390 protein-coding genes, 3 tRNA genes, 3 rRNA genes and 13 pseudogenes (2 of these 409 cut by a window edge) are annotated in these 459,737 nt (G+C 64.7%); 182 read left to right on the top strand and 227 right to left on the bottom strand.

The window, feature by feature from the left end:
- Positions 1–846: the beginning of a type I secretion system permease/ATPase gene (locus tag ACCQ03_RS17480; RefSeq protein WP_057680119.1), read on the bottom strand. Its footprint begins 1,320 nt before the window's first position; the window shows 846 of its 2,166 coding nt (coding positions 1–846); its start codon is at positions 844–846; its stop codon lies off the left edge, out of view.
- Between the two features lie 287 nt (positions 847–1,133).
- On the opposite strand from ACCQ03_RS17480, the gene ACCQ03_RS17485 reads away from it, so the two are divergent.
- From ACCQ03_RS17485 to ACCQ03_RS17495, 3 genes are all read left to right on the top strand, one after another.
- Positions 1,134–2,405: a pyridoxal phosphate-dependent aminotransferase gene (locus ACCQ03_RS17485; RefSeq protein WP_209226772.1), complete on the top strand. Its 1,272-nt coding sequence runs from the start codon at positions 1,134–1,136 to the stop codon at positions 2,403–2,405.
- Entirely contained in the window at positions 2,405–3,055 is a 651-nt protein-coding gene (locus ACCQ03_RS17490; protein WP_057680117.1) for an SGNH/GDSL hydrolase family protein, read from the top strand. The genes ACCQ03_RS17485 and ACCQ03_RS17490 overlap by 1 nt, the downstream gene beginning before the upstream one ends.
- Before the next feature lie 452 nt (positions 3,056–3,507).
- Positions 3,508–4,179 (top strand): methyltransferase, encoded by a 672-nt coding sequence (locus ACCQ03_RS17495; protein ID WP_057680116.1) that lies wholly within the window; start codon positions 3,508–3,510, stop codon positions 4,177–4,179.
- 138 nt (positions 4,180–4,317) lie between these two features.
- Here ACCQ03_RS17495 and ACCQ03_RS17500 read toward each other — a convergent pair whose 3' ends face one another.
- Positions 4,318–5,109, bottom strand: coding sequence for a polysaccharide deacetylase family protein (locus tag ACCQ03_RS17500; protein ID WP_170922342.1), 792 nt, complete (start codon positions 5,107–5,109; stop codon positions 4,318–4,320).
- Positions 5,110–5,154: 45 nt separating this feature from the next.
- On the opposite strand from ACCQ03_RS17500, the gene grxD reads away from it, so the two are divergent.
- Positions 5,155–6,081 (top strand): Grx4 family monothiol glutaredoxin, encoded by a 927-nt coding sequence (grxD, locus tag ACCQ03_RS17505; protein WP_005913558.1) that lies wholly within the window; start codon positions 5,155–5,157, stop codon positions 6,079–6,081.
- 198 nt (positions 6,082–6,279) lie between these two features.
- Positions 6,280–7,149 carry a hypothetical protein gene (locus ACCQ03_RS17510; RefSeq protein WP_057680114.1) on the top strand — a complete coding sequence of 290 codons (870 nt, stop codon included), beginning with the start codon at positions 6,280–6,282 and terminating at the stop codon, positions 7,147–7,149.
- A gap of 154 nt (positions 7,150–7,303) precedes the next feature.
- Here ACCQ03_RS17510 and ACCQ03_RS17515 read toward each other — a convergent pair whose 3' ends face one another.
- The gene (locus tag ACCQ03_RS17515; RefSeq protein WP_170922343.1) at positions 7,304–7,870 is read right to left on the bottom strand and encodes a DUF924 family protein; all 567 of its coding nucleotides are present in this window, start codon (positions 7,868–7,870) and stop codon (positions 7,304–7,306) included.
- A gap of 133 nt (positions 7,871–8,003) precedes the next feature.
- Between ACCQ03_RS17515 and ACCQ03_RS17520 the strand changes: the two genes are divergently transcribed.
- The 4 genes from ACCQ03_RS17520 to ACCQ03_RS17535 all read left to right on the top strand — a co-directional run bounded on the left by ACCQ03_RS17520 (position 8,004) and on the right by ACCQ03_RS17535 (position 13,285).
- Positions 8,004–9,413: an amidohydrolase gene (locus ACCQ03_RS17520; RefSeq protein WP_209226773.1), complete on the top strand. Its 1,410-nt coding sequence runs from the start codon at positions 8,004–8,006 to the stop codon at positions 9,411–9,413.
- The gene (locus ACCQ03_RS17525) at positions 9,410–10,690 is read left to right on the top strand and encodes an amidohydrolase family protein (RefSeq protein WP_057680040.1); all 1,281 of its coding nucleotides are present in this window, start codon (positions 9,410–9,412) and stop codon (positions 10,688–10,690) included. Before ACCQ03_RS17520 ends, ACCQ03_RS17525 begins: the two co-directional genes overlap by 4 nt.
- 300 nt (positions 10,691–10,990) lie before the next feature.
- Positions 10,991–11,317 carry a hypothetical protein gene (locus ACCQ03_RS17530; RefSeq protein ID WP_057680044.1) on the top strand — a complete coding sequence of 109 codons (327 nt, stop codon included), beginning with the start codon at positions 10,991–10,993 and terminating at the stop codon, positions 11,315–11,317.
- A gap of 354 nt (positions 11,318–11,671) precedes the next feature.
- On the top strand, positions 11,672–13,285 hold the full coding sequence (locus tag ACCQ03_RS17535) for a rhamnogalacturonan lyase B N-terminal domain-containing protein (protein ID WP_150147730.1): 1,614 nt from the start codon (positions 11,672–11,674) through the stop codon (positions 13,283–13,285).
- 394 nt (positions 13,286–13,679) lie between these two features.
- On the opposite strand, the pseudogene ACCQ03_RS17540 reads toward ACCQ03_RS17535, so the two are convergent.
- A pseudogene (locus ACCQ03_RS17540) lies at positions 13,680–14,494 on the bottom strand (GH12 family glycosyl hydrolase domain-containing protein).
- 482 nt (positions 14,495–14,976) lie between these two features.
- Here ACCQ03_RS17540 and ACCQ03_RS17545 point away from each other — a divergent pair.
- Entirely contained in the window at positions 14,977–15,921 is a 945-nt protein-coding gene (locus tag ACCQ03_RS17545) for a DegV family protein (RefSeq protein ID WP_017157525.1), read from the top strand.
- 219 nt (positions 15,922–16,140) lie between these two features.
- Here ACCQ03_RS17545 and def (ACCQ03_RS17550) read toward each other — a convergent pair whose 3' ends face one another.
- Complete coding sequence (def, locus tag ACCQ03_RS17550) at positions 16,141–16,656, bottom strand: peptide deformylase (RefSeq protein ID WP_057679842.1); 516 nt, start codon at positions 16,654–16,656, stop codon at positions 16,141–16,143.
- A 335-nt stretch (positions 16,657–16,991) separates the two neighbouring features.
- Positions 16,992–17,414, bottom strand: coding sequence for an arsenate reductase (glutaredoxin) (arsC, locus tag ACCQ03_RS17555; RefSeq protein ID WP_017158542.1), 423 nt, complete (start codon positions 17,412–17,414; stop codon positions 16,992–16,994).
- A 376-nt stretch (positions 17,415–17,790) separates the two neighbouring features.
- Here arsC and ACCQ03_RS17560 point away from each other — a divergent pair, with 376 nt between their 5' ends.
- Positions 17,791–18,216 carry a post-PEP-CTERM-1 domain-containing protein gene (locus ACCQ03_RS17560; RefSeq protein ID WP_209226776.1) on the top strand — a complete coding sequence of 142 codons (426 nt, stop codon included), beginning with the start codon at positions 17,791–17,793 and terminating at the stop codon, positions 18,214–18,216.
- A complete protein-coding gene (locus tag ACCQ03_RS17565; RefSeq protein ID WP_209226779.1) occupies positions 18,209–19,867 on the top strand; it encodes a PA domain-containing protein in 1,659 nt (552 codons plus the stop codon). Before ACCQ03_RS17560 ends, ACCQ03_RS17565 begins: the two co-directional genes overlap by 8 nt.
- A 271-nt stretch (positions 19,868–20,138) precedes the next feature.
- Here ACCQ03_RS17565 and ACCQ03_RS17570 read toward each other — a convergent pair whose 3' ends face one another.
- The 12 genes from ACCQ03_RS17570 to ACCQ03_RS17625 form a co-directional block, all read right to left on the bottom strand.
- Positions 20,139–24,665 (bottom strand): cellulose biosynthesis protein BcsC, encoded by a 4,527-nt coding sequence (locus ACCQ03_RS17570; protein ID WP_209226782.1) that lies wholly within the window; start codon positions 24,663–24,665, stop codon positions 20,139–20,141.
- A complete protein-coding gene (gene bcsZ, locus ACCQ03_RS17575) occupies positions 24,647–25,828 on the bottom strand; it encodes a cellulose synthase complex periplasmic endoglucanase BcsZ (RefSeq protein ID WP_057679847.1) in 1,182 nt (393 codons plus the stop codon). The genes ACCQ03_RS17570 and bcsZ overlap by 19 nt, the downstream gene beginning before the upstream one ends.
- Positions 25,825–28,152, bottom strand: coding sequence for a cellulose biosynthesis cyclic di-GMP-binding regulatory protein BcsB (bcsB, locus tag ACCQ03_RS17580; protein ID WP_057679848.1), 2,328 nt, complete (start codon positions 28,150–28,152; stop codon positions 25,825–25,827). The genes bcsZ and bcsB overlap by 4 nt, the downstream gene beginning before the upstream one ends.
- A gap of 44 nt (positions 28,153–28,196) precedes the next feature.
- Positions 28,197–30,341 (bottom strand): UDP-forming cellulose synthase catalytic subunit, encoded by a 2,145-nt coding sequence (bcsA, locus tag ACCQ03_RS17585; RefSeq protein ID WP_057679849.1) that lies wholly within the window; start codon positions 30,339–30,341, stop codon positions 28,197–28,199.
- 84 nt (positions 30,342–30,425) lie between these two features.
- Positions 30,426–30,902 (bottom strand): hypothetical protein, encoded by a 477-nt coding sequence (locus tag ACCQ03_RS17590; protein WP_209226784.1) that lies wholly within the window; start codon positions 30,900–30,902, stop codon positions 30,426–30,428.
- A gap of 28 nt (positions 30,903–30,930) precedes the next feature.
- Positions 30,931–31,386 carry a cellulose biosynthesis protein BcsD gene (gene bcsD, locus ACCQ03_RS17595; protein WP_057679851.1) on the bottom strand — a complete coding sequence of 152 codons (456 nt, stop codon included), beginning with the start codon at positions 31,384–31,386 and terminating at the stop codon, positions 30,931–30,933.
- A 205-nt stretch (positions 31,387–31,591) separates the two neighbouring features.
- Entirely contained in the window at positions 31,592–32,770 is a 1,179-nt protein-coding gene (gene pncB, locus ACCQ03_RS17600; protein ID WP_057679852.1) for a nicotinate phosphoribosyltransferase, read from the bottom strand.
- 392 nt (positions 32,771–33,162) lie between these two features.
- Positions 33,163–34,131, bottom strand: a complete 969-nt coding sequence (locus ACCQ03_RS17605; protein ID WP_057679853.1) for a glycoside hydrolase family 113 — start codon at positions 34,129–34,131, stop codon at positions 33,163–33,165.
- The gene (locus ACCQ03_RS17610; RefSeq protein WP_057679854.1) at positions 34,113–35,408 is read right to left on the bottom strand and encodes a hypothetical protein; all 1,296 of its coding nucleotides are present in this window, start codon (positions 35,406–35,408) and stop codon (positions 34,113–34,115) included. Before ACCQ03_RS17610 ends, ACCQ03_RS17605 begins: the two co-directional genes overlap by 19 nt.
- A 49-nt stretch (positions 35,409–35,457) precedes the next feature.
- Positions 35,458–37,365, bottom strand: a complete 1,908-nt coding sequence (locus tag ACCQ03_RS17615; RefSeq protein WP_150146893.1) for a glycosyltransferase family 2 protein — start codon at positions 37,363–37,365, stop codon at positions 35,458–35,460.
- Between the two features lie 10 nt (positions 37,366–37,375).
- Positions 37,376–38,410, bottom strand: coding sequence for a hypothetical protein (locus tag ACCQ03_RS17620; RefSeq protein ID WP_057679856.1), 1,035 nt, complete (start codon positions 38,408–38,410; stop codon positions 37,376–37,378).
- 128 nt (positions 38,411–38,538) lie between these two features.
- Entirely contained in the window at positions 38,539–39,378 is an 840-nt protein-coding gene (locus ACCQ03_RS17625; RefSeq protein ID WP_057679857.1) for a glycosyltransferase family 2 protein, read from the bottom strand.
- A 601-nt stretch (positions 39,379–39,979) separates the two neighbouring features.
- Between ACCQ03_RS17625 and ACCQ03_RS17630 the strand changes: the two genes are divergently transcribed.
- The 4 genes from ACCQ03_RS17630 (at position 39,980) to ACCQ03_RS17645 (ending at position 44,994) form a co-directional block, all read left to right on the top strand.
- On the top strand, positions 39,980–41,137 hold the full coding sequence (locus tag ACCQ03_RS17630) for a phosphotransferase enzyme family protein (protein ID WP_057679858.1): 1,158 nt from the start codon (positions 39,980–39,982) through the stop codon (positions 41,135–41,137).
- A gap of 31 nt (positions 41,138–41,168) precedes the next feature.
- A complete protein-coding gene (locus ACCQ03_RS17635) occupies positions 41,169–43,331 on the top strand; it encodes a TonB-dependent receptor (protein ID WP_209226788.1) in 2,163 nt (720 codons plus the stop codon).
- Positions 43,332–43,584: 253 nt separating this feature from the next.
- Positions 43,585–44,160, top strand: a complete 576-nt coding sequence (gene pnuC / locus ACCQ03_RS17640; RefSeq protein WP_057679365.1) for a nicotinamide riboside transporter PnuC — start codon at positions 43,585–43,587, stop codon at positions 44,158–44,160.
- Positions 44,161–44,265: 105 nt separating this feature from the next.
- Positions 44,266–44,994 (top strand): UTRA domain-containing protein, encoded by a 729-nt coding sequence (locus ACCQ03_RS17645; protein WP_057679366.1) that lies wholly within the window; start codon positions 44,266–44,268, stop codon positions 44,992–44,994.
- Positions 44,995–45,405: 411 nt separating this feature from the next.
- Here ACCQ03_RS17645 and ACCQ03_RS17650 read toward each other — a convergent pair whose 3' ends face one another.
- The 21 genes and pseudogenes from ACCQ03_RS17650 to xerD all read right to left on the bottom strand — a co-directional run bounded on the left by ACCQ03_RS17650 (position 45,406) and on the right by xerD (position 80,256).
- Positions 45,406–46,236, bottom strand: a complete 831-nt coding sequence (locus ACCQ03_RS17650) for a glycosyltransferase family 2 protein (RefSeq protein WP_057679367.1) — start codon at positions 46,234–46,236, stop codon at positions 45,406–45,408.
- A 107-nt stretch (positions 46,237–46,343) separates the two neighbouring features.
- Positions 46,344–46,652, bottom strand: coding sequence for a hypothetical protein (locus tag ACCQ03_RS17655; protein ID WP_139790958.1), 309 nt, complete (start codon positions 46,650–46,652; stop codon positions 46,344–46,346).
- 36 nt (positions 46,653–46,688) lie between these two features.
- On the bottom strand, positions 46,689–48,974 hold the full coding sequence (gspD, locus tag ACCQ03_RS17660; RefSeq protein ID WP_057687040.1) for a type II secretion system secretin GspD: 2,286 nt from the start codon (positions 48,972–48,974) through the stop codon (positions 46,689–46,691).
- Entirely contained in the window at positions 48,971–49,768 is a 798-nt protein-coding gene (xpsN, locus tag ACCQ03_RS17665) for a type II secretion system protein XpsN (RefSeq protein ID WP_209226791.1), read from the bottom strand. The genes gspD and xpsN overlap by 4 nt, the downstream gene beginning before the upstream one ends.
- Positions 49,758–50,411: a type II secretion system protein GspM gene (gene gspM, locus ACCQ03_RS17670; protein WP_017158142.1), complete on the bottom strand. Its 654-nt coding sequence runs from the start codon at positions 50,409–50,411 to the stop codon at positions 49,758–49,760. Before gspM ends, xpsN begins: the two co-directional genes overlap by 11 nt.
- On the bottom strand, positions 50,395–51,516 hold the full coding sequence (locus ACCQ03_RS17675; protein WP_057679016.1) for a PilN domain-containing protein: 1,122 nt from the start codon (positions 51,514–51,516) through the stop codon (positions 50,395–50,397). Before ACCQ03_RS17675 ends, gspM begins: the two co-directional genes overlap by 17 nt.
- Positions 51,513–52,364 (bottom strand): type II secretion system minor pseudopilin, encoded by an 852-nt coding sequence (locus tag ACCQ03_RS17680; RefSeq protein WP_057679017.1) that lies wholly within the window; start codon positions 52,362–52,364, stop codon positions 51,513–51,515. The genes ACCQ03_RS17675 and ACCQ03_RS17680 overlap by 4 nt, the downstream gene beginning before the upstream one ends.
- A complete protein-coding gene (locus tag ACCQ03_RS17685) occupies positions 52,361–52,996 on the bottom strand; it encodes a type II secretion system protein J (protein WP_057679018.1) in 636 nt (211 codons plus the stop codon). The genes ACCQ03_RS17680 and ACCQ03_RS17685 overlap by 4 nt, the downstream gene beginning before the upstream one ends.
- On the bottom strand, positions 52,993–53,409 hold the full coding sequence (gene xpsI / locus ACCQ03_RS17690; protein ID WP_039572946.1) for a type II secretion system protein XpsI: 417 nt from the start codon (positions 53,407–53,409) through the stop codon (positions 52,993–52,995). Before xpsI ends, ACCQ03_RS17685 begins: the two co-directional genes overlap by 4 nt.
- Positions 53,406–53,915: a type II secretion system protein XpsH gene (xpsH, locus tag ACCQ03_RS17695; protein WP_057679019.1), complete on the bottom strand. Its 510-nt coding sequence runs from the start codon at positions 53,913–53,915 to the stop codon at positions 53,406–53,408. Before xpsH ends, xpsI begins: the two co-directional genes overlap by 4 nt.
- 9 nt (positions 53,916–53,924) lie before the next feature.
- Positions 53,925–54,356, bottom strand: coding sequence for a type II secretion system major pseudopilin GspG (gspG, locus tag ACCQ03_RS17700; RefSeq protein ID WP_003490502.1), 432 nt, complete (start codon positions 54,354–54,356; stop codon positions 53,925–53,927).
- 269 nt (positions 54,357–54,625) lie between these two features.
- Positions 54,626–55,843: a type II secretion system protein XpsF gene (xpsF, locus tag ACCQ03_RS17705; protein WP_057679020.1), complete on the bottom strand. Its 1,218-nt coding sequence runs from the start codon at positions 55,841–55,843 to the stop codon at positions 54,626–54,628.
- A gap of 175 nt (positions 55,844–56,018) precedes the next feature.
- Positions 56,019–57,746 carry a type II secretion system ATPase GspE gene (gene gspE, locus ACCQ03_RS17710; protein WP_057679021.1) on the bottom strand — a complete coding sequence of 576 codons (1,728 nt, stop codon included), beginning with the start codon at positions 57,744–57,746 and terminating at the stop codon, positions 56,019–56,021.
- A 129-nt stretch (positions 57,747–57,875) separates the two neighbouring features.
- Complete coding sequence (locus ACCQ03_RS17715; protein WP_057679022.1) at positions 57,876–59,759, bottom strand: diffusible signal factor-regulated S8 family serine peptidase; 1,884 nt, start codon at positions 59,757–59,759, stop codon at positions 57,876–57,878.
- 223 nt (positions 59,760–59,982) lie between these two features.
- Positions 59,983–67,053 carry an ESPR-type extended signal peptide-containing protein gene (locus ACCQ03_RS17720; RefSeq protein WP_150146907.1) on the bottom strand — a complete coding sequence of 2,357 codons (7,071 nt, stop codon included), beginning with the start codon at positions 67,051–67,053 and terminating at the stop codon, positions 59,983–59,985.
- A 538-nt stretch (positions 67,054–67,591) separates the two neighbouring features.
- Positions 67,592–69,475, bottom strand: a complete 1,884-nt coding sequence (locus ACCQ03_RS17725; protein WP_209226795.1) for a S8 family peptidase — start codon at positions 69,473–69,475, stop codon at positions 67,592–67,594.
- 102 nt (positions 69,476–69,577) lie between these two features.
- Complete coding sequence (locus ACCQ03_RS17730; RefSeq protein ID WP_209226797.1) at positions 69,578–72,772, bottom strand: YadA-like family protein; 3,195 nt, start codon at positions 72,770–72,772, stop codon at positions 69,578–69,580.
- Between the two features lie 674 nt (positions 72,773–73,446).
- The gene (purL, locus tag ACCQ03_RS17735) at positions 73,447–77,493 is read right to left on the bottom strand and encodes a phosphoribosylformylglycinamidine synthase (protein ID WP_209226800.1); all 4,047 of its coding nucleotides are present in this window, start codon (positions 77,491–77,493) and stop codon (positions 73,447–73,449) included.
- Between the two features lie 518 nt (positions 77,494–78,011).
- Positions 78,012–78,809, bottom strand: a complete 798-nt coding sequence (locus tag ACCQ03_RS17740) for a DsbC family protein (RefSeq protein ID WP_008571787.1) — start codon at positions 78,807–78,809, stop codon at positions 78,012–78,014.
- Between the two features lie 227 nt (positions 78,810–79,036).
- Positions 79,037–79,261 (bottom strand): annotated as a pseudogene (locus tag ACCQ03_RS17745) (hypothetical protein); the annotation flags it as partial.
- A 23-nt stretch (positions 79,262–79,284) separates the two neighbouring features.
- Positions 79,285–80,256 (bottom strand): site-specific tyrosine recombinase XerD, encoded by a 972-nt coding sequence (xerD, locus tag ACCQ03_RS17750; RefSeq protein WP_209226805.1) that lies wholly within the window; start codon positions 80,254–80,256, stop codon positions 79,285–79,287.
- Between the two features lie 387 nt (positions 80,257–80,643).
- Here xerD and ACCQ03_RS17755 point away from each other — a divergent pair, with 387 nt between their 5' ends.
- Positions 80,644–81,111: an RDD family protein gene (locus ACCQ03_RS17755; protein ID WP_057678019.1), complete on the top strand. Its 468-nt coding sequence runs from the start codon at positions 80,644–80,646 to the stop codon at positions 81,109–81,111.
- Between the two features lie 110 nt (positions 81,112–81,221).
- On the opposite strand, the gene ACCQ03_RS17760 is transcribed toward ACCQ03_RS17755, so the two are convergent.
- The 3 genes from ACCQ03_RS17760 to lptF are packed head-to-tail and all read right to left on the bottom strand — an operon-like array spanning position 81,222 to position 83,711.
- Entirely contained in the window at positions 81,222–81,521 is a 300-nt protein-coding gene (locus tag ACCQ03_RS17760; protein WP_057678020.1) for a hypothetical protein, read from the bottom strand.
- A 4-nt stretch (positions 81,522–81,525) separates the two neighbouring features.
- Positions 81,526–82,632, bottom strand: coding sequence for an LPS export ABC transporter permease LptG (gene lptG / locus ACCQ03_RS17765; protein ID WP_033473963.1), 1,107 nt, complete (start codon positions 82,630–82,632; stop codon positions 81,526–81,528).
- A complete protein-coding gene (gene lptF, locus ACCQ03_RS17770) occupies positions 82,629–83,711 on the bottom strand; it encodes an LPS export ABC transporter permease LptF (protein WP_007970560.1) in 1,083 nt (360 codons plus the stop codon). The genes lptG and lptF overlap by 4 nt, the downstream gene beginning before the upstream one ends.
- 107 nt (positions 83,712–83,818) lie before the next feature.
- Here lptF and ACCQ03_RS17775 point away from each other — a divergent pair, with 107 nt between their 5' ends.
- The 4 genes from ACCQ03_RS17775 (at position 83,819) to ACCQ03_RS17790 (ending at position 89,040) form a co-directional block, all read left to right on the top strand.
- Complete coding sequence (locus ACCQ03_RS17775) at positions 83,819–85,291, top strand: leucyl aminopeptidase (protein ID WP_057678021.1); 1,473 nt, start codon at positions 83,819–83,821, stop codon at positions 85,289–85,291.
- On the top strand, positions 85,291–85,662 hold the full coding sequence (locus ACCQ03_RS17780) for a hypothetical protein (protein ID WP_057678022.1): 372 nt from the start codon (positions 85,291–85,293) through the stop codon (positions 85,660–85,662). The genes ACCQ03_RS17775 and ACCQ03_RS17780 overlap by 1 nt, the downstream gene beginning before the upstream one ends.
- Complete coding sequence (locus ACCQ03_RS17785) at positions 85,662–86,087, top strand: DNA polymerase III subunit chi (protein ID WP_057678023.1); 426 nt, start codon at positions 85,662–85,664, stop codon at positions 86,085–86,087. The genes ACCQ03_RS17780 and ACCQ03_RS17785 overlap by 1 nt, the downstream gene beginning before the upstream one ends.
- A gap of 118 nt (positions 86,088–86,205) precedes the next feature.
- Positions 86,206–89,040: a valine--tRNA ligase gene (locus ACCQ03_RS17790; protein WP_057678024.1), complete on the top strand. Its 2,835-nt coding sequence runs from the start codon at positions 86,206–86,208 to the stop codon at positions 89,038–89,040.
- Positions 89,041–89,585: 545 nt separating this feature from the next.
- Here the strand turns inward: ACCQ03_RS17790 and ACCQ03_RS17795 are convergent.
- Complete coding sequence (locus ACCQ03_RS17795) at positions 89,586–92,465, bottom strand: TonB-dependent receptor (RefSeq protein WP_209226808.1); 2,880 nt, start codon at positions 92,463–92,465, stop codon at positions 89,586–89,588.
- Positions 92,466–92,724: 259 nt separating this feature from the next.
- On the opposite strand from ACCQ03_RS17795, the gene ACCQ03_RS17800 reads away from it, so the two are divergent.
- Positions 92,725–94,698, top strand: a complete 1,974-nt coding sequence (locus ACCQ03_RS17800; RefSeq protein WP_057678026.1) for a lytic murein transglycosylase — start codon at positions 92,725–92,727, stop codon at positions 94,696–94,698.
- Between the two features lie 304 nt (positions 94,699–95,002).
- On the opposite strand, the gene ACCQ03_RS17805 is transcribed toward ACCQ03_RS17800, so the two are convergent.
- The 4 genes from ACCQ03_RS17805 to pssA form a co-directional block, all read right to left on the bottom strand.
- The gene (locus ACCQ03_RS17805) at positions 95,003–96,136 is read right to left on the bottom strand and encodes a pectate lyase family protein (RefSeq protein ID WP_017157652.1); all 1,134 of its coding nucleotides are present in this window, start codon (positions 96,134–96,136) and stop codon (positions 95,003–95,005) included.
- A gap of 825 nt (positions 96,137–96,961) precedes the next feature.
- On the bottom strand, positions 96,962–97,444 hold the full coding sequence (gene rimI, locus ACCQ03_RS17810; RefSeq protein ID WP_057678034.1) for a ribosomal protein S18-alanine N-acetyltransferase: 483 nt from the start codon (positions 97,442–97,444) through the stop codon (positions 96,962–96,964).
- Entirely contained in the window at positions 97,441–97,896 is a 456-nt protein-coding gene (locus tag ACCQ03_RS17815; RefSeq protein WP_057678028.1) for a hypothetical protein, read from the bottom strand. Before ACCQ03_RS17815 ends, rimI begins: the two co-directional genes overlap by 4 nt.
- A 22-nt stretch (positions 97,897–97,918) precedes the next feature.
- Positions 97,919–98,692 (bottom strand): CDP-diacylglycerol--serine O-phosphatidyltransferase, encoded by a 774-nt coding sequence (gene pssA / locus ACCQ03_RS17820; protein WP_005913472.1) that lies wholly within the window; start codon positions 98,690–98,692, stop codon positions 97,919–97,921.
- A gap of 131 nt (positions 98,693–98,823) precedes the next feature.
- On the opposite strand from pssA, the gene ACCQ03_RS17825 reads away from it, so the two are divergent.
- The 3 genes from ACCQ03_RS17825 to ACCQ03_RS17835 all read left to right on the top strand — a co-directional run bounded on the left by ACCQ03_RS17825 (position 98,824) and on the right by ACCQ03_RS17835 (position 101,938).
- Positions 98,824–99,225, top strand: a complete 402-nt coding sequence (locus ACCQ03_RS17825) for a DUF4124 domain-containing protein (protein ID WP_008576986.1) — start codon at positions 98,824–98,826, stop codon at positions 99,223–99,225.
- Between the two features lie 413 nt (positions 99,226–99,638).
- On the top strand, positions 99,639–101,333 hold the full coding sequence (locus tag ACCQ03_RS17830) for a proline--tRNA ligase (RefSeq protein ID WP_150146916.1): 1,695 nt from the start codon (positions 99,639–99,641) through the stop codon (positions 101,331–101,333).
- Positions 101,334–101,476: 143 nt separating this feature from the next.
- On the top strand, positions 101,477–101,938 hold the full coding sequence (locus tag ACCQ03_RS17835) for an H-NS histone family protein (RefSeq protein WP_209226811.1): 462 nt from the start codon (positions 101,477–101,479) through the stop codon (positions 101,936–101,938).
- A gap of 56 nt (positions 101,939–101,994) precedes the next feature.
- Here ACCQ03_RS17835 and ACCQ03_RS17840 read toward each other — a convergent pair whose 3' ends face one another.
- Positions 101,995–103,254, bottom strand: a complete 1,260-nt coding sequence (locus ACCQ03_RS17840; RefSeq protein ID WP_017157645.1) for a threonine/serine exporter family protein — start codon at positions 103,252–103,254, stop codon at positions 101,995–101,997.
- 51 nt (positions 103,255–103,305) lie between these two features.
- Between ACCQ03_RS17840 and ACCQ03_RS17845 the strand changes: the two genes are divergently transcribed.
- The 4 genes from ACCQ03_RS17845 (at position 103,306) to ACCQ03_RS17860 (ending at position 107,027) form a co-directional block, all read left to right on the top strand.
- On the top strand, positions 103,306–104,535 hold the full coding sequence (locus ACCQ03_RS17845; protein WP_170922359.1) for an MlaE family ABC transporter permease: 1,230 nt from the start codon (positions 103,306–103,308) through the stop codon (positions 104,533–104,535).
- A gap of 85 nt (positions 104,536–104,620) precedes the next feature.
- Positions 104,621–105,457, top strand: coding sequence for an ABC transporter ATP-binding protein (locus tag ACCQ03_RS17850; RefSeq protein ID WP_057678031.1), 837 nt, complete (start codon positions 104,621–104,623; stop codon positions 105,455–105,457).
- A 2-nt stretch (positions 105,458–105,459) separates the two neighbouring features.
- Positions 105,460–106,386, top strand: a complete 927-nt coding sequence (locus ACCQ03_RS17855; RefSeq protein ID WP_003484185.1) for an MlaD family protein — start codon at positions 105,460–105,462, stop codon at positions 106,384–106,386.
- Positions 106,383–107,027 (top strand): ABC-type transport auxiliary lipoprotein family protein, encoded by a 645-nt coding sequence (locus tag ACCQ03_RS17860; RefSeq protein ID WP_057678033.1) that lies wholly within the window; start codon positions 106,383–106,385, stop codon positions 107,025–107,027. The genes ACCQ03_RS17855 and ACCQ03_RS17860 overlap by 4 nt, the downstream gene beginning before the upstream one ends.
- Positions 107,028–107,503: 476 nt before the next feature.
- Here ACCQ03_RS17860 and ACCQ03_RS17865 read toward each other — a convergent pair whose 3' ends face one another.
- The gene (locus tag ACCQ03_RS17865) at positions 107,504–108,100 is read right to left on the bottom strand and encodes an alpha-ketoglutarate-dependent dioxygenase AlkB family protein (protein WP_057679581.1); all 597 of its coding nucleotides are present in this window, start codon (positions 108,098–108,100) and stop codon (positions 107,504–107,506) included.
- A gap of 125 nt (positions 108,101–108,225) precedes the next feature.
- Here ACCQ03_RS17865 and ACCQ03_RS17870 point away from each other — a divergent pair, with 125 nt between their 5' ends.
- A complete protein-coding gene (locus ACCQ03_RS17870) occupies positions 108,226–109,875 on the top strand; it encodes an electron transfer flavoprotein-ubiquinone oxidoreductase (RefSeq protein WP_209226813.1) in 1,650 nt (549 codons plus the stop codon).
- A complete protein-coding gene (locus ACCQ03_RS17875) occupies positions 109,872–111,959 on the top strand; it encodes a glycoside hydrolase family 99-like domain-containing protein (protein WP_209226815.1) in 2,088 nt (695 codons plus the stop codon). Before ACCQ03_RS17870 ends, ACCQ03_RS17875 begins: the two co-directional genes overlap by 4 nt.
- A gap of 56 nt (positions 111,960–112,015) precedes the next feature.
- On the opposite strand, the gene ACCQ03_RS17880 is transcribed toward ACCQ03_RS17875, so the two are convergent.
- The gene (locus tag ACCQ03_RS17880) at positions 112,016–112,645 is read right to left on the bottom strand and encodes a CoA transferase subunit B (protein WP_057679578.1); all 630 of its coding nucleotides are present in this window, start codon (positions 112,643–112,645) and stop codon (positions 112,016–112,018) included.
- Positions 112,645–113,376: a CoA transferase subunit A gene (locus ACCQ03_RS17885; protein ID WP_017158865.1), complete on the bottom strand. Its 732-nt coding sequence runs from the start codon at positions 113,374–113,376 to the stop codon at positions 112,645–112,647. The genes ACCQ03_RS17880 and ACCQ03_RS17885 overlap by 1 nt, the downstream gene beginning before the upstream one ends.
- A 134-nt stretch (positions 113,377–113,510) precedes the next feature.
- Between ACCQ03_RS17885 and ACCQ03_RS17890 the strand changes: the two genes are divergently transcribed.
- Positions 113,511–114,857, top strand: coding sequence for a phosphohexomutase domain-containing protein (locus ACCQ03_RS17890; RefSeq protein ID WP_057679577.1), 1,347 nt, complete (start codon positions 113,511–113,513; stop codon positions 114,855–114,857).
- 47 nt (positions 114,858–114,904) lie between these two features.
- On the top strand, positions 114,905–116,308 hold the full coding sequence (locus tag ACCQ03_RS17895) for a mannose-1-phosphate guanylyltransferase/mannose-6-phosphate isomerase (RefSeq protein WP_057679576.1): 1,404 nt from the start codon (positions 114,905–114,907) through the stop codon (positions 116,306–116,308).
- A gap of 302 nt (positions 116,309–116,610) precedes the next feature.
- On the opposite strand, the gene ACCQ03_RS17900 is transcribed toward ACCQ03_RS17895, so the two are convergent.
- The 5 genes from ACCQ03_RS17900 to rfbB form a co-directional block, all read right to left on the bottom strand.
- Positions 116,611–117,777 carry a nucleotide sugar dehydrogenase gene (locus ACCQ03_RS17900; protein WP_057679575.1) on the bottom strand — a complete coding sequence of 389 codons (1,167 nt, stop codon included), beginning with the start codon at positions 117,775–117,777 and terminating at the stop codon, positions 116,611–116,613.
- Positions 117,778–118,117: 340 nt separating this feature from the next.
- Complete coding sequence (gene rfbD, locus ACCQ03_RS17905) at positions 118,118–119,017, bottom strand: dTDP-4-dehydrorhamnose reductase (protein WP_209226819.1); 900 nt, start codon at positions 119,015–119,017, stop codon at positions 118,118–118,120.
- Complete coding sequence (gene rfbC, locus ACCQ03_RS17910; protein ID WP_057679573.1) at positions 119,014–119,571, bottom strand: dTDP-4-dehydrorhamnose 3,5-epimerase; 558 nt, start codon at positions 119,569–119,571, stop codon at positions 119,014–119,016. Before rfbC ends, rfbD begins: the two co-directional genes overlap by 4 nt.
- Positions 119,568–120,455, bottom strand: coding sequence for a glucose-1-phosphate thymidylyltransferase RfbA (rfbA, locus tag ACCQ03_RS17915; RefSeq protein ID WP_057679572.1), 888 nt, complete (start codon positions 120,453–120,455; stop codon positions 119,568–119,570). Before rfbA ends, rfbC begins: the two co-directional genes overlap by 4 nt.
- Positions 120,456–120,500: 45 nt before the next feature.
- Positions 120,501–121,556 (bottom strand): dTDP-glucose 4,6-dehydratase, encoded by a 1,056-nt coding sequence (rfbB, locus tag ACCQ03_RS17920; protein WP_057679571.1) that lies wholly within the window; start codon positions 121,554–121,556, stop codon positions 120,501–120,503.
- 223 nt (positions 121,557–121,779) lie between these two features.
- On the opposite strand from rfbB, the gene ACCQ03_RS17925 reads away from it, so the two are divergent.
- From ACCQ03_RS17925 to ACCQ03_RS17975, 11 genes are all read left to right on the top strand, one after another.
- Positions 121,780–122,526, top strand: coding sequence for an electron transfer flavoprotein subunit beta/FixA family protein (locus ACCQ03_RS17925; RefSeq protein ID WP_003484150.1), 747 nt, complete (start codon positions 121,780–121,782; stop codon positions 122,524–122,526).
- The gene (locus ACCQ03_RS17930; protein ID WP_150146934.1) at positions 122,526–123,470 is read left to right on the top strand and encodes an electron transfer flavoprotein subunit alpha/FixB family protein; all 945 of its coding nucleotides are present in this window, start codon (positions 122,526–122,528) and stop codon (positions 123,468–123,470) included. The genes ACCQ03_RS17925 and ACCQ03_RS17930 overlap by 1 nt, the downstream gene beginning before the upstream one ends.
- A 15-nt stretch (positions 123,471–123,485) precedes the next feature.
- Positions 123,486–124,472 (top strand): lysylphosphatidylglycerol synthase transmembrane domain-containing protein, encoded by a 987-nt coding sequence (locus ACCQ03_RS17935; protein ID WP_057679568.1) that lies wholly within the window; start codon positions 123,486–123,488, stop codon positions 124,470–124,472.
- 102 nt (positions 124,473–124,574) lie between these two features.
- A complete protein-coding gene (locus ACCQ03_RS17940) occupies positions 124,575–125,963 on the top strand; it encodes a UbiA family prenyltransferase (protein ID WP_039573106.1) in 1,389 nt (462 codons plus the stop codon).
- Complete coding sequence (locus tag ACCQ03_RS17945; protein WP_057679567.1) at positions 125,963–127,264, top strand: FAD-binding oxidoreductase; 1,302 nt, start codon at positions 125,963–125,965, stop codon at positions 127,262–127,264. The genes ACCQ03_RS17940 and ACCQ03_RS17945 overlap by 1 nt, the downstream gene beginning before the upstream one ends.
- 2 nt (positions 127,265–127,266) lie before the next feature.
- Positions 127,267–127,995, top strand: a complete 729-nt coding sequence (locus ACCQ03_RS17950) for an SDR family oxidoreductase (protein WP_057679566.1) — start codon at positions 127,267–127,269, stop codon at positions 127,993–127,995.
- Positions 127,996–128,024: 29 nt separating this feature from the next.
- Positions 128,025–128,696 carry a class I SAM-dependent methyltransferase gene (locus ACCQ03_RS17955; protein WP_057679565.1) on the top strand — a complete coding sequence of 224 codons (672 nt, stop codon included), beginning with the start codon at positions 128,025–128,027 and terminating at the stop codon, positions 128,694–128,696.
- 31 nt (positions 128,697–128,727) lie between these two features.
- Positions 128,728–129,672, top strand: coding sequence for an NAD-dependent epimerase/dehydratase family protein (locus tag ACCQ03_RS17960; protein WP_057679564.1), 945 nt, complete (start codon positions 128,728–128,730; stop codon positions 129,670–129,672).
- 40 nt (positions 129,673–129,712) lie between these two features.
- Positions 129,713–131,011 carry an NAD(P)/FAD-dependent oxidoreductase gene (locus ACCQ03_RS17965; protein WP_057679563.1) on the top strand — a complete coding sequence of 433 codons (1,299 nt, stop codon included), beginning with the start codon at positions 129,713–129,715 and terminating at the stop codon, positions 131,009–131,011.
- On the top strand, positions 131,008–131,400 hold the full coding sequence (locus ACCQ03_RS17970; RefSeq protein WP_057679562.1) for a GtrA family protein: 393 nt from the start codon (positions 131,008–131,010) through the stop codon (positions 131,398–131,400). Before ACCQ03_RS17965 ends, ACCQ03_RS17970 begins: the two co-directional genes overlap by 4 nt.
- A gap of 69 nt (positions 131,401–131,469) precedes the next feature.
- Positions 131,470–132,954 carry a hypothetical protein gene (locus tag ACCQ03_RS17975; RefSeq protein WP_209226824.1) on the top strand — a complete coding sequence of 495 codons (1,485 nt, stop codon included), beginning with the start codon at positions 131,470–131,472 and terminating at the stop codon, positions 132,952–132,954.
- 40 nt (positions 132,955–132,994) lie between these two features.
- On the opposite strand, the gene ACCQ03_RS17980 is transcribed toward ACCQ03_RS17975, so the two are convergent.
- Complete coding sequence (locus ACCQ03_RS17980; RefSeq protein WP_150146937.1) at positions 132,995–133,516, bottom strand: hypothetical protein; 522 nt, start codon at positions 133,514–133,516, stop codon at positions 132,995–132,997.
- A 20-nt stretch (positions 133,517–133,536) separates the two neighbouring features.
- Entirely contained in the window at positions 133,537–135,141 is a 1,605-nt protein-coding gene (locus ACCQ03_RS17985) for a glycosyltransferase family protein (RefSeq protein ID WP_209226826.1), read from the bottom strand.
- A gap of 206 nt (positions 135,142–135,347) precedes the next feature.
- On the opposite strand from ACCQ03_RS17985, the gene ACCQ03_RS17990 reads away from it, so the two are divergent.
- A complete protein-coding gene (locus ACCQ03_RS17990; protein WP_209226828.1) occupies positions 135,348–137,063 on the top strand; it encodes a hypothetical protein in 1,716 nt (571 codons plus the stop codon).
- 92 nt (positions 137,064–137,155) lie between these two features.
- The gene (locus tag ACCQ03_RS17995) at positions 137,156–138,127 is read left to right on the top strand and encodes an IS5 family transposase (RefSeq protein WP_150147813.1); all 972 of its coding nucleotides are present in this window, start codon (positions 137,156–137,158) and stop codon (positions 138,125–138,127) included.
- Positions 138,128–138,632: 505 nt separating this feature from the next.
- Here the strand turns inward: ACCQ03_RS17995 and ACCQ03_RS18000 are convergent.
- A pseudogene (locus tag ACCQ03_RS18000) lies at positions 138,633–139,508 on the bottom strand (IS5 family transposase); the annotation flags it as partial.
- Between the two features lie 70 nt (positions 139,509–139,578).
- Here ACCQ03_RS18000 and ACCQ03_RS18005 point away from each other — a divergent pair.
- A protein-coding gene (locus ACCQ03_RS18005; RefSeq protein ID WP_223842567.1) for an IS3-like element ISXcd1 family transposase occupies positions 139,579–140,666 on the top strand; the annotation gives its coding sequence in 2 pieces (ribosomal slippage) (positions 139,579–139,831 and positions 139,831–140,666; 1,089 coding nt in all).
- A 35-nt stretch (positions 140,667–140,701) separates the two neighbouring features.
- Here the strand turns inward: ACCQ03_RS18005 and ACCQ03_RS18010 are convergent.
- Positions 140,702–140,803, bottom strand: a pseudogene (locus ACCQ03_RS18010) (IS5/IS1182 family transposase); the annotation flags it as partial.
- 81 nt (positions 140,804–140,884) lie between these two features.
- Between ACCQ03_RS18010 and ACCQ03_RS18015 the strand changes: the two are divergent.
- Positions 140,885–141,202 (top strand): hypothetical protein, encoded by a 318-nt coding sequence (locus tag ACCQ03_RS18015; RefSeq protein WP_209228022.1) that lies wholly within the window; start codon positions 140,885–140,887, stop codon positions 141,200–141,202.
- A gap of 46 nt (positions 141,203–141,248) precedes the next feature.
- Here ACCQ03_RS18015 and ACCQ03_RS18020 read toward each other — a convergent pair whose 3' ends face one another.
- The 11 genes from ACCQ03_RS18020 to ACCQ03_RS18070 form a co-directional block, all read right to left on the bottom strand.
- Positions 141,249–142,226, bottom strand: coding sequence for a CgeB family protein (locus ACCQ03_RS18020; protein WP_209227666.1), 978 nt, complete (start codon positions 142,224–142,226; stop codon positions 141,249–141,251).
- Positions 142,223–144,775, bottom strand: a complete 2,553-nt coding sequence (locus ACCQ03_RS18025) for a glycosyltransferase family protein (RefSeq protein ID WP_209227664.1) — start codon at positions 144,773–144,775, stop codon at positions 142,223–142,225. The genes ACCQ03_RS18020 and ACCQ03_RS18025 overlap by 4 nt, the downstream gene beginning before the upstream one ends.
- Position 144,776: 1 nt before the next feature.
- Positions 144,777–145,793: a class I SAM-dependent methyltransferase gene (locus tag ACCQ03_RS18030; protein ID WP_209227662.1), complete on the bottom strand. Its 1,017-nt coding sequence runs from the start codon at positions 145,791–145,793 to the stop codon at positions 144,777–144,779.
- A gap of 57 nt (positions 145,794–145,850) precedes the next feature.
- Positions 145,851–146,408: a CatB-related O-acetyltransferase gene (locus ACCQ03_RS18035; RefSeq protein WP_209227660.1), complete on the bottom strand. Its 558-nt coding sequence runs from the start codon at positions 146,406–146,408 to the stop codon at positions 145,851–145,853.
- Positions 146,405–147,751: an ABC transporter ATP-binding protein gene (locus ACCQ03_RS18040; protein ID WP_057679553.1), complete on the bottom strand. Its 1,347-nt coding sequence runs from the start codon at positions 147,749–147,751 to the stop codon at positions 146,405–146,407. Before ACCQ03_RS18040 ends, ACCQ03_RS18035 begins: the two co-directional genes overlap by 4 nt.
- A 41-nt stretch (positions 147,752–147,792) precedes the next feature.
- Complete coding sequence (locus ACCQ03_RS18045) at positions 147,793–148,611, bottom strand: ABC transporter permease (protein WP_057679552.1); 819 nt, start codon at positions 148,609–148,611, stop codon at positions 147,793–147,795.
- On the bottom strand, positions 148,604–149,818 hold the full coding sequence (locus tag ACCQ03_RS18050; RefSeq protein WP_209227659.1) for a cystathionine gamma-synthase: 1,215 nt from the start codon (positions 149,816–149,818) through the stop codon (positions 148,604–148,606). The genes ACCQ03_RS18045 and ACCQ03_RS18050 overlap by 8 nt, the downstream gene beginning before the upstream one ends.
- Before the next feature lie 99 nt (positions 149,819–149,917).
- On the bottom strand, positions 149,918–151,288 hold the full coding sequence (locus tag ACCQ03_RS18055) for a pyridoxal-phosphate dependent enzyme (RefSeq protein WP_017157251.1): 1,371 nt from the start codon (positions 151,286–151,288) through the stop codon (positions 149,918–149,920).
- 236 nt (positions 151,289–151,524) lie between these two features.
- Positions 151,525–151,743 carry an HP1242/YdcH family protein gene (locus ACCQ03_RS18060; protein WP_003484103.1) on the bottom strand — a complete coding sequence of 73 codons (219 nt, stop codon included), beginning with the start codon at positions 151,741–151,743 and terminating at the stop codon, positions 151,525–151,527.
- 351 nt (positions 151,744–152,094) lie between these two features.
- A complete protein-coding gene (locus ACCQ03_RS18065; RefSeq protein WP_057679550.1) occupies positions 152,095–152,985 on the bottom strand; it encodes an OmpA family protein in 891 nt (296 codons plus the stop codon).
- A complete protein-coding gene (locus ACCQ03_RS18070; RefSeq protein ID WP_057679549.1) occupies positions 152,982–153,365 on the bottom strand; it encodes a DUF4398 domain-containing protein in 384 nt (127 codons plus the stop codon). The genes ACCQ03_RS18065 and ACCQ03_RS18070 overlap by 4 nt, the downstream gene beginning before the upstream one ends.
- Positions 153,366–153,463: 98 nt before the next feature.
- On the opposite strand from ACCQ03_RS18070, the gene ACCQ03_RS18075 reads away from it, so the two are divergent.
- Positions 153,464–154,597, top strand: a complete 1,134-nt coding sequence (locus ACCQ03_RS18075) for a PilT/PilU family type 4a pilus ATPase (RefSeq protein WP_017157249.1) — start codon at positions 153,464–153,466, stop codon at positions 154,595–154,597.
- Positions 154,598–155,071: 474 nt separating this feature from the next.
- Here ACCQ03_RS18075 and maiA read toward each other — a convergent pair whose 3' ends face one another.
- Both maiA and ACCQ03_RS18085 read right to left on the bottom strand, forming a co-directional pair.
- Positions 155,072–155,734 carry a maleylacetoacetate isomerase gene (gene maiA / locus ACCQ03_RS18080; RefSeq protein WP_057680005.1) on the bottom strand — a complete coding sequence of 221 codons (663 nt, stop codon included), beginning with the start codon at positions 155,732–155,734 and terminating at the stop codon, positions 155,072–155,074.
- Positions 155,735–155,765: 31 nt separating this feature from the next.
- Entirely contained in the window at positions 155,766–156,824 is a 1,059-nt protein-coding gene (locus ACCQ03_RS18085; RefSeq protein WP_170922358.1) for a fumarylacetoacetate hydrolase family protein, read from the bottom strand.
- Between the two features lie 307 nt (positions 156,825–157,131).
- Between ACCQ03_RS18085 and ACCQ03_RS18090 the strand changes: the two genes are divergently transcribed.
- From ACCQ03_RS18090 to ACCQ03_RS18100, 3 genes are all read left to right on the top strand, one after another.
- Positions 157,132–158,520, top strand: coding sequence for a DEAD/DEAH box helicase (locus ACCQ03_RS18090; RefSeq protein ID WP_008576904.1), 1,389 nt, complete (start codon positions 157,132–157,134; stop codon positions 158,518–158,520).
- A gap of 135 nt (positions 158,521–158,655) precedes the next feature.
- Positions 158,656–159,009: a 6-carboxytetrahydropterin synthase QueD gene (gene queD / locus ACCQ03_RS18095; protein WP_057680003.1), complete on the top strand. Its 354-nt coding sequence runs from the start codon at positions 158,656–158,658 to the stop codon at positions 159,007–159,009.
- 192 nt (positions 159,010–159,201) lie between these two features.
- Complete coding sequence (locus tag ACCQ03_RS18100) at positions 159,202–159,537, top strand: phasin family protein (RefSeq protein ID WP_209227658.1); 336 nt, start codon at positions 159,202–159,204, stop codon at positions 159,535–159,537.
- A 115-nt stretch (positions 159,538–159,652) separates the two neighbouring features.
- On the opposite strand, the gene bioD is transcribed toward ACCQ03_RS18100, so the two are convergent.
- Entirely contained in the window at positions 159,653–160,327 is a 675-nt protein-coding gene (bioD, locus tag ACCQ03_RS18105; protein ID WP_057687048.1) for a dethiobiotin synthase, read from the bottom strand.
- Between the two features lie 119 nt (positions 160,328–160,446).
- On the opposite strand from bioD, the pseudogene ACCQ03_RS18110 reads away from it, so the two are divergent.
- The 3 genes and pseudogenes from ACCQ03_RS18110 to ACCQ03_RS18120 all read left to right on the top strand — a co-directional run bounded on the left by ACCQ03_RS18110 (position 160,447) and on the right by ACCQ03_RS18120 (position 161,568).
- Positions 160,447–160,681: pseudogene (locus tag ACCQ03_RS18110) on the top strand (hypothetical protein).
- Between the two features lie 9 nt (positions 160,682–160,690).
- Entirely contained in the window at positions 160,691–161,173 is a 483-nt protein-coding gene (gene msrC, locus ACCQ03_RS18115) for a free L-methionine (R)-S-oxide reductase MsrC (protein WP_005920832.1), read from the top strand.
- Complete coding sequence (locus ACCQ03_RS18120) at positions 161,170–161,568, top strand: TfoX/Sxy family protein (protein WP_104620101.1); 399 nt, start codon at positions 161,170–161,172, stop codon at positions 161,566–161,568. Before msrC ends, ACCQ03_RS18120 begins: the two co-directional genes overlap by 4 nt.
- Positions 161,569–161,859: 291 nt before the next feature.
- Here ACCQ03_RS18120 and gph read toward each other — a convergent pair whose 3' ends face one another.
- Positions 161,860–162,510 carry a phosphoglycolate phosphatase gene (gene gph, locus ACCQ03_RS18125; RefSeq protein ID WP_017157241.1) on the bottom strand — a complete coding sequence of 217 codons (651 nt, stop codon included), beginning with the start codon at positions 162,508–162,510 and terminating at the stop codon, positions 161,860–161,862.
- Between the two features lie 143 nt (positions 162,511–162,653).
- The gene (gene dinB, locus ACCQ03_RS18130; protein ID WP_209227657.1) at positions 162,654–163,733 is read right to left on the bottom strand and encodes a DNA polymerase IV; all 1,080 of its coding nucleotides are present in this window, start codon (positions 163,731–163,733) and stop codon (positions 162,654–162,656) included.
- 346 nt (positions 163,734–164,079) lie between these two features.
- On the opposite strand from dinB, the gene fabA reads away from it, so the two are divergent.
- Both fabA and fabB read left to right on the top strand, forming a co-directional pair.
- The gene (fabA, locus tag ACCQ03_RS18135) at positions 164,080–164,595 is read left to right on the top strand and encodes a 3-hydroxyacyl-[acyl-carrier-protein] dehydratase FabA (RefSeq protein ID WP_017174020.1); all 516 of its coding nucleotides are present in this window, start codon (positions 164,080–164,082) and stop codon (positions 164,593–164,595) included.
- Positions 164,595–165,803 (top strand): beta-ketoacyl-ACP synthase I, encoded by a 1,209-nt coding sequence (gene fabB / locus ACCQ03_RS18140; protein ID WP_209227656.1) that lies wholly within the window; start codon positions 164,595–164,597, stop codon positions 165,801–165,803. The genes fabA and fabB overlap by 1 nt, the downstream gene beginning before the upstream one ends.
- Positions 165,804–166,018: 215 nt before the next feature.
- Here fabB and ACCQ03_RS18145 read toward each other — a convergent pair whose 3' ends face one another.
- The 4 genes from ACCQ03_RS18145 to ACCQ03_RS18160 all read right to left on the bottom strand — a co-directional run bounded on the left by ACCQ03_RS18145 (position 166,019) and on the right by ACCQ03_RS18160 (position 171,087).
- A complete protein-coding gene (locus tag ACCQ03_RS18145; protein WP_057679251.1) occupies positions 166,019–166,675 on the bottom strand; it encodes an SH3 domain-containing protein in 657 nt (218 codons plus the stop codon).
- 165 nt (positions 166,676–166,840) lie between these two features.
- Positions 166,841–167,587: an SH3 domain-containing protein gene (locus tag ACCQ03_RS18150; RefSeq protein WP_209227672.1), complete on the bottom strand. Its 747-nt coding sequence runs from the start codon at positions 167,585–167,587 to the stop codon at positions 166,841–166,843.
- A gap of 167 nt (positions 167,588–167,754) precedes the next feature.
- Entirely contained in the window at positions 167,755–169,785 is a 2,031-nt protein-coding gene (locus ACCQ03_RS18155) for a M3 family metallopeptidase (RefSeq protein WP_209227655.1), read from the bottom strand.
- 198 nt (positions 169,786–169,983) lie between these two features.
- The gene (locus ACCQ03_RS18160) at positions 169,984–171,087 is read right to left on the bottom strand and encodes a PLP-dependent cysteine synthase family protein (protein WP_057679254.1); all 1,104 of its coding nucleotides are present in this window, start codon (positions 171,085–171,087) and stop codon (positions 169,984–169,986) included.
- Between the two features lie 91 nt (positions 171,088–171,178).
- Here ACCQ03_RS18160 and ACCQ03_RS18165 point away from each other — a divergent pair, with 91 nt between their 5' ends.
- The 6 genes from ACCQ03_RS18165 (at position 171,179) to ACCQ03_RS18190 (ending at position 178,401) form a co-directional block, all read left to right on the top strand.
- Positions 171,179–171,637 (top strand): CopL family metal-binding regulatory protein, encoded by a 459-nt coding sequence (locus ACCQ03_RS18165; protein ID WP_057679255.1) that lies wholly within the window; start codon positions 171,179–171,181, stop codon positions 171,635–171,637.
- Positions 171,638–171,725: 88 nt separating this feature from the next.
- Positions 171,726–173,531 (top strand): copper resistance system multicopper oxidase, encoded by a 1,806-nt coding sequence (locus tag ACCQ03_RS18170; RefSeq protein ID WP_209227654.1) that lies wholly within the window; start codon positions 171,726–171,728, stop codon positions 173,529–173,531.
- Positions 173,528–174,637, top strand: a complete 1,110-nt coding sequence (locus tag ACCQ03_RS18175) for a copper resistance protein B (RefSeq protein ID WP_057679257.1) — start codon at positions 173,528–173,530, stop codon at positions 174,635–174,637. Before ACCQ03_RS18170 ends, ACCQ03_RS18175 begins: the two co-directional genes overlap by 4 nt.
- A gap of 163 nt (positions 174,638–174,800) precedes the next feature.
- A complete protein-coding gene (gene gloA, locus ACCQ03_RS18180) occupies positions 174,801–175,325 on the top strand; it encodes a lactoylglutathione lyase (protein ID WP_057679258.1) in 525 nt (174 codons plus the stop codon).
- Between the two features lie 345 nt (positions 175,326–175,670).
- Entirely contained in the window at positions 175,671–176,429 is a 759-nt protein-coding gene (locus ACCQ03_RS18185; RefSeq protein ID WP_057679259.1) for a hypothetical protein, read from the top strand.
- A gap of 106 nt (positions 176,430–176,535) precedes the next feature.
- Positions 176,536–178,401: an XVIPCD domain-containing protein gene (locus tag ACCQ03_RS18190; RefSeq protein ID WP_150147736.1), complete on the top strand. Its 1,866-nt coding sequence runs from the start codon at positions 176,536–176,538 to the stop codon at positions 178,399–178,401.
- Positions 178,402–178,532: 131 nt separating this feature from the next.
- Here the strand turns inward: ACCQ03_RS18190 and ACCQ03_RS18195 are convergent, their stop codons facing one another.
- The 3 genes from ACCQ03_RS18195 to glmS all read right to left on the bottom strand — a co-directional run bounded on the left by ACCQ03_RS18195 (position 178,533) and on the right by glmS (position 182,559).
- Positions 178,533–179,672 carry a hypothetical protein gene (locus ACCQ03_RS18195; RefSeq protein WP_057679261.1) on the bottom strand — a complete coding sequence of 380 codons (1,140 nt, stop codon included), beginning with the start codon at positions 179,670–179,672 and terminating at the stop codon, positions 178,533–178,535.
- A gap of 233 nt (positions 179,673–179,905) precedes the next feature.
- The gene (locus ACCQ03_RS18200; RefSeq protein WP_005914723.1) at positions 179,906–180,379 is read right to left on the bottom strand and encodes a hypothetical protein; all 474 of its coding nucleotides are present in this window, start codon (positions 180,377–180,379) and stop codon (positions 179,906–179,908) included.
- Between the two features lie 350 nt (positions 180,380–180,729).
- Positions 180,730–182,559, bottom strand: coding sequence for a glutamine--fructose-6-phosphate transaminase (isomerizing) (gene glmS / locus ACCQ03_RS18205; protein ID WP_057679262.1), 1,830 nt, complete (start codon positions 182,557–182,559; stop codon positions 180,730–180,732).
- A 205-nt stretch (positions 182,560–182,764) separates the two neighbouring features.
- Between glmS and ACCQ03_RS18210 the strand changes: the two genes are divergently transcribed.
- From ACCQ03_RS18210 to ACCQ03_RS18240, 7 genes are all read left to right on the top strand, one after another.
- On the top strand, positions 182,765–184,036 hold the full coding sequence (locus ACCQ03_RS18210) for an efflux RND transporter periplasmic adaptor subunit (RefSeq protein WP_057679263.1): 1,272 nt from the start codon (positions 182,765–182,767) through the stop codon (positions 184,034–184,036).
- 48 nt (positions 184,037–184,084) lie between these two features.
- Positions 184,085–184,804, top strand: a complete 720-nt coding sequence (locus ACCQ03_RS18215; protein WP_209227653.1) for an ABC transporter ATP-binding protein — start codon at positions 184,085–184,087, stop codon at positions 184,802–184,804.
- An 11-nt stretch (positions 184,805–184,815) separates the two neighbouring features.
- Positions 184,816–186,117: an ABC transporter permease gene (locus ACCQ03_RS18220; protein ID WP_057679265.1), complete on the top strand. Its 1,302-nt coding sequence runs from the start codon at positions 184,816–184,818 to the stop codon at positions 186,115–186,117.
- A 55-nt stretch (positions 186,118–186,172) separates the two neighbouring features.
- A complete protein-coding gene (locus ACCQ03_RS18225; protein ID WP_017155229.1) occupies positions 186,173–187,399 on the top strand; it encodes an ABC transporter permease in 1,227 nt (408 codons plus the stop codon).
- 210 nt (positions 187,400–187,609) lie between these two features.
- Positions 187,610–187,924: a hypothetical protein gene (locus tag ACCQ03_RS18230; protein ID WP_057679266.1), complete on the top strand. Its 315-nt coding sequence runs from the start codon at positions 187,610–187,612 to the stop codon at positions 187,922–187,924.
- A 164-nt stretch (positions 187,925–188,088) separates the two neighbouring features.
- Complete coding sequence (locus tag ACCQ03_RS18235; RefSeq protein ID WP_033478207.1) at positions 188,089–189,432, top strand: sigma-54-dependent transcriptional regulator; 1,344 nt, start codon at positions 188,089–188,091, stop codon at positions 189,430–189,432.
- An 8-nt stretch (positions 189,433–189,440) separates the two neighbouring features.
- The gene (locus ACCQ03_RS18240) at positions 189,441–190,787 is read left to right on the top strand and encodes a sensor histidine kinase (RefSeq protein ID WP_057679267.1); all 1,347 of its coding nucleotides are present in this window, start codon (positions 189,441–189,443) and stop codon (positions 190,785–190,787) included.
- A 104-nt stretch (positions 190,788–190,891) separates the two neighbouring features.
- Here ACCQ03_RS18240 and glmU read toward each other — a convergent pair whose 3' ends face one another.
- Entirely contained in the window at positions 190,892–192,262 is a 1,371-nt protein-coding gene (glmU, locus tag ACCQ03_RS18245; protein ID WP_150146952.1) for a bifunctional UDP-N-acetylglucosamine diphosphorylase/glucosamine-1-phosphate N-acetyltransferase GlmU, read from the bottom strand.
- Positions 192,263–192,407: 145 nt separating this feature from the next.
- Between glmU and ACCQ03_RS18250 the strand changes: the two genes are divergently transcribed.
- On the top strand, positions 192,408–192,791 hold the full coding sequence (locus ACCQ03_RS18250; RefSeq protein ID WP_017155234.1) for a GtrA family protein: 384 nt from the start codon (positions 192,408–192,410) through the stop codon (positions 192,789–192,791).
- A gap of 514 nt (positions 192,792–193,305) precedes the next feature.
- On the opposite strand, the gene ACCQ03_RS18255 is transcribed toward ACCQ03_RS18250, so the two are convergent.
- From ACCQ03_RS18255 to ACCQ03_RS18300, 10 genes are all read right to left on the bottom strand, one after another.
- Positions 193,306–193,875, bottom strand: a complete 570-nt coding sequence (locus ACCQ03_RS18255; protein WP_057679269.1) for a chorismate mutase — start codon at positions 193,873–193,875, stop codon at positions 193,306–193,308.
- Between the two features lie 231 nt (positions 193,876–194,106).
- Positions 194,107–194,529: a F0F1 ATP synthase subunit epsilon gene (locus ACCQ03_RS18260; RefSeq protein ID WP_003484011.1), complete on the bottom strand. Its 423-nt coding sequence runs from the start codon at positions 194,527–194,529 to the stop codon at positions 194,107–194,109.
- A gap of 169 nt (positions 194,530–194,698) precedes the next feature.
- The gene (gene atpD / locus ACCQ03_RS18265) at positions 194,699–196,105 is read right to left on the bottom strand and encodes a F0F1 ATP synthase subunit beta (protein ID WP_017155237.1); all 1,407 of its coding nucleotides are present in this window, start codon (positions 196,103–196,105) and stop codon (positions 194,699–194,701) included.
- 144 nt (positions 196,106–196,249) lie between these two features.
- Positions 196,250–197,113 (bottom strand): F0F1 ATP synthase subunit gamma, encoded by an 864-nt coding sequence (gene atpG / locus ACCQ03_RS18270; protein ID WP_057679270.1) that lies wholly within the window; start codon positions 197,111–197,113, stop codon positions 196,250–196,252.
- Positions 197,114–197,296: 183 nt separating this feature from the next.
- Positions 197,297–198,844, bottom strand: a complete 1,548-nt coding sequence (atpA, locus tag ACCQ03_RS18275; RefSeq protein WP_057679271.1) for a F0F1 ATP synthase subunit alpha — start codon at positions 198,842–198,844, stop codon at positions 197,297–197,299.
- A 47-nt stretch (positions 198,845–198,891) separates the two neighbouring features.
- On the bottom strand, positions 198,892–199,419 hold the full coding sequence (locus ACCQ03_RS18280) for a F0F1 ATP synthase subunit delta (protein WP_057679272.1): 528 nt from the start codon (positions 199,417–199,419) through the stop codon (positions 198,892–198,894).
- A 3-nt stretch (positions 199,420–199,422) separates the two neighbouring features.
- On the bottom strand, positions 199,423–199,893 hold the full coding sequence (locus tag ACCQ03_RS18285) for a F0F1 ATP synthase subunit B (RefSeq protein ID WP_003483999.1): 471 nt from the start codon (positions 199,891–199,893) through the stop codon (positions 199,423–199,425).
- A gap of 113 nt (positions 199,894–200,006) precedes the next feature.
- Positions 200,007–200,309, bottom strand: coding sequence for a F0F1 ATP synthase subunit C (gene atpE / locus ACCQ03_RS18290; protein ID WP_002814105.1), 303 nt, complete (start codon positions 200,307–200,309; stop codon positions 200,007–200,009).
- A 72-nt stretch (positions 200,310–200,381) separates the two neighbouring features.
- Entirely contained in the window at positions 200,382–201,182 is an 801-nt protein-coding gene (gene atpB / locus ACCQ03_RS18295) for a F0F1 ATP synthase subunit A (RefSeq protein WP_005914709.1), read from the bottom strand.
- A gap of 26 nt (positions 201,183–201,208) precedes the next feature.
- Positions 201,209–201,574, bottom strand: coding sequence for a hypothetical protein (locus ACCQ03_RS18300; protein ID WP_209227651.1), 366 nt, complete (start codon positions 201,572–201,574; stop codon positions 201,209–201,211).
- A gap of 522 nt (positions 201,575–202,096) precedes the next feature.
- On the opposite strand from ACCQ03_RS18300, the gene ACCQ03_RS18305 reads away from it, so the two are divergent.
- Positions 202,097–202,909, top strand: coding sequence for a hypothetical protein (locus ACCQ03_RS18305; protein WP_057679273.1), 813 nt, complete (start codon positions 202,097–202,099; stop codon positions 202,907–202,909).
- A gap of 138 nt (positions 202,910–203,047) precedes the next feature.
- Here the strand turns inward: ACCQ03_RS18305 and ACCQ03_RS18310 are convergent, their stop codons facing one another.
- The 6 genes from ACCQ03_RS18310 to ACCQ03_RS18335 form a co-directional block, all read right to left on the bottom strand.
- Entirely contained in the window at positions 203,048–203,335 is a 288-nt protein-coding gene (locus tag ACCQ03_RS18310; RefSeq protein WP_017155243.1) for a hypothetical protein, read from the bottom strand.
- Between the two features lie 58 nt (positions 203,336–203,393).
- On the bottom strand, positions 203,394–205,217 hold the full coding sequence (gene lpdA / locus ACCQ03_RS18315; RefSeq protein WP_209227648.1) for a dihydrolipoyl dehydrogenase: 1,824 nt from the start codon (positions 205,215–205,217) through the stop codon (positions 203,394–203,396).
- Between the two features lie 16 nt (positions 205,218–205,233).
- Positions 205,234–205,881, bottom strand: a complete 648-nt coding sequence (locus ACCQ03_RS18320; RefSeq protein WP_017155245.1) for a hypothetical protein — start codon at positions 205,879–205,881, stop codon at positions 205,234–205,236.
- Positions 205,878–207,656: a dihydrolipoyllysine-residue acetyltransferase gene (locus ACCQ03_RS18325; RefSeq protein WP_209227646.1), complete on the bottom strand. Its 1,779-nt coding sequence runs from the start codon at positions 207,654–207,656 to the stop codon at positions 205,878–205,880. Before ACCQ03_RS18325 ends, ACCQ03_RS18320 begins: the two co-directional genes overlap by 4 nt.
- A gap of 129 nt (positions 207,657–207,785) precedes the next feature.
- Entirely contained in the window at positions 207,786–208,550 is a 765-nt protein-coding gene (locus ACCQ03_RS18330; RefSeq protein ID WP_209227644.1) for a DUF2884 family protein, read from the bottom strand.
- 224 nt (positions 208,551–208,774) lie between these two features.
- Complete coding sequence (locus ACCQ03_RS18335; protein WP_209227642.1) at positions 208,775–209,335, bottom strand: DNA-deoxyinosine glycosylase; 561 nt, start codon at positions 209,333–209,335, stop codon at positions 208,775–208,777.
- 140 nt (positions 209,336–209,475) lie between these two features.
- Between ACCQ03_RS18335 and ACCQ03_RS18340 the strand changes: the two genes are divergently transcribed.
- The 3 genes from ACCQ03_RS18340 to ACCQ03_RS18350 all read left to right on the top strand — a co-directional run bounded on the left by ACCQ03_RS18340 (position 209,476) and on the right by ACCQ03_RS18350 (position 211,492).
- Entirely contained in the window at positions 209,476–210,162 is a 687-nt protein-coding gene (locus ACCQ03_RS18340; RefSeq protein ID WP_209227640.1) for an OmpW/AlkL family protein, read from the top strand.
- Positions 210,163–210,324: 162 nt separating this feature from the next.
- Entirely contained in the window at positions 210,325–210,933 is a 609-nt protein-coding gene (locus tag ACCQ03_RS18345; protein WP_209227638.1) for a hypothetical protein, read from the top strand.
- Positions 210,917–211,492 (top strand): hypothetical protein, encoded by a 576-nt coding sequence (locus ACCQ03_RS18350; protein WP_104620133.1) that lies wholly within the window; start codon positions 210,917–210,919, stop codon positions 211,490–211,492. Before ACCQ03_RS18345 ends, ACCQ03_RS18350 begins: the two co-directional genes overlap by 17 nt.
- A 55-nt stretch (positions 211,493–211,547) precedes the next feature.
- On the opposite strand, the gene ACCQ03_RS18355 is transcribed toward ACCQ03_RS18350, so the two are convergent.
- A complete protein-coding gene (locus tag ACCQ03_RS18355; RefSeq protein ID WP_017157469.1) occupies positions 211,548–212,105 on the bottom strand; it encodes a CcdC protein domain-containing protein in 558 nt (185 codons plus the stop codon).
- Between the two features lie 216 nt (positions 212,106–212,321).
- Entirely contained in the window at positions 212,322–212,576 is a 255-nt protein-coding gene (locus ACCQ03_RS18360) for a hypothetical protein (protein ID WP_139790976.1), read from the bottom strand.
- A gap of 78 nt (positions 212,577–212,654) precedes the next feature.
- Here ACCQ03_RS18360 and xopAK point away from each other — a divergent pair, with 78 nt between their 5' ends.
- Positions 212,655–213,338, top strand: a complete 684-nt coding sequence (xopAK, locus tag ACCQ03_RS18365; RefSeq protein ID WP_280514373.1) for a XopAK family type III secretion system effector — start codon at positions 212,655–212,657, stop codon at positions 213,336–213,338.
- A 32-nt stretch (positions 213,339–213,370) separates the two neighbouring features.
- Here xopAK and ACCQ03_RS18370 read toward each other — a convergent pair whose 3' ends face one another.
- The 4 genes from ACCQ03_RS18370 to ACCQ03_RS18385 form a co-directional block, all read right to left on the bottom strand.
- Positions 213,371–214,174 (bottom strand): MetQ/NlpA family ABC transporter substrate-binding protein, encoded by an 804-nt coding sequence (locus tag ACCQ03_RS18370; RefSeq protein WP_041019651.1) that lies wholly within the window; start codon positions 214,172–214,174, stop codon positions 213,371–213,373.
- Between the two features lie 144 nt (positions 214,175–214,318).
- A complete protein-coding gene (locus ACCQ03_RS18375; protein WP_209227636.1) occupies positions 214,319–215,014 on the bottom strand; it encodes a methionine ABC transporter permease in 696 nt (231 codons plus the stop codon).
- On the bottom strand, positions 215,011–216,018 hold the full coding sequence (locus ACCQ03_RS18380; protein WP_057687050.1) for a methionine ABC transporter ATP-binding protein: 1,008 nt from the start codon (positions 216,016–216,018) through the stop codon (positions 215,011–215,013). The genes ACCQ03_RS18375 and ACCQ03_RS18380 overlap by 4 nt, the downstream gene beginning before the upstream one ends.
- A gap of 132 nt (positions 216,019–216,150) precedes the next feature.
- The gene (locus ACCQ03_RS18385; RefSeq protein WP_057658974.1) at positions 216,151–217,047 is read right to left on the bottom strand and encodes a DMT family transporter; all 897 of its coding nucleotides are present in this window, start codon (positions 217,045–217,047) and stop codon (positions 216,151–216,153) included.
- 106 nt (positions 217,048–217,153) lie between these two features.
- Here ACCQ03_RS18385 and ACCQ03_RS18390 point away from each other — a divergent pair, with 106 nt between their 5' ends.
- The 6 genes from ACCQ03_RS18390 to ACCQ03_RS18415 all read left to right on the top strand — a co-directional run bounded on the left by ACCQ03_RS18390 (position 217,154) and on the right by ACCQ03_RS18415 (position 222,725).
- The gene (locus ACCQ03_RS18390) at positions 217,154–217,639 is read left to right on the top strand and encodes a YajQ family cyclic di-GMP-binding protein (protein WP_209227634.1); all 486 of its coding nucleotides are present in this window, start codon (positions 217,154–217,156) and stop codon (positions 217,637–217,639) included.
- A 145-nt stretch (positions 217,640–217,784) separates the two neighbouring features.
- A complete protein-coding gene (locus ACCQ03_RS18395) occupies positions 217,785–218,246 on the top strand; it encodes a hypothetical protein (RefSeq protein WP_209227632.1) in 462 nt (153 codons plus the stop codon).
- Positions 218,239–219,975 (top strand): ATP-binding response regulator, encoded by a 1,737-nt coding sequence (locus ACCQ03_RS18400; protein ID WP_209227630.1) that lies wholly within the window; start codon positions 218,239–218,241, stop codon positions 219,973–219,975. Before ACCQ03_RS18395 ends, ACCQ03_RS18400 begins: the two co-directional genes overlap by 8 nt.
- Positions 219,962–220,789, top strand: a complete 828-nt coding sequence (locus ACCQ03_RS18405; RefSeq protein ID WP_057679535.1) for an alpha/beta hydrolase — start codon at positions 219,962–219,964, stop codon at positions 220,787–220,789. The genes ACCQ03_RS18400 and ACCQ03_RS18405 overlap by 14 nt, the downstream gene beginning before the upstream one ends.
- A gap of 155 nt (positions 220,790–220,944) precedes the next feature.
- A complete protein-coding gene (locus ACCQ03_RS18410; RefSeq protein ID WP_150146967.1) occupies positions 220,945–221,505 on the top strand; it encodes a DUF1415 domain-containing protein in 561 nt (186 codons plus the stop codon).
- Positions 221,506–221,918: 413 nt separating this feature from the next.
- Complete coding sequence (locus tag ACCQ03_RS18415; RefSeq protein ID WP_057679537.1) at positions 221,919–222,725, top strand: SDR family oxidoreductase; 807 nt, start codon at positions 221,919–221,921, stop codon at positions 222,723–222,725.
- A 27-nt stretch (positions 222,726–222,752) separates the two neighbouring features.
- Here ACCQ03_RS18415 and ACCQ03_RS18420 read toward each other — a convergent pair whose 3' ends face one another.
- The 6 genes from ACCQ03_RS18420 to ACCQ03_RS18445 form a co-directional block, all read right to left on the bottom strand.
- The gene (locus tag ACCQ03_RS18420) at positions 222,753–222,962 is read right to left on the bottom strand and encodes a hypothetical protein (RefSeq protein ID WP_057664334.1); all 210 of its coding nucleotides are present in this window, start codon (positions 222,960–222,962) and stop codon (positions 222,753–222,755) included.
- 84 nt (positions 222,963–223,046) lie between these two features.
- Positions 223,047–223,670 (bottom strand): hypothetical protein, encoded by a 624-nt coding sequence (locus ACCQ03_RS18425; protein ID WP_057679546.1) that lies wholly within the window; start codon positions 223,668–223,670, stop codon positions 223,047–223,049.
- Between the two features lie 20 nt (positions 223,671–223,690).
- Positions 223,691–226,825, bottom strand: a complete 3,135-nt coding sequence (locus ACCQ03_RS18430) for an RHS repeat-associated core domain-containing protein (protein ID WP_209227628.1) — start codon at positions 226,823–226,825, stop codon at positions 223,691–223,693.
- A complete protein-coding gene (locus tag ACCQ03_RS18435; RefSeq protein ID WP_237377054.1) occupies positions 226,822–229,620 on the bottom strand; it encodes an RHS repeat protein in 2,799 nt (932 codons plus the stop codon). Before ACCQ03_RS18435 ends, ACCQ03_RS18430 begins: the two co-directional genes overlap by 4 nt.
- 232 nt (positions 229,621–229,852) lie before the next feature.
- Positions 229,853–230,569, bottom strand: coding sequence for a pseudouridine synthase (locus tag ACCQ03_RS18440; protein ID WP_057663019.1), 717 nt, complete (start codon positions 230,567–230,569; stop codon positions 229,853–229,855).
- The gene (locus ACCQ03_RS18445) at positions 230,566–231,633 is read right to left on the bottom strand and encodes a class I SAM-dependent methyltransferase (RefSeq protein ID WP_057679538.1); all 1,068 of its coding nucleotides are present in this window, start codon (positions 231,631–231,633) and stop codon (positions 230,566–230,568) included. The genes ACCQ03_RS18440 and ACCQ03_RS18445 overlap by 4 nt, the downstream gene beginning before the upstream one ends.
- A gap of 364 nt (positions 231,634–231,997) precedes the next feature.
- Here ACCQ03_RS18445 and ACCQ03_RS18450 point away from each other — a divergent pair, with 364 nt between their 5' ends.
- Both ACCQ03_RS18450 and ACCQ03_RS18455 read left to right on the top strand, forming a co-directional pair.
- A complete protein-coding gene (locus ACCQ03_RS18450; RefSeq protein WP_237377055.1) occupies positions 231,998–232,438 on the top strand; it encodes a hypothetical protein in 441 nt (146 codons plus the stop codon).
- Between the two features lie 280 nt (positions 232,439–232,718).
- On the top strand, positions 232,719–232,979 hold the full coding sequence (locus tag ACCQ03_RS18455; RefSeq protein WP_074053337.1) for a hypothetical protein: 261 nt from the start codon (positions 232,719–232,721) through the stop codon (positions 232,977–232,979).
- Between the two features lie 437 nt (positions 232,980–233,416).
- Here ACCQ03_RS18455 and ACCQ03_RS18460 read toward each other — a convergent pair whose 3' ends face one another.
- From ACCQ03_RS18460 to ACCQ03_RS18480, 5 genes are all read right to left on the bottom strand, one after another.
- On the bottom strand, positions 233,417–234,754 hold the full coding sequence (locus tag ACCQ03_RS18460) for a PQQ-dependent sugar dehydrogenase (RefSeq protein ID WP_150146973.1): 1,338 nt from the start codon (positions 234,752–234,754) through the stop codon (positions 233,417–233,419).
- Between the two features lie 88 nt (positions 234,755–234,842).
- A complete protein-coding gene (locus ACCQ03_RS18465; RefSeq protein ID WP_057679540.1) occupies positions 234,843–235,151 on the bottom strand; it encodes a DUF3247 family protein in 309 nt (102 codons plus the stop codon).
- A gap of 331 nt (positions 235,152–235,482) precedes the next feature.
- Positions 235,483–237,516 carry a PAS domain-containing hybrid sensor histidine kinase/response regulator gene (locus tag ACCQ03_RS18470; protein WP_057679541.1) on the bottom strand — a complete coding sequence of 678 codons (2,034 nt, stop codon included), beginning with the start codon at positions 237,514–237,516 and terminating at the stop codon, positions 235,483–235,485.
- A gap of 105 nt (positions 237,517–237,621) precedes the next feature.
- Positions 237,622–237,912, bottom strand: a complete 291-nt coding sequence (locus ACCQ03_RS18475; RefSeq protein ID WP_057679542.1) for a hypothetical protein — start codon at positions 237,910–237,912, stop codon at positions 237,622–237,624.
- Entirely contained in the window at positions 237,899–238,345 is a 447-nt protein-coding gene (locus ACCQ03_RS18480; RefSeq protein ID WP_017157450.1) for a hypothetical protein, read from the bottom strand. The genes ACCQ03_RS18475 and ACCQ03_RS18480 overlap by 14 nt, the downstream gene beginning before the upstream one ends.
- A gap of 249 nt (positions 238,346–238,594) precedes the next feature.
- On the opposite strand from ACCQ03_RS18480, the gene ACCQ03_RS18485 reads away from it, so the two are divergent.
- Positions 238,595–239,170 (top strand): DUF3016 domain-containing protein, encoded by a 576-nt coding sequence (locus tag ACCQ03_RS18485; RefSeq protein ID WP_057679543.1) that lies wholly within the window; start codon positions 238,595–238,597, stop codon positions 239,168–239,170.
- A 220-nt stretch (positions 239,171–239,390) separates the two neighbouring features.
- Here ACCQ03_RS18485 and alr read toward each other — a convergent pair whose 3' ends face one another.
- Positions 239,391–240,488, bottom strand: a complete 1,098-nt coding sequence (gene alr, locus ACCQ03_RS18490) for an alanine racemase (RefSeq protein ID WP_150146976.1) — start codon at positions 240,486–240,488, stop codon at positions 239,391–239,393.
- Positions 240,488–241,777, bottom strand: coding sequence for a D-amino acid dehydrogenase (locus ACCQ03_RS18495; protein ID WP_209227626.1), 1,290 nt, complete (start codon positions 241,775–241,777; stop codon positions 240,488–240,490). The genes alr and ACCQ03_RS18495 overlap by 1 nt, the downstream gene beginning before the upstream one ends.
- 148 nt (positions 241,778–241,925) lie before the next feature.
- On the opposite strand from ACCQ03_RS18495, the gene ACCQ03_RS18500 reads away from it, so the two are divergent.
- Positions 241,926–242,405 (top strand): Lrp/AsnC ligand binding domain-containing protein, encoded by a 480-nt coding sequence (locus tag ACCQ03_RS18500; protein WP_007963043.1) that lies wholly within the window; start codon positions 241,926–241,928, stop codon positions 242,403–242,405.
- Between the two features lie 336 nt (positions 242,406–242,741).
- Here the strand turns inward: ACCQ03_RS18500 and ACCQ03_RS18505 are convergent, their stop codons facing one another.
- A complete protein-coding gene (locus tag ACCQ03_RS18505; protein WP_017157446.1) occupies positions 242,742–243,170 on the bottom strand; it encodes a hypothetical protein in 429 nt (142 codons plus the stop codon).
- A gap of 240 nt (positions 243,171–243,410) precedes the next feature.
- Here ACCQ03_RS18505 and msrB point away from each other — a divergent pair, with 240 nt between their 5' ends.
- The 6 genes from msrB to ACCQ03_RS18535 all read left to right on the top strand — a co-directional run bounded on the left by msrB (position 243,411) and on the right by ACCQ03_RS18535 (position 247,982).
- Complete coding sequence (msrB, locus tag ACCQ03_RS18510; RefSeq protein ID WP_057686955.1) at positions 243,411–243,875, top strand: peptide-methionine (R)-S-oxide reductase MsrB; 465 nt, start codon at positions 243,411–243,413, stop codon at positions 243,873–243,875.
- Positions 243,876–244,221: 346 nt separating this feature from the next.
- Positions 244,222–244,725, top strand: coding sequence for an MliC family protein (locus ACCQ03_RS18515; protein ID WP_209227119.1), 504 nt, complete (start codon positions 244,222–244,224; stop codon positions 244,723–244,725).
- Between the two features lie 97 nt (positions 244,726–244,822).
- The gene (motA, locus tag ACCQ03_RS18520) at positions 244,823–245,677 is read left to right on the top strand and encodes a flagellar motor stator protein MotA (RefSeq protein WP_003489127.1); all 855 of its coding nucleotides are present in this window, start codon (positions 244,823–244,825) and stop codon (positions 245,675–245,677) included.
- A gap of 10 nt (positions 245,678–245,687) precedes the next feature.
- Positions 245,688–246,845, top strand: coding sequence for a flagellar motor protein MotB (gene motB, locus ACCQ03_RS18525; protein WP_057679305.1), 1,158 nt, complete (start codon positions 245,688–245,690; stop codon positions 246,843–246,845).
- A gap of 241 nt (positions 246,846–247,086) precedes the next feature.
- The gene (locus tag ACCQ03_RS18530; RefSeq protein ID WP_150146984.1) at positions 247,087–247,689 is read left to right on the top strand and encodes a hypothetical protein; all 603 of its coding nucleotides are present in this window, start codon (positions 247,087–247,089) and stop codon (positions 247,687–247,689) included.
- Between the two features lie 8 nt (positions 247,690–247,697).
- A complete protein-coding gene (locus tag ACCQ03_RS18535) occupies positions 247,698–247,982 on the top strand; it encodes a DUF4031 domain-containing protein (protein WP_057679307.1) in 285 nt (94 codons plus the stop codon).
- 313 nt (positions 247,983–248,295) lie between these two features.
- Here ACCQ03_RS18535 and ACCQ03_RS18540 read toward each other — a convergent pair whose 3' ends face one another.
- Positions 248,296–248,847 carry a DUF6630 family protein gene (locus tag ACCQ03_RS18540; protein WP_057679308.1) on the bottom strand — a complete coding sequence of 184 codons (552 nt, stop codon included), beginning with the start codon at positions 248,845–248,847 and terminating at the stop codon, positions 248,296–248,298.
- A 165-nt stretch (positions 248,848–249,012) separates the two neighbouring features.
- On the opposite strand from ACCQ03_RS18540, the gene ACCQ03_RS18545 reads away from it, so the two are divergent.
- A complete protein-coding gene (locus tag ACCQ03_RS18545) occupies positions 249,013–249,279 on the top strand; it encodes a DUF3297 family protein (protein ID WP_057679309.1) in 267 nt (88 codons plus the stop codon).
- Positions 249,280–249,807: 528 nt separating this feature from the next.
- On the opposite strand, the gene ACCQ03_RS18550 is transcribed toward ACCQ03_RS18545, so the two are convergent.
- The 3 genes from ACCQ03_RS18550 to ACCQ03_RS18560 form a co-directional block, all read right to left on the bottom strand.
- Positions 249,808–250,569 (bottom strand): ABC transporter permease, encoded by a 762-nt coding sequence (locus ACCQ03_RS18550; protein ID WP_011348694.1) that lies wholly within the window; start codon positions 250,567–250,569, stop codon positions 249,808–249,810.
- Positions 250,566–251,510, bottom strand: coding sequence for an ABC transporter ATP-binding protein (locus ACCQ03_RS18555; protein ID WP_150146987.1), 945 nt, complete (start codon positions 251,508–251,510; stop codon positions 250,566–250,568). Before ACCQ03_RS18555 ends, ACCQ03_RS18550 begins: the two co-directional genes overlap by 4 nt.
- A gap of 439 nt (positions 251,511–251,949) precedes the next feature.
- On the bottom strand, positions 251,950–253,626 hold the full coding sequence (locus ACCQ03_RS18560; protein ID WP_017157436.1) for a Na+/H+ antiporter: 1,677 nt from the start codon (positions 253,624–253,626) through the stop codon (positions 251,950–251,952).
- A gap of 648 nt (positions 253,627–254,274) precedes the next feature.
- On the opposite strand from ACCQ03_RS18560, the gene ACCQ03_RS18565 reads away from it, so the two are divergent.
- Entirely contained in the window at positions 254,275–254,832 is a 558-nt protein-coding gene (locus ACCQ03_RS18565; protein WP_017157435.1) for a fasciclin domain-containing protein, read from the top strand.
- 516 nt (positions 254,833–255,348) lie between these two features.
- On the opposite strand, the gene ACCQ03_RS18570 is transcribed toward ACCQ03_RS18565, so the two are convergent.
- From ACCQ03_RS18570 to ACCQ03_RS18585, 4 genes are all read right to left on the bottom strand, one after another.
- Complete coding sequence (locus ACCQ03_RS18570) at positions 255,349–256,785, bottom strand: UdgX family uracil-DNA binding protein (protein ID WP_209227114.1); 1,437 nt, start codon at positions 256,783–256,785, stop codon at positions 255,349–255,351.
- A gap of 491 nt (positions 256,786–257,276) precedes the next feature.
- Entirely contained in the window at positions 257,277–258,521 is a 1,245-nt protein-coding gene (locus tag ACCQ03_RS18575; protein ID WP_209227110.1) for a putative DNA modification/repair radical SAM protein, read from the bottom strand.
- 206 nt (positions 258,522–258,727) lie between these two features.
- Positions 258,728–259,546: a dioxygenase family protein gene (locus ACCQ03_RS18580; RefSeq protein ID WP_057679982.1), complete on the bottom strand. Its 819-nt coding sequence runs from the start codon at positions 259,544–259,546 to the stop codon at positions 258,728–258,730.
- A gap of 29 nt (positions 259,547–259,575) precedes the next feature.
- Positions 259,576–259,986 carry a DoxX family protein gene (locus ACCQ03_RS18585; RefSeq protein ID WP_057679977.1) on the bottom strand — a complete coding sequence of 137 codons (411 nt, stop codon included), beginning with the start codon at positions 259,984–259,986 and terminating at the stop codon, positions 259,576–259,578.
- Positions 259,987–260,092: 106 nt separating this feature from the next.
- Between ACCQ03_RS18585 and ACCQ03_RS18590 the strand changes: the two genes are divergently transcribed.
- The 7 genes and pseudogenes from ACCQ03_RS18590 to ACCQ03_RS18620 all read left to right on the top strand — a co-directional run bounded on the left by ACCQ03_RS18590 (position 260,093) and on the right by ACCQ03_RS18620 (position 266,826).
- Complete coding sequence (locus tag ACCQ03_RS18590) at positions 260,093–260,989, top strand: LysR family transcriptional regulator (protein ID WP_209227108.1); 897 nt, start codon at positions 260,093–260,095, stop codon at positions 260,987–260,989.
- Between the two features lie 230 nt (positions 260,990–261,219).
- The gene (locus tag ACCQ03_RS18595) at positions 261,220–261,789 is read left to right on the top strand and encodes a flavodoxin family protein (protein ID WP_057679979.1); all 570 of its coding nucleotides are present in this window, start codon (positions 261,220–261,222) and stop codon (positions 261,787–261,789) included.
- 138 nt (positions 261,790–261,927) lie between these two features.
- On the top strand, positions 261,928–262,923 hold the full coding sequence (locus ACCQ03_RS18600) for an aldo/keto reductase (RefSeq protein ID WP_005926742.1): 996 nt from the start codon (positions 261,928–261,930) through the stop codon (positions 262,921–262,923).
- 6 nt (positions 262,924–262,929) lie between these two features.
- A pseudogene (locus tag ACCQ03_RS18605) lies at positions 262,930–263,168 on the top strand (hypothetical protein); the annotation flags it as partial.
- 126 nt (positions 263,169–263,294) lie between these two features.
- A complete protein-coding gene (locus ACCQ03_RS18610) occupies positions 263,295–263,990 on the top strand; it encodes a glycosyltransferase (protein WP_057679980.1) in 696 nt (231 codons plus the stop codon).
- A gap of 149 nt (positions 263,991–264,139) precedes the next feature.
- A pseudogene (locus tag ACCQ03_RS18615) lies at positions 264,140–266,209 on the top strand (M13 family metallopeptidase).
- A 194-nt stretch (positions 266,210–266,403) separates the two neighbouring features.
- A complete protein-coding gene (locus tag ACCQ03_RS18620) occupies positions 266,404–266,826 on the top strand; it encodes a hypothetical protein (protein WP_209227983.1) in 423 nt (140 codons plus the stop codon).
- A gap of 230 nt (positions 266,827–267,056) precedes the next feature.
- Here the strand turns inward: ACCQ03_RS18620 and ACCQ03_RS18625 are convergent, their stop codons facing one another.
- Positions 267,057–268,040, bottom strand: coding sequence for an oxygenase MpaB family protein (locus ACCQ03_RS18625; RefSeq protein WP_209227105.1), 984 nt, complete (start codon positions 268,038–268,040; stop codon positions 267,057–267,059).
- A gap of 412 nt (positions 268,041–268,452) precedes the next feature.
- Here ACCQ03_RS18625 and ACCQ03_RS18630 point away from each other — a divergent pair, with 412 nt between their 5' ends.
- Entirely contained in the window at positions 268,453–269,127 is a 675-nt protein-coding gene (locus ACCQ03_RS18630) for a hypothetical protein (RefSeq protein WP_081022732.1), read from the top strand.
- Positions 269,128–269,310: 183 nt separating this feature from the next.
- On the opposite strand, the gene ACCQ03_RS18635 is transcribed toward ACCQ03_RS18630, so the two are convergent.
- The 4 genes from ACCQ03_RS18635 to ACCQ03_RS18650 form a co-directional block, all read right to left on the bottom strand.
- Positions 269,311–270,906 (bottom strand): APC family permease, encoded by a 1,596-nt coding sequence (locus ACCQ03_RS18635; RefSeq protein WP_209227104.1) that lies wholly within the window; start codon positions 270,904–270,906, stop codon positions 269,311–269,313.
- A gap of 331 nt (positions 270,907–271,237) precedes the next feature.
- Positions 271,238–271,609, bottom strand: a complete 372-nt coding sequence (locus ACCQ03_RS18640) for a hypothetical protein (protein WP_017157422.1) — start codon at positions 271,607–271,609, stop codon at positions 271,238–271,240.
- A gap of 163 nt (positions 271,610–271,772) precedes the next feature.
- Positions 271,773–272,549, bottom strand: coding sequence for a LytR/AlgR family response regulator transcription factor (locus ACCQ03_RS18645; RefSeq protein WP_209227103.1), 777 nt, complete (start codon positions 272,547–272,549; stop codon positions 271,773–271,775).
- Positions 272,546–273,844, bottom strand: coding sequence for a sensor histidine kinase (locus ACCQ03_RS18650; protein WP_209227102.1), 1,299 nt, complete (start codon positions 273,842–273,844; stop codon positions 272,546–272,548). The genes ACCQ03_RS18645 and ACCQ03_RS18650 overlap by 4 nt, the downstream gene beginning before the upstream one ends.
- 309 nt (positions 273,845–274,153) lie before the next feature.
- On the opposite strand from ACCQ03_RS18650, the gene ACCQ03_RS18655 reads away from it, so the two are divergent.
- A complete protein-coding gene (locus ACCQ03_RS18655; RefSeq protein ID WP_150147007.1) occupies positions 274,154–275,368 on the top strand; it encodes an FAD-dependent oxidoreductase in 1,215 nt (404 codons plus the stop codon).
- A gap of 311 nt (positions 275,369–275,679) precedes the next feature.
- Here the strand turns inward: ACCQ03_RS18655 and ACCQ03_RS18660 are convergent, their stop codons facing one another.
- Positions 275,680–275,874 (bottom strand): hypothetical protein, encoded by a 195-nt coding sequence (locus ACCQ03_RS18660; protein ID WP_057677569.1) that lies wholly within the window; start codon positions 275,872–275,874, stop codon positions 275,680–275,682.
- A gap of 478 nt (positions 275,875–276,352) precedes the next feature.
- Here ACCQ03_RS18660 and ACCQ03_RS18665 point away from each other — a divergent pair, with 478 nt between their 5' ends.
- The 3 genes from ACCQ03_RS18665 to ACCQ03_RS18675 all read left to right on the top strand — a co-directional run bounded on the left by ACCQ03_RS18665 (position 276,353) and on the right by ACCQ03_RS18675 (position 278,316).
- Complete coding sequence (locus tag ACCQ03_RS18665; protein WP_008577724.1) at positions 276,353–276,859, top strand: YciE/YciF ferroxidase family protein; 507 nt, start codon at positions 276,353–276,355, stop codon at positions 276,857–276,859.
- A 138-nt stretch (positions 276,860–276,997) separates the two neighbouring features.
- On the top strand, positions 276,998–277,897 hold the full coding sequence (locus ACCQ03_RS18670) for a manganese catalase family protein (protein WP_008577723.1): 900 nt from the start codon (positions 276,998–277,000) through the stop codon (positions 277,895–277,897).
- 80 nt (positions 277,898–277,977) lie between these two features.
- On the top strand, positions 277,978–278,316 hold the full coding sequence (locus ACCQ03_RS18675) for a hypothetical protein (RefSeq protein ID WP_057677572.1): 339 nt from the start codon (positions 277,978–277,980) through the stop codon (positions 278,314–278,316).
- A 138-nt stretch (positions 278,317–278,454) separates the two neighbouring features.
- On the opposite strand, the gene ACCQ03_RS18680 is transcribed toward ACCQ03_RS18675, so the two are convergent.
- The 3 genes and pseudogenes from ACCQ03_RS18680 to ACCQ03_RS18690 form a co-directional block, all read right to left on the bottom strand.
- Positions 278,455–279,027: a hypothetical protein gene (locus ACCQ03_RS18680; protein WP_209227100.1), complete on the bottom strand. Its 573-nt coding sequence runs from the start codon at positions 279,025–279,027 to the stop codon at positions 278,455–278,457.
- 30 nt (positions 279,028–279,057) lie between these two features.
- Positions 279,058–279,256 (bottom strand): annotated as a pseudogene (locus ACCQ03_RS18685) (hypothetical protein).
- Between the two features lie 220 nt (positions 279,257–279,476).
- A pseudogene (locus tag ACCQ03_RS18690) lies at positions 279,477–283,018 on the bottom strand (CheR family methyltransferase).
- Between the two features lie 209 nt (positions 283,019–283,227).
- Here ACCQ03_RS18690 and ACCQ03_RS18695 point away from each other — a divergent pair.
- A complete protein-coding gene (locus ACCQ03_RS18695; RefSeq protein WP_209227098.1) occupies positions 283,228–283,608 on the top strand; it encodes a response regulator in 381 nt (126 codons plus the stop codon).
- On the opposite strand, the gene ACCQ03_RS18700 is transcribed toward ACCQ03_RS18695, so the two are convergent.
- From ACCQ03_RS18700 to ACCQ03_RS18710, 3 genes are read right to left on the bottom strand one after another with little or no spacing between them, the layout of a single operon-like run.
- Entirely contained in the window at positions 283,602–283,844 is a 243-nt protein-coding gene (locus ACCQ03_RS18700) for a hypothetical protein (RefSeq protein ID WP_209227097.1), read from the bottom strand. The two genes, ACCQ03_RS18695 and ACCQ03_RS18700, sit on opposite strands and share 7 nt — an antisense overlap.
- Positions 283,841–285,124: a sigma-54-dependent transcriptional regulator gene (locus ACCQ03_RS18705; protein ID WP_017157411.1), complete on the bottom strand. Its 1,284-nt coding sequence runs from the start codon at positions 285,122–285,124 to the stop codon at positions 283,841–283,843. The genes ACCQ03_RS18700 and ACCQ03_RS18705 overlap by 4 nt, the downstream gene beginning before the upstream one ends.
- Before the next feature lie 32 nt (positions 285,125–285,156).
- A complete protein-coding gene (locus tag ACCQ03_RS18710) occupies positions 285,157–285,462 on the bottom strand; it encodes a hypothetical protein (RefSeq protein WP_081022726.1) in 306 nt (101 codons plus the stop codon).
- Between the two features lie 196 nt (positions 285,463–285,658).
- Between ACCQ03_RS18710 and ACCQ03_RS18715 the strand changes: the two genes are divergently transcribed.
- From ACCQ03_RS18715 to cydB, 3 genes are all read left to right on the top strand, one after another.
- On the top strand, positions 285,659–285,940 hold the full coding sequence (locus tag ACCQ03_RS18715; protein WP_017157410.1) for a hypothetical protein: 282 nt from the start codon (positions 285,659–285,661) through the stop codon (positions 285,938–285,940).
- Positions 285,941–286,252: 312 nt separating this feature from the next.
- The gene (locus ACCQ03_RS18720; protein ID WP_057677577.1) at positions 286,253–287,662 is read left to right on the top strand and encodes a cytochrome ubiquinol oxidase subunit I; all 1,410 of its coding nucleotides are present in this window, start codon (positions 286,253–286,255) and stop codon (positions 287,660–287,662) included.
- On the top strand, positions 287,653–288,675 hold the full coding sequence (gene cydB, locus ACCQ03_RS18725; RefSeq protein WP_057677578.1) for a cytochrome d ubiquinol oxidase subunit II: 1,023 nt from the start codon (positions 287,653–287,655) through the stop codon (positions 288,673–288,675). Before ACCQ03_RS18720 ends, cydB begins: the two co-directional genes overlap by 10 nt.
- Positions 288,676–288,787: 112 nt before the next feature.
- Here the strand turns inward: cydB and ACCQ03_RS18730 are convergent, their stop codons facing one another.
- Together ACCQ03_RS18730 and ACCQ03_RS18735 are read right to left on the bottom strand one after the other, a co-directional pair.
- Complete coding sequence (locus ACCQ03_RS18730; protein WP_170922355.1) at positions 288,788–288,997, bottom strand: hypothetical protein; 210 nt, start codon at positions 288,995–288,997, stop codon at positions 288,788–288,790.
- A 147-nt stretch (positions 288,998–289,144) separates the two neighbouring features.
- Positions 289,145–289,786: a DUF6766 family protein gene (locus ACCQ03_RS18735; RefSeq protein WP_057677580.1), complete on the bottom strand. Its 642-nt coding sequence runs from the start codon at positions 289,784–289,786 to the stop codon at positions 289,145–289,147.
- A gap of 218 nt (positions 289,787–290,004) precedes the next feature.
- Between ACCQ03_RS18735 and ACCQ03_RS18740 the strand changes: the two genes are divergently transcribed.
- From ACCQ03_RS18740 to ACCQ03_RS18765, 6 genes are all read left to right on the top strand, one after another.
- Complete coding sequence (locus ACCQ03_RS18740) at positions 290,005–290,871, top strand: SDR family oxidoreductase (protein WP_008577702.1); 867 nt, start codon at positions 290,005–290,007, stop codon at positions 290,869–290,871.
- A 433-nt stretch (positions 290,872–291,304) separates the two neighbouring features.
- The gene (gene galE / locus ACCQ03_RS18745; RefSeq protein ID WP_081022724.1) at positions 291,305–292,474 is read left to right on the top strand and encodes a UDP-glucose 4-epimerase GalE; all 1,170 of its coding nucleotides are present in this window, start codon (positions 291,305–291,307) and stop codon (positions 292,472–292,474) included.
- Between the two features lie 36 nt (positions 292,475–292,510).
- Positions 292,511–293,695, top strand: a complete 1,185-nt coding sequence (locus ACCQ03_RS18750; protein WP_209227095.1) for a glycosyltransferase family 1 protein — start codon at positions 292,511–292,513, stop codon at positions 293,693–293,695.
- Positions 293,692–294,876, top strand: a complete 1,185-nt coding sequence (glf, locus tag ACCQ03_RS18755) for a UDP-galactopyranose mutase (protein WP_209227121.1) — start codon at positions 293,692–293,694, stop codon at positions 294,874–294,876. The genes ACCQ03_RS18750 and glf overlap by 4 nt, the downstream gene beginning before the upstream one ends.
- 89 nt (positions 294,877–294,965) lie before the next feature.
- Positions 294,966–296,117 (top strand): glycoside hydrolase family 1 protein, encoded by a 1,152-nt coding sequence (locus ACCQ03_RS18760; RefSeq protein ID WP_209227091.1) that lies wholly within the window; start codon positions 294,966–294,968, stop codon positions 296,115–296,117.
- Positions 296,114–297,889: an ABC transporter ATP-binding protein gene (locus ACCQ03_RS18765; RefSeq protein ID WP_209227088.1), complete on the top strand. Its 1,776-nt coding sequence runs from the start codon at positions 296,114–296,116 to the stop codon at positions 297,887–297,889. The genes ACCQ03_RS18760 and ACCQ03_RS18765 overlap by 4 nt, the downstream gene beginning before the upstream one ends.
- A 195-nt stretch (positions 297,890–298,084) precedes the next feature.
- Here ACCQ03_RS18765 and ACCQ03_RS18770 read toward each other — a convergent pair whose 3' ends face one another.
- Complete coding sequence (locus ACCQ03_RS18770; protein WP_057678041.1) at positions 298,085–298,267, bottom strand: DUF3606 domain-containing protein; 183 nt, start codon at positions 298,265–298,267, stop codon at positions 298,085–298,087.
- Positions 298,268–298,367: 100 nt separating this feature from the next.
- Positions 298,368–298,982, bottom strand: coding sequence for a DUF4142 domain-containing protein (locus tag ACCQ03_RS18775; protein WP_057678042.1), 615 nt, complete (start codon positions 298,980–298,982; stop codon positions 298,368–298,370).
- A gap of 268 nt (positions 298,983–299,250) precedes the next feature.
- Here ACCQ03_RS18775 and ACCQ03_RS18780 point away from each other — a divergent pair, with 268 nt between their 5' ends.
- Positions 299,251–300,414 (top strand): zinc-dependent alcohol dehydrogenase, encoded by a 1,164-nt coding sequence (locus tag ACCQ03_RS18780; RefSeq protein ID WP_209227082.1) that lies wholly within the window; start codon positions 299,251–299,253, stop codon positions 300,412–300,414.
- 85 nt (positions 300,415–300,499) lie between these two features.
- Here ACCQ03_RS18780 and ACCQ03_RS18785 read toward each other — a convergent pair whose 3' ends face one another.
- On the bottom strand, positions 300,500–300,682 hold the full coding sequence (locus ACCQ03_RS18785; protein ID WP_057678044.1) for a hypothetical protein: 183 nt from the start codon (positions 300,680–300,682) through the stop codon (positions 300,500–300,502).
- A 292-nt stretch (positions 300,683–300,974) separates the two neighbouring features.
- Here ACCQ03_RS18785 and ACCQ03_RS18790 point away from each other — a divergent pair, with 292 nt between their 5' ends.
- Positions 300,975–301,397, top strand: coding sequence for a YkgJ family cysteine cluster protein (locus ACCQ03_RS18790; RefSeq protein WP_139790968.1), 423 nt, complete (start codon positions 300,975–300,977; stop codon positions 301,395–301,397).
- A 9-nt stretch (positions 301,398–301,406) separates the two neighbouring features.
- Positions 301,407–301,628 (top strand): hypothetical protein, encoded by a 222-nt coding sequence (locus ACCQ03_RS18795; RefSeq protein WP_057678045.1) that lies wholly within the window; start codon positions 301,407–301,409, stop codon positions 301,626–301,628.
- A 441-nt stretch (positions 301,629–302,069) separates the two neighbouring features.
- Here the strand turns inward: ACCQ03_RS18795 and ACCQ03_RS18800 are convergent, their stop codons facing one another.
- Positions 302,070–302,282 carry a hypothetical protein gene (locus tag ACCQ03_RS18800; protein ID WP_057678046.1) on the bottom strand — a complete coding sequence of 71 codons (213 nt, stop codon included), beginning with the start codon at positions 302,280–302,282 and terminating at the stop codon, positions 302,070–302,072.
- 327 nt (positions 302,283–302,609) lie between these two features.
- Between ACCQ03_RS18800 and ACCQ03_RS18805 the strand changes: the two genes are divergently transcribed.
- Genes ACCQ03_RS18805 through ACCQ03_RS18820 form a run of 4 tightly spaced genes read left to right on the top strand, consistent with a single transcriptional unit; the run spans position 302,610 to position 307,354 of the window.
- On the top strand, positions 302,610–303,359 hold the full coding sequence (locus ACCQ03_RS18805) for a DUF3348 domain-containing protein (protein ID WP_170922353.1): 750 nt from the start codon (positions 302,610–302,612) through the stop codon (positions 303,357–303,359).
- 10 nt (positions 303,360–303,369) lie between these two features.
- Positions 303,370–306,027: a DUF802 domain-containing protein gene (locus ACCQ03_RS18810; protein WP_209227077.1), complete on the top strand. Its 2,658-nt coding sequence runs from the start codon at positions 303,370–303,372 to the stop codon at positions 306,025–306,027.
- Complete coding sequence (locus ACCQ03_RS18815; protein ID WP_057678049.1) at positions 306,024–306,695, top strand: OmpA family protein; 672 nt, start codon at positions 306,024–306,026, stop codon at positions 306,693–306,695. Before ACCQ03_RS18810 ends, ACCQ03_RS18815 begins: the two co-directional genes overlap by 4 nt.
- A complete protein-coding gene (locus tag ACCQ03_RS18820) occupies positions 306,692–307,354 on the top strand; it encodes a DUF2894 domain-containing protein (protein ID WP_209227072.1) in 663 nt (220 codons plus the stop codon). Before ACCQ03_RS18815 ends, ACCQ03_RS18820 begins: the two co-directional genes overlap by 4 nt.
- 24 nt (positions 307,355–307,378) lie before the next feature.
- Here the strand turns inward: ACCQ03_RS18820 and ACCQ03_RS18825 are convergent.
- The 4 genes and pseudogenes from ACCQ03_RS18825 to ACCQ03_RS18840 form a co-directional block, all read right to left on the bottom strand.
- A pseudogene (locus tag ACCQ03_RS18825) lies at positions 307,379–307,636 on the bottom strand (TonB-dependent siderophore receptor); the annotation flags it as partial.
- 84 nt (positions 307,637–307,720) lie between these two features.
- Positions 307,721–308,989 (bottom strand): DUF3526 domain-containing protein, encoded by a 1,269-nt coding sequence (locus ACCQ03_RS18830; protein ID WP_209227067.1) that lies wholly within the window; start codon positions 308,987–308,989, stop codon positions 307,721–307,723.
- Positions 308,989–310,425 (bottom strand): ABC transporter permease, encoded by a 1,437-nt coding sequence (locus ACCQ03_RS18835; protein ID WP_057678051.1) that lies wholly within the window; start codon positions 310,423–310,425, stop codon positions 308,989–308,991. The genes ACCQ03_RS18830 and ACCQ03_RS18835 overlap by 1 nt, the downstream gene beginning before the upstream one ends.
- Before the next feature lie 10 nt (positions 310,426–310,435).
- Positions 310,436–311,158, bottom strand: a complete 723-nt coding sequence (locus tag ACCQ03_RS18840; protein ID WP_150147036.1) for an ABC transporter ATP-binding protein — start codon at positions 311,156–311,158, stop codon at positions 310,436–310,438.
- A 245-nt stretch (positions 311,159–311,403) separates the two neighbouring features.
- Between ACCQ03_RS18840 and ACCQ03_RS18845 the strand changes: the two genes are divergently transcribed.
- Positions 311,404–313,257 (top strand): M14 family metallopeptidase, encoded by a 1,854-nt coding sequence (locus ACCQ03_RS18845; protein WP_209227063.1) that lies wholly within the window; start codon positions 311,404–311,406, stop codon positions 313,255–313,257.
- Positions 313,258–313,278: 21 nt separating this feature from the next.
- Here ACCQ03_RS18845 and ACCQ03_RS18850 read toward each other — a convergent pair whose 3' ends face one another.
- Positions 313,279–314,223 carry a LysR family transcriptional regulator gene (locus ACCQ03_RS18850; RefSeq protein ID WP_042674847.1) on the bottom strand — a complete coding sequence of 315 codons (945 nt, stop codon included), beginning with the start codon at positions 314,221–314,223 and terminating at the stop codon, positions 313,279–313,281.
- Between the two features lie 105 nt (positions 314,224–314,328).
- Between ACCQ03_RS18850 and ACCQ03_RS18855 the strand changes: the two genes are divergently transcribed.
- Both ACCQ03_RS18855 and ACCQ03_RS18860 read left to right on the top strand, forming a co-directional pair.
- Positions 314,329–314,730 (top strand): Rid family hydrolase, encoded by a 402-nt coding sequence (locus ACCQ03_RS18855; RefSeq protein WP_209227061.1) that lies wholly within the window; start codon positions 314,329–314,331, stop codon positions 314,728–314,730.
- A 464-nt stretch (positions 314,731–315,194) separates the two neighbouring features.
- Positions 315,195–315,932, top strand: a pseudogene (locus tag ACCQ03_RS18860) (DNA/RNA non-specific endonuclease).
- Positions 315,933–315,988: 56 nt separating this feature from the next.
- Here ACCQ03_RS18860 and ACCQ03_RS18865 read toward each other — a convergent pair.
- From ACCQ03_RS18865 to ACCQ03_RS18875, 3 genes are all read right to left on the bottom strand, one after another.
- Positions 315,989–316,342 (bottom strand): hypothetical protein, encoded by a 354-nt coding sequence (locus ACCQ03_RS18865; RefSeq protein ID WP_209227059.1) that lies wholly within the window; start codon positions 316,340–316,342, stop codon positions 315,989–315,991.
- A gap of 54 nt (positions 316,343–316,396) precedes the next feature.
- Positions 316,397–316,627, bottom strand: coding sequence for a DUF1653 domain-containing protein (locus tag ACCQ03_RS18870; protein ID WP_057678058.1), 231 nt, complete (start codon positions 316,625–316,627; stop codon positions 316,397–316,399).
- Positions 316,628–316,907: 280 nt separating this feature from the next.
- Complete coding sequence (locus ACCQ03_RS18875) at positions 316,908–317,072, bottom strand: hypothetical protein (RefSeq protein ID WP_181124306.1); 165 nt, start codon at positions 317,070–317,072, stop codon at positions 316,908–316,910.
- Positions 317,073–317,269: 197 nt separating this feature from the next.
- On the opposite strand from ACCQ03_RS18875, the gene ACCQ03_RS18880 reads away from it, so the two are divergent.
- Positions 317,270–317,515 carry a hypothetical protein gene (locus ACCQ03_RS18880; RefSeq protein WP_057678059.1) on the top strand — a complete coding sequence of 82 codons (246 nt, stop codon included), beginning with the start codon at positions 317,270–317,272 and terminating at the stop codon, positions 317,513–317,515.
- 126 nt (positions 317,516–317,641) lie between these two features.
- Here the strand turns inward: ACCQ03_RS18880 and ACCQ03_RS18885 are convergent, their stop codons facing one another.
- From ACCQ03_RS18885 to ACCQ03_RS18895, 3 genes are all read right to left on the bottom strand, one after another.
- The gene (locus ACCQ03_RS18885; protein WP_150147813.1) at positions 317,642–318,613 is read right to left on the bottom strand and encodes an IS5 family transposase; all 972 of its coding nucleotides are present in this window, start codon (positions 318,611–318,613) and stop codon (positions 317,642–317,644) included.
- A gap of 53 nt (positions 318,614–318,666) precedes the next feature.
- Complete coding sequence (locus ACCQ03_RS18890; RefSeq protein WP_209227314.1) at positions 318,667–320,112, bottom strand: SulP family inorganic anion transporter; 1,446 nt, start codon at positions 320,110–320,112, stop codon at positions 318,667–318,669.
- A 262-nt stretch (positions 320,113–320,374) separates the two neighbouring features.
- A complete protein-coding gene (locus ACCQ03_RS18895; RefSeq protein ID WP_209227316.1) occupies positions 320,375–322,129 on the bottom strand; it encodes a chloride channel protein in 1,755 nt (584 codons plus the stop codon).
- 270 nt (positions 322,130–322,399) lie between these two features.
- On the opposite strand from ACCQ03_RS18895, the gene ACCQ03_RS18900 reads away from it, so the two are divergent.
- Positions 322,400–322,945: a hypothetical protein gene (locus ACCQ03_RS18900; protein WP_057678062.1), complete on the top strand. Its 546-nt coding sequence runs from the start codon at positions 322,400–322,402 to the stop codon at positions 322,943–322,945.
- Between the two features lie 30 nt (positions 322,946–322,975).
- On the opposite strand, the gene map is transcribed toward ACCQ03_RS18900, so the two are convergent.
- From map to ACCQ03_RS18915, 3 genes are all read right to left on the bottom strand, one after another.
- Entirely contained in the window at positions 322,976–323,752 is a 777-nt protein-coding gene (map, locus tag ACCQ03_RS18905) for a type I methionyl aminopeptidase (protein ID WP_057678063.1), read from the bottom strand.
- Entirely contained in the window at positions 323,749–323,961 is a 213-nt protein-coding gene (locus tag ACCQ03_RS18910) for a ParD-like family protein (protein ID WP_014091192.1), read from the bottom strand. The genes map and ACCQ03_RS18910 overlap by 4 nt, the downstream gene beginning before the upstream one ends.
- 250 nt (positions 323,962–324,211) lie before the next feature.
- Positions 324,212–325,135, bottom strand: a complete 924-nt coding sequence (locus ACCQ03_RS18915; protein WP_057678064.1) for a LysR family transcriptional regulator — start codon at positions 325,133–325,135, stop codon at positions 324,212–324,214.
- Positions 325,136–325,266: 131 nt separating this feature from the next.
- Here ACCQ03_RS18915 and ACCQ03_RS18920 point away from each other — a divergent pair, with 131 nt between their 5' ends.
- Both ACCQ03_RS18920 and ACCQ03_RS18925 read left to right on the top strand, forming a co-directional pair.
- The gene (locus ACCQ03_RS18920; protein WP_057678065.1) at positions 325,267–326,049 is read left to right on the top strand and encodes an SDR family oxidoreductase; all 783 of its coding nucleotides are present in this window, start codon (positions 325,267–325,269) and stop codon (positions 326,047–326,049) included.
- A 57-nt stretch (positions 326,050–326,106) separates the two neighbouring features.
- Entirely contained in the window at positions 326,107–326,523 is a 417-nt protein-coding gene (locus ACCQ03_RS18925) for a nuclear transport factor 2 family protein (RefSeq protein WP_057678066.1), read from the top strand.
- 121 nt (positions 326,524–326,644) lie between these two features.
- Here the strand turns inward: ACCQ03_RS18925 and ACCQ03_RS18930 are convergent.
- From ACCQ03_RS18930 to dtd, 4 genes are all read right to left on the bottom strand, one after another.
- A tRNA-Ile gene (locus ACCQ03_RS18930) sits at positions 326,645–326,720 on the bottom strand.
- 267 nt (positions 326,721–326,987) lie between these two features.
- Complete coding sequence (locus tag ACCQ03_RS18935) at positions 326,988–327,308, bottom strand: hypothetical protein (RefSeq protein WP_017157070.1); 321 nt, start codon at positions 327,306–327,308, stop codon at positions 326,988–326,990.
- A 194-nt stretch (positions 327,309–327,502) separates the two neighbouring features.
- Positions 327,503–329,380, bottom strand: coding sequence for an RNA polymerase sigma factor RpoD (rpoD, locus tag ACCQ03_RS18940; RefSeq protein ID WP_008572798.1), 1,878 nt, complete (start codon positions 329,378–329,380; stop codon positions 327,503–327,505).
- A gap of 108 nt (positions 329,381–329,488) precedes the next feature.
- Positions 329,489–329,929: a D-aminoacyl-tRNA deacylase gene (dtd, locus tag ACCQ03_RS18945; RefSeq protein WP_057678068.1), complete on the bottom strand. Its 441-nt coding sequence runs from the start codon at positions 329,927–329,929 to the stop codon at positions 329,489–329,491.
- Here dtd and ACCQ03_RS18950 point away from each other — a divergent pair.
- On the top strand, positions 329,928–330,944 hold the full coding sequence (locus ACCQ03_RS18950) for a lauroyl acyltransferase (RefSeq protein ID WP_209227312.1): 1,017 nt from the start codon (positions 329,928–329,930) through the stop codon (positions 330,942–330,944). The genes dtd and ACCQ03_RS18950 overlap by 2 nt on opposite strands.
- 9 nt (positions 330,945–330,953) lie before the next feature.
- Here the strand turns inward: ACCQ03_RS18950 and ACCQ03_RS18955 are convergent, their stop codons facing one another.
- On the bottom strand, positions 330,954–331,475 hold the full coding sequence (locus tag ACCQ03_RS18955) for a GNAT family N-acetyltransferase (protein ID WP_039568638.1): 522 nt from the start codon (positions 331,473–331,475) through the stop codon (positions 330,954–330,956).
- A gap of 245 nt (positions 331,476–331,720) precedes the next feature.
- On the opposite strand from ACCQ03_RS18955, the gene ribA reads away from it, so the two are divergent.
- The 3 genes from ribA (at position 331,721) to ACCQ03_RS18970 (ending at position 334,971) form a co-directional block, all read left to right on the top strand.
- On the top strand, positions 331,721–332,854 hold the full coding sequence (gene ribA, locus ACCQ03_RS18960; protein ID WP_209227310.1) for a GTP cyclohydrolase II RibA: 1,134 nt from the start codon (positions 331,721–331,723) through the stop codon (positions 332,852–332,854).
- A gap of 138 nt (positions 332,855–332,992) precedes the next feature.
- Entirely contained in the window at positions 332,993–333,469 is a 477-nt protein-coding gene (locus tag ACCQ03_RS18965; RefSeq protein ID WP_017157063.1) for a PH domain-containing protein, read from the top strand.
- Positions 333,466–334,971 carry a PH domain-containing protein gene (locus ACCQ03_RS18970; RefSeq protein ID WP_209227308.1) on the top strand — a complete coding sequence of 502 codons (1,506 nt, stop codon included), beginning with the start codon at positions 333,466–333,468 and terminating at the stop codon, positions 334,969–334,971. Before ACCQ03_RS18965 ends, ACCQ03_RS18970 begins: the two co-directional genes overlap by 4 nt.
- A gap of 79 nt (positions 334,972–335,050) precedes the next feature.
- On the opposite strand, the gene ACCQ03_RS18975 is transcribed toward ACCQ03_RS18970, so the two are convergent.
- The gene (locus ACCQ03_RS18975; RefSeq protein WP_081022721.1) at positions 335,051–336,109 is read right to left on the bottom strand and encodes a CDP-glycerol glycerophosphotransferase family protein; all 1,059 of its coding nucleotides are present in this window, start codon (positions 336,107–336,109) and stop codon (positions 335,051–335,053) included.
- Between ACCQ03_RS18975 and ACCQ03_RS18980 the strand changes: the two genes are divergently transcribed.
- Positions 336,110–336,976: a glycosyltransferase family 2 protein gene (locus ACCQ03_RS18980; protein ID WP_057678073.1), complete on the top strand. Its 867-nt coding sequence runs from the start codon at positions 336,110–336,112 to the stop codon at positions 336,974–336,976.
- Between the two features lie 152 nt (positions 336,977–337,128).
- Here ACCQ03_RS18980 and ACCQ03_RS18985 read toward each other — a convergent pair whose 3' ends face one another.
- The 5 genes from ACCQ03_RS18985 to def (ACCQ03_RS19005) form a co-directional block, all read right to left on the bottom strand.
- Complete coding sequence (locus ACCQ03_RS18985; RefSeq protein WP_209227306.1) at positions 337,129–338,406, bottom strand: O-antigen ligase family protein; 1,278 nt, start codon at positions 338,404–338,406, stop codon at positions 337,129–337,131.
- Positions 338,407–338,572: 166 nt separating this feature from the next.
- Positions 338,573–340,294, bottom strand: a complete 1,722-nt coding sequence (locus tag ACCQ03_RS18990) for an ArnT family glycosyltransferase (protein WP_209227304.1) — start codon at positions 340,292–340,294, stop codon at positions 338,573–338,575.
- Between the two features lie 50 nt (positions 340,295–340,344).
- On the bottom strand, positions 340,345–341,655 hold the full coding sequence (rsmB, locus tag ACCQ03_RS18995; RefSeq protein ID WP_057686953.1) for a 16S rRNA (cytosine(967)-C(5))-methyltransferase RsmB: 1,311 nt from the start codon (positions 341,653–341,655) through the stop codon (positions 340,345–340,347).
- Complete coding sequence (gene fmt, locus ACCQ03_RS19000) at positions 341,655–342,578, bottom strand: methionyl-tRNA formyltransferase (RefSeq protein ID WP_039568660.1); 924 nt, start codon at positions 342,576–342,578, stop codon at positions 341,655–341,657. The genes rsmB and fmt overlap by 1 nt, the downstream gene beginning before the upstream one ends.
- Before the next feature lie 394 nt (positions 342,579–342,972).
- Positions 342,973–343,485 (bottom strand): peptide deformylase, encoded by a 513-nt coding sequence (def, locus tag ACCQ03_RS19005; protein ID WP_039568662.1) that lies wholly within the window; start codon positions 343,483–343,485, stop codon positions 342,973–342,975.
- Between the two features lie 131 nt (positions 343,486–343,616).
- On the opposite strand from def (ACCQ03_RS19005), the gene ACCQ03_RS19010 reads away from it, so the two are divergent.
- The 9 genes from ACCQ03_RS19010 (at position 343,617) to ACCQ03_RS19050 (ending at position 353,494) form a co-directional block, all read left to right on the top strand.
- Positions 343,617–344,753 (top strand): LysM peptidoglycan-binding domain-containing protein, encoded by a 1,137-nt coding sequence (locus tag ACCQ03_RS19010; RefSeq protein ID WP_209227302.1) that lies wholly within the window; start codon positions 343,617–343,619, stop codon positions 344,751–344,753.
- A 71-nt stretch (positions 344,754–344,824) separates the two neighbouring features.
- Entirely contained in the window at positions 344,825–345,970 is a 1,146-nt protein-coding gene (gene dprA / locus ACCQ03_RS19015) for a DNA-processing protein DprA (protein WP_209227300.1), read from the top strand.
- Positions 345,971–346,012: 42 nt separating this feature from the next.
- Positions 346,013–346,486: a DUF494 family protein gene (locus ACCQ03_RS19020; RefSeq protein WP_003484452.1), complete on the top strand. Its 474-nt coding sequence runs from the start codon at positions 346,013–346,015 to the stop codon at positions 346,484–346,486.
- A gap of 40 nt (positions 346,487–346,526) precedes the next feature.
- Complete coding sequence (locus ACCQ03_RS19025; RefSeq protein WP_209227298.1) at positions 346,527–347,252, top strand: pilin; 726 nt, start codon at positions 346,527–346,529, stop codon at positions 347,250–347,252.
- A gap of 41 nt (positions 347,253–347,293) precedes the next feature.
- Positions 347,294–348,568: an RDD family protein gene (locus ACCQ03_RS19030; RefSeq protein WP_057677451.1), complete on the top strand. Its 1,275-nt coding sequence runs from the start codon at positions 347,294–347,296 to the stop codon at positions 348,566–348,568.
- 182 nt (positions 348,569–348,750) lie between these two features.
- Positions 348,751–351,243 (top strand): DNA topoisomerase I, encoded by a 2,493-nt coding sequence (locus ACCQ03_RS19035; protein WP_057677452.1) that lies wholly within the window; start codon positions 348,751–348,753, stop codon positions 351,241–351,243.
- Positions 351,244–351,253: 10 nt separating this feature from the next.
- Positions 351,254–351,817 carry an L-threonylcarbamoyladenylate synthase type 1 TsaC gene (tsaC, locus tag ACCQ03_RS19040; RefSeq protein ID WP_209227296.1) on the top strand — a complete coding sequence of 188 codons (564 nt, stop codon included), beginning with the start codon at positions 351,254–351,256 and terminating at the stop codon, positions 351,815–351,817.
- A 226-nt stretch (positions 351,818–352,043) separates the two neighbouring features.
- Entirely contained in the window at positions 352,044–352,820 is a 777-nt protein-coding gene (locus tag ACCQ03_RS19045) for a DUF4124 domain-containing protein (RefSeq protein WP_209227294.1), read from the top strand.
- Between the two features lie 23 nt (positions 352,821–352,843).
- On the top strand, positions 352,844–353,494 hold the full coding sequence (locus ACCQ03_RS19050; protein WP_061112136.1) for a DUF4124 domain-containing protein: 651 nt from the start codon (positions 352,844–352,846) through the stop codon (positions 353,492–353,494).
- Between the two features lie 157 nt (positions 353,495–353,651).
- Here the strand turns inward: ACCQ03_RS19050 and ACCQ03_RS19055 are convergent, their stop codons facing one another.
- Positions 353,652–354,428, bottom strand: coding sequence for an SDR family oxidoreductase (locus ACCQ03_RS19055; RefSeq protein WP_057677456.1), 777 nt, complete (start codon positions 354,426–354,428; stop codon positions 353,652–353,654).
- 105 nt (positions 354,429–354,533) lie between these two features.
- Between ACCQ03_RS19055 and ACCQ03_RS19060 the strand changes: the two genes are divergently transcribed.
- On the top strand, positions 354,534–354,749 hold the full coding sequence (locus ACCQ03_RS19060) for a hypothetical protein (protein ID WP_039568690.1): 216 nt from the start codon (positions 354,534–354,536) through the stop codon (positions 354,747–354,749).
- A 305-nt stretch (positions 354,750–355,054) separates the two neighbouring features.
- Here ACCQ03_RS19060 and sppA read toward each other — a convergent pair whose 3' ends face one another.
- Positions 355,055–356,956 (bottom strand): signal peptide peptidase SppA, encoded by a 1,902-nt coding sequence (sppA, locus tag ACCQ03_RS19065; protein WP_057677457.1) that lies wholly within the window; start codon positions 356,954–356,956, stop codon positions 355,055–355,057.
- An 84-nt stretch (positions 356,957–357,040) separates the two neighbouring features.
- Positions 357,041–358,417 carry an MATE family efflux transporter gene (locus ACCQ03_RS19070; protein ID WP_057677458.1) on the bottom strand — a complete coding sequence of 459 codons (1,377 nt, stop codon included), beginning with the start codon at positions 358,415–358,417 and terminating at the stop codon, positions 357,041–357,043.
- 185 nt (positions 358,418–358,602) lie between these two features.
- On the opposite strand from ACCQ03_RS19070, the gene ACCQ03_RS19075 reads away from it, so the two are divergent.
- Positions 358,603–359,853, top strand: a complete 1,251-nt coding sequence (locus ACCQ03_RS19075; protein ID WP_209227292.1) for a DUF3667 domain-containing protein — start codon at positions 358,603–358,605, stop codon at positions 359,851–359,853.
- Between the two features lie 185 nt (positions 359,854–360,038).
- Here ACCQ03_RS19075 and ACCQ03_RS19080 read toward each other — a convergent pair whose 3' ends face one another.
- Together ACCQ03_RS19080 and ACCQ03_RS19085 are read right to left on the bottom strand one after the other, a co-directional pair.
- Positions 360,039–360,641 (bottom strand): DUF3106 domain-containing protein, encoded by a 603-nt coding sequence (locus ACCQ03_RS19080; RefSeq protein WP_057677460.1) that lies wholly within the window; start codon positions 360,639–360,641, stop codon positions 360,039–360,041.
- A complete protein-coding gene (locus ACCQ03_RS19085; RefSeq protein WP_150147051.1) occupies positions 360,625–361,653 on the bottom strand; it encodes a hypothetical protein in 1,029 nt (342 codons plus the stop codon). The genes ACCQ03_RS19080 and ACCQ03_RS19085 overlap by 17 nt, the downstream gene beginning before the upstream one ends.
- A 469-nt stretch (positions 361,654–362,122) precedes the next feature.
- Between ACCQ03_RS19085 and ACCQ03_RS19090 the strand changes: the two genes are divergently transcribed.
- Positions 362,123–364,345: a primosomal protein N' gene (locus ACCQ03_RS19090; protein WP_209227290.1), complete on the top strand. Its 2,223-nt coding sequence runs from the start codon at positions 362,123–362,125 to the stop codon at positions 364,343–364,345.
- A gap of 271 nt (positions 364,346–364,616) precedes the next feature.
- Here the strand turns inward: ACCQ03_RS19090 and ACCQ03_RS19095 are convergent, their stop codons facing one another.
- From ACCQ03_RS19095 to ACCQ03_RS19105, 3 genes are read right to left on the bottom strand one after another with little or no spacing between them, the layout of a single operon-like run.
- Positions 364,617–365,273: a glutathione S-transferase family protein gene (locus tag ACCQ03_RS19095; RefSeq protein ID WP_057677463.1), complete on the bottom strand. Its 657-nt coding sequence runs from the start codon at positions 365,271–365,273 to the stop codon at positions 364,617–364,619.
- A 2-nt stretch (positions 365,274–365,275) separates the two neighbouring features.
- Positions 365,276–366,082, bottom strand: a complete 807-nt coding sequence (locus ACCQ03_RS19100) for an NYN domain-containing protein (RefSeq protein WP_017157037.1) — start codon at positions 366,080–366,082, stop codon at positions 365,276–365,278.
- Complete coding sequence (locus tag ACCQ03_RS19105) at positions 366,079–366,621, bottom strand: hypothetical protein (protein ID WP_209227288.1); 543 nt, start codon at positions 366,619–366,621, stop codon at positions 366,079–366,081. The genes ACCQ03_RS19100 and ACCQ03_RS19105 overlap by 4 nt, the downstream gene beginning before the upstream one ends.
- A gap of 118 nt (positions 366,622–366,739) precedes the next feature.
- Between ACCQ03_RS19105 and ACCQ03_RS19110 the strand changes: the two genes are divergently transcribed.
- Together ACCQ03_RS19110 and ACCQ03_RS19115 are read left to right on the top strand one after the other, a co-directional pair.
- Entirely contained in the window at positions 366,740–368,029 is a 1,290-nt protein-coding gene (locus ACCQ03_RS19110) for an NAD(P)/FAD-dependent oxidoreductase (protein WP_209227287.1), read from the top strand.
- A 50-nt stretch (positions 368,030–368,079) separates the two neighbouring features.
- Positions 368,080–368,694 (top strand): trimeric intracellular cation channel family protein, encoded by a 615-nt coding sequence (locus ACCQ03_RS19115; RefSeq protein WP_104621226.1) that lies wholly within the window; start codon positions 368,080–368,082, stop codon positions 368,692–368,694.
- Positions 368,695–369,094: 400 nt separating this feature from the next.
- Here ACCQ03_RS19115 and rpoH read toward each other — a convergent pair whose 3' ends face one another.
- The 6 genes from rpoH to rhlB all read right to left on the bottom strand — a co-directional run bounded on the left by rpoH (position 369,095) and on the right by rhlB (position 375,169).
- A complete protein-coding gene (gene rpoH, locus ACCQ03_RS19120) occupies positions 369,095–369,970 on the bottom strand; it encodes an RNA polymerase sigma factor RpoH (RefSeq protein WP_005911428.1) in 876 nt (291 codons plus the stop codon).
- 198 nt (positions 369,971–370,168) lie between these two features.
- Positions 370,169–370,894 carry a uracil-DNA glycosylase gene (gene ung / locus ACCQ03_RS19125; RefSeq protein WP_057678763.1) on the bottom strand — a complete coding sequence of 242 codons (726 nt, stop codon included), beginning with the start codon at positions 370,892–370,894 and terminating at the stop codon, positions 370,169–370,171.
- Positions 370,891–371,733: a response regulator gene (locus ACCQ03_RS19130; protein ID WP_005927293.1), complete on the bottom strand. Its 843-nt coding sequence runs from the start codon at positions 371,731–371,733 to the stop codon at positions 370,891–370,893. Before ACCQ03_RS19130 ends, ung begins: the two co-directional genes overlap by 4 nt.
- An 8-nt stretch (positions 371,734–371,741) precedes the next feature.
- Positions 371,742–372,692, bottom strand: coding sequence for a permease-like cell division protein FtsX (gene ftsX, locus ACCQ03_RS19135; protein ID WP_057678765.1), 951 nt, complete (start codon positions 372,690–372,692; stop codon positions 371,742–371,744).
- Positions 372,689–373,375: a cell division ATP-binding protein FtsE gene (gene ftsE, locus ACCQ03_RS19140; RefSeq protein WP_003484499.1), complete on the bottom strand. Its 687-nt coding sequence runs from the start codon at positions 373,373–373,375 to the stop codon at positions 372,689–372,691. Before ftsE ends, ftsX begins: the two co-directional genes overlap by 4 nt.
- 75 nt (positions 373,376–373,450) lie before the next feature.
- Complete coding sequence (rhlB, locus tag ACCQ03_RS19145) at positions 373,451–375,169, bottom strand: ATP-dependent RNA helicase RhlB (protein ID WP_057678766.1); 1,719 nt, start codon at positions 375,167–375,169, stop codon at positions 373,451–373,453.
- A gap of 198 nt (positions 375,170–375,367) precedes the next feature.
- On the opposite strand from rhlB, the gene trxA reads away from it, so the two are divergent.
- Both trxA and rho read left to right on the top strand, forming a co-directional pair.
- Complete coding sequence (gene trxA / locus ACCQ03_RS19150) at positions 375,368–375,709, top strand: thioredoxin TrxA (protein WP_005923050.1); 342 nt, start codon at positions 375,368–375,370, stop codon at positions 375,707–375,709.
- 215 nt (positions 375,710–375,924) lie between these two features.
- Positions 375,925–377,799 carry a transcription termination factor Rho gene (gene rho / locus ACCQ03_RS19155; protein ID WP_057678767.1) on the top strand — a complete coding sequence of 625 codons (1,875 nt, stop codon included), beginning with the start codon at positions 375,925–375,927 and terminating at the stop codon, positions 377,797–377,799.
- Between the two features lie 97 nt (positions 377,800–377,896).
- Here rho and ACCQ03_RS19160 read toward each other — a convergent pair whose 3' ends face one another.
- Genes ACCQ03_RS19160 through ACCQ03_RS19170 form a run of 3 tightly spaced genes read right to left on the bottom strand, consistent with a single transcriptional unit; the run spans position 377,897 to position 381,525 of the window.
- Positions 377,897–378,781 (bottom strand): energy transducer TonB, encoded by an 885-nt coding sequence (locus ACCQ03_RS19160; protein WP_209227286.1) that lies wholly within the window; start codon positions 378,779–378,781, stop codon positions 377,897–377,899.
- 60 nt (positions 378,782–378,841) lie between these two features.
- Complete coding sequence (aceK, locus tag ACCQ03_RS19165) at positions 378,842–380,581, bottom strand: bifunctional isocitrate dehydrogenase kinase/phosphatase (protein WP_057678769.1); 1,740 nt, start codon at positions 380,579–380,581, stop codon at positions 378,842–378,844.
- Positions 380,578–381,525: a LysR substrate-binding domain-containing protein gene (locus ACCQ03_RS19170; protein ID WP_057678770.1), complete on the bottom strand. Its 948-nt coding sequence runs from the start codon at positions 381,523–381,525 to the stop codon at positions 380,578–380,580. The genes aceK and ACCQ03_RS19170 overlap by 4 nt, the downstream gene beginning before the upstream one ends.
- A 101-nt stretch (positions 381,526–381,626) precedes the next feature.
- On the opposite strand from ACCQ03_RS19170, the gene ACCQ03_RS19175 reads away from it, so the two are divergent.
- Entirely contained in the window at positions 381,627–381,887 is a 261-nt protein-coding gene (locus ACCQ03_RS19175; protein WP_057678771.1) for a hypothetical protein, read from the top strand.
- 71 nt (positions 381,888–381,958) lie between these two features.
- On the opposite strand, the gene ACCQ03_RS19180 is transcribed toward ACCQ03_RS19175, so the two are convergent.
- The 5 genes from ACCQ03_RS19180 to ACCQ03_RS19200 all read right to left on the bottom strand — a co-directional run bounded on the left by ACCQ03_RS19180 (position 381,959) and on the right by ACCQ03_RS19200 (position 387,897).
- Positions 381,959–384,190: an NADP-dependent isocitrate dehydrogenase gene (locus tag ACCQ03_RS19180; protein ID WP_209227285.1), complete on the bottom strand. Its 2,232-nt coding sequence runs from the start codon at positions 384,188–384,190 to the stop codon at positions 381,959–381,961.
- A 360-nt stretch (positions 384,191–384,550) separates the two neighbouring features.
- Positions 384,551–385,108, bottom strand: a complete 558-nt coding sequence (locus ACCQ03_RS19185; protein WP_209227284.1) for a RodZ family helix-turn-helix domain-containing protein — start codon at positions 385,106–385,108, stop codon at positions 384,551–384,553.
- Between the two features lie 104 nt (positions 385,109–385,212).
- Positions 385,213–385,506, bottom strand: a complete 294-nt coding sequence (locus ACCQ03_RS19190) for a LysM peptidoglycan-binding domain-containing protein (RefSeq protein ID WP_057678774.1) — start codon at positions 385,504–385,506, stop codon at positions 385,213–385,215.
- 102 nt (positions 385,507–385,608) lie between these two features.
- On the bottom strand, positions 385,609–386,424 hold the full coding sequence (gene queF / locus ACCQ03_RS19195; RefSeq protein ID WP_057678775.1) for an NADPH-dependent 7-cyano-7-deazaguanine reductase QueF: 816 nt from the start codon (positions 386,422–386,424) through the stop codon (positions 385,609–385,611).
- Positions 386,425–386,589: 165 nt separating this feature from the next.
- Positions 386,590–387,897 (bottom strand): M20 family metallopeptidase, encoded by a 1,308-nt coding sequence (locus tag ACCQ03_RS19200; protein ID WP_209227283.1) that lies wholly within the window; start codon positions 387,895–387,897, stop codon positions 386,590–386,592.
- Positions 387,898–388,155: 258 nt separating this feature from the next.
- Here ACCQ03_RS19200 and ACCQ03_RS19205 point away from each other — a divergent pair, with 258 nt between their 5' ends.
- From ACCQ03_RS19205 to ACCQ03_RS19215, 3 genes are all read left to right on the top strand, one after another.
- Positions 388,156–389,403 carry an efflux RND transporter periplasmic adaptor subunit gene (locus ACCQ03_RS19205; protein WP_209227282.1) on the top strand — a complete coding sequence of 416 codons (1,248 nt, stop codon included), beginning with the start codon at positions 388,156–388,158 and terminating at the stop codon, positions 389,401–389,403.
- A gap of 93 nt (positions 389,404–389,496) precedes the next feature.
- Complete coding sequence (locus ACCQ03_RS19210; RefSeq protein WP_057678777.1) at positions 389,497–392,745, top strand: efflux RND transporter permease subunit; 3,249 nt, start codon at positions 389,497–389,499, stop codon at positions 392,743–392,745.
- Between the two features lie 145 nt (positions 392,746–392,890).
- On the top strand, positions 392,891–396,031 hold the full coding sequence (locus tag ACCQ03_RS19215; RefSeq protein ID WP_209227280.1) for an efflux RND transporter permease subunit: 3,141 nt from the start codon (positions 392,891–392,893) through the stop codon (positions 396,029–396,031).
- 178 nt (positions 396,032–396,209) lie between these two features.
- Here the strand turns inward: ACCQ03_RS19215 and hglS are convergent, their stop codons facing one another.
- The 10 genes from hglS to ACCQ03_RS19265 all read right to left on the bottom strand — a co-directional run bounded on the left by hglS (position 396,210) and on the right by ACCQ03_RS19265 (position 404,314).
- On the bottom strand, positions 396,210–397,577 hold the full coding sequence (gene hglS, locus ACCQ03_RS19220; protein ID WP_209227278.1) for a 2-oxoadipate dioxygenase/decarboxylase HglS: 1,368 nt from the start codon (positions 397,575–397,577) through the stop codon (positions 396,210–396,212).
- A gap of 163 nt (positions 397,578–397,740) precedes the next feature.
- Positions 397,741–398,358, bottom strand: coding sequence for a hypothetical protein (locus ACCQ03_RS19225; RefSeq protein ID WP_057677445.1), 618 nt, complete (start codon positions 398,356–398,358; stop codon positions 397,741–397,743).
- Positions 398,359–398,646: 288 nt separating this feature from the next.
- Positions 398,647–399,219, bottom strand: a complete 573-nt coding sequence (locus ACCQ03_RS19230; protein WP_057677443.1) for a hypothetical protein — start codon at positions 399,217–399,219, stop codon at positions 398,647–398,649.
- Positions 399,220–399,552: 333 nt separating this feature from the next.
- Complete coding sequence (locus tag ACCQ03_RS19235; protein WP_057677442.1) at positions 399,553–400,305, bottom strand: HAD family hydrolase; 753 nt, start codon at positions 400,303–400,305, stop codon at positions 399,553–399,555.
- 37 nt (positions 400,306–400,342) lie between these two features.
- Complete coding sequence (locus ACCQ03_RS19240) at positions 400,343–400,744, bottom strand: EF-hand domain-containing protein (protein ID WP_081023172.1); 402 nt, start codon at positions 400,742–400,744, stop codon at positions 400,343–400,345.
- Between the two features lie 234 nt (positions 400,745–400,978).
- The gene (locus ACCQ03_RS19245) at positions 400,979–401,332 is read right to left on the bottom strand and encodes an EF-hand domain-containing protein (protein WP_005911460.1); all 354 of its coding nucleotides are present in this window, start codon (positions 401,330–401,332) and stop codon (positions 400,979–400,981) included.
- A gap of 226 nt (positions 401,333–401,558) precedes the next feature.
- Positions 401,559–401,936, bottom strand: coding sequence for a hypothetical protein (locus tag ACCQ03_RS19250; protein ID WP_057677440.1), 378 nt, complete (start codon positions 401,934–401,936; stop codon positions 401,559–401,561).
- Positions 401,937–402,159: 223 nt separating this feature from the next.
- A complete protein-coding gene (locus ACCQ03_RS19255) occupies positions 402,160–402,357 on the bottom strand; it encodes a CPXCG motif-containing cysteine-rich protein (protein WP_057677439.1) in 198 nt (65 codons plus the stop codon).
- A 313-nt stretch (positions 402,358–402,670) separates the two neighbouring features.
- Positions 402,671–403,417: a M15 family metallopeptidase gene (locus tag ACCQ03_RS19260; RefSeq protein ID WP_209227276.1), complete on the bottom strand. Its 747-nt coding sequence runs from the start codon at positions 403,415–403,417 to the stop codon at positions 402,671–402,673.
- A gap of 90 nt (positions 403,418–403,507) precedes the next feature.
- Entirely contained in the window at positions 403,508–404,314 is an 807-nt protein-coding gene (locus ACCQ03_RS19265) for an N-acetylmuramoyl-L-alanine amidase (RefSeq protein ID WP_057677437.1), read from the bottom strand.
- A gap of 368 nt (positions 404,315–404,682) precedes the next feature.
- On the opposite strand from ACCQ03_RS19265, the gene ACCQ03_RS19270 reads away from it, so the two are divergent.
- The 6 genes and pseudogenes from ACCQ03_RS19270 to ACCQ03_RS19295 all read left to right on the top strand — a co-directional run bounded on the left by ACCQ03_RS19270 (position 404,683) and on the right by ACCQ03_RS19295 (position 410,731).
- Positions 404,683–406,086, top strand: a complete 1,404-nt coding sequence (locus tag ACCQ03_RS19270; RefSeq protein WP_057677436.1) for a C40 family peptidase — start codon at positions 404,683–404,685, stop codon at positions 406,084–406,086.
- Positions 406,086–407,183 carry a dipeptide epimerase gene (locus ACCQ03_RS19275; protein WP_209227275.1) on the top strand — a complete coding sequence of 366 codons (1,098 nt, stop codon included), beginning with the start codon at positions 406,086–406,088 and terminating at the stop codon, positions 407,181–407,183. The genes ACCQ03_RS19270 and ACCQ03_RS19275 overlap by 1 nt, the downstream gene beginning before the upstream one ends.
- A 258-nt stretch (positions 407,184–407,441) precedes the next feature.
- The gene (locus tag ACCQ03_RS19280) at positions 407,442–408,218 is read left to right on the top strand and encodes a L,D-transpeptidase family protein (RefSeq protein WP_209227274.1); all 777 of its coding nucleotides are present in this window, start codon (positions 407,442–407,444) and stop codon (positions 408,216–408,218) included.
- Complete coding sequence (locus tag ACCQ03_RS19285; RefSeq protein WP_057677433.1) at positions 408,215–409,531, top strand: APC family permease; 1,317 nt, start codon at positions 408,215–408,217, stop codon at positions 409,529–409,531. The genes ACCQ03_RS19280 and ACCQ03_RS19285 overlap by 4 nt, the downstream gene beginning before the upstream one ends.
- 198 nt (positions 409,532–409,729) lie before the next feature.
- Positions 409,730–410,203: pseudogene (locus ACCQ03_RS19290) on the top strand (hypothetical protein); the annotation flags it as partial.
- A gap of 195 nt (positions 410,204–410,398) precedes the next feature.
- The gene (locus tag ACCQ03_RS19295; protein ID WP_057677444.1) at positions 410,399–410,731 is read left to right on the top strand and encodes a hypothetical protein; all 333 of its coding nucleotides are present in this window, start codon (positions 410,399–410,401) and stop codon (positions 410,729–410,731) included.
- A gap of 54 nt (positions 410,732–410,785) precedes the next feature.
- On the opposite strand, the pseudogene yiaA reads toward ACCQ03_RS19295, so the two are convergent.
- Positions 410,786–411,216 (bottom strand): annotated as a pseudogene (gene yiaA / locus ACCQ03_RS19300) (inner membrane protein YiaA).
- 180 nt (positions 411,217–411,396) lie between these two features.
- Here yiaA and ACCQ03_RS19305 point away from each other — a divergent pair.
- Positions 411,397–412,575, top strand: a complete 1,179-nt coding sequence (locus ACCQ03_RS19305) for a PQQ-dependent sugar dehydrogenase (RefSeq protein WP_150147069.1) — start codon at positions 411,397–411,399, stop codon at positions 412,573–412,575.
- Between the two features lie 166 nt (positions 412,576–412,741).
- On the opposite strand, the gene ACCQ03_RS19310 is transcribed toward ACCQ03_RS19305, so the two are convergent.
- The 3 genes from ACCQ03_RS19310 to tsaD all read right to left on the bottom strand — a co-directional run bounded on the left by ACCQ03_RS19310 (position 412,742) and on the right by tsaD (position 416,647).
- A complete protein-coding gene (locus ACCQ03_RS19310) occupies positions 412,742–414,916 on the bottom strand; it encodes a glycoside hydrolase family 3 N-terminal domain-containing protein (RefSeq protein ID WP_150147071.1) in 2,175 nt (724 codons plus the stop codon).
- 228 nt (positions 414,917–415,144) lie between these two features.
- Positions 415,145–415,501 carry a dihydroneopterin aldolase gene (folB, locus tag ACCQ03_RS19315; protein WP_017157731.1) on the bottom strand — a complete coding sequence of 119 codons (357 nt, stop codon included), beginning with the start codon at positions 415,499–415,501 and terminating at the stop codon, positions 415,145–415,147.
- 57 nt (positions 415,502–415,558) lie between these two features.
- The gene (gene tsaD, locus ACCQ03_RS19320; protein ID WP_209227273.1) at positions 415,559–416,647 is read right to left on the bottom strand and encodes a tRNA (adenosine(37)-N6)-threonylcarbamoyltransferase complex transferase subunit TsaD; all 1,089 of its coding nucleotides are present in this window, start codon (positions 416,645–416,647) and stop codon (positions 415,559–415,561) included.
- Between tsaD and ACCQ03_RS19325 the strand changes: the two genes are divergently transcribed.
- The 7 genes from ACCQ03_RS19325 (at position 416,623) to ACCQ03_RS19355 (ending at position 424,117) form a co-directional block, all read left to right on the top strand.
- Positions 416,623–416,829: a hypothetical protein gene (locus tag ACCQ03_RS19325; protein WP_139790970.1), complete on the top strand. Its 207-nt coding sequence runs from the start codon at positions 416,623–416,625 to the stop codon at positions 416,827–416,829. The genes tsaD and ACCQ03_RS19325 overlap by 25 nt on opposite strands.
- 96 nt (positions 416,830–416,925) lie before the next feature.
- Positions 416,926–417,141: a 30S ribosomal protein S21 gene (rpsU, locus tag ACCQ03_RS19330; RefSeq protein ID WP_002808376.1), complete on the top strand. Its 216-nt coding sequence runs from the start codon at positions 416,926–416,928 to the stop codon at positions 417,139–417,141.
- A 255-nt stretch (positions 417,142–417,396) separates the two neighbouring features.
- The gene (locus ACCQ03_RS19335) at positions 417,397–417,843 is read left to right on the top strand and encodes a GatB/YqeY domain-containing protein (RefSeq protein ID WP_039573394.1); all 447 of its coding nucleotides are present in this window, start codon (positions 417,397–417,399) and stop codon (positions 417,841–417,843) included.
- A gap of 564 nt (positions 417,844–418,407) precedes the next feature.
- A complete protein-coding gene (locus tag ACCQ03_RS19340; protein WP_033473887.1) occupies positions 418,408–419,370 on the top strand; it encodes a YihY/virulence factor BrkB family protein in 963 nt (320 codons plus the stop codon).
- An 81-nt stretch (positions 419,371–419,451) separates the two neighbouring features.
- A complete protein-coding gene (dnaG, locus tag ACCQ03_RS19345; RefSeq protein ID WP_057677429.1) occupies positions 419,452–421,200 on the top strand; it encodes a DNA primase in 1,749 nt (582 codons plus the stop codon).
- A gap of 109 nt (positions 421,201–421,309) precedes the next feature.
- Positions 421,310–422,356, top strand: coding sequence for a bile acid:sodium symporter family protein (locus tag ACCQ03_RS19350; protein ID WP_057677428.1), 1,047 nt, complete (start codon positions 421,310–421,312; stop codon positions 422,354–422,356).
- Between the two features lie 171 nt (positions 422,357–422,527).
- Positions 422,528–424,117, top strand: a complete 1,590-nt coding sequence (locus tag ACCQ03_RS19355) for a thioredoxin family protein (protein WP_057677427.1) — start codon at positions 422,528–422,530, stop codon at positions 424,115–424,117.
- A gap of 250 nt (positions 424,118–424,367) precedes the next feature.
- Here the strand turns inward: ACCQ03_RS19355 and cyoE are convergent, their stop codons facing one another.
- The 4 genes from cyoE to ACCQ03_RS19375 are packed head-to-tail and all read right to left on the bottom strand — an operon-like array spanning position 424,368 to position 427,766.
- Positions 424,368–425,264, bottom strand: coding sequence for a heme o synthase (gene cyoE, locus ACCQ03_RS19360; protein ID WP_039573380.1), 897 nt, complete (start codon positions 425,262–425,264; stop codon positions 424,368–424,370).
- Positions 425,265–425,266: 2 nt separating this feature from the next.
- Entirely contained in the window at positions 425,267–426,430 is a 1,164-nt protein-coding gene (locus ACCQ03_RS19365) for a COX15/CtaA family protein (RefSeq protein WP_150147074.1), read from the bottom strand.
- A 10-nt stretch (positions 426,431–426,440) separates the two neighbouring features.
- Positions 426,441–427,016: a redox-active disulfide-containing membrane protein gene (locus ACCQ03_RS19370; protein ID WP_057687135.1), complete on the bottom strand. Its 576-nt coding sequence runs from the start codon at positions 427,014–427,016 to the stop codon at positions 426,441–426,443.
- Between the two features lie 27 nt (positions 427,017–427,043).
- Positions 427,044–427,766, bottom strand: a complete 723-nt coding sequence (locus ACCQ03_RS19375; protein ID WP_057679191.1) for an SURF1 family protein — start codon at positions 427,764–427,766, stop codon at positions 427,044–427,046.
- A gap of 60 nt (positions 427,767–427,826) precedes the next feature.
- Between ACCQ03_RS19375 and ACCQ03_RS19380 the strand changes: the two genes are divergently transcribed.
- The gene (locus tag ACCQ03_RS19380) at positions 427,827–428,045 is read left to right on the top strand and encodes a twin transmembrane helix small protein (RefSeq protein ID WP_017157720.1); all 219 of its coding nucleotides are present in this window, start codon (positions 427,827–427,829) and stop codon (positions 428,043–428,045) included.
- 136 nt (positions 428,046–428,181) lie between these two features.
- On the opposite strand, the gene ACCQ03_RS19385 is transcribed toward ACCQ03_RS19380, so the two are convergent.
- From ACCQ03_RS19385 to ACCQ03_RS19410, 6 genes are read right to left on the bottom strand one after another with little or no spacing between them, the layout of a single operon-like run.
- Positions 428,182–429,057 (bottom strand): cytochrome c oxidase subunit 3, encoded by an 876-nt coding sequence (locus ACCQ03_RS19385; protein ID WP_005911522.1) that lies wholly within the window; start codon positions 429,055–429,057, stop codon positions 428,182–428,184.
- A 38-nt stretch (positions 429,058–429,095) separates the two neighbouring features.
- Positions 429,096–429,692, bottom strand: a complete 597-nt coding sequence (locus tag ACCQ03_RS19390) for a cytochrome c oxidase assembly protein (RefSeq protein ID WP_057679190.1) — start codon at positions 429,690–429,692, stop codon at positions 429,096–429,098.
- Positions 429,689–429,862: a hypothetical protein gene (locus ACCQ03_RS19395; RefSeq protein WP_003484652.1), complete on the bottom strand. Its 174-nt coding sequence runs from the start codon at positions 429,860–429,862 to the stop codon at positions 429,689–429,691. Before ACCQ03_RS19395 ends, ACCQ03_RS19390 begins: the two co-directional genes overlap by 4 nt.
- Positions 429,843–431,447: a cytochrome c oxidase subunit I gene (gene ctaD / locus ACCQ03_RS19400; RefSeq protein ID WP_005911527.1), complete on the bottom strand. Its 1,605-nt coding sequence runs from the start codon at positions 431,445–431,447 to the stop codon at positions 429,843–429,845. The genes ACCQ03_RS19395 and ctaD overlap by 20 nt, the downstream gene beginning before the upstream one ends.
- Positions 431,448–431,485: 38 nt before the next feature.
- Positions 431,486–432,445 (bottom strand): cytochrome c oxidase subunit II, encoded by a 960-nt coding sequence (gene coxB, locus ACCQ03_RS19405; RefSeq protein WP_209227272.1) that lies wholly within the window; start codon positions 432,443–432,445, stop codon positions 431,486–431,488.
- 16 nt (positions 432,446–432,461) lie between these two features.
- Complete coding sequence (locus ACCQ03_RS19410; protein ID WP_017157717.1) at positions 432,462–432,938, bottom strand: DUF2244 domain-containing protein; 477 nt, start codon at positions 432,936–432,938, stop codon at positions 432,462–432,464.
- Positions 432,939–433,214: 276 nt separating this feature from the next.
- On the opposite strand from ACCQ03_RS19410, the gene putA reads away from it, so the two are divergent.
- Positions 433,215–436,415, top strand: a complete 3,201-nt coding sequence (gene putA, locus ACCQ03_RS19415; protein ID WP_209227271.1) for a bifunctional proline dehydrogenase/L-glutamate gamma-semialdehyde dehydrogenase PutA — start codon at positions 433,215–433,217, stop codon at positions 436,413–436,415.
- A gap of 1,485 nt (positions 436,416–437,900) precedes the next feature.
- Here putA and rrf read toward each other — a convergent pair.
- The 6 genes from rrf to tyrS form a co-directional block, all read right to left on the bottom strand.
- A 5S ribosomal RNA gene (gene rrf, locus ACCQ03_RS19420) occupies positions 437,901–438,015 on the bottom strand.
- Positions 438,016–438,185: 170 nt separating this feature from the next.
- Positions 438,186–441,066 (bottom strand): 23S ribosomal RNA (locus ACCQ03_RS19425).
- Positions 441,067–441,293: 227 nt separating this feature from the next.
- Positions 441,294–441,370: transfer RNA gene (locus ACCQ03_RS19430), tRNA-Ile, on the bottom strand.
- A gap of 18 nt (positions 441,371–441,388) precedes the next feature.
- Positions 441,389–441,464, bottom strand: a tRNA-Ala gene (locus tag ACCQ03_RS19435).
- Between the two features lie 95 nt (positions 441,465–441,559).
- Positions 441,560–443,106: ribosomal RNA gene (locus tag ACCQ03_RS19440) — 16S ribosomal RNA — on the bottom strand.
- Together the 16S, 23S and 5S rRNA genes with 2 tRNA genes alongside form the textbook arrangement of a ribosomal RNA operon.
- A 720-nt stretch (positions 443,107–443,826) precedes the next feature.
- Positions 443,827–445,038, bottom strand: a complete 1,212-nt coding sequence (tyrS, locus tag ACCQ03_RS19445; RefSeq protein WP_057677601.1) for a tyrosine--tRNA ligase — start codon at positions 445,036–445,038, stop codon at positions 443,827–443,829.
- A 170-nt stretch (positions 445,039–445,208) separates the two neighbouring features.
- Between tyrS and ACCQ03_RS19450 the strand changes: the two genes are divergently transcribed.
- Both ACCQ03_RS19450 and ACCQ03_RS19455 read left to right on the top strand, forming a co-directional pair.
- A complete protein-coding gene (locus tag ACCQ03_RS19450) occupies positions 445,209–446,627 on the top strand; it encodes a M23 family metallopeptidase (protein ID WP_209226153.1) in 1,419 nt (472 codons plus the stop codon).
- Positions 446,628–447,012: 385 nt separating this feature from the next.
- Positions 447,013–448,146, top strand: coding sequence for an anhydro-N-acetylmuramic acid kinase (locus ACCQ03_RS19455; RefSeq protein ID WP_057677600.1), 1,134 nt, complete (start codon positions 447,013–447,015; stop codon positions 448,144–448,146).
- Between the two features lie 41 nt (positions 448,147–448,187).
- On the opposite strand, the gene ACCQ03_RS19460 is transcribed toward ACCQ03_RS19455, so the two are convergent.
- The 3 genes from ACCQ03_RS19460 to ACCQ03_RS19470 all read right to left on the bottom strand — a co-directional run bounded on the left by ACCQ03_RS19460 (position 448,188) and on the right by ACCQ03_RS19470 (position 450,892).
- Entirely contained in the window at positions 448,188–448,415 is a 228-nt protein-coding gene (locus ACCQ03_RS19460; RefSeq protein WP_209226150.1) for a hypothetical protein, read from the bottom strand.
- 58 nt (positions 448,416–448,473) lie between these two features.
- Complete coding sequence (locus ACCQ03_RS19465) at positions 448,474–449,769, bottom strand: AmpG family muropeptide MFS transporter (protein ID WP_057677599.1); 1,296 nt, start codon at positions 449,767–449,769, stop codon at positions 448,474–448,476.
- A 322-nt stretch (positions 449,770–450,091) separates the two neighbouring features.
- Positions 450,092–450,892 carry an exodeoxyribonuclease III gene (locus ACCQ03_RS19470; RefSeq protein ID WP_057677598.1) on the bottom strand — a complete coding sequence of 267 codons (801 nt, stop codon included), beginning with the start codon at positions 450,890–450,892 and terminating at the stop codon, positions 450,092–450,094.
- Positions 450,893–451,019: 127 nt separating this feature from the next.
- Here ACCQ03_RS19470 and pyrE point away from each other — a divergent pair, with 127 nt between their 5' ends.
- From pyrE to ACCQ03_RS19515, 9 genes are all read left to right on the top strand, one after another.
- A complete protein-coding gene (gene pyrE, locus ACCQ03_RS19475; protein WP_057677597.1) occupies positions 451,020–451,679 on the top strand; it encodes an orotate phosphoribosyltransferase in 660 nt (219 codons plus the stop codon).
- Between the two features lie 49 nt (positions 451,680–451,728).
- On the top strand, positions 451,729–452,379 hold the full coding sequence (locus ACCQ03_RS19480; RefSeq protein WP_017158746.1) for a hypothetical protein: 651 nt from the start codon (positions 451,729–451,731) through the stop codon (positions 452,377–452,379).
- A 114-nt stretch (positions 452,380–452,493) separates the two neighbouring features.
- Complete coding sequence (locus ACCQ03_RS19485; RefSeq protein ID WP_005914407.1) at positions 452,494–453,291, top strand: ParA family protein; 798 nt, start codon at positions 452,494–452,496, stop codon at positions 453,289–453,291.
- On the top strand, positions 453,291–454,220 hold the full coding sequence (locus tag ACCQ03_RS19490; RefSeq protein WP_017156762.1) for a ParB/RepB/Spo0J family partition protein: 930 nt from the start codon (positions 453,291–453,293) through the stop codon (positions 454,218–454,220). Before ACCQ03_RS19485 ends, ACCQ03_RS19490 begins: the two co-directional genes overlap by 1 nt.
- Positions 454,221–454,253: 33 nt before the next feature.
- Positions 454,254–454,562 (top strand): helix-hairpin-helix domain-containing protein, encoded by a 309-nt coding sequence (locus ACCQ03_RS19495; RefSeq protein ID WP_008571192.1) that lies wholly within the window; start codon positions 454,254–454,256, stop codon positions 454,560–454,562.
- 204 nt (positions 454,563–454,766) lie between these two features.
- On the top strand, positions 454,767–455,732 hold the full coding sequence (locus ACCQ03_RS19500) for an SDR family NAD(P)-dependent oxidoreductase (protein ID WP_057678697.1): 966 nt from the start codon (positions 454,767–454,769) through the stop codon (positions 455,730–455,732).
- Positions 455,733–456,097: 365 nt separating this feature from the next.
- Complete coding sequence (locus ACCQ03_RS19505; RefSeq protein ID WP_057678696.1) at positions 456,098–456,820, top strand: glycosyltransferase family 2 protein; 723 nt, start codon at positions 456,098–456,100, stop codon at positions 456,818–456,820.
- On the top strand, positions 456,820–457,161 hold the full coding sequence (locus tag ACCQ03_RS19510; RefSeq protein ID WP_017156759.1) for a lipid-A-disaccharide synthase N-terminal domain-containing protein: 342 nt from the start codon (positions 456,820–456,822) through the stop codon (positions 457,159–457,161). Before ACCQ03_RS19505 ends, ACCQ03_RS19510 begins: the two co-directional genes overlap by 1 nt.
- 425 nt (positions 457,162–457,586) lie before the next feature.
- Positions 457,587–458,186 carry a hypothetical protein gene (locus tag ACCQ03_RS19515; RefSeq protein WP_057678695.1) on the top strand — a complete coding sequence of 200 codons (600 nt, stop codon included), beginning with the start codon at positions 457,587–457,589 and terminating at the stop codon, positions 458,184–458,186.
- 79 nt (positions 458,187–458,265) lie between these two features.
- On the opposite strand, the gene ACCQ03_RS19520 is transcribed toward ACCQ03_RS19515, so the two are convergent.
- On the bottom strand, positions 458,266–459,737 hold the 3' portion of the coding sequence (locus ACCQ03_RS19520) for a phosphomannomutase/phosphoglucomutase (RefSeq protein WP_209226146.1). The gene runs 874 nt beyond the window's last position; only the last 1,472 of its 2,346 coding nucleotides appear in the window; its start codon lies off the right edge, out of view; it ends in the stop codon at positions 458,266–458,268.

The following is a 459,737-nucleotide window of genomic DNA, read 5'->3' on the forward strand; positions in this document are numbered from 1 at the left end:
CAGCGCCTGCCCGGTGAGAAAGTTGCGGATGTTCTCCAGCTCGCGGACACGCGCGATGGTGTCCCCGACCCGCCGCGACTCGAAGTACGCCAACGGCAGCGACAGCACATGCCGGAACAGCCGAGCGCCAAGCTCCACGTCGATCTTGCTGGTGGTGTGGGCGAAGACATAGGTGCGCAGGCCGGACAGCAACACATCGAACACCGCCATCGAGACCAGCCCGATTGCGATCACGTCCAACGTGGTCAGGCCGTTATGCACCAGCACCTTGTCCATCACCACCTGATAAAACAGCGGCGTGATCAACGCGAATAGCTGGATGAAGAACGAGACGACGAAGACCTCGATCATCAGCTTGCGGTACTTGACCACCGCCGGAATGAACCAGCTGAAATCGAACTTGGCCAGATCGCCCAGCACCGAGGCCCGCGAGGCAACCTGCAACAACCGCCTCTGGTACCGCGCCTCGAACTCGGCGGGCGAGATGGAACGCGGCCGCTTTTCGACCAGATCGTGGATCAGGATCTGATCCGTACCGACCTTGGCCACGATGAACGCGTCACCGCCCGGCACCAGTGCCAGAGCAGGCAGTGCAGCCATGCCAATACGCGCCGCCGGTTGAGCAACAACCTTGGCTTTCAAGCCCAGTTGCTTGGCCGCCAGCAGCAGCGTGGTCTCGTCGAATGGCTCACCCGCGCGCCCAAAACCATGCGCCAGCTGCACGGCATCCGCTGCGACTCCATGAAATTGCGCAAGTAGCACCAGTCCCTGCAACCCCAAATCCGGTCGGCCTTGCACCGACGAGCCGCCCTCGACTAACGAGAGCGACGCACTTCCCCCTGACATAACGCGATCCTTGCTGAGAGCCGGCGGGCTCAAGTGATGGAATAGAATCTTGGGGTGTTAAGAACCTGTCAATCAGTCAACCCCTTGCTGATGATCTATTTTCTCAATTAGCCGTCTCTTGGGCTGAGACGCAGCCACTGACGCCACCCCAGTCATTACCTATAAGTCATACCTACTCATATCGAGCAGCAGTGAGCGCGCGCTTGACATCGTTGCCGATGCAAGCATGTCCGCTTGTCATATTTCCGATACCATGCCAAGCCTCACGCCTACAACCGGCCCATCGCATGTCCACTGCCCCGCAAAAGCCGCTCGCGATTCGTGAGCGTCTGTCCGAAGTCCGCTACGAAATCCGGGGCGAACTGGCGCGGCGAGCGCGGGAATTGGAGGCGCAGGGCCGCAAGCTGATCAAGCTCAATATCGGCAACCCGGGTGCATTCGGGTTCCGTGCGCCGGAGCATCTGCAGCGTGCCATCGCCGACGACATGGGCCGCACCGATCCGTACACCCATCAGCAAGGCCTGCCGGAGGCGCGCGAAGCGGTCGCCAAGGCGTACTCGCGGCGCCAGCATCCGGACGCGCATCCGGACCGGATCTTCATCGGCAACGGCGTCAGCGAACTGATCGATCTGTCGCTGCGTGCGCTGCTCAATCCCGGCGACGAAGTGCTGGTGCCCTCGCCCGATTACCCGCTGTGGTCGGCGGCGACCATCCTCAACGACGGACGCCCGGTGTATTACTGCTGCGCACCGGAAAACGGCTTCCAGCCGGACCCGGTGGAGATCGAGACGCTGGTGTCCTCGCGCACCCGCGCCATCGTGCTGATCAATCCGAACAACCCCAGCGGCGCCAGTTATTCGCGCGAGCTGCTGGAGCGCATCGTGGCGATCGCCACCAAGCACAACCTGCTGTTGATGGTCGATGAGATCTACGACCAGGTGCTGTACGACGACACAGCCTTCGTGCCGGTCGCGCCGCTGGCCGGCACGCACCCGTGCATCACCTTCAGCGGGCTAAGCAAGGTGCATCGCGCGTGCGGCTGGCGCGTGGGCTGGGCGCTGCTCTCTGGCGAGCAGGCGCGCATCAACGACTTGCGCAACGCGATGGACCTGCTCGGCGCCTTGCGCCTGTGCGCCAACGTGCCAGGCCAGTACGCCATCGATGCGGCGGTGAACGGGCCGGACACCATCTCGGCATTGTGTGCACCCGGCGGACGTCTGTATGAAACCCGCCGCGCGGTGATCGAGGCCTGTGCGGCCAGCGAGCATCTGCAGCTGGTGGCACCGGCCGGGGCGCTGTATGCGTTCCCCGCAGTAGTGGGCGCGGCGGCGCGCAACTTCGACGATCACGAATTCGCACTCGATCTGATGAACGAGAAAGGCGTGCTGGTGGTTCCCGGCTCCAGCTTCAACGTGCCGTATCGCCATCATTTCCGCGTGACCTTGATGCCGGAAGCCGGCGTGATGCGCGATGTGTTTGCCCGCATCGACCGTGCGTTGGCACGCCGCGCCGAAGCGGTCACCAAGGTGGTTCCACTCAAGCCACGCAGCGTGGCCTGATGGCCGCGCTTGGCGCGCCGCTGCGCTATCTGGCGCTCGGCGATTCGTACACGATCGGCGAAGGCGTTGCGCCTGCGCAGCGCTGGCCGCTGCAACTGGTCGACGGCTTACGTGCATACGGCTGGAACGTGGCGCCGCCGCAGATCATCGCCACCACCGGCTGGACCACCGACGAATTGCAGGCCGGGATCGACGCGGCTGCACCGGAGGGGCCATTCGCGCTGGTGAGCTTGTTGATCGGCGTCAACAATCAGTACCGCGGGCGTCCGTTAGACGAGTACCGCCAACAGTTCGACGCCCTGCTGCTGCGTGCAATTGCATTCGCGGATGGGCACCCGGCACGTGTATTCGTGCTGTCGATTCCCGATTGGGGCCTGACCCCGTTTGCGCGCGCTCAAAGTGGTGATGCCGCATTGATCGGTGCGCAGATCGATGCGTTCAATGCAATCGCTGTCGACCGCTGCAGTGCGCATGGCGTGCGCTTTGTCGACATCACGGCCACCAGCCGCGATGGCGGCGATGCGGTGGACATGCTGGTGGACGACGGTTTGCATCCTTCCGGTGCGATGTATGCGCGCTGGACAGCATTGGCGCTACCGGCAGCGCGCGATGCGCTGGGGGCAACTGGCTCGGTGGACACCATCGTCTAAAACGAAGCTGGGCGACACAGACTGCGACGCCGCCAGGGGGCTGCGGCCGGCGCCGTAAAACAGCATCTAGCAACCGTACGCTGCAGTTCCTGCATGCAGCCAAGGCCCATCGAATGACTGCGCGCCAGGTCTTGGCAAGACACCACGCCAACGTGGCGTTCTGGGCTTATCGGCGCGATGGCTTTGCGCGCGTCGGTTCGCACTTGCTTGGGTAGCGCGAAATGTTGCATCCGGTCTCTGCCACTCATCCTTCAAGGCCATGCGGTAGCAACGGGCGACGCGGCCAGGCCTTTCGATACGCGCACGTCAGATACCAGGCACCGATGCATCCGTGGGCACGCATCGCAAACTGCCAACCCGCCCTACCCCAACCAGCCCGGCAGGCCCTAAGCTAGCGGCGCAGCACGCCTGATTGCCAAGGAACGACATTGCACACCACTGCCACCCAACCGATGAGCCGCGCGCAGGCGTTGACGATTGCACGCGCTTTCTTGCCGGCGCATCCGCTGGGCAACCGCTACGACTACTACTACACGCAAGCCAAGCTGCGCACCGACCCGCTGTATCCGGGCGTGCTGGCCGAGCTGCGCAATACCGCTGCGCCGGTGCTGGACCTGGGCTGCGGGCTCGGCCTGCTGGCCCATGCACTGCGCGCCGATGGTCAGGCATTGGCGTATCACGGTGTGGACGTGGATGCGTCCAAGATTCGCCGCGCACAGCACATCGCGCAGCGCGCCAACCTGGACACTACCAAGTTCGAGGTGGTCGATCTGAGCGTGGCGTGGCCGCAGCATCGGGGCAGCGTCACCATCCTGGATGTGCTGCAGTATCTGCAAGCGGACATGCAGGCCAGTCTGCTGCGCAGCGTGGCGCAGATGCTCACGCCTGGCGCGAAGCTGGTGATTCGCAGCGCACTGGGCGATGCCAGCAGCCGTGGCCGCACCAGCCGTGTCACCGATGTCCTGGCGCACCTGAGCGGCTGGATGCAGCGGATGCCGCGCAGCTATCCCACCCGCGACAGCCTGCAGGCGCATCTGGATGCGGCCGGCCTGCGCGCCACGTTTGCGCCGCTGTATGGCAACACGCCATTCAACAACTGGTTAATCGTGGCCGAGCCACGCTGAGCGCGACAGGCGACGCGCTACACGTGGCGAGCAATCGTGGGGTGGATGTCGAAGGGGCGAAGAACCTAGCATGCATGGACGTGACATGCCGCGCCGCGCCCGCCAGGCGGTGAGCGCAGTCGTTTTTGTTCGTCGCGCTTAATCCGGCCGCCGCCCCACCAACCCACGCGCCCGCATCGTCTCCAGCACGCCGCGCAGGATGGTGAGGTTGTGGCCGTGCGCGGCGCCTTCATGCAGCAGCACGATGGCGCCGGGTTGCAGGTCGCGCACGATGCGGGCGATGGTGATGTCCGGCTCGCAGCGCACGCCGTCGAAGCCACGCGCGCTCCAGGCCACCCGGGTCAGCCCGTGCGCGCGCAGCGGCGAGGCGACGAAGGGGTTGGTCATGCCCACCACCGAGCGGTACAGCCGTGGCGCCTGGCCGGTGATGCAGGCCAGCACGCGCTGCGCCTGGCCGATTTCCTGCGCCATGCGGCGCGGCCCCAGCGCCCAGAACCAGGCCTGCGGATGGGTGTGGCTGTGGTTGCCGATGCCATGCCCCCGCCGCACCATCTCGCGCACCAGCTCGGGCCGCTGCTCGGCACGTGTCCCGACCACGAAGAACGTTGCCTTGGCGTCGTACGCATCCAGCAGGTCGAGGATGGCCGGGGTATCGTCGGACGGGCCATCGTCGATGGTCAGCCACACCTGCGGCGCCCGACCGGGCAGCCGCGCCAGTACCGGCGCATACAGCCGCGCGCGTGGCAGGAACACCGGCACCACGAACAGCGCGTGCGACAGCAGCAGCGCAGGCAGCCCCCAGGCCCAGCCCAGATGCCACCACAGCAGGGCCACCGCTACCTGCGAGAGGGCAAACAGGCCCACCCAGCGGTACGGGCGCGAAGGGGTGCGATACAGCGTTTCCGGCGTGGTCATGCCCAATGATGCCATGCGGCGTAGAATGCCCGGTCTCCACGCTGCCACCGAAGTGCTGCCATGTCTCTCGATCCCGCCCTGCGTTCCCGTATCGATACGCTGCTGCAATCCAGCCGCGTGGTGCTCTTCATGAAAGGCCAGCCCGGCATGCCGCAGTGCGGTTTTTCGGCCAAGGCGGTCGGCGTGCTGGACGGCCTGGGCATCGACTATGCCCACGTCAACGTGCTGGCCGACCAGGAAATCCGCGAGGGCATCAAGGCCTATGGCGACTGGCCGACCATTCCGCAGCTGTACGTGGACGGCGAGCTGATCGGCGGCAGCGACATCATCGTGCAGATGGCCGACAGCGGCGAGCTGAGCAGCATGCTCGGCCTGCAGGCGCCCGACCGCAGCCCGCCCAAGATCACCATTACTCCCGCCGCGGTCGAGATGCTCAAGGGTGCGCTGGCCGATGCGCCGGATGCCTCGCTGACGCTGGCCATCGATGCCAATTTCCAGCCGAACTTCCAGCTGGCGCCGACCAACCCGAACGCGATTGCGGCTGAATCCAACGGGCTGCGCGTGCAGTTCGACCTGGCCAGCGCGCGTCGTGCCGATGGCATCACCATCGATTGGGTCGACGACATCCGCGGCCGTGGCCTGGCCATCGATAACCCCAATGCGCCCAAGCCGGTGCAGGAGTTGTCGGTGCGCGACGCCGACGACCGGCTCAAGGCCGGCAGCCTGACCCTGGTGGACGTGCGCCCGGCCGACGAGCGCGCGCTGGCCACGGTGGCCGCACCGTTCCGCACGCTGGATGCGCACGAGCGTGCCGCCATCGAACAGTTGCCCAAGGACACCCCGCTGGCGTTCCTGTGCCACCGCGGCGGCCGCAGCCTGCAGGCCGCCGAACATTTCCGTGGCCTGGGCTTCACCAACGTCTACAACGTCACCGGCGGCATCGATGCCTGGTCGGACGAGGTGGACAACGGCGTGGCGAAATACTGAGCAACACATCAGCGGTCGTCGCACGGTCGCGGCTGCCGCTCACCGATCATGCTGCCTGTGTGGACTGCCGCGCCTGCGACAACCGCGTGCCTGCAGCTTGCCCGCAGGCAGCTTAGGCCGGCACACCGCATACCGAAACGGGCGCTCCCTGGAGCGTCCGTTTTTTCATGGATCAACCTGCATAAGGACATCGCTGCAATGCATACCCGCCTGCTTTCTGTCGCCCTGGCTGCGCTGCTGCCGTTGACTACCCACGCTGCCCAGCCGTCGCGCGCGGTGCTGTTGGTTCAGACCTACGACAACCAGCCGAGCGACGATCCGCTGGAATACATCCCGGTCTGGCTCGGCAAGGACGTCGCCAGGGAATCGACCCTACCCAAGACGCTGCTGGGCCAGCCGTTACAGGTCTTCAACGCCGGCGCTTCCGCCGGCAACGTGCGGCTTGCGGCACTGATGGTGGACGACAACAGCATGTGCGGCGGCACCGCGAAGCTGCGCCTTAAGGGCAACCCCACGCTGTCCGACTCGCCGCTGCTGGCGAACGTGGATGTGAATCCCGGCAAGCGCTTTGCCGGCCGCGCAGCCACTGCCAGCGAACAGGCCGAGCTGTTTGCCCAGGTGAACAGCACCGCGCAGCTGCGCAAGCGCGTCAAGCCGGCAGCCCTGGCGCAGGCGCTGGCCGCGTTCAAGGCCGATCGCGCGCAGGATCTGGCGGCGCTGCAGATCGTCACCGATACGCAGCAACCGCAGCGACGCGTGGCGATCCTGACATCCAACCATCCCATCGAGACCGGTAACCCGGACAACCCCACCGGCGTGCTCGTCGTCCTTGCGATCTTCGAGCATGACGGCAGCCGTTGGCAGTTCCGCAAGGGTCACGCTGCCAGCGGCTGCGACGATTGCGAAGACCTGCCGCTGCGCACGCATCTGCTGCAGTTCGGCGATGTCGACGGCAACGGCACGCTCGATTTCGTGCTGGCCGAAAGCGGCTACGAAAGTTACGGGTTCTATCTGCTGCTCGGCGAAGGCGCCAGCTGGCGTTCGCAAGCATTGCCGGGCGGCTGCTGATCGGTTTTGACGGCTTGCACGCTGCCTGGTGCGCATGCGCATGGCGGCATCTTCTGCGGTGTTATGCCCACGTCTGCCCGGCGATCGCACGGTCGCTATCCGCGCCGCGCGGCAGACCTCGATCTTCGGGCATGCAGATGGCCAATGCCGGTCTTCAACCGGCAAATCCGCCGTCATCCAGAAACTGCTGCTCTTCTGCCGTGGTTTCACGTCCCCGCACCGCATTGCGGTGCGGGAACCGGCCAAAGCGCTCAATGATGCGCTGGTGCTCCAGCGCCCAACGGGTGGTCTCCGCATCGCCCAGTGCAGTGATCAGCTGCACCGCGCGCGCCTGCTCCTCGGCGTCTTCGGCATGCTCGAAGGGCAGGTAGAAAAACAGCCGCAGTTGTGCCGACACCTGCTGATCGAAGCCGCTGGCGAGCGCCTGCTTGGCGTACCGCAGTGCCAGGCCATCGGTGGCATAGGCATGCGCACTGCCGCGAAATGCATTGCGTGGAAATTGATCCAGCAGGATCAGCAAGGCCAGTGCGTCTTCGGCGCGCGCCATCCACTGCGCGTACTCGCCGCGCGCGGCAGCAAAATGCTGCTCGCTGAAATGCTGGCGAAAGTTGGCGTCGAAGGCGTCGTTGTGCGTGAACCAGCGCGCCGCGCCGGCCAGCTCCCAGAAAGCCAACACCACATCGGCCTGCTTGTTGCGCTCTGTTTTGGCAATCATCGACATATCCCCTGACGAATTCGGCATAGCATGCACGGGTGCATGTGATGAGCCCGCCGCTCTCGACCTCCAGCACTTGGCAAGCACGCCGCCGACGACTAGGTTGGCGGCTGACGTTTTCGTGTTACCGGGGAAATCCATGCGTTCCATCCTGTTCGCCGCGCTGGGCGCGGCGGTGCTGTGCGGGCCTGCGTCTGCGGCAGCAGCGGCATCGCGCTTCGTGCAAGACCCGTATCCCAGCACCTATCGCGCGCTCGCGTCCGCTCCGGTGCTGATCCAGCACGCCACCGTGCTCACCGGTACCGGCGAGCGGCTGGACGATGCCGACGTGTTGCTGCGCGACGGCAAGGTGGCTGCAGTGGGCAAGGCGCTCGAGGCGCCCGCTGACGTGCGCCGTATCGACGGCACCGGCAAGTGGGTGACGCCCGGCATCATCGATGTGCACTCGCATCTGGGCGTGTATCCCAGCCCGGGCGTCAGCGCGCATAGCGACGGCAACGAGATGACCGCACCGGTGACGCCCAACGTGTGGGCCGAGCATTCGATCTGGCCGCAGGACCCCGGCTTCGGCACTGCGCTGGCCGGCGGCATCACCTCGCTGCAGGTGCTGCCGGGCTCGGCCAATCTGATCGGCGGTCGCGGCGTCACGCTCAAGAACGTCGCCTCCACCACCTACCAGGGCATGAAATTCCCCGGTGCACCATGGGGCCTGAAGATGGCCTGCGGCGAAAACCCCAAACGCGTGTACGGCCAGAAAGGTGGCCCGGGCACGCGCATGGGCAACGTGGCCGGTTACCGCGCCGCGCTCATCGATGCGGCCGAGTATCTGCAGAAGAACGCACCGAAAAAGAAAACCGCCAACAAGCGCCATTGGTGGAGCCGCGGCGGCGACAACGACAGCAGCGGCGATGCCGGCGGCAAGCGCGATCTCAAGCTCGACACGCTGGCCGGTGCCATCAACGGCGATATCCGCGTGCACATCCACTGCTACCGCGCCGATGAAATGGCGACCATGCTGGATCTGTCCAAGGAGTTCGGCTTCCACATCGCCGCCTTCCACCACGGCGTAGAGGCGTACAAGCTGGCCGACCGCCTGGCGCAGGACAATGTCTGCGGCGCGCTGTGGGCCGACTGGTGGGGCTTCAAGATGGAAGCCTTCGACGGCATCCAGGAAAACATCGCACTGGTCGATCGCCCGGCCAACAGCTGCGCCATCGTGCATTCGGATTCGGAAGAAGGCATCCAGCGGCTCAACCAGGAGGCCGCCAAGGTGATCGCCAACGCGCGCCGCAGTGGCATGGAGATTCCGCCGGAGCGCGCCATCCGCTGGCTCACCAGCAATGCTGCCAAGGCACTCGGCATCGAGCAGCAGACCGGCGCACTGGAGCCGGGCAAGATGGGCGATGTGGTGGTCTGGAACGGCAACCCTTTCAGTTCGTATGCGTTGGCCGAACAGGTGTATATCGACGGCGCGCAGGTCTACGACCGGCATAACCGCGCACTGCAGCCGGTGTCGGACTTCATGCTCGGCCAGGAGGTGGCACGATGAGCCGCGCCACCGTTGTGCACCCGCGGTTGCGCGCGATCGCGGCACTGGTGATGGCCGCGCTGGCATTGCCAACCTTCGGCCAGCAGGTGCTGATTCGCGGCGCCACCGTGCACACTGCCACCGCGCAAGGCACCCTGCAGAACACCGACGTGCTGGTGCAGGGCGGCGTGATTCGCGCCATCGGCCGCAACCTGGCAGCGCCTGCCGATGGCCGCGTGGTCGAAGCGAACGGCCGGCCACTGACGCCGGCCTTGTTCGGCGGCATTACCGAGATCGGCATCGAAGAGGTTTCTGGCGAAGAGAGCACGGTGGACAGCGGCGTCAAACTGGCCGATCAACCGATGCGCCCGGAATTCGACGTCACCCTGGCCTACAACCCCGACTCGGTGCTGGTGCCGGTGGCGCGCGTGGAGGGCATCGGCTTCACCGCGCTGGGGGCGACCACCAGTGGCGCCTTCATCGCCGGCCAGGGCGGCATCGTGCGGCTGGATGGCAGTCCGGATCCGGTCGGTCCGCATGCCTTGTTTCTTCGCATCGGTGCAGCGGCGTCCGATCTCACCGGCAGCTCGCGCGCGGCGCAGTGGATGTTGCTGGATCAACTGGTCGCCGAGGCACGCGGGCGTATCCCGGCCGATTCTCCGCATGCATTGCTGACCCCGGTTGGACGCGGCGTCCTCGCGCACTATTTGGCCGGCCAGGGTCGCATCGTGGTGCAGGTGGAACGGGCAGCCGACATCCGCCAGCTGTTGCGCTGGGCGCAGCGCGAAAAGGTGCGCATTGCCATTGCCGGCGGCGCCGAAGCCTGGAAGCTCGCGCCGCAACTGGCGCAGGCCAAGGTGCCGGTGTTGGTCGACGCGCTGGCGGATCTGCCATCGACCTTCGACCAGATTGGCGCGACGCTGGAAAATGCTGCACGTCTGCGCGCTGCCGGTGTGGAGGTCAGCTTTACCCAGAACGGCGATGCCTCGCATAACGCGCGCAAGCTGCGCCAGCTGGCCGGCAATGCAGTTGCCAATGGCTTGCCCTGGGAAGCCGGCCTGGCCGGTCTGACCCGCGTGCCGGCAGACATCTTCGGCGTGGGCGATCGCATCGGCAGCATTGCGGTCGGCAAGCAGGCCGACCTGGTGCTGTGGGAAGGCGACCCGCTGGATGTGGCGCATTATGCCGAGCAGGTCTGGCTGGGCGGCCGCGACATGCCGATGCGATCGCGCCAGAGCGAGCTGCGCGACCGCTACCTGCAGCAGGCCGGCCCGCTGCCGCGCGCCTACCTGAAGTAGGCGTGCGCTGGGTTGCTCAAACGCCACCTGAGCATGTCTTTCATCGTTGGCGTGCCGGCACAGCGGATACCGGCGCACCGCTTCACCGCCTCGTTGCTGTGCACAGGCGATGTGCTGTCAGGGTGTCCTGCCGCATCTTGCCGGCCGCCTTCGCTGTCGTGATGTTTCCCACTAGGCCTATCGCATGTTTTCGGTTTCGCTCCTGAGAGCGCTTGGCCGCCTTGGCGTCTTGCCACGGCACACGCCGCGTACCCACCTCGCCATTGCCCAACCGTGAGCTCGCTCTTCCACGGCAGCGGCTTGCGTTCGATCGATCGTGCGGTATTGCGCCAGGCACCTGCCAATCTGCAGCGCGGAATGGAAGCAGTGGGCGGGCGCCTGATTCTCACCGCCGATGCGCTGCTGTTTCAGCCGCATGCGTTCAATGTGCAGCGCCAGTCGCTGAGCGTGCCCTTGCGGCAGATCGTGGCGGTGCAGCCCTGCTGGACGCGCCTGCTCGGCCTGCTGCCGATCGCGCCGACGTCGCTGGCGGTGCGGCTGGATGACCAAACGCAATACCGCTTCGTGATCGGCAAGCGCACGCAATGGATGGCGGACATCGTCTCGGCACAGGATGCCTTGCGCTGAGCCGCGCAACGATGCAGGTGCGTCGCAGAGGCAGCTGGCAAGGCGACTGCGTCACCGCCAGGCCGAAAGCGGCCGCTGATCCGTGCCGCATGTCCCGCTCGTGCAGCGCGGTTGCCGGATGCCGTCCACGCCAACCGACAACCGGCAACGGCTCTCGAGGTTTTTGGTAGCCTCTTCGACTGCGGACGCCAGGCCGGCGCTTTGCGGTTGCCCACTGTGCCGACGCTCGGCGATGCCGCGGTTGGCCAACGACTCCCCACTCGATCGCTGGAATTTCGAACAGTGCGCACAATCTTTGTCTTCAGCACTCGCCTAGCATCGCGCGCACGCATCGCGACCATGCCTTGCTTCCGAATGCTCGCCAGCCTGCTTCGCCATCGTCGGCCTCACTTCGTCTGCGTACTGCTGCTGTATGCCGGCGTCAGCGCACCTGCGCTGGCCGACTTCGGGATCAGCCGCAGCGGCGACCGCGTGATCGTCGACACCGGCGCCGAGCTGGTGTTTGCCATCGATGCCCGAAATGGCGACATCGTCTCGATGCGTTATCGCGGCAACGAACTGCAGACCACCGAATCGAAGGGCTCGCACCTCGCGTCGGGGCTAGGCAGTGCCAGCGTGGATGCACGCATCGTTGGCGGGACGATCGTGGTGTCGGCCAAGGCCGGCGACCTGGTCCAGCACTACATCGCACGCAAGGGCCGCAACGCGATCTACATGGCCACCGCTGCGCCAACCTTGCTGCCGGTGGGCGAATTGCGCTTCGTCGCCCGCTTGAACGTGTCCAAGTTGCCGAATGCGCAGCAGGAACCCGATTCCAATGTCGGCACAGCGATCGAAGGCAACGATGTCTTCGTGTTGCCGGATGGGCGCACCAGTTCCAAATTCTATTCCGCACGTCGCATGATGGACGACCAGGTGCATGGCGTCAGCGGACCTGGCGTCGCGGTATTCATGCTGATGGGCAACCGCGAGCACAGCGCGGGCGGCCCGTTCTTCAAGGACATCGCCACCCAGAAAACCAGCGTGACGCATGAGCTCTATAACTACATGTATTCCGATCACACCCAGACCGAGGCCTTTCGCGGCGGCCTGCACGGCGTGTACGGGCTGCTGTTCACCGATGGGAGCTTGCCGTCGAGTGCGCAGCTGGATACTGCGTTCGTCGATGCCACGCTGGGCTTGAGCGGTGATGTGCCGGCAAGCGGGCGCGGCACCGTGAGCGGGCAGGTCGGCGGCGTGCTGCCGGGCCAGCCGGCCGTCATCGGTCTGCGCAACACGCAGGCGCAGTACTGGGCCACCGCCGACGGCAATGGGGACTACCAGGTGACGGGGGTTCGCCCGGGCAGCTATCGCATGACGCTCTACCAAAACGAACTGGAGGTCGCACAACGCGACATCGAGGTTTCCGCCGGCGCCACTGCGCACGCCGCACTGCAGGCAGTTGCCTTGCCGGGCACGGTGAAGTGGCAGATCGGCATTCCCGATGGCACGCTGGCGGGGTTCAGATATGCGGACCTGTTGCCGCGGGCACACCCTTCCGATGCGCGCATGCACTGGTCGGCGGCGACCTACACCGTGGGATCGAGCAGCCTGAGCAGCTTTCCGGCAGTGCAGTGGCGCGGCATCAACACTCCGAGCCGGATCGACTTCACCCTGCCCGCCAACGAGGTGCGCGGCTATCGCCTGCGTGTCTTCGTGCCGTTGGCACAGGGCGGCGCACGCCCTCAGATCAGCGTGAATGCACGCTGGAACGGCCCGCTGCCTGCTGCGCCCACGCAACCAAAGACACGCGGCATCACGCGCGGCACTGCGCGCGGCAACAATACCCTTTACGAAGTGGACATCCCCGCCTCTGCCTTGCAGGCCGGCGACAACCGCATCGAGATCGGCATTGCCTCCGGCTCCCCCGACAACGGCTACCTCGGCCCGGCAATCGTGTTCGACAGCATTCAGCTGGTGGCGTTATAGCAGCGTCCGAACACATGATCCGCGCAGCGGCCAGGCACGCGCGGCTGGTGCGTGGCGTCGGCATGCAGCGCTCAGCCGTTCCGATGTTCTTCGCACCGGCACCGGCCGTGTAGCGGCACGTCGTTCGCTGCTCCACATCATTGCGCGCCAGCACGTTCGCGCCCACATGCCACGCGGGCGCAGTCATCCATGCACATCGCTCAGCGTGAGCTCATCCGATAGGCGATGTCGAAACAACAGGTGCCACACACGGCATGTCGTTGTCATGTGCACAGCGCGCTGCGCAGGCATTGACTAGCGAACGACGCGCAGGCGGCGACTTGTCCAACGTCGACACACACCGTGTGCGTGCCGACGGGTACCGCCGACACGCACAACACAGCGGGGACTGCGCTTACTTCGCATCCAAGGTCGCGCTGACCTTGGCCCATCCATTGCCGCGTACCACTTCAAACCCCGCTTCGGCCGCGTGCAGATACATGCTGTTGCTGTAGCGGCCATCCTTGGAGCGATTGTTCTGCAGCCAGGTCAGAAACGGCTTGGCATCCACGTTGAGGCTGCCGCTGGTCTTCAGCGTCGGCTGGCCGGCGGTCCCGGTCGGAATGAAGGTGTAGACGTAATAGCCGGCGCCGGAATTGAAGCCTTCCCACAGGTCGAAGGTGCGCCCGCCCGCGGTGATGACCTTGGTCGCAGTCACGGTGCCGATCGGCCAGGAATTGTGGTCGCCCAGATCATCACTTCCAGCTGCGGATTGCCCTTGGCGGTGTCCCAGCGAAAGAAGATGTCGTAGGCGAAATCACCGGCCAGATTGGTGCCGCCTGCGCTGTAGTTGAATTTGAACGGCAGCGAGCTGATCGAGGAGATCTGCTTGGGGAACAGCGTGTCGGTGGTCGGATTCCAGTTGTAATGCCAGCCGCGCACGATCGCCGGATAGCCATACAAGTTGTAGTCGGCGAAATTGAAGGTGACCGTCAATTCGGGCGTAGTGCCGGTGCCGAATGTGCCCTGGATGATGTTGTTGGGATCGTTGAAATTGTTCACCCATGCATAGTGGTTGCCAAAGATCTTGTACGGGCCGGCGAGCGCCGCCGGGGCGAGTGCGGCCAGACCGAAAGCGAGCGCTGCGGTCCACCAGCGCGCAGCGCGCCGCCGCGTGGTTGGCGCCTGGGCGCACGTCTGGACAAGGGAGCTGGATGGGCAGTTGTGCATAGTGACTCTCCGTATGATTCGGCGCGGCGGCGCTGGTGCAGCGCCGTCGGGACGTGCCGTTTGGCAGTCGTTGTTGGACCGTAGCAGCGGCGCCGCGCGGGGAGCTATCACGATTCCGGCGGCGCCACCCGGCCAAGTGCGATAGCGGGCGCCACCTTGCACTTGCAGCGTGCGCTGGCTGGCACTTAGGCCACACGAGGAGAGCGCAGCGGCAGGTTTCGTGCGAAGACGTCCAAGTGCGGGAGCGCTAAATGCTGCACAGCCACATACGCATCGCCCGGCGGCGTACGTGCCGGCGGCGTCGCCTGCGCATGCAATGTCTTTCGACGCAGTGCGGCGTCGCTGCCACGGGTCTGCATCAGTCCGGCTGCCATCCGCGCGATCGGTACCCGGAACAAGCTCCACCTCAGGCCTACGCGGCCGGGCCGTTTTGCGATAGCGTTCGCACTACAGACAAACGCAACAGCCGAAAGGGGGCGACGATGCGTATCGGAATCGTGGTGGACAGCGCGTGCGACCTGCCGCAGGACTTCATCCAACATCACAACATCATCGTACTGCCGATCAGCGTGCGTATCGGCGAGGCCGTGCTGGCCGATCATCGCGACGAGGAAGCCACGCTGAGCTTCTTGCAGGCGCATGTGGCCGAGCGAGGGCACGAAGCGGAAACCACGCCGTTTTCGGTCAACCAGATCCGCGATCTGTTCCTGCAACAACTGGTCATCGACTACGACCATGTGTTCTGCCTGACCATCTCCAAACTGCGCAGCCAGATCTTCGACAATGCGATGCAGGCCAGCTTCGCGATCCTCAACGACTACAAGCCGATCCGGCAGGCCGCAGGCCATACCTCGCCGTTCGCGCTACGGGTGATCGACACGCTCAACCTGTTCGCCGGCCAGGGCATCACCGCTGTGGAAGCGGTCCGCCTGCGCGACCAGGGCCAGAGCGTGGCGGCCATCCGTACCCGCCTGGAACAGCTGGCCGAGCACACCTATGGCTACATGATTCCACGCGATCTGTATTACCTGCGCGCCCGCGCACGCAGCAAGGGCGATCGTAGCGTCGGCCTGATCGGCGCCGCGCTCGGCAGCGCGCTGGACATCAAACCGGTGCTGCGCGCCTACCGCGGCGTCACCGAGCCGGTGGCCAAGCTCAAGGGTTTCGAACCTTCGGCCGAAAAGCTGTTCGGCTTCACCGTGCGCAAGATTCGCGACGGCCTGATGACGCCAACGGTGTGCGTGGGCTACGGCGGCGAGCTGGCCGAGCTGCATGCCCTGCCCGGCTACGCCGCACTGCAGGGCGCCTGCCAGAGCCACGGCGTGGAGCTCCTGGAAAGCGTGATGAGCCTGACCGGCATGGTCAACGTCGGCAAGGGCGCCTTGGCGGTCGGATTTGCTGCCGAGCCACACACGTTTTCGGCCTGAGGCATGGGCGAGGGTGCGATGCGCTCGCCGCTCGCCAGACACGCCGTCGATCCACCACGCAAGTCGATTGCTGCGTTCATGCCGCAAGCGGCGCCGCACACACCGAGGACACCGCACCAGGCAACTTGCTGATGATTGCCCTGAATGCGGCGGAATCCAGCATAGATGGCTGCCGTGTATGGCGGCAGCCAGGCCGCAATGGACACAGCGAACGGCCTGCTACAGGTCGTAGGACAGCACGTCTTCGAAGCCGAATGTGTCGAAATTTTCGATGCGCGAGGGATACAGGCGACCGATCAGATGATCGTATTCGTGTTGCACCACGCGTGCGTGGAAGCCTTCGGCATCGCGCTCGATCGGAGTGCCGTCGGGTGCGAATCCGCGGTAGCGAATGAAGCGATAGCGCGGAATGACTGCGCGCAGGCCGGGAATCGACAGGCAGCCTTCCCAGCCGTTCTCCAGTTCTTCCGACAGCGGTTCGATCTGCGCGTTGGCCAGGGCCGTGCGCGGCACTGCGGGCGCTTCGGGATAGCGCTCGCTGGCGTCGAAACCGAACACCATCACTTGCAGATCCACCGCGATCTGCGGTGCTGCCAGACCGACGCCACGCGCAGCGTCCATGGTTTCGAACATATCGGCCACCAGCGTGTGCAACTCGGCGCTGCCCAGGTTGGTGACCGGTGGCGCCACGCGTAGCAGGCGCTTGTCGCCCATGCGGATAATTTCGCGAATCATGCGAGTGCTCCTGACGATCGTGGCGTGGATTCTAGAGCGGCTGACAACCGGTAGCGAGCAGGTGCAAGTAGTGCAAAAGGCACGCAGCCGCTGCCGTGTACGTGCGGTCGCTGCCGCGGGTTTGCATGCCGACGCCGGGCAGCGACCGCGCCAGCGCGCGGTGCGTGCCGTGGCGTGTTTTGCCGCGCTCAGTAGGCCGGATGCATGCACACGTGGGCGTGCGGCTGCCTTGGTCATCGGCGTGCCGTGGATACGCCCACTGCGTCTAACGTCAGCGCTGCGGCCAGCGAGACAGCGCAACGCCAGCGTCGCCCGGTTGGACCGGCTCGAACATGTCAGCGGCCGATGCGTCGACCGGCCTCGTCCAGCACGTGTTCGCCGTCTTCCTTGACGAAGCCGCGCGTGGCTGGCGGCAACAGGTCCAGCACCAACTCCGAGGGGCGGCACAGGCGGGTGCCGCGCGTGGTCTGGACGAATGGGCGGTTGATCAGGATCGGATGGGCGAGCATTGCGCTCAACAACGCCGCATCGTCCAGCGCGGGATCGTCCAGGCCCAGTTCCAGATAGGGCGTGCCTTTCTGGCGGATGGCCTCGCGGACCGTAATGCCGGCAGCGGCGATGAGCGACTGCAGCGTCTGGCGGCTTGGCGGATGCTGCAGGTAGTCGACGATCTGCGGTTCGACGCCGGTGTGGCGGATCAGGGCAAGGGTGTTGCGGGAGGTTCCGCAACCGGGATTGTGGTAGATGACGGCGTGCATGGTGGCCTGGCGCTGGGTTGGCTGATGGAGGGCGGCGCCGGCAACGGATGTCCGAACGATGCCCAGGCCGGCCAGTGTACGAGTGGCGTCCGGGGATGCCGAGCGCTGCCATGGCATGCGCTGGCGCCTTGATGCCGATGCCGATGCCGATGCCGGTGCCGGTGCCGGTGCCGAAGGCAGCGAACTCCCAGGGCTGCGACCCTGCCGATGAAGTTTTCAGGTCGCCGCTTCGCGTTCGACGCCGAATGTGTCAAAAGATTGACACGAATCACGGATTCATGAGTCAGTCATGAACAGACTGAAATGGAAGGATTCTCCCGAGCGCCGGTGTCAGCACGGCGTTTTTTCCCCTGTTGGACCCAAGGAAACCCCAACGATGATGAGCTTTCGCAAGCCCGGATGGATGCTGTCCGGTGTGTTGTGTCTCGCATGCCTGCCGGCAATCGCTGCAGCGCAGGAAGCAGCTACCAGCAGTTCCAAGGTCGGCATCGACCCCACCACCGGCAAATTGCGCCCGCTGACCGACGCCGAGAGCGCGGCGCTGGATCAACAGGCGGCCGCTGCCGCCTCCGCAGCACGCAGTAGCGCGGCACGCAGCTCGGTTCCGCAAACCGAAGCGGCCGCACGCGCGACCGAGCGGCGCCTGCCCAATGGCACCGTGGCGCGCAAGTTGCCGGCCACCCAAATGAGTGCGTTGACGGCAACCCGCCAGGCCGATGGACGTATTGTCATCGAACACAGCCAAGACGCCGACGCCACCCAACCCACCCACGCCGAGCACGGAGCGCTGCCGCATGAATAAGCCCTTGTTGCTGTTGTCCCTGGCCGTGGCGGCCGCGCTGGCACCGCTGCATGCGCGGGCAGCCAATGTCACGCTGATCAATGGCGATGCCGGCACCGTGGTCGGTTTGAACGACCCGACCGCTGCCGCACCACTGGGTGGCAACCCGGGCCGCACCGTCGGCGAGCAACGCCGCATCGCCTACCAGTACGCCATGGACCTGTGGGGCGCGGTGCTGCAGAGCAACGTCGAGATCAAGGTGTATGCCTCGTTCGCACGGCTGACCTGTACCGCCACCGGCGGCACGCTGGGCCAGGCCGGTCCGAACTGGATCGTCAACAACTTCCCCGGCGCCAAGGCCAATACGCTGTATCCGTCCGCGCTGGGCGATGCGATCGCCGGGCAGGACCTGGTGCCGGACCCGGCCGATCCGGCCGACGTGTTTTCGCAGTTCAACGGCGACCTGGGCAAGGACGATTGCCTGGCTGGTTCCGGCTGGTATCTGGGTCTGGACGGCAAGACGCCCGAAGGCCAGATCAACTTCCTCAACGTGGTGATGCATGAGATCGGCCACGGCCTGGGCGCGGCAGGCTTTCTCAACAAGACCACCGGCGTGCTGGGTTCGGGCAGCGGCCTGACCGACGTCTACACCTCGCAGGCCTACGACAACGTCCAGAACAAGCGCTTCGACGACCCGACCATGACCGACGCCCTGCGCGCCGAAGCGATGCGCACGCCCGGCCGTACGGTATGGGCCGGCACGCGCGTGAATCGCGAGGCGGCGTTGATCCTGGATCCGCGCACGTTGCTGCGCGTCACCGCACCGGCCAGCGCGGCGGGCAAGTTCGAAGTGGGCTTTGCCAGCTTCGGTCCGCTGGCCACGGCGGCCAATTTCCCGGCGCGTTCGGTGGTGACGGTCAACGATGGCGTGGCGGCCGCATCGGCCAGCGATGGCTGCGAAACCCCGTTCGTCAATGCAGCCGACGTGGCCGGCAAGGTGGCGCTGATCGACCGCGGCACCTGCGCGTTCGCGGTCAAGGTGAAGAATGCGCAGCTCAATGGCGCAGTGGGCGTGATCGTCGCCAACAACGCGGCCGGTGTGCAGACGATGGGCAACGCAGCACCGCCGATCACCGACATCACCATCCCCGCCATCATGGTCTCGCAGGCCGATGGCGCGCGTATGAAGGGCAGCACCGCGGTGGTCGCGGCGCTGTACGAAGACCCGCAGCTGCTGCAGGGCACCGGCAGCGCAGGTCGCACGCGGCTGTACTCGCCCAGCGTGGTGGCCGGTGGTTCGACGTTCTCGCACTTCGATACCGATCTGCAGCCCAATGCCTTGATGGAACCGTTCGACACACCGGAAGTGCAGGCGCACGTGAACATCGACCTGACCCCGGCGCTGTTTGCCGACATCGGCTGGACCTTGAACACCGGGCTGGCCAAGTTGGGCACCTGCAACACCTTGGTCCCGACGGTGGAAACCGGCGGCCTGATTCCGGGCGCGAACGTGTCCGCCGAAAGCAGCCTGTGCAAGACGCAGAATGCAGGCAACCGCCTGGGTTACCTGACCTGCATGGACGAACACGCGCGTGAGCTGCAGAGCCAGGGCGTGATCAGCCGCGTGCAACAGGCAGCGGTCTTTGTCTGCGCCACCAAGGTGCGTCCGTAAGCGCCGCACGCGGTGCGTAAAACGCGGTAATGCGAACGGCGCCGGGAGGCGCCGTTCGTTTGTCCGCAATCGTGGCGTTCAGTGCCGGCCAAGCGTTCTACGCACCGCTGCGGCCACTCAATACAACAGCTGGAAGCACGTCAGGGCGCAAACGCGATGCACGCGGCAGCCAGCTGTCGCATCATGCTCCGCTGCGTGCATTCGCTGCACACACCCTGCTGCGCGCACTTGCTGCATACCCGATCAGCGCCGCATCAGGCTTGCCAGGCCATCAGCGATCCGCCGCATAGGGCGAGGTCAGCACCTGCGGCGCACGCCCCAGCGCAGCGCCCAGGCGATCCATCACGAAACGCAAGTAGAGGTTGCTGCTGAACTGGTTGTAGTCGCGTGCATTGTTGAAGGTCAGCCGCCCGCCCAGAAACAGCTGCGGCGCCACCTGCCATTCGGCAGCGCCACTGAGGTTGTAGGACACCCCGGTGCGGCTTTCGCCCGCATACACCGGGTCGGTGTAGCGATTGACCAGACCGAGCAGCGCGGCCAGCGACGCGGCGTCGTAGGCTGCCTGTTGCAGGGTCGGGTCGGTGGGGAAATACGGCGAGGCGTCGGTGCTGAAATGCTGCACACCGACGCTGGCGTCCACCTTCCAGTTCACCGTCTGCCCGGCCGTGCGCCCGCTCCAATGCACCGGGAATCCCAGGTCCACATACTCCTGCGGGCTGAAGTAGCCACCGTGCCCGTAGGTGAAGCCGCTGAGATTCTTGTCGTACTGCATGGTGGTCAGATTGACGCCGGCGGTGAGTGATTGATGCTCGGTTTCCAGCGCATGCACGTAAAAGCCCAGGTCGACCTGGCGATGGTCGTTGTCGGCCACGTTGTTGCCCTGAAGCCGGTGCGCGGCAAGGTTGGCGTAGCCGCCGAGCAGGCCGTTGTCGGCAGTGGCCGACAACGAAAGACCGGTGCTGGTCACACCGCCCCATTCGCGACCGCTGCGGCCGTCCTGCGCACCGGCAAACGACAGCACGCTATCGGTGACTGCACGCCGCGAGGCCTCGGCCGACCAACTGACGGTGTCGCCAAGCTCGCCGCGATAGCCCACGCCACCGACCAGGTTCTGTTCCTGGAACCCGATCGGCGTGCTGCCCACATCGGCGCTGAAACCACCATTGCGATACCGCACGCCGACGCCCACGCCGGTGTCGTCCTGGCTGAGCCGGCGGCTGCCATTGCCGCTGGCGGCCATGGCATCGAGCGTGTCGGCCAGGCCGGCCGGCGTCTGCTGCGCGGCAGCCGTGCTGCCGGCCAGTGCGCGCAATGCGGCCGCATCGCCGGCACCCAGCTGTTCGCTGAGCGCGGCATTGCCCAGGATGTCGCGTGCCAGTTGCGCAATCGGCGTGGTGGAAGCGTTGATGCTGAGCAGGTAGGCCGGCAGCGGCTCGTTGGCCAACGCAGCCAGCGCAGCGGCATTGCTGTTGTTGTTCTCCACCAACAGCGCATTGAACAGGCCGGTATCCAAGGTGTAGCGGCGCAGGCGTTCGCGCGTGGCGGCGGTATCGCCTTCGGTGGCGAGCAGCTGATACATCGGCGAATCGATCAGCGTGTCGATCGGGCCACGGTTGGCGGCCAGCGCATCGCCGATGGCGCTTTGCGGGCCGGTGCCGAAGCGGCTGGCGGTAGCGTAGTCGGTGCAGAGCGTGCCGGCATCCACCACGGTCGGTGTCAGCGTGACGCCGAGCTTGCCCTCGCCGACGGCGAATTCGGCCTGCACCGGCATTTCGATATCGTCCAGACGGCCCAGGCCGTCTTCGCCGTCGCGTGCGCGATACAGCGCGCCGCCGGCAAGTCCGCCGCTGTTTTCCGCCTGCACGGCGCGCAATTCGTCGAGCACGCTGTTGCCGCCGCTGCGTGCAGGCAGTGCGTGCGCGGCGTTGCTGCGCGGTTGCAGATCGCTGCCCGACACAGGCGGCAGCGCGCCATGCGTGGAAGCGCGCAAGCGGCTGCCTGGGGCAGGCAACGTGGAAGACGCGCTGCTGGCGCGCACCGGTTGCGGCAACGCGTCGCGACCGATATCGGCGGCATCGACGGGTGCGGCAGTCGCGCCACGTGCGGCGCTGGGCTGCATGGCAAGCGCCGCGCCGTACGCGACCGGTGCGATTGCGACGTCGTTGTAGCCGCTGCCAGCGTCCAAGCGTTCGGACAGCCCCGCCGGCGAACGCGGCATGGCGCCGGTCATGCCGGAGAACGGGTTGAGCTGGCGACCGGACGCGGCGACGGCAGCAGGGCCTCGTGCAGACGCCAGGCCATTGTCGAGCTGCCCGGCCTGCCGTTGCTGCGCCGCCAGCGCTGCACGGAAATACTGCTCGGCCTTGCGGTTCTTGCCGGCACTGCGATACACGCGGCCGGCGGCCGCAAGCACCTCCGGCGACTCCGGCGCCTGCGCCAGTGCGCGTTGCAGATAGCTCTCTGCATTGCGCAGGTCCGATTGCGCGGCGGCGCTGTTGGCCGCTGCGGTGAGCGCGTCCAGATCGCTGGGCTGACGCTGCAGGATCTGCTGGTAGATCGCCAGCGCCTGGCGGTGCTCGCTGGCGGCCGCGTACAACCGCGCGAGCGCGGCCTGCGCATCGCGGTTGTCCGGCTGCTGCGCCAGTATTGGCGACAACGCGTCGTAGGCGCCTTCCAGATTGCCGAGCTCACGCAATGCATCCACCTGCCGCAGCGTGTAGGCGCTGCGCAGGCCCTGGTAGCGGCGCAGCTGCTCCGGGCTCATGGTGGTGGCCTGCAGCTGTCGCAACACCGCCGAGAGTTCGGCGTCCTGATGCGCGCGCAGCAGCACGCTGGCGTATTGCAGGCGGTCTTCGGTGCGCGGGTTGGCGCTGGTGACCAGCCGCTGGGCCAGCACCAGCGCGCGCTGGGTGTTGCCGGCGTCGGCATGTGCGCCGGCCAGGGCGGCCAGCAGTTGCGGATCGTCGAGCTGATTGCCCAGCGCCGTCTCGGTACGCGCCAGCAACTGCTGCGCCTCGCCCACCCTGCCTTGCGCGACCAACTGCCGCGCCTGACGCGCCTGCAATTCGATCCAGGCGGTGGCGCGCAGCTGGGTGATCGCCGGCGTGCGTGCCGCGGCTGGAATGCGGTCCAGACTGTCGTAGGCGCCCTGCCAGTCGCCGCTTTCCTGCGCCAGCAGCGCATTGGCGTGCAGCGCCTCGGGTTGGTCGCCATGGACCGCGAGCAGGCCGTCCATCACGCTGCGCGCCTGATCCGGGCGGCCAGCCTGCTGGTACAGCCGCGCCAGGTCCAGACGGATCCAGGCATCGCCGGGGCGTTCGACCATGGCCGCTTCCAGCTCGGTCTGCGCACTGACCGCATCGCCGCCATCCAGAAACTGCCGCGCACGGGCGCGCTGCACGTTGGAGCGCAGCAAGGCTTGGCCACCGGATTTGGCGCGCTCGGCCGCGGGCAGCCGGTCGAACAACGCGCTGGCTTCCTGCAGGCGACCCTGGCGGCTGTACAGCCCGACCAGGCCCTGCAACGCGCCGGCATTGTCGGCCTCGCGCGACAAGGCTTTGCGATAGCTGGCTTCGGCAGCAACCGGGTCGCCGGCGGCCTGCACGTCACCCAGCGCCACGTGTCCGGCCGGCTCGTTGGGCAGCAGTTGCACCGCCTGCTCCAGCAACTGGCGCGCCTGCGCCAGATCGCCGCGCGCGCGCGCCGCGTCGGCCTGCTGCAGCTGCTGCCAGTAGCGGGCGCTCTCCAGTGCGCTGTTCCATTTGCCGTTGCTGGCCGCGGCCGGGCGCAGCAGTTCCTGCGCCTCGGCAAAGCGCTGCTGACGCAGACGTACCGAGCCCAGGCCGCCGAGCGCTTCGGGGTCGCGCGCACGTGCACGCAAGACCTGGGTGAAGCGTTGTTCGGCTGCGCTCAAATTGTTCGCGCTGAGCGCACGGAAGCCTTCGCCCAGCAGCACGCCATTGGGATCGGCCGGCGTGGCGGCCACCGTGCGTTGCGCGCGCAGCTGGCCAAGTTTGGCGGTCACTTCGGCATCGTTCGGGGTACCGGCGAGAAATGCCTGGTACAGCGGCGCATCGGCCATGCCGGCATTGAGCCACAGCAGCGCCTGTCGCCAGCTGCTGCGTGCCGGCCCACCCACGTCCGCGCGCTGGGCCAGCGTGCGCAATTGCGCGATGCCGTCGCGGCGGGTGGGTTCGCGGTAACTGAGCACCTGCGCCAGCGCCAGCTGCACGGACGGATTGCCCGGGTCGCTGGATTGCAGGCGTCGCAGGCCGTCGCGGGCACGCTCCCAACCGGTGGGAGTGCCCGCCAGCGACTGGTAGTACTCCAGCGCCAGGTTCGGCGGCGGCGACTTGCCGGCGAAGGCGGCCTCGTAGCTGCGCGCGGCTTCCACATAGCGCCCGGCGGCAGACGCGCGGCGTGCATTGCGCAGATTGGAATCTTCGCCCGCGCCGCTGCTGCCGCGCGCGCCGATCGCCACGCGCAGGCGCTGCGCCTGCGGCGATTGCGGATGCGCACCTTCGAGTTGCTGCAGGCGCTTGCGCGCTTCGGACTGGCGCCCCTGCGCCAGATCGATCTGGGCCAGGCCGAGCACTGCGTCGGGTTGGTCCGGGTCGATGCCGAGCAGCTTCTTCCAGGTGTCGGCGGCCAGATCGTCGCGGCCCTGGTCGTGCCAGTAGTTGCCCTGCTCCACCAGGTGCTGGGTGGCGCTGGTCTGCGCCTGCGCTGCCGGTGCAGCGAGCAGGCACAGCGCGAGCATGCCGGCGAGGTAGAACGGCTTCAGGTCGTGGCGGCGCATGCAGGGGTTCTCCAGGCGGGCAACAGGCGCCCGTCTGCGGCGAAGCGGTAGCGGTTCTCAAGCCATCCCTGTCCGAACAGGGCCAGCGTGCGTTCGAAATACGGCAATGCAGCGGCAGCCGGTTGCGTGGCGGCGGGCACCCGCTGCGCCTGCGCCTTGAGCAGCGCGGGCTTGCCCAGTGCGCTCAGGTACGGCAGCAGCGCCGCAGAAAATCCCACCGGCAGCGCGCCGGTGCCCGCACCGCGTGCGGTGTCGATCTTTTCGGCGGGCGTCTGCTGCGCGGCGAGCAGGTCGGCCGGTCCGGACAGGTCCTTCAGCAGGCGCGCGCGCAGCGGCTCGCCGGCGTCCAGCATGCCAGCCCACAGGTACACGCGGATGGCGTCGTAGCTGCCGACATTGCCGCGCTTGGGATCGGCATTGAAGGTCTTGCCGTCCCACACCGTCCAATCCGGGGCAAACCCCACCGGCGCGCTGTCATGCAGCACGCGCGCGCTGTTGGCGGCGATGGCAGCCCATGGGCCCTTGGGGTCGGCGTTGGCGCAACGACGCAGCACCTGGATCGGCAGATAGCTGGGATTGAGCGTCCAGCGCCCGTTGTCGACGAAGCCGGTGCGGCCCGGCAGCAGCATCGGGCCCAACCCGGGCAGCGCGGCCACTTCCTGCGTGCGAATCAGCTGCAGCATCTGCTGGCCGGCCTTGAGGTAGCCCGGGCGGCCCCACAACCGGCCGGCTTCCAGCAGCGCATAGGCAATCCACAACTCGCCATCGCTGGCCGTGTTGGCGTCCAGCACGCGCCAGGCGCCGCTGCCATCGCGGCCCCACAGCCATGCGGGCAGGTTGAGATCCGGGCGGCCGCCGCACAGGTTGTGGCGGGTCCAGCTCAACACCTTGTCGAACAGCACCTGATCGTTGTTGACCAGTGCGAAGAACAGCGCATACGACTGCCCTTCGGAGGTGGAGCGTTGATCGGGATTGAGAAAATCCACCACCCGCCCATCGGGCTGGATGTGCTTGTCGACGAAGGCGCTCCACAGCGGCCACGGCCCGCACTGGCTGGGCGCCGCCATCGCGGCTGCCGGCAGCAGCGCAGCCACGCCAGCCAATGCGCCTGCATGCAGCAGGCGACGGCGCGTCATGCCACCGCCAGGCGCGTGCGCGCTCATGCGCCGCCACCGTCGTTGAGCCGCTCGGCCGTGTGCCTGCGCAGCAGCACGCGTGCGGCCAAGGCCAGCAACAGCGCCAGCAGCACCACGGTGAAGGCCAGCCACACCGGGTGGTGCGAGAAATACCAGCGCAGCCAGGTCGGCAGCGGCAGATGCCCCACGTAATAGCTCTGGTTGCCGACCAGGCTGGTGACCTTCTTCTGCTGCAGCAACACCACGCTGCCCTGGAAATCCTTGAGCAGGGTCGGGTCAAACCAGGCCTCGAACAGGCGGCTCATGTTGGCCGGGTCTTCGGTCTGGAAGGCGACCACGCTGCGGCCAGCTGCCAGTGGCGATTGGAAGCCCATCAGCAGTACGTCGTCCGGCTGCGGCTGCAGGGCGATCTCGGCGGTCGTGGGCAGGTCGGTGCGGCGCGCATCGAAGGAGAGAAAGCGCGGCAGTCGTTCGAACAGCCAGTCGGTCAGCGCAAAGCGGGTCGCCCGCCCGTCCTGGCCGATCGGCAGATACGCGCGCCATTGCTTGAACAACGGTTGCGATTCGGCACTACCGAGCAACAACAGATCGCGGCCGGCATGCTGCTGCACCGCGCCGGCGCCAGTGATCTGCGCATGCAGCGCCGGGTAACCGGTGGACGCGCCGAAATGCCCGAGCAGGGTCAGCACGTTGCTCAGGTCCTGATCGCCGGGATTGTCGGGCAGCACGATGGTGGATTCGGACAAGTCCGCCAGACGCGTGAACGGGTAGCCGGCATTGGCGAACGCCGCCAGGTTCGGCATCGCCATGTAGTGGTGGAAGCCGCTCAGGTCGATGGTGGAATCGGCATCGATGGCGCCGGACACATCCGGGAAGGTGTTCTTGCACGCTTCGCCCTGCGGGCGATCGAAGAAGAAATGAAAGCGCAGCTGGCTGTTGGCCGAAAACGCGCCCACCGGCAGCGTCAGCTCCTGATGCACCGGCATGCTGCCGCGCGTGCCCAGGCTGTTCCACCAGCGCATCGGCGTGGATTGAGCGAACGGGCGACCGGTCAGCGGCAGCGTGGTCACGAACGATTCGTTGATGCTGACATTGAGCGCGGATTTGTTGTCCTGCTCCGGCAGCGTGTAGCGGTAGTTCAACGCAACCGGGATCCCGTCGCGTTCCCACACGAACAGGTCCGGCGGCAGTTGCAGGCCGACCCGGATCAGGTCGGGGTGATAGCCGGTGACGTTGAGCTGGCTGGGCTGGGTGACCAGATCGCCGAAGCGTACCGGGCGCTCGCTCGACACCCAGTTGGGTGCGTCGTAGGGCCGCCGCGGCGCAGGCGCGCTGATGTCGCCGATGCGGGCCACCGCACCGGTCAACGGTGCGTGCAAGGCCAACGCGGTGGCGGCACGCTGCAGGTCTTCGCTGTTGCGGCCGAGCACCAGCAGCAGCTTGCCGTTGCGATCGTTCGGGTTGGCCAGCACGGCCACGGTGGGCCCGCGGATGTCGGCCACGCCGCTGTCGGCGGTCGCAAATTGCGCGGGCAAGGTGCTGGGCGTGGCGAAGACGACCGCGTTCCCGGACGCCGGCAAGGCCTCGGTGGACGCCGGGAACACCGCGCCGCGGTAGCCGGCCAGGCTACCGAACCACGAGGCCACCGTGCCGGCCGCCTGCAACGTGGCGGTGTCCGGGCGCTGCGGAAAATAAAACGGCAATTCCAGCCGGCGCGTGTCGCGCACATCGAAGAACGGCACCGGCAGCAACGCCAGGTTGTTGGCCAAGGCCAGCGGCGTGGTGGTCAGCGACAGGCTGGTGGCCGCATCCACATTCGCCCACAGACTGCTGTGGTCGGGGTCTTCGCAATCGCGCGTGTAGTGGCCGATCAACTGCAGGTTGAGCTGGTTGTAATCGGTGACCAGGCGCGGGTCGACCGGCAGATCGGCCGAGAGCAACTTGCCGGCGTTGGCCTTGTCGGTGGGCAGCGTGGCCACGGTGACGCCGTTGATGGTGACCTTGAGGTGCGACAGGTCGGGCAACAGCGAGGGCGAGTAGCTGTATTTGAGATTCAACGTGGCCGCGGTGACGATCTCGTCGCTGCGCACGCTGAAGGGCACGCCGGCGCTGCCCTGCACCCCGCGCAAGGTGATTTCGTAATCGATGCCCAGCTCGCGCAGCGTTGCCGCACGCGTGCTGCCGCCTGGCAACGGCGCCGCTGCGAAGGCCACGGGCACCTGCGCAGGCGTGGCTGCCTGCATCTGGCCACCCGCCTGCGCAGATGGCGTTGCAGGCAGGGACTGTTGCGCCTGCGCCAGGCCTGCCAGCAAGGTCAACGCACAGCTCAACACAGCCGGGAACATCCGCATCAGCGGCGTCCTGGTAGAGCACAGGGAAACATCACGCATCACACTCACGACTCCAGATCCACCGGGCGCCTGGGACGAAAGCCCTGCCGCGCGCTGTCCACGATATGCCCGCCCAGTCGGCCGAATCCGCGGGCACTGGCTTCCAGCACCTGGCCCATCGAGCGCCAGAACGAATCGCGGTCGTGCTGGCCCCACTGCGACAGCCAGATGTCGGCGCGCGCGAAGGTCGACGCCACCAGCCAGCGCTCCTGTTCCATCGACATCTGCGTGAACTGGATGCTGACCTGTCCATCGCGATCCTGGCGCACCACCGCCGGCAAGGTCTGCTCCACGCCGCGATGGCTCAGGCCGATTTGCACCGGCAAGCCCGGCTCGATCGGCTGCGGCTGCGCGAGCGTGATCGCCATGCCGCCCGTGGAAAAATTCACCGAGCGACTTGGCAGCACACCGCCATCGGGCAGATACAGATTCACCGGCACATCCAGCGGCACACGGTGGGCGCTGCGCACCTGGCGCGTTTCGCTGGCGGTGGCAATCGTGGCGCCCAGCAGCACCATGTTGTAGAGCGTCCAGGCCAGGTTGAACCAGATGGTCTGCTGCTCGCCGCTGCCGCCGACATAGATCAGCCGCAGCACGCCGGCCACCACGCCCACCACGTTGAGCAACAGCAGGAACAGATACGGCTTGGCGATCTGCGCATCGAAATAGCTGCGCGCCACCAGCCCGCCCTTGGGCGTGACGTTGAACTTGCCGAGCTTGGGATTGAGCAAGGCCACCAGCGTGGGACGGAAGATGTACCAGGCCAGCGTGGTTTCGTAGACCTCGTTCCACAGCAGATGTCGGAAGCGGCTCTGCACGCGCAGGTTGGTCAGGTTGGCCTGCAAGATATGCGGCAGGGCGTAGGCCAGGATCATCAACGCCGAGGCCTGGATCACGTGCGCGCCGAAGAACAGATAGGCCAGCGGCGCAGTGAGATAGATGATGCGCGGCAAGCCGTAGAAGAAGTGCAGCATCGCGTTGAGGTAGCACAGCCGCTGCGACAGTTTGAGCCCACGCCCCAGCAAGGGGTTGTCGATGCGTGCGATCTGCGCCATGCCGCGCGCCCAGCGGATGCGCTGCGCCACGTGGCCGGACAGGCTTTCGGTGGCCAGGCCCGCAGCCTGCGGCACGGCCAGGTAGGCGGTGCGGTAACCGCGGCGCTGCAGCTTGAGCGCGGTATGCGCATCTTCGGTGACCGTTTCCACCGCCACGCCGCCCACTTCTTCCAGCGCGGTGCGCTTGATTACCGCACACGAGCCACAGAAGAAGGTGGCATTCCACTGGTCGTTGCCATCCTGCAGCAGGCCGTAGAACAACTCGCCCTCGTTGGGCACCTTGCCATGCGTGTCCAGGTTGCGCTCGAACGGGTCCGGCGAAAAGAAATAATGCGGCATCTGCACCAGTGCCAGCTTGGTGTCGTGCAGGAACCAGCCCATCGCCACCTGCAAAAACGAGCGGGTCGGAATGTGGTCGCAGTCGAAGATCGCCACGTACTCGCCGCTGCACTTCTTCAACGCCGCATTGATGTTGCCGGCCTTGGCGTGCGCGTTGTTGGTGCGGGTGACGTAGTTGATGCCGACCTCGGCGCAGAACGCGCGGAACTCGTCGCGACGGCCGTCGTCCAGCAAATGGATGGTGATCTTGCCGGCCGGCCAATCGATCACGCTGGCCGCCAGCACGGTGGTGCGCACCACCGACAGCGGCTCGTTGTAGGTCGGGATGAACACGTCCACGCTGGGCCACAGGCGCTGGTCGGCCGGCAGCGGCACCGGCTTGCGGTTGAGCGGCCACAGCACCTGGAAGTAGCCCAGCACCAGGATCACGAAGGCATACAGCTCGGCGCCAAGCAGGCCCAGGCCGAGGATGAAATCCACCGCGCTGCCCACGCCCATGGTCTGGGTCATGCGCCACCAGATGTAGCGGCACGACACCGCCAGCGACATCCCCATCATCATCAGGATGACCACGCGCCCGCCGCGGTTGCGCACCGCCAGCGCCACCGCGAACAGCACGCCGGAAAACACCAGCTGCTGGCTCACATCCATCGGCACGGCCACCACGAACACCAGCAGCAACGCACCCAGCAACCACAGCGCCCAGGTCGCCAGCGTGGGCAGCGGTGATGCGGAATGGCGGCTGGCAGCGGTCATCAATCGTCCTTCAGGCATGGCGGCGTGCGGCACAACAAGCGACAAGCGCACCGGCGCCTGCAGCGGGGAACAATGGGCAACAGGTCAACGCGAACGCAGGCGCTTGAGCGGGCTTTGCGCGCAGCTGCGCGCGTCGGCCTGCAACAGGCGCTGGAACAAGCGCTCCAACGGCGTCTGCGCCGGCCGATCGGCCGGCTGCACGCCGCGCGGCGCAGGTTCGTCGAGCTGCCGCAACTTGCGCAGCGGGGCGAGCGCGTCCGGCACCTGGTCTGCTGCCGTCACGACCGGTTGCAGCGCACGCTCCGGTACCGGCACGGCAGCCGGCATGCTCAAGCTCGGCGTCGGCGCTGCAACTCCCACCGGCGGCTGCACGGGATCGGGCGCAACGGCGAACGGTTCGACCGCTGCCGGCGCATCGGCCTGCGGCAGGCTGGAGGTGCGCGGCGGCAGCTGGGTGTAGGCGAAATCGTGGTACCCCTGGCCCGCCGGCGTCCCCAAACGCGCGAACAGGCCCGACACATCGTCATGTTGGGTTGCGTCCTTGCCCTTATTTGCTGTCATCACACTCTCCTTGCCCGATCAGACATGCTCATGCCGTGCGCGCCAGCACCAGGCAGCGCACATCGACGGTGTCGCTCGGCACGCTCTGTACCGCCAGACCTGCCAGCATCCCCAGTTGCCAAAACCACCCCTCGTACACGCCCTGCAAGAACCCATCGCTCCACGCGGCGCCATGCAGCGCCACGCTCAACGGCGCCCCCGCGTGCCGGATCTGCACATGGTCGGTGTACTCCTCCAACACGCACTGGCCCCAATCGCAGCGGTCCCACACCGCATTGGCCGCGCGTTGCGCGTCATCCAGCGTGGCGCACGGCGCAAGCCGCTGTTCGCGTGCGAAGCGGCGGCCGATTCGCGCCATCAACAGGGCCAGATCGTCTTCGGACAACTCGGCACCGAACTCCTCGGCCATCGCGCGCACAAACCCCAGCCATTGCCGGGAGCAACTGCGCGTGCGGTATAGCGGCAGCGGGTCGAGTGCACTCATTCAACAGACTTCGCAAGGAAAAGGGCCGTCACATGCGACACATGCACCCGATGTGATGCATGTGTGATGACATGTTAGCGGCCGCCACCTTCGAATCGAGAGCTGCGTCTCACTTTTTTCGGGCATTCCCCGACAGCGTGTAAGGAATTTCTGTAGCGGGCGGGCACACCCGCCAGTCAGTCCCCTGCGGGATTGCCCTGATCGATCAACCTTCTGCCATCGGCGGCAGTCCGAACACGTCGCGCAGATAGCGCAGATACCCCGTGTCCTCGCACATGCTCTTGCCGGGCGAATCGCTGAGCTTGGCCACCGGCTGGCCATTGCAGCGGACCATCTTGATCACGATCTGCAGCGGCGTCGGCCCCAGATCGTTGGTCAGGCTGGTACCCACCCCGAAGGCCAACCGGCAGCGCGTATGGAAGTGCTGATACAGCCGCATCACCTTGTCGATATTGAGCCCGTCGCTGAACACCAGCACCTTGGTCCGGGGATCGACGCGATGCGCTTGCAGATGCGCGATGACGCGCTCGCCCCATTCGAACGGGTCGCCCGAATCGTGGCGCATGCCATCGAACAGCTTGCAGAAATACAGATCGAAATCGCGCAGGAACGCATCCAGCCCGACCACGTCCGACAACGCGATGCCCAGATCGCCACGGTATTCGCGCGCCCACGATTCCAGCGCCGCCACCTGCGAATCGCGCAGCCGCGGCCCCAGCGCCTGGAACGCCTGCAGATACTCGTGCGCCATCGTGCCCAGCGGGGTCAGACCGTACTGCTTGGCGAAATACACGTTGCTGGTGCCGACGAACTGCTCGCCCAGGCCATCGCGCAGCAGCGGCAGCAACTCGCCATGCCATTGCCGCGAGTAGCGCCGCCGGGTGCCGTAGTCGGCGATCTTGCAGCCGGCCGGCATGCTGCGCAGGCTCGCCACCTTCTCGCGCAGGCGGCTGCGGCCCTCTTCGAAATCCGGCTCGGAGGTATTGCGAAACCATACCTCGTTGATGATCGCCAGCAGCGGCACCTCGAACAGGATGGTGTGCAGCCACGGCCCGCGGATGGTCAGCTCGATCTCGCCCGGATGGGTGGCCGATGCGGTCAGGCTCAGGTACTTGCGATCCAGATGGAACAGCGCCAGGAAGTCGGCGAAGTCCGGCTTGATGAAGCGCAGGCTGCGCAGGTAATCCACTTCATCCTCGCGCAGCCGCAACCGGCACAGCGCATCGATCTCGCGCGAGATCTCATCGATGAACTGCGCCAGGTCCACGCCGGGAGTGCGGCATTTGAAGCGGTAATCCACCTGCGCTGCCGGGTGCTGGTGCAGCACTGCCTGCATCATGGTGAATTTGTACAGGTCGGTGTCGAGCAGCGAATGGATGATCATGCCGCCGGATTATGCCCTTGGCGGCGATGGCAGCGCGTGCAGTGCGCAAGCCGCGTGACCGCGCACCGCACCTGTGTCCTCGGGCAGACAGCCGCGATCGCCAAGTAGGGCCAGCGCGTTTCAACCCGTCCTGCGCAACGCAGCCGCTGACGGAAGATGAAGTCGGAAGGCATGCAACGTGACGCCAGCACGCGCGTCTGCGCCCGCCTGACGCGCGCATCGCCGGTGCCCCCATACCCGTGCAGCGCGATGTAACGCGACCAGACCACCGACGCGGGCCCGCATCACGTGCAAGGCCGGCGCCAGAAGCCCGCGCGTGCGAGCGGTATCTGGCGATCCGGGGCACTGGCCGCGCCCCGCCAGTGCAGCGAAGCAGCTGTTCGCAGTCGCCCTCAGCGTGCCAGCACCTGCTGCGCCGGCTTGCCCTGCACGGTGAAGTCGCTGTCGCCCGGGCCGCCGGCCTTGGGGTCGGTATACCAGCACCACAGCGCAATGCCTTCCACGCCATGCGCCTGCAGTACCTTGCGCCACTGCTGCAGCACCTGCAGCTGCAGGCGCGTATCGACGGCGGCCGTGCGCTGCTCCGGGCTTTCCCACGGCGCGGCCAGACTGCCGCGCGCCGAACGCAACCCCAGCTCGGCCACCCACACCGGCTTGCCCACGCGCTGACCCAATTGCTGCAGGCGTTGTGCCGCGGCGGTCATTTCAGCGCTGCGTGCATCGGCGGCTTCGGACAGGCGCGGATACAGGCTGGTGCCCACCGCATCGAACAAAGACCAGTAACCGAAGCGCTCGGCGTGCTCCATGCCGTCGGCCACATACAGCAGTTTTCCGTGATAGACCTTGCGCACCGCCGCGACCAACGCCGGCCATTGCGGCGCGTCCTGCAACTTGCGCAACTCGGTGCCGATCACCAGCGCTTCGGCGTGTTCGTCCTGGGCCAGCTTGGCCAACGGCAGCAGTGCCTGCTGGTAGGCCGCAAACCAGGCCGCCGGGTCGGTGGGCGCGGCATCGCCGGCCCAGTGCCCCGGAATCCAGACATGCACCTTGAGCGTCGGCTGCAATCCAGCCTGCAGGCTTTGCCGCAACGCCGCGCGCATGGCCTCCACACTGCTGTCGTTGCCCAGCACCGGGTCGTTGGACTGCGGACTGGCCTGCCACACGAACGCCACCAGCAACGCCTTGCTGGCACCGGTCTTGGCCAATGCGTCCAGCGACCGCGCTGCAGCCTGGCTTTCCCACGGGGCGTTGGCGGAGACCTTGACGTTGGCGCCCATCCAGGTCGGCGCGGCGGCATTGCACCCGTTTGCGAGCAGACACACGCCGATCAACGTTGCGACGCTTAGAACGCGCTTGAACATGCAGCAGACACCTCGGCATTCGGCGGCGCCGCGTGGCGGGAGCACGCCGTCGCACGCAAGGATGCATTGTTGCTGTCCGGCGGCACCACCGTGACCGCTGCCGGGTCGGCCGGCTGGGCAGTGTCGGCAGATGCCGTTGCCGCCGGGGCCACCGCAGCGCCCTCGGCCATCGCCGGCTGCATCACACCGGCATCGTACGTGGCGGGAGCGGCCGCCGCACGCACCGGCAACGCGACCGGCGTCGTCATGACAACGGCCTCGCCCTGCATCAGGGCCTGTTCGTCGGGCGCTGCGCCACGCGTCCAGCTGCCCCACCCCTGCGGTTGTGCCCAGACCGCACCGACCAGGCCCAGCACCAGCAATCCGGCCGCCTGGCCGCGTTGGTCGGCGTGCAGCGCACGCAGCAACAACGCCGCCGGCACCCACAACAGCAGCAGGGCATCGAAGCCAGCCCAGCCGAAGACGAACGACAACGCAGCCGCACAGATCACGGTGCCGGCACTAGCCACCACGCCTCGCGCCAACGCACCGCTGCGCGCCCGCGCCACCAGCGCAAGCACCGGGAAGCACACCACCGCCGCCACACCCCAGCGCACCACCGGCAACCAGCCGTCGGCATGGCCGGCCAGGGGCAGCGGCAACGGATGCGAGGCCTGGGCGATGCTGGATAGCGTCGGCCATGGCGCATTGAACACGACCAGGTTCACGTAGGCCCACATGCCGACCAGGAATGCGAACGGCAGATAGCACACCAGGTAGAACGAGCCCGGCGCCTTGCGCAGCATCTGCGGTGGCATGACCAGCAGCAGCCATGGCGCGACCATGGTCGACAGCGCCAGCGTCTGCAGATCCAGGCACAGCAAAATGCACAACCAGCCCGCAATGCGCAGATAGGTGAAGGCTTCCACCGGCGCCTGCAAGCGGCGCAAGGTGCGGCACAGACCGTAGAAGGCCAGCAACCCCACTGCCTGGCTGCCGCCGGCAGCGATCGGCAGCAGGAACAGCGGGTTGCAGCCCACCAGCAGCGTCAGCGCGCTGGCCCAGCCGCGCCCGAACACGCCAGCCAGATCGCGCCACAGCAGCGACAGGAACAGCGCGTTCGCAGCCACCGCGACACAAGGCCACACCTGGAACGGCAGATTCCAGCGATGCAAGGTGAGATCGACCGCCCACGCCAACAGCCCGGTCGCCGGCACGCCGATGTCCGGCGCAAGCGCGGGCGCCGTGGCCACCGACTGCACCAGCAGCGGCTGGCTCAGCAGCGACAGCGCCACCAAGGCGATGAGGAACGCCGGCAGCCCGCTCTCGCAACGCTGCGCAACCGGCTCACTCTTCGAGTGCGGCGCGGCGTTCGTTTTCCGAATGCTTGCTGATGCCATGCGTGGTCTTCTCCCAATAGAACGGATTGTGGATCAGCTGCCAGAGACCCTTGTAGGCGGCAATCGATTGCAACGCCCAGTAGAACGGCACCGTCAGTGCGTACGGCGCCAGCTTGAAGTAGTCGCGCTTGAATGCCGCAACCAGCGTGATGTAGATGAAGAACGCATTGGCCAGCAGCAGATTGACCAGCGAGACCGCCGCCAGCCACGGTGGGAAGAATCGCTCGAACATCGTGGTGCCGGTCAGTGCCCACGCCGCGTACAACGCCCAGAGCACCGGCACACCCAATGCGGTGAAAAAGCCGCCGCCGATGAAGAACTGAAACCCCCAAAATCCCTTGAAGCCGGTACTGCGATACAGATGCACCGGGTCGCGCATATGCACCAGCCAGGTCTGCATGTAGCCCTTGAGCCAGCGCGAACGCTGCCGGATCCAGTTGGGGATGCTGACGTTGGCTTCTTCGAAGGTGGTGGAATTGACGACGTTGACGCGATACCCGTTCTGGATCAGCCGCACGCCCAGATCGGCGTCTTCGGTGACGTTGTACGGGTCCCAGGCGCGCACCTTGCGCAGCACGTCCAGACGGAAGTGATTGGAGGTGCCACCCAACGGAATCGGAATACGCAGGTATTCCAGCGCCGGCAGGTAGAAGTCGAACCAGAGCGTGTACTCCAGCGTGAACATCCGCGTCAGCCAGTTCTCGTCGGCGTTGTAGTAGTTCAGCCGCGCCTGGATGCACACCACATCCTTCTCGGCCTTGCGGAATGCCGCCACCACGCGCTTGAGCTGGTCCGGCTCGGGCTTGTCTTCGGCGTCGTAGATGGTGAGCAGCTGTCCACGCGCAAAGTGCAGCGCGTAGTTGCAGGCCTTGGGCTTGGTCTTGGGCTGGGACGGCGGCACCCGGATGATTTCGAAGAACGCTTCCAGGCCGAGTTTCTTGGCCGCTTCGATGGTGTCCAGGTCGTCCGCTTCCAGCACCAGCTTGACGTCCAGCTTGCTGATCGGGTAATCCAGCTTGCGCAGCGCGTTGGCCAGGATCGGCAGGACTTCCGGCTCCTTGTACATCGGCACCAGCACGGTATAGACCGGCAGGTCGTCGTCGCGCAGCGCGGCCACTTCGTCTTCGGTGACCTTGATGTCGATGCGATGGCGCGAGCCGAACCACACCAGCAGCAACTTCAGCCCGAAGGTGGCCAGAAAGCCCAGCGCCACCAGCACGTTGACGGCAATCAAGGCCGGCACCGGGAACACCACCAAGGTCACCAGCATCACCGCCGCCAGCGCCCACAATGCGAACTTCTGCCCGCGCGTGATGACCTGGCGTGCCGAATACGTCGGCGCATGCGCCGCCAGCAGGTTCAACGCGTTGTCGGTGAGCTGCTCGTCGGCGTAGCGCTGCAGGCTCCAGATGATGTCGAACTTGGCGGTCCCGACAAAGCGCACGTCGTCGCCGTAATGGGCACGTGCCCAGGCGAACAAGGCCGGATCCGGATCGGCCACCGCCAGCACCAGCACGCCGCCCTCGCGCCGCCACGGCAACACCAGCCGTTGCGCATAGCTATCCAGATCGCCGGGGGTGAGCAGCGCAGGATCCGGCGGCTGCTGCACCAGATCGATGAATTGCAGCCCGAAGTGCGCGGCAACGATGGCGTAGAACCGCTGCGCCGGCACGCCACGCTGGGCCAGGATCACATCGCCAAGGCGCGAATTCCAGCGTTGCTGCAACGCCAGCGCCGAGCGCAGCTGTTCATCGGTGATGACGCCTGCCGACACCAGCGCACGACCCAGCAGACCGCGTTCGCGGCCGATGTCCGGTGCTCGTCCCAGCGCGTCCGTTTCGCAGGTGACCGTCATGTGCAGCCCCTTAGAAACGCCACCAGGCGGCCACGAATGGCCCGCCTGCGGCACCGGTATTGCGGCCCATCACCGGCTGCTGATACCCCAGCTGCCATTGGCTGCCACCTGGCGCGGTGTACAGCGTGGACAACTGCACCTTGGTGAGGTCGTAGTTGGTGCCGGTGGCGACGAAGCCAACCCCGCCACCGCTACCGACAACATCGAAGTTGCCACGCCCGTTGCCCAACCCCTGGATGACGTTGAGTTCGCCCAACAGCAACCAACTCGGGGTCAGACTCAAACCTGTGGACGCGTCCACCCGCAGTTCGTCGGACGCCGCGCTTCCGCGCAGGCGGACCGCGCCACCCAGATCGACGTAGCCGTTGCGGCCGCCCAACGTGTAACCGCGGCCACGGCTGTAGCGCAGCTCAAGGCCATAGTCGCCCAGGCCAAGCGCAGGGTCGGAATTGGCGGAAGGATTGTTCGGGTGGTAGGTCTTGCTGCGCCCATACGCGGGGATGCTCACCAAGGCTTGCACGGCACTGCGCCAGACATCGTTCTGCGCGCTCGGCAACGCATAGCGCACGCCGATTTCCTGATCGGCAAAACCGGTCGTCGTGGTTTGCTGACGGCCGTTGACAGCATCGTGGTTGCTGAAACCCACGTCGTTGAAATAGAAGTTGCCGATGAAGCTGAGCTTGTCGGTCAGACCATGCTCGACATAGACATTGAGTTGGTCCTGACGGCTGCGGCCGTTGCCGTCGAACTGCTGGCCGTCGCCGAAGGTCGTGCGATGGTGGCCGTCGTCGAACCAGCCACGGCCATCGCTATGCAGCGCCTTGACGATCACCAGGGTGTCGCCCTGCGGCTGGGTCCACGCACCGGCCAATGCGGTGCCCGGCAACGCGGCAAGCACACCACTCAGGGCAAGCGCCGATGCCAGGACCGACAGCGCACGCGGATGGGTTGGACTGGGATGACACAACGAGGCAACCGAACTGGACTGCAGCGGGGTAGCGCACGACCGACGCACCCGCCTTTGCGGGTCGTTCTGAAAAGACATTGCACGATTCCTGATGGGGGACCCGGGAGGGACAGGAAGCTGGGGTTGATCACACTTCGGGGCGAAACGTACCACAGTTGCGGCCGGCGACCCATCACCGATTTATCACAAATTTAACGCGATCCAGATCATTTGCTCTGCAACAAACGCGGCACCTGGGCAACTGCGTGGATCCAGATCGCAAGCCATACGCCAAGCCGCGTCGGCAGCCCGCGTCGATCAGCCTCGAATTTACGAAAATAGCGCCACAACCCGCGATGTTTGTGCCACTCCACGAAGAACGGCCGCGCGCGGCTGGAGACCCCGCGCACGTGCAACACCTGCAGATCATTGGCCACCGCCACCAGGGCACCGGCCTGGCGGGCGCGCCGGCACAGGTCCAGGTCTTCAGCATGCAGCCGGTAACTGCCGTCCCAGCCATCCAGCCGGTCGAACAGGCTGCGCTGCATCAGCATCAACGCCCCGGAAATGGCATCCACCGGCTGCAAGGCCTGTGACGGATCGGCCGGCATCGCCAGATTGGCGGCGACACGCGGCGCGCGCAGCATCGCGGCGAAGTCCGGGTCGCGGCGGCGCACGGCCGCATCCGGGCGCCCCTGCTCATCCACCTGCTCCACCCCCAGCAGCACCGCCGGATGCCCCGCTGCCCGGTCGTGCAGCTTCAGCAAGGTATCGCGCGCGACCATCAGGTCCGGGTTGATGAAGACCAGCCAGGGGGCCTGCGAATCGCGCGCGCCCTGGTTGCAGGCAGTCGCAAAACCGGGGTTGTCGGGATTGGCGATGAAATGCAGCCGCGCATCAGCCAGGGCATGACGCTGCACCACTTCCAGGGTGTCGTCGCTGGAAGCGTTGTCGACCACCCGGATCTCGCTGATGCCCTCGGCCGCGCGCAATCGCGACAGGCACGCATCGATGGTGCTGCTGCTTTCATAGGTGACGACGACGGCGGCGATCTGGACGGGAGTCATCCGGCCATTATCCGGTGCCGGAGCAGCGCAGCGCCATCTTGGGTTGGCCGATGCGCGCGGCGCGACAGCCGCTGCCGCGGCCGCATTGCCTCGCGTCCGGACCCGGTTGGCACTGCGCCACGCTACCGCTTGCACGCAGTGCCCGGCGCGAGCGCGCCTTGCAGCATGGCGCCCCATCGCCGCAAGGCGCATACTGCGCGCCCGGAGCCGCACGCGGTCTCCGTTGCCACACTTTGTTCGACCGGTAAACTGACTGCGCAGCCAGGCAAGCGCGGGCAGCACTCGATGCATGTACCAGGTGTACATCCACATCGCAGCGCGTCGCCCGCATGCACCTGATCGCCAGCCGGGTTGCAGGTTGCTTTTGGTGCACTCCCACACCTGATTGTTGAGATGACGGTTAGCGACCTTGCGGTTTCGCGCTGCCTTTTCATTGCCTGCATCGCCGCGACCTGATGGCCGATGCGATGCGACAACGGCCCGGCAGCGCCGTTCTTGTTCTTGACGGCGCGCGCGCCGCGTCCGCAGCTTTACTCCTGATCACTTGGTCTATACCACTCTCCGACGTCGCAAGGCTGCCGCGTCTGTCGGCAGGCGGGCCATGAACGTGCCGCATCAGGTGCATGGCATGAGCCTGGAACTGGCATTGCCCGACTGGCCAGTCCTGACCAACGATGAAATCCATCGCGTGCTGCAGCGGTTTGCGGCGGTGGGCCACCTCCGCGAGGTGCGCTGGCATAGCGCGCGACCGTTCTCGGCAGCGGCCTGCGTGGAGACTGCAAGTGGCCCAGTCATCGTCAAACGCCACCACTGCAGTGTGCGCAGCGTGGCCGCACTGCGCGAGGAACACAGCTTCATGGCCCATCTGCGCTGGGCAGGTGTGCCGGTGGTGGAGGTGCTGCACGACGCCCAGGGCCGCACTGCGCTGGCGCACGCGGATTGGGTGTACGAAGTGCAGCGGGTCGGTGCGGGCCACGACCTCTACCGCGATGCATTGTCGTGGACACCGTTCAACGACGTTGCGCATGCGCGGGCGGCCGGCGCTGCGTTGGCGCAACTGCATCGCGCGGCCCAGGGCTTCGATGCGCCGGCACGCTCCACCAGCGTCCTGGTCGCCAATCTGCGATTGTTTGCGCAGGCAGACCCGCTACAGGCATTGCACGATGCCTTGCCAACGCGGCCGCACCTGGCAGCAGCCCTGCAGGACCGCCCGTGGCCAGACGACCTGGCCACCCACCTGCTGCCCTGGCATGCGCAGGCGTGGCCGCTGCTGTCGGCGCCCGGCGCGCTGCCGCCGCTGTGGACGCACGGCGACTGGCATGCGTCCAACCTGCTGTGGGACACCAACGACGGAGCGACCCGCGTCAGCGCCATCTTCGATTTCGGATTGAGCGATTGCAGCAGCGCGCTATTCGATCTGGCCACCGCGATCGAACGCAACCTCATTCCCTGGTTGCGGCTGGACACCGGCGCACGCGCGCAGGCCGAGCTCGACCAGCTCGACGCGCTGCTGGAAGGCTACGCGCAGCATCGGCCACTGGACGCAAACCAGGTGCGCCGCCTGGCCGCACTGCTGCCGATCGTGCATGCCGACTTCGCCTTGAGCGAAATGGAATATTTCGCCGGCATCACCCGTTCGCCCGCCAATGCCGACATCGCCTATCACCGCTATCTGCTCGGCCACGCGGACTGGTTCGCCAGCGCCGATGGTCAGCAGCTGCTCGCACATCTGCACGCACGTGCGCGCCGGCTGCCGTGAGCACCTTCCCTTCCCTGTCGAGTCTTGCCCAATGTCCGTTGCCCTCCCCCTGTTCTCCCGCTGCCCGCTCGCGCTTGCACTGGCATTGTGCTGCGCTCCTGCACTGGCGCAGCAACAAGCCGGCACCGATGCGGTCGAACTGGACGCGGTCAACGTGCGTGGCGAGCGCGTGGAAACCGGCACGGCATTGAGCGGATTTGGCGCCACCCGGCTGCTGGACGCCCCCGCCTCGATCGCGGTCATCGATCGTGCGCAATTGCTCGATCGTCAGGCGCGCGTCCTCAGTGAGGTATTGCGCGCCGATGCCTCTGCCGGCGATGCGTATGCGCCGATCGGCTATTACGAAAACTTCGTGGTGCGCGGCTATTCGCTCAATGCCGCCAACAGCTACCGCATCAACGGCATGAGCGCGGTGGGCGAACAATCGATCGCCCTGGAAAACAAACAGCAGGTGCAACTGCTCAAGGGCCTGGCCGGGCTGCAATCGGGCGTCAACGAACCGGCCGGGCTGATCGACTACCGCACCAAGCGGCCCGAGCACGTGCGCAGCGTGACCCTGGGCACCGACGAACAAGGCTCGCGCTATGTCGCCGCCGACCTGGGCGACTGGTTCGGTGCCAAACGCACGCTGGGGTTACGCGTCAACGCCGCACGCGAAGATATCGACAGCTATGTCGATCACGCCGACGGCTACCGCAATTTCCTGTCGTTGGCCGGCGACTGGAAGATCACCCCGCAGGCGCTGCTGCAGCTGGACGTGGAGTATCAGCACCGGCAACAGCGCTCGGTGCCGGGCTATCAACTGCTGGGCGGCACGCAGGTACCGCGCGATATCGATGTGCACCGCCTGCTCGGCTACCAGCCCTGGGCACGGCCGGTGGAAATGGATTCGCTCAACGCGCAGCTGCGGTACGCCTACCAGTTCAACGACGACTGGCGCACCACCGCCGAAGCATCGCGCAGCCGCTCGAAGATCAACGATTTCTCTGCATTCGCCTGGGGCTGTTATGGCGCGGCAAGTTGCGCCGACATCGCCACGCCGAACGTCTTCAGCGCGCAGGGCGAGTACGACATCTACGATTACCGCAGCCCCGACGACACCCGCGTGCACGATCAGCTGCGTGCCACGCTCGAAGGCCATGTCGCCACCGGCGCACTGGAGCATCGCCTGAGCATCGGCGGCGAATGGCTGCGCCGCACCGTCGATCGTTTTGGTTCGGTCAACGAATTCGTCGGCAGTGGCAGTATCGATCGCGACCCGGAGGTCTTTGCGCAGACCGATGTTGCGCTGGATCCCAAGCAGCGCCGTCTGGACAGCCGTCAGCGTGCGCTGGTCATGGCCGACCGGATCGGCCTGGGTGCGCAGTGGGAACTGTCGCTTGGTGCGCGCTACGTGCAACTGGACGAACGCAGCTTCGATCGCGACGGCCTGCTGGAACGCCGCACGCGCAAAGACACGGTGGTGCCGCAGGCGGCGCTGTTGTTCAAGCCACAGCAGAACATGTCGCTGTATGCCAGCTACGCCAAGAGCCTGGCGGCCGGTGGCACGGCGCCGTGGTTTGCCGATAACGCCGACGCGATCCTGCCGCCCACCAATGCCTACCAGCTGGAAACCGGCGCAAAGATCGACCTGCAGGGCCTGCGCCTGGGCGCGGCCCTGTTCGACATCCGCCAGGCTTATCAGTTCACCCAACCGCAGGCCGATGGCGGTCTGCTCTATGTGCAGCAGGGCCGCCTGCACAACCGCGGCCTGGAGCTGTCTGCCGACGGCGCAGCGACCCGGCAGCTGCGCCTGTTCGCCAGCGTCGCGGCCATCCGCGCGCGCGCAGAGGACACCGACATTGCCGAGTACGAAGGCCATCAGGCGATCAACGTGCCCAAGCTGCGCGCCAGCGTGCAGGCCGACTACAGCGTGCCCGGTATCGATGGTCTGGCACTGCTGGCCGGCGTGCAATACAGCGGGCGCAAGTTTGCCGACCGTCTCGGCAACGCCAGCGTGCCGGCCTACAGGGTGGCCAACCTGGGTGCCCGCTACGCCACGGCGTTGGGCGGGCTGGCGACCACCTGGCGCTTGAACGTGGACAACGTGTTCGACAAGCGCTATTGGCGCGATTCCGGCGAATATCAGGGCGATGCGTATCTGTTCCCCGGCGCACCGCGTACCGCACGGCTGACGGTGCAGGTGGACTTCTAGGGTCTGCGGCCCCATGAGTCCTTCGGGCATCTTCCCCCGCAAGCGGGGGAAGGACATCGAAGCGACATCACCGGCAGCTGCGCGCTTTTCAGGCACCGGCTGAAGGCGGCAGCAGCGTCGTCAGCGGTGCGGGCGCTGTCGCGTTTCCATCGCACGCAGACTGGGGGGCATCGCGCAGCATCCCCTAACGGCTGCCACACGATTTCGCACAAGCCGCACGTCTGCCCGCTTTCCACTTTCCATTAGGCAATCCATGTCGTTGCTCGAATCCATCGCCGTCGTGATCAACCTGCTTGGGGTGTGGCTCACCGCGCGGCGCACTCGCTGGTGCTGGCCGGTGGGCATCGTGGCGGTGGCGTTGTATGCGTGGCTGTTCTACCAGTGGAAGCTGTACTCGGACATGCTGCTGCAAGGGGTCTACGTGCTGACCCAGCTCTACGGATGGTGGCATTGGCAACCCGGGACCGTTGCCGACACGCGGATACGGCCACTGCCGATGCCGTCCGCCGAATGCTGGCTTTCGCTGGGCATCGGCACGGCGTTCGCTGCGGCGCTCGGCGCCTATATGCATCACCGCACCGATGCGGTGCTGCCATGGCTGGACGCGGCGCTGGCCAGTTTCAGCCTGGTGGCCAGCGTGTGGGCAGCACGCAAGCGCATCGCCAACTGGGTGTTGTGGATCGTGCTCGACTGCGCCTATGTCGGCGTCTTCATCAGCAAAGGGCTGTACCCCACTGCCGTGCTCTACGCAGGCTTTGTGGCGCTTGCGGTGTACGGCTGGCGCAGCTGGAAAACCCAACAGAACCAGAACCCGGCTGTCGCCCGCTAAGCCGGTCGCGGTTTGCGCGCGCGTTCTTCTTTACCATCGCAACATGCACGCCTCCCACCCCATCACCTCGATCACGCCCTGCGTCTTCCGTCTGCGGTTCGCCGCATGAGCGTGTCGCGCCAACACGCCATCACCGAAGCGATCTCCGCACAAATTGCAGCCGGCGAATGGGGACCGGACCAACGCCTGCCGGTGGAACGCGCATTGGCCGAGCGATTCGCCTGCACCCGCATCACGCTGCGCGAAGCGCTGCAGCAACTGGAAGCCGAAGGCCGCATCTACCGCGAAAACCGCCGCGGCTGGTTCGTCAGCGCGCCGCGCGTGCGCTACGACCCCACCAGCATCGCCGGCTTCATGCAGTACGTGGCGGCGCAAGGACGCAAGCCGCGCACCGAATTATTGAGCGCCACCCGGCAGGTCGCGGGTGCGGCTTACGCCGCGGCATTGCGACTGGACAGCCCATACGACGAGGTGTTCGTCCTGCAACGTCGGCGCTGGATCGACCGCCGCGCCGTGCTGCTGGAAACCAATGTGGTGCTCGCGGCCTGGGCGCCGGGCCTGCTCGAACACGATCTGGCCGGGTCGCTGTCGAGCGTGTTCAACCAGCGGCTGGGACTGTTCCTGAGCCGCGCGCAGCTGTCGATGCATCCGGCCGGGTTGGACGCGACACAGGCGATGTTGCTGCAGTCCACCCCCGGCACGCCGTGTTTCCGGCTGCAGCGGGTCAGCTTTGCCGAAGACGGCCGCGCGGTGGAGCTGGATATCGAATCCTGGCGCCATGACGCCTTGGATGTGGTGGTGCGGACCGAGGCGCCGACGCGGCCTGCTTTTTAGGGCTGGGAATCGGGAATCGGGAATCGGGAATCGGGAATCGTTGAAGAGCGTGCCGCATTGCTGCGTTCGTGATGTGTGCGGCGTTGCTGCCGCCTCGGTGTTATCGACAGCAGAACCGATACGGGGGATGGGTCGTATGGCGTTGTTCGGGATAGAACGCGCAGGTGACGTGCTGCGGCGTGGCACGACTGTCCGCGCGGCGGTTCCGCCCTTCCCTTGATGGCAGGCATCACGGCGTCGATCCGGTAACGCGACACCTGCGATCGCCAGAGGAGCGGGTGCGGCAGCGGAGGAACCTGCGATCGCCAGGTGGGCATGATCGGACGACGAACGCCGTGGCGCATGCGTGATCCATGCGGATTCCGGACGATCACCGCGCCTGTCGGTGGGCAGATCATTTCGGCGGGGCCGTTAGGCCTCGAACAAGGCGCGTTGCAGGTCCGGTGGCGGCAGGTGCGCCAGGAGTCGAGTCAGCTGATCGCGCTGCGCGCGCAACGGGTCGTGCATGAGGAAGTTGGCCAGGCGCGCATGCCAGGCCGGCCAGCGGGTGGCCAGCGCGTCCATATCGCCTTCGGCCGGGCGGCCCTCGTGCGGGGAGGCAACGAAGGCGGTGTCGCACAACACGTTACGCCAGCCCAGCCCGCCCATGCGCAGGCTCAAGTCCACCAGTGCCGCGTACCACGAGCCGTAACTGTTGGCGTCCAGGCCACCGGCCTTGCGCCGCGCCGTTCCGCGCAATAGCACCGCGTGCCCGATCGCCGACGGCAGTTCCGGGTGCAGCGGGGGCATCGCGGCGCAGGCAGCCGCAAGCCGCTCGGGTGCGTCCGGCATGGGGTTGAGTTCGCCCAGCCGCGGCCAGCTGCAGGCTTCGCCCACATTGCTCCATGGCGTGGCAGTGGCGATCGCCGCATCGCGTGCAAAACACGCGGTCAGTTGCCGCAACCATCCGGGCAGCGGGCAGGCATCCAGCCCCAGCACCACCACGTCGGCATCGCCGCAGGCGCCGAGCATTTCGTCCAGATGCGCCACCTCTCCCAGCATGCGCTGGCGGCGGGTGTAGTGCGCCTGCAATTGCGTGCGTGCCAGCCAATGGTCGATCACTGCGCGCCCACGCGGGCCGGCCTGCGCATCATCGGCCAGCCAGACGCGTGTTCCCGCGGGCGTGGCCGCATCCAGTGCGCCCAGACACGCATCCAGCGCCTCGTCGTCGGTGCCCACCGGTATTAAAACAATAGGCTCCATCTACCCTGAGATCGCCCGCATGCTTCTGACTAAATAAAAACCACATTTCAAGAAAGCCTCGGCAATACGCACCGAGACCCTCTCTTCGCAAATAATCACTTTATAGCCTAAATTTCCCGAGTGCAGGTCACTGTCGCGATAACAGTCAAACCCAATGCGGGGTCTTGCCACCACGTATAAGACGTCATAGGACATGTTTTCGACGACAGAGCCGACTGCCCCCAACCGTCTCCATTGTGATAAGCCTTTACCCTTGCCTGGCCTGCGGCAATGTTAATTGCATTAGAAAGTGGTATGCCACTATATTGTTCACTGAAGAACTGACTAAATGGAATTGCACCAGCCCCCGCCACTATGAAAACGTTAGCAGCCACTAAACTTGCGCGAATAAAACGGGAACACTTTTTATTAATCATCTTTTACTCTCCATGTTGATTGACCCCCCCTGCAATTTATTTGTGACCACTCAAAGGCTTCATTGCGTTAAATTTAGCACCATACTCGTCAGTTAAATCACGCGCCTCCTGAGGATTGCGAACTATTGACGGAGTGATAAGCACGATAACTTCTCTACGACTGCTATTTTGTGTCTTGCGTCCGAAAAGAGCGCCTACGACTGGCAATTTACTAAGAAAAGGTATGCCATTACTTCCATCAGAAGTATTGTCGTCTATCAGGCCAGCAAGCATGATGGTATCACCATTCTGAACAGCCGCCTCAGTTTTAACTCTGCGAGTATTGATATCAACATTGCAAGCTGCACTGTTGATCGTTGTGGCTGTTGCAGCTGTGCAAGCAGCTGGTCGCGCCCCAGGCGTACTAACTTCCTGGACAATATCGAGAAATACCATGCCATCCTTGGTTACCCGCGGACGCACCTTCAAAATAACACCGGTATCGATGTATTGCACCGACGAATAGCTGGCATCTGTGCCAAGCCCGGTGTTGATGGATGTGGAATTTATAGGAATTCGCGATCCAACGTTAAGTGTTGCCTCTGCATTATTTCGAACAAAAACAGATGGCGTCTGCAAAAGGCGTAGATTGGTCACCTGATCTAGCGCGCTAATAATCGCAGCAGCATTCTTTCCGAGGAATGTCCAAGCTACTCCATTGTTCGTAATACTTCCCGAAATGTCACCCCATATGCGTCTACCTGCAGCCGAGGGGAGGGCAGGGCCGCCGCTTCCATCTGAATTAAATGGGTTAGTAACCGCATTCTCAAAGTACCAATTGACGCCATACTGTAAGTCACCAGTCAACGTCACCTCAGCGATCTGAGCTTCAATATGGACCTGCATCGGCATTACATCAAGCTTTTCAATTACGTCGCGAATAGAGCTCCATGCCTGAGCAGTCGCACGCACTATCAGCGTATTCGTCTCAGCCACGGCCGAGACGCCAACTTTGCCGCCCTCAACATCCAGAGTAACGCTACCGTTTTGATTAGTACTGGGCTGCAGCTGAAGCATGCCACTCCCATTGCTTCCGCCGAAACTTCCTGACGTGCCGGATTGACTGGAACCATCACTCGCGCCACCGATACTTCCGCCAGTGGCTCCGCTACTGCTTCCAAGACTCTCATCTCTATCTGCACTGCCACTGTTATTACCGAGCATATTTACGACACCTCCAGGCACCAGCGAAGGAGAGCCACCACTATTACCACGCCCGCCACCGAACACTTCCGAAAGACGATCGGCCAGATCCTTGGCCTTGATGTACTTCAGCTCGTAGGAGAACAGCCGCACGCCGCCACCGGCACTGTCGATCCGGTCCAGCCACTGCTGGATCTGATCCAGATAACGCGGCTGCGGGGTGATCACCAGCACCGCGTTGGCGTTTTCCAGCGGCATGAAACGGAACATGCCGGCGCTGGGCGTCTTGCTCTGCTCGCCGAAGACCTTTTCCAGATCCGCGCTGACTTTTTCGGCCTTGCCGGACTGGATCGGGAACACGCCCACCGACATGCCCGACAGCCAGTCCACGTCGAAGATCTGCACGGTGCGCAGATAGTTTTCCAGCTCGGCGCGGGTACCGCCCAGGGTGATGACATTGCGCGCCGGGTCGGTGCCGACGATGGCGTTCGGGCGTGCGTAGGGCTCGAGCACCTTCTTCATTTCGCTGGCGGAAATGAACTTCAACGGCACCACGCGCACTTCGAACCCACGTGCGGCCGAGGGCGATGCGGTGCTGGGCGCCACGGTGCCGGCCAGCGCCTGGTCGGCCGGCACGATGTTGTAGCGGCCACCGCTGAACACCATGCGGGCGTTGTTCCAGCCCAGCACCATCTCCAGCAGGTTCAAGGCCTGCGCCGGCGAGACCGGGTTGGGCGTGGCAAGGGTCACGGTGCCCTGTACGCCGGGCGCGATGACGTAGTTCTGTCCCAGCATGTCGCCCAGGATCGCCTTGACCACCGCCTGCACCGACTCGCCTTCGAAGTTGAAGGTGGCGCTGCCGCTGCTGGCCATGCCCAGCGTGGGCGCCGGCGCGGACGCGGCGCCCTGGTTGATCATGGTGCCGCTGCCGCGCCGGATCACCGGACTGGGCTTGGCACTGGCGTTGGCGTTGCCATCGGCAGCCTGCTCGGCGGCAGTCTGGGTGGCGCCGGCAGCCCCGACTTGCGGATCCAGGCGCGCGTTGCGGCGCACGTCCGGCGGCGGAGTGGTGGCGCAACCGGCCAGCAGGCCAATCAGCAGGGACACGGGAAACAGGCGCGGCGTCATGCGTTCACTCATTGGGTCTGACCGGGGGTAGAGCCGCTCTGGCGCTGCTGTTGCAGCTGGCGGCGTCGGGCTTCGATGCGTTCGCGGATGGCACGCATCTGATCGTCGGAGGGGCGTGGGGCTTCCTGTGCGCCATCGCTGCGCTGCGGCGGCACGGTTGGCGGTGCCTGCCCGCCTGGCTGTTGTTGCTGGCCCGGCGCGACAGGTTGCGGTTGCGGCGGCTGCGGCGGGACAAGTGCGGCAGCGTCGAGGGGCGGGACCGGCTGGGCGCCAGTGGCGGCACCCCGTGCGGCGGCATTGGCGGTCGGCGGCTGCCCGCCCTGGCCGTTGAACACGTGCAATTCCAGGGTTTGCGTGCCGCTGGGGCCTTCGACGGTTGCGCTCCGCGGCTGCAGGGCGAGCAGGCGCCAGCCCTTCACCGCTTCGCCGCCCAACTGCACGCGCACCGAATCCTGCGGGTCCAGGGTCAACGTCGCCATCTTGAAGTTGTCGGTCAGCAGCACACCGGTCAGGCGCACTGTCGAGGCAGCGCTGCTGCCGTCGTTGCCGGACAGGAAGAACGGATGCGGCAGGCGGTCTTCGGCAAACGCCGGATGCGCGGCGATTTCCGAATATTTCTCGAATGCGCCCAGGCGCTCCGGCGCCGGTGCCGGCAACGTGGGCAGCCGCTGCACCAGCGCCGGGTCGTCGGGCAGCAGCTCCACGCGCTTGCCCAGGCCGGCGACGGCCAGCACGCACACCAACAGTGCCCAACCGACCACGGTGACCAGCAGCCAGGTGCGCAGGCCGATCATGTCAAGGCGCATTGCTGGCCTCCGCGGCGTTGGGGGCAGCAGGTGCCGCGGCGGCGTTCAGCGGTTCGGCGCTGGCACCGGGGCGCAGATAGCCGGCCAGTTCGAAGGCGATATCCAGGCCATTGCCGCTTTCGTTGGGCGAGAGCTGGTAGCGCTGCGCCATCACGTTGAGGTTGTCCACGAACAGGCGCGGCGTGCCGTTTTCCAGGCTGTACAGCACCGAGGCCAGTTCCGGGGTGCCGCAGCGCAAACGCACCTGCACCGCCACGCGGGTGAAGCGGTTCTTGCTCTCCGGCTGCAACGGCGAGCGATTGCTGATGGCGCAGCTGCGGTTGCCGGGGCTGGCCTCCACCACCGCGCGTTCCAGCCGCTGCACCAGCCCGGCGGAGGCGAGTTCGGCCGAGGTTTCCGGCAGGAAGCCCGGGCGGCTTTCCAGCGTCTGGCGCGCCTGCCGCAGCCGCTTGCTGACTTCCGGCGCCTGCTGCAGTTGCACGCGCACGCGCAGTTCGCGTTCGCGCAGCGCTTGCAGGTCGTCCTGCACCGCGATCATCGGTTGGGTGAACCACGGGTGCACCAGCACCAGGTAGGCCACGCCGATCACCAGCAACAGCAGGCCCAAAGCGATCCAGCGATCGCGCTTAACGCTGCGTGGCATCGGCCGCCTCCTTCGCGTCGGGGCCGGCCAGCTCGGCGGTGATGGTAAAGCGGTCGACATTGCGCCCCGCATCGCTCTGCAGCACCCCGGTCAGCGACGGCGTACGCCACAACGGCGAGCCTTCCAGACGACGCACCAGCGAAGAGGCCTCGTTGCTCAATCCGATCAACTGCAGTTGCCCGCCTTCGACCGAAAATTTTTCCAGATACGTGCCACCAGGCAGGCGCCGGCTCAGTTCGTCCCAGATTTCGACCGAGGTCGGGCGGGTGGCGCGTTGCTGCTGGAAGAACCGCGCGCCTTCGACCAGATCCATCAATTGCTGCCGTTCGGCAGCGACCTTGCGCGCGCGCGCGGCGTTGGCCTGCACCTTGGCGCGCAGATCGTCGGCGGCCTGGCGGCGGTTGTCGAGCAGCAGCCAGCCGGCAACGGCCAGCAGCACCAGCGCAGAGGCGGCCAGCAACAGGTTCCAGCGCTGCATCGGGTCGCTGCGGCGCAGGCGTCGCGCCGGCGGCAGCAGGTTCACCCCCGACGGCAGGCCATTGGCGTCGGTCACGTCGATGCCCGACAGCGCACTGTTCCATGCGTCCGGCACGCCGGCCGGGCCATCGATCATGCGTCGCGGCACCACCACCAGTTCGGCATCGAGCTGGCCGTCTTCGCGCACATCGAGCACGCGTGCATCGAAATACACCTGGTCGGCGGTGAACGGGGTTTGTCGGTCGATCTCGAAACGCGCCACGTCCTGCAGGCGCGCCGCTGCCGCTGCGGGCAGGCGCAATGTCCGGCGCAAGGCGTGCGCGGCCGGCAACAGCCAATGCCGCGGCAGGCCTTCAAGCGCTGTCGGCAGCAAGCCGTTGACTTCCTGCGGATGCACCGGCCACGGCAGGCTGGCGACGGTATCGCAGCTGTGATCGCGCTGGCGCAGCAACTGCAGCGTGTCGCCCTCCTGTTGCAACAACAGGCGTGCCTGCGACAGACCCAACTGCCATTGCCAGCGCTGCGGCAGCCAGGCCAGCAGCGAGTGTTGCCACCAACGCCAGAAGCCTCCGGCTCCCGGCACGGCGCGTACGCCGATACGACCCAAGGTATCCCGCCATGCGGTCATTGCACTGCTGCTCCCTCTTCCCAACGCAACACGGTATAGGCCGACCCTGGTAATGCGGACGCGCTGGTCGACACCACCGCCCGCAACACGGCCTCGCGTCCCTGACTCAGTCGCGCCCGGCTCTCGATACTATAAGTGCCCGAGCCACCGACCGTCGCCTCGCTGCCCGGCAAACCCAGCGGCGCGTCACGCTGGGCCAGCAGTTGCTGCGCGTCCAGCCCCATCGCGGTGAGCACCGGGGCGGGCGCAAACCGCGCTTCAGGCCGCGAACGACCGCTGTACAGCGTGACGTTGGGCAACAGCTTGCGATACAGCTCGCCATCGATGCCCAGCAACAGGCGCAGTTCGCCCAGGGTTTCGAATGGGCTGTCCTTCGCGCCATACGGCAGCCCGGCATCGGCGTAATCGCGATCTTCGGCGCCACCGCCGGGCTGGCTCAATGAATCGCCATCGCGCCAATCGACGATGGCACCGGCGATGCGCCCGGCACTGGCCTGATCGCCGCCCACCGCGCGCACCAGACCGGCGAGCAAGGTGGGCTCGGCCATGTTCAGATCCACCTTGCCGCTTTCATCGGTGATACGAATCTCCACGCTGGCATCGTCCATCTGCCAGCGATAGCGCCGGCCGTCCGGGCGCCAGCGTGCCTGGGTGTCGGCGTCTTGCAAGCGAAACAATGCGTATTCCAGGCCAGAACGCGCGTATTCCTGCGCCTGTGCACCGTTGCGCAGCATGCTGCCCTGCAGCGCTTCCACACGTGCGGTGAGCGCGAACGCACCGATCATCGCGGTGAGCAACGCAATCAACCACAGCACCAGCACCAGCGCGGCACCGCGCGCGCGCGTCATTGCCCTGCCCCCGGGTTGCTGGATTGCGGCAACGCCACCACCATCGGCGGCCATGCGGCATCGTCACTGCGGATGTCGATGCGCACCATGAGCGGCAGGCGGTCGTGCCACTCCCACTGCGGCAGCCACGCGCTCAGGCGTCCGTTTTGCGGATCCATGCCGCGATACCGGAAACTCACCTGCTGCACGCCTTGGGCAAGCAGTTCCGGCGGCAGCGGGCTGCTTTCTTCGATCGGCTTGCCGGACTGCAGCATGGTCAGCGCAATCAGCAGGTTGCGCCGATCGCCATCGCCGGCCACCGACAGGTCGTGCAGATATGGCCCGCCGCGGCCCAGGTAATCGGGCACGTCTGCGGCAAAGCGCAGGCGTTGCGGCTCGCCGATGAACAGGATCGGCTGCTGACTTTGGGTATCGATGCCCATGGCGATCGGCAATGCGGCGGACAGGCGCCGCCGCAGGAATTCTTCCACCGCTCGCACGCGCTCGCTGCGCTGTGCGATCGCTTCGCCGCGCTGACTCACCGCACTGGCCGAGCGCAAGGTGGCAAACGCCAACGCCAACCCACCGACCAGCAACATCGTGGCCAGCAGCACTTCGATCAAGGTGAAGCCGGCGCTGCGCGAACGACTCATGGCGGGCTGCCCTGCGTGTTGGCCGCCACCAGCCGCAACGTGCGCCATTGCAGCATCTGGTTGGGCTGCTCCCCCCAGCGCACCACCAAGGTCACTTGCAGCAGCCGGTGCGCGCCGGGCGACATCGGCGCCTGCGGGTTGCGCCGTGGCTCGTCGTAGGGGCGTACGTCCATCGACCAGCGAAAGTGGCCGTTTTCGAACGTGCCCTGTTGCTGCTCGGGCTCCAGCGGCTTGTCGATGCCCTGCACGGCCAGCAGCGATTGCGCGTGCAAGGTGGCGCGGGTGCTTTCATCGGCCGCGCGCACCTGGCGTGCAGCACCGGACAACGAACCGAGCAACAGGCTCAACGCCAACGCCAGCAACGCGAAGGCGACGATCACTTCGATCAGGGTGTAACCGCGCTGATGCCTCATGGCGCCGGCGTCCGCAATGGGCCCGAACGCACCTCGCCGGTGATCCAGCCCACATCCACGCGCCACCTGGCGTCCTTGACCTGCAGGTCGATGCGCCCGCCGCTGGAAGCGCCATCCGGAAAGAACTGGATCGCGCCCTGGTCCTGCCGCGATTGCACCTGGCGCGCGCCGGTGAAGCGCACTTCCAGCGACGGCGGCAGATCGCCGTGATGGCCGCCGGGTGCGTCCCAGCGCCGCTGCTGCGGGTCGATCAGGAACCGCTGCGGCGTGCCGGTGGCGATCGCCTGCGTACGCGTGTAGCGCAGCTGCGCGGCGATCGCCTTGCCGGCGGTGCGCAGGCGCATGCCGTCGATGCCGCCGTTCAATGCCGCGGCGGCAAGCACGCCGGCAATTGCGATCAACGCGATCACCAGCAGCATCTCCAGCAACGAGGTGCCACGCGCGCGCACCCGACCTGGGCCGACCACTCCATGCCGATGACGCAACGGCTGACACGCAACGCGCATGGCGAGCGCTTATTGGTACTTGATGTCCGCGTCGTAACTACTGCCACCGGGCTTGCCGTCCTTGCCCAGGCTGATCAGATCGAACGGCTGACCGTCGCCGGGGGCGCGGTATTCGATGGCGTGGCCCCACGGGTCGTTGAGTTCGGCCGGCTTGGCGTACGGGCCCAGCCAACCGCTGCTGTCGCCGGGCTGGGTGACCAGGTCATCGAGTTTGCTCGGCAACTTGCCGGTGTCGAGCTGGAAATTCTCGATCTTGCCGGCCAGCGTCTGGATCTGCGACTTGGCCAGATTGGCCTTGCCGCGATCGGCACCGCCAAGCACGCGGCTGCCGACCAGCGTGAGCACCGCACCGATCAGCACGATGACGATGATGATTTCCAGCAAGCTCATACCGGCCTGGCCTGCGCGCGACGGACTGCGGGTGATGGAACGCTTGATCATGAACGATTTCCTTGCACGTCGATGAGGGATGCTGCCGCCAACAGATGACACGGCGGGCATTGCAATGGTTCCCGCATGGGTGTCGTGCGGTCACCGAAACGTTGTGATGAATACGCTGCCCGGTAAGCGCGTAGCTGACAAGGCGTTGCGCGCGGTTGGCCATTGGACGCGGCACACGCGCAGGATATGCAGTGTACGAGCGCTCCATGTCGATTCCGGGCACCGGCTGTGTGCGCGCGACGACTGCACCGTTGCACCGAGCTCCGCTCTCAGCCGATTGCATTGGTAAGGTCATACAGCGGGACCAGGACCGAAATGATGACAAGCCCCACCACCGAGGCCAGCACCAGCGTGATGAACGGCACCAGCGCGGCCAATGCGCGGTCGATGGCCTGCGCGGTTTCCAGTTCGAAGGTGTCGGCGGTCTTGAGCAGCATGGTGTCCAGTGCGCCGGACTCTTCGCCCACCTGGATCATCTGCAGCGCCAGCCGCGGAAAGCGCTTGCCGCGTGCCAGCGACATCGACAGGCCATGGCCGTTCTTGACGTCGTCGGCCGCATTGGCGACATCCTCCACCAAGGCCAGATTGGACATCACGTTGCGCGCGATGCCGATCGCCGCCAGCAACGGCACGCCATTGCGCAGCAAGGTGCCCAGGGTGCGCGTCAGGCGCGCGGTTTCCAACCGGGCAATCAAGCTGCCGACCACCTTCTGGCGCAGCAGCCATTGATCCAGCGATGCACGGAATGCGGCATTGCGACGCTTGCGATCCAGCCACAGCCCCAGCACGCCCGGTACCACGACCAGCACGATCCACCAGTCGCGCACCAGCAGGCCCACGCTCAACACCGCCTGGGTGAACCATGGCAGCGCCACATCCAGGCTTTCGTACATCTGCGCAAATTGCGGCACCACATAACCGAGCAGGAACAGTAACGCACAGCCCACCACCGCCAGCAGGATCGCCGGGTAGATCAGCGCGTTGATCACCTTGCCCCTGAGCGCGCGGCTGCGCTCCAGGTAATCGGCCAGCCGCTGCAGCGTGTCCTGCATGCTGCCGCCGGCTTCGCCCGCACGCACCATGTTGATGTACAGCTTGGAAAACAGCCCGTGCTGGCGCTCGAGTGCGGACGACAACGGCGCACCGCCGCGCACGGTATCGCGCACATCGCCGATCACCCGCCGGCTCTTTTCGTCTTCGGGCAGATCCATCAGGATCGACAGTGCGCGGTCCAGCGGCTGCCCAGCACCGATCAGCGTGGCCAATTGCTGGGTGAATTGCACCAGCGCCGCATTGTCGAACGGCTTCTCGCGCAACAGCATGCGCAGCGACGGCGAATCGTTTTCGCCGGTGGCCAGGCGCGTTTCCACCGGCAGATGGCCCTGTTCCTGCAGACGCAACGCCACCTCGGCATCGCTGGCCGCTTCCATCTGGCCGTCGAGCATTTCGCCGTGAGCGTCGAGGGCTTTGTAGCGGTAGAGAGGCATCAGGCTGGGGGGCCGGGATTGGGGAATCGGGATTCGGGATTCGGCAAAAGCAAAATGCCGCGCTGCGTTAGCGTGGCCGGGCGCACAAATGCGCGCGCGCAACGTCGTGCGATGCCGTTGCTGCGGCTAACTTTCGCTTCTGAGCATCCCATGCCCATTGCCGCCCCATTGATGCTCACGCATCCTCCGTGACGCGCAGGACTTCTTCGATGGTGGTTTCGCCGCGCAGGGCCTTGGACAGCCCATCCTCGTACATGGTGCGCATGCCGGCCTGGCGTGCGAGTTGTTCGATTTCGCCCATGCCGGCGCGCCGCATCACCGCGCGGCGCAGTTCGTCGTTCATCACCAGGAATTCGACGATGGTGGTGCGGCCCAGGTAGCCGGTAGGTGCGGTGGCCGAGGGGCGCGGGCGATACAGGAAGATCTCGCCCTCCGGTTGCAGGCGGCGCAGGTCGAACCTGGCGATTTCTTCCGGCGAGGCGGCGTAGCGCTCGGCGTTGGCCAGGTCGAGTTTGCGTACCAGGCGCTGCGCCAGGATGCCGTTGATGGTGGAGGTGAGCAGATAATCCTCCACGCCCATGTCCAGCAGACGGGTGATGCCGCCGGCCGCGTTGTTGGTATGCAGCGTGGACAGCACTAGGTGGCCGGTGAGCGCTGACTGGATCGCGATGCGTGCGGTTTCCAGGTCGCGCATTTCGCCGATCATGATGATGTCCGGATCCTGACGCACGATGCTGCGCAACGCGTTGGCGAAATCCAGCCCGATCTGCGGCTTGGCCTGGATCTGGTTGATGCCTTCGATCTGGTATTCCACCGGGTCTTCGACGGTGATGATTTTCACATCGGAGGTGTTGAGCTGGCTCAACGCGGTGTACAGCGTGGTGGTCTTGCCCGAGCCGGTGGGGCCGGTCACCAGCATGATGCCGTGCGGTTGCTCCAGCACCTTGCGGAATTGCGGCAAGAAGTCTTCGGTAAAGCCCAGCTTGTAGAAGTCGAACACCACCGTTTCGCGATCGAGCAGGCGCATCACCACGCTTTCGCCATGCGCGGTGGGCACGGTGCTGACGCGCAGATCCAGCTCCTTGCCCTGCACGCGCAGCATGATGCGGCCATCCTGCGGCAGCCGGCGCTCGGCGATGTTGAGCTTGGCCATGATCTTGATGCGGCTGATCACCGCGGCGGTGAGCTTGGCCGGCGGGCTTTCGCCTTCCACCAGCACGCCGTCCACGCGGTACCGCACCTTGAGCCGGCTTTCGAACGGTTCGATATGGATGTCGGAGGCGCGCAGCTCCACCGCGTGCTGGATCACCAGGTTCACCAGCCGGATCACCGGTGCTTCGGAGGCCAGATCGCGCAGCGCTTCGATGTCGTCGCTGCTGTTGGCATCGCCATCGGCGGTTTCCACGATGGTGCCCATCGCACTGCGGCCCTGGCCGTACCAGCGCTCGATCAGGTCATCGATTTCCGAACGCAGGCCCACCTGCAACAGCAACGTGCAGCCGGTAGCAAGACGCACCGCATCGATGGCGTAATCGTCGTAAGGATCGGCGATCCACAGCTCCAGCCGGCCATCGCGTTCGCCGACCGGGCACAGGTGAAATTGTTTGAGAAAGCGCAGCGACAGCCCCTGCACTTCCGGCAGCATTTCCGGCGGCGTGTCGCCAAGCTGGCGTGCGTCCACCAACGACAAGCCAAGGACGTCGGCGCAGGTTTCTGCATGATCGCGTTCGGACACCAGACCCAAACGGCCGAGCAAGGCGAGCAAGCCCATGCCGGATTCGGCCTGCAACTGGCGCGCGCGCAGCAGATCGGTATCTTTCAGACGACGGCGTTCAAGCAGCGCATCGACGATGCGCGCCTCCGCACTTCGATGCTCGATTGGATCGACGGCAACCGCGTTCACACTCGTCTCCACTGGTCCGGCGCCGACTGTAGCAGTTTGCCGCGACGATCAACCGCGCGCATCTGAATCGCCCTGGAAAACAATGCCCCCGGCGATTGGCCGGGGGCATCGGTCACACTATTTCGCTACTTACTGTCGTGCAACGAGCGTCAGCTTCGCGTAGCTCGCCGCACCGACCAACTTGATGTAGTAAGTGCCGGCCTTGGGGGCAGTGAAACGCACGGTTTCGCTGTTGCCAGGACGGGTGGACTTGGCATCGTAGCTGGTCGCGCTGGGCTCGGCCTCGAAGCTGACGTACATCGACACATCGCCGGTGCCGCCGTAGGTCATGAAGCTGAGCACGGCGCCGGCCTTGGCGTCGAAGCTGTACAGCGTGGAGCTGCCGGCGGCACCGCTCAAACCAGCAACAGGCGCCTTGTTGGTGAGCGCGATGGCGCTCGGCGCGCAGCTCTCGGTGGCCGGGTCGCAAGGCTCCTCCAGCACCGCTTCCAGCGCGGCCTTGGCGTCGACGATGCCGCTGCCGATCGGGGTGCTGGCCGGCGGGGTCACCGGGAAGGGGCGGCTGGTCTGCTTGAGCAGCGCTTCGACCGCAGCCGGGGTCAGCGGGCCCTCGCCCAGACCGATGGCCGCGCTCTGCACCAGCGCCACGACGCCGGCGACGTGCGGCGAGGCCATGGAGGTGCCGCCTAGACCCATATAGGTATAGCTACCCGAGGTCGGCGTGGTCGCACCGGTGTATCCGGCCTGCCAGACGTAACCGCCCGGATTGCCGTCCACGCTACCGCCGCCGCCCGGGCCAGAGAGGTCGACCTTGCTGCCGTAGTTGGAGTAGTAGGCGATGCCGCCGGTGATGCGCGTGGCGCCAACGGTGATGGTGTTGTTGCAGCTGGCCGGCGAATGGTTGGACGCATCTTCGCTGCTGTTGCCGGCGGCAACCACCACGGTGGTGCCGCGCGACACCGCGCCGTTGATCGCCAGCTGGGTGGCAGAATCGCAGGGTTCGCCGCCACCGAGGCTCATGTTGATCACTTCGGCCGGATTGGTGTTGGTCGGCACGCCGTCAACGCTGCCGCCGGAGGCCCACACGATCGCATCGGCGATGTCGGAGGTGTAACCGCCGCAACGGCCGAGCACGCGCACCGGCAGGATGGTCGCCTTCGGTGCGACGCCCGCCATGCCCACGCCGTTATTGGTCGCCTCGGCCACGGTGCCCGAAACATGGGTGCCGTGCCAGGAACTTTCCTGCGCCTGCGAACCTGCATAGCAGACGTTGTCGGCCTCTTCCCAGTCGCCGTAATCCAGTGCGCCCGGCACGCGCGCATCGGTGGGACGACGCGAGACTTCGGCGTCGGTGATGAAGTCGTAGCCCTGCAGGAGATTGCCGGCAAAATCGGGGTGATCCGGCAGGATGCCGGTATCCAGCACCGCCACCACCACGCCTGCGCCCTGCGACAGATCCCAGGCGCCCGGCGCGTTGATGCCGCCGTTGGGGTTGCTCAGGTGCCACTGGTACTGGGCGTAGAACGGGTCGTTGGGAACCAGCTGCGGGCTCACGTCGGTGGCAGGAACGCTTTTGCTGATGTCGATCGGGCGCAGCATGCGGTCGATCTGCACGTCGGCCACGGAGGGGTCGTTCTTGAGCTCGACCACCACCTTGTCCACCTGCGCGGCGGTCAGCGTGCTGGACAGCTTGATCAGGTCCGAACCGATGCCCAGCTTGCGCACATACGTCGCCTTGGCGGCGGCAGCGCTGCTGCGCGCGCCGGTACTGGCGCCAACGCGGCCCACCGCGGCCTGCACGGCGCTCAGCTTGCTGCTGCGATCGGTTGCAGCGGCGGTGTTGTCCTTGTAGCGCACGATCAACCGGCTACCGAACGCTGCGCCGGCCGGGGCTGCCTGGGTCGGTTCCTTGACCAGCAGTTTGGGGGCGGCAGCGAGCGTGCCAGAGGCACCAAGGGCCATCATCAGGATGGCGCCGGTCAGCGGGTTGAGACGGAAATTCTTGTCGATCACGGTGAAGTCCTCTTCGTATTTTTCGTGAATCAGGCTTGGCGCAGCCGGCGCAATCGCTGCGTCACCGCGGTGCGGTGCGCTGCGTCCTTGTCGGCCACCCCTGGTACGGCCATCATTCCATGCGAATCCGTTGGCCGGCCCAGCCACGGTCCTTGCCCGCCCCCTCAGGCCTTGCAGATCGCGGCGGCGCACCTGGCGCCGCCGCGTTTGATGCGATAACGCCTTACCAGCCGAAACCGGCGCCCACGCCGATCGAGCTGTCATCGCCGCTGAGTGCGCCGCCCACGGTGACCGTGGCGCGCGGGCTGATCGCACGCTGGTAGCCCACCGACAACGCCGACTCCCCGTTCTGGAAACCGACACCGGCACCGATGCGGTTCTGCGAGGCGATACCGGCCACGCTGGCGGACATGTTCAACATCGCCGAGCTCATCGCGCCCTGACGGTCCAGGCGACGGTTCTGCCGGCGCAGGCGGTCTTCGATATCGCCCTGGTAGCTTTCGAAGCTGTCGGCCATCGCGTTGTAGCGGCTGTCGGTGTAGCTGTTGGCGGCGGCAACGCCGCTGTCCAGCTGGCCCTTGTTGACCGCATCGGTGGCACGCGTACCGGCCGCCACATTGGCCACCTGACGCTCACCGCCCACGCTGCCCACCGACACCGTGTCGGCACGATCGGCAACCGAGCCCTGGCCCAGTGCCACGGCGCCTTGTGCCGTGGCACGGGCGCCCTGGCCGATCGCCGTGCCGGACGCGGCGGTCACTTGCGCACCTTCGCCCATCGCCACGGCATTGGTGGCCACCGCCGCGATCTGCGTGTTGGCACCCACCGCCGTGCTGCCATCGGCATTGACGCGTGCATTGCTGCCGATGGCGGTGTCGTTGGGGCCATGCGCATACGCGCTGCCGCCGATTGCCGTGCCGGTGACGTGGTTGGCCACTGCTGCCGTACCGACTGCCGTGGACGTGGCCGCCGGCGTGATGCTGCCGACGGCGGCGGCAGTGGGTGTGCCCTGCACAGCGGCCGTTGCATCGCTCGCGGTGCTTGCGACATTGCTGGACACATCGCCAACTGCAGTCGTCGCCACGGCCGGCACCGTTGCGGTACGCAGCGACGCAGTGCGTGCGACGGTGCCGGAGGCAGTGCCGCCACTGCGTGCATCCAGTTCGCTGACCTTGCTGTCCAAGGCCGTCAGTGCCGCACCGACGTTGTTGTAGCTGGCGCCCTGGATCACATAGGTCGGCGCCACGAACACGCCTTGCGCACCGATCGCCGCACCGCCGCCGAGGAAGCTGGCCGCATTGCTCAGCGACTGGAACAGCTGGCCGCCATTGATCGCATCGGTGCTGGCGCTGGCGATCGTGCCGGCACCCACATTGACGATGCGGCGCGTGGCCGGACCACCGCGGCCATTGCCGCTACCCACCGACACCGTATTGGCCTCATAGGTGCGCGAGCCCGAGCCCAACGCCACCGAATCGGCACCGCTGGCGCCCGCATTGGCACCCAACGCCACGGCATTGCTGCCGCTTTCGCGCACGAAGGAGTTGTAGCCCAACGCGACGCCGTTTTCGCCGATGGAATTGGTCTGCCGGCCCATCGCGGTGCTGTTCACGCCGCTGGCGCTGCTGTCCACACCCATGGCGCTGGCACCGGTGGCCGAGGCACGGCTGCCGGAGGCGACCGCCACGCTGCGTGCGCCGCTGGCGGTGGCGCCAGCACCTGCCGCCGTGGCGCGATCGCCAGTGGCCGAGGCCACGCCGTCGCCGGTGGTCTTGAGCATGCCGCTGGTGGTCTGCACATCGGCCGCCAGTGCATCCAGTTGCCCCTTGTTGACCGCGTCGGTGGCGGCCTGGCCGGCGCTGACATTGACGATGCGGCGCGTGGCCGGACCACCGCGGCCATTGCCGCTACCGATCGACACCGTGTCGGCTTCGTAGGTGCGCGAGCCCGAGCCCAATGCCACCGAATCGGCACCGGTCGCACCCGCATTGGCACCCAGTGCCACGCCGTTGACCGCGCTCTGGCGCACGAAGGAGTTGTAGCCCACCGACACCGCATTTTCGCCGATGGCATTCACCTGACGACCGACGCCGGTGCTGTTGATGCCGGTCGCCGACGCATCCACGCCAACCGCACTGGCACCGACCGCATCGGCGCGGCTGCCGCCGCCCAGTGCCAGGGTGTTGTCGGCAAGCGCCGCCGCGCTCTGGCCCAAGGCGCTGGCATTGACGCCGTCGGCATAGGAATTCCAGCCGATGGCGGTGGTGTAGTCCGCGGTGGCCCAGGCACCGGCACCGAATGCCGCCGCACCCGTGCCGGAGGCACGTGCCGGGATGAACCCGAAGAACGTGCTGCCGCCCACGGCCACGCTCTCGTCGCCGATGGCTTCGCTGAATTCGCCAACGGCGACGGCGCTGGCACCGGAGGCCAACGCAACGGCGCCGACGGCGGTGCTGTAATCGCTCGACGCGACCGCGCCATAGCCCAGTGCCGACGACAGGCGGCCGGTCGATTCGCTGTAGCCACCGAAGGCGGCGCTACCAACACTGGATGCGGTACTGCGGAAACCCGCAGCGATGGCCTGATTGTCGGACGCCACCGCTTCGCTGCCCAGTGCAGTGGTGTAGGTCGAAATCGCCTGCGCGCCCGCACCGTTGGCGGTGGCGCCGATATCGCTGGCCAACGCGTTGCTGCCGACCGCGCTGCTGTTTTCGCCCACCGCCTGGGCATTGCTGCCTAATGCGGCCGCGCCAGTGCCGCCAGCCAGTGCGCCCACGCCCACGGCAGTGGCGTTGTCCACCACTGCCTGCGCGCCCGCGCCCAATGCGGTGGTGCCGGTACCGGTGGCATTGGCACCCTCGCCTGCCGCCAGCGCGTTATCGCCATCGACGTAGGCACCTGCATCGCTATCGGCGCTGCCGCTGGCCTGGAAGTATTTGCTCGTGGCTGCACCGGCTTCGGCAACGGCGTTGAGCTGGTCCAGATTCACCGCATCGGTGCCCTGCGTACCGGCCGCCACGTTGGTGATCTGACGCTCGTTGCCGGCACTGCCCACCGACACCGCGAAGTCGCGATCGGCAACCGAACCGGCGCCAAGCGCCACGCTGCCTTCGCCGGTGGACCCAGCGAAATTGCCCAGCGCCGTGCTGTTGAGGCCCGGTGCCCACGCCGCGCCACCGACTGCAGTGGAGTAATCGCCGGAGGCTTCGGTCGGCAACAGGCCGAGCAAGGCGCCGCCGACCGACACGCTGTTGTAGCCGCTGGCCACACTGCCCTGGCCGGCGGCGATGCTGTAGGCGCCCGTGGCGGTGGCATCACCACCCACGGCCACCGTGTTCGAACCGCTGGCAGTGCTGAAATTACCCAGCGCGGTGCTGTTGAAACCGCTGGCGCTGGAATATCCACCCAACGCAGTCGAGTAGTTGGACGTCGCCTCGGCACCGAAGCCGAACGCCGCCGCGCTGGTGCCGTCGGCAACGCTCTCCGCACCGACGGCGGTGGCCGATTCGCCACTGGCGCTGGCGAAATAGCCCATGGCCGTGGATTCGCTGCCCTGCGCTTCGCTCAGCGCACCGACCGCCAGCGAGCCATCACCATACGCACCGGCGGCGGCACCAAGTGCGGTGCTCTGCGCACCGGCCGCTTCGCTCTCGCCACCTACCGCCACGGCGTAGTCGCCGCTGGCCTGGCTGAAGGCGCCATTGGACACGCTGCCGAAGCCGCTGGCCGCTGCGTTGTAGCCGGCCGCATTGGCGTATTGCGCGGTGGCGCTGGCGCCGCTGCCGATGGCCACCGCACCAATCGCGGTGGCCTGGCTGCTGGACCCGAACGCACTGCTGTAATCGCCGTCGGCCGTGGCATTGGAACCGGCGGCGGTCGCGTCTTCGCCCTGCGCATCGGCGGTGCCGGTGCCGGTGCCCGCGAACAGGCGCGCGGTATTTTCGGCGGCGCCAGCCACGGCGTTGAGCTGGTCGAGATTTACCGCATCGGTGCCCTCGGTGCCGGCCGCAACATTGGCAATCTGCCGCTCGGTTCCGGCTGCACCCACCGACACCGTGTTGGCGCGATCGGCGAGCGAACCTGCACCCAGCGCAACGCTGTTGTCGGCAGGTGTATACGCACCGCTGCCGAGACTAATGCTCTGCTCGCCCGAAGCATTGGATTGCCAGCCCAGCGCGACGCTCTCGGTACCAGGCGCATAGGACTGGCCGCCAATCGACGTGGCGCTTGTACCCGTCGCAAGCGCGTAAGTGCCCAGCGCGACCGAATAGTAGTTGTCTGCCCGCGCATTTGCGCCCAGTGCCACCGATGAATCGTAGAGTGCCCGCGCATTTGCGCCCAACGCCGTGCTGTCGCCACCATCGGCCACACTTTCGGTACCGACGGCGGTGTCGCGATCACTGCGCGCCGCACTGTCAACGCCCATCGCCGTTGCTCCGCGCCCACTGGCGACGCTGCTGCCGCCGACGGCCGTGCTGAAATATCCCGATGCCATGCTGTCGCCACCCAGCGCGGTGGCGTAGTAATCAACGGCACGGCTGTTGTTCCCCACGGCTGTGGCAAAGAAACCACTGGCGCTGGCGTAGCCGCCGATGGCCGTGGAGTACGCATCGGCTTGACCGCCCGCGCCGAGCGCAATGCCCTGCTCGCCTTCAGCCTGCGCTCCCCAGCCCAGTGCAATGCTGTCATCGCCGGTCGCCCTGGATTGGCCGCCGAGCGAAATGGCACGCGGACCGTATGCATTTGCGTAAGTGCCGACCGCAATCGAGTCGGTATCAGCCGCAGCCGCATTCGCGCCCACTGCCGTGCTGTTGTCACCGTAGGCAAGACTTTCGGTACCGATGGCGGTGCCACCGTCACCCCACGCCACGCTGGCAAACCCCAGCGCGGTCGATGCAGTTCCATTGCCGATGGTTTCGTAGCCGATGGCCGTTGCACCACGCCCATTGGCGATGCTGGTGCCGCCCACGGCGGTGCTGAAATAGCCCGATGCGTTGCTGTCGCCGCCGAGTGCGGTGGCGTAGTCGTCGCCGGCACTGCTGTTGAAACCGACCGCAGTGGCATTGGCAATGCTGGCGTTGGCATTGCTGCCGACGGCCGTGGTGCCCAGCGCAGAGGCCTGACTGCTGGCGCCGAGCGCAATGCTGTCGTCGCCCGACGCGTTGCTGGCGCCGCCCAGCGCAACGGTGCGCTCGCCGAAGGCACTGCTGTTTGCGCCGATCGCCGTGGATGCAGTGCCGCCGGCCGCAGCATTGGCGCCGAACGCGGCGCTGTCGGTCCCGAAGGCCACGCTTGCACCACCCACGGCGGTGCTGGTGTCGCCGAATGCCACGCTACCCACACCCAGTGCCGTGGAGTCCGCGCCATTGGCGATGCTTTCGTAACCCAGCGCCGTCGCGCCGTTGGCAGTGGCCTGGCTTGCGCTGCCCACTGCGGTGCTGGCATCGCCAGAGGCGCTGCTGTTGCCGCCAAGCGCCGTGGTGTTCTGCGCCACCGCAGTGCTGTTGAAGCCGACTGCCGTGGCGTTGTCGGTGGTGGCATTGGCGCCACTGCCGACTGCAGTTGCACCCTGCGCAGATGCCGCGCTGCTGGAACCCAGCGCGGTGCTGTAGTCGCTGTCGGCCAATGCGTTGGAACCGGCAGCGACGCTGTCGACGCCTTGTGCAATCGCAGTGCCATCGCCGGTCGCGACGAACGAGCGCGCAGTGGCGGATGCAACATCGGACACCGCAGTGAGCTGGTCGAGATTGACCGCATCGGTGCCTTCGGTGCCTGCCGCCACATTGGTGATCTGGCGCTCTGCGCCGTCCGCACCCACCGACACGGTATTGGCGCGCGTGGCAACCGAATTGGCGCCCAACGCAACCGAATTGGCGCCGCGGGCAGTGCTGTAATAGCCCAGCGCCGTGCTCAGTTCGCCGCTGGCCCACGATTCCGGACCCACGGCAGTTGCGCCTTCGCCCGGTGCATACGCGAAGTAGCCCACGGCGGTGGCTTCGGTGCCGGAGGCTTCGCTGAGCGTGCCCACTGCCGTGGTGTAGGTGCCCGATGCGGTCGCACCGGCGCCCAGCGCAGTGGAGGCTTCGCCGCTGGCCTGGGTCTGCACGAAGAAGCCCAGACCCGGGATGTAATCGACCGGACCACCGACCGCGGTGCTGCTGGTGCCGCTGGCGCTGGTCTGCGTGCCAATCGCAGTGGCGTAATCGCCTGCCGCATTGGCGACCGCACCGAACGCGGAAGACTGCGTACCGGCCGCATAGGCACCAACGCCGAACGACGATGCCGCAAAGCCATCGGCGTTGGCGCTGGCGCCGACTGCGGTGCCGCCGACGCCGGCACTGGTGGCGCCGGTGGTGACCGGCACGCCGCCGTTGGTGACCAACGGCTCGCCGTCTTCGTCCACTGCCGCGCCGCCCACGGCCACGCTCGCCGGACCGTTGGCCTGTGCGTTGTGGCCAAATGCTGCGCTGTTCTGCCCGGACGCGAGCGCGTTTGCGCCCACCGCGGTGGCGTTGTTGGCCACCGCATTGGCGCCGGTTCCCAGTGCCGTGGTCGCCGTGCCGGTGGCATTGGCGCCGTCGCCGGCCGCCAGGGCGCTGTCGCCTTCGACATACGCGCCCACGCTGTCTTCGCCCGGAGAGGCCTTGAAGAACAACGCGGTGTCTTCGGCCACATCGGCCACGTCGCGCAACTGCGCCACGTTGACTGCATCGGTGGCATTGACGCCGGCAGTGACGTTGGTGATGCGGCGCGTGGCCGGGCCACCGCGGCCATTGCCGCTGCCCACCGACACCACGTCGTCTTCGTGGGTGCGCGAGCCTGCGCCCAGCGCCACCGAATTTGCGCCGGTCACGCCGGCATTGGCGCCAAGCGCCACGCCGTTTTCGCCGCTCTGGCGCACGAAACTGTTGTAGCCGATGGCCACGGCGTTTTCGCCGATCGCATTGGTCTGGCGCCCGATCGCGCTGCTGTTGACGCCACTGGCGCTGCTGTTGGCGCCGGTGGCCACGGCACCGGTGGCGCTGGCATGGCTATTGGCACCGATGGCGGTGGCCTTGCTGGCCGGCGCCGCGGCGCCGCGGCCCACTTCCACCGATTGCGCATTGGCAGGAAGCGGCGTGGCCAACCCGGTGCCCAGCGCCAGGGCGATGGCGGCGGCCAGTGCCAGGCTCTGGCGGCGATCGATGAATGCGGCTGAGGCAACCGCTCCGGGACTGTCGCCGCTGGCCAATTCCGAGGCTACGGCCCACACGCCAAGCGATTTGTTCCAGACCTTGCGATAAATCCGATTCATCGACGCACGACTCCTGAGTTGTTGGACTGGTTTTTTGGCGAACACCCGGCGGCAGAAGGCGTTCCAGCCTGCAATTGACCGCAGTTGTTCGCGCTATGGGCCTTGCGGCGGAGCGGTTTGCGCCGGCTTCCTGGATAGTCAAAAAGTGAACGCTACCCAACCATAGAACTGAGCGGAGTGTTAACAGCCGTCATTTCAGGCGTCAAGTTTTTGACAGAAAGCGAAGAGAAGTGCGCGTTTAGTCACACTTCTGCTTGCTTTTTTAGATTTTTAATAAATCTTTGGAAAACAGCGACCTAGATCATGTCCTTCGAGACATTTCAGGGCTGAATAGGCGCAACGGGAAAAGACAAAAAAGCCCGCTGGCAGGGCGCCAGCGGGCTTGGTTGCGCAAAATGCAGGGTGTGGCAGGTCAGGCCTGCGGCCAACAGGCCCCGCACCCTGCATGCGCCGTCCATCGGCGCGCGGAGCGGCCGTGGTTCAGGCATTCACCGCCAAGGAAATGGCGATCTCGCCGCACCGACGGCTGGGCGTCGGATCATTGACGCGCCAGCAGGTTCACCGCGTCGAAACCGCTGCCTTCCAGCTTGAGGATGTAGGTGCCGGCACGCGGGGCAGTGAAGCGCACCGTCTGGCTGGTGCCGCGCCGCGTGGACGCGCCGTCGTTGTCGGTGGCGGTGGGTTCGCGTCCGAATGCCACGTACAACTGCGCCTGGCCGCTGCCGCCGAAGCTGATGAAACTCAGCACCGCACCCGCCTGCGCTTGGAACGTGAACACGCCCGCATCGCCCGACAGATTGGAGATGCCGCTCTGGACCACGCCATTACGCAGTGGCTGTGCATCCACCTGACATCCCACATCGCCCCTCTCGCAGCGACGCAATGCGCGGGCAACCGCGGCTCCGGCATCCACGATGCCGGCCCCGGCCGGCGTTGCCACCGGAATCGACACCGGGAATGGACGCGCCGTGCGCTTGAGCAGGCTCTCCATTGCGGCTGGCGACAGCGGCGGTTTGCCGTCGGCGATCAATGCGCTCTGCACCAATGCGGCGGTACCGGCCACATGCGGCGACGCCATCGAGGTGCCGGCGTAATGCGTGCCGCCATAGGTGAACTGCCCGGAGGTTGGTGTGGTTTTGCCGGTATAGAGGGTTTGCCAGACAAAGCTGCGGATCGGACCATCGTTGGTCACGAAGGACATCGAGCTGCCACCCGGACCGGCCAGGTCGATCTGCCGGCCGAAATTGCTGTAATCGGCAAGGCCGCCGGTGGCGCGCGTGGCGGCAACGGCAATCACATTGGCGCAGTTGGCGGGAGCCATCGTCGAGACATCGGCAGTTGAATTGCCCGCCGCCACCACCACGGCGGTGCCGCGCGCCACTGCGCCATCGATTGCAGCCTGCATCGTCGAACCGCATGCGCCGCCACCGCCCAGGCTCAGGTTGATCACTTCGGCAGGATCGCGGTTGTCCGGCACGCCATCGACGTGACCGCCGGAGGCCCAGACGATGGCATCGGAGATGTCGGAGAGTCGCCCGCCGCAGTGCCCGAGCACGCGCACCGGCAATACCTTCGCCCTGTAGGCGACGCCGGCTCCGCCAATGCCGTTGTTGGTGGCTTCGGCAACCGTTCCGGCCACGTGCGTGCCGTGCCAGCTGCTGTCGCTGGCCACCGAAAACAACCCGCAGTCGCCGTCTTCGGCGATCCAATCGCCCAGGTCCAGTGCGCCGGGCACACGCTCGGCCGTGGCACGACGCGAGAAGAACGGGTCGGTGATGAAGTCGTAGCCGGCAAGCAGATTGCCGGCCAGGTCCGGGTGATCGGGCAGGATGCCGGTATCCAGTACCGCCACGACGACGCCTTCGCCTTGTGTTGTTTTCCAGGCTTGCGCGACGTTGATGCCACCCACCGGATCGATGAGATGCCATTGATTGGTTTGCAGCAGCGGATCGTTCGGCAATGCGCCGCTGGCTTGCAGCGGATACATGCGCAAATCCACCTGCGCCGATTCGACGTCCGGGTCTGCGCTCAATTCCTGCACAAGACGGTCGGCATCGGCACGACTGAGCTGGGCAGGCAGCTTGATCAGTTCGCCGCCGGCGGCAAGCGTGCGCAGGTAGGTTGGCGCTGCGGTGGCAGTGGTGCGTGCAGCAGGCGCAAGACGGATGGAGGCGCGCGAAGCGGCCGCACCGACTGCCGTCGAGGCACTGCGGCCGATGTCGTGCGCGGTGCCGACCTGCCCGCTGCGGTAGCGGACGATGATTCTGTCAACCGGCGCATTGGCCATGGCCTGTTGACGTTGGGCACTGGCCGCTGCCGCATCGGCGGTGGCGGTGGCGGTGGCGGCCAACGCTGTACTGCACGACGCAGCCAGGACACAGCAGGCAAGCACAAGGACCTGCGTAGAAGAGCTCTGGATCACGATGGAATTCCTTCGAGGTGAGTGCGAAAGGGCATGACGAAGAAAGTGCGCCGCCCGACGACGGGCGGCGGGAATGCATGCAACCGCGTGGTCCTCCTGCGGCTACCAGCCGAAACCGGCGCCCACGCCGATCGAGCTGTCATCGCCGCTGAGTGCGCCGCCCACGGTGACCGTGGCGCGCGGGCTGATCGCACGCTGGTAGCCCACCGACAGCGCCGACTCCCCGTTCTGGAAACCGACACCGGCGCCGATACGGTTCTGCGAGGCGATACCGGCCACGCTGGCGGACATGTTCAACATCGCCGAGCTCATTGCACCCTGACGGTCCAAGCGACGGTTCTGCCGGCGTAGGCGGTCTTCGATATCGCCCTGGTAGCTTTCGAAGCTGTCGGCCATCGCGTTGTAGCGGCTGTCGGTGTAGCTGTTGGCGGCGGCAACGCCGCTGTCCAACTGGCCCTTGTTGACCGCATCGGTGGCACGCGTACCGGCCGCCACGTTGGCCACCTGACGCTCGCCGCCCACGCTGCCCACCGACACCGTGTTGGCACGATCGGCAACCGAGCCCTGGCCCAGTGCCACGGCGCCTTGTGCCGTGGCACGGGCGCCCTGGCCGATGGCGGTGCCCGAGGCCGCGGTGACCTGCGCACCTTCGCCCATCGCCACGGCATTGGTGGCCACCGCCGCGATCTGCGTGTTGGCACCCACCGCCGTGCTGCCATCGGCATTGACGCGTGCATTGCTGCCGATGGCGGTGTCGTTGGGGCCATGCGCATATGCGCTGCCGCCAATTGCCGTGCCGGTGACGTGGTTGGCCACTGCTGCCGTACCGACTGCCGTGGACGTGGCTGCCGGCGTGATGCTGCCGACGGCGGCGGCAGTGGGTGTGCCCTGGACCGCAGTGCTTGCGGAAAGCCCAGTTGCAGCGCCCGTCGCTGCAGACGAGAGGGCACTGTCGGCTGTTGCGTCGGTCGCCAGCGCTGCCGACTGCAAGCCATCGGCCGTTGCGTCGACCGCTGCAGTGCGCGCCGTTGCCAGGCGTGCGACAGATACACGTGACGCAGCTGTTGCCGCGCCGCCTCGCGCATCCAGCTCGCTGACCTTGCTGTCCAACGCCGTCAGTGCCGCACCGACATTGTTGTAGCTGGCCCCCTGGATCACATAGGTCGGCGCCACGAACACGCCTTGCGCACCGATCGCCGCACCGCCGCCGAGGAAGCTGGCCGCATTGCTCAGCGACTGGAACAGCTGGCCGCCATTAATCGCATCGGTGCTGGCGCTGGCAATCGTGCCCGCCCCCACATTGACGATGCGGCGCGTGGCCGGGCCACCGCGACCGTTGCCGCTACCCACCGACACCGTGTCGGCTTCATAGGCGCGCGAGCCCGAGCCCAATGCCACCGAATCGGCACCGCTGGCGCCCGCGTTGGCACCCAACGCCACGGCATTGCTGCCGCTTTCGCGCACGAAGGAGTTGTAGCCCAACGCAACGCCGTTTTCGCCGATGGAACTGGTCTGCCGGCCCATCGCGGTGCTGTTCACGCCGCTGGCGCTGCTGTCCACACCCATGGCGCTGGCACCGGTGGCCGAGGCACGGCTGCCGGAGGCGACCGCCACGCTGCGCTCGCCGGCAGCAACCGCCAGGCTGCCCAACGCAGAACTGCCCTGGCCAACGCTGGAGGCATTGAAGCCCACCGCGGTGGCAGATGCGCCAAGCGCGCTGCTTGCGCCACCCAGCGCCATGGCGCCCTGCCCCTGCGCAGATGCCGTCGTTGCGCCCGTGGCCGGCGTTACCGCCAGATAGCCATCGATGCGTGAGGTGGCGGCGCGCACTGTATCGAGCTGGGCCACATTCACCGCATCGGTGGCTTCGGTACCGGCCGCAACGCTGGTGATCTGGCGCGTCAAGCCGGCTTGCACATCGCCAACCGACACCGTGTTGCTGCGAAACGCATAGGAGTGCGCCCCCAGCGCAACCGCGCTGGATGCCGAACGATTCCAGGCATCGTCGAGCCAGGATCCCACCTTCGCGCCGTAGCCGATCGCCACGGCATCCACGCCGTTGGCCTGCGCGTCCGCGCCAATGACGGTGCTGTCACCATTGAACTGCGAGGTCGCGGCACGCGCGCCTAGCGCCACGCTGTTTTCGTTGTAAGCGGTGCTGCCGTGGCCGATCGAGATGCCGCCATCGCCCGACGCCAAGGCAAAGCCGCCCAATGACACGGTGCGTGGTGCGAACGAACCGGCGCTGTGCCCGATCGCCACCGCATCGGTATTGCCGGGCGCATTCGGAAATACGTTGGAATCGTAGCCAATGGCAATCGCATAATCGGATTGGCTTTGCGCACCCGAGCCCAGCGCAATGCCGCCAAGACCGGTCGCTGCGGTAATCGAGCCGAAGTTGCTGACGCCGCCCACGACAACGCTCTGTGCTCCGCTGGCTAAAGAGGTGTCGCCAACGGCGACGCTACTGGCACCGTCGCTTCGCGCCCTGTAACCGAACGCCGTCGAGGTGTCTGCGCTGGCACGCGAGGAATAACCGCCGGCAGTGGAAAGAAAGCCGCCAGCGCTGGAAAGCCCGCCCACGGCAGTGGCGCCGTCGCTGGAAGTCTGTGCGCGATACCCCAGCGCCGTGCTCTGCACGCCACTGGCGCTGGCGCCGCTGCCGATGGCGCTGGCATACGGCGTTCCCGCTACCGCACCACCGCCCACTGCCGTGGCGCCCACACCTGACGCCTGCGTAGCCTGTTCGCGTTGGCCGATGACGAAGCCGTCGGCATCGTAATCAAACACGGTCGCAACGCCGCCGAGGGCGATTGCCGATTCTCCCGCCGCCGCAGCGTTATGACCGATCGCGGTCGCGTCGCGGTCCAACGCCAGGCTTCCACCGCCCAGCGCCATGGTTGCATCGCCCAGCGCATTGCTCGCATTGCCCAACGCCAGCGCATCCTCACCGTCCGCGTACGCCGGGATCTGCGCATCGGCGGCGGATGGTGCAGCCGCTTGCGTGGCGCTGTCGTTGGCTACTGCGGGTGCGGCCTGAGCCCCCGTGCCCGCCTCGCCCGGGCAACGTAGCGTGCCCTCGATCATCTGGCACTGCATGATCGCTGCAGCCGGTGTCGTCGCGGCACCGGCCGCCCCGGCAATGCCGAACAACACGATCGCCACTGCCGTGGCCAGCACTCCGCTGGTATGGTCGCGCGGCAGGCTGCCCTGCGCATTTTCCACCGTGCGAACACGCGGCACCATTTGGTCGTGAGTACAAGACTCGCGACCAGCCTCCAAATAAATTCGCTTCATTAACGCCTATCTCCCCATTTTTGGTCTGGTGTGTGTAAAAACCGACCACCGCACGAACAGATCGCACGGTCCCCCTGAGGTTTTATATTCGCGCGCACTCGCCTCAGCTTTGGAGTATTCCAAAACTGAAAATTCAAAGCATTAAATACACAGAAGCGTAGATCGAAAGATCGATAACGCTAAATTAATTTAATTGAAAAGTAGAGCCATCAATGCGATTGCCGTCACACACCGCAAAATCAGCGATGCGGAATACATAATCAAGGGATTTGAAAGTTACTAAAAAATGGCCAGGTATCGTTTTATTATTTAGTCGCGAATTCGCTACCGCTAACGCAAAGATTAGGTTTCAACAGTTTCGATTGCAGCGCATGGCGCATTCCGCTCATCGAGCGACTATCGCCATTTGAGCCGCTCCATCGCGTGGTTCGCGCGCGCCACAAGCGCCACCGGCAGATTGCAGTCGAGGCGGGCGAGCCCAGCGAACACGCTTGGCTTCCGCGCAAGGCTGTTGATCGCATCGCGCGCATGTGGTGGTAGCGGCAGCACGCGCTGAATCTGCAACTGATTTCAATTGCAGATTCAACGCACCTGCCTAAACGACAACGGCCGTGCGCATCGCTGCACACGGCCGTCGGATCATGCGTCAGCGGCTGCCGATCAGCCGCACGGCATCAACCGCACCACACCCGCGCGTTGCGGAACATCCGCAACCATGGTGAGTCGTCGCCCCAGTCGGCCGGGTACCAGCTCAGGTTTGCGCTGCGTGGCGTGCGCTCCGGGTGCGGCATCAGGATGGTGACGCGGCCGTCGCTGCTGGTCAGCCCGGTGATGCCGTCAGGGGAACCGTTCGGATTGAGCGGGTACTGCGATGCCACCGCGCCATCGCCATCGATGTAACGCAATGCCACCCGTGCGGCGGCCTGGTCCACGGCGCTATCGAACTCTGCGCGCCCTTCACCGTGCGCCACCGCCACCGGGATCCGCGAGCCGGCCATGCCGCGCAGGAAGATCGACGGCGACTCCACCACTTCCAGTAGCGCGGTGCGCGCTTCGAACTGCTCGCTGCGATTGCGCAAGAAGCGCGGCCAATGCTCGGCACCGGGAATGATGTCCTTGAGCTGGCTGAGCATCTGGCACCCGTTGCACACGCCTAGCGCGAACGTATCGCTGCGCGCGAAGAACGCGGCGAAGGCCTCGCGCAACGCCGAGCGCTCCAGGATGGATGTCGCCCAGCCGCGGCCGGCACCCAGCACGTCGCCGTAGCTGAAACCGCCGCACGCCGCAAAGCCCACGAACTCGCGCAGGTCCACGCGGCCCTCGATCAGGTCGCTCATGTGCACGTCATAGGGACGGAAACCGGCGCGCTCGAAGTTGTAGGCCATTTCGATCTGCCCGTTGACGCCCTGCTCGCGCAGGATCGCCACCTTGGGCCGCGTACCGGTGGCCACGAACGGCGCCGCCACATCGTCGGCAGGGTCGAACACCAGCTTCGGGCGCAGGCCTGGCGCCTTGAAATCGCGTGCCAGCGCGCGCTCTTCATCGGCGCTGTCCGGGTTGTCGCGCAGCTTCTGCATGGCATGGGTCACCGACCACCACGCATCGAACAGCTCTTCCCAACGCCATTCGGCCAGCACGCGGCCCTGCCCGCTCACGCGGATGCGCGGCGTGCCGGTGGGGCGTGCAATGCGCTGCGCGCATTCGGTCAATGCGTGGCGCTCGACCAGGTCGGCGAACGCGGCGCGGTCTTCGCTGGCAATCTGCACCACCGCGCCCAATTCTTCGTTGAACAGGCTGCGGAACGCATCGTCGCCCCACGCATCCAGCGTGATATCCAGGCCCTGCCGCGACGCGAAGGCCATCTCGCACAACGCAGCAAACGCACCGCCATCGCTGCGATCGTGATACGCCAGCAACAGCCCGCTGTCGCGCGCGTCGCGGATCAATTCGAAGAAACTGCGCAGACGCTGCGGATCGTCCAGGTCCGGCACCTCGCCGCCGAACGCCGGCAGCGCGCTGTCGTCGGCATACACCTGCGCCAGCACCGAGCCGCCCAGCCGCTGCTTGCCGCCTCCCAGCCCGATCAACCACAACTCGCTCTCTTCACCGCTGCGCAGCAACGGCGTCAGCTGCGTGCGCACATCGCCCACGGGCGCGAATGCACTGATGATCAACGATACGGGTGAAACGCTTTTCAGCGTTTCACCGGAAATAGGGAATGGAGAATCGAGAATGGTGGAAGCGGAGGACTCTGGCGTTTCACCATTCCCGATTCCCGATTCCCCATTCCCAACCTGCCACTGCGCCTGCATCGACAGCGAATCCTTACCGACCGGCACGCTCAGTTCGAGTGCGGGGCACAGCTCCATGCCGATCGCGCGCACGGCGTCGTACAGCAACGCGTCTTCGCCGCTATGGCCGGCGGCGGCCATCCAGTTGGCCGAGAGCTTGATGCTGTCCAGCCGCTGCACCGGTGCGGCGCACAGGTTGGTGATCGCTTCGCCCACTGCCATGCGCGCGGATGCGGCCGCGTTCAACAGCGCCAGCGGCGTGCGTTCGCCGATCGACATCGCCTCGCCTTCGAAGGTGTCGAAACCGGCCAGGGTGATCGCGCAATCGGCCAGCGGCAGCTGCCATGGCCCGATCATCTGTTCGCGTGCGGTCAACCCGCCCACGCTGCGATCGCCAATGGTGACCAGAAAGCTCTTGGACGCCACGGTGGGATGCGCCAACACGCGCAAACCGGCCTGCTGCAGGTCCAGCGACGCGGTCTGCAGCACCGGCCACTGCGGCGCGGCCGGATGCGCCGCATCGCGATGCATCTTCGGCGCCTTGCCGAACAGGACATCCATCGGCAGGTTGATCGGGAGCTGGGAATCGGGAGTCGGGAATGGGGAATGGGGAGAAGCGGCTTCGGCAACCGGCAGCACGCCGTTACCATTCCCGATTCCCGATTCCCCATTCCCGGCGTCCAGGACGCCGTATCCGACCACCAGCCGCTCCTCGGCCGTGGCCACGCCGACCGCGGCGAACGGGCAGCGTTCGCGGGCGCAGATGGCGGCGAATTCTTCCAGGCGCGCCTGCGGCACGCCAAGTACATAGCGTTCCTGCGATTCGTTGCACCACAGTTCCAGCGGCGACAGCGACGGGTCGTCGCTGAGCACGCGACCCAGGTCGATGATGCCGCCCACGCCCGAATCGTGCAGCAGCTCGGGAATGGCGTTGGACAGCCCACCCGCGCCCACGTCGTGGAACCAGCGGATCGGGTTGTCCACGCCCAGCGCCACGCAGCGGTCGATGACCTCCTGGCAGCGGCGTTCCATCTCCGGGTTTTCGCGCTGCACGCTGGCAAAATCCAGCGCCTCGGCGCTGTCGCCGGCCGCCACCGAACTGGCCGCACCGCCGCCCAGGCCGATCAGCATCGCCGGGCCGCCGAGCACGATCACCGCATCGCCCGGCTGCAGGCGCAGCTTTTCCACCTGGTTGCGATCGATCGCGCCCAGGCCACCGGCCAGCATGATCGGCTTGTCGTAGGCGCGGGTCAGGCCCGGGCCTTCGGCCAGCTCGAAACTGCGGAAATAGCCGAGCAGGTTCGGGCGACCGAATTCGTTGTTGAACGCCGCGCCGCCCAGCGGGCCGTCGAGCATGATGTCCAGCGCCGGCGCCATGCGCGGGTTCAGCGCGCGCAGCGTTTCCCACGGCTGCGGCAGGGTCGGAATGCGCAGGTGCGAGACCGAGAACCCGGTCAGGCCGGCCTTGGGCTTGCCGCCGCGGCCGGTGGCGCCTTCGTCGCGGATCTCGCCGCCCGCACCGGTGGCCGCGCCGGGGAACGGGGCGATCGCGGTCGGGTGGTTATGCGTTTCCACCTTGATCGCAAAGGCCGACGGCAGCACCGCCTCGCTGCGATAGTGACCGGTGGCCGGATCCGGGCGATAGCGCGCAGCCGGCACGCCTTCCACCACCGCCGCGTTGTCGCTGTAGGCCGACAAGGTGTGCTGCGGGGTCTGCTGGTGGGTGTGCTTGATCATGCGGAACAGCGAGCGCTCCTGCGGCTTGCCGTCGATGGTCCAGCTGGCATTGAAGATCTTGTGCCGGCAATGTTCGGAGTTGGCCTGGGCGAACATCATCAGCTCGACGTCGGCCGGGTCGCGGCCCAGCGCGCCGAAACGTTCGCGCAGGTAGTCGATCTCGTCCTGCGCCAGGGCCAGGCCCAGGTCGCGGTTGGCCTGCTCCAGCCCATCCAGCGGCACGCGCTGCAGCTGGCCCGGGTCGGGCACGTTGAACAGTGCCTCGGCGGCAGCGGCCGAGCCGAGCAGCGATTGCGTCATCGGGTCGTGCAGCAACTTGGCCACGGCAGCCTGGGCGGCCGCGTCGTCCGGCCAGCCGGCCAGGTCGATGCGGGTGCCGCGCTCCACGCGCTGGATCGGCTGCCCGGCCCCGCGTACCAGCTCGGTGGCCTTGCTCGACCACGGCGACAAGGTGCCCAGGCGCGGCACCACGTAACGCGAGGAGGCATCGGCATCGCGCGCGGCGGGCGCGGCGTTGGCCTGCAGGATCCGCTGCAAGGTGGCCTGGTCGGGCGATTGCCCGGCCTCGGCGCGGATGAAGTACACGTGCCAGGCGCCAGTGATACGCAGCGCGGGAACGAGGGTTTGCAGGCGGGTTTCGAGCCGAGCGCGGCGGAACGGCGAAAGGGCGGAAGCGCCCTCGAGGACCATCATGTCCGGGGAACCGTGTCAGAAACGGGGCTGCAGATTGTAACGGAGCCGGTGGGTCGGCGTCGGTCAAGCGTGCGGCGGAAGGCAATCGGCCAGCGAATCAGGCCGAAGACCACCAGCCCACGTTTCGTTCGGCGCGGCCATCGTGACGGGCGGAATAGCGCAGCGACCTGGCGACTAGCTGTCTGGCTAACGCGTTGGCGTCTGGCCATCTGGCTAACGCGCCGGTTGGCAGCGCCCTGCCCTGCTCCTACTGTCTTCATCCGCACCGTCATCGTGGCCCTGCGACTGGCGCAGGCGCGACAGTTGGCAGTGGCGACATCTGCGCGCCGTACGCAGCCGATCGGCACTACCGCCTGGACGAATCGGCGGCCGGACGCCGCACGGCCGCTCGATCCAGCCAGCCACGCCACCCCCGAAACGCAAAAGGCCGGAATGCAGACGCATCCCGGCCCCCTGACAAGCGTCCAGCCAGCGAGGGCCAGCGCCGACGCGGCGTCACACGGCCGCGTCGATGTGGATCAGCGGCTGCCGCCCGCCGTGCTCACGGCGCGCTTTTCCAGCGCCTCGCGCAACTGCGCCGGTGGCAGGTAGCCACCGAGCTGGGTGCCGTCGGGGGCGAAGATCGCCGGCGTTCCGTTGACGCCCAGGCGCTGGCCCAGGTTGTATTCCATCGACACCGGGTTCTTGCAGTCCTTGGAGGCGACCGGCTGACCCGACTTGGCGGCCGTGAGCGCCTGCTTGCGATCGGCAGCGCACCACACCGCAATCATTTCCTTGTGGTCCTGGCTACCCAGGCCCATGCGCGGAAACGCGAGGTATTCCACCGCGATGCCCTGCTTGTTGAGCTCGCCGATCTCGCTATGCAATTTGCGGCAGTAACCGCATTCCACATCGGTGAAGACGGTGACGGTGTACTTCGGGTTGGCCGGCGCGAACACGATGCGGTCGGCCTTGGGCACGGTGTCCAGCTGCTTGCGGCGGTAGGCCAGCAAGCCCGGGCTTGCTGCGAACTGCTTGTTCTGGATGTCGAACGGCTGCGCCTGGATCAGGTAGCGGCCGTCGTCGCTGACGTACAGCACCTGCCCGCCGACGACCACTTCGCGGAAGCCGGGGAACGGCGCAGCACCGATGTAATCGGGCTTGAAGTCCGGGTCCAGCGCCTTGAGCGCCGTGCTCACGCGTTGGTCCACCGTGCCGGTGGCGGCAGGCGCGGCGGCGGGCTTGGCGCCGGCAGTGCTTGCCGCAGGCTGCGAGGATTGTGCGCAGGCGGTAAGGCTGATCGCGCCCAGCAGCGCGGCGATGGCAAGACGATACATTCACGCATCCAGATGGAATGAGGTGCCCGGATTCTCGCACAGCGCAGATGAAGCCTGGCCCCGGCCGCCACAGTTCGTGAACGCGATAGGCAAGTTGCTGCATCTGTTGGACAGACGCAATGCAGCGCGCGGCTTGCCGGGTCTGGCAGTGGGCTCGGCACAGTCGCCGTCGCAGGCGCCTTGAAGATGCCTGCAAGCGCCGCCTCACTCTCTGTTGTTTTCAGGGGTGCACGGCTGCGTGGCGTCCGGCGCTGACCGGCAGCGCGAGGTATGACCATGAGGATATCAGGCCGGCCGGCGCCAGCCTGACCGGCAAGGCCGCCGCGGCAGCCGAAGGTGTCTGGCGAGGCACCACCAACGTCCGCGGGCGGTGTCGATGCGGCCGCCAGCGCGGCGTTGACCTGTTGGCAGTTCTCTGCCGCAACCGCGACAAGCGCGTGGCCTGCGCGCATCCCAGGGCGAGACGCTGCGCCGACTAACCGCGCGGATGATGGCTGGCGTGCAGTTTCTGCAGATGCTGGCGCGCCACCAGCGTATAGATCTGCGTGGTCGACAACGAGCTGTGGCCCAGCAGCATCTGCAACGCGCGCAGATCGGCGCCGTGGTTGAGCAGATGGGTGGCAAAGCTATGCCGCAGCCCATGCGGGCTGACCGTGTCCGGGTCGATACCGGCGACCGCTGCGTAACGTTTCACCAACACCCAGAACTGCTGTCGGCTGAACGGCTGACGCGCGGCGTCGATGAACAACGGCACCTGCCCGTCAACCGCCGCCACCGGCTTGTTGGCGGCCAGCAGCGGGCGCGCCTCGCGCAGGTAACGCTCCAGCCAATGCTGGGATTCCTCGCCCAGCGGCACCAGCCGGTCCTTGCTGCCCTTGCCGGTCACCCGCAGCACGCCCTGGCGCAGGTTCACCCCCACTGCCGGCAGGTTGACCAGCTCGCTCACACGCAGGCCCGCGGCGTACATCAGTTCCAGCATCGCGCGATCGCGCAGGCCTGCCGGGGTGTCCGCGTCCGGCGCGGCCAGCAGGGCCTCGATCTGACTTTCGGTCAAGGCCTTGGGCAGCGAGCGTGGCAGTTGCGGTGGGTCGATCAGGGTAGTGGGATCGTCGCTGCGCACGCCATCGCGCAGGCATAGCCCGTAGAACGCACGCAAGGTCGACAACAGCCGCGCCGTGCTGCGCGGAGAGTAGTTGGCCTGGGCACGCCAGCGCAGATAGTCGAACAGGGCGGCACGGTCGATGCCGAGCAAGCCGCCACCCGCGCCGTCGCGCCAACGCGCCAGCCCTTCCAGGTCGCGCCGATAACTTTCCAGGGTCTGTCGCGCTACCCCTTGCTCGGCCCAGAACCGGTCGAGAAAGCGTTCGATCACGCTGGCATCAGCCGCCTGCACCGGTGGCAGTTGGCGGGCAAGTTGGCGGCGTTCGGCGGGGCTGCTGGCAGACATCGCCACAGCATAAAACGCGGCGTGCGTTTTGAGAGCCGATGGGCGGCGTTGCCGGGAGGTGTATTGCCTGCGCTCGAGAGGCGCACATGTGGCGCTGCGCGTCATTGTCGCGCGTGATCAGCACGCCTCGGCCGCAGGCGCGAAGGTCATCCGGATCGCGACGCCAGCAAGGCAGCGGCGATGCCGTCGTCAGTTGATCCCATGGCCGGCAGGTCCCGGGCATGGGCATGCGCTCGACTGGACACGCCGAGTCTAGGTACCAGCCCTCGTGCCAGGATGCAGTTGATCGTGCTTGGATTGTCGCCTTGCGTCAGCGCGCGCAAGTACCGGGGCGCGGCTACTGCAGCGCGGCGTTGCGCCGTGCTTGGCGACCGTTATGCTCGCGCCATGACCTCGATCCCTTCGCCTCGCGTTGCGCGCACCCCTGCACTGGTGGGCTGGCGGCTGCTGGCGCTGTGCTACGACGCCTGGCCGGTGCTGGCGCTGTCGATGCTGATCTCCACCGTGTTCACGCTGGGCTTTACGCTTGCCGGGCACCCCGCGCGCGAAAACATCGCGCCTTTCAGCGGCTGGCAGTGGCTGTTGTGGCTGTGCTGCTGGATCGCCGCAGGCCTCTACGCCACCGTGAGCTGGCGACGCGGCGGACAGACGCTGGGCATGCGCCCCTGGCGGCTGCGCTTGATCGACCCACAGGCGTCATGGCATGCGCTGTGGATCCGCTATGCCGTCGGCACCTTGTCGCTGGCGCTGGGCGGGCTGGGATTCTGGTGGGCGTGGCTGGACCGCGACCGGCTGACCTGGCACGACCGTGCGAGCGGGACCCGGCTGCAGCGTATTGCCAAGACATTGAAGTGATCAGGTCGGCAGTCCACGACCTGCATCTCGCCGATCCCGCTTGTTCGATGCATGCGGACTGCACCTGGAGTGCGACGGGGCTGGCGGCGGCAACCCAGCCAAGCTGCGGCTTATTGAGCGCCCAACAAAAGGCGCGCAATCAACCACTGAACTGCATGCCCAAACGCATACAGCACCGCTAAAAATGGCGGAACCAACAAAACATAACTTGTCGCCCAAGGCATGTTGGTTAACCAGGCATCCGCGTGGAGAGCATCCAGCGCGATCAGCTGAGGCGTCAGCGGCAGTTGCAGAAGAACGAAGTAGCCCTTGGGATCGCCTTGTGCACTAAGCGCTCCCCACACGCACAACGCAGTCGCCGCCAGATACAGCAGGCAGAGCGCCACTCCCACCACGCTCACCCGCCGCATGCGCTCAGCTGCTACGCCTGCGGAACAACCACGCCGACACGCCCAGCATCACCATGGGCGGCAGCGCATAGGCAATGCGGTAATCGAGCTTGAGGGCGCCGGCCATGCGGCCGAAGAACAGCTGCAGCAGCCAGAAACCCAGCGCAAACAGAATGCCAAGGAACAGGCGCTTGCCCAGGCCGCCGCTGCGCAGCGAGCCGAACGAGAACGGGATTGCCGCCATGCACAGCGCCAGCACATTGAGCGGATAGAACCACCGGCTCCAGTACTGATCTTCGTAATCGCGCGCGTCCAATCCATTGCGGCGACGGTATTCGATGCTCTGCTCCAGCTCGTGCGCGGAAAGATTGCGCGGCTTGGCCAGGCCAGCGGCCAGCGCGGCAGGGTTCAGTTGCGTTTGCCACGGCAATTCGGGGAAGGTCTCGCGCTGCACCGAGCGTTCCTGGAAGGTGTCGCGACGGACCTGACGCAGGGTCCAACGGCCGTCGCGGTGTTCGGCCACCGAGGCGTAGGTCAATTGCTGCATCCTGCCGCTGGGATCGAGGTGGTAGAGCCGCACATCGTGCAGATCCAGCGCGGTGCCACCGCCATCGAGCAGCTTCTCTTCGCCACTCAAGGCATTGAGGAAGGTGTCGCCCTCGCGTGCCCACAGCCCGGCGTAGCGCGAAGACGCCATATCGCTGTTGAAGCGGGCACTGGCCTTGAGCGTGTCGGCCTGGTTCTGTGCCCACGGCCCGATGGTTTCGCCACTGATCACCATGCTGGCGGTCAGCAGCGCCATCGCTGCGACCACCGAGGCAGACATGCGTTTGCGCGACACGCCCAGCGCACGCAGCGCCGTCAGCTCGGAGGTGGCGGCCAACTGGCCCAGCCCCATCAGCGCGCCAATCACCGCGGCCGTCGGGAACAAGGTATAGGCCCGGCGCGGCACGGTGTAGGCCACGTACGCCACCGCGTGCCCGAAGGTGTAGCTGCCCTGCCCGATGTTCTTGGCTTCGCTGGCGAAGGCGTTGACCAGATCCAGCCCCAGCAGCACCGCCCAGGTCAGCAGCACGGTAAACAACACCACGCGACCGACGTACCAATCGTGGACCCGCGGCGTCAGCTTCATGCGCGCGCCCTCGGCCGACGCACGCGGCCATCGCGCGCATACGCCCACACCGCCACTGCCAGCAGCGGCAGCGTCAACCACCACAGGCCCAGCGCCGCCGGAGTCTTGCCGTTGGCGATCCACTGGGTGCCGACGATCATCAGATTGGTGCCCACCATGTAGGCCAGAAACGCCAGCATGATTCGGCCATAACGCTGTTGCCGCGGTGCGCTGCGCGACAGCGGCAAGGTCAGCAAGGCAAACGCCAGGGCCAACAACGGCGGCGCCAGGCGCTCATGCAGCTGCGCGCGCGCGGCAGGACGCTCGTCGGACAGCAACTGGGTGGTCCACATCACTTCCGGATCGTTGGCATCGTGCACGCGGGTGCGGTCGGGCAAGGCGATATCGCTGCTGGCGAACTTCATCAAGCGATAGTCCAGGGTCGCGCCGCTTGCCGGGCCTTCCGTGCGGTAGCCATCGTCCAGGCGCAGGTAACGGTCGGTCTTGCCCTCGAAGAACATCGCGCCGCGGTCGGCAGTGACCACATCAATGCGGTCATTCTGCTGGCGCTGCATGAAGACCTTGCCCAGGCCCTTGCCGTCGGCAGAGATCGTCTGCAGGTAGACCACCCCACCGCCGGACAACGGCGTGAACTGGCCCGACTCCAGGCCGGCCATCAGCACGCTGCGGTTGGCATCTTCCAGCATCGCCTCGGCAGTGCGGCTCGCCCAGGGGCCCAGCCACAGCGAGCACAACCCGATGACCACCACCACCGGCACCACCAGCATCAGCATCGGCCGCAGCATGCGCCGGGGGCCGACGCCAATGGCGGTAATGACGGCCATTTCTGAATCGCGGTACAGCCTGGCCAGTGCCAGCAACAGGCCAAGCATCAACGCCAGCGGCAGGATAATGGGCAGATACGCCACGAATTGCAGCCCCACCTGCGACAGCAGCAAGCGCGCCGGGATGCGGCCGTCGGCGATATTGCCGAGGATATCCACCAGCACACCGCCAACGCTGACGACCAGCAGCACGATCAAGGTGGCCAGGAAGCTCTGGGTGAAATCGCTAAGCAGGTATCGATCGAGCTTCGGCATGGGGTGGGCTTGTTTTAAACTCTCGGATTCGTTCGCGGCGCCGCCAGCCTAGTCCGGTTGGCGTAAACAGCCCGCGATTGTACGGATTTGCCTACGGAATCTGATCAATGGCCCTGCAATTCACCCTGAACCAAGACGCGCCGGCAAGCGCTGCCGTCGACTGCATCGTGGTTGGCGTGTTCGCCGACAAGACCCTTTCGCCCGCTGCCCAGGCGCTGGACAGCGCCAGTCAGGGCCGCTTGACGGCCTTGGTCGCGCGCGGCGATGTGGCCAGCAAGACCGGCAGCACCACGCTGCTGCACGACCTGCCCGGCGTCACCGCGCCGCGCGTGCTGGTGGTCGGCCTGGGCGAAGCCGGCAAGTTCGGCGTGGCGCCCTATCTCAAGGCCGTCGGCGATGCGACCCGCGCGCTGAAGACCGGCGCGGTCGGCACCGCCCTGCTCACCCTGACCGAACTCACCGTCAAGGCCCGCGATGCCGCCTGGAACATCCGCCAGGCGGTGACCGTCAGCGACCACGCCGCCTACCGCTACACCGCCACGCTGGGCAAGAAGAAGGTGGACGAGACCGGCTTGACCACCCTGGCCATCGCCGGCGACGACACCCGCGCGCTCGCCGTGGGCGTGGCCACTGCCGAAGGCGTGGAGTTCGCCCGCGAGCTGGGCAACCTGCCGCCGAACTACTGCACCCCGGCCTACCTGGCCGAGACCGCCGCGGCCTTCGCCGGCAAGTTCCCGGGTGCCGAGGCCGAGACCCTGGACGAGGCGCAGATGGACGCGCTGGGCATGGGCTCGCTGCTGTCGGTGGCACGCGGCTCGGCCAACCGCCCGCGCCTGATCGTGCTGAAGTGGAACGGCGGCGGCGACGCGCGCCCGTATGTGCTGGTCGGCAAGGGCATCACCTTCGATACCGGCGGCGTCAACCTCAAGACGCAGGGCGGCATCGAGGAAATGAAGTACGACATGTGCGGTGGCGCCAACGTCATCGGCACCTTCGTGGCCACGGTCAAGGCCGAGCTGCCGATCAACCTGGTGGTGGTGGTGCCGGCGGTCGAGAACGCCATCGACGGCAACGCCTATCGCCCCTCCGACGTGATCACCAGCATGTCCGGCAAGACCATCGAAGTCGGCAATACCGACGCCGAAGGCCGCCTGATCCTGTGCGATGCACTGACCTACGCCGAGCGCTTCAATCCCGAAGCGCTGGTGGACGTGGCCACGCTGACCGGCGCCTGCATGGTGGCGCTGGGTCACCAGACCGCCGGGCTGATGAGCAAGCACGACGACCTGGCCAACGAGCTGCTGGCCGCCGGCGAGCACGTGTTCGACCGCGCCTGGCGCCTGCCGCTGTGGGACGAATACCAGGGCCTGCTGGATTCCACCTTCGCCGACGTCTACAACATCGGCGGCCGCTGGGGCGGCGCGATCACCGCCGGCTGCTTCCTGTCGCGCTTCACCGAAAACCAGCGTTGGGCGCACCTGGACATCGCCGGCGTGGCCAGCGACGAGGGCAAGCGCGGCATGGCCACCGGCCGCCCGGTCGGCCTGCTGACCCAGTGGTTGCTGGATCGCGCGGCCTGATGTCGCCGCGCGCTGCACTGGCGCTCATCGCTGGCTTCTCCGTCGTGAACGGAGCCGCCAGCGCAGTGCCGGGCTGGACCAGCCCCGGCATCGATCTGCTCTGGATCGTCGTGCAGCTTTTGCTGTTGTTTGTGTGGCTGGCGGCCGACAGCCGCCAGCTCGGCTACCGCCGACCGGCCTGGATGAATATCGGCATCGTGGCCTTGGCCGTGCTGTTCCTGCCGGTGTACCTGTACCGTTCGCGCCCACCCGGGCGCCGCTTGCGCGCATTCGGCGGCCTGCTGTTGGCCGTGTTCGGCTGCGCGGCCCTGTTCGCGGCCGCCGGCATGACCACCGAAGTGTTGCTCTCCTCCCGCCTTGTGACTGCCTGATGCCCCGTGCCGACTTCTACCTGATCGCCAAGCCGCGCTTCCTCAACGAACCGCTGCGGCTGGTCTGCGAGCTGGCGCGCAAGGCCAACGACGCCAACCTGCCCACCTTGATCCTGGCCCGCGATGCGGAGCAGGCCGAGGCGCTGGACGACCTGCTGTGGGCGTTCGACGACGAGGCCTATATCCCGCACCAGATCGCCGGCACCGATGAGGAAGACGAACTGGCACCGGTGCTGATCGCCTCGCCGGAGTTCGATGCCCCCTCGCGCCCGCTGGTGATCAACCTGCGCGACGACCCCTACCTGGGCGCCTGCGACCGCGTACTGGAAGTGGTGCCGGCCGACCCCGCTGCCCGCGAACCGCTGCGCGAACGCTGGAAGCAGTACAAGGCCCTGGGCCTGGAACTGACCAAGTACGACATGTGAATCGGGAATCGAGAATGGGGAATGGGGAGTCGAAACTTGGCTCCCTCCCACCAGACCGTCACCGATCAGCACTCCCGCTCTACCCATTCCCTATTCCCGACTCCCCATTCCCTGCCTTATGACCACCCTCGCCTCCAGCTACGACCCCTCTTCCTTCGAATCGCGCCTGTACGCGCAGTGGGAGGCGGCCGGTTATTTCGCACCGTCCGGCAAGGGTGAGCCGTACACCGTGTTGCTGCCGCCGCCGAACGTGACCGGCACGCTGCACATGGGCCATGCGTTCCAACAGACGCTGATGGATGCGCTGGTGCGCTATCACCGCATGCGCGGCTTCGACACGCTGTGGCAGGTGGGCACCGACCACGCCGGCATCGCCACCGAGATGGTGGTGTCGCGCAACCTGGCGCTGGAAGGCAAGTGCGAAACGCGCGACTCGCTGGGGCGCGAGGGCTTCATCGCCAAGGTGTGGGAGTGGAAGGCCGAATCCGGCGACACTATCGAGCGCCAGATGCGCCGGCTGGGCACGTCCAGCGACTGGTCGCGCAGCACCTTCACCATGGACCCGCAGCCGTCGGCCGCGGTCAACGAGGCGTTCGTGCGCTGGTACGAGCAGGGCCTGATCTACCGTGGCCAGCGCCTGGTCAACTGGGACCCGGTGCTGAAGACCGCGATCTCCGATCTGGAAGTGGAAAACGTCGAAGAAGACGGCTTCCTGTGGTCGATCCGCTACCCGCTGGCCGATGGCGTGACCTACGAACACGTCGAGCACGATGCCGACGGCAACGAGACCCTGCGCGAAACCCGCGATTACCTGGTGGTGGCCACCACGCGCCCGGAAACCATGCTGGGCGACACCGCGGTGATGGTGCACCCGGACGATGCGCGCTACGCCACGCTGCACAGCGCCCGCATCGTGCTGCCGCTGACCGGCCGGCAAGTGCCGGTGATCACCGACGATTATGTGGACCGCGCGTTCGGCACCGGCGTGGTTAAGGTCACGCCGGCGCACGATTTCAACGATTACCAGGTGGGTGTGCGGCACTCGCTGCCGATGATCAACCTGTTCACCGTCACCGCAACCCTCAACGACGAAGCACCGGAGCGCTATCGCGGCCTGGATCGCTACGACGCACGCAAGCTGGTGCTGTCCGAACTGGAAGACCTCGGCCTATTGGTGGAAACCAAGCCGCACAAGCTGCAGGTGCCGCGCGGCGATCGCACCGGCCAGGTGATCGAGCCCTACCTCACCGACCAGTGGTTCGTGAAGATGGATGCGCTGGCAAAGCGCGGGCTTGAGCTGGTCGAAAGCGGCCAGATCAAGTTCGTGCCGCCGAACTGGATCAACACCTATCGCCACTGGATGGAAAACATCCAGGATTGGTGCATCAGCCGGCAGCTGTGGTGGGGCCATCGCATTCCGGCGTGGTTCGACGAGGCCGGCAAGTGCTACGTCGGCCACGACGAAGCCGAGGTGCGCGCCAAGCACGGTTTAGGCGCGGGCGTCGCCCTGCATCAGGACAGCGACGTGCTGGAAACCTGGTTCTCCTCGCAGCTGTGGCCGTTTTCCACGCTGGGCTGGCCGGATGCGCAGGCGATGGCTGAGCGCGGTTTCGCGCGTTATCTGCCGTCGTCGGTCTTGGTGACGGGCTTCGACATCATCTTCTTCTGGGTGGCGCGCATGATCATGGCCACCGACAGCTTCACCGGCCAGGTGCCGTTCCGCGATGTCTACATCACCGGCCTGATTCGCGATGCGCAAGGCCAGAAGATGTCCAAGTCCAAGGGCAACGTGCTCGATCCGCTGGACATCATCGACGGCATCAGCATCGAGGACCTGGTAGCCAAGCGCACCCATGGCTTGATGCAGCCGCGCATGGCAGAAAAGATCGAAAAAGCCACGCGCCGTGAATTCCCGGACGGCATCATCGCCCACGGTGCAGACGCGCTGCGCTTCACCATCGCCGCGCTCGCCACGCATGGCCGCGACATCAAGTTCGATCTGGGCCGCGCCGAGGGCTACAAGAACTTCTGCAACAAGCTGTGGAACGCCACGCGCTTTGCGCTGATGAACACCGAAGGCGCGCGCTTTAGCGGCGTGCCGCAGCCGCGTACCGAAGCGGAGAAGTGGATCCTGGCGCGCCTGGACAAGGCCACCGCAGAAACCCACGTGCATTACGCCAACTATCGCTTCGACCTGCTCGCGCAGTCGCTATACGAATTCGCCTGGAACGCGTTCTGCGACTGGTTCGTGGAGCTGGCCAAGCCGGCGCTCAACGGTCAGGACACCGACGCGGCCGCCAGCACGCGCCACACGCTGCTGTATGTGCTGGAGTCGTTGCTGCGCCTGTTGCACCCGCTCACCCCGTTCGTCACCGAGGAATTGTGGCAGCAGGTCGCGCCGCGCCTGGGCATCACCACCGCCACGATTTCGTTGCAGAGCTTCCCGCAGGTTGGTGATGTCGATACCAGCGGCTATGCAACCGCCGAAGCCGATGTCGAATGGCTCAAGTCGATGGTGTCGGCACTGCGCCGCGTGCGCAGCGAATTGAACGTGCCGCCGTCCAAGCAGGTGCGCCTGCTGCTGCAAGCCGGCACTGCCGAGGACCGCCCGCGCGTTGCCCGTTTCGCCTCGCAGCTATCGTTCCTGCTCAAGCTGGAAACCATCGACTGGCTGGACGCCGGCCAGGACACACCGCCGTCGGCCGCGGCCATCGTTGGCGAACTCACGTTGCTGGTGCCACTGGAAGGCCTGGTCGACATGGATGCCGAACGCAACCGCCTGGACAAGGAAATCAAGCGCGTGGAAGGCGAGATCGCCAAGTGCAACGGCAAACTCGGCAGCGCCACCTTCGTGCAGAACGCACCGGCCGCGGTGGTCGAACAGGAACGTGCGCGCTTGAACGACTGGACCACGCAACTGACCGGCTTGCGCGAGCAGCGCGCGAAGATCTGAGCCAGGCGGTCAGTCGAGCGCGCTGCAGTCATGCGGGCGCCCTCAGTGCCTGGCATCTCATCCGACTTGCCTGCCGTCGCGCGTTGCGAGGGCTTGGCGATCTTCAAGCCTGGTGTGTCGATTGCGCGGTGCCCTCACCGCTCGCCGGACACCCCGTGACCCCATCCCTGGGGGGCTCGTTGGCGGCATCCATGCCGCCAACGGGTCCGCAATCGGTGACGACACCGCACTAGAAAGTCAGTCGGTGGCTTTCCAAAAGGCTCTACCGGGGCTCGCCCTGATTGGGAAGCTGACACGCCGCGCAGCCATTCCAACAATACCCGTCGTGCCCCGTTTGCAAACTTGCAAACCGACCATCTCGACTGGTCCTTGCCCTCCCCCCATCGAGGGACCCTTGGCGGCATGGATGCCGCCAAGGAGCTTACAAGGACGTACTTGCAGCGTGTCCCGCGATGGTGGGCTGGCAAGGGCCCTGCAGTGAGGCAAGAGCCCCAACGCCTTGCAACCGACTCACGCGCCCACCAACCAGATCAAGTGCGGTTGAACTAGAACTTCAAATCCACACGCGCATACCAGAAGCGTCCGCCAGGGATGTCGTAGGTGGATGCGTCGTAGCCATTGAGGGAGCACGACAAGCAGATCGGCGGATCCTTGTCGAACACGTTGTTCACGCCGGCCGTGAGTTGCAGGCCCTTGAGCCAATCGATGCGATAGCCCACCTGCGCATCGTGATAGGTGATTGCATCCAGGCGGTTGGTTCCCGCCGACGGATCCGAACACACCGCAAACTCCACCGCATCACCGCACTGCTCGGTCAGTTTGGAAATGTGCCGCGCAGTCCACGAAGCCGTCCAGTTGCCCAGCGACCAATCCAGTACCGCGTTGCTGGTCCACTCCGGAATTGCGCTGTCCACCACCTCGATGCCCGGCCCTTGCGGCTGTCGCTGCCCCGCCGCACCCAGCGCCTCGTAGCGGCCCACCAAGGTGTTCTGCCACGAAAGTTTGAAGCGCCCGAATGCGGTTTGCGGCAAGGTCCAGAACAGATCCACGTCCCAACCGTCGGTCTTGATCGAGCCCAGGTTGGTCAAGCGGTTGTTGAAGGCGTTGATGCCGCCGGTGGACGCCCGCCCGATGCCATTGCAGTACAACGCATCCAGCGTATCCACGCACAGATCCAGCTGCGTTTGCGCATTGATCGCCTGGATCGCACCATCCACATGATGGCGATAGAAGGTCACCTCCAGATCGAGGCGGTCGGACCAGCTGGCATCGCTCGCAAATCCCGGGCTGAAGACGAAACCCGCACTGAAACTGCGCGAACGCTCCGGATCCAGCTGCTCGTTGCCGCCGGTGGTGACCGAGATCTGCTGGTTGGCCTGCTGGTAGCCGGCAGGCACGCCGAGCGCGGCGCAATTGGCCGCACTGCCGCGCGGCGCAGTGCCGCCCAGACCGATCGAGCACGGGTCCGACAACTGCAGGTCCGCACGCGCCGCCGAACCGAACAACTCGCCGATGGTGGGCGCGCGGAAGCCTTCCGCATAGCTGGTGCGCAACACGAACTCATCGGTGACCTGCCAGCGCAGACCGTATTTCGGCGTGAACTCGCCACCGAATGTCGAATAGTCCGAATAACGCCCGGCGATATTCAGATCGAGTTTGTCGCCCAATGCCGAGTTGGCGAAGATCGGAATATTGAGTTCGAGATAAGCCTCGTTGACGTCGTAGCTGCCCGAGGTCGGCAACGAGGGCACGCCGTTGTAACGCCCGGCTACCGTGAGCGGATCGGGCTGATAGGCGCCTTCGTACTTGCGGTATTCGTAACCGCCGGCGAACGACACCGCACCGCCGGGCAACTGGAACAACTCGCTGCTGAGGTTGGCGGTGAACAGGCTCAATTCGTTCTGGCTGCGGTCGCGCACCACCGGCTGGATCCAGCGCAACATCTCCGGCGTGATGCTGCCGGCACCGCTGAAGATATCCAGCGGCACGCAGCCCGCCACGGCCGCGCAGGCAGCCGGGTCGCCCAACGCCAGGTTGATGTTGTAGAGGTTGTAGCTGCCGTAGTTGGTCTGCTCGGCCTTGTTCTTGCTGTACATGCCGTTGACGTCCCAGAACCAGGTCCGCCCTGCGCCTTCGAACGTGCCGACCAGCCCGGTGCCGAAATATTGGGTATCGACCTGTTGCTCGTAGCGCCGCGGCCCGCCTTCCACCGGCCTGCGACCGATCTGGATCAGATTGGTGGCCGAATCCAGATCGAATCCGAACGGGTTGAACGGATTGAGCGCGGAGATCACGATGTTGTCGGCCAGCGGGTTGCCGGTACCGGCATCGGGCCCGAGGAAGATGGGCTCCGGTGCGGCCTGGTTGGTCGATTCGCGCCGGTTGCCCAACGCCTTGACGTACCACTGCACGTCGTCGTTGAAGTAATAGCGGAACTGCGCAAACACGCCCTTGCGCTCGGACGGCGTCAGCAACAGGTTCTGCTCGGCAAAGTTGTAGCGGTCTGCGGTGCCGAAGCAGTGATAGTCGTCGCTGCGCGTGCAACCGCCGCTGCCATCGTATTGCGGTGTACCGACGCCGGCATTGGGCGTGAGGTTCTGGCGTACGCCGGTGTTGGGATCGACGAACTGGAAGCGGCCATCCGGCGTAGCCGAGCTGGCGAAGGTCAGCCCGGTGCCAGGAATCGGGAAGCGTGCCTGCGCACGATCACGCGCATAGATCGGATCCTGCTTGACATAGCTGGCGCCCAAGAACAGGCTGAAATTCTCTCCGCTGGTGCCCCAGGCCAGGTCCATGCCCTGGTTGGCGCCATCGCCCTTGCCGTACTGCCCGTAGTTGAGCGTGACCTGCGCACCGTCGAACGTGCGACGGGTGATGATGTTGACCACACCGGCAATGGCATCCGAGCCATACAGCGACGAGGCGCCGTCTTCGAGCACTTCGATGCGCTCGACGATCGCCAGCGGAATGGTGTTGAGATCGGTCGACGAGCCCACGCCGGACGCAGAGGATTCGTTGACCCAGCGAATGCCATCCACCAGCACCAGCACACGCTTGGAACCGAGATGGCGCAGATCCACCTGCGCCGAGCCGGCGCCCACGCCGCTGCCATCGGGCGGAAAACCGAAGTTGCCGGAGGAATTGAACTTGGCATTGAGCGCCGAACCGGACGCGGTGAGTTCCTGCAGGACCTCGCCGATGGAGGTCAGGCCGGTGCGTTCGATATCGGCGCGATTGAGCGTCTGGATCGGTACCTGGCCCTGCAATTCGGCGGTTTTGATACGTGTGCCGGTGACCTGCACGCTGTCGAGCGTACGCGTGCTCGACGCGGCTTCGGGCTGTTGCGCCCAGGCGAGTGTGGGAATCAGACACAACGACAACTGCACGGCCAGGCATGACCGACGGGGGCCAATCAGACGCTTCATCCTTTCTCTCTCCAGAAGGATTCTTGAGTGTCCGCACGCCCCCGTGCCCTGCGGTCCTCCCCAATTCTTAAACGAAACATTAACGCGCCGCAACTGGCGGTGCAGCAGCCAACGGCGCAGCAGCGGTGGTGACGCGGTGTTGTCTGCACATACCTGCGTGCTCGGCCCATCACGCGTGCTACCGAAAGTGGCCTTCCCATCACGCGCGAGCGACGCGCATTCACTCAGGTGCTCAGGCGTGCTTGGGTATCATCGCGCCATGACTTATGCCCCCCGACTTGCCACTATTTTCATCGGCCTGCTGTGCCTTGGCAGCACCGCATTGCACGCGCAAACCCTCGACCCACAACTGACTGCCATGCGCGATGCCATCGCGGCCGCAGAGCGCGGCCAGACCGATGCCGGCCAGCTCGCTGCGTTGAGCCGCCATCCGCTGTATGGATGGCTGGAATTTGCCACGCTCAAGCGCACGATCGACACCGTCTCCAATGCCCAGGCGCAAGCATTCTTGCAGCGTTACGCCGGCCAGCCCGTGGCTGAAAGCTTCCGCAGCACCTGGTTGCCGGCGTTGGCACGTCGGCAAGACTGGAACGCGCTGCTGGCCAACTGGAAGCCCACCGACAACGTCGGCCTGCGCTGCGCACAACTGACTGCGCGCCAGGCCACCGGCAAGGCCGATGCACAGTGGAGCCGCGATGCGCTGACGCTGTGGCGCAACGGTAAGGCGCTGCCCGACGCCTGCGATGCAGTGGTTGCCGGGCTGGAATCGCGCGGCGAACTCACGCCGGCGCTGCGCTGGGAACGCGTGGAAGCCGCTGCCGATGCACAACTGCCTGCGGTGATGCGCACCGCCGCGCGTGGGCTGCCGGCGGCCGATCTGACGCTGGCCATCGATTACGCTGCCTTTCTCGACAAGGTCCACCCGCGCGCACTAGGTTGGCCCAAGACCGAGCGCAGCCGCCGCATCGCCGTTGACGGACTGGCCAAGCTGGCCAAGAGCGATCCCGACGCCGCCGAACAGCAGCTACCGCAACTTGCCAGTGCGCTCGGCTTCAGCGAAGCGCAGCGTGGGCAGGTGCTGTACCAGATCGCGTTGTGGACCGTCGCCTCTTATCTGCCGGATTCGGCGCGGCGACTCAATGCCGTACCGGAAGCGTCCTACGACGAGCGCCTGCACGAATGGCGTGCACGCGAGGCGATGTCGCGCGGCGACTGGCCGGCGGCGTTGGCCGCAATTCGCAGGATGCCGGCGAGCCAACGCAGCGACTCGCGGTGGCAGTACTTCGAAGCCCGCCTGGCCGAAAAGACCGGCGCCGCTGCAGCCGCCCAGCCGCTGTATCGCGCCGCCGCGCAATCGCCGACCTTCCACGGATTCCTGGCCGCCGACCGCCTGCAGCAGCCTTACCGGCTGTGCCCCTGGGAGCCCAACGACAGCGCGCAGGCGAAGGCTGCTGTTGCGCGCGACCCGGCCTTGGTCCGCGCAATCGCCCTATTTCAGATCGACCGCCCCGGTTGGGCCGTGGCCGAATGGAACGATGCCGCCACCCGCTTCGACGACACCCAGCGCCGTCTGGCAGTGGAAGTTGCCAGCGACAACGGCTGGTTCGACCGTGCGGTATTCGCGCTCGGCAAGCAGCCGGACGAACAACGCCTCTACTCGTTGCGTTTCCCGCTGCACCACGACGACAGCATTCGCCGCGAGGCCGCCAAGAATGCAATCGACCCCGCCTGGGTGGCTGCGGAAATTCGTGCCGAAAGCATCTTCAATCCGCGCGCGCGCTCGCCGGCCAACGCAATGGGCCTGATGCAGGTGTTGCCTGGCACTGGCGCGGCCGTCGCCAAGGGGATCGCTCTGCCCGGCTATGCAGGCGCCAGCAGCCTCTATGAGCCGGCCACCAACATCGCCATCGGCACGGCGTACCTGCGCCAGCTGCTCAACACCTACGGGCTGCCCTATCTCACCATTGCCGCCTATAACGCAGGTCCCGGCCCCACCGGACGCTGGCAGTCGCAGCGGCCGAATTTCGAGCCGGATTTCTGGATCGAAACCATCAGCTACAAGGAAACCCGCGACTATGTCGCGCGCGTGTTGGCCTTCAGCGTGATCTACGACTGGCGCCTCAACGGCGACATGCTGCCGCTGAGCGACCGGCTCATGGGCAAGCTGGTGGACAAGCGTTTGAAGCCGGTCTGTACCCCGGGCCAGGCAGCCAATAACGCCGCGCAGGATTGAGCGATGCCAGAAGACCTGCACGGTTGCAGGGCCTTGGCGAGTGCGCGGCGCCGTCATTGCGTACAGAACCTGACGCAGCACGGATGCCGCGCGGGTACCGGCAGGGATGTACCTGCAGCACGTCCAGCAGCCATGGATAGGCATGGATAGGTAAGGGTGCTGCAAGCAGCTCCCATCCGCGCGTTGCAACGCCGCATCTCCGCCAGGCGACATCCACCTCCACCTGAAACGCACAACGCCCGCATCACTGCGGGCGTTGTGCAACTGCGTGCAGCGCTGCATGAGAGCCTGCAACCGGTGGCGGTTAGAGCTTGCCGGCGCCTGCCTTGGCCTTGACGTCTGCAGCGACCTTGTCGGCCGAGAGCAGGTTGTAGGTATACGGCGGTGTCCAGCCGATGTTGGTGTTCCACGAGCACGACAGCGCCTTGCCATTGAGCAGCGAACCCTGATCGCGATACACGCTGCCACCGTAGTCGGCAGCGATCTTGTCGCAGCTACTCACGCCGCTGATCTCGAACACGTTGCGCTCGGAGAAGATCTTCGACTCCTTGCCCACGCCATGCGCGTAGGAGAACGGGTAGACCGTATTGCTGGTGCTGCCGACGTGGTAGTTGTTGTACAGATGCACCTGACCGAAGCGCACGCGCGGAGCGCGCGCAGAAATGTTTTCGAACAGGGTGTTGTGAATGGTGACCTTGAGCTTGCCGCTGTCGGTGCTGGAGGCGCTGTCGCTGGAGCCAATCAGGTTGTTCTTCTCGTGCGACTTGAAGGCCGAATACGAGACGGTAACGAAATTGGCGCCTTTCTTGATGTCCATTGCGCCGTCGTGATGCTGTTTGGGACGGCCATTTGCGGTGCCGTTCTGATCGTCGGTACGACGGCCATCGGTGAAGGTGACATGGTCCACCCACACGTTGCTGGCGCCTTCCACGGTCAGGCCGTCGTACTCCGCATTCCAGTTGCCGGCACTGCCATCATCCGGATCCCAGACCGGCTCCGGGTCCCAGGGATTTTCGATCGTGATATTGCGGATGATGACGTCGTTGGCCTTGACGTACAGATAGCCCTCGCGAATTTCCGCGTTGCTGGTGATGCCGATCAGCGTGGTCTTGGTGGGCACGTCCAGACGCGCGCGCGTCTTCATGTCCGAGGTCTTGGTGTACGGCTTGCCTTCGCTGATATCGATGATGCCGCTGACCTTGATGATGCGTCCATTGCTACCGACGCTTGCGCTCAATGCAGCTTTCAACTCGGCAGCATTCTTGACGGTGTAGATATTGGCGGCAGCTGCCTTGGAGCCGCCCTTGGTGCCGCCGTTCTGGGTTGCCCAACCCGTGGTTGCAACCTCCAACGCCGCATCGGCATAGGCAACGCCGGTGAGCAGCAACGACCCAACGAACAGCGACGCGGCGGCCGCCGTCGAAAATTTCGGCTTCATCTTGATCTCTCCCTCAGATGGGTTCGATGCGCCGCGCCGCGGCGCACCCCTGGTCCAGCAGACTCGGAACGTATTATTCAGCTGTGGAATATTCCATTCCGCGGATCCGATACTAGGAGCATTGCAACCGCTTGTATCTAGACGTTTTTCGGATATGCATGCGTAATCACGCAAACGCTTGCGAGACAAAAAATAAGAGACAAAACGCTTCGATCAGGACACGCAGAGACAACGCAAGGACACTGCAACGCAGCAAGATTGCGTGTCACGCCATGCGGGATGCCACGCGAGAATGCGGGCCACCATTCAAATACCGGTATTTCTTGGCGCGCTAGTCGTTGCAATCCATTGCCGCGCTGCGGCATTCGACATAAATCGCCGCCCACATCCGACCGGAGCAACGCATAAGCGCCTATCGGTCCGTGGCGAAACATTCGCCACCTCGCAGGCGGACGTATCTGCCCGCATCCTGTGCGAAGCGCAAATTTATCGCTGCGCTGCTACCGGCGTTTCGCGTGACCGCGATGGAATCGATTGCACAGGCGCAGCATCGTGTTGACGCCACGCGTCTTGATGCGCCTGGGTCAGCGTTGCCATCGATCGATCCCGACTGCCGCTTCGCTGGAGACCTCATCAAGCCGCTCGGCAGTGCGCAAGACACGCCCGTTGGGCAAGCGTGATACCGCACGGCCCATGCGCAGATGCGCCATGCAGTCGCTCAGCGCAAGCATCGAATCGAAAAACTATCAGCGCCGGCATCCAGCGCAACGACCGCGCAGCGCAGCGATACCAACCAGCCGCATCCTCAACGACGAGTGCGTGCGCTTACGAAAATCCTTCGAAGAACAACTCGATCGCCATCACCAACGCGTCTTCGCGCCCGGTGTGGGATGGGTAGTAGCGCGGACGCCGGCCGATTTCGTTGAAACCTTCGGAGTGGTACAGCGCAATCGCCGACGGATTGGACGGGCGCACCTCCAGAAACGCCCGCCGCGCACCGCGATCGCAGGCGCCCTTGATCAGCGCGCGCAGCAACACGCGACCGTAGCCTTGCGATTGCGCCTCCGGTGCGATGCAGACGTTGAGCACGTGCGCCTCGTCGGCGGCGATGCTGATCACGCCATAGCCAATGACCCGGCCGCCCTGCTCCATCACCCAGCCCGGATACCCCGCCTGCAGGCAGTCGCGGAAGATGTTGCGCGTCCACGGAAACGGATAGGCGCGCAGCTCGATCTCCATCACCGCATCCAGGTCGCTCTCGCGCATGGCGCGCAGCGAGGTGGGTTGCGGCACGTTCAATGCGCTCACGCCGGGTCCCGGCGCCGACGCAGCGCGCGCAGCTGCGGCCACAGCGCACGCTTGGCGGCCGGATTGCCGCGCAGTTCCGCCAGCGGCCAGGAGGCCATCAAGGCCTGGGTCGCAGGATCGCCCGGATTGCAGCCGGACGCGCGCAGCAAGGCCATCTGCAGGCGATCCGGCATGCCGACACGGCTGCGCCGTTGCGGCGCCGACACTGGCGCAGCGCTGGGCGCGCGGGGCGCTTCGGCCGGTGCCGCCGGTGCAGTGCGCCGCGCAACGGGCGCATTGGCCGTCGCAGCTTGCGGCGCACGCTCCACACGTGCCGGTGCAGCCATGGGCGCGCGCTCGGCAACCTCGACAGGCGCGGGCAACGCGTCGACCGCATCGCGGTCCAGATACACGGTGTGCCCCAGCGCCTGCAGATACGACACCTGCAGATCGGACCACATCGGCTCGCTCATCGAGTCGCTCACGAAAACCGGCTCATGGCAGCTCGGGCACGCGCCGCCAGCGTCGCCACAGCCACATCAACGGGCCAGACAAGGCGTACAGAACCCCGATCACCAGCAGCGAGCGCGCCAGATCGATCACCAGCAGCGCAATCACCACCGTGGCGATCGCAAGTGCCAGGAACGGCACGCGGTCGGCACGCGGACCACGCGCGCCGCCCTTGAAGCTCCAGAAGCGGATCCGGCTGACCATCAGCAACGCCGACACCACCGTGACGGCCAGCGCCACATAGCGCAGCTGCTCGCCATCGAAGCCCAGGCTGTCGTCGGCAAAGGCCCAAACGAAGGACATCATCAGGCCAGCCGCCGCCGGGCTGGCCAGACCGATGAACCAGCGTTTGTCGACCACGCCGACCTGGGTGTTGAAACGCGCCAGCCGCAGCGCCGCGCAGGCCGCATACAGAAAGGCAGCCGACCAACCGACCCGGCCCATCACGCTACTATCGTACTTCAACGCCGACAGCGACCAGTGGTACATCACCAGCGCGGGCGCCATGCCGAAGCTGACCAGGTCGGCCAGCGAGTCGTACTGCACACCGAATTCGCTGCTGGTATTGGTCAGACGCGCCACCCTGCCATCCAGCCCGTCCATCACCGCAGCCACGAACACCGCCATGGCGGCCTGGACGAACTGCCCATTGGCCGCGGCGATGATGGCGTAGAAACCGGAAAACAGCCCGGCGGTGGTGAACAGGTTCGGCAGCAGGTAAATCGTGCGCGAGCGCGGGGGCGGTCTCATCTCATCCATCCGCCAAGTGTAGGGCCTGAGGTCTGTCCGGCGGTAGCGCGCTTGCTGGTTCAGCACCCTGCGCGCCCATCACTTGCCAGGGCCCGCTGCGGATGCTGCAATCGCGACGGGAATCATCCAGGGGAAGCCACATGCAGCTGTCGTCCGGGCTTTGCGCCCTATTGATGCTGGTCAGCGCCGCCGCCGGCGCGACCGATCTTTATAAGTGGAAGGACGCCAAGGGCGTGACCCACTACACCGAAACCCCGCCACCCACCGGCCAGCGCTATGAAGCGCGCCGCATCGACGCGCGCAGCGGCACCGCGGCCATTGCTGCAGCAGAGACAGCCGCGCCCGAATCGGCCGACTGCCTCACCGCGCGTCGCAATCTGGAACTGCTCAGCGGCAAGGGAGAGGTTTCCATGGCGGCCGGCGCCGATGGCAAGCCTGGCGCCGTGTTGGACCAGGAAGCCCGTGCGACCCAGAGGAACCTGGCCGACGCTGCCGTCAAGGCCTATTGCAAGCCGGCCGCCCCGGGCGGCCCGGCCACCTGAGCGGGATCGGGGCACGGCACAGCGGCAAGCGCCTGCCGGCCTGCGGGATGACGTGCACGAAGCGTGTCATGCCGCCGGCCTCTGTCGCGCTCACCCGCTGATATGCCGGCGGTAGGCGCCTCGAACCGCTTGGAGTCGCGCCGGCTAGAAACGAGAGCCGACGACTCGCACGGCTGTCAGGCACGCCGGGGTTGCTGCCCTCCAGCTGCCCAGGTTGGCATCGGCCACTCGTCCAGCCCAAATTTCAGCGCATTCCCCTTCCCCTGGCAACGCATTCGCGACCGCGGGCCAGCCACCTGAGAGCCGCTGCCCAGCGGCCTACCTGGCCGGCGACACCCGGCAACGCGCGCCTGGCGATGACCGGCAGGGCGCGAGACTGGCAAACTAGCGGCTTTCCGCCCAAGCGAAGCCCGATGCGTCTTTCCCAGTTCCACCTGCACACCACCAAGGAAACCCCGGCCGACGCCGAGCTGGTCAGCCACCGTCTGATGCTGCGCGCGGGCATGATCCGCAAGCTGGCCTCCGGGCTGTATACCTGGTCGCCGCTGGGCCTGCGCGTGTTGCGCAAGGTCGAAGCCATCGTGCGCGAAGAGATGAACCGCGCCGGCGCAGTGGAAGTGCTGTTTCCCACCATCCAGCCGCGCGAGCTGTGGGACGCCACCGGGCGTTGGGAAAAGTTCGGCGGGCAGCTGCTCAAGATCAAGGACCGCAAGGAACAGGAGTTCTGCTACAGCCCCACCGCCGAAGAGGCCGCGGCCGAATTCGCGCGCCAGGAAATCAACAGCTACAAGCAGCTGCCGCTGAATTTCTATCAGATCCAGACCAAATTCCGCGATGAGATCCGCCCGCGCTTCGGGGTGATGCGTGCGCGCGAGTTCCTGATGAAGGACGCGTACTCGTTCCATCTCACCGACGAGGACATGGCACGCGAATACGACAACATGCGTGCCGCCTACACACGCATCTTCACCCGCCTGGGACTGGATTTCCGCGCCGTGCAGGCCGATTCGGGCGCCATCGGCGGCGACGCATCGCAGGAATTCCACGTCATCGCCGACTCCGGCGAAGACTCGCTGGCGTTCTCCACTGGCTCCGATTACGCAGCCAACGTGGAAACCGCCAGTGCGGCACCGCCGGCCCCACGCGCCGCGGCCAGCGAGCCGATGCAGCAGGTGGCAACGCCCACCCAGAAGACCTGCGAAGACGTGGCCCAGTTGCTCGGCATCGCGCTGCAGCGCACCGTCAAGTCGGTGGCGGTGATGACCCAGGCCGGCTTCGTGCTGGTACTGGTGCGTGGCGATCACGCGGTCAACGAGATCAAGCTGGCCAAGGTGCCCGGGCTGGCCGATTACCGCCTGGCCAACGAAAGCGAGATCCGCGACCACCTCGGCTGCGAGCCGGGCTTCCTGGGCCCGGTCAATACCGCGCGCCCGGTACGCGTGGTGGCCGACCGCGATGTCGCCGCCCTGGCCGATTTCGTGGTCGGCGCGAATGTGTCCGGCGCGCACCTGGTCGGCGTCAACTGGGGCCGCGATCTGCCCGAACCGCAGACCGTGGCCGATGTGCGCAACGTGGTCGAAGGCGAACGCGCGGCCGATGGCGGCGAACTGCGCCTGGCTCGCGGCATCGAGGTGGGCCATGTGTTCCAGCTCGGCAGCCAGTATGCGCAGGCGCTGCAAGCCACGGTCATCGACGAAGGCGGCAAGGCGACGGTGATGAAGATGGGCTGCTACGGCATCGGCATTTCGCGCATCGTGGCCGCGGCGATCGAACAGAACCATGACGATGCCGGCATCATCTGGCCCGCGCCGATGGCGCCGTGGCAGGTGGTGGTCTGCGTGATCAATCCCAAGCAGGACCCGCAGGTGCTCGTTGCCGCCCAGGCCTTGCTGGACGAATTGCTTGCCGCCGGCCTGGATGCCGCCCTGGACGACCGCGGACTGCGCCCGGGCGCGATGTTCGCCGATATGGAACTGCTGGGCATTCCGCATCGGGTGGTGGTCTCGGAGCGTGGATTGGCGGCTGGCACATTTGAATATCGCGCCCGTACCGCCGATGCAGCGGAAAACCTGGATAAAGCCGGGTTATTCTCCCGCCTGGCGCCTTGATCAAACCCCGGGTATCGGCTTCCAATGGATGAACACAAAGCGCCGAATTATTTCGGCGCATTTGTCACACCGGTTTTCTCACTTTATGATGGCCACCGCTGCCATGGACCGGCATTCTTTTTCTCTCATCTTCCGGAGCAGTGATGTCGATCGATCTCAGTGGCCTGTCGGCCAAGCAGTTGAGCGCCCTGATCAAAAATGCAAAGAAGCAGCAGACCGTGGTTGCCAAGCGCGCGCCGATCGCCAAGGTCCGCACGCAGCTGACCCGCGCTGCAAAAGCCCAGGGTTATTCCATCGAAGAATTGTTTGGCGCTTCTGCCAGTGCCGGTCCGGGCCGTCCGGCCGGTGCCGGCAAGCCGGGTCCGCGTGCCGGCCGCAAGCTGGGCAAGGTGCCGCCGAAGTATCGCAACCCCGCCAACGCCCAGGAAACCTGGACCGGCCGTGGCAAGCAGCCGCGCTGGCTGGCCGAGTTGACTGCCGCCGGCAAGAAGGTGGAAGACTTCCTGATCAGCAAGGTCGGCGGTGCGAAAAAGGCGACCGCAAAGAATGCTTCGCCACGCAAGGCCGTCACCAAGCGCGCCACCAAGAAGTCCAAGGCTGCCTGATTCAAACCAATAAAAACGCCGGCCATGCCGGCGTTTTTATTGCGCGGTGTTTCCCCTTATAAATTCTTGCGGGCAGGAATGAGCAGATTGCCAAACAGCAATCCGGCCATCAATGCCATGACAATATTTGTCACTGCCAAGAGTGCGGCTTGTCCGACGCTGACATCCTGTTGCTGCACCAAGGTCAGAAAGCCACGCAAACTGACGCTCCCGGGAACCAGCATGATGATGCCGGGCAACCGGATCAGCGCGCCGGGCTTGTGCACCACGCGCCCGAATAAATTTCCCGCAGCGGTCAATGCCATCGCCGAGGCGAATACCCCGGCCGGGCCGCCCCAGGCATGTCCTGCATAACGCGCGATGACATAACCTGACATGGCCGCCGCCATGATCCATAAATAATCACGTCGATTGGCCTTGAACAACACCGCGAACGCATAAGCGGCCACTACCAGCGAGGCCCATTCCACCCAGCCGGCCTGCGGCCGCAGCGCGGCCACCTGGGGATGCAGGCCAACCAGCTGGGTCAGGGTCACCGCAATGACCGCACCCACGGTCAGCTTGAGCACCGTGGTCACCGCACCGGCCAGACGCGCGGTGCCGGAGACCCAATGCTGGCTGGCCAGCTCGTTGAACGCATTGGTCAATGACATGCCCGGCAGCAGCACCACCAGCGAGGCGATGATCACCGTATTGAGGTTCAACGGCCCCAGCAGCGAGGCCACCAGCGCCGCCACCACCCCGGCCAGCAGGCCGGCCAACGCCTCGCCGGCTTCCTTGGTGGCAGCGCGCTTGTCGGTGTACTGGGTGAGCAGGCCGATTGACATGCCGATCGCCCCGGCCGTGGCGATATCCAGCCACGGCAGCTTCCACAGCCCGGCCACGCCGGCAGCGGCCAGCCCGAACGCCAGCACCTGCAGGGTCTTGCCGCGCCGGTCCACCTCGCGGTCCAGCCGGCGCAATGCGGTGTGTCCTTGCGCGATGCTCATGCGCCCGTTGGCCACGCTGTCGGCCACATAATCGGCCACGCTGAGCTTGTAGAGATCGTTTTCGCCCGGCGCCAGGCGAATCACCCGCGTGATATCGCTGGAGCCAATCGCCTTGGTGGGGTCGCTGAAGCTCAGGATGATGCCGGTGGGGTTGGACCAGGGCTCGCAGTCCAGGCCCAGCTTCTGCGACAACCCCACCACGGCTGCTTCCAGCCGCTGCGCGGTGGTGCCATAGGAATGCAGGCGCCCGGCGATTTCGGACACGAAGGCGACGCGTTGGGCGTAGGTAGCGCTGGCGGACGGGAGGACAACGGTGGCAGCGGACATGCGTGGCGGGTCGGATCGGAGAAACGCCGTGTCCGGCGAGGCAGCCAGTGTATGCCGCAGCACGCGTGGCCGGCGTCCTCATTGACGGCCATCGGCACACCGCTGCGGTTGCGTCCCCATCCGTCGCTCACATTGGCCCTGTATGCTGGCGCCACGGACAGGCCACCCATGATCAAACCGCAACCTCCACGCATCGAACAAGACTCGCAGGATCAGGCACAGGTCCGCCTCGCTGGCAGTTGGGTCCTGGCGACCGCCCTGCCCCAGGCAGAACTGCTGCAGGCCGTACCCGACGGGGTGCGCCGCATCGACGCGCGCGGCATCCAGCAGCTGGATTCGGCCGGCGTCCTGCAGCTGCTGCGCTTTGCCGGCCGCATGGGACTGAAGGAAGACGCGATCGATTTCCGCGATGAACACCAGGCACTGGTGTGCACCATCGAGGAACTCAACGACGAGCGCCCCAAGCCCAAACGCGATTACGGCTTCGTCGCCGCGCTCGACCGCCTGGGCCGGGCCACGCATCGCGTCGGCCAGGACATCCTGGAGCTGAACAGTTTTCTGGGCGAAAACCTGGTCAAGATCATGCGGCTGATCCACGAGCCGCGGCGCTTCCGGCTGACCTCCACCGTGCACCACATGGAACAGGTGGGCCTGGACGCGGTGCCGCTGGTGGTGCTGCTGTCGTATCTGGTGGGTGCGGTGATCGCCTTCCTGGGCTCGACCATCCTGCGCGACTTCGGTGCGGAAATTTACGTGGTGGAGCTGGTGTCCATCGCCTTCCTGCGCGAATTCGCGGTGCTGCTGACGGCAATTGTGTTGGCAGGCCGCACCGCCAGCGCCTTCACCGCGCAGATCGGGGCGATGAAATCGCGCGAGGAAGTGGACGCGATCCGCACCCTGGGCCTGGACCCGATCGACCTGCTGGTGATCCCGCGCTTGCTCGCACTGATCTTCACCCTGCCGCTGCTGACCTTCATCGCGATGATCGCCGGCCTGGCCGGCGGCGTCACCGTGGGTGCGTTCGACCTGGATATTCCGCCGCAGATGTATCTGGCGCGCATGCACGAAACCATCCAGTTGCGGCATTTCCTGGTCGGGCTCTCGAAGGCACCGTTGTTTGCGCTGGTGATCGGCCTGATCGGCTGCCTGGAAGGGCTGAAAGTCAACGGCACCGCGCAATCGGTGGGCGAACGCACCACGTCCTCGGTGGTGCAGACGATTTCTCTGGTCATCATCCTCGACGCGATCGCGGCGTTGTGGTTCATGAAGATGGGGTGGTGATGGGGCGGGGATTCGACATTCGGGATTCGGGATTGGTGCAAAGCAGAAGCGTGGCTGGCGCACTGAGCTTCGGGAGAGTTGTGCTGTGACCAATCCCGAATCCCAAATCCCCAAGCCCGCCCCAGAGGCCGACGACGACCAGCTGGCGATCTCCGTGCGCGGGCTCACCAACCGTTTCGGTAGCCAGACCGTGCACGAAGACCTGGATCTGGACGTGCGGCGCGGCGAAATTCTTGGTGTGGTCGGCGGTTCGGGCACTGGCAAGTCGGTGCTCATGCGCAGCATCCTGGGCCTGCGCGAGCCTGATGCCGGCAGCATCCAGGTGCTGGGCGCGGACGCGCGCTCGGGCCGGTTCGCCGACCGCCAGCACATCACCCGCAATACCGGCGTGCTGTTCCAGGACGGGGCGCTGTTTTCGTCGATGACCGTGGGCGAAAACGTGCAGGTGCCACTGAAGGAACACCATGGCGAGTTTCCCGAGCGCTGGTATTTCGAACTGGCGCTGCTGAAGATCAAGCTGGCCGGCCTGCCTGCCGATGCGCTGGACAAGCTGCCCTCGCAATTGTCCGGCGGTATGCGCAAGCGTGCCGGCCTGGCACGTGCGCTGGCGCTGGATCCACCGTTGCTGTTCCTGGACGAACCCACCGCCGGGCTGGACCCGATCGGCGCGGCCGCCTTCGACCGCCTGATCCGCACCCTGCAGCAGGCGTTGGGCTTGACCGTGTTCCTGATCACCCACGACCTGGATACGCTGTACGCCATCTGCGACCGCATCGCGGTGCTGGCCGATCGCAAGGTGATCGCCAACGCGCCGCTGGCCGAGGTTGAGCAGATCGATCACCCCTGGATCCAGGACTATTTCCACGGTCCGCGCGCCCGCGCCGCGCGCGCGGCCAAGACCGACTCCACCGAGACCGCCTGAGCATGGAAACCAAAGCCAATTACGTCCTGATCGGCGCCTTCACCATCGTGGCCGGCCTGGCCCTGCTGCTGTTCGGGCTGTGGGCCGCCAAGTACTCCTCCGACCGCACCTGGCAGCAGTACCGGGTGGTGTTCCGCGAGGCGGTGACCGGCCTGTCGGTCGGCAGCCCGGTGCAATACAACGGCATCGCAGTCGGCTCGATCACCGAGCTGACCCTGGCGCCGAACGACCCGCGCCAGGTCGTCGCACACGTGCGGGTCAATTCGACCACGCCGATCAAGAGCGACACCCGCGCCAAGCTGGCGATCACCAGCCTCACCGGCCCGTCGATCATCCAGCTCTCCGGCGGCACGCCCGAAGCGCCGGCGCTGACCACCATCGACAAGAGCGATGCGCCGATCATCCAGACCACCCCGTCGGCGCTGCAGAACATCACCGACACCGCCAATCGCATCGTCGAGCGCATGGACCAGATGCTCTCGGACAAGAACGTGGCCAGCATTTCGGCCACGCTGCAGAACCTGGAAAAGATCAGCGGCGGCATTGCCGATCGCGATGAGGGCATGCAGGCGCTGATCGTCAGCGCGCGCGATGCCGCACGCAATCTGGACACCACCCTGACCACCACCAACGGCACCATCAAGCGGCTGGACCAGAACCTGGTGCAGCAGCTGCCCGGCATCCTGGAAAAGCTCGATGCCACCCTGGTCAAGCTGGATTCGGCGGCCGGCAATGCCGACAACATCCTTGGCGAGAACCGCGCGGCCATCAATAGTTTTGCCAACGATGGGCTGGGCCAGCTCGGCCCCACCCTGACCGAATTGCGTGGCCTGATCCGCGACCTGCGCCGGGTCAGCGACAAGCTGGACAACAACCCTGCGCGCTACCTGCTTGGCCGCGACGCACCCAAGGAGTTCGAACCGAAATGACTGCCATGCGCCTGTTGCGTCCCCTGTTGTGCGTGTCGTTGCTGGCGCTGGGCGGCTGCTCGGTCCTGGCCGGCGGCGACAAGAAACCGGCCACCATCTACGCCCCCACCGTACGCGTGACGCCCAATCCCACCTGGCCGCAGGTGACCTGGCAGCTGGTGGTGGCCAAGCCCAGCGCCGCACGCGTCATCGACAGCCCGCGCATCAATGTGCGCCCGACCCCTGGCGAACTGCGGGTCTACCACGGCGCGGGTTGGGCACAGCCGGCCACCGACATGCTGGAAGACAGCGTGGTGCGCGCGTTCGAGGACTCCGGCAAGATCGCCGCGGTGGCCCATATCGGTACCGGCATCCGCTCCGATTACAAACTGGCGATCGACCTGCGCCGCTTCGAATCCGATTACGCCGGCCAGTCGCTGCCCTCGGCCACGATCGAACTCAACGCCAAGCTGCTGCACTCGGCCGACCAACGCGTGGTCGCCTCGCGCACCTTCCTGGTCGCACGCCCGTCCAGCGGCACCGATGTGGCAGCGGTTGCCGCGGCGTTCGAGCAGGCGCTGACCCAGGTCACCACCGAGCTGGTCGGCTGGACGCTGACCACCGGGCAGCAGGACAGCGCGGCGCTGCCGCGTACACCTTAAGCCGACGCGTCTCCCTGTAGCCGGAACGTATCTCACCCGGCATCAGATCCAGCACCCTGCAATCGACGGGATCCGCCGGCCTCCCTTCTCCCGCACGCGGGAGAAGGTGGCGCGCAGCGCCGGATGAGGGCACACACCGTCTGCCGAGTATGCCGTAACCCCGTACGTCTCCCTGCAGCCGGAACGTATCTCACCGGCATCAGATCCAGCACCCCGCAATCGACGGGATCCGCCGACCTCCCTTCTCCCGCAAGCGGGAGAAGGTGGCGCGCAGCGCCGGATGAGGGCAAACACCGTCTGCCGAGCATGCCGTAATCCCATCCGTCTCCCTGCAGCCAGAACGTATCTCACCGGCATCAGACCCAGCACTCTGCAATCGACGGGATCCGCCGACCTTCCTTCTCCCGCACACGGGAGAAGGTGGCGCGTAGCGCCGGATGAGGGCAAACACCGTCCCTCGGCAAGCTTGCCCCGCCTCAACCTACCCCAGCCGACGCAATCTGCCGAAAGGTCAGATTGATCCGTTCCCCCACCGGCCGCGCCGTGCGTGGCAGGGCATGCTTGTAGTAGCGTTGGGTATCGCTGCTCATTACGAGCAAATCGCCGTGCCCCAATTCCAGCGTCTGCTTCAGCGCCGCATCGTCGCGATGCTTGAACGCAAAGCGCCGCGTGGCACCCAGGCTCACCGAGGCAATCAACGGCTGCGCGCCCAGCTCAGGCTCGTCGTCGCTGTGCCAGCCCATCGCATCGCTGCCACTTCGGTACCGATTGACCAGCACGCTGTTGAATGGGTGCCCGGTCTCGGCCTGCAGGCGCGCACGCACCGGCTGCAATGCATCCAGCCACGGCTGTGGCGCGAACCGCGTGCCGGAATAGCGGTAGCTGGCATCCGCATCGCCGATCCAGCTGCTCAGGCGTGGCGAATCCACCACCCGCCCGAACATGCGGATGCGGTGCACTTCCCACCGCACCTGCGCCAGCAAGGTCTGCAGCAGTGCATCGGCCTGCGCCGCGTCCAGCCATCCTCGCTGCCAACGGATCTGCGCCCCCGGCAATGCCACCTCGATCTTCATCGGCCAGACGCTAGCACGCGTGCCCACACCGCGCCGTCGGCAGCGGATGAATCGCGCCGATTTGCCGCCGTCACATGCAATCCCGGAAAATGCGCAACAGCCATCGAGCCAACGGGAGCGGAGCAATGTCGGAAGCGGGAGTGGGCGCACACGCGTCAGAGGCGGTCGAGCGTGACGTCATGGAATACGACGTCGTCACCGTCGGTGCCGGTCCGGCCGGCCTGTCGTTTGCGATCCGGCTCAAGCAGCTCGATCCGAACATCAGCGTCTGCGTGATCGAAAAATCGAGCACCATCGGCGCGCATATCCTGTCCGGCGCGGTGATCGAACCCGGCCCGCTGGATGCCTTGCTGCCTGGCTGGCGCGACAATCCGCCGCCGATCTGCGTGGCGGCCACCGACGACGAATTCTGGTTCCTCGGCAAGGACCGCGCACGCAAGTTCCCGGTGGTTCCGCCCGGCATGCGTAACCATGGCAATTTCATCGTCAGCCTGGGCGCGATGTGCGCCTGGCTGGCGCCGCAGGCCGAAGCGCTGGGCGTGGAAATCTACCCCGGCTTCGCCGCAGCCGAAACGCTGCACGACGACAGCGGCCAGGTGGTGGGCGTGCGCATTGGCGACATGGGCATTGCAAAAGACGGCACGCACAAGCCCGGCTACACCGCCGGCATCGACATCCGCGCCAAGGTCACCGTGCTTGCCGAAGGCGCGCGTGGTCACCTGACCAAGCGATTGTTGAAGCGCTTCGACCTCACCGCCGACAGCGACCCGCAAGGCTATTCGATCGGCATCAAGGAGCTGTGGCAGGTCCCGGAAGGCCGCGTCACGCCCGGCAAGATCGTGCACACCATCGGCTGGCCAGCCGACAACCGCACCTACGGCGGCAGCTTCGTGTATCACCTGGACAACAATCAGATTGCGCTCGGTTATGTGAGCGGGCTGGACTACAGCGACCCGACCTACCAGCCGTGGGAAGCCTTCCAGCAATGGAAGAACCATCCCATGATCAAGCCGCTGCTGGAAGGTGGCAGCATTTTGTCCGCCGGTGCCCGCGCACTGGTCAGTGGCGGTTGGCAATCGCTGCCGAAGGTGGACATGCCCGGCGCCTTGCTCATCGGCGACACCGCCGGCCTGCTCAACGTGCCCAAGATCAAGGGCACCCACCAGGCGATTCGCAGCGGCATGTTGGCCGCCGAACACCTGGTGCAATCGCAGCTGGCGCCGCAGGGCTTCGATGCCAAATTGCGCGCCTCCGAGGTCATGGCCGAGCTGAAGCAAGTCCGCAACATCAAACCCGGCTTCAAGAAGGGCCTGTGGTTCGGCCTGCTCAACGCGGCTTGGGAAACCGCGCTCAAGGGCGCCTCGCCGTGGACGCTGAAGAACAAGCCCGACTGGTCGGCGCTGCACAAGCTCGGCGAGTACGAACAACCCAAGCGCGACTACGTCACCCGCGACCTGGCCCCGCGCGATCGCCTGCAAGCTGTCTATTTCGCCGCCACCGAGCATAATGAAGACCAGCCGGTGCATCTGAAGGTGCTGGACACCGATGTGTGCGCCACCCGCTGTGTCACCGAATACGACAACCCTTGCACGCGCTTCTGCCCGGCCAACGTCTACGAAATGGTCGCAGACACCGCCAGCCCCTCCGGCAAGCGCCTGCAGATCAACGCGGCCAACTGCGTGCACTGCAAGACCTGCGACATCAAGGATCCGTACGAAATCATCACCTGGGTCACGCCGGAGGGTGGTTCGGGTCCGAACTACCAGAATCTGTGAGTGCGCCCGGTCGCTCGTTGCAGTCGCGCCTGCGCACATCGGTATTCGGCCTGTTGCGCGCAGGATTTCGTGCGATACCGCTGAGTGACGCGACGCGCGACCGCTGGCGCGGCTGGTTTCTGGATCGCCATGCGGACTGGGTCCCGGAACCGGCACGCGGCCGGGTGCGCCATGGCAGCTCGCGACGCCCGGCAGTCCGCAGCGACGAAGCAGCGATTGGGTATGTCCCATACGGCGCGGCCACGCTGCCTGCAACGCTTCCTGCAAAGCTGATCGCGTTTTATCTGCCGCAATTTCACCCGATCCCTGAAAACGATGCATGGTGGGGCAAGGGATTCACCGAATGGCGCAATGTCAGCCGTGCACTTCCCCAGTTTGAAGGCCACCAACAACCCAGACTCCCGGCGGATCTGGGCTTCTACGACCTTCGCAATCCCCATGTCATGCGCGAGCAAGCGCGCCTGGCCCAAGAGTATGGCCTTGGCGCCTTCTGTTTTTATTTCTATTGGTTTGCCGGCAAGACCTTGCTGGAAATGCCGATTACCCAATGGCATCAGGATGACACGATCACCCTGCCGTTCTGTCTTTGCTGGGCCAACGAAAAATGGGCACGCCGCTGGGATGGCCGCGGCGACGATATCCTGATCGATCAGGCGCATGATGCGGATGACGACCTGGCCTTTATCGCGCATGTCGCGACGTACATGCAAAATCCCAAGTACCTGCGCGTCGAAGGGCGGCCAGTACTGTTGGTGTATCGACCACACTTGCTGCCTGAGCCCGCACAGACGGCCGATCGCTGGCGGGGCTGGTGCCGCGACCACGGAATCGGCGAGATTCACCTTGCGTATGTGCAGGGTTTCGAACGACCCGACCCGCGCGATATCGGATTCGATGCTGCCGTCGAATTCCCGCCGAACATGAGCACGCCGCCTTCGGTGGCTTCCAGACAGCGCTTGATCAATCCAGACTTCAATGGCGAAGTACTCGACTGGCGAGAACTTGCCCGCGACATGGAGCAGCGACCGCTGCGCGAGTACACCTTGTACCCGGGTGTAAACCCTGGCTGGGACAACGAGCCGCGGCGCTCGGGAAAGGGCCGCATTTATCTGCATGCATCACCTCGTCGCTATCGCGATTGGCTGATCTGCACCATGCAGCAGCGCCTGGCCAATACTCTGCCAAGCCAGCGTCTGGTGTTCATCAACGCCTGGAACGAGTGGGCCGAGGGCGCCGTGCTCGAACCCGATACCCGCCTTGGATACGCATGGCTGCAGGCGACACGGCAAGCGCTGTTGCACACGGCAGGAGCCGCCACCGGCGCTGATCAGCGCGATGCCTGCGTGGTGTTGCACGCCTGGTACCTCGACGTACTGGACGAAGCGCTAGACGCAATCGCTCACTGCGGACTGCCGCTGCGGCTTGTCATCACTACCGATATCACGATGGTCGAGCAGGTTCGCCAGCGCCTGCAGCAGCGCCGCGTCCAGGCGCAGGTGGAAGGCTTCGAAAATCGCGGCCGCGATATTCTTCCTTTCCTGCGGGTTGCCAATCGATTGCTCGACGAAGGTGAGCAGGTGGTTTTGAAGCTGCACACGAAAAAATCGACCCACCGCGAGGATGGAGACATGTGGCGGCGCGAAATGTTCGCCGCATTGCTCGCGCCACAGCACGTCGACGCAATCGTGCGCGGATTCGCCGAGGACCCGCTGCTCGGCCTGGCGGCGCCCGCGCAGCATCTATTGCCCGTCACCGAATTTATCGGCGGCAATGCCGATGCACTCGACTACCTCGCTGTCCGCACAGGCACGCACGCAATAAACGAACACAGCGTGTTCGCGTCCGGCAGTATGTTCTGGGTCAAGCTGGAAGCGCTGCGTCCGTTATTGGATGCGCACCTGCATCCCAGCGAATTTGAAAACGAGCAAGGTCAGATCGATGGAACATTGGCCCATGCGATCGAGCGCTTCCTGGCTGTTGCGGTGAGCCATTGCGGACACCACGTCGCAACCATCGAACAGCTGTCGGGAATCCCTCAACCTACCGCAACCGGACCTTACCGCTACGCACGCAAGGCGCCTTGAGGCGCCTTGCGTGTCGCTAGTTGCTCATGCGCTCGCCGTTGCGTAGATCGCCTCGGTCAGGCAGCGAATTCAACACCCGTCTTGGCACGCAGCTCGTCCAGCGCCACACCTTCTGCCGCCTCCACCAGCACCAATCCATCTGCAGTGACATCGAACACCGCCAGATCGGTAATGATGCGGTCCACCACGCCGACGCCGGTCAGTGGCAGGTCGCATTCGCGCAAGATCTTGTGGCTTCCGTCCTTGGCGACGTGCTCCATCAACACCACTACGCGCTTGACGCCGGCCACCAGATCCATTGCACCGCCCATGCCCTTGACCATCTTGCCTGGAACCATCCAGTTGGCCAGATCGCCACGGTCGGTGACCTGCATCGCGCCGAGAATCGCCAGGTCGATGTGGCCGCCACGGATCATCGCGAACGAATCGTGGCTCCCGAAATAGCTGGCACCGGCGCGGGCGGTCACGGTCTGCTTGCCTGCATTGATCAGGTCTGCATCCACTTCGTCTTCGGTCGGAAACGGGCCGATGCCAAGCAGGCCATTTTCCGACTGCAGCCACACATCCACACCGTCGGGGATGTGGTTGGCGACGAGCGTCGGCAAGCCGATGCCCAGGTTGACGTAGGCGCCATCGGTCAGTTCGCGTGCCGCGCGTGCGGCCATCTGGTCTCTGGTCCAGGCCATCACTGCTGTCCTTCGCGCACGGTGCGCTGTTCGATGCGTTTTTCCGGCGTGGCGTTGAGCACCAGGCGGTCCACGTAAATACCGGGCAGATGCACCTGATCCGGATCGATAACGCCAAGCGCCACGATCTCCTCGACCTCGGCGATGCACACGCGTCCGGCCATGGCGCAGGCAGGATTGAAATTGCGCGCGGTCTTGCGAAATACCAGGTTGCCGGCGGTATCGGCGCGCCATGCCTTGACCAGCGCCACGTCGGCCTGCAACGCGGTTTCCAGCACGTAATGCTTGCCGTCGAATTCGCGCGTTTCCTTGCCCTCGGCCACGATCGTGCCGTAACCGGTGGCGGTGTAAAACGCTGGAATGCCGGCGCCACCGGCACGCAAACGCTCGGCCAGGGTGCCTTGGGGATTGAACTCCAGCTCGAGTTCGCCAGCCAGGTATTGGCGTTCGAATTCCTTGTTTTCGCCCACATAGGACGAAATCATCTTGCGGATCTGCCGGGTGGCCAATAATTGACCAAGCCCGAATCCGTCGACGCCGGCGTTGTTCGAGATCACGGTCAACCCTCCGATCCCACTGTCGCGCACGGCTGCAATCAATGCCTCCGGGATCCCACACAACCCAAAGCCGCCCACCGCCAGGGTCTGGCCATTGGCCAGTACCCCGTCCAGTGCTGCCTTGGCATCGGCATAGCGTTTGCCGCTTGCCGCACCGCGTCCGTCACTGCGCATCACCGCCCTCACCTCGCCGATGTGAAGCGCCCATTCTATCCGCTGACTGTTCCCTGTCCCCGGTCGCAATTCCGCCACACCCAAGACACGGCGCAGCCGCTAAACTCGGGCGTCCCCCACTTCAGGATTTGCCCATGACGCTACCCGCCTTCAAGGCCTACGACATTCGCGGCCGTGTGCCGGATGAACTCAACGAGGACTTGGCCCGCCGCATCGGCGTGGCGCTGGCGGCGCAACTGGATCAAGGGCCGGTGGTCCTGGGCCACGACGTGCGCCTGGCCAGCCCGGCGCTGCAGGAAGCGCTTTCGGCCGGCCTGCGCGCCAGCGGCCGTGAAGTGATCGACATCGGCCTGTGCGGCACCGAGGAAGTCTATTTCCAGACCGATTACCTCAAGGCCGCTGGCGGCGTGATGGTGACCGCCAGTCACAACCCCATGGACTACAACGGGATGAAGCTGGTCCGCGAGCAAGCGCGACCGATCAGCTCGGATACCGGCCTGTTCGCTATCCGCGACACGGTCGCGGCCGATACCGCCGCGCCCGGCGAGCCCACCGCAAATGAGCAGAGCCGCGCCGACAAGACCGCGTACCTGGAGCACCTGCTCAGCTACGTGGACCGCAGCACGCTCAAGCCGCTCAAGCTGGTGGTCAACGCAGGCAACGGCGGCGCCGGTCTGATCGTCGATCTGCTTGCGCCGCACCTGCCGTTCGAGTTCGTGCGCGTATTCCATGAGCCCGATGGCAATTTCCCCAACGGCATCCCCAACCCGCTGCTGCCGGAAAACCGCGACGCCACCGCCAAGGCAGTCAAGGACAGCGGCGCCGATTTCGGCATCGCGTGGGACGGCGACTTCGATCGGTGTTTCTTCTTCGATCACACCGGACGCTTCATCGAAGGCTATTACCTGGTCGGACTGCTCGCGCAAGCCATCCTTGCCAAGCAGCCGGGCGGCAAGGTCGTGCACGACCCGCGCCTGACCTGGAACACGGTCGAGCAGGTCGAAGAAGCCGGTGGCATTCCGGTGCTGTGCAAGAGCGGCCACGCCTTCATCAAGGAAAAGATGCGCAGCGAAAATGCCGTCTACGGCGGAGAGATGAGCGCACACCACTATTTCCGCGAGTTCGCCTACGCAGACTCCGGCATGATTCCGTGGCTGCTGATCGCCGAGTTGGTGTCGCAGTCGGGCCGTTCGCTGGCCGATCTGGTCGAAGCGCGCATGCAGAAATTCCCCTGCAGCGGCGAGATCAACTTCAAGGTGGCCGATGCCAAGGCCTCGGTTGCCCGCGTGATGGAGCACTACGCCGCGTTGTCGCCGAAGCTGGATTACACCGACGGCATCAGCGCCGATTTTGGCCAATGGCGTTTCAACCTGCGGAGCTCCAACACCGAGCCGCTGCTGCGCTTGAACGTGGAAACGCGCGGCGATGCCGCACTGCTGGAAACGCGTACGCAGGAAATTTCCAACCTGTTGCGCGGCTGATTGACCCCTCTCCCACCCATAGACGCACTTTGGAGTTTCCCCCGCCCATGAGCGACGTCCTACCCATTATCTTGTCCGGCGGCTCCGGCACGCGCCTGTGGCCGCTGTCGCGCGAGTCCTATCCCAAGCAATTCCTGCCGCTGGTCGGCGACAAGAGCATGCTGCAGTCCACCTGGCTGCGCGCAGCTCCCGTCGCAGGCCACGCCCCCATCGTGGTCGCCAATGAAGAACACCGCTTCATGGCTGCCGAGCAGCTGCAGCAGTTGGGCGTGAAGCCTTCGGCCATCCTGCTCGAGCCCAAGGCACGCAACACAGCGCCGGCAATTGCCGTTGCAGCGCTTGAAGCAACCCGCGATGGCGCCGACCCGCTATTGCTGGTGTTGCCTTCCGATCACGTCATTCAGAACGAGGCTGCATTCCAGGCGGCAGTGACCTTGGCAGCGGCTGCTGCCGAGCAAGGCAAGCTGGTGACCTTCGGCATCAAGCCGACTGCGCCCGAAACCGGCTATGGCTATATCAAGGCCAGCGCCGGTACCGGTGCCAGCGCAGTCGAGCGCTTCGTCGAAAAGCCCGACCTCGCCACCGCACAAAGCTACCTGGCAAGCGGCGAGTACTACTGGAACAGCGGCATGTTCCTGTTCAGTGCGTCGCGTTATCTGGAAGAACTGCGCAAGTTCCATCCGGCAATCGCCGATGCGTGCCAGAAGGCGTGGGAAAACGGCAAGCGCGACGCTGATTTCACCCGTCTGGACAAGGACGCCTTCGCTGCCAGCCCGTCGGATTCGATCGACTATGCAGTGATGGAAAAGACCGCCGATGCGGTCGTGGTGCCGTTGGATGCGGGTTGGAACGACGTCGGTTCGTGGTCCTCGCTGCTGGATGTTTCCAACCAGGATGCGCAAGGCAACGCGCACCATGGCGACGTGATCCAGCTCGATTGCCAGAACACCTACGCGTACGGCTCGCGCCTGATCGCCATGGTGGGGCTTGAGGATGTGGTGGTCGTCGAAACGCCGGACGCCGTGCTGGTCGGTCACCGCGACCGCATTCAGGAGGTCAAGGACGTCGTCAGCCAGATCAAGACCGCTGGCCGTTCCGAGGCCACCTGGCATCGCAAGGTCTACCGTCCATGGGGCGCTTACGACTCCATCGACATGGGCCAGCGCCATCAGGTCAAGCGCATCACCGTCAAACCGGGTGCGGTGCTGAGCCTGCAGATGCATCACCACCGCGCCGAACACTGGATCGTGGTCAGCGGCACGGCCGAAGTGACGCGTGGCGAAGAAGTGCTGCTGCTGACCGAAAACCAGAGCACCTACATCCCGCTTGGCGTGACCCATCGCCTGCGCAATCCGGGCAAGCTGCCGCTGGAGCTGATCGAGGTGCAGTCCGGCAGCTATCTGGGCGAAGACGATATCGTGCGCTTCGAAGACACCTACGGGCGCGCTTAATCGCGCGTCTCAACGTAGAAGGCAAGATCGACGGCGGCCTATGGCCGCCGTCTTGCGTTATGCACCACTCACTTTCGATTGCGACACGCTACGCGTTGGCAGATCAAAGGTCGCATGCTTGCGCGAACGGCATTGCACTCCCATGCATGCGGGCGACGCAGTTGCATCGCCCGCACTCGGATACCGTTTTGGAAAGCCAAGCGGGGCCGCCTGCGAGGCGACGACAGCGCCGCATCGCGTGAACCTCATGGACGCCTAGACGAGTAGCATTGCCACCGGCTAGAACCCGGCGCCGGCCGGGCTCAGTTATCGCCAAACAGGTCGCGCGTATACACCTTGTCCTGCACGTCCTGCAGCGCGTCGGCCATACGGTTGCTGATGATGACATCGGCCTCGCGCTTGAAGGCCTCCAGGTCGTTGACCACGCGCGAGCGGAAGAACTCCGGATCGCTCAGCGTCGGCTCGTACACGATGACGTCCACGCCCTTGGCCTTGAGGCGCTTCATCACTCCTTGGATGCTGGACGAACGGAAATTGTCCGACCCGGCCTTCATGATCAGCCGATAGATGCCAACCACCTTGGGGTTGCGCCGCAGCACGTCGGCGGCAATGAAGTCCTTGCGGGTGGTGTTGGAATCGACGATCGCCCGGATGATGGTCTGCGGCACGCTTTGGTAATTGGCCAGCAACTGCTTGGTGTCCTTGGGCAGGCAGTAACCGCCGTAGCCGAAGGAAGGGTTGTTGTAATGACTGCCGATACGCGGATCCAGGCAGATGCCCTCGATGATCTGGCGGCTATCCAGCCCATGGGTGAGCGCGTAGGTGTCCAGTTCGTTGAAGTAGGACACCCGCATCGCCAGGTAGGTGTTGGCGAACAGCTTGATCGCCTCGGCCTCGGTCGGCTCGGTGAACAGCACCGGCACGTCGGGCTTGAGCGCGCCTTCCTGCAACAGCCGTGCGAAGGTCTCCGCACGCGCTGAGCGCTCGCCGACAATGATCCGGGACGGGTACAGGTTGTCGTACAACGCGCGGCCTTCGCGCAGGAATTCGGGCGAGAAGATGATGTTGTCGGTACCGAACTGTGCACGCAGCTTGGCGACGTAGCCGACCGGAATGGTCGACTTGATCACCATCGTCGCCTGCGGGTTGATCTCCAGCACCTTGGCGATCACGACCTCGATCGACTTGGTGTTGAAATAGTTGGTGTCCGGATCGTAGTCGGTGGGCGTGGCGATGATCACGAATTCGGCGCCGGCAAACGCCTCGTTGGCATCGAGGGTGGCCTTGAAGTTCAAACCACCCTCGGCCAGCGCGGCCTCCAGTTCCTTGTCGACGATCGGCGAGCGGCCTTCGTTGAGCAGCTTGACCTTGGACTCGACGATGTCCAGCGCCACCACTTCATGGTGCTTGGCGAGCAACACGCCATTGGACAGACCGACATAGCCGGTACCCGCGACAGCGATCTTCATTGGAATTCCTTGCGACTTTGGATGGGGGAGGATGTAGCGCGCTGCATGCAGGTCATGGCGTAATGACGGTGCGGCCGAGCCCGCAATGGGACCGGCGCGCCCGCTGGGGGATACGCAAGAACCTGCACGGTGCCGACTGATGCGATGCAGCGCACACCTGCATACGTCCAACGTATGCATCGTGAGTGGCATCGCTTCAGCGGCACATCCGCGTCGACGGCGACCTGCGCGGAGCAGCTCGCCGGTACGGCGCGGATCAGCCTCCGATGGTAGCCGAAGCGAAGTGCAAGCTATGAGTCGGTGCTGAAGCTGCACCAATCAATGGCACCACTGACGAGGTTCACTGTTGGGCGAGCGTGTCCAGCACCTGGCTCAGTCCATCCTGCCAGTCCGGCAGGCGGACGCCGAAGGTGTCCTGCAGGCTGTGGGTATCCAGTCGCGAATAGGCCGGGCGCGTGGCCGGCGTCGGATAGTCGGCGGTGGTGATCGCCTCCACACGCGGCGTGCGGGCGAGCAGGCCGCGCGCGCGCGCCTGGGCGAAGATGGCTTCGGCGAAACCGTGCCAGGTGGTCTGCCCGGCGGTGGTCAGATGCCACAAGCCGGAGGGTTCGCCTGGCTGGCGTAGCGCATGCGCCGTGATGTCGGCAATCAATGCCGCTGGCGTGGGCGTGCCGATCTGGTCGGCGACCACGCGCAGCACGTCGCGCTCGGCGCCCACGCGCAGCATCGTGCGCAGGAAATTGTGCCCGTGCGCCGCGTAGACCCACGCTGTGCGGAAGATCAGGTGACGGCCGCCAGCCGCCTGCACTGCCTGCTCGCCAGCCAGCTTGCTCTGCCCGTACACGCCGAGCGGCGCGGTGGCATCGTCCGGCCGATAGGGGCGCGTGCCCTGCCCATCGAAGACATAGTCGGTCGAATAATGGACCAAGGGCACATCGGCGCGCGCACACCATTGGGCCATGACCGCCGGCGCCTCCGCATTGGCGCGGAAAGCCGCATCACGCTCCTGCTCGGCACGATCGACGGCGGTGTAGGCGGCTGCGTTGATAACGCAACTTGGCTGCAAGCGGTCCAGCAATTCGCTCAGGCGATGCGGTGCGTCGAAGTCAGCTACTTCACACGCGGTACCATCCGCCAATCGACCGCTGCGTGTCGTGGCCAGAATCGGGCCATCGCCTGCCAATGCCCGCAGCAATTCCGTGCCGACCTGTCCATTGGCTCCCAGTACCAACGTGGTCACGGCGTATACACCGGCAAGCGTTCGGCCGGCACATCGCCCAGGAACGGCGCGGCGGAGTCTTTTGCAGACAACAACGGGTTGCTGATCGGCCAATCGATGCCAATGGCCGCATCATCCCAGCGCACGCCGGCGTCGGCCTCCTTCACGTAGACGTCGGTACATAGGTAACTGAACACCGCTCGCTCCGACAGCACTGCAAAGCCGTGCGCAAACCCTTCTGGAATCCAGAATTGTTTTTTATTTTCCGCGCTCAACACCACTGCTACCCACTGCCCGAAGTTGGGCGAACCATGGCGGACATCGACAGCCACGTCGTAGACCTCACCCTCAAGCACGCTGACCAGCTTGCCCTGGGGACGCGGCCACTGGTAATGCAGCCCGCGCAGCACGCCCTTGGCCGATGTGGACACATTGCTTTGCACGAATTTGGTCGGCAGACCATGCTGGCCGAAGCGCTCCGCATTCCACGTTTCAAAAAAATATCCGCGTTCATCGCCGAACACGGCCGGCTCGATGACCACACAACCTGGTAAACGGGTTTCGACGATTTTCACGGCACTACTCCTCGCACAGCCAATTCCTGCAGATACTTGCCATAGTCGTTCTTCAGCAACGGGGCGGCCAACCGCTCCAGCTGTTCCGCATCGATCCAGCCCTGACCGAATGCAATTTCCTCGGGGCAGCACACCTGCAGGCCCTGACGCATCTGGATGGTCTCGATGAAATTGGCCGCTTCGTGCAGCGACTGGTGCGTTCCGGTATCCAGCCATGCATACCCGCGTCCCAGCGGCTCAAGATGCAGCTCACCAGCATCGAGATAGCAGCGATTGAGATCGGTAATCTCCAGCTCGCCACGCGGGGAGGGTTTCAGGGCAGCCGCATAATCGCTGGCTTTTCCATCGTAGAAGTACAGGCCGGTGACCGCATAGTTGGAGCGAGGCCTTTCAGGCTTTTCGGCAATATCGATAACCTTGCCCTGCTGATCGAATTCAGCCACGCCATAGCGCTCAGGATCGTTGACCCAATAACCGAACACTGTCGCGCCCTGCGCGCGCGCGTCTGCGCGGCGTAGCGTTTCGGTCAGACCGTGACCATGAAAGATATTGTCGCCCAGCACCAGGCAACTCGGCTTGCCGTCGACGAAGTCGCGGCCGATCAGATAGGCCTGCGCCAGCCCGTCCGGGCTGGGCTGCACGGCGTACTGGATATTGATTCCCCATTGCGCGCCGTCGCCGAGCAAAGACTGAAACAGCGCCTGCTCATGCGGCGTGTTGATGATCAAAATATCGCGAATACCTGCCAGCATCAGGACGCTCAGCGGGTAGTAAATCATCGGCTTGTCATACACCGGCAGCAGCTGCTTGCTGACGCCCTTGGTGATCGGATACAGGCGCGTGCCCGACCCACCCGCCAAAATGATGCCTTTACGTTGTGTCATGAGATAGTTCCTTGTGAGGCCCGCGCACGACCGCGCGGACTCGCGTTACGCCGATGCGCCGATCCGTTCCAAGCGGTAACTGCCATCCAGCACGCCCTGCACCCACGCCTGGTTGGTCAAATACCAATGCACCGTCTGTGCGATGCCTTGCTCGAAGGTGTAGGCGGGCTCCCAGCCCAGTTCGTTCTTCAGCTTGGAGGCGTCGATCGCGTAGCGGCGATCGTGGCCCGGGCGATCCGTCACATAGGTGATCTGGCTCGCACGCGGCTTGCCATCGTCGCGCGGACGGTGCTGATCCAACAGCGCGCAGATCGCCTGGACGACCTCGATGTTTTGCCGCTCGGAATTGCCGCCCACGTTATACGTCTCGCCGACCTTGCCCTTCGCCAGCACGGTACGAATCGCTTCGCAGTGATCGCTGACGAACAGCCAGTCGCGCACCTGCTTGCCATCGCCGTAGACCGGCAGTGGCTCGCCAGCCAGCGCTTTGGCGATTACCAGCGGAATGAGCTTTTCTGGGAAGTGGTACGGACCATAATTGTTCGAACAATTGGTGGTCAGCACCGGCAGACCGTAGGTGTGGCGGAATGCGCGTACCAGGTGATCGGAAGCAGCTTTCGACGCGGAGTACGGCGAGTTGGGCGCATACGGCGTGGTTTCGGTGAACTTGCCGGTCTCGCCCAACGTGCCGTAGACCTCATCGGTGGACACGTGAAGAAACCGGAACGCATCCTGGCGCTCCTTCGGAAGCGCCTTCCAGTGGTCACGGACCGCCTCAAGCAGGGCCAGGGTGCCGACCACGTTGGTCTGGATGAATGCACCCGGGCCTTCGATCGAGCGATCCACATGGCTCTCGGCCGCGAAATTCAGCACCGCATCGGGCTGGTGTTCGTGCAGCAGACTGGCGACCAACGGGCCGTCGCCAATGTCGCCCTTGACAAAGACATGGTCCGGATTGCCGTCCAGGGAAGCCAATGTGTTCAGATTCCCCGCATAGGTCAGCGCGTCGAGATTGACCACGCGCACCCCGCGCGCCACCGCTTCAAGAACAAAGTTGCCACCGATGAAGCCGGCTCCGCCGGTTACTAGCCAAGTTGCCACTGCCTGTCTCCTGGTCGCGCGCGAACCGCGCGGCGTAAACGGCACAGGATATACGGTTGGAGCAATACCGGGCCTAAGTATGGCCTTACAAACGTCATGAGGTGCTGCACCGCAACATCCATACGCCATCGCATGGTGCGCTTCACCCGGTTAGAATGCCCTCACTCCCGTGCCTGCCGCCGCGGCCGGGCCTTCCCGCAATCGCTGAAGGATCTCGTACACGATGAAAATCCTCGTCGCCTACAAGCGCGTGGTGGACTACAACGTCCGCATTCAGGTCAAGCCGGATGGCTCCGGCGTGGTGACCGAGGGCGTCAAGCTCTCGCCCAACCCGTTCGACGAAATCGCCCTGGAAGAAGCCTTGCGCCTGCGCGATGCCGGCATCGCCACGGAAGTCGTGGTCGCCACCCTGGCGCCGGCCGATGCGGCTGCGCACCTGCGCAACGGCCTGGCCATGGGTGCCAATCGCGCAATCCATGTGGTGACCGACGCGGCTGTTCAGCCGCTAACCGCCGCGCGTGCGCTGCTCAAATTGGTCGAGAAGGAACAGCCGGATCTGGTCATCCTCGGCAAGCAGGCCATCGACGACGACGCCAACCAGACCGGCCAGATGCTGGCCACATTGTGGGGCCGGCCGCAGGCGACCTTTGCCGGCAAGCTCGTTGTTGCCGACGGCAAGGCCACGGTCACGCGCGAGGTCGATGCCGGCCTGGAGACGCTGGAAGTGGACCTGCCAGCAGTGATCACCACCGACCTGCGCCTGAACGAGCCGCGTTTCATCAAGCTGCCCGACATCATGAAGGCCAAGAGCAAGCCATTGGAAACGCTGGCGTTTGCCGATCTGGGTGTCGACGCGCATGACAGCCTGACCACCACCCATTACGCCGCGCCGTCCAAGCGCAGCCGTGGCGTGATGGTCAAGGACGCCGCCGAGCTGGTGGCCGCACTCAAGCAGAAGGGGTTGCTGTAATGGCCAAGGTTCTCGTTGTTGCCGAACATCTCAACGGTCAGCTCAATGCGGCCACCGCCAAGACGTTGAGCGCTGCGTTTGCGCTCTCGGCCGAATCCATTGACGTGGTGGTGCTGGCAGCTGATCCGGCAGCGGTCGCAGCGCAGGCTGCGCAGCTCGCCGGCGTTGCCCGCGTGCTGACGGTGGCGAACGCCGCCAACGAACATGCCATCGCGCAGGTGCTGGGCCCGCAGATCGCCCAGCTTGCCGGCCAGGGCTATACGCATGTCTTCGGCCCCTCCACCACCTTCGGCAAGGATCTGATGCCAGTGGTGGCTGCGCTGCTGGGCGTCAACCAGATCTCCGATCTGATGTCGGTCGAAGACGCTTACACCTTCAAGCGCCCGATCTACGCAGGCAACGCCATCATCACCGTCAAGGCCCCGGCCGAGCAGACCGTGGTCGCGACGGTGCGCAGCGCCTCCTGGCCGGAAGCTGCCGGCGGTGGAAGCGCGACGGTTGAGTCGGTCACGCTGGAAGCCGCGCTGCCGACCCATACCCGTTTTGTCGGCCTGGCCGCAGGCAGCTCCGACCGCCCCGACCTGCAAAGCGCAAAGCGCGTGGTCTCTGGTGGCCGCGGCGTCGGCTCGGCCGAGAACTTCAAGCACATCTACAGCCTGGCCGACAAACTCGGCGCCGCCGTGGGTGCCTCCCGCGCGGCAGTGGACGCCGGCTACGTGCCCAACGAGCTGCAGGTGGGCCAGACCGGCAAGATCATCGCTCCGGAGCTGTACGTGGCCATCGGCATCAGCGGCGCGATCCAGCATCTGACCGGCATCAAGGATGCGGGGACCATCGTGGCAATCAACAAGGACCCGGAGTCGCCGATCTTCGAGATTGCCGATATTGGGCTGGTGGGTGATCTGTTTGCGCTGCTGCCGGAGTTGGAGGCTGCGTTGGGCTGAGGCCCGTCTGCTGCAATGGATTCGCCTTCGCCTTCTGGCATCAACGGTGCCGCAACATCGCGGCACCGTCTGGATTATCTGGTCGGCTTCGTCGTGCTGTTATGCGGCGGCTATATCGCCGCATTGGTCTGGGTAGACCACGGGAACGGCACATTTTCGCGGCTTAGTGATGTCTGGCACCTGATGTTGCTCGCAATCGTGCCCGTGTCGCTGACGTACCTGTTTCGGTACTGGCGCTGGCAATGGCTGCTCCGTCGCAAAGGACATCGCGTGCCAATGGGGCGTGGCCTGGCTGGCTATTTGGCGGGCTTCGCACTGACCGCTACGCCAGGCAAGGCAGGCGAACTGATGCGGATTCGCTACTTCGCGCGCATGGGCATTCCGGCCGAGCGCACATTGGGCGTCTTCGTCTTCGAGCGCGCATCCGACCTGCTGGTCATCCTGTCGCTGTCCTTGCTGGCCGCGTCGATATTCCCCACCTTGGGCGCGCTAGCTGCAATCGTGCTGGGTTTTGTCTGTGCGCTGTTCGGCGCAGCCGCCTGGCCCGCGTTGTTGGACAACCTGAAAAGCGTGGCCGCGCGCCTTCCCGGCCGCTGGCTGCGGCGACTGGCGCATTTTTTCCTAGCGGCAGCGCTGGAATTGCGTAGTTGCCTGGATCTGCCTGCGTTCGCGCAAAGCATGCTTGCCGGGTTCATCGCCTGGGGACTGACATCAGCAGTATTCGTGAGCCTTTGCGTCGGCATGGGCCTGCAACTGGATCCCATGGTCGCGCTCGGTATTTACCCGCTTGCGATGCTGATCGGCGCACTGTCGTTTGTGCCCGGTGGCGTCGGCTCGACCGAACTGGCCATCGTCCTGATGCTCAATCGGCTTGGAATTTCTACTGCGGACGCCATTGCGGTTGCTGTCGCCGCGCGGCTGGTGACGCTTTGGTACGCCATCCTCGTCGGGGCAGTGTCCATGCTCGCCGCAGAATTCGCCATCCGCAAGAGCACGCGGTGAACGACAGGTATAATCGGCGCCCCGCAATGGATCGCCAGGCAGTCGATGTCCGCCCCTATCAATAGCACCACCGGTCCGGTTGTTTCGGGACGCGCCTTGTGCGTGGATCTGGATGGCACGCTTTTGAATTCGGACATTCTCTATGAGTCGGTGCTGGCGTTGCTGGCGCGAAACCCGCTGTACGTGTTCTTGCTGCCACTGTGGCTGTTGCGTGGGAAGGCCGCACTGAAGCGCGAACTTGCCTCCCGCGTCGTCCTGCCTGCAGAGACCCTGCCCTACAACCACCAGGTGCTCGAGCTGTTGCGCACCACAACGCAACGCCCGCGCGTGTTGTGCACCGCCTCCGATGCACTGCTGGTGCAGCCTATTGCAGAGCATCTAGGCCTCTTCGAGCAGGTCATTGCCAGCGATGGCAAGCGCAATCTGTCTGGTCGCAACAAGGCAGACGTACTGGTCGACGCGTTTGGTCAGGGCAACTTCGATTACGCCGGCAACGGCAGCGTGGATTTGCACGTCTGGGACAAGGCCGGTGGCGCCTGGGTCGTCAACAACGGCACCGCACTGGCAAAGGCAGCGGCGCAACGCACGACCGTGCATGCGCATTGGCCTGCCCCGTCGCGCGCCCGTGCATGGCTGAAGGCGTTGCGCCTGCACCAGTGGCTGAAAAATCTGCTCGTGTTCGTTCCGCTGCTGACCGCGCACCGATTCCTGGATCTGGAATCGGTGCTGCAATCCACGATTGCGCTGGTCGCGTTCGGGTTATGCGCTTCCGGCGTCTATGTGCTCAATGATCTGCTGGATTTGACGCCTGACCGTCAGCATCCACGCAAACGCAAGCGCCCGTTCGCGGCAGGTCGGCTCCCGCTTTTGCATGGGCTGCTGGTCGCCCCCGCGCTGACCATTGCCGGGCTCCTGCTGTCGCTGGCATGCAACATTGAATTCACCCTGGTCTTGCTTGCCTACTACATCATGACCTTGGCGTATTCGCTGCGCTTGAAGCGCATTGTGATGATCGACGTGGTGCTGCTCGCAGCGCTCTACACCGTACGCATCATCGGCGGCGCGGTGGCGATCGGCATCGAGTTGTCGTTCTGGTTGTTGGCATTTTCAATGTTCATGTTCCTGTCGCTCGCGCTGCTCAAGCGCTACACGGAACTGCATGCCATGTTGAGCAGCGGCAAGACCAGGGCCAGTGGCCGGGCCTATTCGGTGGAGGATCTCTCGCTGCTGCAATCCATGGGCGCGGCCGCCGGCTACATCGCGGTCATGGTGATGGCGCTGTACATCAACAGCCCCGAGAGCGTGGAGCTGTACCGCAATCCCAAGCTGCTCTGGCTGGTGTGCCCGGTGCTGCTGTATTGGGTGAGCAGGGTCTGGATCATTGCGCATCGCGGAGAGATGCATGACGACCCGATCGTGTTCGCTGCCACCGACCGTGTCAGCCAGATTGTTGTGGTGCTGTGCGGGTTATTCGCACTGAGCGCCATCTGATGGCCGCAGGGCAATCCTGGGGGCGGTATCCCAGCGCGCAGCAGACGCTGCTACCGATCAACGATCGTGCAGCGACTCTGCCCGCATTCGACGGCCTTGCGCTGCCGCGTGGTAACGGGCGCAGTTATGGCGATAGTTGCCTGAATCCGGATGGTGTATTGCTGCGCGCGCGCGGGCTTGATCGATTCATCGCTTTTGATCCCGCCAGTGGCGTGCTGCGCTGCGAGGCTGGCGTCACTCTCAACGAGATCATCGAGCTGGTATTGCCGCAAGGCTGGTTTCTGCCGGTGACTCCCGGCACCCGCTACGTCACTGTTGCCGGCGCGATTGCCAACGACGTGCATGGCAAGAACCACCATCGGACCGGCAATTTTGGTCACCATGTGCGCGCATTCGAGCTGTTGCGTAGCGACGGCGAGCGGCGGGTGTGCACTCCGGATCACGCCGATCGCTGGTTCGCAGCGACAGTGGGAGGACTCGGGCTGACCGGCCTGATCACCTGGGCGGAAATTCAGCTGCGCCGCGTCGCAAGCTCCGCGCTGGAAGCGGAAAACATTCGCTTCGGCTCGCTTGAAGAGTTCTTTGCGTTATCGGCAGCCGCGGCCGAAAGCCACGAGTACAGTGTGGCGTGGATCGACTGCCTGGCAAGTGGCAAGGCGCGCGGGCGCGGGCACTTTACCCGCGCAGATCACTGCACCGGGCTTGCGCACGAGCGACCGAAACCGCCAGGCGCAGGTTTTTCCATGCCTGTCACTCCACCGATTTCGTTGGTGAACACGTTTTCCCTGCGGCCTTTCAACGCGCTCTACTATTGGCGCCAGCCGGCTCCGCACAAACGCTTCGTCAGCCATCTTTTGCCGTTCTTTTACCCGCTTGACGGCATCCGTGACTGGAACCGCATGTACGGCCCCTCCGGCTTTCTGCAGTACCAGTGTGTCTTGCCGCCCGCAACCGCGCGGGACGCAGTGGACGCGCTGCTTGCAGAGATCGCGCGCAGCGGCAGCGGCTCGTTCCTGGCTGTGTTGAAGGAATTCGGCAACACACCTTCCATCGGCATGCTGTCTTTCCCAAGGCCAGGCACGACCTTGGCATTGGACTTTCCCAATACCGGTCCTGATGTCTTCCGCCTGCTTGAGCGACTGGACCGCATCGTCGACGAAGCAGGCGGTGCTCTGTACCCTGCCAAGGACGCACGTATGACAGCACAGTCGTTTCAGCGTGCCTATGGCCGCTGGCGCGAGTTCGGCAGCTATCTCGATCCACGTTTTTCTTCCGGCTTCTGGCGCCGGGTCACGGAGTAGACATGCAACGCGTCCTTATTATCGGAGCCACCTCGGCCATTGCCGAAGCAACCGCCCGACGCTACGCCGCACGCGGTGCGGCCGTCCACCTGCTCGGCCGCCAGGCCCCACGCCTGGAAACAATTGCGGCCGACCTCACCACCCGCGGCGCGCGAACCAGCATCGGCGTGCTGGATGTCAACGACAATGCGCGTCATGGCGAGGTTCTGGATGCAGCGTGGGCTGCATTGGGCGGTGTCGATGTCGTGTTGATCGCGCATGGCACGCTCCCGGATCAAGCTGCATGTAACGCATCGGTCGAACTGTCGCTGCGCGAATTCGCCACCAACGGCACCTCCACGATCGCGCTGTGCGCAGCGCTTGTGCCGCGACTGACGTCGGGCGCCACACTGGCAGTCATTTCTTCGGTGGCTGGAGATCGCGGCCGAGCCAGTAATTACCTCTATGGAAGCGCCAAGGCAGCCGTGACCGCCTACTTGAGCGGCCTCGGACAGCGCCTGCGCCCGCAAGGCATCAACGTGCTCACGATCAAGCCGGGCTTCGTCGACACCCCCATGACTGCAGCCTTCAAGAAGGGCGCACTGTGGGCAAAGCCGGACCAGATTGCCAAGGGGATCCTCAGTGCAGTGGACAAGCGTCGCGCTGTGGCCTACCTGCCCAGTTTCTGGTGGGCAATCATGCTGGTGATCAAGAACATCCCGGAATTCATCTTTCGTCGCATCTCGCTATAAACCACCCCATCCACAGAGGAAGTGCTGAGATGCCAGATATCGATCACGATCTCGACGTGCTCTATCAACACCGTTTCCCGAAGGAAGAACTCGCCAACAAGAACCGGATCTGGCAAGTCTTGTGCACGCAGTACTTCAGTCGGTTCGTCAAACCCAATGAGACCGTGGTCGACATCGGAGCAGGATATTGCGAGTTCATCAACAATATTCCGGCCGCGCACAAGATCGCCGTTGACCTCAATCCTGACGTACGCAAGTTCGCCGCTGATGGTATCCGCGTGATCAATGAGTCATGCATTGCGGTCAGCTCGATCCCTAGCGCCAGCGTGGATGCGGTGTTCATGAGCAACTTTCTCGAGCACCTGCCAACCAAAGATCTCGTATTGCAAACGCTGCGGGAAAGCGCGCGCATGCTCAAGCCGGGCGGAAGGGTCATTATCTTGCAACCCAACATTCGCTTCCTGTATGACGAGTATTGGGATTACTTCGACCACCACACGGCACTAAGCGACCGTAGCCTCGTCGAGGGAGTACTGATGGCGGGATTGGAGCCGCAGGTAGTGATCCCCAAATTCCTGCCCTATACCACCAAGAGCCGGCTACCGCAGGCGCCGTGGCTGGTATCGCTTTACCTGCGCATCCCGCTCGCCTGGCACTTCTTGGGCAAGCAAGCGCTGGTCGTTGCCTACAAGCGCGGCTGATCCATTCCTCCATTCGTTTCAGAGTCCATCCATGGCACAGAAAAGTGACAAGATCGTGTTGACCGGTGCCGCAGGCCTGGTGGGACAGAACCTCATCGTCGAAATGAAACAGCAGGGCTACACCCAGCTGGTCGCTATCGACAAGCACGAGCACAACCTTGAGATCTTGCGCAAGCTGCATCCGGACGTAAAGACGATACTGGCCGATCTCGCCGAACCCGGTGTCTGGAGCGAAGCGTTCGCAGGCGCTCGCCTGATAGTGCAGTTGCATGCACAGATCACCGGCAAGTTCCGCACGTTATTCGACCGCAACAACCTACAGGCGACCGAAAACGTGCTGAAGGCTTGCGTGGATCATCAGATTCCCTACATGGTGCACATCAGTTCTTCGGTCGTGAATTCAGTTGCAACTGATGACTACACCGAGACCAAGAAGCTACAGGAGGCGCTAGTCCGCAACAGCGGGATCCCTCACTGCGTTTTGCGCCCGACGTTGATGTTCGGCTGGTTCGACCCCAAGCACCTGGGATGGCTGTCGCGCTTCATGGCCCGCACTCCGGTATTCCCGATCCCCGGCGACGGCAAGTTCATGCGCCAGCCGTTGTACGAGCGCGATTTCTGTCGCTGCATCGTGCAGTGCATAGAGCGCGAACCTGCGGGCGACATCTACGATATCGTTGGCGCTACGCGCGTGGATTACGTTGATATCATTCGCACCATCAAGCGCGCGAAACAACTGCGCACTGTGATCGTGCATATCCCGATTGGCTTTTTTGCCTTTTTACTCCGGGTGTACAGCCTTTTCAGCAGCAAGCCGCCCTTCACCGCCGATCAACTCAAGGCACTCTCGGCAGGCGATGACTTCAAAGGCGTAGATACACAGGCGATTTTCGGCGTGACCCAGACCCCGTTCGAAGAGGCCATCCGCGAAAGCTACTGCGACCCGCGCTACAGTCATATCGTCCTCAAGCGTTGACGCCCTGCCCTGGCTGTCATCCATCATCTCCAAGGTAAACATGAGCACGTACTCAATCATCGGTAGTGGCCCCATGGGCCTGATGGCCGCACTCGAACTTCTGGACCGTGGTCACAGGGTCGATCTCTATGAGCGCGACGACCGCATCGGCGGCATGTCGGCGGCTTTCGACTTCGACGGCCTTTCTATCGAGCGCTATTACCATTTCATCTGCAAAACCGACTACCCGCTGTTCAAGTTGCTCGACCGCCTTGGCATGGCCGATAAACTGAAGTGGACCGACACCAAGATGGGCTATTTCTACGATGGCCGGCTCTATAAATGGGGATCACCTTTCGCCTTGCTCAGCTTCCCTCATTTGGGCCCGATCAGTAAGCTGCGTTATGCGTTACACGTGATGCACACCAAAGGCATCTCCGACTGGTCGGCGCTCGACAAGGAGAACGCACGCGACTGGATCACAGGCTGGATCGGCAAGAAAGCCTATAAGGTCATGTGGGAGAAAGCGTTTGGACTGAAGTTCTTCGAGTACGCCAACGATCTGTCGGCGTCGTGGATCGGCACACGCATCAAACGCATTGCACTCTCCCGGCGCAATCTGTTCAACGAGAGCCTGGGTTATTTGGAGGGGGGCTCGGCCATCCTGCTGGATGCAATGGTGGCCGAGATTAAGCGTCGTGGCGGCCGTATTTTGCTCAGCCAGCCGATCGATGAAGTAGTTTCCGAAGCCGGCCGGGTCACCGGCATCCGCGTGGGCAACCAATTCCACGCATACGATGCGGTGATCTCAACCGCACCGATTCAGTATGTGCCGGCGATGGTACCGGGACTGCCTGCAGCATTCGCTGATTCCATACGTCGAATCGAAAATATTCCAGTCGCATGCGTCATTCTCAAGCTTAGCCAACCGATCAGCGAAAACTTCTGGATGAATATCAGCGATGACAGCATCGCTATTCCTGGCGTCATTGAATATAGCAATCTCAACCCAGGCACGGACCCCGCGCAGAAGATCCTGTATGCGCCCTATTACATGCCCAAGACCCACCCGAAGTGGCAATGGAGCAATCAGCAGCTGATCGATGAAGTGATCAGCTATCTGCCTAGAATCAACCCTGCATTCAAGCCGGAATGGGTCCTCGCCACGCACTGCCATCGTTACGAATTTGCGCAGACTATCTGCCCCCCGGGGTTCCAGGACATGCTGCCGGCGATGAAGACGCCATTGACCGGCTTCTACATGGCCGACACAGCATATTACTATCCTGAAGACCGCTCAATTTCCGAAAGTCTGGCGGTTGGTACTACCCTGGCTGAGACTGCAGCAGGCGAGCCGTGATCAGCAAGCGCTTTTTCATGTTTGTCTTATCTGGCGGCATCGCTGCTGCTGCCAATTTCTGTTCGCGCATCCTCTTCAGCCAGTGGGTGCCATATTCACTTGCGATCGTTCTGGGGTTCATGGTCGGCCTTGTCGTGGCATTCGTGCTGATGCGCAAGCTTGCTTTTAATGACACGAACAATGCAGCGCACTCGCAAGTAATGTGGTTTCTGGTTGTGAATGCTATTGCGCTCTTGCAGACGTTCTGCGTCAGCCTGCTACTGGCGCGCTGGCTCCTGCCCTTGCTGGGCGTGACCCGTGGCGCCGAGACTATTGCGCATGCCATCGGTGTCGCCACCCCTGTACTCACGAGTTACATCGGTCATAAACGTTTATCTTTCCGCAGCTGAAAACCCTGCACGCTTCTCGCCAGCGCCACGACCTCGCTGCTCTACATAATGACAAGTACTCCATACGACATGATTCCCAGCGAGCCCTTCGACGGCACAAGCAAAGTGGTAGAGACCTGGCACGTTGTCATCGCCTTCGTCGTTTTCTCCTTGCTCTTTGCGGCATACAGCCATCTGATCGGACTCAACATGACGCCGTTTCGGGCAGAGTCTGGCTTATTCATTGCGCAAGCCTGGAGCCATGGCGACCATTTCGATTTCATCAAGCCGCTGTTGACGCACGCTCGCAACGGCCATTACACCCCTGTGTTCTTCATCTTGGAGTTCGTACAGGCCGGCTGGTTTGGCGCTGATGAGCAGTACTGGTTCATTCGTCAGATGCTTGTACTTGGACTTCTGTCGACATCGCTCTATCTACTCAGCCACTCCGCGCTTGCACTGACATCTCTGCACCCGCGAGCCTGCGCGGTCATCGCAGGGCTGGTGGCAATGGCATTCGTGGTCCAACCCACCGTTTTGGAACTGACTACGTGGCCGTTTATGGCCGCCCAATTGCTTTGCCTTGCTTGCGGCGCAATGGCAACGTCGAACCTGCTGAATGCAATACGCACAAATCACATCAAGCCCCTTTACTGGGCTCTCGCATGGGGCTACGCCTCGATGCATTTGTTCGGCGTGGGCTTTACGATCAGTGTTACCGTTATCGTGGCTACGATTGTATGCACATGGGCGCTCAGATTGCCTGCCAAGGCATATGCCGCCGCCGCCGTTTCCACGATCGTGACCTTGATGCAAGCTGCGATCATGGCGCAGAGCACAGAGCAAGCGACTGGCGAGCGAACGATTAACCTAGGCGATCACGTGATCAGAATGGGCGCGCTGTACATGGGATCTTTGCAGGGCGGCGCCCGCTCGCTATGGGCCAACGGCCGCTTCCCTTGGCCGAATCCCGATACATACGCCACCGATGCAGCGTATGGTTATGCGCTGCTTCTCGCCATCGTCGCGACATCAATCGCACTGCTGTGGAAGGGCCGACAGGAGCAAAAACCGCTACTAGTCGCTTACGGGCTGCTTTCTGGAACTTTTGCGTTTTCACTGGGGCTGTATTGCACACTGATCGTGGTCCGCCTCCAGTATTCGCCTGGAAACACAGCAATAAATCCTTTCCTGTTTGGTACGCGCTACCTGATCTTTCCTGCATTCTTCATTTTTATGCTCAGCCCCCTACTTCTGATTCCGTTGGCAAAAAGCCTGGGAAATTGGGCCATCCTTCCGGTCAGCGCAATCGGGGGTGGAGCCGCTGTAGCGACTTACGTGTTTTTCACGACTGTGACGACGCTTTGGCCAATTTTTGCAACGCCGTTCTCGGAAAAATGGTCCAAAGTCGTGGAAGACGCCCGTGTACAACTGAAGACAAGTGGCTTCATTCAAGACCGGCCACTTTTAGAATTGGATCCCGAGTTCCACGCTGAACTGCATCAGTTCAGCGGATTGCTGGAAAACGAACTTGGCTGCCGCGACTGCGTGAAATTCCAAGATCAAGATAAGTGAAATGATGAAGGGCAGGTCCACATGCCTGCCCCGCTGAAGGCTAGTGCTGCCGAAGCATTAGGTTCAATGTTTCATCCGTGCTGCCTGCAGCCAACGTTAATCCAGTCTGCCGACCAATACCGGGATAGATCCAAGCGACCATTTCCTTGGTGCCGGACAGTCGTTTGAACTCGTAGCTGATCATGCCTCCCTCGAACGTCACTCCAAGATTAGAACGTAATCCAACCTCCAGGTAATCATTGTCCTTAGAACCCTGTAGCGGAGCTTTGCCCTCGACACAACGGCCATCCTGGCAAAGCCGGAACTCCACCTCGCCATCTGCAGCGCCCCCGCCGTTTCCAATTTGCACCGCAACTGCATCCACACGCAATGCCCCGGCAGGAGAAAATGTTCCACGAATCGTCTCGCCCGCAGAGAGGCGAATGGATCGATTTGAAGAATCGTCGAGTGGGGACCGCACTTGCACCTGCACATTGCCGCTGAGCTGGCAGTCGCGCGGAGGATATTGATGACAAGCCGCCAACGATAACGGCAACAAGCTGACAAGAAGATGTTTGAGCATGATTCCTCCGAAAAAACCGCTCAGCCGGACAGCAACGCGTGTCCGCGGTGTAGTAATAAGACGATATTAATTGCAATCTGCCCGGAGGCGCAGGCCAGCATCAATGAATAAAAGTTTCTCTGCTGCATCCAACGCAAAGAGAGCATCAACAGCGCTACAGACACCGCCTGGAGGCCGTGAACTGCCGGGATGCTCAGTACGCTAAACACGCCAATCAACAGTGCCGAGGGCAGCGCCAGCAACAATACGAACTCTTTCGAATGCTGGCGAATGCATTGCACGGACGCAAATGCGGCTGGAGGCAGTAGCAAAATCCCCACCGCGCCGACAATACCGTGCAGCGACGCCTGCACCAGATCGCCAACTGTTGGCAGGACGCGGAAGCTGATGGGCGCGATCGCATTGAGTAAGTTGACGAAACGCGCTTCCGCATGTGAAGCCAGGCTGGCGCCTACGCTAAGATTTTGCTCGACCAAATCCGATGACAATTGCAAGTACCAGTTCGCCCATAACCACCATATCGCGAGGCCTCCGAAAGCAACTACTGCAAACGGCAACAGTCCGCGGCTAGGGTTCATGTCGTTGCGTTCCCGAATCAGGAGGTACAACCCGAATGCACCTAGGAACACGACGGCATATGGATGCGACCAGTAAGCCAAGGCCCCCAATAGACCTGCAATCCACGTGGGTTTGCGTGCCAGCAGTGTGAACGCGCTCAGTACCAAGAAGAACGCAGCGAGCGATTTTGGCCAAGCGAATAGTGTCTGTGCCACAAAATAAGGACTACTGCCGAACACTAGCAAACCCGCAACCCAGTAACCCCGACTCAGCCCGAAATACTGGAAGAGCAATGCAGCGCCGATAAAAAGCGATGCATTCAAGACCAGGGACACCGCCAGAAACCGGCGGTAGCTACGGTCGTCACCAAAACGGCCAACGTCAGGCCATTGTCTGCCGACATAACGAAACGTCGGCAGAGGCCCATTTAATTTTTGCGGCGCATCCAGTGCTGCTCGCAGCGGTACGGCCGCTAGCGACATCAAGATTGGTCGGTTGGCAAGCTCCTGGCCTGGCATCAACGGTCGCTCCTCCGCAAAGGGAATATCGCGTAGTAGATACTCGGTCGCGGCGAAGGGAATGAAATTATCGGCTGGGAATGCCCCAAGCATCACCTGCACTTTGACGTGCAGGTGGTCATTCTTGATTACGTAGGCACCATCAGGTAGCTCTGAAGGCATCTTGATGGGCACGAATGTCATCAGCATCGGGATGGCTGCCATTAGCAGCCATCCAAGCGCAGCAAGCCGAGATTGAAGCACCGCCTCACCAGCACCGGAGCCGAACAGACGCGAGAAGACATCCGACCGGCTCCACTGCACAACAGAGGCCACTAAAGTGACGGAGAGCAGTAACCACGCATTGCGCTCGTAGTCCCAAGATATGGACACTGTGCCAATGCCAAGGATCGCTAGTCCCAAAATGCCAAACCCAATGGAGTAGGCAAGAAGCTCCAGCCCCTTAAGCGAGCGCCCGCCTGCAGTGCACGAGAGAAGCGCGCCGCCAATCAAGACCACTAACAAGGCAGTCAATACGATTAGCCCCAATGCAACCAGCACTGCCATCATCCTCTGTGCTCCATTCTCACAAATCCCACAGCGCCGGCGGCTGCTCCTAAGGTTAATGATAAAACAAAACCGGCGAATTCTTCACACAGCTCATTGGCCGACAGCTGATGAAGCAAATTCCACGCACTTGACTCACTGTCCACTCTATAATTTAGGATCGACCTGCTACATAGACGGCTACTGCCGCGGATCCTTGGAATCACACGATGACTCAGCTGCAGATTGTTGTCCTGACGGCTATGGTTGGGCCTGCCTATCTAATTTTTCTGTGCCTCATTGGTGACATGATCGGACGTGCTTGGCTAAGCACTATCGAGTCCAGCTGGGAACGTGGAGCCAGTACCATGCTCGCTGGACTGTTGGCGCATGCCGCATTGACCAGCGTTGCTCTGGTAGTTGCCCCAGGGTGGAGCGGCATGGCTCTTTGGATATTGCTTGCTGGCGCTGTGATCAGCTGGCGTTGGCGGCGTCCGATGGCGGTCACCTTAGCAAAGCCTCTCTTGCTGGTTATAGCCTATAGCGTTGCCTGCTACCTGGTCCTTCTAAGCTTCCACTACGGTCCGGCTCGCGGCAGCACGATCTTCTGGAGCATCTTTTCGCTCACCAACGTTACTCCGGGCGATTCGCCACAATCGGCGTTCCAGGCACAGTATCTGCTGTTTGGTCATCAACTCATAGGTGCTCAGCAGTTTGCTCTTTTTGACAGGCCATTCTTGGGCGGCATCATTACTGCTGGAACGCTGCCTGCCTTTGGCATCCATCTGCAGCCCAAGTTTTATGACTATGACGAATTGACGGCGTTCGCATACACAAACCTGTGGATATCGATTAACTCGATCGCGGCGCTGAGCCTCTTGAACGTGGTGGAGCGCTTTAGCAATGGACGCAGCACGTTGATCATCAGCATGCTGCTTCTGGCATCCCCCTTTCTGGTTTTTAACACTATCGGGTTGTGGCCGAAATTATTGGCACTCTCGCTTATATGCCTCGCCTGCACCCAGGCATTACGGAAAAACTGGATCATTGCGATATTACTCAGCGGGGCATCCTTCGTTGCGCACGGATCATTCCTCTGGGCGCACCTTTCATTTGGCGGTGCGCTCATCCTCATCCTCTTGGCCCAAAGACAGAAATATGGGATTACTTGGCCACGCCTAGCGGCGGTCCCATTCGCGTGCGCGGCCGTACCGATCGCCTGGTTCGTGGCAGAGCACCTCGTCGGAGGAGCTACGCCCCTGCGCACTTACTATTTATACAACGTACAAGTCGCCTATGGATTGGACCACACCGCTGAGCAGATCGCGAAAGAGTTCTACTCTTCGACAAATCCTGCAAACCTTGCAGTCCTGCCATGGATGAACATGATCAAGGGCATTCTGCCGATCGAGACGCTCGACGCGATCCTCAACTATCGCCTGTCTAACGAAGCGATCAGTTGGCGCACCCTTGGTGAGACACTTTTCTATACACAGCACATGCGCACATGGTTTGCTTTAGGACTGATCGGAGGCATCGTCACGCTGCGCGGCCTGCTCCACAGCCACTCGGAGCGCTGGCTCCCACGATTGGCGTTGATCGTCTTTTTTGTACTACCATTAATTCCAGGACTTGGCCTTTACAGGCGCGATGATCTTTTCCTCCTTATCATCATGATGTTTTCAGCCATTCCCGTACTCATCTCATTCAGTATAGGATTCAGCTCCCTGAGGGAGCCAACGATGACGGCGATTGCACTGGCGATGATTGCCGAGTACCTGATGATTTATTTCTGGCGATATCCTCCCGGAAGCTACGCCGGAGAATTTCACGCTTATTACCTTGCCGTGATAGTGCCAAGCTTGTTAATCGTCGCGGCCAGTATTGTGTGGCCCCGGAAATGGCAGCCATCCAAACTGAAAATATTTTCGAGCGCCACTCGATGAGCAAGCAGTCGTGGGGGATAACACCTAAGGAAACTCTGAACAATCCATCGTGATCTGCCACAATCGATCAACGACCCGAGTAGACGATTTCGATGCAGCTGACCTTCGGCGACGCGGAGTACAACGGCAAGCGCAAGCGGACGCGGCGTGAGGTGTTCTTGGCCGAGATGGACCAGGTCGTGCCGTGGAAGGACCTGCTGGCGCTGATCGAGCCGCACTACCCGAAGTCGGGGCAGCCGGGGCGACAGCCGTATCGGCTGGAGACCATGCTGCGCATCCACTTTTTGCAGCAGTGGTATGCACTGAGCGATCCATCGGCGGAAGAAGCGCTGTACGACACGGTGTCGATGCGCCGTTTCGCCAAGATCGGCGGGCTGGATGAGGTGCCGGACGAGACGACGATTCTCAACTTCCGCCATCTGTTGGAGCAGCACGATTTGGCGCGCAAGCTGTTCAATCGGGTCAACGCGCACCTGTCGCGCAAGGGGCAGAGCTTGCGCGGCGGGACGATCGTGGACGCCACGATCATCGCTGCGCCCAGCTCGACCAAGAACAAGGATGGCGAGCGCGATCCGGAGATGCACCAAACCAAGAAGGGCAACCAGTACTACTTCGGGATGAAGGCGCACATCGGGGTGGACGATGACTCCGGGCTGGTGCACCACGTGGAGTGCACGGCGGCCAACGTGGCCGATATCACACAAGCGCACAAGCTGCTGCACGGCAAGGAGGACACGCTGTGCGCGGACAGCGGCTACACCGGGCTTGAGAAACGCGAGGAGATGAAGCGCAAGCGCAAACTGCGCTACCTGATCGCGGAGAAGCCCTCGAAGCTGAAGCAGATTAAGAACAAGCGCGAACTGAAGTTGGCCAAGCGCTGGGAGCACACAAAAGCCAGCCTGCGTGCAAAGGTGGAACACCCGTTTCGGGTGATCAAGCGCCAGTTTGGCTACGTCAAGGTGCGCTATCGCGGTTTGGCGAAGAACACCGCACAGATGCTGATGCTGTTTGCGCTGTCGAATCTGTGGCTGAAGCGCAAAGAGTTCATTACCGCCGCGGGGTAGGTGCGCCCGTAATCGGGACGATACCCCGAAAAAGCGCCAAAAACGGCGAAAAACCGAGGATCTGAGCGCGGTCACCGCGACCGATATGGCTTACCACATCCTCCGATCGCGTTGTTCAGACCTTCCCTAACTCCTGCGCAGCTGCGGCACTGGGCCTCCTTGCAGCGTGCGCATTAATAGCGCCAAAATTTGTCTATCACTTTAGTCATGACGGCGGCTTCGTTGAAAATGGCGAGAAAATAAATCTAAGCCGCTGGACTCAAATTTCTGCTTATCGAAATGGGGGCGCCATCCTTGGAATAAATCGGCCAGACAAAGAGATAATTGGCATCAATCGACCGGACAGAGAGCCACCATCTCACTACGAATCATGGATTAAGGAAGGTCTGAACAACGCGATCGGAGGATGTGGTAAGCCATATCGGTCGCGGTGACCGCGCTCAGATCCTCGGTTTTTCGCCGTTTTTGGCGCTTTTTCGGGGTATCGTCCCGATTACGGGCGCACCTACCCCGCGGCGGTAATGAACTCTTTGCGCTTCAGCCACAGATTCGACAGCGCAAACAGCATCAGCATCTGTGCGGTGTTCTTCGCCAAACCGCGATAGCGCACCTTGACGTAGCCAAACTGGCGCTTGATCACCCGAAACGGGTGTTCCACCTTTGCACGCAGGCTGGCTTTTGTGTGCTCCCAGCGCTTGGCCAACTTCAGTTCGCGCTTGTTCTTAATCTGCTTCAGCTTCGAGGGCTTCTCCGCGATCAGGTAGCGCAGTTTGCGCTTGCGCTTCATCTCCTCGCGTTTCTCAAGCCCGGTGTAGCCGCTGTCCGCGCACAGCGTGTCCTCCTTGCCGTGCAGCAGCTTGTGCGCTTGTGTGATATCGGCCACGTTGGCCGCCGTGCACTCCACGTGGTGCACCAGCCCGGAGTCATCGTCCACCCCGATGTGCGCCTTCATCCCGAAGTAGTACTGGTTGCCCTTCTTGGTTTGGTGCATCTCCGGATCGCGCTCGCCATCCTTGTTCTTGGTCGAGCTGGGCGCAGCGATGATCGTGGCGTCCACGATCGTCCCGCCGCGCAAGCTCTGCCCCTTGCGCGACAGGTGCGCGTTGACCCGATTGAACAGCTTGCGCGCCAAATCGTGCTGCTCCAACAGATGGCGGAAGTTGAGAATCGTCGTCTCGTCCGGCACCTCATCCAGCCCGCCGATCTTGGCGAAACGGCGCATCGACACCGTGTCGTACAGCGCTTCTTCCGCCGATGGATCGCTCAGTGCATACCACTGCTGCAAAAAGTGGATGCGCAGCATGGTCTCCAGCCGATACGGCTGTCGCCCCGGCTGCCCCGACTTCGGGTAGTGCGGCTCGATCAGCGCCAGCAGGTCCTTCGGTAATCCCCCCACAGGTTAGCTGACGCCAGAAGTGGAATTTTCTCGTACCCTTTTCCGAGGAGGTTCCATGAAGACATCCCGCTTCACCGACAGCCAGATCATTGCCGTCCTCAAGCAGGCCGAGGCCGGCACGCCCGTGCCGGAGTTGTGCCGGGAACACGGCATCAGCTCGGCGACGTTCTACAAGTGGCGCAGCAAGTTCGGCGGCATGGACGCATCGCTGATGTCCCAGCTCAGGGAGCTGCAGGACGAGAACCGGCGCCTGAAGAAGATGTACGCCGATGCCCAGCTCAGCGCCGACCTGCTGAAGGAGGCGATGGCAAAAAAATGGTGAGGCCATCTCAACGCCGGGAGATGGCCCGATGGGCCGTAGATGGTGGCCACACGAACATCCGGCATGCCTGCCGGACCTTTGCGGTGAGCGAGACCTGCTTTCGCTATCAAGCCAAGGCCAGCGAGGAGAACGCCCGGATTGCCGATTGGCTGGTGCGGTTGACCACAACCTATCGTGATTGGGGGTTCGGCCTGTGCTTTCTGCACCTGCGCAACGTGAAGGGCTTTGGCTGGAATCACAAGCGGGTGTACCGCATCTATCGGGAGCTGGAGTTGAACCTGCGGATCAAGCCGAAGAAGCGGCTGGTGCGCGAGCGGCCAGAGCCGTTGGCGGTGCCGGAGACGATCAACCAGGTCTGGTCGATGGATTTCATGCACGACCAGCTGGCCGACGGCCGCAGCTTCCGGTTGTTCAATGTGCTCGATGACTTCAACCGTGAGGGTCTGGGCATCGAGGTCGACTTATCGCTGCCATCGGCCCGGGTGATCCGCTCGTTGGAACAGATCATTGACTGGCGCGGCAAGCCAAACGCCATTCGCTGCGACAACGGCCCGGAGTACATCAGCGGCGCGCTGCTAGCTTGGGCACAGCAGCGCGGGATTCGGATCGAGCACATCCAGCCAGGCAAGCCGCAGCAGAATGCCTATGTCGAACGTTACAACCGCACCGTCCGCTACGCCTGGCTGGCCACAACGTTGTTCGACACCATCGAGCAGGTTCAGGACAAGGCCACGCGCTGGCTATGGACGTACAACCATGAGCGCCCCAACATGGCGCTCGGCGGTATCACGCCAGCAATGAAATTGGCGATGGCCGCCTAGCTCCACTTTTGGCGAACGCTCAAAGCGGGGGGATTACCCTTCCACGGCACGACCTGGTCCATCTCGGCCAAGAACACCTCACGCCGCGTCCGCTTGCGCTTGCCGTTGTACTCCGCGTCGCCGAAGGTCAGCTGCATCGAAATCGTCTACTCGGGTCGTTGATCGATTGTGGCAGATCACGATGGATTGTTCAGAGTTTCCTTAACGCGGGACAGTGGTTGCGTTTTGATCATGTGCCAATCACGCGACGTAGCCGTTTTATCGCCGAGGTACGTGTCCACCCGGAATGGCCGCGCGATCGAGCAACCGAGGTGGAGTTTCGCATATTCGCCAGCGCAGAGGGGCGTCCGCCTCTTCAGGCTGTATTTGTTCCCAGGTTGGACAAGCAGACAGAATGGACACGCATCGAACTGGATCTTGCGCCGCTGGCCGGACATGATGCTGGCATCCAGCTCAAGCCGAGCGCCAACCAAGAGGTCTGGACACTGATGCGCGACCCGAAGATCGTAATCGTCGAAGATCGCGCACCGCACTAGCTAAAACGCATTGAGAGCCATATCTCTCGCCATTCAATTCTTCGAATTAATGGCCAGACACTCGCCACTCGTCGACAGTGTCCAGAATTCCCTGTGCTCGGGACTTGTACGTGTGCTCAGCGATCGTGCGCTGTTGTGCAGCCTCGGCGATGCGCATACACCTGGGCTGATCGTTCAGCACCTGCTCCATTAAATGTGCAAACTCAACAGCCGAGTTGTAGAGCAAGATTTCGCTGTTCGGTTGATAATAATCGGTGATCTCCAGACTCTCGACGAAGAATGCCTGGGTGGTTCCGGCCATGGCAGCCTCGAAGGTCCGCGGCCCGGGCGTGGAAGGCTCGAGCTTGAAGCGATCATTGGCGTAATTGAAATCACGGCCCATGTTGAGCGTCACCCAAGAACGTGCATAGTGGTCGGATAGCTGATCATTGGGCAGTCGACGATTGCTGCAGAACGCGAGCTCGCTCGGCCAGCCATCACCAAGAATCATCGCATCGTACGATTGCAGAGTCTTGCGCAGGTCACCCAGGAGGCGCTTGCGGTTAGCGAAAGCGACGCCGCAGAAAAAAATGCTGATGCCCTTAACAGTGCTAACCGGCCGCCAATGTGCTTGCTGGCTTGCGGCCAGCGGCAGGTGCCTTGCAAACGGGTGTGCGTAGTGCTCTGCGCACCAGCGATCGTTGCTGAAGACGATGTCTGCAACGTCACGGATCTTGTAGTTGTAATCGAATTCATAGGGATCGTCGTGCAGCCAGAACACCATAGGCACGCCGGCCTGCGTGCAGTAGCGTCGAAGACGGGCATACTCGGCATCGTCAGGCATGCACGAGCCAAAACAGACAACCACGTCCGGCTGTAACTCGCTCGCGCGTTTGGCGGCAAACTCAAGCGGGGTGGCTAACGCTTGCGCCACCTGCGGCAACTGCGCGAACCCTTCAGTCACGTAGTCGCGCAGAACGACATTGCGATTCTGGTTATCAGGAGATGCCCCGCTGACCAAGATCTTTTGGGCAAAAACGCTCATGTCCGCACTCCTCCGAGGCGCCGCGCAATTCCCTGCAGAACTCTCGCGATCGTATTTCTGAGTCCATTTTTCTTATAGAAGCGGCACCCCCTGCCGACGATTCCCAGAGGAAGAACCGGGACTGGGCCACTGCCTCCATCGGCCACGCTTGCTGCACGCGGTGGGATTACCCAGTTCGGCTCGACTAGCAAAATACCCAGATCTCGAATGGTATTGCCGCGCGGATAATTCTGCGTACGCTGCACGAACGGCTGTAGCGGCAGCAGTTTGGTATACAGATCCCGCAGCCACCGCATATGGTCGTCGTGATGTTGCGTGGTTGTTGCCAACACGCGCACACGGATGGCTTCCAAACCGGAACGGTCGGCAATCAGCTGCCGGATTAGACGCACCATACTGCCGGCTTCGCTGACCGGAACGACGTAGCCATTTTCTCCATCGATCACCCGTTCTCCCAGCGCGCCAATATCAGAAACAATCGGCACCACTCCAGCCGACCATGCTTCGGACAGGCTGATGCAGTAGGTTTCGGGCCAAATCGAGAAGTGGATCGAGAGGTCATGACCTGCCAGGATCTGCTTTAACGTTCCCGGTTTGTAGGCACCATGCAGCGTCAAATTAGGAATCTTAAGAATATCCAGAATTGTCTGATATTCGGCAGGAACCGGCCCCACGATGCTAATTTCCACCTCGTCGTAACGCAGTTGATTGATCACATGGATCAGTTCGTTACCGCCTTTATTGCGAGTGAAGTTGCCGGGTATAGCGATTCGAAGCCTGCCCTGGCGCAACTGTGGCAATGGCACAGCGGAGATTTCGTCGTTCTTTGGCATGGGCACCGCATTGACGAGAAGACGCCCGGAATCCGATAGCCCCGGATACATGCGCTGGTAGAGCGCAGCAACTCCAGGCGTATTCACGTGCAGCACGTCCATGTGGTCCAACACGCGGCTGAAAAAAGCGCGACGGCGCGCTTGACTGCCGATATCGGCACCTCGCGAAGCATTTAGGCAGACATCGCAGGTTTCGATCGGCAGCGAGGGAATATTGCAGTACACCTCACGATAATCAAGCAGATTAAAGCGAGAACACACGGCATGGTAATCGTGGAGACTGAAGACACATCGCAACCCGAGGGCAGCTGGCAACAGACCGATAGAAGGCGGATGCCCGATCAAGTGTTGGAAATGCACCAATTCAATGCCGTACTTGTACAGCAGTCCGGAGAAAGCTTCCTCTCGTTGCGGGCAGGTCAATGCGGCCTCGTCCAGCCCCCCATCAAAGTCGAACGTTTCGACGACGTCCAGTGCCTCGTTGCGCAATGTATAGCGGCGGCCGCTAGGCTGAACAGTACGGTCGGGCGTATAGAACAGGAACTCGATATCATCGGCCAACGCCTGGCGTACCGACTCTTGATAGACCTCCACACCGCCGTAAGGCGCTACACCAATGATGTTGTGCGACACTACCAGCACTTTGCGGCGAGTCAGCGGAGAATCTTTTTCATTCTTCACGATCGGCTTGGGCTCACGCTGCAAAGCGTCTACGCAAGACAGGAGATACTCTACCCGGTTCAGGTATAAGTGTTTCTTCAACGTCACTGCCTGTGCCGATCTGGCAACCGCCATGCGCTGCTCAGGATGAGCGAGGTAGTGCCTGAGTTTTTCAATACAATCTGCAGGACCGTCGAAGCCAACGTAGTCGCGGCCTTCTTGATAGTAGTCCTGGACCCGAATCTCGGGAATAGAAATATCGACCAGCTGGAAACCACCCGCCAGCGCGACCTCAAAGAAGCGCGGACCAGGCGTATGCGCAACCGGATCGTTGCCAGAAGACGAAAAGGAGCGATGTAACGTCAAGACAGAACGGCTACGGTTTGCGAACCGGGCGAACTCGGTATTTGGCGTGCGCCAGTCGTATGCGCTGGGATCCATACCGAGTTTAGGCGCCGGAATGTATGGATTTGCGGGCAGCGCTAACTTCAGATTGATCTCTGGAATCGCTGACTGCAGCCGCGCCAGGAATTCGGAGCGATTAGGCCATGCCGTACCCGCGAAAAACAAATCGTATAGATAATGGGTATCGTCATGATCATCGGGAATGGAATGAAAATGGAAGCGTGGATCAGCTGCCAACGGCAGCGACACACCCTTGCTGCCATATCCAGATACACTTCCCGAGTCATTGGTAAATATCAGATCGAAAAGATCCGCATTAGCGATGTTGATACTGCGTTCGTACGGATCCTCAGTCACCCAAAGTACGCTGCGTCCGCATATCTGGGCGATGCGTTCGACGATTGGACGGTCCAGCTCTTCGCCGTCGAAGGCGATGAAGAGGTTGCAGGCGCTATGCTGTGCCGCCAGGACGGCATCGGCGTAGTCTGCACGCACCACACACTCAACTGCGCCCGCTTCGGACAAGGCTCTAGCCATCGCCAAGCAGATGTAGTGATTTGGATTGCTCCTCTTGGTATCAAGGATCAGAACGCGCCATTGCTTCATCGGGACATACCAATTCGCCGTGTGGTGGTGGGTAATCAGATTCAAATCAACCGAATAATCTACATACCCGCCGGAATGGCCCCATCAACCGCCAACTCAATGATCCCCGCATCCGCTCCAGCTCTCTTGTCATAGACAGCAACGATGCATTCAACTCTTGATTATCCTTTTCACGTAAGGCAAGGATTTCCTGAGTTTGACTTAGCTGCTCGCCAAGCAAGTTTGCTCTGTGCAAGGCATCTATCCGCTGTTCAAGATTCGCCTTTAGATCGACGACCTCTTGATTAATTATCTGACGTGCGGCTTGATGCTCATTAACCAATCCGATGAGACGCCCCTGCTCTTGAGCCAGAGTTCCTATATCGATATTGGCCCCGATCAGCTTCCCGAGTTGATCGAATAGCCTATTACCAAGCACTGCATCTCCGTTAGCAACATCCAGACGACAGAGATCCAACAACGGCTGGGGCTGTTCGGGACCAACAAGCAAAACTCCCAATCCATGTGTGTGGGTGAAAGCGAATGATGGATACTGGGTTCGCATCTCGTCCCAATACTTCCAGACGCCAAAGCCACGTTCCCGCACATTGATGTCATGAAACAGCACGACTGCGCGCTTGGAAAGTTTGGCCTGCCATGTCTCGAAATCGTTCTTGACGGCTTCGTACGTGTGCAGGCCATCGATATGCAATATATCGACAGTACGGTCGTCGAAATATTCGACAGCTTCCTCGAAGCGCATGCGCATGAGACGGGAGAAATCTGCATAGTTGCGTTGGTGGTAATCCAACAATGGCAGGAAGACTTCATCACCGTATTCGCCAGCGTGCTCATCACCTTGCCACGTGTCGACTGCGTAGCATCGTGTCGGAGCAGCGCAAGCCTGGACAGCCTGACAGAACGCCAGGTACGAGGCGCCACGGTGCGTTCCCAACTCCACAAGAATATCTGGGCGTACGAGTTCAACCAGCCAGGCTGCAAACGGAATATGCCCCAACCACGCACTTTCAGGCGTGTTGCGCGGCTGCATGAACATCGAGTTGTTGATGGTAACGCTAATCATCATGGCCTCATAAATCTTGTCTGGAGCAACGAGGCCGTGGCCCAGGTGCCGTCTGGTTCAACGAAATTGCTGGACGAACGCTTCCACGCTACCGCCACAAAGATCGGACTGCCGCGCATGGATCTCCTCGATCGGCCAGTCCCACCAGCGGATACGCATCAACGCCTCGACCTGTGCGGGGGTAAAACGCATTTTCACTTGGCGTGCAGGATTGCCGGTCACGACCGAATACGGCGCCACGTCGCGCGTCACCACAGCGCGCGCACCAACGATGGCGCCGTCCCCTACCGTCACGCCGGAAAGAATGGTCGCGCCGTAGCCGATCCATACATCGTTGCCGATCCGCGTCGGTCCCTTGGTCGCCGGATGGCCGTCGCGCCCAGCGAGAGGATCACCGAACGCAATGCGCAGGGGAAATGTCGTCACCCATTCGCTAAGGTGCTCGCCACCACCGAAGATGACAACTTCTTCTGCGATCGAGCAAAACGACCCAATACCCACCGACTCGTTATCGCTCCACACCTTGAACTGCGGGTTCCCGTAGGTGAAGCGGCCGACCTGGACGCGCGGATCCTGACTGAGCAAAGGAGCTATCTGGCTTGCGTATTCACTCACGGATTGTCCACCACCTGCATCTGCACACGGTCAAACGGAATGCCGACCAATCCATAACGCAAGGTCGGCGAGGACACCTTCAAGATCACCGCATCGTGCAGCCAATGATGCTGGGTGTTTGTCACTGGGTCGCCCTCTGCGATGGAAACCGTCATGGAGTAGTCGCCATTCGGCAGCAATGGCAAATAGAACTCGAATTCGGCCTCCACTGCTTGCCCAGCTTTTAACTCCATCGGCGGCTGCACATGGGTATAGGTATGCTCACCAAACAACGACTGCCCGAGACTGTCTTTGACGAAAAATCCGACAATCGGGCTATTCATGTCACGGTGGACCTGCGCGGAAATCCTCAGCAGAACATGTTCACCACCATAGAAGAAAGGCCGGGAAGGATCGTCGATGTTGGTCAACGAGACACTTTCGATACTGGCCTCGCCTGACTTCCATCCGTCCGAATGGGCGATGTTATCGAACATCTCCAGGGTGACTTCTTCCACGGTTTTGATCGGAGCTCGTCCGCTGGGAGATATACTGCCTTTGATCTCCCGACGGTCCAGTGCCTGCAGCTTTACCTCATCGCCATAACTTTCCTGGGCACAATACTCGATGTAAGCCTGGGTGGTTTCTTGAGCACTGGAGTGCATGCGCATCACCCCTTTGTCCAGCCAAATCGCAGACTGGCAAAAACTCAGCACCGAGTTGGTGTCATGACTGACGAACAACAATGTACCGCGCTCGCGGAAAGAACGCAGAAAACGCATGCATTTCTGCACGAACACCGCATCGCCGACGGCGAGCGCCTCATCGACCACCAGGATGTCGGCATCGACGTGCGCGATCACCGCAAACGCTAGACGCACGTACATACCACTGGAATACACCTTGACAGGTTGATCGACGAAGTCGCCGATGTCGGCGAAGGCCACGATCCGATCAAAACGCTCGACGACCTGCTCGTGACTCAGCCCAAGGATGGCGGCGCTCATGAACACGTTTTCGCGCCCAGTGAACTCAGGATTGAAACCCGCGCCGAGTTCCAGCAGCGCAGCTACGCGGCCCTTTACCTTGATGTCGCCAGTCGTGGGCGTGAGTGTGCCGCAGATCATCTGCAGCAGCGTCGACTTGCCCGAGCCATTCCGCCCGATGATACCGACCGTGTCGCCTTTGCGGACCTCGAAAGAAAGGTCGTGCAGCGCCCAGAACTCCTTGAAATATCGATTGGAGTCTAGGCCAATCGCGCGACGCATGCGCGGTACGACAGCCTGCTTGATCCGGTCGTGCGGTTTATCGTAGACCTGGTAGCACTTGGAAACGCCAGAAACCTGGATCGCCAATTCCGGCATGGGGAGCCCTTCGTTCGATGTCAAAATACGGATACGACTGTTCAAACAACGTCCGCGAATCCGCGACGGACCAGCTGGAACCAGTAGTAACCAAGGTAGGCGAGTACCACGCTTCCGATGAAGTACTTCAACAGCCCGGACCAATCAGGCGGCAAGCCCCACATCAGCACGTTTCGCGATTGTTCGATAATGAAAGTGAGCGGATTGAGGTAAATCAGCTTCTGCATGCTAGGCGGCAACGAAGAGACCGGATACAACGCTGGGCTCATGAACAACAACACGGTAGCCAATAGCCCAGTGATCTGCCCGATATCGCGGTAATACACGCCTAGTGCCGCAAAGAACCAAGTGACACCAGCCGAGACCAGCACCAGTGGGAAAATAACCAATGGGAAATACAGCACGGTCAGCGGCAGTCGCCCAAGCAGAAAATATTGCGCGATAAGCAAGACTGCCAAGGTAATCAGCATATGGAAGAACGCCGATGCCACTGCAGACCAAGTCAGAATTTCAAGTGGAAACACCACCTTCTTTACGTAACTCGCGTTACCCAGCACCAAATTGGGCGCCTTACTGATGCACTCGGTAAGAAAAGCATGAACCATGATGCCGGCAAACAAGACTATCGCGAACTCGGCGCGACTACCCTGCGCCGCCCCTGCCCAGCGTGCATTGAACACGTAGGAAAAGACGAAGGTGTACACGGCGAGCATCAGCAACGGATTAAAAAATGACCAAGCGAGGCCAACGATGGACCCACGGTAACGCCCAAGCACCTCACGCTTGGCCAATTGGTAGATAAGCTTTCGGTGCTGTCGCAGACTGTGAACAGCCGACAGCACGGACAAGGGATTACGCATTTTGATCCGTTCCCTCTACAGCTGCACCCAGCGCCCGCTCCAAATCCGCCCGCAAATCCCCTAAATCCTCAATTCCCACGCTCAACCGCACCAGCGCATCGCTGATGCCGAGCTGCTCGCGGCGGGGCACGGGAATGGAGGCGTGGGTCATGACGGCGGGATGGTTGACCAGGCTTTCCACGCCGCCGAGCGATTCGGCCAGGGTGAACAATTCGGTCTTTTCGCAGAAGCGCTTGGCTGCGTCGAAGCCGCCCTTGAGGACGATGGAGACGATGCCGCCGAAGCCGGACATCTGGCTCTGCGCGAGCGCATGCTGCGGGTGCGAGGCAAGGCCGGGGTAAATGACCTTTTCGATCGCAGGGTGGGTTTCCAGCCATTGCGCAAGCGCCAATGCGTTTTCGCAGTGGGCGCGCATGCGCAGCGGCAAGGTTTTCAATCCGCGTAGCGCGAGGAAACTACCGAACGGGCCTTGCACGCCCCCGATGGAGTTCTGCAGGAACGCCATCTGCTCGGCGAGCTCGGCGTTGTCACCGACCACGGCGATGCCACCGACCATGTCCGAGTGGCCATTGAGATACTTGGTAGCCGAATGCACGACGATATCGGCACCCAGGCTGAGCGGGCGCTGCAGCATCGGGGAAGCAAAGGTGTTGTCGACCACGATCAGCAGGCCGTGCTTGCGCGCGATCGCGGCAATGGCCGCGATATCGACCAGCTTGAGCATCGGGTTGGTCGGGGTTTCGATCCACACCATCTTGGTGTCGGGGCGGATCGCCGCCTCGAACGCGGCCGGGTCGGTCAGGTCCACGAAGCTGAAATCCAGGCCGGCGGTGCGACGACGCACGCGCTCGAACAGGCGGAAGGTGCCGCCGTACAGGTCGTCCATCGCCACCACGTGGCTGCCGGCATCCAGCAACTCCATCACCGTCGAGGTGGCAGCCATGCCGGAAGCGAATGCAAAGGCGCGCGTCCCGCCTTCCAGCGCGGCAACGCAACGCTCGTGGGCAAAGCGCGTGGGGTTGTGGGTGCGCGAATACTCGAAACCCTGGTGCTCGCCGGGGCTGGACTGCGCATAGGTGGACGTCGCATAGATCGGCGGCATCACCGCGCCGGTGCTTGGATCTGGCGACTGCCCTCCATGGATCGCCAGCGTTGCGAGCGACAGCGCGCGCTCGCCGTCATGGCCATGAGTGGTGCGATTGGACATGGAGGTTCCCGAAAAAGTGGGCGATTGTAACAAGCAGGTCTGAATGGCCCGTGCCGCGCGTCTCATCCGAGCGCGCGGCGGTGCCGGATGACTGCACGATCACTGCACGCGACGGCGCAGGTAGTTGAGCAGGTCGATGCGGGTGATCAAACCAAGGAATTGCGTGCCGTCCATGACGATGGCGACCTGGCCACGGTCGAACACCGGCAGCAGCGCTTCGATCGGCGACGCGACGTCCAGACGATCCAGCTTGCTGACCATGGCAGTGGAAATCGGGTCGCGGAAACGGGCTTCGTCGCCATAGACATGCAGCAGCACGTCGCTTTCGTCCACGATGCCCACCAGCTCGCCGTCGTCGATCACCGGCAACTGCGACACGTCGTACAGTTTCATGCGCTGGTAGGCGGTGGTCAGCAGATCCTTCGGGCCCACCACCACGGTGTCGCGCTTGTTGTACGGGCGCAGGATCAGGTCGCGCAGGTCGCCGTGTTGCGGACGCTCCAAAAAGCCGTTGTCGAGCATCCAGTAGTCGTTGTACATCTTCGACAAATACTTGTTGCCGGTATCGCAGACGAACACCAGCACGCGCTTGGGCGTGGTCTGCTCGCGGCAGTACTTCAGCGCCGCCGCCAGCAGGGTGCCGGTGGACGAGCCGCCGAGAATGCCTTCTTTGGCCAGCAGCTCGCGCGCGGTATGGAAGCTTTCCGCGTCGCTGATGGAATAGGCCTTCTTGACCCGCGAAAAGTCGGAGATATCCGGCAGGAAATCCTCGCCGATGCCTTCGACCAACCAACTGCCGGACTTTTCGCTGACCGTGCCCTCTTCGATGTACTGGGTCAGGATCGAGCCGACCGGGTCGGCCAGCACCAATTCGGTGTGCGGCGAGGCGCTGGCGAAAGCGCGCGACAGGCCGGTCATGGTGCCGGAGCTGCCGCAGCCGAACACGATGGCGTCCAGTTGGCCATCCATCTGCGCCAGGATTTCCGGGCCGGTACCGAATTCGTGCGCGGCCGGATTGTCCGGGTTGCCGAACTGGTTGATGAAGTAGGCGCCGGGGGTCTCGGCTGCGATCCTGGCGGCCAGGTCCTGGTAGTACTCGGGGTGGCCCTTGGCCACGTCCGAGCGGGTCAGCACCACATTGGCACCCATGGCCTTGAGATTGAAGATCTTCTCGCGACTCATCTTGTCCGGAACCACCAGGATCAGCTGGTAGCCCTTCTGCTGCGCCACCAGGGCCAGACCCAGGCCGGTATTGCCGGCGGTGCCTTCCACCAGGGTGGCGCCGGGCTTCAGGTCGCCGCGCTGCTCGGCCGCTTCGATCATCGACAGGCCGATGCGGTCCTTGATCGATCCGCCAGGATTATTCGCCTCCAGCTTGAGGAACAGCTCGCAGACGCCGGTGTCCAGGCGCTGGGCCTTGACGATCGGCGTGTTGCCAATCAGTTCGAGTACGGAGGAATGAATCGCCATCGGGATATCGTCGCTGCGCCACGCGGGCTAGACCGGTCATTATCCGACGAACCGCCGGGGAATGCTCATTCAGCATTGAACCGATTGCACAGGCCGGTGAACAAACAGGCTCAACCGGCAGCCGATCTGCCCTCCGCCAGGAACCGTGGCGCCAAATAAAGACGCGGACGGTGGCAAGCCGACGAGGAGGCCGCCACCGCCCGCGACGGTGAACTTGTTCTAGCAGTGGGGAAGGATCAGTGGGTGAGCTGGTCGTACATGCGGGTGAGCTTTTCTTTTGCCTGCAACTTCTCGCGCTTCATCTGGCCCAAGGTCACGTCGTCGATCGGGAGCACCCCGAGTTCGGCATCCATGCATTTCTTGTTCAATAGCTTGTGGCGTTGGTAGAGCTGCTTGAACTGGGGATCGGACTTCATCAATGCGTCGATTTCGGTCTGCGGTTGCCCTTCAAACATGGCGTTACCTCCTTCACTTAAAACAAGAACGCCCCGGCCAGCGAAGGCACGGGGCGCAGCTTGGGGATGGAAGACCAACGCGTTGCAAAGGCCGACACACCGGCGGAACCACCAACAACCACTCCACCAATGTGTCTCGTTGCGTGCCTCTGCATCACTGGCCCGGCCCTCCGTACTTCCCGGGCCGCGGAGTTGCTGCCCGGAGGTACGACCCTACGCCGGTCGCGAAGGGGGTTCAAGACCGAAACGGCCGCATTTGCCGTTCCCTGCCTCAATCAGTGACCGCGGTTCAACCGGGCGTCATGCACGGGTTAAAAGACCTTAACTTCCAACCACTTGCAACAATTGCAATCAGGGGGCGACAACGACCTCGGCCGCGCGGGTCTTGCTGACCGCGCCCTTGGTGCCGGTGACCTGCAGCCGCGAGGCAGACACCCCACCGGCCACCAAGGCATCGCGCAGCGCTTCGGCACGCTTCTTGGCAATGGCGGCATCGGTATCGAAGCCGACGATGCTGACCCGGCCCTTCTTGCCGATGTTCAGGTACTCGGCCAATGCCTTGGCCTGCCCGGCGGCATCCCCGGACAACGCCGCCTTGCCACCGAAGGCGCCACTGCCGAGGGAAAACACTTCGCCCCGGCTGTCGAACTTGGCGGGCGGCAGCTTGGCCCCGGCCACCAGCTCGGCCTCTTCATGCGCCAGCTGCACGGCCTTCTGCTGGGCCGCGTTGAGCTTGGCGGTCTGCTTGCCGGCCACGCTGGTCAACGCCAGCTCGGCGTCCTGGCGGGCGAGTGCTTCCTGTTCGGCAGCCTGGCGTGCCTGCTCGGCAGCCTCGGCCTGGATCTGCGCCTGTACGCGCAGGCGCTCGGCCTCCTGGCGCGCCCGCGCCGCGTCGCGGCGGCTGGCTTCGATCAGCAAGTCGTTGCGCGTGCCTTCCAGGCGGTCCAATTCGCGCCGCGCCAGCGCGGTACGGGCGGTGAGTTCGGCGATTTCGACCCGGCGGTCGGCCAGGAACACCAGCTCGTCGCGGTCGCGGCGCTTGGCCTCGGCCAGCGCAGCCACGCTTTGCTGCGCCTGCAACCGCTCAAAGCGCGCCAGATCGTTGGTCTGCGGGTCGTTCTGTAGCGCGGCCAGGCGCCGGTTGAGCGCGTCGGCCTGCGGGTCGTCCTTGGCCGCCATCGCCAGCGGCGGCAACGTCGCCAGGCTCAAGGCACCGAGATACAGCAAGGGGCGCAGGTTCATCGGCCGCCCTCCCCGGTATTGAGGGTGTTCTGCAACTGCGCCACTTCCTTCCTGCGCTGTTCCAACTGAGCAGTGATTACCGCTTCTTCGCTGCGGGCCTTGGCCAGGTCGGCGTCGGCGGCTGCACGCAAGGCGATCTGGGGCACCTGCTTGCGCTGGCGCTTGTCCAGTTGCGCCTGTTGGGCCTGCATCAATTCCTGGCGGGCCAGGTTGACCAAATCCGGTGCGTATTGGTCGGCATCGGCCTGGGTAGCGCGTTGCACGGCCTGTTCGGCGGCGGTGAGCTCCGGTGCCACCTGGGCGGCGGCCGGAGAGGAAAGAACCATGAAACAGGCGATGCCATACAGGGATCGCCGCAAGTATGCGAAGCTAGCCGTCATTAGGGGAGCCGTAGCGAGAAGTCTCGAGCACGGCCATTGTCGGAAGCCTGCGGCGGACTTGCAACGAGACGCTGCTGTTTGTTGGGGAACCATTGCGCATGGATATCGGCTACTTCCTGAAGCTGATGACCGAAAAGAATGCCTCGGACATGTTCTTGACCACCGGCGCGCCGGTGTACATCAAGATCGAGGGCAAGCTTTACCCGCTCGGCAATACGGGGTTGCCGCCGGGGATGGTCAAGAAAATCGCCTACTCATTGATGGACGAAGGCCAGGTGCCGCAGTTCGAGCGCGAGCTCGAGCTCAACATGGCCATCGCCCTGCCAGACGCCGGCCGCTTCCGCGTGAACGTGTTCAAGCAGCGCGGCGAAGTGGGCATGGTGATCCGCGCCATTCGCAGCCGGATTCCCAGCATTGAAGAGCTGAACCTGCCGCAGGTGCTCAAGGACGTCATCATGACCCCGCGCGGGCTGGTGTTGGTGGTGGGTTCGACCGGTTCGGGCAAGTCGACCTCGCTGGCCTCGATGATCGACCACCGCAACAGCACCACCACCGGGCACATCCTCACCATCGAGGACCCGATCGAATACCTGCACAAGCACAAGATGTCGATCGTGAACCAGCGCGAGGTCGGCCTGGACACCCACGCCTTCCAAAGCGCGCTGAAGAACGCCATGCGCGAGGCGCCGGACGTGATCCTGATCGGCGAAATCCTGGATGCCGAAACCATGGAGGCGGCCATTGCGTTCGCCGAAACCGGCCACCTGTGCCTGGCGACGCTGCACTCCAACAATGCCGACCAGACCATCGAGCGCATCCTCAACTTCTTCCCGGAAAGCGCGCACAAGAACGTGCTGATGAACCTGGCGCTGAACCTGCGCGCGGTCATTTCCCAACGTCTGGTCAAGGGCGTGGACGGCCGTCGCCGACCGGCCACCGAAGTGCTGCTCAACACGCCGATGATCCGCGACCTGCTGCGCCGCGGCCAGGTACACGAGGTGAAGGCAGCGATGGAAGAGTCGCTGGAAGAAGGCATGCAGACCTTCGACCAATGCCTGTTCCGGATGGTCAAGACCGGCGAGATCGAGCAGGAAGAAGCGTTGCGCGCGGCCGATTCGCGCGACGGCCTGGCGCTGAAGTTCCGCCTGTCCGAAGGCGGTTCCGGCGAACACGACCCATACGCGGACTACGAAGCGGCCGCGGCACCGAAGATCAGTCACGGGTTCATCTGATCGGTTGGGCGGCGACGACCGGCGACCTTGCGGCGCCGGGGGCTGCTGGATCCTGGTCATTCAGGGCGGGCTCTGCGGCGCGCTCCTCGATGCGACCCGCGCCCTCATCCGGCGCTGCGCGCCACCTTCTCCCGCTTGCGGGAGAAGGAAGATCGGCGGCTCCGCTTGCGGGAGAAGGAAGATCGGCGGCCTCCCGCTTGCGGGAGAAGGGAGAGATCAGCGGCCTCCCGCTTGCTGAGAAGGGAGCGATCGGCGCTCGCACGGTGCTTTTAGGCCCCGGTGCCGACGCTCTCAAACTTACGTTCCGATGTCGCCTTGCGTGGCGCCATCTGCCGGATCAGGTAACTGCCTGCCTGCCCTTCTCTCGCGCCGCCGGAGAAGATGCCCAAGTGCCGCCGAGCGGTTGATTGACCTTCTCCCGTGCCTACGGGAGAAGGTGCCCGAAGGGCGGATGAGGGCCGCAACCTTTTGCCCTCACGCCACCGCATCCACCTGCATTTCCGGCCGTGCCGCATCGAAGGCCGGCAACTGCAGGCAGGCCTGCTCGATGCGCCGCAGGGTCGGATACGGCGCCAGATCCACCTCGAACCGGTGCGCGTTGTAGAGCTGGGGGATCAGCACGCAATCGGCCAGGCCCGGCGCATCGCCGTGGCAGAAGCGCCCGGTCTGCGCATCGCGCGCCAGCTGTGTTTCCAGTGCCGCAAAGCCGCGTTCCATCCAGAGCCGTGTCCACTGCTGGCGTTGCGGAGCCTCCAGTGCGAACTCGCGCTCCAGCACCTGCATGACGCGCAGATTGTTGAGCGGGTGCACATCGCAGGCGATGAGCTGCGCCAGTGCGCGCACCCGGGCGCGTTCGGCAGGCGCGCGCGGCAGCAACGCCGTGCTATCGGCGAATGCCTCTTCCAGGTACTCCAGAATCGCCAGCGACTGCGCGATCACCACATCGCCATGCCGCAACGTCGGCACCAGTTCCTGCGGATTGAGTTGCGCGTAGGCCGGCGCGTGCTGCTCGCCGCCATCACGCACCAGATGCACCGGGTGGGCGATGTAATCCAGCGCCTTCAACCCAAGACCGATGCGCACGCGATAGGCCGCGCTGGAGCGCCAGTACGAAAACAGCTCCAGGGCCGCGTTCATACGCAACCGCCCGCCGTCGCTGCGCCGCACGTCATGGCAGCGGCTGCCGCTCGACGCGCTGCTCGATCGCACCGAAGATGCTGGCGCCACTGGCATCGAACATCTCGATCCGCACCACGTCGCCGAAGGCCATGAACGGCGAGCTCGGCTTGCCGTCGCGCAGGGTCTCGACCACGCGTTGCTCGGCAAAACACGAGGCACCCAAGCTGGTGTCCTGATTGGCGATGGTGCCCGAGCCGACGATGGTGCCGGCCGACAGCGGACGGGTCTTGGCGGCGTGGGCGATCAGTTGGGCGAAGTCGAACTGCATGTCGTTGCCGGCTTCGGGAGCACCGAACCAGGCGCCGTTGACGTGCGTGACCAGCGGCAGATGCAGCTTGTTGTCGCGCCAGGCATCGTCCAGCTCGTCGAGGGTGACGAACACCGGCGACAGCGCCGAACGCGGCTTGGATTGCACGAAGCCAAAGCCCTTGGCGAGCTCGGCCGGGATCAGGTTGCGCAGCGAGACATCGTTGACCAGCCCCACCAACTGGATGTGCGCAGCTGCCTGCTCGGGCGAGGCGCCCATCGGCACATCGTCGGTGATGACCACGATCTCCGCTTCCAGGTCGATGCCGTAGTCCTCGCTGATCACCTTGATGGCATCGCGCGGGCCATAGAAGCCGGCGCTGGTGGCCTGGTACATCAGCGGGTCGGTGTAGAAGCTTTCCGGCACGTCGGCATTGCGGGCGCGGCGCACCCGTTCTACGTGCGGCAGGTAAGCGCTGCCGTCGACGAACTCATAGGCGCGTGGCAACGGCGCGGCCAAGGCGTGCATATCCAGATCGAACACGCCATCGGCACTGCCATCGTTGAGCGAGGCCGACAAGGCATTCAGGCGCGGCGCCACATTGCTCCAGTCCTCCAGCGCGCGCTGCAGCGTCGGCGCAATGCCGGTGGCGCGCACGGCGGTGCGCAGGTCGCGCGAGACCACGACCAGGCTGCCGTCGCGGCCGCCTTCCTTCAGGGAACCTAGCTTCATGACCATCCTGTGCTGTGGCTGATCGGGCGATTGTACGGCCTGCCGCAACAGTGGTTGCACCTGAAACAACTGACCGTCACCACAACCGCGAAACCGCGATTTTGTGCAGCGCGCCAAACGCGAGTACACTTGACCGGTCTGCATGCGCCGTCCGTTTCCCTTAGGGACAGCCGGCGAGGCCAGGATCGATCGATCCGCTCGCCCGCCCCACCCGACGCCTTTCGTGGTGCCGACAAACCCATCGCTTCTTGATCGGGTTGATCCACCATCTCGCAGCGCGGTTCACGGGAACGCTCCGAGCCTCACCTTCTTGCATCTGCAATGCGTTTGCGCTCCGGGCTTGGCTTGGCGGCGACGCTTTACTTGGAGCTTCCTGATGTCGTTTGAATCCCTGGGCCTTGCGCCCTTCCTGCTGCGCGCGTTGGCCGAGCAGGGCTACGAAACCCCCACCCCGATCCAGCAGCAGGCGATCCCGTTGGTGCTGGCCGGTCACGACCTGCTGGCCGGCGCGCAGACCGGCACCGGCAAGACCGCTGCCTTCGGCCTGCCGCTGCTGCAGCACCTGGGCACCGCGCCGCAGACCGTCAACGGCCCGCGCAAGCCGCGCGCGCTGATCCTGACCCCCACCCGCGAACTGGCCACCCAGGTACACGACAGCCTGCGCGGCTACAGCAAGTACTTGCGCATCCCCAGCGCGGTGATCTATGGCGGCGTGGGCATGGGCAACCAGCTCGATGCGCTGCGTCGTGGCGTGGACCTGCTGATCGCCTGCCCGGGCCGCCTGATCGACCATATCGAGCGTCGCAGCGTGGACCTGTCCGGCATCGAAGTGCTGATCCTGGACGAAGCCGATCGCATGCTCGACATGGGCTTCTTGCCGTCGATCAAGCGCATCCTGACCAAGCTGCCGCGCCAGGACCGCCAGACGCTGCTGTTCTCGGCAACCTTCGAAGAGAACATCAAGCAGTTGGCGCTGGAGTTCATGCGCAACCCGATGCAGATCCAGGTCACCCCGAGCAACACCGTGGCCGAGAGCATCACCCACCGCGTGCACCCGGTCGACGGCGCGCGCAAGCGCGATCTGCTGCTGCACCTGCTGGCGCAGGACAGCCGCGAGCAGACCCTGGTGTTTGCGCGTACCAAGCACGGCAGCGACAAGCTGGCGCTGTTTTTGGAGAAGTCCGGCATCAAGACTGCGGCGATCCATGGCAACAAGAGCCAGGGCCAGCGCATGCGCGCGCTGAGCGACTTCAAGGCCGGCCGCGTGACCGTGCTAGTGGCCACCGATATCGCCGCGCGCGGGATCGATATCGATCAGCTGCCGAAGGTCATCAACTACGACCTGCCGATGGTGGCCGAAGACTACGTGCACCGCATCGGCCGCACCGGCCGCAATGGCTCCACCGGCGAGGCGATTTCGCTGGTGGCGCAGGACGAAGCCAAGCTGCTGCGCCAGATCGTGCGCATGCTGGGCCGCGATGTGGAAATCCGCGACGTGCCGGGCTACGAGCCGCAGACCCCGATCCGTTGGGGCAACAGCGCGCCGGGCCGTGCCGAGCAGCCGGGTGGCGAGCGCGCCCCGCGCAAGAGCCACGCCCGTCGTCCGCACGGCGATGCACCGCGTCAGGCGCATGCGCATGCCGGCCCCAAGAAGCCGGGCGGCCAGCGCAGTGGCGGGCCGCGTCAGGCCAACGCTGGCGCGGGTGCAGGCCGCCGCGATGGTGGACGTGGCGGCAATGGCCGTCCGGCCAACCGCGGCGCCTGAGCGCTGGGTTTGCGCTGAGAACAAGGGCCGCGATGCGGCCCTTGTTCTGTCCGTCCCGGCCTGCCCGGGCTCTTGCGGGATCCTGCACTGCGCAGTCCCGCATCCTTCCCTCTTCCTGCTTGCCGAATCACCATCATGGACATCTTCAAGGTCTTCACCCTGGAAGCCGCGCACCGGCTTCCCAACGTGCCGCCTGGGCATAAATGCGCACGCCTGCACGGCCATTCGTTTCGCGTCGAGCTGCATGTCAGCGGCGAACCCGGCGCCGAGACCGGCTGGATCATGGATTTCGGCGACATCAAGGCCGCCTTCCAGCCGATCTACGACCGCCTGGACCACCATTACCTCAACGACATCGAAGGGTTGGAAAACCCCACCAGCGAACGCCTGGCGATCTGGATCTGGCAGCAGCTCAAGCCGGTGCTGCCGCAGCTGAGCGAGATCGTGGTGCATGAGACCTGCACTTCCGGCTGCCGCTATCGCGGCTGAGCGGTGGCGCAGTGGTGTGACCTGAAGCCGCCAGTTGGCGGTTTCTGTCGTTTGGGGGGGCTGGCTAATCTATTGATAAAAAAGCGCTTTTTCAGCCATTTGGAAAATCTTCAGGAAACGTGTTGCATCGCAGCAGCATCGGCGTATGTTGCAACGCAACAAACGGTCACGGCTTTCCCCGAGGGGTTCGCAATGTCGGCGCAGTTCGAAAACAGCTTCACCAGTCAGTTCGCGTCTGCTGCAGCACGTGCCAACCAGCTGGCGTTGGAGACGCTGAAACGCAACGTCAACGCGACCAGCAGCTTCTTCGGCGAGTTTGCGCAGGCGCGCGACCTGGGCGCCTACCAGACGCTCTGGCCGAAAGGCCTGCAGGTAGCGCGCGACAACCTGGAACGTCTGGCCTCGGTCAACCAGGAAGTAGTCGGGTTGGGACTGAAGATGTCCAGCGAGCTTGGGCAGTTTGCCAAGCAGCAGTTCGAAAACGGCAGCGATCAGGCCGGCGCATCAGGCAAGCCCCGGCGCAAGTAAGACCGCCAATCAAATTCAGCGTCTTTGCATGGGTCCCTCCCCCCGTGCAATCCGGCCCGACAGATCCCTCCCTCTGTCGGGCTTTTTTATTGCCTGCGCAGGCGCGCCGTGCGAGCTAGCGCGGCACCTGCAGCCCGTGTGCCTGGGCGGCAGCGTCGGCGCCCGGTCGCCACGGGATCCGGCCCCAGCACGGCATGGCCAGACGCTGGCGCAGCATGCCGATGTTTTCTTCGATGCGCTCCATCTGCGGATCGATTTCATTGGCGATCCACCCGATGCATTGCAGCCCATCGGCAGCGATGGCCGCTGCAGTGAGCCGCGCGTGGTTGATGCAGCCCAGCCGCACGCCCACCACCAGCACCACCGGCAGCTGCAACGCGCGCACCAGATCGGCTTGATCCAGGGTCGCGCTCAGCGGCGCGGCCCACCCGCCCACGCCCTCCACCACCACCATCTCGGCCTGCGCGCGCAATTGCGCGAATGCGTGCGCGATGGGCTCCAGCGCCAGCGTCACGCCAACATCGGCTGCCGCCAGCTCCGGTGCCAGCGGCGCCGGCAAGGCGTAGGGATTGAGCGTGGCGTAATCGGGCCGAGGGTCGCTGGCCGCCTGCAGCGCCAGCGCGTCTTCGTTACGCCAGCCCTGCGGTGTGTGCTCGCAGCCGCTGGCCACCGGCTTCATGCCGACGGCGCGATGGCCGCGTGCGCGCAAGGCGTGCAACAGCGCGGTGCTGCCCATGGTCTTGCCGATGCCGGTATCGGTGCCGGTGACATAAAAAGCTGGATGCTGCATACGCCTGATCCTGCGGCCGCGCCGCCATTGCCGTGAGGGCGCGCAGCATAACGTGCGCGCTGCGCGTGCGGCTGAGGCCGGTTGATTGGTTGTCGTTTGTCGGCCAGGCCACGCTGCCGATGTGCTCGGTCCTGGTTGCCTGGGCCGATGATGGCGATTCAACGGTGGAGTCGGTGAGAGCAGGTGCCGATGTGCGCGGTCGGGCGCGCGCGATTCGCGCGGTGTCGGACATGCCGTACCGCTTACGGCGAATTCTGCAGGTGTGTGGTGCCGGCGGCTCGGCGGCCCTGCGGATGGCAGCGCTTGCGCATTCCCTTCCCGATCGCAACCACGCTGCAAGACGGCCACTGCTAAACTTTGCCGATGTTCGCCACCTCTTCGCTGACCGGCAGCAAGCCGGAACAATATGCCCAGCTCACCGCCCAGGCCCAGGCACTGGTGCACGGCGAGCCGGACCGGATCGCCAATGCCGCCAACCTGGCCGCACTGATCTTCCATTCGTTGCCATCGCTCAACTGGGCCGGCTTCTACTTCTACGACGGCCGCGAGCTGGTGGTGGGGCCGTTCCAGGGCCTGCCGGCGTGCGTGCGCATTCCGCTGGACAAGGGCGTGTGCGGTGCGGCTGCCAGTACCCGGCAGAGCCAACGCATTGCCGATGTGGACGCGTTCCCTGGGCATATTGCCTGCGATTCGGCATCGCGCTCGGAGCTGGTGATTCCACTGGTCAAAGGCGATGCGCTGATCGGCGTGCTGGACCTGGACAGCCCGGAGCTGGACCGCTTCGATGCCGACGACCAACGTGGCCTGGAAGCCATTGCGCAACTGTTCGTAGACGCGCTGGCGTGACCACCGAGCGGATGCGCAACATCGGGCCCAAAAGCGCGGCGTGGCTGCGTCAGGTCGGGCTGCGCACGCAGCAGGACCTGCAAGCGGTGGGTGCAGTAGGCGCGTTCGTCAAGGTGCGCCGCGCCGGCTTCAAGCCCAGCCTCAATCTGCTGTATTCATTGGAAGGCGCGTTGGCCGATTGCCATTGGCAGGACGTGCCGGAAGCGCGTCGGCATGCCTTGCTCGCCGAATACGAGGCGGCCAGCGCGCTGCTGCCGGTGCGCGGCCGCGCCGTCGGCGGGCCGGTGGAAACCGTGCATTATGCGCGCGCCGACAATGACGACACGCATGGCGATTCGGATACGGCGGCCGACCTCTACGACGCTGCGGATGCAGAGCGAGTACGCGACGAGTGAGTCGGCCGGCAGCGCTCGGCAATCGGCGGATCGATGCAGCTGGCGCATGCGCGCACTCATGCATGCAACTTTACGTCGCAAAATGCGTGGCCCGTTTTAGAGCCTGAAGCGCAAGGTCCTGCGACGAGACACGCACCGGTCGGCAGACGCGCCTCACCACGGTGTCACCGGTGCTGGCTGCCCAGCGGAACAGGTAGCGGTGAATAGCTATCGGCTTCAGCGCCGACGCCTGAGCATGCGGCCGTCACGCACGCTGCCGTCGCATCGGTTGAGCCATCGTGCGCTCGCAAGTCACCGCAACGCGAGCAGTTCACGCATGTCGTCGACGATGGCCACGGCACCGGCGCGTTGCACATCGAAACCGCGCAGGTAGCCGTAACGCACCATCGCCAGCGGCATGTTCGCGGCGTTTGCGGCGGCGGCATCGGTGGCCGAATCGCCGACCATCAAACACTGTTGCGGGCTGCGCTGGAAGTGACTGGCAAGCTGCAGCAGCGGTGCCGGGTCTGGCTTGCGCTGCGGCAACGAATCGCCGCCGAGCACACGGCTGAAATGCGCGGCGATACCCAGATGCTCCAGCAACGGCGCGATAAAACGCGCAGGTTTGTTGGTGCACAAGGCCAGCGTGGCGCCCGCATCGCGCAAGCCGACCAGCGCCTCGGCAACACCTGGGTACAACTGCGGGTCGTGCAGCAGGCTCGCCTGGTAATGGCGCATCATCACCGGCATTTCCGCATCGGCATCGCGCGTGCTGCCGGCTTCGCGCAATGCGGTGGCAAGCAACACCTTGACGCCTTCGCCGATCCAGCTGCGGATCGTGGCTTCGCTGAACTGCTGTAGTCCCAGCTCCTGCAAGGTACCGTTGAGCGCTTCGGCAATATTGGGTGCGCTGTCCACCAGCGTGCCATCCAGGTCGAAGATCACCAGCGGATACGGAAACATTCGGACGGCCTCGTGGGTGGGAGAGCCGCAGTGTACGCAGTGCAAGATTCAGCGCATGTCACTGCCGAACGCCGTGGATTGCTCGCCGCCTGCGCTAGATGCAGTCATCGCCGCATGCCCACACGCGGTGCAGCATGGAACGCTTACTCCAACGGCGGCATCTGACCGAACAACTGCCCCTGCACCGCGCCCTCCTCGATAGCGCTGAAACCGCTCAAACCCACACCGACCAGGCGATAGCGCGTCTGCGCGGGCAGCTCCACGCGGCGGGTCAATGCCAGGGCGATCTGCGCCAGCGCCTCCTGCGAGGTAGGCGGCTGCTCGGGCGTGTAGGACCGCGTCAGGATGCGAAAATTCGAGGTCTTCAATTTCAGCACCACCGTGCGCCCGATGCGTTCGGTGCGGCGCGTGGCGAGCCAGGTTTTTTCGGCCAGCCGCAGGATGTGCGGATCCAGTGCATCAAGCGCCAGATCTTCGCTGAAGGTGTCTTCCGAGGACACCGATTGCACTTCCTGATCCGGCTCGACCGGGCGCTCGTCGATACCGCGCGCGCGGCGATACAGGCTCTGACCGAAACTGCCGAAATGCGCCTGCAATTCTTCCAAAGGCCGCTGGCGCAGATCGGCCACGGTGACGATGCCCAGTGCCGCCAACTTGCCATCCATCACCTTGCCTACGCCGGGAATGCGATTGACCTTGAGCGGCAGCAGAAAAGCGTCCACGCGACTGGGCGCAATCACGAACTGGCCATCGGGTTTGCGCCAATCCGACGCGATCTTGGCAAGGAACTTGTTCGGCGCGATGCCGGCCGATGCGGTGAGCTGGGTTTCTTCGCGGATCTGCGTACGAATCAACTGCGCGACCTCGGTCGCCAGCTGCATGCCGGTTTTGGCGTGCGTGACGTCCAGATATGCCTCGTCCAGCGACAACGGCTCCACCAAGTCGGTGTGACGATGGAAAATCTCGCGCACTTGCCGCGACACCGCCTTGTAGCGTGCAAAATCCGGCGGCACGAAGATCGCGTCTGGGCACAGGCGCTCGGCACGCACGGCCGGCATCGCCGAGCGAATACCGAAGGTCCGCGCTTCGTAGGAGGCCGCGCACACCACCGAGCGCGCGCCGCGCCAGGCCACCACCACCGGCTTGCCGCGCAGGCCAGGGTCGTCACGCTGTTCCACGGACGCGTAGAACGCGTCCATGTCCACGTGCACGATCTTGCGCATCAAGCGGGGTTCTCTGTCGCAGGCTGATGCTCATGATAAGCCAGCGCCGTCTCACACTTTGCGTCCAGAGACATCACCGCGCATTGGCGAAGCGAGCACGAGCGCACACTGAAGGCCGAGGTTAAGCAGCCGACGACAGCGCCTGCACGGCCGACCATGCAGGCCTGCCACGCAGGTGCCGACGGCAGGCCTGAGCGGCGTGATTTCACATGCAGCAGTGCATCTGCGCACTGCGCAATCAGCGAAAAACAGCACGCATGCGTACGGATAAAACGTTTGATTGAACCGCGCGACCTCATGCACCCTTGCCCGCCTCGCCTCTCGCTCCTTGCAGGAAACGTTCGTCATGATTCGTCAAAGTACGTACTCGCGCGACCAATTGCTGGCCAGCGCGCGTGGGGAATTGTTTGCGCCCGACAGCGGCCGTCTGCCCAACGATCCGATGCTGATGTTCGACCGCATCACCGAGATCAGCGACGCCGGCGGTGCACATGGCAAGGGGCTGATTCGTGCCGAACTGGATATTCGCCCGGACTTGTGGTTTTTCGGCTGCCACTTCATCGGCGACCCGGTGATGCCAGGCTGCCTGGGCCTGGATGCGATGTGGCAGCTGACCGGCTTTTTCCTGACCTGGATCGGCGCGCCGGGCCGTGGTCGCGCGTTGGGCTGCGGCGAGGTCAAGTTCACCGGCCAGGTGCTGCCCAGCGCCACGCTGGTGCGCTACGAGATCGATGTCAGCCGCGTCATCAACCGCAAGCTGGTGATGGCGCAGACCGATGCACGCATGCTGGTGGATGGGCGCGAGATCTACACCGCCAAGGATCTGCGTGTGGGCATGTTCACTTCAACGGAGAATTTCTGATGCGTCGCGTCGTCATTACCGGCATGGGCATCACCTCATGCCTGGGCAACGATCTGGACACCGTCTCCAGCGCACTGCGCGAGAGCCGCTCCGGTATCACCGCGCTACCCGATCACGCCGAAGCAGGCCTGCGTAGCCAGGTCGGCGGCGCGGTAGCGCTGGATCTGGACAGCCTGATCGACCGCAAGCTCAAGCGCTTCATGGGCGATGCCTCGGCCTATGCATACCTGGCAATGCGCGAGGCGATCGTCGATGCGGGCCTGGATGCCGAGCAGGTCAGCGGCCTGCGTACCGGCGTGATTGCCGGCTCCGGTGGCGGCTCCAGCCAATGGCAGGTGGAAACCGCCGATCTGCTGCGCAACCGTGGCGTGCGCAAGGTGGGCCCGTACATGGTGCCGCGCACGATGTGTTCGTCGGTGTCCGCATCGCTGGCCACCGCGTTCAAGATGCGCGGGCTGAGCTACTCGCTGTCGGCCGCGTGCGCGACTTCTGCGCACTGCATCGGTGCGGCGGCAGATCTGATCCGGCATGGCGCGCAGGACGTGATGTTCGCCGGTGGCGGCGAAGAACTGCACTGGACCATGAGCGTGATGTTCGATGCGATGGGTGCGCTGTCCACCGGTTTCAATGATCGCCCCGCCGTGGCCTCGCGCCCGTACGATGCGCAGCGCGATGGCTTCGTCACCGGCAGCGGCGGCGGCATGCTGGTGCTGGAGGACTACGACCACGCCATCGCACGCGGTGCGCGCATCCATGCCGAACTGCTCGGCTATGGCGTGACCTCCGACGGTGCCGACATGGTCGCGCCCAGCGGCGAAGGCGCCGTGCGCTGCATGCACATGGCCATGCAGGGGCTGGATCGCCCGATCGATTACCTCAACACGCATGGCACTTCCACGCCGTTGGGCGATGTCACCGAACTGGGCGCGGTGCGCGAGGTCTTCGGCGACAACGTGCCGCCGCTGTCGTCGACCAAGGGGCTCTCCGGGCACTCGCTGGGTGCGGCCAGCGTGCACGAGGCGATCTACAGCCTGCTGATGCTGCGCGATGGCTTCATGGCCGGCTCGGCGCATATCGAAGAACTCGACCCGCGTGCCGAAGGCTTTCCCATCCTGCGGCAGACACAGGACGCGACCTTGAACACGGTGATGTCCAACAGCTTCGGCTTTGGTGGCACCAACGCGGCACTGGTGTTCGGCCGGGTGTGACGGCAGCCCGTCATCGCCACCGCACGGCGGCCGTCGTGTGGCGGCGATGACGACAACGCAGTACCAACTAGCGCAACGACAGCCATGGCCTGGTGTTCAGGCTGCTCGGACGGTATGCCACTGCGGCACGCACATGGTGTGCGATGGACGCCCGGCACATGCCGTGTTCCAGGCGTATGTGTTCCGGCAGCCTAGCGGTCGTCCCGGGCACGAGACTATCGGCCGCGCATCCTGTGTTCGTATTCGGCACGAGACTCTCGCTCCCGAATTGCTGCGTCGTAATCTCTCTGTGCGCCGGAGATACAACTCTGCACATCACTGGACTGACGTCCAGAACGTTCGCATCTTTTTATCTTATCGTCCCGCCTGTCGCGGTCTAGCCGATTGAACGCGGCGCGATCAATCTCGGCCGTTTCACGTTTGATGCGCTCGTTCTCTGCACGTATGTGCTCATTGCGACGGGGCTCCATCATCTCCCTGCTCAGGGAATCGCCGGGCGAATGCTGGCGCCACAGCACACGTTCGCTTTCGACCGTCCATTCCCGGCCCCGATAATGCGCGTCCCAATACGCATCCAGCGCGAACGTGACCTTCGGGACCAACCTTGTCACTGCACCACGACCGGACACGATTGCCTGCGCCGGTATCCAGCCGCGCGCATCGGGCCCGCGCACATCGCACCACCTGCCGCCCTCCACGCAGCCATAGACGGTGACCGGATTGCCGGCCTTGGCCTCGCCCACCAGCCGGTATTCATCGCCCGGGCCGGCGCGCAGACGGGCCAGGCTGTCGACGTGCCCGGTTTGCTGCGCCGCGACCGGCGTGGCCATTGCGATCAACACCATCAAGCTCAGTGACTGAATTGCCGGCATTGCACTCTCCTTGACGTGCCGACTCCCTGCGCAGCCGGCCGCTGCAGTGATCGCACTGCTGCGCTTGGAACTTGAGTCGGCCTGCCTCACTGCGCGGCGAACGCGGCGCCGCTATGCCACCGCAATCCGTCGATGCTGGCTGCACTACCACCGGGGAGCGGCCGGCTAGCGATCGTCACGGGCACGAGACTCTCGCTCCCGAATCGCGGCGTCGTACTCTCGCTGCGCGCCGGAGAGACAACTCGTAGCGCTACTGTCCTGGCTTTGTGCGCTATTGCACCTGCTCCGAACCGAGTCGTAGTAATCCCGTTTTGCACTGAGGACGCAATCCTGTACGGCATCGCCTTCGCCTCCTGCGCGTTTGCACCCGTTTATCCTATCGTCCCGCGTGTTGCGGTCCAGCCGACTCAGCTCGAAACTTGTTTTTTCGCGCCATTGCCGTTCGGTGCGTTCGTTCTCTGAACGTGTGTCGTCCTTCAGACGCTTAGCGATGGTGGGCTCGCCCACCGACGGACCATTACCAGGTGCCATCAGGTCCAGGCTCAGGGATTCGCCGGGCACATGCGCGCGCCAGAGCGCACGTTCGCTTTCGGCAGTCCATTCGCGGCCACGATAATGGGCGTCCCAGTACGCATCCAGGGCAAACGTGACCTTCGGGACCAGTGTCGTCACGCCGCCACGACCGGACGCGATTGCCTGTGCACGCATCCAGCCGCGTCCATCGGACCCGCGCACATCGCACCAACTGCCGTTCTCCAGGCAGCCATATACGGTGACCGGATTGCCGGCATGGGCTTCGCCCACCAGCCGGTATTCATCACCCGGCCCGGCACGCAGACGGGCAAGGCTGTTGACGTGACCGGCTTGCTGCGCCGCAAGCGGCGCGGCCACCACCATCAGCAACCACGCCACCTTCCATGCGAGAACTCGCCGCATTGCCTGCTCCTTCCGAGTGACGATCCAGTCGCGCGATCGCCTTCCTGCAACGCGCGCGCCGGATTCCTTGCTAAGGCAGCCCGGCTGAATGCATGCAAAAGCAGCGCGCGTTTCCATGCGGCTGCTGGCAGACAGACTGCGCCTTATCCGGCCATGCCGTTATGTCGCAGCAGCGCATCGATGGTCGGGGCGCGACCGCGAAAAGCGCGGAAGTTCTCCGCCGCCGGACGACTGCCGCCACGCGCAAGCACCTCGGCGCGGAAGCGTGCGCCGGTCTGCTCCAGTTGGTCGGGCGCTTCTTCGAATGCGGCGTAAGCATCGGCGCTGAGCACTTCGGCCCACTTGTAGCTGTAATAGCCGGCCGCATAGCCGCCGGCAAAAATATGGCTGAATTGATGCGGGAAGCGATTCCATGCCGGCGGCCGATTGACCGCCACTTCGTCGCGCACGCGCTCGATCAAGTGCAGCACGCTGTCCTGTGCCGGGTCGTAGGTGCTGTGCAGTTGCATGTCGAACAAGGCAAATTCCAGCTGACGCACGGTGAACATGCCGCTCTGGAAATTGCGCGCCGCCAGCAGGCGGTCGAACAGGTTACGCGGCAACGGTTCGCCGGTCTGCACGTGCGCGGTCATCGCCTGCACCCGCTCCCATTCCCATTCCCAGCAGAAGTTTTCCATGAACTGGCTGGGCAGCTCCACCGCGTCCCATTCCACGCCATTGATGCCGGCCACGCCCAGCTCGCCAATGCGCGTGAGCAACTGATGCAGGCCGTGGCCCATTTCATGGAACAGCGTGGTGACTTCGCCGTGGCGGAAGGTGGCCGGTGCATCGCCGCTGCCGCGGCCGAAGTTGCACACCAGATACACCAGCGGCGTCTGCACGCCGTTGGCGGTGTTGCGGCGATTGCGGCAATCGTCCATCCACGCGCCCCCGCGTTTGCCTTCGCGCGCGTACAAGTCCAGATAGAACTGGCCAACCAGGGCGCCTTGCGCATCTTCCAACCGGTAAAACCGCACATCCGGGTGCCACACCGGCGCGCTGTCGGGTTTGACGGTGAGCCCGTACAAGCGATGGATCACATCGAACAGGCCGGCCAGCACCTTCGGCTCGGTAAAATACTGCTTCACCTCCTGCTCGGAAAAGCTGTAACGCGCCTGCTTGAGTTTTTCCGAGGCATAGGCCAGATCCCAGGCCTGCAGTTCATACAGGCCCAACTCGTCGCGCGCAAAGGCTTCCAGTTCGGCGCGGTCGCGCTGTGCATGCGGCCTGGCACGCGCGGCCAGGTCGCGCAGGAAGCCCATCACCTCGTCGGGGCTCTGCGCCATCTTGGTGGCAACCGAATAGTCGGCGTAACTGGCAAAGCCGAGCAGCTGTGCCAACTCGGCGCGCAGGGCCAGGATGCGATCGATGTTGGCACTGTTGTCCAGCGCGGCATCGCCGAATTCGGACGCGCGCTCGGCATTGGCGCGATACAGCCGCGCGCGCAGGTCGCGGCTGTCGGCATCGCTCTGCACCGGCAGATAGCACGGCATCTGCAAGGTGAATTTCCAGCCCGATACGCCGTCCTTTTCGGCAGCCGCGCGCGCGGCGGCAATCACTTCGGCCGGCAGCCCCGACAGCTGGGTTTGGTCTTCGGTCACGTACGACCATGCATCGGTGGCGTCGAGCACGTTCTGCGAGAACTTGGCTGCCAACGCCGAGAGTTCTTCCTGGATCTGCGCGAACCGCGCCTTGGCGGCATCATCGAGTTCGGCGCCGCCCAAGCGGAAATCGCGTAGCGCATTTTCCAGCACCTTGCGACGCGCCTCATCGAAGTGTGCGGCTTCCGGCGATTGCGCCAGCGCCTTGTATTGCGCATACAGCGCCAGATTCTGCGCCAGCGCGCTGCCGAAGCGGCTCACCTTGGGCAGGTTGCTGTTGTAGGCCTCGCGCAGTTCGGGCGTGTTGACCACCGCCTGCAGATGCCCCACCTGCCCCCACGCACGCCATAGCCGCTCGGTGGCATCGTCCAGCGGGGTGACGAAGCTGTCCCAACGCACCGGGCTGACCTGCTCGGCTGCCTTCACCGCCGCCTCGGCCTCGGCGAGCAATTGGTCGATCGCCGGGCCCACGTGTTCGGGGCGGATCGCATCGAAGGACGGCAGTCCGGACAGATCGAGCAGCGGGTTGGTCATGGAGCGCTCCGGCAATGGACTGGATGAGTGGATTCAAAGATCGGCAAACGTGGCAGGCACACCGTGGCGCGCAACCGTCAGCAGGGTGAGCCCGCAACCGAGGCACGGTGCCCACCTGTACCTGCCGACTGCGGACACCGAACGCACCGGCGTGGCGGTGGGCGCAGCGCCTTGATGCCTACGTCGTGGATATGGCGATCATTCCAGCGCCGCACAAGGCAGGGCAGGCAGATCGCCGCCGTTCACGGCCAGCGCAATGGCGGCATCGCTGTCGCTGACATCGATCGCGCGCGCCTCGTACCAGGCCGGGTCGTAATAACTGTGCGCGTAGCGTTCGCCGGCATCGCACAGGATGGTGACGATGGAGCCCTGCCGGCCTTTGTCGCGCATGCGCCGGGCAGCCTGCAGCACGCCGACGAAGTTGGTGCCGGTGGAGCCGCCGACGCGGCGGCCCAGCGTGGCGCTGACGTGGCGCATCGCCGCCAGGCTCAGCGCATCGGGCACCTTGATCATCACATCCACGCAGCTGGCGATGAAGCTCGATTCCACCCGCGGGCGGCCGATGCCTTCGATGCGCGAGCCGCCGGTGATGGCCAGCTCCTTGGGGCATTGGCCGTCCACCGCGCGGCAATAGCCGTCGAAGAACACCGACACTTCCGGATCGGCGCACAGGATGCGGGTGGCATGGCGCCGATAGCGCACATAGCGGCCCAAGGTGGCGCTGGTACCGCCGGTGCCGGGGCTGCACACGATCCAGTCCGGGATCGGGTGCGGCTCCTCGGCCAGTTGCTTGAAGATCGATTCGGCGATGTTGTTGTTGGCGCGCCAGTCGGTGGCACGCTCGGCGTAGGTGAACTGGTCCATGAAGTGCCCGCCGGTCTCGCGTGCGAGCTGGTGCGAGGCGCTGTCCAGATCGCAGGCGCGCTCGACCAGGTGGCAGCGGCCGCCCTGGAATTCGATCGCGGCGATCTTCTCCGGCGAGGTCGAGGCCGGCATCACCGCGATGAAGGGCACGCCGAGCAAACGCGCGAAATACGCTTCGGAGATGGCCGTGGAGCCACTGGACGCCTCGATCACCGGGCGCCCGGCGCGCAGCCAGCCATTGGTCAGCGCGTACAGAAACAGCGAGCGCGCCAAGCGGTGCTTGAGGCTACCGGTCGGGTGGCTGGACTCGTCCTTGAAGTACAGGTCGATACCCGGATAGCCCGGCAGTTCCATCGGAATCAGGTGGGTGTCGGCCGAACGATTGAAATCGGCCTCGATCTTCTGGATGGCGGCGGCCACCCACTGGCGCTGCGACATGGCAGGACTTGGCTGCAAAAGTAGCCTTGATTCTACCGCCCTCGCCTGCCCGCCTACGCAGCCCGTGCATCCGGCGGACAGCCGGGGGCCGATGCTATGCTCGCTGCACCTGTCACTGCCTCGACTGTCCGTGCTGCATCGCCTGCTCCGCCTGCTGCTATGCCTGTGCCTGGTTGCCAATACGGCCACCGGCGCGTGGGCGTCGGTGGGCATGGCCATGCCGGCAATGACGACGGGCGCGATGCCTGCCGCGGCCATGGCAGCAGGCACCGCCGCAACCACGCACAGCGAGTCACCGGCAGCGCTGCCGTGCCATCAGGCCATGCATCCGCCCACTGCCATGCAGTTGCACGACAAGGCCACGCATGCGCACGCGCCCGACTGCTGCAAGCTGGGCAGCTGCGATTGCCTGCAGCACGCCAGCCTCGCCTTGTTGACCTTGCCTGGCGTCGCCGCGGGCCTGCCCGGCCACCCGGCGTTGCCGGACACCTTGACCGAGGGGCGCGGCAGCCCGCTGCCCGACCAACCGGTACGACCTCCCATCGCCTGAGCGCCGACGGCCCTGCCTTGGCTGTCCTCGGCCCTGCGCGTGCTTGCGCGGGATCTCTTACGTTGTGCGCTGCGCCCATCTCTTGCCGATGGAGCGCGCAGGAGATGTCATGTCTTTCGATTCCTCGTTTTCCGACGGCTCGACCGCCAGCGGCCTGAGCCGGCGCCGTTTCGTTCAGGGCCTGGCCCTGGGCGGCGTCGCTGCCGCCAGCGGCCTGTGGCGCAACGATGCGTGCGCCGCCGCCCAGGCCAACCCGCCTGTGCTGCGCGGAAGCAGCCAGTCGCTGCAGATCGGCCGCCTGCCGGTGAACTTCACCGGCCGCCCCCGCTCCGCAATCACGGTCAACCAGAGCCTGCCGGCGCCCACCCTGCGCTGGCGCGAGGGCGACACGGTAAGCGTGCGCGTGCGCAACGCGCTGACCGACCAACCCACGTCGGTGCATTGGCATGGCCTGTTGCTGCCGGCCAATATGGACGGTGTGCCGGGCATGAGTTTCGACGGAATCGCGCCGGGCCAGGAGTATCACTACCGCTTTGCGCTGCGCCAGTCCGGCACCTACTGGTACCACAGCCATTCGATGTTTCAGGAGCAGTCCGGGCTGTATGGCGCCATCGTCATCGACCCGCTGACGCCGCCGCCGTACCGGCACGATCGCGAACATGTGGTGCTGCTCTCGGACTGGACCGATCTGGACCCGGCCGCCCTGTTCCGCCGGCTCAAGCAGATGCCCAGCCACGACAACTACGCACAGCGCACCGTCGGCGATTTTCTACGCGATGCGCGAGAAGACGGCCTGCGTGCCACCCTGGCCGACCGCGGCATGTGGGGGCGCATGCGCATGACCCCGACCGATCTGTCCGACGTCAACGCCAACACCTATACCTACCTGCTCAACGGCGTCGCCCCGGCCGGCAACTGGACCGGGTTGTTCAAGCCAGGCGAAAAGGTGTTGCTGCGCTTCATCAACGGCGCGTCGATGACCTATTTCGACATCCGTATTCCTGGCCTGCGCATGACGGTGGTGGCCGCCGACGGGCAGTACGTGCATCCGGTCAGCGTGGACGAACTGCGCATCGCCGCGGCCGAGACCTTCGACGTGATTGTCGAACCGCTCGGCCAGGATGCGTTTACGTTGTTCGCGCAGGACATGGGCCGCACCGGCTTTGCCTGCGGTACGCTGGCAGTGCAACCCGGCTTGCAGGCGCCGATTCCCGCACTGGATCGGCGCGCCATCCTGACCATGCAGGACATGGGGCATGGCGAGGGGATGCACCACGCGCTGCCCGCAATGCACGGCGTGCCCGGGATGCTGGCGGCGCATGGGATGCACACCATGCACTCGCACGACGATGCCCAGGCGCCCGACAAGGCGCCGCATCATCCGGCCAGCGAAACCGGCAACCCGCTGATCGACATGCGCAGCAATGCCACTGCACCGCGCCTGGACGACCCCGGCGTGGGCCTGCGCGACAACGGCCGCCGCGTGCTGTGCTACGCCGATCTGCATAGCCTGTTCGAGGATCCGGATGGACGCGAACCCGGGCGCGACATCGAGTTGCATCTGACCGGGCACATGGAAAAATTCGCCTGGTCCTTCGATGGCATCGCGTTCGCTTCCGCGCAGCCCTTGCGGCTGCAATACGGCGAGCGGCTGCGCATCGTGCTGGTCAACGACACCATGATGCAGCACCCCATCCATTTGCATGGCATGTGGAGCGACCTGGAGGATGCGCGCGGCAACTTCCAGGTACGCAAGCACACCATCGACATGCCGCCGGGCACCCGCCGCACCTACCGCGTGCGTGCCGATGCGCTCGGCCGCTGGGCGTATCACTGCCATCTGCTGTACCACATGGAAGCGGGGATGATGCGCGAAGTGCGGGTGGAGGCATGAGCCGCTTTCGCACAACGGCCTGGTTGGCTGCTGCGTTCCTGGCGAGCGCATCTGCGGTTGCACAGGAGCATCAGCACGATGCGATGGAGGACGCATCGCGGGACATGCAGGACCAGGCGATGCAAATGACCGATGGCGCGCATACGAGCCCTGCGTCATCTCAGGCCGCCCACATGGACCACGCTCACATGTCGCACGCTGACATGGGCACTGGCGCCATGGACGATGAATCGATGAAGCATGGGTCCATGGGCGATGGATCGATGGGCGCTGCGGCCACGCACCACCAAGCGATGGATCACGCTTCGATGGATCACTCGAAGATGCACCACACGCAGTCCACACACCCTGCACAACCTCCTGCATCACCCACCGGGATACCCAATCACCCACTTCCACGCGACCCCATTCCCCCACCCACGGCGGACGACATCGCCGCTGCATTCGCACCATTGCACACGCATGCGATGCACTCGGCAGGGATCAACCACTATGTCCTGCTCGATCGGCTGGAGGCTTCCAACACCGATCGCGGTAGCGGCCAGGCCTGGGAGTCACGTGCATGGATCGGCGGCGACATCGACCGGCTCTGGCTGCACAGCGAGGGCGAACGACACGACGGACGCACCGAATCCGGCTCGCTGGAAGCGTTCTATGGCCATGCCATGTCACCATGGTGGGATCTGCTTGTGGGCGCGCGCCAGGACATCGGCGCAGGCGCACATCGCAGCTGGGCGGCTTTCGGCGTGCAAGGCCTGGCGCCCTACAAGTTCGAAACCGAAGCAACGCTGTATGTAGGCACTGGCAGCCGCGCGGCGTTGCGGCTGGAAGGCGAATACGAGGTCCTGCTGACCAACCGCCTGATCCTGCAGCCGCGTGCGGAAGCCGACATCGCGCTCACCGACGACAACCGCCGCGGCATTGGCAGCGGCCTGGAAGAGGTGGAACTTGGCTTGCGCCTGCGCTACGAGATCACCCGCCGCTTCGCGCCGTACATCGGCTGGGTGCACAGCCGCAGCTTTGGCGATAGCGCACAGCGCGCCGCGATGGACGCTGCCCCCGCACGCGACAGCCGCTTCGTTGCCGGTGTGCGCGTGTGGTTTTGAGACAGTGGCATCGTGCACGGGCAGCTGCAGGTGGCGCCCTCCTTCAACGCCGGCGCATTCAAACCGCTGCCATTGGCCCATGACACGCCGACAACCCTGCCCTGGCTAACATCGCCCATTCGCGCAACACGCCGCATCCGCAATTCACACTCAGGAGACCGCCATGCCTTTGAACGATCTGCAACACGTACCAGGCGCCAATGCCGCGCCCGCCGACACGCACGGCTTCGTGTTCAACCACACCATGTTGCGCGTCAAGGACGCAGCACGGTCGCTGGATTTCTATACGCGCGTCCTGGGCTTCCGCCTGCTCGACGCACGCGATTTTGCCGACGCAAAATTCAGCCTGTATTTTCTCGCGCTGCTGCCCGAAGGCACGGCCATTCCCGATGACGACGCACAGCGTCGCCTGTGGATGGCCGGCATCCCCGGCGTGCTCGAACTCACCCACAACCACGGCACCGAAACCCAGGACGGCCCGGTCTACCACGACGGCAACAGCGACCCGCGCGGCTTCGGCCATATCTGTATTTCGGTGCCGGATATCCATGCTGCCTGTGCACGCTTCGACAGCCTCGACGTGCCATACCAAAAACGCCTGGAAGACGGCCGCATGAAGCACCTGGCCTTCATCAAGGACCCGGACGGTTACTGGGTGGAGATCATTTCCAACACGCCGTTGGCGTAAGTCCGCCGCCCAGCGGCAAGCTGGGCGTCGACGGGCACGGCAATGGCAACCGGCGGATGCGCAGGCCGAACGCAACGCATCCGCGACGTCAAAGCCCCGCGCCACGACGGCGTACGGGGAACCGCCGGTCCCGGTGCGACGACTGGACACAACGGCGGGCTGGAGTAGACTTTCGCCGCCCTCCGCAATGGATGCACCCCAATGCTCGTCAGGAAGATTTCACTGGTCCTTGCGCTAGCAACGATCGCCGCCTGCACGCAGGCGCCACCGGACGCCACCGCTCCGAAGACCGCCGCGGCCGCGGCCGGCACTCCCCAAAAACCGTCACAAAAGGATGCATCTCCCATGCAGGACGCAACCCAGGGATCGACCCAGCAATTGCAACCGCCGCGGACCGACAGCGTGTTGTATTTCATCAGCAACGTGGACGGCGATGGCGCAACCTCCTACGAGGTCGCCAACGGCAGCTGGATCCATTATTGGTACGGCTTTCAGTTCGAACTCGGCGGTACGCGGTATTACACCGGCTTCGCCTGGGAAACGCCCGAGCGCTTCGGCACAGAAAGCGAGGACCACTCTCCCGCGCCCGGCACCAAGGTGACGTTGGCCCATGCCACTTTCGTGACCAGCGAACCGGGGAGCAAGACGCCATGGAAGCTGCTCGGCGCAGAGCCCTACATCGGCGAATTCGGTGGCATGGAACAGGGCAACACGGTCGACACGACGCGTCAACCGCAGACCTTTGTCACCGACGACAGCAGGCTGGTGCTGGCCGTGCCGACCTGGAGCCTGCAGTCGGGCGTACGCATCCTTTCCTACGACGCACTCGTGTTCAACCCCAAGGAAACCGAGAACGTCAACGACAAGCATTGGACCTATATCGGCAACATTCCCGCGGGTGAGGACAACAGCGCCAACTGTGGCGAAGATGCACCCGGGAAGATTGCCTGCGTCAAGAACAGCAGCACGCTTGCGTTCGTCAAGCAGCCGGGCCTGCCCGCGCTGCGGGTCACCGTCTCTGCCAATCCGCCGACCAGCGGGGGTGACGCGACGGTCGAATATCGCTACGATGCGGCCAGCAAATCGTATTTGCCGACCCCTTAATACAGGACCAAAGGAATTGGTTCGGGCGGCGTACCGCTGCAGCCGCGTGGCTGCAGCACTCAATCAAGGACCTTGAGCGATGCCGACGAACTACTCACGAGCCCAAGTGCTCGACATCATCGAACGCGAAGCGGCCGAGCGGAATATTCCGCGTGACGACTTCCTGCGTTTTGCCCACGTAGAGACTGGCGGCGCCTTCGACGAGTTGGCCAACCGCGGCCCCGGTGGTGCGAAAGGACTGTTCCAGTTCACGCCGCCAACCGCCCAGCAGTACGGTATTGCCGGACGCGAGCTGGACGCAGTGGTCAACACCGATGCAGCAGCGCGGCTGTATCTGGATAACCGGACGAGCCTGGTCAATCGACACGAACGCGATGGGCGGCCGTATCTTTCGGGCAAGCCGGAACCCGATGGCCTGGATATGTACCTGGCCCATCAGCAGGGCGCCGGTGGCTACCGCTCTCTGCAGACCGCGATCGCCACGGGATCTTTTGGCCTGGACAGCACGCGCGCCAACATTCTCAACAATGTCGGCGAGAAAGAGCTGAAGTCCTTGACCGGCGTCGATGCGGCGACGTTCCGGCGCATGTCCGACAAGGACATGGCACAGACCTTCGTGCAGTACTGGGATACGAAGATGGACCGTATCCGTATTCCTGAAAAAGGCATCGAGCCGATTTCGGCCGCGCAGCAGGCCCCCTCGCACGCTGCTCCGGCGCATTCCGCACCTGCCCAGCCGGAAAAACCTGCGGCGCAAGGCATCGCGCTCCACGCGGCGTATGACCTCACCAATAAATACGACCACGTCAAATACGGCCTGGGCGCGAAAGATCCGGATAAAGGCAGGGTCGATTGTTCTGGTTGGGTGGTCGAGATGCAGAACGCGACCATGGACGAGATCAACAAGGGCGCCGGCAAGGCCATCTTCACCAAGGACGAAAAGTTCAGCCCCGGTTTCGACAGTGCATCCGAACTGCTGCGCAAGGCGGAGCTGCGCTCCGGCGTGCTGATCCAGGGCAAGGACGTCACTGCCCAGAGCCTCAAAGAAGGCATGATCATCGGCGAGGACAATGGCCCGCAGAGTTGGGACAAGGGGCGCTACAAGGGCATCGACCACATCACGATGGTGGTGCGCGACCCCAAGGATGGTCAGCTCAAAATCAGCCAATCTCGTGGCGGCGAGGGTGTTGAGCTCAGTTCGCTGGATTCCTACCTCGAGCGCAAGCACGCCAAGGGCGTCAAGCTGTATGCGAGCGACCCGCTGTCCGAGGCGCGCGACCTGCTGCAGGAGCGCAGCCAGGACAAGCAGCAATCTCATGCAGCGACCGAGCACAAACCCAGCCAGGCACACGCCGCCGCGGAAGCGCCAGGTGTCCTGCGCGAAAATGCGCGTGGCGCAGAAGTGCGCACGTTGCAGCAGACGCTGCAGCAGCTGGGGTACAAGGACGCAGGCGGTCACGAACTCAAGGCTGACGGTGCCTATGGCCAACGGACCAGCGACGCGGTCAAGGCATTCCAACGAGCGCATGGCTTGCAGGACGATGGCGTGGTGGGCCGCGATACGCAGGCTGCGTTGAAGCAGGCGGAAAAGACGCCACTGCTGTCGGAGAAAACCAACCCCGACCACCCGCTGTTCAATCAGACCGTCAACAAGCTGGAACAGCTCGGTCCGAATGCCTTCGCCAATCGGCAGCAGTTGGTAAATGCGGCCGGCCACATGACCTTCGAAGCCAAGGTCAGCGGCATGCAACGCATCGACATGGTGGCGCAGAGCAAGGATGGCAACGGATTGTTCGCCGTGCAGGGTCAGCCAACCGACCCGGCGCATCAGCGGATCTATACCGAAAAGGCAACCGCTGCGGAACGGCCGCTGGAGCAGAGCAGCAATGCGGTGCGCCAGGAAGCGCAAACGCAAACCCAGGTTCAAGATCAGCACGAGCAGCAACGCAGCCAGGCACGCAGCGTCGGTTGATCTTGGTGCAATAGAAACCCAGAAGGGGCACCGATCGATGGATCGGTGCCCCTTCTGGTTTACGCCTGCATGACTGGATTTTCTCGGATCACCTCAGGCGACGGATATCCGGCACTTACAGGGCTGATCCGTCAGTTGGACGTCGCAACAGCTTCTCTGTCAGGGAACCACTGCGGCAATTGCTCGGCGAATTTCGCTGCGCATTCGTCGCTGTAGGCTTGCGCGGCTTGCTTGACCAGTGCGTAGTCGTTGGCCTCCCATTCTTCCAGCGAGGCGGTGCGCGGTGTCGGCGCACAGTCCATGCTGACCGGGCTCGCCTTGCGCTTCAAAAAGCCGCTGCGCTCCCCACCGATGGTCACCGCGTAGCGCAGTTCGTAAGGCGACTTGGTATCGGCCAGGCTCTGATATACCAGCAGCCAGTCCGACATCAGCACCTGCAAGGGGAACGGTTCTGCCGGTACGGCCCGCGGATGCCCGGTGAAGTAGGTCTTCAAATGCGCGTTGACCGCATCGCGCTGCAATTGATAGCCAGGATTTCCCAAGGCCTGCATTTTTTCGCCTTTTAGCTGATCTTTTCCGAAGGCAGAGACCGCAACACCGCGCGCGAACAGGCTGGTGGCGATCTGCAAGCCGACGACCATCCCGGTATGTCCGCGGCGCACCACACGCAGCATCTCATCACCGTTGGGCAGGCCGTTCGAGCCCACGCGCATGCTGGAATGCAATGGGAGCTGCAGGGCCCAATCTGCCGAGGGCGCCACGACAACGCCTGCATCGGACTGCGTGCTCGGTTGCGCATCTGTTGCGGCGACCGCCACAGTACCTGCAACTGCAGCAGCCGCATACGCAGTTGCAGTGGAGAAATCCCCGCCTGCAAACGCAGGCACCACCGCAGTGGCTTCGCTCACGCGCGCAGCGGTACAGAACGTACCAGCAGCCCGCATCTGCGCTTCATGGAAGCCAATGCCGTTGATCTGGTGCACTACGGCATCCTTGCCGTACTGCTCGACCAGCTTGCCGATCAATGCATCGGACGGCGATTGCTGTGCGCAGACCTTGGCGGCGGCGATGCGCGACCAGGCGAATTGCAGCGCAGGATCCCAGCCCAGCGCATCTTCGCCCACGAATCCGTGGTCGTAGTGATACGCATAAATGGCAGGGTCGATCTCCTGCAGCGTCATTCCGCCCTGGCCGGCATAGCCCAGCGGCACGTCTTGCGCAACAGCAAGCCCCGGCAGTGCCAATAGCACCGCCGCGATACACGTCTTCATGAATCCCTGTCCCTATGGATAAGTACGACGCGCTGCATGTCCCCCATGCAGCGCGACCGATGCGCCACCGCTCGCACACGACGGCTTCCAACATGCAGGGCGCTGATCGACGGGTAATGGCACAACACACCCGGCCGATCGTCCTGCAGGGATAGTGTGCCCGCACACGGCAGCCATCGCAGTCGGGGCGGTCCCCACGCATGTGTGGGGACCGCCCCTCAGATGCTCACTGCTTAGGCATGCAGGATTCCGCCTGGGCCTGGTTGCCAGTCGCGTGGCGTGCGCAAAGCGGCCAATATCCGCACCAGCTCGCGATAGCTCTGGGCCAGTTGCGCGAACAGGCCTGCATCGCTGCAGCGGGTGTCGGCCACTTCGGAATACGCGCCCCTGCCCAGGTCGATGAAGTAATCCACACTCAGGCGCCGGCGTTGCGCCACGCCGGGAAACAGGCCTGCAATCAGCAGGCAGCCGTCGCCCACGTCACGCAATGCGTCGGCCCGCACGCTACCGATCTGGTCCTGCGCATGCAGCCATGCCAGCGCCTGCGTGCGCGAAAGCAGATGCGCATCGCGCTGGAAGCGCAGCAACACGAACACCAGATAGTGCTCGCGCGATTCGTCCAGCGGACGCGCGATCCGCTGCCCCGCCTCGCGCACCAACGCCTGCCACAACTCGGCCGGCGCCCCCTGTTTGAAAGACTCGTGCATACGTCCTCCTGCGTGGTGTGGACCCTCACCAGGAGCTTATGCATAACTTGGGCCACTGCGGCGGCAGAGGCTGTGGTGGAGCGCCAAGGAGCGGCCGCTGGCAGTGCTGTTAACCTTTGCCGGAGGGATACGGCCATTTCGTGGAAGCGGCATCGCTACGTGCAAAGGCACGATGCCGGCAACCGCTTGGCGAGGGACTGAACCTCGCGCATTGCGCACCAGCGCGGCCAGCACGAGGGTGCCAGCAATCGCCATCCTGGAACATGACAGCGACAGAGTGGAATTTGCACTGCGTGCGTGCACCGACTGCACGTAGCTGGCGATGCGTGCAGCTGGCAGTGCGGCTGCGCTTATTCCACCGTCACCGACTTGGCCAGATTGCGCGGCTTGTCCACATCGGTGCCCCGGGCCAGGGCGGTGTGGTAGGCCAGCAACTGCACCGGGATGGTGTGGATCACCGGCGACAGCACGCCGGCATGGCGTGGGGTGCGAATGACATGCACGCCTTCGGAGTCGCTGAAGTGGCTGTCCTGGTCGGCGAACACGAACAACTCCCCGCCACGTGCGCGCACTTCCTGCATGTTGGATTTGACCTTCTCCAGCAGGCGGTCATTCGGTGCGATCACCACCACTGGCATCGCCGCGTCCACCAATGCCAACGGCCCATGCTTCAACTCGCCGGCCGGATACGCTTCGGCGTGGATATAGGAGATTTCCTTGAGCTTGAGCGCGCCTTCCAATGCAATCGGATAATGCAGGCCGCGACCGAGGAACAGCGCATTCTGCTTGGGCGAGAATCGTTCGGCCCAGGCCATGATCTGCGGTTCAAGATTCAACGCATGCTGCACGCTGCCGGGCAAGAAGCGCAGCTGCTCCAGGTACTGCGCTTCTTCGGCGTCACTGATGCGGCCCTGCAATCTGCCCAGCACCATGGTGAGCTGGAACAACACCGCCAGCTGGGTGGTGAAGGCCTTGGTCGAGGCCACGCCGATCTCGGCACCGGCACGTGTGTAGCAGACCAGCTCGCTGGCGCGCGGGATCGCACTTTCCGGCACATTGCAGATCGACAGCGTGTGCAAATGCCCCAGCGATTTGGCGTATTTCAGCGCTTCCATCGTGTCCAGCGTTTCGCCCGACTGAGAGATGGTCACGATCAGATGCTTCGGGTTGGCATACGCGGCGCGGTAGCGGTATTCGCTGGCGATCTCCACGCTGCACGGCAGCCCGGCAATGGCTTCGATCCAGTAACGTGCGGTCATGCCGGCGTAGTAGCTGGTACCGCAGGCCAGGATCTGCACGCCTTCGATGTCGCGCAGCACCGCTTCTGCGTTGTCGCCGAACAGCGATGCCGGGAACCCCTTGGCATCGATCGCCGCCTCGATGGTGTCGGCCAAGGCGCGCGGCTGCTCGTGGATTTCCTTCTGCATGAAATGCCGGAACGGGCCCAGTTCCAGCGAGGCCAGCGACACGTCCGACAGGTGCAACGGGCGCTCCACCGGCGCATCGTTGCCATCGAAGATGCGCACGCCATCGCGGTGCAATTCGGCGGTGTCGCCTTCTTCGAGAAAGATCACCTGGCGCGTGGCCTGCACGATCGCCGACACGTCGGAGGCGACGAAGTTCTCGCCCTCGCCTACCCCGATCAGCAACGGGCAGCCCATCCGCGCGCAAACGAAGCGTTGCGGCTCGGCCTGGCTCATCACCGCCAGCGCGTAGGCACCGGTGAGTTCCTTGACGGTGCGCTGCAACGCGGTGAGCAGGTCGCCGGCGCTGCCCAGATGATGATGGATCAGATGCGCGATGACTTCGGTGTCGGTCTGCGACTCGAAGGTGTAGCCCAGCGCGCGCAATTTTTCGCGCTGCTCCTCGTGGTTTTCGATGATGCCGTTATGCACCAGCGCCACGCCGGCGCTGATGTGCGGGTGCGCGTTGGCTTCGGTGACGCCGCCATGGGTGGCCCAGCGGGTGTGGCCGATGCCCAGCGTGGCGCCCAGCTGTTCGGCCTGCGCGGCCTGTTCCATCTCGGCCACCCGCCCGGTGCGACGCACCCGGCGCACCTGCGCGCCGTCGAGCACTGCAATGCCGGAAGAGTCATAGCCGCGATATTCCAGCCGCTTGAGTCCTTCGATCAGGACCGGGACCACGTCGCGCCCGGCGATCGCTCCGACAATGCCGCACATAAGACAGCTCTCGCAAAAGAAGTCGGACATTTTAGCGTGTCCGCTCTTGTCCGCTGCATGACCATGCCCGGACAGCGTGTCCGCCCGCAGTGTCCGCGGACACTGCGGACACTGGCGATCACGCCGTAAAAACCATATCCATCAATGACTTGAACGTTGGCACGGGTCCTGCTTTATCGCAGTGACGCCACCGAGCCAGCCGACCATGATTCGCGATACCTCTGCCCAGGACCAGGTTCTCCGTACACCCGCCCAGCGCGCGCCGTGGCGCCGCTGGCTGTGGCCTGGCACCGCTGCGGTGGCGGTACTGGCCGGCATCGGCTGGGCCGTGACTGCATGGAGCGCCGGCAGCCGCTCGTTCGACGCCGGCCGCGTGCGCATTGCCACGGTCACCCAGGGCGACCTGGTCCGCGACATCGCCGCCGACGGCCGCGTGATCGCCGCCAACAGCCCGGTGCTGTACGCCATCTCGGCCGGCACGGTGACGCTGAGCGTGGTGGCCGGCGACGTGGTCAAGCAGGGCCAGGAGCTGGCGCGCATCGACAGCCCCGAGCTGCGCAGCAAGCTGGCGCAGGAGCAGGCCACCCTGGCCGGCCTGGAGGCCGAATCCAGCCGCGCCGCCCTGGATGCCACCCTGGCGCGTGCCAACGCCAGCAAACTCACCGACCAGGCCCGGATCGACAAGCAGGCCGCCGCGCGCGACCTGGAGCGCTACCAGCGCGGCTTCGATGGTGGCGCGGTGCCGCAGGTGGAGCTGGCCAAGGCGCAGGACACCTTGAAGAAGACCGACATCGACCTGCAGCACGCCCAGCGCGATGCCGCGTTGAAGAGCCAGGGCGCGGACCTGGATTCGCGCAACAAGCGCCTGCTGGCAGACCGCCAACGCGCCGTGGTGGCCGAGGTGCAGCGCCAGGTGGACGCGCTCACGCTGCGCTCGCCCTTCGATGGCCAGGTTGGCCAGGTGCAGGCGGTGCAGCACACCCAGGTGGCTGCGAACGCGCCGATTCTGGGCGTGGTGGATCTGTCCAAGTTCGAAGTGGAGATCAAGGTGCCGGAAAGTTTCGCCCGCGATCTGGCGATCGGCATGCCGGCCCAGCTCACCAGCGGCAGCGGCGAGCCGTTCGCCGGCGCCATCTCGGCGGTGTCGCCGGAAGTGGTCAACGGCGAAGTCACCGCGCGCATCCGCTTTACCGACAAGCAGCCGCCGGGCCTGCGCCAGAGCCAGCGCATGAGCGCACGCGTGCTGATGGACACGCGCCGCAACGTGCTCAAGGTCGAACGCGGCCCCTTCGTCGAACAATCCGGCGGCAGCTATGCCTACGTAATGGATGGCAACACCGCCGCGCGGCGCCCGGTCACGCTCGGTGTCAGCAGCCTGGGCGAAGTGCAGGTGCTGTCCGGGCTGCAGGTCGGCGACCGCGTGGTGGTCTCCGGCGCAGACAACTTTGGCGACGCGCCGCGCGTCACCGTGCACTGATTCACTCATTCCCACCCGTCGCACACTCTCTTCGCAAAGGAATCGGCAATGCTCAAGATGCAAGCGGTCTCCAAGGTCTTCCGCACCGAACAGGTGGAAACGCATGCGCTGCGGTCGCTGGACCTGCATGTGCGCGAAGGCGAGTTCGTCGCGGTCACCGGCCCCTCCGGTTCGGGCAAGACCACCTTCCTCAACCTGGCCGGGCTACTGGAAACCTTCACCAGCGGGCAGTATTTGCTCGATGGCGAAGACGTCAGCCATCTCTCCGACGACGCGCGTTCGCGTCTGCGCAACCGGAAGATCGGCTTCATCTTCCAGGGCTTCAATCTGATTCCCGACCTCAACCTGTTCGACAACGTCGATGTTCCGCTGCGTTATCGCGGCATGGCGGCAGCCGAGCGCACGCAGCGTATCGAAGAGGCACTGACCAAGGTCGACCTGGGCTCGCGCCTGCGTCACTACCCCACCGAACTCTCCGGTGGGCAACAGCAGCGTGCTGCGATTGCGCGCGCGCTGGCAGGCAGTCCACGCCTGCTGCTGGCCGACGAACCCACCGGCAACCTCGATTCGCAAATGGCGCGCGGGGTGATGGAACTGCTGGAAGAGATCAACAGCCAGGGCACCACCATCGTCATGGTCACCCACGACCCGGAACTGGCCGCACGCGCGCAGCGCAACGTGCATATCGTCGACGGCCAAGCCACCGACCTGGAACGCAATCCCAGCCTGCTGCGCGCTCCTGCCGCCATTGCAACCCTGGCCGACTGAGGAGCTCACCCATGTTCGGCTACTACTTCAATCTTGCGGTGCGCAGCTTCCGTCGCAACAAGGTCCTCACCGCATTGATGGTGCTGGCCATTGCGCTGGGCATCGGCGCCAGCATGACCACGTTGACAGTGTTCCATGTCTTGTCGGGCGACCCGATTCCGCAGAAGAGCGATCGGTTGTTCTATGTGCAGGTCGATGCGCAACCGAAGTCCGGCTATCAACCGGGAGACGAGCCCGATTACCAGTCCACCCGCTTCGACGCCGAGGCGCTGCTGCGTGGGAAGCGCGCCATGCGTCAGGCGATGATGTCAGGCGGCAGTGTCGCGATCGAGCCACAGCGCAGCGGATTGAGTCCTTTCAAGCTGAACGCTCGTTTCACTTCGGCCGATTTCCTTACGATGTTCGATGTGCCCTTGCTCTACGGCCAAGCGTGGTCCAGCACCAGCGACGAGCGGCACGAACGTGTTGCGGTGATCAGCAAGTCGCTGAACGAAAAGCTGTTCGACGGTGGCAACAGCGTCGGGCGCGACGTGCGCGTGGACAAGAACACCTTCCGTATCGTCGGCGTCCTGGATACCTGGAAGATCAACCCACGCTTCTACGACATCACAGACACCTACGGCTCGAACGAACAGCTGTATGTGCCGTTCAGTACGGCGATGGATCTGAAATTGAGCCACTACGGCGGAACCAACTGTTCCGGCAAGGTCGAAGCAGGCGACACCACCGCGCTGAATGCACCCTGCAACTGGGTGCAGTACTGGGTGGAGCTGGAGAGCGCCAAGCAGGCAAGCGATTACAAGGCCTACCTCGAAAATTATTCCGATCAACAACGTGCCGCCGGGCGCTTTACCCGGCCCAACAATGTGCGCCTGCGCAACGTGATGCAGTGGCTGGACTACAACAAGGTGGTTCCCAGCGACGTCCGCCTGCAGCTGTGGCTGGCCATGGGCTTTCTGCTGGTGTGCCTGCTCAACACGGTCGGCCTGTTGCTGGCGAAATTCCTGCGCCGCAGCGGAGAAATTGGTGTGCGGCGCGCGCTTGGAGCCTCGCGCGGCGCAATCTTTGCGCAGTGCCTGGTGGAGGCAGGGACCATCGGCCTGGCCGGCGGCATCGGCGGACTTGTGCTGGCATGGCTGGGGCTGTGGGCCGTGCGTCAGCAACCGGTGGATTACGCCGCGCTGGCGCACCTGGATCTCACGATGCTGCTGCTGACGTTCGCCATTGCGATCGCGGCGAGCCTGCTCGCCGGCATCCTGCCTTCCTGGCGCGCCATCCAGGTCGCACCGGCGCTGCAGTTGAAGTCGTCCTGAACCTCCTGCCCGCCGCACCGCGGTGAGCCACGCTTCCTATCTTCAAGGTCAGCCCATGGACATCCGACCCATCATCTCCACCTTGCGCCGCCACAAGACGGCCGCCGCACTGATCGTGCTCGAGATCGCACTGGCTTGCGCCATCATCTGCAATTCGCTGTTCCTGATCGGCAATCGCCTGGACACGCTCCAGACTCCCAGCGGCATCGCCGAACAGGAGCTGCTCAGCATCCAGCTGGACGGCATCGGCCCGCAGGCCAATGCCGACGCACGTACTCGGGAGGATCTGGCAGCGCTACGCGCGGTACCCGGCGTACGCAATGCGGTCATCACCAATCAGATCCCCTTCGTCGATTACTCGTCCAACACCGGGCTGACCCTGACCCCGGAGCAGGAACGCCCCACGCTCAATGCCGCGCAGTATCTGGTCAGCGAAGGCAGCCTGGACGCACTTGGCCTGCAATTAAATGCCGGTCGCGACTTCAGCCCCGACGAATACATCAGCCAGGAAAAAGCAGATAACGACGATGAGGTCCGCAAGAAGGGTGCGGCGGTCATTCTGACGCAGGCCGCTGCCGACAAGCTGTTCCCCGACCACGGTGCGCTCGGCAAGACCATCTACTCCGGCGATGTCCCGTTGCGTATCGTCGGAATCGTGCGCACCCTGGCGCGGCCGAACAATGTCAATGGACTGTCGGCAAAGGAATATTCGATGCTGCTGCCTATCCGTCCACCGTATACCGATGGGCAATACGTCGTACGTGTCACCGATCCGTTGCGTCGGGCGGAAGTGCTGAAGGCGGCAGTGGCGGCCTTGATGAAAGTGGACAACAGCCGGCTGGTGCTGAAACAACAGACCTACACCGAAATCCGCGAAAAGTATTTCCGTAATGACCGCGCCATGATTTGGCTGCTTGGAGCGGTGTGCATCGCCCTGTTGATCGTCACTGCGCTAGGCATCGTTGGTCTCGCCAGCTTCTGGGTGCAGCAACGCACCAAGCAGATCGGTATCCGCCGTGCGCTGGGTGCAACGCGCAGCCAGATCCTGCGCTACTTCCAGATCGAGAATTTCCTGCTCGCCTCGATCGGCATCGTGCTCGGCATGCTGATGGCCTACTCGATCAACGTCTGGCTGATGGCACGCTATGAATTGCCGCGACTGCCGGCAATCTACCTGCCGATCGGCGCGCTGCTGCTGTGGATGCTCGGCCAGCTGGCGGTGTTCTGGCCGGCCCGGCGCGCAGCCGCAGTGCCACCGGCTGTTGCCACCCGCAGTGCATGATGGCCGCTTCCCTGTCACTCGGCGGCGGGGAAGCAGCCACGCTCGCCATCCACCGTGCGTTTCCACCATCGTTACGAACCGGATTCCCTCATGCCTTGCTCTCTTGCGACATCCGCACTGATCGCCCTGACGGCCTGCTGTCTCTTTCACCCCGGCCAGGCCCATGCGACAACGCAGGCGCACGCGGCGTCGGCCTCGTCCAGCGCTTCGGTGCAAGAGGCGCTCGCCATCGACGACACCCGGCTGAACTGGCGCCATAACGACCAGATCCTGGAGCTCGTCGCCAGCAGCGACGGATTGCTGGTGACCCAGGCCAGCGCTTCGCTACGCCTGCAGTTGCAACGCGGCGACCGCGTGCGCACGGTGGGCCGGACCCCGATCACCGCAGTCGCAACACTGCTGGCGGCGCTGCACGCCGCGGCAGGCAACCCCATCGCCGTGGATGTCATGCGCGATGGTGTGCAGGTGCATCTGATCTGGACCGCGGCCATGTACACACCACTGTTGCCGCCCACGGCTCCATAACCAAGCGCCCTGCCGGCACACAGCCGGCTCACCCTGCATCGGGCGCTTGAGTCCGCCGCCGTTGCCGCCCGACGATCTGGCCGCGCCCCTGCCTAGCGGCGCGTTGTCGCTGCGTGTTGCCAGTATTCTGTGCCGATCCCTCCCGCGCCCTCTTGAGCAATGCGATGCCGCACATCCTGATCATCGACGACAACACGGCCGTTGCCACTGCGTTGGAGGTGCTGTTTTCGCTGCACGACATCGAGGCGCGGCACGCCCATTCGCCGCAGGCCGGGCTGGCGCTGCTGGACGAGCAGGCGTTCGATCTGGTGATCCAGGACATGAACTTCACCGCCGACACCACCTCCGGCGAAGAAGGCGAGGCGCTGTTTACCCAACTGCGTCAGCGTCACCCGGACCTGCCGGTGATCCTGCTCACCGCCTGGACGCATCTGGGCAGCGCGGTGGGCCTGGTCAAGGCCGGTGCGGCCGATTACATCGCCAAGCCCTGGGACGACACCAAGCTGCTGACCACGGTCAACAACCTGCTGGAATTGTCCGAGGCGCGGCGCGAGCTGGAACGTCGTCGCGAACGCGAATGGCGTGGCCGCGAGCAGCTGACCCAGCGCTACGACCTGCGCGGCGCGGTGTTCGCCGATCCGGCCAGCGAGCGCGCGATCGCCCTCGCCTGTCAGGTCGCACGCTCGGACTTGCCGGTACTGATCACCGGCCCCAATGGCAGCGGCAAGGAAAAGATTGCCGAGATCATCCAGGCCAATTCGACCACCAAACATGGCCCGTTCATTGCACTCAACTGCGGCGCCTTGCCAGGCGAATTGATCGAAGCCGAATTATTCGGTGCCGAAGCCGGCGCCTACACCGGCGCCAACAAGGCGCGCGAAGGCAAGTTCGAAGCGGCCGATGGCGGCACCCTGTTTCTCGACGAGATCGGCAACCTGCCCCTGGCAGGGCAAATGAAGTTGCTGCGCGTGCTGGAAACCGGCCGTTACGAGCGGCTGGGTTCCAACCGCGAACGCCATGCCAAGGTGCGCGTGATCAGCGCCACCAATGCCGATCTGCCGGCGATGATCCGCGACGGCAGTTTTCGCGAGGATCTGTATTACCGGCTCAACACGGTGGAAATCGCATTGCCCGCACTGGCCGAACGCCCCGGCGACATCGGCCCGCTGGCCGAGCACTTCCTTGCCGGTGAAAAGCCGCTGTCGCCGCAGGCGCGCGATGCATTGCAACGGCATGCCTGGCCCGGCAACGTGCGCGAGCTACGCAATGTGCTGCAGCGCGCCGCCTTGCTTGCGCAGGGCGCGCGTATCGAAGCGGGCGATCTGAATCTGCCACGTGCACCCGCGCCACGGCTGGCGGCGCCGGCGGCAGGCGAGCCGGATCGCGCACGTATCGAACAGGCGCTGGCACGCGCGCAAGGTGTGATCGCGCAAGCGGCCGCCGAGCTGGGATTGAGCCGGCAGGCGCTGTATCGGCGCATGGACCGCTACGGCATCAGCTCGGAATGAACCTTCGTATGCGGAACCGCTCTTTCACGTTTTCGCTGTTTCTACGCTTGCTGCCGGTGCTTGCGCTGGCCGCTGCATTCCCATGGTTCATGGCGTACTGGCTGGACCGCGGCTGGCAGGTGGCGGCGATTTCGGTCCTCGTCCTGCTGGCAGCGATGTGGTTCAGCCTCACCCGCGCCACTGCGCCGATGCGCTCGCTGTTTCGCGCGCTGGCCGGCACCACCAGCAGCTACCGCGATGGCGAATACAACTTCGGCGTGTATTGGCGCGGCAACGACGAACTGGCGCAACTGGTGCAGGCGCATGCCGAACTTGGCGATGTGCTGCGTGCCCAGCGTAGCCATTTGGTACAGCGCGAGCTGATGCTCGACACCATGCTGCAGAACACGCCGGTGGCCATGCTGCTGGTGGTCGCTGGCGGCGATGGCCTGCGGCGGATCGGGTTTTCCAACAATGCCGCACGCAAACTGCTGTACGACGGACGCAAGCTGGAAGGCCAGCACCTGGACGATGTGCTCGACCGCATGCCGGCCGAATTGCGCGACGCCCTGGCGCGTGGCGGGGACTGCCTGTTCGCGGTACGCGAAGATGGCGACGACGAAGAAGACGAGCAGATCTATCACCTGTCGCGGCGTAGCTTTCACATCAACGGACGCGGGCACGAGCTGTTGTTGATCCGCACCTTGACCACCGAATTACGCCGCCAGGAAGTGCAGACCTGGAAAAAAGTCATCCGCGTGATCAGCCATGAATTGAACAATTCGCTGGCACCGATCGCCTCGCTGGCGCATTCGGGTGCCGAGCTGCTGCGCCGCGAACGCACCGATCGCCTGGGCACGGTATTCGAGACCATCGAAGAACGCGCGCGTCACCTGGAAGGCTTTATCCGCGGCTATGCGCGCTTTGCCAAATTGCCGCAACCGCAGCTGCAGACCATCGAATGGGCGCCATTTCTGCAGCGCTTGCAGCAACAGATTCCGTTCCAGGTGCAGGGCATGCTCACCGATGTCTCCAGCCGCATCGATGCAGCGCAGATCGAGCAGGCGCTGCTGAATCTGCTGAAAAACGCCCACGAAGCCTGCAGCGAAGCGCAGCCACCCAACAGCGATGTCGCCCTGCGCGTCACGCGCGTGCCGCAATGGCTACGCATCGAAGTGCTCGACCGCGGCAACGGCATGAACGAAGCGGTACTGCACAACGCGCTGATGCCGTTCTATTCGACCAAGCGCAATGGCACAGGTCTTGGCCTTGCCCTGACGCGCGAAATCGCCGAAGCGCACGGCGGCCGCATCTCGCTGCACAACCGCGAACACGGCGGACTGTGCGTGACCTTGCTGTTGCCGCTGGCGGCGTGAACACGGCGGGACCGGCGCCTTCCTTCAAGGGTGCGTGACATCCGGCGCGTGGGCAAATGCTGCGCACGCGCGCCAGATTGCACCACGCAGCACACCCCGCGGCACTACGGCGACTTCTTGGTCGGCCGCTTCCAGCCTTCGATCACGGTCTGACGCGCACGCGTCACGGTGAGTTGGCCCGCTGGCGCATCGCTGGTGACCACCGACCCGGCGCCGATGGTGGAATTGGCGCCAATCTCGATCGGCGCCACTAGTGCGCTGTTGGAGCCGACAAACGCACCATCGCCGATGGTGGTCTGCGACTTGTTCACCCCGTCGTAGTTGCAGGTGATGGTGCCGGCGCCGATGTTGACCTTGCTGCCGATCACCGCATCGCCCAGATAGGTCAGATGGTTGGCCTTGCTGCCGACGCCCATGGTGACCTTTTTGGTCTCCACGAAATTGCCGATATGCACGCCATCAGCCAACACGGTGCCGGGGCGCAGACGCGCGAACGGACCGATCTGCACCGCGCCTTCGGTGACCACGCCTTCCAGATCGCTGTGCGCACGCACATGCGTGCCGGCACCGAGCGTCACGTCGCGCAAGCGCACGAACGGCCCGATCACCACGTCATCGCCCAAGGTGACCTCGCCCTCCAGGATCACGTCGATATCCAGCTGCACATCGCGGCCCACCTGCACGCTGCCACGCTGCTCCACACGCGCCGGGTCGGCCATGCGCACGCCTTGCAGGCAAAGCGTGTGCGCGGCGCGCAGCTGCCAGGCACGTTCGAGCTGGGCGAGTTGCCACGGGTCGTTGGCACCTTCCACCTCCTGCGGGTCGGCCACGTGCACCATGTCGGCCGGCGTGAAATCGGCTGCGGCGCTGGCGAACACGTCGGTGAGATAAAACTCGCCCTGCGCATTGTCGTTGGACAAGCCGGCCAGCCAACGGCGCAGTGCGGTGGATTCAGCGGTGAGGATGCCGGTATTGATGGTGCGAATGCGGCGCTGCTCGTCATTGGCATCCTTCTGCTCGACGATCGCGGCCACCTTGCCCTCCGCGTCGCGCAGGATGCGCCCATAGCCGGTGGGATTGGCCAGTTCGGCGACCAGCACCGCCATGCGGCCCGGTGCATGCAGCAACTGCAACAGGCTCTCGCTGCGGATCAGCGGCACATCGCCATACAACACCAGTACCGTTGCCGCATCGGGAATCGCAGGCATGGCCTGCTGCACGGCGTGTCCGGTGCCCAACTGCTCGCGCTGTTCGGCCCACTGCAGATCGTCTTGATCGGCGAAGGCTGCCTGCACCTGATCGCCGCCATGCCCGTACACGACATGGATCGCCGCCGGCTGCAGCTGCCGTGCAGTGGCGATCACATGCGCCAGCATCGGCTGGCCCGACAGCGGCTGCAGCACCTTGGGCAGGGACGAGCGCATGCGCTTGCCTTCGCCCGCGGCCAGGATCACAACGTGCAGGGGCAGGGTCATCAAGACATTCCAGGCAGAGAGATGTCCAAATTCTAGTCGCTGCGCCAGCGTCGCGTCGTTGTCCGGATGCCGCGTTCGCCCGCGCTAACGACGTTTGCGCCTGGCAGCCGCTAGGATGGGCGCCCCGTTCCCGTCCCCTGCACGCATGAGTCTGTTCCGCCAAGGCAGCCAGTTCATGATCATTGGCGCGCTGCAACTGGCCGTGGATTGCGGCATCTTCATCGCCGCCACCGCCGCAGGCATGCCTGCAGTGCCCGCCAATCTGCTTGGGCGCATCGGCGGCGCCATGCTCGGCTTCTGGCTCAACGGCCGCTATACCTTCGCCCAGCAAGGCGATGCGCGGCTGGGTTGGCGACGCTTCCGCCGCTTCGCGGTGATGTGGCTGACGCTCACGCTGATCAGCACCTGGCTGCTCGCGACCACGGTCGACCTACTCGGCCTGCGTCAGGCATGGCTGGCAAAACCGCTGGTCGAAGGCGGCCTGGCGATCGTGTCGTTCTTCCTGGGTCGGCACGTGGTGTATCGCTGATCGATGCATGCGCAGGCGCCGAGCGATTGCTCGGTCGTATGACGATATGACGCAGAAAGACACCGCTTGCATGCAGACATGCGCAGCACAGTCACGGCCTCTTCTCCCGTGCTGATCGATCGCGCGGACATCCTTATGGCTCTTCCGCGGCATCCATGCCGCGCCGGGTCCGCGCCGGTCGGCGGGCATGCAGCAGTCGCGTTGGCAGCGTACGTGGCCTTCAACCAGGCTGCCAGCGACCTTTCGGGTGCGGCAACCTCGCCGGTTGCATGACCGTTGACGGGACGGATGCCGCGCCATCGCTTCCACGGCACGGGATGACGGCGCGTCCCGCTAGCGCCGAGGCCACCGCGCCTTGGACACGCCCAGCGTTCGATCTGGACGTCTGACTGCATCCACCAGGATGCGGCGACAAAACCGCGGCCGTCACCACCAGGCGAATGCGCAAACGTTTTGTCGACCGCTCTCACCGCCCGACAGCGCGTTGGTCTCGCAGACACGTGAGCGTTGTGGATCAGTGGCAAAAATCGCCCAGGCCACGCACCAGTGCCGCGCGATGCAGCGCATCCAGCTGCCACTGCTCTGCGTAATGCGCCGCAGCGCGCGCGGTGCTGGCCGGGCAGTCGGGCGCGCTGCGTGCCGACGCCACATCGGCCAGCGCATCGAGCAGTTCGCCCTGCAGTTGATCCAGGCGAGTGCGCAGCGCCGCGAGATCCGGACGTGCGGTGTTCGGCGCGCGTCCGCGTTCGTGCCAACGGTTCAGCAGCGCGTACTGCACTGACTTGTTGGCCTCGATTTGCGCCCCAAAGAAGCGTGCCGCATCGTCGGCATCCAGCCCATGCGCGGGCGCCTGATCGCGCACGCTTTGCAGCACCGCCGCCTCGCGCGCCTGATCGAGCACCGGCTTGCCGCTGTCCCACTTGCTTAGCGCTACCGCGTCGCCAATGGCATTGCGCTGCACGATCCGGTCCATCAACAGATCCAGCGGCGGCTGGCTGCGCGCCGGCAATGCGCATCCCAGCAGTCCGGCGGCCAACAGGCCGCTCACCATGTAAGCGCGAATGCCATCGATCGAACGGGTCATGCCATCTTCCTCAACGTGCCGGAATAACGTTGCCATGCACCGCTGCGGTGCAGCGGTGCGCCAAGGCACGCAGTGTGCCTGCCGCGCGCTGCGGCGGATTCACGCAGCCGCACGCGGGGCTCCAAAAACGAAAACGCCGACACGACGGTCGGCGTTTCGAACTTCTGAGCTGCAGACGAAGGCGCAGCTGCCTGACGTGCACGCCCACCTTGAAGGCGGGCAGACCACCGCTTAGTGCTTGAGGTTGCGACGCAAGCGCTCCAGCGCCTGCAACTGCACTGTCGCCTCGGCCAGCTGACGCTGTGCCTCGGCCACGTCCACCGTGTTGCCACGGTTGGCCAGCAGCCGCTCGGCCTCTTCCTTGACCTTGCGCACGGCCGCTTCGTCGATGTCCTGCGCACGCACTGCGGTGTCGACCAGGATGGTCACCACCTGCGGCTGCACTTCCAGGATGCCGCCGGAAATGGCGAAATCCAGCTGTTCGCCATTGGCGGTGGTCACCACCACCTTGCCCGGCTTCAGGCGGGTGATCAGCGGCGCGTGCTTGGGCGCAATGCCCAGCTCGCCCAACTCGCCGGTGGCCACGACCAGCGTCGCCTCACCGTGGAAGATTTCCTTCTCGGCGCTGACGATGTCGCAACGGATAGTGCTCATGGTGCCTCACTGTAGTGAGGCGGGGAATCGGGAGTCGGGAATCGGGAATGGGAAGAGCGGCTGGCTGCACGCTTTTCCGATTCCGTTCAATTCCAGTCCACCGATGACCCGCCTTTACGATTCCCGATTCCCGATTCCCGATTCCAGCCGCGTAGCGGCTGGGATCGCATCAGGCCTTGGCGCTCATCTTGTTGGCTTTCTCGACGGCTTCTTCGATGCTGCCGACCATGTAGAACGCCTGCTCCGGCAGGTGGTCGTATTCGCCGTCGCAGATTGCCTTGAAGCCGCGGATGGTGTCCTTCAGCGAGACGTACTTGCCCGGCGAGCCGGTGAACACTTCGGCCACGTGGAAGGGCTGGCTGAAGAAGCGCTCGATCTTGCGCGCGCGCGACACCGACTGCTTGTCTTCTTCGCTCAGCTCGTCCATGCCCAGGATGGCGATGATGTCCTTCAGTTCCTTGTACTTCTGCAAGGTCTGCTGGACGCGCTGGGCGGTGTCGTAATGCTCGTGGCCGATCACCAGCGGATCCATCTGGCGGCTGGTGGAGTCCAGCGGATCCACGGCCGGGTAGATACCCAGCGAGGCGATGTTACGGCTCAGCGTGACGGTCGAGTCCAGGTGGGCGAAGGTGGTCGCCGGCGACGGGTCGGTCAGGTCGTCCGCAGGCACGTACACGGCCTGGATCGAGGTGATCGAACCGCTCTTGGTCGAGGTGATGCGCTCCTGCAGCACGCCCATTTCCTCGGCCAGGGTCGGCTGGTAACCCACCGCCGACGGCATACGGCCGAGCAGCGCGGACACTTCGGTACCGGCCAGCGTGTAGCGGTAGATGTTGTCCACGAACAGCAGCACGTCCTTACCCTTGCCGCTGGCGTCCTTCTCGTCACGGAAGTACTCGGCCATGGTCAGGCCGGTCAGCGCCACGCGCAGACGGTTGCCCGGCGGCTCGTTCATCTGGCCGTACACCATCGCGACCTTGTCCAGGACGTTGGAGTCCTTCATCTCGTGGTAGAAGTCGTTGCCCTCGCGGGTACGCTCGCCCACGCCGGCGAACACGGACAGACCCGAGTGCGCCTTGGCGATGTTGTTGATCAGCTCCATCATGTTGACGGTCTTGCCGACGCCGGCGCCGCCGAACAGGCCGACCTTGCCGCCCTTGGCGAACGGACACATCAGGTCGATGACCTTGATGCCGGTTTCCAGCAATTCGGTGCTGGAGGACTGGTCTTCGTACGACGGTGCGCCGCGATGGATTTCCCAATGGTCCGAGGCCTGCACGTCGCCGGCTTCGTCGATGGGGCGGCCCAGCACGTCCATGATGCGACCCAGCGTACCGGCACCGACCGGCACCGAAATCGCGCGTTCGGTGTTGGTGGCGACCAGGTTGCGCTTCAGGCCATCGGTGGAGCCGAGCGCAATCGTGCGCACGACGCCGTCGCCGAGCTGCTGCTGCACTTCCAGGGTGATGTCGGTGCCGTCGACCTTCAGCGCGTGATACACCTTCGGCACTTCATTGCGCGGGAATTCGACGTCGACGACCGCGCCGATGATCTGAACGATCTTGCCCTGACTCATTTTGCTGCTCCGGTTAGCTTTGTTCTGTCCGAGTGGCAGATGCCATCTCGTGGAATTTTGTGATTTGGGATTCGTGATTGGGGATTTGCAAAGGCGCAGTCCGCTGCGCTCCTACCAATCCCGAATCCCCAATCCCGGCGGTGCTTATACGGCGGCCGCGCCGCTGACGATTTCCGAAATTTCCTGGGTGATCGCCGCCTGACGTGCCTTGTTGTAGACCAATTGCAAGGTGCCGATCATCTTGTTGGCGTTGTCGCTGGCGGCCTTCATCGCCACCATGCGCGCGGCATGTTCGGAGGCCACGTTTTCCAGCACGGCCTGGTACACCAGCGACTCGATGTAACGCGTCATCACGTGCTCCAGCACGGTGGCGGCATCGGGTTCGTACAGGTAATCCCAATCGTGGTGTGCCACCTTGTGCTCGGCGGCGGGCAGCGGCAGCAGCTGATCGAAGCTGGCCTTCTGCGTCATGGTATTCACGAAGCGGTTGTAGACCAGGTAAACGCGGTCCACCTTGCCTTCGATAAAGGCATCGATCATCACCTTGATCACACCGATCAGCTGTTCCACCTGCGGGCCGTCGCCCAGGTGGGTCACGCTGCCGACCATATTGACCTTGATGCGACGGAAAAACGCCGAGGCTTTCTGACCGATGGTCACCACGTCGACCTCGGCGCCCTTGTCCTGCCACGGGCGCACTTCGCCCAGCATCTTGCGGAACAGGTTGTTGTTCAGACCGCCGGCCAGGCCGCGGTCGGACGAGATCACGATGTAGCCGACCCGCTTGACCTGCTCGCGCTCGATCAGGAACGGATGCTGGAAATCGGTGCTGGCCTGCGCCAGATGCCCGATCACCTGCTTCATCGCCTGCGCATACGGACGCGAGGTCTTCATGCGCTCTTGCGCCTTGCGGATCTTGGAGGCCGAGACCATTTCGAGCGCGCGCGTCACCTTGCGGGTGTTCTGCACGCTCTTGATCTTGGTTTTGATTTCGCGTCCGCCTGCCATTGCTCGCTCGCTTCGCTCGTGGGAATCGGGAATCGGGATTCGGGAATGGCCAAAGCCTCCCACGTCCCGCACCACGACTTCCGAATACCTAATTTGGAGACTCGAAACGATGGTCGAGGATCAACAGACCTCGATCCACCATTCTTACAAATCCCGAATGCCCAATCCCGAATCCCGGCGCCTTTACCAGGTGCCCGTGGTCTTGAACTCTTCGATGCCCTTCTTGAAGCTGGCTTCGATGTCGTTGTCCCAACCGCCGGTGCTGTTGATCTTGGAGACCAGCTCGCCCTGGGTGTTGGCGAAGTGCGCGTGCAGGCCTTCTTCGAACGCCAGCAGCTTGTTGACCGGCACGTCGTCCAGGTAGCCCTCGTTGACGGCGTAGATCGACAGCGCCTGGTTGGCGATGGACATCGGCGCGTACTGCTTCTGCTTCATCAGCTCGGTGACGCGCTGACCGCGCTCGAGCTGTTTGCGGGTGGCTTCGTCCAGGTCCGAGGCGAACTGCGCGAACGCCGCCAGCTCACGGTACTGCGCCAGCGAAATGCGGATGCCGCCGGACAGCTTCTTGATGATCTTGGTCTGGGCCGCACCACCGACGCGCGACACCGAGATGCCGGCGTTGACCGCCGGACGGATACCGGCGTTGAACAGGTCGGTTTCCAGGAAGATCTGGCCGTCGGTGATCGAGATCACGTTGGTCGGCACGAACGCAGACACGTCGCCGGCCTGCGTTTCGATGATCGGCAGCGCGGTCAGCGAACCGGTCTTGCCGGTCACCGCACCATTGGTGAACTTCTCCACGTACTCCTCGGACACGCGCGCGGCGCGCTCCAGCAGGCGGGAGTGCAGGTAGAACACGTCGCCCGGATAGGCTTCGCGGCCCGGCGGGCGCTTGAGCAGCAGCGAGATCTGGCGATAGGCCACGGCCTGCTTGGACAGATCGTCGTACACGATCAGCGCGTCTTCGCCGCGGTCCATGAAGTACTCGCCCATCGTGCAGCCGGCGTAGGGGCTGATGTACTGCATCGCGGCCGATTCGGAGGCGGTCGCAGCCACCACCACGGTGTGCGCCAGCGCGCCGTTTTCTTCCAGCTTGCGCACGATGTTGGCAACGGTGGAGGCCTTCTGGCCGATCGCCACGTACACGCACTTGATGCCGGTGCCCTTCTGGTTGATCACCGCGTCGATCGCCAGCGCGGTCTTGCCTGTCTGACGGTCGCCGATGACCAGCTCGCGCTGGCCACGACCGATCGGGATCATCGCGTCGACCGACTTGTAACCGGTCTGCACCGGCTGGTCGACCGACTTACGCCAGATCACGCCGGGCGCAACGCGCTCCACCGGTGCGGTCTGGGTGGCGCCCAGTGGGCCCTTGCCGTCGATCGGCTCGCCCAGTGCGTTGACCACGCGACCCAGCAGTTCCGGACCGACCGGCACTTCCAGGATGCGGCCGGTGGTCTTGGCCACGTCGCCTTCGCGCAGGTTCTCGTAATCGCCCAACACCACGGCGCCGACCGAATCGCGCTCCAGGTTCAGTGCCAGCGCGAAGGTGTTGTTCGGCAGTTCGATCATTTCGCCCTGCATCACGTCGGCCAGGCCGAAGATGCGCACGATGCCGTCGGACACGCTGGTCACGGAGCCTTCGTTGCGCGACTCTGCGGACAGCTTGACCGCCTCGATGCGGGTCTTGATCAGGTCGCTGATTTCGGAGGGGTTGAGCGTGGTTGCCATCGTTCAGTCCTAGGTGCCGGCCGCAAGGGCCATGCGTTTATGTGAATTCAGTGGGCGAGCGAGCTTTGCAGACGCGCAAGCTTGCCTTTCAGCGAGCCGTCGATGACCACGTCGCCGGTGTCGATCACCGCGCCGCCGATCAGCGACGCATCGACTGCGGTGGTGATGTCCACGTCGCGGCCGAAGCGCTTCTTAAGCGCAGCCGCGATCGTGTCGAGTTCGGTCTGGCTCATTGCAGCGGCCGAGGTCACCGTCGCCTTGACGACATGTTCGGCCTCGGCACGCAGTTGTTCGTACAAGCCTGCCACTTCCGGCAGCAGCGACAGCCGCTGCGCATCGGCAAGCACGCCGAGGAAACGCAGATAGTCCTCGCCCGCCTGCGGCGGGGCCAGCAGCGTCACTGCCTGGTCCTGGCCCAGGGCCGGATTGAGCAGCAATGCGGCCACGCGCGGGTCGCCGGCCACCTGCGCCGAAAACGCCAGCGCATCGGACCAGGGCGCGAAGTTGCCGCCCTCACGCGCGATCGCAAACGCGGCACGGCCGTAGGGACGGGCAAGGGTGAGGGCCTGACTCATCGCTTAAATCTCCGCCGCCAGCTCGTCGAGCAGCGCCTTGTGGGCGTTGGCGTCGATTTCGCGCTTGAGCAGCTTTTCTGCACCGCTGACGGCCAGCACCGAGACCTGCTTGCGCAGCTCCTCGCGGGCACGCGTGGCGGATGCGTCGATTTCGGTCTGCGCCAGATCCTTCTGACGGTTGGCTTCGGCAATTGCCTCCAGCTTGGCCGCTTCGATGATCTGGTTGGCGCGCGCATGGGCCTGATCGATGATCTCGTTGGCCTTGGTGCGTGCGTCCTTGAGTGCTTCGTTGACCTTTTCCTGCGCCTGCGCCAGATCCTTCTGACTACGGTCGGCCGCAGCCAGACCTTCAGCGATCTTTTGCTGACGCTCTTCGATCGCCTGCAGCAGCGGCGGCCAGATTTTGGTCGCGACGATCCAGATCAGACCGGCGAAGGCCAGCGCCTGGGCAAAGATGGTAAGGGTGATATCCATGGGTCGCTCAATCGCTGTTTAGGGGTGAAAGCGCCACCGCACGGCGGCGCTTTCCAACCTTCATCCGCGGATGCAACCGCCAAGGGCTGCATCCACATCCTGCTACCGCTGGATCAGCCGGCAGCCTGCGACAGACGCTCGATGAACACCTGGGCCAGCGGGTTGGCGAAGGCGAACAGCAGGCCGACAGCGACGCTGATGATGAACGCGGCGTCGATCAGGCCGGCGGTGATGAACATACGCACCTGCAGCACCGGGATCAGTTCCGGCTGGCGCGCAGCCGATTCCAGGAACTTGCCAGCCATGATGGCCAGACCGAGGCCGGCACCCAGCGCGGCCAGGCCGATCATGATGCCGACGGCGAGGACGGTGGAGCTCTGGACTTGAGCGAGGTTGGTCAGGACGGCGAGGTACATGGTGATCTCCGAACGAAAGTTTCTAAGGGTGATGGATGAAGCGGAATAAAGCAGATGAAGGGTGACGCAAACTCAGTGACTGTCTTCAGCCAGGCTCAGATACACGATCGACAGCATCATGAAAATGAAGGCCTGCAGCGGAATCACCAGCAGGTGGAACAGCATCCAGCCCAGGCCGAATGCGCCGCCAGCGACCATGCCGGCGATGCCCGCACCGCCCAGCACCCAGATCAGCAGGAAGACGATCTCGCCGCCGAACATGTTGCCGAACAGTCGCATCGCCAACGAAATCGGCTTGCTCAGCCACTCGACGATGTTCAAGAGCAGGTTGAACGGCATCATCCATTTGCCGAACGGCGCCGTCAGGAATTCCTTGGTCATGCCGCCCACGCCCTTGGAGCGCAGCGAGAACACGATCATCAGGAAGAACACGCTGATCGACATGCCCAAGGTGGCGTTGACGTCGGCGGTCGGCACCGGCTTCCAGGCGTGCACGCCGGCCCAGCCCAGCGGGATGGCGATGAAATCGGCCGGGATCATCTTGATGAGGTTCATCAACAGGATCCAGAAGAAGATGGTGATCGCGATCGGGGTCACCAGCTTGCTGCTGCCGTGGTAGGTGTCCTTGGCCTGGCGATCGACGAACTCCAGGCAGATCTCAACGAATGCCTGCCACTTGCCCGGCACACCGGCCGTGGCATTGCGGGTCGCCGTCCAGAACGCCAGGACCATGACCAGACCCATCAACACCGCCATGATCAGGGTGTCGAGGTGGATGGTCCAAAACGTGCCGCCACCATCGCGAACCGGAACGATCAGGTTCTGCAAGTGATGCTGGATATAGGAGGTAGGTGTTGCTGCCTCGCCCGCCATGTGTCCGGAGCCCTTTTAAGTTCGAATCAACGCCTGGCCAGAGCCAGAACCTGAAAAATCAGCCCGATGGCGATACCTGCCAGCAAAGCCAGAGGAGGCAGCCGCCACAGGCCGAAGCCCAGCGCCAGCGCCACGAAAACCAACACCCACTTCAGCACCATCGCCAGGATCAGCCGCACCATGGCGATGCCCGCTGCCTGGATACCGCCGCCTAGCGCGGTACGTGCCGCAACCCAACCGCCCAGCACCGTCGCAAATCCGGTCAATGCCAGACCGGCAGCGTAACGGGGACCGACCAACAGCAACCCCAGACTGGCTATAGCTACGGCGGCAAGCGGATATACCGCAGCGCGCAGCATCAACCGCCGACCCGCGTCAACGGAGTTCAGCACTACGGTTACCTTACGTGTGAATGAGTGGGAAGCGCAGTTGCGCCTCGTCGAGCCGCGAAAGTATAGCAATGGGACAAATTGCGAGACAACCGGCAGAGGTCATCGCTTGCTGCGATGCACCACGCGGCCGCCGCCGCAGCGGGTGGGAACTTTGCCACAAACTGGCGGTCATAACTTGTGAGGCCTGCACATCCTCGTCGAAAGGTACCGCCGCAGGCCGCGTCTAGGAGCCCTGGGAGACCGGGGCTCCTGCTTTTGTACGCATTTTGTCGCACCCCGCGACCTTCCCATCCGCGGTCCAATCGAACGCTTGGTTTGCCTGGCTCCTGGACGACCGTGGCAGTGACGTTGCACGCGTTCCATGACTCGACCAAAGGACTAGCGAAGCGGACCGTTTTGTCCGATTGCTACGGCCGCCTTCACGCTGATTGGACGGCCCCTTCACTTTTGAAAGACGCGCGCTTATCGACTATGCGCTGCACAGGCCGAACCGCCTGACCATTCCAAGAATTCGGAGCTCCCATGAAACACCTCCTCGCACTGGCGATCCCGTGCGTCCTGGCCGTCGCCTATATCGCGCCCGCACACGCCGAAGACACCGATGATCGCTTCCAGCTCCGCCTCGGCGCGATGAATGTCGACAACGACAACACCATCCGCGGCAACACGCTGCTGGCCGGCAACAATGTCTCGGTCAACGAAGACTTCAAGCTGGGCGGCAAGGAATGGGAGCCGCGCGTGGATGGCGTGTTCCGCATCAGCACCCGCCAGCGCCTGATCTTCGACTACTTCAAGTACGACAAGGATCGTCGCGAGACCCTGAGCCAGGACCTGAGCGCCGGTGGCGTGACCGTGCCGTCGGGCAGCTTCATCAAGGGCGAGCTGAAGTACCAGGTCGCCACTTTCGTGTACGACTACTCGGTGATCGATTCTCCGGAATTCAGCCTGGGCCTGCAGATCGGCGCCGAGTACGCCAAGGTCGAGGCCAATGCCTACGCCGATCTGGGTACGTTGTTCAGTGGCGATGTCCTGGATGAAAGCGAAGACGGCGTTGCGCCGGTCGTCGGCATCCGCTTCACCGCGCGTCCCAGCGAACATTGGCTGTTCAACGTGCAGGGCCAGTACCTCAACACCAGTTGGGGCGACTTCGGCGACTACGACGGCGACCTGAGCCGCGCCAACGCCATTGCCGAATACCGCTTCACCAAGAACTTCGGCATTTTCGCCGGCTACGACTGGTTCAAGCTGGACGTGGACCGCGAGGGCAGCGACGGCCTGGTCGGCCTGAAGCAGGAGTTCAAGGGCCCGGTGGCAGGCGTGACGCTCGCGTTCTGATTCTTTCCGGCCCCGGGACCCGGGATCCGAAAAGCAGCTTCATGCAGAACCCCGCAGCGATGCGGGGTTTTGTCGTTTAACCGGTGCGTGGCAGGTAACCGACCCGGCAGCAGCCACCTGGCAGCTGGGTGCACACGCTCACGGGGGCTTGGTCGCACCGGCCACCAACAGATGCTGGTGCGTGGTGCAGTAGCACTCGTCATGCCAACCGTAGTGCGGATCGGTGCAGATCGCATGCTGCACCGTCGCCGGCAGCGACGCCACGTCGCTGCGCAAGTCGCGCTTCAACGAGACGAACACCGAGCCCGGATGTGGCCAGTCGGTCCGCTGCGGCGGCTCGGCGATGCGGTTGCCGCTGGCCAGTTCGCGCTGCAGCAGCGCCTGCAGTTCGGGACACAGATTGCCCTGCCCCACGGCGACCTCCATGCGTCGCGTCACTACCGCGGCGACCGTGCCACACGTAGCACGGTCGTGCGGAGCGGCATCACTTCTTCTTGGGGATGTACAGATCGGTGATGGTGCCGTCGTAGACCTCGGCGGCCATGCCGACCGATTCGCTCAGGGTCGGATGCGCGTGGATGGTGTGGCCGATGTCTTCGGCCTCGGCACCCATCTCGATCGCCAGGCCGATCTCGGCCAGCAGGTCGCCAGCATGCACGCCGACGATGGCGCCACCGATCACGCGATGGGTCTCTTCGTCGAAGATCAGCTTGGTGAAGCCCTCGGTACGGCCGATGCCGATCGCGCGGCCGCTGGCGGCCCACGGGAACTTGGCAACGCCGACCTTCAGGCCCTTGGCCTTGGCTTCGGTTTCGGTGACGCCGACCCAGGCGATTTCCGGGTTGGTGTAGGCCACCGACGGGATCACCCGCGCCACCCATTCCTTCTTCTCGCCGGCAGCCACTTCGGCGGCCAGCTTGCCTTCGTGGGTGGCCTTGTGGGCCAGCATCGGGTTACCGACGATGTCGCCGATGGCGAAGATGTGCGGCACGTTGGTGCGCATCTGCCGGTCGACCGGAATGAAGCCGCGCTCGGTGATGGTGACGCCGGCCTTGTCCGCGCCGATCTTCTTGCCGTTGGGGCTGCGGCCCACGGCGACCAGCACACGGTCGTACGTGGTGGCCTGCAGACCGGGCTTTTCGCCTTCCGCGGCCGCTTCGAAGGACACGGTGATGCCGCTCTTGTCGGCGGTGACGTCGGTGGCCTTGGTCTTGAGATGGACCTCGACGCCCTGCTTCTTCAAGCGATCGGCCAGCGGCTTGACCAGGTCCTTGTCGGCACCCGGCATCAGCTGGTCCATGAACTCGACCACGGTGACCTTGCTGCCGAGCGCGCTGTACACCGTGGCCATTTCCAGGCCGATGATGCCGCCGCCGACCACCAGCAGGGTCTTGGGGATGTCGTGCAGTTCCAGCGCGTCGGTGGAGTCCATCACGCGCTTGTCGTCCCACGGGAAGTTGGGCAGCTTCACCGCCTGCGAGCCGGCGGCGATGATGCAGTGCTCGAAGCGCAGCAGCTGGGTGGTGCCGTCGGCGCCGACGATCTCCAGTTCGTTGGGCGAGACGAAGCTGGCCACGCCGGTGACGGTGCGTACCTTGCGCTGCTTGGCCATGCTGGCCAGCCCGCCGGTGAGCTTGCCGACCACTTTTTCCTTGTACTCGCGCAGCTTGTCCAGGGTGATCTTGGGCTGGCCGAAGTCCACGCCGAAGTCGCCGGCATGGGCCACTTCATCGATCACCGCGGCGGCATGCAGCAGCGCCTTGGACGGGATGCAGCCGACGTTGAGGCAGACACCGCCCAGGCTGGCATAGCGCTCGACCAGCACCGTGTCCAGGCCCAGGTCGGCCGCGCGGAAGGCAGCGGTGTAGCCGCCGGGGCCGGCGCCGAGCACCACCATCTTGCATTCGATGTCGGCCGGCTTGCCGCTGGCCAGCGCCGGCTTGGGCGCAGCCGGCTCGGCTGGAGCGCCGTGCGACGGCGTCACCGGCGGCTTGCTGCCCGGTGCGGGGGCAGGCGCTGCAGCGGCCGGGGCAGCCTTGGGTTCAGCCTTGGCCGGCGCGGCGGCCTCGCCTTCGGTTTCCAGCAGCACCACCACCGCCCCTTCGGACAGGGTATCGCCAACCTTGACCTTGAGCTCCTTGACCACGCCGGCAGCCGAGGACGGCACTTCCAGCGTGGCCTTGTCCGACTCCAGCGTCACCAGGCCCTGGTCCTTGGCCACGCTGTCGCCAACGGCGACCAGCACTTCGATGACGGGGACATCGCTGTAATCGCCGATGTCGGGAACCTTGATTTCAATGACCGCCATTTGCTTCTCCTGTAGCTCAACCGGCCGTGCCGGCAAGCGTCTGCTGGAGTTCATCCAGCGACGATTCGATTTGGGTCCAGCGCTTGTCGCGCTTCTTTTCCTTGCCTTCGCTGGCTTCGATCAGCAGCGCGGCCTGTTTCAGCAGCAACTCGCCGGCACCGCAGCTGGGGCGAGCGCCGCTGTAGCGCACGCCATCGACCTGGAACGAGAGCACTTCGCCCTCGCTCACCGGCGCGGTGCGTCCGTTCGGCGCGAGCTGGGTCAGCGTGTTGGTCCAGTTGCTGACCAGACGCTTGGCCAACGGCGCCGGTATCGGGATCTCGACCGTTTCCGGGGTCTGCTCAGTGCGGAACTGCACGCTGCCGCGGTCGGTCTGGCTGACCCAGCTGTAGACGCGCTCCTCGGCGCGGCTATGCCGCAGGGTCCAGTCGGCGCCCTCCTTGCCCGGCACCAGCGACACCGCGCTCTCCACGCCCCGCGTGGGCAGGGTCAGCAACGACAAGGCCGGCTTGGTGCCGCCATCCAGCAACGTGGTGACCGCAGTGCCGTAGTTGCCCACGGCCGGCGGCCAGCCGCGGCCGAGCGTGCTCTCGCATTCGCGTGCGGCCACGTTTGTCCACGGCAGCAGGCCGAGCGCGGCGATGGTCAGCAGCGCGGCCCTCACAGCAGGACGCGACGCATGTCGGCCAGCACCTGGCTGAGGTAGGTGGTGAAACGGGCTGCCAAGGCGCCGTCGATGACGCGGTGGTCGTAGCTCAGCGACAACGGCAGCATCAGCTTGGGCGCGAAGTCCTTGCCGTTCCAGACCGGCTGCATCGCCGACTTGGACACACCCAGGATCGCCACTTCCGGCGCATTGATGATCGGCGTGAACGCGGTGCCGCCGATACCGCCGAGCGAACTGATCGAGAAACAACCGCCGCTCATGTCGGCCGGACCCAGCTTGCCGTCGCGGGCCTTCTTGGCCAGCTCGCCGCTTTCCTGCGCAATCTGCAGCACGCCCTTCTTGTCGACATCGCGGATCACCGGCACGACCAGGCCGTTGGGCGTATCGGCCGCAAACCCGATGTGGAAGTACTTCTTCAGGGTGAGGTTTTCGCCGGCCGCATCCAGCGAGGCGTTGAACTCGGGAAACTTCTTCAGTGCCGCGGCGCTGGCCTTGATCAGGAACGCGAGCGTGGTCAGCTTAATGCCGGCCTTCTCGTTCTCCTTGTTGAGCGCCACGCGCAGGGCTTCCAGGTCGGTGATGTCGGCCGACTCGAACTGGGTGACGTGCGGAATCATGGCCCAGTTGCGCGCCAGGTTGGCACCGGAAATCTTCTTGATGCGCGACAGCGGCTGGGTCTCGGTCTCGCCGAACTTGCTGAAGTCCACCTTCGGCCAGGCCAGCAGGTTCAGACCGTTGCCGCCACCGGCCGGCGCCGCGCCGGCTGCGGCAGGTACGCCACCGCTGAGTGCGGCCTTGACGAAGCGCTGCACGTCTTCACGCGTGATGCGGCCGCCCTTTTCGCTGCCCTTGAGCTGGTTCAGGTCCACGCCCAGTTCGCGTGCGAACACGCGCACCACCGGGCTGGCGTACGGCACCTTGGACGGCAGCACGCTGTCGGCGTCGAAGGTCACCGGCGGGCTGCTCGGGTTGCCTGCGGACGGCTGGCCGCCCTGCGCTGTCGGCGTGCCGGTGCTGGAACGCGCACCCTGCACCTGCGCGATTTCGCGCTGGGCCAGCTTGTCCGGCTCGGCCGGGACGGCAACCGGCTCGACCTTGCCCGCGGTTTCGGCGGTGTCGGTGGTTGGCTTGGCCGGCGACTGCGCCGCACCGGCGCCGCCGTCGGCGGCTGCAATGATCGCCACCACATTGCCCTGCGAGAGCGTGTCGCCGACCTTGACCTTGAGTTCCTTGACCACGCCGGCGGCCGAGGACGGGACTTCCATCGTGGCCTTGTCCGATTCCAGCGTGACCAGGCTCTGATCCTTGGCGACGGTATCGCCCACGGCCACCAGCACTTCGATCACCGGGATGTCGGTGTAATCGCCGATATCGGGCACACGCGCTTCGATCAGGCCGCCGCCGTCCGAGGAGGCCGCAGGCGCAGCAGATTCGGCCTTGGCAGCCGGTGCCGGGGCGGCGGCGGGCGCAGCCTTGGCCGGTGCGGCGGGCGCGGCGGCAGCGGCGGGCTTGGCGGCATCGGCGCCGGCATCAGCCACTTCGATCAACGCCACCAGCGCGCCCTGCGAGAGCGAATCGCCGACCTTGACCTTGATCTCCTTGACCACACCAGCCACCGACGAAGGCACTTCCATGGTGGCCTTGTCCGATTCCAGCGTGACCAGGCTCTGGTCCTTGCTGACCGTATCGCCGACGGACACCAGCACCTCGATTACCGGGACGTCGCTGTAGTCACCGATATCGGGGACAAGTGCTTCCTTGATTTCGGCCATACGGGGAACTCCGGCAACAGAATGGGGAAACCCCTATTGTGGCCGGCTGCGGGCCGCAGCGCCAACCATTGCCGTGCAAAAAATCGCGCGCCAGGCAGGATGCAGCGTCCGCATGCATGTGCACGCCGATCATTTTGCTGCGCGTCGATCGACCCGCAACAGTTGCAGTGGCTCGCCCGACGGCAAACGATACGCCAGCGCATTGTCCAGCCCATCGAGCGCTTCCAGGCGCTGGCACAACTGCTGCGCGCGCGGCCGCAATGCACGCGCCTGTGGCTCGACCAGGCGCTCGACGCGCGCCTCCATGCCATCGAGCGAACGCAGCTGCACGTCATTTCCGGTGATTGCGGACTGCACCGCACCGGCCACCACATCGCCGATCAGCTGCGGCAGCAGCTCGGCGACCAGCGCGCCGATGTCGTCGTCGATATCGATCGGGGTCAGCTGGCTTTTGCTGAAGCTCTGCTTCAAGCGCACATCGATCTTCTCGCGCACGTTTGCCAGCTGCGCGCGCGTGGCGTCCGGGCTGCGACTGAAGCCGGCGGCCACCTCACCCAGTGCGGTGATTGCGATATCGGCCGCTTCGCGCCCGACGTCCTGCGCCAGCGGCACCACATCGCGGGTCTGGCGCTCGAACTGGATCAGGCGGGCACGATCGTCAGCGCTCAATGCAACCCAGCGGTCGTCGACGAACAGCGCGCCCTGGCGCATCACCAGCCGCTGCGGCGTGCCTGATTCGCGGATCAGGATCAGGCTGCGTGGGTTGAGCGTGAGGTCGTAACCGCTGCTGACCTCGCAGTGCAGGTCCTGGTCCTTGGCAGCGGCCACCCCTGCGCCGCTCAACAGACCGAACAACGCAGCTGCTGCCATCGTGATTGCGTGCTTGATCGCCATCTGACCACACTCCGTTGCGGGCTGGCTGCAGCATGCCTGCAACGCTGGCACGCAGACCCGTGCCGGAGGCTGGCATGACTTCTGGCCAATGGCCGCCACACACAACGCGGGTGTCGACAGCGGTGCGGCAGCGTGCATCGACAATCGCTGCGGAGCACCGCGACCGCGGCGCGGTTCGCAGCGACGCTCGCGTTCCACACTCACCTTGTGTTGTTTCGCACCGGCTAGCGCACCGCATCGCACAGCGGCTGCCAGGCGGCCGCCAGCCGCGGTAGCGACCAGGCGGCATTGGCCGGGCTGGTGGATGGCAACGCAAGGACTGGCAGCGCGCACAGCCGCGCCGATAGCAGCGGCTGGACGTGCCGGCGCCAGGCCTGCGCTGCCGCAGTGCCATTGCAGGCCACCATGCGCAGCTGCGGCAGCGTGGCCAGCAACGCGGGCAGCGGATTGACCACGATGCTCGCCGCCACAATGGACGTATCCAGACTGCCGCGCCGCTCGCATTGGCCGATGACATCCCACAGGCCCACGCGATGGTCGAGCAATGCTTGCAGGCGCAGTGCATAGCTTGCGGCCGTATCAATGCCCAACAGGGCATGCATCAGCGGCCAGAAACGATTGCGTGGATGCGCGTAGTAACGCGCGGCTTCCAGTGATGCGACGCCGGGCATCGAACCAAGCAGCAACACCCTGCAATCGCTGCGAATGTGCGCTGGCAAGCCTCGGCTGACGTGTTTTTCCGTCACGGCAATCGCATCTGCGTGAATGTCTTTTTCAGACTGCATGACGTAACGGCGGCCTTCTTGGGGGAATTCCTGAACAAACGAAATTTTAGCGGGGTGCAGGTGGGCGTGGATTCAGATTTTTAGGAATAGTTTTGGCGCGGCCCACTCCACGGGCCCAACAACAAGACGAGGAGACCCTCATGCGTTCCATTTCCATCCTGAGCCTGGCTGCTGTATCTGCACTTGCGATTGCACCGTCCGCGTTCGCGCAGGACACCACCTATACCGGCGACACCTCCTCGACTTCTTCCAGCAGCATGTCCACCAGCGGCGATACCGCTTCTGGCAAGCATTGGGCCGTGGTCGGTGGCGTGGCGCTGCTGAACCCCAAGAACAACCCGGCTCCGGGCCTGGACGTCGATGGCGGCCCGGCACCGACGCTGAGCGCCAGCTACTACATCAACGACAACTGGGCCGTTGAACTGTGGGGCGCAGCCGACAAGTTCAATCACCGTGTCAACGCCGATGGCGTGGGCAAGGTCGGTACCGTCGAGCAGCAGCCGATCGCCATCAGCGGCCAGTATCACTTCGGCGAAGCCGACAGCGTGTTCCGTCCGTTCGTGGGTGTGGGCTACTACGAGTCGAACTTCAGCAACGAGAAGATCGACGCGGCCTCGACCACCGGCGATCACGTGGGCCTGAGCACCGCCAAGGGCGTCATCGGCACCGTTGGTGTGGACATGAACATCAACTCCACCTGGTTCGCACGTGCCGACGCCCGCTACATGCGTTCGCGTCCGGAACTGCGCGTGGGTGGCCAGGGCACCGGCAGCGAGCTGGAACTGGATCCGTGGACCGTTGGCTTCGGCATCGGTGCGCGCTTCTAAGCAGAGCGGTTAACTAAGCACTTCCACCAAACAGGCCCGCAAGGGCCTGTTTTTTTGATCAAAACCTCAGTTTAAAGGGAATTTTACGTTTAGGATTTCGCGGAAGGGGGGATAGATCGTGTAGAAATCAGCACGACTTCTTCAATTAAATATGGAGATACCATGAGCATAAGATGCCATGTAGCCGCCGCGATATTTCTTCTCTCACTCGTTTCCTTTGGAACTCAGGCTCAGACAACTGTCCCTACCACAGGACTTGGAACCTGCATTGACTTCATAACTTCCCAGTCAACGACACTTACTGAACAGATAAACAGCAGCCCTAATTTTACGATCGCTTACGGCGCGGCCAGCTATACGGACATGCCAAATAAAGCTGTGTATATCCAAAATTATAGCTGCGAGAGTCAAGATATGCCGGGCATGTATTTTACAGTCTCAGCCCTAGCCCATGAGTTTGGTCATGTGAAATTCAACTATTCGTTTGCCAAAACGACTCGACAAGCATATATAGATGAAGCATGCAAGATGGAAGGACTTGCCGTAACAAATAACATAGTTGCAAGGAATGAAATATGGAGTTCCACTCAAAATAGCATAGACATTAACCTTGCAGCATCAAATCCCGATCAGCTTTTCGGGATTTACTATGCTGGAGGACCCAATGTTGCCTCAAATGTTGGAAAATCCTTCTGCGCGAATAACGTAACCTCAACCACAGGACAGAACTATAACGTATATTACGGAGAGCAGTATGACAAACTTCCTTAACAGATCATTATATTTCCGCCTTGCAATAACGCTACTTGCTGCTCTGATTGCACCTTCAGTATATGCAAATAAAATTTCAGCAGCCACAGCGGCGGATGCTGCCCGTACGTTTGAACTAGCCGAAGAAATTTCGAGAAATCTCAAAAAATCACCCTCTGAATTTATTAATTCATGGCCTGGGGCCAGAATTTCGACGCCGAATCTGAAAAACGAAGGAACGTATAAGGTTAGCGGAGGGATATTAAAAATAGGCGACCATCTGACTGCCAAGAACTCTTCCATATCAATATCAGCGGATAAAAAAAATATCGAGTCAGTCTTACTGAGTCTGGAAGGCTCCTGCGTCTCTCGTCAGGATTTCAAGAGTCGATATCCGAATTATGTGATTTCAAATATCCCGAGGGGACAGAGCAGTTCAGAGACATTAACTTTGGCCGTTGTTAAAAATCAGGAGAAGATGGAGTTTTCCTTCCCGGAGACCTCTCCAGATTGCCTAAGTTCCATTCGCCTAGCACCAGCAGACCCCCAGACGCTTAAAGCTGCGGAAGCAATCAATTAATTAGGCGCACTTTAAATTGTTACTGCCAGCACCGAGAGGGCTGGCAGTAACAGAATCACCGCCAATACACGCTGCCGCGCAGACGTGCGCTGCGCCAGCGCCACCACAGCAAGGTGGCATAGGCGAGCGCATAACCGAGCAAGACGCCGGCAGCGCCGAGCAGGCTGGCATGACTGAGCCACCCTTCGGTAGGCCAGACGACACCCTGCCAGGCGCTGCGCCAGCCCTGCACCATCCCGGCGATCACCCGCACCACGACCAATGCGGTCAAGCCCATGACCAGCCAGACGTTGGGCCGGTAAAACAGGCCTTGCGTGGTGCGTTCGAAGCGGGTCAGGCGCAGGGCCAACGCACCGAGCGCCAACCCGCAGGCCCAGCCGAATGCGGCGTGGCTGATCGCGCCGGGCCAGAACGCCGCCGCGATCAGGCTGAAGATCGCAAACAGCACGCTGGAGATGCCCGCCGACACCAGGTTGATCATCAGCAGCCAGCCGCGTGCCTGACGACGTGCAGTGCCCATGCGGAAGCGCTGCAGCAGCGACAACGGGAACACCACCACGAATACTGCCAGGGCAATGATCACAGCCAGCGGAATGGCAAGCAGCAAAGGCATCGGGAGACTGCCGAAGAAAGATGGCCGATGACGCTACTACGCAGACGTGCAGCGGCGCGTGTTTGGCGCCATCTGCCGCGCCGCGAACGCACCCGGCTGGGCGAACGCGGCAGCGTGCACCGCGCAGGAAAGGATCGAGCGCAGCCTGCCCAGATCGGCAACGACCATACCGACATCACTGGCACGCCAATGCACCGCTGCGATGCGGGCACCGTTTTAGCAAGGACCCAACACCCGCCTGACGAGCTGAAACCGGATCGGCGGACGGTTGAGCTTGGGATCGGCGCGCACCTCCACGCGATCAAAGCCAGAGGTGCGATGAAACAGGTCCTGCGCATCCGTCTCGTCGATGCAGAACACTTCGTTTTCCAGCGCCATCGGTTCGGCAGCGGGCGCCTCTCCACGCAGGGGCGATGCGAGGATCCGGACGTGTATCGCGGACGGTCCTGACTCCATGAAGCCGGCTTCCATCAGACCCGCCACATCCACCGGCGCCGCCGACACCGCCGAGCCGCCGCCTTCGGCCGATCCAGCCGACGAGACTGCGCAATGGCCAGCGCCCCACCCCGACTGCCAGGGGTTGTCACGCCCAAGACCGAGAAAGCGTGTTGCCGACACGCGGGCAATTGCGATCACGCACCGGCGTCCAGCCGCGCGCGGCCATCCGGCAGCGACGCATTCCCCATCCCGGACGGCTTTACCCGGGAGCAGATTCAGCCATTTCACGATCTGGAACGGCAATACGCCGCACTCTTCGACACATCCCATATCTTCGCAGTCCAGTCCGCACGCGACATCCAGGCCAGCCGGACACTGGATGTGGATAGGGACGACTGTATCGTCATCAATCTGGCGCAAGATGGATTCGATTCGATCGGCACGCACGGCTTGTCGTCATGCGTGTGCATTTGCGCGAAAGGAACCAATTCTCGCGGCCACGGCATCCTGGGCCTGCTGCATTATTCCGGGATACAGGATGCGCTTTCCGAAATCCGCAACGACATGCGCGAAGAAGGCGTGGAGGAACCCGACATATTCCTGGTAGGCGGCATGATCTCCAACCAGGACGAGCTGGGCAGCTTCGAAATCGAGAGAGACCTGCTGGCGCTCGGGCACGACTTCAATATCGTGGGCGCCAAGCTTCACCCCAGCACGAGCGATCGCAATGGCGAGGAAAATGCCATCAACCTCGTCATGACGGCCGATGGCATCTATTACTACAAGTCATGGTAAGACGCCTGGTGTCTTGCCGTCGCTGCCTGCGCTTAAAACGCCGGCAGCACCGCGCCTTTGTACTTCTGCTCGATAAAGGCCTTCACTTCCGGGCTGGTCAGCGCCTTGGCCAGTTTCTGCACGCGCGCATCGTCCTTGTTGTCGGCGCGCGCCACCAGGAAATTGACGTAGGGCGAGTCCTTGCTTTCGATCGCTAGCGCATCGCGGGTGGGATTGAGCCCGGCATCGAGCGCGTAGTTGGTGTTGATCAGCGCCAGGTCGACCTGGTCCAGGACGCGCGGCAGCATGGCCGAATCGAGTTCGCGAAATTTGAGTTGCTTGGGGTTTTCGACGATGTCGCGCTGGCTGGACAGCGCATTGCTCGGGTCCTTGAGTTTGATCACCCCGGCCTTGTCGAGCAGGATCAGCGCACGGCTGTTGTTGCTCGGGTCGTTGGGGATCACCACGTCGGCACCGGTAGGCAGATCGGCCAGGGCCTTGAAGCGGCGCGAATAGGCACCGAACGGCTCGATATGCACGCCCACGACGGTGACCAGCTGGCTCTTGCGGTCGCGGTTGTACGCATCCAGATAGGGCTCGGTCTGGAAGTAGTTGACGTCGATCTGCTTCTGCACGACCTGGTCGTTGGGCTGCACGTAGTCGTTGAACACCCGCACATCGAGCTTGACGCCCTGCTTGGCCAGCAGCGGTTCGACCACTTCCAGGATTTCGGCATGCGGCACGGCCGTGGCGGCCACGGTCAGGGTGTCGCCGCCGCTACTGCCACCGCCGCCGCCACAGGAGGCCAATGCCAGCGTGGCTGCCGCCAGGAGGGAACGAAACGCGAATGTGCTCATGTAGGGATCCGTGGGAGGAGGAATGCGGGCCTGCCGCAGGTCATCAACCTACCAGACGCGGCGTGTGGCAGCGATGCACCGCGCGGTGCGGACGGGGCGCTGCAGCGGTTGGGGTCACACGCGCCCCAACGGCCGCATACCGGCTCAACGCCGGCTGTAATGCGCCACCAGGCGGTCGCCCAGCATCTGCAGCACCTGCACCAGTACCAGCAAGGCGATGACCGTGATCAGTGCCACGTCCGAGTGCGAGCGCAGGTAGCCCTCGCGATAGGCCACATCGCCCAGGCCGCCGGAACCGATCGCACCGCCCATCGCGGTGAAACCGATCAGCGCGATGGTGGTCACGGTGGCGCCGGCGATCAGGCCGGGGCGCGCTTCGGGCAACAGCACCCGCAGCACCAGTTGCCGGGTGGTGGCGCCCATTGCCTGGCTGGCTTCGATGATCCCGCGGTCGACCTCGCGCAGCGCGGTTTCCACCAGGCGCGCGTAGAACGGCGCGGCGCCGACCACCAGCGGCAGGATCGCGCCGCGGACGCCAAGCGAGGTGCCCATCAGCATCAGCGCGAGCGGGATCATCGCGATCATCAAAATGATGAAGGGCACCGAGCGCAACAGGTTGATCAGCGCCGCCAGCACGCCGTACAGCACCGGGCGCCGGCGTAACTGCGGCGCGCCGCACAGGAACAGCGCAACGCCCAGCGGCAGGCCGATCAGCAAGGTCAGCGGCAACGCGCCGGCCAGCATCAGCAAGGTATCGAGGGTGGCCTGGCCGATATCGCCCCACTTGGCGGCATCGAGATTGCGGAAGAAGCCGCTGGCGGCAGCAACGATCGGGGTCATACGCGCAGATCCTCCACCTCTACGCCGGCGGCGACGAAACCGGCGCGTGCAGCGTTCTGGTCGCCGCCGGTCAGGGCGACGATGAGCTGGCCGTAGGGCGTGTCCTTGATGCGATCCACCCGCCCGGACAGGATGTTGTAGTCCACACCGGTTTCGCGGGCGATGCGGCCCAACACAGGTTCGTAGGTGCCGTTGCCCAGGAAGGTCAGCCGCACGATGCGCCCGCCCACCGCGGCGAAATCGCGATGCAGCTCGGCTTCGTCCACATGCTCGGCTTCGGACACGAAGCGCCGGGTGGTGGCGTGCTTGGGATGCAGGAAGACCTCGGTCACCGGGCCGGTCTCCACCAGCTTGCCGGCGTCCAGCACCGCCACGCGGTCGCAGACCCGGCGGATCACGTCCATCTCGTGGGTGATCAGCACGATGGTCAGACTGAGCTCGCGATTGATCTGCGCCAGCAGCTGCAACACCGAGGCGGTGGTCTGCGGGTCCAGCGCGCTGGTGGCTTCGTCGCACAGCAGGATCTGCGGGCGGGTGGCCAGCGCGCGCGCAATGCCCACGCGCTGCTTCTGCCCGCCCGATAGTTGCGCCGGATACTTGTTGGCGTGTTCCTGCAGCCCGACCCGGGCCAGCAGCTCGGCCACGCGCGCATCGATCTCGGCACGCGGCGTGCCGGCCAGTTCCAGCGGGAAGGCGACATTGCCGGCCACAGTGCGCGAGGACAGCAGGTTGAAGTGCTGGAAGATCATGCCGATACGGCGGCGCAAGCCACGCAGGCCCTGGCTGTCCAGCTCGGTAACGTCCTCGTCGCCGATCAGCAGACGGCCGCCACTGGGCTCTTCCAGCCGGTTGATCAGCCGGATCAGCGTGGATTTGCCGGCGCCGGAATGGCCGATGATGCCGAACACCTCACCGGGGCCGATCCGCAGATCGAGCGGGTGCAGCGCCACGATCTGGCGACCGTCGACGGAATAGGACTTGTGCAGGCGCTGAAACTGGATCACCGCGCGTGGCCGGTTGGGGGGTCGTGAAGCCTACCAGTCAATGTTTGTTGCCGGGAGTCGGGATTGGGGATTGGGGATTCGAAAGGGCCACGGCGGCCCCGCTGTTGCCAATCCCGAATGCCGAATCCCGAATCACGGCCGCTCAAGCGGCAACGGCCTGTCAGCCTGGCGTATCCGCTCCCGGCGCAACAAATACAGCCCGCTGGCGACGATGATGCCGGCCCCGGTCCAGGTCCAGTTGTCGGGCAGGGTCTGCCACAGCAGCCAGTCCCAGCCGATCACCCAGACCAGGCCGGTGTATTCCAGCGGGGCGATCATCGAGGCCTCGCCGCGCATGAAGGCCTGGGTCAGCGCAACCTGGCCCAGCGCACCAGCCAGGCCCATGCCGGCAATCAGCCCGGCGTGCCCGGCCTGTAGCGGCACCCAGCCGGGGATGGCCAGCAACCCGGCGCCGATGGCCATGAACAGCAAGAACCACACCACCATGGCCTGCGGGGTGTCGGTGCGGGTGAGAAGGCTCACGGTGATCGCCGCGACGGCATAGGCGGTGGCGGCCAGCAACACCATCAGCCCCGGCAACGAGATCAGCCCGTCCACGCCCGGGCGCAGCACCACGATCACCCCGACCAAGCCAATGCCAATGGCGGTCCAGCGGCGCGGGCCGACATGCTCGCCCAGCAATGGCACCGACAGCGCGGCCACCAGCAGCGGCGCCACGAAATACAGCGTGTAGGCGGTGGACAACGGCATGCGTTTGATGCCGAAGACGAAGCAGCCGATCATCACCATGCCCAGCACCCCGCGCAGCAGATGCAGGCCCCAGCGTACCGGCACGATCGCGCGCGGCCCGGCAGTGGCGAACACCCACACCAGCACGAACGGCAACGAGGCGGCGCCGCGCAACAAGGTGACCTGCAGCGGCGGGTAATGCGCCGAGAGCAGCTTCATTCCCGCATCCATCAGCGAGAAACAGGCCACGGCGGCCACCATCCAGGCGATGGCGGGAAGCGGGGAGCGGGTGGTGGGCATGCGCGCATTATCGCCGCGGCGCTGTCATGCCCGCCAATGTCCGCATGACGGCCGGCGCGGCACGATGGCCTAGAATGGCGGCTGTTTTCAATTGCAGGAGCTTTGCATGCCTTCCTTCGACGTTGTGTCCGAAGTGGACAAGCACGAACTGACCAATGCGGTGGATCAGGCCACCCGCGAGCTGGACACACGGTTCGACTTCAAGGGCGTCCAAGCCAGGTTCGAGCTGGAAGACGGCAAGGTGATCAACCAGTCCGCGCCCAGCGATTTCCAGATCAAGCAGATGACCGACATCCTGCGCGCGCGGCTGCTGGCGCGCGGCATCGACATCCGCTGCCTGGAATTTGGCGACATGGAAATTAACCTGGCCGGCGCGCGGCAGAAAGTGACCGTCAAGCAAGGCATCGAGCAGAAGCAGGCCAAGCAGCTGGTGGCCAAGTTGAAGGAAGCCAAGCTCAAGGTCGAAGCGCAGATCAATGGCGACAAGCTGCGCGTCACCGGCAAGAAGCGCGACGATCTGCAGGACGCGATCGCGCTGCTCAAAAAGGCCGACTTCGAACTGCCGCTGCAGTTCGACAACTTCCGCGATTGAGTGCGGCGGGGTGATCGCGCCGATCGGGACGGCACCGCCCGTGCGTGCAGTGCAGCCGTGTGAGCCGAAGTGGCGCCTGCGGCCTGCGCGCCGCACGCGGGGCGGTTGCGCCCCTCACCTGGCCGCACTGGCCTAGCCTGCGAGCATGCGCGGCCTGTTCGCCAGCCTGTTGCACCGCCTGCGCATGCACGGGCCGGCCAACGCAGCGGGCGAACATGCCCGGCACGCCGCCGCCCATGCGCAACCACGCATCGAGGCCGGCTCGACGCTGCACACCATGGCCGGCCTGGATCCGGCGGCGGCAGCGGCGTTTGCCGATGCCTTCCTGGTGGAGATCGAACAGGCCATCGCCACCTGTACGCTCGACGATGCGGCCACGCCGCAGGCGCAGGCGCTGCAGCAGATCCATTCGTTGAAAAACACCATCTCGCTGACCGGCTCGCAGCAACTGCTGAAAGCCTGCGACCAGTTGCGCGATGCCGCAAGCCACGGTGCGCTGGGCGAGACGCTTGCGCAGCGTTTCACCGCGGTGGCGAACGCGGCTGGCCTGCTGGTCAAGCAGTACCGGCGTACCCTCCCTTCCGACGATGCGGACCCTCATGCGTAGCACTCCCAATCGCGCAGCGCCCGGCCTGATCCTGGCCGCCAGGCAATTGCGTAACGACAGACTGGTGCGGCTGTTCGAGTCGTTCCTGGAATATCGCGCCTGCGTCGGCCGCGTGATCGTGCAGAGCATCGTCACCGCGTGGTGCCTGGGCTGGCTGTACGGGCCGCAACCGGTGCTGGTGGCCGACGCGCACCATGTCTTTCCCACCGCGGTCGGCCTGTGTGTGCTGTCGGTGGTGTGGATGCTGCTGGTACGCCGCCGTGTCATTGCGCCCAGCGAATGGCTCGATGCGATGGGCTTTGCGATGAACCTGCTGTTCATCGGCATCCAGACCTACCTGGCCTTCATCCTGTTGATGTCGTTGAACGCATTTCTGCCGTTCATCACCATCGCTGCGGTGGCGCGTTATGGGCAACGCGCGATATTTCCGGTGTTGCTCAGCACCTTCGTGCTGATGCTGTTGACCGCACCGTCAGGCTATTGGCTGTCGCGCCCGGCGTATTTCGTCTATGCCGTGGCGCTGATCATCGTGCTGCCGTTGCTGGTGGCGCGGATCGTGCTTGCGATGCAGGAAGTGGCGCTGCAGGCGCTGGCCTCGCGCGATGCGCAAAGCCGTTTCATCAGCACCATGAGTCACGAATTACGTACGCCGCTCAATGCGGTGATCAACTGCGCCCAGTTGATCGAAACCGAGCAAATGCCGGCACAGCAACGCGAGCTGCTGCAGTCGGTGACCGTCAATGCGACCGCGCTGCGCCATCGTGTCAACGAGGTGCTGGATGTGGCCAGCATCGATGGCGGACGCCTGCAGCTGCATCGCAAGCCGTTGAACCTGCTGGACGTGGTCACCACGGTGAAAGCGGTCTGCGCCGATGCGGCGTCCAGCAAGGGCGTCACGCTCGATGTGCGTGTCGATAGCCCGCAGGCACCGCATGTGATGGGCGACGAGGGCCGCATCGAGCAGGTGATCAGCAATTTGGTGATCAACGCGATCAAGTTCACCCCGGCCGGCGGCACGGTGGATCTGCTGATCGATGCGACCCAGGTGCAGGAGCGCTGGAGCATCGCGGTGACCGTCACCGACACCGGTATTGGCGTACCGGACGATCAGAAGGCCTACATCTTCACTCCGTTCACCCAGCTCAGTACCGGCTTCAGTCGCGTCGAAGGCGGCGTGGGCCTGGGGCTGTACATCGCGCTGTCGGTTTCCGATGCGATGGGCGGCAGCCTGACCGTGAGCGACAACCCCGCTGGCGGCAGCATCTTCCGCTGGATCTTCGAACTGCCCGGTGCCGCGGCCGGCAGCAATACGCTCGCGCTGCGCGATGCGTTGGCCCAGCACGCGCAGAACGTGCCCTCCCTGCATTGCCTGGTCTTTGAAGACATGGATACCAATCGTCTGGTGATCGGCAATCTGCTGACCCGCGCCGGGCATCGGGTGAGTTTCCAGGTCGATGGCACCGATGCGGTGCAGCGTATCCGCGAGGCAGCGCCGGACCTGGTGTTCCTGGATCTGCACATGCCCGGTACCTCCGGCTGGGATGCGCTGCGCGAAGCGCGCGATGCGATGTCGGCGCTGCCGCCGATCATCGTGCTGACCGCCGACACGCGGACCGATTCGATGCGCGACGCCAGCGCGGCGGGCGTGGCCGGCTATCTGCCCAAGCCGATCAATGCGCACGAATTGCTGGCATTGCTCGCCCAGCACGCCAGCCATGCACGCCCCTGAGCCCAAGCCGGGCAACGCCGCACGCATCTATTGGCAGCACGGCGCACACGCCGGCACGCCGCTGGTGGTGCTGTACCTGCACGGCTTCAGCGCCAGCCCGGGCGAAGCAGGCGCGCTACCCGAACAGATGGCCGATGCGCTGGCGGCCAACGGCTATGTGCATCGCTGGCCCGGGCACGGGCTCGCCGCCGCCGATGCAATGCAGGGGCTCAGCCCGGCGGTATTGCAGGCCTCGGCGCTGGAGGCAATGGCCCAGGCGCAACGCATGGGCGAGCGGGTCGTGATTGTCGGCTCGTCGATGGGCGCCACGCTGGGTTTGTGGCTGGCCGCGCAGTACCCGGACGCGGTGGCCGCTGTGGTTGCCTGGTCGCCGGGCATCCGGCCTGCCGACCCGGCACTGCTTGAGCAGATCTGCGCCGCGCAGGCGCCGTTGATCGACCCGCGCACGCGCACGCCTGCCGCGCGTGCGTTCTGGTCGGAGACGATCCATCCGGACGGATTTCGCGCCCTGCGTGGCCTGTTCGAGCGCATTGCCGCCGACCCGCCGTGGCCGCGCGTGCGCTGCCCGGTGTTTCTAGGCTACTACCGCGCTGCCGATGGCCGCGAAGATGGCATTGCCTCGGTGCCGGCGATGCTGCAGATGTTCGCAGCGCTGGGCACTGCGCCGGCACACAGGCAGGCGATGGCCTTCGACACCGGCGCGCATGCGATCGGGTCGCCGCACAAGACGCCGATGGCCGGTGCCGTCGCGCAGGCGTCCATCGCGTTCTTGCAGGCGCAACTCCGTGCTGCGCCGCGCGGCCGGGATGGGTGAGCGCAAGCGGGTATGCGCGCAGGGTCGAAAAACCCTGCCGCCTTGTTGGCAGCGTCGTGATGTTGCCCGCTTGCGCCCGCTGCTGCCCGCAACCCGGCGCGCGGCTCGCTACTTGGCGATCGCATACACTGGCGCGCCATCTTGCTGCCGCCACGATGACCACCACGCCCACGCCATCCGATCCGATCGCCGACACCCGCAAGTGGATCGAACGTGCGGTGATCGGATTGAACCTGTGCCCGTTCGCCAAGGCGGTGTACGTCAAGGAACAGGTGCGGCTGGTGCTCAGCGATGCCAGCACGCCCGAAGCCTTGCTGGAAGAGCTGGCCGAGGAACTGGTGCTGCTGCGCGATACGCCAGCCGAACAGATCGACACCACGCTGATCGTGCACCCGGACGTGCTCACCGATTTCCTGGACTACAACGACTTTCTCGACAACGCCGATGCGGCGGTGGAAGCGCTGGACCTGCAAGGCGTGTTGCAGGTGGCCAGCTTCCATCCGGATTACCAGTTCGCAGGCGCGGCGCCGGACGATGTGGCCAACTTTACCAACCGCTCGCCCTTCCCCACCTTGCACCTGTTGCGCGAAGACAGCGTGGAGCGTGCAGTGGCGGCGTTCCCGGATCCGGATGTGATCGTCGAACGCAATATCCAGACGCTCGAACGCCTGGGCAGCGATGGCTTCGCGCGCGTGCTCAACGGTGCAAAGCACTGAGTGCTGCCCCAAGCGCGCGGGACGGCAAGAACGCGGCTCTCGCTCATCTGCGCTCCTAGCGCGTCGGCACAAAACGCCATAGAAGCTCTTCAGCTGCGTGCGGATCACGTGCTCGGCGTCGACCTAGTCGAGTGACGCACGCCGCCGGCCGCCCTGCACACGCGTGGCATCGGGCAATCATGTGATCGTGTGATCGAGGGCCCGCGCGGCAGCACTGGCGGCACCGGGACCTTGCGCAACGCCTATCGCCCGTGCACCTGCTCAGATCAACCCGCATCCGTCAGGTTCAAGGTGGATGACGTCGAGCGCGTGCGTCGGCACATGCGCTGAGTGCTCACATGCGCGCCCTTTTGCTGCGACGACGACAGCCCGCACGCTACAGTGCCGCCACTCTCACCCACGTGCCGCCTACCATGGCCTTGATCCCCGCAATTTCCGCATGGAACCCGTCGCCGCTGCAGGACCGCGTGGTGGTGATCACCGGTGGCGCGCAAGGCATCGGCCGCGGCATTGCGCAGGCGGTGCTGGGCGCGGGCGGCAGCGTGGTGATTGGCGATCTGGATGCCGATGCCGGCAAGGCCTGCCTGCAGGAATGGGCGCTGCCCCGCCGCAGCGCTTTCGTCCGCTGCGATGCCGCGCGCCAAGCGCAGGCCACGCGCCTGATCGAGGCGGCGCTCAAGCGCTTCGGGCGCATCGATGGCCTGGTCAACAATGCCGGCGTGCCCGATCCGCATATCGCAGCACTGCCGCAACTGGACTGGGACACGTGGAACAGCCGGCTGTCCAGCCTGCACGGCGCCTTCCTGTGCAGCAAGCAGGCGCTGCCCGCGCTCAGGCAGGCGCCAGAAGGCGGCGCGATCATCAACATCGCCTCCACCCGCGCCTGGCAATCGGAGCCGCATAGCGAAGCGTACGCCGCAGCCAAGGGCGGCCTGGTGGCTTTTACCCACGCGCTGGCGCTGAGCGAGGGGCCGCATGTGCGCGTCAACAGCATCAGCCCGGGGTGGATCAGCACCGAGGCGTGGCGCGCGCCGCAGCGCCGGCGGGCCCCGAAATTGTCGCGTCGGGACCATGCGCAGCATCCGGCCGGGCGCGTGGGCACGCCCGAAGACATCGCGCAGCTGGCGGTCTATCTGCTCGCGCCGCAGCTCTCCGGTTTCGTCACCGGGCAGGATTTCATCGTCGACGGGGGCATGTCGCGCAAGATGCAATACGCCTGAACCGGGCGAATTCGAGCTGGCGGCCTGTCAGCAGCGCTCCAACAGCACCTGGAACCAATCGCACCATCCCGCTGCGTTGAGGGCTGCCAACGGGTTGCCCGGGGTATCGCTGTACTGGCAGGTCGCCGCACCGTTGCTGCGGGTGGCCAGCAGGCTGCCGGACAGATAGACGTACTCGACGGTGCCTTGCCCGCACTGTTCCTCGTACAACAGCTGATCGGCCCTGCTGTAGGGCACCTCACCCGAGCATCGCTTGAGTTTGAAACTACCGAATCAAAAACGCCCAGCCCCCGTACACAGGTGGACATTCAAATCTTTGCGCTATTCGGGATGTGAGGGGACACGGCTTGCCTTCTGGTGCCTTTCCAGGCGTCGGAACGTCTTGATCTGTTTGCCAAGATCAGGATCATCCCGCAACTCCAGCAGTTTCATCTTCGCCTTAGGCGACTTGGAGCGGATCAAGGCGATCAACAGCGGAGCGCGATCCAGCCCGAGACTCTTGTCGCCCAACAACCGGATCACATCGTCCAGCACCGTATCGTCCGCTGCGCCGCTCAAGGCAAGCGCTGCCACGTAACGGATTTCCGGCGCAAGGCTGAGGGTGTTGTTCTCGAAGATCTCTACAAGTTGACCCCAGTATTTGCGTGCATGGGGCGTTGCCAATTCTCGGAGCATTCCTTCTCGCACATCATCCGAATAAGAATACGCCAAGTGTTCAAGTAGCACAGGGACGGCCTCTGGATAAGACTTGCCATCCTCGCCGAGCTCGCCGATTGAATTTACATCAATACCAGCCTGCCTTAATGCAGCAACCACAGGAGCACATTGTTCTGCATATTCCTTTATCGCCTTCTGACGAGCATCCTCCTTGGCCGCCCTCATTGCAAGATAATCGTCCCATTTACCATCAGCCTTAAGTTGCGCGTGATGCTCCTCAAGAGTCATCCAGCCGGATTTATCTTTTTTCATGGAATATCCTTTATCACAATATCGCCTGCCGCTTCCGCTTGACGAAGTGGGGCCGAAAGTTTTGCGCCGGGCCTCACGTAGAGATGAAAATCAAATCCCTTGAGCTTTGCGTAATCAACATAGTCTCTTAGCTGCCTAGTATAGTCTAGGGACTGCGTGTTCTTAACTTCGCTGATTGTCCTGAGATCTTTATTCAAGCCGTCAGCTATTCGAAGCCTTCCATTTACGACAAAAAATCCTTTCCCACCAATATTGTATGTGGCTCGTACGGCATCCTCGCCCATCCTACCAAGCCTGACCGCCATCAAGCCGCCGCCCGCCAGCTTGAAACCAGCCCCTTCCGGCATATCGAGCAACGGGTACCAGAGATCGTGCGCAATGGCACCAAAATCTGTGACACTTCCATCACCCGTCAGCCAGTTCCTGTCGGTGAAGGCGGAGATAAATCCATTGCCTGCGTTCGTCGATTGGTGGCTTCCCGCTGATGCACGCTGTGTGCCGCCACCCGAACTTCCGGAATAGGCGCAGATATTCGAGCCTGTTGGCTTTTCACAACGTCCATCCGGGTCGGTGAATCTGTAGGGATTGTTGGCCGCATACCAATAGCGATTGAAGTTGCCTGCACTTGCCGCGTCGACAGCCATCGCGTCCACCGACAAAAACCGCGGAATCGTCGGATCATAGAACCGCTGCTGCATATAGATCAGTCCGGTCCCCCCATCCATCGCATGGCCGGTATAGCCAATGCCATCGACCGTCTTGCCGATCGCCGCGCCGTAGGGTTCGTACTGCGTGCGCTCGACGACCTGCCCGGCCGCGTTGGTGGTCGCTACCGGGCTGCCTAGTGCATCGGTGTGCCGGTAGGTCACGGCGCCGTTGCTGCGGGTGGCCAGCAGGCTGCCAGACAGATAGATGTACTCGACAGCGCCCTGCCCGCGCCGTTCCTCGTACAGCAGCTGTCCGGCCTTGCCGTAGAGCGCCTTCAACCGGCTTCCGGCCGTATCCAGTGCATTGGTCCGCAGGCCCTGGGCGTCGTAGCGATAGGTTTCCTTGCCCTGCACCTCGCGCAAGCGGTTGCCATAGTCGAATGTATAGGCCTGCGCATTCTTCTGGCGCAAGTTGCCTTGGGCGTCGTAGCTCAGCCCGACGATGGTCGCTCCGGCATCGTCGAGGACATTGGTCAGCCGCTGGTTGGCGTCGTACCAGTAGTTGTGCTGACGCACCCCGGCCAGCTTGGCCGAGGTGATGTTGTCCAGACCATCGTAGGTGTACCGATAGGTCTGGCCACCACCGAAATTCGGCGAGGTCGCCGAGATCAATCGGTCCAGGCCGTCATAGCTCATGCTGCGGCTATAGCCGTCGCCCTGTTGCTGGTCGAGGATGGCCGTCACGTTGCCGACTTCGTCGTAACGATACTCGTAGGCGCTGACGTTGGCATCACGGACGTGGAACGGCATCTGTCGCGCGTTCAATTCCAGCGAGTGGATGACGCCATTGCCGTAGGTGAACTGGCGCAACGCACCATTGGCGGCGTATTGCAGGCCACTGGCATAGAGCGTGCCGGACGAGTCGCGCACGGAGGTTGGCTGCCCCAACGCATTGGGAGCGTAGCTGACCCCGAGGCCGGTCGGATAGGTCTGGCTGGCCAATTGTCCATTGGCATCGTGGCCGTAGCCAATACTCCAGGTGTAATCCGGTTGCTCAACCGATTCGCTGGTCAGCAGGCGTCGCTTGTTGTAGGCATAACGATTGGTCACCAAGACCGTACCGCCAGCATTCGAGGTGGTGACCTGCAGCGGGACGCCATCAGCCGCGTAATGCAGTTCCTGGTCACCATTGCGATCGGGAAATTTCAGCGTGGTCATGCGCCCCAGCGCGTCGTAGCCGCGGTCGACACGCCGCCCGCTGGAATAGGCCGCGTCACGGTCGCACGAACCAGCGTCGGGGAGGTTCAATCCGGTCGCCGACCAACTGAGATTGCCGACGCTGTCGTACCCGATAACGGTGGCGCCGGTTTCCGGCTCAATGGTCTTGCACAAGCGCTGCTGTGCGTCGTACACGTAGCGACGTGTCTCCGACAACGGCGGCGGCATCCGCGGGATCAGGAACTTGCCCGAGTTACCGAGCAAATCGTTCGAACCGCCCACGGGCGACAAGCCATAGATGAAGATCGCCTGCTCGGGATGGGACGCACGCACGGTATCGCTGATCGGAATCGCGAAACGGGAGGCGCTGCCCGACGTCTGACACGCCGAGGCGACGGCGGGTTCGCTGGCGAGATTGGACGTCGCCGCGACGATGAACGTGCCCGATTGCCATTCTCCCCCAGCGTACAGATGCACGCCGATGGACGGCGCCCAGCCACTGGAACATGCCCAGCCTAGGATCTTGTAGCTTCCGTCACCAACTCTCGACAATCCGTCGATACTCCCACGGATGACCGATTGCGTGATCGAAACCGAGACAGCCTGGGAGTTTCCGGTATTGCCATTATTGTCTGTGGCGACCGCGGTGATCGTATAGGTCCCTGGCCCGACGTTGCCCCAGGTGACCGTATACGGTGCAGACGTGGAGGCACCGACCGAACTGCCATTGGCGAAGTATTCCACTCTCGCTACGCTACCATCGCTACCATCGCTACCATCGCTACCATCGCTATCAGCGGCATCGGCGGTCAAGGTGACCGTCGCCGGGCCGATGAAGGGCGCGCCCGTCGGCGAGCGCAGTTGCACGGTGGGCCGCAAATTCCCGGGGGCCACGACATGGACGGTACGCACAGGCGTGGACTGGGTTGTCCTCTTATCGGTGCGCACTGCGGTGGCACGGAACTGATAGTCCCCGGCAGGAAGGTTGGAAACCACCTTGGAGATCTGCCCGGCACCGGAACTATAGGCGATCGCCCTGCCGTCCTGGTAAAGCGTGACCTGACCGATCGGCAAGATGTCCAACGCCTCGGCAACGACGTTGATGGATGCAGGCGCCGTGAAGCTGGCGTTGTTGCCTGGCGACTGCATGCTGATGTAGGTCTGCGCCAGGACAGGCCCGATCACGAAGGCGAGTAGCACACCAAGCCAGCGACTGGTCCGGTGAGCCATCCGCGGCATGCGCGACTGCGATATCTGCTGGCTCATTGCGCCGGCCCTCCGCGGTCGATTTCGGTGGGTTTGCCGAACGCGTCCCTGACAATGCTTGTGGAGACTCCCTCGGGCCGATCGATCCGTACTGGCCAGTCGTAGCTAGGGGCATCGTAAGCCTGGAACCATTCGGTTTGTTGCCGCCCCTTGGGGTCGCTGGTTTGTCGCTTGAAACCATCAAGGTAGGCGATGCGGGTGACAAGCAAGCCTAGCTCGGAATCCTGCGAAACCGATGTCTGCCGCCCAAGCGCGTCGTACTCGAGCCAGGTTCCGCTAGCGATGCTGCTAGCATTCGCTGGGTAGGACGTGAACACCGTCCTACCCTCGGTGTCGTAGCCGAATCGCTGGAAGCGCTGGGTTCCCGCCTGATCTGAGACATCGTATTCAAGCACCAGCGATGGTCGCCACAGGGCATCCAAGTAGGTCAACTTGCGTTGGTTACCGGTACTGGTGGTCTGCCGCCAATGTCCGGCGCCGATGCCGTATTCCTCGCTCCCCACCTGCTCCATTAGCTGCCGGGTGGCATTCCAGGCCACCGTGTCGCCGTCGGGATAGGTCTGCAGGATCATCCGCCCCATTACGTCGTAGTCGAAGGTACTGGCGACTCCATTGACGTCGATGGATGTGCGAATCCATCCATTGTCGTCAACGCTTGCCGTTTCCACTGAGCCGCTCGGCTGATCGGTGGTTGCAGGGTGCTGGATGCGTTGTGGTACACCGCGCTTCCAGTTGGACATGAGCGTCGTAGCGCCGTTTGCATCGGCAAAAAATGCCAGGGTGCCGTCGGTATTCCAGGCCAGCCGGTGCTTCAAGGCGCCAAAAACATATTCCTCTGACGGCAACGCGTTGGCATCGTAGGATGCGGTGTACATCGAGACCGCGTTAGGTGTTCGCTGCGTCAGCGACGCAGTCTTGCCAATCACCCATAGCGCTGGCTGATCGAAATAAGTCGTGTCCTCGCTTCTGGAATAGCCTAGCGAGCTGGTCTTTTCCGTACGAAGCGGTCGGGCGAATGCATCCAGGCAGTAAGGACCTGTGCCGCAGCCCGTGGCGACCTGCCAGGTGAAGGATGCTCCGTCCTGCGTCACGGTCTTTCTGATCATGGGACGCACGTAGGCAGCCGACGGCTCATCCCCGCCCGGAAGAATCCCGTAACTGGACGGGAACGTATGGCCTGCTACTTCCTCTTCTCCCAGAAAATCGCGCCGCTCTTGCCGCAGCACCGTCGTACCGTTTGCTGCAAGAGTTGTGACGGCAAGCATTCGGCCTTCATTGAGCCCCCAAAGGACACCGAACTCATATGCGTCGTACTGACCGCCAGGCTGCAACACCCGGACAATCTTGGATCGAGGACAGGTCTCGGCTGGGCAATGGCCGGCGACGGGCTGACGGGTGCCCCAGAGGGGATAAGCCTTTTGTCCATAGTCGTACTTCCAGGTCATGGCCTGGGCGATGCCCGGACCGCTGATGGTCTTTGAGACGAGGCTGAAAACATCGTGGAAATTAGCCAGTAGCAGCTGGTAATTGACGCTTTCACCGGAGCTTGCCGGAAGTGGCTGACAGTTGCTCAAACGAACGCCGCTGCGGTAGTGGCGTAAATGCGAGAAGGAGAATGTCGCCACAGCCGACGACGGATGCGTGACCGTGACAGCGTATTGGCCGTCAGCAACATCGGGCCCGCCACAGTTGGCAGTGATCGCAGCGTCCCAAGCTTGGTACAGGATGGTCCGGCTTCCACCGTACTGATACTGCCAGCGCGCCTGATCCGGCTGCAGGACAGCGGCCAGATCGCCGTTTGCATCGTAGTGATACGTCCAATCCCTACCGTTGGTTGATGCGCGGATCAGGCGCTCGCCATCATAGGCAAGGATAATCGCTCGGCCGTCGCTTGCCGAGATCGATGTGGGGTGGCCGTTACCGTTGTAGGTGAAGGATACGTAGTTGCCGAATCGATCCTCAATTCGGCTAGCCAACAGGTAGACAGTGACCCGCGGCACCAGTGCGCTGCCAGCGCTAATCACACCGGAACTGCGTTCGACTCCCACGTCGAAGGTGTACTTGATGCCGGCTGCAGTAGTCATCACGAAGCCCTCGCCGGGATAGCCATTTGCAGTGGCGCCTTTGCATGAAAAAGCATCCGTGGCCGATGTGGTCCACAGATGTGCGCCCCCGTCAGATGGTGCGAGCGGCGAACCGTCGAGAATCAGCAGCTCGTGATCGCCACGCCCGGGAATATGTACCGAGTTTCCATGCCAAACATCGCGATACTTGACGCTGGACCGGACAGCCGGGTAGAAGACCGCCGAGCAGCGGGCCTTCGGACGATTCAGGATATCCGTGTCCCACTTATAGGCCGCATCGAACGTACCACTGATGGAGGGCACATCTATTTCCCAATTTCCCAAGCCGGCGTATTCCTTGGAGAAGTCGCCCTGCGGTTTGGGCTTGACGATAAGCCGGCGAGCTAGCTCCACTGGCAAAGCATCGTTGCCTCTCAGCTGGATATCGACGTTGCGAAACGCAGTCTGCCCGTCAAACAGACTGACGCTATCTCCCATCAAATCGTCGCCCAGCGCGGGCGTCTTCTCTGTCGCTCTGACGAGCTTGGCGTACTCGACATAGGGCTCGATCGCATTTTGCGCCCTGGCGGTACCTGCAACGCTGCCCAAGACCATTCCCACGAATACCAATCCAATGCGCATCGCCCACGATGACGCGCAGCAAAATCCATATTGCATAGCCGCCCGATCCTGAATGTTGAGGTCCCGCACGGCCCCCTGAAGGAAACTCACGCCGTATCGGTGGCGAATTATTATCAGATCAGTCGAACAAAGTCATCTCGGCTCAATCGACGTGGTGACAGGCATTACTCACGAAAGATAAAGACCATAAAAATCATAGCCATACTCGCGCACTGCCTTTATAGGCAAGCAACGGAGCAGGGTATCGAAAAAATACCTGGTCCCTGGACCACCCATCCAGAGATGGCATTACAGAACTGTACGCCCCGAGCGAGAACTGTCACTATTGCTGAACTAGTTGCCAGCCACACAATATCTCCAGGTCGCCAGCTTCCAGCGCACGCCATTGCCCCGACGGCAAGCCCTCCAGCGACAGGCCACCGATGCGGCTGCGGTGCAGCGCGACCACATGGTTGCCGGCGGCAGCGAACATGCGCCGCACCTGGTGATAGCGACCTTCGTGCAGGGTCAGCCGCGCCTGGCGTGGGCCAAGCACCTCCAGTTCGGCCGGCAGCAGCGGCTTGGTTTCGCCCTCCAGCAGCAGGCTGCCGCTGGCGAACAGCGTGGCCTCCTCGCCACGCAGGTCCTCGGCCAGGGTGATGTCGTACACCTTGTCCAGCGCGGATTTGGGCGAAATGATCCGATGCAGCAGCGCGCCGTCGTCGGTCATCAACAACAGGCCGCTGGTCTCGCGGTCCAGCCGCCCCACCGGCGCCAACACCGGCGCACGCAGGCGGAAACGTGGCGGCAGCAATTCGTAGATCAGCCGGCCGGTGTCCTTGGTCGAGCAGGTGTAGCCGCCGGGTTTATGCAGCAACAGGCTCAAGCCCGCCGGCGGATCGAGCGGTTCGCCATCGATGCGGATGGCGTCGTGCTCCACCTGGTCGTCGGCATACAGCACCTCGCCTTGCGCATCGGTGATCGCGCCCTGCCGGAACAGCTGGGTGACTTGCTTGCGGCTGCCGTAGCCGAGATTGGCGATGTGTTTGACCAGCTTCATGGGCGCGCCCCGCGGCCGCGGGTCGCCGCGATCAGCTTGAATCCATCGCGTTCGGCAGCCACGCGCACCTGCCCGAAACTGTCGTTGAGCACCTGTTCGTAGGGTAGATGCCGGTTGGCGACCAGCAGCAGTTGCCCGCCCGGGCACAGCGCCTGTGCGGCCACTGCAATGAAGCGCTGCCCGATGTCCGGGCGGTCGGCACGCGACGGCGTATGGAACGGCGGGTTGCTGACGATGAAATCGTATTGCCCCACCAGCCCGGCCGTGACATCGAGCCAGTGGTAGTGCAGCTGCGCCGGATGCGTGATGTCCTGCAGATTGCGCCGCGCCAGCGTCAACGCGCGCGCCTCGGCTTCGTACAGATCCAGCGCGGCGACCTTGGGACAACGCGCCAGCACTTCGGCCGACAGATACCCGAAACCCGCGCCCAGATCGGCGCCATGGCCGGCCAGCGTGGTGGGCAGATGCTCGACCAGCAACGCAGAAGCGGGGTCGATGCGATCCCAGGCAAAGACCCCGGGACGGCTGACAAAGCGGCCGTCCAGAATCTTGCGTGGCGCATCCAGCGCGGCCCAGCGGGCCTGCAGCGTGGCATCGGTGCCAGCCGGCAGCGGCGCGCTCCAATAGGTGCGGCAGTGGTACTTGGTCAGGCTACCGGCCAGCCCGGTGAGCTGGCGCAGATCCGCTTCCCCCGAGCGTGCGCCTTCGTTGTTGGACTGGCAGGCGACCACGCGGCCACCGGGTGCAGTCAACGCCACCGCACGTGCGAACAGCGCACGCGCCTCTTCGCGCTGCCGCGGGGGCAGTACCAGCACCAGGGCATAGCGCGTGCTGTCGGCCTCGATCTCGCTTTCTTCGCGCACCGTCCACCCGTTGCGCTCCAGCGCTTCGGCAAACGGACGGAAGCTCTGCTCGCAGGTCAGCGTCTGGGTAGTTGCCCGCTCGCGCAGCGGAAAACCGTCGCGCGCGCGCAGGAACAAGACCGGTCCTTCCGGCCATGGCAGCGCGCCTTGAGCAAAGGGCAGAAACAGCGCTTGAAGCGGGGCGTCGTGCGGGCCAGCCATCGGATCATCGGGTCAGGGACAGGCCGTCATTGTAAAGGGAGCGGTGGGATCACACCGCCTGCTGGGATTGCGTACTGACTGTCCGGCCTGAAAGGGGAGCTTTGCGAAGCATCCAAAACAATCCCATTGGATGCCAATTGACAAACGATGGTGCTGCGCGGAGCGCAATAATGCGATAGGCATCTCCTGATTCAATCTCACCCACAGGCTGCGCTCGAATGGCTGACCGACGCGTGGAAGGCATCTTCAATCAGTGCATTGACAGCGCCAAATCAAAACCCCACGCTTGAGCTCGCAGGAAGACCGTCGATCATCAACAGGAATGCTGGATATGAGATATAGGAAATATTTCGGACTGTTTTCCATGGCACTACTTTTGGGGACATCCGCGCATGGTCAGAATTATCGTGCGGCGACGGCGCCATCCAGCTCGATGACAACAACGCAGAAAAGTTTATATCGCGCCGGATCTAACGAATCGCAATCCATCATCGCTTGGATCAAGCAGCACTCACCAAAGTATCCGCCGCTGTTACCGGCAAGTAGCTTGAGTGTCTCCCGCAGCATCGTCTCGACCGGATTGATGCGTATTCAGTCCGGGCCGGATGGTCCACCGGTTCCTTTGCCCGCCAGCGGCGTCCCCGGCGAAAAAATCACCATCCGCAACGAATTTCCTGGCGGAGCATTTGAACAATGGGATTACGAATGGGCTGGTCAGTCGGGTGGATCATGGCAACTGACAGGCTACCAATTCAGTGCACCGACAAATAAAGGCGACAACGACAATCCGCGGCAGCCTTTCTGATTTCTTGTACTCCGCATAATCGTCAGCCAGCTCCTCTGGCTTGTTTGAAGAGAGGGGCTTGGGGATATTGGCAGACGCTCAGTTGAGGTCGAGCATTGCGCCCAGAGTCTGCGCTTTAGTCAACTCCGCAACTTGAAAATCGGCCGTCTTGCTTCCCCCGCCATTGCAGGGAGCGCCGTGGTCATATTGCCTGCTGGTCGCCGCGTCTACACAGGTTATTGATGCGCACGCAACATTCGCCCGCCTAGGCTGGCATCCAAGCCCACAGCGGAGAGACGCGATGCGAGCCTTGTTCGTAGGAGGAGTTGTCGACAACAGCGAGATGGATCTGGACGACACCCCGCCACCGATGCACTACCCCGAAAACACTGGCGCCGGCAGACCCCGCTACCGCCTGCACCAGATTGGCGAACGTGGCGATGGCACGGTGGCCTACGCGGTGTATGGCGCCCCGGAAATGGCCGACGAGGACATCACTCGCATTACCGAAGAGCGTGGCTACGCGCGGCGCTTCAGTGCCTCGCCGGAGGCACCCCGTTAAGGGCGAGGTACTCGATGCGGGCGCCTGGAACCTGCTCTGCCGCACGCGATGGAGCATGCGTCAGGCGCCCTCGATCAAAGCGCGCATAGGTCACTGCCGACAGGCTGCACGTGAATTGACCAGACGCTTGCTCGGTTTTGCGTCTATCGGATGGGGTCAGCCCGACCACTGATATGGGTTCGCTTGCGGGCAACCGTACTTTCCGGCAATACCCCGGTGCTGCGCTTCCGACGCCGCGTGTTTCGAGTTGCAGCCTGCAGCGCAGGGCAGCGGCGCGGTTGAGTGGTTTTCAGCACGGTGAACGCAGGCTGCGCACGGCACCCTCAGCTACTTTCGGGGCCCCCACTACAAGACACCCAGGATAATTCGTGGGAGAGGTGTGTCTCCCATCGCAGCTGGGATTGCCTGCTCTCCTGCGCAAGCGGTCGCATGCGGGCTCAGCGCGCCTTCGGCGTCACCCGCCAGATCACATTGCCTACATCGTCGGCCACCAACAATGCGCCGCGACTGTCCGGCGCCACGCCCACCGGGCGGCCCTGTGCATTGCCTTCGGCATCCAGGAATCCGTCCAGCACCGTGATCGGCGGGCCGTTGGGCTTGCCGTCGGCGAACGGGACAAACAGCACCTTGTAGCCGCTGGGCGGGTCGCGATTCCACGAGCCGTGCTGGCCGATGAAGGCGCCCTGGCGGAAACGCTCGGGCAGCAGGCTGCCGCTGGCGAAGCTCAGGCCAAGTGATGCGGTGTGCGGGCCGAGCGCGTAATCGGGCTTGATCGCCTTGGCCACCAGGTCGGCATTCTGCGGTTTGACCCGCTCGTCCACATGCTGGCCGTAGTAGCTGTAAGGCCAGCCGTAGAAGCCGCCGTCGCGCACCGAGGTCAGGTAGTCCGGCACCAGGTCGCTGCCGATTTCGTCGCGCTCGTTGACCACCACCCACAGCGATTTGCTCTGCGGCTCCCACGCGGTGCCCACCGGATTGCGCAAGCCGCCGGCGAAGACGCGGCTGCTGCCGGTGGCCGGGTCGATCTCCAGGATCGCCGCACGATTGAGCTCGGCTTCCATGCCATTCTCGGCCACGTTGCTGTTGGAACCGACGCCGACATAGAGCTTGCTGCCGTCCGGGCTGGCCAGCAGCGACTTGGTCCAGTGATGGTTGATTCCACCGGGCAGATTGGCGACGAAGGTCGGCTTGGCGGTGAGATGCGTATCGCCGGGCTTGTACGGAAAACTCACCAGCGCATCGGCGTTGGCGACATAGAAACGGTCGCCGATCAGCGCCATGCCGAACGGCGAAAACAGGCCGCTGACGAATTGCGTGCGCACCTCTGCCACGCCGTCGCCATCGGCATCGCGCAACAAGGTGATGCGGTTGGCGCTCGCTACCGCAGCGCCGGCCTTTTTCATCATCGCGCCCTGCACTTTCTTGCGCAGCCCGCCGCCCGCTTCGGCATCCTCGGGCTTGGGCGGCTCGGCGGTCTCGGCCACCAGCACATCGCCGTTGGGCAGCACGTAGATCCAGCGCGGGTGATCCAGATCGCGCGCAAACGCGGCAACCTGCAGATCGTCGGCCGCGATGGGCTTGGCATTGGCTGCCCAGCGTTTGACCGGCGCCACCTTGACGGTGGGAATCAGGCGCTTCACCGGCTCGGGCAATTGCGGGTCCGGCCCGGTCCCCTGTTCGATCGCCAATGTTGCCGTATCGCCGCACGCGGCGAGGACGGCCAGCGCCATCAGCGACAGCGGCCAGCGAGCGAACTTCAATCGGGATGCATTCATTGCGGCCAAGTCCTGGACGGTTGCGTCAGCCAGCGATCATGCCGCCAACGCGAGGGTGAGAAGTAAACACACCGTCAACACGCCGCCGTCACGGCATGACTTGCGGATCGGCGCCCAGCAACAACGGGTGCACCGCCACGATCCGGTCCATCCAGATCCACTGCGGCTCCTGCGATGCATCCAGCTGGTCCAGCCGCAGCTGACCGTTCAATCCTTCATTGTCGTGTTCGTCCAGATAGGTCTGCAGGCTTGGGCGCACGGCGACCGTGCCGCTGATCATGCTGCCGTCGTCGAGCTCGATCCGCACACGCTCCTGACCATCGAGCAGGGACACCCAATGTTCGAGTGTGGCGATCTGGACATGTTCGGAATAGACGTGCGGGGCGTACTTGGGCATTGCGCGATCTCCATGAGCTGAGCGCACCACGCTAGGCCAGCATGCGTGAAAGAGGCAGAAAGCGCGTCGTGTGACGGGTGATCGGCATCGGCGCGGCAGTGTCGCCACGCATGCGTACGCATCGGTCTTCTACCGCGACCATGCTGCGCCCGTGGTGAACGGCGCATCCACCACACCATCGTGTTGGTCGCAGGAGGATCGGGTGTCTTGGGCAGATCAGCGGCTCATGGAACGAGGCCGGGTAGGTCATCCACACACGCTGCTGCGTCGCCAACGCATTGCCTCACCAGCCTGCAGTCACCCGATACGCGGCGGTGCCACCGCGCATCGGTTACTCCACCGCCTGGCGCGCGGCACGCACGGCCGTGACCAGTTGCGCCACGCTGTAGGGCTTGGCCAGATGTTCCTGGAACCCGGACTCCAGCGCGCGCTTGCGGTCGTCTTCGCGGGCCAGGGCGGTCACTGCCACTGCCGGCAATGCGGTGGCATCCAGCCCGAGGTTTTCACGCACCGTGCGGATCAAGCCATAACCGTCCATGCCCGGCATACCGATATCGGTCAGCATCAGATCGAAGCGTGCGTGGCCACGATGATCGATCAATGCCAGCGCATCGGTGGCGCTGCCGGCGGTGACCACTTCTGCGCCCTGCTCTTCCAGCAGACGCCGCAGATAATCGAGCATGTCCGGTTGGTCTTCGACCGCCAGCAGGCGCAGGCCGTTGAGCGCACGCGCTTCAACGATCTGTTCGGACAACAGACGCCGCCGCAATTCGCGGCGGGGGCGCTTGGCCTGGTCGGGAATGTGTTCCGGCAACCGCACGGTGAAGGTCGCGCCCTGGCCACGGCCGCCACTGGTGGCACCAACCTGGCCGCCGTGCATTTCCACCAGCTGTTGCACGATGGCCAGGCCCAGGCCCAGGCCGCCATGCTGGCGCGTGGTGGTGCCGTCGGCCTGGCGGAACCGACCGAACAGATGCGGCAGGAATTCGGCTGCGATGCCATCGCCGGAGTCGCAGACCGATACCACCAGGTGCCCGTCGTCGCGCTCGATTTTGACGTCGATACGACCATGTGCCGGGGTGAACTTGATCGCGTTGGACAGCAGGTTCCACAACACCTGCTGCAGGCGCGTGGCATCGCCAAGCACCAGGCAGGGCGTGGGCGGCACCTGCAGCTCCAGTACCTGGTCCTTGCCTTCGGCAGCCAGTTCCTGGGTGTTCAAGGCTTCGCGCACCTGCTCGACCAGATCCAGCGATTCGACTTCCAGCTGTACCTTGCCCAGCAACATGCTGCTGAGATCGAGCATGTCGGAAATCAACCACTTCTGCGCACGTGCGCTGCTGGCGATCACCGACAGCCCCTTGTAAAACGGCTGGCCTTCTTCGACCCGCTGCAGCAGCAACTCGCTCCAGCCCAGGATGGTGGTCAGCGGGGTACGCAGTTCGTGCGAGAGCGTGGCCAGGAACTCGTCCTTCAGCCGCGCCATGCTTTCGGCCTCGTTGCGCGCGCTGCGCTCGGATTCCAGCAATTGTTCGCGCGCCAGTTCGATCTCGCGCTGCTCGGTCACGTCCGGGCTGCTGCCGGCCAGGCCGATGAAACGGCCATCGGCCGAATAGCGCGGCGTGGCGGTCATTTCGATCCAGCGCCACTGCCCATCATGGCGGCGCGCACGCACCAGCGCGCGCAGCCCGCGCTGCTCCTGCAGCGATGCCACCAGCTCGAACTGGAAGGTCGGCAAGTCGTCCGGATGCAGCAGTTCGCTCCACGCCGACACCGTACCGCTGGAAATATCCAGGCCAAAAAATTCGCCATACGCACTGTTGACGAAGCGCACGACGCCCTGCGCGTCCAGCACCCAGACCGGCATCGGCAAGCCGTCGGCCAGGGCACTGAAGCGCGCCTCGCTCTCGGCCAGTTCGCGCTCGACGCGTTTGCGCTCGGTGATGTCCATGAACAGGACCGCCACCCGCGCCTGCTCCGGCTGGCCGACCCGGAACGCATCCACCGAATACCAGCGCTTGAGCGCCTTGGCCTGCATTTCGAAGTGGATGCGGTTGCCGGTACGCGCAACATGGCCGTAGCGGTCGAACCATTCCTGCTCGTGCTCCGGGAGCATGCCGCGGACGGAGACGTTGAGCGCGTTGGACAAACCGGTGTAGCGCTCGAAGGCGCCATTGGTGGTGCGGATCACATAGTCCACCGCCTGCTCGCCGTCGAACACCATGTCGATGACGCAAAAGCCAGCATCGATGTTGTGGAAAATCTCGTGATACATCGCTGGGTCCAGAAACGGCTCGGCGATGGCGGCCGGCAGGGCGGCAGCAAGCGTTGGGTTGGAAGGAGGAGTGCTCAAATCGGAAACCACGGATGCTGCCGGAGCGGATGACGGGCAGATGAAACCACGCCCGATGTCGTCAGCGGGTGCACGCCCGGCCGGGCAAGTTCACGCTTTCGTTGCGCAGCCCCGGGTTCACCACAAGGTGGTGGCAGCGAATCCGATGCAGGCTGCCAGCACCACGATGCCGGCGATCACGCCGCGGAACACCCATTCGCCCTCGCGACGCAGCTGTGCGTCCATCCAGCGTTGCGCTTCTTCCCGCCAGGCGGTGGACCGTGCGTAATCGGAATCCAGCAGCAACAGACGCACCCGCGCCACCCCCAATTTCGCGCATTCCGCGCGGCAGCGCTGGGTGAAGCCGTCTTCCCCGCTGGCAATCTCCGCGCCGACCGGCAATTGCAATTCGAGTTCATGCCTGGACATAACGGGGACGCTCCTGATCAAGCTCATGTTCCAGCGCCATGCGCGCCAGTTGGGTGTAGTTGGCACGCGGACCTTGTCCACGGCCGGTGAGCATTCCCTGGTAGTCCAGGTCATGCCAGACCCGGCCGGTCCACTCCACGCAGTCTTCGGCAATGACCAGCATCAACGAGTAGCGGTACTCCAGGCCATTGGCCGCGGTGTAGGTGTAGACCGGGGGGAACTGCACGGCCACATCCACCTGGCGCGCCAACGCGGCCAGATGCTCGCGCAGCGCCGCGCGCGGGTCGTCATTCGGCTCCAGCTGCAGCGCGCGCGTGGCCAGGTCCAGGTCGACCTCGCTCTGCAGTGCCACGAAGGCAGCCGCACCGGAAGCGGGGTTGTGACCGTGCTGCTTGGCCCAGTCGATGAATTGCAGTCGCACGTCCGACGGCATGTGTGCCGGCGCCGAAGACGCTGATTTTGTGCGGTAAGAGTGGGTGTCCATGCTGGCGATCTTCCTGGCTGTGCCGTGAAGCGCGGGCGCAGGCGCAGTGAACCCACCGTCATGGCGTTTGGCAGCCGGATTAACCGCGCGGCAACGTGGTCGCAAGCCCAGGCGTGCAGCGCGTTGCGGGCGCTGCTAGGCACCCCCACACTGCGGGAACAGCCGGTACACAACGTACCTTCCGCTTGGAGGCTTTCGATGAAACTTTCCAATCTCTCCGGCGCCAGCCTGCTGCTGGCTGGCTTGCTTGCCGCGACCGGTGTGCAGGCGGGGGTGCGCAACGTCACCGACCCCGATGCACCGCGCGCGCTCAGCAGCGATGGCAAGGTGGACGTGCGCTGGACCGACCCTGCGCAGTTCTCCGAGATGCGCTTCAGCGGCAACCGCTGGGAGGCGCAACGCGGCGATTGGGTGACCCAGCTGGCAACCCACTTCCAGCAGAGCGCAGCGCGCCAGTTGCCCGATGGCCAGCACCTGAGCGTGACCATCACCGATATCCGCCGCGCCGGCCAGTACGAGCCCTGGCACGGGCCGCGCCTGCAGGACGTGCGCGTGGTCAAGGACATCTACCCGCCGCGCCTGAGCTTCACCTACACGCTCACCGGCGCCGATGGCCGCGTGATCGACCAGGGCGAACGCAAGCTGGTGGATTCGGCCTTCCTGATGAGCGGACCGCGCCTGACCGACAGCGACCCGCTGCGCTTCGAGAAGGCGATGATCGACGACTGGGTGCGCAAGCAGTTCCGCGGCGATCGCAATACCGCCGGGTTGTGAGTTACCGCTGAAAACCCCTTTCCGGTCGGGAGAAAGCGGTTGGGGCGAGGGTATGGCGCGAAGGTTGTGAGCCGCCGCTAAAGTCTCTCCCCCCTGTGGGAGAGGGATTGGGATGAGGGTACGGGGGCGCAGCACACGTGGCATTCAAACTGCACGCAGCTTTGCTCGCCCCTCATCCGGCACTACGCGCCACCTTCCCGCGATGGGAGAAGAGATGCCGCTATGCTGAAATCTTGCCCACTGCCGCCTCACCCACATAGATCCGCGGCACCCGCTTGAGCCCGCACAGCAACTGATACGCGCTGACGTTGCATTGCGCCGCCAGCGCGCTGACCTGCGGCGCATCGCCCCATAGCTGCACAGGCGTGCCGATGTCGGCCTGCGGGTGGTCGGTGAGGTCCACGGTGAGCATGTCCATCGAAACGCGACCGATCAACGGGCAGATCTGCCCGTCCACCAAGACCGGGGTGCCGTTGGGCGCGAATTGCGGGTAGCCGTCGGCATAGCCCATCGCCACCACGCCCACGCGCGTCGGCCGCTGCGCAACGAAGCGGGCGCCGTAGCCCACCGGCTCGCCGGCCGGCAGATCGCGGACCGAAATGATGCGCGAGCGCAGCGTCATGACCGGACGCAGTTGCGCGGTGTGCTCGGTGTGCTGCGGAAAGGGATTGGCGCCATACAGCATCAACCCGGGACGCGACCAGTCGTTGCGCAGCGCTGGCCAGCCGAGCAGGCCGGGCGAATTGCGAATGCTGGTTTCCGCACGCATGCCGCCAGCGGTGAGCGCGAAGGCCACCGCTTGCTCGTCGGTGCGACTGCAGTCCAGCTCGTCGGCACGTGCCAAGTGGGTCATCAGCACCAGCGAGGCGATCTGCGGCAGTCCGCGCAGGCGCAGCCAGGCGGCGCGGAAGTCCTCCGGCGACAGGCCCAGCCGATGCATGCCGCTGTCCATCTTCAACCACACGCGCAACGGCCGCGGGCTCTGGAACTCGGCCAGCGCGCGCACCTGCTGCGGCGTGGCCGCCACCGTCCACAGATCGTGCTCGGCGATCAGGCGCAGCTCGTCGTGTTCGAAAAACCCTTCCAGCAACAGGATCGGCGCGCGGATGCCGGCCTGGCGCAGTTCCAGCGCCTCTTCGATGCAGGCCACTGCGAAGCCGTCGGCTTCCGGCTCCAGCGCCTGCGCGCAGCGCACCGCACCGTGCCCGTACGCGTCGGCCTTAACCACCGCCAGCGCCTTGCTGCCGCCGAGGCGCTTGGCCAGGCGGTAGTTGTGGCGCAATGCCTCCAGATCGATCGACGCTTGCGCAGGACGCACTACGCGGCCTCCCGCTGCGGGCGCGCGCTGCGCGGCGACAGGTAGCGGAACACATCCAGGCCTTCGGTATCGATCTCGGGCGTGCGGCCCTGCATGAGGTCGGCCAGGTAGCGCCCCGAACCGCAGGCCATGGTCCAGCCCAGCGTGCCATGCCCGGTATTGAGGAACAGGTTGGCGTACGGGGTGGCGCCCACCACCGGGGTGCCATCCGGGGTGGCCGGGCGCAGGCCGGTCCAGAACTCGGCCTGGGCCAGATCGCCGCCGCCGGGGAACAGATCGTTGACGACCATTTCCAGGGTGGCGCGACGACGCGGATTCAGCGACAGATCGAAGCCGGCCACCTCGGCCATGCCGCCGACGCGGATACGGTCGTCGAAGCGGGTCAGCGCGATCTTGTAGCTCTCGTCCAGCACGGTGGAGGTCGGCGCGCGCTGCGCATCGACGATCGGGATGGTCAACGAATAGCCCTTGAGCGGGTACACCGGCAGATGCAGGCCGAGCGAGAGCAGCAAATCGGCCGAATAGCTGCCCAGCGCCAGCACGTAGCGGTCGGCAGTTTCCATGCGGCCATCGATCTGCACGCCGCTGACCTGGCCGCCGGCATGCTCCAGCCGCTCGATCTGCTGCCCGTAGCGGAAGCTGACACCTGCCTGCACGGCCAGTTCGGCCAGCCGCTGGGTAAACAGGCGGCAGTCGCCAGTCTGGTCTTCGGGCAGGCGCAGCGCGCCGGCCATCTGTGCGCCACCGCCGGCCAGGCCGGGTTCGAACTGCGCAATCTGCGCCGGGCTCAGCAGCTCGTACGGCACGCCGTACTGGGCCAGCACCTCGATGTCCTGCGCGGCCGCATCGAGCTGCTGCTGGGTGCGGAACAACTGCGTGGTGCCAAGCTGGCGGCCTTCGAATTCGATGCCGGTCTCGGCGCGCAAGGCGTTGAGGCAATCGCGGCTGTAGTCGGACATGCGCACCATGCGCGCCTTGTTCACCGCATAGCGCTCGGCGGTGCAGTTGCGCAGCATCTGGCTCAGCCACGCCAGCTGGCGCAGGTCGCGGGTGGGGCGGATCGACAGCGGCGCGTGCTGCTCGAACAGCCACTTGACCGCCTTGCCGGGCACGCCGGGCGCGGCCCAGGGGGAGGTGTAGCCGAACGACAGCTGGCCGGCGTTGGCGTAGCTGGTCTCCAGCGCCGCCGCCGGCTGGCGGTCGACCACGGTCACCTCGCAACCGGCCTGCGCCAGGTACCACGCACTGGTCACGCCGATGACGCCGCTACCGAGAATGAGCACACGCATGTCGTTCTCCTGAAAAGGGCATTCCCCCACAACCACGCGCCGAGGGGGATAGTTAGACGCAGTATATTGCGAGCCAGGCAGTGCCATTTCTGGAATCGGCACGGCTTTGCAGTGAAACTTCCTGTCAAACCCTGCCGAGGCAAACCCCATGAGCACCCGCGCCCGCGAGCTGGACAAGATCGACCGCAAGATCCTGCGCATCCTGCAGCAGGAGGGGCGGATTTCATTCACCGAACTGGGCGAACGGGTAGGCCTGTCGACCACGCCCTGCACCGAGCGCGTGCGCCGGCTGGAGCGCGACGGCGCCATCACCGGCTACTACGCGCGGCTGGACCCGCACTACCTCAAGGCCAGCCTGCTGGTGTTCGTGGAGATCAGCCTGGCCTACAAGTCCGGCGACATCTTCGAAGAATTCCGCCGCGCCGCGTTGAAGCTGCCCAACGTGCTGGAATGCCATCTGGTCTCCGGCGATTTCGACTACCTGCTCAAGGCGCGCATCAGCGAGATGGCGTCCTACCGCAAGTTGCTCGGCAGCACCCTGCTGACCATGCCGCATGTGCGCGAATCCAAGAGCTACATCGTGATGGAAGAGGTCAAGGAGACGCTAGCCTTGCCGATCGCCGATTGAGCGGGGATTTGGGATTTGGGATTTGGGATTTGGGATTTGGGATTTGGGATTTGGGATTTGGGATTTGGGATTTGGGATTTGGGATTTGGGATTGGGGATTGGGGATTGGGGATTGGGGATTGGGGATTGGGGATTGGGGATTGGGGATTGGGGATTGGGGATTGGGGATTGGGGATTGGGGATTGGGGATTGGGGATTGGGGATTGGGGATTGGGGATTGGGGATTGGGGATTGGGGATTGGGGATTGGGGATTGGGGATTGGGGATTGGGGATTGGGGATTGGGGATTGGGGATTGGGGATTGGCGGTTGGCGCCAGCAGATCGCGCCGCTGCTGTCAGCGCACCACGCGCATGCCATCGCCCGCCGGTACAGCGTCGTAGTAGCGGCCGGTCTTGGTATCCAGCACCCGGTTGGCGCCGGCCGGCTGCATGCCCTGCAGCAGGCGGCCATTGCGGTCGTAGACCATCGGCTTGGTCGGCGCCACCTGGCTGCCGGCAGGCGCGACCGGCGTTTGTGCCGGCCCATGCGTGGGGATGCTCGGCGCGACCGGGCGTTGCCCCAGTTGCGAGGGCACGGGTGCGGCGGCAGGCGCCGGCTGCAGCGCGCGCGGCGGCGTCACCGTGGGCTGGACGGGCGTTGGCGTGGTGATGGGCTGCAAGCTCGTGGATGAGCGCGTGGTGGTGGCCGACTGCGCCGCCACCGCGCCGGTCATCGTCAGTAGGACGCACAGCAGAACGCGGCGGCTTGATGCGTGGATCGCCATGACAGGCACCTTGCATGTTCGAGGGTCATGCAGTGATTGGGGCGAGGTGGCGCTGCGGCAATGCATGCGACCGGCCGGGGGATGAACGCTTTTGCAAGGTGGTTGCAGTGCGAAGAAAGGCCGACCCTCCGCCGCAGTGGCGGGCCATTGGCTGCGTCTTAGCGGTTGAACCACCCCGACACTGCCCACATCACGGAAGCAGGCGCCGGCACCCCGCTGGCGAGCGCATGCGAGAGCCCCATGAGCCAGTTCGATCTGACCCCTCCCTCCCCCGCCCAACGCGATGCCCTGATCGCCGGGCTCAGCGGCGAGGAACAGCGCGTGCTGCTGCACCATGGCACCGAAGCGCCGTTCTGCGGGGTGTTTCTGGACAACAAGCTGGACGGCGTCTACACCTGCCGGCTGTGCGGCCTGCCGTTGTTCCGTTCCAGCGCCAAATTCGAATCCGGCACCGGCTGGCCGAGCTTCTTTGCGCCCTACGCCCCGGCCCATGTGCGCGAGATCCGCGACACCAGCTACGGCATGATCCGCACCGAAATCGTCTGCGCGCGCTGCGACAGCCACCTGGGCCATGTGTTCCCGGACGGCCCGCCGCCCACCGGCGAGCGCCACTGCCTGAACTCGGTCTCGCTGGGCTTCACCGAAAACGGCCAGGCGCTGCCGAATCCGCTGCAGCGCCAAGGCGCCGAAGCGCAAGCGGCCTGATGGCGCCGCGTCTGGGCCACTGCCGCTGCGGTGCCTGGGAGGTAGTCGACAACGCCTGCCTGCGTTCTTGCACGTCATGACAGGCACCGGGTGCAAGCGGTTCGCGCCGGCATGCCGATGTTCAGATCGCTTGCCGGCGCGAGAACCTCAGCCAAGGCTTGATCTGCACACGAGCGGCCACATGCAGGCGACGTCCCAGCCGTAAAGCGGTCGCGTGTTTAGTCGTAGGCAGGCCTTCCCGGCCCCGACGCGCCCGATGCAAGCGCTCGGGCGGCGCCAGGACTGGCACCCCAGGTCCAGCCCGCCGCAGACACGGCGGCCATCCGAACCAGGCAGGAGTACGCAGATGCACACGTCCTCATCCCTGATGCTCACCGGCCTGCTGGCGGCCGCACTCGCCGGCTGCAGCGCAGGTAGCCCTCCCTCGTCAACGCAGACGGCCAAGCCCGCACAAGCGCAGCCAGCCGGCCTCCGACCCGACGCGCGCCCGCTCGCCACCGGCACTGGCACTGGCACTGGCACCGATGCCAGCGTGACCGGCCCGCTGCCGCGTCCGGCCAGGACACCCCCTCCAGCGGCGGCGGCCGACCCCACGCTTGCCGCGCAGACGGTGGCCTGGCGCTGCGGCCCGCGCATGGTCGCGACACGTTTCGACGCGGCCACCGATGCCCTGCAGCTGACTCTCGAAGGCCGCAGGCTGGTGCTGCTCAGTGCCCAGGCGGCATCCGGGGCGCGCTTTGCCGATGCGCAGGGCAACCAATTCTGGGAACACGCCGGCGAAGCGACACTGTCGCTGGCAGGCGGCGAGGCCATCAGATGCGTGCATGAGACCGCCATTACAATCGGCTAGACATTCAGCTACAGCGCACGTCTTCGCGCCGTGCGCTTCAAGAATCGGCCGCGCAAGCCGAAACCACTAGCAACCCCAGTTTGCTTCCGGCTGCGCCATGCTCATCATCGTTGGCTTCATCGTCGTCATCGTCAGCGTCCTCGGCGGCTACGTGCTGTCGCACGGAAAGCTGGGCGCGTTGTGGCAGCCGTACGAGCTGATGATCATCGGTGGCGCGGCCTTGGGCGCGTTCCTGGTCAGCACGCCGGGCAAGATCGTCAAGGAAACCCTCAGCGGCATCATGGGCGTGTTCAAGGGCCCGCAATACAAGTCCGACGACTACAAGGACACCCTGAGCCTGATCTACGAACTGTTGAACAAGGCCCGCCGCGACGGCTTCATGGCGCTGGAAGACCACGTCGAAAAGCCGCAGGACAGCACCATCTTCGGCAACTATCCCAAGGTGGTGGCCGACCATCACCTGCTGGACTTCATCACCGACTGCCTGCGCCTGATGATCGGCAGCAACATCGAGCCGCACGAGCTGGAACCGCTGCTCGAACTGGAACTGGAAAAACACCATCACGAAGCCCTGGCGCCATCGCATGCGCTGAGCAAGGTCTCCGACGGCCTGCCCGGCTTCGGCATCGTGGCCGCGGTGCTCGGCATCGTGATCACCATGGGCTCGATCGGCGGGCCGATCGAAGAGATCGGCCACCACGTCGGCGCCGCGCTGGTGGGTACCTTTCTCGGCATCCTGCTGGCCTACGGCTTCGTCTCGCCGTTGTCGGCGGCGATGGAAGCGCGTGCCGAGCAGGACGGACGCATCTACGAAGCGGTCAAGACCGCGCTGCTGGCGTGCCTGCGTGGCTACAACCCGAAGATTGCGCTGGAGTTCGCGCGCAAGACCCTGCCCTCCAATGTGCGTCCGAGCTTCGGCGATTTCGAAACGCACCTGAAGACGATCAAGTAGGGCCGCGGTCATGGCCGAGGCCAAATCCACCGTCATCATCCGACGGGTCAAGAAGGTACAGGGCGGCGGCCACCATGGCGGCGCCTGGAAGGTGGCGTTTGCCGACTTCGTGACCGCGATGATGGCGTTCTTCCTGGTGCTGTGGCTGATGGCGGCCACCACCAAGGAACAGCGCGCGGCGATCTCCGAATACTTTCGCAACCCCAGCCCGCTGTCCGGCAAGTCGCCGGCGCCCTCGCCCGGCATGAACGGCCCCGGCGGCGCCAGCACCTCGATGATCAAGCTCGGCGGTACCGCCGACATGGCCAAGGGGCAGAAGGACGAAATGGGCCGCAAGCGCGACAACGCGGCCGACACCGACGTGGACAGCCGTGCCAAGGACAAGCGGCGCCTGGAAGCGCTGATGCAGGACCTGAAGGAGGCCATCGACAAGAGCCAGGCGCTGGAGCCGTTCAAGGACCAGTTGCTGCTGGACCTCACGCCCGATGGTCTGCGGATCCAGATCGTGGACAAGCAGAACCGCCCGATGTTCGACATCGGCCGCGACCAGCTCAAGCCGTATACGGTGGCGATCCTGCGCGAGCTGTCCAGCTTCATCAACCAGGTGCCCAACCACATCAGCATCACCGGTCATACCGACACCACCGCCTACAGCAGTGATGCCGGCTACACCAACTGGGAACTCAGCGCCGACCGCGCCAATGCCGCGCGCCGCGCCCTGGTGGCCGGGGGCATGTCCGATGCCAAGGTGACGCGTGTGGTAGGGCTGTCCTCGTCGGTGCTGTTCGACAAGACCGATCCGCAGAACCCGATCAACCGCCGCATCAGTATCGTGGTGATGACCCAGGACGCCGAAAACGCAGCCCTGGCCGGCGCCGGACAAGGCGTGGCGTTGGGCAAATCGCTGCACGATGCCGACACCCAGGTGCCGGACCTGAGCGGCGCCGCGGCCACCGGCACCGCCACCGTGGGGACGCCTGTCGAAGGCGCAAAGCCAGACGCGGCCCCGCCAGTCGCCGCTGCCGCGGCTGCGCCCCCGGCTCCGGCCCTGGCATCGGCAGGCACTGCTGCTGCGCGTCCGGCAGGGCCACGCATCTCGTCCAGCGCGCAGGTGGCCTCTGCCACCGCGCTCGCCAAGGCCGCTGAGGCGGCGGTGGAGAAGCGGTAACCCAGGCCGGCAGGCTTGGTGGCGCTGGCCGGGATTTTCCGGATTCGCCAGGCAATCGACACCGGGCGATGGCCTGCGGCGGTTCGGGCTTGGGGCGTCCTGGTGGCGGCTCTGAGGTCGGTGCCTGCCAAGACGATGCGGCTCCGGCGGCCCGGTCGCATCCACGGGCCAACTCCGCCACGCATCGCATCGTGCGGCGCACGCTCTAGAATGGCCGGCCATTCCCAGCGTCGAGAATACCGTGTCCCGCAATTCCAAGGCCAAGCGCGACAAGCGCAAGAAGCAGCAGCCCAAGCGCCCCTTCGTCCGTCTGGGCCAGGCGCCCCAGGTCATCAATCATGCCGTGCTGCAGGACGCCGAAGGGCGCGTGGTGGCCGCGATCGGCCTGCAGGGTGGCAGCGAGTGGATGCTGTCGATCGGCGGCCAGACCATGGGCAGCGCCGACAACCCGGTCCCGATGCTGGCCATGCTCAAGCACCTGGCCAACCTGCAGGAAGCCGAAGGCAAGACCATCTCGCTGGAATATTCGACCCAGCTGCAGCAGATGATCGACGACCTGGCCGCCGACGAAGGCCAAACCGCCGAGGAATACCTGACCAAGCTGGTGGCCGAGTTCCAGAACGCCGATGCCGACGAAGACGGCGACGCGGAAGACGCGGCATCGGACGCCGGCACCGGCACCGGGGCCGATGCCGGCGACGCTGCGGCTGACGGCGACACTGGCAGCGCCACCGACAGTGCTGCATATACCAGCGACGAGGCTTCCGACACTGCCGAGGAAGCGACAGACGAGGCAAGCGGCGACAGCGCCGGCAAGAAGCCGAAGAAGTCCAAGAAGGCCTGACCCGGCCGATGGCCGTCTACGTCGACGATGCGGTGCACCTGTGGCGCGATCAGCGTTGGGCGCACCTGCTCGGCGATACGCTGGACGAGCTGCATGCCATGGCGGCGCGGCTGGGCATTCCCCGCCGCGCCTTCCAGAACAAACTCAGCGGTGCGCACTACGACGTGCCTGCACCGCTCCGCCTTGAGGCCATTGCCCTGGGCGCCATCCCCATCTCCCGCCACACCGACCGCGCCCTGCTCAAGGCCTTGATCGCCAATGCGCGGGCGCAGGCGCGGGGCGAGGTGGCGTGAATCGGGAATCGGGAATCGGGAATCGTAAGAGCGGGGTCGTCGTGGGCTGCGCGCTCGTCAAGGGCACTTGCATGCGCTGCGGTATGCTCGAGAAAGCCCGATACAAAGCGCTTTTACGCAAGAACGTCTTGGTGTAGCAGCCCCTTTCGTTTCACGTTCCGTCTTTCAAACCAATGCGATGCAGCTGCGGCAAAAAACTGCGTCAGTTGCAGTGACGGCGCATTGCACACAAAAAGCCACCCTCATACAGCAAATGGCTCGGGACCCGCTCTTGCGATTCCCGATTCCCGATTCCCCACTCCCGATTCCCACCTCAGAACGCCTCGTTGCCCAGCCGCACTTCCACCCCCAGCAGCGAGGTCAGCGCCAGCATGGCGTCGTCGTCGCGACTGAGGGCGACCCAGCCGGCGTAGGCGTCGCCGCCGGTGTTCCAGTTCCACAGCGAGTAGCCGTGCTCGCGCAGGCGATCGAACGCCACCGCCATCAAGTCGGGGACCTCCAGGTTGCCGGCGAAATCTTCGTCGTCCAGGTCGCCGCCCCAATCGATGCGCAGGTTCCAGCGCGCACTGAGTTCGTCGATGGCGGCGATGAACGAATCGGTGTCCTTCCAGTCGACATAGAAGCCCGAGCGCCAGTCGATCACGTCCTTCAGCGCCCACAGCCAGGCGTCGTCGCCTTCGTCGCCATCGGTGCCGGCCTGCGTTTCGCGCCAGGCGTCGAATTGGGCCAGCGCGGTGTCTTCGTCGCCGGGGTTGATCAGCACCAGCAGGTTCCACACCCGCGCCGGATGGTCATCCACATCGTCTTCGTCGCCCTCGGGCTGCAGGCCTTCGTCGTCTTCGTAGTCGGCACTGTTGTCAGGCATTGCGGTCTCGTTTGCTGGAGTGCAGGGTCGGAAGTGTGAGGCCTGACGGCGCGCAAGCAAACCGATGCGCGCACGTCGCTGCGTCGCCGGGGCTGGTCTTCCCGGCGCAGGCCCGTATCCTGTGCGGCCGAAGACGGCTATCCCGGCCGCCATGACGCCTTTCCCATGAGCGATACCCCTCCCGATCACCTGGCCATCGACGCACGCAGCCCGTTCCATAACGCCGATGCCCTCAACCGCGGCGTCGGCGTGCGCTTCAACGGCATCGAACGCGACAACGTGGAGGAATACTCGGTCAGCGAAGGCTGGATCAAGGTGCAGGTCGGCAAGGCGCGCGACCGTCGTGGCAACCCGATGACGATGAAGATCAAGGGCGAAGTGGTGGCCTACTTCCTGGACACCAAGCACGACGCCAAGCCTGCTGCCGAGTAAGAGCGGCTGACCAGACGACTTTACGCTGTCCCATGGCAGAGCTGCTGAGCGACGAGCTTGCTGCAGGGGCCTTGCCCGCCCACCATTGCCGGACACGCTGCAGGTATGTCGTTGTGAGCTCTGGCGCGGCATCCGTGCCACTCAAGGTCCCGCAACGGTGAGCGGGCAAGGCCTGTCACGTTGCTCGTTGCGCAGAGCTTCAATAAAACAGCCAGCCAACTGTCTGGCGCGGTGTCCTCGCCGATTGCGGGACCGTTGGCGGCATGGATGCCGCCATCGAGCCCCCATGGACGGGTTAACGGCGTGTCCCGCAAGCGGTGAGGGCACCGCGCACTCGACGCTGCGCCTTTGCTTCAGCCCACCATCGCAGGACACGCTGCAAGTACGGCCTTGTAAGCTCTGGCGCGGCATCCATGCCGCTCACGATCCCGCGACGGTGAGCGGGCAAGGACCAGTCACGTTGGTCGGTGCGCATGGCTTTCGATCAGACAGCCAGCAAGCAGTGAGGACACCGCACACGCTCCCCACTCACGCCTTGAGCCGATAACCGCTGCGGAAGATCGCCGCCACCACGCCCAGGCACACCAGCAGGAACAGGAACGTCATGCCGGTGCTCACCGCGATGTGCACGTCGGCCTTGCCGTAGAAACTCCAGCGGAAGCCGCTGATCAGGTACACCACCGGGTTGAACAGCGTGACCTTCTGCCACAACGGCGGCAGCATGTTGATCGAATAGAAACTGCCGCCCAGGAAGGTCAGCGGCGTCACCACCATCAGCGGAATCACCTGCAGTTTTTCGAAGCCATCGGCCCAGATGCCGATGATGAAACCGAACAAGCTGAAGGTCAGCGCGGTGAGCACCAGAAAGCCCAGCATCCACACCGGGTGGGCGATCTCGTACGGCACGAACAGCCGCGCGGTGAGCAGGATCAATAGCCCCAGCATCACCGACTTGGTCGCCGCCGCGCCCACGTAGCCGATCACGATTTCCCACCACGCCACCGGCGCGGACAGCACCTCGTAGATGGTGCCGGCCCAGCGCGGCATGTAGATGCCGAACGAGGCGTTGGAAATGCTTTCGTTGAGCAGCGACAACATCACCAGGCCGGGAATGATGAAGGCGCCGTAGCTGATGCCGTCGATATCGCCCATGCGCGAACCGATCGCCGCGCCGAACACCACGAAGTACAGCGAGGTCGACAACACCGGCGAGGCGATCGACTGGGTCAGCGTGCGGAAGGCGCGCGCCATCTCGAAACGGTAGATCGCCGCAATCGCATGCAGGTTCATGCGCGCACCTCCTGCTGACGTGCGCCATGCACCAGGTTGACGAAGATTTCTTCCAGCGAACTCTCGCTGGAATGCAGGTCCTTGAAGTCGATGCCGTGCTCGTTGAGCCGGCGCAGCAGCGCACCGATGCCGGTCTGCTCGGCCTGGGTGTCGAAGGTGTAGATCAGGCTGTTGCCATCGGCCGACAGTTCCAGCGGCAGGTCCGCCAGCGTGGCAGGCAATGCCTGCAACGGCGATTGCAGGCTCAGTGTCAGCTGCTTCTTGCCGAGCTTGCGCATCAGGGTATGCTTGTCTTCCACCAGCACCAGCTCGCCGCGATTGATGACACCGACGCGGTCGGCCATGTCTTCGGCCTCTTCGATGTAATGGGTGGTCAGGATGATGGTGGTGCCCTGCTCGCGCAGGCGACGCACCATCTGCCACATGTCGTGGCGCAGCTCCACGTCCACACCGGCCGTGGGCTCGTCCAGGAACAGGATGCGCGGCTCGTGGGCGAGCGCCTTGGCGATCAGCACACGCCGCTTCATGCCGCCGGAGAGCGTGGAAATCTTGTTGTTGCGCTTCTCCCACAGCGACAGCTCGCGCAGGATGGTTTCCAGGTACTGCGGATTGGCCGGCTTGCCGAACAGGCCGCGGCTGAAACGCACCGTGGCCCACACCGTTTCGAACGCATCGGTGGCCAGCTCCTGCGGCACCAGGCCGATGCTGGCGCGCGCGGCACGGTAGTCGCGCACGATGTCGTGGCCATCGGCCAGCACGGTGCCGGTGCTGGGGTTGATCAAGCCGCAGATGATGCTGATCAAGGTGGTCTTGCCGGCGCCGTTGGGGCCGAGCAGCGCGAAGATCTCCCCGCGCTGGATCTGCAGATCCACCTGCTTGAGTGCCTGGAAACCGCCGGCGTAGGTCTTGCTCAATCCCTGGATGGAAACGATGGGCGTCATGGGCTGTGCACGGCAACGATGAGCGCCACAGGGTAGGCCGCGTGCCGTGACGATGGGAGGGGGTCTGGTGGGATGGTGTCTCCCGACCCATTGGTTTGCCTGCTGCCTGCTGCTAACGGACAAGACCCGCAGCTTGCGCATAGCGTCCGCTCAAGGGCCGCGCTGCTTGCATCCTAGCGGCGCGGTGTCATCGCAGCGCACCTTGGCGCAACGGGGCTACCCATAGAACACCTCTCGCGCCTGGATCAGCCGCTACCGCAGCCGTGGTCATAGCCCCGGCCGCTAAGAGTTCCGATTCCCGAGCCGGCCGCCCCTGGACGCGTATCGAGACAGCCCGGTCGCGCCCAGGCGCGCTCCTACGACAGCCGCTGTCATCGCCCAGGCTTTTGCTTCTACGATTCCCGATTCCCGAATCCCGAATCCCCGCGCCTAAGCGCGCTCAAGCGCGCTTGCGCGACTCGATCAGATCCAGATTGCGCACCAGCCGTCGCGACAGGTCGTCGGAAATCTCGCGCCGTCGCGCCAGCTTGAACAGCTCATTGCGCTCGGCCACCAGGGCTGCATGGCGAAACTGGCGCAGCGCCTTTTCGTAGGCCACCGCCTCTTCCGGATCGGTCTCGGCCATGTCCACCGCGCCGAGCTTGCGCTGATAGCGCTGGCTCACCTGGTTGGCCGCCGCGTTGTAGCGCTCGGCATGCTTGCTGTCTTCCACCAGCCGCTGGCGCAGCTTTTCCACTGCATCCAGCGCCGCCTGCGAAGCGGCTTTGACGGCCAGGTCTTCCTTGAGCTGCTCGTCTTCTTCTTCGGGCAGCTCCAGCCCGCGCAACAGTCGCGGCAAGGCCACGCTGGCCACCAGCAACGACACCAGGATGACCGAGGCCGCCAGGAAGATCGCCAACTGCCGGGCCGGAAAGGGCGAGCCGTCTTCGAGCATCAACGGCAGCGTGAGCACGCCGGCCAGGGTGATCGCACCGCGCACGCCGGCCAGCGACACCGCCACCACGATGCGCCACGGCGGGCTGACATGCGCTTCGCCACGCCGCTGCGCCTTGAAGATGTTCCAGCGCAACGACAGGAACACCCACACAAAACGTAAGGCCATCAGGCTGAGACTGATGGTGGCCACATACACCGCCAGCCACCACGGATTGAGGTGCCCGGCCTCCTGCACGCTGCGCACCGCACCGTCCAGGATGCCCGGCAACTGCTCGCCCAGCAGCACGAAGATGATGCCGTTGAAGGTGAACTGCACCGTGTCCCACACCGCCGAACGCTGCAGGCGCATATTGCCCGGCGCATTGCCGGCCATTTCCACGTAGCTCATGGTGATGCCGGCAGCCACTGCGGCCAGGATGCCGGAGGCGTGGAATGCTTCGGCCAGCAGATACGCGGCAAATGGGGTGAGCAGGTTGACCAGGATCGCCGAACCGGGCTCCTCGCCGAAATGCCGCCAGATCCATGCCTGGATGCGGCTCAACCCGAAGGTCGTCGCCACGCCCAGGGCCAGGCCGGCCAGCGCCACCCACAGGAAGGTCAGCGAAGCGGCCGCCACCGAGAAGGTGCCGGTCAGCACCGCCGCCACCGCGAACTGGAAACACACCAGGCCCGAGGCGTCGTTGAGCAGCGACTCGCCTTCCAGGATGTGCATCAGGCGCTTGGGGATCGGCACCTTGGAAGCGATCGAGGACACCGCCACCGGGTCGGTCGGCGAAATGATCGCCGCCAGCGCGAATGCCACCGCCAGCGGCATCGCCGGTATCAGCCAATGAATGAAGAAGCCGGCACCAATCACGGTGAAGATGACCAGCCCCAGCGCCAGTTCCAGAATGGCCGCCTTGTCGCGGAACAGGCCTTGTTTGGGAATGCGCCAGCCATCCAGAAACAGCAGTGGCGGCAGGAACAACAGGAAGAACAGCTCCGGTTCCAGCTCGTGCCCCGCATCGAACACGCCGGAGACCACCGCGCCCAGCGCGATCTGCACCAACGGCAACGGCAGCGAAAACGGCAGGATGCGGATCAGGTAACCGCTGGCCGCGACCGCCAGCAACATGGCGAGGACGACATCGATCGAATGCATGAAGAACCCGGAATGAAAGAACGGCCGCACGTGCGGCATCGCATATTGCGACGCACAACAACGTACCTACCGGACCATACCGTGTTGCACCCGGTGATGAAAACCACTGCATTGCCTCGCACCTTGGCAAGTGAGGCGATGCGATACGACTGTTGCGGTTCGGTTCAATTGCCCGGCGTCCGATACGCTGGCGAATGGAGACAGGCGCAGTGACGCGCTTCAGCCGCGCGTCCTGCGGCAAACCGATAGCGCATCGGCGCAATGAGAGCTGCTGCGGCCCGATCGATGACGAAACGCTGCGACAACGCACAGGTGGCTCCGCAACCACGCCCAGCGTTTTGGACACAGGCTGTCTGCGTCGGCCGGAGGGTGCATGGTCACCGGATCCGATCGAGCCGAGGGCATGGATGGGCGTTGCGCATCGCCCTGCTGTTCGCTTGAACGCCACGCGCCATCGCTGTGTCCACGGGTGATGCACCAGCGCATGCCGGATGCCGGATGCCACGACCGGTGTCGTATGCGTCGTTCGTGGCCAGTCGTGCACCCGTCACCTATGACGCCACCCTCACCACGCCAAACGCGGTGATGAATGTCAAAACAGCGTGATGCATCCGGTCGTTTCGCAGGCGCGTATTGACGCTACGGTTGCCATCCAGGCGATCGCTAACCCAAAAGGATCGATGCCTCATGAAGACTTCATTCCAGTCGCTTGCCGTTGCCACCGCCATTGCCCTGAGCAGCGCCTTGGCCCCCGCCTATGCGGCGTCCAATCCGACCGTTGGCGGCGCGCCGATGCTGGCGACCAAGGACATTGTCGACAACGCGGTCAACTCCAAGGACCACACCACGCTGGTCGCTGCCGTCAAAGCCGCCGGCCTGGTCGACACGCTGAAGGGCCCGGGCCCGTTCACCGTGTTCGCACCGACCAACGCGGCCTTCTCGGCACTGCCGGCCGGCACCGTCGATACCTTGCTGAAGCCCGAATCCAAGGCGACGCTGACCAAGGTGCTGACCTATCACGTGGTGCCGGGCAAGGTGGATGCCGCCTCGCTGATCGCCAAGATCAAGGCCGGCGGCGGCAGCGCCACGCTGACCACCGTGCAAGGCGAGCCGCTGACCGCAAAGCTCAACGGCAAAAAGGTCACCATCACCGACGTCAAGGGCAATACCGCCAACGTCACCATCGCCGACGTCATGCAGAGCAATGGCGTGATCCACGTGGTGGACAAGGTGCTGATGCCGTAATGGCCTGCAGTCGCGCCGTGACGCGTCGTTGCTGACGCACACATGCTGCCATCGGCGGAATGCGGTCGTTCTGCCGATGGCGCAGCGCTTTCATGCAACGTCATGGCCTCAGACGCGCTGTCTTGAAGAAGTTTCCGTCGATGAGGCGACCGTTTAGCAAGCGCAGACTTGCGCGACATCGACACACAAGATGCCTCGGCTAGTGCGGTATCGGGCAAGCAGAGGCACCGCATGACGGCTGCCCTGTGGATTCTGTTTGTCGCTAGTGGATCAGCAACTCCAAGCCACCGATCGACGGTGGAGGGCAGTGGATCTGCGAACCTCCTACCGACGGCAGGGCTTGGTTCAACATGCTGTGCGGCGCGCGCGCCAGCTTCCAGCGACCGCCATCGAACCGCGAAGCGGCGGTGATGGAGCGACCGGCGTGCCGGTGGCTCCGCTTGGTGTCCTGATTCTCCGACACCGTACGCGTGCCCTTGCACGCGTATTTTTTTGCCCCTGCGGCACGCGCGTTCTCTAGCGCGAGTGATCGCTGGACGGCGGCGGTGGATCCAGCAACCGACGGAGATCTTCGACAAATCCGCGATACCCTTCTTCGCGCGCATCCGTCGATGGCTGGCGCAATACCCAGGACGGATGCACCGTGGCCAACACCGGCGTGCCGTCGTCCAGGCGCTGCCACTGCCCGCGCTCGCGCATCAATCGGAAGCGACTTCCCAACACCGCTTGCGCCGCAGTCGCGCCCAGGCAGACGATCTGCGCCGGACGCAATTGCGCCCGTTCGGCCTGCAGCCATCCGCTGCAGGCCTGCACATGGGTGCGCTCGGGATTGCGATGCAGACGCCGTTTGCCGCGTTGCTCGAAACGGAAATGCTTGACCGCATTGGTGACGTAGAACTTTTCGCGGTCCACACCCAGCTCGCCCAACGCCATGTTGAACAGGCGCCCGGCGGGCCCGACAAACGGACGACCGCTCAAGTCCTCTTCATCGCCAGGCTGCTCGCCGATGACCATCACCGACGCATCGTCGGGTCCTTCGCCGAACACCGTTTGCGTTGCCGGCTGCCACAGTTCGCAACGCCGGCAATCGCGTGCAGCAGTGCGTAACTGCGCCAGGCTCTGGGTTGCCACTTCCGGCACTGGCGCAGGCGCCGCCGGCACCCGTCGCCGTACCGGCTCGGGCGCGCGCTCGGCCATCTCGCGCACGCGCACGCCGGCGTCGCGGATCAGCTCCGGCAACAGCGTGGCTTCGGGCAGGTTCTTCCAGTACTTCTGCGGCATTTCCTGCCGCATCATGGTCGGGTTGAGCCGCGCCGGATTGAAGATATGCGCGTAATACGTGCGCCAGAGCGTCTCCTGGGCATCGTCGGCGGGCACCTGGGTGCGCACCGCACCGTCGCCAAAGGTCAAGGCCTGCCCATCCCAACGCACGCTGCGGTACGGGGTCAGGATGGCCCAGCGCATGCCGGCAAACCGGCGCGCAAAAAACGGCGCTACGCGATCCACGATCCAGTGCTCGGGCTCGAACCAGGACACGAAGTCTTCTTCTTCCCCGGGCAGACGGCGAAAGCGCACGAAGGCCTTCATCTTGTGCGTATCGCGCTGCACCGCTTTTTGCCATTGCCGTAGCCGGTGCACATCCACATCGGTGGCGCGTTCCAGCAAGGCTTTTTCGCCGGAGGCAACGCGCCACAGCAGGCGATACAACACGGCATGCCGTTGCGAGTCGCGGTGACACAGCACCGAGGCCGCCAGCTGCATGAACTCTGCAGAGACCCGTGGCGGCGGCACCACGGCCGGCAACGCCAACAGGCCCTGCCCCATCAACAACCCGCCCTGCGCCCCGCCATTCCAGGCCACATCGTCCGGCTCCACCTGCGCGCACCAGCCTGCCCGCGCCAATGCACGCCATGCCTCAAAACTCCACGCAGGTTCCACCTCGGCGCTGAACATCGCTCCACCACACTCCCACAAAGACGAACACCACCACCGTCACTACCGTCTTACGACTGCTATCGATCCTACTGGAGGTATTACTGCTGCTGTTTCGATGGGTGCTTTTACCGCCCCGCCCTGCTTGCGGCAGCTGCAGCTGGCAAAATTTGCCACTGTTGCTGTTGCTCCTGCTTCACCCTGTCGCCTCAAAGCGAGCCGAACACCGCAGTCATGCACGGCCGAAGAGGCACCTTGTCTGAGCGAAGCGAGTTTGGGCGCCGTGCCGCGCGTGGCGAAGAGCGCAGGGAACCGGTGCGACTGTATCGCACCGGATCGCGTCGGCGACGACGGTGTTGGTGACTTTTGCCAAGACAAGGTCACTCGCGCCGAAGGTGCGAAAGCCTTGCACTTGTTGTGCCCTGCGCTTGTTGTGCCCTGTGCTCAGCACCCACTCCCTTCAACCGCAGCAAGCATCACGCGCAACATCGCACGCTCATCCTGCCCACACCTCAGTCAAACAGACTCGCCTGCCGTGGTGCGGGCGCCAATTGCGCACGCAACCTGACCGGATCGTCCAGGCGCTGACGCGGATGATGATCCAGCACACTCACAAACGGCAGCAACTTCTTCATTGGCACCCGCAAACGGGCCAGATCCCCAACCCGCAAGCGCGCATGCCGCCGCGACAACAACAGACGCTCCACGTTACGCGTGCCCAGGCCCGGGACGCGCAGCAGCATTTCGCGCGGTGCCGCATTCAGATCCACCGGAAACCGCTCCGGGTTGCGCAATGCCCAGGCCAGCTTGGGGTCCACGTCCAGATCGAGCATGCCGCTGGATTGCGCCGGCGCAATTTCGTCCACGCTGAACTCGTAGAAACGCAGCAACCAGTCGGCCTGGTACAGCCGGTGCTCGCGCTGCAGGGGCGGTGCCTGCAACGGCAGCTTGGACGAGGCATCCGGGATCGGGCTAAAGGCCGAGTAGTACACCCGGCGCATGCGGTAATTGCCGTAGAGGTTGTGGCTGGTGTCCAGAATGCTGCGGTCGTTGGCATTGTCGGCGCCAACGATCATCTGCGTGCTCTGCCCGGCCGGTGCGAAGCGCGGCGGCTTGGCACAGCGCACCGTTTCCGCCTTGCGTTCGAGCTGGTTTTCTTCGATGCGCCAGCGCAGCTCGCCCATCGCCGAGCGGATGCCGCCCACGCTTTTTTCCGGCGCCAGCAGCGTCAGGCCCTGCTCGGTGGGCAACTCCACATTGATGCTCAAGCGATCGGCATAGCGTCCGGCCGCTGCCAGCAACTCCGGGGCCGCATCCGGGATGGTCTTGAGATGGATATAGCCGGCGAAATGGTGCACCTCGCGCAACTGCCGCGCCACTTCCACCAGTTGCTCCATGGTGTAGTCGGAATTGCGGATGATGCCGCTGGACAGGAACAGGCCTTCGATGTAGTTGCGCTTGTAGAAGTCCAGCGTGAGCGTGACCACTTCTTCCGGCGTGAAGCGCGCACGGCGCACGTTGCTGGACACGCGATTGACGCAGTACGCGCAGTCGAAGATGCAAAAATTGGTCAGCAGGATCTTCAACAGCGACACGCATCTGCCATCGGGGGTGTACGAATGGCAGATGCCCATGCCCTCGGTGCTGCCAATGCCGCCGGTGCCCAGCGAGTTGCGCTTGTTGGCGCCACTGGAAGCACAGGAGGCATCGTATTTGGCGGCGTCGGCGAGGACGGCGAGCTTGTCGAGGATTTTCACGCGGGCAGCATGCAGCGTTGGCGTCTCAGCCTATGAGACTGGCCTGCACCCGATCGTGAATGCTTCAGAGCGCTGCGGATTGGCGTGCTCCGGCCGCTCGCAACCGCAGATGCCCCGCCCCTGCCGACCATGCAACTGCACTCTCCCCACTCGGCATCGCAGCACGTGGTCCACACCTGCCGATGCGCCCACGTCCGCATTCGACGCTATACCGCAACCGGCTCCGCCACCGCTGCAGGGCCGTCGAAGCGATACAGGTCCATGGCCAGGAAACCCGCATCGATGCCGGCGTCGATGCGCTGCGCACCGAGCCGGTCATCACCGGCCGCACCCATCGCCACGTACAGCGGCAGCCAGTGCTCGTCGCTGGGATGCGCGCGTGCGGCATGCGGCGCCTGGCGGCGGTAGTCCAGCAGCGCGGGGATGTCGTCGTCCAGCAGCTTACGTTCGGTCCATTCGATGAAGGGCCGCACGTACGGCGCTTGCCGCTCGGTGCTGTAGCCGTGGCGGAAGTCATGCAGGTTGTGGGTGATGCTGCCCGAGCCGATCACCAACACACCGTCATCGCGCAATGGCGCCAACGCACGGCCCACCGCGAACTGGTGCGCCGGCCCCAGCTCGGGCTGGATCGACAACGACACCACCGGGATGTCGGCGTCTGGATACAGCAGGCGCAGCGGCACCCAGACGCCGTGATCGAAGCCGCGCTGCGGATCCAGGTGCGGATGCAGGCCGGCCTGCTCCAGCCGGCGCACGATCTGCTGCGCCAATGCCGGCTCGCCGGGCGCCGGATAGTCCAGCGCATACAACGGCGCCGGGAAGCCGCCGAAGTCGTGAATGGTCGGCGGCCGCAACGCACCGCTGACCAGCGGGCGACGGCCCAGCCAGTGCGCGCTCGCCACCACGATGGCACGCGGCCGCGGCAGCGCGTGCCGCAGGTCGGCCAGGCGCTCGCCGACCTGCCCCGGCTGCAGCGCAGTCATCGGCGAGCCATGCGAGATATACAGGGAGGGCAGGCGGGTCATGGACAGCTCCTTGATCGATGAAAACCGCATCAGCGCGACGGCTTCAACGCAAACGCGCCGTCGCCGAGCAATGCTTGGACAACCAGCAACACCGTCCATAACGCCGGGTATTCCCAGCCGCCGCCCGGGTTGGAGAAACCGAACCCATTGGCACCATGCACGGCGACAATCGTGCCCAGCAGCAGCGGCACGCCCAGCAACGCGAGCCAGCGCGCATAGGTGCCTAGCACCAAGCACACGCCAAGGCCGAGTTCCAGCGTCATGCTGACGTACGCCAGCGCGGCGGGCAGGCCGAGCGTCTGGAAATACGCCACGGTGCCGGCGGGCGTGAAGACCATCAGCTTGGTCACACCATGCACCAGGAACAGCCCGCCCAGGCTGATGCGCAGCAAGGCAGTGCCATAGGCGGCAGTACGTGGAGATGGGAAGGCGCTGGTCATGGGAAGGATTCGGTAGAGGACCGCCACAGGCTATCCTTCCAAAGATTCTGATAAATCCTTTTATTTCAGATAAATTATTTCTTTTGATGTAACAATCGGAATTGTCATGGATACCCTCGATGCGATGCGCGTGTTCGCAGCCGTGGCCGAGCGCAGCGGCTTCAGTGCTGCCGCCGATGCGATGGACCGCTCCACTGCCAGCGTCACCCGCCAGGTCGCCGCGCTTGAACAGCGGCTCGGCACCCGCCTGCTCAACCGCACCACCCGCCGGGTCAGCCTGACCAGTGCCGGTAGCGCCTACTACCAACGCTGCCTGCAGCTGCTGGCCGATCTGGACGACCTGGAAGCCACTATTGGCGCGCAAGCGCTGGAGCCGGCCGGCGTGCTGCGAGTGAACGCGCCGGTGAGCTACGGGATCGAGCGCCTGGGCGCCTTGCTGCCGGGCTTTCGCGCACGCTACCCGCAGGTGGAACTGGACCTGTCGCTGTCCGATCGTCTGGTCGACATGGTCGAAGAAGGCTTCGACGTCGCCATCCGCATCACCCGCCAGCCGGCACCGATGCTGATCGCCCGGAAGCTGGGCACGGTCCGCCTCCTGGCATGCGCATCGCCGGCCTATCTGGCGCGTGCGGGTACGCCGCAACATCCCTCCGATCTGGCCGGCCACGAATGCCTGCTCTATCACTACTCGCCTAGCGGCGATGAAGTGCGCTTTCAGGGCCCGGAAGGCGATATCGACGTGCGCCTGCATGGCGGCCTGCGCGCCAACAACGGGCATGTGCTGAACGCTGCCGCGCTGGCCGGGCAAGGCATCGTGATGCAGCCGGATTTCCTGGCCGAGCCGCATCTGTCCGCCGGGCGTCTGCTGCGCATTCTTCCGGACTACGCACTGGGTGAAGTCGGCATCTTTGCGGTCTATACCAGCCGCAGCCACCTGGCACCGAAGGTGCGCAGCTTCATCGATTACCTGATCGAATGCATGGCCGAGCCCGAACAGGGTTGAGCCAGCAGCGACACCAAGAGACCTGTCGCCGATCCGGCGCGTGTGCCCTTGCGGCCGGGGATCGGGGAATTGGGGAACTGGACGCGCAAGCACGCGCAAAATTTCGGCAGGCGCATCACGGTTGACCCGCTGCGGCAACCGGCCGCGGCAACAGTTCGTCCCGTGCGTGGTCATTCTGCTGTCGCGACCGGTGTGCGCACAATCCGGCTCCCCATTCAACAGGAGTGCCCATGACCAAGATCGCCATTGTGTATTTCAGCGGCTACGGCCACACCGTCAAGCAGGCCGAAGCCGTGCATGCGGGCGCAGCCAGTGTCGGCGAAGCCACGCTGTACCGTATCGACCAGGACGGCAACCTGCCCGACGACGCCTGGGACGCCATCAGTGCCGCCGACGCCATCATCTACGGCAGCCCCACTTACATGGGCGGCCCGGCCTGGCAGTTCAAGAAATTTGCCGATGCCAGCTCCAAGCCGTGGTTTGCGCAGGCCTGGAAGGACAAGGTCGCTGCCGGCTTCACCAATTCGGCATCGGCGAACGGCGACAAGGTCACCACCATCCAGTATTTGTGGACCCTGTCGCAGCAGCATGGCCAGATCTGGGTGGGCACCGGGCTGCCGCCAGCCAACACCAAGGCGCATGGGCCGCATGACGTGAACTGGACGGGTGGCTGGGGCGGTGCGCTGGCGATCTCGCCATCGGACGCGTCGCCGGACGAAGCGCCGCGGAGCGGCGACCTGGAAACGGCCAAGCTGTTCGGCAAGCGCGTGGCCGAAGTGGCCGCCAAGCTCAAGGGCTGATTGCACCGCACACCAGCCCGTGCAGATCGCAGCATGCTTGCCGATCTGCGCGGGCTGCGCGTTAGCGCGTGGGCCACATCGCGCTAACGCCTTTCACGCCATTGTTCCCCGACCTTTTGCTGCACGGAGTCCCCCACCATGCAAACCCGCACGCTTGGCCGTTCCGGCCCCACCGTTTCGGCCCTGGGCCTAGGCTGCATGGGGATGAGCGCATTCTATGGCGACCGCAGCGACGAGGCCGCCTCGATCGCGGTGATCCACCGCGCGCTCGATCGTGGCATCAGCCTGCTCGACACCGCCGACATGTACGGCCCGCACACCAATGAAGTGCTGGTCGGCAAGGCGATTGCCTCGCGCCGGCATGAAGTGTTTCTGGCCACCAAATTCGGTATCAAGCTCGACCCCAACGACCCGTCGGTGCGCGGCATCGATGGCAGCCCGGCGTACGTGCAGTCCGCGTGCGAAGCCAGCCTGCGTCGGCTGGGCGTGGAGCATATCGACCTCTACTACCAACACCGCGTCGACCCCAACGTGCCCATCGAAGACACCGTGGGCGCGATGGCGCGTCTGGTCGAACAGGGCAAGGTGCGCTTTCTCGGTTTATCGGAAGCGGCCGCAGCCACCATTCGGCGTGCGCATGCGGTGCACCCCATCACGGCGGTGCAGACCGAATATTCGCTGTGGTCGCGCGAGCCGGAAGACAACGGCGTGTTCGCCGCGGTGCGCGAACTCGGCATCGGGTTCGTACCGTACTCGCCGCTGGGGCGCGGTTTTTTGACCGGTGCGTTTTCGTCGCCGGACGATTTCGACGCCGACGATTACCGCCGCCATTCGCCGCGTTTCCAGGGCGAAAACTTCACCCGCAACCTGCAGCTGGTGGAGCAGGTCAAGGCCATCGCTGCCGACAAGGGCATCACGCCCGGGCAACTGGCGCTGGCCTGGGTGCTGGCGCAGGGCCAGGACCTGGTTCCGATCCCGGGCACCAAGCGGTTGGCCTATCTGGAAGAAAACATCGCTGCGCTGGATGTGGCCCTGATGCCGGACGAACTGGCCCGCATCGATGCCATCTTCCCGCCGCAAGCGGCGGCAGGCACGCGCTACCCGGAAGCGATGATGGGCGCGGTCAACCGCTGAGCCGTGCTGCCCGGCCCCGGGCGGCCACCTCGCAACGGGCGCTGCCAGGGGGGTGCGGACGGCGCACTGGCAACCGGCGTGTGCGACTGCGGCACCTGCCGATTCCACGCAAGGCCGCGCCCGCATGGCGGTGAGCGCAATCGCCTTGCTGTGCGCTGCTGGTCTGCGCGATGCATTGCCCGCGCTGCGGCACTGCGGTGGAGCTTGTTGCGTGCCACTGCCGCCATCCCACGGTCACACCGCGATCAATACACGCGTGTATTGATCGCAGCGCTCGTTCGATCGCACGGACCGGATGCCGGCCGCCCCTGCTCACACGCTCGCTCCGCTGCCTCTTGCACACTGGCGGCAGCCCACACACATCGTGCCCCATGCTGTCCTTCGTGATTCCCGCCCATGACGAGGCTGCCCTGATCGGTGACACGCTGCAGTGCCTGCATGCCTGCGCGCAGGGCATGCAGCTGGACTATGAAGTGATCGTGGTGGCCGATGCCTGCGAGGACGCCACGGCCGCCATCGCGCGCAGCCATGGCGCGCAGGTGCTGGAGGTGCAGTTGCGCCATATCGCCGCCACGCGCAATGCCGGCGCTCAGGCCGCACAAGGCGAGCGCCTGCTGTTTCTGGATGCCGACACACGCATCAACCCGCAAGTCGTTGGCGCAGCAATGGCCGCGCTCGATGCCGGCGCGGTAGGCGGCGGTGCGCAGGTGCATCTGCAGGGCAAGCGGGTGTGGTCCGAGCGCGTGGCGCAAGCATTTTTTGGCTGGTTTTTCCGGGTTTCCGGCATTGCGCCCGGATGCTTTCTGTTTTGCACGCGGGTGGCCTTTGTCAGCGCAGGGGGCTTCGACACCCGTTACTACGCTGGCGAAGATGTGGCACTGAGTCGCGCCCTGGCGCGCTGCGGACGCTTTGTGATCTTGCGCCAGACCGTGCACACCTCCGACCGCAAGCTGCGCAGCTTTTCCAAGCGCGAGCACCTGGGTCTGCTGTTGCGGTTTCTGCTGCGCGGGCGGCGCATGCTGCAGACCCGCGACGCACTCGGCTTCTGGTATCAACGCCGGCGCTGAACCGAGCGTGTCCGCATCACCACGATCCGCGGCGGAGCCTACGAGAGAACCGGCACCCTGCACTGCAGGCCACTACACTGTGTTGTCCGTTTTGGTTATACGAGCTGCGCCGCATGGCTTCTCTGCATCGCCCCGTCCTGATCGCCGCTATGTCTGCCGCGCTGCTGACCACCGCCGCCTGCTACCGTGATGGCGCGACACCGGCCGCGAGCACGCACCCAACGCCGCCGCCCAGCAAGCCCAAGCTCGGCGATTTCGGCTTCGATGCGACCGGCATGGATCGCAGCGTGGCGCCGGGCGACGACTTCTTCGACTACGCCAGCGGCAGCTGGGTCAAGCGCACGCAGATTCCGGAAGATCGTGCCAGCTTCAACAGTTTCGTTTCCATCGCCATCGAGACCGAACGGCATAGCCGCGACATCATCGAAGGCGCTGCCGCCAACGACCGCGTCACCGGCGAAGACAAGCAGATCGGCGACTATTACGCCGCCTACATGGACGAAGCCAGCATCGAGGCCAAGGGCGCGCGCCCGGTGCAACCGTAACTGGAGGCGATCGCCCAGCTCGACGACAAGCAGGCGCTGGCGCGCACCCTGGGCGGCCAGCTGCGTGCCGATGTGGATCTGCTCAACGCCACCAATTTCCATACCGACCGGCTGTTCGGCCTGTGGGTGTCGCAGGACCTGCTGCATCCGGGCCGCTATGTGCCCTACCTGGTGCAAGGCGGCCTGGGCATGCCCGAGCGCAGCTTCTACCTGGACGGCGGGCGCATGGCGCAGCTGCGCGAGGCCTACCGCGCGCACATCGTCACGTTGCTGGAGCTGGCCGGCATCGACGATGCGCCCGCCAGGGCCGAGCGCATCCTGGCACTGGAAATCGCCATGGCGCGCGTGCACGCGACCCCCGAGCAGACCAACAACGTGCAGGCGGGCGCCAACGCCTGGAAGCAGTCGGATTTCGCGCGCAATGCGCCCGGCCTGGACTGGCCGGTGTTCTTCGAGGCCGCCGGCCTCAACGCCCAGCAGGATTTCATCGTGTGGCAGCCGCGCGCGGTGAGCGGATTGTCGGCGTTGGTGCAGTCCGAGCCGCTGCAGACCTGGAAGGATTATCTGAGCTTCCGCGCGCTGGATCGCGCCTCGCCCTACCTGTCCAAGGCCTTCGCCGACGAGCGCTTCGCGTTCTACGGCACCACGCTGGAAGGTACCCCGCAACAGCGCCAGCGCTGGAAGCGCGGCATCGACGCGACCGATGCCGCACTGGGCGAAGCGGTCGGCAAGCGCTACGTGCAGAAGTACGTCAGCGCGCAGACCAAGACGCGTGCCGAAGAGATGGTCAAGAACATCATCACCGCGTTCGGCAAACGCATCGACGCACTGGAATGGATGAGTGCCGAAACCAAGCAGCATGCCAAGGCGAAAATCGCCGGCCTGACGGTGGCGGTCGGTTACCCGGACACCTGGCGCGACTACAGCGGGCTGGACGTGCGCCGCGATGATGCGCTTGGCAATGTGCAGCGCGCCGAGGTCTTCGAATACCGCCGCAACCTGGCCAAGCTGGGCAAGACGGTCGATCATCGCGAGTGGTACATGCTGCCGCAGGAGGTCAATGCGCTGAACGTGCCACTGGAAAACCGCCTGATCTTCCCGGCGGCGATCCTGCAACCGCCGTTCTTCGACCCCGCCGCCGACGATGCGGTGAACTATGGCGCGATCGGCGCGGTGATCGGCCACGAGATCAGCCACAGCTTCGACAACATGGGCGCGCTGTTCGACGAACACGGCGAGCTGCATAACTGGTGGACACCGCAAGACCTGAAGAAATTCGAGAGCGCCGGCAACGCCTTGGCCGCGCAGTTCAGCGCCTACCAACCGTTCGACGACTTGTCGGTCAATGGCAAGCTGACGCTGGGCGAAAACATCGCCGACGTTGCGGGCCTGGCCACCGCATACGACGCCTACCAGTTGTCGCTGCAGGGCAAGCAGCCCCAGACCCTGGATGGATTCAGCCCGGATCAGCGCTTTTTCCTCGGCTTTGCGCAGGCCTGGCGAAGCAAGTATCGCGACGCGGCACTGCGCAATGCGTTGCTCACCGACGTGCATGCGCCTGGCCGCTTCCGCGCGCAAACCGTGCGTAACCTGGATGCCTGGTATCCGGCCTTCGATGTGACACAGGATCAGCAGCTGTATCTGGCGCCGGAGCAGCGGGTCAGGATCTGGTAATTGGTGTGTCGATCGCTGCAGCGCCATTTTGGCCGATCGCTGCAGGGCTACCGTTTAACACCGGTGCTACAGCGCGACTGGTGCGTGTGTCTGCTGTGCAGTTCTTCGCTGCCAAGGCTGGTCTGGCGTTGAAGGTTGAGCGACTCGCCACGGGATCGGAAGTGAGATGAGACGCAGCTAAGCTTTGGTACTGCGTGCATGCTGCTGTTGCTGTTTTGCCGCTGTTGTTGTCGGTGTTGCCGTTGTTGCCGTTGTTGCCGTTGTTGCCGTTGTTGTTGCTGTTGTTGCTGTTGTTGCTGTTGTTGCTGTTGTTGCTGTTGTTGCTGTTGTTGTTGCTGTTGCTGTTGTTGTTGTTGCTGTTGTTGTTGTTGCTGTTGTTGTTGTTGTTGTTGCTGTTGTTGTTGTTGTTGCTGTTGTTGTTGTTGTTGCTGTTGTTGTTTTTCTTGCTGCTGCTGGCGTTGTTGCTGTGCTGTGCCGGTTCTCGGCATTACGTGATTAGCGCGGCACTCACGATTTCTTTGCTGGCCTGCCTGCTTAAAAAACTCGTGACGCCTGGGTTGCCGCTCGACATGCCCCTACCCTCGCCCCAACCCCTCTCCCGAAGGAAGAAAGGCTAGTGTTCGATTGCTGGTAGCACGCAGCACGCAACGCTACACCTACCAGCTGGCCGCTCACCGCCGCTGCGGCAGGGTGCTGAAAGCCCCTCTCCCCTCGGGAGAGGGGTTGGGGTGAGGGTACGGTGTCGCATCACGCTACCGCCCGCGCGCATCCCCCTTACCAGCCGCTCCCGGGCACCGCCACGTCGCTCGCCACTCCAGAACGCGCAACCAGCCCAATCTCGCAACTATTACGCGCGGTTGGGCCACTCCAGCAACATCGCCGGCGGCAATTGCATGCGCCTGCATGCACGCGCAGACAGTCCGTCGCGCAAGGCGGTGCGGAACAGCGGCGACAGGCTGCGCAGCAACCGTGCCGATGCGCGCGCCTGCGCGCGTTGGGCGGCGGTGCGGCCGAGCATGTCGCTGGCCCAGCCGGGCAACAAGGCCGTGCCAGCGCCGAGAAATACCCCGCGCGACAGGCCCGCGGCGGGCACTGGCAGCTGGATGCTGGTGAGGATGTCGAGCACCTCGCGCGAGCGCGCGTCCATGCGTAACTCTCCCAGGACCGATGCGAAATATGCATCCACCTGCGCCTCGCTGGCCGGCACATCGGCAGCGCCCAGCGCTTCAGCCACGCGTCGCGCTTCGTCGTAATAGCGATTGGCGATGGCAGCAGGTACCTGGCGGCAATAACGCCGGCATCCCTGCAAAAACCCGTAGGCCTCGGTGACATGCACCCAGGTGAGCAACTGCGGGTCGTTGGCCTCATAAGGCACGCCGTCGGCGGTGTGGCCGCGGATATGCGAGTGGATCTTGCGCACGCGCGCAATCAGTTGTTCGGCTTCCGCACGTGGTGCGTAGGTGGTGCCGGCGACGAAGTTGGTGGTGCGCCGCAGCCGCCCGATCAAATCGGTGCGGAAGTTGGAATGGTCGTAGACCCCGGCCAGCGCGCGCGGATGCAACAACTGCAACATCAATGCGCACAGGCCGCCGGACAACATGCCCGGAAATTCGGAATGGATGCGCCAGGTGATGCTGTCGGGCCCGAAGATGCCCGGGTCGCCCAGCGGCTGGTCGTATTCGATGGTGCTCTGGCCACGCGGAAACGCATCGAGCACCCAGCGATGGATCTGTTTGGCGGCGGGGGCGGTGAGCGTGCGCAGGACGGCTGACATGCGGCCATGATACGCAGCGCATCTGCAACGCCAGATCAGCGTCGCGCAAACCAGCATCCACTCATGAGTCGCGACGGCGACCAGATGCGGACGGGCATCGTGACCGCGGCGCCGGAAGAGGGCGACCTGGCATCTGGGTGGGTACTGACCACCCGGGCAGTCGCGCCCCCTGATCTTTCTACAAGCGGGCCCGGCGTCGCCCCAACGCCTACCTTTCCAACGCGTCCGGCAAGCCAGCCTGCCATCCCCGCGAACCCGGCAATTGCCGCAGCGCCGAGTGTGCAGTGCAGCAAGATCGAAGGTGCAGCGCAGGCACGCGGCGGCGGCATTGCAGCAAATCCGCCTGAATTCAGCAATTTGTGCGCGTCTGCGCAGAATTGCGCGGCCGGCGCTTGGCTTGGGGCATTGCCATGCACAGCGAAAGTGCTAGAACTAAGACCGTCCGTCGACGCACTGCTTGGCCAGCACGTTGCGGACGCTCCAGGGCACCGGCCACGGCCAGTGCAGCAAGTCGTTCGTACCAGCCATCCGTCAGGAGCTTGTCATGATCGCTTTGTTCCAGGGTTTAGGCCTGCTATTGCAGGACAACGCACTCCATCGGCTCCCCTTCGACGAGCAGGTGGCTCACTGGCGCGACAAGACCGACGCGCAGCTCGACGAAGAGCTTTCGTTGCTCAAGGTGGCCAAAAAGCAGTGGGTGATCGCCTCGATCATCGGCTGGCAGGCGATTTCGCTGATATTGCTGGGCGTGATCACGCACCAGCTGTGGCAGAACGACTACCACCTGACCTTCAGCCGGGTGGTGATCATCTTCACCTCCTGGGCGTCGATCCTGTTCGTGATGTGGTACATCGCCGATCTGTTCGACCACAGCGCCGGTTTCGAGCGCTGGCTACGCGCCTTCAACAGCCGCGCACGGGTGACGCCGGATGCAGACTCGGTCGAGTGCGTTGCCGACGCGCTGGACATGACGCGCCGCTATCCGGAGGTGCTGCGCTACAAGCAGGAGGTCACCTCCAAGCGCGAGTTGCGCCACGAGGACATCGTCAACATGCGCGAAATGGGCCGCCTGCGCCGCTATACCGAACTGCTGCGCGACCTCGACCGCTTCGATGGCGCGCCACGGCTGGTGGTCAATTCCTGACCAGGGCCGCCGTGGCGATGCAGCGACGCCGTTGACGGAAACGCGTTGCCTGCAGCACTGATTCCGCTGCAAACAACAACGGCCGGTGCGCACTGCACCGGCCGTTGTTGTTGATTCCCAGCGATCACTGCCAGCCGGTTGACGGGCGCCGGCTCCTGGCAGCGCGCCCGGCACTGTGACCGCTCACGCCTGCGCAACCGCCTTTTCTACCGAGGGAGTCCGCCAGCCGCTGCGCACGCCCCAGACGTAGAACACCGCGCCCATCACTGCGACCACGACCAGATCGGTGCCATAGCTGAGGTAGCCGTGGCCACCGAAATCGGTGCTGCCGGCCCACGAGACCAGGGCGATGGTGGGCAGGTAGCAGATCATCCAGGCCGCGCCCTTGAGGTTGCGGCGCAGATCCGGCCAGCCTTGCTTGGCCTGGTAATAGCAGTACACCGGCAGCGCCACGACCATCAGCAGGATGATCTCGCCGGTCAGCGGCCAGCGCGCCCAGTACAGCAGCTCGGTGGCCATCACGAAGGCCACGCCGGCCAGCACCGGCAGTGCGGCGATGCGCAGCGGGCGGTGCAGTTCCGGCGCGTGCCGGCGGAGCGCCATCGCGCTGATCGGGCCGGTGAGGTAGGAAATGATGGTGGCCACCGAGATCACCGCCGCCAGCGTGCCCCAGCCGCGGAAGAAGAACAGGAACACGAACGACACGGCCAGGTTGAAGAACATCGCCATGCGCGGCACGCCCCAGACCGGGTGCAGCTTGCCCAGCACGGACGGCATGGTGCCGTTCTTTTCCATGCCGTAGACCATGCGTGCAGTGGTCGCGGTATAGGTGATGCCGGTGCCGCTGGGGCTGACGAATGCATCGATGTAGAGCAGCATCGCCAACCAATGCAGGTTGACGATGATGGCCAGTTCGGCGAACGGCGAGCGGAAATCGATGCCGTGCCAGCCGGCCTTGGCCAGAAGATCCGGCGGCACGGCGCCGATGTAGGCCACCTGCAGGATCACGTACACCACCGTGGCCAGCGCGATCGAACCCAAGACGGCGAACGGAATGCTGCGCCCGGGGTTACGCGCTTCGCCAGCCAGATTCACCGGGCTCTGGAAGCCGTTGAAGCTGAAGACGATGCCGGCGGTGGCCACTGCGGTGAGCACCGCGGCCAGGTCGAGCACGTGCGCATCGCCGTGGATGCCGACGCCGAAGTTCTCGCTGTGGAAGCCGCTGGCGATCAGCGCCACGCCGGTCGCCGCGGGCACCACGAGCTTGAACACCGTGATCAGCGTATTGGAGCGCGCGAACAGCTTGACGCTCCAGAAATTCAAGAAGAAATACACCAGCACCAGCACCGCCGAAATCAGCAGGCCGGGCACCGAGAGCTCACCTGCCCCTCCGGGCGCCTGCACATACAAGCCCTGCGCCCAGGCCCATGGCCAGGACGCCATGTACTGCACCGAGGCCTCGGCCTCGACCGGGATCACCGAGACGATGGCGATCCAGTTGGCCCAGCCGGCAATAAAGCCCACCAGCGATCCGTGCGAATAGTGGCTGTAGCGCACCATGCCGCCGGATTCGGGGAACATGGCGCCCAGCTCGGCATACGACAGCGCGATGGTGGTGATGATCGCTGCGCCCAGCACCCAGGCCCAGATCGCGCCGGGGCCGGCCAGCCCGGCTGCGCGCCAGGCGCCGAACAGCCAACCAGAGCCGATGATCGAGCCCAGGCCGGTGAGCATGAGGGCGAAGGGGCCAACGTCGCGGCGTAGCGAGTGTTCGGACATGAGGAGCCTGGCAGTGAGGACGCCGTGAACCGGCAACAAGCCGGTAATGATCGCAGAAGCGACCGCTTGCCGTCAGTGCGTATTCAGGCATGGCCGGGGTTTCGCTGCCGGCATCCTGCCGATTCGGCAGTGCGCCGCCTGCCGACGCACGCCGGTGCCCATTGCCTGCTGCAGCGACCAGGCATATCTGCACCGCAGCCAGGCTGGCGCCGCGGGGTGCCGGTGCCGGGGACCCGCAGACACTGCGCGGTGCGCTCCGGCTTGTGCGCGTGGAGGGTGCCACCTGAGGCACGCCCACCCGACGCCGGCTCGGTGCGTGGGTAAGCCTTCCTCAACCGTGGCAATCGGCCCGCGGAGCGGTGGTGTCCACACAGGTGTGCGCCTGGCCGGGGACGCCGCGCAATTCGCGCACCTGCCCTGGCGCCAGCGCAAAGCTGTCCAAGGTCTTGCGGGCACACGTCGGTGTGCTTGCGCCATCACCGCTGCTGCGAGCGCCGCACTGCTCCTCAAAGATCAGGTAGTAGCAATGGCCGGTATCGCTGGCCAGGCAATGCACGCTGGTACCGGTCGCGGTGATCAGCGTCTTGCTGAAGATCACATCGTGGCCGTCGCGGGTGGCACGGGTGATCGAGGTGGTGCCACTGCGTTCGTGGCAGCCGGCCAGGGCAAGCAGGCAATACACCAGGGAGGCGATCAGGCGCATGGAGGCAGTCCTTTCAGTCGATGCAAACGGGGGAATCAAAGCAGGCTGCAGCGCATCAGGCAGCGGTCATCGGAACTCGGCTGTGGCACTCGCGCGCGCATGCCGGTCCCACGCGCGCTGTCCGATCCATCCGGGGACTGCTCGCGATGTCGGCCGAACGCGCTTACATGCCGCGGAACAGGCTCATGAACGGCTGGCTGACGGTCAGCGTTTCGCTGCGGCCGCGCAGCGCCAGCCGGCCCTTGCCGGTGTCCTCGCGCACCACCGAGGCAACCGCCTTCATGTTGACGATGGTCGAGCGGTGGATCTGCTTGAACACCTGCGGGTCCAGTACATCCAGCAGTTCGCGCAATGGCGTGCGCAACACCGCTTCGCCGGCGGCGGTCATCACCGTGGTGTATTTCTGATCGGCCTGGAAATACGCCACCTCATCCAGCGCGATCAGGCGCGTCTCGCGCCCGCTGCTGGCGGTAAGCCACGCCAGCGGCGGAGCAGCGCTGGCCGCCGCCGGGCGTGCCGACAGACGCTGCAGCAAGGCCTCCAACAACGCGCCATCCGGCTGCCCGGCAGCGGCGCGTTGTTGCACGCGCTGCCAGGCGGCCTGCAGGCGCTCGCGGCCGATGGGCTTGAGCAGGTAATCCACCGCACCGTGTTCGAACGCATCGATGGCGTACTGGTCGTAGGCGGTGACGAACACCACCTGGCTGCGCGGGCTGACCTCGCGCATCGCACGCGCCACCTCGATGCCGGTGAGGCCGGGCATGCGGATATCCAGGAACACCACGTCCGGCTGCTGCGCGGCGATGGTCTCCAGCGCGCTGGCACCGTCCTCGCAGTCGCCCACGATCTGCAACTGCGGGCACACCTCGGCCAGCAGCGTCAGCAACGATTGCCGCAGCAAGGCCTCGTCTTCGGCCACCACCGCGCGCAGCGCACTCATGCGCGCACCTGGGAGGCGTGTGCGGCCTGTGCGCCGGCAGCGGCTAGCGGTGGCGGCGCGGCAGCAAACTGCGTCGGCAGCGGCAGGCTCAAGGTGGCCGCCACCCCGCTGGGGAAGTTGGACACGATGGCAAAGCTCGCCTTGCCGGCATAGATCAGCTGCAAGCGCTCGCGCAGGTTCTTCAAGCCGATGCCGGTGCCATGGCTATGCGTGTTGAAGCCCTGGCCGTCGTCGGCCACGGTGAGGGTGACATGGTCATCATGGCGACGCGCCAGGATCCACACGGTGCCGCCACCGGGCTTGGCTTCCAGCCCGTGCTTGATCGCGTTTTCCACCAAGGTCTGCAACATCATCGACGGCAGCGGCAAGGCACGCAGTTCGTAGGGCACTTCCACCTGCAGGGCCAGCCGCGTGCCCATGCGGATGCGCAGGATCTCCAGGTAGGCCTGGGTGCGTTCGAGTTCTTCGCCCAGGGTGGCGATGGCGCCGTCGGCATTGGGCAGCGAGCTGCGCAAATACTGGATCAGATGGCCGATCATGATCTCGGCGCGCGGCGGGTCGGTGCGCGCCAGCACCTGTGCGCTGGCCAGGGTGTTGTAAAGAAAGTGCGGCTCGACCTGGGCGTGCAGCAGATTCAGGCGCGCCACGGCCAGTTCCTTTTCCATGACCGATTGTTCGGCGGCGGCCTGTTCGTCGCGACGCTGCTCGCCGACCCGGCGCACCACCGCGCGATTGATCGCCTCGGCGTTTTCGTAATTGCTGCCTTCGTCCACCGCGAACAGATCCACCCAGGCGCCGGCGTCGGGCTCGCACAACACGGTGACGCTGCTGGTGCCCTGCCCCGGCGCGATCGTCGCCAGGATCTGGTTGTGGGTGATGGCAAAGCGCGCGAACAGGTTCCAGCGCGACGGCTGGCGACCGGCGTACGGGTCGATGCGGCGCACCTTGGCGCGGATCAGCAGGCTGCCCGGTGCGCATTCGATGTCCTGCACACGCGGCAGTGCACGCACCGCCTCTTCCATCACCGCAAAGCTGGCCTGCACATCCAGCGGCACTTCGATCTGGCGGCGCTGGCGGGTGGACAAGGTGGTGTGGTCCAGCCGATCGGCGATCAGGCGCACGCGCCGCACATGGGTGACCGAACTCATCAACGCAAGCGTCAGCAAGACCATGCAGGCCAACGCGTAGATCGGGCCGATGGAGCCGAACAACTGCGCCCACATGATCCCTGCCACCACCAACGCGGCGGCCCAGGCGAACACGATACGCACGATCAGGAAGACGCTGGCAGACACGGGTGGGCAGCTCGTTGGGTGGGACGGGAGCGAGCATAGCCGGCGCGCGCGACTGCGAAAGCCCCGGGCGACGAATGGCCGCCAGCGCGGCATCAAGCGCCAGGATTGCGGTGCGAAACCGTGGTGCCGGCTACGGCCGCGGCAGATGCGCGCGCTATGCTGGAGACATGCCGGCGCTGCGCATGCCGCGCTCGGATGCTGGCACGCGACAGACAACACATCTGCAGAGGCCACAGCATGCATCCGCGCAGGCGGGGCGAGCCGCATCACGGCAACCACATCACCCACCACAGCACGTCAGGGAGTTGCATGCACCGTCGTCATTTTCTACGCAGCGCCGGTGTTGCGCTGGCGGCCGCCTCCACGGCGAGCTGGGCAGCAACCGACAAGACGCGCGCCGTCCCGCCCGCCACGCTGCCGGTCACGCCGCCGGGTGGTCTGCCTGCGCCATTCGCGGCTGCCCCGCCATTGGCACCGATGCGCGCCTCGGTCGACCGCATCATCGCCATCAACGGTTGCACGCGCCCGTTCCGTGCACAGGGGCCGCGGATCGAAGCCGAGCGTCTCGGGCGCAGGACGGTGGTGCACAACTACGGGCATGGCGGCAGCGGGTGGTCGCTCTCGTGGGGTGCCGCCGAACAGGCATTACGGTTGGTGCGTGCGGCCGACCCCGCTGCGCGCGAGCTGGCGGTGATCGGGTGTGGCGCGATCGGCTTAACCACCGCCCTGGTGGCGCAGCGCGCCGGCTTGCGCGTGCGCATCTACGCGCGCGAGCGCCTGCCGGATGTGCGTTCGTTCTATGCCACCGGCGTGTGGTCGCCCGATTCGCGCGTGTGCACCAGCGAACACGCCACTGCCGACTTCAAGACGCGCTGGGAAGACATGGCGCGCACATCGTTTCGCCGCTACCAGACCCTGCTGGGCCTGCCTGGCGAGCCGATTGAATGGCGTGATGGCTACGTGCTCTCGGACGTGCCCTTCGATCAACCTGTCGCCTCTGCCGAAGCGCATGAGCCGGACTACCCGCCGCTGGAGCGCGAACTGCTCGATGATCTTGGTCCGCGCTCGCAGCCGGTGGCGCCCGGCGGTCATCCGTTTCCAGTGCCATTCGTGCGCCGCTACAGCCAGCTCACCTTCAACCTCAGCGCCTACGCGCGCTTGTTGATGGACGACTTTCTGCAGGCAGGCGGCGAGCTCTACACGCGCGAGTTCGAGCATCCGCGCCAATTCGGCGACTTGCGCGAGAAGATCCTGATCAACGCGACCGGCTACGGTGCGCGCGCCTTGCTGGGCGACGACAGCGTGATTCCGGTGCGCGGGCAGACCGCGCGCCTGATCCCGCAGCCGGAAGTCACCTATGGCCTGGTCTGGCGCGGCCATAATCTCAACGTCGTGCCGCGACGCGACGGGTTGTTGGTGCAGGCGCAAGGCGCGCACGACTTCAATAACGCAGACGCCATGCCCGATCGCGCCGCAACGGAAGCGGCGGTGCGCGAGCTGGCGCGGCTGTTTGCCACACGCTGAGCCAGGCGAGCGCGGTGGTGGCCGGCGTGCATTGCAAAGCGTAGGTGCTGGCAGTGATGGGCAGTGGCCTCCACCAGATGCCAGCACTGCAGATGGTTGTGCCAGGCCACCTGTCGCGCTTGTTCCAGTCGTTGGAATATCGATCCACGCCAAGCGCAGCATCAACACCCGATCCAGCACGCTTCGGGTCGGCGTGGACGGCGCAGGCGAGCAGTAGGGTGTGCGCGATCGCAACGATCGCCAGCCGCGCCCGCCAGACGGTGCGCGCAGTCGTTCCATTCGCGCTTTAACCGCTGCTCGGCACCGCCGCGCTAACGATCTTCAAGCGAAGCCTGCAATGCACTGGCCAGCGCAGCGTCGCCGCTGACCAGTTCTTCCCAGCGCAAGGTCACGCCTTTGCGCTTGCCTTTCTCGACCAACTTCAAACCTTGCGGATCGATGATCAAGGTATATGCCTGATCGCCGATCTGCAGTTCGCGACGTAAGGGTTTGTCCAGCGGCGTCATCGCACAGCCTCGCAAAAAGTTCGATCACTGTTGTATCGCATCGACGTGGATCGATGCGACATCTGCAGCGATGCGTAAGCGCCGCCACATCCATGCCGAGGCGATGGCGGTAGTAGGTACGCCAATTGAACTTTCCATCATTGCCCACGCAGCGAGCGCGGCCTGCACCACAGCACAGGTCGCCATCGCACCGGGATCACCGTTTCCACCAATCCCGCTAACACTCGCAGGACTAGCGTAGCGACCACGCGGTGCTGCCTGGAGATCGAAACGAGGACGAAGGTGTCTTTCGAAGAACATCAAGCGACGTGCTCGCAGCGCTCGTTTGCGAGCGAATGACGCGCACGGAATTTCAAAAGTGTCTTACGTGATCCATCGGCACGTTCGTCTGCAGGCGTGCAACGCGAGCGCATCAAGGCATCGCCATCGACATGGCGAACGCAGCAACCCACCCTCTGACCAACCCAAGGAGCCACACATGGCGATCAAGACCGTCGAAGAACTTTTCATCCACGAACTGTCGGACATCTACAGCGCCGAGAAGCAGCTGACCAAGTCGCTGCCGCGTCTTGCGCGTGCGGCCACCGAGCCGAAACTCAAGCAAGCCTTCGAAACCCACCTGGAAGAAACCCAGGGCCAGATCGAACGCATCGACCAGGTTGTGGAGACACTGGGCATCAAGCTCAAGCGCATCAAGTGCGCTGCGATGGAAGGCCTGGTCGAAGAAAGCCGCGAGGTCATCGACGAAATCGAAGCCGGCCCGGTGCGCGACGCTGCACTGATCGGCGGCGCGCAGAAGGTGGAGCATTACGAGATCGCGTCCTACGGCACCATCGCCGCCATGGCCAAGCAACTCGGTTATGCCGATGCCTTGCCGCTACTGCTGGCCACGCTGGAAGAAGAAAAGGCCACCGACGAAAAGCTGACTTTGCTTGCCGAGCAAGGCGGCAACCAGAAGGCATCCAAGGCCAGCAAGGCCGCCTGAGTCACCGCGCAGGACGGCAGCGCCGTCCTGCGTCGCTTGCATATCCCTGCGGGCATCCCCCCGAAAGCCAAAGCCCCACGTTTCTGCCCGCTCCCTGAGTGGTCGTAGTTGCCGGGCGCCAGCCATGGAGCATCACCCATGTTCATGCACAACAAGCGTTTGATGTACACCGTCCGTGTCGCCCAGCCCAACCCGGATTTGGCCACGCTGATGTTGGAACAGTTCGGCGGACCGCAGGGCGAACTCGCCGCTGCGATGCGCTATTTCACCCAGGCCCTGGGCGAAGACGATCCGGGCCGCAAGGATTTGCTGTTCGACATCGCCACCGAAGAAATCAGCCACCTGGAGATCATCGGCTCGATCATCGCCATGCTCAACAAGGGGCCCAAGGCGGTGCTCTCCGAGGGCATGGAAGAGGCCATGGACATGCGCAACATGACCCAGAACAGCACCAGCCATACCCAGCAAATCCTGTATGGCGGTGGCCCGGCCCTGGTCAATTCCAGCGGCGTGCCGTGGACGGCGGCGTATGTCGACAGCATCGGTTGCCCCACGGCCGACATGCGCTCCAATATCGCGGCCGAGGCACGTGCCAAGCTGGTGTATGAGCGCCTGATCAACGTCACCGACGATCCGGGCATCGTGGATGCGCTGCGTTTCTTGATGACGCGCGAAGTGGCGCACCAGAAGTCGTTCGAAAAAGCCCTGTACTCGATCGAGCCGAACTTCCCGCCAGGCAAGCTGCCGGGCGATCCGCGCTTCACCGACAAGTACTACAACACCTCGCAGGGCGAGGGCGACATGATCGGCCCGTGGAATGCCGGCGAGCAGTGGGAAGTGGTGGCAGACCGCGAGGCGCAGGCCGCCGTCGATGGTGGCGACGGTTCTGCCACGGTTGCGCTGGATGCCACGCAGACCGCGGCGCTGGATGCCATGTCCGAGCGCCTGCTCTCCAATCCCGAGCTGGACCGCGTGACCGGCGCAGACCTGGGTGCAGGTCCGGGCGCCGGCTCCACCACCGGCGATATCCAGCGTTAATTGATGGGTGCAGCTGCACCCTTCATCAGCCCGGGGCCAGCGCGCTCCGGGCTTTTTCATTGCACTGAACAGGAGTTGCCATGAACACAAAATCCACACTCGACACACACGACGAACGCCAATCGGCCTATCGCGGCAACGGTCCCGACGCATCGGTGGATGGCAGGGGCCGTGACGATCCATCGGCGGTCCAGACCCACGACGCACAGCCACCGCGTGACGGGGCGCCGGAAGCGTTGAATCAACGCGGTCATGGCCGCGGCGGCAGCCTGGGCGAAGGCGAACCCGACGGCCACCCGGAACGCGATGGCAGCACGCAACCCAACTTCGGCCAGAGCGGCACGTACGGCAAGCAGCAACACATCGACGCGCAGCAACGCGCACTGGATGACGGTGCCGAGGACACCGGGAACGATTGACGATTGCGTGCTTAACGGCGGTCTATTGATCTGGTCGCAGCGAGCTGGCCACCAAGCGGCAATCCCGATCCATCCGCACTACCGCAACGATGAAGGGGTCCACTGGGCCCCTCCTTTTTGGCTATGTGGCGCGCGCGCTCACACCCGTGCGCTCCGCGCCGAGGCCGCTTCGCCCGCCCACTCCGGTCGTACGCCGGCTGCGGCGGCGCAGCGTTCCAGCCGCCAGGGCGTGAGATGACGCATGGCTTCGGCACCGCCCATGTGCAGCCACTTGCTCAGGTCGGCGTCGATACACAGCGGCCGGTAGGTGGGCATGCTCGCCGATGAAGCGACGAGCAACGAGAATCCCATCTGCAGGCGTCCGCCGATGTCCATCACGTTGCGCAATCCGGCGGCATACACCGCACTGCCGTCCTGGCTCAACCAGGTTGCGGCAGTGGTGCCATCTGCCGATGCAGTGCAGACGAAACCGCACAGTGGAATGGCGCAGCGCTGGGTTTCCCAGATGGCCAGATCCACCCCGCCCAGTCCGCCGGGCTCCTGCAAATGGATCGAACGCTGCTGCCCCGGTGCGCGGCGACCGAAGGTGGCGCGCTCTTCGCGTTTGCCGCCACGGTCTGCAACCAGAATGTCGGCATCAGCGCCTACGCCGACCTCGACCCAAGCATTGCTCGCCACGCGGGCAGACAACTGAAGAACGCGCGTAATCATGACTACTCCACTGTATGCATCTCGATGACTTCAGTGGTTACGCATAATGCGCGCCAACTTTTTTCACTTTGGCAAAGGTCGCCACTGCAAGAGTTTCACGCAGCTTCAATCGCACGGCACGCGCTGCGAACGCCGAATAGGCCGCAGGATCTGCACCATCGCGCAGTATTTTCCGTAGGCTACGCGTGTACAGCGCACGCGATGTTGTGAGATGCACAAGCGTGTGCAGCAGAGTTTGCTGCGGCAGGCAGGCACGCAATACACACGCGTATCGCGTGCAGTACGGCGCTCTTCACTAGCGGTCCAGATGATCGCGTAGGTCGTTATCCGCACCAAGCCGCGTGCCGGTGGGCAGACATGCACATCGCGGCGTGTGCCGCGCTGTGCGCGTGCACACCCTGCCCGCTGCAGCGGTCAATTCCTGCAGTCCCGACGTCTTGCGGTCCAACTCACCCGTTCACCGGATTGAGCGGCAACTGGATCTCGCATTCCAGGCGCGTATCGCTGAGCTCGTAGCGCGTCTGCGCGCCATGGCTGTACGGCAACGCCTTTTCGATCAGCCGGCGGCCAAAACCGCCGGCTTCATCGCGGTCGTTGCGCAGCTGCTGGCTGGCACCTTCTTCGATCCACAATAGCTTCAGGCGCGCCGGCGTATCGCTGCCGGAGACGACTTCCCAACGGATCGACAAGGTGCCGGTATCCACCGCCAGCGCGCCATGCTTGAGCGCGTTGGTCGCCAGCTCGTGCAGTGCCAAGGCCAGCGTCTGCACGGTGGATTTGCGCAGCGCCACGTTCGGCCCCCCCACCACGATGCGGCTTTGATCCGGCTCTGCCCCTAGCGCATCCAGCTCCATGCGCAGCAGGGCACCGATGGTGGTGGGCATATTGTCCGATTGCGATAGCAGCCCCTGCACGCGCGACAACGCAGCCAGCCGATCCTCGAACTTGGCCGCAAACTCGGGCATGCTCTGGCTGGCCTGCACGGTCTGCTTGGCCACCGACTGCACCACCGTGATCAGATTGCGCGTGCGGTGCTGCAACTCGGCCACCAAGACGCGCTGCTCTTCCTGCAGGCGGCGCAGGTTGTCCGATTCGGTGGAGGTGCCCAGCCACTCCAGCACCTGGCCGCGTTCGTCGCGCACCGGGGCGCCGCGCGTATGAAACCAGCGGTAACCTTGTTCGGCCGCATTGAACAGACGGTGTTCGATATCCAGCCCGCCGCTGGACGCACTTTCCAGCCAGGCATTCATGGTCGGCTCGCGATCGTCCGGGTGCACCGCCTGCAACCAGCCCAGTTCCAGGCTCTCAGCATCGCTCTGGCCGGTGTAGCTGGACCATTGCGGGCTGGACCAGGTCCAGCGGCCGCCATCGAGCGAGCGCCACACCAGCTGCGGGATACCTTCCATCAACGTGCGCAGGCGTTGCTCGCTGCTGCGTAGTGCACGCTCGGCGCGCGTGAGCGGGGTGACGTCCATGAAGGTCAGCACCGCACCACCGATGAAATTGTCCACGGTGCGATACGGCAACACCCGCACCATGTAGCGCGCATGCGTGGTGGGATTTTCGACCTCGCGATCGAGCACTGCCAGGGTGCGGATCACCCGCCGCGCATCATCCTGCAGTTCGTCGTAATCCACATGCAGCTTGATGTGGCTGATCGGACGCTGGATATCGCTTTCCACCAGCGGCAGGATGTCGGTGACGGCCGGAGTGAAGTTGGTGACGCGCAATTCGTTGTCGAGGAAGACGGTGGCGATCTGGGTGCTTTCCAGCAGGTTTTTCAGATCGCTGTTGGCATGTGCCAGCTCCTGCACGCGATGGGCCAGCTCACCGTTGACGGTGGTCACTTCCTCATTGACCGATTGCAGCTCTTCCTTGGAGGTTTCCAACTCCTCGTTGGCGCTCTGCAGTTCTTCGTTGAGCGACTGGTATTCCTCGTTGGAAGACTTGAGCTCCTCGTTGGTGCTTTCCAGCTCTTCGATCATCGATTGCAGGCGCTCGCGGGTAATGCGCAGCTCATTTTCCAGCACTTGCACATGACCATCGTCGTGTGCGCTGTCTTGCGGGCGGGGCAGCTCCACCGGTTCGCGCGCTTCCACTTCCTGGAACAGCACGACGTAGCCGCGCGGCACCTCCGAATCGGCGGTCGGCTCCACGAACAGGTTCACCGCCCAGGTCGCCGCGTCTTCGTGCACCTGGATGCCTCTGACATGCACGGGCGAGCGGTCGCGTTCTGCGCGGCTGAGCGCGCTGCGCAAGTCCAGGCGCAGATCGCGATGGATCAGATTGAGCAGGTTGAGACTGGGCGTGCCGCCGCCTGGGCGGATGAATCGCCCGGCCTGCGACGAGAAGTGCAGCACCTCGAATGCTCGTCCAGCACCGCATACGCCGGCGCATAACGGTCGGCGATACGCTCGCCGGCACGCACCAGCGCATTGCCGGGAGTGCGCTGCCGTTGCGGCGGTGTCGGCACCCGGGCAACCGCAGCGGTCGGTACGGTTGGGAACGTCGCATGCACGTTGCTCTGTGCATCGATGCGCTGAAACACACGAAAGCTGCGCTCCACCGGGGTGAACAATTGCGCGTGACGCGAGACGTTTTCGGCGTTGCCCAGGAACAGATAACCGCCTGGACGGATGGCGAAATGGAAGATCGGGATCACCCGGTTCTGCAATTCGGCATCCAGATAGATCAACAGATTGCGGCACGACACCAGGTCAAGCCGCGAAAACGGCGGGTCCTTGACGATGCTGTGCTGCGAAAACACGCACAGCTCGCGCAGCTCCTTGCTCACCACATAGGTGTCGCCTTCCTTGACGAACCAGCGCCGCAGCCGCTCGGGTGCGACTTCACCGACGATGCTGGAGGCATAGCGCCCCACCCGCGCAGTGGCCAGTGCGCGTCCGTCGATATCGCTGGCGAAGATCTGGATGCGTGGCGCGGTGTCCAGGGTTTCGGCGTGTTCGCGCAGCAGCATCGCCAGCGAATAGGCCTCTTCGCCCGTGGAGCAGCCCAGCACCCAGATGCGCAGGCTGTCGCCAGTGTGCTTGCCCTGGAACAGCCGCGGAATCACCTGTTGCTCAAGGAATTCGAACTCGCGGCGGTCGCGAAAGAACTTGGTCACGCCGATCAGCAGGTCGTTGAACAACTGCAACGGTTCGTCGAAGCGATTGCGCAGCACCTCCAGATACTGCTCCAGGGTTTCCACCTGCGCCACCTGCATGCGCCGTTGCACGCGCCGCAGGAAGGTGGCGCGCTTGTAGCCATGAAAATCGTGACCGGTGGTATTGCGCAGGATGGCGGCGACCTGGCTGAGCTTGTCGCTCTCGCTGCCATTGCGCACGCCGGTCGGCACCGGATGACCGAAGCCGTGGTGGCGTTGCATGTGCGCGGCGATACGCGCGGCGATCTGTGGCAGGGGCAGGATGTCGTCGGTGATGGCAGCCGGGTTGCTGGCGCTGCGCAGGTCCAGCCCATGCAGTGCGGCATCGTCCACGGCCAGCGCCAGACCGCCGCACTCGCGGATCGCCGCGGTCCCCAGCGTGCCGTCGCCATCGAAGCGCCCCATGATCAGGCCGATCACATTGCCATCCTGATCGTGCGCCATCGAAACGAAAAAGCTGTCGATCAATCCGTGATCGCTCTCGCCACCGGGCAAGGCGCGCAGACGGATGCGCCCTTCTTCCAGCGTAACCACCGTATCGGCCGGCGGCAGATAGAAGCGCCCCGGTTGCAGCCGATCACCATCACTGGGGACCGACAGCAGGGTCGCCTGGCTGCCAAGCAGTTCGCGCAGGCGTGCCCCATCCAATAATTGGCGGTCGCGCAACAACAGCATGATGGCCAGATTCGAGGCGCCAGCAACCGCATCGAGCAATTCTGCCAGGCGATCCGCGTCCATGCCGGCGGCGCCCACGCCGAGCACGAATAAGGGCGGCTGCGTGTTCGCATCCGTGGCGATGTCGTTGATGGAAGTTTCGTCGTCGGTCATGGCGGCACTAGCGTCGCAACGCTGGGTTCAAGCGCAATCGCCCATGATCGCGTAAAGCACGGTGGACCGCCATGCACCACGCCACGCATTGCGTGCGCACACTGCAGAGACCGGTCTTGGAAGCGCCTGCTTGCGCGCCGCGTTAACCTGTATTGGGAGCACCATGCGCACGCGCGTTGCCTAAAAACGCCACTGCCCTGGAGCCTGTCATGCACGAGACTGCACTCGCCGGCCGCCGTATTCTTGTGGTCGAGGAAGATTACTTGTTGGCCGAATCGCTCAACGACTTGCTGGTAGAAGCAGGCGTCGATGTCGTGGGACCGGTCGGCAATGTGCCCGACGCGCTCTCGCTGGTGGCGTCGGGTCAGGCCATCGATGGCGCCTTGCTGGATGTCAACGTGCGCGGCCAGGCGGTGTTTCCGGTCGCCGATGCATTGATGAAGCGCGGCGTGCCGTTTTCGTTTTGCTCCGGCTACGACCGCTATACGCTGCCGCAGCGCTTTGCGCATCTGTCGTACTGCATGAAGCCCTACAACCCGCGCACGATCACCAGCCTGCTCAGCCACCAGACCGAAACGGCCAATCACTGATCGGTGCGGGCGGGCTGGGCGCTATCGCCCGGTTCCACACCGGGCTGCTGCAGGGCGCGCTCCTGCTCGCCCAGCTGGTTGAGCAGTTCGACGGCGGCCTGATGCGCTGTGCGCAGCGTTTCCAGCGGCTTGGACGTTTCGTTGCGCAACGCATACAACGCAAAGCCCATCACGTTGAGACGATTGCGCAACTGGTGCAGCAGCTCGCGCCGCTGCCCACGCGGTGCCTCGCTCACTCCGCACCCTTGTCACTGAGACGGTTGTGCAAGGTGCGCACGCTGATGCCCAGTTCTCGCGCGGCGGCCTTCTTGTTGAAGCGCGTGCGCGCCAGTGCCGATTCGATCATCGCGTCTTCGGCCTGTCGCACGGTCCAGCCCACAGGAATCAGCAAGCCATCCTGGTCGGCCTGCGGCACAGTCTGCTCCACGTCCGGGGCGCTCAACAGATCGCCATCGGAGCGCAGATACAGATAGTGGATGAACGAGCGCAGCTCGCGCACGTTGCCCGGCCAGGCGTGGTAGGCCAGGTAGCGCAGCAACGACTTGGTCGGCAACTTGCGCTTGCCGTATTTGACGTTGAGCTCGTCGATAACGCGCAAGCCAAGCAGGCGCGCATCGCCGCGGCGCTCGCGCAGTGGCGGCACCTGGATCGGGTATTCATTGAGACGGTAGAACAGGTCTTCACGCAGCACCGCCTGCTCGCGCTGCACGTGCTGGTGGGTGGCCGCCACCACGCGCGCATCCAGTGCGATTTCCTCGTTGCCGCCCACACGCATGAAGCTGCGCGATTCGATCGCCCGCAGCAGATACACCTGCAGCCGCTTGGGCATCTCGCCGATTTCATCCAGGAACAGCGTGCCGCCTGCGGCCTGCTCCAGGAACCCGGCATGGCGACGGTCGGCGCCGGTGAAGCTGCCGCGCTCGTGGCCGAACAACTGGCTGGCCAGCAACTCTTCCGGAATGGCCCCGCAGTTGACCGGCACGAAGCGGCCGCGACGACCGGACACACGGTGGATGGCGCGCGCCACCAGATCCTTGCCGGTGCCGGTTTCGCCGGTCACCAGGACATTCAGATCGGTCGGCGCCACGCGCACGATGTCCTTGCGCAGCATGACGATGCTGTCGCTGTTGCCAACGATGCCCAGGTTGCCCTGTTGCGCTTCGCGCAGCCCCCCGAGTACGCGCTCCAGGCGCTCGGGCGCGAACGGCTTGGTCAGGAATTCGCTAACCCCGAACTGCTGCGCGCGACCCTGGGTTTCGCGCGCGTAATCGCCCGAGACCACGACGATCTGCGGGGTGTGGTCAGGGTCGAGCCGTTCGATCAGATCGAAACCGCTGCCGTCTGGCAGGCCAACATCCACCACCAACAGGTCCGGAAAGTTGCTGTCCAGCCAGCGGCTGGCTTCGCCGAGGGTGTGGATACCCTTGGCACGGAAGCCGCTATCGGTGGCGAGTTCAACCACCTGATCGCAGAACTCCACGTCGTCGTCGATGATGGCGCAGGAAAGACGGTCCATGAGCGCTTCTGTCCGCAATGACTGATACATGTTCAGTTGAGAATTGTGACGGCCGCGCGAAATGCGCTGACGCACCACATCGAAAATTGCATGCTGCTGTCACGATCTGTGGGTGGTGCGGCGCTCTTCCCCCAGTCGAGCCCGCCCAGATGACTGAGGGCGAAGTACGCATGGAAGCGCTCGATTGCGCCAGTGCCAAGCGTCACGCTCTGGATCGGTCGCCGCTTCGAGAATGCCGAAACGCCAAGGAGTGCAAGGTTTGCCGCGGCAGCGGTGCCAGTCCAACGACGGCTGCCGTCTTGATCGAGCGCGGGCTGAGCTCGCTTGCGTGCCTGCATCGAGGCCAGGATATCAGCCGGGGCTGACGTAAGCCGACGCCACCGCGGCGCCGCATGAACCCGTCAGGAAACCGCATCGGGTCTGCTGGGTTGCCCACAGCCTACGCACCGCGCGTGGAAGAGGCGTGCACAACGCATTCACACGTTCCTCCGAGGATGCGGCGAACACTTGCCCAATCAACGAATGAGGTGTCCCATGCACGCAATCTCGGCGCCCGTGCAGGCCGATGTGCAAACCGAATTGGACTACTGGCGTGGCGAGCACCGCCGGGGCCAGCTTGGCTATTACGCATTCGACGGCATTCCCGAAGGCACGATCCGGGCGGTCTGCGCGGCCTATAACAGGCGTCCCGACCTGACCGATGCGGAAGCGGTCAAGGCCGTGCGCGATGCGCTGTGCCTTACTCCCGGCTCGATGAATGCCGTGCTCGCCGATTGGCTGGCGCCGCGTTGCCTGCGCCACTTACGCCAGGCGTGATGCAGTCGGCGGTTGGGCTCGCTTGATTGGTGCGGTGTACGCCTGCCGTGATTGGCCGGGCTCTTTGGGCCCGCAGGTTCTTCGAGTCGGCAAGGTAGCGCACGGTGCACCAGTTCACTCTTTTCCGCGTGTGATGGGCGCAGGCTTGTTGATGGCACCACGTGACCGCACGCAATGGCGGCGTGCGTACTTATGTGCCCGCTGCGCGCACGCTGCAGGCGCAAGCTGCGCCTTGCCCTCGCCCGGCTGGCATCCCACGCCGCGGCCGTCGTGGCGCCGCCGCCGCATACCGCAAGGCAATAGGAGACACCTGTGGAAGCGCTGCTGCTGTCTCGTATCCAGTTCGCCTTCGTCATTTCGTTCCATGTGTTGTTTCCGGCCTTCACCATCGGCTTGGCGAACCTGCTCGGTTTTCTGGAATGGCGCTGGCTACGCACACACGACGAGGCCTGGAAGCGGCTGTACTTTTTCTGGTTGCGGATCTTTGCGGTGTCCTTCGGCATGGGCGTGGTCAGCGGCATCGTCATGGCCTTCCAGTTCGGCGCCAACTGGCCCGAGCTAAGCCGCATCGCCGGCAGTGTCATCGGCCCGCTGCTGAGTTATGAGGTGCTCACTGCGTTCTTCCTGGAAGCCAGCTTCCTGGGGGTGATGCTGTTCGGCTGGGGCCGGGTTTCCGAACGCCTGCATTTCTTCGCCACCTGCATGGTGGCGATCGGCACGCTGGTGTCCACGTTCTGGATCCTGTCGTCCAACAGCTGGCTGCATACCCCGCATGGCTACGCGATGGTCAACGGCATCGTGCAACCGGTCAGCTGGATGCAGATCATCTTCAACCCGTCGTTTCCGTATCGGCTGGTCCATATGGCGCTGGGTTCGTTCATCACCACCTGCTTCGTGGTTGGCGGCGTCGGCGCCTACTATCTGCGCAAAGGGCTGCATGTGGATGCCGGCGCCCGCATGTTGCGCCTGTCGGTGGCATTTGCCGCCATCGTGCTGCCCATCCAGGTCCTGGTGGGCGACCAGCACGGGCTCAACACGCTGGAGCACCAGCCGCTCAAGGTCGCCGCGATGGAGGCGCACTGGCACAGCGAAGGCGATGGCGCCGGCGTGCCGTTGGTGGTGTTTGCGTTGCCCAACGCCGAGGCCGAGCGCAACGACTATGAGCTGGCCATCCCACGCCTGGGCAGCCTGATCCTGACCCATAGCGCTGACGGCGACATTACGCCGCTGACGTCGGTGCCGCGCGATCAACGGCCGCCGGTGGCGCCAGTGTTCTTTGCCTTCCGCATCATGGTGGGCCTGGGGATGGCAATGCTGTTGCTGGCGTGGATCTCGGCCATTGCGTGGTGGCGTGGACGCCTGCATGCCAGGCCGCTGATCCTGGCATGGAACGTCATGCTGCCGGCTGGATTCATGGCGCTGGTGGCCGGCTGGTTCGTCACCGAGATCGGGCGCCAGCCGTGGGTGGTGTACGGGCTGTTGCGTACGGCCGATGCGGTGGGCCCGCAATCGACTGCGACAGTGGCGGTATCGCTGCTGGTGTATCTACTGGGCTACGCGTTCGTGTTCGGCTTCGGCATCTTTTATCTGACCAAGCTGGTCCGTGCCGGGCCGCAACCCAGCCGCGACGGGCCGGATGTGGCCGGTGGCGAACACACCCCGGCACGCCCGCTGTCTGCAGCAGAGACATCATTGGAACAGGAGAACACGCCATGGAACTGAGTGACTGGTTGCCGGTGGTGTGGTTTGGCGTGATCGGTTTCGGTGTGCTGATGTATGTGGTGCTGGACGGCTTCGTGCTCGGGCTGGGCATGCTGGCGCCGTTCGCGCGCGACGAACAGGAAGTGGACCTGATGATGAACACCGCCGCGCCCATCTGGGACGGCAACGAAACCTGGCTGGTGCTTGGCGGCGCGGGGCTGTTCGCTGCGTTTCCCACGGCGTATGCGGTGATCCTGTCCGGCCTGTATCTACCGGTGCTGTTGATGGTGATGGCGCTGGTGTTTCGTGGGGTGGCGTTCGAATTCCGCTTCAAGGCGCAGCGCTCGCGTCGGCTGTGGACGTTGTCGTTCATCGCCGGATCGATCCTGACCGCGTTCGCGCAAGGCATCATCCTTGGCGCGCTGGTGGAAGGCATGCCATTGGACAACGGGCGCTACACCGGCGGCGTGTTCGGCTGGTTCAGCCCGTTCACCATCCTCACCGGTGCTGCGCTGGTGTTCGGCTATGCACTGCTCGGCAGCACCTGGCTGATCCTCAAGACCGATGGGCGCACGCATGCACTGGCGCGGCAACTGACCAAGCCACTGGTGGGCGTGGTGGTGACCTTCCTCGTGCTGGTCAGCGCGTGGCTGCCGTTCCTGAGCTCGCATGTGATGGCGCGCTGGTTTGAGCACGGCAACTTCTGGTGGCTGTCGCCGATTCCGCTGGTGACTGCATGCGTCGCGCTCGCGCTCTGGCGCAGCAGCGATAGCTCGCGCAGCGACGCTATGCCTTTCCTGTTGACGCTGGCGATCTTCGTGCTGGGCTTCACCGGCCTGGTGTTGGGCATGTGGCCGTATCTGGTGCCGCCGAGTTACACCATTTGGCAGGCGGCCTCGCCGCCCTCCTCGCAGATCTTTCCGATGGTGGGCCTGGTGATACTGCTGCCGCTGGTGCTCGGCTATACGGTGTGGTCGTACCGCGTGTTCCGCGGCAAGATCGCCGCTGACGTGGGGTATCACCATCATCACTAGGCGATCGTGCGGCGCGTGGGCGCGGGCAGGCTGCAACGCGTTGCGGCAGCTGCATTGAGACAAACGAAAAGCGCCCGCAATGCGGGCGCTTTCGCGAGACTGACTGCTTGATTCAGCGCCTTTCCGATCCGTCCGGTCGCTCGTAGTCGTGTTCGGGATCGGCCTTGTTGACGTCAGGGTCTTCGTCAGGCATGTCATGCACCTTCCATTCGACATCCTCGTTACGACGCTCCTGTGGCGTAAACGGCTTTTTCTGATCGTCTTCCGGTCCCCATGGCTTTTTCGGTTCGCTGCCCATGCTGATCTCCTGCGTGGTCGTAATGCCCCAACGCTAGGCGCGCAGACATTGCGAGGTGGTGAACGAAACCCGGTGGTGGCGTGAAGTGCATCCTGGCGATGCACGTCCCACACTGGCGAGCACAGGCCCGGCCGCGCCCGCCTCGCCGCCCGGCGACAGGTTCAAGCTGCCTTACCCGCCGGTCTGCGAATGCGGCGCCTCGACCGGCTTGGACTGCGGCGAATCCTTCTGCCGCAACCAGATGGTCAATACCACCAGCGAGAACACCGCCAGGAACTCGCTCTGCCAGTTCTGCATCGATTCGAACCAGAAAGATGCGCTGGTGAAATGCTCGAAGACCGTGATCGATGGCAAGCCCTTCTGCGCACGCTCCAGCAGTTCCAGCCGCCAACTACCAACCAGGTGCAGCGCAAAGCTCATCAGGAACAATGCCCCGAACGCGATGGCCAGCGAGTGATCGTATAGCCGTCGCCAGACCCCGCCGGCACGCACCGGCCACGGAGTGGTCCCGGGCTTGATCTCAACGCTTTCTTCAGCAGGATCGAGCGGGCGCGATTCGGCCGAGCCCACCTGCCGCAACTTCACGGTGAGCAACACGTACATGCCCATCTGCAGGAATTCGCTCTCCCAGTTTTCGAACAATGCCGACATGAAATGCGGGCTGTGCAGATACGCAGACAGCAGCAGCGTCGGCTGCCCCTGCTCGCGCAATTCGTCGTTATACGCATGCAGCCCGGCATAGACCTGGCAACCGATGAAGAAAATAGTCAACGCAAGCAGACACAACGACAGCCCGTTACGACGCAAGAACATGGGTGACCTCCTGACGATGCGCGCAGTATCGAGCGTCCCGGGCAAAACCGCATGAAGTTTGCATGCGACCGCGCTGTTCTGCTTGCCTCGCGATCGTCGACTGCCACGGACAGCGCCCCGCGCAACACACACCACGCGCACATCGTTTAGCCCGGATGTTTACGCTTGCATGACCACACTGGCGTGCAACCAACGACTTCCACTGCCAGGAGACCACGATGCCCGTACCCAACTATCCACGCCCGCCCTTCAAGCCACAGCAGCAGAGCTTTCCCGGCCGCACCGAGAAGATGGACCCGCGCCCGGACCATGGCGAAGACAGCTACGTCGGCCACGGCCAGTTGAAGGGCAAGCGCGCATTGATCACCGGTGGCGACAGCGGCATCGGCGCTGCGGTGGCCATCGCCTATGCGCGCGAAGGCGCCGATGTGGCCATTGCCTTTCTGCCCGATGAGCAGGAGGACGCGGCACGCATTGGCGCTTTGATCGAAAAGGCCGGCGTCAAGGCGCTGCTGGTGGGATGCGACATCAGCGACCCCGGCCAGGCAGCCGCCTTGATCGATAAGGTCAACAGTACGCTGGGCGGCCTGGACATTCTGGTCAACAACGCCGGTTACCAGAAGTACTTCGAGACCTTCGAGGACATCACCCTGGACGAATGGCGCAAGACGTTCGATACCAACGTGCATGCGGCCTTCAATCTGGTGCGCCTGTCGGTGCCATTGATGACCGACGGCGGCTCCATCATCAACACTGCCTCGGTGCAATCGAAGAAGCCGACGCCCAACATCCTGCCCTACGCCGCGACCAAGGGCGCACTGGCTAACCTCACCATCGGCCTGGCCGGTGTGCTGGCGGAGAAGAACATCCGCGTCAATGCGGTGCTGCCGGGCCCGATCTGGACACCCTTCATTCCCTCCGGCATGGACGAAGAATCGGTGGAAAACTTCGGCGGGCAAACACCCATGGGGCGCCCGGGTCAGCCGGTCGAGTTGGCATCGGCATACGTCATGCTCGCGGCCGACACCGCCAGTTACACATCGGGCACCTTGCTGACCATCTCTGGCGGCGCAGTCACGCTGTAACGCTTTCTGATTGTTGCCATGCCCACGTCGCTGACCAGCGACGCGGGCTTTTTATTGGCTCGATTTTCAATGTGGATCCTCAGCACTCATCAGCGCATGCCATGTCGCGTTTGCTTGCCCGTGCACGCATCCGGGCGTATTGCGAAAAACGCGCAAAACGCACAGCCGAGGTGAGCTTCCGGTCAACGTTGCGCTCGCGTCGCACACACCCATTGCTGCGGTTGCGCTCACGGTCGGCCTCCTACCGTAGGTGACGTTGGAACGTGATGCACGACCCCTCTTCGAAACAGTGCTGCCCGCCACGCCTGCGTGGCGCAGGTGCGAACCCACTGCTGGCGCGACGACATCACCCCACACGCATCGACGCATGCGACGTGGTGCATCCGCGCCATGGTCAGGCCCGCGCAGTAGCGCCCCTATGAGGCAGACGGCAATGAGAATTTTGGTCACTGGTGGTACTGGCTACATCGGCTCGCATACCTGCGTGGAACTGGCGCGGCGTGGGCACGAGGTGTGCATTGTTGATAATTTGAGCAACTCCTCCGAGCGCGTGCTGGACCATCTGCAGCATCTGATGGGATTTCGCCCGGAGTTTCATCGCATGGATGTGCGTGCGCCCGAGCTTGCCGATTTGCTGATCAGCAAGCGCATCGACGCCGTCCTGCATTTTGCCGCGCTCAAGGCCGTTGGCGAATCGGTGCGCGAGCCGCTGCTGTACTTCAACAACAATGTCACCGGCACGCTGGCACTGCTGCGCGCGATGCGGACCGCGAAGGTGTGCAATCTGGTGTTCAGTTCGTCGGCCACCGTGTATGGCGATGCCAACCGCAGCCCGATCGACGAAAGCGCGCCGCTGAAGGCAATCAACCCCTACGGGCGCACCAAGTTGATGATGGAAGAAATGATCGGCGACCTTAGCGCCGCGTGGCCGGATTTCAACGCGGCGTTGCTGCGCTACTTCAACCCGGTGGGCGCGCACCCAAGTGGGTATCTGGGCGAAGATCCGCAAGGAATGCCGAACAACCTGATGCCTTACATCGCACAGGTGGCAGTGGGGCGTCGCGCGGCACTGCAGGTCTTCGGCGACGACTACCCGACCGACGACGGTACCGGCGTGCGCGACTATCTGCATGTGATGGACCTGGCGCGCGCACATGTGGATGCCATCGATTACCTGCAGCGCGAGCGCAAGGGCTTGGTGGTCAACCTGGGCACCGGGCGCGGCTACAGCGTGCGCGAGGTGGCCGCCGCGTTCGCGCGCGCCAGTGGCAGGCGCATTCCGCTGAACATCGCGCCGCGTCGCGATGGCGATGTGGCGGTGTACTTCGCCAGCACTGCGCTGGCCAACCGGCTGCTGGGCTGGGCCGCGGAATACGACCTGGACCGCATGTGCCGCGACACCTGGCGCTGGCAGTCGATGCATCCGGATGGCTACGCCGGTTCACGTCTGCCGCGCCAGCGTAGCGCGGAGGTCGTGCCAGAGCGCGACAGTGCGCGCGAGCTGCCGGCACCAGCGCGCCGGCTGTCGCCCGGCCCGGACACGCGCCGTCGCAGCGAGCCGGTGCGCACGCTGGTGGTCGCCGATGGTTTCTCCCGCGCGTGATGCGCAACCACCCATTTCTTTCCACGAGGGCATTCCATGAGTTGGGCTGGTCAGTTCCAATGCGCGATCGGCAAGACCCGCCGCGCGATTCCATCCGACAGCACGCCACAGTTCGATCCGACGCGGCCAACGCTGTTGTGTCTGTCGCATCTGCGCTGGAGTTTTGTCTATCAGCGCCCGCAACACCTGATGTCGCGTTTTGCACGCGATGCCAATGTGCTGTTCTGGGAAGAGCCCATCGCCTGCGATGCCGCCGAGCCCTGGCTGAAGGTGCGCGGCGAAGAGCACGGCGTGCACGTCCTGGTGCCGCGCCTGCCCGCCGGGTGTGAGGGCGAAGATGCCGTGCAGGTGCAACGCCGCTTGCTGGATGGCTACCTGGCCGAGCTTGGCGTGCGCGATCTGTTGCTGTGGTACTATACGCCGATGAGCCAGAGCTTCAGTGCGCATCTGCCTGCACGCATGGTCATTAACGACTGCATGGACGAGCTGTCGGCCTTTCGTGGTGCGCCGCCGGAACTGGTACAACGCGAGCGCGCCCTGCTGCAGCGCGCCGATGTGGTGTTCACCGGCGGCTACAGCATTTGGGAAGCAAAACGCGCGTTGCACGCCAACGCGCACGCATTTCCTAGTAGCGTGGACGTGGCGCATTTCGCCGCCGCGCGCACGCCGCAGCAGGAGCCCGACGACCAGGCCGGCATCGCTCATCCACGGCTGGGCTTCTACGGTGTCATCGACGAACGATTCGATGTCCAGCTGTTACGTGTGATCGCGACGCAGCGGCCGCACTGGCAATTGGTGATGATCGGTCCGGTGGTCAAGATCGACCCCTCCGAGCTGCCGCAGGCCGCCAACATCCACTACCTGGGCGGCAAGACCTACGACGAATTGCCCGGGTATCTCTCCGGCTGGGAGGTGGCATTGATGCCGTTTGCGATGAACGCCTCCACCCGCTTCATCAGCCCGACCAAGACGCCCGAATACCTCGCTGGCGGCTGCCCGGTGGTGTCCACGCCAATCCACGACGTGGTGCGCACCTACGGCGACACCGGCGTGGTGCGCATTGCCGCGACCGCCGACGCATTCGTCGCCGCCTGCGAAGCCGCGTTGCAGGACAGTGCCGATCGCGAGCAGTTGCTCGACCGCGCTGACGCCGTGCTGGGCGATATGTCCTGGGACCACACCTACGATCTGATGAAGGAGACACTGTCTTGGACGCAATGAACCCGCCGGCCGCGGCGCCGCTGGCCGCCCGTCGCACGCGCGGCAACGCACGGCGCGGTTTCGATTACCTCATCGTCGGCGCCGGGTTTGCCGGCAGCGTGTTGGCCGAACGGTTGGCCGCCGGCCTCGGCAAGCGCGTGCTGGTGGTGGACCGTCGCCCGCATATCGGCGGCAACGCCTACGATTTCCATGACGATGCCGGCGTGCTGATCCATCGTTATGGTCCGCACATCTTCCACACCAACGCGCAGCGCATCGTGGATTACCTCTCCAACTTCACCCAGTGGCGCCCGTACGAGCACCGCGTACTTGCGCAGATGGGCGAGCAACAGGTCCCGATCCCGATCAACATGACCACGTTGAACCGTCTGTACGGCCTGCAACTCAGCAGCGAAGAACAGGCCGCCGCGTTCCTGGCAAGCCGCGCCGAACCGGTGGCCGATATCCAGACCAGCGAAGATGTGGTGATCAATCAGGTGGGCCGCGAACTCTACGAAACCTTCTTTCGCGGCTATACGCGCAAGCAGTGGGGGCTGGATCCCTCGCAGCTGGACAAGTCGGTGACCTCGCGCGTGCCGACCCGCACCAACGACGACGACCGCTACTTCACCGACACCTTCCAGCAGATGCCGCTGCACGGCTATACCCGCATGTTCGAGCGCATGCTCGACCACCCCAACATCAAGGTGATGCTCAATACCGACTACCGCGAGATCTGCGACGAGCTGGAGTACGACCACCTGGTGTACAGCGGGCCGGTGGACGAATACTTCGACTACTGCTACGGCAAGCTACCGTACCGCTCGCTCAGGTTCGAGCACAGCACGCTGGACCAGGAGCACTTCCAGGCGGTGGCCACGGTCAATTATCCGGACGAAGCGGTGGCTTACACGCGCATCACCGAATACAAGCACCTCACCGGCCAGCAACATCCCAAGACCAGCATTACCCGCGAGTATCCTTCGGCCGAGGGCGACCCGTATTATCCGATTCCACGCGCGGAGAACGTCGAGTTGTATCGGCGTTACGAACGCCTGGCCGTCGAGACGCCGAAGGTGACCTTCCTCGGCCGGCTGGGTACCTACAAGTACTACAACATGGATCAGGTGGTTGGCCAGGCGTTGGCCTTGTACAAGCGCATCGAAGATGCCGAACAACGTCGCGCCGAGCTGGCGGTCTGACCACGCACGCCCCGCCCTGCAGCACCGTCGCTGCGGGGCAGTCATCGACGCATCGCTGCAACCCAGCGGCGCGCGCAGCAGGATGTTGGATGCATACCCCTACACTGTTCGAGAGTTTTTTCATGGCGGGGTTCGAGTGCTCGACCCACCGCCGCCGTGACGGGCGCAGGCTCGACCTGATTGCCGCCACCAGGCACGACCGCTGGGCCGCCAAGGACTACGCAGCGTTGTCGGGGCATGGCCTGCGCACCGCGCGCGATGGCCTGCGCTGGCATCTGATCGAGCAACGCCCCCGCCACTACGACTGGTCCAGCTTCCTGCCGATGCTGCACGCGGCCAACAGCGTGGGCACGCAGGTGATCTGGGATCTGTGCCATTACGGCTGGCCGGACGATGTGGACATCTGGACGCCGCAGTTCGTCGACCGCTTCGCACGCTTTGCCGCCGCCGCCGCGCAATGCGTCAAGGACGCCTCGGACGCGGCGCCGTTCTACGCGCCGCTCAACGAGATTTCGTTCTGGGCATGGAATGGGGGCGATCACGCGCGCATGCACCCGATGGCGCGCGGGCGTGGGTTCGAGCTCAAGCATCAATTGGTGCGCGCCACGATCGCCGCGATCGACGCGATACGCCAGGTGGATCCGCGCGCACGCTTCCTGCAGGTGGACCCAGCGATCCATGTGGTGCCCTCCAACGACCGGCCCGGCCCGCGTCGCGAAGCAGAGCGCCTACGGCTGGCGCAGTTCGAAGCCTGGGACATGATCTGCGGCAGACAGTGGCCCGGCCTCGGCGGTGCGCCGGAGTATCTGGACATCATCGGCCTCAACTACTACTCGGATAATCAGTGGTATCTGGGCGGCGTGCCGATCCTGCGCAACTCGCCCGACCACCGCCCGTTCTCGACCATCATGCTGGAATTCTGGCAGCGCTATCGCCGCCCGATGATCGTCTCCGAAACCGGGGCCGAAGCCGATCAACGCGCCCCCTGGCTCGATCACGTCGGCAACGAGGTTGCACTGGCCATGCGACACGGCGTGGCGATGGAAGGCATCTGCCTGTATCCGGTGCTGGACTACCCCGGTTGGGACAATGACCGGCATTGCCCCACCGGTTTGCTTGGTTATGCGGACGAGCACGGCGAGCGACCGGTGCACCAGGGCCTGGCCGATCAACTGCGCCACGAACACGACCGTTTCGGTCTGCGCGCACCGCAGTTCGCGCTGGCCGACATCGCCACGTGAGTACGTCCGCCCACTCCGCCCTGTTGCCGGAAACGCCGGCGCGGTTTCTCTGGCACTACATCGGCCAACGGCCGTGGCATTTCAGCGGCTTGCTGCTCTTGATCGTGGGCGCGGCCGGCTGCGCGGTGTCGGTGCAATACGGCATGAAAATGCTGGTGGACGCAATGGCTACCGACCAACGCAGCCAGGCAAACGTGTGGCTGCCGCTTGGCCTGTTCATCAGCCTGATCGCAGTGGAAAACCTCCTGTGGCGACTGGGCGGCTGGTTGGGCTGCCGCACCGTGGTGGCCAGCGTGGTGGACATCCGCGTGGATTTGTTCCGCCATCTCACCGGCCACCCGATGCGCTACTTCACCGAGCATTTTGCCGGTGCGTTGGGCAACCGCATCACTGCGCTCGGCAGTGCCGCCGGGCAGATCTTCGGTGGACTGGCGTGGAAGATCGTGCCGCCCATCGTGGATTTCGTCGGCGCCATCGTGCTGCTGTTGACGGTGGATTGGCGCATGGCCGCCACGCTGGTCGGCTTCATTGCGATCGTGGCGGCCATCATCACCAGCTTCGGCATTCGCGGCCGCGCCAAGCACCAGCGCTTTGCCGCGCAGGCCGCCCGGGTGGGTGGCGAGTTGGTGGATGCGGTTTCCAACGTGTGGACGATCAAGGCCTTCGCTGCGCGCGATCGCGAAAGCGCGCGGCTGGCCGAGCAGATCGGTCACGAGGCCGTGGCGCATCGGCGCAGCTGGATGTACGTGGAAAAGGCGCGGGTGATTCACGACATCTGCCTGTCGCTGATGGCCGGCGGCATACTGATCTGGGCCATCAGCATGTGGCGCGCCGGTGCAGTGAGTGCAGGCGATGTGGTGTTGGTCAGTGCGCTGACCTTCCGCATCCTGCATGGCTCGCGCGATCTGGCGCTGACCTTGGTGGACACCACCCAGCAACTGGGCGCCATTGCCGATACCTTGCAGATCATCCTGCAACCGCACGCCATCGTCGATGCGGACGTGCCGCTGGCCTTGGCCGAAGGCGATGTGCGTTTCGAAGAGGTGCGTTTCGCCTATCCCGAGCGCGCCGCGGTGCTGGAGGGATTGAACCTGCATATCCCCGCCGGCCAGAAGGTGGGCATCGTGGGGCCCTCCGGTGCCGGCAAATCCACCTTGATTGCCCTGATCCAGCGCCTGGACGATGTGGAATCCGGGCGCGTGCTGATCGACGGGCAGGACATCCGCGGGGTCAGCCAGGACAGCCTGCGCGAAAAGATTGCGGTGGTGCCGCAGGAAACTGCGTTGTTCAATCGCAGCATCGGCGACAACATCCGCTACGGACGTCCCGATGCCAGCGATGCCGAGGTGCACGAGGCGGCGCGGCATGCATTCTGCGATGGCTTCATCCGGCAATTGCCCGACGGCTACGACACCCAGGTGGGCGAGCGCGGGGTGATGTTATCGGGCGGACAACGGCAACGGCTGGGTATTGCCCGCGCTTTTCTCAAGGATGCGCCGATCCTGATTCTGGATGAGGCCACCTCGGCACTGGACACCGAATCGGAAGCGGAAATTCAAGCTGCGCTGGATCACCTGATGCGCGAGCGCACCGTCTTGGCGGTCGCCCATCGCCTATCCACGGTGATCGGTTTCGATCGCATCGTGGTGCTGCAGGACGGCCGCGTCGTCGAAGACGGCAGCCCTGCGGAACTGCGCGGCAGCGGTGGCGTGTTCGACAGTTTGTGGCAGCGGCAGGCGGCCGGATTCGAGACAGCGCCGGAAGCACTGTGAAACGACTGCATTGGGAAGCGCTGGTTGCCTTGCGGATGCGTGGCGGGGCAAACCCAACCAACCTGCGGCTGACGGGTACGACGTGCATGGCATGAAATGTGGCTTCGGCCCCGACAGCAAGCCCCGTGCTGCGCAATCGCTAGCGCACAAAAAACAGGCAGCATTTCGCTGCCTGTTCTACTTCCTGCAAAAACATCAGTGCGGTGGCCGATAGGCGCGCAGCTTGGTCGTCACGTTGCCGACCTCCTGCACCGCGCGCTTGAGATCGTCTTCAGACATCCCTAGTTCGCGCGCCCAGTACTGCAATTCCCACTCCTCGCTGATGCTCACATTGTGCATATCGGTAGGCTGACGATTTGCATCCTGTGGTTCGCCCATGGCGATCTCCCCTAAAGGACAACCGGTGAGTCGGTTGCGAGGCCGGCGGCACCCCGTTTACCAGAGCTGCTGCCTCGACGCGTTGTCTGGCGACCTGTGGTCAGTGGGGCCGGCCCTGCTTGGCGCGCAGCGCCTTGGCATGTTCCAGATGCTCGGCGATGGTTTCGCGTGCACGCTGCAACTCTTTGCCCAGATCGCTGGAGCCCGGCTCGCTGCTCAGTTGCGTGTCCAGCAAGGCCAACGCCTGTTCGTGGCTGTCCACACTGGCCTGCAGGTACTGCGATTCAAACTGCTGCCCATGCAGGTCCTGCAGGCGCTTGCGCACGCCCTCGGCGCCCGCAGCAGCGGCTTGGCCCAGCGTGCCATTGCGATCCGGCGCAAACCGGCTCAGGTCCGTCAACGCAGCGCTGTGGGCTTCGTCCATCTTGCGCGCGAAGGCCAGCACCTCTCCTTCCACACCCTTGACCACCGCCAACTGCGCAAGCGTGCGCTCGTTCTCATTGAACACTGCCAGCGCACCAAGCGCCTGCTTGCGGTCGCGGGCATCGCCCACGCTGTCGCGCAATGGGTCGCCGTGAGGCGGCGTGCTACCGACCACCGTGGGTACGGTGCTGCGTAGATTCTGTGGATCGCCCGCCTGCCCCTGTCGACGCTGCCAGGCCTTGTACGCCACATAGCCAACCGCGCCGGCGGTCACCATCTTGAAAAGTCCCATCGCTGTCTCCTGTTGATCGCGCGCTTTCGTCGCGTCTGGTGGTCGTTGATTGTCGGGTTCGCATGGATTGCGCAGGTGGCGTGGCTGCCTCCCAGCGCGTCATACGAGCCTGCGAGCGCGGGGGTTATCCAGGCGTGACCTGCGCATCAACGCCGCGTCGGCGGTCGGGCACGTCCACACCACGCGCACGCAGCGTGCTGACGGGCTTAACGCCGCTGCACGAACACTGCAGTGCGCTGCCGCGTCCCACTGCCCACAGGAGACAGACATGCTTGCCCTCAACTATCACGGTTCACACGATGTACGCGTCGAAACCGTGCCAGACCCACTCTTGGTCGAACGCGACGACCTGATCCTGCGCGTCACTGCCACTGCCATCTGTGGCTCTGATCTGCATCTGTATCGCGGCAAGATTCCCGACCTGCGCCCAGGCGACGTTCTCGGCCATGAATTCATGGGCATCGTGGAAGAGGTGGGCCCGGATGTCACGGCGGTCAAGCCGGGCGACCGGGTCGTGATTCCATTCGTGGTCGCCTGCGGGCGCTGTTTCCACTGCGTGCTGCAGGAATTTTCCGCGTGCGAAACCACCAATACCGGCAAGGGCGCAGCGCTCAATCACAAGGACATGCGCCCGCCCGCCGCGCTGTTCGGCTTCAGCCATCTGTATGGCGGATTGTCCGGCGGCCAGGCCGAATACGTGCGCGTGCCCAAGGCCAATGTCGGCCCGCTGGTAGTTCCCGATGCGTTGCACGATGAGCAGGTGTTGTTCCTGTCCGACATCCTGCCGACCGGGTATCAGGCCGTCGTCGATGCAGGCGTCAAACAGGGCTCCACCGTCGCCATCTTCGGTGCGGGCCCGGTCGGCCTGATGGCCGCGGCGTGCTGCCGCATGCTGGGCGCAGAGCGCATCTTCATGGTCGACCGGCACGCATACCGGCTCGATTTTGCGTCTCAGGCCTATGGCGTGATTCCGATCAATTTCGACGAGATCGACGACCCGGCCGATGTGATCGTCTCGCAAACCGATGGCCGTGGCGTCGATGCCAGCATCGAGGCGGTCGGCTTCGAGGCCGAAGGCAGCGCCATCGAAACCGCACTGACCAACCTGAAACTGGAAGGCAGCAGCGGTGTGGCGATCCGCCAGTGCATCGCCGCAACCCGTCGCTGCGGTGTGGTCAGCGTGCCGGGCGTGTATGCCGGCTTCATCCACGCCTTCATGTTTGGCGATGCGTTCGACAAGGGCTTGACCTTCAAGTTGGGCCAGACACATGTGCAAAAGCACATGCCGCATCTGCTGGAATGCATTGGCAACGGTCAGCTCAAGCCAAGCTCGATCATTTCGCACCGCATGCCACTGGCTGAAGCAGCGCGTGGCTACGAACTGTTCGACAAGAAGCAGGACGATTGCCGCAAGGTGGTGCTTACGCCGTGAGTGCATAGATGGCATAAGCGCAGACGGCGCGATCTTCGACCGCGCCGTCTGCGTTTTGTACAGCCGTCAAGCGCTGGCAATCGGCTCAGTCCAGCGGCTTGGCCGGCACGAACGGGGACACCGGATCGCTGGCCGGGAAGGTTTCTTCCACCGCTTCGTCCTGCAGTGCGTCCTGCTTTTTCTTCTCGTGCTGCGCCTGGTCATGCTGCACTTGATCGCGGTGTTCGGCGTGGTCGTGCGCCGAGGGAATCTGGTTGGATCTGCTCATGTGCTTTCCTACGACGTGATGCGAGCCACTACGCTACGGTGCGCCGCGTTGGCACAGGTGAAAAGCGTCTTCGCACATCAACGACAAAGGCAACGCATGTGCCGCAGAGCGCACAGTGGCGGGCCACGCGGTGCATTGGGTGTGGGCTCCCATTTCTGCCCGATGCGGCGCCACCGTGGCCCCTCTCGATCACGCGCGGCGGCGTGGTGTGACCTGTACTTGCACAATGAGGTCATGCAGCGCCGCGGCAACCAGCAGCGTCGCCGAGCTTGGCATCCGAGAACCGGCGCAGTTGCGCCTGCACAGCAGCCATGCGCGGACGCGCTGTCGGTTCACATCCGCGCGCCCCCAGGGTGTATGGTGCATGGGCGGCCGGAATCCGGTGTCGCCCTCATTTCATCTGGCCCTTTCCATCGACAATCTCTGCGAACGCTGCGACGCCGTCTGCTGCCGGCTCACCGTCATGGTCGATCCATCCGACCGTATCCCACACCATCTCACCAGCGTGACGCCGCAAGGCTGGCATGTGATGGCGCGCGACGAGGAAGGCTGGTGCGTGGCCATCGACGCTGCGCGCATGTGTTGCTCGATCTACGAGACGCGACCGGCGATCTGCCGACGTTTCGTCATGTCCGGCCCGTATTGCCGCGACGTGCGTGCCACCTACGACGATCAACGCCGCCGGGGCATTCCCTTGACGCTGTACAACGCATGAGGATGTGCGATGCATCATTCCCGCCGCCAGTCGATAACCGTCAGTAACCAGCCGGGCAACCCGCGGTTGTCCGAACAACGATTGGCCGCCGATCTGCAAGCGTTTCAGCAATCCGGCGGCGAAATCGAGCGCATAGGCGATACACCGCTACGTCGCGAAAAGAAACGCGACGCGCCGGAGGCTGCGCCAGCCGCCGCAGCCGGACCGGCCGTCGCAGCCGAGGCCGGCTAAAACAGCAATGGCAGCAGGCCGTTTGCGCCTGCTTGTCGGAGGCAGCCTCTGCCGCATGCAACGTACCGATTGCAGCGCGACGCCAGCGGTGCAATCACAGGGCGTGCATCGCACCGTGCAGCGGCGCTTCGCCGAGTCCAGTGCCGGTCATGCAGACGCGCTGGCGATTGGCCGGCTGTCCCGCGTTTGCCATTGCATCTGCGTCGAAGCGACGTGCGAGATATGCATTGCCAAACTCCTCGCGAGCGCCTGCGCGCATCGGTCCGCGGTCACCGACGCCTTGCACGTGCGACGGCAATCAGCTGCAACAACACGCTCAGGACAGCTGCAATTCTGGGGAGCACTGCAGGAGCTGCTTGAGCAGTCACCTCACGCAGGGCTCAGTGCGCAACACATCAGGCACCTCGCGCCGGCGTCAGCGCCCGCACGGGACCGTGGCCACTACAGCAGCTGCGCGCGCTTGGTCGCGCCAAGCCCTTGTGCCAGTGAGGCCATTTCGTTGGCCAAAGCGATCATGTTGCCACCGGCCTGCGCCGCGATGCCCATGATGCGCTGGTAGGCGTCCCAGAAGTCGGGCCCATTGCCATAGGCATCGTGGAACCCTTGCAGCTCCAAGACCAGCAGATCAGACACTTGCATGTCAGAGCGGTCCATTGTGTTACCTCGATGGGGGGATTCCCCGGCCCGCAGCTTATACCCATTCACCTTACAAAACCGAGTCAGCCGGACGACTGGAAACCTGCACCTGAACTGGTTACGAAGCCTGACCGGAGCCCGCGTGCGCGGCTTATGGTTGGGGCTGCTTGCCGCCTGCTGATGTACCGGTGGCGCGCAACACCGCGCATCAGGCCGTCTGCCGTGCGCGGGCCTGCCGCCCACCTCAGGCCGGCTGAATGCCAGCATGCATGGCCCCGGCGGCCGGCTCGCAGCTCGGGCGTGGCCCGCCGACCTGCGTACGTTCCCGTGTAAAATGCCCGGTTTTTGACCGGAAGAATGGCGAAAGTTTCTCCACGGGCGCCCTTGTCGGGCCCGGCGTTCATTCGCCTGCTTGCTCGCCTCAGCGACGCGCACATCGCCCAGTCCGACCACGCGCTGGCCGAGCGGCTGAGCCAGTGGATCGATTGGACGCGCGCGGTGGCCGTGTCCAAGGCGTTGGACGGCAAGCTGCCCGACACCGACGAACTGCCCGAGCCGCGCCCGCTCGACGCGGAGGCATGCGCGCGCGTGCGCACTGGCCTGGCCGCCAGCAGCGTGGCCGAGCTGGACGCGCTGGTCGTGCGCGTGCGTGCCGAGGCGCGCGACGCCGCGCTCGCAGACGCACCCGCCGCCGCGCCGGATTTCGCACCCTTTCGGCAGCACTACCTGGCCATGCAACGCGCCATGCGCACTGCCACCGGCGATCTGCGCGGGCGCCTGCGCGACCTGCTCGCATTGGTCTCCACCGACATGGCGCGGTTGGCCGAAGTGGATGCGGTGATGGAACTCACCCTGAGCCCGCGCGAGCAGAGCCTGTTGAACACCGTGCCGAGCCTGCTCGGCGCACATTTCGAACGCCTGCGCGATGCCGCACAGGCGCAGCACCGGCCGAGCGATGACGATGCCGCACCACGCGCGGTGCCCGATGGCTGGCTGGATGTCTTCCGCAAAGACATGCAGAGCGTGTTGCTCGCCGAACTGGATGTTCGTTTTCACCCGATCGAAGGCCTGCTTGCAGCGCTTCGTACCCGCTAACTGGGACGTCATGTTCAGAACTCTCGTACACGTGTGTGTGTTTCTCGTCGGCCTGCTGGCGGTTTGCTGGGTCGGCATCGGTTATCTCGGCTCCAACCCGCTCGGCGCCTGTGTCGCGGCGGTGATCGGCGCCTGTTATGTGGCCGGCGCACTGGAGCTGTATCGCTACCGGCAGGCCACGGCGACGCTGGTAGCGGCCGTCGATGGGCTGGCCACGGCGCCTTCTGCCCTGAGCGATTGGCTACAAACGGTTCACCCTGGCCTGCGCAATGCGGTGCGCCTGCGTATCAAGGGCGAGCGCGTGGCATTGCCGGCACCGGTGCTGACGCCGTATCTGGTCGGCTTGCTGGTGTTGCTTGGCATGCTCGGCACCCTGCTGGGCATGATGGCCACGCTCAAGGGCACCGGTTTTGCGTTGCAGAGCGCCACCGATTTGCAGGCCATTCGCGGCTCGCTCGCCGCACCGGTGGAAGGCCTGGCGTTCGCGTTCGGCACCTCCATCGCCGGTGTGGCGACATCGGCCATGCTGGGGTTGTTGTCGGCGCTGTGCCGGCGCGAGCGCCTGCAGGCGGTGCAACAGCTGGACCTGAAGATCGCATCCGAACTGCACACGCATTCGGATGCGCATCGACGTGGCGAAGCATTCAAGCTGCAGCAGCAGCAAAGCGCCTTGATGCCGGCCTTGATCGACCGGTTGCAGACGCTGATGCACAGCATCGAACAGCACAGCCTGGCTGCCGAGCAGCGCCTGACCACCCAGCAAGCCGATTTCCACGCCAAAAGCGAAGCGGCGTATGCGCGGCTGGCCACGGCAATGGAACACGCGCTGCAAGCCGGTGTCGCCGAAAGCGCACGGGCGGTCGGTGCGGCATTGCAGCCGGCGATGGAAGCCACCATGGCCAGCATCGCGCGCGATACGGTCGCATTGCAGGCACACGTCACGCAAGCCGTGCAGCAACAGCTGGACGGCATTACCCACGGCTTCCAGACCAGTGCCAGCACCACGGCGCAGCACTGGAGCACGGCATTGGCGGCGCAAGAACGCGCGCAGCAGACCCATACCGCGCAGTTGCAGGCCACACTGGAACAGATTGCCGCGCATGGCGTGGCCGTGCAGGACAGCGTGAGCAGCGCCGTGCAGCAGCAGTTGCAAGGCGTCACTGCAGCCATCGCGCAGAATGCGCGCACGGCGACCGAGCACTGGCAGGTGGCGTTGGCCGCGCAGGAACGCACGCAGGCCACGTTGACCGAGCAGCTGCAGGGCACGCTGGAACAGATTGACCAGCGCAGCGCTGCCGTGCAGGACAGCGTCACCCAGGCCGTGCAGCAGCAGTTGAGCGCACTCGACGAGGGCTTTGCCAGCAGCACCGCGGCCACCGCCGCCACCTGGGCCGCCGTACTTACCGAACAGCAACGTGCCACCGAAACGCACAGTGCACAGCTGCACGCCACCCTCGAGCAACTGGCGCAGCAGACCAGCGCCCTGCACGAAGGCGTGCAGCAGGCCGTGCAGCAGCAACTCGACGGGCTCAGCAACGGATTTGTCGACAGCACCGCCACTGCCGCAGCAACGTGGACTGCCGCGGTAGCCGAGCAACAACGTGCTAATGCTGCGCTCACCCAGGAACTGCAAGGCACGCTCGCGCACTTTGCCAGCACCTTCGAGGCACGCTCTGCCGCGTTGGTGGATGCGGTCTCGCAACGCATGCAGCAATCCAGCGCCGACGCTGCCAATGCGTGGAGCGATGCACTGGCCCAGCAGCAACACGCCAGCGCCACGTTGTCCAGCCAGCACCACAGCGCACTGGCCGCGGCCACTGCCAGTTTCGACGCGCATGCGGCGGCCCTGGTCGGGACATTGCAGCAATCGCACACCGACCTGCAGGCGGCACTGGAAGCGCGCGACACCAAGCGCCTGGCGCTGTGGAGCGAGCGCTTCGGCGCGATGAGCACGGCCCTGGCCGCGCAATGGGAACAGACCGGCGAACGCGTCGCCCAGCAGCAGCAGGCCATCTGCGACACCCTGGCCAGCACCGCCAGCGCGCTGTCCACGCAGGCGCAGGCACAGGCCAGCGCGACGATCAGCGAAGTGTCGCGCTTGATGCAGATCGCCTCCGAAGCGCCCAAGGCCGCGGCCGATGTCGTGGCCGAGCTGCGCCAATCGCTGTCCGAGAGCATGGTGCGCGACACCGCCATGCTGGAAGAACGCAGCAAGCTGCTCGCGACCCTGGATACCTTGCTCAACGCAGTCAATCACGCCTCCACCGAACAACGCGAAGCGGTGGATGCCCTGGTGACCACCTCGGCTGACCTGCTGCAGCGCGTAGGCAACCAGCTCACCGAACAGATCGGCAGCGAAACCGGCAAGCTCGGCGCAGTGGCCGCCCATGTCAGCGGCAGCGCGGTGGAGGTGGCCAGCCTGGGCGAAGCGTTCGGCATGGCGGTGCAGTTGTTCAGCGGTGCCACCGGCGAGCTCAACGAGCGCCTGCAGCACGTTGCCACGGCACTCGATGCCTCGCTGGCACGCAGCGACGACCAACTTGCCTACTACGTCGCACAGGCGCGCGAAGTGGTCGACCTCAGCATGCTCTCGCAGAAGCAGATCATCGAAGAACTGCGCCAGCTCGATCGCGGGCGCAGCGAACCCGGCCAAGCAGAAACGGCATGAGCGACGAGATCGAAAGCGACGGCGAGCTGGGCACGCCCATCTGGGCGGCATTCGGCGATCTGATGTCGGTGCTGCTGGGCGCGTTCGTGCTGATCCTGGTCGGCGTGATCGGCGTGCAGTTGCAGCTGTCCAGCCGCCTGGACGCGGAAGTCAAACAACGTCAGGCCGAAGCGCGACGTCGGCAGACGCTGGAACAGGCATTGGCCGCACCGTTGGCTGCCGGCCGCGTGACCCTGGTCGATGGCCGCATCGGCATTCGCGGCAATGTGCTGTTTGCATTCAATTCCGACGAACTGCAGCCGGAAGGACGCGAGGTCTTGAAGTCGCTGGCCACGCCATTGACGCAATACCTGCGCGCGCGCGACGAGATCCTGATGGTCAGCGGATTTACCGACGATCGCCCGGTGCTGGGCGGCAATCGCCGCTACGCCGACAACTGGGAACTGTCCGCGCAACGCGCACTCACGGTGACCCGTGCCTTGATCGCCGAAGGCGTGCCGGCATCCTCGGTGTTCGCGGCCGCATTCGGCTCGCAGCAACCGGTGGATTCCAACGCCGATGAAGCCCGCCGCGCGAAGAACCGTCGCGTGGAGATCGCGCCGATCGCGCGCCCGTCCTCGCGTGCAGACGCATCGGCGCAGCCCGCAGCGACCACCGCACCACGATGAGCAAGCCGGCACTGCCCGCACGCGCGCAACTGCAGCGCTGGCGCAGCCAGGGCGCCGATCGGCTGGATCCGGTCCGCTTCCATCTGATGGAAGCATTGGCAGTGCGCGCCGATGCGCAGGCCGATGCGGTGCGTGAGGTGCTGGAACACAAGCTTGGCGCGATGGTCGATAGGTATGCGACAGCGCTGCGGCAGGCAGCGCGTCGCCGTGGGAACCGTGCAGCGCCTGCGGCCACGCCGGGCTCGCCGCAGCCCAGCGCCTTGGGTGCGCTCACCGCGCAGATGGCCGGGCATGCGGCGCTGATGGAAGTGGACAGCCGCAAGACTGCCAGCGCAGATGCCATGCGGTTTCCGGAGCTACCGGCGCTGGACGACTTTCGTCGCACCTGGACCACCGTGCGCACCGCCAGCCAGGTGCGGCAGTCGCTGCAGGATGCGCCCAAGGATGCCGGCCCGCTCAATTCCAGCGTGCTGGTGCATCGCTGCATCACGCTGATGCGCGAGCGCTCGCCGGGCTATCTGCAGCACTTCCTCGGTTATGTGGATGCGTTGTCATGGCTGGAGCAGCTGCACACCGGCGGCGCGTTGGCCAACGAAGAAACCGCACCGCTGGCGCCAGGCAAGAAACGCAGCAAGCGTCCGTCGAAGCGAGGCAGTTAGGGCCGCGATCGGTTCCCGATGCACGCCGGGCAACCTGACGCAGGCCTGCATCTCGAGCGAGGTCCGGTCGGGTACCCGCGCACTGATCGGCAGATCACGCAGCGGCGCATCGGTCCCGGTGGCACCGGTAATGCCCAGCGCGCGGTACCGCGTGTATTGGCTGCGCACCTGCACCGCAGCCAGGTCGCGTGCCTGCGAGTGCGCAGCCTGCGCGCAGGCGCAGGCCAGCGGGCCGAGCATGGTCAGCGCGTGCAGCATGCGGCGGCGCGCGGACACGGGCATCGGGCAGAACGCCAGAAGCGCCCCGGCGCAGCACGTCCGGGACGCGAGTAAACGACGCAGGCAAAAGATGAAACGCCGAGACCGCTAGGAAGCAGGGCCGTCCGTTGCTTCGAAACGCGGCGCCCGCCCGAAATCCTCGCGCGTGAACGGGCGGTCGCCGAACAGATAGCCGTAGTAGAACGTGCGCAGCGCCCGGTGATAGGCGCGAATGCGATCCTGATACGCCAGCTGTGCCTGCAGATCGGTGCTGGCCAGGCGCGTGAGCGCTGCCTGCAGCGCAACCGGCGGCAGCACGCTGGCCACGCGTTGCGCCAACGCCTCGCGCCGCTGCAGCCCCTGCCGATACGCTGCTACCTGCGACGCCACCTGCTGGTCGCCATTTTCATGAAATGCGAAGTACCACTTGTAGTGAAACGCGGTCGTCAGCGGCGCCGAGTCGGCCCATTGCCGATTGCGCGCGTAGAACGCCTGCATGGTGTCCTGGCGCGGAATGTCCCAGGCATGGTTGACCGCCTCGCGCTGCAACCGCGCAATCTCGGTACCCTGGTTGACCGGCACAGCCTGATTGATTGCCACGTGCGCCAGCGCCGGCGCCACCAACGCCAGCACGACCCAGCAGGTAGCCAATGCCGTGGCATGCGCGGCAGGCCGCCACTGGATGCGCCCGACCAGCACCGACAGCAGCACCCAGAACAACAGGTACGCACTGCCCAGTGCCAGCACCGCCAGTTGCTGCAACCACGGCACCGCATTGAACGTGGCGAACATGACGAACGGCACGCTCAGGCACACAAGCACCGCCGCCGCGCGCACCACCACGCGCCGTACCAGCAGCGCGGCGCCCGCACCGGGCAGTGCAGCAAGCATGCGCGCACGCCCCGCTTCGCGCTCGCCCGAACGCAGATCGAACAGCAGCGCGATCACGAACAGCGGCAGCAGGAACACCAGCACGAACGCGTAGTCGAAGCGGCCAGCCAGCGCGAGTTCGGGGTTGTAGCTGTCCCCGTCATGGATCTGCGCTTCCAGCCCCAGCGCGCGCGCACGCAGGATATGCGGCGAGACATCGCGCATGCCGACCGCCGCAAACGCCAGCGGCGATGGCGGGTCCCAGGTAGGATGAAAGCTGTAATAGGCCGCGCTGCCGGCATCGTTGGAACGCGCCACATAGTCTTCTACCAACGCGCTGTCTTCGCGCTGCAGCCCTGCAATCCTGGCGATGTTGTCCCGCTGCGTCGCCATCACGTGTTGCCCGGACAGCAGGCTGCACACGGTGAGCACCGCAAGCAACAGCAACCCGGCGAGCGCCGCACGTGCACGCAGCAGCAACAGCAGTTCGTATTTCCACAACACCATCAGCGCGCCACTCCCACCCCTCGCCCGGCCGCCACCAGCATGCACAGCGCGGCGAGCAGCCAGGCTCCAATCAGGCCGAACGCCGCACCTGCCGTGCCGATCACCTCGGTCGCCGATGCCGGCTGGAACGCGAACACCGGAATCTCATGCCAGTGCTCGGACGAAATCCGCTTGCGGCGATCGGCGCCTGCGTCCTGGGCGGTGTCGTCGGCCATGCTGACCGCGTCGGCCTGCAGCCGGTTGAGTTGCTGCACCAGCGTGTAGCGGTAGTGCTCAGCCTGGGCCAGGAACCGCAGATGCGCGCGCAGGTCGGTTTCTGCCAACGTCATCGACACTTCGCGCAGCGCCACCGTCGGGCTCAGCAACGCGAATGCACGCACCAGCAGGTTCTGTTGCTGCTGGATGGATGCGTCGCGGCCTGCATAGCGCTCGAACAGGCTTGCGGTCAGCCGTTCGCCTTCCAGTGCCAGCAAGCCCTTGTAGTTCACCGGCAGGTCTTCCACGCGCTGCACGCCGTAACGGGCCAGCGTCTGCTGCTTGAATTGCGCAAAGTGCGGGTCGTCCGGATTGTGGCTGTCGCCGAGCGTGCGCAGGTCGCGCTGGATCGCCACATCGGTTTCCAACCGGGTCGGCAGCCGGTACGCGGCACTGGCCGCGTCCGGCGCCACGCGCGGCACCAGCAAGGCCAGCCACACCCACACCGCCAGCGACACCAACAGCGCGTCGCGGCCGCGCCGGCACAGCATCGACACCGCCAGCACCAACGCACACCACACCAGCAGATACGCGCCATAGGCCAGCACCAGTAGCGCAACCAGCGGCGCTTGTCCTGGCAACAACGCAATCGGTGCCAGGCCGATCAGGGCCGGCAGCAGACAGGCGCCGGCCACCGCCGCCAGCGCCAGATACTTGCCGCCGAGCAACTGCCGGCGCGTGGCGCCCTGTAGCAACAGCGCGCGCAAGGTGCCGGTTTCCTGCTCGCGCGCCACTGCGCCGTAGCCCAAAAAGACCAATATCAGCGGCGCCAGCACCTGCAACACGAAGGCAGGCGTGAGCTGACCGAACCGCACCAGCAACGAACTCTGGCGCACATCGCCGAAATTGGCGGTGTTCTGGCGGTGCCCTTCCAGAAACATGCTGTTGCCGGTGAACGCATCCACGCCGGAATCGAATGCGGCCAGTGCCGGCAACGGGCGATAGATGAAATGGCCGTAGTGCACCACGCGGTGCGGATGCCGGTCCGGCTGCGCTTCGAACGCCTGCTGCGCTGCCTGTTGCTGCCGCGCGCGGAAATCGGCCACATCGCGCTGGTGGTGCGCAGCGGTCAACGCCGCAACCAGGGTGAGCAACATCAGCAACACCACACCGATGGCCGCGGACCGGTTGCGCGCCATATAGCGCAGTTCTTCGCGTGCGACCAGCAACACCGGGCTCATACGTGAAGCCTCACGCAGCGCGATCCTGCGGGCGCACGAAACGCGCATGCAGGGTGCGCACATCGAAGCCGCTGTCGCCGGCGCCGATCTCTTCGGCAATCCGGCCGTTTTCCAGAAACCCGATGCGGTCGGCCACCTCCACCGCACCTAGCAGATCGTGGGTGACCATCAGCACCGCGGCGCCGCGTGCGCGCACGCTGCCGACCAGGCGATTGAAGTCGGCAATGGCGCGCGGATCCAACCCGGAGGTGGGCTCGTCCAGCAGCAGCACCGGCACCTCGCGCAACGTGGCCACGGCAATGGCCACCTTCTGCCGCATGCCTTTGGAGAACCCTGCCAGCCGTTGCGCCCAGGCATCGCGCTGCAGCCCGGCGGACGCAAATGCCTCGCCAATGGCGGCCTGGCTGCGGCGCTGGCCGGCCAGGGCGAGCAGATAGTCGGCATTTTCCAATGCGCTCAGATGCTCGTAGAGCGCCACGTTTTCCGGCAGATAGGCCAAGCGCGCACGTGCGTTGGCGGGGTCGGCGACGGGGTCCACGGCGTCCACTCGCACGCTGCCGCAGACGGGTTTGACGAAGCCCAGCAACGTGGACAGCGTGGACGACTTGCCGGCGCCATTGCCGCCGAGCAAGGCGTAGACGGTGCCGGGCGCGACGCCGAGATTCAGCCCCTGCAGCACCGCGCGGCCACGGTAGGCCACGTGCAGGTCGGAGATTGAAATCGCGTGGGTCATTGAAAAAGTGAAGGGCGTGAACGCAGATGCGTCAGGAAATGATACGTTATCACATTGCCTAGGCCGCCAAAATCCGCCTGCCGCAGCGGGCAAAAGCCTGAGCGCCGCTGACTGGGCGCCGTGCCACGCATTGCGCCTGCAGCCAGCGCCTTGCGGCGCGAACATCCAACCAGGCGCCCCGCGCTGGCACGCCCGACCGGCACACGCAGACACCGTCACCACCACGCGAGACCCTCAGACCCCACATGACCTTCGAAACGCGCAGCTGTCTTCCGCCCGACGCATTCCCTGTCTCCGACCGCCACGCTCCCGCTGACGCCAAGGCGTCCAACAGCGCGCGCAGCACCCGACGCCTTGCCAAGGGGCTGGCCATCGCACTGTTCGCTGCCGCACAACTCAACGCGCAGACCATCGATACCAGCGCCCCGTTGCCGCCGGTCCGCGCGTGGCACGGTGCCAGCGAAGCATTGATCGCGGCACCGGACGATCCGTGGATAACGCCGGCCGAACGCAGCGACTTCGTCAGCACGCCCAGCTATGCGCAAACGCGTGCGTGGCTGCAACGGCTGGTTGCCGCCTCGCCGCTGCTGTCGCTGGAGGTATTCGGCAAGACCGGCGAAGGGCGCGAGCTGCTGCTGGTGCGCGCACGCAAGGGCAAGCCCGGCAAACCGGTCGTGCTGGCACAGGCCGGCATCCACGGCGGCGAGATCGATGGCAAGGACGCCGGCCTGATGCTGCTGCGTGATATTGCACAACGCGGCAAGGACGCGCTGCTGGACGAGGTGGATTTCGTGTTCGTGCCCATCCTCAACAGCGATGGGCACGAACAACGCGGCCCGCTCATCGGCGCCGCATTGCGCGGCCCGCAGCAGATGGGCTGGAATACCACCACGCGCGGCATCAACCTCAATCGCGACTATCTCAACCTGGAAGCGCCGGAGACGCGCGCGATCGTCGCGCTGCTGCACACGCTCGACCCGGCGCTGTATATCGACCTGCATGTCAGTGGCGGGCTCGATCATCAGTACGACATCACTTTCACCTTCGCCGGCTGGGGCACCTACGCGCGCTCGCGCGCCACGGCCGGTTGGCTGCAGCAGCACTTCACGCCAGCCGTCGACGCCGCGCTGCGCCGCCAGGGTCATCAACCTGCGATCTATCCCAGCCTGATCGACGAAGACGCGCCGCGCTCGGGCTTGCGCTATTCGCCCGAAGGCCCGCGCTATTCCACCGGTTATGGCGACTTCGCCGGCATCCCCACCGTGCTGGTGGAAAACCACCGCTTGAAGTCCTACCGGCAACGCGTGCTCGGCGATTACGTGCTGCTGGAAGAAGCCCTGCGCCTGGTCGGCCGCGATGCACACGCCATCGATGCGGCCAAGCGTGCCGATCGCGCGGCCCGCCCGCACGAATTGATGGTGGCATGGGAACGCCTGCCGCAGCCGATCGACCATATTCCGTTCAAGGGCGTGACCTACACCCGCGCCCTGTCGCCGGTGTCCGGCCGGCCGGAATTGCGCTGGGAAGGCCGCGACGAGACCTGGTCGATGCCGGTCATCGGCTACCGGCAGACGCAGGCCGTGCAGTACCCGGTGGCCTGGTGGATTCCGCCCGGCAACGACGATGTGCTGGCGTTGCTCGATGCGCATCGCATCGCCTACGACCGTCTGCAGCAGCCGGCCCGGCGCGCGGTACAGCAGATCCGCATCATCAAGACCGGCAGCGATCAGGTCCCGCACACCTTCGACGTAGAAGAAAGCTTTCCCGCCGGCAGCGTCCGCGTGCCCGCCGATCAACCGATGCGTATGTTGGCCGCCGCCTTGCTGGAACCGCGCAGCAGCGATTCGCTGCTGGCCAGCGGACGTTTCCGCCATGCCGGCAGCCCCGATAGCGGGCTGTATGGCACCGAGCTGGTCGAATTCAGCGAACGCGTGTTGCGCAGCGACGCCGCGCTACGCAGCGCGTTCGAACAAAAACTGGCCAACGATGCGGCGTTCCGCGCCGATGGCGATGCGCGCCTGCAGTGGGTCTATGCACGTTCGCCCTACGCGGCGATCAGCGGCTGGCGGTATCCGGTGCGGCGCGAAGTGATGCAATAGCGCCGCCCATGCCTGTGGCGCTCACCGCGGTGCGGGTGCCATCACTGGGGCATGCTCGGCCATCAGCGCGATCACCCAATCGATGAACACGCGCAGCTTGGCGCTGACATGGCGGTTGGGTGGGAAAGCGATCGACAGCGGCATCGCTTCCAGCTGCCAGTCCTGGAAGATCGGCACCAGCTCGCCGCTGGCGACATGCGCGTTGGCCATATACACCGGCAGCCACAGCACACCCATGCCGGCCAGGCCGGCGGCCAGATAGGCATTGCCATCGTCGGCGGCCACTACGTGGCGGCCGTGCACGCGCACCGCTTCGTCGCCGCGTTGCATCACATACGGCACGGTTGTGCTGCTGCCCCAGCGCATGAAGCCGACACAGCGATGCCGGGTATTTTCCAGCTCCGTCGGGTGCGTCGGGGCACCCAGCCGCTGCAGGTAATCGGGCGCGGCATACACGCCGGCCTGCAGGTCGCCCACGTGACGCGCCATCAACGACTGGTCGGTGATGGCGCCGCCGCGTATCACGCAATCGACGTTTTCGCCGATCAGATCCACGCGGCGGTCGCTCACGCCCATGTCCAGCTGGATCTCCGGATAACGCGCATGGAATGCCGGCAACGCCGGCATCAGGATCAGCCGCGCCAACGGGCTGGGCACGTCCACGCGCAGGCGCCCGCGTGGCGAGGTGGCTGCAACCGACAGGCTGGTTTCGGCATCGTCCATGTCTGCCAGCAGGCGCAGCACGCGCTCGTAATAGGCCGCGCCATCGGCAGTGACCTGCACCCGGCGCGTGGTGCGATTGAGCAGCTTCACCCGCAGGCGCGCTTCCAGCTGCTGCACCAGCTGGGTCGCGCTGGCGCGGCTCATGTGCAGGTGTTCGGCCGCCTTGGTGAAACTGCCGGTCTCGACCACGCGCGCGAACGCCTGCATTGCATCGAATCGATCCACCGCTGCTCCCGACGCCAAGATTGTTTGGATTCTACAAACAGTGTTGGTCGATGCTGCCGATTTATCGCCGCCGCGCACGCGCCTAACGTGGACCTCCGTTCTAGCACTTCGATGGAGAGTCCCATGGCCACACGCGACGTCGTTTTTCCGCAGGGGCGCCACGCCCTGTACGAGCGCCACCATTACTCGCCGGCGGTACGCGCCGGCGGCCTGCTGTTCGTCGCCGGCCAGGTCGGCAGCCGCGAAGACGGCTCGCCCGAGCCCGAGCTGGACGCGGAAATTGCCCGCGCCTTCGTCAACCTGGATGCCGTCCTTGCCGCGGCCGGCTGCACCTCGCAGGATGTCGTCGACGTCACCTTGTTCATGGTCAACCCCGAGGTGGTGTTCGAGGCAATGTGGGACAAGTGGGTCAGCTACTGGGGCCCGGCCCCCTATCCCACCGTCACCGCGGTCGGCGTGACCTGGTTGGCCGGCTTCCAGTTCGAGATCAAGGTGGTGGTCAAGCTGCCGGCCAAGGCTGCATGACACCTCCCATTGCATGCGCGGCAGCCATTGCGCGCCATCGCGGCCTGCAGCAGATCTGCGCCTGAGCAAAGCAACTGGCGCGCGCGGACTCGCGCCTGGCAGTCGATCGGCCACGCCTGGCTTGCCAGCGCGTGGCGTTGCCCGTGTCCACCCCGCGCGAGGTGCCCATCGCACCTTGTCACAGCTCTAAACATCATCGAAGAAGAGTGCCGAGGCCATCAGCGTCATCAACGGCATCGCCTCCAGACCGAATGCCGGGCGCCCTGCTGCATGCCGAAACAAGATCTGGGCAACCACACGCGCCTTGGGTCCAAGTCACCAAGAAGCAACATTTGTATGCGATAGCTGTAGCGCTCGCCATGCCGCGAGCCCTCTGTTCCCCTGCCGCGTTGTCCAACGTCGATGTGCTGATGCATCGCGGCGGCGGCTTCGTGCGTCCGATGATTTCAAGGAGATTGACTTCCATGCGTTTCAGGACCTTCTTCGTCGCTCTGCTTCTCACCACCTTCAGTGCCGCCGCACAGGCGCAGGTGGTGACCCTCAACAAGGGCGGCTATACACTGACGTACGACTGCACCAACCGCACCGCGCTGCGTTACGAATACGTGCTGCAGGCCGACACCGGCTCGGCTGCACGCCCGTCCAGCTTCAATCTGGATACCTAATTGCCCAGCGGCTGTGCCGGCCAGACCTCCACGGCCTCGTACGCCAGCGTGCGTTCCGGCTATGACCGCGGCCATCTGGTGACGTCCAACCACATGGACTACAACGCGACCTACATCCGCCGTGCCAACCTCATGAGCAACATCGTGCCGCAGGTGGCCAGCTTCAATCAGGGCATCTGGGTACAGGCCGAAAACGTGGCCGAATGCTATCGCGACATCGCCAGCGTGCAGGTTTACGGCGGAGTGATCTACAGCGACACCAGCAACGATTACTTCCTCAGCAGCCACGGCATCCGCACACCGGATTTCTTCTGGAAGACCATCATCACCGCCAACCCGAGCGGCGGTTCGCGCGCGATCAGCTGGCTGATTCCCAATAGCGCCAACCTGGGTTCGCTGGACAGCTACATCGTCAGCATCGACGAACTCGAAGATCTCTACGGCGCCAGCACCATCGGCATCAGCGCACCGGCGGCTGTCAAAGCCATGCTGCCGTCCACCACCTGGCCGCAGCCGAGCAATTGCGATCTGGGCTGATCGAACGCAATACGCCAGACAGGTACACGCAGGTCCCGGGTTCTCCGGGCCTGCATTTATGCAACGCCTGTACGTGGCAGCGCCGCGTGCAAGCCGGCAAACCACGCGGCGTACGGGGTGTTCTTGACCAGGTGCCGAGTGAAATCCCTGGCACCATCGGTCCACCACACCGTGCCGCGTTCACCCAAGGCGACCTTGGCTGCGTCGACTGCACGGCGCGCGGCCAGCAGGCGCTGTGCATCGTCGTCGCGCTTGGCGGCCTTGACCGCGCGTCGCGCATCCATGAGTGCACTCACCAACGCAGCACGCACCGGTTCGCTCAGATGCGGGTTGCTGGTGCGCCACAGGCGCTCTCGCACGATGAGGTAACGGCCGTCGGGTGTCGTGAGGGGCGTGGTCGCGGCCGTCATCGCACGCTCAAGGCCTGGCGCAAGGTTGCCGCATCGCGGCTGCGCGCGCGGCGCTCACTCCACGCGCTCGAAGCGAGCGCGGGCAACACCGTCCACTTCGACCTGCTCGACGAACATCGCATACGGGCGCACCCACAATCCGATATCGCTTTCCAGCGGCCGATACAGCACCAGCGGCTCCAGGGTTTCGCTGCTGCGCACCACACCGAGTACTTCATAGCGGCCGCCCTTGAAATGACGGTACTCGCCCAGTGCAATGGAAGGTAACGGCGGCAGGGTGTCCATGGCGGTATCGACGCGATCGAAAGGCCCCGCAGTTTAGGACCGCGGGCAATGGGTGGCGAGCAGCCTTGCGTTGACGCTGGGCGCCAGCGGTCGATCACCGGCGCCCACCCGCATTGCAGTGTCAGCGGCCGGGCCTGCTGTGGCTGTGCGCCTGCATTGAAGAGGCGGACTGGCAGCCACTCCAGCGGCGGCCATGTCACCTCATGCCGTCGACGACGTGGGATGCCTGTCCTGCGCCATCAGGGCTCGCCGCAATCACGTGCCTACCGCAGAACCAAGCTTAGGCGTCCTCGTCCAATTCGTCCTCGATGCTGTCGTCGTCATCGATTTCGCTGTCCTGCGCAGGCCCGTCCTGCAGCAGATCCTCGTTCTTGCCCGGCGCCTTGACGCCGTTGGGTGGCGTCGGGTCGTCGATACCCCGGTTGGCGTTCTGGTTGTTGCTCATGGTCAGCTCCCGCGGCAGAAGACCGCCTGCCCACCCTCCTCCCGGCCCTGTGATGCGCACGTGTGCCGCACCCAAAAAATGCGCCGTTCATCGCAGTATCTGAACCATTGTGGCTCGGCGCAGGGTCGCGCCACGCCGGCCTGCATCCGCGCATCGTCTCTCCCCGTAGACAGCAAGACGCCTACCGAGGAAACACCATGCCGAGCTTGATCTGCGATCTGGAAGACCTGCTCGCCTCCTGGAAGGCCGAGGCACGCACCTTCGACGCCTGCGACATGCCGGCCTCCGCACTGGCCTTCCGCGATTGCCATCGTCGCCTGTCCGCGTTGCTGGACGCCCATGCACGCCAGTCGGCTTCGCCGACGGCTGCGCTGGCCGGGCGCGAGCAGCCCAGCTCAGTGACCGAGCTGCAGCCGCGCGCCATCGCGCCGATGGGTTCCTAGGGAAGGTCTGAACAACGCGATCGGAGGATGTGGTAAGCCATATCGGTCGCGGTGACCGCGCTCAGATCCTCGGTTTTTCGCCGTTTTTGGCGCTTTTTCGGGGTATCGTCCCGATTACGGGCGCACCTACCCCGCGGCGGTAATGAACTCTTTGCGCTTCAGCCACAGATTCGACAGCGCAAACAGCATCAGCATCTGTGCGGTGTTCTTCGCCAAACCGCGATAGCGCACCTTGACGTAGCCAAACTGGCGCTTGATCACCCGAAACGGGTGTTCCACCTTTGCACGCAGGCTGGCTTTTGTGTGCTCCCAGCGCTTGGCCAACTTCAGTTCGCGCTTGTTCTTAATCTGCTTCAGCTTCGAGGGCTTCTCCGCGATCAGGTAGCGCAGTTTGCGCTTGCGCTTCATCTCCTCGCGTTTCTCAAGCCCGGTGTAGCCGCTGTCCGCGCACAGCGTGTCCTCCTTGCCGTGCAGCAGCTTGTGCGCTTGTGTGATATCGGCCACGTTGGCCGCCGTGCACTCCACGTGGTGCACCAGCCCGGAGTCATCGTCCACCCCGATGTGCGCCTTCATCCCGAAGTAGTACTGGTTGCCCTTCTTGGTTTGGTGCATCTCCGGATCGCGCTCGCCATCCTTGTTCTTGGTCGAGCTGGGCGCAGCGATGATCGTGGCGTCCACGATCGTCCCGCCGCGCAAGCTCTGCCCCTTGCGCGACAGGTGCGCGTTGACCCGATTGAACAGCTTGCGCGCCAAATCGTGCTGCTCCAACAGATGGCGGAAGTTGAGAATCGTCGTCTCGTCCGGCACCTCATCCAGCCCGCCGATCTTGGCGAAACGGCGCATCGACACCGTGTCGTACAGCGCTTCTTCCGCCGATGGATCGCTCAGTGCATACCACTGCTGCAAAAAGTGGATGCGCAGCATGGTCTCCAGCCGATACGGCTGTCGCCCCGGCTGCCCCGACTTCGGGTAGTGCGGCTCGATCAGCGCCAGCAGGTCCTTCCACGGCACGACCTGGTCCATCTCGGCCAAGAACACCTCACGCCGCGTCCGCTTGCGCTTGCCGTTGTACTCCGCGTCGCCGAAGGTCAGCTGCATCGAAATCGTCTACTCGGGTCGTTGATCGATTGTGGCAGATCACGATGGATTGTTCAGAGTTTCCCTAGGGTCTCGATCAGCGTGTCGCTGGCCTGATTCAATCCAGCCACCTCGACCTCGGCGCCGTGTGCGCGTAGTTTGAGCACCACCCGATCCAGCGCCGCCACTGCACTGATGTCCCAGAAGTGCGCATGGCTCAGATCGATCAGCACCTTCGGCGGCGTGCCGAGGAAATCGAAGCTGGCGACGAATTGCCCAGCCGATGCGAAGAACACCTGGCCGCGCACCGCATACACGCGCACCCCATCGTCACCATCGCTGGCCTGCACCTGCAGCATGCGCCCGACCTTGCGCGCGAAGAACAGTGCCGACAGCAGGACGCCGACCAACACGCCGCGCGCCAGATCGTGCGTCCAGACCGTGACCACGACGGTGCCAAGCATCACGACCGACGAACTTGCCGGGTGCCTGCGCAGATCGCGTAGCGACCCCCAGTTGAAGGTGCCGATGCTGACCATGATCATCACCGCCACCAATGCCGCCATCGGAATCTGACGCACCCAGGCCGCGCCATACACCACCATCAGCAGCAGGACCACGCCAGCCACCAGGCACGACAAGCGCCCGCGTCCGCCCGAGCGCACATTGATGACCGACTGCCCGATCATCGCGCAGCCCGCCATGCCGCCGAAGCATCCCGCCACCATGTTCGCCAGTCCTTGACCTGCGCATTCGCGGTTGCGCTGCGACGGGGTATCGGTCAGGTCTTCGACTATCTGCGCCGTCATCAACGACTCCAGCAAGCCGACCATCGCCAGCGTCGTCGATACCGGCAGCAGGATGCGCACGCTGTCCCACGTCAGTGGCACATCCGGCAGCAAAAACACCGGCAGGCTGTCGGGCAGGTGGCCCATGTCGCCCACGTGTCGGAGATCGAGATGCCAATACGCGCATGCCGCCGTCAGCACCACAATCGCGACCAGCGGCGAAGGAATGGCCGTGGTGATCCGCGGGAGCAGATAGATGATGGCCAATGCCGCTGCGCACACCGCATACACCGGCCATGGCATGCCGACCAACTCCGGCAGCTGTGCCAGAAAAATCAGGATCGCCAATGCGTTGACGAAGCCGGTGATCACCGAGCGCGAGACAAAACGCATCAACGCGCCCAGACGCAATGCGGCTGCGATCAGCTGCAGCACGCCCGCCAGCACGCTCGCAGCCAGCAGGTACTGCACCCCATGATCCTTGACCAGATCCACCATCAACAACGCCATGGCACCGGTGGCGGCAGAAATCATGCCTGGCCGGCCACCGGCGATCGAAGTCACCACTGCAAGACAGAATGCCGCGTAGAGCCCAACCTTGGGATCGACGCCGGCTATGATCGAAAACGCGATGGCTTCGGGAATCAGCGCAAGCGCGACCACGATGCCGGCGAGCACATCGCCACGCACGTTGCCGAGCCATTGCTGGCGCAACGGGAAATTTCTGGACATTGAACGACTCCGTACGCCGGCAACCACACGGCGCATTACATGCACGTCAAACACCTGGACCTTCGCAGCAACTGCGAGCGCGTGATGCCTTCGGTCAGGGTGGTGTCATGTGTCCAAGGAGATCGTTGGTGACGAGTGGCGATACTAACGCGCTCACGCCGATGCAAACAACCCGTGGGCGCGCTTGTGCATCGGCATCGAACATCAGACGAAGGTCAACGACGCGCACGCGTGAGCGCAGCCGTTGTTGGCAGCCAACGAATCAGTCGTCGCTGACCACACGCTCGCCCATCAGTTCGCGTTCGCGCTTTTCCAGTTCTTCGGCGTAACGCTTGCGCACGAATCCCTCCGACAGCACGCCCAGTACCTTGCGATCGCCGTCGATCACGGCCAACTCATCGGCCTGCGTGGCATCGAAGACCTTCATGGTCGCCACGATGTCGGTGTTGGCCAGCAGCGCCGCATCGCGGTGCTTGGCATAGTCGCCGACCGGCGCGTCCAGCTGCACGTTGTCGGCGTACAGCACGGCCAATGGCACCACGCCGGCGTAGTGTCCGTCTGCATCTTCCAGCACCACGCGTTGCGTGGAGCCCAACGGGAACCGCCGCCGGAATTCGGCCACGCTGATATCGTGCGCGGTGTGGTTGGCATCCTTGCGCATCATCTTGCCGGCCGACAGGTTGCGCACCCAGCCCACATCGCGCGCACTGCGGATGTTTTCGCCGCGCAGATGCAGCCGCCAGGTGGAGAACGAATACCCGAACACCTGCCGCACTACGGTATTGGCCACCAGCACCGCCACCATCACCGCACTGGCCAGCACGAAATCGTGCGTGCCTTCCAGGATCAACATGGCCATGGTCATCGGCGCGCCGACAATGGCCGCCGCCAGCGCGGCCATGCCCACCAGCGATGCACTGGTGGTGTCCACCACCGCAGCGCCCAGCAACACGTTCAGGCTCACCGCGAACAGGCTGCCCACCAGCGAGCCCATGAACAACGAGGCGAAGAACAGACCGCCGCGGAAACCGAAACCCAGCGAAATTCCCGACGCAACGCACTTGAGCACCAACAGGATGGCGAGCACCTGCAAGGTGCTGCTGGTCAGGTCCAGATGCAATGCGCCATGCCCCGAGGACAACACCTGCGGCGAATACATCGCCAGCGGAATCAGCAACAACCCACCGATGACCGGGCGCCCCCACACCGGCAGATTGATGCGGCCCACGCCGCGTTCGATTCCGGCAACCAAGCGCATCACCGCAATGCCGATCAGCGCGCACGCCAGACCCAGCGCGATGTAGACCGCATAGTCGCGCGGCTGCAATTGGTAGGCCGCAGCAGCGGGCAACGAATACGGCGCCGCACCCAGGGCATTGGCCATGAACGCGCCAGCCAATGCGGCGGCGGCCACCGGTGCCAATGCCGATGGCGTGTAGGCACCAATGACGATCTCGAACGCATAGAACGCACCGGCCAGCGGCGCACCAAAGGCGCCGGCAATCGCACCGGCCGCACCGGCGCCCACCAGCGTGCGCATGTCCGCACGCCGCACTCGCAACACGCGTCCCAGCTGCGAGCCGGCGCCCGACCCCATCTGCGTATAAGTCGCCTCCAGCCCCACCGACGCACCGAAGCCGTTGGACAACAAGGTCTGGACCGCAACGATCAGGTTGTCGCGCATGGACATGCGCCCGCCATGCAAGGCATTGGCTTCCACCGCATCCACGAGCGGCCGTTTGCGCCGCCGCGCCATCAGCGTCACCAGGCCAACCAGCAAGCCGCCCAGCGGCAAGACCAGCAACTGCGTGGCCGTCATCGAGGTGGCCGTGCTGAGCCGCTGCTCGGGCGCGAGCGCGTAGAGCCAGCTCTGCAGGCGATGCGCAATGCCGGCCTGCAGCACCATCAAGCCAGCGGCGATCAGCCCCACCAGCGCAGCCAGGGCAATGAACCAGAGATCGTTGGCGCGCAGCTGCCTGCGCAAGCCGTCCAGTGGCCGGCGGAGTTGCGCCGCCATGGCGTGCACTGCTGGCAAGGTGTGGGAAAGTGGCTGCATGGGACCAGTGATTGCAGGATCGGCGCGCCGGCAGGGCCGGCAGGGCCGGCATCCGCTGTAGTGCCTAGTGTGCATGAGTGCCGCTGACCTGAGGCAATCTGGCACGGTGATGAAGCAAGCGCCGCGCCGCAGGCGTGATTGCAGGGCCACCCATTCAGGCGCCAGAATCGGGGCCGGCACGCGGCACACCATGCGCGTGCGATCGCTGGGCCACTCGAACAGGGATGCACGATGCTCTACCTGCTGCTGGGCTTGATTGCGACCGAAGGCATCTTGCTGATCACCTGGAACCGCCACTATTTCAACTGGGGTCTGCCGGTATTTTCACGGCGTATTGCGGTCACCGGCGATGCGTTGGCCTGCTTTTCGCTGGCGCAGGTGGAAAATGCGGTCGAGCCATCGCGCTGGCCGGACTTGCGGTTCCATCGCCTGTCCGAAGACGTGTATGCGTTTCGCGAAACCTTCCTGTTCGTCGGCGGTGTCTATCCGTTGATCATGCGCGGGCGCATCGTTGTCGACCGTCGACAACGCGCAATCATCATGACCGGGTTCTGCAACTGGACCGTGCTGATGATGGTGGTGGGTTTTCTGGTTCCGGCAGCCGTCATCAGGCCAGGGGCCACGCTGATGTTCGCGGGGCTTCTCATGCTGTCCTATCTGCTGCAACGCGGCCGTTTCACCGGTGTCGAAACAGCGGTGCACTTGCTCCTGCAGACCAACATTACCGCGTTGATCCCGCGCGGGCCTGATGCATCCAGGCGCGCATCTACCGACTGACGGTTGCTGCGAGCGCTGCGTTGCTGGGCGTCAATCCACCACGCACAGCGGTGTTTCTCCGGTCCGTAAGGTCAGCACGCGCACGCCGGTCCGCGTCACCGCCACGGTATGTTCGAACTGCGCCGACAACTTGCCATCGCGCGTATGCACCGGCCACTGATCCGGTTGCGAACGGATCGCCGCACGGCCCTGGTTGATCATCGGCTCGATGGTGAACACCATGCCTTCCTGCAGCTCCAAGCCGGTGCCTGCGTGACCGTAATGCAGAATCTGCGGATCTTCATGCATCTCACGGCCGATGCCGTGCCCGCAGTACTCCTTGACCACGCTGTAGCCGTGCGCACGCGCGTGCCGCGCAATGGCATGGCCGATATCGCCCAAGCGCGCGCCCGGGCGCACCGCCGCAATCCCTTTCCACATCGCCTGATACGTGGCCTGTACCAGCCGACGCGCCGGATAGGCGACCTCGCCCACCAGATACGTGGTACTGGAATCGGCGATATAGCCGTTCTTTTCCAGCGTAATGTCCAGGTTGACGATCTGCCCGCTGCGCAACACGTCATCGGCCGATGGCACGCCATGGCAGACCATATCGTCGATGGAGGCATTGAGTACGAACTCGAAACCGTATTGCCCCTTGCTCGCAGGCCGTGCGTCGAGCTCATCGACAATCATGCGCTCGACAAACGCATTGAGTTCCAGCGTGCTGCGACCTTCCAGCGGCAAGCGATCCAGCGCATCGAATACCTGCGCCAGTAGCTGGCCAGACACCGCCATCAGCGCGATCTCGTCGGGCGACTTGATCACGCCCGGCCCGGCTTCAAGGCTTGCGGCCGTACGCCCGCCGCGCGCAATTGTTCGGCCACGATCTGCTGAAATGTCGTGTCCGGATGCATTTCGCACAGCATGCCGACCTTGATCCAGAAATTGGCCTGCGCATTGATCGAGCGGCTACTCACCGTGCACGCACGGCGGAGTTGATCGTGCAGGTCGTCGTCGATATTGACGATGCCCATGATGGCTCCTGTTCGGCGTCGATATACGAATCATATATGAAACGTATATTTGCACACAATCGCTTCGGGCAGGGGTGCCGTCGAGAGCAATGCCTGTCCGGCGTGTGCTGCGCGCCTCGGCGGACAGGTCCGGTAACGCCGCAGTAGAAGGGAGCACGCTCCAAACGCGAGTCGAGCCCCGGGCGGATGCGATGACCCAACGCCTGGAAGCACCGCCGCACACCACATGAAAGGCAGCAGGTTGCGGTCGTCAGCGCTCGACCGGCGAAGGCGTCCGCCCGATGCGGGCATAGATCTCGCTCACCCACTCGATAAATACACGCACCTTGGTGCTCAACTGTCGGCTGGGCGCATAGGCGATGAAGACATCCAATGGCGCCGGACGCCAGTCCTGCAGAACCGGCACCAACGCGCCGCGTTCGATGGCCGGACGCACCATGAAATCGAGCGTGTGGATCAGCCCGAGCCCGGCCAATCCGGTGGCCAGATGCGCGTTGCTTTCGTTGACCATCACACTGCAGTTGGGAACGATCTCCAGCGGCGCTCCATCGTCCAGGAAATGCAGCGGCAGCGCTTTGCCACTATGCGCGGAGAAGTAACCCACCACAGGAAACGCCGGGCTTTTCAGCTGCTCGGGGTGGGTCGGGACACCGTGGCGTGCGAGATAGTCAGGACTCGCGCAGGTGGTCCACGCAAGGCTGCCGATCTTGCGCGATATCAGTGCGCCGTCGTCTGCCGTGCTGCGGATGGCGCAGTCGATATTTTCGCCGATGACATCCACCGTGCGATCGGTGACGCCAAGCTGCAGCTGGATATCCGGATAGCGTGCACAGAACTCCGGCAATGCGGGTATCAACAATCCGCACGCCGTCGAGCCGCCCGTATCTACACGAAGCCGGCCCTTGGGGCTGCCTTGCGCACGTCCCAAGGTGGCTTCCACGTCGTCCAGCTCCGTGAGCAGATGCCGCACGCGCTCGTAATACGCAGCGCCGTCGTTGCTGACACGCACGCGGCGCGTGCTGCGTTCAAGCAATTTGACTCCCAGATATTTTTCCAGCGCGCTGATCGACTTGCTCAGCGTGGCATTGGGCATCTGCAGCGATTCTGCCGCACGGTTGAAGCCACCGGTTTCCACCACGCGCGCAAAGGCGCGGATTGCCTGCAGGTGATCCATTGCTCGCTCCGTCTGGAGCATCGGATTATTTCTGCAGGGGAATAAAGAATCAATGATATTCCGATTTATCGCTTCAGCGACGGCCAATAGACTGCCTGCAACGCGGGAACTCCGTTCAAGAGGCGAACACCATGCATGTCCAGGATCTGGTCAACATTCACCCCACCAAACACGCCGGGAAGATCGCCCTGGTCACCGGCGGCAGCTCGGGCATCGGCCTGGCCGCCGCCAAACGGCTGGCGCTGGAGGGCGCAACGGTGGTCATCAGCGGCCGCCGGCAGCAGGAACTGGACCGGGCGGTCGCCGAGATCGGCCACGGCGCCACGGCGGTACGCGCCGACATTTCCGTTGGTGCAGAGCTTGACGCCGTCATGGACGGCATCGCCACCGCGCATGGACGACTGGACCTGCTGCTTGCCAACGCAGGCGGCGGCGAATTTGCGCCAATCGAATCCATCACCGAAGCAGGCTTCGACAAGTACTTCAACATCAACGTCAAGGGCACCCTGCTGACCGTGCAGAAGGCGCTGCCACTGATGGGCGCCGGCAGCGCCATCGTGGTGACGGGCTCCATCGCGGCAAACCAGGGCGTTTCCAATTTCGGCGTGTATGCCGCAACCAAGGCGGCACTGCGCTCATTCGTCAGGACATGGGCATCCGAGCTGAGAGCTCGCGACATCCGCGTCAATCTGATCGCGCCCGGCGTCGTGGTCACACCCGCCTATCGATCCGAATTGGGCATGAGCGAGGAAGACATCGACGCCTACCTCGACCAGATCAAGCAGAAGGCACCACTGGGCCGCTCGGCAAGCCCGGATGAAATGGCCAAGGCGATGTCCTTCCTGGCATCGGACGACGCCTCCTACATCACCGGCATCGAGCTGACAGTGGACGGCGGCCTGACCCAGATCTGATCCACACGGGCGGCGCGCTACCTTGAGTGCACGTCCAATCCACTGGAGACAAACAAGATGAGCATGCAAAACAATTTGGCGATTGCGCAAAACTTCCTTGAAAAGATCGGCTCCGGTGCATCGCCTGAGACCATCGCGGCAATGTTCAGTGCGGATCTGCAATGGCATATCCCTGGCGACCCATCCGCACTGCCATGGATTGGGCGACGCAACGGGCGCGGCGCGGTAGAAGCGTTCGTCCGTGATTCCAGCACGATGATGGAGCGCCTCCGGTTCGAGGTGCATGATCTGCTGGCCAGCAACGACCGCGCTGTCATCGTGGGTGAGCTCGCCAGCCGCATCACCGCCACCGGAAAGCTCACCGAAACGCCGTTTACGATCGTGCTCACCATCACGGGGAACGAGATCTCGCAGTTTCTGATGCTTGAAGACAGCTTTGCGGTGGCTGCTGCGTCGCGAACTGCGGAGCCATGACTGTCTGAAGTCTGAGATTGAGCCAGATCGCCATTGGATGACCACCGAAGGGTCAGATCGACTTCCAGCAACTGCTCATCATCAGGATGCGCGCAACATCCGATTGCCTCATGGAGGCTGATGGTGGGCCCACCAGGATTCGAACCTGGAACCAAAGGATTATGAGTCCTCTGCTCTAACCGTTGAGCTATAGGCCCGAGTGTCTGGCGGCGAGATGGCGAGCATGTCGGGCCGTGCAGCGGACGCGAAAGTTTACCTGTCTGGGCGTCGCCCTGTCTGCTAGCCGGCCTGTACCTGCAACGCCCCCGGCACGCACAGCCGAAAGATCATGCCTTGGCGTCACAACGAAAAAGCCCAGCGGCGGCTGGGCTTTGGACATTGGATTTGCTGGCGCCGTGCACGCAATCGCGCGATCTAGACGCAGCAAACCTATCAATCCCGAATCACCAATCCCAATCCTGCCCTCAGGCATCAGCCGTCTCAAACTGCCCATCGATCAACTGCCGACCTGCACGAAAACCGTGCGCGATGGCCTCTTGGTAGGTCGCATAGGCCAGCCCGTTGCAGGCGATACGCGGCTGGCGCTTGCCGCCGAGCGCATACACGTCCACCCACAGCGTCCACTTGGCATTAGGGGAAGCCTGCTCGGCGCGCACGCGGATCTCGTGTTCGCGGTACGTGGTGGTTTCAAAGCGGCTTTGCCTACTCATAAAGCGATCTCGTCTCCATTCGTCGGCCAACTTAGAAGTCGCGGTCAGAACGCCACGTGAGGTTTGCGGAAACACCGGTTTAATGTTGCGTGGCCGTGTAGCTTCGTCGGCGGTGCGTGAAACGTCCGGGCTCTGCGCCACTGACACGCGCCTTGCATGCGATCGACAGCTGCCCGAGTCGCCAGCATAGTCAATTGCCTGCGCCATCACGCAACAACCCCGCATAAGCGGGGCTGTTGCGTGATCACTGCACGGTTACAACCGCGGCGTCAGTCGATATCCAAGAACGAGCGCAGCTGTTCCGAACGGCTCGGGTGACGCAGCTTGCGCAACGCCTTGGCCTCTATCTGACGAATCCGCTCGCGGGTGACGTCGAACTGCTTACCGACCTCTTCCAGCGTGTGATCGGTGTTCATGTCGATACCGAAGCGCATGCGCAGCACCTTCGCCTCGCGCGGGGTGAGGCCGGCCAACACGTCACGCACCGTCTCGGAGAGATTGATGTTGGTGGTGTTGTCGATCGGGGACTCCACATTGGTGTCCTCGATGAAGTCACCCAGATGCGAATCCTCGTCGTCGCCGATCGGGGTTTCCATCGAGATCGGCTCCTTGGCGATTTTCATCACCTTGCGGATCTTGTCCTCGGGCATGTCCATTTCCTTGGCCAGTTCCTCCGGCGTGGCCTCGCGGCCGAACTGCTGGAGCATCTGGCGGGAAATGCGGTTCAACTTGTTGATCGTCTCGATCATGTGCACCGGAATACGGATGGTGCGCGCCTGGTCGGCGATCGAGCGGGTGATCGCCTGGCGAATCCACCAGGTGGCGTAGGTCGAGAACTTGTAACCGCGACGGTATTCGAACTTGTCCACCGCCTTCATCAGGCCGATGTTGCCTTCCTGAATCAGGTCGAGGAACTGCAGACCGCGGTTGGTGTACTTCTTGGCGATGGAGATGACCAGACGCAGGTTGGCCTCGACCATTTCCTTCTTGGCCTTGCGTGCCTTGGCTTCGCCATAGGCCATCGCACGGCTGATTTCCTTGATCTCGCCCAGGGTCAGGTAATTGGCCTTTTCCATCTCGATCGAGCCCTGCTGCTCGGAGATGATCTGGTCCTTGACGTCGCGCAGCGCCGAGGACCACTTCTGCTTGCGCTTGAGTGCGTCTTCCACCCATTCCAGGTTGGTCTGGTTGCCTTCCCAGGAGCGGATGAAGTCCTTGCGCGGCATGCGTGCCACGGTGGTGGCAAGGTGCAGCACCTTGCGCTCGTGATCCTTGATGCCATTGACCACGCCACGCAGCTGGGTGACCAGCGCGTCGGTCAGCGGCAGCGGCAGCTTGAGCGTGGTGAAAATGGCGGCCATGTCTTCGCGGGCCTTGACCACCAGCTTGTGCTCGGCGCCGTTCTTGGCATAGGCCTTCTTGAACTTGGCGTATTCGTTGGCCAGGTTCTCCATGCGCGTGGCCACTTCCACCGGGTCCGGACCGGTCGGGCCGGCCTCTTCTTCGGCGGCCTCGTCATCACCGTCTTCGTCGTCGTCTTCGTCGACTGCTTCATCGTCGGACACGGCAACCGGGCCGGCCGCGGCGAGCGCAGCAGCGGCCGCATCGGCTTCTTCGATCAGGTCGTTGAAGCCGACCACGATCTCGGCCAGACGCTTCTTGCCTTCCTTGTGCGCTTCGTAATCGGCCAGCAGCATTTCGGTCGACAGCGGGAACACGCCCAGTGCTGCCTGGACCTGGCTGAGGCCTTCTTCGATACGCTTGGCGATGGCGATTTCGCCTTCGCGGGTCAGCAGCTCGACCGTGCCCATTTCGCGCATGTACATGCGCACCGGGTCGGTGGTGCGGCCACCTTCGGTGTCGAGCGCGGTCAGCGCGGCGGCAGCTTCTTCGGCGGCGGTGTCGTCAACCTCGCGGTTGCCGGTATTGCCATCGTTGAGCAACAGGGTTTCGGCATCGGGTGCAACTTCATGGACATCGATGCCCATGCCGTTGATCATGCTGATGATGTCTTCGATCTGCTCCGGGTCGACCAGGTCGTCGGGCAGATGGTCATTGACTTCGGCGTAGGTCAGATAGCCCTGTTCTAGGCCCTTGCTGATCAGTAGCTTGATGTCGGATTGCTGGGCAGGACGTTCGTTGGCCATGAGTGCTCGCGCCACCGGCTTTGAGATTGGAAAGAGAACCTAGCATTATACCAGCGTGAAGCCCGGTCTGCCGGATTCAAGACGGGACCGCTGGTGGACGTGTTGTATCTAGGGTCTGAGAAGGAAGGTCACCGGGCCATCGTTGACCAGGTCGACAACCATATGGGCACCGAAACGCCCGGTTTCCACCCCACCGCGGTGTTTTTCGCGGCAGATCGCCACCAATCGATTGAACGCCGGTTCAGCCTCCAATGGCGGCGCGGCGGTGCTGAAGCCCGGGCGGTTGCCGGAACTGGTGTCCGCAGCCAGGGTGAACTGGCTGACCAGCAGCAGGCCGCCGCCCGTATCGGTGAGTGAGCGGTTCATCTTGCCGGCGGCGTCGCCGAACACCCGATAGCTCAGCAACCGCTCCGCCAGGCGCCGGACCTGCGCGTCACTGTCGCCGGGCTCCACGCCGATCAGGGCCAGCAGCCCGGGGCCGATCTGCCCGACGATCTGGTCATCGACCGTGACGCTGGCGCGGGTGACGCGCTGGATCAGTGCAAGCATGGGCATTCTCGGGCAGCAAACTGTGCCGCGCAGCATGCCCAGCGCTGCCGGCACTGTCACGCGCGGGCCTTCGCGGTCTGCGCTGTTTAGAATTGCGCCGATGACACCTGATGTTCGCGCTCGCCTGTTGTATGCCACCGCCGCCACCGTGGGCCGCTTGCCGTGGCCGTTGCTCAAGCGCGTGGCCGACACGCTGGCCTGGAGCTGGCGCAAGCTCAACGCACGCGAGTCACGCGTGGCCCGCCGCAATCTGGAGCTGGCGTATCCGGAACTGAGCGCCGAGCAGCGCGCGCGCTTGCATGCGCAGATCCTGCAATCGACCGCGCGGCAGACGCTGGAGGTGCTGCGCACCTGGACCCGCCCGCCGGCGGAGAACCTGGCACGCCTGCAGCGCAACGGCCAGGAACTCTACGACGCCGCGCTGGCCTCCGGGCGCGGGGTCATCGTGGCGGCGCCGCATTTCGGCAACTGGGAACTGCTCAACCAGTGGCTGTCCGAACGCGGGCCGATCGCGATCGTCTACCGGCCGCCGGAATCCGAGGCGGTGGATGGCTTCCTGCAGTTGGCACGTGGTGGCGACAACGTGCGCCAGGTACGCGCCGAAGGCCCGGCGGTGCGGCAGTTGTTCAAGGTGCTCAAGGACGGCGGCGCGGTCGGCATCCTGCCGGACCAGCAACCGAAGATGGGCGATGGCGTGTTCGCGCCATTCTTCGGCATTCCGGCCTTGACCATGACCCTGGTCAACCGGCTGGCCGAGCGGACCGGGGCGATCGTGCTCTACGGTTGGTGCGAACGCGTCGGCGACGATCTGCAGTTCGCGCTGCACGTGCAGCCGGCCGACCCCGCGGTGGCCGATGCGGATCCGGTGCGTGCAGCCAGCGCGCTCAACGCCGGCATCGAACAGATCGCCCGGCGCGACCCGGCGCAATATCAGTGGACCTACAAGCGCTACACCCTGCGTCCGCCGGGCAGCGGCGAGACCAACCCGTATGCGACCGAGCGGCATCCGCACTAGCCACGGCGCTCAGTCGTCGTGCGGATCGGCAGGCGTGTCCAGGATGCGTTGATAGAACGCCAGGTCCAGCCAGCGCCCGAACTTGAAACCGGCCTCGCGCACGGTGCCGGCGTGGGTGAAACCGAACTGTTCGTGCAACGCGATGCTGGCCTGGTTGCTGGCATCGATGCCGCCCACCAGCACGTGCACGCCGCGCGCTTGCGCCGCTGCGATCAGGGCCTGCAGCAGGAGACGCCCCAGGCCCTTGCCGCGATGGTCGCGGTGCACGTAGATCGAATGCTCGACGCTGTACTTGAAGGCGGGCCAAGCGCGAAAGGTACCGTAGCTGGCAAAGCCCATCAGGGTGCCGTCGTCGTGCTCCACGCCGATCACCGGAAAGCCGCCCGCCTGCTTGGTGGCGAACCAGCCGACCATGCTCTCCGGTGGCCTGGGACGGTAGTCGTACAGCGCAGTGGAATTGGCGATGGCTTCGTTGAAGATGTCCAGAATGGCGCCGGCATGGCGCGCTTGGCTGCAATCGACAATGTGCATGGGGCCCGGCAAACATGGAGGTCGCCCGATTAGAAAGCATTGCCGCACCCTGAACAACGCGGACCGCAGGGCAACCAAGCGGCGCAAGCCTGCCCACTCAATCGGCAGCGGCTGGATGCAGCGTTCTACCCGGTCGTGGCGACCGCCTGTTGCCAGGCGCGCGACAATGGGTAGATGCGATCACGCAGTGACCGCGGCGGCGCCCGCCTTGAAGCGGCCGTGGCAATCCCCATTTGGAGTCGTGCATGAGTAGCCCCCTCCCCTCCCCCAGCGCACAGGCCTTCGGCGATCCGGCGGCGATTCGCTGTGAGCGCGCCGCATCCGAACTGCGCGCCAGGCGCCCGGTGTTGCTGACGGCGGCCGATGGGCAGGCGCGGGCGGTGCTGGCGCTGGATAGCAGCACGGCGCAGTCGTATGCGGCGTTCGCCCGCGCCGCGCGGGGGCGTCACTATCTCTTCGTGACGCCCACCCGCGCCCAGGTGCTGGGCCTGAGCGCGCCGCAGGGTGCGCGCGTGGGCCTGATCGATCACAGCTACGACCAGCTCGCCGCGCTGGCCTACCTGCGCGACACCCCGGTGCCTGCGCAGTGGACGGCCGGCGATGCGCTGGATGCCGGCGGCGTGGAGATCGCGCGGCTTGGCCTGCTGCTGCCGGCGCTGCTGGCGGTGGAGTTGCGCGATGTGCACGACCATGCCGCGTTCGCCGGCTGCCAGTCGCTGGCGCTGGACGATTTGAGCCGCGGCTGCGCCACCTCTGCGGCAGCCGGCTACGAGCTGGTGACCCGCACCCCGGTACCGCTGCGCGGCCTGGGCATGAGCGAGTTCGTGGTGTTTCGCGGCGGCGTGGCGCAGCGCGACCAGGTGGCGATCGTGGTCGGCCAGCCGGACCTGAGCACTGCGGTGCCGGTGCGCGTGCACTCGTCGTGCCTCACCGGCGACCTGTTCGGCTCGCTCAAATGCGATTGCGGCGACCAGCTGCGGCACGGCCTGGCCAAGTTGAAGGAGCTCGGTGGCGGCGTCCTGCTGTATCTGGACCAGGAAGGGCGTGGCACCGGCATCGCCGCCAAGATGCGCGCCTACGGCTATCAGCATGCGGGCCTGGACACCATCGATGCCGACGCGCAGTTGGGCTTTGGTCCGGACGAGCGCCGCTACGGCAGTGCGGTGGCGATGCTGCGCGGGCTGGGCATCAGTCGGATCCGGCTGTTGACCAACAACCCCGCCAAGGCCGAGCGCCTGCGTGCGGCCGGCATCGTGGTCGAAGATCGCATCGCGATCACTGGCGACATCACCGCCGAAAACGAGCAATACCTGCGCACCAAGGCCGCGCGCGCTGGCCACGCGCTGGATGTGGATGCGTTGATCCTGGCCGCGCAATAACGCGCCCGGCGCCGGGTGCGCCGGCACTGGGCAGCCGGCTATGCTTGCGCACCGCTTCTGCAGGCCAGCTACGTGCACGACGCTCCACCGCCGCACCCCGACGTCATGGTCCAGCCCGCCCCGGCAGAAGCCCCAGCCGTGACGCACAGCCAGTGGCAGTCGCTGCCGCGTCGCGGTGCCTATGTGGCGGCGATCAATGGCGCGCTCGGCGGAGGATGTGCGGGCCTGATCGCAGCCGGCGTCACGATTGTCTGGCTGCACGCCTGGCGTTACTGGCCGGCGGTGCTGGGCGTGACCGCAGTCATCGCCCTGCTGGGCGCCTGGTTGGCGGTCAAGCGGCACCGGCTGACGCACTGGAAACTCGATCAGCATGGCCTGGCGCTGCAGCGCGGTCATCTGTGGCAAAGCGATACGCGTGTTCCGATTTCGCGCGTGCAGCATGTGGACCTGCGCCGCGGGCCGATCGAACGCGCGACCGGCCTGACCACGCTGGTGGTGCACACCGCCGGCAGCCGGCTCAATGCGGTGGCGCTGTCGGGGCTGGATCAGGACGATGCCGAGCGCCTGCGCGACCGCCTGGCCCGGCAGCTCGATCACGACGACGACGCGCTATGAATGCCGTTGCACATCGCGGCAACGACGAGCAGCGCCTGCATCCGTTGTCGTGGGTGTTCGTGTTGCTGCAGCAGATCCGTCAGTTCCTGATTCCGCTGGCGACACTGATCCTGTTCGGCAGCCGCGACGGCAATCGCGATGTTGCCGACCAGATCGCCACCGCGGTGGTGATTGCGGTGCTGGTGGCGATTTCGGTGCTGCGCTACTTCACCTACCGCTACCGGATCGGCAGCGATAGCGTGGCCATTCGCAGCGGCTTGTTGGAACGCAGCCGGCGCGATATTCCGTTTGCGCGCATCCATAACGTGGTGGTGCATCAATCGCTGCTGCACCGTCTGGCCGGCGTGGCCGAGGTGCGGCTGGAGTCGGCCGGTGGACACAAGCCGGAAGCGGAAATGCGCGTGCTGCGGCTGGATCAGGCGCTTGCGCTGGAAGATCTGATACGGCGCCGTGCAACCGACACAGGCGTGCCGGCGCCGCAGATCGAAGAAGACAGCGGCAGCTTGCTGCGCCTGCCGATGGCCGAGGTCATCCGGCTGGGCCTGATCTCCAATCGCGGCATGGTGGTGGTGGCGGCTGGCTTTGGCGTGATCTACCAGATGATTCCGCGCCGCACGGTATCCGACTTCGTCGAGCATAACGGCGAGCTGGCCTATCGCTACGTCAGCCAGATCCATCCCGGCGTCGCGGTCACCGCAACGCTGGCGATCCTCGCCACGCTTGCCCTGTTGTTGGCGATGCGCGCGCTGTCGGTCGCCCTGGCGGTGACCCAGTACCACGGCTTCCATCTGAGCGAATCCGAGCGCCGCCTCACCGTGGAGCGCGGGCTGCTGACGCGGATCCGCAGCAGCGTGGCGTTGCGGCGGATCCAGTCGTGGACGTTGTACGAAGGCCTGCTGCATCGCCTGTTCGGTCGTCGCCAATTGCGGGTGGACACCGCAGTGGCCGGCAGAGGCGATAACGAAGGCAGCGCACTGAAGGAGCTCGCGCCCATTGCCGAGCCGCAGCACTGCGATGCCTTGCTGCAACGCCTGCTGCCCGGCATCGCCTGGCCGCCGACGCAGTGGCAGACGATCGCCACGCATTGCTGGTGGCGCTTGAGTCTGCCCGCCACGCTGACGCTGCTGCCGCTGACGGCGGGCCTGACGTGGCAGTTCGGCAGCCAGGCCTTGTGGTTGCTGGTGTGGCTGCCGTGGAGCGCGTTCAAGGCGCAGCGCCAGGTCCAGCGCATGGCCTATGCGGTGGATGCGCGTTACGTCGCGGTGCGCGGCGGCTGGTGGAAGCGCTGGTGGCGGCTGGCCGAGCTGGACAAGCTGCAGGCGCTGCAGCTGCAGCGCTCGCCGTTGGATCGGCTATCCGGCACCGCCACGCTTTGGCTGGATACGGCCGGCGCCAGCGCCACCGGCCCGGCATTGCGGCTGCGCTTTGTGCCGTTCGCCCAGGCGCAGGCGCTGCAGGCGCAACTCGGTGCCGCGCTGGCGCGGCGCAAGCTACGCTGGTGATTGGGCAATCGGGAGTCGGGAATCGGGATTGGATCAACCGCGCACCGGAAGCATCTCGTCAACGAACCACCAGCAGCGATCAACGCTGCGACGGCCCCCAATATCCGAGCTCGCGACGGATCTGCAACCCGCGCCACACCGAACCCAGCGGTTTGCGGCGCAACCCGCCGAGTTTGCCGGCAATGAAGTCTTCAGTGGCGGCAATCACCCGTTCGGAAGACTGCCCGTCGCGATACGGGTGAATCGCATCGGCGTAACTGGCGAGCGCACTACACAATGCCGCATCCGGCGCCAGCGCGCGCGCCAGCTGCTGCGGCAATTGCTCTGCCTGACGGAAGTCGAGCATGTGCGGCTGCGGCACGCGGTTGCGAAAGGTCACCACCGGTTTGTGCTGCACCACGAACTCGGACACGATCGATGAGGTATCGGAAACCAGCACATCGGCCGCACGTTGCGCGGCCATGACCTCTTCTGGCTCGATGAAGCGTGCGTTGGCACCTGCCAGTGCGCGATAGCGATCGAACAGTTCCGGAGCGCACTTCGGGTGCAAGGTCAGCAGCCAGTAATGCGCGCCGCGCGCGATGTCGGCGGCGATCTCGTCGTAGAGTGCGGGCGCTGCGCTCAGCCGCTCGGTAAAGGTGGAACCGAACAGGATCACCGGGCGGCCGGCGGCCGGCGCACGCAAGGCGGCGCTACGGCCGCCATCGTCGCGAAAGACCGGATCGAGCTTGGGCCAGCCGGTTTCCACCACGGCAAAATGGCCCTCGCGCTGCGCCAGCGCGCGGAACGGCGCGGTGGTGGCCGGGCCTTGCGTGCAGTACAGATCGAACAGCCCACGCACCCGGAAATGGCCGCGATTGTCCTCGCGCTTTTGCACGTTGAACCCGTGAAACAGCTGCACTTTCGCACCGGAAACAAACGGTGGCACCCAGTTGGCGGCACTGAATACCGCACGCGGGCGCAGCGCCAGCGCCTCGCGCAGGCCGACCTCGCGCACGCCCGGCAACGCCAACCCGCGCGCGCCACCTTCGAACCAGGCCGACACCGCGTGCCCGCGGGCCTGTAACGCCTGCGCCAATGGCGCCAGAATAGGCAACGCGTAACGCTCCGTTGCGAACAGCAGGTAATCGGCCATCACATGTCCTCTTCGACCGCACCCGACGAACGGCCGCGCATCAGCGCCTGCATTATCGCGTTCAACGAGGCCGATCGCCTACGCGACTGTCTAGCCTCGCTGGCGTTCTGCGACGAGATCGTGGTGGTGGACTCCGGCTCCACCGATGCCACCACCGCCATCGCCAGCGAGTACGGCGCACGCGTGCTGCACCGCGCCTTCGATGGCTACCGCAGCCAGAAGGCATTCTGCGTTGCGCAGGCCAGCCACGACTGGGTGTTGTGCCTGGATGCCGACGAACGCGTCAGCGATGCCCTGCGCGCCTCGATCATCGCGGCGCGCGATACCGGTTTCGCCACGGCGGCCGGCTACCGCTTCGCACGCCTGTCCGACTACTTCGGTCGCTTCCTGCGCCACGGCAATGCGTATCCGGACCGGGTGCTGCGCTTGTTCGATCGCCGCCGCGGCGGCTGGCGCGGCAAGCGCGAGATCCACGAGGCGGCCAGCGTGGATGGCCCCGTGGAGACCTTGGCGGGCGATCTGATCCATTACCCGTACCGCTCGCTGATGCAGCAACTGAGCAAGACCCAGCGCTACGCGCAGATGATGGCCGAGCACGAACATGCGCGCGGCAAACGCGCCACCTGGAGCAAGCTGGTGCTGGCGCCGGCCTGGCGCTTCTGGCGCGGCTACCTGTTGCGCGGCGGCTTTCGCGATGGCTGGCATGGGCTGATCTACGCCTATGTACGCGCCAACTACGTCCGCCAGAAGACCATCATGTTGTGGCTGCTGCAAAACAATCAGCCGGTGCAGGACCCGGCGCGGACGCCGGACCGGCGTAGCGAGTCAGAACAGGTAAAGACCTCGAGAGCTGCAGGCAAGCGGCTGTGAACGCCGCCGACGGTGCGCACAAGTCGGCATGTGCAAGCCAACGCACCCCGACTCCAACAACGCCCCCTTCTTTTTCTGCACACGCGTGAGCTCAGGCACTGCAGGCGCGCTGCTGGTGCATACGCCACCTGCAGCCGGTGGATCATCCGCCGCTACCGGGTGCTCGCCACGTCCGACTGCGCTTGTTGCGCCTGCCGTGCCGACAGACCCACCAGCACGCCGACCATGGCCGTGTAGAAGCTCGCCGCCACCTGGTGCGCGAACATCGATTGGGTCAGGCCGCACAGGGCATAACTGATCACAAGCATCACCCCGGCCGCCGCCGGGCCGCGGAACTGCTGCTGCCCGCTGCGCCGGTGCAGTCGCACGAACATCCACAACGGTACGCCGTAGACGGCAAGCAGCAGCAACAGCCCGGGCACGCCCTGGGTCGCACTCCATTCGGCTAGATCGTTGTGCGCATGCCCCAACTGGCAACGGAACAACGACGGGTCGGCGGCACAGGCCGGCAGGTCGTGCATCGCATCGTCGAAACGACCAACGCCCACGCCCCTCAGCGGATGCGCCTTCAGCGTGTCCCACGCCACATGCAGGCGTTCGATACGGGCGCCGGCCGACGAATCGGTATCGCCCACTTCGTAACGCTGCAGGTCGCGCTGCAATTCGCCCAGGCGCATCTGGTCGGTCAGCGCCGGCACGCTGAGCGCGATGCCCACCGCCAGCACCGCGCCGCCGATGAAGGTCAGCAGGCGCACGCGCGTGCTGTGCCAGGGCGCACCCCAGATCAGCACGCCCAGCGTGGCCAGCATCGCCAGCCACACCCCGCGGCTGCCGCTGAGCACGATCACCACCACGGTGGCGACCCCAGCGCCCACCAGCCAGCGCACGCTGCCGAGCGGGCGGCAGAACACCGCCACCACCAGCAACATCAGCACGATGTCGGCGAATACGATGGCGTTGGTGAAGCCTTCGGCGCGGTCGGCGCCGTTCATCACCTGCAGCAGCGCGATCAGCATGGCCGCAAACACGCCGACCAGGGCACCGCGCCACAACCACAGCTGGCGCGGCTGCAACGCATATGCCCATAGCGCCGCCCATGGCAGCACCAGGAAGCGCGAGCGATTGCCCACATCGCGCAGCCCGTGCTCGAACAACACGATCGACAGCAGCGACATCGCAATCACCGCCACCGTCAGCCAGCCCACCACGCGCAACGACCATTCGCGCGCGGCAATGCCGTCGCGCAGGCTGCGCCAGCCAATCAACGAACCAAGCAGCAGGCACAGGCCGAACGGCAGCAACCCGCTCGGCATGCTCACCACCAGCGCAGTCAATGCGAACGCGCCCAGCTCGGCAATGCGCACGCCTGCCCGTGAGGTGGTCGGGGCAGAGGGCGACAGTGACGCGGGGTGGGGACGCAAGGAAGTCATCTACAAATCGGTGGGAAATAGGGAGGCGACGCAATGGCCGGCCGTCGGCAGCGCCGGCCAAGCTAACGATGCGACGCATGAATCCCTGCTAGACAGCGACCGGCTGCTGCATTGACGCCGCGCCGATGGCACCTGGCACGCGCGTGCGCCGGTGGAGTCGGCTGGCTCATTCGGTATCCAGGTTGCCCTGCTCCTTTGCTTCCACCGCACGCTCGCTGGAGCTGGCCACGCAGGCGCCACGCACGGCATCGGCCGGCACCAACCACCAGCGCCGGCGGTTGGCCACGCCCACCAACTGGCTGCGGCTGCGATCCACGCAGGCCAGCAGTGCGGTCTCCTGCGCCATCAGCCAGCGCTGCCCGGGTTGCTCTGCCTGCCAGGCCACGCCGCGCTGCAGTTGGGTTTCCCACGGCACCTTGAAGCCGAAGGTCTGCGCAGGCCGGTCGGCCATCAGCAGGTTTTGCTCCTTCCATGCCACCAGCCCGAGTTGCGCATCCGGGCCGATGCGACGCCCGGCCTCGCGCATCACCGCAACGGCCGAACTGGAATCGTTGAAGATCGGATAGCACACCAGCCCGAACGCCACCCACCACGCGCCAAGCAGCGAGACCACCGCAAAGGCGGAGCGGCGCACGCGCATCAGCAGCAGGCTGGCGATGCCCCAGGTACCCACCGCCAGCAACAGCCAGCCCAGCGGGTCGGTGGCTTCGCTGCCGACCCCGCGACTGTCCATGATCTTCTGCTCGAAGCCCGGGTGGCCGATCAGCATCGCCGCGCCACCCGCACAGAACGCCACTGCCAGCAGCAGCCCGAACCCGAACAGCAGCCGCTGCACGCCAGCCCGGCGCAGCAGGCCGGGCACCAGCGGCGCCAGCACCAGGCAGAACATCGGCAGCGCCGGCAGGATGTACACATCGCGCTTGCCGCTGGGAATGGTGAAGAACACCAGCACCAGCAGCCACCAGGCCAGCGGCAGCAGATAGCGCGGATCGCGCCGCTTCAGCCGGCGCCGCCACGCCGGAATCGCCCATGGCAGCAGCAGGATGGTCGGCAGCCACATCGTGGCCATGCTTTGCAGGTGGTACCAGACCGGCTGCGCGTGATCCCAGGAGCTGGCGTAGCGCTTGGCGGTCTGGCGCAGCAGGATGTCGTTGAGATACACGCGGTATTCGGGCTGGCCAGCGGTCAGTGCGGTCACCATCATCGGCACGAACCACAGCGCGATCGCCACGAAGAAGAACAGCGGCCCCAGCCAGAAGCGCCGGTCGCGCAGATGCACGCGTACGCCCGGCCAGCCACGCGCCGCTGCAATTCCGGCCGGGATCAGCATCAGCAGCGCAATGATGCCAACGCCCTTGGTGATCACGCCCAAGCCGGCTGCGAACCAGCCCAGCGTCCACCAGCGCCAGGCCGGGCCCATCAGCAGATGCCGCAACAAGCCATAATTGGCCAGGGTGATCCAGAACACCACTAGCGGGTCGATCTGCGCCTTCTTGGCCTGAAAGGTGAAGTGCAGCGTAAACAGCAGCATCCAGGCCGCATACACGCCCACGCGCCGGGTCCACAGGCGCCGGCCCAGATCGTAGACGCAGGCCAGTGTGCCCAACGCGGCCAGCAACGACGGCAGCAGGAACGCCACCCGCCAATTGCCCAGCAGCGTGTAGAACAGCGCCTGCAGCCACATCAGCATCGGCGGCTTGTCCGAATACAGCACGTTGCCGCGATGCGGGAACAACCAGTCGCCGCTCAACACCATCTGCTTGGCCACCAGCGCAAAGCGCGGCTCGTCCGCCGGCCACGGGTCACGCAAACCCAGGCCGGCACCAATCACCAGCACGGCGGTCATGGCCAGCAACCAGACATCGGTGGAAGCGCGATTCTTGAACATGTCGGGCGGCAGTCGGTCGCAAAAGGTGGAGCGCTGGACTTCGCGCGCGATCAGGAGGCTTTTAGCAAAAGCGCGTAGAAAAATCCGTCGCAGTGCTGCTCGCCTGGAAACCGCTGACGTCCGGCGCCGGCGGCATGCCCGAACTGCGCACCCAACGGCTGCGCCTGTGCGTCGGGAGTGCGCTGCAGGAATGCCTCGACCTGGGCCTGGTTCTCGCGCGCCAACAGCGAGCAGGTGGTGTACAGCAATTGTCCGCCCGGGCGCAGCGTGCGCCAGGTCGCATCCAGTAGCCGCGCCTGCAGCGCACATAGCGCATCGATATCGTCGGCGCGGCGGTGCAGCAGCACATCCGGTTGACGACGCACCACGCCGGTGGCCGAACAGGGCGCGTCCAGCAGCACTGCATCGAACTGCTGGCCGTCCCACCACGCGTCCGTCTCGGCGGCGTCGGCCGCCTGCAATGCCACCTGCGCATCGGGGACCGTGCGCTGCAAGGTCTGCTGCACGCGCTCCAGGCGGCGCGCATCCACATCCAGCGCGGTGAGCTGCAAGCCGGGATGGCGCTCCAGCAGATGCGCCGCCTTGCCCCCCGGCGCCGCGCAGGCATCGAGCACGCGTGCCGACGGCGCCAGGCTCAACGCATCGGCCACCTGCTGGGCAGAGCCGTCCTGCACCGAAACATCGCCTTCGGCGAAGCCCGGCAACTGGCTCACCGGCACGGCATTGTGCAGGCGCACCGCATCCGGCAGCACTGCATCGGTCTGCGCGGCAATGCCCAGTTCGGCCAGCCGTGCGACGTAGCCCGCCGGGTCGATGCGCGAACGCCGCACGCGCAGCCACATCGACGCCATCTGCGCGCTGGCGGTAAAAATGGCTTCGGCACGATCGCCCCAGTCCGCGCGCAACTGCTTGCGCAGCCACGACGGCCAACCGGCATCGTCGGCCACCGCCGGAAATCCTTCGCGCTGGGCGCGCCGCAGGATCGCGTTGACCATGCCGGCCTGACGGGGCCGGCCCAGTGCGCGGCACGCATCCACGGTGGCCGATAAGGCGGCGTGCGCGGGCAGCTGCAGCACGTCCAGTTGGGCGAAACCGACCATCAGCAGCGCCTTGAGTTCGGCATCGCGGGGCGGCAATGCACGTTCCAGCCATTGCCGCAACGCCACGTCATAGGCCGGGCGCCGGCGAATGACCGCAAAGCAGATCGCCTCCACCAGCGCGCGATCGCGCGGATCGCCGATGCCGGGCAAGGTCGCGGCGAGTTCGGCCTTCAACGACCGGCCCTGATCGAACACCGCCGTCAGCACGCGCGCGGCGGCCAGGCGCGAGGCAACGCCGGCGGTTGCGGTATCGGCCGACATCAGCGCAGCGCCGGCAGGTCGCGCCGCGCATTGAGGTAATCGGCGGCGGTAATCGCCTTGCCGCCCTCGCGCTGGAGCACGCGCACGCGCAGCGCACCCTCGCCGCAGGCGATATCGATGCCCTGCTTGCTGGCCGCCAGCAGGGTGCCCGGGGGCTGTTGATGGGCCAGTTCAAGCGCCACCGCCCCATGCAGGCGCACGCGCTCGCCAGCCAGGATCGCCTCGGCGACCGGCCACGGGTTGAACGCGCGCACACGCCGCGCCAGTTCCTGCGCCGGCTGCGCCCAATCCAGTCGCGCCTGCGCCTTGTCCAGCTTGTGCGCATAGGTCACCCCGTCGGCCGGCTGCGGTTGCGCCACCGGACGGATGCCGGCGCGCAACAGACCCAGGCCATCGGACAGCACCTGCGCGCCCAGCGCGGCCAGCCGGTCGTGCAGCTGCCCGCCGGTGTCCTGCTCGCCAATTTCGATGCGCTGCGACAGCAGCACCGGGCCGGTGTCCAACCCGGCTTCCATCTGCATCAGGCACACCCCGGTCTCGGTGTCGCCGGCCTCGATCGCCCGCTGGATCGGCGCGGCGCCACGCCAGCGCGGCAGCAACGAGGCATGCACGTTCCAGCAGCCGTGCGTCGGCGCGGCCAGCACGGCCTTTGGCAGGATCAACCCGTAAGCCACCACCACCATCAGGTCCGCATCCAGCGCACGCAACGTCGCCAATGCTTCGGGCGAACGCAGCGTCTGCGGCTGGAACACCGGAATGCCGCGCGCAATCGCCTCGATCTTGACCGGCGAGGGCGTCAACCCGCGGCCACGCCCGGCCGGGCGATCCGGCTGTGTGTACACCGCCACCACTTCATGGCGCTGCGCGGCGGCGCGTAACGACGGAACGGCAAAATCCGGCGTACCGGCGAAGATGATTCTCATAGGGCGGGAATTCGGGATTCGGGATTTGGGATAGGCAACGGCGAGGGTGCTGGCCGGGGCGGGAGTAGCGTGAAGCCAAGAGGTGGAAGCGAGACCTGCACTGGAAGATTTGGCTAACCGGCGCCAGGGCCTGCGTGGATCATCCCGAATCGAGCGCACCGAGAAGCAGGAGTGGCAACCGAGAATCGAATGCCAGCTACAGGCAGCGGCTTATCGATCACGACTCGCGGATCCAAAGTTTCACGGCCTTTCGCCCGCAGACTTGGCGCGATCGCAATGCATCGCCATGCGGTCGCACTGAAGTGAGCGCTCAACGATGTGAAACCAGCAGACTCAAAGAGCAACAAAAATCTGCTTTTGCCAATCCCGAATCCCCAATCCCAAATCCCAGCCCTCAAGCCACATGCTTGCGCTGTTTGGCCAGCTTCTTGCGCACCATTTCGCGCTTGAGCGGCGAGAGATAATCCACGAACAGCTTGCCGTCCAGATGGTCCATCTCGTGCTGGATGCACACGGCCAGCAGACCGTCGGCCTGCAGTTCCTGCGCCTGGCCCTGACGGTCCAGATAGCGCACGGTGATCGCATCGGCGCGGCTGACATCGGCATAGATGCCGGGCACCGACAGGCAGCCTTCCTGATACAACTGCTCGCCCTGCTTGCTCACGATCTCGGGGTTGACGAACACCTGCGGCAGGTTTTTCTCCTCGCTGATGTCGATCACCATGAATCGCTTGTGCACGTCCACCTGACTGGCAGCCAGGCCAATGCCGGGCGCCTCGTACATGGTCTGGAACATGTCGTCCAGCAGCGTCTGGAACGCCTGGCTGGTGACCTCGGCAGCATCGACCGGCACGGCCTTGGTGCGCAGCCGCGGGTCCGGAAACTCAAGAATTGGGAGCAAAGCCATGGGGTTACCCGTCTGGAAACACCGGCGCGGCGCCGGCAAGACGCTGTCATTCTAGCGCAATGCTTGCGTGGCGCCCCGGTTTCTAGACTATAGTGCGCAGACCTGTTGGGGAATCAGGCAAGAAGGCACCTATGTTGAACCGACTTCGTACGGTCGTCGCTGCGGCGATGCTGACCGTCGCGACCTACGCTGCCGCGCAAGCGGTGGGCGAGCATCCAGACACCTATGTGGTCCGCAAGGGCGGTACCTTGTGGGACATCGCTGGGCGTTTCCTGCAAAAACCGTGGCTGTGGCCGGAAATCTGGCAAGCCAATCCGCAGATTCAGAATCCGCACCTGATCTATCCGGGCGACGTGATCAGCCTGGCCTATCTGGACCGGGTCGGCAAAGGCACGATCCAGCCCGGCCCGCGCCAGGAAGCGCCGATCAACGCCATTCCGCTGGCCGACGTCGAGCCGTTCCTGAAGAACCTGCGCGTGGTCGACGACTTCGACCAGTTGCCGTATGTCGTGGGTCTGGAAGCCGGTCGCACGCGTGCCACCACCGGCCAGGTCGCCTACGTGGTCGGTCTGGAAAATGCCCAGCCGGGCCAGCGCTTTGCTGTGGTCCGCCCGACCGTGAAGTTCAGCCTGCCCAAGCACAACGAAGACCTGGACATGGCCGGTAACATCACCGCCGGCTCGGGCAACATCTGGAAGAACTTCATCGCGCCGAGCACGCGCCGCGAGTTCCTCGGCTACGAGATGGCGCAGGTCAACGTCGGCACCATCACCCGCAGCGCGGCGGGCGGCAACTCCAAGGCGGCGACCCTGCTGCTGCAGGACAGCGGCCGCGAAGTGCGCGCCGGCGATCGCATCGTGGCGGTCGAAGCGCAGCCGTACGATCTGCAGTTCATCCCGCATCCGCCCTCGGAACAGGCGCTGCAAACCGAACTGCGCGTGCTGGCCATCTCCGACGCCTTCACCGTTGGCGGCACGCGCGACGTGATCGCCATCTCCGGCGGCGCCCGCGAAGGCATCAACAACGGCACGGTGTTCTCGATTTGGCGCAAGGGCCGCACGGTCAGCGACCGCGTCAAGCACTCGCGCTTCTCGCGGACCGACGACGATTTCAGCGGCCCGTCCGGCTCCACCGTCGGCCTGCCCGACGAGTACGCCTCGCATGCCATGGTGTTCCGCACCTTCGACAAGGTCAGCTATGCGCTGGTGATGGAAAGCGTCAAGCCGACCGGCCTGGGCTATTTCGTCAAGCATCCTGACGCGCAATAAGCGAAAGATCCGATGCACCAACGCGACGGCGCCCGAGGGCGCCGTCGTCGTTTGCGGCCTAGCCTGGATGTATGGCCCAAACCGCTCCCGACCTGCGCGCACTCCTGGTCCTGCTGCTGGCAGGCGGCCGCAGCCCGCCCCGCCAAAAATTGCTGACCTCGTACGGATCAGCGTCCGAAATGCTGGCAGCCGGGCCGGGAGCGTGGCGCGCAGCTGGATGCGACGAGGTGCAAGCTGCGCTGCTGCAGAACCCCGATCTACATGCGCTGGAGGCCGCGCTACGCTGGTGCGAACAGCCCGGCCACCACCTGATCGGCTGGCGCGATCCGGATTACCCGGCCCTGCTGCGGCATATCGCCAATCCGCCGATGGCCTTGTTCGTGGACGGCGACCCCAACATCCTCTGGCACCCAGGCGTGGCGGTGGTCGGCAGCCGCTCGGCCACTGCCGGCGGCCGCGATCATACCCGCGCATTCGCCTCCAGCCTGGCCTGCGCCGGGTTGGGCATCGTCAGCGGCATGGCCGCCGGCGTGGATGCGATCGCACACGAGGCTGCACTGGCCCAGCACGACGGCATCACCGTGGCCGTCGTCGGCACTGGCGTCGACGTCGCCTATCCCGAGCGGCACCTAGGCTTGCGCGATCGCATCACCGAACGCGGCGCAGTGGTCAGCGAATATCTGCCGGGCACTGCCCCGGTCGCGGCGCACTTCCCGGCCCGCAACCGGATCATTGCCGGGCTGGCCCTGGGGACCTTGGTGGTCGAAGCGGCGATGCGCTCGGGCGCGTTGATTACCGCCCGGCTGGCGGCCGAAGCAGGGCGCGAGGTGTTCGCCCTCCCCGGCTCGCTGCACAATCCGCTCGCGCGCGGCTGTCATCACCTGATCCGGCAGGGTGCCACGCTGGTGCAGGAGCCCGCACAGATCATCGAGGGACTGGGCCAGCTGTCTGGCGAACTGGCCAGCGCCTTGCGCGAGCGGCTGGCCGCCCCCACTGAGTTGTCCAGCAAGGCAACGACCAGCGCTGGCACCGGTCCTGCCCGCTCCGATCCCGACTACCAGCGCTTGTGGCAAGCACTGGGCCACGACCCAACCCCTATGGATTCATTGGTGCAGCGCACCGGATTGACGGCCGCCGCGCTGTCCTCCATGCTGCTCATCATGGAACTGGAGGGAGACGTGGTCACCGAGCACGGTCGCTATACCCGCAATCCTTAGTTTCTTCACCTCCACAGCGTCGCGCGACGCAGGCCGAGGGCAATGAAAGAGAGCATTCTCGATGTACTGCTGTACCTGTTTGAACATTACTTCAGCGAAGATGCGGACCTGGTCCGTGACCGTGACTCGCTTCAAAATGGCCTGATCCAGGCCGGTTTCAGTCCCGCAGAAATCAGCAAGGCCTTCGATTGGCTGGACGCGCTTTCCGAGCAGCGGCCTAGCGTCGCGCGCCCGCATGTCGATGGACCGGTGCGGATCTATCACGGGCCGGAGCTGGACAAGCTCGATGTCGATTGCCGGGGGTTTTTGCTGTTCCTCGAGCAACACCGCATTCTCGACGCAGACCAGCGCGAGTTGGTACTGGACCGCGCCATGGCGCTGGATCAGGACGAACTGGATCTGGACGACCTCAAGTGGGTGGTGCTGATGGTGTTGTTCAACCAGCCCGGGGCGGAAGCGGCCTACGCCTGGATGGAAACCCAGATGTTCCTGGACGAGCCTGAACCCGTACACTGAGCGTTGAAGCCGCCACGGATGTGCGTGCAGGGGAACGGGGATGCGCAGTTGGTATTACGCCGATGGCCACCGCCATCGGCATGGCCCGGTGGCCGACGATGCCTTGCTGGACCTGTATCGCGATCGCGTGGTCGCCCTGGATACGTTGGTCTGGTGCGAAGGCATGGACAGCTGGCTGCCGCTGTCCGCCTGCGCCGACACCCTGGGCCCGCCAGTTTCCACTGATGTGCGGGCGGGCGCGGTTCCGCCGCCGTTGCCGCCTGCCGCGGCGTACGTTCCGCCGGCCCATTCGTCTGTCGCGCCACCAGCGCAACCGCGCAGCAATGGCCCCGGCTGGCCGCTGGTTGCAGTGCTTGGTGCGGTGGCCGGGCTCTTCGTGATCGTGGGCCTCATCGGCATCCTCGCCGCGATTGCGTTCCCGGCCTACAACGATTACCTGGGCCGCGCCAAGGTCGCCGAGGCGGTCGGCGAGCTGGCAGCATTGAAGCCGCAGATCACCGAATTCCTGACCAGCGAGGGCCGCTGCCCGGTCAATGACGACGAGGGTTTCAAGCCACCCGAGCAGTACGCAAGCGAGCGGCTGAGCAGCGTGCGCATCGGACGTTTCGAAGGCAGCGAATGCGGCATCGAAGCCGTGCTCCATGCGCCCAAGTCGGCCAGAATCGACGGCAAGGCCGTGTGGCTGGAGCTGGATGCGGATGCCGGCAGCTGGCACTGCAGTTCCGAAATCGACGACACCCAACTTCCACCGGATTGCCGCGGCTGACCGCCGGCTGCATGCCGATCGCTACACGTTAAGGGGACAACATGACGCAGTGGTACTACGCCGACGCACAGCGGCAGCGCCAGGGGCCGGTGGACACGGACACGCTTCGCGCGCGCCTGTCGCAGGGCATCATCGACCGTTCCAGCCTGGTCTGGCGCGAAGGTCTGGCGCAGTGGGTGTCACTGCACGAGGTCGAGGGCGAGCTGGGCTTCGACAGCGCGACGGCGTCCGCGGCCCTGGAAGCCAGCGGGCCGATAGCGGCGGATGCGGCAAGCCATGCGCCATTGTTGGCTGCGTCTCCCGGCGCCAACGTGCCGGCTACAGCGTCGCCTACCGCGCCCTTGCCGACCGACGACCACGCCGCTGCGACATCGCGCTGGCAGCCGTCAGCTGCCGACGGCGGCATTGCCGGTACGAGCGCCAGCACCAGCACCCGCGATGCGGGCGCGGCCGACGGTGCCGACCACCACCCGGCAATCGCCCCGTTACACCGGCCAGAGGATCCATCCCCTTCATTAGACACGTCGGCATGGTCCACCACGCCGCTGGCGGCAGAGCCAAGCCCGACCACGACCTCGACCACAACGTCGCCGCCACCATATTCCATTCCGGCAGCGGCGACCGTGCCAGCTGCAAGCGCCTGGGATGCCCCGGCCCTCGCCGCCCCCGCGGCAAGCGTCGCGCTGCACGATGCGCCGGTGGTGTACGCCGGCCTGTGGCGGCGCGTGGCCGCCAGCATTCTCGATAGCCTGATCACCACCTTCGCGGTGTACCTGATCGTGATTCCGCTGGTGTTCGTGGTGGCGCTGGTCACCACGCGCGGCGATTCGGGTTCGGCGCTGGACGATGGCAGTGCGCTCGGCATCGCCATCGTGGTGATGTCCTACGGAATCGGCCTGGCCATCCCGACGCTGTATTTCGCCTGGATGCAGTCCAGCCGGCATCAGGCCAGCCTGGGCAAGCTCGCCTGCGGCATCAAGCTGGTGCGGGCCGACAGCAACGGCGGCCGGGTCGGGTTCTGGCGCAATGTGCTGCGCTATCTGGCCTATATGCTGATCAGCGTGCTGACCCTGGGCATCGGCGTGATCGTGGCGGCCTTCATGGCCGGCATGACCGAGCGCAAGCAGGCCCCGCACGACAAGGTCTGCGACACCCTGGTCGTGGACCGTTGGGCGTTTACCGCACATCCGGAGCGGCAGTCCAGGGGTCTGGATACCGTGTCCATCGTGGTCCTGGCGATTTACGCGGTGATCCTGGTGCTGTCGGTGGTGGCCGTCGCCTTCATGCTGGCGGCGATCGGAATGAGCCAGCGCTAGCACTTCGCGGCGCCGGCCGCTTGACACGGCGGCGTCCGCCGTGATCTTTCTAATAAGAGAACTGAACGCCCGGGAGCCCTTCCCGGGCGTTAACGCGTGGGAAACGGTCGATCTGCTTCCCTCGACCGGCCAATTAGGCCACGCTACCCGCCCCCCGGGCTCCGCCCCAAGAAGTTGCCACCATGCCCAAGCACCTGCTCATCGTCGAATCGCCCGCCAAGGCCAAGACGATCAATAAATACCTCGGCAAGGACTTCACCGTCCTGGCCTCGTATGGGCACGTGCGTGACCTGGTCCCCAAGGAGGGCGCGGTCGATCCGGACAACGGCTTTGCGATGCGGTACGACCTGATCGAGAAGAACGAGAAGCACGTCGAAGCCATAGCGCGTGCCGCCAAAGGTGCCGACGACATCTTTCTGGCGACCGACCCGGACCGCGAGGGCGAGGCGATCAGCTGGCACATCGCCGAGATCCTGAAAGAGCGCGGCCTGCTCAAGGACAAGCCGATGCAGCGGGTGGTGTTCACCGAGATCACCCCGCGCGCGATCAAGGAGGCGATGGCCAAGCCACGCATGATCGCCGGCGACCTGGTGGACGCGCAGCAGGCGCGCCGCGCGCTCGATTACCTGGTCGGCTTCAACCTCTCGCCGGTGCTGTGGCGCAAGGTGCAGCGCGGCCTTTCCGCTGGCCGCGTGCAATCGCCGGCGCTGCGCATGATCGTCGAGCGCGAAGAAGAGATCGAAGCCTTCATCCCGCGCGAATACTGGTCCATCGATGCGCACTGCCGGCATCCCTCGCAGGCGTTCAATGCGCGGCTGATCAAGCTGGACGGCCAGAAGTTCGAGCAGTTCACCGTGACCGACGGCGACACCGCCGAGGCGGCGCGCCTGCGCATCCAGCAGGCCGCGCAAGGCGTGCTGCATGTCACCGACGTGGCCAGCAAGGAGCGCAAGCGCCGCCCCGCCCCGCCGTTCACCACCTCCACGCTGCAGCAGGAGGCCTCGCGCAAGCTCGGCTTCACCACCCGCAAGACCATGCAGGTGGCGCAGAAGTTGTACGAAGGCGTGGCACTGGGCGACGAAGGCTCGGTCGGTCTGATCAGCTACATGCGTACCGACTCGGTCAATCTGTCGCAGGACGCGCTGGCGGAAATCCGCGACGTGATCGCGCGCGACTTCGGCACCGCTTCGCTCCCCGACCAGCCCAACGCCTACACCACCAAGTCCAAGAACGCGCAGGAAGCGCACGAAGCGGTACGCCCGACCTCCGCGCTGCGTACCCCGGCGCAGGTGGCGCGTTTCCTGTCCGAGGACGAGCGCCGCCTGTACGAGTTGATCTGGCGCCGCGCGGTGGCCTGCCAGATGATTCCGGCCACGCTCAATACCGTCAGCGTGGATCTGTCGGCCGGCAGCGAGCACGTGTTCCGCGCCAGCGGCACCACCGTGGTGGTCCCGGGTTTCCTGGCCGTCTACGAGGAAGGCAAGGACACCAAAAGCAGCGAGGACGAAGACGAAGGCCGCAAGCTGCCGCTGATGAAGGCCGGCGACAACGTCCCGCTGGACCGCATCGTCACCGACCAGCACTTCACCCAGCCGCCGCCGCGCTTCACCGAAGCGGCGCTGGTCAAGGCGCTGGAGGAATACGGCATCGGCCGTCCCTCCACCTATGCCTCGATCATCCAGACCCTGCAGTTCCGCAAATACGTCGAGATGGAAGGCCGCAGCTTCCGCCCCACCGACGTCGGCCGGGCGGTGTCCAAGTTCCTGTCCGGGCATTTCACCCGCTATGTCGATTACGACTTCACCGCCAATCTGGAAGACGACCTGGATGCGGTGTCGCGTGGCGAAGCCGAGTGGATCCCGTTGATGGAGAAGTTCTGGGGCCCGTTCAAGGAACTGGTCGAAGACAAGAAAGACTCGCTGGACAAGACCGATGCCGGCAGCGTGCGCGTGCTCGGTACCGACCCGAAAAGCGGCAAGGAAGTCAGCGCGCGCATCGGCCGCTTCGGCCCGATGGTGCAGATCGGCACGGTCGAAGACGAGGACAAGCCCACCTTCGCGTCGCTGCGTCCGGGCCAGAGCATCTATTCGATCTCCATCGAAGATGCGCTGGAACTGTTCAAGATGCCGAGGGCGCTGGGTCAGGACAAGGACCAGGACGTCAGCGTGGGCATCGGCCGTTTCGGTCCGTTCGCGCGCCGTGGCAGCACCTATGCCTCGCTGAAGAAGGAAGACGACCCCTACACCATCGATCTGGCGCGCGCGGTGTTCCTGATCGAAGAGAAGGAAGAGATCGCACGCAACCGGGTGATCAAGGAATTCGACGGCAGCGACATCCAGGTGCTCAACGGACGCTTCGGCCCGTACATCAGCGACGGTAAGCTCAATGGCAAGATCCCCAAGGATCGTGAGCCGGCGTCGTTGACGTTCGAAGAAGTACAGCAGCTGCTGGCCGACACCGGCAAGCCGGTGCGCAAGGGCTTCGGCGCCAAGAAGGCCACCCTGAAGAAGACGACGGTCAAGGATTCGGCGCCGAAGAAGCCTGCCGTCAAGAAGACCGCGACCACGTCCGCAGCCAGCAAGACCGCTGCGAAGAAGGCGCCTGCCAAGAAGACCGCCGCCAAGAAGGCGGCCAAGCGCGTGGTCAAGAAAACCGTGAGCAAGGCCGCAGGCTGAGAGGCGCAGCATGACCGACACACTCGACCTGGATCGCGCCGTCAGCGCACTGACGCAGGGCGGCGTGATCGCCTACCCGACCGAAGCGGTGTGGGGACTGGGATGCGACCCGCGCCAGGAAGCGGCCGTACTGCGGCTGCTGGAGATCAAGCGGCGCCCGGTGGAGAAGGGCGTGATCGTGGTGGCCTCGAGCGTGGACCTACTGCGCGACTGGGTCGACATCGACGCACTGGAGCCGGCACGCCGACAGGACGTGCTGGCCAGCTGGCCCGGCCCGCACACCTGGATCCTGCCGATCACCGATCGGGCGCCGCGCTGGGTCACCGGCGAGCATGACGGGCTGGCGGTACGCATCAGCGCGCATCCCGTGGTGGCGGCGCTGTGCGCGGCCTGGGCGGCGCCGCTGGTGTCGACCAGCGCCAACCTGGCCGGCGAGCCGCCAGCGCGCAGCCGCGCTGCCCTGGATCCGGCATTGCTGGCGACGATCGATGGCGTGGTGGATGGCGAGACTGGCGCCCTCGCGCAGCCGACCCAGATCCGCGACGCACGCAGCGGGCAGATCCTGCGCGACTGAGTACGGCCGAGAAACGGCCGCGCAGCCATGAGGCGCGCGCGGTGGGTTCATCGATTCGTCTGTCCCGCGCCGAATGTTCCGGGCCGTGGCCCTCGGCGGCCTACTTAACGACTGCCTGGCATGTCGGCAGCAGGCCACAGCCATCCGGCGCGTTGTCGTCTCGAGCCTGCACATTGTTCAGCCGCCCCCCCTTTGCGGCGGCCGCTCAGACGCGCACACTGCGGCCATGCGTACCGTCCTGACTCTTCTGCTGCTGGCCGCGGCGCTGCCTGCGTCGGCCGCCACCCCCGCGAGCAAACCCGACCCGAATGTACGGGTCTATCGCTGCGTGAGCAGCACCGGCACCGTCGCCCTGCAGGATGCCTCCTGCAGCAGCGGTCGCCAGCAGGTGCTGGATCTGCAACGCCCGCAGGACCCGCCGCCGCGTCCGGCCCGCGTGGAGCCGCCGGCACCGGTCGCCGCAGCGCCCACGCATGAGGTCCGTATCGTCACCGTGCAGCCGCCACAGCCGATGTACGAGTGCACCACCGAAGACGGCAACCGCTACACAAGCGACAGCCCGGAAGGCAATCCGCGCTGGGTGCCGACCTGGGGGCCCGCCTATGTGGGCAATACCGTTGCTCCCCCGGTCCGCGGCGGTGGTGGCATCCAGCGTCCCCCGATCTCGGTAAGCCCGCGTCCGGCGATCTCGGTGCAGGGCGGCACCGGACGAGGCAGCATCCGCGGCAGCGCAAGCGTCGGTGTAGATCCCTACCAAGGCGGTTATCAGGGCGGTTACACCGGCGGCGGATATGGCGGCACGGTGATCGTGCCGTACGGCAACGTGCAGATCCGCGACGAATGCCACGCCCTGCCCGCGCAGGAAGTCTGCGCGCGGCTGGCCGACCGCCGTTGGGAGCTGATCCGCCGCTACAACAGCGCGCTGCAAAGTGAGCGCGAGGATCTCAGCCGCGAACAGCGCGGCATCGAGGCGCGCCAGCAACGCGACTGCGGCGGCGCATGAGGCGCCGCACGCTGTCCGGCGCAATGGCGCTCAGCATGATGGCGCTCGGCTCGCTGGCCGGCGCGCAGGAAGTGGCCATTTACCGCTGTACCGATCCGGCCGGCGCACTGACGGTGCAGAACATGCCGTGCCCGAAGGGCATGCAACAACAGAAGAAGCTGATGACCGCACCGGCGGCGGTGCCATTCGCGCCAGGCGGCGCTAGCAACCCGTCGCCTGCACCTGCGATGCCAGCGGCGCAACCACGGACTGCTGCGCAGGCGGCCGCGTCGGCGCCCGCTGCACCAGCCACGCCCGCCGCACCGCCAGCACCGACGGTCACCTCGACGTCGACCCTGCCACCGCCGCCGCTGTTCGAGTGCACCGCACACGACAACGGGCGTTACTTCACCGAAGACCGCGAACCGGCCACGCGCTGCCTGCCGATGCAGACCACCAACCTGGCCGGCGGGCCGGCCACCGGGGGCGGCAGCGCCTGCGAGGTGGTCACCGACCGCTGCGCGCCAGTGCCGGACCAGAGCCTGTGCGAGGCCTGGCGCAAACGCGCCGAGCAGGCCGAATCCACCTGGCGCTTTTCCGATGAAGCGCAGTCGGCCGAACGCAAACAACGCTACGAGCAGATGCGCCGGGTGCTGGACGAGAGCCGTTGCGCCAATCCGGCCGCCACGCCCTGAGCACGCCTGTCGCGTCATTGAGCCGATAGGTCTGTACGGTTGGCGGGCAACCGCAATTAGCTGAAAGAAGAAGCGCAGCACCGGCGGGTGCATGGCCATGCCGGCTCCGCGTCCAAGCACATCCGATCGGGAACCAGGCGGGTAGTGGTTGCCTGCGCTAGAACCCGTAGCGCAAGAAGCCGCCGTCTACCGCGATGCATTCGCCGGTGATGTAACTGGCAGCGGGCAGACACAAGAAACCCACCGCCGCGGCAACTTCTTCTGGTTCGCCAATGCGGCGCATCGGCGTGCGTTCGATGACCTGCTCGTAGTAATCCGGATCGGACAACGGACCGGAGGTGCGGCGGGTGCGGATGTACCACGGCGCCACCGCATTGACGCGGATGCCATCCTCGGCCCATTCGGCGGCTAGATTACGCGTCATCTGATGCAGCGCCGCCTTGGTCATGCCGTACGGCGCGCCGCTGCGCACATGGGTGATACCCGAGACGCTGCCGACGTTGACGATTGCCGAAGCAGCATGTTGCGTCAGCAATGGATGCGCATAACGCGACAGTTCGAACGCAGAAAACACGTTGTTTTCGAAAATGCCGCGCCATTCGTCCTCGGTGTAGTCGATCGCGGCGCGGGTGATGTTGCCGCCGGCGTTGTTGATCAACAGATGCAGGCCATCGGCATGGTCTTCCACCCAATCCAGAATGGCGCGGCGCTCTTCATCGTCGGAGACATCGGCGGCCAGCCCGTGCAGTTCGCGCTCGGGAAACTCGTCGGCAAGCTCATCGCGCGCCTGCGCCAGGGCATCGGCATCGCGCGCCACCATCAGCAGGTCGGCGCCGAAGCCAAGCAGTTCGCGCGCGATGGCAAGACCAATCCCGGCGCTGGCGCCAGTGATGAGGGCAGTCTGTCCATCCAGCCGCCAACGGTGCGTTGTCACGTGGGTGATCCTCTTCAAAGCACAGGAAACGGCCACTGCAACGCAGTTGACGCGTATGCGTGGCCCGGGCGTTAGGATAACGCCACCCCAAGCGAGGTCACGACGATGAAGATGCATTGCATGCTTGCAGTTGGTCTGGCGTTGTCGCTTGGCGCCTGTCAGCGGCCGCAGCCCGCACCCACCGATCAGAAGCCCGACCCGCAGGCCACGGCTTTGCGCGACCACATCCAGCAACCGTTGGACAAGGCGCACGCGGTGCAGGCCGCAACCGACCAGGCGGCCGACGATCAGCGCAAGGCGATCGATGCAGCCACGCAGTAGCGAAACCTCGGCAACCGGGTGAACTGGCGTCCTGGAGCGCGTGCATTTGTCGCCAACCAGCACACGGGTGCGCCAACATCCACCGGTGAATGTCTGCCAAGGCTGCCACTGCGTGCACGACCACATGCGCGATGGCGAATGGCTAACGGCTAATAACTGATCGTTGCGCGCTCGACGGCCCCCCATGAGTCTTGCCGTCTGCTCGTTCGTTCGGCCGCTCAAACCACCACATCATCGGCACATACAACAACGCCGGCACATGGCCGGCGTTGTCGATGCATCGATTGCGCACTGAGCGCGATGTCTCAGAACCCGCAGAAGCAGTAGGCCAGCGACTTGACCGGCGTGCCGCCTGCCTTGCTGTCGTGCACGGCGCTTTCGACGAAGCGCAGCTGCGTATCCACTTCTGGCAAGGAGCGGGCCAGCAGCGCGCGCGCCATGCCCGAGTCGCCCAGCATCCAGGCACCCATGCGGCTGCCGGCAAATCCGCTCATGAACTGCGAGAACGGCGTGGCCGGCTTTTCCACGTAGCGCACGCGGAACTTGCCGCGGCTCAGCTTGGCGCGGTCGGCCGCATCGGCCACCGCTTCGGACATGCCGCCGAACGCATCCACCAACCCGCGCTCCTTGGCCTGCGCGCCGCTCCACACACGGCCACGCGCCACCTTGTCGATCGCGTCCACCGACTGGTGACGCGCCTGCGCCACCTTGCCGGTGAAATCGGCATAGCCCTTGTTGATCACTGCCTGGATGACCTGGCCGGCGGCCGGATCCAGCGGACGGGTGATGTCGAACGCACCGGCGAACCGCGTGGTGGCCACGCCGTCGGTGTGCACGCCGATCTTGTCCAGCGCGCGGGTCAGGTTCGGCACCATGCCGAAGATGCCGATGGAGCCGCTGATGGTCGACGGGTCGGCGTAGATGCGATCGGCGTTCATGCTGATCCAGTAACCGCCGGACGCGGCCAGGTCGCCCATCGACACCACCACCGGCTTGCCGGCCTGCTTGAGCGCAACCACTTCGCGGCGGATCTGCTCGGAGGCGAAGACTTCGCCACCGGGCGAATCCACGCGAAGCACCACCGCCTTCACTTCATCGTCGTCGCGCGCCTGGCGCAGCAGTGCCGCCGTGGACTCGCCACCGATGCGTCCGGCCGGCTGTTCGCCACCGCTGATCTCGCCCGCGGCCACGACCACCGCCACCTGCGGGCGGCTGTCCATCGGCGAACGCTGCGCCTGCAGCTGGCTCAGATAATCGTTGAAGCCGATATTGCGGAAACCGCTGTCGGCATCGCTGTCGGCGACGCCGCGCTTGACCAGCAGCGCATCGACTTCTTCGCGCGTCTTGAGCCCGTCCACCAGCTTCTGTTGCAGCGCGAACTTGGCCAGGTCGCCACCGGCGGCGGCCACGCCTTCGGGCAGCGTGTCGATACCGGCAGCCAGCTGCGCCGGGCTCAGCTTGCGCGCAGTGCCCACGTCGGACAGATAGCGCCGCCACACATCGTTCATCCAGAACAGATCCGCTTCCTTGGCATCGGCCGAGGCCGCGTCCAGGATGTACGGCTCGGCGGCAGACTTGTACTCGCCGACGCGGAACAGATGCACGTCCACGCCAAGCTTGTCCTGCAGGCCTTCGCGGAAGTACTGGCGATAGCGTCCAAGGCCCTCCAGCAGCACGCTGCCCATCGGGTCCAGATACACCTCGTTGGCCTGTGCGGCGAGCAGGTACTGGCCCTGGCTCATGCTCTCGCTGAAGGCCACGATCTGCTTGCCGGAGGCGCGCAATTTCTGCAAGGCGGCGGCCACTTCGCGCTGGGACGCGAAGCCGGAGGGCTGCAGCTTGTCCAGGTTCAACAGCACGCGCTCGATCTTGCGGTCCTTGCCGGCCGCTTCGATCACGCGCACCAGGTCGCGCAGCTGCACTTCTTCGGCGCTCTTGTCGCCGACCGCCTTGGCCAGCGACCGGCTGACCGGGTCGGCGCTGAATTGTTCGACCAGCGTGCCTTCCGGGTTGATCACCAGGGTGGTGCGCTCGGCCAGCGGCTTGGTGCCATCGCCGCGCGCCAGCGCCACCACGAACACCAGCAGCAGCAAGAACAGGAAACCGAAGAACACCAGGTTGAAAATCAGGCGCCGGGTGAAATTCATCACATCCCACAGGCCGACGAAGAAGCTGGCGATGGGATTGCGACGCACGGGGTGATTCATGGAAAGCTCCGTCGAAAGACGCTGCATACAGATCGATGGTGCCCAGCATACCGGCTGCACAGCGCGCGCGGCATGCGCTGGAAGTCAGGGTGTCACGGTGGCGGTCAGCCGCCGGCTAGTCTGGCGGAAGCGCAGCCCCATCAGGATCGACGCCACCGTCAGGCCCAGGATCAGGCCCACCCACATGCCCTTCGGTCCCCAGCCCAGCCCCAGGCCGAGCCCGGCGCCGATCGGCATGCCCACGCCCCAATAGGAAAACATCGCCAGGAACATCGGCACGCGGGTGTCCTTGAGCCCGCGCAGCGCGCCGGCCGAGAGCACCTGGATGCCGTCGGGAAACTGGAACGTGGCAGCAAACAACAGCAACACCGACGCCAGCGCGGCCACCGCCACATCGTCGGTATAGACCCCGACGATGGCATCGTGGCCCAGCAGCAGCGCGCTGGCCGAGAACGCCTGCGTGCCCAGCACGATGGCATAGCCGGCCCAGGCAGCGCGCCGCATCGCCAGCGGGTCGCCGCGGCCCACTGCGTGGCCTACGCGCACGGTAGTGGCCTCGGCCACGCCCATCGGGATCATGAAACACAGTTGCGCGACGTTGATCGCAATCTGGTGCGCCGCCGCTTCGGTGGAGCCCAGCCGGCCGATCAACAACGCCGTGACGATGAACAACCCGCCTTCCATCAGCACGGTGATGCCGATCGGCAAGCCGGTGCGTAGCAACTCGCCGATGGCGCGCCAGCGCGGTCCTTCCAGGTGGGCGAACAATTGCAGATGCGCAAACCGCCGCGCGCGCCACAGATACAGCGCAAATACGCTTGCCTGCACCCACATGGTGATGGCCGAGGCCATGCCCAGCCCTTCGGCACCGTGCTCGGCGAAGCCGAACTTGCCATAGGTCAGCGCATAACCCACGGGTGCCAGCACCAGCAAACCGCCAAAGCCCAGCAGCATGGTGGGCAGCGTCCAGTGCATGCCCTCGCTGAGGTAGCGCATGCAGAAGTAGAAGGTCAGCGCCGGCACGCCCCAGCGCACCGCATGCAGGAACGCGGTGGCGCCGGGCACGATGTCCGCTGCGATCCCGAAGGTGGGCAGCAACGGCGGCACCACGCTCAAGAACACGAACATCAGCGCACTCAACCCCAGCGACAGCCACAGCGCCTGCCGGAACAGCGGCCCGATCTCGCGCTCGCGGCCGGCGCCGAGCAATTGCGAGACCGAGGCAGTCAACGAGATCAAGGTGCCGATCGGCACCAGCATCGGCAGCCACAGCAGCGAGGTGCCGATGGTGACCGCAGCCAGCGTGGCGGTGCCGTGGTGGCCGGCGATGACGTTGTCGACAAAACCGATCAGGCCGGTGGAAACGTGGCCGAGCACCAGCGGCAACGCAAGCAGGCCGGTGGTGCGCACTTCCGAGGCGAAGCCTGGCGTCGCGGACGGGGGTGCAGAAGAAACAGACATGACAACCGATCGCTGCGCGGACTACGGCCGTGCCGGGAGGCGCTGGCACCGGGTCGCGCGGGCCGGCTATCTTACGCCTACTTTCCGACTGCGGCCTTGCCGCGCAGCTGGGTAGAGCCCGCTGCGCGACTGCGCGCGGGCAAAACGCGAAGGCTGCTGCACAACCGGGCCGGCGCGGGACACCGTTGCACGCGTGCGCCAAACGCCGTTCTTTCGGGATCGGGTCGACGGCAACGCGCCTTCCCCGACTCGCCAACCGGAACTGGCTCATGTCACCGCATTCGACCGCGCACCATCCCACGGCCTGCGAAAATTGCGCGACTGCCTTGCAGGGGGCGTATTGCCACGCCTGCGGGCAAAGCGTGCACAACCCGGTGCGCAGCGTCGCCCATGCGGTGGAAGAAGTCTTCGAATCGTTCTGGCATCTGGATGGGCGCATTTTCCGCACCCTGCGCGATCTGCTGGTGCCCGGACGCGTGGCGCAGCGTTTCCTGGGCGGCCAACGCGTGCGTTATGTGGCGCCGATGCGGCTGTTCCTGGTCCTGAGCCTGTTGACGTTCTTCATCGCGCGCATCGCCGTGCATGCATCAGACGCAGACAGCGATAGCGCAGCTGCGCCCGGCACCAGCCAGACCACGGTTCCCAAGGATTTCGCACATGCACGCACGCCGGCGCAGGTGGAAGCGGTACGCAGGCAGTTGGTCGAGACGCTGACGCAGACACGCGCGGCCGTGCCGAGCGGCATCGCACGCGACAGCATGGACGCCGGCATCGCGCGTGCCAACGCGCAAGCGCAACGTCGTCTGACGCAGCTGCAAGCCGACGCGCGTCCGACCAGCGCCGTGCCCACCGCAGAGGCAAACAGCGACAGCACGTTCTTTTCGGTGATGGGCAAGCCGTGGGACCCGGTGAGCAACCCACTGCACTATGCGGCGCTACCGCAGTTCGCCAACCGCTGGATCAATACCCAGCTTCGCCATATCCGCGACAACCTGCCGCGGCTGCGCAGCGATCCGCAGCTGCTCTACAACGCGTTCTTCGCAGCGGTACCGTCTGCATTGCTGGTGCTGGTGCCGCTGTTTGCGCTGCTGTTGCGGGTGTTCTACGTGCGCAGCGGGCAGGTGTATCTGGAGCATCTGGTGGTGGCGTTGTACAGCCACGCCTTCCTGTGCCTGAACCTGCTGACGCAACTGCTGTTGTCGCTGCTCAGCGATGCGCTGGCGCACATCGCCAGCCCGATCACCTGGAGTATCGGGGTCGTGCAGTTCGGGCTGACGCTGTGGATGCCGGTGTATCTGCTATGGATGCAGCGGCGCGTGTACGCGCAGTCCTGGCTGGTCACCGTGCTCAAGTACATCGGCCTGAGCGGGGTGTACCTGGTGTTGGTGACCGTGGCCGCGGCGCTGTTGATGGTGGCGAGTCTGGCGCGACTTTGACGCGCCGATTGCAGAGACGCTTGCGCGAGAACAGCCGCATTGCAGCGCGACGCAGCGATACCGGAGCCGGGTGCGGCGCGTGTGGAGCGGCAGTATGGAAAGAAGCAGCCGCTTGAACCGATGTCACCGGCGCAACACCAAGAAGGTATGGCGCGCGCCGACGGCGACGAACCGGTGGCGAGCGATCAACGCGCCAGCTGGCGCTTCAACCAGGCGCTGCGGGTGGCCGGCGCTTCGGCCAGGAAGGCCTCGCGTAAGCCGTCGCGCTCCTGGGGCGGGGTGCGCTGTGCCAGCACTGCCAGTTGCTCCAGCTGGCCGGCGTCCAGGCTGCGCAGCGCGGCCAGCATGGCCTCGCGCTGGTTGGGGTGCACGTAGCCGATCAACGGCTGCAACTGGGCATAGAACGCCCCCACCTGCGAGCCCAGGCGCCAGCCGTCGCGATGCAGGCGGTCCATCGCGCCGAACTGGGTGCGCAACGCGCGTTGCTGATCTTCGGGCAAGGCTTGCAGCCGCTCGCGTGCCTGCCGTAACACCACGCGGTCGGTGGCCGTCAGCCCCTTCCAGGCGGCGTAGCGGGCACGCAGCTCGGCTTGCTGCGCAGGCGTCATCGCCGCCCAGCGTGCGCGTTGCTGCGCGGCGCTCGGCGCTGTATTCGGCGCTGCGGCAGCGGAGGTGGACGCGGCGGGAGCAGCGGCGGATTCTTCCAGCGGCGTCGGCAAGCGCTGCGCGCCGGCGACGCCGGCAAACGCGCAGAGCAGCAAGCCGCACCACTCAGTTGGTTTCATCATCGACCGTCTCCAGAGGGGCGGAAGGCTGCTCGGCCGCGGTGGCATGCGCACCGGATTCATCGACCGGCACCGGGTGGCCGGCGGCATACCAGGCATAGAAGTCCGCCGCGCGGGCCAGCTCCAGATCCGGGTCGGCCAACATCGCCTGGTCGCGCGGATCCAGGCCCGGCGTGGCCACGGCATCCGGCAGGTCGGACGCCGGGAGTTCTTCCACCAGTACCGGCGCCGCGTCGGTCACGTGCAGCACGCCGGCAGGCGCCTGCGAGACAGGCTCGGGAGGAAGCGCGGGCCGGCGGTGGGTCCACCACCAGCCCAGCACTGCCAGCAGCAATGCCACCGCCAGCACGCCCAGCGCCATGCGGGCGTGGCGGCGCTCCAGCCGCGGCCACCGCCATTGCCGCCGAGCGCGGGCGGCGGCCGGACGACGCGGCGCCGGTGCCGACTGGGCCGGCGCGGCAGTATGCAGCGGCATTCCGGCCAGGGCCGAATCGCGGAGCTGGCCCAGCCGGGTCAACTGGGCCGGGCTCAGGTCGCGCAGTTCCACTTGCGCCGCCTCGGCCAGGGCCCGCCAGGCCTGGGCATCCGGGTTGCCGGCGGCATCGCGCGGGCAGGCACGCGCCAGCGCTTGCCGGTAGTCCGCCGCTTCGACGCCTTGCACCTCGCTGGCCACGCCTTCTTCCAGCCCGGCCACGATCCGCAGCAGCAGCGCCAGGCGGTCGGCAGTCTGCATCCGGCCCAAGGCGGTGAATGGGGGCAGCCAGGTGCCCGGCATCGGCTCGCGCCGCAGCGGTGGCGCGGTGGCCAGCAGGCTCCAGAAGCGCATCGGCCAGCCTGCCATCGGCCGACCTGCCGCCTGGCTGCTGAAGGCGCGCAAGGCCGCTGCGAGTGCGCGCTCGGCGGCGGCCACGTCGCCGCACTGCAATTGTGCGAGCACCAGACCCCGGCGTTCCACACCACGCAAGAAGGCAGCTAGCGCAGCGGGGGTCACGGGGGCGTCGGGGACTACGGTCATGAGAACTCCAGCATCGGCCGGCAGGATACCGACGCGATTGCCCCCCACCGATGGCTTGACAGATCGGCCCGGCCCCGCTCCGCCTTCACACTGGCCGTGCCGGCCGCCGCGGCGGGTTGTGCACAGCGGCAGACATGCCGATACGCAGGCGTCTGTCAACTATTGTTTTTTCTTTGTTGCATTCGCGTTTCACGCATAAGTGATTGAAATTTATCGACTTATGCATGTTGGCTAAAAAATGTCCAAGAGGTTGCAGAGGCTAGTGAATCCATCATCACAGCGTGGAGCACGACACTAATTCACAGGTTTATCCACAGCCAGTGTGGATAAACCCGTTTCCTTAACCCTCACATAGGTTTACGTCGGATTTATCACTTCCGTCACAGAAACGCGGCCGCTGCCTCGACGCGGATTCGGGCCGATTCGGAGGCGGCTGCCGGCCTCTGGACAGGGTGGGTAGACTGGTCGGATGCCTTCGACCGTCGCCACCCTGCGCGTCGCCTTGCCGGTGCCGCTGCCCCAGTTGTTCGACTATCTGCCTCCGACCGATGCGCCGTTGACCGACCCGGCGCGGGTCGGCTGCCGGGTGCGGGTGCCGTTCGGGCCACGCGAGTTGCTCGGGGTCGTGGTGGAGATCGGGCAACTGCCCGCGGCCGACGGCTTGCGCCCGGCACTGGCGTGGTGCGACCAGGCCCCGCTGCTGGTCGATGAACTGGCGCGCTCGCTGTACTGGCTGGCCCGCTACACCCACGCCCCGCTCGGCGAGGCCCAGGCCAGCGCCCTGCCCGCCCCGCTGCGCCGCGGCGAGCCGCTGGCCGACACGCACGCCTGGGCCTGGCAGCTGACCGAAGCCGGTCGCAGCGGTGCCGCCAGCCTGCGTGCGGGCAGCCGCCCCGCCCTGCTGGCGGCCTTGCTGCTGACCGGCGCAGTGGGCGAAGACCAGTTGGACCCGCTGCTGCCGCAGTGGCGGCAGGCCGCGCGCAGCCTGGCCAAACGCAACTACGCCCAGCGCGTGGCGGTGCCGGCCGACGCCATCCCGCCGCGCCCCGGCAGCGGCCCGCCGCTCAACGACGAACAGCAGGCGGCCGCCGCCGCGATCCGCGCGCACAGCGGCTTTGCCACCTACCTGCTCGACGGCGTCACCGGCAGCGGCAAGACCGAGGTCTACCTGCAAGCGATCGCCGATTGCCTGGCTGCCGGCAAGCAGGCGTTGGTGCTGGTGCCGGAGATCGGCCTGACCCCGCAGACCCTGGGCCGCTTCCGTAGCCGTCTGGGCGTGCCGGTGCACGCGCTGCACTCGGGCCTGTCCGATGGCGAACGCGCGCGGGTGTGGGCGGCGGCCTGGCGCGGCGAGGCCAAGCTGATCGTCGGCACCCGCTCGGCGGTGTTCACCCCGCTGCCCAACGCCGGCCTGATCGTGATCGACGAAGAGCACGACGGCAGCTACAAGCAGCAGGACGGCATCCGCTATCACGCGCGCGATTTCGCCCTGGTACGCGGCAAGGCGCTGGATGTGCCGGTGATCCTGGGCAGCGCCACGCCCTCGCTGGAAAGCCTGCACAACGCCTATTCCGGCCGCTACCAGCATCTGCGTCTGTCGCGGCGCGCCGGCGACGCGCGTCCTCCGCGCGTGCGGGTGCTCGACGTGCGCAAGCGCCCGCTCAAGGACGGCCTGTCGCCCGAGGTGCTGGCCGGTATCGGCGCCACCCTGGCGCGTGGCGAACAGGTCCTGGTGTTCAAGAACCGCCGCGGCTATGCACCGGTGCTGCTGTGCCACGACTGCGGCTGGACCGCCGCCTGCCAGCGCTGCAGCACGCCGCTGCACCAGACGCCGATGACCGTGCATGCCGGCGGCCGCCGCCTGCAGTGCCACCATTGCGGCGCGCGCCAACCTGCACCGCTGGCCTGCCCGGCCTGCGCCAGCCTGGCGCTGCAGCCGCAGGGCATCGGCACCGAGCGGCTGGAAGAACGCCTGACCGAGGCCTTCCCGGATTTCCCGGTGGTACGCATCGACCGCAGCACCACCCAGCGCCGCGACGCACTGGAAACCCAGCTCGCCCGGCTCGGCACCGAGGCCGGCATCCTGGTGGGCACGCAGATCCTGGCCAAGGGCCACGACCTGCCGCGGCTGACCATGGTGGTGGTGGTCGGCATCGACGAAGGCCTGTTTTCGGCCGACTTCCGCGCCGCGGAGAAACTGGCCCAGCAGTTGATCCAGGTGGCCGGACGCGCCGGGCGTGCCGACCGGCCGGGCGAAGTCTGGTTGCAGACCCATCATCCCGAACACCCCTTGCTGCAGACCCTGGTCAATGGCGGCTACCACGCCTTTGCCGACGCCGAACTGCAGCAGCGCGAAGCGGCCGGATTCCCACCCTTCGCTCACCTGGCCTTGTTCCGCGCCGAAGCCAAGGATGTGGCCGCAGCCAACCAATTCCTGCTGGCGGTGCGCGGTTTGACCAGCGCCGAGCCCGGCACGCAATCGCCGGCGTTTGCCGCGGTGGAATGCTACGGCCCGATGCCGGCACCGATGCCGCGCCGCGCCGGCTTCCAGCGCACGCAGCTGCTGTTGTCGGCGCAACAACGCGCGGCATTGCATCGCCTGCTCGACACCCAACTGCCGACCATCTATGCGCTACCGCAAGCCCGCCGTGTGCGCTGGTCGCTGGATGTGGACCCGATCGACCTGTATTAGCGCAAGGCGTCTCGACCATGGAGCAGAAGCCAGACCCAGGTTCGCGCGCTGTGCCCAGGTCATGAAGCGCACGTGCGTGATCTTTGGTAGGAGCGCACCCGGGCGCGATGTGGCACGACGGGAATGCCCTCGCACCCGGGCGCGCTCCTACAACACCGCAGGCTACCTGTCTGGGTGATGTACAAGGCCCAGTGGCTTGCAGCAACGTGCCGGGTCGGCAGCGCGTGCGGTGCCTGTCATGAATCGCATTGACTCAGCGACGGCGCGGCACTCAGGTCAGCGCAGTCATCACCGCGCGCTGGTACGCCGGCCGCGCACGCAGGCGCGCATACCAGGCCTGCAGATGCGGCAATTCGGGGCGCTCGATCGGCATTTCGAACCACGCGTAGATGAAGCTGCCCAGTGGTATATCGCCCATCGCGAACTGCTCGCCGGACAGGTACGGCTGCTGCGCCAATGCCGCATCGGCACGTGCGAGCAACTCGCCCGACTGGGTCAACGCCGCCGCAATGCGTGCGTGATCGCGCTCGGCCTGCGGCGTGCGCACAATGCCCCAGAACAGGTCGCGAAACACGCCGGCGAAAGTGGAGGTGGTCCAATCCATCCAGCGGTCGCCCAGCGCGCGCTCGGCCGGCGCATGCGGATACAACGCCGGCGCGTATTGCGCGGCCAGATAGCGCACGATCGCATTGGATTCCCACAGCACCAGCGCGCCATCCTGTAAGGTCGGCACCACGCCGTTCGGATTCATTGCGCGATAGGCCGGCGTGTCGTTGCCGCCGAACGCGCCGCCCACCTCGATCGAGCTGTAGGCCACTCCGGCTTCTTCGGCGCACCACAACACCTTGCGCACATTGCTGGAATTGTGCCGCCCCCAGATCGTGATGGCGGGCTTCGCTGCGGCGGGCAGGTTTGCGTTCTGCGGCATGCTCAGCCCCCTGCTGCAGGTTTGGCCGGCGTGCGTGCCGGGCGCTTGGCAGCGGCAGGCTGCGCCGGTTTGGCGCGGCCACCCTTGGGCGCGTCGCGCACCCACAACGCCTGTTCGTCCTGCTTGATCTCGAACAAGCCGATCGCGCGTACCAGATCGCTGAGTTTGCGATAGCCATAGTTGCGTGGATCGAACGAGGCCTGGTTGGCCACCTGCTTGCCGACTGCACTCAGCAGCGCCCAGCCATCGTCTTCGCAGGCGCTGACGATCGCATTGCGCAGCATTTGGACCAGACGCGTATCGCTACGTAATGCGGTGGCGTCCTTGCGACCGGCAGCCGTTTCGCTGGCGGCTGCCGCCTGTTGCCCGAGCGCCTCGACATAGGTGAACTTGGAGCACGCATTGACGAACGGCGCCGGCGTCTTCTTCTCGCCGAAGCCATAGACCTTCATGCCGTCGGTCAGCAGGCGCATCACCAGCGGCGTGAAATCGGCATCGCTGGAGACGATCGCAAATCCATCCAGATTGCGTGCGTACAACAGGTCCATCGCATCGATCACCATCGCCATGTCCGAGGCGTTCTTGCCGGAACTGTAGGCAAATTGCTGGATCGGGCGGATCGCGTAGTCGTGCAATGCCGCCTCCCAGCCTTTCAGGTGCGGGCTCTTCCAGTTGCCGTAGGCGCGGCGCACGTTGGCCACGCCGTAGCGCGCCACTTCGGCCAGCACCACGTCGATCTTGCCGGCCGGCGCATTGTCCGCATCGATCAGCAGCGCGATGCGTTTGTCGGGATTGTCGATCATGCTCATCGCTCCAGGGTTTGGGCAGATTCGGTCTTGAAGTCGGTGTCGGTGTCGGTGTCGGTGTCGGTGTCCATCTCACTCTCCTCCGCATCGGTCTCGGCCGGCAATGTGTACTCGGTACCATCGCGCAGCGTGAGCACGCCCGCACTCAGGATCTCGCGTTCGGCACCGTCGCTGACCCAGGTGGCGTGCACGCGCCCGCTGCCGCGATCGCCTTGCATATCGAACACGAACTCATCGCTCCCCGGTGCCAGACTGGTGCGATACAGATCCACCCGCATGTCGCGGATGTGCCCAATGTGTTCCTGCACCACCGCATCGGCCTGCAGTGCACTGCGCGCCTGATCGGCAAACAACGACCAACCGATCGACATCAGCCAGACGAGCGCACCGAGCGCCAGCATCCCCAACAGCACCACACACGTCGCCACGCCAATCAGCCCGATCGCCACACTGCTGAGCGGCTTCTTGACGACAGCGGGCGGTGGCGGTGCAGCGGACGGCACGGACGACAACGGCGGCAGTGGCGGCGGGAGCGACGACATGGGGTGGCCGGAAGCGGGAGATGCGACATGATGCCGCAGGCGGGCCGCGCTCACGCGGCATGTTCATTGCCGATACGGCATCCTGATAGGCCCGCGTCGCACTCCATCGGACCTTACGATGACCTCTCCCCCCTCCCAAGCTCCGCTGCATCTGGTTGTGGTCGGCGGCGGATTCGCCGGCTTATGGGCGACCCGCGCGCTCAACGACCCCGGCATCCGTATCACCCTGGTCGACCGTCAGAATCACCACCTGTTCCAGCCTCTGTTGTACCAGGTGGCCACCGCCGGCCTGTCGGCACCGGACATCGCCGCGCCGCTCCGGCACATCCTGCGCGAGCAACGCAATGTCGAAGTCCTGCTCGGCGATGTCACCGATATCGCGCCAGGCCGCCGCGAGGTGGTATTGGCCGATGGCAGCACGCTCGGCTACGACATGCTGCTGGCCACCGGCGCCACCCATGCCTATTTCGGTAACGACCAATGGGCCGAACACGCCCCTGGCCTGAAAACGCTGTACGACGCACTGGTGCTGCGGCGCAAGCTGCTGCTGGCCTTCGAACGCGCCGAAGCCGAATCCGACCCTGCCGCACGCGCTGCCTGGCTGAGCTTTGCCGTGGTCGGCGGCGGGCCCACCGGCGTCGAACTGGCCGGCACCCTGGCCGAAATCGCCCGCCACACGCTCAAGAACGAGTTCCGCCATATCGACCCACGGCAGGCGCGCGTGCGGCTGGTCGAAGCCGGTCCGCGCGTACTGCCCTCGTTTCCGGAAGATCTCACCGCCAAGGCGCGCAAGCAGTTGGAACGTCTGGGCGTGGAGGTGCACACCGGAACTCCGGTCACGCAGATCGATGCATTGGGCTACCAGCTCGGCGACACCTTCGTGCCGGCACGCACGGTGGTGTGGGCCGCCGGCGTGGCCGCCTCGCCACTGGCGCGTACGCTGGGCGTACCGCTGGATCGCGCCGGCCGCGTGCTGGTCGAGGCCGACCTCAGCGTACCGGGCCACCCGGAAATCTTCGTCGGCGGCGATCTGGCGGCGGTGCAGCAGGACGGCCGCCCGGTGCCGGGCGTGGCACCGGCCGCCAAACAGATGGGCAAGCACATCGCCAAGGCGATCCGGGCGCGGCAGCGCGGCCAGACCGCGCCGACGTTCCGCTACCAGGACTACGGCAACCTGGCCACGATCGGCCGCATGGCCGCCATCGTGCATGTGGGCAAGCTCAAGCTGTCCGGCATCGTCGCCTGGTGGTTCTGGCTGGCTGCGCACGTGTACTTTTTGATCGGCTTCCGCAACCGCTTCGTGGTGCTGGTGAACTGGGCGATGGCGTATTGGAGCTACCAGCGCGCCGCACGCATCATCTTCGGTGGCGCCACCGACGACCCTCCACCCAGCAGCAAGGACGGCTGACAGCGGCGCAGGCCGTGCGATGCTGTGCGGCCTGATTCGACGACCCGATCGTGGCAACTGTCCTGTTCCTGCTGGATCTGCTGGGCACCTTCGTATTCGCCCTGAGCGGCGCGACCGTGGCGGTGCGCAACCGACTGGACCTGTTCGGCGTGCTGGTGCTTTCCTGCGCGGCAGCGGTGTCCGGCGGCATCGTGCGCGATGTGCTGATCGGCGCCACCCCACCGGCCGCGCTGGTGCAGCCGCAGTATCTGCTGGTGGCCTGCCTGGCCGGCCTGGCCGGGTTCTATTGGCATGCAGCGGTGGAGCGCCTGCGCAATCCGGTGCAACTCTTCGATGCGGCCGGGCTGGCGCTGTTTGCGGTCTACGGCACCAGCAAGGCGCTGGACTATCACCTCAGCCCACTGAGCGCGACGTTGCTGGGCATGCTCAGCGGCATCGGCGGGGGCATCGCGCGCGATCTGCTGGTGGCGCGCACGCCGGTGGTGCTGCAGGCCGAACTGTATGCGGTCGCAGCGCTTGCCGGTGGCGGGCTGGTCGCGATCGGGCACGTCTTGCATGTGCCGCAGGCCTGGTCGTTGGCGACCGGTGCCGGCGTGTGTTTCGGCCTGCGCTTCATGGCCATCCGCTACGGCTGGCATCTTCCTGTGGCGCGCTTGCCGGAATAGCCAAGCGGTCGCCACGCGCGACAATCAAGCACCGCCAGCCACGCACTGCATGGCCGCCAGGCAGGCACGAACCAGTCCTGCATTTGCCAAAGAGCATGGCTGCCAGTGCGAGCACGCCGCGCATGCCGGATCCGAGGCTGCTTATCGTGCATGGCCAACGCAACGAACAGCGACAGGTTCCTGTTACGCAACGCACGCGCTGCCATCACAGCTCGCTGGCGACCTGGATCAGCGAACCGCGATGCAATCGCCGCGTCCGGCCAGGCACGCAGGCCCACAGGCGCGACAGAATCGGGTACCGACCACGCGCCTGGGCAATCAAGACATCGCCAACACCACACAAGCAAACGGCCCGGAAAACCGGGCCGTTTGTGCAACACCTCGCGCGAGCCCGACAGAATCAGGCGACGAACAGCGCCTTCATCTTCTTCAGCGCATTCGCTTCAATCTGGCGGATGCGCTCGGCCGACACGCCGTATTCGTCTGCCAGTTCCTGCAACGTCACCTTGGAATCGGAATCCAGCCAACGGCGCTTGACGATGTCGCGCGAACGCGCGTCCAGGCCCGCCATGCCTTCGCGCAGCAGCTGCAGCTGGTTGTCTTCGCTGTCGTGACGCTCATACGCCTGCGAGGGGTCTTCCTCATTGGCGACCAGGTAGCTCACCGGCGACGGCGGGCCGTGGTCGTCGTCTTCGTCCGACGACGCGTCGAACCCGATATCGCGGCCGGACAGACGCGATTCCATCTCCATCACTTCACGTTCGGAGACGTTCAGGTCCTTGGCAACCGCCGTCACTTCCGACGCATTGAGCCAGCCCAGGCGGGTCTTGGACTTGCGCAGATTGAAGAACAGCTTGCGCTGCGCCTTGGTCGTGGCGACCTTGACGATGCGCCAGTTCTTCAGGATGAACTCGTGCATTTCGGCACGGATCCAGTGCACCGCGAAGCTGACCAGGCGCACGCCCATGTCCGGGTCGAAGCGCTTGACCGCCTTCATCAGGCCGATATTGCCTTCCTGGATCAGGTCGCCCAGCGGCAGGCCATAGCCGTTGTAGCCGCGGGCCACATGCACCACGAAGCGCAGGTGGGAATGGACCAGCTCGCGCGCGGCGTCCAGGTCCAGCTCGTCGCGGAAGCGACGGGCCAGATCCTGCTCCTCATCGACCGACAGCACCGGGATCTGGTGCACGGCACCGATGTAGGCGTCCAGCGAACCGAGCGCACTGGGAATCGGGAGATTATTTGCCACAAGGGCAGTCGAGGTAGTCTGGTTCATAGGCACCATCTTAGCAGTCGAACTATTGGACTGCCGGGTACAGAAAGAGTTCCCAGCATTCCATTTACAGAACGTTCGGGCTTTTGGTGGCGCTGGTGTTCTACAGCCCGGCACCCCAAATTCGAGGCCTACGGTATCACCACGCCCCTGTGCAAACCGTGACAACTTGGTTGCGCAACGGGATGCCGCCAGCGTCGTTCAGGCGCCGGTGGAGGTCGTGTCCAGCGCGCTACGCGGCGGCAGCGACCAGTCGATCGGGCTCAGACCTCGCCGCCGCAGATGGTCGTTGGTCTTGGAAAAATGCTGGCAGCCCAGGAAGCCGCGGTGTGCCGACAGCGGCGAAGGATGCGGCGCCTTCAACACCCGGTGGCGCGCCTGGTCGATGACCTTGCCCTTAGACTGGGCGTAGCTGCCCCACAGCAGGAACACCAAGCCTTCGCGCTCGCGATTGAGGGTTTCCACCACATGATCGGTGAAGCCTTCCCAGCCCTTGTTCTGATGCGCGCCGGCGCGGCCCTGCTCCACCGTCAGCACGGCATTGAGCAGCAGCACCCCCTGGCGCGCCCAGGGCATCAGGTAGCCGTGATCCGCCCGCGCCAGACCCAGATCGTCCTGGATCTCTTTATAGATGTTGAGCAGCGACGGCGGCACCGGCACGCCGGGCAGTACCGAGAAGCACAGCCCATGCGCCTGGCCTTCGCCGTGATACGGGTCCTGGCCCAGGATCACTACCTTGACCTGCTCGAACGGGGTGGCGTCGAAGGCGGCAAAGATCTGCGGGCCGGGTGGAAACACCCGCGCCCCGGCCGCCTTGCGCTGACGCAGGAACGCCGACAGCTCCTGCATCTGCGGGCGCAGCAGCCAGTCGCCCACCTTTGCCTTCCACGACGGTTCCAGCTGGATGCGTCCTTCCCCTTCCGTCATAGCGTGACAGCCTGATCCTCCAGGCGTGCCAGGCGCAGCTGGAACAGCACCTTGGTCACCAGCAGGCGCTCTTCGATCGGTTTTTGCACCAGATCGTTGGCACCGGCGCGCAGCAATTCGGACTGATTGCGCGGGTTGGTGTCGCCGGTCATCACCAGCACCGGCAGGCGGCGCTTGCCGTAGGCGAAGTCGATGCGGATACGCTCGACCACGTCGCGGCCGTTGAGCTCGCCCTTCAGGGTCACGTCGGTCAGCACCACATCGATGCGGCGCTCGGTGCGGCCCAGCGATTCGGCGGTGAGTAGCGCAAAGGCATCTTCGGCGGTGAGCACGTGCACCACTTTCAGGCTCTGGCGTTCGAGCATGCGCTTGGTCGCCTCGGCCACCACGCGGCTGTCTTCGATGTAGAGCACGGTCGCGCCCACGACCGGCTCGGGCTGCACGTAGCCGCGGATGAACGTCGCCAGGGCTTCATGGCCCAGCGCCTTGTCGAAATAATCGGTGACGTACTCGGTGAAACGGCGCTCCACCAGATGCTGCTGCGCATCGCCGGAGACCACGATCACCGGCACATAGGCCTGCCCGGCGGTTTCGCGCACGCTGCGCGCCAGGGTCAGGCCGTCGCCATCGGGCAGCGACAGCGAGGTGGTGACAAGATCCACCGCGCCGGCTTCCAGCGCCTGCCGCGCTTCGGCAATGTTGGAACAGCCGATCACCTGCACATTGGGCAGGTCGCGCTTGAGCACGTCGGCAATCAGCTTGCGCACCAACTTGGAACCATCGACCACCATCACGCGCGGCGCGTCGCTGATCAGGTGTTTGAGATCTGGTGGATGCATGGCAGGCCTCAGGTCTCGGTAGGACGGGTCTGGCGAAGGAAATGGCCGGTCACCAGCCAGGCACCCAACCAACCCAGGACTAAGGTGCCGACCAGCACCATCGCAGAATGCAACAGATCCAGCCCGTGCAGGGTAAAAGAACTGCCGTAGCTGTCGGCCAATGTCGCCAACGGCGCACGCAATGCCAGGCCCGAGGCCGCAATCAGAGCGAGCGCGACAGCACCGGCACCGAGTCCGTACCACGCGCCCAGATACAAAAACGGGCGACGGATGAAGCCATCGCTGGCGCCGAGCAACTGCAGCACGCCGATTTCTTCGCGCCGCGACTGGATGTCCAGCCGCACGGTGTTGCCGACCACCAGCACCGCACCCATCCCGAGCAGGGCAGACAACACCTGGACCAGGCGCTCGCCGAAGTGCAACCAGCCATCCAGGCGCTTGCGCCACAGCGCATCGTGCTGCACCTGATCGGTTTGCGGCAGCGCCTGCAGTGCACTGGCCAGCTGCGCGTCGTCGGTCGCGTCGGCGGGGGTGACGATCAACAGGGTCGGTAGCGGGTTGTCGCCCAGCGCATCGGCAGCTTCATCGAGCTTGGCGCTCTCGCGCAGCTCGGCCAAGCCCTGCTCCGGCGTGCGCAGCGTGACCTTGGCCACATCCGGGCGTGCACGCAACTCGCCGGCCAGCGCCTGCGCCGCATCGGCGGCCACGTCGACCTTCAGGAACAGATTGATCTCGCGCGACTGCTGCACGCTGCCGGCCAGCAGCTTGACGTTGTCCAGCGCGATCGACAGCCCCAACGGCAGGGCCAGCGCCAGGGCCATCACCACGATGGTCAACAACGTCGCCCACGGCTTGCGCATCGCACGGCCCAGGCTGAAGGCGATGCTGTGCAGGTGGTGGTCGATCCAGACGCCGAACCGCGACGGCGCGACGGTTTCGGTATTGGCGGGCTTGCTCATTCGGCCAGGTCCTGCGGCGAGATGTCGTCGACCAGGCGGCCGTGATCCAGGATCAGCACGCGCTTGCGCATCTGCTTGAGAAGCGCCAGGTCGTGGCTGACCACCAGCACGCTGGTGCCACGGGCCGGGAGTTCGGCGAACAACTGCATGATTTCCGCCGCCAGTGCCGGATCGAGGTTGCCGGTGGGCTCATCGGCCACCAGCAGCCGCGGTTCGCCGACGATGGCGCGCGCGATGCCCACGCGTTGCTGCTCGCCGGCCGACAATTGCGACGGCAGGGCTTTTTCGCGGTGGGCCAGACCGATGCGCTCCAGCGCCGAGCGCACGCGTTTGCCGATCTCGGCACGCCGGGTGCCGCGCAGGATCAGCGGCAAGGCCACGTTCTCGGCGATGCTGCGGTCGTTGAGCAGACGGTGGTCCTGATAGACCGCACCCACCTGGCGCCGATGCAGCGGAATCTGCCGGCCACGCACCTTGAGCAGGTTGCGTTCGCCCAGCAGCACCGCGCCCTGACTCGGGCGTTCGCTGAGGTGGATCAATTTGAGCAGGGTACTTTTGCCGGCGCCGGAGTGGCCGGTCACGAACAGCATCTCGCCATCGGCCACTTCGAAGCTGACATCGGTCAGCGCCTGGTGGCCACCGGCGTAGTGCTTGCTGACGTTGTCGAAACGCAGGACGGTCATTCAGCGATTATGCCGGAGCGCCAGTGCTTGCGTCGCATCGCCGATGCGCGGCGATGCGATCAGTGCCGCAAATGATCAGTTGCCGGAGACAAGCGAACGCAGTCGGCGGCCGATGCGGCTGAGCAGCGAGGGGCTGCCCGGCGGCTTGGCGGCGGCACGCACCGGCTTGGCCACCACCTGGGTGGGCTTGCGCGGTGCGGCAGGTGCGGCAACCGGCGTGGAGGCCACTGCCGGCTCGGCACCCTCGACCGGACGACCGTTGCGACGACGCCGACGCTTGCGTGGTGCGCGCTCGGCATCGGCCGCGATGGTGGACGACGCTTCCACCGCTGCAGCGGCAACCACCGGTGTTGCGCTCGGTGCAGACGTCGCAGGCGCCTGCCCTTCCACGCGCGGCTTGCGACGCGGACGCGGCTTGCCATCGGCACCGGCGCCATCGCGGCGACCACCGCCACTGCCGCTGCGCGACCCGCCACCGGGACCACCGCGTCCGCCACCGCGACGCTGTTCTTCGGCGGCACGCTGCTCGCGCGCTTCGCGGAAGATCGTGCCCACGCTGTCGCCCGCGTCGTCATCGGCCTCCTCGCCTTCCACCGGCACGCGTGGCGCACGCGGCAGCGGCGTCAGCAGTTCGGAGGTCACCGGCTCGACCGGGATCTTCTGCTCGATGTAGGCCTCGATGTCCGGCAGGCTCATCGCATAGCGTTCGCAGGCGAAGCTGATCGCATCGCCCTCTTCGCCCAACCGCGCGGTGCGGCCGATGCGGTGGACGTAGTCTTCGGCGTCGAACGGCAGGTCGTAGTTATAGACGTACTTCACGCCGTCGATATGCAAGCCGCGCGCGGCCACGTCGGTGGCCACCAGGATTTCAAGCTGGCCTTTCTGGAAGCGGTTGAGCAGCGATTCGCGCTTTTTCTGCGGCACATCGCCCGACAGCACGCCGACCCGGTAGCCATGGCGCTCCAGGGTGCGCGCCACGCGCTCCACGAACGCCTTGGTGTTGACGAACACCATGGTGCGCGCGCCTTCACTGCGCGACAGCAAGCCCAACAGGAGCGTCTGCTTCTCTTCGTCGGACGGGAAATAGATGCGCTGGCGCACCCGCGCGGCGGTGATGCTTTCGGTTTCGACGACCAGCTTTTCCGGCTCGTTCATGTGCTCGTAGGCCAGCTCCAGCACCCGGTGGCTGAGCGTGGCCGAGAACAACAACGTCTGCCGGGTGCCGCGCTCGGGCATGCGCCGCAGCAGGAAGCGGATGTCCTTGATGAAGCCCAGGTCGAACATGCGGTCGGCTTCGTCCAGCACGCAGATCTCGCAGGCGTGCAGCGAGACCACCTTGTGCTGCTTGACGTAGTCGATCAGGCGGCCCGGCGTGGCGATGATCACGTCCACGCCCTGCTGCAGCAGTTCGCGCTGTTTGTCGTAATCCACCCCGCCGTAGACCAGCGCAAAGCGCAGGCCCAGGTCGGCGCCGAACTTCACTGCGTCCTTGTGGATCTGGATCGCCAGTTCGCGGGTCGGCGCCAGGATCAGCGCGCGCGGGTCTTCCGGCTTGCGGTCGGCCAGCGCCGGGCGGATCAGCAGGCGGTTCATCACCGCGACCAGGAATGCCAAGGTCTTGCCGGTACCGGTCTGGGCCTGGCCGGCGACATCGCCGCCCGGCAGCGCGACCGGCAAGGTCAGCGCCTGGATCGGGGTACAGCGGGTAAACCCGGCGCTCTCCAGCCCGGCGATCAAGGCCGGATGCAGGTCGAACGAGGAAAAGGTCACATCGGTCAGCGGTTTGTCGCTCATTATTCCGTCTTCGTGAGGCGCCCTGGGCAGCCCGGGCGCGGCTTGCATCGATGCCGACAGCGTCGCAAACTGCGGCTGTTGTGGCGGACAGCGCGGCTTCAGGACTGACACTTGATTCAGTCGCGCAATGCCCCAGTTTAGCGCAATGTAGCGGCCTGCCCGTTCGGGTGGGCCGTTTTGGTTTCCAGGAGACCCAATGTGAGCGATAAGGTTCAACATGTCGGCGATGCCGACTTCGACACAGCTGTACTGCAATCGGGCGAACCGGTTCTGGTGGATTTCTGGGCCGAGTGGTGCGGCCCCTGCAAGATGATCGCCCCGGTGCTGGACGATCTGGCCGACACATATCAGGGCCGCCTCAAGGTCGCCAAGGTCAATGTGGACCAGAACCGTGCACTGGCCATCAAGTACCACGTGCGCTCGATCCCTATGCTGTTGCTGTTCAAGGACGGGCAGGTGCAGGCGACCCAGATCGGTGCCGTCGGCAAGGGCCAGCTGACCCAGATGATCGACAAGACCCTGGGCGGCGCGGCCGCCTGAGCTAGCGGGCGTCCAGCAATGGGCGCCCGATGATGCGCCGGCAGTTAAATCGTGCCCGGGAAGACGCTTGCGCGTTAACGCGCGGCGGTGATAGTGTCAGTTGGTCCGGCACACGTTCGTGCGCCGCCGCACCCTCTAGAAGCTCTTCTAGACTCCCATCTACCACCAGTTCGCCCCCTAGTTGGGCGCTCGCACCTTAGCGAGGAATCACGCACTTGTCCGATCATCCTTCCTCCGATACCGGGAGCAGCGTCGACGCTCCCGTCGAGAAGCGCGTGCGCAAGCCGCGCGTGAGCAAGACCGCCGCCGCCACTGAAGAGGCTGGCGCACAGCAGTCCAACCTGCCCTTGCCCACCAGTCCCGCACCCGAAGCACCCCGTGCCCCGCAGGCACCGTCGCGCGCTGCCGATCCGGCACCAGCGCAGACGTCCAGCGATGGCGCACACGCCGGTCAGGCACCCAGCGCCAGCCACGGCGGCGACACCCACGGCGAGCCCCGCGAGGGCGGCCAGTCGCAGCAGCAGCGCTTTAACCAGGCGCAGCAACAGCAGAACCAGACTCAAGGCCAGAACCAGGGCCAGGGCCAGCAGCAGGGCCAGAACCAGAACCAGAACGCCGGCCAGAATCAGCAAGGCCAGGGCGGCCAGGGTCAGGGACAGAACCAGCAAGGCCAGAACCAGCAGGGCAACCGCCGTGACCGGTTCCGCAACCGCCGCGACCGCGGCCCGCGCGACCGCTTCGGCAATGACGGCGGCATGCCCTCGTCCGACGGCAACAACGAGCCGTTCATCGCGCGTCCGCATCCGGCCGTGCCGGAAGGCTTCCCGGTGTATTCGCTCAGCGACCTCAAGCGGATGCCGGCGCAGAAGCTGCTGGATATCGCCGACCAGCTCAATATCCAGGAAGGCGTGGCGCGTGCGCGCAAGCAGGACGTGATCTTCGCCCTGCTCAAGGTGCTGACCCGTCACGGTGAAGGCGTTGCCGCCGACGGCGTGCTGGAAATCCTGCCCGACGGCTTCGGTTTCCTGCGTGCGGCAGAAGCCAGCTACCTGGCCGGGCCGGACGACACCTATATCTCGCCCAGCCAGATCCGTCGCTTCAACCTGCGCACCGGCGACCATCTGTCCGGCCGCATCCGCTTCCCGAAGGACGGCGAACGCTATTTCGCGCTGTCGATCGTCGACACCATCAATGGCGAGCCGCTGGAAGCGAGCAAGAACAAGGTCCTGTTCGAGAACCTGACCCCGCTGTTCCCGCGCCGCCGCTTCCGTCTGGAGCGTGGCGACGGCTCCACCGAGGACATCACCGGCCGCATCCTGGATCTGATGGCACCGCAGGGCAAGGGCCAGCGTGCGCTGATCGTCTCCCCGCCCAAGGCCGGCAAGACGATGATGATGCAGCAGGTGGCCACGGCCATCACCACCAATCATCCCGAAGTGCACATGATCGTGCTGCTGATCGACGAGCGCCCGGAAGAAGTGACCGAAATGCAGCGCACCGTGCGCGGCGAGGTCATCTCCTCCACCTTCGACGAGCCGGCTGCGCGTCACGTGCAGGTTGCCGAAATGGTGATCGAGCGGGCCAAGCGCCTGGTCGAGCACAAGAAGGACGTGGTGATCCTGCTCGACTCCATCACCCGCCTGGCACGCGCCTACAACAACGTGGTGCCCAGCTCCGGCAAGGTGCTCACCGGTGGTGTGGACGCCAACGCCCTGCACCGCCCGAAGCGCTTCTTCGGTGCGGCGCGTAACGTGGAAGAAGGCGGCTCGCTGACCATCATCGCCACGGCGCTGGTGGAAACCGGCAGCAAGATGGACGAGGTGATCTACGAAGAGTTCAAGGGCACCGGCAACAGCGAAGTGCATTTGAACCGCCGCATCACCGAAAAGCGTGTGTATCCGGCGATCGACATCAACCGCTCGGGCACGCGTCGCGAAGATCTGTTGATCGAGCCGGAGCTGCTACAGAAGATCTGGATCCTGCGCAAGCTGCTGCACCCGATGGACGAAATCGCCGCAATGGAATTCCTGTTGGACAAGATGAAGACCACCAAGTCCAACGACGAGTTCTTCAGTTCGATGAAGCGCTGAGTTCAGTCGGTTTATCGAGACGAAAAAGCCCCGCATTGCGGGGCTTTTTTTGTGAGGCGACCGTTGCGCGGCGTTTCGCCTGCTCGGTCAGCCGCTCTCAACTTCCTTGCAGCGGTGTCACCAGGCGCACACCTTCTCCGCGTGTGGAAAACAACCCGCTGGCAGGCAGAGCATCCGGGCTGTCACTCGATGTCGCTGCGCCGCGCTGCTCACTCCATGGGGCGACCTGACGGGGGCCAGGCAGATACGAACGCCATTTCTGGGCCTGTTTTGCGGCGATCAGATCGCGTGGGGATGTTCCGATGTCGAAGCTGACCGGAACACGCATGACCCAGTACGGCGCCTCGACCTCCGGACCCTCTGTCGGCGGCAGGAACGTCCATGTACGCGCCTTCTTCGAGGCTGCATCGGCAAACACCTGGCGCAGGCGTGCACGTTTGGATTCCGGCACGAGCGATGTCAGGTTGACTTGCTCTGCGATCAGATCTGCGACCTTGCCGTCGCGCCCGATCTTGAGCATCAGATAGACCACGCCGGTGGCACCGGCCCGAAACGCCGCTTCGGGGTAGCGCGGCGGCTGCATGTCGCGGGTCTGCACACTCGTCGCGCCCTGCGCCTCCCCACCAAAATGCGCGCTGCGGATCGACACCAGATAATTTTCTCCTTCTCCCTGTTTGGCGACCAGCAGCAGGCTCATCGGCAACTGCGCGGGCAAGGCGTTTCCGTTGTCGCGCACAGGGTCGAAGCGCCACGATGCGATCGAGTGCTTGATCCGCTCGCGCACTGCCGGCGGCAAACTCGCTTCGTCGGCAAGTTTCACTGCCGTGACCGCGCCGTCCGGGGTCAAGGTCAATTCGCCGGCGACATTCATGCTGGCCTCGATCTGCACTTGCGCCTGTTCCGCGCTTGGACGTGCCTGCGTCGCTGCGATGCTGCTCAATGCCAACAGGATGCCAAGACCGAATCGCTGCGTCCGCTGCATGACCACACTCCTTGATGATGTAGCGTGCGTTGTACCAGTCTTGCCGCTACCGGTAAATCGCTACGCCAGCCTGCGCGACTCCGCATATGGCGGGGTGTCCGGGTAATCGTCTTCGCGAAGCCGGTGCTGCAGGTCGCGCCACCAGCGTGGGTCGAACAGTTCCGGGTGCAGGTGCTTGACCGCTTGCAGTTGCGAGGAAGGCAGACCCATGAACAAGGCGAAGCGCTCGGGGAAGACGTCGCGCGGGCCGACATGGAACCAGGGTTCTGCGGCCATCTGTTCTTCGTAGGTGGTGGGCGTGGGCCAATCGCGGAAGTTGCATTCGGTGATCAGGCACAGTTCGTCGTAGTCGTAGAACACCGCGCGCTGATGGCGGGTAATGCCGAAATTCTTCAGCAACATGTCGCCGGGAAAGATGTTGTTGCGCGCCATGTCCTTGATGGCCTGGCCGTAGTCCAGTGCTGCGGCATGCGCGGCTTCGGGCAATTGTTCGCGCAAGTACAAATTCAACGGGCGCAACCGGCGCTGCACATAGCACAGTGCGATCAGGACATCGTCGCCGTCTTCGCTCAGGCTCATCGCGCAGCTGGTCTGCAGCTCTTGCAGCAGCGCCGGTGAAAAGCGCGCCTTGGGAAAGCGCAGGAAGCGATACGGCTGCGCGTCGAGCAGGCGGCCGATGCGGTCGAGCTGGAAGACCAGCTCGTACTTACCCTCTACCTGCGCGCGGCTCATGCTTTTGGGATACGCAAAGCGATCGCGAATGAGTTTGAAGACCAGCGGATAACTGGGCAGCGTGAATACCACCATGACCATGCCGGGGGTGCCATCGGCGTGCACCAGCTGTTCGGACGGATGCGCCTGGAAATGGCTGAAAAACGTGCGATACCGCTCGGTCTTGCCCTGCTTGGCGCGGCCCAGCATCGTATATAGCTCATCGACCGGCTTGTGGGTGAGCAGGCTGCGCAGGAACACCACCGCGTCGCCGACCGTGGACAAGTCGGCCTGGAAGTAGCTACGCGAGTTACTGAACAATTGCGCGACATCGCTGCGCCGGGTCAGCACCGCTTCGGCACGCAGGCCGGCATCGTCGTTGACCAGCGCGATGACGCAAGGCGAAAAGCGATGTTCGCCGAACACGCGTCCAACCAGATACGCTCGGCGCTCGCGATAGAACACCGTCTCCAGCAATTCCACGCTACGCACCGGATGCTCGCCCCAGTGCGCGAGGTCGTCGAGCAGACGCACCGCAATGGCAGCCGCGCAGCGGGTGCGGTGCGCATACGGCACGGCGAACGCGTAGTCGCCCAGCACCCGCACCAGCATGTCGGTCAGCCGGCCGGGCGAGACCGCATAGGTGTGGCGCGCAACAGGCACGGTGATGGCGTCGGTTGGCTCGATATCCAGGGCGATGAATTCGATCTCGGCATCGACGCCGTGGGTACCGAAGTAGCGCCGGGTCAGGGTGTTATAGAAGGTCTTGTACAACTCCTGGTCGATCAACCCGCTCAGCAAGGCGGCGTAATGATCGCGCGCGCGCATCCACAGCGCGCGGTCGTGCGCCTGGCCCAGCAACACTGCGCGCAGACGCAACATGCATTCGGCGATGTATTGGTCGTAAAGCGCGATGCGCGCCACTGCGTCTTCGCGCGCGGCGCTCCAGTCGCGTGTTTCGAAGCGCTGCTTGGCGCGTGCGGTGATTTCGGAAAAACGCGCGTGATAGTCCTCGAACGCTTCGTACACGGCCTGGGCGATCGCCAGCGCGCGGCGCTCGGATTGTGGTGGCAACGGTCGAGGGCTCATGGCGGCAGTGTCCCTGTGCGCTTGCGGCGGCGCGCGAGCAGTGGCGTGGCGGTTGCCTGTTGCGCATGCGCGGCGTGTTCGCGCGCCTGGCCCTGTAGCCAGGTGCGAAACGCAAGAAACCCGCCATGCGTACTGGAACGTGGCGGATACACCAGGTAATGCGACCAACTGGTCTTGAGCCGCTGCGTGGACAACGCCACCAGTTGGCCGGACGCCAGCAACAGACGCGCGCGCGTTACGCGCCCCAGGGCAACGCCGACGCCATCCAGGGCGGCACGATGGTGCGCTTCTGATTCGTCGAGTACCGCGACATAGCGTCGCGGTACATCGCCGCCAAATGCCGCGAACCAGCGCGACCAGGCGTCATCCGGGTCGCCCAGCAATGGCCACTGATGCAACGGTGGTGCCTGCCTACCGCCCATGCGGGCGATCAGGGCCGGGCTTGCCATCGGCACCAGCCATTCGTCGAACAAGGGCTCGGCGATGACGCCGGGCCATTGCCCGGCACCGATGCGCATGGCGGCATCCACCTGCTGCTGGCGCTCGAAATCCACCAGCCGCTCGCTCGACAGCAGGTTGATTTCGATGGTGGGATGAATGGCCAGAAATTCGCCCAGACGCGGCACCAGCCAGGCCGATGCCATCGATGGCGTGAGACTCAGCGTCAGGGTGTCTTCGCGACGCGCACCGAATGGCTCGAATGCCTCGGCGATGGCGTCCAGGTGCGGTGCGATGCGGTCGAGCAGTTGCTGGCCCTGCGGCGTGGCGGTGACGCCGCGCGCATGCCGTTGCAGCAGCGGATACCCCAGCCGTTGTTCGAGCGCGCGCATTTGATGACTGAGTGCGCTGACGGTCAGATGCATCGCGCCGGCAGCGCGCGACAGGTTGCCCAGTCGCACCGCGCTGACGAAGCCTTGCAATGCGTGAAGCGGCGGACGCGACATGGCCAACCCTTGAATGGAATTCAATACTCACTTGTAAAAGTCTCGCTTTTACGTCGCCTAGCCTGCGCCTAACGTGGATTCCACTCAAGTGGAGATGGGTCATGCGCATCTTTAGCGAACTGTTGTTTCAGCACGGCCACATTGCCGATGTGGCGCTGGCCCAGCGCCTGGCGGAATCGGACACGGCAGTCGACGCGCTGCAACCGCAGACCTCACTGGAATCGCCGGAATCTACAGCGGCTCCACGGCAAGACATGCAGACGATGCCCGATCCGCTTTCGCAACGCCGGCGCGAGCGACGCATGGCGCGGCTCAGCCGACGCTTGCTGCGTGGCGTGACGGCATTGTCGCCGTTTCGCTGAAACGACAAGGCCCGCCTCCTGCGAGACGGGCCTTGAAGACGACATGCAAAGACCGCAGGTGGTGCGGCGACTCAGGCGTTCAGCGTCGCCAGGATGTCGTTGAAGGTCTTGCTCGGGCGCATCGCCTCGCTGACCTTGGCCAGGTCGGGATGGTAGTAACCGCCGATTTCCACCGGCTTGCCCTGCGCGCCGTTGAGCTCGGCCAGGATGGTGGCCTCGTTCTCGGTCAGGGCCTTGGCCAGCGGCGCGAACTTGGCCTGCAATGCCGTGTCTTCGGTCTGCGCGGCCAGGGCCTGCGCCCAGTACATCGCCAGGTAGAAGTGGCTGCCGCGGTTGTCGAGCTCGCCGACCTTGCGCGCGGGCGACTTGTTGTTGTCCAGGAACTGACCGTTGGCGACATCCAGCGCCTTGGCCAGCACCGTGGCCGACGGGTTGTCGTAACGGTTGCCCAGATGCTCGAGCGATGCGGCCAGGGCCAGGAATTCACCCAGCGAATCCCAGCGCAGGCAGTTCTCTTCGACAAACTGCTGCACATGCTTGGGCGCCGAACCACCGGCACCGGTTTCGAACAGGCCGCCACCGGCCATCAGCGGCACGATGGAGAGCATCTTGGCACTGGTGCCCAGCTCCATGATCGGAAACAGGTCGGTGAGGTAGTCGCGCAGCACATTGCCGGTGACCGAGATGGTGTCCTGGCCCTTGCGGATGCGCTCCAGCGAGAACGTGGTCGCTTCCACCGGCGGCAGGATGCGGATATCCAGGCCGTTGGTGTCGTGATCCTTCAGATACTGCTCGACCTTGGCGATCACCTGCGCATCGTGCGCGCGCGCCTTGTCCAGCCAGAAAACCGCCGGCGTCTCGCTCAGGCGGGCGCGCTCCACGGCCAGCTTCACCCAGTCCTGGATCGGCGCGTCCTTGACCTGGCACATGCGCCACAGATCGCCGGCTTCCACCGCGTGCTCGAACACCGTCTTGCCGTTGCCATCGGTGACCTTGACGGTGCCGGCGGCGGCCATCTGGAAGGTCTTGTCGTGCGAGCCGTATTCTTCTGCCTTCTGCGCCATCAGCCCCACGTTGGGCACCGAGCCCATGGTGGCCGGATCGAAGGCACCGTGCGCCTTGCAGTCGTCGATCACTGCCTGGTACACGCCGGCATAGCAACGATCCGAAATCACCGCCTTGGTGTCCTGCAGCTTGCCTTGCGCGTTCCACATCTGGCCGGAGTCGCGAATCATCGCCGGCATGGAAGCATCGACGATCACGTCGCTGGGCACATGCAGGTTGGTGATGCCCTTGTCGGAGTTGACCATCGCCAGGCCCGGGCGCTGCGCGTATTCGGCCTGGATATCGGCCTTGATTTCGGCTTGCTTGGCTTCCGGCAGCGACGTGATACGTGCGTACAGATCGCCGATGCCGTTGTTGGGATCGAAGCCGACCGACTTGAGCGCATCGGCATGCTTGCTCAGCGTGTCCTTGTAGAACTCGCCGACCACCACGCCGAACAGCACCGGATCGGAGACCTTCATCATGGTGGCTTTCAGATGCACCGAGAACAGCACATCCTTGGCCTTGGCATCGGCAATCTGCGCGTCGATGAAGCTGGCCAGCGCACGCTTGCTCAGTACGGCAGCGTCGACGATTTCGCCCGCCTTCACCGCTACCTTGTCTTTCAACACGGTGCTGCTGCCATCGGCACCGACGAATTCGATCTTCAGCGTGCCGGCGTCGGCCAGCGTGGTCGACTGCTCGCTACCGAAGAAATCACCGGCATCCATGTGCGCGACATGCGACTTGGACGCGCTGCTCCACTTGCCCATGCGGTGCGGATGCTTGCGTGCGTAGTTCTTGACCGACAACGGCGCACGACGGTCGGAATTGCCTTCGCGCAGCACCGGATTCACCGCGCTGCCCTTGACCTTGTCGTAGCGCGCCTTGATGTCTTTTTCCGCAGCGTCCTTGGGCTCGTCCGGATACGCCGGCAGTGCATAGCCCTGGCCTTGCAGCTCCTTGATCGCGGCCTTGAGCTGCGGCACCGAGGCGCTGATGTTGGGCAGCTTGATGATATTGGCCTCCGGCGTGGTGGCCAGTTCGCCCAGTTCGGCCAGGTCGTCGGCGATCTTCTGCGCATCGTTGAGCTGCTCGGGAAACAGCGCCAGGATGCGTCCTGCCAGCGAGATATCGCGCGTTTCGACCACGATGCCGGCGGTATCGGTGTAGGCATCGATGATCGGCAGCAGCGACTGCGTGGCCAGGTAGGGTGCTTCGTCGGTGAGCGTATAGAGGATCTTCGGTGTCTTCGACATGAGGTGCGATGGCTCTTGTGGTCGGGAGGAGCGCCTGCATCCACGGACGAGGGCCGTGGTGCGCGCGACAGGGGTCGTTGATGGCACACCGGTCGGCCAGCGCGTTGGATGCGGCGATGGATCAGCACGGCATTGTCGCGTCTGAGCCGCGCCCGGGTAAAGCGACCACAGGCGGATGCTTCGTCCCGTCACCAGGGCAATCGACATGGATGCAGCTGTAACGAATGCGATGCAACAAAAAGGCGCGACCTGATCGGTCGCGCCCTGCTTGCGTGGCTCGGTGCAACGTCCAGCCACCCGTGGACTGGCGCCGTAGCGACGCGCAACCAAGGCTGCGCACCACTGTTGCGTCGCACATCTTTACTTGACGGTGATGGTCTGCGGATTACCTGCAGGCTTGCCATCCACCATGACTTGCGCGGTGTAGGTGCCGGCCGGCCAGCCATCGGGCTTGCTGAAGCTCAAGTTGGTGGTTTCGGCACCGGTGGTGTTCAACGTCGCGTTCTGTTCGCCGGCCACCTGACCATCCTGGTAGGTCAGCTTTGCAGACACTGCCACGTTGCTCGCGCTACCGTCGGTCTTCACCGAGACGATGATGGTGTCTTTGCTGCCGACGCTGGTCGCCGGCGTCACCGTCTTGTCGGCCGCGGCCTGGGTGTCGACCGCCACGCTGGACACCGTCACCGCGCTCCCCATCGCAGCACCGCTATCGGTGCTGGCCGCACCGGTCGCGCTGCCCTGGGCGGCCTGATCGCTGGCCGGAGGGGTGGCAGCCGGGCCGGGCATCGCTTCGGTCGCGGCGCCGGACGTGGGGTCCTTGGAGACGCTGTCGTCGTCGGCCTTCTTGCTGCAGCCGGATACTGCGAGAACGCCGGCCAAGGCGAGGGCCAAGCTGCTCGAAACAGAGGTGATACGCATAAATCGATTCTCCGGTAGCCAGAACATCTGCAATGGCAGTGCTCGAGTGGGTGTCTAGGTGTGTTGAATCGTGTCGCCGCCTGCGACTGGAAACGGACCTGCCATTACGACTTCGCAGGCAGGCGCAGGATCTGCCCGGGAAAGATCTTGTCCGGATCCTGCAGCGTTTCGCGGTTGGCTTCGAAAATACGTGGCCACAGATTGCCATCGCCCAGATGACGCTTGGCAATACTGGAGAGGCTGTCGCCGGCCTGGACGGTGACCGATTCTTCAACAAGCTGCGCGGTGCTCTGCACACTGGTACGCACGTTGGAAAAATCGGGCGCAGGCGTCACCTCGGCGGTGCTATCGACCGATGAGGTGACGTTGGAGAAATCTGCTTTCTTGTCGACACTCATTGCTGCAATCCCTGTGCATCGCGGTGTCGGCAGGGTGCGCGGGGCGCCGTTAAGCGTGGATCGCGCCGCCGTGAAGCCCGCGCGATCCCACCTGCGCGCGACCTACTGACGCAGGTCGCGGAAGATCGACAGTGGCATCGGCACACTGGCCGAGCTGCGCAGCGGGTTGATGTCCAGGCCGCCACGACGTGTGTAGCGCGCTTCCACCACCAGCCACTGCGGCGCGCACTGCGTCAGCACATCGTTGAAAATGCGCTCGACGCATTGCTCATGAAACTCGGCGTGGTCGCGGAAACTCACCAGATAACGCAGCAATCCCTCGCGGTCGATCGGTGCGCCGCGGTAACGCAAGGTCACGCTGGCCCAATCCGGCTGGCCAGTCACCGGGCAATTGGATTTGAGCAAGGCCGAGGTCAGCACTTCTTCCACCACTGGCTGCGCGAGTGCGCAGAGATAGGCCGCGTTCGGCGGGCCGTAATCGTCGATGCTGACATCCAGCGTGTCGACCGACTCGCCCTCGCCGACCGCATCGATCGGCGGCAGGCCGAACTCCACCGCCACGTCGGCACCGGCGCGCGTGGACAGATCGGTCGCAATGCGCGTGCGCACCGCTTCGGCGCTGTTGAAGCGGGTGGCGTTGAGCGAGTTGAGATACAGCTTGAGCGACTTGGATTCGATCAGCGAGGGCGAATCGCAGGGTACATGCAAGGTGGCGGTGGCCACGCAGGGCTTGCCCTGTGCATCCAGCCAGCTGAGTTCGTAGGCATGCCAGCGATCGCGGCCGATAAACGGCAGCTCACCGACCAGCCCGATGGCCTCGCGCCCGGCCGCGCGCGGAATCGGAAACAGCAACGACGGGTCGTAGCCGCTCGGATAGGCGACCTCACGACCGAGGGTGGAATCTTCTGGGGTATTCATGCCGCCATTTTAGGCCGCACGGGCTGGCCGTGAGGTGTACGGCAACGCGTGAAAGAAAGCCGATGGAACGCCCTAAGATCGCCGCTCCACAATCACGCCGCCGGCCCAACCAGCGAAATCTGGAATCGCCCAGCCGCAGACGATTCCCGATTCCCGATTCCCGATTCACCCCTGCTGCAGATAATCCAGCGACACCTGCAACAGCGCGCGCAAGCCCACATCCAGCGAGGACTCGTCCAAGAGGAACTGCGGCGAATGGTTGCTGGGCGCAGTGGCCGGGTCGATGCCCTTGGCAGTGGAACCGACGAAGAAGAACATCGACGGCACCTGCTGGGCATAGAACGAGAAGTCTTCGGCGCCCATCTGCAACGGCGGCTCGTAGACGTTGTCCGCACCCACCACCGCCTGCAGGCTGGGCAGCATCTTGGCCGTCAGGGCCGGGTCGTTGACCGTGGCCGGATTGCCGTCCTGGTCGGGCACCTTCGCGTCCACCTTGGCACCATGCGCGGCAGCGGTGTGCTCGGCCACGTTCTTCAGGTCGGCAAAGATCTGCTGGCGCATGCCTTCGTCGAAGGTGCGGATGGTGCCGACCATTTCCACATCGTCGGGGATGATGTTGTAGCGGATGCCGCCCTTGATCGCGCCGAAGCTCAGCACCGGCGGTTGCTTGGACAGGTTGGCGCGGCGGCTGATCACCGTTTGTGCGGCGCCGATCATGTCGGCGCTGGCCACGATCGGGTCGATGCCGTTCCACGGCGCCGAGCCATGGGTCTGGCGGCCGATCATCTTGATCGCGAAGCGGTCCGAGGCCGCCATCAGCGGGCCGCTGCGCACCGCGATCTTGCCGGCCTGCACGCTGGAGAACACATGCAGGCCGAACACCGCCTGCGGCTTGAAGTCGGCAAACAGGCCTTCCTTGAGCATCAGCGAGGCACCGCCCTCTTCGTTGCCGGGCGCGCCTTCTTCGGAGGGCTGGAAGATCAGCATCACTTCGCCGGGCAACTGCTCGCGCATGCCTACCAGCGCCTCGGCCACGCCGAGCAGGATGGCGGTATGCGCGTCGTGGCCGCAGGCGTGCATCACCCCGACCTGCTCGCCGCGATATTGGGCGGTGGCCTTGGAGGCGAACGGCAGCCCGGTCTGCTCTGTCACCGGCAGCGCGTCCATGTCGGCACGCAGGGCGATCTTCGGCCCCGGCTTGCCGCCCTTGATGATGGCCACCACGCCGTGATGGGCGATGCCGGTGCGCGGCTTGAGGCCCAGCTTGCGCAGCTGCGCAGCCACGGTGGCGGCAGTGCGCTCTTCGCGGTTGGACAACTCCGGGTGCTGGTGGAAGTCGCGGCGCCATTGCACCACCTTGGCCTGCAGCGAGGAGGCGGCGGCCTGGACTTCGGGCCGTTGCGCGGCCTGCGCGGTGGCGAGCGTGGGCAGGGCGAGCAGCAGCGCGCTGGTCAGCAGGCGGGAGGGGCGCATCGGCAATCCTTGAAAGATGGTTGCTTAATGTAGTGCAGGCGGGTGCCGGATGGGCTGCAGTGGGGCCCGATTCAGCCCGGCGGTCAACCGCGGTCACCGTGGCGCGTTGCCGCTGCAGTGCAAGTGTGACCGTTGCGGTCGTTTCGCCGGCCAAGCCGTTACTTCAGTAATGCTCAATTGGTGAAGCGCAACGATATGCTTTGCACCGCCGCCCCACGGTCGCACCCATGCGCCCGGCCCGCCCTCAGGAGTTGTCGCATGTCGCGTTTTTGGAAGATCACACTGCTGGTTGTCGCAGTGCTTGTCGTGGTGTTCGTCGCAGTGCGGATGATGGGTGGGGGCAATCACGGCAAGCGCGCAGGCGCGCCGGACGGCAATGATCCGGACAACGGCGGCCCGGTGCCGGTGACGGTGGTAGCGGCCACCACGCAGGATGTTCCGGTCTATGCCAGCGCGCTGGGCACGGTCACCGCGCTCAACACGGTCACCGTCAGCCCGCAGGTGGGCGGCCAGCTGATGAGCCTGAACTTCAAGGAAGGCCAGGAAGTGAAGAAGGGCGATCTGCTGGCGCAGATCGATCCGCGCACGCTGCAGGCAAGCTACGACCAGGCCCTGGCCGCCAAACGCCAGAACCAGGCGCTGCTGGCGACCTCGCGGGTGAATTATCAGCGTTCCAACGACCCGGCTTACAAGCAGTACGTCTCGCGCACGGACCTGGATACCCAACGCAACCAGGTTGCCCAGTACGAGGCGGCGGTTGCGGCCAACGATGCGCAGATGCGCTCGGCGCAGGTGCAATTGCAGTTCACCCGCGTCACCGCGCCGATCGACGGCATCGCCGGCATCCGTGGCGTGGACGTGGGCAACATCGTCACCAGCAGCTCCACGATCGTCACCCTGACCCAGATCCGCCCGATCTACGTGTCGTTCAACCTGCCCGAGCGTGAGTTGCAGGCCGTGCGTACCGGTCAAACGGCGGCGCCGCTGGCCGTGGCGGCACTGGATCGTGGCGATGCGCACGTGATCAGCAGCGACGGCAAGCTGGATGTGATCGACAACCGCATCTCCGCCGACAGCGGCACCTTTGGCGCACGCGCGATCTTCAAAAACACCGACAACGCGCTATGGCCGGGCCAGTTCGTCAATGTGCGCCTGCAGCTGCGCACCATCGCCGGCGGCACCGTGGTGCCGTCCCAGTCGGTGCAGCGCGGCCCGGACGGCGATTACGTGTACGTGGTGGGCAGCGACAACACCGCCCAGATGCGCACCGTGGTGCAGGGCGTGGAAGTGGACGACAGCCATGTGCAGATCACCAAGGGCCTCAAGCCCGGCGAGCGCGTGGTGACCGAAGGCCAGTTCCGCCTGAAGCCGGGCAGCAAAGTCAGCGCGCTCAAGCCGGGCGAGACGCCGCCGGAACCGACCGAGGCCGAACTCAAGGCCGCCAAGGACAAACAGAGCCGTGGTGGTGGCAGCCCCGGCGGCCGTCGTGGCGGCGGTCCGCGCTAACTCTCGACCACCGGCGACGGAACTTCCGTCGCCGATGTGCGCCGGCGTTGCATGCGCCGGCTTCGCCTGACGTCTTCAGCAAGGACACCCCCCGTGGGCTTTTCGACCATCTTCATCCGCCGCCCGATCGCCACTTCGTTGTTGATGGCCGGCGTCCTGCTGCTGGGCATCCTGGGCTACCGTCAATTGCCGGTCTCGGCATTGCCGGAAATCGACGCGCCCAGCCTGGTCGTCACCACCCAGTATCCCGGCGCCAATGCGACCACCATGGCCTCGCTGGTCACCACGCCGCTGGAGCGCCAGTTCGGGCAGATCTCCGGCCTGCAGATGATGACCTCCGATTCGTCGGCGGGCCTGTCCACCATCATTCTGCAGTTCTCGATGGAGCGCGATATCGATATCGCCTCGCAGGATGTGCAGGCGGCGATCCGCCAGGCCACCCTGCCCTCTTCGCTGCCGTACCAGCCGGTCTATAACCGGGTCAATCCGGCCGATGCGGCGATTCTCACGCTCAAGCTCACCTCCGATTCGCTGCCACTGCGCGAGGTCAACCGCTATGCCGATGCGATCCTGGCCCAGCGACTGTCGCAGGTGCCGGGCGTGGGCCTGGTGTCGATCGCCGGCAACGTGCGCCCTGCGGTGCGCATCCAGGTCAACCCGGCGCAGCTGTCGAACATGGGCCTGACCATGGAGTCGCTGCGCAGCGCGCTGACCCAGACCAACGTCAGTGCGCCCAAGGGCTCGCTCAACGGCAAGACCCAGTCCTACAGCATCGGCACCAACGACCAGCTCACCGACGCGGCGCAGTACCGCGAGACCATCATCAGCTACAAGGACGGCCGCCCTGTGCGGCTGGCGGACGTGGCCAACGTGGTCGATGGGGTGGAGAACGACCAGCTGGCCGCCTGGGCCGACGGCAAGCAGGCGGTGCTGCTGGAGATCCGCCGCCAGCCCGGCGCCAACATCGTGCAGACGGTGGAGCAGATCCGCAACATCCTGCCGCAGCTACGCTCGGTGTTGCCGGCCGATGTGCATCTGGAGGTGTTCTCCGACCGCACCGAAACCATTCGCGCCTCGGTGCACGAGGTGAAGTTCACCCTGGTGCTGACCATCGCGCTGGTGGTGGCGGTGATCTTCGTGTTCCTGCGCCGGCTGTGGGCGACCATCATCCCCTCGGTGGCGGTGCCGTTGTCGCTGGCAGGCACCTTCGGGGTGATGGCCTTCGCCGGCATGTCGCTGGATAACCTCTCCTTGATGGCGCTGGTGGTGGCCACCGGGTTCGTGGTCGACGATGCGATCGTGATGATCGAGAACATCGTGCGCTACATCGAGCAGGGCAAGAGCGGGCCGGAAGCGGCCGAGATCGGCGCCAAACAGATCGGCTTCACCGTGTTGTCGCTGACCGTGTCGCTGGTGGCGGTGTTCCTGCCGCTGCTGCTGATGCCGGGCGTCACCGGGCGGCTATTCCACGAGTTTGCGTGGGTGCTGTCGATTGCGGTGGTCATCTCGATGCTGGTGTCGTTGACGTTGACGCCGATGATGTGCGCCTACCTGCTCAAGCCCGATGCCTTGCCCGAAGGCGAAGACGCGCACGAGCGCGCAACCGCCGCCGGCAAGACCAACCTGTGGACGCGGACCGTGGGCGCCTATGAGCGCAGCCTGGACTGGGTGCTTGCCCACCAACCGCTGACCCTGGCCGTGGCGATCGGTGCGGTGGCGTTGACGGTGGTGCTGTATGTGGCCATTCCCAAGGGCTTGCTGCCCGAGCAGGACACCGGCCTGATCACCGGTGTGGTGCAGGCCGACCAGAACGTGGCGTTTCCGCAGATGGAGCAACGCACCCAGGCGGTGGCCGCCGCGTTGCGCAAGGACCCGGCGGTGACCGGCGTGGCCGCCTTCATCGGCGCCGGCACCATGAACCCCACGCTCAACCAGGGCCAGCTGTCGATCGTGCTGAAGACGCGCGGCGAGCGCGAGGGCCTGGACGAGGTGCTGCCGCGCCTGCAGAAGGCAGTGGCCGGCATTCCGGGCGTGGCCTTGTTCCTCAAGCCGGTGCAGGACGTCACCCTGGACACGCGCGTGGCCGCCACCGAATACCAGTATTCGATCTCGGACGTGGACAGCAGCGAGCTGGCCACCTGGGCCGGGCGCATGACCGAATCGATGCGCAAACTGCCCGAGCTGGCGGATGTGGACAACAACCTGGCCAACCAGGGGCGTGCACTGGAACTGAGCATCGACCGCGACAAGGCCAGCATGCTCGGCGTGCCGATGCAGACCATCGACGACACGCTCTACGACTCCTTCGGCCAGCGCCAGATCTCCACCATCTTCACCGAGCTCAATCAGTACCGCGTCGTGCTGGAAGTAGCGCCGGAATTCCGCACCAGCACCGCCCTGATGAACCAGCTGGCCGTGGCCAGCAACGGCAGCGGCGCGCTCACCGGCACCAACGCCACCAGCTTCGGCCAGGTCACCTCGTCCAACTCGTCCACCGCCACCGGCGTGGGCGCGCAGAACACCGGCATCGTGGTCGGTGCCGGCAGCATCATCCCGCTGGCCGCGCTGGCCGAAGCCAAGGTCACCAACACACCGTTGGTGGTGAGCCACCAGCAACAGCTGCCGGCCGTCACCATCTCGTTCAACCTGGCGCCGGGGCATTCGTTGTCGCAGGCGGTGGCGGCGATCGAGAAGGCACGCGAAGAACTCAAGATGCCGACCCAGGTGCATGCGCAGTTCGTCGGCAAGGCGGCCGAATTCACCGGCAGCCAGACCGATATCGTCTGGCTGCTGCTGGCCTCGATCGTGGTGATCTACATCGTGCTGGGCGTGTTGTACGAAAGCTACATCCACCCGCTGACCATCATCTCCACGCTGCCGCCGGCCGGTGTCGGTGCGTTGCTGGCGCTGATGCTGTGCGGGCTGAGCCTGTCGGTGGACGGCATCGTCGGCATCGTGCTGCTGATCGGCATCGTCAAGAAGAACGCCATCATGATGATCGACTTCGCCATCGACGCACGCCGCGAAGGGGCGAGCGCGCACGATGCGATCCGGCGCGCCTGCCTGCTGCGCTTCCGCCCGATCATGATGACCACCGCCGCGGCCATGCTGGGCGCGTTGCCGCTGGCGCTGGGCACCGGGATCGGCTCGGAACTGCGCCGCCCGCTGGGTATTGCCATCGTCGGCGGCCTGCTGCTGTCGCAGCTGGTCACGCTGTACACCACCCCGGTGATCTATCTGTACATGGAACGCGCCGGCGAGCGCCTGCGCGCATGGCGTGCGCGGCGCGCTGCCCAGCGTGACGGCATGAACCCGGCGCCGAGCTCGGAGCGCCCGGCATGAGGATCGGTAGCGTCATCGCCGACCGGCACGCAGGCCCGCAGCGTCGCCGGCGCACCTGCGCCAGTGACATCGGCTTTGGCTTTGGCTTTGGCTTTGGCCTTTACCGATTCCCGATTCCCGATTCCCGAATCCCGGCAGTGGCCCCATGAACATCTCCGCGCCCTTCATCAAGCGCCCGATCGGCACCTCGCTGCTGGCGATCGGTTTGTTCGTGATCGGATTGATGTGCTACCTGCGGCTGGGCGTGGCGGCGCTGCCGAACATCCAGATTCCCATCATCTTCGTGCACGCCACCCAGTCCGGCGCCGACGCCAGCACCATGGCCTCCACCGTCACCGCGCCGCTGGAACGTCACCTGGGCCAATTGCCCGGGATCGACCGCATGCGCTCCTCCAGCTCGGAGAGCAGCAGCCTGGTGGTGCTGGTGTTCCAGAGCAGCCGCAACATCGATTCGGCCGCGCAGGACATCCAGACCGCGATCAACGCATCGCAATCGGACCTGCCTTCCGGGCTCGGGACGCCGATGTACTCCAAGGCCAACCCGAACGACGACCCGGTGATCGCCATTGCGCTGACCTCGGAGACGCAATCGGCCGATGAGCTCTACAACGTGGCCGATTCGCTGCTGGCGCAGCGGCTGCGCCAGATCACCGGCATCAGCTCGGTGGACATCGCCGGGGCATCCACCCCGGCAGTCCGCGTGGACGTGGACCTGCGCGCACTCAACGCGCTGGGCCTGACCCCGGACGATCTGCGCAATGCGGTGCGTGCGGCCAATGTGACCTCGCCGACCGGATTCCTGTCCGACGGCAACACCACCATGGCCATCATCTCCAACGATTCGGTGTCCAAGGCCGCCGATTTTGCGCAGTTGGCGATCTCCACCCAGTCCAACGGACGCATCGTGCGGCTGGGCGATGTGGCCACCGTCTACGACGGCCAGCAGGACGCCTATCAAGCTGCCTGGTTCAACGGCAAGCCGGCGGTGGTGATGTATGCCTTCACCCGCGCCGGCGCCAACATCGTCGAAACCGTCGACCAGGTGAAGGCGCAGATTCCCGAACTGCGCAGCTATCTGCAGCCCGGCACCACGCTCACGCCCTACTTCGACCGCACGCCCACCATTCGCGCCTCGCTGCACGAGGTGCAAGCCACGCTGATGATCAGCCTGGCGATGGTGATCCTGACCATGGCGCTGTTCCTGCGCCGGCTGGCGCCAACCCTGATCGCCGCTGTCACCGTGCCGCTGTCGCTGGCCGGCTCGGCGCTGGTGATGTACGTGCTTGGCTTCACCTTGAACAACCTCAGCCTGCTGGCGTTGGTCATTGCCATCGGCTTCGTGGTCGACGATGCGATCGTGGTGATCGAAAACGTCATGCGGCATCTGGACGAAGGCATGTCGCGCCTGGACGCGGCGTTGGCCGGTGCGCGCGAGATCGGGTTCACCATCGTCTCGATCACCGCCTCGCTGGTGGCGGTGTTCATCCCGATGCTGTTCGCCAGCGGCATGATCGGTGCGTTCTTCCGCGAGTTCACCGTGACCCTGGTGGCGGCGATCGTGGTGTCGATGCTGGTCTCGCTCACCTTGACGCCGGCACTGTGCAGCCGCTTCCTGTCGCCGCACACCGAGCCAGAAAAACCCGGCCGTTTCGGCGCCTGGCTGGACCGCATGCACGAACGCATGCTGCGCGTGTACACGGTGGCGCTGGATTTCTCGCTGCGCCACGCACTCCTGCTGTCGTTGACGCCGTTGTTGCTGATCGCCGCCACCATCTTCCTGGGCAGTGCGGTCAAAAAGGGCTCGTTCCCCGCGCAGGACACCGGCCTGATCTGGGGCCGCGCCAATTCCAGCGCCACGGTGTCGTTTGCCGACATGGTCAGCCGCCAGCGCCGCATCACCGACATGCTGATGGCCGACCCGGCGGTGAAAACCGTCGGGGCACGCCTGGGCTCCGGCCGTCAGGGCTCCAGCGCATCGTTCAATATCGAGCTCAAGAAGCGCGATGAGGGCCGTCGCGACACCACCGCCGAAGTGGTCGCGCGCCTGAGCGCCAAGGCCGACCGTTACCCGGACCTGGACCTGCGCCTGCGTGCGATCCAGGACCTGCCCAGCGACGGCGGCGGCGGCACCAGCCAGGGCGCGCAATATCGCGTGTCGTTGCAGGGCAACGACCTGGCGCAGCTGCAGGAATGGCTTCCCAAACTGCAGGCTGCGCTGAAAAAGAACCCGCACCTGCGCGATGTCGGTACCGACGTGGATACCGCGGGCCTGCGCCAGAACATCGTGATCGACCGCGCCAAGGCCGCGCGCCTGGGCATCTCGGTGGGCGCCATCGATGGCGCGCTGTATGGCGCGTTCGGCCAGCGCTCCATTTCCACCATCTATTCCGACCTCAATCAGTACAGCGTGGTGGTCAATGCACTGCCGTCGCAGACCGCCACCCCCAAGGCGCTGGATCAGATCTTCGTGCCCAACCGTGCCGGCCAGATGGTGCCGATCACCGCCGTCGCCACCCAGGCACCGGGGCTGGCGCCGCCGCAGATCATCCACGAAAACCAGTACACCACGATGGATCTGAGCTACAACCTGGCGCCGGGCGTGAGCACGGGCGAGGCGAATCTGATCATCAAATCCACCGTACAGGGCCTGCGCATGCCCGACGGCATCCGCCTCAGTGGCGACGACAGCTTCAACGTGCAGCACAGTCCCAATTCGATGGGCATCCTGTTGCTGGCCGCAGTGCTTACCGTCTACATCGTGCTGGGCATGCTCTACGAGAGCCTGATCCATCCGGTGACCATCCTGTCCACATTGCCGGCCGCCGGCGTGGGCGCGCTGCTGGCGCTGTTCATCACCAACACCGAACTGTCGGTGATCTCGATGATCGCGCTGGTGCTGCTGATCGGCATCGTCAAGAAGAACGCCATCATGATGATCGACTTCGCGCTGGTGGCGCAGCGCGTGCACGGCATGGATGCGCGCGCAGCCGCACGGGAGGCCTCGATCGTGCGCTTCCGCCCGATCATGATGACCACGATGGTGGCGATCCTGGCCGCTGTGCCGCTGGCGGTGGGCCTGGGCGAAGGTTCGGAGCTGCGCCGTCCCCTGGGTATTGCGATGATTGGCGGGCTGGTGTTCTCGCAGAGCCTGACCCTGCTCAGCACCCCGGCGCTGTACGTGATCTTCTCGTGCCTGAGCGAGCGCTGGAAGGCGCGTCGCGCACGTGCGCGCGCACGCCGTGCAGAACGCGCAGCGGCGCGTCGCCCGGCCACACAGGCGCACTGAGGTTTCGCATCGACTGACCGCCCAGCCCGTCGCCGCGGCCTTCACTGCACTGCGGCACCGCCGGGCAGATGCGTTGATCTGCTGCCATTTCCGGGAGGTTTTCCACAACCGCCGCCACGCCGGCGGGCGCTGCCCGGCGACGCCGACGCAATGCCAGGCAAGATGCGGCGGGCGCGTGCTACACCAGCAACCCCTGCAGGGACTCCCGCTCTAACTGCGCATACAGCGCGAATTCGTCGTGCACCTGCGCACCCAGCGCCTGCTCGAAACTGCGCTTGCTCGAATGGGCGGCATAGGCGCGTTGCTCGGCACCACCGAGATTGGATTGGAAGATGCCGGCCGCGCTGACCGGCAAGAAATCTTCGTAAATGATCGGGTCGGCACTGACCAAGCCGAGCGCGAGCGCGGTTTCTGCCGGCATCGCGGCCACCTGCGCGGGATCGGCGCGGCCGGCGTCGGTGAGCGTATAGCGGAAATAGCCCAGCCCTTCCTGCCGCAGCAACGCCTCGTCATCGGGGAAGGCCACGAAGGCAGTCTGCAGCCGGGTGGCGTAATCGGTGCCGGTGCTGCCGGCGCCATCGGCGTCGCGTGCCTGCGCCAGCAGCGCGTCGTACAGCGCGCGGCCTTTTGGCGTGAGGGCAAGGCCGCGCTGCTCGATCTCGCCGAAGCGTGCGGTATGGGTGCCGTGTTCCGGCTGCCCGTCATCGCCGACAAAACGCACCGGCTCTTCCAGTGCCTTGAAGCTGGTCTGCCGCAACAGGATCGGCACGCGCCGACGCGGCGGCCCCTCGATCACCGCCTTGGCATCGATGCCGGCGCGCTGCATCTGTTCCTGCGCCGCATCGATGTCCAGCGTGCGCGGCGTGAGGTGATTGATGTGCGGGCCGTGGAAGCTCACCACATCGGCAATCAACTTATGCGCCTGGCTCAGCGCGCGATAGGTTGGCAGCGACACCGTGGCATCGCCATGCCAACGGAAGGTTTCCAGCGCTTCGGCCACGAACTGCCGCGCCTGGTCGGCATCCAGCCCGCCTTGCCGTTCGTGGCGTTCGATCAACTGCAGGGCGCCGGCGGTAAAGATCTGGCGCTGCTGCAGGATCTGCTCGGCCTGTGCGCGCAGGGCGGCGTCTTCGATCAGTTCCAGCCGCAGCAGCGAGGTGAACACGCGAAACGGATTTGCCGACAGCGCCGCCTCGTCGATCGGGCGGAATGCGGTGGAATGCACCGGCACGCCGGCCACCGACAGGTCGTAATAGCCCACCGGCTGCATGCCCAGCACGGCGAACAACCGACGCAAGGTCGCCAATTCGGCTGCCGTGCCAACGCGGATGGCGCCGTGGCGTTCCAGATCCAGCCGAGCGCGCTCGTCGTTGCGCTGCAGCCGCTGCGCCAGCGCCGGATTGGCTTGCAGCGTCTGCGCATTGACCTGTGCCACCAGCGACATCAAATCGCCATACAACGGCACCTCGGCGCGATACATGTCCGACATCGCCTGGGCGAACCAGCTGCGGATCTGATCGGGAGAGACAAAGTCGGTATCGCGCATGGGCTGGTCTTGGGCAGTGCCGGCACGACGCCAGCGGTACCGCATTCTCGCCGACCGCGGCCTGCGTCGACCAGCGGTGCGGCTGTCTGCGCAGCCAATACGTTGCTGCGCGGACAGCCGCGCCATGCCGGTACGTGCATGGCGCCACGACGCAGCAGCCGCGTCAGAGACCGGCCTGCGCCGCCGCTTCGGCCGCTTCGCTGGCCTGGCGCGCCGCTTCCAGGCGCTGCGCATGATCGCCGAGCTGGCGCCGCAGCAATGCGTCCAGGGTGATCGGACGTTCCCAGCGGTCGTAGCTGGCGACGATGGCCTGCCGCAGCGCGCGCATGTGCAGGTTGTCCGGCGCCACCGACAGCCGCGTGACCACACCCTCCCAGCCATCGCGATGGTCGCGGCTATAGGCGCGTACCGTGTCGCGGCACGACAGCTGCACGGTCTGCGCCCAGAAGCATGCGAAATAGATATCCCCCGCATGCCAGCCGTGCACTTGCAGCAGCGCCTGCACATACGCGCGCGGCGTGCCGGTATAGCGCGCCACCTCGTCGATGAAGCTGGCCGGATAGCGCTGCGCATAACTGCCCATGTCGGCCAGGTGCTGATCCACCCAGGCGTCGCCAGTGCCGGGCGTCACCGCTGGCGCCGCCTCTTCGGTTACAGCCGCGGTAGCCGATGCCGGCGAGGCCTGCGCAGCGCCCAATGCCGGCCACAGCGATGCCACCAGCAATGGCACGCAGCGCAATACGGAGGAGCGGGAGACAGGCATGCAGCGATGATGCCGCATGCGTGCGGTGCTGTCAGGCGGGCGCCGGATCAAGCGCCGCTGCTGGGCACCGGGCACACACGCTTTGCAACGAGCTATGCCTGGCGAGCAAGCGCAGCCGCACTCGCTGCGCTACCGGGCGGCGATGAGCGCTTGGGCCGCAGCGGCCCGGTGCGCGCTGATGCCAACCAGCCATTGCGTGTTTGTCGGCCGCCGCGCGCAGTCCAGGGTTCGGCCGAAAGGTCGGCCACTGCATCTGCGCGGCGATGACGCACGATACGCCCGGTGGCACGGGCCGGGCCCTGACGCCTAGCGCAGCTCGTAAAACCCGAACTGGTGAACCTCGCGGCAACCGCTTAGATCGCAGGAGCCAATGTAGCCAGGACCGATGTAACGCTGGCGCGCGTCGCGATTGTGCGGACTGCTGTACGGATCCGGACCATACAGACCATTGCCATAGTAAATCTGGCCGTAGGGGCGATTGCGCGAGGCACCAAGACGGAATGGGCCAGCTCCACCCCGATATCCGCCATCGCCCGCATAACGGTCGTCATACCAGGCGCCGACAAACCCGGCGCTGCGATCGCGCTCGCTAGGTCGAGCCTGCAACCTGGCGACGCTCTCGCCGCGCGCGTCCACGTAGCCCTGCTCACGATCGAAGCGCACGGTGCGGAAATACACCAGCTCACCATCCACCTGACGGCTCCGCAGGCGGATGTAGTCGCCACCGTCGTCGTAGTAAGGCTGCCCGTTGCGAAAGATGACTTCGCTCGGATTGATGATTTCTTCTTCCAGCTCGGCGGCCGCCAGGGGCACGGCGCCGATCAGCAGCCCGAGCAACAAGGCCACGCTGGCGCGCTGGGTCATGGACAACATGGTCATCGGCACTCCCTCCAAGCTCGGCCGCGCACCGTGCGGGCCGTTAACATCCTGTCGTTGGGCGCCATGCAGCGCCCGCTCTTTGACGCATCGAGCCAGATCAGTCTCGCCAGCCCGCGGCGACCCGGCCCAGCTTAGAGCATGTTATGCACGTTGAGATGAGATGCGTTGGCGGCCCGCTCCGTGCCGCTGACGTCCAATCCTCCCGGAAGCGTCCAGTGCGCGCCGATCCTGCGTTGCGCGCTTCGCCCAGGCTGCCAGCCTGGGCCGCAGCGCACGCCTCGTCTGGACGCGCCACAGGATGCCTCGCACTCACCTCAACGCACACAACACGCTCTAGCCCTGCCGCCGCGCCAACGCATCCAGCGCCTGCACCGCTGCCGGCCAGCCGGCGGCGTCGGGCACTTCGCGCATGCGCGGTTCGTCGGCAGCGACACCGTGCTCCTGTTCGTGCGCCCAGGTCACCGCGTACGGTGTGTAGATGCCCCAACCACCGATGGCCAGCACCGGTTCCACATCCGAACGCAGCGAATTGCCGATCATTGCAAACTGCTGCGCCGGCAAACCGAATTCGCCGAGCACGCGCGCATAGGTCCGCGCATCCTTTTCGGACACCACTTCCACCCGCGGGAACAGATCGGCCAGGCCGGATTGCTCGATCTTCTGCTCCTGGTGAAACAGGTCGCCCTTGGTGATCAGCACCACCTGGTACTCAGCGGCAATCGCACCGACCGCCTCGCGCACGCCGGCAATCACGTCTACCGGATGCTGCAGCGTGACGCGGCCGATCTCGACGATGCGCTGGATATCGTGCGCGGCAATGCGCGCCTGGGTCAGTTCGATCGCGGTTTCGATCATCGACAGCGTCATGCCCTTGGCGCCATATCCGAAGACCTTGAGATTGCGGCGCTCCACCGCCAGCAGATGCTGCTGCATGCGGCTGTCGCCCAGATCCAGGTACCCGGCCAGGATCGCTTCGAAATCCGCTTCGGCAGTGCGGTAATAGTCCTCGCTTTTCCAGAGGGTATCGTCGCCATCGAAGCCGACCAGTTGGATCGCCTGGCCGTCGCGCTGTGCAAGTGAGCTCATCGGGCAATTCTAGCAGCGCACCGGTATGGCGCCGTGCTCAATCGCCTGCCGCATCGCCCGGGCCAGGCTGATAGCTGGCAAATTCCTCGCGCGACAGGCGCCCGTCGCCGTTGCTGTCGAAGCTGGAGAAGTTTTCGCGCAACACCGGATCGGCACTTGCCTCGGCCGGCGTCAGCGATCCGTCGGCGTCTGTATCCAGGCTGCGGAAGCTGCGCGGTGCCAGGCTGCCAGCGGTGGTAGGGGACGCTTCGGCACCGCCCGTGGACTTGGCGGGCCTGGGTGCGGTCGGCAGCAAGGGCGTGGTGGCCGGAGCCGGCGGATCGATCGGCAACGGCGCCATCGCCGGAGTGGCGTTGCCAGCGGTTGCCGGCACCGACGCCGTGGGGGTGGCGGGGGGCAGCACCGGCGGCACGGCGAGCGCAAGCACGGGGTTCGCCAACCCGAGCAGGAGTGCAAAGCGTAAGTGCGACATGATGGACGGCGCCCGACACGGAACGGCCCACCCTATCGCGGCAGACGTCAACAAAACGGGAGCGACCCTGGCAGATCGCTCCCGCGTGTCCATCCTGTTGCTGTTGCAGCTCAATACTGACATTGAGCGCTGATCGGGCTCTGTGCCAGCGCTCCGCACCTATACATTCCTGCGAAACCTTAGCGGTGCGTCGAACCTGGCTTAGTTGCCCTGCGAACCGGTGGCACCGCCACCCTGCTGCTTGGCAACGAACGCCTTGTACTCATCCGGGGTCAACTTGCCATCGGTGTTGCCGTCGGCTTGATCAAAGATCTGCGCAAGGCCCGCGTTGACCTGCGCTTCCTGCTTGCTGATGGCGCCATCGCTGTCGGTGTCCACGCTGGCCCAGGTCTGGCCACCACCGGAGCTTGCACCGCTCGACTGGGCGGAGGTGGCCGAACTGCCCGACTGCGCCGCTGCGTCCTGTGAGGTGCTTTGCGCCATCGCCGGCAGCGCCAGGGCGGCAGCAAGGGCGGCGGTAGCGGCGAGCAGCGAGGTGCGGTTGCGATTCTTCATTAGGGTGGTCTCCGTATGCTTGGGAATGCGCGGTGTCGCCGCACATGGCACCACCCTACCCAGCGCAAATGAACGCCCAACCCAGCGCAATTTCGCGCAAAACAGACTTTTAACCACAGCCTGAATGTTTGCGGCTAGACGCCTGTTAGGCGTAAGTGAGTCAAACCGAAGCGCCTCATTCAATGCATGAAAATTTGCGATCTGCCCCGCATTTTATGCCGCACTCTCAGGCGCTTGGCGGGTCGTTCTCCCAGCTCCCGGAACTGAACAGTTTCCAACCAAGCACCACGCCAGCGAGCGCGCCGGCCACTTCCAGCACCACGCGCGAGCCCAGTTCGTTGGGGTCGTGGATCTTGGCCAGCGCCAGGCGCGCATACAACGGCGATTCCAGCCGCACGATGCTGGTGTAGACGAGATGCCAGATGTCGTACCCGGCACCGATGGCCACGGCCAGCAGGCAGGCAATGCCCAGCGTGTGGCCATGGTTGAACTGCAGCCGCCGCCCGCCCCACTCCACCGCCGCAAAGACCACCACGCCCAGGATGAGCGCGATCAGCCCGGCCTCCAGTGAACCGAGCAGGCCGAAATGCAGGGGCAAATTCATTGTGAGGATCCAGGCAGCAGGCGCACCAGTCTAGCGGCTGCAGCGCCTGGATCCGCGCGCCTGGCAACGCAGGTGCCCTGAACCAACTGGAGACTGCCAGGCCGATGGCAGTCGGGGCGATCTGTAGATGGCAGGCGATTGCCGGCATCCGGACGCAGTCGGGCGCAATACCGTCGCGCATCGCAAGCACAGGCGGGCCAGATGCGGCGACCCGCACAATGGCTCAGGCGTCGTCCTGGCCACGCGCACTCACCTGCGCTTCGCCTTCTTCGTCCCAGCGCACGCTCACCGTGATCGGCTTGCAGCAGACCTGGCAATCTTCGATGTAATGCTGGTCGCCGCCGGTCAGATCCAGCGCCAGCGTGATCCACTCCCCGCAGTACGGGCAGGCGATATCGACAAAGCGTTCCGGGTCGAACATGGCGGTTCCTTGGATCTATCGAAGCGAGTGACCGGACGTGGCGGTCGACGCCGGCCGCTGCTGCTGGCGGACATCGGAGTGTACGACTGCTGCTGCGCTGGTGCTTGCGCCGTTGCCGGTGAGGCGACCGATGCCAGCCCTGTCTGCGCGAGGCGAGCGCGTACCCGACCCTGTAAGCGCGGCCGATGTCGACACCATGCCCTGCATCCACGCGCGCTGCTTGCGTGTCGCATCCACGCGCCCAGCAAGCGGCCAACCGATCGCGAGCATGCGCAGATCGATCAGCGATCACGCATGTGTTGCCTGGTCGCTGTCAATCCACCGGAACATCGTAGGCCGTCTCGGGCGTCGGTTCGGGACGAAACGTGAAATGCCACCATTCCATCGGGTAGTTGGCAAATCCCTCGGCCGCCATCGCCTGCAGCAGGCGCTGGCGGTGCGTGCGTTGCGCCGCGCTGAGGTCGGGCGCGTCGGTGTGCGCACGCGCATCGAAGAAATCGAATCCTGTGCCCATGTCCACTGCACGGCACCCGGCCGGCCGGCACTCCAGCAAGCCCAGATCCACGGTCGCGCCACGGCTATGCCCGGAGGTAGGCGCAATGTAATCGCCCAGCAGTGCGCGCTTGTCCACCCGCGGGTAGTACTGCGCCTTGGTCGCCTGATCCTGCAGATCCGCAGCCCAGGCCACGAATGCTTTCACCGACCGCACCGGCCGATAGCAATCGAACACCTGCAGCCGATAACCCTCGGCCTTGAGCGTCCGCGCTACCCGTGCCAATGCGTCGGCCGCCGGGCGCAACAGGTAGCACCGCGGCGCGTCATACCCCGGCACCACCCGTCCGGTGAAGTTGTTGCTGCCTGCATACCGCATGTCCAATGCGATGTCCGGCGCAAGGGCGTGCACATCCACAAGGCCGGCCTCTGCAGCGGTCCTTGCCGAAGACACATGCACCTGCCCGGCGACTAGCGCAGATGGCGCCACGGCGCTCATCAGCAAAGCGCCTTGAACAACACACTGCCGCCAGCAGCGCCCATTCCGAAACAGCAGGTTGTCCGTCATTTCCGTTCCCTTGCAAGATGCCGCGTTTGCGCGGCAGGTCATGCTGCGCTCGTTCGCCGCCAGCGGCAGCACGGCTCGATGCCTGTGCGCCTAGTGGTTGTCGCCTTCGGTTGGCTCAAGCGCCGGTCGCGGGCTGGAAGGTCTCGCGTGGCTGGTCAACGCAGACAAGATCCGCAGGTCTTCGGCATCCAGCGTGCTGGCGCTGCTGCCGCGGTAATGGTGGTGAAACGCCTGCAGGGTGGCGGCTGGATCGTCGATGCTGTAGCCGATCAGGGCAAGCGCCTGCCATGGGTCGAAACCTTCCGGGGCTGCGGGCGCGTCGGCCGCGGGCCAGCGGCCGAAACCGGCGTCGGCCAGGCGCTTCCAGGGGAACAACGGCCCAGGGTCGTTCTTGCGCGTCGGGGCCACGTCTTCGTGGCCGACGATCTGCGTGCGCGGGATACGCAGGCGCTGACACAGGTCGTCCAGCAACACCAACAGGCTGTCGATCTGCGCCGGCGCGAACGGCTCGCTGCCGTCGTTGTCCAGTTCGATGCCGATCGAGGCCGAATTGATGTCGGTAATGGTGCCCCAGCGACCGGCCCCGCCGTGCCAGGCGCGCTGCGCATCGCTGACCAGTTGGTAGCGCTGCCCGTCTTCGCCAATCAGATAGTGCGCACTGACACGCCCACCGCTGTTGCGGCCACGCAGCGTACCCAGGCTTTGCTGGACTGACTGCTGGTCGGTGAAGTGCAACACGATCAGGATCGGTCGCCGCGTGTCGTAATTGGGCGATGGCACCCACTGCGCCAGTGGGTTGCGCTGCGGTGCGTGCGTGCAGGCACCCAACGACAGCGCGACCAGGCAAACGGCGGTCCGCAGCCACACGGATGACGGGAGAGGAAAGCTGGGCAGCACGGATTTCTCCTGGCAAGGCCGGACGACCTGCGCAACACCATTATCCGCCCAGTCGTGCTCGTGCGGCCGTCTGCCGATGGGCCCGTCGGCAGCGTTGCCTTGTGCGCTGCCATCGTTGAGTCGTAGTCGGTGTCTCCCCGCTTGGCAAGCATCGCCATTGCGGAGACGGCAGTAACGGCCAGGCGCGCGTCCACGGCTGCGATGAAGATGGTCTCGGGCTTCCTGCACCTCCGCACCAACGTGCCCCCAAGCGTCCACTGCCGGCGATCTCGCCACGCAGCCAGAACAGGTGGATACGCCCTGCGCCGCATGCCACTATCGGTCTTGCCTCGCAGCTCGCCAGCGGCTGCCTTCCTCCTGAGCCCCGCATGTCCTTGTCGCGCCACCTGCTGCTGTTGCTGCTGATCGCGCTTGCGCTGCCCTGCGCCGCCACACCTGCTGCCACGGCAGTTGCCCAAGCACCGCCCTTCATCGTCAGCGATGCACAGCTCACCCCGGAGTATTGGATCCAGCGCAGCAGCAACGCGCAGACCCCGCGGATCAATCCCGCGCAGATCGCCGACGTCAATGCACGCCTGCTGCGCGACGATGCATCGATGCACGACATCGCGCAACTTCCCCAAGCACTGCCCGCGACCGAGGTGAGAGCGCGTATCGATGCGTTATCGGCAATCCCGACACGCCCGCTGTACGACGCAGATGGGCGGCGTCTGGATGCCGCACGCTTGGCCGCATTGCGCAGGGCCTTGGCATTGGACGCGATACCCGCACAGGTGCCGCTGCGCTTTGCGCTGGTCGTCGCACGTGGCGCATTGCGGACCTTTCCCACTGCCCAGCGTGTGTTCACCAGCGCTGACGACCGCGATATCGACCGCTTCCAGGAATCGGCGCTATATCCCGGCACGCCGGTGGCGGTCCTGCACGGCAGCGCCGATGGCGCGTGGAAGTTCGTGGTCGCCGCCAACTACGCTGCCTGGATCGCAAGCACGCAGCTTGCCGAAGGCAGCCGCAGCGAGGTACTGAATTACGCACAACGCAGCCCACGGCTGATCGTCACCGCAGCCCGCGCGCAACCCGCCTACACACCCGAAAGTCCGGCGATTTCTGCACTGACGCTGGACATGGGGACCAGCCTGCCCTTGCTCGGCGACTGGCCGCCGCAGCAGCCAGTCAACGGGCAATTGCCGCTGGCGGCTTACGTGGTGCAGCTGCCACGGCGCAGTGCCAAGGGGCATCTGCAGCTGGTACCCGCGTTGATTCCGCGCGGTGCCGATGTGCGCATCGGCGCCTTGCCCGCCACCGACGCCGCATTGCTCCGGCAGGCCTTCAAATTCCTTGGCGAACGCTATGGCTGGGGCAACGATTACGATGCGCGCGATTGCAGCGGCTTCGTGCTGGATGTCTATCGCAGCCTCGGTCTCGCGCTGCCTCGCAATACCGGCGACCAGGCGCGCAGCGCGGTGTTGCACGGTGTTGCCTTCGACGCTGGCGCACCGTTGGCGCAACGCTTGCAACGGCTCGCACAGCTGCAGGTTGGCGATCTAATCTACATTCCAGGCCATGTGATGCTGGTGATCGGACATGCAGATGGCGCGCCATGGGTGATCCATGATGTGGCTGGGGCCAGCTACCGCGCCGCCGATGGCAGCGTGCAGCGCGCGCATTTGAATGGCGTGTCGGTCACCCCGTTGCTGCCCTTGCTTGCCAGCGATGGCACTGCATTCATCGACCACATCACCCGCATCCGACGCGTTTTTCCAACGGGCACCTGATGAAGATCACCGGCTTCCGGCTTGGCATGCTGCGCGTGCCCTTGAAAACACCGTTCAAGACCGCCGTGCGCACGGTGCAGGCAATCGAGGACGTCGTGGTGCTATTGCAGACCGACAGCGGCCATATCGGGTATGGCGCCGCGCCGGCGACCGCCCCCATCACCGGCGACACCCATGGCAGCATCATTGCCGCGATCGAACACTGCATCGGCCCCAAGCTGATTGGCCAGGACGTGGCCGATCTCAACCGGCTATGCGGGCGCGTTCAACACGCGCTCGAACGCAACACCAGCGCCAAGGCCGCCGTGGAGATCGCACTGTACGATCTGTGGGCGCAGGCGTTCGGTGCGCCGCTCTACCAGTTGCTCGGTGGCGGCACGCCGCGTGTCACCACCGACATCACCATCAGCGTCGATGCCATCGACACCATGGTGGCGCAGGCGCGAGCGGCGCTCGCGCGCGGCTATCGCGCACTGAAGATCAAGGTCGGCAAGGACATCGAATCCGATGTCGAACGCGTCACGGCAATTCATGCGGCAGTCGCCGGGCGCGCATCGCTGCGGCTGGATGCCAATCAGGGCTGGACGCCCAAACAAGCGGTGCGCACCATGCGCACGCTGGAAGATGGCGGCATCGCGCTGGAGCTGCTGGAGCAGCCGGTCAAGGCCGCCGACCTCGACGGGCTCGCCTTCGTCACCGCGCGCATCGACACGCCGGTGATGGCCGACGAGAGCGTCTTCTCGCCCACGCAGGTGATCGAGCTGATTCAGCGTCGCGCCGCCGACATCATCAACATCAAACTGATGAAGACCGGCGGCCTGTCCAATGCCATCCGCATCGCCGACATCGCCGGGTTGTACGGGTTGCCATGCATGATCGGCTGCATGATCGAATCCAGCATCAGCGTGGCCGCCGCGGTGCATCTGGCGGTGGCCAAGGCCGACAGCATCACCTTGGCGGATCTGGATGCACCTGCGCTCGGGCAGTTCGACCCCACCGAGGGCGGCGCGCATTTCGACCAGGCGCAGATTCACATCGACGATTCGCCGGGATTGGGCATCCGACGCATTCGTGGGCTGGAGCTGTTGCCGGCGTGACAGTCGCTGACGCGATGCAGCCAACACGCCCCAGGTGGAACTAGACCGGGCCGGAACCGGTGGCGTCACAGCGGTACTGGCCGATTCCGGGCAACGGACACGCCTGCCTGATGCGCGGCACGTCCATGCGCCACGGGACCGCGTTGCTGGGTACAGTAACGACACGGCGACGCTGATCACGCGACACCAGCGTGGCGCCGTCTCCAGCAATAGGTATCGCCTAGACTCATCCCGCTCGACCCAACACCCGGAGCCTGCATGCGCCTTGCCACCGTGTTTCGATCCATTGTGCTGTTGGCGCTGACAAGCTGTAGCAGTCTCGCCGTTGCGGCCAGCCCGATCGATGCGTTGAATCAGGCTCGCACGTTGGTCCTGGTGACCACCGCGGACTGGAACAGCACGCAGGGGCGCCTGCGCACCTTCACCCGCGTGGATGGCACATGGCAGCCGGCTGGGCAGAGCTTCGCCGTTGCGCTTGGGCGGCATGGCAGCGCCTGGGGCGAGGGCCTGCATCCAGCGCAGACGCAAGGCCCGCAGAAGCGCGAAGGCGATGGCCGCAGCCCTGCCGGCATCTTTGCCATCGGCCCGGCGTTCGGCGATGCCGAGAAGATCGACAGCGCGATGCCGTACCAGGCGATGAGCGCCACCCATTACTGCATGGATGTGCCCAGCTCGCCGCTGTACAACCGCATCGTCGACGCCGCGCAAGTGGGCGAGGCGGCCGTCGCCGGCTCGACCGAGCCGATGCGTCTGGATCTGCGCCAGGCAGGCGATGCGCGCTACAGCGAGGGCTTCGTGATCGCGCACAACCCCAAGGCCATTCCCGGGCGCGGCAGCTGCATCTTCGCGCACCTGTGGCGCACGCCGGGCCAGGTCACCGCCGGCTGCACCGCGATGGCCGCGGCCGACATGCAACGCCTGCTCGCGTGGCTGAAGCCGGACGACCACCCGTTGTTCGTGCTGCTGCCACGCGCCGAATACGCACGCCTGCACACGGCATGGCAATTGCCTGCGCTGACCGAGGACGCGCCATGAGCACACCGCATCCTGCGCCGGACGCGACGGGGTTGGTCCGTGTCGTCAGCCGATGGCAGATCGTCGGCCTGTCGATCAACGATGTCATCGGCAGCGGCATCTACCTGCTGCCCGCCGCAACCGCCGCGCTGCTCGGGCCGATGAGCCTGTGGGCCGTGATGCTGGCCGGCCTTGCAGTCGCCTTGCTGGTGCTGTGCTATGCGCAGGCAGGCAGCTACTTCGATACGCCGGGCGGCAGCTATCTCTACACGCGCGAAGCATTCGGCCCGTTCGTCGGTTTTCAGATTGGCTGGATGATCTGGCTCACGCGCATCAGTTCGGCGGCCGCCTTGAGCAATGGCCTGGCCGATGCAGTGGCGCGGTTCTGGCCCACCGCCGCCACCGATACCTGGGCGCGTTTGCTGGTCGTCGTCGGCTCGTTGGGCCTGCTCACCGCCATCAACGTGATCGGCGTGAAATCGGCCGCGCGCACCGGCATCGCGCTGGTGATCGGCAAGCTGGTGCCGTTGTTGCTGTTCGTGGCCATCGGCCTGTTCTATGTCGATTGGTCGTGGGCCTTTGCCGGCACCGGGCCCGATCTGCGCGACCTGGGCAATCTCGGTGAAGCGGCCTTGCTGCTGCTGTTCGCCTATGCGGGTTTCGAAAACATTCCCGCAGCCGCTGGCGAATACCGCAACCCGCGGCGCGATGTGCCATTTGCGTTGATCACCATGATCGTCACCGTCACCCTGATCTACGCCGCGGTGCAAGTGGTGGCCCAGGGCACCCTGCCCAACCTTGCGGCCTCGCCGACGCCGCTGGCAGATGCCGCAAGCCGATTCGGTGGCGAAGCGTTGGCACTGATCCTCACCGTGGGTGCCACCATCTCCATCCTCGGCACCACCAGCAACACCGTGATGCTCGGCCCACGCTTTCTGTTTGCGCTTGCGCGCGATGGGTATGGCCCTGCGTTCCTGGCCCGCGTGCATCCGCGCTTCCACACGCCCGCCGCGGCGGTGCTGACGCAGGGGGCGTTGTCGCTTGCATTGGCGTTGTCGGGATCGTTTACGCAGCTGGCATTGCTGTCGATGGTGACCCGCCTGTTCGCCTACATAGGCACCGCCGCAGCCGTGATCGTGCTGGCGCGCCGCTACCGGCAGCGCACCGATACCTTGCGCCTGCCCGGCGGCCCGGCCATCCCTATTGCCGCGTTGGTGCTATCGCTGGGCCTGCTGGCCAGCGCCAGTTGGCAGAATCTGGCCGCCGCAGGCGTGGCGCTTTTGGTCGGTTGGGTGTTCTATCTGTTTCCGCGCAAGCAGGTTCACAGCGGCTGAGGGCACGACGAGCTGCCACTGGGCAGCCCCTGAAGCGGCATGCGCATACGAAAGCATGTTTTTCCGTGTGTTCCCGTCCATCGGGCGGTGAGCTGCGCAGGGCGGTGACCTGCGATTTCGCGGCATGCTCGCGCAGCGCTCACGCACGCCTAACCGTGCGCACCCAACGCTGCGCTTCTACCTGCATGGGAGCTTGCGATGAAATTGCGCCATGTCTACAGCACTGCCGATCTCGACAGCGCCCAGCGCGTGCTGCAGGCCGCACGCAGTGCCGGCATCGACAACGATGCGTTGTCGTTGATCGCCCGCTCCGATATCGAGCTGCAGGAGGTGCCGGACGAACGTAAGGACGTCAAGACCGACTTCCTTCCCGCTGCCGCCCGTGGCGCCGCCACCGGTGGTGCGGCAGGCCTGGTGGCTGGCCTGGTCGCCATCGCAGTGCCCCCGATCGGGCTGACCTTGGCCGGCGCGGGTGTCATGGCACTGGCGGGTGCGCTGGTCGGCAGCTGGTCGTCGGCGTTGATCGGCGCCACAGTGCCCGATCCGGTACGCCGTCAATTCGAAGATCAAATCCAGGCCGGGCGCGTGCTGGTAATTATCGACGCAGAGCAGGCGGCGCTGCAGGACGCCGAGGCCGCCATGGTGGCCGCCGGTGCAACCCCGTTGCCGTATCGGCCTCGGCGACCACCTGAAGCGACCGCCCAAGGCCCTTCCAGGCCGTGCAACGCTGCGGCGATGACGCGTCAAAAAGCGTGGCCGATGCCGCTGTTTCGAACCTGCCGCGTTGATGCACTCCTCACCTGTCCTGGCAATGAAATTAACGGCATCCGGCCTAGGGTAGCCCGCACATCCACCACGGAGACAGGCATGAACGTGCCGTACCAGATTCCGGGCCGGGCACCGGACGAAGACCGCAGCCATAACGTATCGACGTATTGGCGCGAACGCTTCACCGAAGAGCCGTATTACACCGAAGGCGATCGCTACGAAGACTACGAAGGCGCCTATCTCGCAGGCCATGAAGCGCGTATCCGCGACAACGCACGCGCCTACGACCAGGTCGAAGCCGAGTTGCATCGCGATTGGGAAGCCAAGCGCGGCACCTCTTCGCTGAGTTGGAGCAAGGCGCGGCATGCGGTCAAGCGCGCCTGGGAAAACGCGGCCGATTTCGTTACCGGTGACGATGCACACAAGCGCTGAAACGACAACGCCACCGTCGAGGTGGCGTTGTTGCATCGCACGATCTTTAACGCATCAGTCCAGTGCCGGCGGCACGCTACGCGCACTACGTAGTGTGTCGGTGATCTCCATCGCATCGCGGGTATTCTTCTGCACTGCAACCGCACCAAACAGGCTCAGCGCGTAGGCCATTGCGTAAAATCCTTTTTCGCTCAGCAACAGCGTGGCATTGATCAAGCCGATAGTCAGCAGCGCCAACGCAACAATCAGCGAAAACCAGCAGATGGCGTAATACAAGCCGGTCACCGGAATTCCATCGGCGCGGTCACGCTTTTTTGTAATAAGACCGAGGCGAACAAACCGAACAACAACAGCGTGAAGTAATCGCCCTTCTCGTTGAGCAACATTTGGGCACTCCACAAACCCACCAGATACGCCGCACCACCCAGCAATAATGCGGCCCAGGACGCGGCGATAAAGGTAGGCGAGGTTTTTTGCGAGGCAATGGAAACTTCTTTTCATGGTGAAACGATGCACGACATACGACGATGTGAGACGCGGGCGTCTTGCAGACAGTGATCTGCAACAAGGGCGCCCCGGCGACGTCGTGTAAGGTATTTAAAACCCGACGCGGGACACGTTGCGGGAGGGCTGCAACGTACCGCGCCCATCCCCAGGAGGACCCCATGTCTGTCCGTCGTCTGCTCGCCCTGGCCTGCACGGCCACCCTGTTCACTGCCGGCACTGCAGTTGCTGCGCCCGCAGCCGCCCCCGCGGCCTCCATTCCCAAAGCTCAGTGGCCGTTTCAGGCCACCACGGTTGCCGATTTCGACGAGCCGTGGGCGATGACCTTTCTGCCCGACGGCAGCCTGCTGGTCAGCGAAAAGCGCGGCGCCTTGATGCGACTGGACCTCAAGACCAAACGCAAGAGCGCCATTACCGGTGTTCCGGCCGTTGCGTATGGCGGCCAGGGCGGTTTTGGCGATGTTCTGGCGCATCCGCGTTTCGCCAAGAACGGGCTGGTCTACGTGAGTTATGCCGAGCCGGGCGAGGGCGACACGCGCGGCGCGGCGGTGGCCCGCGCCAAGCTTACGCTGGATGCAACCGGCGGCGGCACGCTCTCGGACCTGAAAGTGATCTGGCGCCAGGATCCCAAGGTCACCGGCAATGGTCACTTCGGGCATCGGCTTGCGTTCGGGCCCGATGGCAAGCTGTGGATCAGCTCCAGCGAACGGCAGAAATTCACGCCTGCCCAGGACATGAAAGCCAACCTCGGCAAGCTGATCCGGCTCAACGACGACGGCAGCGTGCCGGCCGACAACCCGTTCGTTGCGCAAGGCGGCGTTGCCGCGCAGGTGTGGTCGTTGGGCCACCGCAATATTCTTGGCTTGGCCTTCGACAGCAAGGGCCGACTGTGGGAACACGAAATGGGCCCGCTCGGCGGCGATGAGTTGAACCTGATCCAGCGTGGCGCCAATTACGGCTACCCAATCGTTTCCAACGGCGACAACTACGACGGCACGCCGATCCCCGACCACAACACGCGCCCGGAATTCGCCGCGCCCAAGATCAGCTGGACGCCGGTGATTTCGCCGGCCGGTTTTGTGATCTACAGCGGCAAGCAGTTCCCGGCGTGGCGCGGCAATGGCTTCATCGGCGGGCTATCGTCGATGGCGCTGGTGCAGGTGTCACTGGGCGACCAGCCGCGCGAAGTGGCGCGTTACGACATGGGCGCACGCATCCGCGAAGTGGAGCAAGGTCCGGACGGCGCACTCTGGCTACTGGAAGACGAGGCCAGTGGCAGCACCGGACGTCTGCTGAAGCTGACGCCCAAGAGCAAGGCCGCGGTCGAGAACGACGCTTGATCGATGCCGCAGCATCAGCCGGTGTATCTGCGCATTGCACCGGCACGCGCGATGGCGACATGGACCGTCGTCATCGCCTCTAAACCCGATGTCAGCAGGCGCTGCGCGCGATAGCAATGGTCACCTGATCGGCGCTGATGACTCGCGAAGAGTGCCAAGCGCGCCGCTACCGGCGCTCCAGCAGCTCGAAGGTGACGGCATCGCCGCTCTTGGCCGACGCGCACACCCACACATCGAACAAACCCGGCTCCGCACCGAAGACGCCCTTGTGGTTGGTGAATGCCAGCGCGTCGCGCTCCAGGGTGAACACCACGTCCTGGCTCTCGCCGGGCTGCAGCAACACCTTGCGAAATCCCTTGAGTTCGCGCACCGGGCGCACGCGGCTGGCCACGCGATCGTGCACATACAACTGCACCACTTCCTCGCCTGCGACCTTGCCGGTATTGGTAACGCGCGTGCTAATGGTCAGCGTCTCATCCCAGCCCAGTTGCGCCGCGCTCAACTGCGGCTGCGCATAACCAAACGTGGTGTAGCTCAAGCCATGTCCGAACGGATACAACGGTTCGTTCGGCATCTCGCGCCAACGGGCCTTGTACTCGGACAGGGTCGGCAATTCCGGGCGCCCGGTGCGCAGATGGTTATAGAAGTACGGCTGCTGCCCGGTCGCCTGCGGGAAGCTGATCGGTAGACGCGCCGACGGGTTGTAGTCGCCGAACAGCACATCGGCCACGCCGGTCCCGGTCTGGGTACCCAGGTACCAGGTCACGGCAATCGCGTCGGCATCGCGCACCGCACCGCTCAAGGCCAGCGCGCGGCCATTGCGCAACAACACCACCATCGGAGTGCCGGTCGCTGCAATCGCTTCGGCCAGTGCCTGTTGCGCCGGCGGCAAGACGATCTCGGTGCGCGATTGTGCCTCGCCACTGAAGCGCTGCGGCTCGCCCAACGCCAGCACCACCACATCGGCCGCCTGCGCCGCATCGATCGCGGCGGAAATGCCACCCGGCAGCGCCTCCTCCAGTCCGCAGCCGGCCACCACGCTCAGATCTTCGGTGCCGACCACCGCACGCACGCCCTGCTCCAGGGTCACGTAGCGTTCCTTGTCGCCGAACAAGGTCCAGCAGCCCTCGATGTTCTCGCGGTCCTGCACGAACGGGCCGATCAACGCGATGCGCTGGCCGCTCTTCTTCAGCGGCAACACAGCGCCTTCGTTTTTCAACAGCACGATCGAACGCCGCGCCGCATCGCGCGACAGCGCATCGTGCGCCGGCAGATGCGTGGTATCGGCTTCGCGCGCCGGGTCCAGCGAGCGATACGGATTGTCGAACAGCCCGATCGCGTCTTTCAGCTGCAGGATGCGCCGCACGCTGGCATCCAGCGTGGCCATCGGCACCTCGCCGCTTTCCACCAGCGAGGGCAGGTGCGCGGCATAAAAGCCGCTCTGCATGCTCAGGTCCAGACCGGCCAGGAAAGCCTTCTTGGTCGCGTCGCGCTCATCGGCGGCATAGCCATGGGCGATCAATTCCATGTCGGCGGTGTAATCGGAAATCACCACGCCGGGGAATTGCCATTCCCCACGCAGGATCTCGGTCAGCAACTCGTGGTTGGCGCTGGCCGGCACGCCGTTGATGTCGTTGAAGGACGACATCACGGTCAATGCGCCGGCATCGAAGGCGGCCTTGAACGGCGGCAAGTGCACATCGCGCAGCGTCTGCGGCGCGATGTCCACTGTGTTGTATTCCATGCCTGCCGCCACCGCGCCATAGGCGGCGAAATGCTTGGGCGTGGCCAGCAGGCAATCGTGGGCGGTCAGGTCGCTGCCCTGGAACCCGCGCACACGGGCAGCGGCAAAGACCGTGCCCAGCATCACGTCTTCGCCGGCACCTTCGGCACCACGACCCCAGCGCTGGTCGCGGGCGATGTCCACGGCCGGCGCGTAGGTCCAGTGCAGGCCGGCAGCGGTGGCCTCGATCGCGGTGGCGCGCGCGGTGCGCTCGGCCAACGCCGGCTCGAAGCTGGCCGCCTCGCCCAGCGGGATCGGAAACACCGTACGCATACCGTGGATCACGTCGGCGGCCAGGATCACCGGGATGCCCAGGCGACTCTCTTCCACGGCGACTTTCTGGATCTGCACGCCCAGCGCGGCGCCCACACCATTGAACAGCGAGCCGACCCGGCCCTCGCGCACCTGCTGCAACACCTCGTCGGCATTGCGCACATTGGCCTCGGGATTCACGTCCGGCGCGAACGGCCGCACCATGTCGGCGAACACACCCAACTGTCCGACCTTCTCTTCGACGGTCATCCGGGCAATCAGGGTTTCGATGCGATCAGCAGCCATGAGATCCTTGAGAAAACGTTTACATGGCCGTCAATTCTAGCCTGACGCACCCACGCGCAGGCAAGTTTTGAGGGCTGGAATTGAGATTCGGGGATTTGTCGAGGCCGGTTGCAGCGCATCGTGCGCGCCGGGGAGCCGCGGCGGCGCAGCCTTTGCGCCACGCGTCCCAGCCCTCCAGGCTTGGCGCCCTGAAGTGAAATGGCCGGCAGCAGGGCGTCCAGGCGGCAATCAGATCGCCCGTGCCCGCTCGATGATCACTCCCACGGCCTGCGCGCCGCGCACCGCCCCCGGCTTGCTCAACTTCAATCGCAGCCAGTGCACGCCGAATTCGTCCAGCACGAGCGCCGCGCAGCGCTCGGCCAGCGTCTCCACCAGCCCAAAGTTCGAGGCTTGCACGAACTCGATCAAGCGCTTGCTCACCGCCTTGTAGTTCAGCGTATCGGCGATGTCGTCGCTGGCCGCCGGTATGCGGTTGTCGAAACCCATTTCCAGATCGAACCGCAAGGTCTGGCGGATGCGCCGCTCCCAATCGTAGATGCCGATCAGCGCATCGATGTCGAGACCTTCAATAAACACTTTATCCATGGGAATAGGGAGTCGGGAATTGGAAGTGGGGAGAAGCAAGGGCAATAACACGCAGCACTAACAGGATCGGGGTACCGCTCTTCCTATTCCCGATTCCCGATTCCCGATTCCCGATTCCGCCGCCAGCGGCGGCAGGCTCGCCATATCCCACCGCGGCGTCACATGCACCGCCGCATCCGCGTGCTCGCCGGCCTGCAGCCGCAGCGCGCCGGCGAAGGCGATCATCGCGCCGTTGTCGGTGCACAAGGCCGGGCGCGGGAAACAGACCCGGCCACCGCGGCGCTGGGCAGCCTCTTGCAGGCGCGCGCGCAGGCGCTTGTTCGCGCCCACGCCGCCGGCCACGACCAAGGTGTTGCAGCCGGCCGCGTCCAGCGCGCGCAGGCACTTGATGGCCAGCGTGTCCACCACCGCGTCCTCGAAGCCGCGCGCGATATCCGCGCGGGTGGTGTCGGACTGGTCGCTGGACCGCCAGGCCAGCAGCACCTGGGTCTTGAGCCCGCTGAAACTGAAATCCAGCCCGGGCCGGTCGGTCATCGGCCGCGCGAACTTGTAGCGCCCCGGCGTGCCGGTTTCGGCCAGCGCCGCCAGCTGCGGGCCACCCGGGTACGGCAGGCCCATCATCTTGGCGGTCTTGTCGAAGGCTTCGCCGGCCGCATCGTCCAGCGTCTCGCCGAGTACCTCGTACTGCCCCAGGGCCTTCACCGACACCAACTGGGTGTGCCCGCCGGAGACCAGCAAGGCCACGAACGGCGCCTGCGGCGGGTCGTCCTCCATCAGCGGCGCCAGCAAGTGGCCTTCCATGTGATGCACGCCGATCGCCGGCACATCCAGTGCCCAGGCCAGCGAGCGCGCCACCCCGGCACCGACCAGCAAGGCCCCGACCAGGCCCGGACCGGCGGTATAGGCCACGCCATCGAGTTCGTCGATCCTCAACCCGGCTTCGCCCAGGGTCTGACGGATCAGCGGCAGCAGCTTGCGCACATGGTCGCGGCTGGCCAGCTCGGGCACCACGCCGCCGTATTCGGCATGCAGCGCAATCTGGCTGTAGACCGCGTGGGCGCGCAGCGCCGGCACACCCGACAATGCGGTGTCGTAGACCGCCACACCGGTCTCATCGCACGATGATTCGATCCCAAGGACTTTCACGGCAGCTCGGCATGCAGGGAGATGCCACTATTTTCGCAGCTTTTGCGCTGCGCAGATCGGCCGATGGCAAGATGCTGCGCCGCGCTGCCGTACTGGCCGCATACGTCCCGAATGCACGCTTTATCGATGTCGCGGCGGCAAATGCTGCCGGGGGCTTGCAGGCCGTCGGCAAGTCGTTATAATGAGCGGCTCACCGGGGCAACCCGGAAATTCCGTCACGCGAGTCCGCTCGCACCCGCCCGGGGCTCCCGGACGGAAATCCCATTTCTGGAGAACACATGCCCAGCGTTAAAGTCCGCGAGAACGAGCCCTTCGAATTTGCGCTCCGTCGTTTCAAGCGCACCTGCGAAAAGGCCGGCGTGCTGGCCGAAACCCGCAAGCGCGAGTTCTATGAAAAGCCGACCCAGGAGCGTAAGCGTAAGGCTGCCGCTGCCGTGAAGCGTCAGCTGCGTCGTTCCTCGCGCGACGTCACCAAGCGCCAGCGCTTGTACTGATCGTCCGCGGTTCCTTGCCGGTGGGTCTGCGCTGAAGGCGCGACCTAGCGGGAGCGAACCCAAGAGCCGGCACGCGCAAGCGTCGCCGGCTTTTTGTATTGGCCTGCCACAAGGCATGGCGCTGGAGACATCAGGCAATCCGCGCGACGCGCCGCACGGCATCTCTCCACGCACGCCCGACCCTCCTTCGACCGAGGTCCCCAGCCCGCTTGGGCGCCTTGGCCACACTCGATACCTACACTCAGGAGTTACCGCATGTCCCTGAAGCAGCAGCTCACCGATGACATGAAGGCCGCGATGAAGTCCGGCGACAAGCACAGCCTGGGCGTGATCCGGCTGATCAACGCCGCCATCAAGCAGAAGGAAGTGGACGAACGCATCGAGATGGACGATGCCGCCGTGATCGCCGTACTGGACAAGATGGTCAAGCAGCGCAAGGACTCGGTCACCCAGTTCGAAGCCGCCGCGCGCGATGACCTGGCACAGATCGAGCGCGAGGAGATCGTGGTGATCGAGCGCTATCTGCCGGCCAAGATGGGCGAAGCCGAGATCGTGGCCGCCATCCGGGCCGCGATCTCCGAGACCGGTGCAAGCAGCCCGGCCGATATCGGCAAGCTGATGGGCGCACTCAAGCCCAAGCTGGCCGGTCAGGCCGACATGGGCCTGGTCTCGACCCTGGTCAAGCAGCAGCTGGCAGGCTGATGGATCGCCGCAGCGCCCTGTGCCACGGCCAGGGCGCTGCGACTGGTGCGCGGCGCGCGCTGCGGCACTGCCTGCTGCATCACCGAGCGGCTTTCCCACTGGAAGGCGGATCGTCCAACGGGCAGGGATGCTGCATGACGCCGCTGCAGCGCAAAGGCCGTTGCATATCTGCCACACGCAATGCATCAGGCAAGGCGCACTGCCTTCCTCAAATGCGTCCGGCCCAGCAGGCGGACCAAGCGCTTCGCACAGCTGCGCCCCTGTCGTCGCGTAGACATCCGGCAGTGCCAAGCACACGCGCCAGTACAGGTCCATCGGCACCTGGCGCACATTGAACGCGCTGACAGATACGCCGCGCACGTTGCTTCCACGCGCGACAGACTGCGCCTACCAGGTGCGCCGCCTCCTGCTTGCCCAAAACGCGTGCACGCTTTCACCCGTCCTTCGATCCGGCCCTGCTAGAACGGGTGCGCCAGCGCAGGCATGGGCAAGGTCCTTCCGCATACCGACTTTGCTTCGACGTCGCCTGCGCAGCAACGGTATGCGCCAAGGATTCTCCCGCCGGTGACGACGCTTTCATCTGCCTATCTGCACAAGCATCTGAGCCGTCTGCAGCGCAGCGTGCCGATGGCGCTGCTGAACCGCTTCATCGAGATCGACGTGATGACGCAGGCGGCGTCGCTGTCGTTCTACGCGCTGCTGTCGCTGGCCCCGCTGCTGGTGCTGCTGTTGTGGCTGACCGCCTCGCTCTATCCGCCAGCGCAAGAGGCATTGGTACAGCAAATCGGGCAATTGGCAGGCGGCAGCGCGGCCGAAGTCGCACAGACCATCATTCGCAATGCCACCGACCAACCTGGTGTTGGCTCGCTGGCCGGCGTGTGGAGCACGCTGCTGCTGTTCATCGGCGCCACGGCGGTGTTTGCGCAGTTGCAGAACGCCTTGAACCTGATCTTCCGCACCGACAAGCAACGCCTGGATGGCTTGATGGCTTGGCTGCAGAAGCGGGTGTTCTCGTTCGGGGTGATCCTGGCGCTGGGCTTCTTGTTGATCGTGTCGATGATTGCCACCACCGCACTGCAGGTGGTCTTTGCGCGCCTGCCCTCGGTCCTGCCAGCGGTCGGCTACGTGACCACGCTGGCCCTGTACTCGCTGGCGTTCGCGTTCCTGTATCGCTACCTGCCCGATCGCACCGTCGACTGGCGCCAGGCATTCCTGGGCGGCGTCATCACCGCGGTGTTGTTCGCGCTGGGGCGCTACGCCATCGGCGTATACATCGCCACCGCAGCGCCGGGCAGCGCCTACGGTTCGATGGGGACCTTGGTCATCCTGCTGGTGTGGATGTACTACGCCTCGGTGGTGTTCTTCGTCGGCGCCTTGATCACCGCGGTGATCGACGAGCGGGTGCGCTCGCATCGCAAGCTGCGCGAGGCGGGCGTGGACCCGGAGCATCCGCCGGTGATCGTGCCGCCTGCCGATACGGCGCCTGCATCTTCAACGTCGGACTCGCACGCGCTGCCACGCGGCTGAGGACTGCTGCAGTGCCTGCCTCGCCGGCTTCATCGGCGATGGCGACCAGGTGCTGGCAGGCCGCTGGGATATCCTAGCGGGATGGCCCGTATCCCCGACGCGTTTATCGACGAACTGCTTGCACGCACCGACATCGTCGAGGTGGTGGGCGGCCGGGTGCCGCTCAAGCGTCAGGGCAAGGAGTATTCGGCGCGCTGCCCGTTTCACGACGAGCGTTCGGCCTCGTTCACGGTCTCGCCGACCAAGCAGTTCTATCACTGCTTCGGCTGCGGCGCGCACGGCACGGCGATCAGCTTCCTGATGAATTACGACCGCCTCGAATTCCTCGATGCGGTCGACGAGCTGGCCAAGCGTGCCGGCATGGAGATCCCGCGCGAGACACAGCAACGCACCCCGCAACAGCAGGACGACAGCCGCGAGTTGTATTCGGCCCTGGAGGCGGCCACCAAGTTCTTCCAGCGCCAGCTCGAGGGCAACGCACGCGCCGCCGCGTATCTGGACGGACGCGGCGTGGATGCCGACAATCGCGCGCGTTTCCAGATCGGCTACGCGCCCGACGGCTACAGCGCACTGAAGGACACCCTGGGCACCGATGCGCGCCGCATGAGCGTGCTCGAACGCGCCGGTCTGTTTTCCAAGAACGATCGCGGCCATGTGTACGACAAGTTCCGCGACCGGGTGATGTTCCCGATCTTCGACCGCCGCGGCCGGGTGATCGCCTTCGGCGGGCGCATCCTGGGCGCGCCGGCCGATGGTCGCGACCCGGGCCCGAAGTACCTCAATTCGCCGGAAACCGCGCTGTTCCACAAGGGCCGCGAGCTGTATGGCCTGTGGCAGGTGCGCCAGGCCAATCAGAAGATCGAGCGGCTGATCGTGGTGGAGGGCTACATGGACGTGGTCTCGCTGTTCCAGTTCGGCGTGACCCAGGCGGTGGCCACGCTGGGCACCGCCACCACGCCCGAACATGCCGAGCTGCTGTTTCGCAACGCGCCGGATGTGTACTTTTGTTTCGATGGCGACAACGCCGGGCGCAAGGCCGGCTGGCGCGCGCTCGAATCGGTACTGCCGCGCATGAAGGATGGCCGCCAGGCGTTCTTCCTGTTCCTGCCCGATGGCGAGGACCCGGACACCATCGTGCGCAAGGAAGGCGCGCAAGCCTTCGATCAGCGCCTGAAACAGGCCACGCCGCTGTCGCAGTTCTTCTTCGACGAGATGTCGCGTGAGATCAACCTGCACACGCTCGACGGCAAGGCGCGCCTGGCCGAACGAGCGCGCCCGCTGTTGGCGCAGATTCCCGAAGGCGCGTTCGGCGATCTGATGCGGCAGGAACTGGCGCGCCTGACCGGCGTGGGTGCCACTGCGTCTGCGCAGCAGTCCGCACCCAGGCCACGGCCGCCTGCCCGCATGGGCGCGCCCACGCAGAAACGCAGCCTGGTGCGTGCGTCCATCGCCATCCTGCTGCAGCGGCCGTCCTTGGCGATGAGCCTGGAGGGCGTGCATGATTTTTCCGGGCTGCGCCTGCCCGGAATCGACTTGTTGATGGAGTTGCTGGATCTGGTGCGGCAACGCCCGGAAATCAGTACCGGCGCGCTGCTGGAGCACTTCGCCGAGCGCGAGGAACTTGCTGCCTTGCAGAAGCTGGCAGCGCAGGAGCTTCCCGGCGACGAACACAGTTGGACGCTTGAGCTGCATGACGTCGTCGCCCAGCTCGACAAACAGTTGCTGCGTCAACGCGTGGAAGAGCTGCAGGCCAAACAGCGTGCGCAAGGGCTGGACGACACCGACAAATACGAAATGCGCGAACTGCTCAAGGCGCTCGCAGCGTTGTGATGCAGTGCTGCCTGGCTGAAGGCAGCGCACGGCAATCGCGCACTGCCGTGCCGTTCCAGGCGTGACCGGTGACGTCGATGCCACAGCCAAGGCCTGCACGCATCGTAGAATGGCCCATACCAGGCGCAAGATCGCGCGCTACCGTTGGACCTCGATGAAGAAGCTGCTGGCGCGGTTGCGCATTGACCCCTTCACCCTCGCGCTGCTGTGCACGGTCGCACTGGCCTCGTTGCTCCCGGTCTCGGGCACGGCTGCGGCGGTCATGGACGATGTCACCGATGTGGCGATCGCCGCGCTGTTCTTCCTGCACGGCGCGCGGCTGTCGCGCGAAGCGGTCAAGGCTGGCGCGCTGCACTGGCGCCTGCATCTGGTGATTCTGGGCTGCACCTTCGTGCTGTTCCCGCTCCTGGGGCTGTTGTTCAAACCACTGGCGCATCTGGCACTGACGCCGGAGCTGTATGTCGGCGTGCTGTTCCTGTGCGCGCTGCCGTCCACGGTGCAGTCCTCGATCGCGTTCACCTCGATGGCGCGCGGCAATGTACCGGCCGCGGTCTGCGCGGCGTCGCTTTCCAGCCTGCTGGGCGTGTTTTTCACCCCGTTGCTGATGGGCGCGCTGGTCGGCAGCCAGGGTGCCATGGCGCATCCGGCCGAGGCGATCGGCAAGATCCTGCTGCAGTTGCTGGTGCCGTTTCTGGCCGGCCATTTCATGCGTCCGTGGATCGGCGGCTGGGTCGAACGTCACCGCGCCGTGCTGCGTTACACCGATCAAGGCACCATTCTGCTGGTGGTCTATACCGCCTTCAGCGCATCGGTGAACGAAGGGCTGTGGCAGAAGACGCCGCTGCCTGCGCTGCTGGCGGTCCTCGCCGTTGCAGGATTGTTGCTGGCCATGGCGATGCTTTCGATCACCTTCATCGCCCGGCGCCTGCACTTCGGCCGCGCCGATGAAATCGCCATCGTCTTCTGCGGCTCGAAAAAGAGTTTGGCCACCGGCGTGCCGATGGCCAAGGTGATGTTTGCCGGCGGCGGGCTGGGCGCGATCGTGTTGCCGATCATGCTGTATCACCAGCTGCAGCTGATCGTCTGCGCCGTTGTGGCGGCACGTTATGCGCGCAGCGCATCGGGCCAGCCGCAAGGCGCAACCGAGCGCCATTGACGCTGCGCCGCGCCAGCACCTGCCCGCTGCGTATCGCATGACAGCAGTTCGCATCGCCGCGCATCCGGGTTGTAAGCAGATGTACAACGGTAATGACGCACGCCCGCCTGGGCCCGCCAGCGGCCGCTAGAGTGCGCGATCGACCTTCTGCCGCCCCCACGGTGATTTGCCATGACGCTATCGCTGCGACACCCTTCCCCGTCCTTGATCGCGCTGTTGGCAGTGCTGGCTGCGCTGACTGCCTGCGACACGCCAGCACCGCCTGCGGCGCCCGCGCAGTCCAAGACAACGTCCACGCCGGCACCTGCTGCCCGCATCGCCTGGCGCGAGGGCGATGTGGAAGACGCTTTTGCCGAAGCCAAGGACAGCGGGAAGCCGATTCTGTTGTATTGGGGCGCAGCCTGGTGCCCGCCCTGCAATCGCCTCAAGGCCACGCTGTTCAAGGATCCGGCCTTCATCGCGCGCACCCAGCAGTTCGTTGCCGTGCACCTGGACGGCGATTCGGAGGGCGCGCAGGCCTGGGGCGAGCGCTTCGGGGTCAAGGCCTATCCCACCATCATCGTGCTACGCCCAGATCGCAGCGAAATCACCCGGCTGGCCGGCGATGCCGATAACGCGCGCCTGGCAGAGGTGTTGCGGGTTGCGGCCAAGAGCACCAGTACCGCCCAGCAGTTGCTCGACAGGGCGCTGCACACACCACAACAGCTCAGCGCGGACGATTGGGCGGTGCTCGGCAACTACGCCTGGGGCACCGACGATAGGCTGGTCAAACCCGATGCAGCCGCCGACGTGCTCGGCCGGCTCTCCACCTCGGCGCCACAGCCAGCCCTGCAACGCAGCTTCGCCCTGGCCGCCATCAGTGCCGCCAGACACCCACCGGCTGCCAGCAGCGCCAACCGCACGCTGTTGGAAGCGGTATTGGCCGACCCGGCAGAAGTGCGCGCCAATCTCGGCACGCTGAACTATGTGCCGGCGCGTCTGATCACCGCCGCCAGCAACGACGCAGGCGTGCGCAGCACGCTCTCCAACGCGCTGAATCAGGCCTTGGACAAGGTCTACGCCGATCCTTCATTGCCGATCTCCGACCGGCTTGGCACCGCATATGCACGCATCCAGCTGGCACGCCTGGCACAAGGCCAGCCCACCGAAACCGAAACCGAAGCCGAGCCCAAACGCCAGCAACCGCCGCTGCCGAAAGACGTGGTGGAGGTGGTGCACCAGCGCGTGCAGTGGGCCACCGACACCGCCAAGACCGACGAGGAGCGCCAATCCACCATCAGCACGGCCGCCGCGTTGCTGAGCGAGGTCGGCGATGGCAGCGCGGCAGAGCAATTGCTGCTGGCCGAGTTGTCGCGCAGCAAGACGCCGTATTACTACATGCCCGAATTGGCCGATCTGGCCGAACAACGCGGCGACAAGAAGACCGCCCTGCTGTGGCTCAAACGGGCCTACGACAGCGCGCAGGGCCCCGCCACGCGCGTGCAATGGGGCGTGATGTACGTAGATGGGCTGATCCGGCTCAGCCCCGACGACACCGCCGGCATCGAGGGCGCCGCCACCCAGGTGATCGGCGAGTTGGCCGGCCAACCGGAGGGTTACCGGCAACGCACCCGTCAGCGCTTCGCCACCCTGGGCAACGAATTGAAGATATGGAGCAAGCACCGCCGCGAAGGCGGCGCAGTACTGGAGCGGCTGCAGCAGAAAATGCAGTCCAGCTGCGACAGCAAAACTACCAGCGAGTGCGCCGCTTGGCTGAGTTGAGCCGGCACAGCGCTGCCGCGCGCCGGCAAGGCGTGATGATCAAAGGTTTGTAAGCAGCAAACCGCGGCGTCTGCTGACGTGGACGCCGCTGGTGAGCTCGACGCGGCGCACGTTGCACCTCATCCGGCGCCCTTTCGCCACACGCCGCAGGCGCGGGTGGCGCGCTACAGGCGTGATCCAACCCTCCGCCGGTGGCCAACGCAATCATTGGGGCAGCGCTATCGCGTTGCCGCTCGTCCCACTGCAGCGACTAGCGCACCCACGGCAGCAGCAGATGGTCGACCATCAGGAAGGCGAACAGCGCCATCAGGTACACGATGGAATAGCCGAACATCTTCATCGAAAACAGTTCGTCCGGCGGGTTCAGCATGCGCCAGGCGTACCAGAGGAACACCGCATTGAGCACGACGGCACCGCCCAGATAGAACACCCCGCTCATGCCCACCGCCACCGGCGCCAAGGTCACGATCGCCAGCAAGACGGTGTACACCAGGATCTGCTTGCGCGTATGCGGCACACCGTGGGTCACCGGCAACATCGGGATGGCCGCCTTGGCGTAATCGGCGCGACGAAAGATGGCCAGCGCCCAGAAATGCGGCGGCGTCCAGATGAAGATGATCAGCACCAGCAGCGAGGCATTGATCCAGTCGGCGCTGGTCGGCAGCCCGGTCACCGCTGCCCAGCCCAGCATCGGCGGCGTGGCACCGGCCAGCCCGCCGATCACGATGTTCTGCGAGGTCGCACGCTTCAGGTAGACGGTGTAGATCACCGCATACCCGATCAGCGAGGCGAAGGTCAGCACCGCGGTGATCACGTTTACCCACACCACCAGAATGGTCATGGAGATCACGATCAGCGCACCGGCGAACACCAGCACCTGCCAGGGCCGCACCTTGCCCACCACCAGCGGGCGCCATGAGGTACGCGCCATCTGTGCGTCGATCTTGGCGTCGAGCAATTGGTTGATCGCTGCCGCCGCTGAAGCCGCCAGCCAGATGCCCAGGAAGCCCAGTGCGCCGGTGCGTACCTGCACCCAGGTCGGCATGTCGGGAATGGCCAGGAACATGCCCACCAACGCGGTGAACACGATCAGTGCCACCACCTTGGGTTTGGTCAGATCCCAGTAATCGCGTGCGCTGACGGCCATGCTCACTCCGGCGCGCGCAGCCGCGCCAGCAGCGAGACCAGCACGAACAACAACGCCACCGCCCCGCCGTTATGCATGACCGAGACCTCCAGCGGCAGCGCCAGCTTCACGTTGAGCATGCCCAGCGTCACCTGCACGGCGACCAGCAGCGCAAGCGCCGCAGCCCACACCCGCATCCCCGGCGACCGCGACAAGCGCCAGGCCAGCCACCATAAGTACAACGCGGTCGCAATCGCCCACAGCCGGTGCGCCATCTGGATGGCGATACGCGCCGCGCCATCCAGCACACCGCCTTCGTAATCCACCCCGATGCCGCGCCACAGCGTGAAACCTTCACGGAAATCGTGTGGCGGCCACCACTGGCTGACGCAACGCGGAAAATTGTCGGCCGACCAGCTGCCGCCGCCACACGCCAGCGCGGCGTAGTTGGCGCTGACCCAGCCACCGAGCGCGATCTGCAGACCCAGCACTGCCACGCCCAGGCGCAGCAGCCACTTCAAGCGCGAGGCGTCGGCCAGGGTGATCGGCAGATGCGTCACACGCCACGCCATCCACACCAGCAGCGAGAACATCAGCATGCCGCCCAGCAGGTGCCCCATCACCACGATCGGCTTGAGCAGCAACGTCACCGTCCACATGCCCAGCAAGGCCTGGAAGATCACCACCGCCAGCGTCAGCACCGCTGCACGCGCCAGATCGATATTGCTCCAGCGCAATGCCGCCAGCAGCAGGATGGCCTCGCCGGCGATCGCCACACCGAAGGCCACGGCATGCCAGCCGGACATGTAGAGCGGGATCGACAACGCCACCAGCAGCGCGGCCGACACCACCTGGGCAATGCCCATGCGACGGCGACGCACCGCCAGCAACGACAACACCAGCACTTCCACGCCCAACGCACCGGCCAGGAAGCGGTGGACCTGTTCGCGCCAGGCTTTGTGCGATTCCAGCGGGCGGATCTTGCTGGCCACGTGCGTGTTGGCTTCGTCGCTGGTCTGCGGCCAGGTCACGCGGCCATAGCAGGTCGGCCAGTCCGGGCAGCTCATGCCGGCATCGGACAAGCGGACGAACGACCCGAACAAAATCGTGCTCGCAGTGAACAGCGCGGCCAGCCAGGCCATGCGATGGAAGTGACGGAACAACGCCGGTGGCGCAAACAGGTTCATCGAAACGGGCTCACATCAGTTTCAGCAGCTTGACCAGATCCGACCGCAGGCCGGCCGGCTTGAAGCCGGGGGCATACCGCAGGATCACAAAGCCATTGGGGTCGATCACATACACCGGCACGCCGGCCGTATCGGTGCCGCGCGGCAATGCCTGGCGCAGGCGGGCATCGTCGCGTAGCACGCGCAGTGCAGGCATCGGCGGCAACCCGGCCGGCGGCGCGCCGATCCACAGCACCTCCACCTTGTCGGCGCGATGCCCGAGCAGCTGCCACACCTTGTCCAGCTCTGCAGCCAACGCCACGCACTGCTGCATGCAATCGGCCGGCGGCGCCACCGCAATGCGCCAGATGCGCTCGCTCGGCGTCCAGGCATAGGGCTTCCCGTTCGCGCGCACTGGCACCAGCGCCCGCAGATCTGCGGGCGGCTGCAGCAGTTCGCCGTTGTTGCGCATCGACGCCGGCTGCCATCCGGAGAAGCGCAGCACGCCGGCCAGCAACATCGAGCCGAAGAACAGCACCGCCAGGGCAATCAGCATCCTGCGGCCGCGTTTGACCGAATGCAGCGTAGCCGATGTGGAGGAGGTCATGCCGGCGATTTTCTCATGCCGCAGGCGTCAGTGCCCGCGGCCGCGACGGCGCGCACGCCATGTCAGCAGCGTTGCGGTCGCCAGGACCGCGGCGGCCAACCCGAACCATTGCACCGCGTAACCCAAGTGCCGCGCGGGCGGCAGCGTGTTTGGCAGCATGTCCAGATCGCGCGTGTAGCCAACCGGCAGTGCAGGGTCCAGACGCAGGACCTGCGACGAAATGTCGCGCCTGCCCAGCGTGCTGCGTAGGGCCTGCAGATCCAGTCGCGTGGCCAGCCAGGTCTGCGCCGCACCCCCAGGCGCCAGCGCCGGTCCGATCGCCAGCCCCGCCGACGGCGGTGCGCTCAAGAGCCCCTGCACCGTCTGCACGTCTTTCAGGGCAACGATGCCGGGCAACTGCCGATCGGCCGGCAGTGGCAGCCAACCCAGATCCACCAGCACGTCGGTCGACACGCCTTCAGGCGCTGCCAGTTGATACACGCGCACACCGGCACGCCCGTCATGCAGCTGATTGTCCAGCAAGACCAGTTGCGGCAAAAAACGCACTTGCCCACGCACCCATGCCAACTCATTCGGCGTCGCCAACGCCTGTGCCAAGGGCAGCGTGGTGTCGCGCACATGCGCGGCACGGTCCAGCAAGGCTTGCTTGCTGTGCATGCGCTGCAATTGCCAATGCCCGAGCGCCGCAAAACCCGCGCTCACCAGCAACGCCAGACACCAGCCAAATACCGCCGTGTGCTTGCGCGTCATGACAAGCGACGCAAAAAGGCGTGCAATGCCATCACCACGCCGACTGCACCCGGGGCTGTTGTGAACGATTCGCTCAAGACGCTGCTGATTGTCGCCTTCCTGATCGTGATCCTATGGAACCTGGGCGCCGGCCTCTACTACCTGCTGACCGACCGCGGCCAGACCAAGCGCACCGTCAACGCCCTGACTTGGCGCATCGGCCTATCGGTGGCGCTGATCGCCATCGTGATCCTCGGCATCTATACCGGCTGGATCAAGCCGCATGGCATCGGCCGCTGAGGAGCCGGGATTGGGGATTGGGCATTGGGGATTCGTAAAAACTAAAGCCTGCCGCTTTTACGAATCCCGAATCACCAATCCCCAATCCCCAATCCCCAATCCCCAATCCCCAATCCCCAATCCCCAATCCCCGCCCTCAAAGTACATACACGAACAGAAACAGCGCCAGCCACACCACGTCGACGAAGTGCCAATACCATGCGGCCGCTTCGAAGGCGAAGTGGTTGTCGCGGCTGAAGTGCCCCTTCGCCGCGCGCAGCCACATCACCGCCAGCATGATCGTGCCCAGCAGCACGTGCATGCCATGGAAACCGGTGAGCATGAAGAAGGTCGAGCCATAGATGCCCGAGCCTAGCGTGAGATTGAGCTCGGTATAGGCGTGAATATATTCCTCGGCTTGCAGGAACAAGAACACGCAGCCCAGCAGCACGGTCAACCCCAGCCACAACAGCAGCGCGCCGCGGCGCCCGCCCTTGAGCGCATGGTGGGCGATGGTCAAGGTCACGCCGGAGCTGAGCAGGATCAGCGTATTGATCAGCGGCAGGCCCCAGGCCGGGATGGTCTGAAACTGCCCTCCGATGGTGCCCGGGCCATTGGTCGGCCAGGCAGCGGAATAGCCGTTCCACAGCAGCTCGTTGGTCATTACGCCGTCGCCTTCCCCGCCCAGCCACGGCAGCGTCAGCACACGCGTGTAGAACAGCGCGCCGAAGAAAGCGCAGAAAAACATCACCTCGGAAAAGATGAACCACACCATCCCCATGCGGAACGAACCATCCACCTGGCGGTTGTAATGCCCGGCATTGGATTCGCGGATGACATCGCCAAACCACATGAACAACGTCGCCAGCAGCATTGCCACGCCGGCGAAGAAGGTCCAGCGTCCCCACGCCGCGTCGTTGAGCCAGCTGGCCACGCCGATCATCATCACGAACATGGCAATCGACCCGACAAAGGGCCATTTGCTCTGGCTCGGGACGAAATACGCATCGGCGTTGGGACTGTGATCGGCCATGGCGTTGCTTCCGTGTCGTGGTGCGGGTGGATGGAAGGTTACGGCGCAGCGCGTGGCGCGCCAGCTGCGCCTCCGCCCTGCAGTTCGGAGGTCAGCGCGTCGTTGCGATAGAACGTGTAGGACAGGGTGATCGTAGTGACTTCCGGCGGCAGTGCCGGGTCGACGATGAAACGCAACGGCATGTCACGCGTTTCGCCGGCCTGCAAGGTCTGCGCGGTAAAGCAGAAGCACTCGGTCTTGTTGAAGTAGCCCGACGCACGCGCAGGTGCAACCGAGGGCACCGCACTGCCCACCACCGCACGTGCACCATCGTTGCGCGCGAAATACAGCGCCTCGTTGAGCTCGCCCGGCACCACATCCATCGTCATCTGTTCGGGATGGAAGGTCCACGGCAGTTTGGAGTTGACCCCGCCATCGAACTCCACGCGCACCGTGCGCTTGCCGGCGACAGGTGGCGCGCCCGCGTTCGCGCGCGTGCTGCCGGGTGCACGTTCCATGCGGATGCCAAACACTTTCTCGCAGGCGATGCGGTAGAGCGGCACCAGGGAGAACGTCAGCACGAACACGCCCAGCACCACGCCCAGCAGCTTGAACAAGCCGGCCGTCGGCGCGCGTGCGGGCGCGCGTGCACTCACCGCCCGATGACTCCCGAGGCGATGAAGCCTGCATAGATCAGCAACGCAATGATGCCGACCGTGATCGCGGTGCGACGCACGGCGCGGCGTTGTTGCGCCTGCCGTTCCGCAGCAGATAGCAGACGCGTCACCGCCGGCTCCGAGGCGGACTCAGTGGCCGATGTCTTCATGCGCAAGATCTCCAGGCTTGATCACCGGCGGCACGGTGAAGGTATGCGCCGGGGCGGGTGACGGCACCGTCCACTCCAGGCCCTTGGCGCCTTCCCAAGAGCGCGCCTGTGCACGTGCGCCACTGCGCAGCGAGGACAGCAGGATCGCGGCCATCAGGAACGGCGTGACGAACATGCCGAACGCACCGATCGAACTGACCAGGTTCCAGTCGGCGAACACCACGTTGTAGTCGGGAATGCGCCGCGGCATGCCGGCCAAGCCAAGGAAGTGCTGCGGGAAGAACAGCAGGTTGACGAACACCATCGTCCACCAGAAGTGCACCTTGGCCCAGGTCTCGTTGTACATCCGCCCGGTCCACTTGGGCCACCAGTAGTACACCGCCGCGATCAACGCGAACACTGCACCGGTCACCAGCACGTAGTGGAAATGCGCCACCACGAAGTAGGTGTCGTGATACTGGAAGTCCGCCGGCACGATCGCCAGCATCAGCCCGGAAAAGCCTCCGATGCTGAACAGGATCACGAAGGCCACGGCCCACAGCATCGGCGACTCGAAGGTCAGCGAGCCTTTCCACATCGTGCTGACCCAGTTGAACACCTTCACCCCGGTCGGGATGGAGATCAGCATGGTGGCGAACATGAAATAGATTTCGCCACCGAGCGGCATGCCTACGGTGAACATGTGATGCGCCCACACGATAAAGCTCAGGAACGCGATCGCTGCGATGGCGTACACCATCGCCTGGTAGCCGAACAACGGCTTGCGGCTGAAGGTCGGGATGATCTCGCTGACCACGCCGAACGCCGGCAGGATCATGATGTAGACCTCCGGATGCCCGAAGAACCAGAAGATGTGCTGGTACATCACCGGATCGCCGCCGCCGGCCGCGTTGAAGAAACTGGTGCCGAAGAACTTGTCGGTCAGCAACATGGTCACTGCACCGGCCAGCACCGGCATCACCGCGATCAGCAGGAACGCGGTGATCAGCCAGGCCCAGCAGAAGATCGGCATCTTCAGCAGATCGATGCCCGGCGCGCGCATGTTGAGCACAGTGGCGATGATGTTGATCGCGCCCATGATCGAACTGACGCCGGCCACATGGATCGCAAACACGCTGAAGGCGACGTTGTAGCCGCCCTGCAGCGACAGCGGTGGGTACAGCGTCCAGCCGCCGGCCGGCGCGCCCCCCGGCAGAAACAGCGTTAGCAGCAGCAGGGTAAAGGCGACCGGCAGCAACCAGAACGACCAGTTGTTCATGCGCGGCAACGCCATGTCCGGCGCACCGATCTGCAACGGAATCATCCAGTTGGCCAAACCGACGAAAGCCGGCATCACGCCGCCGAAGATCATCACCAGTGCATGCACGGTGGTCATCTGGTTGAAGAACTCCGGTTTGACGAACTGCAAGCCGGGCTGCATCAATTCGGCGCGAATCACCACGCTCATCGCCGCGCCGATGATGAACATCACGAAGGAAAACAGCAGGTACAGCGTGCCGATATCCTTGTGATTGGTCGAAAAGAACCAGCGCTCGACGAAACCGGGCTGGTGGTGTCCGTGGTGATCGACTGCGGTATGCGCCATGACGGAACGACCTCTGCGAAGCGAGCGGTTGCGGGCGATTAAAGAGCGGCGGTCGGTGTTGCGGCCGGTGCCGGTGCCGCAGCCGGCGCGGTGTCACCTGCCGGGGCGGCCGGTGCACCGGCCGGCGTCGGTGCGGCGGCTGGCGCCGCTTCCGGCGCTGCGCCTGACGCACTGCGACGCGACGCCAGCCAGCGCTGGAAGTCAGCCTTGGGCAATGCCTCCACCACGATCGGCATGAAGCCATGATCCTTGCCGCACAACTCTGCGCACTGCCCGCGATACACGCCCGGCTGCTCGATATTGGTCCAGGCTTCGTTGACGATGCCGGGAATCGCATCTTGCTTCCATCCCAGCGCCGGCACCCACCACGCGTGGATCACATCGTCGGCAGTAATCACGAAGCGGATCTTGGTATTGACCGGCAGCACCAGGCGGTTGTCGACATCCAGCAGGTAATGCGGCTGCGAGGCTGCGGTGGGGCGCTCGCCGCTTTGGCGGATACGATCGGATTCGCGTGCCAGGCGACTGGTGAATTCCACGCCCTGGCCCAGATATTCGTACTTCCACATCCACTGATAACCGGTCACCTTGACCGTCATTTCCGATTCGCGGGTGTCGTACATCGCAATCAGTTTTGCCGTTGCTGGCCACGCCATCGCGATCAGCACCAGGACCGGAATCACCGTCCACAACACTTCAGCGGTGGTGTTGTGACTGAATTGCGCAGCCACCGCCCCCTTGGACTTGCGGAACTTGAACATCGCATAGCCCATCGCCGAGAACACCAGCGCGCCAATCACCACGCACACCCACAGCGCCACCATATGCGCCTCGTAGGCCATGCGCGCGGTCTGGGTCACCCCGCGCCCCATATTGAGCTGCCATTCCTTTGGATCGGCCGATTGCGCCCAGGCCACCGGCGCGCTCAGCAGCGCCGCCATCGCCAGGCCCACGTGTTTGCAGGTGTTGATCGACTTCCAGCTGCTGCGTTGCGTCATTGCCTAGACCCTTACGTCATCGGTGACGGCCATTGGCGGCCGCGAGCAAGCGTTTGAGCGTTGTTGCCAGTTCCACACGTTCGGCCGGCCCGAGAAAACTTCCGATCTCGATCTGCTTGCCGCTGCTGACCAGCAACACCCTGTCATCGCGTTCGATGCAAAGCCGCACCCAGTGCGGATGTGCCTGAAACGCTGGTGGCGCATGCCCGGACGGAAACACCTCGACAACGGCCTCCCCCACCCGGATCGCTTCCTCGCGCTCGCCACTTCGCCACAACTGCCGCAGCGCCAGCGCCACCACACCACTGTGCACCAGGGCAAACACCGGCGCGAACGCATTGCCGGTCCACCACCCCAGGCCTGCAAATAACCACATCGTTCCCGCCAACACTGCGAACAGCTGCACGAATTGCCTGGCCGACAGTGCCCGCGGAGGCCGCAACCGCAGCTGCGTCCCAACCCCTTCGGACATCAACGGCAGCACTTCGATCATAAACAGCACGCAGCGCACTGCGGGAATAGTCCGATGGTAGACCCGCGCCAACACATGCGGCAAGCATTTCCAACGATCAAAAATTTGCTGCAGTGCAGCTAAAAGTGCGGGCAAATCAATCACTTCTGCGTTGCTCGACAATGGCGGTGCCGGCACGCCGTGTCGCGCACCTGCGGTGGCGGCATGCACAAAACGGCGGGAAAGCCGCCGCTTCCACACAAGTGCGCACGCCGTCTGGCTCACTAGAATGCGCAGAGAATCCAAGGCACCTTTCGCATGAACGCACAGCTCGACCCGCTTGCCTCTACCTCAGTCGCGCCCCCGCTGTTGGCGCCCGAACTGCCCGCCGCACCTGGCGCATTGCGTGCTGCCATGACCGCCGCCTGGCTCAAGGACGAAACCGAGCACGTGCGTGAATTGCTCGAGCAGGCACGCCTGCCTGCCGCCGAGCAAGCCAAGGTGCAGGCGATCGCGGCCGACCTGGTGACCCGTGTGCGGGCACGTGCGCAGAATCAGGGCGCCATCGAGGCCTTCATGCGCCAATACGACCTGGGTAGCGAAGAAGGCGTGCTGCTGATGTGCGTGGCCGAGGCACTGCTGCGCATTCCCGACCAGGACACCGCCGACAAGCTGATCCGCGACAAGCTCGGCGATGCGGATTGGAAAAAGCATATGGGCGGCAGCGATTCGGTGCTGGTCAACGCCTCCACCTGGGGCCTGATGCTGACCGGCCAGTTGGTGCAGCTCAACGACCTCACCCGCGCCGATGTGCCGGGCGCCTTCAAACGCCTGATCGGCCGCGTCGGCGAGCCGGTGATCCGCCTGGCCGTGCGCCAGGCCATGAAGATCATGGGCCATCAGTTCGTCATGGGCCGCACCATCGGCGAAGCGCTGTCGCGTTCGCGCAAGGGCGACAACGCCAACTACCGCTATTCGTTCGACATGCTTGGCGAAGGCGCGCTCACCATGAAGGATGCGCAGCGCTATCTGCAGGCGTATCGCGATGCGATTCATGCGATCGGCCGCAGCGGCAGTTTCGTCGGTACCGATGTATTCGCCGCGCCCAGCATCTCGATCAAGCTGTCGGCGCTGTATCCGCGTTACGAGCACGCCAAGCGTGCCCGCGTGATGGCAGAGCTGGTGCCGGGCGTGCTGGAACTTGCGCAGTTGGCCAAGTCCTACGGCATCGGCTACACCGTCGACGCCGAGGAAGCCGATCGGCTGGAACTGTCGCTGGACATCATCGAGGCCACCTTCTCCGACCCGTCATTGGATGGCTGGGAGGGCTATGGCCTGGCCGTGCAGGCGTATCAAAAACGCACGCCGTACACGATCGATTTTCTTGCCGATCTGGCGCGCCGTGTCGGGCGACGCATTCCGGTGCGCCTGGTCAAAGGCGCGTACTGGGACGCAGAGATCAAGCGCGCCCAGATCGAAGGACATCCCGGCTACCCGGTGTTTACGCGTAAGCAAAACACCGACGTGTCGTACCTGGCATGCGCGCGTCGCATGTTCGCGCACAGCGACGCGCTCTACCCCATGTTCGCCACGCACAACGCGCAGACCATTGCCGCAGTCCGCGCGATTGCGGCAGGCAAAACCTACGAGCACCAGAAACTGCACGGCATGGGCGATGACCTGTATGCCGAAGTGATTCCTGCCGATCGTCTCGATCTGCCATGCCGCGTCTATGCACCGGTTGGCTCGCACGAAGATCTGCTGCCGTATCTGGTGCGTCGCCTGCTCGAAAACGGCGCCAATTCCAGCTTCGTCAATCGCATCACCGACGAGGATGTCGCCATCGAAGACCTCATCCGCGACCCGGTCGAAGCGGTAACGTCATTTACTTCCATCCCGCATCCCAAGATTCCACTGCCAGCCGATGTGCTGCGTAGCCAGAACCAGAACAGGAAAAACTCCATGGGCGCCAATCTCGCCAACGACAACGATCTGCGCCTGCTCGCCGAGCAACTCAACGCTGCGATCAAACCGTGGAAGGCCACGCCCCTGGTGCCCGGTGCGGTAATCAGCACGCCTGGCCAAGCGGTGTTGAATCCGGCAGATCGCCGCGAGACGGTTGGACAGTGGCACCCGGCCGATCCGGATACCGTCCAGAAGTCGCTGGCCAGCGCTGCGGCCGCGCAACCGGCCTGGAACCGCACACCTGCGGCCAGCCGCGCCACCATCCTGGAACATGCGGCCGATCTGCTCGAAACGCGCATGCCCGACTTCATGTCGATCTGCGTCAAGGAAGCCGGCAAGACGCTGCCCGACGCCGTGGCCGAAGTCCGCGAGGCCGTCGATTTCCTGCGCTATTACGCAGGCCAGGCGCGTGCGCAGTTCGGTGCACCCGAGCGCCTGCCCGGGCCAACCGGCGAATCCAACGAGCTGCAGCTGCACGGGCGTGGCGTCTTTGTCTGCATCAGTCCATGGAACTTCCCGTTGGCGATCTTCCTCGGCCAGGTCGCCGCAGCGCTGGCGGCCGGCAATACGGTCATCGCCAAACCGGCCGAGCAAACCAACCTGATTGGCTTTGCAGCGGTCAAACTGCTGCACGAAGCCGGCGTGCCGGAAGCGGCGGTGCAGTTCCTGCCAGGTGACGGCGCTACCGTTGGTGCTGCGCTGACTAACGACCCGCGCGTTGCCGGCGTCGCGTTCACCGGTTCTACCGAAACCGCACGCATCATCAACCGCACCTTGGCCGCACGCGATGCCGCCATCGGCGTCTTGATCGCCGAAACCGGCGGCCAGAACGCCTTCATCGCCGACTCGTCCTCGTTGCCCGAAGCGGTGGTCAAGGACGCCATTTCCAGTGCCTTCATCTCGGCCGGGCAGCGCTGCTCCGCGGCGCGCGTCCTGTTCGTCCAGGACGACATCGCCGACAAGGTCATGACGATGCTGGCCGGTGCAATGGGCGAGTTGAAGATCGGTGATCCGGGCCTGCTCTCGACCGACGTTGGCCCCGTGATCGATGCTGATGCACTCAAGATTCTCGACGATCACGCTGCACGCATGGATCGCGAAGCGCGTCTGATCGGGAGCACCGCCCTGGACGCCAGCACCGCGCATGGCAGCTTCTTCGCTCCACGTGCCTATGAGCTGACATCGCTGTCGCAGCTGCAACGCGAAATTTTTGGGCCGGTGCTGCATGTAATTCGCTGGAAGGCCGACCAGCTCGATGCCGTCATCGAGCAGATCAATGCGACCGGTTACGGCCTCACGTTGGGTGTCCACTCGCGTATCGATGAGACGATCGACCGCATCACCTCGCGCGTGGCGGTAGGCAACGTCTACGTCAATCGCAACCAGATCGGCGCCGTGGTCGGCGTACAACCGTTCGGCGGCCAGGGCCTGTCCGGCACCGGTCCCAAGGCGGGCGGCCCGCATTACTTGCTGCGTTTTGCTACCGAGAAGGTCGTCACCGTCAACACCACCGCAGCAGGCGGTAACGCCTCGCTGCTGACATTGGGCGACTGATACCAGCCAGCAGATCATGGCCTCAGCGCTAATCGGTCAGTCTCCACCGATTGCAGCCAGATGTACTGTCAGCACGACAAAAAACCCCGCTTAGGCGGGGTTTTTTGTTCGTTGGGCGCAGTGTTTCAAGCTGTCTGTGGTGGTGAATATCCCAACGACATAAAGCATCGGCCCCCACTTGGCGAAACCGGGGCGAATTCGCGGTGCACTTCCCCAGCTGTTCGAGTCGGTCGCTCCATGGGTGTTCCCTCGATGCACATCGCTGGATTCGATCCAAGACTTATCGGATACCTTCACCGCACACCGTGATGCCACTGGTGCCTTCGATTTGGTCTCACCAAGATGTGGGAAACATTGCAGATGCCGTGACCGGTCTGCTGTAGGCCATCCTTCGTATCAAGGGCGGGCGGGCAAGGACGTCGGCCGAGCGAGGCTATCAGGGGCGCTGTCTGTTATCGACTCCAGCGACTGCCGCCCCGGTGTCTGGCCCTGGCCAAGCAGGTGGACTAAAACTAGATGGTGCACGACTTGTTTCGCTATGACGCTGCGGATTTCTCACAGCGGCGGCCCTTGGCGATTACGGCTTGCCGTAATTACTCCTTCGATTGCATGGCATGGAAGCGGTCAATGGCGTAGCAAGGTAATGCTGAGCCTTGCCTTGGTGGGCCAGTTTCCTGGGACTGCTCATGCATGCCTGCATGCGCCTGCTCGGCCAGCCATTGATCGTGCTGTTATCGACTCCAGCGACTGCCGCCCCAGCGTCTGGCACTGGCACTGGCACTGGCACTGGCACTGGCATTGGCACTGGCCCTGGCCAGGCAGGTGGACTAACGCTAGAAGGGTGCACGACTTGTTTCGCTATGACGCTGCGGGTCTCTCGCAGCCGCGGCCCTTGGCGATTACGGCTTGCCGTAATCGCTCCTTCGATTGCATGGCGTGGAAGCGGTCCATGGCGTAGCAATGTAATGCTGAGCCACGCCTTTGGTGGGCCAGTACCTGGGACTGCTCATGCATGCCTGCATGAGCCTGCTCGACCAGCCGTTGATCGTGCGGTGATCGGCTCCAGCGACTGCCGCCTGGCGCGCCTGGCACTGGCCAGGCGGTTTGGCGGCCAAGGATAAACCCTCAGTGCCGGTGGCCCGCAGGTTACGGGGAGCGCGTGCTTTGTGTTGCGGGGCATTCGCAGCCGCGGCCATACGGGCGCCTTGGCCCTGGACCGCTACCACGAAGGCGATGTCGGCGCCGACTGGCAAGCGGCGCAGGGTAAGCGGGCGAGGCGGCTGGATGAGCGCGGTGCTGTGGGGTGACTAACTCCCCACCGCCAGGCGATTTGCGGCGGTTATCTCATGTGCTGTGCTGCTGCAGCACCTGGGTCGCCGCCGGCTTTCAGGCGCCCTGAGGCCATCCCCGACTGGGTCTTGTATCAATTTGGGCGCAAAAAAAGAAACCCTCAGTCCTTGCGGACTGAGGGTTTCGGGGTAAAGCCCCTGGCGATGACCTACTCTTGCATGGCTTGAGCCACACTACCATCGGCGCAGCTGCGTTTCACTTCCGAGTTCGGGATGGGATCGGGTGGTTCCACAGCGCTAATTTCACCAGGGAGACGGTTGGAGCGTCGCCAGTTGCTGCTTCCTCAAACGTGAGCACGGGTGTGCAAGCGTTTGCGTATGGAAGCACCTACGGCGCTCAGCCTCGCATAGTTAACTTGTGACGTAGCTTGCATTTGATGATCTACCAACGTTCGTTGGGACCAAGGCAACTTGAGGTTATATGGTCAAGCCGCACGGATCATTAGTATCAGTTAGCTCAATACATTGCTGTACTTACACACCTGACCTATCAACCACGTAGTCTACATGGTTCCTTTAGGGGGCTTGTGCCCCGGGAAGTCTCATCTTGAGGCGCGCTTCCCGCTTAGATGCTTTCAGCGGTTATCGCTTCCGAACATAGCTACCCGGCAATGCCACTGGCGTGACAACCGGAACACCAGAGGTTCGTCCACTCCGGTCCTCTCGTACTAGGAGCAGCCCCTCTCAAACTTCCAACGCCCATGGCAGATAGGGACCGAACTGTCTCACGACGTTCTGAACCCAGCTCGCGTACCACTTTAAATGGCGAACAGCCATACCCTTGGGACCGACTACAGCCCCAGGATGTGATGAGCCGACATCGAGGTGCCAAACACCGCCGTCGATATGAACTCTTGGGCGGTATCAGCCTGTTATCCCCGGAGTACCTTTTATCCGTTGAGCGATGGCCCTTCCATACAGAACCACCGGATCACTAAGACCTACTTTCGTACCTGCTTGATCCGTCGATCTTGCAGTCAAGCACGCTTATGCCTTTGCACACAGTGCGCGATGTCCGACCGCGCTGAGCGTACCTTCGTGCTCCTCCGTTACTCTTTAGGAGGAGACCGCCCCAGTCAAACTACCCACCATACACGGTCCCTGATCCGGATAACGGACCTAGGTTAGAACGTCAAGCACGACAGGGTGGTATTTCAAGGATGGCTCCACTGCAGCTAGCGCCACAGTTTCATAGCCTCCCACCTATCCTACACAGACGAACTCAACGTTCAGTGTAAAGCTATAGTAAAGGTTCACGGGGTCTTTCCGTCTTGCCACGGGAACGCTGCATCTTCACAGCGATTTCAATTTCACTGAGTCTCGGGTGGAGACAGCGCCGCTGTCGTTACGCCATTCGTGCAGGTCGGAACTTACCCGACAAGGAATTTCGCTACCTTAGGACCGTTATAGTTACGGCCGCCGTTTACTGGGGCTTCGATCAAGAGCTTCGCCTTGCGGCTGACCCCATCAATTAACCTTCCAGCACCGGGCAGGCGTCACACCCTATACGTCCACTTTCGTGTTTGCAGAGTGCTGTGTTTTTGATAAACAGTCGCAGCGGCCTGGTTTCTGCGACCCTCTTCAGCTATAGCTCGCACGAGCCACCAAAAAGGGTGCACCTTCTCCCGAAGTTACGGTGCCATGTTGCCTAGTTCCTTCACCCGAGTTCTCTCAAGCGCCTGAGAATTCTCATCCTACCCACCTGTGTCGGTTTACGGTACGGTCTTCGTGAGCTGAAGCTTAGGAGCTTTTCCTGGAAGCGTGGTATCAGTGACTTCGCCAAAAAGGCTCGTCTCGGTGCTCGGTCTTAAAGGATCCCGGATTTGCCAAAGATCCAAACCTACCGCCTTTCCCCGGGACAACCAACGCCCGGTACACCTAACCTTCTCCGTCCCTCCATCGCACTCACGCGAGGTGCAGGAATATTAACCTGCTTCCCATCGACTACGGCTTTCGCCCTCGCCTTAGGGACCGACTAACCCTGCGTCGATTAACGTTGCGCAAGGAAACCTTGGGCTTTCGGCGTGCGGGCTTTTCACCCGCATTATCGTTACTCATGTCAGCATTCGCACTTCCGATACCTCCAGCAGACTTCTCAATCCACCTTCGCAGGCTTACGGAACGCTCCTCTACCGCGCATAAAACAAGTTTTATGCACCCCAAGCTTCGGTTCACTGCTTAGCCCCGTTAAATCTTCCGCGCAGACCGACTCGACCAGTGAGCTATTACGCTTTCTTTAAAGGGTGGCTGCTTCTAAGCCAACCTCCTGGCTGTCTATGCCTTTCCACATCGTTTTCCACTTAGCAGTGAATTTGGGACCTTAGCTGTGGGTCTGGGTTGTTTCCCTTTTCACGACGGACGTTAGCACCCGCCGTGTGTCTCCCATACAGTCCGTCTCGGTATTCGGAGTTTGCAATGGTTTGGTAAGTCGCGATGACCCCCTAGCCATAACAGTGCTCTACCCCCGAGAGGATACATATGAGGCGCTACCTAAATAGCTTTCGAGGAGAACCAGCTATCTCCGGGTTCGATTAGCTTTTCACTCCTAATCACAGCTCATCCCCGTCTTTTGCAACAGACGTGGGTTCGGGCCTCCAGTACCTGTTACGGCACCTTCACCCTGGCCATGACTAGATCACCCGGTTTCGGGTCTACTGCCCGCGACTATGCGCCCTTATCAGACTCGGTTTCCCTTCGCCTCCCCTATACGGTTAAGCTTGCCACGAACAGTAAGTCGCTGACCCATTATACAAAAGGTACGCAGTCACTCTTGCGAGCTCCTACTGCTTGTACGCACACGGTTTCAGGATCTATTTCACTCCCCTCTCCGGGGTTCTTTTCGCCTTTCCCTCACGGTACTGGTTCACTATCGGTCGGTCAGGAGTATTTAGCCTTGGAGGATGGTCCCCCCCTATTCAGACAGGGTTTCACGTGCCCCGCCCTACTCGTCTTCACTGGAGTGGCCCTTTTAAATACAGGGCTATCACCTTCTATGGCCAATCTTTCCAGATTGTTTTTCTAAAGCCATTCCAGCTTAAGGGCTGCTCCCCGTTCGCTCGTCACTACTCAGGGAATCTCGGTTGATTTCTTTTCCTCCGGTTACTTAGATATTTCAGTTCACCGGGTTCGCTTCCAGCAGCTATGAATTCACTGCAGGATACTGCCGAAGCAGTGGGTTTCCCCATTCGGACATTGCCGGATCAAAGCTTGTTGCCAGCTCCCCGACACTTTTCGCAGGCTACCACGTCCTTCATCGCCTCTGACCGCCTAGGCATCCACCGTGTGCGCTTATTCGCTTGACCATATAACCCCAAGTTGCCTCGGGGCCATACGCCGTGTTGTGTGGGGTACAAAGCCACCAACGCGAACATACGACTCAATTATTTAGGGACTCGAAGTCCCCGCCTTAGCCTCAACGACACGTTTAGATAGATATCTCAAACGCTCGCTACGTCACAAGTTATAAAAGAACATGTCTCAGCCTCAACGCTGAGCCATATAAATTCTTAAGTGTGCACTACATTCAGAGTGGTGGGTCTGGGAGGACTCGAACCACCGACCTCACCCTTATCAGGGGTGCGCTCTAACCACCTGAGCTACAGACCCAAAGTCGTTTCACTCAAATGGTGGAGCCTGTCGGGATCGAACCGACGACCCCCTGCTTGCAAAGCAGGTGCTCTCCCAGCTGAGCTAAGGCCCCATGATGGGACTTTCGCATACCGGCCTGTGCCGATACGCATCTCTGAATGCAGGTAATTTGTGAGGACGCCCGACAGGACGATGACGTCATGCTCAAAAGGAGGTGATCCAGCCGCACCTTCCGATACGGCTACCTTGTTACGACTTCACCCCAGTCATCGGCCACACCGTGGCAAGCGCCCTCCCGAAGGTTAAGCTACCTGCTTCTGGTGCAACAAACTCCCATGGTGTGACGGGCGGTGTGTACAAGGCCCGGGAACGTATTCACCGCAGCAATGCTGATCTGCGATTACTAGCGATTCCGACTTCATGGAGTCGAGTTGCAGACTCCAATCCGGACTGAGATAGGGTTTCTGGGATTGGCTTGCCCTCGCGGGTTTGCAGCCCTCTGTCCCTACCATTGTAGTACGTGTGTAGCCCTGGTCGTAAGGGCCATGATGACTTGACGTCATCCCCACCTTCCTCCGGTTTGTCACCGGCGGTCTCCTTAGAGTTCCCACCATTACGTGCTGGCAACTAAGGACAAGGGTTGCGCTCGTTGCGGGACTTAACCCAACATCTCACGACACGAGCTGACGACAGCCATGCAGCACCTGTCTCACGGTTCCCGAAGGCACCAATCCATCTCTGGAAAGTTCCGTGGATGTCAAGACCAGGTAAGGTTCTTCGCGTTGCATCGAATTAAACCACATACTCCACCGCTTGTGCGGGCCCCCGTCAATTCCTTTGAGTTTCAGTCTTGCGACCGTACTCCCCAGGCGGCGAACTTAACGCGTTAGCTTCGATACTGCGTGCCAAATTGCACCCAACATCCAGTTCGCATCGTTTAGGGCGTGGACTACCAGGGTATCTAATCCTGTTTGCTCCCCACGCTTTCGTGCCTCAGTGTCAGTGTTGGTCCAGGTAGCCGCCTTCGCCACGGATGTTCCTCCCGATCTCTACGCATTTCACTGCTACACCGGGAATTCCGCTACCCTCTACCACACTCTAGTGACCCAGTATCCACTGCAATTCCCAGGTTGAGCCCAGGGCTTTCACAACAGACTTAAACCACCACCTACGCACGCTTTACGCCCAGTAATTCCGAGTAACGCTTGCACCCTTCGTATTACCGCGGCTGCTGGCACGAAGTTAGCCGGTGCTTATTCTTTGGGTACCGTCAGAACAATCGGGTATTAACCGACTGCTTTTCTTTCCCAACAAAAGGGCTTTACAACCCGAAGGCCTTCTTCACCCACGCGGCATGGCTGGATCAGGCTTGCGCCCATTGTCCAATATTCCCCACTGCTGCCTCCCGTAGGAGTCTGGACCGTGTCTCAGTTCCAGTGTGGCTGATCATCCTCTCAGACCAGCTACGGATCGTCGCCTTGGTGGGCCTTTACCCCGCCAACTAGCTAATCCGACATCGGCTCATTCAACCGCGCGAAGCCCGAAGGTCCTCCGCTTTCACCCGTAGGTCGTATGCGGTATTAGCGTAAGTTTCCCTACGTTATCCCCCACGAAAGAGTAGATTCCGATGTATTCCTCACCCGTCCGCCACTCGCCACCCATAAGAGCAAGCTCTTACTGTGCTGCCGTTCGACTTGCATGTGTTAGGCCTGCCGCCAGCGTTCACTCTGAGCCAGGATCAAACTCTTCACTTAAAATTACATGCCCGAAGGCAAATACTTTAGCTGCAGAAGTCCAACCACTGGCAACTTATCGCTTGCAAAGCAATTAATATGTTGCTTGATTAAACGTCTGCAAGATGGACAATCATCCTTCCTGCAGGCGTCCGCACAAATTACCTGCGCACACTGTCAAAGAACTTGGGGAGTGGCCTCAGCGCCGTTCCCGTCAGCTTCGTCGTTTCCGTCGAAGCGAGCCGCCCATTATAGCGGACTTTTTCTTGCCGTCAACACCTCATTTCGAGGTGGCTGACGCTGCTTCGCTTCGACCCAAAGGCTTTCTGCGAAGCGAGCCGGCCATATTAGCAGGCTTTTCATCCTCGTCAACCCCTCGTGAAGAGGAAGTTGCCGCCGCTGCACTTCAATCTGCCGAAGCATCTTTCCGTGTAGCGAGCCGCCCATCATAGCCGGCTTTTTCGTTTCGTCAACACCTTAATTTCAAGGAATTTTCGAACCCTTTCGCTCTGGTTCCGCGTTTGCGGAGGCCGTTGCGGCGGGGAGGCGAACTATATGCCCACCCAACCGATTTGGGAAGCGTTTTGTGAAAAATTTTTCACGCCATTGCCAAAAGTGAGCGCTACGCATTAGTTACGTTGGCAGGAGCCTTCCAGTACCTGGGACTGTTACTTCCATCTACTGCGTTAAGACGTGCGAGGCCACAGAGATTGCCGCTTCGCAACAACCTCGGTGTGCTTTTTACGCGGTGACGAGCAATATGCGGGCAAAATTGCGTTTGCCTACCTGGATGACCCCTTCGAAGCCGCGCGTGAAGACGCGGCTGGGATCCTCCACCACTTCGCCATCGATCTTGACCGCACGCTCCTTGAGCTTGCGGGTGGCCTCGGAGTTGCTGGGCGTCAGGCCGGCGGCAGTCAGGAGGCCGGCAAGGCGCAGGCCTTCATCGGGAACTAGCACTTCTTGCAGCGGCAGCAGACTGGTGTCGCCCTGCCCTGTCACCACCGCATGCCAGCCGGCAATGGCCTGCTCCGCGGTTGCGGCATCGTGGAACCGGGTAGCCAGCTCGCGTGCCAGGCGCAATTTGACCTCGCGCGGATGCAGTTCGCCGGCAGCGACCTGCTCTTTCAGGCGCGCCGCTTCGGCCAGGCCGATATCGAAGGACAGCAGGTCGATCCAGCGCCAGGTCAGCTCGTCGCCGATCTTCATCGTCTTGGTGACGATGTCGATGGCCGGTTCGTTGATGCCGATGTAATTGCCCAGTGACTTGGACATCTTGGCCACGCCATCCAGGCCTTCCAGCAGCGGCATGGTCAGCACGATCTGCGGGGCCTGACCGTAGTGCTCCTGCAGGCCACGCCCCATCAACAGGTTGAACTTCTGATCGGTGCCGCCGAGCTCCACGTCGGCCTTCAGCGCGACCGAGTCGTAGCCCTGCACCAGTGGATAGAGAAATTCGTGGATGGCGATCGGCTGCTGGCCGCCGAAGCGTTTGGCGAAATCGTCGCGTTCGAGCATGCGCGCGACCGTGTGCTGGGCAGAGAGCTTGATCATGTCGGCTGCGCTCATCTGGCCGAACCATTCGGAGTTGAAGCGCACTTCGGTGCGTTCGCGGTCCAGGATCTTGAAGACCTGCTCTTCGTAGGTGCGCGCGTTGGCCAGCACATCCTCGCGGCTGAGCGGCTTGCGGGTGGCGTTCTTGCCGCTCGGGTCGCCGATCATCCCGGTGAAGTCGCCAATCAGGAAGATCACCTGATGGCCGAGCTGTTGAAACTGCCGCATCTTGTTGAGCAGCACGGTATGGCCCAGATGCAGATCCGGCGCGGTGGGATCGAAGCCGGCCTTCACCCGCAGCGGCTTACCGGTGGCGAGCCGCGCCTGCAGCTGATCGAGCTTGAGGATCTCTTCGGCACCACGGCCGATGAGTGCGAGGGATTCTTCGATAGTGGCCAACCACAGACTCCAGCGGCGCTTGCCGTCAAAAACGTGAATGATGTTAAACGCGAGTTAATTCCGCGCCAAGTGAAAATAATGAACAGGCTCAATGGTTTGACGCGCTGTTACAGGCTGTCTATGGTACCGGCGATTGGGCTCGCACTTCGAGCCAGCGAGGAATTTGAACGATGCAGAACTCAGAGCAGGGCCGTGCACGCAAGCGGCGCTTTCACGAACGCCTCCACGTCCTTCACGACACTGCACTGCATCGCAAGCTCAAGGCGCATCTGCCGGCCGCGTTCAATGACCGCTGGACACGTCGTCACTGGATCCACGCCAGCCTGTTCGCCACCATCGGTGCGCTGGTTGCCACCATCGTGCCGGGTTTTTCCAACGCCATCGACACGCCGCTTTCCAGCCATTCCACGCTGGCGTTGCCGTTGCCGCCGCTGATTCCCAGCCGCAAGCAGCTGGCGCCGAGCACCGATTGGGAAATTCTGCAGGTCAAGCCGGGCCAGACCCTGAGCACCTTGTTCGGCGAGCTGGGAATCCCGACTGCGGTGATGTACCAGGTGCTGGCGCACCCTGGGACCAAGGAGGCGCTGACCAAGCTGCGACCGGGTACCGAGATCGCCTTCGACATGCCGACGCCTGGCCAACTGCGCGCACTGCGCTTCGATCGCGACGACAGTCATCGGGTGGAACTGCGCCTGCTGGGCGACGCCGTGCGCGAGAACGTGACCGAGCGGGCGACCACCACGCGCACCGTCGTAGCCAGCGGGGAGATCAGCAGTTCGTTGTATGCCTCGGCCGGTAAATCCGGATTGTCGCCGGCGGCGGTGGCGATCATGACCGACGAGATCTTCAAGTACGACATCGACTTCGACAAGGATCTGCAGCCCGGCGACCGGTTCAGCGTGGTCATGGATGAAACCTGGCGCGAAGGCGAGCGGATCAGCACCGGCGACATCCTGGCGGCGACGTTCACCACTGGCGGCAAGACCTATACGGGGTTCCGCTTCGAGCGTGCCGGCAAACCGGCCGAGTACTTCGACACCACTGGCCGCCCGCTCAAGAAGAGCTTTATCCGCATGCCGGTGGCCTATAGCCGGATCAGCTCCACCTTCGGTGCACGCAAGCATCCGGTGCTGGGCACCATGCGCATGCACAAGGGTGTGGACTATGCGGCCGCTTCGGGCACGCCGATCATGGCAGCCGGCGATGCGCGGGTGGTGTTTGTCGGAACCCAGCGCGGTTACGGCAACGTGGTGATCCTGGACCACGGCAAGAACTACAGCACGCTGTACGGGCACATGTCGCGCTTTGGCAAGATCAAGGCCGGGCAGCGCATCAACCAGGGCACGGTGATCGGCTATGTCGGCATGACCGGCCTGGCCACCGGCCCGCATCTGCATTACGAATTCCGCGTGGGCGGGCAGCAGCGCAATCCGATGTCGGTGACGATGCCGCCGCCCGAGCCGCTGCAGGGCGCCGAACTGGCGGCGTTTCGCGCGCAGACGGCGCCGGCCATGGCCCGCATCGAGGGCATGGAGAAGCTGATCTACGCCGACGCCGGCAAGCCGGCCAAGGGCAAGTCGCGCAGTTGAGCGCCTGCGGCTAGTCATTGCGTCAGCTGCGTTGCGGCTGCGTAGCGAAGTGGCGCAGCAAGGGCTGGGCGCTCCCTCCAGCCGTGTCGCGTGGTCGTTGCCGTGCAGCTACTTGCTGCAGCGAACTGCGGGTGGTGAATGCTGCGACTTCCCAATCCGGCAGCTGGCTCTGCTGTCGACCGACAGCTTCTGGCGCGACTGCCGATCTGACGATGCCCGAGGTGGGCAGGGCGTCTCGAGGCACAGGCGATGGCCGTGGCAGCGATTGCAGCCCATGCCGGCCCGGCGATGACGCGCCAGCTGCACGGCTGCTACCCACGTCATACCGGTTGACGGACCCGGCCCGGCTGCACAAGCTGGCCGGCCGTGTCTTTCTGGCTTCGGCATGTCTGTCTTGGAACACGTTGACTCTCCCTTGTATCTGGGCCTGATGTCGGGCACCAGCGCCGACGGCATCGATGCCGCGCTGGTGCGCTTTGCCGACGCCACCCACCGCCGCTGCGAATTGGTGGCCGGGGCGACGGTGGCGTGGGAGCCGCAGTTGCGGCAGACCTTGGTGGCGATAGGCCAGGGCGCCGAGACGGTGGCCATCGATGCGCTGGGCCAGCTGGACGCCCAAGTGGGGCTGGCATTCGCGGCGGCAGCCAATCAGTTGATCGGCGACAGTGGCGTGGAGCGTCGGCAGATTCGTGCGATCGGCTCGCATGGGCAGACCATCCGCCACCGGCCCAACGCCAACCCGACGTTCACCTGGCAGATCGGCGATGCCAGCCGAATTGCCGAGCACACCGGCATCACCACGGTGGCCGATTTCCGCCGCCGCGATGTGGCCGCCAGAGGCCAGGGCGCGCCACTGATGCCCGCCTTCCACCTGGCCATGCTGGGCGCAGGCGATGAAGACCGCGCGGTGCTCAATCTGGGCGGGATCGGCAACCTGACCTTGATTGCGCGCGATGGCGCGGTGCTGGGATTCGATACCGGCCCGGCCAATGCATTGCTGGACAGTTGGTGCCAACGCCATCACGGCACGCCGTTCGATGCCGAGGGTGCGTTTGCCGCCAGCGGGCGCGTGGATGCAGCTTTGCTGCAGGCGCTGCTGGCCGACCCGTGGTTTGCGTTACCGCCGCCCAAGAGCACCGGCCGCGAGCAATTCCATCTGGACTGGGCCGTGCAGGCGATGGGCAGCGCGCGGCTGGACGCTGCCGATGTGCAGGCGACCTTGCTCGAACTCACCGCTGCCAGCGTGGCCGATGCCTTGCTGCGGCTACAGCCAACCACGCGCCGGGTGCTGGTCTGCGGCGGCGGCGTACGCAATCCGGTGCTGTTGGCGCGACTGGTGGCGCGGCTGCCGGGCATGGTGGTGGAATCCAGCGCGCAGTACGGGCTGGACCCGGATTACCTGGAAGCGATGGGCTTTGCCTGGCTGGCGGCCGAGCTGCTGGCCGGACGCGCAGCCAATCTGCCCTCGGTGACCGGGGCGGCCGGCCCTCGGCTGTTGGGAGCGATCTATCCGGCGTGAGCGGGGCGGGCTGTGCCGGCCGGGATGGAGCTGCGGCAGCGCTAGGGATTGTTTCCCGCCGGCAGCGCCTTGAGCGCGGCAATCGCCTCGGCCAGGGCATCGACCTCCGGGTGCTGCAGGCCGCCGGTGACTTCGTATTCGCTGGCGAACAGGCCTTGTTCGAGCAGATGCATGACAGTCTGGTGCTGGGTCCAGCTCCGTGCGACGGAAATGCGGCGAATGCGGTCCACCAGCACCGGGTCGATGTCACGCAATACCAGATCGGTCATGCCCTGCCTCGTGCAATGCGCTGCCCCGCGCGCATCATCGGCAACCTTGGCGGACGTTTCAATCCGGCCGCCTGTCGTGCGCCAATAGCCGCGGCCACAGCCAGGCCAGCAACATCAAGGTGGGAATGACGGTCAGGGCGCTGAGGATGAAGAAGGTGCTGTAGGAGGTCGCCTGGACGACGAACCCGGACACGCCACCGGCAAACTTGCCCGGCAGGTTGGCCAGCGAGACCAGCAACGCATACTGGGTTGCGGTGAAGTTGCGGTCGGTCAGCGAGGACATGAAAGCCACCAGCACGGTGGCGGCGAACCCCTGGAAGAGGTTATCGGCACTGAGCGCGGCATAGAACGCCCACAGCTTGCCGGGGTTGTGCGCCATCAGCAGGAACGCCAGGTTGGACAAGGCCACCCCCAGCGCGGCCACCAGCAGCATGCGCCGGAACCCGAACGCGGCAATTGCCGCGCCGCCCGCGAAGGCGCCGACAATCCCCATCCACACGCCGAACAGCTTGGAAACGGTGGCGATATCGGCCTTGGTGAAGCCCGAATCCAGATAGAACGGGCCCGCCATGACGCCGATCACCTGGTCGGGAAACTTGTACAGGCCCACGAACAGCAGCAGCACGATGCCCAGCGCCAGCCCATTGCTGGAAAAGAAGCTGGAAATCGGTTGCCAGAACGCACCGGCGACGTCCACGCGGCGCACCACCGTGGCTTCGGGGCGGCCGGGCTCGCGGCACACCAAGGTGGTGACGATCGGCACCAGCATCAGTGCGGCCATGCCCACGTACGCCCAGGTCCAGCCGAGGTATTGGGCCATGTACAACGCACCGGCACCGCCCAGGATCAGGCCGATGCGGTAGCCCAGCGTGTAGGTCGCCGCCAACGCGGCCTGCGCGGCATCCGGCGCGATTTCGATGCGATAGGCATCGACCACCGAGTCCTGGGTAGCGCCCCAGAACGAGGCGAACAACACCCAAGCGACCAGGCCGGTGACGCTCAGATCCGGGCGCGAAAATGCCAGCGCGAACAGGCCGATGGTGACGCCGATCTGCGCCACCAGCAGCCAGGAACGACGGCGCCCCAGAAACGCGGTGAGCGGAAACGCATAGCGGTCGATCAGCGGCGCCCATAGGAACTTGAGCAGGTAAAAGAAGCTGGCCAGGCTGATCAAGCCGATGCTGCCCAGGTCCAGCCCCACATCGCGCAAACGGGTCGACAAGGTCTGCGAGGCGATCAGCAGGAACGGCAAGCCGCTGCCGAAGCCGAGCAGCGCCATAGTCGCCGCCGATGGCGTGGCGAAGGCGCGCTGGATGCCGCGCCAGCCTTTGTAGGTGGGTGCGGGCGTGGTCATGCCTCACACCAGCGAGCGTGAACGCCCGTGATCGTGGTGGCTGGCGATGCCCACGGCATCGCTGCATGCGGCCCGCCGCGGACGACTGTCATCGCCTCGCGCGTCTGGATTTGCGCGGTCTGTGCAGTCCTGCAACGACGCACATCCGTGTCGAAGAATAACGATCCGAAAAGCATCGGCGGGCTGCGTAATGGCCAATGAGCGCCACCACGCGTGCTGCGGTAGCCAAGGTGCCGCCAGATGGCCCTGTTGGCGGCAAAGTCTTGGCTCCGTTCGGCAACATGCGGGCGCGCTATGGCGCAACCCCCCGACTTGGCCTGCCTCACTGTGCGTAATCCACGATGTACGGCGCGTGGTCGGAGAAGCGCTCTTCGCGGTAGATCGAGCAGGCCCGCAAGGTGTCGCGCAGGCCGGGGGTGACCAGTTGGTAGTCGATGCGCCAACCGACGTTGTTGGCGCGCGCGGCGCCGCGGTTGCTCCACCAGGTGTAGTCCTGGCCTTGCGGGTGCAGGACGCGGTAGCTGTCGACCCAGCCGCGGCCTTCGGCGGGGTTGGCGTCGTCTGCCGCATCGGCGCACAGGCCGTTGAGCCAGTCGCGCTCGGGCGGCAGGCAGCCGGAATTCTTCTGGTTGGACTTCCAGTTCTTGATGTCCAGCGCAGTACGCACGATGTTCCAGTCGCCGCACAGCACGTACTGGCGGCCGCTGGCCAGCCACTCGTCCAGGATCGGCCGCAGCCATTCCATCACCTGGAACTTGTAGCCCTGGCGCAACTCGCCCGAAGAGCCGGACGGGATATAAAAAGAGACCACGCTGAGGTTGCCGAAGCGCGCCTCGATGTACCGGCCTTCTTCGTCGAACTCGGGCCAACCCAGGGCGGTGCGCACTTCGTCGGGCTCGCGCCGGCTGTAGATCGCCACCCCGCTGTAGCCCTTCTTGGTGCTGGCGTCGCGAAACCAGGCCTTGTAGCCGGTGGGCAGGAAATCCGGCCCGGCCAGTTGGTGCTCCTGGGCCTTGGTCTCCTGCACGCACAGCACGTCGGCGTCCTGGGCAGCGAACCACGCGAAGAAACCCTTGCTGGCGGCCGAGCGCAGGCCGTTGGCGTTGAAACTGATGATGCGCATAGATGAAGAGCCGGGATTCGGGAGTGGAAATTGGGGATTCGCGAAAGCGTACCGCATCGGCGGATGCCGTAAGGCGCGACCGGCTATGCTTTCCAATCCCGAATCCCTACTCCCCAATCTCGTCACCATGACCGACCACCGCACCCGTTTCCTGCAACTGGCCCTGGACGCCGATGCCCTGCGCTTTGGCGAGTTCACGCTCAAGTCCGGGCGGCTCAGCCCGTACTTCTTCAATGCCGGGCGCTTCGATTCGGGGGCCAAGACCGCGCAGTTGGCGCAGTGCTATGCCGATGCGATCGATGCGGCCGGGCTGGACTTCGACCTGTTGTTCGGGCCGGCCTACAAGGGCATCCCGTTGGCGACCGCGCTGGCTTGCGCCTACGCAGGGCGCGGGCGCGACCTGCCGCTGGCGTTCAACCGCAAGGAAGCCAAGGACCACGGCGAAGGCGGCACCCTGATCGGGGCGCCACTGGCCGGCCGTAAGGTGTTGATCGTCGATGACGTGATCACCGCCGGCACCGCGATCCGCGAGGCGCTGGCCATCATCCGCGCCGCTGGTGGAGTGCCGTCGGGGATCGTGGTGGCGCTGGACCGGCAGGAAATCGCGTCCGATCAGGACCGCCGTTCCGCCGCTCAGGCGGTGGCAGCCGAGGCCGGCATCCCGGTGATCGCAGTGGCCAACCTGGGCGACCTGCTTGCTTTTGCGGCAGGAAACGCCGACCTTGTGGGCTTCCAGGAACCGCTGCTGGCCTATCGTGGCCGCTACGGGACCGACACCATAGGCTGACGGCAGGCGACAGGGGGCTGCGATGATGCCAATACATACACGTTCGGCGCTGTTCGCCGTTGCGGCGGCTGTCGCTGCGACATGGGTCATGGCGGCGCCGGCCGGTGCGCAGGACAAGCCGGCCGCCAAGAAGTTGTATTGCTGGAACCAGAACGGCGCCCGCGTGTGCAGCGATACGCTGCCGCCGGAGGCGGTGAACCAGGCGCGCGACGAATTCAACGTCAAAAGCGGGATGCGCAGCGCCGAGGTGCAGCGCGCCATGAGCAGCGACGAGCGCGCTGCCGCTGCGGCCAGCGAGCAGCAGCGCCAGGCCGATCTGGCCGCCGAGCAGATGCGCCAGCGCACCGACCAGGCGATGCTGATGTCGTATCAGAGCGAGGACGACCTGCGCCGGGTGTTCAAGGAGCGCATCGCCATCGTGGACAACAACATCCATACCGCGCGCTTCAACGTGACCAGCCTGCGCGAAGGGTTGGCTAGCCTGCTGCGCAGCGCCGGCGACCGCGAGCTGGCCGGCCAGGCAGTGGCCGACAAGCTGGCCGGCGACATCCAGCAGCGCCATCGCGATCTGATGGCACAGTTGCGTCTGCAGATCAGCTTCGAGCAGCAGCGGGTGGCGCTGGATGGCGAGATCACCGACATCCTGCAGCGCTACCGGGCCATGAAGGAGCCACCCGCCAGCGCCCCGCCCGCCGGCTGACCGGTGCTTGCGGCATCCCGCCCGTGCGGCGCACCGCCGCGGGCGGCATTTCCCGATCCGACGCCCTGCCCGCATAATGGCCGGTCTTACTCTTCGCCCACGAGGCTCTTCCGCATGGCCCGGATCATCGCCATTGCCAACCAGAAAGGCGGCGTCGGCAAGACCACGACCGCCGTCAATCTGGCAGCCGGCCTGGCGCGCGCGCCCAAGCGCGTGTTGCTGGTGGATCTGGACTCGCAGGGCAACGCCACCATGGGCAGCGGCATCGACAAGCGCGATGTGGCCGCCTCCACCTGCGACCTGCTGCTGGGCGAAAACACCGCCGCGCAGATCCGGGTCACCGCGCCGGAAGGCTTCGACCTGCTGCCGGGCAACATCGACCTGACCGCCGCCGAGATCCAGCTGATGGACCAGGGTGAGCGCGAACAGCGGCTCAAGCGCGCCTTGGCGCCGATCCGCGACGAGTACGACTTCATCCTGATCGACTGCCCCCCGGCGTTGTCGCTGCTCACGCTCAACGCGTTGACCGCGGCCGATTCCATCATCGTGCCGATGCAGTGCGAGTACTACGCGCTGGAAGGGTTGACCGCGCTGCTGGAAACCATCGAAGCGCTGCGCGCCAACCTCAACCCGGCGCTGGAAATCGAAGGCGTGCTGCGCACCATGTTCGACATCCGCAACAACCTGGCCAATGCGGTATCGGCCGAATTGACCGAGCATTTCGGCGACAAGGTGTTCCGCACCATCGTGCCGCGCAACGTGCGCCTGGCCGAGGCGCCCAGCCATGGCCAGAGCATCGTCGGTTACGACCGCACCTCGCGCGGCGGGGTGGCCTACCTGGGGCTTGCCGGCGAGATCGTGCGTCGCCAGAACGACCGCAACAAGGCCGTCCGGCCGGTGGAGACCGTCTGATGAACAAGCCGATGCCCGCAAAGAAGCGTGGCCTGGGCCGTGGCCTGGAAGCGCTGTTGGGGCCCAAGGGTGCGGCCGCCGCCGCAGCACCGGCCGGTGCCGACGAACAGGCGTTGCAGCCTGGCGATAGCTTGCGCCAGTTGCCGGTGACCCAGCTGCAGCCGGGCAAGTACCAGCCGCGCCGGGAGATGGACGAGGTCAAGCTGGCCGAGTTGGCGGAGTCGATCAAGGCGCAGGGCGTGATCCAGCCCATCGTGGCGCGCGAGCTGGCGCCGGGGCAGTTCGAGATCGTGGCCGGCGAACGCCGCTGGCGCGCTTCGCAGCTGGCTGGGCTGACCGAGGTGCCGGTGGTGGTGCGCGAGCTGGACGACCGCACCGTCATCGCGATGGCGCTGATCGAAAACATCCAGCGCGAAGACCTCAACCCGCTGGAAGAAGCGCAGGCGCTGCAGCGGCTGATCGACGAATTTTCGCTGACCCATGCCGAGGCCGCCGGCGCGGTGGGACGTTCGCGTGCGTCGGTGTCCAATCTGCTGCGGTTGCTGGAATTGCCGGTGGCCATCCGCGTGTTGCTGGAAACCCGCCGACTGGAAATGGGCCACGCGCGCGCGCTGCTCACCCTGGCGCCGGAGCTGGCCAGCAAGCTGGCGCAGGAAGCGGCCGACCAGGGCTGGTCGGTGCGCGAAGTCGAACACCGCGCGCAGCAGTTCGCCGCCGGCAAGGTGCCCGGCTCGCTGCGCAAGGGCAAGCCGGCGCCGGTGGCCCCACAGGCCGATATCGCCTCGCTGGAAACCGAACTGTCCGAGTCGCTGGGCACCAAGGTGGTGTTCAATCACGGCCGCGGCGGCAAGGGCAAGCTGGTGATCCATTACACCGATCTGGACACGCTGGACGGCGTGCTCGAACGCCTGCGCGTGCAGCGCAGCTAGTCGCTTGCCCATTCAACAGGATCCTCGCCGGCCATGAATCCCGCCAAGGTGGACCGCCAGCACCTGCTGCAGCTGACCGACCTGCCCAACGTCGGGCCGGCCTGCGAAAAGGACCTGCGCCTGATCGGCATCCGCGTGCCTGCGCAGCTGCGCGGTCGCGATGCCTACGACATGCATGCACAGCTATGCCTGCGCACCGGCGTGCTGCACGACCCCTGCGTGATCGATGTGTTCCTGTCGATCGTGCGCTTCATGGACGGCGAGGCGGCGCAGCCGTGGTGGAAGTTCAGCGCCGAACGCAAGGCCAAGCTTGCCAGCGAAGCGCCGCTCGCCCTGCGGTGAGCGGCCACGCATGGTGCGCTGCAGCCTTGATGTTGAGCGCCGCATGCGCTGCGAGCACCGCCAATCGCGCCTGGCGCACTGCGCACGGCAGGCGCGTTGGCAGCAGGAAGATGCCGAACCCACTCGCGGCGGCGCCTGCAATGCGCCGCGCGTGCGCATCCGGAGCGCCAGCCTTTTATTTCCGTATTTCCCAGGATCACAGCCATGACCATTCTCGTCACCGGCGCTGCCGGTTTCATCGGTGCCTATACCTGCCGCGCGCTGGCTGCACGCGGTGAGACGGTGGTGGGGCTGGACAACTACAACAGCTACTACGACCCGCAGCTCAAGCGCGACCGGGTGGCGGCGCTGTGCCCCGGCATCGATATCCGCACGCTGGATCTGACCGATCGCGAGGGTCTGGCCGCACTGTTCGATGAGATCCAGCCGACCCGCGTGGTGCATCTGGCGGCGCAGGCGGGCGTGCGGTATTCGCTGGAAAACCCGCACGCTTACGTGGACAGCAACCTGGTTGGCTTCGTCAACATGCTCGAGCTGTGCCGGCACCGCGGCGTGCAGCACCTGGTGTATGCCTCAAGCAGTTCGGTCTACGGCGATTCGGCCACCCCGCCGTTCTCCGAAGACCAGCGCGTGGACCAGCCGCGTTCGTTGTACGCGGCAACCAAGGCCGCCAACGAACTGATGGGCTACACCTATGCGCAGCTGTATGGCCTGCGCGCGACCGGGCTGCGCTTTTTCACGGTGTACGGGCCGTGGGGCCGGCCGGATATGGCGCCGCTGATTTTCAGCCGTGCGGTGCTGGCGGGGCGGCCGATCGAGGTGTTCAACCACGGCAAGATGCAGCGCGATTTTACCTTCGTCGACGACATCGTGGCCGGTGTGCTGGGCGCGCTGGACACGCCCAGTACTGCGCCGGTGCCGCACCGGGTGTTCAACCTGGGCAACCACACGCCGGTGGAGCTGGAGACCTTCATCGAGGTGATTGCGCAGGCCGCCGGCCGCCCAGCCGAGAAAGTCTACCGGCCGATGCAGCCGGGCGACATGCTCCGCACCATGGCCGATACGCAGCGTGCGCAGGCCGCCTTCGGGTTCGATCCGGCGACCCCGGTCGAGCGTGGTTTGCCGCAGGTCGTGGCTTGGTGCCGGCAGTATTTCGGCGAGCGCGCCTAGCGCTTGGTGGGGTCTGCGGCGCAGGTGCGCGACGGCATCGATGGACCCATGGAGCGCAGGGCGCCGAGGCCGCCATGCGAGCCAGATGCAGGGCTTGCCTTCGATCAGCCGCCCTGGCGTACGACCGCATGGCAGACACGCGATGCACGTGGCGATGGGTGCCAGCTGCGCTGCAGCGGGCGATCAGGCGTGATCGGCCCGCGAGTCCACGCATTTGCAGCCTTGGCCACTCCCCACCACACGCTACAGGCTGCTTCCAACCGTTCCGCTGCGCATAACGCGTGCATGCTTCATGCCTGACTCAGAGAGTCAGGGCACAATGCCCGATCTTTTTCGCTCAGCCTTCATCCGGCTACCCCGCATCCATGAGCCAACCTCAGCTGTCCGTCGTCGTCCCGGTATTCAACGAGCGCGATAACGTCGCCACGCTGGTGGGCGAAATCGTCAGCGCCCTGCGCGGCGTGGTGGCCTTCGAAATCGTGTATGTCGACGACCATTCGCGCGACGACACGCTCTCAGTGCTGCAAGGCCTGAAGAGCACCACACCGGAACTGCGCGTGTTGCATCATGTGACCCAGAGCGGCCAGAGCACGGCGGTGCGCAGCGGGGTGAAGGCCGCACGCGCCAGCTGGATCGCCACGCTCGATGGCGACGGCCAGAACGACCCGGCCGACATCCCCAAGCTGCTCATCGCGCGCAGTCAAGCGCAGGCGCAGGTGAAGCTGTTCGCCGGCTGGCGGGTCAATCGCCAGGATTCCGGCTCCAAGCGCTGGGCCAGCAAATGGGCCAACGCGATCCGCTCACGCATGCTGCGCGACAACACGCCCGACACCGGCTGCGGCATCAAGCTGTTCGAGCGCGAGGCGTTCCTGGACCTGCCGTACTTCGACCACATGCATCGCTACCTGCCGGCGTTGATGCAGCGCGCCGGCTGGCGCACGGTGAGCGTGCCGGTCAACCACCGCCACCGCACCGCCGGGGTGTCCAAGTACAACAATCTCAATCGCGCCCTGGTCGGCATCCGCGACCTGCGCGGCGTGGCGTGGCTGATCACCCGCAGCAAGCGCACCGTGGTGGAGGAACGTTGATGGAAACGAACCTGCTGGACCAGCAACTGACCTGGCTGTACTGGACCGGCATCCATGTGACCGGGTGGAAGCTGATCGGCTATGTCGGTGCGCTGATGTTCGGTGGCCGCTGGCTGGTGCAGTTCGTTGCCTCCAAGCGCGCCGGCAAACCGGTGATTCCGCGCCTGTTCTGGTACATGAGCGTGGTCGGCAGCCTGATGACGCTGAGCTACTTCGTGTTTTCGGCCAAGCAGGATTCGGTGGGCGTGTTGCAGAACCTGTTCCCGGCGTTTACCGCGTTTTACAGCCTGTATCTGGATGTGAAACATCGCGGGTGGAAACGCGACCGGGCCGGTCATTGAGGCGGGGATTTGGGATTTGGGATTTGGGATTCGGGAATCGAATCTCCTGGGCCGAATAGTTGCTGTGATCGAACGCAATTGGTGAGCGCCGTGGTGGTTGAGATGGATACGAGTGCGTGTCGCTGCAAAATCCATTGCCGCATCTGATTTTTGGTGATCCTTCGTGGTTTGGCGCTGCCTCAGCGTACGGAATTGATCCGGGTGCGCTGCGACAGAAGCGATCCGGGCCCACTGCATCTCACCGACCAGGTTTTGGGGATGTGATGCACGTGATTGATGAGCGCCTGCGCGCCTCGACGTCACCCGCTGCATCCACCCAATGCAGCGCAGCTTGCCGGAGGCGTGGCGATAGCGTTGACCGCTGATATCCACTTTTCGGACATGCCACTGCGCGCGCGGCCGACGCGATCGTGGGTTGCCTGCCGATGTCGCCGTTCCTGCGCCACGGGCACGCTGTCACCATGTCCAGAGCGCTCCGTCCTCGCCCCCTGTCCACGCCGACGCTTGAAGCAGCGTATTGGCATTTGCGGCTGCCCACGCATCAGCACGTGCCGCTATTCGCGGATTGGCGCTGCGCTCGCGCCGCGGCGGCCAGCCTGGCGCTGCCACGCCATTGGCAAGGTGCGCAGTTGTTGTGCTGGGTGTTGTTGCCTGACACGTGGTGCGGGTTGCTGCAGGCACCGAGCAAGGCGGCATTGCTGCAATTGGCCATGGCGGCGCGACTGAAGACTACCGATGCAGTCAATCGCGCACGCGGGCGTGGTGGAACGGTGTGGCAGCCGCAGATGCAGGTCACGGCGCTCCCGCTGCAAAGCGATCATCGACAGTTCGCCCGCACGCTGGTCGCCTTACCCCTGCGGGCGGGCCTGGCCGAGCAGGTGGGCGGGTATCCGTACTGGGACGCAGTCTGGCTATTGCCGGTCGGTCACGGCGCCGCATCGATCACCACGCAATGCGGTCGCGCCGAGCCAACCGGAGCAGGTGGAACACACGGGCGACCGCGTACACCGGGAGATGCCGGATGACGGCCCGCCGCGTCGCGCACCGGCCCAGCTGCGTTGCCTCTCCACAGGCAACGCAGCGAACGGTCCGCGCATCCGGCAATCAGAACGCCAATGGATGCTCCGGCAACAACGTCTGCAGTTCGTTGCGGAACAGCGTGCGAATCCGCTGCAATGCGGCCTCGCTGTCGGCTTCGAACCGCAACACCAGGATCGGCGTGGTATTGGAGGCGCGTACCAGACCCCAGCCGTCGATGAAGTCCGCGCGTAGCCCATCGATGGTCGACAGCCGCGCCGATTCGAACGGCGATTCTTCGCCGGTCTGCGCACGCGCGACAAAGCGCGCCACCAGCGCATGCCCATCGCCTTCCACCGGCACCTTGATCTCCGGCGTAGCGACACTTTCAGGCAAGGCGTCCAGCACCTCGGACGGCGTCTGCTCGCGCTGGGCCAGGATTTCCAGCAAGCGTGCGGCAGCGTAGATGCCGTCGTCAAAGCCGTACCAGCGCTCCTTGAAGAAGAAGTGCCCGCTCATCTCGCCAGCCAGTTCGGCGTCGGTCTCGCGCATCTTGGACTTGATCAACGAATGACCAGTCTTCCACATCAGCGGACTGCCGCCGTTGCGCAACACGTAGTCGGACAGCTTGCCGGTGCACTTCACGTCGTAGATGACCAATGCGCCCGGATTGCGCTGCAGCACATCGGCGGCGAACAGCATCAGCAGGCGGTCCGGAAACACCATCGCGCCTTCCTTGGTCACCACGCCCAGGCGATCGGCATCGCCATCGAACGCCACGCCGATATCCGCATCGAAACGCTGCACCATCTTCACCAGGTCGTTGAGATTGTGCGGCTCGCTCGGATCGGGGTGATGGTTGGGAAAGGTGCCGTCGATGTCGCAGTACAACGGAATCACTTCGGCACCGATCGCTTCCAGCAGGCGCGGTGCGATCTCGCCGGCCGCGCCGTTGCCGGCATCCACCACGACCTTGATCGGGCGGTCCAGCTGGACGTCGTCGGCGATGCGCTGGATGTAGGCATCGCTGATGTCGCGCTGTTCCAGCTCGCCAGGCGTGGCAGCGGTATGCAGGCGGCCTTCGTTGATGCGCTGGTGCAGTTCGGCGATAGCGGCGCCGGACAAGGTCTCGCCGCCGATCACGATCTTGAAGCCGTTGTAGTCCGGTGGATTGTGGCTGCCGGTCACCGCCACACAGCTGCCGGCACGCAGTTCGTACGCGCCGAAGTACACCACCGGCGTCGGTGCAAGGCCGATGTCGGTCACGTTGCAGCCGGCGCGGCGCAGGCCTTCGATCAGGCCATTGCTCAGCTCCGGTCCGGACAGCCGGCCGTCGCGACCGACCACCACATCGCGCAGTCCCTGCGCCTGCATCACGCTGCCGATGGCCTGGCCGATCAAGGCGGCAACGCCGGGGTTGAGGTCTTGGCCGACCACGCCGCGGATGTCGTAGGCACGGAACATCTCGGTGGCGACCTGCACTGCCGGCACCAGCGCTGGCGGTGCTGGCGGTGCCTCGACGTCCAGCGCGCGTGCTTCGCTGGCAACGCTGGCGTCGT

This window comes from Xanthomonas sp. NCPPB 3569 (assembly GCF_041475645.2).
Lineage (GTDB): Bacteria > Pseudomonadota > Gammaproteobacteria > Xanthomonadales > Xanthomonadaceae > Xanthomonas > Xanthomonas phaseoli.

What these genes read in the sequence shown, in the direction of transcription:
- ACCQ03_RS18390 (WP_209227634.1), top strand. Translation starts at nt 217,154, where the DNA reads ATGCCTTCCTTCGACGTTGTGTCCGAAGTGGACAAGCACGAACTGACC.
- ACCQ03_RS19460 (WP_209226150.1), bottom strand. Translation starts at nt 448,415, where the DNA reads ATGACCGATCTGGTATTGCGTGACATCGACCCGGTGCTGGTGGACCGC.
- ACCQ03_RS17895 (WP_057679576.1), top strand. Translation starts at nt 114,905, where the DNA reads ATGAGCGACGTCCTACCCATTATCTTGTCCGGCGGCTCCGGCACGCGC.
- ACCQ03_RS19455 (WP_057677600.1), top strand. Translation starts at nt 447,013, where the DNA reads ATGTCTGTCTTGGAACACGTTGACTCTCCCTTGTATCTGGGCCTGATG.
- queF (WP_057678775.1), bottom strand. Translation starts at nt 386,424, where the DNA reads ATGAATACCCCAGAAGATTCCACCCTCGGTCGTGAGGTCGCCTATCCG.
- ACCQ03_RS18895 (WP_209227316.1), bottom strand. Translation starts at nt 322,129, where the DNA reads ATGGCGGCGCAACTCCGCCGGCCACTGGACGGCTTGCGCAGGCAGCTG.
- ACCQ03_RS19270 (WP_057677436.1), top strand. Translation starts at nt 404,683, where the DNA reads ATGTCCTTGTCGCGCCACCTGCTGCTGTTGCTGCTGATCGCGCTTGCG.
- ACCQ03_RS18815 (WP_057678049.1), top strand. Translation starts at nt 306,024, where the DNA reads ATGAGCGACGAGATCGAAAGCGACGGCGAGCTGGGCACGCCCATCTGG.
- ACCQ03_RS18210 (WP_057679263.1), top strand. Translation starts at nt 182,765, where the DNA reads ATGATTCGCGATACCTCTGCCCAGGACCAGGTTCTCCGTACACCCGCC.
- ACCQ03_RS19395 (WP_003484652.1), bottom strand. Translation starts at nt 429,862, where the DNA reads ATGAAGACATCGGCCACTGAGTCCGCCTCGGAGCCGGCGGTGACGCGT.
- ACCQ03_RS17990 (WP_209226828.1), top strand. Translation starts at nt 135,348, where the DNA reads ATGACTCAGCTGCAGATTGTTGTCCTGACGGCTATGGTTGGGCCTGCC.
- ACCQ03_RS17860 (WP_057678033.1), top strand. Translation starts at nt 106,383, where the DNA reads ATGACTGCCATGCGCCTGTTGCGTCCCCTGTTGTGCGTGTCGTTGCTG.
- ACCQ03_RS17985 (WP_209226826.1), bottom strand. Translation starts at nt 135,141, where the DNA reads ATGATGGCAGTGCTGGTTGCATTGGGGCTAATCGTATTGACTGCCTTG.
- ACCQ03_RS18330 (WP_209227644.1), bottom strand. Translation starts at nt 208,550, where the DNA reads ATGGCGATCAAGCACGCAATCACGATGGCAGCAGCTGCGTTGTTCGGT.
- ACCQ03_RS18235 (WP_033478207.1), top strand. Translation starts at nt 188,089, where the DNA reads ATGCCGCACATCCTGATCATCGACGACAACACGGCCGTTGCCACTGCG.
- ACCQ03_RS18405 (WP_057679535.1), top strand. Translation starts at nt 219,962, where the DNA reads ATGCACGCCCCTGAGCCCAAGCCGGGCAACGCCGCACGCATCTATTGG.
- gspD (WP_057687040.1), bottom strand. Translation starts at nt 48,974, where the DNA reads ATGAGTGAACGCATGACGCCGCGCCTGTTTCCCGTGTCCCTGCTGATT.
- ACCQ03_RS17520 (WP_209226773.1), top strand. Translation starts at nt 8,004, where the DNA reads ATGCGTTCCATCCTGTTCGCCGCGCTGGGCGCGGCGGTGCTGTGCGGG.
- ACCQ03_RS18985 (WP_209227306.1), bottom strand. Translation starts at nt 338,406, where the DNA reads ATGACTTCCTTGCGTCCCCACCCCGCGTCACTGTCGCCCTCTGCCCCG.
- ACCQ03_RS18920 (WP_057678065.1), top strand. Translation starts at nt 325,267, where the DNA reads ATGCATGTCCAGGATCTGGTCAACATTCACCCCACCAAACACGCCGGG.
- pssA (WP_005913472.1), bottom strand. Translation starts at nt 98,692, where the DNA reads ATGGATGAGATGAGACCGCCCCCGCGCTCGCGCACGATTTACCTGCTG.
- ACCQ03_RS18060 (WP_003484103.1), bottom strand. Translation starts at nt 151,743, where the DNA reads ATGTTTGAAGGGCAACCGCAGACCGAAATCGACGCATTGATGAAGTCC.
- ACCQ03_RS17950 (WP_057679566.1), top strand. Translation starts at nt 127,267, where the DNA reads ATGCAACGCGTCCTTATTATCGGAGCCACCTCGGCCATTGCCGAAGCA.
- gph (WP_017157241.1), bottom strand. Translation starts at nt 162,510, where the DNA reads ATGTTTCCGTATCCGCTGGTGATCTTCGACCTGGATGGCACGCTGGTG.
- ACCQ03_RS18185 (WP_057679259.1), top strand. Translation starts at nt 175,671, where the DNA reads ATGCAGGACGCAACCCAGGGATCGACCCAGCAATTGCAACCGCCGCGG.
- ACCQ03_RS18340 (WP_209227640.1), top strand. Translation starts at nt 209,476, where the DNA reads ATGCGTTCCATTTCCATCCTGAGCCTGGCTGCTGTATCTGCACTTGCG.
- ACCQ03_RS19355 (WP_057677427.1), top strand. Translation starts at nt 422,528, where the DNA reads ATGACGCTATCGCTGCGACACCCTTCCCCGTCCTTGATCGCGCTGTTG.
- ACCQ03_RS18040 (WP_057679553.1), bottom strand. Translation starts at nt 147,751, where the DNA reads ATGCCGGAATTGGCGATCCAGGTTTCTGGCGTTTCCAAGTGCTACCAG.
- ACCQ03_RS17845 (WP_170922359.1), top strand. Translation starts at nt 103,306, where the DNA reads ATGCCGCAGCACGCGTGGCCGGCGTCCTCATTGACGGCCATCGGCACA.
- ACCQ03_RS17980 (WP_150146937.1), bottom strand. Translation starts at nt 133,516, where the DNA reads ATGCTCAAACATCTTCTTGTCAGCTTGTTGCCGTTATCGTTGGCGGCT.
- hglS (WP_209227278.1), bottom strand. Translation starts at nt 397,577, where the DNA reads ATGCGCGATACCGACTTTGTCTCTCCCGATCAGATCCGCAGCTGGTTC.
- ACCQ03_RS17760 (WP_057678020.1), bottom strand. Translation starts at nt 81,521, where the DNA reads ATGCGGCGGGTGAGCGTGGTGGGAGTGGCGCTCTGCCTGCTGTATCTG.
- purL (WP_209226800.1), bottom strand. Translation starts at nt 77,493, where the DNA reads ATGATGGTCCTCGAGGGCGCTTCCGCCCTTTCGCCGTTCCGCCGCGCT.
- ACCQ03_RS17495 (WP_057680116.1), top strand. Translation starts at nt 3,508, where the DNA reads ATGAGCCGCGCGCAGGCGTTGACGATTGCACGCGCTTTCTTGCCGGCG.
- ACCQ03_RS18865 (WP_209227059.1), bottom strand. Translation starts at nt 316,342, where the DNA reads ATGACGGCCGCGACCACGCCCCTCACGACACCCGACGGCCGTTACCTC.
- ACCQ03_RS18100 (WP_209227658.1), top strand. Translation starts at nt 159,202, where the DNA reads ATGTCGGCGCAGTTCGAAAACAGCTTCACCAGTCAGTTCGCGTCTGCT.
- rpsU (WP_002808376.1), top strand. Translation starts at nt 416,926, where the DNA reads ATGCCCAGCGTTAAAGTCCGCGAGAACGAGCCCTTCGAATTTGCGCTC.
- ACCQ03_RS17720 (WP_150146907.1), bottom strand. Translation starts at nt 67,053, where the DNA reads ATGAATCGGATTTATCGCAAGGTCTGGAACAAATCGCTTGGCGTGTGG.
- ACCQ03_RS17730 (WP_209226797.1), bottom strand. Translation starts at nt 72,772, where the DNA reads ATGAAGCGAATTTATTTGGAGGCTGGTCGCGAGTCTTGTACTCACGAC.
- ACCQ03_RS19225 (WP_057677445.1), bottom strand. Translation starts at nt 398,358, where the DNA reads ATGCGGCATCATCGCTGCATGCCTGTCTCCCGCTCCTCCGTATTGCGC.
- ACCQ03_RS18845 (WP_209227063.1), top strand. Translation starts at nt 311,404, where the DNA reads ATGACCTTCGAAACGCGCAGCTGTCTTCCGCCCGACGCATTCCCTGTC.
- ACCQ03_RS19045 (WP_209227294.1), top strand. Translation starts at nt 352,044, where the DNA reads ATGCGTACCGTCCTGACTCTTCTGCTGCTGGCCGCGGCGCTGCCTGCG.
- ribA (WP_209227310.1), top strand. Translation starts at nt 331,721, where the DNA reads ATGAGTAGCCCCCTCCCCTCCCCCAGCGCACAGGCCTTCGGCGATCCG.
- ACCQ03_RS17785 (WP_057678023.1), top strand. Translation starts at nt 85,662, where the DNA reads ATGCCCCGTGCCGACTTCTACCTGATCGCCAAGCCGCGCTTCCTCAAC.
- ACCQ03_RS17685 (WP_057679018.1), bottom strand. Translation starts at nt 52,996, where the DNA reads ATGAGTCGTTCGCGCAGCGCCGGCTTCACCTTGATCGAAGTGCTGCTG.
- maiA (WP_057680005.1), bottom strand. Translation starts at nt 155,734, where the DNA reads ATGAACGCGGCCCTGGAGCTGTTTTCGTACTGGCGCTCCAGCGCGGCC.
- ACCQ03_RS19235 (WP_057677442.1), bottom strand. Translation starts at nt 400,305, where the DNA reads ATGAGCTCACTTGCACAGCGCGACGGCCAGGCGATCCAACTGGTCGGC.
- ACCQ03_RS18215 (WP_209227653.1), top strand. Translation starts at nt 184,085, where the DNA reads ATGCTCAAGATGCAAGCGGTCTCCAAGGTCTTCCGCACCGAACAGGTG.
- ACCQ03_RS18465 (WP_057679540.1), bottom strand. Translation starts at nt 235,151, where the DNA reads ATGCCCAAGTACGCCCCGCACGTCTATTCCGAACATGTCCAGATCGCC.
- ACCQ03_RS17525 (WP_057680040.1), top strand. Translation starts at nt 9,410, where the DNA reads ATGAGCCGCGCCACCGTTGTGCACCCGCGGTTGCGCGCGATCGCGGCA.
- ACCQ03_RS18595 (WP_057679979.1), top strand. Translation starts at nt 261,220, where the DNA reads ATGACCAAGATCGCCATTGTGTATTTCAGCGGCTACGGCCACACCGTC.
- ACCQ03_RS18885 (WP_150147813.1), bottom strand. Translation starts at nt 318,613, where the DNA reads ATGCAGCTGACCTTCGGCGACGCGGAGTACAACGGCAAGCGCAAGCGG.
- ACCQ03_RS17635 (WP_209226788.1), top strand. Translation starts at nt 41,169, where the DNA reads ATGTCCGTTGCCCTCCCCCTGTTCTCCCGCTGCCCGCTCGCGCTTGCA.
- ACCQ03_RS17790 (WP_057678024.1), top strand. Translation starts at nt 86,206, where the DNA reads ATGACCACCCTCGCCTCCAGCTACGACCCCTCTTCCTTCGAATCGCGC.
- ACCQ03_RS18445 (WP_057679538.1), bottom strand. Translation starts at nt 231,633, where the DNA reads ATGGCTGGCCCGCACGACGCCCCGCTTCAAGCGCTGTTTCTGCCCTTT.
- ACCQ03_RS17930 (WP_150146934.1), top strand. Translation starts at nt 122,526, where the DNA reads ATGGCCAAGGTTCTCGTTGTTGCCGAACATCTCAACGGTCAGCTCAAT.
- gspG (WP_003490502.1), bottom strand. Translation starts at nt 54,356, where the DNA reads ATGATCAAGCGTTCCATCACCCGCAGTCCGTCGCGCGCAGGCCAGGCC.
- atpE (WP_002814105.1), bottom strand. Translation starts at nt 200,309, where the DNA reads ATGTACCTCGCCGTCCTGACCAACCTCGCTCAAGTCCAGAGCTCCACC.
- ACCQ03_RS19230 (WP_057677443.1), bottom strand. Translation starts at nt 399,219, where the DNA reads ATGACCATGTTGTCCATGACCCAGCGCGCCAGCGTGGCCTTGTTGCTC.
- grxD (WP_005913558.1), top strand. Translation starts at nt 5,155, where the DNA reads ATGTCTCTCGATCCCGCCCTGCGTTCCCGTATCGATACGCTGCTGCAA.
- ACCQ03_RS18705 (WP_017157411.1), bottom strand. Translation starts at nt 285,124, where the DNA reads ATGGACCGTCTTTCCTGCGCCATCATCGACGACGACGTGGAGTTCTGC.
- ACCQ03_RS18570 (WP_209227114.1), bottom strand. Translation starts at nt 256,785, where the DNA reads ATGTTCAGCGCCGAGGTGGAACCTGCGTGGAGTTTTGAGGCATGGCGT.
- rsmB (WP_057686953.1), bottom strand. Translation starts at nt 341,655, where the DNA reads ATGTCGGCCGATACCGCAACCGCCGGCGTTGCCTCGCGCCTGGCCGCC.
- dinB (WP_209227657.1), bottom strand. Translation starts at nt 163,733, where the DNA reads ATGCGCAAGATCGTGCACGTGGACATGGACGCGTTCTACGCGTCCGTG.
- ACCQ03_RS17840 (WP_017157645.1), bottom strand. Translation starts at nt 103,254, where the DNA reads ATGTCCGCTGCCACCGTTGTCCTCCCGTCCGCCAGCGCTACCTACGCC.
- xpsF (WP_057679020.1), bottom strand. Translation starts at nt 55,843, where the DNA reads ATGCCTCTCTACCGCTACAAAGCCCTCGACGCTCACGGCGAAATGCTC.
- dnaG (WP_057677429.1), top strand. Translation starts at nt 419,452, where the DNA reads ATGGCCCGTATCCCCGACGCGTTTATCGACGAACTGCTTGCACGCACC.
- ACCQ03_RS19175 (WP_057678771.1), top strand. Translation starts at nt 381,627, where the DNA reads ATGCGCATCTTTAGCGAACTGTTGTTTCAGCACGGCCACATTGCCGAT.
- ACCQ03_RS19510 (WP_017156759.1), top strand. Translation starts at nt 456,820, where the DNA reads ATGGAAACGAACCTGCTGGACCAGCAACTGACCTGGCTGTACTGGACC.
- queD (WP_057680003.1), top strand. Translation starts at nt 158,656, where the DNA reads ATGGACATCTTCAAGGTCTTCACCCTGGAAGCCGCGCACCGGCTTCCC.
- ACCQ03_RS18240 (WP_057679267.1), top strand. Translation starts at nt 189,441, where the DNA reads ATGCGGAACCGCTCTTTCACGTTTTCGCTGTTTCTACGCTTGCTGCCG.
- bcsA (WP_057679849.1), bottom strand. Translation starts at nt 30,341, where the DNA reads ATGACCGCTGCCAGCCGCCATTCCGCATCACCGCTGCCCACGCTGGCG.
- ACCQ03_RS18065 (WP_057679550.1), bottom strand. Translation starts at nt 152,985, where the DNA reads ATGAACCTGCGCCCCTTGCTGTATCTCGGTGCCTTGAGCCTGGCGACG.
- ACCQ03_RS17955 (WP_057679565.1), top strand. Translation starts at nt 128,025, where the DNA reads ATGCCAGATATCGATCACGATCTCGACGTGCTCTATCAACACCGTTTC.
- ACCQ03_RS18030 (WP_209227662.1), bottom strand. Translation starts at nt 145,793, where the DNA reads ATGATTAGCGTTACCATCAACAACTCGATGTTCATGCAGCCGCGCAAC.
- pncB (WP_057679852.1), bottom strand. Translation starts at nt 32,770, where the DNA reads ATGATCATCCATTCGCTGCTCGACACCGACCTGTACAAATTCACCATG.
- atpB (WP_005914709.1), bottom strand. Translation starts at nt 201,182, where the DNA reads ATGGCGGGCGAGGCAGCAACACCTACCTCCTATATCCAGCATCACTTG.
- ACCQ03_RS19450 (WP_209226153.1), top strand. Translation starts at nt 445,209, where the DNA reads ATGCAGAACTCAGAGCAGGGCCGTGCACGCAAGCGGCGCTTTCACGAA.
- ACCQ03_RS19275 (WP_209227275.1), top strand. Translation starts at nt 406,086, where the DNA reads ATGAAGATCACCGGCTTCCGGCTTGGCATGCTGCGCGTGCCCTTGAAA.
- ACCQ03_RS19185 (WP_209227284.1), bottom strand. Translation starts at nt 385,108, where the DNA reads ATGCGTATCACCTCTGTTTCGAGCAGCTTGGCCCTCGCCTTGGCCGGC.
- ACCQ03_RS19105 (WP_209227288.1), bottom strand. Translation starts at nt 366,621, where the DNA reads ATGTCGTCGCTCCCGCCGCCACTGCCGCCGTTGTCGTCCGTGCCGTCC.
- ACCQ03_RS17865 (WP_057679581.1), bottom strand. Translation starts at nt 108,100, where the DNA reads ATGAAGATCGAGGTGGCATTGCCGGGGGCGCAGATCCGTTGGCAGCGA.
- ACCQ03_RS18640 (WP_017157422.1), bottom strand. Translation starts at nt 271,609, where the DNA reads ATGCGCCTGATCGCCTCCCTGGTGTATTGCCTGCTTGCCCTGGCCGGC.
- ACCQ03_RS18430 (WP_209227628.1), bottom strand. Translation starts at nt 226,825, where the DNA reads ATGAGCCAGCAGATATCGCAGTCGCGCATGCCGCGGATGGCTCACCGG.
- ACCQ03_RS18580 (WP_057679982.1), bottom strand. Translation starts at nt 259,546, where the DNA reads ATGACCCGCCTGCCCTCCCTGTATATCTCGCATGGCTCGCCGATGACT.
- ACCQ03_RS18770 (WP_057678041.1), bottom strand. Translation starts at nt 298,267, where the DNA reads ATGGGCGAACCACAGGATGCAAATCGTCAGCCTACCGATATGCACAAT.
- cydB (WP_057677578.1), top strand. Translation starts at nt 287,653, where the DNA reads ATGGAACTGAGTGACTGGTTGCCGGTGGTGTGGTTTGGCGTGATCGGT.
- ACCQ03_RS17560 (WP_209226776.1), top strand. Translation starts at nt 17,791, where the DNA reads ATGATGAGCTTTCGCAAGCCCGGATGGATGCTGTCCGGTGTGTTGTGT.
- ACCQ03_RS18535 (WP_057679307.1), top strand. Translation starts at nt 247,698, where the DNA reads ATGGCCGTCTACGTCGACGATGCGGTGCACCTGTGGCGCGATCAGCGT.
- ACCQ03_RS18485 (WP_057679543.1), top strand. Translation starts at nt 238,595, where the DNA reads ATGAAACTTTCCAATCTCTCCGGCGCCAGCCTGCTGCTGGCTGGCTTG.
- glmS (WP_057679262.1), bottom strand. Translation starts at nt 182,559, where the DNA reads ATGTGCGGCATTGTCGGAGCGATCGCCGGGCGCGACGTGGTCCCGGTC.
- ACCQ03_RS19335 (WP_039573394.1), top strand. Translation starts at nt 417,397, where the DNA reads ATGTCCCTGAAGCAGCAGCTCACCGATGACATGAAGGCCGCGATGAAG.
- ACCQ03_RS18800 (WP_057678046.1), bottom strand. Translation starts at nt 302,282, where the DNA reads ATGGACCGCTCTGACATGCAAGTGTCTGATCTGCTGGTCTTGGAGCTG.
- aceK (WP_057678769.1), bottom strand. Translation starts at nt 380,581, where the DNA reads ATGAGCCCTCGACCGTTGCCACCACAATCCGAGCGCCGCGCGCTGGCG.
- ACCQ03_RS18165 (WP_057679255.1), top strand. Translation starts at nt 171,179, where the DNA reads ATGCTATGCTCGCTGCACCTGTCACTGCCTCGACTGTCCGTGCTGCAT.
- ACCQ03_RS18075 (WP_017157249.1), top strand. Translation starts at nt 153,464, where the DNA reads ATGGATATCGGCTACTTCCTGAAGCTGATGACCGAAAAGAATGCCTCG.
- ACCQ03_RS17545 (WP_017157525.1), top strand. Translation starts at nt 14,977, where the DNA reads ATGCGTATCGGAATCGTGGTGGACAGCGCGTGCGACCTGCCGCAGGAC.
- ACCQ03_RS18925 (WP_057678066.1), top strand. Translation starts at nt 326,107, where the DNA reads ATGAGCATGCAAAACAATTTGGCGATTGCGCAAAACTTCCTTGAAAAG.
- cyoE (WP_039573380.1), bottom strand. Translation starts at nt 425,264, where the DNA reads ATGGCCGTCAGCGCACGCGATTACTGGGATCTGACCAAACCCAAGGTG.
- ACCQ03_RS18795 (WP_057678045.1), top strand. Translation starts at nt 301,407, where the DNA reads ATGCATCATTCCCGCCGCCAGTCGATAACCGTCAGTAACCAGCCGGGC.
- lpdA (WP_209227648.1), bottom strand. Translation starts at nt 205,217, where the DNA reads ATGGCGGTCATTGAAATCAAGGTTCCCGACATCGGCGATTACAGCGAT.
- ACCQ03_RS19310 (WP_150147071.1), bottom strand. Translation starts at nt 414,916, where the DNA reads ATGGCTGCTGATCGCATCGAAACCCTGATTGCCCGGATGACCGTCGAA.
- ACCQ03_RS19180 (WP_209227285.1), bottom strand. Translation starts at nt 384,190, where the DNA reads ATGTCGAAGACACCGAAGATCCTCTATACGCTCACCGACGAAGCACCC.
- ACCQ03_RS18655 (WP_150147007.1), top strand. Translation starts at nt 274,154, where the DNA reads ATGCACCGTCGTCATTTTCTACGCAGCGCCGGTGTTGCGCTGGCGGCC.
- ACCQ03_RS18175 (WP_057679257.1), top strand. Translation starts at nt 173,528, where the DNA reads ATGAGCCGCTTTCGCACAACGGCCTGGTTGGCTGCTGCGTTCCTGGCG.
- ACCQ03_RS18395 (WP_209227632.1), top strand. Translation starts at nt 217,785, where the DNA reads ATGCGCGGCCTGTTCGCCAGCCTGTTGCACCGCCTGCGCATGCACGGG.
- xopAK (WP_280514373.1), top strand. Translation starts at nt 212,655, where the DNA reads ATGGCCAGCGCCCCACCCCGACTGCCAGGGGTTGTCACGCCCAAGACC.
- ACCQ03_RS17510 (WP_057680114.1), top strand. Translation starts at nt 6,280, where the DNA reads ATGCATACCCGCCTGCTTTCTGTCGCCCTGGCTGCGCTGCTGCCGTTG.
- ACCQ03_RS19370 (WP_057687135.1), bottom strand. Translation starts at nt 427,016, where the DNA reads ATGACCTCCTCCACATCGGCTACGCTGCATTCGGTCAAACGCGGCCGC.
- ACCQ03_RS19245 (WP_005911460.1), bottom strand. Translation starts at nt 401,332, where the DNA reads ATGAAGAATCGCAACCGCACCTCGCTGCTCGCCGCTACCGCCGCCCTT.
- def (WP_039568662.1), bottom strand. Translation starts at nt 343,485, where the DNA reads ATGGCTTTGCTCCCAATTCTTGAGTTTCCGGACCCGCGGCTGCGCACC.
- ACCQ03_RS18625 (WP_209227105.1), bottom strand. Translation starts at nt 268,040, where the DNA reads ATGCTGGTTTGCGCGACGCTGATCTGGCGTTGCAGATGCGCTGCGTAT.
- ACCQ03_RS17885 (WP_017158865.1), bottom strand. Translation starts at nt 113,376, where the DNA reads ATGCGCAGTGACGGACGCGGTGCGGCAAGCGGCAAACGCTATGCCGAT.
- ACCQ03_RS18610 (WP_057679980.1), top strand. Translation starts at nt 263,295, where the DNA reads ATGCTGTCCTTCGTGATTCCCGCCCATGACGAGGCTGCCCTGATCGGT.
- ACCQ03_RS18820 (WP_209227072.1), top strand. Translation starts at nt 306,692, where the DNA reads ATGAGCAAGCCGGCACTGCCCGCACGCGCGCAACTGCAGCGCTGGCGC.
- ACCQ03_RS18830 (WP_209227067.1), bottom strand. Translation starts at nt 308,989, where the DNA reads ATGGTGTTGTGGAAATACGAACTGCTGTTGCTGCTGCGTGCACGTGCG.
- ACCQ03_RS18305 (WP_057679273.1), top strand. Translation starts at nt 202,097, where the DNA reads ATGAAACACCTCCTCGCACTGGCGATCCCGTGCGTCCTGGCCGTCGCC.
- ACCQ03_RS18195 (WP_057679261.1), bottom strand. Translation starts at nt 179,672, where the DNA reads ATGAAGACGTGTATCGCGGCGGTGCTATTGGCACTGCCGGGGCTTGCT.
- ACCQ03_RS18225 (WP_017155229.1), top strand. Translation starts at nt 186,173, where the DNA reads ATGGACATCCGACCCATCATCTCCACCTTGCGCCGCCACAAGACGGCC.
- ACCQ03_RS17800 (WP_057678026.1), top strand. Translation starts at nt 92,725, where the DNA reads ATGACTTATGCCCCCCGACTTGCCACTATTTTCATCGGCCTGCTGTGC.
- fabB (WP_209227656.1), top strand. Translation starts at nt 164,595, where the DNA reads ATGCGTCGCGTCGTCATTACCGGCATGGGCATCACCTCATGCCTGGGC.
- ACCQ03_RS17855 (WP_003484185.1), top strand. Translation starts at nt 105,460, where the DNA reads ATGGAAACCAAAGCCAATTACGTCCTGATCGGCGCCTTCACCATCGTG.
- ACCQ03_RS19495 (WP_008571192.1), top strand. Translation starts at nt 454,254, where the DNA reads ATGAATCCCGCCAAGGTGGACCGCCAGCACCTGCTGCAGCTGACCGAC.
- ACCQ03_RS18715 (WP_017157410.1), top strand. Translation starts at nt 285,659, where the DNA reads ATGCACGCAATCTCGGCGCCCGTGCAGGCCGATGTGCAAACCGAATTG.
- ACCQ03_RS18400 (WP_209227630.1), top strand. Translation starts at nt 218,239, where the DNA reads ATGCGTAGCACTCCCAATCGCGCAGCGCCCGGCCTGATCCTGGCCGCC.
- pnuC (WP_057679365.1), top strand. Translation starts at nt 43,585, where the DNA reads ATGTCGTTGCTCGAATCCATCGCCGTCGTGATCAACCTGCTTGGGGTG.
- rpoH (WP_005911428.1), bottom strand. Translation starts at nt 369,970, where the DNA reads ATGAACCAGACTACCTCGACTGCCCTTGTGGCAAATAATCTCCCGATT.
- ACCQ03_RS18355 (WP_017157469.1), bottom strand. Translation starts at nt 212,105, where the DNA reads ATGCCTTTGCTGCTTGCCATTCCGCTGGCTGTGATCATTGCCCTGGCA.
- tsaC (WP_209227296.1), top strand. Translation starts at nt 351,254, where the DNA reads ATGACCGACACACTCGACCTGGATCGCGCCGTCAGCGCACTGACGCAG.
- ACCQ03_RS18160 (WP_057679254.1), bottom strand. Translation starts at nt 171,087, where the DNA reads ATGTCGCAGCGCCAGTGGGTGGCCGCCGCCATCCAGAAGATCGAGGCC.
- ACCQ03_RS18880 (WP_057678059.1), top strand. Translation starts at nt 317,270, where the DNA reads ATGCCGAGCTTGATCTGCGATCTGGAAGACCTGCTCGCCTCCTGGAAG.
- ACCQ03_RS19050 (WP_061112136.1), top strand. Translation starts at nt 352,844, where the DNA reads ATGGCGCTCAGCATGATGGCGCTCGGCTCGCTGGCCGGCGCGCAGGAA.
- glmU (WP_150146952.1), bottom strand. Translation starts at nt 192,262, where the DNA reads ATGACCCTGCCCCTGCACGTTGTGATCCTGGCCGCGGGCGAAGGCAAG.
- ACCQ03_RS18460 (WP_150146973.1), bottom strand. Translation starts at nt 234,754, where the DNA reads ATGAATGCATCCCGATTGAAGTTCGCTCGCTGGCCGCTGTCGCTGATG.
- ACCQ03_RS18325 (WP_209227646.1), bottom strand. Translation starts at nt 207,656, where the DNA reads ATGGCCGAAATCAAGGAAGCACTTGTCCCCGATATCGGTGACTACAGC.
- ACCQ03_RS18090 (WP_008576904.1), top strand. Translation starts at nt 157,132, where the DNA reads ATGTCGTTTGAATCCCTGGGCCTTGCGCCCTTCCTGCTGCGCGCGTTG.
- ACCQ03_RS17535 (WP_150147730.1), top strand. Translation starts at nt 11,672, where the DNA reads ATGCTCGCCAGCCTGCTTCGCCATCGTCGGCCTCACTTCGTCTGCGTA.
- ACCQ03_RS18670 (WP_008577723.1), top strand. Translation starts at nt 276,998, where the DNA reads ATGTTCATGCACAACAAGCGTTTGATGTACACCGTCCGTGTCGCCCAG.
- ACCQ03_RS18070 (WP_057679549.1), bottom strand. Translation starts at nt 153,365, where the DNA reads ATGACGGCTAGCTTCGCATACTTGCGGCGATCCCTGTATGGCATCGCC.
- ACCQ03_RS19025 (WP_209227298.1), top strand. Translation starts at nt 346,527, where the DNA reads ATGCGCAGTTGGTATTACGCCGATGGCCACCGCCATCGGCATGGCCCG.
- ACCQ03_RS18425 (WP_057679546.1), bottom strand. Translation starts at nt 223,670, where the DNA reads ATGACTCTTGAGGAGCATCACGCGCAACTTAAGGCTGATGGTAAATGG.
- ACCQ03_RS17625 (WP_057679857.1), bottom strand. Translation starts at nt 39,378, where the DNA reads ATGACTCCCGTCCAGATCGCCGCCGTCGTCGTCACCTATGAAAGCAGC.
- ACCQ03_RS18910 (WP_014091192.1), bottom strand. Translation starts at nt 323,961, where the DNA reads ATGGGCATCGTCAATATCGACGACGACCTGCACGATCAACTCCGCCGT.
- ACCQ03_RS19375 (WP_057679191.1), bottom strand. Translation starts at nt 427,766, where the DNA reads ATGACGCGCAAGCACACGGCGGTATTTGGCTGGTGTCTGGCGTTGCTG.
- fabA (WP_017174020.1), top strand. Translation starts at nt 164,080, where the DNA reads ATGATTCGTCAAAGTACGTACTCGCGCGACCAATTGCTGGCCAGCGCG.
- ACCQ03_RS18440 (WP_057663019.1), bottom strand. Translation starts at nt 230,569, where the DNA reads ATGAAGCTGGTCAAACACATCGCCAATCTCGGCTACGGCAGCCGCAAG.
- bcsD (WP_057679851.1), bottom strand. Translation starts at nt 31,386, where the DNA reads ATGAGTGCACTCGACCCGCTGCCGCTATACCGCACGCGCAGTTGCTCC.
- ACCQ03_RS18280 (WP_057679272.1), bottom strand. Translation starts at nt 199,419, where the DNA reads ATGAGTCAGGCCCTCACCCTTGCCCGTCCCTACGGCCGTGCCGCGTTT.
- ACCQ03_RS19100 (WP_017157037.1), bottom strand. Translation starts at nt 366,082, where the DNA reads ATGAGCATGATCGACAATCCCGACAAACGCATCGCGCTGCTGATCGAT.
- ACCQ03_RS18785 (WP_057678044.1), bottom strand. Translation starts at nt 300,682, where the DNA reads ATGAGCAGATCCAACCAGATTCCCTCGGCGCACGACCACGCCGAACAC.
- sppA (WP_057677457.1), bottom strand. Translation starts at nt 356,956, where the DNA reads ATGAATCACCCCGTGCGTCGCAATCCCATCGCCAGCTTCTTCGTCGGC.
- ACCQ03_RS19325 (WP_139790970.1), top strand. Translation starts at nt 416,623, where the DNA reads ATGATTCGATCCCAAGGACTTTCACGGCAGCTCGGCATGCAGGGAGAT.
- ACCQ03_RS19515 (WP_057678695.1), top strand. Translation starts at nt 457,587, where the DNA reads ATGTCGCCGTTCCTGCGCCACGGGCACGCTGTCACCATGTCCAGAGCG.
- ACCQ03_RS18600 (WP_005926742.1), top strand. Translation starts at nt 261,928, where the DNA reads ATGCAAACCCGCACGCTTGGCCGTTCCGGCCCCACCGTTTCGGCCCTG.
- xerD (WP_209226805.1), bottom strand. Translation starts at nt 80,256, where the DNA reads ATGTCTGCCAGCAGCCCCGCCGAACGCCGCCAACTTGCCCGCCAACTG.
- ACCQ03_RS19095 (WP_057677463.1), bottom strand. Translation starts at nt 365,273, where the DNA reads ATGCCGCAGAACGCAAACCTGCCCGCCGCAGCGAAGCCCGCCATCACG.
- folB (WP_017157731.1), bottom strand. Translation starts at nt 415,501, where the DNA reads ATGGATAAAGTGTTTATTGAAGGTCTCGACATCGATGCGCTGATCGGC.
- dprA (WP_209227300.1), top strand. Translation starts at nt 344,825, where the DNA reads ATGGCCCAAACCGCTCCCGACCTGCGCGCACTCCTGGTCCTGCTGCTG.
- ACCQ03_RS18250 (WP_017155234.1), top strand. Translation starts at nt 192,408, where the DNA reads ATGAGTCTGTTCCGCCAAGGCAGCCAGTTCATGATCATTGGCGCGCTG.
- ACCQ03_RS18955 (WP_039568638.1), bottom strand. Translation starts at nt 331,475, where the DNA reads ATGCACATTGTCGATTGCAGCCAAGCGCGCCATGCCGGCGCCATTCTG.
- ACCQ03_RS17645 (WP_057679366.1), top strand. Translation starts at nt 44,266, where the DNA reads ATGAGCGTGTCGCGCCAACACGCCATCACCGAAGCGATCTCCGCACAA.
- ACCQ03_RS18590 (WP_209227108.1), top strand. Translation starts at nt 260,093, where the DNA reads ATGGATACCCTCGATGCGATGCGCGTGTTCGCAGCCGTGGCCGAGCGC.
- ACCQ03_RS17630 (WP_057679858.1), top strand. Translation starts at nt 39,980, where the DNA reads ATGAACGTGCCGCATCAGGTGCATGGCATGAGCCTGGAACTGGCATTG.
- ftsX (WP_057678765.1), bottom strand. Translation starts at nt 372,692, where the DNA reads ATGAGCAAGCCCGCCAATACCGAAACCGTCGCGCCGTCGCGGTTCGGC.
- ACCQ03_RS18170 (WP_209227654.1), top strand. Translation starts at nt 171,726, where the DNA reads ATGGAGCGCGCAGGAGATGTCATGTCTTTCGATTCCTCGTTTTCCGAC.
- ACCQ03_RS18635 (WP_209227104.1), bottom strand. Translation starts at nt 270,906, where the DNA reads ATGTCCGAACACTCGCTACGCCGCGACGTTGGCCCCTTCGCCCTCATG.
- ACCQ03_RS19500 (WP_057678697.1), top strand. Translation starts at nt 454,767, where the DNA reads ATGACCATTCTCGTCACCGGCGCTGCCGGTTTCATCGGTGCCTATACC.
- ACCQ03_RS18335 (WP_209227642.1), bottom strand. Translation starts at nt 209,335, where the DNA reads ATGCAGTCTGAAAAAGACATTCACGCAGATGCGATTGCCGTGACGGAA.
- ACCQ03_RS19035 (WP_057677452.1), top strand. Translation starts at nt 348,751, where the DNA reads ATGCCCAAGCACCTGCTCATCGTCGAATCGCCCGCCAAGGCCAAGACG.
- ACCQ03_RS17515 (WP_170922343.1), bottom strand. Translation starts at nt 7,870, where the DNA reads ATGTCGATGATTGCCAAAACAGAGCGCAACAAGCAGGCCGATGTGGTG.
- ACCQ03_RS17880 (WP_057679578.1), bottom strand. Translation starts at nt 112,645, where the DNA reads ATGGCCTGGACCAGAGACCAGATGGCCGCACGCGCGGCACGCGAACTG.
- msrB (WP_057686955.1), top strand. Translation starts at nt 243,411, where the DNA reads ATGAGCCAGTTCGATCTGACCCCTCCCTCCCCCGCCCAACGCGATGCC.
- ACCQ03_RS18735 (WP_057677580.1), bottom strand. Translation starts at nt 289,786, where the DNA reads ATGTTCTTGCGTCGTAACGGGCTGTCGTTGTGTCTGCTTGCGTTGACT.
- ACCQ03_RS19215 (WP_209227280.1), top strand. Translation starts at nt 392,891, where the DNA reads ATGAACATCTCCGCGCCCTTCATCAAGCGCCCGATCGGCACCTCGCTG.
- ACCQ03_RS18385 (WP_057658974.1), bottom strand. Translation starts at nt 217,047, where the DNA reads ATGCCCACCACCCGCTCCCCGCTTCCCGCCATCGCCTGGATGGTGGCC.
- ACCQ03_RS18260 (WP_003484011.1), bottom strand. Translation starts at nt 194,529, where the DNA reads ATGAGCACTATCCGTTGCGACATCGTCAGCGCCGAGAAGGAAATCTTC.
- ACCQ03_RS19010 (WP_209227302.1), top strand. Translation starts at nt 343,617, where the DNA reads ATGTTGAACCGACTTCGTACGGTCGTCGCTGCGGCGATGCTGACCGTC.
- ACCQ03_RS18145 (WP_057679251.1), bottom strand. Translation starts at nt 166,675, where the DNA reads ATGCCGGCAATTCAGTCACTGAGCTTGATGGTGTTGATCGCAATGGCC.
- ACCQ03_RS18780 (WP_209227082.1), top strand. Translation starts at nt 299,251, where the DNA reads ATGCTTGCCCTCAACTATCACGGTTCACACGATGTACGCGTCGAAACC.
- xpsI (WP_039572946.1), bottom strand. Translation starts at nt 53,409, where the DNA reads ATGAGGCATCAGCGCGGTTACACCCTGATCGAAGTGATCGTCGCCTTC.
- ACCQ03_RS18360 (WP_139790976.1), bottom strand. Translation starts at nt 212,576, where the DNA reads ATGGAAGCCGGCTTCATGGAGTCAGGACCGTCCGCGATACACGTCCGG.
- ACCQ03_RS18990 (WP_209227304.1), bottom strand. Translation starts at nt 340,294, where the DNA reads ATGTTCAAGAATCGCGCTTCCACCGATGTCTGGTTGCTGGCCATGACC.
- ACCQ03_RS17995 (WP_150147813.1), top strand. Translation starts at nt 137,156, where the DNA reads ATGCAGCTGACCTTCGGCGACGCGGAGTACAACGGCAAGCGCAAGCGG.
- ACCQ03_RS19505 (WP_057678696.1), top strand. Translation starts at nt 456,098, where the DNA reads ATGAGCCAACCTCAGCTGTCCGTCGTCGTCCCGGTATTCAACGAGCGC.
- ACCQ03_RS18020 (WP_209227666.1), bottom strand. Translation starts at nt 142,226, where the DNA reads ATGAGCGTTTTTGCCCAAAAGATCTTGGTCAGCGGGGCATCTCCTGAT.
- ACCQ03_RS18310 (WP_017155243.1), bottom strand. Translation starts at nt 203,335, where the DNA reads ATGGAGGTCGCCGTGGGGCAGGGCAATCTGTGTCCCGAACTGCAGGCG.
- ACCQ03_RS19170 (WP_057678770.1), bottom strand. Translation starts at nt 381,525, where the DNA reads ATGTCGCGTCCGCCGCTTCACGCATTGCAAGGCTTCGTCAGCGCGGTG.
- ACCQ03_RS17825 (WP_008576986.1), top strand. Translation starts at nt 98,824, where the DNA reads ATGCAGCTGTCGTCCGGGCTTTGCGCCCTATTGATGCTGGTCAGCGCC.
- ACCQ03_RS18915 (WP_057678064.1), bottom strand. Translation starts at nt 325,135, where the DNA reads ATGGATCACCTGCAGGCAATCCGCGCCTTTGCGCGCGTGGTGGAAACC.
- ACCQ03_RS18500 (WP_007963043.1), top strand. Translation starts at nt 241,926, where the DNA reads ATGAGCACCCGCGCCCGCGAGCTGGACAAGATCGACCGCAAGATCCTG.
- ACCQ03_RS19350 (WP_057677428.1), top strand. Translation starts at nt 421,310, where the DNA reads ATGGCCCATACCAGGCGCAAGATCGCGCGCTACCGTTGGACCTCGATG.
- ACCQ03_RS17675 (WP_057679016.1), bottom strand. Translation starts at nt 51,516, where the DNA reads ATGACCGCATGGCGGGATACCTTGGGTCGTATCGGCGTACGCGCCGTG.
- bcsB (WP_057679848.1), bottom strand. Translation starts at nt 28,152, where the DNA reads ATGCGGATGTTCCCGGCTGTGTTGAGCTGTGCGTTGACCTTGCTGGCA.
- ACCQ03_RS19365 (WP_150147074.1), bottom strand. Translation starts at nt 426,430, where the DNA reads ATGAACCTGTTTGCGCCACCGGCGTTGTTCCGTCACTTCCATCGCATG.
- ACCQ03_RS18345 (WP_209227638.1), top strand. Translation starts at nt 210,325, where the DNA reads ATGAGCATAAGATGCCATGTAGCCGCCGCGATATTTCTTCTCTCACTC.
- ACCQ03_RS17815 (WP_057678028.1), bottom strand. Translation starts at nt 97,896, where the DNA reads ATGAGCGAGCCGATGTGGTCCGATCTGCAGGTGTCGTATCTGCAGGCG.
- ACCQ03_RS18480 (WP_017157450.1), bottom strand. Translation starts at nt 238,345, where the DNA reads ATGCCGTCGGACGTGCGACTGCAATTCATCGACTGGGCCAAGCAGCAC.
- ACCQ03_RS17870 (WP_209226813.1), top strand. Translation starts at nt 108,226, where the DNA reads ATGTCGGAAGCGGGAGTGGGCGCACACGCGTCAGAGGCGGTCGAGCGT.
- ACCQ03_RS19465 (WP_057677599.1), bottom strand. Translation starts at nt 449,769, where the DNA reads ATGACCACGCCCGCACCCACCTACAAAGGCTGGCGCGGCATCCAGCGC.
- ACCQ03_RS17945 (WP_057679567.1), top strand. Translation starts at nt 125,963, where the DNA reads ATGGCCGCAGGGCAATCCTGGGGGCGGTATCCCAGCGCGCAGCAGACG.
- atpG (WP_057679270.1), bottom strand. Translation starts at nt 197,113, where the DNA reads ATGGCAGGCGGACGCGAAATCAAAACCAAGATCAAGAGCGTGCAGAAC.
- ACCQ03_RS18645 (WP_209227103.1), bottom strand. Translation starts at nt 272,549, where the DNA reads ATGAGTGCGCTGCGCGCGGTGGTGGCCGAAGACGAGGCCTTGCTGCGG.
- ACCQ03_RS17900 (WP_057679575.1), bottom strand. Translation starts at nt 117,777, where the DNA reads ATGAAGATCGCTGTCGCGGGTACCGGCTATGTCGGTCTGTCCAATGGC.
- ACCQ03_RS18255 (WP_057679269.1), bottom strand. Translation starts at nt 193,875, where the DNA reads ATGACCCGTTCGATCGATGGCATTCGCGCTTACATGGTGAGCGGCCTG.
- rpoD (WP_008572798.1), bottom strand. Translation starts at nt 329,380, where the DNA reads ATGGCCAACGAACGTCCTGCCCAGCAATCCGACATCAAGCTACTGATC.
- ACCQ03_RS19085 (WP_150147051.1), bottom strand. Translation starts at nt 361,653, where the DNA reads ATGACCGTAGTCCCCGACGCCCCCGTGACCCCCGCTGCGCTAGCTGCC.
- ACCQ03_RS17570 (WP_209226782.1), bottom strand. Translation starts at nt 24,665, where the DNA reads ATGCGCCGCCACGACCTGAAGCCGTTCTACCTCGCCGGCATGCTCGCG.
- ACCQ03_RS19070 (WP_057677458.1), bottom strand. Translation starts at nt 358,417, where the DNA reads ATGTCTGTTTCTTCTGCACCCCCGTCCGCGACGCCAGGCTTCGCCTCG.
- bioD (WP_057687048.1), bottom strand. Translation starts at nt 160,327, where the DNA reads ATGCAGCATCCAGCTTTTTATGTCACCGGCACCGATACCGGCATCGGC.
- ACCQ03_RS19385 (WP_005911522.1), bottom strand. Translation starts at nt 429,057, where the DNA reads ATGGCCGATCACAGTCCCAACGCCGATGCGTATTTCGTCCCGAGCCAG.
- ACCQ03_RS18900 (WP_057678062.1), top strand. Translation starts at nt 322,400, where the DNA reads ATGCTCTACCTGCTGCTGGGCTTGATTGCGACCGAAGGCATCTTGCTG.
- ACCQ03_RS17805 (WP_017157652.1), bottom strand. Translation starts at nt 96,136, where the DNA reads ATGAAGCCGAAATTTTCGACGGCGGCCGCCGCGTCGCTGTTCGTTGGG.
- ACCQ03_RS17775 (WP_057678021.1), top strand. Translation starts at nt 83,819, where the DNA reads ATGGCCCTGCAATTCACCCTGAACCAAGACGCGCCGGCAAGCGCTGCC.
- ACCQ03_RS18835 (WP_057678051.1), bottom strand. Translation starts at nt 310,425, where the DNA reads ATGAGCCCGGTGTTGCTGGTCGCACGCGAAGAACTGCGCTATATGGCG.
- arsC (WP_017158542.1), bottom strand. Translation starts at nt 17,414, where the DNA reads ATGCACGCCGTCATCTACCACAATCCCGGTTGCGGAACCTCCCGCAAC.
- bcsZ (WP_057679847.1), bottom strand. Translation starts at nt 25,828, where the DNA reads ATGAGCGCGCACGCGCCTGGCGGTGGCATGACGCGCCGTCGCCTGCTG.
- galE (WP_081022724.1), top strand. Translation starts at nt 291,305, where the DNA reads ATGAGAATTTTGGTCACTGGTGGTACTGGCTACATCGGCTCGCATACC.
- ACCQ03_RS19470 (WP_057677598.1), bottom strand. Translation starts at nt 450,892, where the DNA reads ATGCGCATCATCAGTTTCAACGCCAACGGCCTGCGCTCGGCCGCCAGC.
- ACCQ03_RS18970 (WP_209227308.1), top strand. Translation starts at nt 333,466, where the DNA reads ATGAATGCCGTTGCACATCGCGGCAACGACGAGCAGCGCCTGCATCCG.
- gspM (WP_017158142.1), bottom strand. Translation starts at nt 50,411, where the DNA reads ATGCCACGCAGCGTTAAGCGCGATCGCTGGATCGCTTTGGGCCTGCTG.
- ACCQ03_RS19260 (WP_209227276.1), bottom strand. Translation starts at nt 403,417, where the DNA reads ATGACGGACAACCTGCTGTTTCGGAATGGGCGCTGCTGGCGGCAGTGT.
- ACCQ03_RS19485 (WP_005914407.1), top strand. Translation starts at nt 452,494, where the DNA reads ATGGCCCGGATCATCGCCATTGCCAACCAGAAAGGCGGCGTCGGCAAG.
- ACCQ03_RS17590 (WP_209226784.1), bottom strand. Translation starts at nt 30,902, where the DNA reads ATGACAGCAAATAAGGGCAAGGACGCAACCCAACATGACGATGTGTCG.
- ACCQ03_RS18840 (WP_150147036.1), bottom strand. Translation starts at nt 311,158, where the DNA reads ATGACCCACGCGATTTCAATCTCCGACCTGCACGTGGCCTACCGTGGC.
- ACCQ03_RS17975 (WP_209226824.1), top strand. Translation starts at nt 131,470, where the DNA reads ATGATTCCCAGCGAGCCCTTCGACGGCACAAGCAAAGTGGTAGAGACC.
- ung (WP_057678763.1), bottom strand. Translation starts at nt 370,894, where the DNA reads ATGACGGAAGGGGAAGGACGCATCCAGCTGGAACCGTCGTGGAAGGCA.
- ACCQ03_RS18200 (WP_005914723.1), bottom strand. Translation starts at nt 180,379, where the DNA reads ATGCACGAGTCTTTCAAACAGGGGGCGCCGGCCGAGTTGTGGCAGGCG.
- ACCQ03_RS17780 (WP_057678022.1), top strand. Translation starts at nt 85,291, where the DNA reads ATGTCGCCGCGCGCTGCACTGGCGCTCATCGCTGGCTTCTCCGTCGTG.
- ACCQ03_RS18750 (WP_209227095.1), top strand. Translation starts at nt 292,511, where the DNA reads ATGAGTTGGGCTGGTCAGTTCCAATGCGCGATCGGCAAGACCCGCCGC.
- ACCQ03_RS19190 (WP_057678774.1), bottom strand. Translation starts at nt 385,506, where the DNA reads ATGAGTGTCGACAAGAAAGCAGATTTCTCCAACGTCACCTCATCGGTC.
- ACCQ03_RS17655 (WP_139790958.1), bottom strand. Translation starts at nt 46,652, where the DNA reads ATGATTAATAAAAAGTGTTCCCGTTTTATTCGCGCAAGTTTAGTGGCT.
- ACCQ03_RS18055 (WP_017157251.1), bottom strand. Translation starts at nt 151,288, where the DNA reads ATGGCGATTCATTCCTCCGTACTCGAACTGATTGGCAACACGCCGATC.
- ACCQ03_RS17925 (WP_003484150.1), top strand. Translation starts at nt 121,780, where the DNA reads ATGAAAATCCTCGTCGCCTACAAGCGCGTGGTGGACTACAACGTCCGC.
- ACCQ03_RS19490 (WP_017156762.1), top strand. Translation starts at nt 453,291, where the DNA reads ATGAACAAGCCGATGCCCGCAAAGAAGCGTGGCCTGGGCCGTGGCCTG.
- xpsN (WP_209226791.1), bottom strand. Translation starts at nt 49,768, where the DNA reads ATGCGCCTTGACATGATCGGCCTGCGCACCTGGCTGCTGGTCACCGTG.
- ACCQ03_RS19285 (WP_057677433.1), top strand. Translation starts at nt 408,215, where the DNA reads ATGAGCACACCGCATCCTGCGCCGGACGCGACGGGGTTGGTCCGTGTC.
- ACCQ03_RS17965 (WP_057679563.1), top strand. Translation starts at nt 129,713, where the DNA reads ATGAGCACGTACTCAATCATCGGTAGTGGCCCCATGGGCCTGATGGCC.
- ACCQ03_RS19200 (WP_209227283.1), bottom strand. Translation starts at nt 387,897, where the DNA reads ATGCGCCCCTCCCGCCTGCTGACCAGCGCGCTGCTGCTCGCCCTGCCC.
- ACCQ03_RS18760 (WP_209227091.1), top strand. Translation starts at nt 294,966, where the DNA reads ATGCATACCCCTACACTGTTCGAGAGTTTTTTCATGGCGGGGTTCGAG.
- ACCQ03_RS18740 (WP_008577702.1), top strand. Translation starts at nt 290,005, where the DNA reads ATGCCCGTACCCAACTATCCACGCCCGCCCTTCAAGCCACAGCAGCAG.
- ACCQ03_RS17485 (WP_209226772.1), top strand. Translation starts at nt 1,134, where the DNA reads ATGTCCACTGCCCCGCAAAAGCCGCTCGCGATTCGTGAGCGTCTGTCC.
- pyrE (WP_057677597.1), top strand. Translation starts at nt 451,020, where the DNA reads ATGACCGACCACCGCACCCGTTTCCTGCAACTGGCCCTGGACGCCGAT.
- ACCQ03_RS18350 (WP_104620133.1), top strand. Translation starts at nt 210,917, where the DNA reads ATGACAAACTTCCTTAACAGATCATTATATTTCCGCCTTGCAATAACG.
- rhlB (WP_057678766.1), bottom strand. Translation starts at nt 375,169, where the DNA reads ATGAGCGACAAACCGCTGACCGATGTGACCTTTTCCTCGTTCGACCTG.
- ACCQ03_RS18545 (WP_057679309.1), top strand. Translation starts at nt 249,013, where the DNA reads ATGAGCGATACCCCTCCCGATCACCTGGCCATCGACGCACGCAGCCCG.
- ACCQ03_RS17605 (WP_057679853.1), bottom strand. Translation starts at nt 34,131, where the DNA reads ATGTTCAAGCGCGTTCTAAGCGTCGCAACGTTGATCGGCGTGTGTCTG.
- ACCQ03_RS18415 (WP_057679537.1), top strand. Translation starts at nt 221,919, where the DNA reads ATGGCCTTGATCCCCGCAATTTCCGCATGGAACCCGTCGCCGCTGCAG.
- ACCQ03_RS18950 (WP_209227312.1), top strand. Translation starts at nt 329,928, where the DNA reads ATGGGCATTCTCGGGCAGCAAACTGTGCCGCGCAGCATGCCCAGCGCT.
- ACCQ03_RS17890 (WP_057679577.1), top strand. Translation starts at nt 113,511, where the DNA reads ATGACGCTACCCGCCTTCAAGGCCTACGACATTCGCGGCCGTGTGCCG.
- motA (WP_003489127.1), top strand. Translation starts at nt 244,823, where the DNA reads ATGCTCATCATCGTTGGCTTCATCGTCGTCATCGTCAGCGTCCTCGGC.
- ACCQ03_RS18220 (WP_057679265.1), top strand. Translation starts at nt 184,816, where the DNA reads ATGTTCGGCTACTACTTCAATCTTGCGGTGCGCAGCTTCCGTCGCAAC.
- ACCQ03_RS19090 (WP_209227290.1), top strand. Translation starts at nt 362,123, where the DNA reads ATGCCTTCGACCGTCGCCACCCTGCGCGTCGCCTTGCCGGTGCCGCTG.
- ACCQ03_RS18550 (WP_011348694.1), bottom strand. Translation starts at nt 250,569, where the DNA reads ATGAACCTGCATGCGATTGCGGCGATCTACCGTTTCGAGATGGCGCGC.
- putA (WP_209227271.1), top strand. Translation starts at nt 433,215, where the DNA reads ATGAACGCACAGCTCGACCCGCTTGCCTCTACCTCAGTCGCGCCCCCG.
- ACCQ03_RS18775 (WP_057678042.1), bottom strand. Translation starts at nt 298,982, where the DNA reads ATGGGACTTTTCAAGATGGTGACCGCCGGCGCGGTTGGCTATGTGGCG.
- atpA (WP_057679271.1), bottom strand. Translation starts at nt 198,844, where the DNA reads ATGGCAACCACGCTCAACCCCTCCGAAATCAGCGACCTGATCAAGACC.
- ACCQ03_RS18870 (WP_057678058.1), bottom strand. Translation starts at nt 316,627, where the DNA reads ATGGACACCCTGCCGCCGTTACCTTCCATTGCACTGGGCGAGTACCGT.
- ACCQ03_RS17740 (WP_008571787.1), bottom strand. Translation starts at nt 78,809, where the DNA reads ATGTATCGTCTTGCCATCGCCGCGCTGCTGGGCGCGATCAGCCTTACC.
- ACCQ03_RS18050 (WP_209227659.1), bottom strand. Translation starts at nt 149,818, where the DNA reads ATGTCCAATCGCACCACTCATGGCCATGACGGCGAGCGCGCGCTGTCG.
- def (WP_057679842.1), bottom strand. Translation starts at nt 16,656, where the DNA reads ATGATTCGCGAAATTATCCGCATGGGCGACAAGCGCCTGCTACGCGTG.
- lptF (WP_007970560.1), bottom strand. Translation starts at nt 83,711, where the DNA reads ATGCCGAAGCTCGATCGATACCTGCTTAGCGATTTCACCCAGAGCTTC.
- ACCQ03_RS18370 (WP_041019651.1), bottom strand. Translation starts at nt 214,174, where the DNA reads ATGAGCACATTCGCGTTTCGTTCCCTCCTGGCGGCAGCCACGCTGGCA.
- atpD (WP_017155237.1), bottom strand. Translation starts at nt 196,105, where the DNA reads ATGAGTCAGGGCAAGATCGTTCAGATCATCGGCGCGGTCGTCGACGTC.
- ACCQ03_RS17650 (WP_057679367.1), bottom strand. Translation starts at nt 46,236, where the DNA reads ATGGAGCCTATTGTTTTAATACCGGTGGGCACCGACGACGAGGCGCTG.
- ACCQ03_RS19305 (WP_150147069.1), top strand. Translation starts at nt 411,397, where the DNA reads ATGTCTGTCCGTCGTCTGCTCGCCCTGGCCTGCACGGCCACCCTGTTC.
- ACCQ03_RS19205 (WP_209227282.1), top strand. Translation starts at nt 388,156, where the DNA reads ATGTCGCGTTTTTGGAAGATCACACTGCTGGTTGTCGCAGTGCTTGTC.
- ACCQ03_RS18695 (WP_209227098.1), top strand. Translation starts at nt 283,228, where the DNA reads ATGCACGAGACTGCACTCGCCGGCCGCCGTATTCTTGTGGTCGAGGAA.
- ACCQ03_RS18155 (WP_209227655.1), bottom strand. Translation starts at nt 169,785, where the DNA reads ATGACCAACCCGCTGCTCGATCTGTCCGGACTGCCGTCCTTCGATGCG.
- ACCQ03_RS17935 (WP_057679568.1), top strand. Translation starts at nt 123,486, where the DNA reads ATGGATTCGCCTTCGCCTTCTGGCATCAACGGTGCCGCAACATCGCGG.
- ACCQ03_RS18450 (WP_237377055.1), top strand. Translation starts at nt 231,998, where the DNA reads ATGGCACTACTTTTGGGGACATCCGCGCATGGTCAGAATTATCGTGCG.
- ACCQ03_RS18455 (WP_074053337.1), top strand. Translation starts at nt 232,719, where the DNA reads ATGCGAGCCTTGTTCGTAGGAGGAGTTGTCGACAACAGCGAGATGGAT.
- ACCQ03_RS18585 (WP_057679977.1), bottom strand. Translation starts at nt 259,986, where the DNA reads ATGACCAGCGCCTTCCCATCTCCACGTACTGCCGCCTATGGCACTGCC.
- ctaD (WP_005911527.1), bottom strand. Translation starts at nt 431,447, where the DNA reads ATGGCGCATACCGCAGTCGATCACCACGGACACCACCAGCCCGGTTTC.
- ACCQ03_RS19410 (WP_017157717.1), bottom strand. Translation starts at nt 432,938, where the DNA reads ATGATCGAAGTGCTGCCGTTGATGTCCGAAGGGGTTGGGACGCAGCTG.
- ACCQ03_RS18555 (WP_150146987.1), bottom strand. Translation starts at nt 251,510, where the DNA reads ATGACGCCCATCGTTTCCATCCAGGGATTGAGCAAGACCTACGCCGGC.
- ACCQ03_RS18375 (WP_209227636.1), bottom strand. Translation starts at nt 215,014, where the DNA reads ATGACCCCGATCGTTGCTGCCGCCAGCGGCTTCTTCCGCAATCTCGAT.
- ACCQ03_RS18505 (WP_017157446.1), bottom strand. Translation starts at nt 243,170, where the DNA reads ATGGCGATCCACGCATCAAGCCGCCGCGTTCTGCTGTGCGTCCTACTG.
- ACCQ03_RS19080 (WP_057677460.1), bottom strand. Translation starts at nt 360,641, where the DNA reads ATGATGAAACCAACTGAGTGGTGCGGCTTGCTGCTCTGCGCGTTTGCC.
- ACCQ03_RS19250 (WP_057677440.1), bottom strand. Translation starts at nt 401,936, where the DNA reads ATGAATTTGCCCCTGCATTTCGGCCTGCTCGGTTCACTGGAGGCCGGG.
- ACCQ03_RS19020 (WP_003484452.1), top strand. Translation starts at nt 346,013, where the DNA reads ATGAAAGAGAGCATTCTCGATGTACTGCTGTACCTGTTTGAACATTAC.
- ACCQ03_RS18515 (WP_209227119.1), top strand. Translation starts at nt 244,222, where the DNA reads ATGCACACGTCCTCATCCCTGATGCTCACCGGCCTGCTGGCGGCCGCA.
- msrC (WP_005920832.1), top strand. Translation starts at nt 160,691, where the DNA reads ATGTTCGCCACCTCTTCGCTGACCGGCAGCAAGCCGGAACAATATGCC.
- ACCQ03_RS18890 (WP_209227314.1), bottom strand. Translation starts at nt 320,112, where the DNA reads ATGTCCAGAAATTTCCCGTTGCGCCAGCAATGGCTCGGCAACGTGCGT.
- dtd (WP_057678068.1), bottom strand. Translation starts at nt 329,929, where the DNA reads ATGCTTGCACTGATCCAGCGCGTCACCCGCGCCAGCGTCACGGTCGAT.
- ACCQ03_RS18045 (WP_057679552.1), bottom strand. Translation starts at nt 148,611, where the DNA reads ATGCGTAATCCCTTGTCCGTGCTGTCGGCTGTTCACAGTCTGCGACAG.
- xpsH (WP_057679019.1), bottom strand. Translation starts at nt 53,915, where the DNA reads ATGCGCGTTGCGTGTCAGCCGTTGCGTCATCGGCATGGAGTGGTCGGC.
- ACCQ03_RS17795 (WP_209226808.1), bottom strand. Translation starts at nt 92,465, where the DNA reads ATGAAGCGTCTGATTGGCCCCCGTCGGTCATGCCTGGCCGTGCAGTTG.
- ACCQ03_RS18285 (WP_003483999.1), bottom strand. Translation starts at nt 199,893, where the DNA reads ATGGATATCACCCTTACCATCTTTGCCCAGGCGCTGGCCTTCGCCGGT.
- ACCQ03_RS18410 (WP_150146967.1), top strand. Translation starts at nt 220,945, where the DNA reads ATGACCACCACGCCCACGCCATCCGATCCGATCGCCGACACCCGCAAG.
- ACCQ03_RS17615 (WP_150146893.1), bottom strand. Translation starts at nt 37,365, where the DNA reads ATGACGGTCACCTGCGAAACGGACGCGCTGGGACGAGCACCGGACATC.
- motB (WP_057679305.1), top strand. Translation starts at nt 245,688, where the DNA reads ATGGCCGAGGCCAAATCCACCGTCATCATCCGACGGGTCAAGAAGGTA.
- ACCQ03_RS18710 (WP_081022726.1), bottom strand. Translation starts at nt 285,462, where the DNA reads ATGCAGGCACGCAAGCGAGCTCAGCCCGCGCTCGATCAAGACGGCAGC.
- ACCQ03_RS18540 (WP_057679308.1), bottom strand. Translation starts at nt 248,847, where the DNA reads ATGCCTGACAACAGTGCCGACTACGAAGACGACGAAGGCCTGCAGCCC.
- lptG (WP_033473963.1), bottom strand. Translation starts at nt 82,632, where the DNA reads ATGAAGCTGACGCCGCGGGTCCACGATTGGTACGTCGGTCGCGTGGTG.
- ACCQ03_RS18855 (WP_209227061.1), top strand. Translation starts at nt 314,329, where the DNA reads ATGGCCACACGCGACGTCGTTTTTCCGCAGGGGCGCCACGCCCTGTAC.
- ACCQ03_RS19060 (WP_039568690.1), top strand. Translation starts at nt 354,534, where the DNA reads ATGAAGATGCATTGCATGCTTGCAGTTGGTCTGGCGTTGTCGCTTGGC.
- ACCQ03_RS17490 (WP_057680117.1), top strand. Translation starts at nt 2,405, where the DNA reads ATGGCCGCGCTTGGCGCGCCGCTGCGCTATCTGGCGCTCGGCGATTCG.
- ACCQ03_RS18665 (WP_008577724.1), top strand. Translation starts at nt 276,353, where the DNA reads ATGGCGATCAAGACCGTCGAAGAACTTTTCATCCACGAACTGTCGGAC.
- ACCQ03_RS18475 (WP_057679542.1), bottom strand. Translation starts at nt 237,912, where the DNA reads ATGTCCAGGCATGAACTCGAATTGCAATTGCCGGTCGGCGCGGAGATT.
- ACCQ03_RS17830 (WP_150146916.1), top strand. Translation starts at nt 99,639, where the DNA reads ATGCGTCTTTCCCAGTTCCACCTGCACACCACCAAGGAAACCCCGGCC.
- ACCQ03_RS18810 (WP_209227077.1), top strand. Translation starts at nt 303,370, where the DNA reads ATGTTCAGAACTCTCGTACACGTGTGTGTGTTTCTCGTCGGCCTGCTG.
- ACCQ03_RS19110 (WP_209227287.1), top strand. Translation starts at nt 366,740, where the DNA reads ATGACCTCTCCCCCCTCCCAAGCTCCGCTGCATCTGGTTGTGGTCGGC.
- ACCQ03_RS18560 (WP_017157436.1), bottom strand. Translation starts at nt 253,626, where the DNA reads ATGCCGCACGTGCGGCCGTTCTTTCATTCCGGGTTCTTCATGCATTCG.
- ACCQ03_RS18565 (WP_017157435.1), top strand. Translation starts at nt 254,275, where the DNA reads ATGAAGACTTCATTCCAGTCGCTTGCCGTTGCCACCGCCATTGCCCTG.
- ACCQ03_RS17680 (WP_057679017.1), bottom strand. Translation starts at nt 52,364, where the DNA reads ATGACGCGCGCGCGCGGTGCCGCGCTGGTGCTGGTGCTGTGGTTGATT.
- ACCQ03_RS17620 (WP_057679856.1), bottom strand. Translation starts at nt 38,410, where the DNA reads ATGTCTTTTCAGAACGACCCGCAAAGGCGGGTGCGTCGGTCGTGCGCT.
- ACCQ03_RS17565 (WP_209226779.1), top strand. Translation starts at nt 18,209, where the DNA reads ATGAATAAGCCCTTGTTGCTGTTGTCCCTGGCCGTGGCGGCCGCGCTG.
- coxB (WP_209227272.1), bottom strand. Translation starts at nt 432,445, where the DNA reads ATGACGCAACGCAGCAGCTGGAAGTCGATCAACACCTGCAAACACGTG.
- glf (WP_209227121.1), top strand. Translation starts at nt 293,692, where the DNA reads ATGAACCCGCCGGCCGCGGCGCCGCTGGCCGCCCGTCGCACGCGCGGC.
- ACCQ03_RS18675 (WP_057677572.1), top strand. Translation starts at nt 277,978, where the DNA reads ATGAACACAAAATCCACACTCGACACACACGACGAACGCCAATCGGCC.
- ACCQ03_RS19295 (WP_057677444.1), top strand. Translation starts at nt 410,399, where the DNA reads ATGAACGTGCCGTACCAGATTCCGGGCCGGGCACCGGACGAAGACCGC.
- rfbA (WP_057679572.1), bottom strand. Translation starts at nt 120,455, where the DNA reads ATGACACAACGTAAAGGCATCATTTTGGCGGGTGGGTCGGGCACGCGC.
- ACCQ03_RS17960 (WP_057679564.1), top strand. Translation starts at nt 128,728, where the DNA reads ATGGCACAGAAAAGTGACAAGATCGTGTTGACCGGTGCCGCAGGCCTG.
- ACCQ03_RS18495 (WP_209227626.1), bottom strand. Translation starts at nt 241,777, where the DNA reads ATGCGTGTGCTCATTCTCGGTAGCGGCGTCATCGGCGTGACCAGTGCG.
- ACCQ03_RS19030 (WP_057677451.1), top strand. Translation starts at nt 347,294, where the DNA reads ATGACGCAGTGGTACTACGCCGACGCACAGCGGCAGCGCCAGGGGCCG.
- ACCQ03_RS18660 (WP_057677569.1), bottom strand. Translation starts at nt 275,874, where the DNA reads ATGACGCCGCTGGACAAACCCTTACGTCGCGAACTGCAGATCGGCGAT.
- ACCQ03_RS19160 (WP_209227286.1), bottom strand. Translation starts at nt 378,781, where the DNA reads ATGCAGCGGACGCAGCGATTCGGTCTTGGCATCCTGTTGGCATTGAGC.
- ACCQ03_RS19130 (WP_005927293.1), bottom strand. Translation starts at nt 371,733, where the DNA reads ATGCATCCACCAGATCTCAAACACCTGATCAGCGACGCGCCGCGCGTG.
- fmt (WP_039568660.1), bottom strand. Translation starts at nt 342,578, where the DNA reads ATGAGAATCATCTTCGCCGGTACGCCGGATTTTGCCGTTCCGTCGTTA.
- ACCQ03_RS17755 (WP_057678019.1), top strand. Translation starts at nt 80,644, where the DNA reads ATGACCTCGATCCCTTCGCCTCGCGTTGCGCGCACCCCTGCACTGGTG.
- ACCQ03_RS19255 (WP_057677439.1), bottom strand. Translation starts at nt 402,357, where the DNA reads ATGTTCGACCCGGAACGCTTTGTCGATATCGCCTGCCCGTACTGCGGG.
- ACCQ03_RS17835 (WP_209226811.1), top strand. Translation starts at nt 101,477, where the DNA reads ATGTCGATCGATCTCAGTGGCCTGTCGGCCAAGCAGTTGAGCGCCCTG.
- ACCQ03_RS18980 (WP_057678073.1), top strand. Translation starts at nt 336,110, where the DNA reads ATGTCCTCTTCGACCGCACCCGACGAACGGCCGCGCATCAGCGCCTGC.
- ACCQ03_RS18875 (WP_181124306.1), bottom strand. Translation starts at nt 317,072, where the DNA reads ATGAGCAACAACCAGAACGCCAACCGGGGTATCGACGACCCGACGCCA.
- ACCQ03_RS19280 (WP_209227274.1), top strand. Translation starts at nt 407,442, where the DNA reads ATGCGCCTTGCCACCGTGTTTCGATCCATTGTGCTGTTGGCGCTGACA.
- gloA (WP_057679258.1), top strand. Translation starts at nt 174,801, where the DNA reads ATGCCTTTGAACGATCTGCAACACGTACCAGGCGCCAATGCCGCGCCC.
- ACCQ03_RS17500 (WP_170922342.1), bottom strand. Translation starts at nt 5,109, where the DNA reads ATGGCATCATTGGGCATGACCACGCCGGAAACGCTGTATCGCACCCCT.
- ACCQ03_RS18680 (WP_209227100.1), bottom strand. Translation starts at nt 279,027, where the DNA reads ATGATTACGCGCGTTCTTCAGTTGTCTGCCCGCGTGGCGAGCAATGCT.
- ftsE (WP_003484499.1), bottom strand. Translation starts at nt 373,375, where the DNA reads ATGACCGTCCTGCGTTTCGACAACGTCAGCAAGCACTACGCCGGTGGC.